At 36.5% G+C, this 461,373-nt stretch carries 474 protein-coding genes, 3 tRNA genes, 1 other RNA gene, 1 pseudogene, 5 riboswitches and 1 other annotated feature (1 of these 485 cut by a window edge); of the genes and pseudogenes, 149 read left to right on the top strand and 330 right to left on the bottom strand.

The annotated features are described in order from the left end of the window. The first annotated feature begins 12 nt into the window (after positions 1-12). On the top strand, positions 13-621 hold the full coding sequence (locus J2Z26_RS03005; RefSeq protein ID WP_227413785.1) for a restriction endonuclease: 609 nt from the start codon (positions 13-15) through the stop codon (positions 619-621). 35 nt (positions 622-656) lie between these two features. Here the strand turns inward: J2Z26_RS03005 and J2Z26_RS03000 are convergent, their stop codons facing one another. Further along, on the bottom strand, positions 657-983 hold the full coding sequence (locus J2Z26_RS03000; RefSeq protein ID WP_193538136.1) for a hypothetical protein: 327 nt from the start codon (positions 981-983) through the stop codon (positions 657-659). 250 nt (positions 984-1,233) lie between these two features. Between J2Z26_RS03000 and J2Z26_RS02995 the strand changes: the two genes are divergently transcribed. Beyond that, positions 1,234-2,355, top strand: a complete 1,122-nt coding sequence (locus J2Z26_RS02995; protein WP_406565564.1) for a CapA family protein — start codon at positions 1,234-1,236, stop codon at positions 2,353-2,355. 65 nt (positions 2,356-2,420) lie between these two features. Here the strand turns inward: J2Z26_RS02995 and J2Z26_RS02990 are convergent, their stop codons facing one another. Both J2Z26_RS02990 and J2Z26_RS02985 read right to left on the bottom strand, forming a co-directional pair. Beyond that, positions 2,421-3,353, bottom strand: a complete 933-nt coding sequence (locus J2Z26_RS02990) for an ATP-grasp domain-containing protein (RefSeq protein WP_193538134.1) — start codon at positions 3,351-3,353, stop codon at positions 2,421-2,423. A gap of 8 nt (positions 3,354-3,361) precedes the next feature. Continuing rightward, entirely contained in the window at positions 3,362-4,414 is a 1,053-nt protein-coding gene (locus J2Z26_RS02985) for an LLM class flavin-dependent oxidoreductase (protein WP_193538132.1), read from the bottom strand. Between the two features lie 72 nt (positions 4,415-4,486). Then, a riboswitch (SAM riboswitch) is annotated at positions 4,487-4,593 on the bottom strand. A gap of 205 nt (positions 4,594-4,798) precedes the next feature. On the opposite strand from J2Z26_RS02985, the gene J2Z26_RS02980 reads away from it, so the two are divergent. Beyond that, entirely contained in the window at positions 4,799-5,266 is a 468-nt protein-coding gene (locus J2Z26_RS02980) for a DUF2243 domain-containing protein (protein ID WP_319638078.1), read from the top strand. Between the two features lie 46 nt (positions 5,267-5,312). Next, positions 5,313-5,762: a hypothetical protein gene (locus J2Z26_RS02975; RefSeq protein WP_193538130.1), complete on the top strand. Its 450-nt coding sequence runs from the start codon at positions 5,313-5,315 to the stop codon at positions 5,760-5,762. A 50-nt stretch (positions 5,763-5,812) separates the two neighbouring features. Here J2Z26_RS02975 and J2Z26_RS02970 read toward each other — a convergent pair whose 3' ends face one another. The 11 genes from J2Z26_RS02970 to J2Z26_RS02920 form a co-directional block, all read right to left on the bottom strand. After that, on the bottom strand, positions 5,813-6,589 hold the full coding sequence (locus tag J2Z26_RS02970; RefSeq protein WP_193538128.1) for a sulfite exporter TauE/SafE family protein: 777 nt from the start codon (positions 6,587-6,589) through the stop codon (positions 5,813-5,815). A 48-nt stretch (positions 6,590-6,637) separates the two neighbouring features. Further along, on the bottom strand, positions 6,638-6,865 hold the full coding sequence (locus tag J2Z26_RS02965; RefSeq protein ID WP_193538126.1) for a sulfurtransferase TusA family protein: 228 nt from the start codon (positions 6,863-6,865) through the stop codon (positions 6,638-6,640). A gap of 26 nt (positions 6,866-6,891) precedes the next feature. Then, positions 6,892-8,019 (bottom strand): MBL fold metallo-hydrolase, encoded by a 1,128-nt coding sequence (locus tag J2Z26_RS02960; protein WP_193538123.1) that lies wholly within the window; start codon positions 8,017-8,019, stop codon positions 6,892-6,894. Between the two features lie 40 nt (positions 8,020-8,059). Further along, positions 8,060-8,632: a sulfurtransferase TusA family protein gene (locus J2Z26_RS02955; RefSeq protein WP_193538121.1), complete on the bottom strand. Its 573-nt coding sequence runs from the start codon at positions 8,630-8,632 to the stop codon at positions 8,060-8,062. A gap of 198 nt (positions 8,633-8,830) precedes the next feature. Next, positions 8,831-9,127, bottom strand: a complete 297-nt coding sequence (locus J2Z26_RS02950; protein WP_193538119.1) for a rhodanese-like domain-containing protein — start codon at positions 9,125-9,127, stop codon at positions 8,831-8,833. A gap of 22 nt (positions 9,128-9,149) precedes the next feature. Continuing rightward, on the bottom strand, positions 9,150-9,509 hold the full coding sequence (locus J2Z26_RS02945) for a rhodanese-like domain-containing protein (RefSeq protein WP_193538117.1): 360 nt from the start codon (positions 9,507-9,509) through the stop codon (positions 9,150-9,152). Between the two features lie 22 nt (positions 9,510-9,531). After that, on the bottom strand, positions 9,532-10,011 hold the full coding sequence (locus J2Z26_RS02940) for a DsrE/DsrF/DrsH-like family protein (protein WP_193538115.1): 480 nt from the start codon (positions 10,009-10,011) through the stop codon (positions 9,532-9,534). Positions 10,012-10,061: 50 nt separating this feature from the next. Next, on the bottom strand, positions 10,062-10,244 hold the full coding sequence (locus J2Z26_RS02935) for a sulfurtransferase TusA family protein (RefSeq protein ID WP_227413784.1): 183 nt from the start codon (positions 10,242-10,244) through the stop codon (positions 10,062-10,064). A 141-nt stretch (positions 10,245-10,385) separates the two neighbouring features. Then, positions 10,386-10,646 carry a metal-sensitive transcriptional regulator gene (locus J2Z26_RS02930; RefSeq protein ID WP_193538113.1) on the bottom strand — a complete coding sequence of 87 codons (261 nt, stop codon included), beginning with the start codon at positions 10,644-10,646 and terminating at the stop codon, positions 10,386-10,388. Next, positions 10,633-11,013: a rhodanese-like domain-containing protein gene (locus J2Z26_RS02925; protein WP_193538111.1), complete on the bottom strand. Its 381-nt coding sequence runs from the start codon at positions 11,011-11,013 to the stop codon at positions 10,633-10,635. The genes J2Z26_RS02930 and J2Z26_RS02925 overlap by 14 nt, the downstream gene beginning before the upstream one ends. Positions 11,014-11,421: 408 nt before the next feature. After that, complete coding sequence (locus J2Z26_RS02920) at positions 11,422-11,805, bottom strand: DUF302 domain-containing protein (protein ID WP_193538109.1); 384 nt, start codon at positions 11,803-11,805, stop codon at positions 11,422-11,424. A 183-nt stretch (positions 11,806-11,988) separates the two neighbouring features. Between J2Z26_RS02920 and J2Z26_RS02915 the strand changes: the two genes are divergently transcribed. After that, positions 11,989-13,632 (top strand): CoA-disulfide reductase, encoded by a 1,644-nt coding sequence (locus tag J2Z26_RS02915; protein WP_193538107.1) that lies wholly within the window; start codon positions 11,989-11,991, stop codon positions 13,630-13,632. 76 nt (positions 13,633-13,708) lie between these two features. Here the strand turns inward: J2Z26_RS02915 and J2Z26_RS02910 are convergent, their stop codons facing one another. The 10 genes from J2Z26_RS02910 to J2Z26_RS02865 form a co-directional block, all read right to left on the bottom strand. After that, on the bottom strand, positions 13,709-14,893 hold the full coding sequence (locus J2Z26_RS02910; RefSeq protein ID WP_193538105.1) for an FAD/NAD(P)-binding protein: 1,185 nt from the start codon (positions 14,891-14,893) through the stop codon (positions 13,709-13,711). A 123-nt stretch (positions 14,894-15,016) separates the two neighbouring features. Then, entirely contained in the window at positions 15,017-16,468 is a 1,452-nt protein-coding gene (locus J2Z26_RS02905; protein ID WP_193538103.1) for an ATP-binding protein, read from the bottom strand. Positions 16,469-16,622: 154 nt separating this feature from the next. Further along, positions 16,623-16,694: transfer RNA gene (locus tag J2Z26_RS02900), tRNA-Val, on the bottom strand. 370 nt (positions 16,695-17,064) lie between these two features. Further along, complete coding sequence (locus J2Z26_RS02895; protein ID WP_227413783.1) at positions 17,065-19,059, bottom strand: TRAP transporter permease; 1,995 nt, start codon at positions 19,057-19,059, stop codon at positions 17,065-17,067. Beyond that, the gene (locus J2Z26_RS02890) at positions 19,046-19,576 is read right to left on the bottom strand and encodes a DUF1850 domain-containing protein (protein WP_193538101.1); all 531 of its coding nucleotides are present in this window, start codon (positions 19,574-19,576) and stop codon (positions 19,046-19,048) included. Before J2Z26_RS02890 ends, J2Z26_RS02895 begins: the two co-directional genes overlap by 14 nt. Before the next feature lie 74 nt (positions 19,577-19,650). Beyond that, positions 19,651-20,595 carry a TAXI family TRAP transporter solute-binding subunit gene (locus J2Z26_RS02885; protein ID WP_193538099.1) on the bottom strand — a complete coding sequence of 315 codons (945 nt, stop codon included), beginning with the start codon at positions 20,593-20,595 and terminating at the stop codon, positions 19,651-19,653. A gap of 138 nt (positions 20,596-20,733) precedes the next feature. Beyond that, positions 20,734-21,321, bottom strand: a complete 588-nt coding sequence (locus tag J2Z26_RS02880) for an SCO family protein (RefSeq protein WP_193538097.1) — start codon at positions 21,319-21,321, stop codon at positions 20,734-20,736. A gap of 259 nt (positions 21,322-21,580) precedes the next feature. Then, a complete protein-coding gene (locus J2Z26_RS02875; RefSeq protein WP_193538094.1) occupies positions 21,581-22,579 on the bottom strand; it encodes an ABC transporter substrate-binding protein in 999 nt (332 codons plus the stop codon). Positions 22,580-22,599: 20 nt separating this feature from the next. Beyond that, complete coding sequence (locus J2Z26_RS02870) at positions 22,600-23,355, bottom strand: ABC transporter permease (protein WP_193538092.1); 756 nt, start codon at positions 23,353-23,355, stop codon at positions 22,600-22,602. After that, entirely contained in the window at positions 23,339-24,124 is a 786-nt protein-coding gene (locus J2Z26_RS02865; protein WP_193538090.1) for an ABC transporter ATP-binding protein, read from the bottom strand. The genes J2Z26_RS02870 and J2Z26_RS02865 overlap by 17 nt, the downstream gene beginning before the upstream one ends. Positions 24,125-24,318: 194 nt before the next feature. Here J2Z26_RS02865 and J2Z26_RS02860 point away from each other — a divergent pair, with 194 nt between their 5' ends. From J2Z26_RS02860 to J2Z26_RS02845, 4 genes are all read left to right on the top strand, one after another. Next, a complete protein-coding gene (locus J2Z26_RS02860; protein ID WP_193538088.1) occupies positions 24,319-25,050 on the top strand; it encodes an alpha/beta hydrolase in 732 nt (243 codons plus the stop codon). Between the two features lie 112 nt (positions 25,051-25,162). Beyond that, positions 25,163-25,684 carry a YjcG family protein gene (locus J2Z26_RS02855; protein WP_193538086.1) on the top strand — a complete coding sequence of 174 codons (522 nt, stop codon included), beginning with the start codon at positions 25,163-25,165 and terminating at the stop codon, positions 25,682-25,684. Position 25,685: 1 nt separating this feature from the next. Beyond that, the gene (locus tag J2Z26_RS02850; protein WP_193538085.1) at positions 25,686-26,108 is read left to right on the top strand and encodes a GNAT family N-acetyltransferase; all 423 of its coding nucleotides are present in this window, start codon (positions 25,686-25,688) and stop codon (positions 26,106-26,108) included. A gap of 114 nt (positions 26,109-26,222) precedes the next feature. Continuing rightward, positions 26,223-26,897, top strand: coding sequence for a DUF421 domain-containing protein (locus tag J2Z26_RS02845; protein WP_193538082.1), 675 nt, complete (start codon positions 26,223-26,225; stop codon positions 26,895-26,897). 15 nt (positions 26,898-26,912) lie between these two features. On the opposite strand, the gene J2Z26_RS02840 is transcribed toward J2Z26_RS02845, so the two are convergent. Next, the gene (locus tag J2Z26_RS02840; protein WP_319638077.1) at positions 26,913-27,815 is read right to left on the bottom strand and encodes an MBL fold metallo-hydrolase; all 903 of its coding nucleotides are present in this window, start codon (positions 27,813-27,815) and stop codon (positions 26,913-26,915) included. A gap of 41 nt (positions 27,816-27,856) precedes the next feature. Further along, entirely contained in the window at positions 27,857-28,099 is a 243-nt protein-coding gene (locus J2Z26_RS02835) for a hypothetical protein (protein WP_193538080.1), read from the bottom strand. A 219-nt stretch (positions 28,100-28,318) separates the two neighbouring features. Here J2Z26_RS02835 and J2Z26_RS02830 point away from each other — a divergent pair, with 219 nt between their 5' ends. Continuing rightward, on the top strand, positions 28,319-28,561 hold the full coding sequence (locus tag J2Z26_RS02830) for a hypothetical protein (protein ID WP_193538077.1): 243 nt from the start codon (positions 28,319-28,321) through the stop codon (positions 28,559-28,561). Between the two features lie 76 nt (positions 28,562-28,637). Here the strand turns inward: J2Z26_RS02830 and J2Z26_RS02825 are convergent, their stop codons facing one another. Both J2Z26_RS02825 and J2Z26_RS02820 read right to left on the bottom strand, forming a co-directional pair. After that, on the bottom strand, positions 28,638-29,576 hold the full coding sequence (locus tag J2Z26_RS02825; protein ID WP_193538075.1) for a GAF domain-containing sensor histidine kinase: 939 nt from the start codon (positions 29,574-29,576) through the stop codon (positions 28,638-28,640). Positions 29,577-29,579: 3 nt separating this feature from the next. Next, the gene (locus tag J2Z26_RS02820) at positions 29,580-29,804 is read right to left on the bottom strand and encodes a hypothetical protein (protein WP_193538073.1); all 225 of its coding nucleotides are present in this window, start codon (positions 29,802-29,804) and stop codon (positions 29,580-29,582) included. A gap of 300 nt (positions 29,805-30,104) precedes the next feature. Here J2Z26_RS02820 and J2Z26_RS02815 point away from each other — a divergent pair, with 300 nt between their 5' ends. Beyond that, positions 30,105-32,357: an ATP-dependent helicase gene (locus tag J2Z26_RS02815; protein ID WP_193538071.1), complete on the top strand. Its 2,253-nt coding sequence runs from the start codon at positions 30,105-30,107 to the stop codon at positions 32,355-32,357. A gap of 232 nt (positions 32,358-32,589) precedes the next feature. On the opposite strand, the gene spoVIF is transcribed toward J2Z26_RS02815, so the two are convergent. From spoVIF to J2Z26_RS02770, 9 genes are all read right to left on the bottom strand, one after another. Continuing rightward, positions 32,590-32,844, bottom strand: coding sequence for a sporulation-specific transcription regulator SpoVIF (gene spoVIF / locus J2Z26_RS02810; protein WP_193538069.1), 255 nt, complete (start codon positions 32,842-32,844; stop codon positions 32,590-32,592). Between the two features lie 175 nt (positions 32,845-33,019). Beyond that, on the bottom strand, positions 33,020-33,271 hold the full coding sequence (locus J2Z26_RS02805) for a hypothetical protein (RefSeq protein WP_209794288.1): 252 nt from the start codon (positions 33,269-33,271) through the stop codon (positions 33,020-33,022). 89 nt (positions 33,272-33,360) lie between these two features. Then, the gene (locus tag J2Z26_RS02800; protein WP_193538065.1) at positions 33,361-34,221 is read right to left on the bottom strand and encodes a DUF421 domain-containing protein; all 861 of its coding nucleotides are present in this window, start codon (positions 34,219-34,221) and stop codon (positions 33,361-33,363) included. A 31-nt stretch (positions 34,222-34,252) separates the two neighbouring features. Beyond that, entirely contained in the window at positions 34,253-34,459 is a 207-nt protein-coding gene (locus J2Z26_RS02795) for a DUF1657 domain-containing protein (protein ID WP_193538063.1), read from the bottom strand. Between the two features lie 12 nt (positions 34,460-34,471). Further along, entirely contained in the window at positions 34,472-34,828 is a 357-nt protein-coding gene (gene spoVAE, locus J2Z26_RS02790; RefSeq protein ID WP_193538061.1) for a stage V sporulation protein AE, read from the bottom strand. Then, positions 34,825-35,841: a stage V sporulation protein AD gene (gene spoVAD, locus J2Z26_RS02785; RefSeq protein WP_193538058.1), complete on the bottom strand. Its 1,017-nt coding sequence runs from the start codon at positions 35,839-35,841 to the stop codon at positions 34,825-34,827. Before spoVAD ends, spoVAE begins: the two co-directional genes overlap by 4 nt. A gap of 1 nt (position 35,842) precedes the next feature. Beyond that, positions 35,843-36,322, bottom strand: coding sequence for a stage V sporulation protein AC (gene spoVAC / locus J2Z26_RS02780; RefSeq protein WP_193538056.1), 480 nt, complete (start codon positions 36,320-36,322; stop codon positions 35,843-35,845). Between the two features lie 15 nt (positions 36,323-36,337). Beyond that, positions 36,338-36,775, bottom strand: a complete 438-nt coding sequence (locus J2Z26_RS02775) for a hypothetical protein (RefSeq protein ID WP_193538054.1) — start codon at positions 36,773-36,775, stop codon at positions 36,338-36,340. Positions 36,776-36,846: 71 nt separating this feature from the next. Next, positions 36,847-37,050 (bottom strand): DUF1657 domain-containing protein, encoded by a 204-nt coding sequence (locus J2Z26_RS02770; protein ID WP_193538052.1) that lies wholly within the window; start codon positions 37,048-37,050, stop codon positions 36,847-36,849. Between the two features lie 155 nt (positions 37,051-37,205). On the opposite strand from J2Z26_RS02770, the gene J2Z26_RS02765 reads away from it, so the two are divergent. Further along, positions 37,206-38,090 (top strand): vanadium-dependent haloperoxidase, encoded by an 885-nt coding sequence (locus J2Z26_RS02765; protein WP_193538050.1) that lies wholly within the window; start codon positions 37,206-37,208, stop codon positions 38,088-38,090. A 36-nt stretch (positions 38,091-38,126) separates the two neighbouring features. Here J2Z26_RS02765 and J2Z26_RS02760 read toward each other — a convergent pair whose 3' ends face one another. From J2Z26_RS02760 to J2Z26_RS02740, 5 genes are all read right to left on the bottom strand, one after another. After that, the gene (locus tag J2Z26_RS02760) at positions 38,127-38,276 is read right to left on the bottom strand and encodes a hypothetical protein (RefSeq protein ID WP_193538048.1); all 150 of its coding nucleotides are present in this window, start codon (positions 38,274-38,276) and stop codon (positions 38,127-38,129) included. 80 nt (positions 38,277-38,356) lie between these two features. Next, the gene (locus tag J2Z26_RS02755; RefSeq protein WP_193538046.1) at positions 38,357-38,710 is read right to left on the bottom strand and encodes a DUF1360 domain-containing protein; all 354 of its coding nucleotides are present in this window, start codon (positions 38,708-38,710) and stop codon (positions 38,357-38,359) included. A 50-nt stretch (positions 38,711-38,760) separates the two neighbouring features. Continuing rightward, complete coding sequence (locus tag J2Z26_RS02750; protein ID WP_193538044.1) at positions 38,761-39,093, bottom strand: hypothetical protein; 333 nt, start codon at positions 39,091-39,093, stop codon at positions 38,761-38,763. Positions 39,094-39,244: 151 nt separating this feature from the next. After that, complete coding sequence (locus tag J2Z26_RS02745) at positions 39,245-39,802, bottom strand: hypothetical protein (protein ID WP_193538042.1); 558 nt, start codon at positions 39,800-39,802, stop codon at positions 39,245-39,247. A 90-nt stretch (positions 39,803-39,892) separates the two neighbouring features. Then, positions 39,893-40,810: a hypothetical protein gene (locus J2Z26_RS02740; RefSeq protein ID WP_193538040.1), complete on the bottom strand. Its 918-nt coding sequence runs from the start codon at positions 40,808-40,810 to the stop codon at positions 39,893-39,895. 169 nt (positions 40,811-40,979) lie between these two features. On the opposite strand from J2Z26_RS02740, the gene J2Z26_RS02735 reads away from it, so the two are divergent. Continuing rightward, positions 40,980-42,248 (top strand): YheC/YheD family protein, encoded by a 1,269-nt coding sequence (locus J2Z26_RS02735; RefSeq protein WP_193538038.1) that lies wholly within the window; start codon positions 40,980-40,982, stop codon positions 42,246-42,248. A gap of 12 nt (positions 42,249-42,260) precedes the next feature. Then, positions 42,261-43,610: a YheC/YheD family endospore coat-associated protein gene (locus tag J2Z26_RS02730; RefSeq protein WP_193538036.1), complete on the top strand. Its 1,350-nt coding sequence runs from the start codon at positions 42,261-42,263 to the stop codon at positions 43,608-43,610. A 64-nt stretch (positions 43,611-43,674) separates the two neighbouring features. Here J2Z26_RS02730 and J2Z26_RS02725 read toward each other — a convergent pair whose 3' ends face one another. The 3 genes from J2Z26_RS02725 to J2Z26_RS02715 all read right to left on the bottom strand — a co-directional run bounded on the left by J2Z26_RS02725 (position 43,675) and on the right by J2Z26_RS02715 (position 45,798). Beyond that, the gene (locus J2Z26_RS02725; RefSeq protein WP_193538034.1) at positions 43,675-44,121 is read right to left on the bottom strand and encodes a CotY/CotZ family spore coat protein; all 447 of its coding nucleotides are present in this window, start codon (positions 44,119-44,121) and stop codon (positions 43,675-43,677) included. Between the two features lie 74 nt (positions 44,122-44,195). Further along, positions 44,196-45,407 (bottom strand): ATP-grasp domain-containing protein, encoded by a 1,212-nt coding sequence (locus J2Z26_RS02720; RefSeq protein WP_193538032.1) that lies wholly within the window; start codon positions 45,405-45,407, stop codon positions 44,196-44,198. A gap of 130 nt (positions 45,408-45,537) precedes the next feature. Then, positions 45,538-45,798, bottom strand: a complete 261-nt coding sequence (locus J2Z26_RS02715; protein WP_193538030.1) for a hypothetical protein — start codon at positions 45,796-45,798, stop codon at positions 45,538-45,540. 185 nt (positions 45,799-45,983) lie between these two features. On the opposite strand from J2Z26_RS02715, the gene J2Z26_RS02710 reads away from it, so the two are divergent. From J2Z26_RS02710 to J2Z26_RS02700, 3 genes are all read left to right on the top strand, one after another. Then, positions 45,984-46,193 (top strand): hypothetical protein, encoded by a 210-nt coding sequence (locus J2Z26_RS02710; protein WP_193538028.1) that lies wholly within the window; start codon positions 45,984-45,986, stop codon positions 46,191-46,193. Between the two features lie 125 nt (positions 46,194-46,318). Beyond that, a complete protein-coding gene (locus J2Z26_RS02705; protein ID WP_193538026.1) occupies positions 46,319-46,717 on the top strand; it encodes a hypothetical protein in 399 nt (132 codons plus the stop codon). A gap of 49 nt (positions 46,718-46,766) precedes the next feature. Then, positions 46,767-47,333, top strand: coding sequence for a hypothetical protein (locus J2Z26_RS02700; protein WP_193538024.1), 567 nt, complete (start codon positions 46,767-46,769; stop codon positions 47,331-47,333). 117 nt (positions 47,334-47,450) lie between these two features. Here J2Z26_RS02700 and J2Z26_RS02695 read toward each other — a convergent pair whose 3' ends face one another. The 6 genes from J2Z26_RS02695 to J2Z26_RS22045 all read right to left on the bottom strand — a co-directional run bounded on the left by J2Z26_RS02695 (position 47,451) and on the right by J2Z26_RS22045 (position 53,413). Further along, positions 47,451-48,212, bottom strand: a complete 762-nt coding sequence (locus J2Z26_RS02695) for a hypothetical protein (protein ID WP_193538022.1) — start codon at positions 48,210-48,212, stop codon at positions 47,451-47,453. Positions 48,213-48,263: 51 nt separating this feature from the next. Continuing rightward, entirely contained in the window at positions 48,264-51,905 is a 3,642-nt protein-coding gene (locus J2Z26_RS02690; RefSeq protein WP_193538020.1) for a cupredoxin domain-containing protein, read from the bottom strand. A 28-nt stretch (positions 51,906-51,933) separates the two neighbouring features. After that, positions 51,934-52,242 carry a hypothetical protein gene (locus J2Z26_RS02685; protein WP_227413782.1) on the bottom strand — a complete coding sequence of 103 codons (309 nt, stop codon included), beginning with the start codon at positions 52,240-52,242 and terminating at the stop codon, positions 51,934-51,936. Positions 52,243-52,258: 16 nt separating this feature from the next. Then, positions 52,259-52,546: a hypothetical protein gene (locus J2Z26_RS02680; RefSeq protein ID WP_193538018.1), complete on the bottom strand. Its 288-nt coding sequence runs from the start codon at positions 52,544-52,546 to the stop codon at positions 52,259-52,261. 103 nt (positions 52,547-52,649) lie between these two features. Further along, complete coding sequence (locus J2Z26_RS02675) at positions 52,650-53,162, bottom strand: hypothetical protein (RefSeq protein ID WP_233459419.1); 513 nt, start codon at positions 53,160-53,162, stop codon at positions 52,650-52,652. A gap of 14 nt (positions 53,163-53,176) precedes the next feature. Next, positions 53,177-53,413, bottom strand: a complete 237-nt coding sequence (locus tag J2Z26_RS22045) for a hypothetical protein (protein ID WP_233459418.1) — start codon at positions 53,411-53,413, stop codon at positions 53,177-53,179. A 210-nt stretch (positions 53,414-53,623) separates the two neighbouring features. On the opposite strand from J2Z26_RS22045, the gene J2Z26_RS02670 reads away from it, so the two are divergent. Both J2Z26_RS02670 and J2Z26_RS02665 read left to right on the top strand, forming a co-directional pair. Continuing rightward, a complete protein-coding gene (locus J2Z26_RS02670) occupies positions 53,624-54,067 on the top strand; it encodes a CotY/CotZ family spore coat protein (RefSeq protein ID WP_193538014.1) in 444 nt (147 codons plus the stop codon). 157 nt (positions 54,068-54,224) lie between these two features. Next, complete coding sequence (locus tag J2Z26_RS02665) at positions 54,225-54,746, top strand: CotY/CotZ family spore coat protein (protein WP_193538012.1); 522 nt, start codon at positions 54,225-54,227, stop codon at positions 54,744-54,746. On the opposite strand, the gene J2Z26_RS02660 is transcribed toward J2Z26_RS02665, so the two are convergent. From J2Z26_RS02660 to J2Z26_RS02645, 4 genes are all read right to left on the bottom strand, one after another. Further along, positions 54,743-55,189, bottom strand: a complete 447-nt coding sequence (locus tag J2Z26_RS02660; RefSeq protein WP_193538010.1) for a CotO family spore coat protein — start codon at positions 55,187-55,189, stop codon at positions 54,743-54,745. The genes J2Z26_RS02665 and J2Z26_RS02660 overlap by 4 nt on opposite strands. 113 nt (positions 55,190-55,302) lie before the next feature. After that, complete coding sequence (locus J2Z26_RS22040) at positions 55,303-55,902, bottom strand: SCO family protein (protein WP_193538008.1); 600 nt, start codon at positions 55,900-55,902, stop codon at positions 55,303-55,305. Positions 55,903-55,914: 12 nt separating this feature from the next. After that, on the bottom strand, positions 55,915-56,379 hold the full coding sequence (locus J2Z26_RS02650; RefSeq protein WP_193538006.1) for a hypothetical protein: 465 nt from the start codon (positions 56,377-56,379) through the stop codon (positions 55,915-55,917). A 10-nt stretch (positions 56,380-56,389) separates the two neighbouring features. Next, positions 56,390-56,809: a hypothetical protein gene (locus tag J2Z26_RS02645; protein ID WP_193538004.1), complete on the bottom strand. Its 420-nt coding sequence runs from the start codon at positions 56,807-56,809 to the stop codon at positions 56,390-56,392. A 202-nt stretch (positions 56,810-57,011) separates the two neighbouring features. On the opposite strand from J2Z26_RS02645, the gene J2Z26_RS02640 reads away from it, so the two are divergent. Beyond that, positions 57,012-57,941 carry an EAL domain-containing protein gene (locus J2Z26_RS02640; RefSeq protein WP_193538002.1) on the top strand — a complete coding sequence of 310 codons (930 nt, stop codon included), beginning with the start codon at positions 57,012-57,014 and terminating at the stop codon, positions 57,939-57,941. A 54-nt stretch (positions 57,942-57,995) separates the two neighbouring features. Here the strand turns inward: J2Z26_RS02640 and fabI are convergent, their stop codons facing one another. The 3 genes from fabI to mgtE all read right to left on the bottom strand — a co-directional run bounded on the left by fabI (position 57,996) and on the right by mgtE (position 62,168). Then, a complete protein-coding gene (gene fabI / locus J2Z26_RS02635) occupies positions 57,996-58,766 on the bottom strand; it encodes an enoyl-ACP reductase FabI (protein WP_193538000.1) in 771 nt (256 codons plus the stop codon). A 124-nt stretch (positions 58,767-58,890) separates the two neighbouring features. Beyond that, positions 58,891-60,753, bottom strand: coding sequence for a monovalent cation:proton antiporter family protein (locus tag J2Z26_RS02630; RefSeq protein WP_193537998.1), 1,863 nt, complete (start codon positions 60,751-60,753; stop codon positions 58,891-58,893). A gap of 35 nt (positions 60,754-60,788) precedes the next feature. Then, positions 60,789-62,168, bottom strand: a complete 1,380-nt coding sequence (gene mgtE, locus J2Z26_RS02625) for a magnesium transporter (protein WP_193537996.1) — start codon at positions 62,166-62,168, stop codon at positions 60,789-60,791. 210 nt (positions 62,169-62,378) lie between these two features. Here mgtE and J2Z26_RS02620 point away from each other — a divergent pair, with 210 nt between their 5' ends. Together J2Z26_RS02620 and prpE are read left to right on the top strand one after the other, a co-directional pair. Continuing rightward, positions 62,379-63,554: an FtsW/RodA/SpoVE family cell cycle protein gene (locus J2Z26_RS02620; RefSeq protein WP_193537994.1), complete on the top strand. Its 1,176-nt coding sequence runs from the start codon at positions 62,379-62,381 to the stop codon at positions 63,552-63,554. A gap of 88 nt (positions 63,555-63,642) precedes the next feature. Next, entirely contained in the window at positions 63,643-64,383 is a 741-nt protein-coding gene (prpE, locus tag J2Z26_RS02615) for a bis(5'-nucleosyl)-tetraphosphatase PrpE (protein WP_193537992.1), read from the top strand. 445 nt (positions 64,384-64,828) lie between these two features. On the opposite strand, the gene J2Z26_RS02610 is transcribed toward prpE, so the two are convergent. The 4 genes from J2Z26_RS02610 to J2Z26_RS02595 all read right to left on the bottom strand — a co-directional run bounded on the left by J2Z26_RS02610 (position 64,829) and on the right by J2Z26_RS02595 (position 68,072). Beyond that, entirely contained in the window at positions 64,829-65,719 is an 891-nt protein-coding gene (locus tag J2Z26_RS02610; protein WP_193537990.1) for an RluA family pseudouridine synthase, read from the bottom strand. 14 nt (positions 65,720-65,733) lie between these two features. Then, positions 65,734-66,528, bottom strand: a complete 795-nt coding sequence (locus tag J2Z26_RS02605; RefSeq protein ID WP_193537988.1) for an NAD kinase — start codon at positions 66,526-66,528, stop codon at positions 65,734-65,736. A gap of 487 nt (positions 66,529-67,015) precedes the next feature. Then, positions 67,016-67,645, bottom strand: coding sequence for a GTP diphosphokinase (yjbM, locus tag J2Z26_RS02600; protein WP_193537986.1), 630 nt, complete (start codon positions 67,643-67,645; stop codon positions 67,016-67,018). A 58-nt stretch (positions 67,646-67,703) separates the two neighbouring features. Then, positions 67,704-68,072 (bottom strand): UPF0738 family protein, encoded by a 369-nt coding sequence (locus J2Z26_RS02595; protein ID WP_193538529.1) that lies wholly within the window; start codon positions 68,070-68,072, stop codon positions 67,704-67,706. A 138-nt stretch (positions 68,073-68,210) separates the two neighbouring features. On the opposite strand from J2Z26_RS02595, the gene J2Z26_RS02590 reads away from it, so the two are divergent. Both J2Z26_RS02590 and J2Z26_RS02585 read left to right on the top strand, forming a co-directional pair. Next, the gene (locus J2Z26_RS02590; RefSeq protein ID WP_193537984.1) at positions 68,211-68,795 is read left to right on the top strand and encodes a CYTH domain-containing protein; all 585 of its coding nucleotides are present in this window, start codon (positions 68,211-68,213) and stop codon (positions 68,793-68,795) included. Positions 68,796-68,800: 5 nt separating this feature from the next. Further along, positions 68,801-69,400 carry a lytic transglycosylase domain-containing protein gene (locus J2Z26_RS02585; RefSeq protein WP_193537982.1) on the top strand — a complete coding sequence of 200 codons (600 nt, stop codon included), beginning with the start codon at positions 68,801-68,803 and terminating at the stop codon, positions 69,398-69,400. A 75-nt stretch (positions 69,401-69,475) separates the two neighbouring features. On the opposite strand, the gene J2Z26_RS02580 is transcribed toward J2Z26_RS02585, so the two are convergent. After that, entirely contained in the window at positions 69,476-70,534 is a 1,059-nt protein-coding gene (locus tag J2Z26_RS02580) for a GGDEF domain-containing protein (protein WP_193537980.1), read from the bottom strand. A gap of 245 nt (positions 70,535-70,779) precedes the next feature. Between J2Z26_RS02580 and J2Z26_RS02575 the strand changes: the two genes are divergently transcribed. Together J2Z26_RS02575 and J2Z26_RS02570 are read left to right on the top strand one after the other, a co-directional pair. Beyond that, positions 70,780-71,190 (top strand): globin domain-containing protein, encoded by a 411-nt coding sequence (locus J2Z26_RS02575; RefSeq protein ID WP_193537978.1) that lies wholly within the window; start codon positions 70,780-70,782, stop codon positions 71,188-71,190. Further along, the gene (locus tag J2Z26_RS02570) at positions 71,187-72,059 is read left to right on the top strand and encodes a ClpXP adapter SpxH family protein (protein WP_319638076.1); all 873 of its coding nucleotides are present in this window, start codon (positions 71,187-71,189) and stop codon (positions 72,057-72,059) included. The genes J2Z26_RS02575 and J2Z26_RS02570 overlap by 4 nt, the downstream gene beginning before the upstream one ends. 516 nt (positions 72,060-72,575) lie before the next feature. Here J2Z26_RS02570 and pepF read toward each other — a convergent pair. The 5 genes from pepF to mecA all read right to left on the bottom strand — a co-directional run bounded on the left by pepF (position 72,576) and on the right by mecA (position 78,360). Beyond that, positions 72,576-74,393: an oligoendopeptidase F gene (gene pepF, locus J2Z26_RS02565; protein ID WP_193537974.1), complete on the bottom strand. Its 1,818-nt coding sequence runs from the start codon at positions 74,391-74,393 to the stop codon at positions 72,576-72,578. A 164-nt stretch (positions 74,394-74,557) separates the two neighbouring features. Continuing rightward, positions 74,558-74,740 carry a hypothetical protein gene (locus J2Z26_RS02560; RefSeq protein ID WP_193537972.1) on the bottom strand — a complete coding sequence of 61 codons (183 nt, stop codon included), beginning with the start codon at positions 74,738-74,740 and terminating at the stop codon, positions 74,558-74,560. A 60-nt stretch (positions 74,741-74,800) separates the two neighbouring features. Beyond that, complete coding sequence (locus J2Z26_RS02555) at positions 74,801-76,009, bottom strand: competence protein CoiA (RefSeq protein ID WP_193537970.1); 1,209 nt, start codon at positions 76,007-76,009, stop codon at positions 74,801-74,803. Between the two features lie 92 nt (positions 76,010-76,101). Further along, a complete protein-coding gene (gene cls, locus J2Z26_RS02550) occupies positions 76,102-77,613 on the bottom strand; it encodes a cardiolipin synthase (RefSeq protein WP_193537968.1) in 1,512 nt (503 codons plus the stop codon). A gap of 66 nt (positions 77,614-77,679) precedes the next feature. After that, the gene (gene mecA / locus J2Z26_RS02545; protein ID WP_193537966.1) at positions 77,680-78,360 is read right to left on the bottom strand and encodes an adaptor protein MecA; all 681 of its coding nucleotides are present in this window, start codon (positions 78,358-78,360) and stop codon (positions 77,680-77,682) included. Positions 78,361-78,675: 315 nt separating this feature from the next. Here mecA and J2Z26_RS02540 point away from each other — a divergent pair, with 315 nt between their 5' ends. After that, positions 78,676-79,353, top strand: a complete 678-nt coding sequence (locus J2Z26_RS02540) for a TerC family protein (RefSeq protein WP_193537964.1) — start codon at positions 78,676-78,678, stop codon at positions 79,351-79,353. A gap of 73 nt (positions 79,354-79,426) precedes the next feature. On the opposite strand, the gene spxA is transcribed toward J2Z26_RS02540, so the two are convergent. Both spxA and J2Z26_RS02530 read right to left on the bottom strand, forming a co-directional pair. After that, complete coding sequence (gene spxA / locus J2Z26_RS02535) at positions 79,427-79,822, bottom strand: transcriptional regulator SpxA (RefSeq protein ID WP_193471797.1); 396 nt, start codon at positions 79,820-79,822, stop codon at positions 79,427-79,429. Between the two features lie 197 nt (positions 79,823-80,019). Then, entirely contained in the window at positions 80,020-80,595 is a 576-nt protein-coding gene (locus J2Z26_RS02530) for a GNAT family N-acetyltransferase (RefSeq protein WP_193537962.1), read from the bottom strand. 429 nt (positions 80,596-81,024) lie between these two features. On the opposite strand from J2Z26_RS02530, the gene J2Z26_RS02525 reads away from it, so the two are divergent. After that, complete coding sequence (locus J2Z26_RS02525) at positions 81,025-81,228, top strand: hypothetical protein (protein WP_193471795.1); 204 nt, start codon at positions 81,025-81,027, stop codon at positions 81,226-81,228. Between the two features lie 49 nt (positions 81,229-81,277). Here J2Z26_RS02525 and J2Z26_RS02520 read toward each other — a convergent pair whose 3' ends face one another. The 6 genes from J2Z26_RS02520 to J2Z26_RS02495 form a co-directional block, all read right to left on the bottom strand. Continuing rightward, complete coding sequence (locus J2Z26_RS02520) at positions 81,278-82,486, bottom strand: putative glycoside hydrolase (RefSeq protein WP_193537960.1); 1,209 nt, start codon at positions 82,484-82,486, stop codon at positions 81,278-81,280. Positions 82,487-83,043: 557 nt separating this feature from the next. Next, entirely contained in the window at positions 83,044-83,985 is a 942-nt protein-coding gene (locus tag J2Z26_RS02515; protein WP_319638075.1) for an ABC transporter ATP-binding protein, read from the bottom strand. Positions 83,986-83,987: 2 nt separating this feature from the next. Next, positions 83,988-85,046, bottom strand: a complete 1,059-nt coding sequence (locus J2Z26_RS02510) for an ABC transporter ATP-binding protein (protein ID WP_193537958.1) — start codon at positions 85,044-85,046, stop codon at positions 83,988-83,990. An 18-nt stretch (positions 85,047-85,064) separates the two neighbouring features. Then, positions 85,065-86,093, bottom strand: coding sequence for an oligopeptide ABC transporter permease (opp3C, locus tag J2Z26_RS02505; RefSeq protein WP_193537956.1), 1,029 nt, complete (start codon positions 86,091-86,093; stop codon positions 85,065-85,067). Then, complete coding sequence (gene opp3b, locus J2Z26_RS02500) at positions 86,093-87,022, bottom strand: oligopeptide ABC transporter permease (protein WP_193537954.1); 930 nt, start codon at positions 87,020-87,022, stop codon at positions 86,093-86,095. The genes opp3C and opp3b overlap by 1 nt, the downstream gene beginning before the upstream one ends. A 135-nt stretch (positions 87,023-87,157) precedes the next feature. Next, positions 87,158-88,819 carry a peptide ABC transporter substrate-binding protein gene (locus J2Z26_RS02495; RefSeq protein ID WP_193537952.1) on the bottom strand — a complete coding sequence of 554 codons (1,662 nt, stop codon included), beginning with the start codon at positions 88,817-88,819 and terminating at the stop codon, positions 87,158-87,160. 419 nt (positions 88,820-89,238) lie between these two features. Between J2Z26_RS02495 and J2Z26_RS02490 the strand changes: the two genes are divergently transcribed. The 3 genes from J2Z26_RS02490 to J2Z26_RS02480 all read left to right on the top strand — a co-directional run bounded on the left by J2Z26_RS02490 (position 89,239) and on the right by J2Z26_RS02480 (position 93,546). After that, complete coding sequence (locus tag J2Z26_RS02490) at positions 89,239-89,613, top strand: DUF3899 domain-containing protein (protein ID WP_193537949.1); 375 nt, start codon at positions 89,239-89,241, stop codon at positions 89,611-89,613. A gap of 327 nt (positions 89,614-89,940) precedes the next feature. After that, positions 89,941-90,184, top strand: a binding site (T-box leader). Between the two features lie 113 nt (positions 90,185-90,297). Then, entirely contained in the window at positions 90,298-91,287 is a 990-nt protein-coding gene (trpS, locus tag J2Z26_RS02485) for a tryptophan--tRNA ligase (protein WP_193537947.1), read from the top strand. A 120-nt stretch (positions 91,288-91,407) separates the two neighbouring features. Next, positions 91,408-93,546, top strand: a complete 2,139-nt coding sequence (locus tag J2Z26_RS02480; RefSeq protein WP_193537945.1) for a methyl-accepting chemotaxis protein — start codon at positions 91,408-91,410, stop codon at positions 93,544-93,546. A 54-nt stretch (positions 93,547-93,600) separates the two neighbouring features. Here the strand turns inward: J2Z26_RS02480 and J2Z26_RS02475 are convergent, their stop codons facing one another. The 19 genes from J2Z26_RS02475 to J2Z26_RS02390 all read right to left on the bottom strand — a co-directional run bounded on the left by J2Z26_RS02475 (position 93,601) and on the right by J2Z26_RS02390 (position 112,848). Continuing rightward, positions 93,601-94,353 (bottom strand): YjbA family protein, encoded by a 753-nt coding sequence (locus tag J2Z26_RS02475; protein ID WP_193537943.1) that lies wholly within the window; start codon positions 94,351-94,353, stop codon positions 93,601-93,603. 147 nt (positions 94,354-94,500) lie between these two features. Further along, the gene (locus J2Z26_RS22510; RefSeq protein ID WP_472924478.1) at positions 94,501-94,707 is read right to left on the bottom strand and encodes a YuzI family membrane protein; all 207 of its coding nucleotides are present in this window, start codon (positions 94,705-94,707) and stop codon (positions 94,501-94,503) included. A gap of 183 nt (positions 94,708-94,890) precedes the next feature. Then, positions 94,891-95,808 (bottom strand): oligopeptide ABC transporter permease, encoded by a 918-nt coding sequence (gene opp4C, locus J2Z26_RS02470; protein WP_193537941.1) that lies wholly within the window; start codon positions 95,806-95,808, stop codon positions 94,891-94,893. A 17-nt stretch (positions 95,809-95,825) separates the two neighbouring features. Next, complete coding sequence (locus J2Z26_RS02465) at positions 95,826-96,776, bottom strand: ABC transporter permease (RefSeq protein ID WP_193537939.1); 951 nt, start codon at positions 96,774-96,776, stop codon at positions 95,826-95,828. A gap of 162 nt (positions 96,777-96,938) precedes the next feature. Further along, complete coding sequence (locus J2Z26_RS02460) at positions 96,939-98,606, bottom strand: ABC transporter substrate-binding protein (protein ID WP_193537937.1); 1,668 nt, start codon at positions 98,604-98,606, stop codon at positions 96,939-96,941. 114 nt (positions 98,607-98,720) lie between these two features. Next, positions 98,721-99,743, bottom strand: a complete 1,023-nt coding sequence (locus J2Z26_RS02455; protein ID WP_193537935.1) for an ABC transporter ATP-binding protein — start codon at positions 99,741-99,743, stop codon at positions 98,721-98,723. After that, the gene (locus J2Z26_RS02450) at positions 99,740-100,723 is read right to left on the bottom strand and encodes an ABC transporter ATP-binding protein (protein WP_193537933.1); all 984 of its coding nucleotides are present in this window, start codon (positions 100,721-100,723) and stop codon (positions 99,740-99,742) included. Before J2Z26_RS02450 ends, J2Z26_RS02455 begins: the two co-directional genes overlap by 4 nt. Positions 100,724-101,128: 405 nt before the next feature. After that, entirely contained in the window at positions 101,129-102,037 is a 909-nt protein-coding gene (gene opp4C / locus J2Z26_RS02445; protein WP_193537931.1) for an oligopeptide ABC transporter permease, read from the bottom strand. A gap of 12 nt (positions 102,038-102,049) precedes the next feature. Continuing rightward, positions 102,050-103,015 carry an oligopeptide ABC transporter permease gene (gene opp4B, locus J2Z26_RS02440; RefSeq protein ID WP_193537929.1) on the bottom strand — a complete coding sequence of 322 codons (966 nt, stop codon included), beginning with the start codon at positions 103,013-103,015 and terminating at the stop codon, positions 102,050-102,052. A gap of 33 nt (positions 103,016-103,048) precedes the next feature. Further along, on the bottom strand, positions 103,049-104,782 hold the full coding sequence (gene opp4A, locus J2Z26_RS02435; RefSeq protein ID WP_193537927.1) for an oligopeptide ABC transporter substrate-binding protein: 1,734 nt from the start codon (positions 104,780-104,782) through the stop codon (positions 103,049-103,051). 87 nt (positions 104,783-104,869) lie between these two features. Further along, the gene (locus tag J2Z26_RS02430) at positions 104,870-105,856 is read right to left on the bottom strand and encodes an ABC transporter ATP-binding protein (RefSeq protein ID WP_193537925.1); all 987 of its coding nucleotides are present in this window, start codon (positions 105,854-105,856) and stop codon (positions 104,870-104,872) included. A 5-nt stretch (positions 105,857-105,861) separates the two neighbouring features. Further along, positions 105,862-106,848, bottom strand: coding sequence for an ABC transporter ATP-binding protein (locus J2Z26_RS02425; RefSeq protein ID WP_319638080.1), 987 nt, complete (start codon positions 106,846-106,848; stop codon positions 105,862-105,864). Between the two features lie 189 nt (positions 106,849-107,037). Further along, entirely contained in the window at positions 107,038-107,646 is a 609-nt protein-coding gene (locus J2Z26_RS02420; RefSeq protein WP_193537921.1) for a hypothetical protein, read from the bottom strand. 158 nt (positions 107,647-107,804) lie between these two features. Next, positions 107,805-108,575: a DUF2268 domain-containing putative Zn-dependent protease gene (locus tag J2Z26_RS02415; RefSeq protein WP_193537919.1), complete on the bottom strand. Its 771-nt coding sequence runs from the start codon at positions 108,573-108,575 to the stop codon at positions 107,805-107,807. A gap of 82 nt (positions 108,576-108,657) precedes the next feature. Further along, positions 108,658-109,548, bottom strand: coding sequence for an ABC transporter permease (locus J2Z26_RS02410; protein ID WP_193537917.1), 891 nt, complete (start codon positions 109,546-109,548; stop codon positions 108,658-108,660). A 10-nt stretch (positions 109,549-109,558) separates the two neighbouring features. Beyond that, positions 109,559-110,089: an ABC transporter permease subunit gene (locus tag J2Z26_RS02405; RefSeq protein WP_209794286.1), complete on the bottom strand. Its 531-nt coding sequence runs from the start codon at positions 110,087-110,089 to the stop codon at positions 109,559-109,561. A 17-nt stretch (positions 110,090-110,106) separates the two neighbouring features. Next, positions 110,107-110,478, bottom strand: a complete 372-nt coding sequence (locus J2Z26_RS02400) for an ABC transporter permease family protein (protein ID WP_209794285.1) — start codon at positions 110,476-110,478, stop codon at positions 110,107-110,109. Positions 110,479-110,632: 154 nt separating this feature from the next. After that, positions 110,633-111,871 carry a beta-ketoacyl-ACP synthase II gene (gene fabF, locus J2Z26_RS02395; RefSeq protein WP_193537914.1) on the bottom strand — a complete coding sequence of 413 codons (1,239 nt, stop codon included), beginning with the start codon at positions 111,869-111,871 and terminating at the stop codon, positions 110,633-110,635. Positions 111,872-111,915: 44 nt separating this feature from the next. Beyond that, positions 111,916-112,848 (bottom strand): beta-ketoacyl-ACP synthase III, encoded by a 933-nt coding sequence (locus tag J2Z26_RS02390; protein WP_193537912.1) that lies wholly within the window; start codon positions 112,846-112,848, stop codon positions 111,916-111,918. A 266-nt stretch (positions 112,849-113,114) separates the two neighbouring features. Here J2Z26_RS02390 and J2Z26_RS02385 point away from each other — a divergent pair, with 266 nt between their 5' ends. Beyond that, positions 113,115-113,372 carry a hypothetical protein gene (locus tag J2Z26_RS02385; protein ID WP_193537910.1) on the top strand — a complete coding sequence of 86 codons (258 nt, stop codon included), beginning with the start codon at positions 113,115-113,117 and terminating at the stop codon, positions 113,370-113,372. 40 nt (positions 113,373-113,412) lie between these two features. Here J2Z26_RS02385 and J2Z26_RS02380 read toward each other — a convergent pair whose 3' ends face one another. The 4 genes from J2Z26_RS02380 to J2Z26_RS02365 all read right to left on the bottom strand — a co-directional run bounded on the left by J2Z26_RS02380 (position 113,413) and on the right by J2Z26_RS02365 (position 116,201). Beyond that, on the bottom strand, positions 113,413-113,595 hold the full coding sequence (locus J2Z26_RS02380) for a ComZ family protein (RefSeq protein ID WP_193537908.1): 183 nt from the start codon (positions 113,593-113,595) through the stop codon (positions 113,413-113,415). A gap of 21 nt (positions 113,596-113,616) precedes the next feature. Next, complete coding sequence (locus J2Z26_RS02375) at positions 113,617-114,582, bottom strand: BMP family ABC transporter substrate-binding protein (protein ID WP_193537906.1); 966 nt, start codon at positions 114,580-114,582, stop codon at positions 113,617-113,619. Between the two features lie 110 nt (positions 114,583-114,692). Next, positions 114,693-115,361 carry an NAD-dependent epimerase/dehydratase family protein gene (locus J2Z26_RS02370; RefSeq protein ID WP_193537904.1) on the bottom strand — a complete coding sequence of 223 codons (669 nt, stop codon included), beginning with the start codon at positions 115,359-115,361 and terminating at the stop codon, positions 114,693-114,695. 99 nt (positions 115,362-115,460) lie between these two features. Next, positions 115,461-116,201 (bottom strand): hypothetical protein, encoded by a 741-nt coding sequence (locus tag J2Z26_RS02365; RefSeq protein ID WP_193537902.1) that lies wholly within the window; start codon positions 116,199-116,201, stop codon positions 115,461-115,463. Positions 116,202-116,395: 194 nt separating this feature from the next. Here J2Z26_RS02365 and J2Z26_RS02360 point away from each other — a divergent pair, with 194 nt between their 5' ends. After that, a complete protein-coding gene (locus tag J2Z26_RS02360; RefSeq protein ID WP_193538523.1) occupies positions 116,396-116,578 on the top strand; it encodes a YjzD family protein in 183 nt (60 codons plus the stop codon). A 64-nt stretch (positions 116,579-116,642) separates the two neighbouring features. Here J2Z26_RS02360 and clpB read toward each other — a convergent pair whose 3' ends face one another. Beyond that, positions 116,643-119,252 carry an ATP-dependent chaperone ClpB gene (gene clpB / locus J2Z26_RS02355; protein WP_193537900.1) on the bottom strand — a complete coding sequence of 870 codons (2,610 nt, stop codon included), beginning with the start codon at positions 119,250-119,252 and terminating at the stop codon, positions 116,643-116,645. Between the two features lie 125 nt (positions 119,253-119,377). After that, the gene (locus tag J2Z26_RS02350; protein ID WP_193537898.1) at positions 119,378-119,557 is read right to left on the bottom strand and encodes a YjzC family protein; all 180 of its coding nucleotides are present in this window, start codon (positions 119,555-119,557) and stop codon (positions 119,378-119,380) included. 215 nt (positions 119,558-119,772) lie between these two features. On the opposite strand from J2Z26_RS02350, the gene J2Z26_RS02345 reads away from it, so the two are divergent. After that, positions 119,773-120,594, top strand: coding sequence for an undecaprenyl-diphosphate phosphatase (locus J2Z26_RS02345; protein WP_193538521.1), 822 nt, complete (start codon positions 119,773-119,775; stop codon positions 120,592-120,594). Between the two features lie 40 nt (positions 120,595-120,634). Here the strand turns inward: J2Z26_RS02345 and J2Z26_RS02340 are convergent, their stop codons facing one another. After that, a complete protein-coding gene (locus J2Z26_RS02340) occupies positions 120,635-121,354 on the bottom strand; it encodes a YwiC-like family protein (protein ID WP_193537896.1) in 720 nt (239 codons plus the stop codon). Positions 121,355-121,504: 150 nt separating this feature from the next. On the opposite strand from J2Z26_RS02340, the gene J2Z26_RS02335 reads away from it, so the two are divergent. Next, positions 121,505-122,410: a nuclease-related domain-containing protein gene (locus J2Z26_RS02335; protein WP_193537894.1), complete on the top strand. Its 906-nt coding sequence runs from the start codon at positions 121,505-121,507 to the stop codon at positions 122,408-122,410. 592 nt (positions 122,411-123,002) lie between these two features. On the opposite strand, the gene J2Z26_RS02330 is transcribed toward J2Z26_RS02335, so the two are convergent. From J2Z26_RS02330 to J2Z26_RS02315, 4 genes are read right to left on the bottom strand one after another with little or no spacing between them, the layout of a single operon-like run. After that, on the bottom strand, positions 123,003-123,236 hold the full coding sequence (locus J2Z26_RS02330; RefSeq protein ID WP_193537892.1) for a MoaD/ThiS family protein: 234 nt from the start codon (positions 123,234-123,236) through the stop codon (positions 123,003-123,005). Further along, positions 123,233-123,703, bottom strand: a complete 471-nt coding sequence (locus J2Z26_RS02325; RefSeq protein WP_193537890.1) for a molybdenum cofactor biosynthesis protein MoaE — start codon at positions 123,701-123,703, stop codon at positions 123,233-123,235. The genes J2Z26_RS02330 and J2Z26_RS02325 overlap by 4 nt, the downstream gene beginning before the upstream one ends. Further along, complete coding sequence (gene mobB, locus J2Z26_RS02320; protein WP_193537888.1) at positions 123,696-124,223, bottom strand: molybdopterin-guanine dinucleotide biosynthesis protein B; 528 nt, start codon at positions 124,221-124,223, stop codon at positions 123,696-123,698. Before mobB ends, J2Z26_RS02325 begins: the two co-directional genes overlap by 8 nt. Further along, on the bottom strand, positions 124,208-125,476 hold the full coding sequence (locus J2Z26_RS02315) for a molybdopterin molybdotransferase MoeA (protein ID WP_193537886.1): 1,269 nt from the start codon (positions 125,474-125,476) through the stop codon (positions 124,208-124,210). Before J2Z26_RS02315 ends, mobB begins: the two co-directional genes overlap by 16 nt. A 275-nt stretch (positions 125,477-125,751) precedes the next feature. On the opposite strand from J2Z26_RS02315, the gene ric reads away from it, so the two are divergent. From ric to J2Z26_RS02300, 3 genes are all read left to right on the top strand, one after another. Next, entirely contained in the window at positions 125,752-126,459 is a 708-nt protein-coding gene (gene ric, locus J2Z26_RS02310) for an iron-sulfur cluster repair di-iron protein (protein ID WP_193537884.1), read from the top strand. A 201-nt stretch (positions 126,460-126,660) separates the two neighbouring features. After that, entirely contained in the window at positions 126,661-127,359 is a 699-nt protein-coding gene (locus J2Z26_RS02305) for a Crp/Fnr family transcriptional regulator (RefSeq protein ID WP_193537882.1), read from the top strand. 230 nt (positions 127,360-127,589) lie between these two features. Continuing rightward, positions 127,590-128,288: a Crp/Fnr family transcriptional regulator gene (locus tag J2Z26_RS02300; RefSeq protein WP_193537880.1), complete on the top strand. Its 699-nt coding sequence runs from the start codon at positions 127,590-127,592 to the stop codon at positions 128,286-128,288. A 17-nt stretch (positions 128,289-128,305) separates the two neighbouring features. Here J2Z26_RS02300 and J2Z26_RS02295 read toward each other — a convergent pair whose 3' ends face one another. The 3 genes from J2Z26_RS02295 to J2Z26_RS02285 all read right to left on the bottom strand — a co-directional run bounded on the left by J2Z26_RS02295 (position 128,306) and on the right by J2Z26_RS02285 (position 130,618). After that, positions 128,306-129,454 carry a TIGR04053 family radical SAM/SPASM domain-containing protein gene (locus J2Z26_RS02295; RefSeq protein ID WP_193537878.1) on the bottom strand — a complete coding sequence of 383 codons (1,149 nt, stop codon included), beginning with the start codon at positions 129,452-129,454 and terminating at the stop codon, positions 128,306-128,308. 239 nt (positions 129,455-129,693) lie between these two features. Then, complete coding sequence (locus J2Z26_RS02290) at positions 129,694-130,284, bottom strand: molybdenum cofactor guanylyltransferase (protein ID WP_193537876.1); 591 nt, start codon at positions 130,282-130,284, stop codon at positions 129,694-129,696. 100 nt (positions 130,285-130,384) lie between these two features. Then, positions 130,385-130,618: a DUF2249 domain-containing protein gene (locus tag J2Z26_RS02285; RefSeq protein WP_193537874.1), complete on the bottom strand. Its 234-nt coding sequence runs from the start codon at positions 130,616-130,618 to the stop codon at positions 130,385-130,387. Positions 130,619-130,780: 162 nt separating this feature from the next. Between J2Z26_RS02285 and J2Z26_RS02280 the strand changes: the two genes are divergently transcribed. The 6 genes from J2Z26_RS02280 to J2Z26_RS02255 all read left to right on the top strand — a co-directional run bounded on the left by J2Z26_RS02280 (position 130,781) and on the right by J2Z26_RS02255 (position 133,484). After that, positions 130,781-130,930, top strand: coding sequence for a hypothetical protein (locus J2Z26_RS02280; RefSeq protein ID WP_193537873.1), 150 nt, complete (start codon positions 130,781-130,783; stop codon positions 130,928-130,930). Between the two features lie 125 nt (positions 130,931-131,055). Further along, positions 131,056-131,307: a DUF2249 domain-containing protein gene (locus J2Z26_RS02275; RefSeq protein ID WP_193537871.1), complete on the top strand. Its 252-nt coding sequence runs from the start codon at positions 131,056-131,058 to the stop codon at positions 131,305-131,307. Beyond that, positions 131,304-131,510, top strand: a complete 207-nt coding sequence (locus J2Z26_RS02270; RefSeq protein ID WP_193537869.1) for a DUF2249 domain-containing protein — start codon at positions 131,304-131,306, stop codon at positions 131,508-131,510. The genes J2Z26_RS02275 and J2Z26_RS02270 overlap by 4 nt, the downstream gene beginning before the upstream one ends. Before the next feature lie 13 nt (positions 131,511-131,523). Then, positions 131,524-132,765 carry a hypothetical protein gene (locus J2Z26_RS02265; protein ID WP_193537867.1) on the top strand — a complete coding sequence of 414 codons (1,242 nt, stop codon included), beginning with the start codon at positions 131,524-131,526 and terminating at the stop codon, positions 132,763-132,765. Between the two features lie 16 nt (positions 132,766-132,781). Continuing rightward, complete coding sequence (locus J2Z26_RS02260; protein ID WP_193537865.1) at positions 132,782-133,081, top strand: metal-sulfur cluster assembly factor; 300 nt, start codon at positions 132,782-132,784, stop codon at positions 133,079-133,081. 94 nt (positions 133,082-133,175) lie between these two features. Then, positions 133,176-133,484, top strand: a complete 309-nt coding sequence (locus J2Z26_RS02255; protein WP_193538520.1) for a metal-sulfur cluster assembly factor — start codon at positions 133,176-133,178, stop codon at positions 133,482-133,484. A gap of 39 nt (positions 133,485-133,523) precedes the next feature. Here the strand turns inward: J2Z26_RS02255 and yjfP are convergent, their stop codons facing one another. After that, entirely contained in the window at positions 133,524-134,291 is a 768-nt protein-coding gene (yjfP, locus tag J2Z26_RS02250; protein WP_193537863.1) for an esterase, read from the bottom strand. A 191-nt stretch (positions 134,292-134,482) separates the two neighbouring features. Between yjfP and J2Z26_RS02245 the strand changes: the two genes are divergently transcribed. The 3 genes from J2Z26_RS02245 (at position 134,483) to J2Z26_RS02235 (ending at position 135,767) form a co-directional block, all read left to right on the top strand. Next, on the top strand, positions 134,483-135,298 hold the full coding sequence (locus J2Z26_RS02245; protein ID WP_193537860.1) for a Cof-type HAD-IIB family hydrolase: 816 nt from the start codon (positions 134,483-134,485) through the stop codon (positions 135,296-135,298). Positions 135,299-135,413: 115 nt separating this feature from the next. Further along, positions 135,414-135,566 (top strand): hypothetical protein, encoded by a 153-nt coding sequence (locus tag J2Z26_RS02240; RefSeq protein ID WP_193471743.1) that lies wholly within the window; start codon positions 135,414-135,416, stop codon positions 135,564-135,566. Further along, positions 135,567-135,767, top strand: coding sequence for a DUF3813 domain-containing protein (locus tag J2Z26_RS02235; RefSeq protein WP_193537858.1), 201 nt, complete (start codon positions 135,567-135,569; stop codon positions 135,765-135,767). Between the two features lie 41 nt (positions 135,768-135,808). Here J2Z26_RS02235 and J2Z26_RS02230 read toward each other — a convergent pair whose 3' ends face one another. Both J2Z26_RS02230 and J2Z26_RS02225 read right to left on the bottom strand, forming a co-directional pair. After that, positions 135,809-136,615, bottom strand: a complete 807-nt coding sequence (locus J2Z26_RS02230) for a BsuPI-related putative proteinase inhibitor (protein ID WP_193537856.1) — start codon at positions 136,613-136,615, stop codon at positions 135,809-135,811. Between the two features lie 42 nt (positions 136,616-136,657). After that, complete coding sequence (locus J2Z26_RS02225) at positions 136,658-137,494, bottom strand: YitT family protein (RefSeq protein WP_193537854.1); 837 nt, start codon at positions 137,492-137,494, stop codon at positions 136,658-136,660. Positions 137,495-137,699: 205 nt separating this feature from the next. Between J2Z26_RS02225 and J2Z26_RS02220 the strand changes: the two genes are divergently transcribed. Both J2Z26_RS02220 and J2Z26_RS02215 read left to right on the top strand, forming a co-directional pair. Beyond that, positions 137,700-138,557 (top strand): DegV family protein, encoded by an 858-nt coding sequence (locus J2Z26_RS02220; protein WP_193537852.1) that lies wholly within the window; start codon positions 137,700-137,702, stop codon positions 138,555-138,557. A 70-nt stretch (positions 138,558-138,627) separates the two neighbouring features. Continuing rightward, on the top strand, positions 138,628-138,759 hold the full coding sequence (locus tag J2Z26_RS02215; RefSeq protein WP_193537850.1) for a DUF3941 domain-containing protein: 132 nt from the start codon (positions 138,628-138,630) through the stop codon (positions 138,757-138,759). Between the two features lie 245 nt (positions 138,760-139,004). Here J2Z26_RS02215 and J2Z26_RS02210 read toward each other — a convergent pair whose 3' ends face one another. Continuing rightward, positions 139,005-139,868 carry a CvfB family protein gene (locus tag J2Z26_RS02210; RefSeq protein ID WP_193537848.1) on the bottom strand — a complete coding sequence of 288 codons (864 nt, stop codon included), beginning with the start codon at positions 139,866-139,868 and terminating at the stop codon, positions 139,005-139,007. A 130-nt stretch (positions 139,869-139,998) separates the two neighbouring features. Here J2Z26_RS02210 and J2Z26_RS02205 point away from each other — a divergent pair, with 130 nt between their 5' ends. The 3 genes from J2Z26_RS02205 (at position 139,999) to metH (ending at position 146,104) form a co-directional block, all read left to right on the top strand. Then, a complete protein-coding gene (locus J2Z26_RS02205; RefSeq protein ID WP_193537846.1) occupies positions 139,999-140,490 on the top strand; it encodes a YajQ family cyclic di-GMP-binding protein in 492 nt (163 codons plus the stop codon). 146 nt (positions 140,491-140,636) lie between these two features. Continuing rightward, positions 140,637-140,742: riboswitch (SAM riboswitch) on the top strand. A 69-nt stretch (positions 140,743-140,811) separates the two neighbouring features. Then, on the top strand, positions 140,812-142,662 hold the full coding sequence (locus J2Z26_RS02200; RefSeq protein WP_193537844.1) for a bifunctional homocysteine S-methyltransferase/methylenetetrahydrofolate reductase: 1,851 nt from the start codon (positions 140,812-140,814) through the stop codon (positions 142,660-142,662). Next, the gene (metH, locus tag J2Z26_RS02195) at positions 142,655-146,104 is read left to right on the top strand and encodes a methionine synthase (RefSeq protein ID WP_193537842.1); all 3,450 of its coding nucleotides are present in this window, start codon (positions 142,655-142,657) and stop codon (positions 146,102-146,104) included. The genes J2Z26_RS02200 and metH overlap by 8 nt, the downstream gene beginning before the upstream one ends. A gap of 41 nt (positions 146,105-146,145) precedes the next feature. Here metH and J2Z26_RS02190 read toward each other — a convergent pair whose 3' ends face one another. After that, positions 146,146-146,652: a GNAT family N-acetyltransferase gene (locus J2Z26_RS02190; protein WP_319638074.1), complete on the bottom strand. Its 507-nt coding sequence runs from the start codon at positions 146,650-146,652 to the stop codon at positions 146,146-146,148. Positions 146,653-146,732: 80 nt separating this feature from the next. Between J2Z26_RS02190 and J2Z26_RS02185 the strand changes: the two genes are divergently transcribed. Further along, positions 146,733-147,599 (top strand): SDR family oxidoreductase, encoded by an 867-nt coding sequence (locus J2Z26_RS02185; protein ID WP_193537838.1) that lies wholly within the window; start codon positions 146,733-146,735, stop codon positions 147,597-147,599. Between the two features lie 502 nt (positions 147,600-148,101). Here the strand turns inward: J2Z26_RS02185 and J2Z26_RS02180 are convergent. The 5 genes from J2Z26_RS02180 to J2Z26_RS02160 all read right to left on the bottom strand — a co-directional run bounded on the left by J2Z26_RS02180 (position 148,102) and on the right by J2Z26_RS02160 (position 154,332). Beyond that, entirely contained in the window at positions 148,102-149,139 is a 1,038-nt protein-coding gene (locus tag J2Z26_RS02180) for a LacI family DNA-binding transcriptional regulator (protein WP_193537836.1), read from the bottom strand. A 141-nt stretch (positions 149,140-149,280) separates the two neighbouring features. Further along, entirely contained in the window at positions 149,281-150,813 is a 1,533-nt protein-coding gene (locus J2Z26_RS02175; protein ID WP_193537834.1) for an alpha-amylase family glycosyl hydrolase, read from the bottom strand. Positions 150,814-150,853: 40 nt separating this feature from the next. Continuing rightward, positions 150,854-151,696 carry a sugar ABC transporter permease gene (locus tag J2Z26_RS02170; RefSeq protein WP_193537832.1) on the bottom strand — a complete coding sequence of 281 codons (843 nt, stop codon included), beginning with the start codon at positions 151,694-151,696 and terminating at the stop codon, positions 150,854-150,856. Beyond that, the gene (locus tag J2Z26_RS02165) at positions 151,696-152,985 is read right to left on the bottom strand and encodes a carbohydrate ABC transporter permease (RefSeq protein ID WP_193537830.1); all 1,290 of its coding nucleotides are present in this window, start codon (positions 152,983-152,985) and stop codon (positions 151,696-151,698) included. The genes J2Z26_RS02170 and J2Z26_RS02165 overlap by 1 nt, the downstream gene beginning before the upstream one ends. Before the next feature lie 72 nt (positions 152,986-153,057). Next, positions 153,058-154,332 carry a sugar ABC transporter substrate-binding protein gene (locus J2Z26_RS02160; protein ID WP_209794283.1) on the bottom strand — a complete coding sequence of 425 codons (1,275 nt, stop codon included), beginning with the start codon at positions 154,330-154,332 and terminating at the stop codon, positions 153,058-153,060. Between the two features lie 263 nt (positions 154,333-154,595). Between J2Z26_RS02160 and J2Z26_RS02155 the strand changes: the two genes are divergently transcribed. Together J2Z26_RS02155 and J2Z26_RS02150 are read left to right on the top strand one after the other, a co-directional pair. Further along, on the top strand, positions 154,596-156,359 hold the full coding sequence (locus J2Z26_RS02155) for an alpha-glycosidase (protein ID WP_193537826.1): 1,764 nt from the start codon (positions 154,596-154,598) through the stop codon (positions 156,357-156,359). A gap of 639 nt (positions 156,360-156,998) precedes the next feature. Next, a complete protein-coding gene (locus J2Z26_RS02150) occupies positions 156,999-158,372 on the top strand; it encodes an MATE family efflux transporter (protein ID WP_227413779.1) in 1,374 nt (457 codons plus the stop codon). Between the two features lie 42 nt (positions 158,373-158,414). On the opposite strand, the gene asnB is transcribed toward J2Z26_RS02150, so the two are convergent. Continuing rightward, the gene (gene asnB / locus J2Z26_RS02145; protein WP_193537824.1) at positions 158,415-160,262 is read right to left on the bottom strand and encodes an asparagine synthase (glutamine-hydrolyzing); all 1,848 of its coding nucleotides are present in this window, start codon (positions 160,260-160,262) and stop codon (positions 158,415-158,417) included. A gap of 184 nt (positions 160,263-160,446) precedes the next feature. On the opposite strand from asnB, the gene J2Z26_RS02140 reads away from it, so the two are divergent. Further along, the gene (locus J2Z26_RS02140) at positions 160,447-161,013 is read left to right on the top strand and encodes a DUF2777 domain-containing protein (protein ID WP_193537822.1); all 567 of its coding nucleotides are present in this window, start codon (positions 160,447-160,449) and stop codon (positions 161,011-161,013) included. 48 nt (positions 161,014-161,061) lie between these two features. Here J2Z26_RS02140 and J2Z26_RS02135 read toward each other — a convergent pair whose 3' ends face one another. Together J2Z26_RS02135 and J2Z26_RS02130 are read right to left on the bottom strand one after the other, a co-directional pair. Further along, positions 161,062-163,962 (bottom strand): bifunctional diguanylate cyclase/phosphodiesterase, encoded by a 2,901-nt coding sequence (locus J2Z26_RS02135; protein WP_193537820.1) that lies wholly within the window; start codon positions 163,960-163,962, stop codon positions 161,062-161,064. Between the two features lie 131 nt (positions 163,963-164,093). Continuing rightward, entirely contained in the window at positions 164,094-164,450 is a 357-nt protein-coding gene (locus tag J2Z26_RS02130) for a YisL family protein (RefSeq protein WP_193537819.1), read from the bottom strand. 275 nt (positions 164,451-164,725) lie between these two features. On the opposite strand from J2Z26_RS02130, the gene J2Z26_RS02125 reads away from it, so the two are divergent. Next, positions 164,726-165,934: an ornithine--oxo-acid transaminase gene (locus J2Z26_RS02125; protein ID WP_193537817.1), complete on the top strand. Its 1,209-nt coding sequence runs from the start codon at positions 164,726-164,728 to the stop codon at positions 165,932-165,934. Positions 165,935-166,254: 320 nt separating this feature from the next. Here the strand turns inward: J2Z26_RS02125 and J2Z26_RS02120 are convergent, their stop codons facing one another. The 11 genes from J2Z26_RS02120 to J2Z26_RS02070 form a co-directional block, all read right to left on the bottom strand. Then, on the bottom strand, positions 166,255-167,160 hold the full coding sequence (locus tag J2Z26_RS02120; RefSeq protein ID WP_193537815.1) for a fumarylacetoacetate hydrolase family protein: 906 nt from the start codon (positions 167,158-167,160) through the stop codon (positions 166,255-166,257). 82 nt (positions 167,161-167,242) lie between these two features. Beyond that, complete coding sequence (locus tag J2Z26_RS02115) at positions 167,243-168,163, bottom strand: type II secretion system F family protein (protein ID WP_193537813.1); 921 nt, start codon at positions 168,161-168,163, stop codon at positions 167,243-167,245. Positions 168,164-168,166: 3 nt separating this feature from the next. Continuing rightward, the gene (locus J2Z26_RS02110; RefSeq protein ID WP_193537811.1) at positions 168,167-169,129 is read right to left on the bottom strand and encodes a type II secretion system F family protein; all 963 of its coding nucleotides are present in this window, start codon (positions 169,127-169,129) and stop codon (positions 168,167-168,169) included. Next, complete coding sequence (locus J2Z26_RS02105) at positions 169,126-170,559, bottom strand: TadA family conjugal transfer-associated ATPase (protein WP_193537809.1); 1,434 nt, start codon at positions 170,557-170,559, stop codon at positions 169,126-169,128. The genes J2Z26_RS02110 and J2Z26_RS02105 overlap by 4 nt, the downstream gene beginning before the upstream one ends. Beyond that, on the bottom strand, positions 170,556-171,404 hold the full coding sequence (locus J2Z26_RS02100; protein WP_193537807.1) for a CpaE/TadZ family protein: 849 nt from the start codon (positions 171,402-171,404) through the stop codon (positions 170,556-170,558). The genes J2Z26_RS02105 and J2Z26_RS02100 overlap by 4 nt, the downstream gene beginning before the upstream one ends. A 59-nt stretch (positions 171,405-171,463) precedes the next feature. Continuing rightward, the gene (cpaB, locus tag J2Z26_RS02095) at positions 171,464-172,147 is read right to left on the bottom strand and encodes a Flp pilus assembly protein CpaB (RefSeq protein WP_193537805.1); all 684 of its coding nucleotides are present in this window, start codon (positions 172,145-172,147) and stop codon (positions 171,464-171,466) included. A gap of 10 nt (positions 172,148-172,157) precedes the next feature. Then, entirely contained in the window at positions 172,158-173,075 is a 918-nt protein-coding gene (locus tag J2Z26_RS02090; RefSeq protein WP_193537803.1) for a pilus assembly protein TadG-related protein, read from the bottom strand. Positions 173,076-173,087: 12 nt separating this feature from the next. Continuing rightward, positions 173,088-173,471, bottom strand: coding sequence for a TadE/TadG family type IV pilus assembly protein (locus tag J2Z26_RS02085; RefSeq protein ID WP_193537801.1), 384 nt, complete (start codon positions 173,469-173,471; stop codon positions 173,088-173,090). Then, the gene (locus J2Z26_RS02080; RefSeq protein ID WP_193537799.1) at positions 173,468-173,986 is read right to left on the bottom strand and encodes an A24 family peptidase; all 519 of its coding nucleotides are present in this window, start codon (positions 173,984-173,986) and stop codon (positions 173,468-173,470) included. Before J2Z26_RS02080 ends, J2Z26_RS02085 begins: the two co-directional genes overlap by 4 nt. Before the next feature lie 80 nt (positions 173,987-174,066). After that, entirely contained in the window at positions 174,067-174,249 is a 183-nt protein-coding gene (locus J2Z26_RS02075) for a Flp family type IVb pilin (RefSeq protein WP_193537797.1), read from the bottom strand. A 20-nt stretch (positions 174,250-174,269) separates the two neighbouring features. Next, positions 174,270-174,614: a DUF192 domain-containing protein gene (locus J2Z26_RS02070; protein ID WP_193537795.1), complete on the bottom strand. Its 345-nt coding sequence runs from the start codon at positions 174,612-174,614 to the stop codon at positions 174,270-174,272. A 97-nt stretch (positions 174,615-174,711) separates the two neighbouring features. Beyond that, positions 174,712-174,799, bottom strand: a riboswitch (cyclic di-GMP riboswitch). A 431-nt stretch (positions 174,800-175,230) separates the two neighbouring features. On the opposite strand from J2Z26_RS02070, the gene J2Z26_RS02065 reads away from it, so the two are divergent. Beyond that, entirely contained in the window at positions 175,231-175,419 is a 189-nt protein-coding gene (locus tag J2Z26_RS02065) for an aspartyl-phosphate phosphatase Spo0E family protein (protein WP_193537793.1), read from the top strand. A 33-nt stretch (positions 175,420-175,452) separates the two neighbouring features. Here J2Z26_RS02065 and J2Z26_RS02060 read toward each other — a convergent pair whose 3' ends face one another. After that, positions 175,453-176,634, bottom strand: coding sequence for a DUF418 domain-containing protein (locus tag J2Z26_RS02060; RefSeq protein ID WP_193537791.1), 1,182 nt, complete (start codon positions 176,632-176,634; stop codon positions 175,453-175,455). 165 nt (positions 176,635-176,799) lie between these two features. Here J2Z26_RS02060 and J2Z26_RS02055 point away from each other — a divergent pair, with 165 nt between their 5' ends. The 6 genes from J2Z26_RS02055 (at position 176,800) to J2Z26_RS02030 (ending at position 178,825) form a co-directional block, all read left to right on the top strand. Beyond that, a complete protein-coding gene (locus J2Z26_RS02055) occupies positions 176,800-177,021 on the top strand; it encodes a spore germination protein (protein ID WP_193537789.1) in 222 nt (73 codons plus the stop codon). Between the two features lie 39 nt (positions 177,022-177,060). Continuing rightward, a complete protein-coding gene (locus J2Z26_RS02050) occupies positions 177,061-177,294 on the top strand; it encodes a spore germination protein GerPB (RefSeq protein WP_193537787.1) in 234 nt (77 codons plus the stop codon). A 74-nt stretch (positions 177,295-177,368) separates the two neighbouring features. Further along, entirely contained in the window at positions 177,369-177,989 is a 621-nt protein-coding gene (gerPC, locus tag J2Z26_RS02045; RefSeq protein WP_193537785.1) for a spore germination protein GerPC, read from the top strand. A gap of 2 nt (positions 177,990-177,991) precedes the next feature. Further along, positions 177,992-178,171, top strand: a complete 180-nt coding sequence (locus J2Z26_RS02040) for a spore gernimation protein GerPD (protein WP_193537783.1) — start codon at positions 177,992-177,994, stop codon at positions 178,169-178,171. Positions 178,172-178,182: 11 nt separating this feature from the next. Further along, on the top strand, positions 178,183-178,560 hold the full coding sequence (locus J2Z26_RS02035) for a spore germination protein GerPE (protein ID WP_193537771.1): 378 nt from the start codon (positions 178,183-178,185) through the stop codon (positions 178,558-178,560). Positions 178,561-178,609: 49 nt separating this feature from the next. Continuing rightward, positions 178,610-178,825 (top strand): spore germination protein, encoded by a 216-nt coding sequence (locus J2Z26_RS02030; protein WP_193537769.1) that lies wholly within the window; start codon positions 178,610-178,612, stop codon positions 178,823-178,825. A 46-nt stretch (positions 178,826-178,871) separates the two neighbouring features. Here the strand turns inward: J2Z26_RS02030 and J2Z26_RS02025 are convergent, their stop codons facing one another. From J2Z26_RS02025 to addB, 3 genes are all read right to left on the bottom strand, one after another. Then, a complete protein-coding gene (locus J2Z26_RS02025; RefSeq protein ID WP_193537767.1) occupies positions 178,872-179,108 on the bottom strand; it encodes a hypothetical protein in 237 nt (78 codons plus the stop codon). A gap of 104 nt (positions 179,109-179,212) precedes the next feature. After that, positions 179,213-182,980 carry a helicase-exonuclease AddAB subunit AddA gene (addA, locus tag J2Z26_RS02020; RefSeq protein WP_193537765.1) on the bottom strand — a complete coding sequence of 1,256 codons (3,768 nt, stop codon included), beginning with the start codon at positions 182,978-182,980 and terminating at the stop codon, positions 179,213-179,215. Beyond that, positions 182,970-186,482 carry a helicase-exonuclease AddAB subunit AddB gene (addB, locus tag J2Z26_RS02015; protein ID WP_193537763.1) on the bottom strand — a complete coding sequence of 1,171 codons (3,513 nt, stop codon included), beginning with the start codon at positions 186,480-186,482 and terminating at the stop codon, positions 182,970-182,972. The genes addA and addB overlap by 11 nt, the downstream gene beginning before the upstream one ends. Positions 186,483-186,613: 131 nt before the next feature. Between addB and J2Z26_RS02010 the strand changes: the two genes are divergently transcribed. Next, complete coding sequence (locus tag J2Z26_RS02010; protein WP_193537761.1) at positions 186,614-187,750, top strand: MFS transporter; 1,137 nt, start codon at positions 186,614-186,616, stop codon at positions 187,748-187,750. 81 nt (positions 187,751-187,831) lie between these two features. Continuing rightward, positions 187,832-188,290, top strand: coding sequence for a DUF2269 family protein (locus tag J2Z26_RS02005; RefSeq protein WP_193537759.1), 459 nt, complete (start codon positions 187,832-187,834; stop codon positions 188,288-188,290). Between the two features lie 49 nt (positions 188,291-188,339). Here the strand turns inward: J2Z26_RS02005 and hpaB are convergent, their stop codons facing one another. The 21 genes from hpaB to J2Z26_RS01900 form a co-directional block, all read right to left on the bottom strand. Further along, positions 188,340-189,773 (bottom strand): 4-hydroxyphenylacetate 3-monooxygenase, oxygenase component, encoded by a 1,434-nt coding sequence (gene hpaB, locus J2Z26_RS02000; RefSeq protein ID WP_406565562.1) that lies wholly within the window; start codon positions 189,771-189,773, stop codon positions 188,340-188,342. Positions 189,774-189,992: 219 nt separating this feature from the next. Next, positions 189,993-190,799, bottom strand: coding sequence for a GNAT family N-acetyltransferase (locus J2Z26_RS01995; protein ID WP_193537755.1), 807 nt, complete (start codon positions 190,797-190,799; stop codon positions 189,993-189,995). Positions 190,800-190,949: 150 nt separating this feature from the next. After that, positions 190,950-193,085, bottom strand: coding sequence for a heavy metal translocating P-type ATPase (locus J2Z26_RS01990; RefSeq protein ID WP_193537753.1), 2,136 nt, complete (start codon positions 193,083-193,085; stop codon positions 190,950-190,952). Next, entirely contained in the window at positions 193,082-193,444 is a 363-nt protein-coding gene (locus tag J2Z26_RS01985) for an ArsR/SmtB family transcription factor (protein WP_193537751.1), read from the bottom strand. The genes J2Z26_RS01990 and J2Z26_RS01985 overlap by 4 nt, the downstream gene beginning before the upstream one ends. Positions 193,445-193,556: 112 nt before the next feature. After that, positions 193,557-193,985: a hypothetical protein gene (locus J2Z26_RS01980; protein WP_193537750.1), complete on the bottom strand. Its 429-nt coding sequence runs from the start codon at positions 193,983-193,985 to the stop codon at positions 193,557-193,559. Between the two features lie 61 nt (positions 193,986-194,046). Further along, positions 194,047-194,589 (bottom strand): GNAT family N-acetyltransferase, encoded by a 543-nt coding sequence (locus J2Z26_RS01975; RefSeq protein ID WP_193537748.1) that lies wholly within the window; start codon positions 194,587-194,589, stop codon positions 194,047-194,049. A gap of 98 nt (positions 194,590-194,687) precedes the next feature. Next, entirely contained in the window at positions 194,688-196,193 is a 1,506-nt protein-coding gene (locus J2Z26_RS01970) for an acyl-CoA synthetase (RefSeq protein WP_193537746.1), read from the bottom strand. Positions 196,194-196,492: 299 nt separating this feature from the next. Continuing rightward, positions 196,493-197,674, bottom strand: coding sequence for a thiolase family protein (locus J2Z26_RS01965; RefSeq protein WP_193537744.1), 1,182 nt, complete (start codon positions 197,672-197,674; stop codon positions 196,493-196,495). 87 nt (positions 197,675-197,761) lie between these two features. Then, positions 197,762-198,499, bottom strand: coding sequence for a 3-oxoacyl-ACP reductase FabG (fabG, locus tag J2Z26_RS01960; protein WP_193537742.1), 738 nt, complete (start codon positions 198,497-198,499; stop codon positions 197,762-197,764). Next, on the bottom strand, positions 198,496-199,407 hold the full coding sequence (gene phaZ / locus J2Z26_RS01955) for an intracellular short-chain-length polyhydroxyalkanoate depolymerase (RefSeq protein ID WP_193537740.1): 912 nt from the start codon (positions 199,405-199,407) through the stop codon (positions 198,496-198,498). Before phaZ ends, fabG begins: the two co-directional genes overlap by 4 nt. A 2-nt stretch (positions 199,408-199,409) precedes the next feature. Beyond that, the gene (locus tag J2Z26_RS01950) at positions 199,410-200,420 is read right to left on the bottom strand and encodes a 3-oxoacyl-ACP synthase (protein WP_193537738.1); all 1,011 of its coding nucleotides are present in this window, start codon (positions 200,418-200,420) and stop codon (positions 199,410-199,412) included. Positions 200,421-200,426: 6 nt separating this feature from the next. Continuing rightward, the gene (locus J2Z26_RS01945; protein WP_209794281.1) at positions 200,427-200,609 is read right to left on the bottom strand and encodes a hypothetical protein; all 183 of its coding nucleotides are present in this window, start codon (positions 200,607-200,609) and stop codon (positions 200,427-200,429) included. A gap of 13 nt (positions 200,610-200,622) precedes the next feature. Further along, on the bottom strand, positions 200,623-201,633 hold the full coding sequence (locus J2Z26_RS01940; RefSeq protein ID WP_193537734.1) for a branched-chain amino acid ABC transporter permease: 1,011 nt from the start codon (positions 201,631-201,633) through the stop codon (positions 200,623-200,625). A 4-nt stretch (positions 201,634-201,637) separates the two neighbouring features. After that, positions 201,638-202,498 carry a branched-chain amino acid ABC transporter permease gene (locus J2Z26_RS01935; protein ID WP_193537732.1) on the bottom strand — a complete coding sequence of 287 codons (861 nt, stop codon included), beginning with the start codon at positions 202,496-202,498 and terminating at the stop codon, positions 201,638-201,640. Between the two features lie 28 nt (positions 202,499-202,526). Beyond that, complete coding sequence (locus J2Z26_RS01930; protein WP_193537730.1) at positions 202,527-203,237, bottom strand: ABC transporter ATP-binding protein; 711 nt, start codon at positions 203,235-203,237, stop codon at positions 202,527-202,529. Beyond that, positions 203,218-203,988 carry an ABC transporter ATP-binding protein gene (locus tag J2Z26_RS01925; RefSeq protein ID WP_193537728.1) on the bottom strand — a complete coding sequence of 257 codons (771 nt, stop codon included), beginning with the start codon at positions 203,986-203,988 and terminating at the stop codon, positions 203,218-203,220. Before J2Z26_RS01925 ends, J2Z26_RS01930 begins: the two co-directional genes overlap by 20 nt. A gap of 108 nt (positions 203,989-204,096) precedes the next feature. Beyond that, the gene (locus J2Z26_RS01920) at positions 204,097-205,368 is read right to left on the bottom strand and encodes a substrate-binding domain-containing protein (RefSeq protein ID WP_193537726.1); all 1,272 of its coding nucleotides are present in this window, start codon (positions 205,366-205,368) and stop codon (positions 204,097-204,099) included. Between the two features lie 707 nt (positions 205,369-206,075). After that, positions 206,076-209,315 (bottom strand): AfsR/SARP family transcriptional regulator, encoded by a 3,240-nt coding sequence (locus tag J2Z26_RS22360; RefSeq protein ID WP_325168871.1) that lies wholly within the window; start codon positions 209,313-209,315, stop codon positions 206,076-206,078. A gap of 114 nt (positions 209,316-209,429) precedes the next feature. Beyond that, positions 209,430-209,984 carry a signal peptidase I gene (gene lepB, locus J2Z26_RS01910; protein WP_193534195.1) on the bottom strand — a complete coding sequence of 185 codons (555 nt, stop codon included), beginning with the start codon at positions 209,982-209,984 and terminating at the stop codon, positions 209,430-209,432. A 65-nt stretch (positions 209,985-210,049) separates the two neighbouring features. Beyond that, positions 210,050-210,667 (bottom strand): TVP38/TMEM64 family protein, encoded by a 618-nt coding sequence (locus J2Z26_RS01905; protein ID WP_193534196.1) that lies wholly within the window; start codon positions 210,665-210,667, stop codon positions 210,050-210,052. Positions 210,668-210,871: 204 nt separating this feature from the next. Further along, positions 210,872-212,875: a S9 family peptidase gene (locus tag J2Z26_RS01900; RefSeq protein WP_193534197.1), complete on the bottom strand. Its 2,004-nt coding sequence runs from the start codon at positions 212,873-212,875 to the stop codon at positions 210,872-210,874. 174 nt (positions 212,876-213,049) lie between these two features. Between J2Z26_RS01900 and J2Z26_RS01895 the strand changes: the two genes are divergently transcribed. Next, positions 213,050-213,400, top strand: coding sequence for a YhjD family protein (locus J2Z26_RS01895; RefSeq protein WP_193534198.1), 351 nt, complete (start codon positions 213,050-213,052; stop codon positions 213,398-213,400). A 39-nt stretch (positions 213,401-213,439) separates the two neighbouring features. Here J2Z26_RS01895 and J2Z26_RS01890 read toward each other — a convergent pair whose 3' ends face one another. Further along, entirely contained in the window at positions 213,440-213,994 is a 555-nt protein-coding gene (locus J2Z26_RS01890; protein WP_193534199.1) for a competence protein ComK, read from the bottom strand. 195 nt (positions 213,995-214,189) lie between these two features. Beyond that, positions 214,190-214,390, bottom strand: coding sequence for a hypothetical protein (locus J2Z26_RS01885; protein WP_193534200.1), 201 nt, complete (start codon positions 214,388-214,390; stop codon positions 214,190-214,192). A gap of 150 nt (positions 214,391-214,540) precedes the next feature. Between J2Z26_RS01885 and J2Z26_RS01880 the strand changes: the two genes are divergently transcribed. Continuing rightward, positions 214,541-214,777, top strand: coding sequence for an IDEAL domain-containing protein (locus J2Z26_RS01880; RefSeq protein WP_193534201.1), 237 nt, complete (start codon positions 214,541-214,543; stop codon positions 214,775-214,777). Between the two features lie 72 nt (positions 214,778-214,849). Further along, positions 214,850-215,044: a hypothetical protein gene (locus J2Z26_RS01875; protein WP_193534202.1), complete on the top strand. Its 195-nt coding sequence runs from the start codon at positions 214,850-214,852 to the stop codon at positions 215,042-215,044. 295 nt (positions 215,045-215,339) lie between these two features. Here the strand turns inward: J2Z26_RS01875 and aceA are convergent, their stop codons facing one another. From aceA to J2Z26_RS01860, 3 genes are all read right to left on the bottom strand, one after another. Beyond that, a complete protein-coding gene (aceA, locus tag J2Z26_RS01870) occupies positions 215,340-216,620 on the bottom strand; it encodes an isocitrate lyase (RefSeq protein WP_193534203.1) in 1,281 nt (426 codons plus the stop codon). A 27-nt stretch (positions 216,621-216,647) separates the two neighbouring features. Beyond that, a complete protein-coding gene (gene aceB, locus J2Z26_RS01865) occupies positions 216,648-218,237 on the bottom strand; it encodes a malate synthase A (RefSeq protein WP_193534204.1) in 1,590 nt (529 codons plus the stop codon). Positions 218,238-218,389: 152 nt separating this feature from the next. Beyond that, the gene (locus tag J2Z26_RS01860) at positions 218,390-219,649 is read right to left on the bottom strand and encodes a M48 family metallopeptidase (RefSeq protein ID WP_193534205.1); all 1,260 of its coding nucleotides are present in this window, start codon (positions 219,647-219,649) and stop codon (positions 218,390-218,392) included. Between the two features lie 208 nt (positions 219,650-219,857). Here J2Z26_RS01860 and J2Z26_RS01855 point away from each other — a divergent pair, with 208 nt between their 5' ends. Continuing rightward, positions 219,858-220,439 carry an SCO family protein gene (locus J2Z26_RS01855; RefSeq protein WP_193534206.1) on the top strand — a complete coding sequence of 194 codons (582 nt, stop codon included), beginning with the start codon at positions 219,858-219,860 and terminating at the stop codon, positions 220,437-220,439. A 45-nt stretch (positions 220,440-220,484) separates the two neighbouring features. Here J2Z26_RS01855 and J2Z26_RS01850 read toward each other — a convergent pair whose 3' ends face one another. The 5 genes from J2Z26_RS01850 to J2Z26_RS01830 all read right to left on the bottom strand — a co-directional run bounded on the left by J2Z26_RS01850 (position 220,485) and on the right by J2Z26_RS01830 (position 224,512). Beyond that, on the bottom strand, positions 220,485-220,781 hold the full coding sequence (locus tag J2Z26_RS01850) for an AzlD domain-containing protein (protein ID WP_227413577.1): 297 nt from the start codon (positions 220,779-220,781) through the stop codon (positions 220,485-220,487). A 1-nt stretch (position 220,782) separates the two neighbouring features. Then, entirely contained in the window at positions 220,783-221,502 is a 720-nt protein-coding gene (locus tag J2Z26_RS01845) for an AzlC family ABC transporter permease (RefSeq protein ID WP_193534208.1), read from the bottom strand. A 125-nt stretch (positions 221,503-221,627) separates the two neighbouring features. Next, positions 221,628-222,422, bottom strand: a complete 795-nt coding sequence (locus tag J2Z26_RS01840; protein WP_193534209.1) for an ABC transporter ATP-binding protein — start codon at positions 222,420-222,422, stop codon at positions 221,628-221,630. Then, positions 222,397-223,425 (bottom strand): ABC transporter permease, encoded by a 1,029-nt coding sequence (locus J2Z26_RS01835; protein ID WP_193534210.1) that lies wholly within the window; start codon positions 223,423-223,425, stop codon positions 222,397-222,399. Before J2Z26_RS01835 ends, J2Z26_RS01840 begins: the two co-directional genes overlap by 26 nt. A gap of 94 nt (positions 223,426-223,519) precedes the next feature. Next, on the bottom strand, positions 223,520-224,512 hold the full coding sequence (locus tag J2Z26_RS01830) for an ABC transporter substrate-binding protein (RefSeq protein ID WP_193534211.1): 993 nt from the start codon (positions 224,510-224,512) through the stop codon (positions 223,520-223,522). Positions 224,513-224,947: 435 nt separating this feature from the next. Between J2Z26_RS01830 and J2Z26_RS01825 the strand changes: the two genes are divergently transcribed. Continuing rightward, positions 224,948-225,802 (top strand): manganese catalase, encoded by an 855-nt coding sequence (locus J2Z26_RS01825; protein ID WP_193534212.1) that lies wholly within the window; start codon positions 224,948-224,950, stop codon positions 225,800-225,802. Between the two features lie 78 nt (positions 225,803-225,880). On the opposite strand, the gene J2Z26_RS01820 is transcribed toward J2Z26_RS01825, so the two are convergent. The 4 genes from J2Z26_RS01820 to J2Z26_RS01805 form a co-directional block, all read right to left on the bottom strand. Next, positions 225,881-226,657 (bottom strand): enoyl-CoA hydratase-related protein, encoded by a 777-nt coding sequence (locus J2Z26_RS01820; RefSeq protein ID WP_193534213.1) that lies wholly within the window; start codon positions 226,655-226,657, stop codon positions 225,881-225,883. Between the two features lie 156 nt (positions 226,658-226,813). Next, positions 226,814-227,527 carry a class I SAM-dependent methyltransferase gene (locus tag J2Z26_RS01815; protein ID WP_193534214.1) on the bottom strand — a complete coding sequence of 238 codons (714 nt, stop codon included), beginning with the start codon at positions 227,525-227,527 and terminating at the stop codon, positions 226,814-226,816. Between the two features lie 115 nt (positions 227,528-227,642). Continuing rightward, on the bottom strand, positions 227,643-229,196 hold the full coding sequence (locus tag J2Z26_RS01810; protein ID WP_193534215.1) for a fatty acid--CoA ligase family protein: 1,554 nt from the start codon (positions 229,194-229,196) through the stop codon (positions 227,643-227,645). Between the two features lie 189 nt (positions 229,197-229,385). Next, complete coding sequence (locus tag J2Z26_RS01805) at positions 229,386-230,120, bottom strand: MBL fold metallo-hydrolase (RefSeq protein ID WP_193534371.1); 735 nt, start codon at positions 230,118-230,120, stop codon at positions 229,386-229,388. A 151-nt stretch (positions 230,121-230,271) separates the two neighbouring features. On the opposite strand from J2Z26_RS01805, the gene yhfH reads away from it, so the two are divergent. Further along, positions 230,272-230,403 carry a protein YhfH gene (yhfH, locus tag J2Z26_RS01800; RefSeq protein WP_193534216.1) on the top strand — a complete coding sequence of 44 codons (132 nt, stop codon included), beginning with the start codon at positions 230,272-230,274 and terminating at the stop codon, positions 230,401-230,403. A 50-nt stretch (positions 230,404-230,453) separates the two neighbouring features. Here the strand turns inward: yhfH and J2Z26_RS01795 are convergent, their stop codons facing one another. The 5 genes from J2Z26_RS01795 to J2Z26_RS01775 form a co-directional block, all read right to left on the bottom strand. After that, positions 230,454-231,470, bottom strand: a complete 1,017-nt coding sequence (locus J2Z26_RS01795) for a LacI family DNA-binding transcriptional regulator (RefSeq protein WP_193534217.1) — start codon at positions 231,468-231,470, stop codon at positions 230,454-230,456. 107 nt (positions 231,471-231,577) lie between these two features. Continuing rightward, positions 231,578-233,023, bottom strand: coding sequence for a protoporphyrinogen oxidase (gene hemY, locus J2Z26_RS01790; RefSeq protein ID WP_193534218.1), 1,446 nt, complete (start codon positions 233,021-233,023; stop codon positions 231,578-231,580). A 111-nt stretch (positions 233,024-233,134) separates the two neighbouring features. Next, positions 233,135-234,067, bottom strand: a complete 933-nt coding sequence (gene hemH, locus J2Z26_RS01785; RefSeq protein ID WP_193534219.1) for a ferrochelatase — start codon at positions 234,065-234,067, stop codon at positions 233,135-233,137. A gap of 22 nt (positions 234,068-234,089) precedes the next feature. Further along, positions 234,090-235,127 (bottom strand): uroporphyrinogen decarboxylase, encoded by a 1,038-nt coding sequence (gene hemE / locus J2Z26_RS01780; RefSeq protein ID WP_193534220.1) that lies wholly within the window; start codon positions 235,125-235,127, stop codon positions 234,090-234,092. Between the two features lie 273 nt (positions 235,128-235,400). Then, entirely contained in the window at positions 235,401-237,545 is a 2,145-nt protein-coding gene (locus J2Z26_RS01775) for a transglycosylase domain-containing protein (RefSeq protein ID WP_193534221.1), read from the bottom strand. A gap of 169 nt (positions 237,546-237,714) precedes the next feature. Here J2Z26_RS01775 and J2Z26_RS01770 point away from each other — a divergent pair, with 169 nt between their 5' ends. Further along, on the top strand, positions 237,715-238,215 hold the full coding sequence (locus tag J2Z26_RS01770) for an antibiotic biosynthesis monooxygenase family protein (RefSeq protein WP_193534222.1): 501 nt from the start codon (positions 237,715-237,717) through the stop codon (positions 238,213-238,215). A 38-nt stretch (positions 238,216-238,253) separates the two neighbouring features. Here the strand turns inward: J2Z26_RS01770 and J2Z26_RS01765 are convergent, their stop codons facing one another. The 3 genes from J2Z26_RS01765 to J2Z26_RS01755 form a co-directional block, all read right to left on the bottom strand. After that, positions 238,254-239,747: an alanine/glycine:cation symporter family protein gene (locus J2Z26_RS01765; protein WP_193534223.1), complete on the bottom strand. Its 1,494-nt coding sequence runs from the start codon at positions 239,745-239,747 to the stop codon at positions 238,254-238,256. Positions 239,748-239,939: 192 nt separating this feature from the next. Continuing rightward, positions 239,940-241,520, bottom strand: coding sequence for a sensor domain-containing diguanylate cyclase (locus J2Z26_RS01760; protein ID WP_193534224.1), 1,581 nt, complete (start codon positions 241,518-241,520; stop codon positions 239,940-239,942). A 230-nt stretch (positions 241,521-241,750) separates the two neighbouring features. Beyond that, entirely contained in the window at positions 241,751-243,844 is a 2,094-nt protein-coding gene (locus J2Z26_RS01755; RefSeq protein WP_209794279.1) for a sensor domain-containing protein, read from the bottom strand. Between the two features lie 271 nt (positions 243,845-244,115). Between J2Z26_RS01755 and J2Z26_RS01750 the strand changes: the two genes are divergently transcribed. Continuing rightward, positions 244,116-245,396: a globin-coupled sensor protein gene (locus tag J2Z26_RS01750; protein WP_193534226.1), complete on the top strand. Its 1,281-nt coding sequence runs from the start codon at positions 244,116-244,118 to the stop codon at positions 245,394-245,396. A 129-nt stretch (positions 245,397-245,525) separates the two neighbouring features. After that, a complete protein-coding gene (locus tag J2Z26_RS01745; protein ID WP_193534227.1) occupies positions 245,526-245,774 on the top strand; it encodes a hypothetical protein in 249 nt (82 codons plus the stop codon). A 43-nt stretch (positions 245,775-245,817) separates the two neighbouring features. Here the strand turns inward: J2Z26_RS01745 and J2Z26_RS01740 are convergent, their stop codons facing one another. Beyond that, on the bottom strand, positions 245,818-246,444 hold the full coding sequence (locus tag J2Z26_RS01740; protein WP_193534228.1) for a LysE family transporter: 627 nt from the start codon (positions 246,442-246,444) through the stop codon (positions 245,818-245,820). A gap of 155 nt (positions 246,445-246,599) precedes the next feature. On the opposite strand from J2Z26_RS01740, the gene J2Z26_RS01735 reads away from it, so the two are divergent. Further along, positions 246,600-247,952 carry an amino acid permease gene (locus J2Z26_RS01735; protein ID WP_193534229.1) on the top strand — a complete coding sequence of 451 codons (1,353 nt, stop codon included), beginning with the start codon at positions 246,600-246,602 and terminating at the stop codon, positions 247,950-247,952. A gap of 29 nt (positions 247,953-247,981) precedes the next feature. Here the strand turns inward: J2Z26_RS01735 and pdxR are convergent, their stop codons facing one another. Continuing rightward, positions 247,982-249,427, bottom strand: coding sequence for a MocR-like pyridoxine biosynthesis transcription factor PdxR (gene pdxR, locus J2Z26_RS01730; RefSeq protein ID WP_193534230.1), 1,446 nt, complete (start codon positions 249,425-249,427; stop codon positions 247,982-247,984). Positions 249,428-249,551: 124 nt separating this feature from the next. Here pdxR and J2Z26_RS01725 point away from each other — a divergent pair, with 124 nt between their 5' ends. Both J2Z26_RS01725 and J2Z26_RS01720 read left to right on the top strand, forming a co-directional pair. Then, the gene (locus J2Z26_RS01725) at positions 249,552-250,118 is read left to right on the top strand and encodes a DJ-1/PfpI family protein (RefSeq protein WP_193534231.1); all 567 of its coding nucleotides are present in this window, start codon (positions 249,552-249,554) and stop codon (positions 250,116-250,118) included. Further along, positions 250,115-251,083, top strand: a complete 969-nt coding sequence (locus tag J2Z26_RS01720; protein ID WP_193534232.1) for a Gfo/Idh/MocA family protein — start codon at positions 250,115-250,117, stop codon at positions 251,081-251,083. The genes J2Z26_RS01725 and J2Z26_RS01720 overlap by 4 nt, the downstream gene beginning before the upstream one ends. Before the next feature lie 46 nt (positions 251,084-251,129). On the opposite strand, the gene J2Z26_RS01715 is transcribed toward J2Z26_RS01720, so the two are convergent. Beyond that, positions 251,130-252,041, bottom strand: coding sequence for a polysaccharide deacetylase family protein (locus J2Z26_RS01715; protein WP_227413572.1), 912 nt, complete (start codon positions 252,039-252,041; stop codon positions 251,130-251,132). Positions 252,042-252,163: 122 nt separating this feature from the next. Between J2Z26_RS01715 and J2Z26_RS01710 the strand changes: the two genes are divergently transcribed. Then, the gene (locus J2Z26_RS01710) at positions 252,164-254,290 is read left to right on the top strand and encodes a GDYXXLXY domain-containing protein (RefSeq protein ID WP_193534233.1); all 2,127 of its coding nucleotides are present in this window, start codon (positions 252,164-252,166) and stop codon (positions 254,288-254,290) included. Positions 254,291-254,310: 20 nt separating this feature from the next. On the opposite strand, the gene J2Z26_RS01705 is transcribed toward J2Z26_RS01710, so the two are convergent. Further along, positions 254,311-255,006, bottom strand: coding sequence for a phosphatase PAP2 family protein (locus J2Z26_RS01705; RefSeq protein ID WP_193534234.1), 696 nt, complete (start codon positions 255,004-255,006; stop codon positions 254,311-254,313). A 111-nt stretch (positions 255,007-255,117) separates the two neighbouring features. Between J2Z26_RS01705 and J2Z26_RS01700 the strand changes: the two genes are divergently transcribed. Further along, positions 255,118-256,320: a M20 family metallopeptidase gene (locus J2Z26_RS01700; RefSeq protein WP_193534235.1), complete on the top strand. Its 1,203-nt coding sequence runs from the start codon at positions 255,118-255,120 to the stop codon at positions 256,318-256,320. 205 nt (positions 256,321-256,525) lie between these two features. On the opposite strand, the gene J2Z26_RS01695 is transcribed toward J2Z26_RS01700, so the two are convergent. The 3 genes from J2Z26_RS01695 to J2Z26_RS01685 form a co-directional block, all read right to left on the bottom strand. Beyond that, on the bottom strand, positions 256,526-257,233 hold the full coding sequence (locus J2Z26_RS01695; RefSeq protein ID WP_193534236.1) for an EcsC family protein: 708 nt from the start codon (positions 257,231-257,233) through the stop codon (positions 256,526-256,528). Positions 257,234-257,338: 105 nt separating this feature from the next. Continuing rightward, the gene (locus J2Z26_RS01690) at positions 257,339-258,556 is read right to left on the bottom strand and encodes an ABC transporter permease (protein WP_193534237.1); all 1,218 of its coding nucleotides are present in this window, start codon (positions 258,554-258,556) and stop codon (positions 257,339-257,341) included. Further along, the gene (locus J2Z26_RS01685) at positions 258,549-259,292 is read right to left on the bottom strand and encodes an ABC transporter ATP-binding protein (protein WP_193534238.1); all 744 of its coding nucleotides are present in this window, start codon (positions 259,290-259,292) and stop codon (positions 258,549-258,551) included. The genes J2Z26_RS01690 and J2Z26_RS01685 overlap by 8 nt, the downstream gene beginning before the upstream one ends. 766 nt (positions 259,293-260,058) lie before the next feature. Between J2Z26_RS01685 and J2Z26_RS01680 the strand changes: the two genes are divergently transcribed. The 3 genes from J2Z26_RS01680 (at position 260,059) to J2Z26_RS01670 (ending at position 262,817) form a co-directional block, all read left to right on the top strand. After that, positions 260,059-260,481, top strand: coding sequence for an HIT family protein (locus J2Z26_RS01680; RefSeq protein ID WP_193534239.1), 423 nt, complete (start codon positions 260,059-260,061; stop codon positions 260,479-260,481). A gap of 598 nt (positions 260,482-261,079) precedes the next feature. Beyond that, the gene (gene serC / locus J2Z26_RS01675) at positions 261,080-262,165 is read left to right on the top strand and encodes a 3-phosphoserine/phosphohydroxythreonine transaminase (protein ID WP_193534240.1); all 1,086 of its coding nucleotides are present in this window, start codon (positions 261,080-261,082) and stop codon (positions 262,163-262,165) included. 127 nt (positions 262,166-262,292) lie between these two features. Continuing rightward, positions 262,293-262,817 (top strand): tryptophan transporter, encoded by a 525-nt coding sequence (locus J2Z26_RS01670; protein WP_193534241.1) that lies wholly within the window; start codon positions 262,293-262,295, stop codon positions 262,815-262,817. Between the two features lie 38 nt (positions 262,818-262,855). On the opposite strand, the gene J2Z26_RS01665 is transcribed toward J2Z26_RS01670, so the two are convergent. Then, positions 262,856-263,053, bottom strand: coding sequence for a membrane protein YhzF (locus tag J2Z26_RS01665; RefSeq protein ID WP_193534242.1), 198 nt, complete (start codon positions 263,051-263,053; stop codon positions 262,856-262,858). 150 nt (positions 263,054-263,203) lie between these two features. Here J2Z26_RS01665 and J2Z26_RS01660 point away from each other — a divergent pair, with 150 nt between their 5' ends. Together J2Z26_RS01660 and J2Z26_RS01655 are read left to right on the top strand one after the other, a co-directional pair. After that, positions 263,204-263,563 (top strand): YtxH domain-containing protein, encoded by a 360-nt coding sequence (locus J2Z26_RS01660; protein ID WP_193534243.1) that lies wholly within the window; start codon positions 263,204-263,206, stop codon positions 263,561-263,563. 118 nt (positions 263,564-263,681) lie between these two features. Then, complete coding sequence (locus tag J2Z26_RS01655; RefSeq protein ID WP_193534244.1) at positions 263,682-264,278, top strand: HTH-type transcriptional regulator Hpr; 597 nt, start codon at positions 263,682-263,684, stop codon at positions 264,276-264,278. Positions 264,279-264,281: 3 nt separating this feature from the next. Here J2Z26_RS01655 and J2Z26_RS01650 read toward each other — a convergent pair whose 3' ends face one another. Continuing rightward, a complete protein-coding gene (locus J2Z26_RS01650; RefSeq protein WP_227413573.1) occupies positions 264,282-264,632 on the bottom strand; it encodes a DUF1878 family protein in 351 nt (116 codons plus the stop codon). Between the two features lie 240 nt (positions 264,633-264,872). On the opposite strand from J2Z26_RS01650, the gene J2Z26_RS01645 reads away from it, so the two are divergent. Both J2Z26_RS01645 and J2Z26_RS01640 read left to right on the top strand, forming a co-directional pair. Beyond that, a complete protein-coding gene (locus tag J2Z26_RS01645; protein ID WP_193534245.1) occupies positions 264,873-265,412 on the top strand; it encodes a DUF3267 domain-containing protein in 540 nt (179 codons plus the stop codon). Between the two features lie 111 nt (positions 265,413-265,523). After that, positions 265,524-265,703 carry a hypothetical protein gene (locus J2Z26_RS01640; protein ID WP_193471625.1) on the top strand — a complete coding sequence of 60 codons (180 nt, stop codon included), beginning with the start codon at positions 265,524-265,526 and terminating at the stop codon, positions 265,701-265,703. Between the two features lie 52 nt (positions 265,704-265,755). Here J2Z26_RS01640 and J2Z26_RS01635 read toward each other — a convergent pair whose 3' ends face one another. Together J2Z26_RS01635 and J2Z26_RS01630 are read right to left on the bottom strand one after the other, a co-directional pair. Beyond that, positions 265,756-265,848, bottom strand: coding sequence for a YjcZ family sporulation protein (locus J2Z26_RS01635; RefSeq protein ID WP_193471624.1), 93 nt, complete (start codon positions 265,846-265,848; stop codon positions 265,756-265,758). A gap of 38 nt (positions 265,849-265,886) precedes the next feature. Then, the gene (locus J2Z26_RS01630) at positions 265,887-265,973 is read right to left on the bottom strand and encodes a YjcZ family sporulation protein (RefSeq protein ID WP_193534374.1); all 87 of its coding nucleotides are present in this window, start codon (positions 265,971-265,973) and stop codon (positions 265,887-265,889) included. A 219-nt stretch (positions 265,974-266,192) separates the two neighbouring features. Between J2Z26_RS01630 and J2Z26_RS01625 the strand changes: the two genes are divergently transcribed. Next, the gene (locus J2Z26_RS01625; RefSeq protein ID WP_193534246.1) at positions 266,193-267,056 is read left to right on the top strand and encodes a peptidylprolyl isomerase; all 864 of its coding nucleotides are present in this window, start codon (positions 266,193-266,195) and stop codon (positions 267,054-267,056) included. Positions 267,057-267,309: 253 nt separating this feature from the next. On the opposite strand, the gene J2Z26_RS01620 is transcribed toward J2Z26_RS01625, so the two are convergent. The 6 genes from J2Z26_RS01620 to J2Z26_RS01595 form a co-directional block, all read right to left on the bottom strand. After that, positions 267,310-267,504, bottom strand: a complete 195-nt coding sequence (locus tag J2Z26_RS01620; protein WP_193534247.1) for a sporulation YhaL family protein — start codon at positions 267,502-267,504, stop codon at positions 267,310-267,312. Between the two features lie 98 nt (positions 267,505-267,602). Then, positions 267,603-268,547, bottom strand: coding sequence for a 3'-5' exoribonuclease YhaM (gene yhaM / locus J2Z26_RS01615; RefSeq protein WP_193534248.1), 945 nt, complete (start codon positions 268,545-268,547; stop codon positions 267,603-267,605). Between the two features lie 44 nt (positions 268,548-268,591). Next, positions 268,592-271,573, bottom strand: coding sequence for an ATP-binding protein (locus tag J2Z26_RS01610; RefSeq protein WP_193534249.1), 2,982 nt, complete (start codon positions 271,571-271,573; stop codon positions 268,592-268,594). A gap of 25 nt (positions 271,574-271,598) precedes the next feature. Next, positions 271,599-272,828, bottom strand: a complete 1,230-nt coding sequence (locus J2Z26_RS01605; protein WP_193534250.1) for a metallophosphoesterase family protein — start codon at positions 272,826-272,828, stop codon at positions 271,599-271,601. A gap of 141 nt (positions 272,829-272,969) precedes the next feature. Further along, a complete protein-coding gene (locus J2Z26_RS01600; protein WP_193534251.1) occupies positions 272,970-274,226 on the bottom strand; it encodes an ABC transporter permease in 1,257 nt (418 codons plus the stop codon). Continuing rightward, on the bottom strand, positions 274,219-275,118 hold the full coding sequence (locus J2Z26_RS01595; protein WP_193534252.1) for an ABC transporter ATP-binding protein: 900 nt from the start codon (positions 275,116-275,118) through the stop codon (positions 274,219-274,221). Before J2Z26_RS01595 ends, J2Z26_RS01600 begins: the two co-directional genes overlap by 8 nt. A gap of 402 nt (positions 275,119-275,520) precedes the next feature. Between J2Z26_RS01595 and J2Z26_RS01590 the strand changes: the two genes are divergently transcribed. Further along, complete coding sequence (locus J2Z26_RS01590) at positions 275,521-275,706, top strand: YhzD family protein (RefSeq protein ID WP_193534253.1); 186 nt, start codon at positions 275,521-275,523, stop codon at positions 275,704-275,706. A gap of 76 nt (positions 275,707-275,782) precedes the next feature. Here J2Z26_RS01590 and J2Z26_RS01585 read toward each other — a convergent pair whose 3' ends face one another. After that, positions 275,783-276,568: an enoyl-CoA hydratase gene (locus J2Z26_RS01585; RefSeq protein WP_193534254.1), complete on the bottom strand. Its 786-nt coding sequence runs from the start codon at positions 276,566-276,568 to the stop codon at positions 275,783-275,785. Positions 276,569-277,064: 496 nt separating this feature from the next. Between J2Z26_RS01585 and J2Z26_RS01580 the strand changes: the two genes are divergently transcribed. Beyond that, positions 277,065-279,194: an ABC transporter permease subunit gene (locus J2Z26_RS01580; RefSeq protein WP_193534255.1), complete on the top strand. Its 2,130-nt coding sequence runs from the start codon at positions 277,065-277,067 to the stop codon at positions 279,192-279,194. A gap of 88 nt (positions 279,195-279,282) precedes the next feature. Here the strand turns inward: J2Z26_RS01580 and J2Z26_RS01575 are convergent, their stop codons facing one another. The 5 genes from J2Z26_RS01575 to J2Z26_RS01555 form a co-directional block, all read right to left on the bottom strand. Further along, on the bottom strand, positions 279,283-280,434 hold the full coding sequence (locus J2Z26_RS01575; protein ID WP_193534256.1) for a thiolase family protein: 1,152 nt from the start codon (positions 280,432-280,434) through the stop codon (positions 279,283-279,285). 13 nt (positions 280,435-280,447) lie between these two features. Beyond that, positions 280,448-281,299: a 3-hydroxyacyl-CoA dehydrogenase family protein gene (locus J2Z26_RS01570; protein WP_193534257.1), complete on the bottom strand. Its 852-nt coding sequence runs from the start codon at positions 281,297-281,299 to the stop codon at positions 280,448-280,450. 582 nt (positions 281,300-281,881) lie between these two features. Beyond that, the gene (locus J2Z26_RS01565; protein ID WP_193534258.1) at positions 281,882-283,501 is read right to left on the bottom strand and encodes a long-chain fatty acid--CoA ligase; all 1,620 of its coding nucleotides are present in this window, start codon (positions 283,499-283,501) and stop codon (positions 281,882-281,884) included. A gap of 62 nt (positions 283,502-283,563) precedes the next feature. Continuing rightward, a complete protein-coding gene (locus J2Z26_RS01560; protein ID WP_193534259.1) occupies positions 283,564-284,703 on the bottom strand; it encodes an acyl-CoA dehydrogenase family protein in 1,140 nt (379 codons plus the stop codon). Positions 284,704-284,856: 153 nt separating this feature from the next. Next, on the bottom strand, positions 284,857-285,354 hold the full coding sequence (locus tag J2Z26_RS01555) for a DinB family protein (protein WP_193534260.1): 498 nt from the start codon (positions 285,352-285,354) through the stop codon (positions 284,857-284,859). A gap of 140 nt (positions 285,355-285,494) precedes the next feature. Here J2Z26_RS01555 and J2Z26_RS01550 point away from each other — a divergent pair, with 140 nt between their 5' ends. Continuing rightward, positions 285,495-285,926 carry a hypothetical protein gene (locus tag J2Z26_RS01550; RefSeq protein WP_193534261.1) on the top strand — a complete coding sequence of 144 codons (432 nt, stop codon included), beginning with the start codon at positions 285,495-285,497 and terminating at the stop codon, positions 285,924-285,926. Here J2Z26_RS01550 and J2Z26_RS01545 read toward each other — a convergent pair. From J2Z26_RS01545 to J2Z26_RS01530, 4 genes are all read right to left on the bottom strand, one after another. Beyond that, the gene (locus J2Z26_RS01545) at positions 285,923-287,449 is read right to left on the bottom strand and encodes a coproporphyrinogen III oxidase (protein WP_193534262.1); all 1,527 of its coding nucleotides are present in this window, start codon (positions 287,447-287,449) and stop codon (positions 285,923-285,925) included. The two genes, J2Z26_RS01550 and J2Z26_RS01545, sit on opposite strands and share 4 nt — an antisense overlap. Before the next feature lie 135 nt (positions 287,450-287,584). Then, complete coding sequence (locus J2Z26_RS01540; RefSeq protein ID WP_193534263.1) at positions 287,585-288,451, bottom strand: Cof-type HAD-IIB family hydrolase; 867 nt, start codon at positions 288,449-288,451, stop codon at positions 287,585-287,587. Positions 288,452-288,866: 415 nt separating this feature from the next. Next, on the bottom strand, positions 288,867-289,223 hold the full coding sequence (locus J2Z26_RS01535) for a YlbF/YmcA family competence regulator (RefSeq protein WP_193534264.1): 357 nt from the start codon (positions 289,221-289,223) through the stop codon (positions 288,867-288,869). A gap of 112 nt (positions 289,224-289,335) precedes the next feature. Further along, positions 289,336-290,469, bottom strand: coding sequence for a DUF445 domain-containing protein (locus tag J2Z26_RS01530; RefSeq protein ID WP_193534265.1), 1,134 nt, complete (start codon positions 290,467-290,469; stop codon positions 289,336-289,338). A 322-nt stretch (positions 290,470-290,791) separates the two neighbouring features. On the opposite strand from J2Z26_RS01530, the gene J2Z26_RS01525 reads away from it, so the two are divergent. From J2Z26_RS01525 to J2Z26_RS01490, 8 genes are all read left to right on the top strand, one after another. Continuing rightward, positions 290,792-292,171 carry a YheC/YheD family endospore coat-associated protein gene (locus J2Z26_RS01525; protein ID WP_193534266.1) on the top strand — a complete coding sequence of 460 codons (1,380 nt, stop codon included), beginning with the start codon at positions 290,792-290,794 and terminating at the stop codon, positions 292,169-292,171. Between the two features lie 6 nt (positions 292,172-292,177). Beyond that, entirely contained in the window at positions 292,178-293,257 is a 1,080-nt protein-coding gene (locus tag J2Z26_RS01520) for a YheC/YheD family endospore coat-associated protein (RefSeq protein WP_193534267.1), read from the top strand. Then, complete coding sequence (locus tag J2Z26_RS01515; protein WP_193534268.1) at positions 293,258-294,619, top strand: YheC/YheD family endospore coat-associated protein; 1,362 nt, start codon at positions 293,258-293,260, stop codon at positions 294,617-294,619. Then, positions 294,616-295,809, top strand: coding sequence for a YheC/YheD family endospore coat-associated protein (locus J2Z26_RS01510; protein WP_193534269.1), 1,194 nt, complete (start codon positions 294,616-294,618; stop codon positions 295,807-295,809). Before J2Z26_RS01515 ends, J2Z26_RS01510 begins: the two co-directional genes overlap by 4 nt. Positions 295,810-295,831: 22 nt before the next feature. After that, the gene (locus tag J2Z26_RS01505; RefSeq protein ID WP_193534270.1) at positions 295,832-296,041 is read left to right on the top strand and encodes a YheE family protein; all 210 of its coding nucleotides are present in this window, start codon (positions 295,832-295,834) and stop codon (positions 296,039-296,041) included. A gap of 54 nt (positions 296,042-296,095) precedes the next feature. Continuing rightward, positions 296,096-296,284, top strand: coding sequence for a hypothetical protein (locus J2Z26_RS01500; RefSeq protein ID WP_193534271.1), 189 nt, complete (start codon positions 296,096-296,098; stop codon positions 296,282-296,284). Between the two features lie 86 nt (positions 296,285-296,370). Next, a complete protein-coding gene (locus J2Z26_RS01495) occupies positions 296,371-297,282 on the top strand; it encodes a PucR family transcriptional regulator (RefSeq protein ID WP_193534272.1) in 912 nt (303 codons plus the stop codon). A gap of 112 nt (positions 297,283-297,394) precedes the next feature. Further along, complete coding sequence (locus J2Z26_RS01490; protein ID WP_193534273.1) at positions 297,395-298,492, top strand: ABC transporter ATP-binding protein; 1,098 nt, start codon at positions 297,395-297,397, stop codon at positions 298,490-298,492. A gap of 36 nt (positions 298,493-298,528) precedes the next feature. Here J2Z26_RS01490 and J2Z26_RS01485 read toward each other — a convergent pair whose 3' ends face one another. Continuing rightward, positions 298,529-298,774 carry a hypothetical protein gene (locus tag J2Z26_RS01485; RefSeq protein ID WP_193534274.1) on the bottom strand — a complete coding sequence of 82 codons (246 nt, stop codon included), beginning with the start codon at positions 298,772-298,774 and terminating at the stop codon, positions 298,529-298,531. Positions 298,775-299,127: 353 nt separating this feature from the next. On the opposite strand from J2Z26_RS01485, the gene J2Z26_RS01480 reads away from it, so the two are divergent. After that, positions 299,128-299,346, top strand: a complete 219-nt coding sequence (locus tag J2Z26_RS01480) for an alpha/beta-type small acid-soluble spore protein (protein ID WP_193534275.1) — start codon at positions 299,128-299,130, stop codon at positions 299,344-299,346. A 72-nt stretch (positions 299,347-299,418) separates the two neighbouring features. On the opposite strand, the gene fumC is transcribed toward J2Z26_RS01480, so the two are convergent. After that, positions 299,419-300,807, bottom strand: a complete 1,389-nt coding sequence (fumC, locus tag J2Z26_RS01475) for a class II fumarate hydratase (protein WP_193534276.1) — start codon at positions 300,805-300,807, stop codon at positions 299,419-299,421. 118 nt (positions 300,808-300,925) lie between these two features. Between fumC and J2Z26_RS01470 the strand changes: the two genes are divergently transcribed. Both J2Z26_RS01470 and J2Z26_RS01465 read left to right on the top strand, forming a co-directional pair. After that, positions 300,926-301,066: a hypothetical protein gene (locus J2Z26_RS01470; RefSeq protein ID WP_193534277.1), complete on the top strand. Its 141-nt coding sequence runs from the start codon at positions 300,926-300,928 to the stop codon at positions 301,064-301,066. Between the two features lie 80 nt (positions 301,067-301,146). After that, entirely contained in the window at positions 301,147-301,527 is a 381-nt protein-coding gene (locus J2Z26_RS01465) for a hypothetical protein (RefSeq protein ID WP_193534278.1), read from the top strand. A 46-nt stretch (positions 301,528-301,573) separates the two neighbouring features. Here J2Z26_RS01465 and J2Z26_RS01460 read toward each other — a convergent pair whose 3' ends face one another. Next, the gene (locus J2Z26_RS01460; protein ID WP_193534279.1) at positions 301,574-302,836 is read right to left on the bottom strand and encodes a hemolysin family protein; all 1,263 of its coding nucleotides are present in this window, start codon (positions 302,834-302,836) and stop codon (positions 301,574-301,576) included. A gap of 220 nt (positions 302,837-303,056) precedes the next feature. Between J2Z26_RS01460 and J2Z26_RS01455 the strand changes: the two genes are divergently transcribed. Continuing rightward, a complete protein-coding gene (locus J2Z26_RS01455; RefSeq protein ID WP_319638000.1) occupies positions 303,057-303,455 on the top strand; it encodes a globin domain-containing protein in 399 nt (132 codons plus the stop codon). A gap of 211 nt (positions 303,456-303,666) precedes the next feature. On the opposite strand, the gene J2Z26_RS01450 is transcribed toward J2Z26_RS01455, so the two are convergent. The 35 genes from J2Z26_RS01450 to J2Z26_RS01280 form a co-directional block, all read right to left on the bottom strand. Next, positions 303,667-305,688: an ABC transporter ATP-binding protein gene (locus tag J2Z26_RS01450; RefSeq protein ID WP_193534280.1), complete on the bottom strand. Its 2,022-nt coding sequence runs from the start codon at positions 305,686-305,688 to the stop codon at positions 303,667-303,669. Beyond that, the gene (locus J2Z26_RS01445) at positions 305,685-307,442 is read right to left on the bottom strand and encodes an ABC transporter ATP-binding protein (RefSeq protein ID WP_193534281.1); all 1,758 of its coding nucleotides are present in this window, start codon (positions 307,440-307,442) and stop codon (positions 305,685-305,687) included. The genes J2Z26_RS01450 and J2Z26_RS01445 overlap by 4 nt, the downstream gene beginning before the upstream one ends. A 673-nt stretch (positions 307,443-308,115) precedes the next feature. Then, positions 308,116-308,751, bottom strand: a complete 636-nt coding sequence (gene thiE, locus J2Z26_RS01440; protein WP_193534282.1) for a thiamine phosphate synthase — start codon at positions 308,749-308,751, stop codon at positions 308,116-308,118. After that, positions 308,748-309,551, bottom strand: a complete 804-nt coding sequence (gene thiD, locus J2Z26_RS01435; RefSeq protein ID WP_193534283.1) for a bifunctional hydroxymethylpyrimidine kinase/phosphomethylpyrimidine kinase — start codon at positions 309,549-309,551, stop codon at positions 308,748-308,750. Before thiD ends, thiE begins: the two co-directional genes overlap by 4 nt. 14 nt (positions 309,552-309,565) lie before the next feature. After that, positions 309,566-310,585, bottom strand: coding sequence for a thiazole biosynthesis adenylyltransferase ThiF (locus tag J2Z26_RS01430; RefSeq protein ID WP_193534284.1), 1,020 nt, complete (start codon positions 310,583-310,585; stop codon positions 309,566-309,568). Then, the gene (locus tag J2Z26_RS01425) at positions 310,582-311,349 is read right to left on the bottom strand and encodes a thiazole synthase (RefSeq protein WP_193534285.1); all 768 of its coding nucleotides are present in this window, start codon (positions 311,347-311,349) and stop codon (positions 310,582-310,584) included. Before J2Z26_RS01425 ends, J2Z26_RS01430 begins: the two co-directional genes overlap by 4 nt. A gap of 1 nt (position 311,350) precedes the next feature. Next, positions 311,351-311,554: a sulfur carrier protein ThiS gene (gene thiS, locus J2Z26_RS01420; protein ID WP_193534286.1), complete on the bottom strand. Its 204-nt coding sequence runs from the start codon at positions 311,552-311,554 to the stop codon at positions 311,351-311,353. 13 nt (positions 311,555-311,567) lie between these two features. Further along, positions 311,568-312,701, bottom strand: a complete 1,134-nt coding sequence (gene thiO, locus J2Z26_RS01415) for a glycine oxidase ThiO (protein WP_193534287.1) — start codon at positions 312,699-312,701, stop codon at positions 311,568-311,570. Further along, positions 312,682-313,317: a thiazole tautomerase TenI gene (gene tenI, locus J2Z26_RS01410; RefSeq protein WP_193534288.1), complete on the bottom strand. Its 636-nt coding sequence runs from the start codon at positions 313,315-313,317 to the stop codon at positions 312,682-312,684. Before tenI ends, thiO begins: the two co-directional genes overlap by 20 nt. Before the next feature lie 78 nt (positions 313,318-313,395). Then, a riboswitch (TPP riboswitch) is annotated at positions 313,396-313,503 on the bottom strand. Positions 313,504-313,555: 52 nt separating this feature from the next. Further along, complete coding sequence (locus J2Z26_RS01405; RefSeq protein WP_193534289.1) at positions 313,556-314,356, bottom strand: energy-coupling factor transporter transmembrane component T family protein; 801 nt, start codon at positions 314,354-314,356, stop codon at positions 313,556-313,558. Then, positions 314,346-315,815 (bottom strand): ABC transporter ATP-binding protein, encoded by a 1,470-nt coding sequence (locus J2Z26_RS01400; protein WP_193534290.1) that lies wholly within the window; start codon positions 315,813-315,815, stop codon positions 314,346-314,348. Before J2Z26_RS01400 ends, J2Z26_RS01405 begins: the two co-directional genes overlap by 11 nt. 14 nt (positions 315,816-315,829) lie before the next feature. After that, positions 315,830-316,411 carry an ECF transporter S component gene (locus J2Z26_RS01395; RefSeq protein WP_193534291.1) on the bottom strand — a complete coding sequence of 194 codons (582 nt, stop codon included), beginning with the start codon at positions 316,409-316,411 and terminating at the stop codon, positions 315,830-315,832. Positions 316,412-316,480: 69 nt separating this feature from the next. Beyond that, the gene (gene tenA, locus J2Z26_RS01390) at positions 316,481-317,164 is read right to left on the bottom strand and encodes a thiaminase II (protein WP_193534292.1); all 684 of its coding nucleotides are present in this window, start codon (positions 317,162-317,164) and stop codon (positions 316,481-316,483) included. Between the two features lie 137 nt (positions 317,165-317,301). After that, a riboswitch (TPP riboswitch) is annotated at positions 317,302-317,407 on the bottom strand. A gap of 100 nt (positions 317,408-317,507) precedes the next feature. Further along, positions 317,508-317,822 carry a YbjQ family protein gene (locus J2Z26_RS01385; protein ID WP_193534293.1) on the bottom strand — a complete coding sequence of 105 codons (315 nt, stop codon included), beginning with the start codon at positions 317,820-317,822 and terminating at the stop codon, positions 317,508-317,510. After that, on the bottom strand, positions 317,803-318,006 hold the full coding sequence (locus tag J2Z26_RS01380) for a hypothetical protein (protein ID WP_193534294.1): 204 nt from the start codon (positions 318,004-318,006) through the stop codon (positions 317,803-317,805). Before J2Z26_RS01380 ends, J2Z26_RS01385 begins: the two co-directional genes overlap by 20 nt. Positions 318,007-318,015: 9 nt before the next feature. Next, the gene (locus tag J2Z26_RS01375) at positions 318,016-318,210 is read right to left on the bottom strand and encodes a sigma-Y antisigma factor component (RefSeq protein ID WP_193534295.1); all 195 of its coding nucleotides are present in this window, start codon (positions 318,208-318,210) and stop codon (positions 318,016-318,018) included. Beyond that, entirely contained in the window at positions 318,200-318,562 is a 363-nt protein-coding gene (locus J2Z26_RS01370; protein ID WP_209794277.1) for a YxlC family protein, read from the bottom strand. Before J2Z26_RS01370 ends, J2Z26_RS01375 begins: the two co-directional genes overlap by 11 nt. Then, on the bottom strand, positions 318,504-319,076 hold the full coding sequence (gene sigY, locus J2Z26_RS01365; RefSeq protein ID WP_193534297.1) for an RNA polymerase sigma factor SigY: 573 nt from the start codon (positions 319,074-319,076) through the stop codon (positions 318,504-318,506). Before sigY ends, J2Z26_RS01370 begins: the two co-directional genes overlap by 59 nt. Before the next feature lie 119 nt (positions 319,077-319,195). Next, on the bottom strand, positions 319,196-320,194 hold the full coding sequence (locus J2Z26_RS01360) for a hypothetical protein (RefSeq protein WP_193534298.1): 999 nt from the start codon (positions 320,192-320,194) through the stop codon (positions 319,196-319,198). A 203-nt stretch (positions 320,195-320,397) separates the two neighbouring features. Next, positions 320,398-321,930 (bottom strand): flotillin family protein, encoded by a 1,533-nt coding sequence (locus tag J2Z26_RS01355; RefSeq protein ID WP_193534299.1) that lies wholly within the window; start codon positions 321,928-321,930, stop codon positions 320,398-320,400. A 49-nt stretch (positions 321,931-321,979) separates the two neighbouring features. Further along, a complete protein-coding gene (locus tag J2Z26_RS01350; protein WP_193534300.1) occupies positions 321,980-322,513 on the bottom strand; it encodes an NfeD family protein in 534 nt (177 codons plus the stop codon). A 298-nt stretch (positions 322,514-322,811) separates the two neighbouring features. Further along, a complete protein-coding gene (locus tag J2Z26_RS01345) occupies positions 322,812-324,842 on the bottom strand; it encodes a transglycosylase domain-containing protein (RefSeq protein ID WP_193534301.1) in 2,031 nt (676 codons plus the stop codon). Between the two features lie 222 nt (positions 324,843-325,064). Then, positions 325,065-325,298, bottom strand: coding sequence for a YuzI family membrane protein (locus J2Z26_RS01340; RefSeq protein ID WP_193534302.1), 234 nt, complete (start codon positions 325,296-325,298; stop codon positions 325,065-325,067). 85 nt (positions 325,299-325,383) lie between these two features. Continuing rightward, positions 325,384-326,031, bottom strand: a complete 648-nt coding sequence (locus J2Z26_RS01335) for a response regulator (protein ID WP_209794275.1) — start codon at positions 326,029-326,031, stop codon at positions 325,384-325,386. Positions 326,032-326,044: 13 nt separating this feature from the next. Continuing rightward, positions 326,045-327,076 (bottom strand): sensor histidine kinase, encoded by a 1,032-nt coding sequence (locus J2Z26_RS01330; RefSeq protein WP_193534304.1) that lies wholly within the window; start codon positions 327,074-327,076, stop codon positions 326,045-326,047. Positions 327,077-327,092: 16 nt separating this feature from the next. After that, complete coding sequence (liaF, locus tag J2Z26_RS01325) at positions 327,093-327,821, bottom strand: cell wall-active antibiotics response protein LiaF (RefSeq protein ID WP_193534305.1); 729 nt, start codon at positions 327,819-327,821, stop codon at positions 327,093-327,095. Between the two features lie 154 nt (positions 327,822-327,975). Further along, positions 327,976-328,344: a fluoride efflux transporter FluC gene (locus tag J2Z26_RS01320; protein ID WP_193534306.1), complete on the bottom strand. Its 369-nt coding sequence runs from the start codon at positions 328,342-328,344 to the stop codon at positions 327,976-327,978. After that, complete coding sequence (crcB, locus tag J2Z26_RS01315; protein WP_193534307.1) at positions 328,341-328,748, bottom strand: fluoride efflux transporter CrcB; 408 nt, start codon at positions 328,746-328,748, stop codon at positions 328,341-328,343. Before crcB ends, J2Z26_RS01320 begins: the two co-directional genes overlap by 4 nt. Positions 328,749-328,868: 120 nt before the next feature. Further along, complete coding sequence (locus J2Z26_RS01310) at positions 328,869-329,591, bottom strand: amino acid ABC transporter ATP-binding protein (protein WP_193534308.1); 723 nt, start codon at positions 329,589-329,591, stop codon at positions 328,869-328,871. Next, a complete protein-coding gene (locus J2Z26_RS01305; RefSeq protein ID WP_193471554.1) occupies positions 329,588-330,244 on the bottom strand; it encodes an amino acid ABC transporter permease in 657 nt (218 codons plus the stop codon). Before J2Z26_RS01305 ends, J2Z26_RS01310 begins: the two co-directional genes overlap by 4 nt. Before the next feature lie 123 nt (positions 330,245-330,367). Beyond that, positions 330,368-331,165, bottom strand: coding sequence for a basic amino acid ABC transporter substrate-binding protein (locus tag J2Z26_RS01300; protein WP_193534309.1), 798 nt, complete (start codon positions 331,163-331,165; stop codon positions 330,368-330,370). Positions 331,166-331,390: 225 nt separating this feature from the next. Then, positions 331,391-331,732, bottom strand: coding sequence for an ArsR/SmtB family transcription factor (locus tag J2Z26_RS01295; RefSeq protein WP_193534310.1), 342 nt, complete (start codon positions 331,730-331,732; stop codon positions 331,391-331,393). A gap of 266 nt (positions 331,733-331,998) precedes the next feature. Beyond that, a complete protein-coding gene (locus tag J2Z26_RS01290) occupies positions 331,999-332,604 on the bottom strand; it encodes an alpha/beta hydrolase (RefSeq protein ID WP_319638001.1) in 606 nt (201 codons plus the stop codon). A 36-nt stretch (positions 332,605-332,640) separates the two neighbouring features. Further along, on the bottom strand, positions 332,641-333,093 hold the full coding sequence (locus J2Z26_RS01285; RefSeq protein ID WP_193534311.1) for a MarR family winged helix-turn-helix transcriptional regulator: 453 nt from the start codon (positions 333,091-333,093) through the stop codon (positions 332,641-332,643). A gap of 154 nt (positions 333,094-333,247) precedes the next feature. Beyond that, positions 333,248-334,810, bottom strand: a complete 1,563-nt coding sequence (locus J2Z26_RS01280) for a catalase (protein ID WP_193534312.1) — start codon at positions 334,808-334,810, stop codon at positions 333,248-333,250. Positions 334,811-334,975: 165 nt separating this feature from the next. On the opposite strand from J2Z26_RS01280, the gene J2Z26_RS01275 reads away from it, so the two are divergent. After that, positions 334,976-336,079 (top strand): D-alanyl-D-alanine carboxypeptidase family protein, encoded by a 1,104-nt coding sequence (locus J2Z26_RS01275; RefSeq protein WP_193534313.1) that lies wholly within the window; start codon positions 334,976-334,978, stop codon positions 336,077-336,079. A gap of 70 nt (positions 336,080-336,149) precedes the next feature. On the opposite strand, the gene J2Z26_RS01270 is transcribed toward J2Z26_RS01275, so the two are convergent. Next, positions 336,150-336,884: an urease accessory protein UreH domain-containing protein gene (locus J2Z26_RS01270; RefSeq protein WP_193534314.1), complete on the bottom strand. Its 735-nt coding sequence runs from the start codon at positions 336,882-336,884 to the stop codon at positions 336,150-336,152. A 232-nt stretch (positions 336,885-337,116) separates the two neighbouring features. On the opposite strand from J2Z26_RS01270, the gene J2Z26_RS01265 reads away from it, so the two are divergent. Next, positions 337,117-337,542: a DUF4395 domain-containing protein gene (locus J2Z26_RS01265; RefSeq protein ID WP_193534315.1), complete on the top strand. Its 426-nt coding sequence runs from the start codon at positions 337,117-337,119 to the stop codon at positions 337,540-337,542. 42 nt (positions 337,543-337,584) lie between these two features. Here J2Z26_RS01265 and J2Z26_RS01260 read toward each other — a convergent pair whose 3' ends face one another. From J2Z26_RS01260 to J2Z26_RS01250, 3 genes are all read right to left on the bottom strand, one after another. Then, positions 337,585-339,000, bottom strand: a complete 1,416-nt coding sequence (locus tag J2Z26_RS01260; protein ID WP_193534316.1) for a SpoVR family protein — start codon at positions 338,998-339,000, stop codon at positions 337,585-337,587. A gap of 896 nt (positions 339,001-339,896) precedes the next feature. Further along, entirely contained in the window at positions 339,897-340,226 is a 330-nt protein-coding gene (locus tag J2Z26_RS01255; protein WP_193534317.1) for a DUF3889 domain-containing protein, read from the bottom strand. 59 nt (positions 340,227-340,285) lie between these two features. Further along, positions 340,286-341,272: a M14 family zinc carboxypeptidase gene (locus J2Z26_RS01250; RefSeq protein WP_193534318.1), complete on the bottom strand. Its 987-nt coding sequence runs from the start codon at positions 341,270-341,272 to the stop codon at positions 340,286-340,288. 162 nt (positions 341,273-341,434) lie between these two features. Here J2Z26_RS01250 and J2Z26_RS01245 point away from each other — a divergent pair, with 162 nt between their 5' ends. After that, complete coding sequence (locus J2Z26_RS01245; RefSeq protein ID WP_193534377.1) at positions 341,435-341,680, top strand: YhdB family protein; 246 nt, start codon at positions 341,435-341,437, stop codon at positions 341,678-341,680. 14 nt (positions 341,681-341,694) lie between these two features. Here J2Z26_RS01245 and J2Z26_RS01240 read toward each other — a convergent pair whose 3' ends face one another. The 4 genes from J2Z26_RS01240 to J2Z26_RS01225 all read right to left on the bottom strand — a co-directional run bounded on the left by J2Z26_RS01240 (position 341,695) and on the right by J2Z26_RS01225 (position 345,357). Then, positions 341,695-342,921 carry an MFS transporter gene (locus J2Z26_RS01240; protein WP_193534319.1) on the bottom strand — a complete coding sequence of 409 codons (1,227 nt, stop codon included), beginning with the start codon at positions 342,919-342,921 and terminating at the stop codon, positions 341,695-341,697. Further along, positions 342,921-343,448, bottom strand: a complete 528-nt coding sequence (locus J2Z26_RS01235; protein WP_193534320.1) for an NADPH-dependent FMN reductase — start codon at positions 343,446-343,448, stop codon at positions 342,921-342,923. Before J2Z26_RS01235 ends, J2Z26_RS01240 begins: the two co-directional genes overlap by 1 nt. 138 nt (positions 343,449-343,586) lie before the next feature. Then, positions 343,587-344,225: a response regulator gene (locus J2Z26_RS01230; protein WP_193534321.1), complete on the bottom strand. Its 639-nt coding sequence runs from the start codon at positions 344,223-344,225 to the stop codon at positions 343,587-343,589. Positions 344,226-344,241: 16 nt separating this feature from the next. Next, a complete protein-coding gene (locus tag J2Z26_RS01225; protein ID WP_193534378.1) occupies positions 344,242-345,357 on the bottom strand; it encodes a GAF domain-containing sensor histidine kinase in 1,116 nt (371 codons plus the stop codon). A gap of 199 nt (positions 345,358-345,556) precedes the next feature. Between J2Z26_RS01225 and J2Z26_RS01220 the strand changes: the two genes are divergently transcribed. Then, a complete protein-coding gene (locus tag J2Z26_RS01220; protein ID WP_193534322.1) occupies positions 345,557-346,072 on the top strand; it encodes a hypothetical protein in 516 nt (171 codons plus the stop codon). A 42-nt stretch (positions 346,073-346,114) separates the two neighbouring features. Here the strand turns inward: J2Z26_RS01220 and J2Z26_RS01215 are convergent, their stop codons facing one another. Beyond that, the gene (locus J2Z26_RS01215; RefSeq protein WP_193534323.1) at positions 346,115-346,837 is read right to left on the bottom strand and encodes an SDR family oxidoreductase; all 723 of its coding nucleotides are present in this window, start codon (positions 346,835-346,837) and stop codon (positions 346,115-346,117) included. Between the two features lie 79 nt (positions 346,838-346,916). Beyond that, positions 346,917-348,665: a phospho-sugar mutase gene (locus J2Z26_RS01210; RefSeq protein WP_193534324.1), complete on the bottom strand. Its 1,749-nt coding sequence runs from the start codon at positions 348,663-348,665 to the stop codon at positions 346,917-346,919. Between the two features lie 218 nt (positions 348,666-348,883). On the opposite strand from J2Z26_RS01210, the gene J2Z26_RS01205 reads away from it, so the two are divergent. Further along, positions 348,884-349,840 (top strand): calcium/sodium antiporter, encoded by a 957-nt coding sequence (locus J2Z26_RS01205; protein ID WP_193534325.1) that lies wholly within the window; start codon positions 348,884-348,886, stop codon positions 349,838-349,840. Between the two features lie 69 nt (positions 349,841-349,909). Here the strand turns inward: J2Z26_RS01205 and J2Z26_RS01200 are convergent, their stop codons facing one another. The 4 genes from J2Z26_RS01200 to J2Z26_RS01185 all read right to left on the bottom strand — a co-directional run bounded on the left by J2Z26_RS01200 (position 349,910) and on the right by J2Z26_RS01185 (position 354,263). After that, entirely contained in the window at positions 349,910-350,290 is a 381-nt protein-coding gene (locus J2Z26_RS01200; RefSeq protein WP_193534326.1) for a YkvA family protein, read from the bottom strand. Between the two features lie 123 nt (positions 350,291-350,413). Then, positions 350,414-351,955: a GNAT family N-acetyltransferase gene (locus tag J2Z26_RS01195; protein WP_193534379.1), complete on the bottom strand. Its 1,542-nt coding sequence runs from the start codon at positions 351,953-351,955 to the stop codon at positions 350,414-350,416. 86 nt (positions 351,956-352,041) lie between these two features. Beyond that, the gene (locus J2Z26_RS01190; protein WP_193534380.1) at positions 352,042-352,467 is read right to left on the bottom strand and encodes a CBS domain-containing protein; all 426 of its coding nucleotides are present in this window, start codon (positions 352,465-352,467) and stop codon (positions 352,042-352,044) included. A gap of 113 nt (positions 352,468-352,580) precedes the next feature. After that, entirely contained in the window at positions 352,581-354,263 is a 1,683-nt protein-coding gene (locus J2Z26_RS01185) for a glycoside hydrolase family 13 protein (protein WP_193534327.1), read from the bottom strand. 175 nt (positions 354,264-354,438) lie between these two features. On the opposite strand from J2Z26_RS01185, the gene J2Z26_RS01180 reads away from it, so the two are divergent. Together J2Z26_RS01180 and J2Z26_RS01175 are read left to right on the top strand one after the other, a co-directional pair. Continuing rightward, positions 354,439-354,873 (top strand): disulfide oxidoreductase, encoded by a 435-nt coding sequence (locus J2Z26_RS01180; protein WP_193534328.1) that lies wholly within the window; start codon positions 354,439-354,441, stop codon positions 354,871-354,873. 10 nt (positions 354,874-354,883) lie between these two features. Then, entirely contained in the window at positions 354,884-355,351 is a 468-nt protein-coding gene (locus J2Z26_RS01175) for a thioredoxin family protein (protein ID WP_193534329.1), read from the top strand. Between the two features lie 577 nt (positions 355,352-355,928). Here J2Z26_RS01175 and J2Z26_RS01170 read toward each other — a convergent pair. Then, positions 355,929-356,321, bottom strand: coding sequence for a DUF5365 family protein (locus tag J2Z26_RS01170; RefSeq protein ID WP_193534330.1), 393 nt, complete (start codon positions 356,319-356,321; stop codon positions 355,929-355,931). Between the two features lie 181 nt (positions 356,322-356,502). Between J2Z26_RS01170 and J2Z26_RS01165 the strand changes: the two genes are divergently transcribed. Beyond that, the gene (locus J2Z26_RS01165) at positions 356,503-357,408 is read left to right on the top strand and encodes an RluA family pseudouridine synthase (RefSeq protein ID WP_193534381.1); all 906 of its coding nucleotides are present in this window, start codon (positions 356,503-356,505) and stop codon (positions 357,406-357,408) included. 69 nt (positions 357,409-357,477) lie between these two features. On the opposite strand, the gene J2Z26_RS01160 is transcribed toward J2Z26_RS01165, so the two are convergent. The 4 genes from J2Z26_RS01160 to J2Z26_RS01145 form a co-directional block, all read right to left on the bottom strand. Continuing rightward, a complete protein-coding gene (locus tag J2Z26_RS01160) occupies positions 357,478-357,834 on the bottom strand; it encodes a VOC family protein (RefSeq protein ID WP_193534331.1) in 357 nt (118 codons plus the stop codon). 83 nt (positions 357,835-357,917) lie between these two features. Then, complete coding sequence (locus tag J2Z26_RS01155; RefSeq protein WP_193534332.1) at positions 357,918-358,343, bottom strand: hypothetical protein; 426 nt, start codon at positions 358,341-358,343, stop codon at positions 357,918-357,920. Between the two features lie 91 nt (positions 358,344-358,434). Then, positions 358,435-358,668 carry a hypothetical protein gene (locus J2Z26_RS01150; RefSeq protein ID WP_193534333.1) on the bottom strand — a complete coding sequence of 78 codons (234 nt, stop codon included), beginning with the start codon at positions 358,666-358,668 and terminating at the stop codon, positions 358,435-358,437. A 207-nt stretch (positions 358,669-358,875) separates the two neighbouring features. Further along, the gene (locus J2Z26_RS01145) at positions 358,876-359,556 is read right to left on the bottom strand and encodes a SurA N-terminal domain-containing protein (protein WP_193534334.1); all 681 of its coding nucleotides are present in this window, start codon (positions 359,554-359,556) and stop codon (positions 358,876-358,878) included. Between the two features lie 220 nt (positions 359,557-359,776). Between J2Z26_RS01145 and J2Z26_RS01140 the strand changes: the two genes are divergently transcribed. Then, complete coding sequence (locus J2Z26_RS01140) at positions 359,777-360,652, top strand: sulfite exporter TauE/SafE family protein (protein ID WP_319638003.1); 876 nt, start codon at positions 359,777-359,779, stop codon at positions 360,650-360,652. A gap of 41 nt (positions 360,653-360,693) precedes the next feature. Here the strand turns inward: J2Z26_RS01140 and J2Z26_RS01135 are convergent, their stop codons facing one another. Next, entirely contained in the window at positions 360,694-364,449 is a 3,756-nt protein-coding gene (locus J2Z26_RS01135; RefSeq protein ID WP_193534335.1) for a DUF6359 domain-containing protein, read from the bottom strand. A 324-nt stretch (positions 364,450-364,773) separates the two neighbouring features. Between J2Z26_RS01135 and pepV the strand changes: the two genes are divergently transcribed. Next, positions 364,774-366,192 (top strand): dipeptidase PepV, encoded by a 1,419-nt coding sequence (gene pepV / locus J2Z26_RS01130; RefSeq protein WP_193534336.1) that lies wholly within the window; start codon positions 364,774-364,776, stop codon positions 366,190-366,192. Between the two features lie 99 nt (positions 366,193-366,291). After that, complete coding sequence (locus J2Z26_RS01125; protein ID WP_193471469.1) at positions 366,292-366,393, top strand: YjcZ family sporulation protein; 102 nt, start codon at positions 366,292-366,294, stop codon at positions 366,391-366,393. A 443-nt stretch (positions 366,394-366,836) separates the two neighbouring features. On the opposite strand, the gene J2Z26_RS01120 is transcribed toward J2Z26_RS01125, so the two are convergent. Continuing rightward, complete coding sequence (locus tag J2Z26_RS01120; protein WP_193534337.1) at positions 366,837-368,702, bottom strand: LTA synthase family protein; 1,866 nt, start codon at positions 368,700-368,702, stop codon at positions 366,837-366,839. Positions 368,703-368,862: 160 nt separating this feature from the next. Here J2Z26_RS01120 and ssrS point away from each other — a divergent pair. Continuing rightward, positions 368,863-369,044: non-coding RNA, 6S RNA (gene ssrS / locus J2Z26_RS01115), on the top strand. Positions 369,045-369,087: 43 nt separating this feature from the next. Here ssrS and J2Z26_RS22355 read toward each other — a convergent pair. Further along, positions 369,088-369,618 (bottom strand): spore coat protein, encoded by a 531-nt coding sequence (locus tag J2Z26_RS22355; protein ID WP_193534338.1) that lies wholly within the window; start codon positions 369,616-369,618, stop codon positions 369,088-369,090. Between the two features lie 305 nt (positions 369,619-369,923). Next, positions 369,924-370,802, bottom strand: coding sequence for a LysR family transcriptional regulator (locus tag J2Z26_RS01105; protein WP_193534339.1), 879 nt, complete (start codon positions 370,800-370,802; stop codon positions 369,924-369,926). Between the two features lie 117 nt (positions 370,803-370,919). Here J2Z26_RS01105 and J2Z26_RS01100 point away from each other — a divergent pair, with 117 nt between their 5' ends. Then, entirely contained in the window at positions 370,920-372,008 is a 1,089-nt protein-coding gene (locus tag J2Z26_RS01100) for a citrate synthase/methylcitrate synthase (protein ID WP_193534340.1), read from the top strand. Between the two features lie 38 nt (positions 372,009-372,046). Here J2Z26_RS01100 and J2Z26_RS01095 read toward each other — a convergent pair whose 3' ends face one another. The 5 genes from J2Z26_RS01095 to J2Z26_RS01075 form a co-directional block, all read right to left on the bottom strand. Then, entirely contained in the window at positions 372,047-373,015 is a 969-nt protein-coding gene (locus tag J2Z26_RS01095; protein WP_227413576.1) for a VanW family protein, read from the bottom strand. Between the two features lie 590 nt (positions 373,016-373,605). Further along, positions 373,606-374,415 carry a pyrroline-5-carboxylate reductase gene (gene proC, locus J2Z26_RS01090; protein WP_193534341.1) on the bottom strand — a complete coding sequence of 270 codons (810 nt, stop codon included), beginning with the start codon at positions 374,413-374,415 and terminating at the stop codon, positions 373,606-373,608. Positions 374,416-374,428: 13 nt separating this feature from the next. Beyond that, a complete protein-coding gene (locus J2Z26_RS01085; RefSeq protein ID WP_193534342.1) occupies positions 374,429-375,064 on the bottom strand; it encodes a hypothetical protein in 636 nt (211 codons plus the stop codon). Positions 375,065-375,185: 121 nt separating this feature from the next. Further along, positions 375,186-375,647: a hypothetical protein gene (locus tag J2Z26_RS01080; protein ID WP_193534343.1), complete on the bottom strand. Its 462-nt coding sequence runs from the start codon at positions 375,645-375,647 to the stop codon at positions 375,186-375,188. Positions 375,648-375,793: 146 nt separating this feature from the next. Next, positions 375,794-377,362 (bottom strand): peptide chain release factor 3, encoded by a 1,569-nt coding sequence (locus tag J2Z26_RS01075; RefSeq protein WP_193534344.1) that lies wholly within the window; start codon positions 377,360-377,362, stop codon positions 375,794-375,796. Positions 377,363-377,541: 179 nt separating this feature from the next. Between J2Z26_RS01075 and J2Z26_RS01070 the strand changes: the two genes are divergently transcribed. Next, a complete protein-coding gene (locus tag J2Z26_RS01070) occupies positions 377,542-377,721 on the top strand; it encodes a hypothetical protein (protein ID WP_193534345.1) in 180 nt (59 codons plus the stop codon). A 182-nt stretch (positions 377,722-377,903) separates the two neighbouring features. On the opposite strand, the gene J2Z26_RS01065 is transcribed toward J2Z26_RS01070, so the two are convergent. The 15 genes from J2Z26_RS01065 to gnd form a co-directional block, all read right to left on the bottom strand. Further along, positions 377,904-380,012, bottom strand: coding sequence for a PAS domain S-box protein (locus J2Z26_RS01065; RefSeq protein WP_209794273.1), 2,109 nt, complete (start codon positions 380,010-380,012; stop codon positions 377,904-377,906). A 270-nt stretch (positions 380,013-380,282) separates the two neighbouring features. Continuing rightward, on the bottom strand, positions 380,283-380,963 hold the full coding sequence (locus tag J2Z26_RS01060) for a Na-translocating system protein MpsC family protein (protein WP_193534347.1): 681 nt from the start codon (positions 380,961-380,963) through the stop codon (positions 380,283-380,285). A 145-nt stretch (positions 380,964-381,108) separates the two neighbouring features. Further along, entirely contained in the window at positions 381,109-381,801 is a 693-nt protein-coding gene (locus J2Z26_RS01055) for a Na-translocating system protein MpsC family protein (RefSeq protein ID WP_193534348.1), read from the bottom strand. Positions 381,802-382,049: 248 nt separating this feature from the next. Next, positions 382,050-382,769, bottom strand: coding sequence for a hypothetical protein (locus J2Z26_RS01050; protein ID WP_193534349.1), 720 nt, complete (start codon positions 382,767-382,769; stop codon positions 382,050-382,052). After that, positions 382,756-383,862, bottom strand: a complete 1,107-nt coding sequence (locus J2Z26_RS01045) for a molybdopterin-dependent oxidoreductase (RefSeq protein WP_193534350.1) — start codon at positions 383,860-383,862, stop codon at positions 382,756-382,758. The genes J2Z26_RS01050 and J2Z26_RS01045 overlap by 14 nt, the downstream gene beginning before the upstream one ends. A 39-nt stretch (positions 383,863-383,901) precedes the next feature. Beyond that, positions 383,902-384,168, bottom strand: a complete 267-nt coding sequence (locus J2Z26_RS01040) for an HPr family phosphocarrier protein (protein WP_193534351.1) — start codon at positions 384,166-384,168, stop codon at positions 383,902-383,904. A 56-nt stretch (positions 384,169-384,224) separates the two neighbouring features. Continuing rightward, on the bottom strand, positions 384,225-385,220 hold the full coding sequence (locus tag J2Z26_RS01035) for a C-terminal binding protein (protein WP_193534352.1): 996 nt from the start codon (positions 385,218-385,220) through the stop codon (positions 384,225-384,227). A 26-nt stretch (positions 385,221-385,246) separates the two neighbouring features. Next, complete coding sequence (locus J2Z26_RS01030; protein ID WP_193534353.1) at positions 385,247-386,143, bottom strand: AEC family transporter; 897 nt, start codon at positions 386,141-386,143, stop codon at positions 385,247-385,249. Positions 386,144-386,149: 6 nt separating this feature from the next. After that, a complete protein-coding gene (gene dgoD, locus J2Z26_RS01025; RefSeq protein WP_193534354.1) occupies positions 386,150-387,298 on the bottom strand; it encodes a galactonate dehydratase in 1,149 nt (382 codons plus the stop codon). Positions 387,299-387,320: 22 nt separating this feature from the next. After that, positions 387,321-387,968: a bifunctional 4-hydroxy-2-oxoglutarate aldolase/2-dehydro-3-deoxy-phosphogluconate aldolase gene (locus J2Z26_RS01020; RefSeq protein WP_193534355.1), complete on the bottom strand. Its 648-nt coding sequence runs from the start codon at positions 387,966-387,968 to the stop codon at positions 387,321-387,323. Between the two features lie 16 nt (positions 387,969-387,984). Then, positions 387,985-388,950: a sugar kinase gene (locus tag J2Z26_RS01015; RefSeq protein WP_193534356.1), complete on the bottom strand. Its 966-nt coding sequence runs from the start codon at positions 388,948-388,950 to the stop codon at positions 387,985-387,987. Between the two features lie 31 nt (positions 388,951-388,981). Beyond that, positions 388,982-390,262, bottom strand: coding sequence for a TRAP transporter large permease (locus tag J2Z26_RS01010; RefSeq protein WP_193534357.1), 1,281 nt, complete (start codon positions 390,260-390,262; stop codon positions 388,982-388,984). 17 nt (positions 390,263-390,279) lie between these two features. Then, a complete protein-coding gene (locus tag J2Z26_RS01005) occupies positions 390,280-390,810 on the bottom strand; it encodes a TRAP transporter small permease (protein ID WP_193534358.1) in 531 nt (176 codons plus the stop codon). A gap of 139 nt (positions 390,811-390,949) precedes the next feature. Next, positions 390,950-392,005, bottom strand: a complete 1,056-nt coding sequence (locus tag J2Z26_RS01000) for a TRAP transporter substrate-binding protein (RefSeq protein ID WP_193534359.1) — start codon at positions 392,003-392,005, stop codon at positions 390,950-390,952. A gap of 23 nt (positions 392,006-392,028) precedes the next feature. Then, a complete protein-coding gene (gene gnd, locus J2Z26_RS00995) occupies positions 392,029-392,925 on the bottom strand; it encodes a phosphogluconate dehydrogenase (NAD(+)-dependent, decarboxylating) (protein ID WP_193534360.1) in 897 nt (298 codons plus the stop codon). 278 nt (positions 392,926-393,203) lie between these two features. On the opposite strand from gnd, the gene J2Z26_RS00990 reads away from it, so the two are divergent. Further along, a complete protein-coding gene (locus J2Z26_RS00990) occupies positions 393,204-394,058 on the top strand; it encodes a MurR/RpiR family transcriptional regulator (RefSeq protein ID WP_193534361.1) in 855 nt (284 codons plus the stop codon). Between the two features lie 28 nt (positions 394,059-394,086). After that, on the top strand, positions 394,087-395,559 hold the full coding sequence (locus tag J2Z26_RS00985; RefSeq protein WP_193534362.1) for a gluconokinase: 1,473 nt from the start codon (positions 394,087-394,089) through the stop codon (positions 395,557-395,559). 334 nt (positions 395,560-395,893) lie between these two features. Here J2Z26_RS00985 and speD read toward each other — a convergent pair whose 3' ends face one another. Then, positions 395,894-396,709 (bottom strand): adenosylmethionine decarboxylase, encoded by an 816-nt coding sequence (speD, locus tag J2Z26_RS00980; RefSeq protein ID WP_193534363.1) that lies wholly within the window; start codon positions 396,707-396,709, stop codon positions 395,894-395,896. Between the two features lie 215 nt (positions 396,710-396,924). After that, on the bottom strand, positions 396,925-397,614 hold the full coding sequence (locus J2Z26_RS00975; protein WP_193534364.1) for an MgtC/SapB family protein: 690 nt from the start codon (positions 397,612-397,614) through the stop codon (positions 396,925-396,927). 149 nt (positions 397,615-397,763) lie between these two features. Between J2Z26_RS00975 and J2Z26_RS00970 the strand changes: the two genes are divergently transcribed. Further along, positions 397,764-398,237 carry a hypothetical protein gene (locus tag J2Z26_RS00970; protein WP_193534365.1) on the top strand — a complete coding sequence of 158 codons (474 nt, stop codon included), beginning with the start codon at positions 397,764-397,766 and terminating at the stop codon, positions 398,235-398,237. Positions 398,238-398,433: 196 nt separating this feature from the next. Here the strand turns inward: J2Z26_RS00970 and wrbA are convergent, their stop codons facing one another. Then, a complete protein-coding gene (gene wrbA, locus J2Z26_RS00965; protein WP_193534366.1) occupies positions 398,434-399,045 on the bottom strand; it encodes an NAD(P)H:quinone oxidoreductase in 612 nt (203 codons plus the stop codon). Positions 399,046-399,169: 124 nt separating this feature from the next. Here wrbA and J2Z26_RS00960 point away from each other — a divergent pair, with 124 nt between their 5' ends. Next, entirely contained in the window at positions 399,170-399,925 is a 756-nt protein-coding gene (locus J2Z26_RS00960) for a glucose 1-dehydrogenase (RefSeq protein ID WP_193534367.1), read from the top strand. Positions 399,926-399,992: 67 nt separating this feature from the next. Here J2Z26_RS00960 and J2Z26_RS00955 read toward each other — a convergent pair whose 3' ends face one another. Beyond that, positions 399,993-400,430: a CBS domain-containing protein gene (locus J2Z26_RS00955; protein WP_193534368.1), complete on the bottom strand. Its 438-nt coding sequence runs from the start codon at positions 400,428-400,430 to the stop codon at positions 399,993-399,995. A 323-nt stretch (positions 400,431-400,753) separates the two neighbouring features. Between J2Z26_RS00955 and J2Z26_RS00950 the strand changes: the two genes are divergently transcribed. Beyond that, positions 400,754-402,394 carry a ribonuclease J gene (locus J2Z26_RS00950; protein WP_193534369.1) on the top strand — a complete coding sequence of 547 codons (1,641 nt, stop codon included), beginning with the start codon at positions 400,754-400,756 and terminating at the stop codon, positions 402,392-402,394. Between the two features lie 931 nt (positions 402,395-403,325). Then, a complete protein-coding gene (locus tag J2Z26_RS00945; RefSeq protein ID WP_193537399.1) occupies positions 403,326-403,949 on the top strand; it encodes a hypothetical protein in 624 nt (207 codons plus the stop codon). A gap of 41 nt (positions 403,950-403,990) precedes the next feature. Here the strand turns inward: J2Z26_RS00945 and J2Z26_RS00940 are convergent. The 3 genes from J2Z26_RS00940 to J2Z26_RS00930 all read right to left on the bottom strand — a co-directional run bounded on the left by J2Z26_RS00940 (position 403,991) and on the right by J2Z26_RS00930 (position 406,236). Next, a tRNA-Asn gene (locus J2Z26_RS00940) sits at positions 403,991-404,065 on the bottom strand. Between the two features lie 229 nt (positions 404,066-404,294). Next, the gene (locus tag J2Z26_RS00935) at positions 404,295-404,705 is read right to left on the bottom strand and encodes a universal stress protein (protein ID WP_193537401.1); all 411 of its coding nucleotides are present in this window, start codon (positions 404,703-404,705) and stop codon (positions 404,295-404,297) included. Positions 404,706-404,763: 58 nt separating this feature from the next. Further along, positions 404,764-406,236 carry a SulP family inorganic anion transporter gene (locus J2Z26_RS00930; RefSeq protein ID WP_193537403.1) on the bottom strand — a complete coding sequence of 491 codons (1,473 nt, stop codon included), beginning with the start codon at positions 406,234-406,236 and terminating at the stop codon, positions 404,764-404,766. Positions 406,237-406,688: 452 nt separating this feature from the next. On the opposite strand from J2Z26_RS00930, the gene J2Z26_RS00925 reads away from it, so the two are divergent. After that, positions 406,689-407,687: a DUF3231 family protein gene (locus J2Z26_RS00925; protein WP_193537405.1), complete on the top strand. Its 999-nt coding sequence runs from the start codon at positions 406,689-406,691 to the stop codon at positions 407,685-407,687. Between the two features lie 277 nt (positions 407,688-407,964). Here J2Z26_RS00925 and J2Z26_RS00920 read toward each other — a convergent pair whose 3' ends face one another. The 3 genes from J2Z26_RS00920 to J2Z26_RS00910 all read right to left on the bottom strand — a co-directional run bounded on the left by J2Z26_RS00920 (position 407,965) and on the right by J2Z26_RS00910 (position 410,191). Beyond that, the gene (locus J2Z26_RS00920) at positions 407,965-409,245 is read right to left on the bottom strand and encodes an MFS transporter (protein WP_227413764.1); all 1,281 of its coding nucleotides are present in this window, start codon (positions 409,243-409,245) and stop codon (positions 407,965-407,967) included. Positions 409,246-409,372: 127 nt separating this feature from the next. Further along, positions 409,373-409,867 carry a flavin reductase family protein gene (locus J2Z26_RS00915; protein ID WP_193537407.1) on the bottom strand — a complete coding sequence of 165 codons (495 nt, stop codon included), beginning with the start codon at positions 409,865-409,867 and terminating at the stop codon, positions 409,373-409,375. Between the two features lie 156 nt (positions 409,868-410,023). Further along, the gene (locus tag J2Z26_RS00910; RefSeq protein ID WP_193537409.1) at positions 410,024-410,191 is read right to left on the bottom strand and encodes a hypothetical protein; all 168 of its coding nucleotides are present in this window, start codon (positions 410,189-410,191) and stop codon (positions 410,024-410,026) included. Between the two features lie 157 nt (positions 410,192-410,348). Here J2Z26_RS00910 and J2Z26_RS00905 point away from each other — a divergent pair, with 157 nt between their 5' ends. Continuing rightward, a complete protein-coding gene (locus J2Z26_RS00905) occupies positions 410,349-410,882 on the top strand; it encodes a helix-turn-helix domain-containing protein (protein ID WP_193537411.1) in 534 nt (177 codons plus the stop codon). Between the two features lie 91 nt (positions 410,883-410,973). Here the strand turns inward: J2Z26_RS00905 and J2Z26_RS00900 are convergent, their stop codons facing one another. Next, positions 410,974-411,165: a hypothetical protein gene (locus J2Z26_RS00900; RefSeq protein WP_193471428.1), complete on the bottom strand. Its 192-nt coding sequence runs from the start codon at positions 411,163-411,165 to the stop codon at positions 410,974-410,976. 22 nt (positions 411,166-411,187) lie between these two features. After that, complete coding sequence (locus J2Z26_RS00895) at positions 411,188-411,628, bottom strand: YaiI/YqxD family protein (protein ID WP_193537412.1); 441 nt, start codon at positions 411,626-411,628, stop codon at positions 411,188-411,190. 311 nt (positions 411,629-411,939) lie between these two features. Between J2Z26_RS00895 and cspC the strand changes: the two genes are divergently transcribed. Next, positions 411,940-412,143 carry a cold shock protein CspC gene (cspC, locus tag J2Z26_RS00890; protein WP_193471426.1) on the top strand — a complete coding sequence of 68 codons (204 nt, stop codon included), beginning with the start codon at positions 411,940-411,942 and terminating at the stop codon, positions 412,141-412,143. A 385-nt stretch (positions 412,144-412,528) separates the two neighbouring features. Here the strand turns inward: cspC and J2Z26_RS00885 are convergent, their stop codons facing one another. Together J2Z26_RS00885 and J2Z26_RS00880 are read right to left on the bottom strand one after the other, a co-directional pair. Then, positions 412,529-413,005, bottom strand: coding sequence for a CarD family transcriptional regulator (locus J2Z26_RS00885; protein ID WP_227413765.1), 477 nt, complete (start codon positions 413,003-413,005; stop codon positions 412,529-412,531). Between the two features lie 321 nt (positions 413,006-413,326). Beyond that, on the bottom strand, positions 413,327-415,321 hold the full coding sequence (locus tag J2Z26_RS00880; RefSeq protein ID WP_193537417.1) for an alpha/beta hydrolase family protein: 1,995 nt from the start codon (positions 415,319-415,321) through the stop codon (positions 413,327-413,329). A 274-nt stretch (positions 415,322-415,595) separates the two neighbouring features. On the opposite strand from J2Z26_RS00880, the gene J2Z26_RS00875 reads away from it, so the two are divergent. Beyond that, positions 415,596-416,048: a DUF305 domain-containing protein gene (locus tag J2Z26_RS00875; protein ID WP_193537419.1), complete on the top strand. Its 453-nt coding sequence runs from the start codon at positions 415,596-415,598 to the stop codon at positions 416,046-416,048. 52 nt (positions 416,049-416,100) lie between these two features. On the opposite strand, the gene yhbH is transcribed toward J2Z26_RS00875, so the two are convergent. The 4 genes from yhbH to J2Z26_RS00855 all read right to left on the bottom strand — a co-directional run bounded on the left by yhbH (position 416,101) and on the right by J2Z26_RS00855 (position 421,698). Beyond that, positions 416,101-417,279 (bottom strand): sporulation protein YhbH, encoded by a 1,179-nt coding sequence (gene yhbH, locus J2Z26_RS00870; protein WP_193537421.1) that lies wholly within the window; start codon positions 417,277-417,279, stop codon positions 416,101-416,103. A 428-nt stretch (positions 417,280-417,707) separates the two neighbouring features. After that, positions 417,708-419,603, bottom strand: a complete 1,896-nt coding sequence (locus tag J2Z26_RS00865; RefSeq protein WP_193537423.1) for a PrkA family serine protein kinase — start codon at positions 419,601-419,603, stop codon at positions 417,708-417,710. A 667-nt stretch (positions 419,604-420,270) separates the two neighbouring features. After that, on the bottom strand, positions 420,271-420,747 hold the full coding sequence (trmL, locus tag J2Z26_RS00860; RefSeq protein ID WP_193537425.1) for a tRNA (uridine(34)/cytosine(34)/5-carboxymethylaminomethyluridine(34)-2'-O)-methyltransferase TrmL: 477 nt from the start codon (positions 420,745-420,747) through the stop codon (positions 420,271-420,273). 51 nt (positions 420,748-420,798) lie between these two features. Continuing rightward, positions 420,799-421,698 carry an amidase domain-containing protein gene (locus J2Z26_RS00855; protein WP_233459417.1) on the bottom strand — a complete coding sequence of 300 codons (900 nt, stop codon included), beginning with the start codon at positions 421,696-421,698 and terminating at the stop codon, positions 420,799-420,801. Between the two features lie 188 nt (positions 421,699-421,886). On the opposite strand from J2Z26_RS00855, the gene J2Z26_RS00850 reads away from it, so the two are divergent. After that, the gene (locus J2Z26_RS00850; protein WP_193537711.1) at positions 421,887-422,435 is read left to right on the top strand and encodes a PadR family transcriptional regulator; all 549 of its coding nucleotides are present in this window, start codon (positions 421,887-421,889) and stop codon (positions 422,433-422,435) included. Positions 422,436-422,437: 2 nt separating this feature from the next. Next, positions 422,438-422,908 carry a DUF4188 domain-containing protein gene (locus tag J2Z26_RS00845; protein ID WP_193537427.1) on the top strand — a complete coding sequence of 157 codons (471 nt, stop codon included), beginning with the start codon at positions 422,438-422,440 and terminating at the stop codon, positions 422,906-422,908. Positions 422,909-423,207: 299 nt separating this feature from the next. On the opposite strand, the gene queG is transcribed toward J2Z26_RS00845, so the two are convergent. Beyond that, the gene (gene queG, locus J2Z26_RS00840; protein WP_193537430.1) at positions 423,208-424,353 is read right to left on the bottom strand and encodes a tRNA epoxyqueuosine(34) reductase QueG; all 1,146 of its coding nucleotides are present in this window, start codon (positions 424,351-424,353) and stop codon (positions 423,208-423,210) included. A gap of 83 nt (positions 424,354-424,436) precedes the next feature. Here queG and J2Z26_RS00835 point away from each other — a divergent pair, with 83 nt between their 5' ends. Next, positions 424,437-425,102: a B3/B4 domain-containing protein gene (locus tag J2Z26_RS00835; RefSeq protein ID WP_193537432.1), complete on the top strand. Its 666-nt coding sequence runs from the start codon at positions 424,437-424,439 to the stop codon at positions 425,100-425,102. An 80-nt stretch (positions 425,103-425,182) separates the two neighbouring features. On the opposite strand, the gene J2Z26_RS00830 is transcribed toward J2Z26_RS00835, so the two are convergent. Continuing rightward, positions 425,183-425,256: transfer RNA gene (locus J2Z26_RS00830), tRNA-Gly, on the bottom strand. A 253-nt stretch (positions 425,257-425,509) separates the two neighbouring features. On the opposite strand from J2Z26_RS00830, the gene J2Z26_RS00825 reads away from it, so the two are divergent. After that, the gene (locus J2Z26_RS00825; protein WP_193537434.1) at positions 425,510-425,749 is read left to right on the top strand and encodes a hypothetical protein; all 240 of its coding nucleotides are present in this window, start codon (positions 425,510-425,512) and stop codon (positions 425,747-425,749) included. Positions 425,750-425,810: 61 nt separating this feature from the next. On the opposite strand, the gene J2Z26_RS00820 is transcribed toward J2Z26_RS00825, so the two are convergent. After that, positions 425,811-426,401, bottom strand: a complete 591-nt coding sequence (locus J2Z26_RS00820; protein WP_193537436.1) for a hypothetical protein — start codon at positions 426,399-426,401, stop codon at positions 425,811-425,813. Positions 426,402-426,556: 155 nt separating this feature from the next. Between J2Z26_RS00820 and J2Z26_RS00815 the strand changes: the two genes are divergently transcribed. Genes J2Z26_RS00815 through J2Z26_RS00805 form a run of 3 tightly spaced genes read left to right on the top strand, consistent with a single transcriptional unit; the run spans position 426,557 to position 430,095 of the window. Continuing rightward, a complete protein-coding gene (locus J2Z26_RS00815; protein ID WP_193537439.1) occupies positions 426,557-427,891 on the top strand; it encodes a spore germination protein in 1,335 nt (444 codons plus the stop codon). Positions 427,892-427,894: 3 nt separating this feature from the next. Next, positions 427,895-428,977, top strand: a complete 1,083-nt coding sequence (locus tag J2Z26_RS00810; RefSeq protein ID WP_193537441.1) for a GerAB/ArcD/ProY family transporter — start codon at positions 427,895-427,897, stop codon at positions 428,975-428,977. Then, positions 428,974-430,095: a Ger(x)C family spore germination protein gene (locus tag J2Z26_RS00805; RefSeq protein WP_193537443.1), complete on the top strand. Its 1,122-nt coding sequence runs from the start codon at positions 428,974-428,976 to the stop codon at positions 430,093-430,095. The genes J2Z26_RS00810 and J2Z26_RS00805 overlap by 4 nt, the downstream gene beginning before the upstream one ends. Before the next feature lie 102 nt (positions 430,096-430,197). Here the strand turns inward: J2Z26_RS00805 and J2Z26_RS00800 are convergent, their stop codons facing one another. From J2Z26_RS00800 to J2Z26_RS00760, 9 genes are all read right to left on the bottom strand, one after another. Beyond that, a complete protein-coding gene (locus J2Z26_RS00800; RefSeq protein WP_193537445.1) occupies positions 430,198-431,166 on the bottom strand; it encodes a sugar phosphate isomerase/epimerase family protein in 969 nt (322 codons plus the stop codon). 12 nt (positions 431,167-431,178) lie between these two features. Continuing rightward, positions 431,179-432,219, bottom strand: coding sequence for a Gfo/Idh/MocA family protein (locus J2Z26_RS00795; RefSeq protein ID WP_193537447.1), 1,041 nt, complete (start codon positions 432,217-432,219; stop codon positions 431,179-431,181). Between the two features lie 14 nt (positions 432,220-432,233). Then, positions 432,234-433,259, bottom strand: a complete 1,026-nt coding sequence (locus J2Z26_RS00790) for a Gfo/Idh/MocA family protein (protein ID WP_193537449.1) — start codon at positions 433,257-433,259, stop codon at positions 432,234-432,236. A 14-nt stretch (positions 433,260-433,273) separates the two neighbouring features. Next, a complete protein-coding gene (locus J2Z26_RS00785) occupies positions 433,274-433,999 on the bottom strand; it encodes a ThuA domain-containing protein (protein WP_193537451.1) in 726 nt (241 codons plus the stop codon). Next, the gene (locus J2Z26_RS00780; protein ID WP_193537453.1) at positions 433,992-434,765 is read right to left on the bottom strand and encodes a response regulator transcription factor; all 774 of its coding nucleotides are present in this window, start codon (positions 434,763-434,765) and stop codon (positions 433,992-433,994) included. The genes J2Z26_RS00785 and J2Z26_RS00780 overlap by 8 nt, the downstream gene beginning before the upstream one ends. Further along, positions 434,762-436,540, bottom strand: coding sequence for a sensor histidine kinase (locus J2Z26_RS00775; protein ID WP_193537455.1), 1,779 nt, complete (start codon positions 436,538-436,540; stop codon positions 434,762-434,764). The genes J2Z26_RS00780 and J2Z26_RS00775 overlap by 4 nt, the downstream gene beginning before the upstream one ends. 311 nt (positions 436,541-436,851) lie before the next feature. After that, the gene (locus J2Z26_RS00770) at positions 436,852-438,150 is read right to left on the bottom strand and encodes an ABC transporter substrate-binding protein (protein ID WP_193537457.1); all 1,299 of its coding nucleotides are present in this window, start codon (positions 438,148-438,150) and stop codon (positions 436,852-436,854) included. Between the two features lie 78 nt (positions 438,151-438,228). Beyond that, complete coding sequence (locus J2Z26_RS00765) at positions 438,229-439,056, bottom strand: carbohydrate ABC transporter permease (RefSeq protein WP_193537459.1); 828 nt, start codon at positions 439,054-439,056, stop codon at positions 438,229-438,231. Beyond that, positions 439,053-439,949, bottom strand: coding sequence for a carbohydrate ABC transporter permease (locus J2Z26_RS00760; RefSeq protein ID WP_319638071.1), 897 nt, complete (start codon positions 439,947-439,949; stop codon positions 439,053-439,055). Before J2Z26_RS00760 ends, J2Z26_RS00765 begins: the two co-directional genes overlap by 4 nt. Before the next feature lie 631 nt (positions 439,950-440,580). Between J2Z26_RS00760 and J2Z26_RS00755 the strand changes: the two genes are divergently transcribed. Together J2Z26_RS00755 and J2Z26_RS00750 are read left to right on the top strand one after the other, a co-directional pair. Next, positions 440,581-441,105 carry a hypothetical protein gene (locus tag J2Z26_RS00755; RefSeq protein WP_193537462.1) on the top strand — a complete coding sequence of 175 codons (525 nt, stop codon included), beginning with the start codon at positions 440,581-440,583 and terminating at the stop codon, positions 441,103-441,105. 123 nt (positions 441,106-441,228) lie between these two features. After that, complete coding sequence (locus J2Z26_RS00750; protein WP_193537464.1) at positions 441,229-441,759, top strand: hypothetical protein; 531 nt, start codon at positions 441,229-441,231, stop codon at positions 441,757-441,759. 42 nt (positions 441,760-441,801) lie between these two features. On the opposite strand, the gene J2Z26_RS00745 is transcribed toward J2Z26_RS00750, so the two are convergent. From J2Z26_RS00745 to J2Z26_RS00735, 3 genes are all read right to left on the bottom strand, one after another. Continuing rightward, positions 441,802-442,326: a hypothetical protein gene (locus tag J2Z26_RS00745; RefSeq protein WP_193537466.1), complete on the bottom strand. Its 525-nt coding sequence runs from the start codon at positions 442,324-442,326 to the stop codon at positions 441,802-441,804. Positions 442,327-442,354: 28 nt separating this feature from the next. Next, positions 442,355-442,870: a spermidine/spermine N(1)-acetyltransferase gene (gene paiA / locus J2Z26_RS00740; protein WP_193537468.1), complete on the bottom strand. Its 516-nt coding sequence runs from the start codon at positions 442,868-442,870 to the stop codon at positions 442,355-442,357. A 182-nt stretch (positions 442,871-443,052) separates the two neighbouring features. Continuing rightward, on the bottom strand, positions 443,053-444,300 hold the full coding sequence (locus J2Z26_RS00735) for a DUF4153 domain-containing protein (protein WP_193537470.1): 1,248 nt from the start codon (positions 444,298-444,300) through the stop codon (positions 443,053-443,055). Between the two features lie 200 nt (positions 444,301-444,500). Here J2Z26_RS00735 and J2Z26_RS00730 point away from each other — a divergent pair, with 200 nt between their 5' ends. Then, positions 444,501-445,211, top strand: a complete 711-nt coding sequence (locus tag J2Z26_RS00730; protein WP_193537472.1) for a hypothetical protein — start codon at positions 444,501-444,503, stop codon at positions 445,209-445,211. Positions 445,212-445,417: 206 nt separating this feature from the next. Here J2Z26_RS00730 and J2Z26_RS00725 read toward each other — a convergent pair whose 3' ends face one another. Next, positions 445,418-445,681, bottom strand: a complete 264-nt coding sequence (locus tag J2Z26_RS00725) for a hypothetical protein (protein ID WP_193537474.1) — start codon at positions 445,679-445,681, stop codon at positions 445,418-445,420. A 193-nt stretch (positions 445,682-445,874) separates the two neighbouring features. On the opposite strand from J2Z26_RS00725, the gene J2Z26_RS00720 reads away from it, so the two are divergent. Next, positions 445,875-446,039 carry a hypothetical protein gene (locus J2Z26_RS00720; protein ID WP_193537476.1) on the top strand — a complete coding sequence of 55 codons (165 nt, stop codon included), beginning with the start codon at positions 445,875-445,877 and terminating at the stop codon, positions 446,037-446,039. 363 nt (positions 446,040-446,402) lie between these two features. On the opposite strand, the gene J2Z26_RS00715 is transcribed toward J2Z26_RS00720, so the two are convergent. Continuing rightward, positions 446,403-446,690, bottom strand: a complete 288-nt coding sequence (locus J2Z26_RS00715; protein ID WP_193537478.1) for a hypothetical protein — start codon at positions 446,688-446,690, stop codon at positions 446,403-446,405. Positions 446,691-447,703: 1,013 nt separating this feature from the next. After that, complete coding sequence (locus tag J2Z26_RS00710; protein ID WP_193537713.1) at positions 447,704-448,681, bottom strand: SDR family oxidoreductase; 978 nt, start codon at positions 448,679-448,681, stop codon at positions 447,704-447,706. A 439-nt stretch (positions 448,682-449,120) separates the two neighbouring features. Here J2Z26_RS00710 and J2Z26_RS00705 point away from each other — a divergent pair, with 439 nt between their 5' ends. The 8 genes from J2Z26_RS00705 to J2Z26_RS00675 all read left to right on the top strand — a co-directional run bounded on the left by J2Z26_RS00705 (position 449,121) and on the right by J2Z26_RS00675 (position 452,495). Then, positions 449,121-449,285 (top strand): hypothetical protein, encoded by a 165-nt coding sequence (locus J2Z26_RS00705; protein WP_193537482.1) that lies wholly within the window; start codon positions 449,121-449,123, stop codon positions 449,283-449,285. A gap of 357 nt (positions 449,286-449,642) precedes the next feature. Next, the gene (locus J2Z26_RS00700; RefSeq protein WP_193537484.1) at positions 449,643-449,861 is read left to right on the top strand and encodes a hypothetical protein; all 219 of its coding nucleotides are present in this window, start codon (positions 449,643-449,645) and stop codon (positions 449,859-449,861) included. Beyond that, a complete protein-coding gene (locus tag J2Z26_RS22480; RefSeq protein WP_411797405.1) occupies positions 449,801-450,148 on the top strand; it encodes a CBO0543 family protein in 348 nt (115 codons plus the stop codon). Before J2Z26_RS00700 ends, J2Z26_RS22480 begins: the two co-directional genes overlap by 61 nt. Before the next feature lie 31 nt (positions 450,149-450,179). Further along, on the top strand, positions 450,180-450,425 hold the full coding sequence (locus J2Z26_RS00695; RefSeq protein ID WP_193537485.1) for a spore gernimation protein GerQ: 246 nt from the start codon (positions 450,180-450,182) through the stop codon (positions 450,423-450,425). 16 nt (positions 450,426-450,441) lie between these two features. Continuing rightward, complete coding sequence (locus tag J2Z26_RS00690; RefSeq protein WP_193537487.1) at positions 450,442-450,810, top strand: spore coat protein; 369 nt, start codon at positions 450,442-450,444, stop codon at positions 450,808-450,810. An 18-nt stretch (positions 450,811-450,828) separates the two neighbouring features. Further along, positions 450,829-451,965 carry a zinc-dependent alcohol dehydrogenase gene (locus tag J2Z26_RS00685; protein ID WP_193537489.1) on the top strand — a complete coding sequence of 379 codons (1,137 nt, stop codon included), beginning with the start codon at positions 450,829-450,831 and terminating at the stop codon, positions 451,963-451,965. 17 nt (positions 451,966-451,982) lie between these two features. Then, positions 451,983-452,177 (top strand): hypothetical protein, encoded by a 195-nt coding sequence (locus tag J2Z26_RS00680; protein ID WP_193537491.1) that lies wholly within the window; start codon positions 451,983-451,985, stop codon positions 452,175-452,177. 18 nt (positions 452,178-452,195) lie between these two features. Then, complete coding sequence (locus J2Z26_RS00675; RefSeq protein WP_193537493.1) at positions 452,196-452,495, top strand: spore coat protein; 300 nt, start codon at positions 452,196-452,198, stop codon at positions 452,493-452,495. Positions 452,496-452,554: 59 nt separating this feature from the next. On the opposite strand, the pseudogene J2Z26_RS00670 reads toward J2Z26_RS00675, so the two are convergent. From J2Z26_RS00670 to J2Z26_RS00645, 6 genes and pseudogenes are all read right to left on the bottom strand, one after another. After that, positions 452,555-452,755, bottom strand: a pseudogene (locus J2Z26_RS00670) (L-dopachrome tautomerase-related protein); the annotation flags it as partial. Positions 452,756-452,963: 208 nt separating this feature from the next. Next, on the bottom strand, positions 452,964-453,503 hold the full coding sequence (locus J2Z26_RS00665) for a GNAT family N-acetyltransferase (RefSeq protein ID WP_193537495.1): 540 nt from the start codon (positions 453,501-453,503) through the stop codon (positions 452,964-452,966). A gap of 159 nt (positions 453,504-453,662) precedes the next feature. Further along, positions 453,663-454,265, bottom strand: a complete 603-nt coding sequence (locus tag J2Z26_RS00660; protein WP_193537496.1) for a cysteine hydrolase family protein — start codon at positions 454,263-454,265, stop codon at positions 453,663-453,665. A 142-nt stretch (positions 454,266-454,407) separates the two neighbouring features. Beyond that, positions 454,408-457,023 carry a calcium-translocating P-type ATPase, PMCA-type gene (locus J2Z26_RS00655; RefSeq protein WP_193537498.1) on the bottom strand — a complete coding sequence of 872 codons (2,616 nt, stop codon included), beginning with the start codon at positions 457,021-457,023 and terminating at the stop codon, positions 454,408-454,410. Positions 457,024-457,368: 345 nt separating this feature from the next. Then, on the bottom strand, positions 457,369-457,875 hold the full coding sequence (locus J2Z26_RS00650; protein ID WP_193537500.1) for a CBO0543 family protein: 507 nt from the start codon (positions 457,873-457,875) through the stop codon (positions 457,369-457,371). Then, on the bottom strand, positions 457,868-458,101 hold the full coding sequence (locus J2Z26_RS00645) for a hypothetical protein (RefSeq protein ID WP_209794272.1): 234 nt from the start codon (positions 458,099-458,101) through the stop codon (positions 457,868-457,870). The genes J2Z26_RS00650 and J2Z26_RS00645 overlap by 8 nt, the downstream gene beginning before the upstream one ends. A gap of 203 nt (positions 458,102-458,304) precedes the next feature. Between J2Z26_RS00645 and J2Z26_RS00640 the strand changes: the two genes are divergently transcribed. The 3 genes from J2Z26_RS00640 to J2Z26_RS00630 all read left to right on the top strand — a co-directional run. Then, positions 458,305-458,901, top strand: a complete 597-nt coding sequence (locus J2Z26_RS00640; protein ID WP_193537504.1) for a hypothetical protein — start codon at positions 458,305-458,307, stop codon at positions 458,899-458,901. After that, complete coding sequence (locus J2Z26_RS00635) at positions 458,888-460,579, top strand: GMC family oxidoreductase N-terminal domain-containing protein (RefSeq protein WP_193537506.1); 1,692 nt, start codon at positions 458,888-458,890, stop codon at positions 460,577-460,579. The genes J2Z26_RS00640 and J2Z26_RS00635 overlap by 14 nt, the downstream gene beginning before the upstream one ends. Positions 460,580-460,833: 254 nt before the next feature. Continuing rightward, positions 460,834-461,373, top strand: the 5' portion of a protein-coding gene (locus J2Z26_RS00630) for an MSMEG_1061 family FMN-dependent PPOX-type flavoprotein (RefSeq protein WP_193537508.1). 57 nt of this gene lie beyond the right edge of the window; 540 of the gene's 597 nt are visible here — the first part of the coding sequence; it begins with the start codon at positions 460,834-460,836; its stop codon lies off the right edge, out of view.

Below are 461,373 nucleotides of genomic sequence, written 5' to 3'. Positions count from 1 at the left end.
AGTGAACAACCCATGAATACATTTATATCAGTTATGAGTGCAATTTTATTAGTATTAGCAGCTTTTGATGTAATACGACGTAAAAAAGAAAATGATAAATTGCGATCAATTATTACAGACTCTATTAATACAAGTAGTGATATTAAGAAAACATTAGCAATGGGACTATATTATCGATTTAAAAAAGCAACCCCTGAAGAAGCAAACCAAACTGTTTCAAGTTTATTTATTAGGCAGGACCCGCTTGAGTTTGAGCTGTTTGTGATGAATGTGATTGAAGGATATTATGGTGGAACCGTATATATTAGCCCCCCTTCTGATGAAGGGATAAATTTGGAACATGACCGTGAGGATGGCTTATACATAGGACAGGTTAAATGTTTAGAAAAAGACCTTGGCTTTGAGGCTATTGCAATCCTCCATTCACAAATGATTAAAAAGGATGCCAAAGGTGGATACATTGTAACAACTGGAGATTTTACGGATAAGGCGAAAACGTATGCAGACGAACTAAACATTGAATTAATCAATGGAACGCAGCTAGTAGAATATTGGATTTTAGGATTAGAAGAAAAAAATATAAAAATTAGTTCCATTAAGTCTACGCCAGAATTAGCCTAAAACAAAGAGCCTTCTTTGGAAAGGCTCTTTCCTTTTTATGAAATTAACTTTTGTTTCTCCTCTAAAATAGTAACCTCGATCCATCGAGATAATGCGTTGTCTGTAAGCTGCTCTTTATATAAAATCTTACATTCTTTAAAAACACATAATCTAAAGGTCTCAACTCCTTCTAACTCATTGATTACCTCATTAATCTCAGCCTGCACCTCAGGACTTGAATATCGATCTGTTTCTATTGGATCTAAAAATAATTGAATAACCCCATTTTTAGTTTCTTCCATCCAACTTCTTGATAAACCTAGCTTTTTAAACCTCAAATTCAGCTTCCATAACTGAATGCCATGTACCTTTTTAAAAAACATATGTATGCCTCCCTTGTTGAACAAACAATACATCCTTCGACAAAATCCTCTGAAATATGGGGGTTTTAGAGAAAATATTTGATCCTATTTCGCTTTTTGTAGTTTATTAGATTGTTTTGACAACCTTTGTCATGTTGAAGATTTCTATATAACGAACATAGTATTATAGTAGTAATCTCTCATATTTTGTCATTATGAACATACAATGAGAACGATGAATAAGCTATTCTAGCGTAGGAGAGGAATCATAATGAGGGTATTATTTTCAATATTGTTAATGCTAATGTTAGCTGGCTGTTCCAATATAATGAACATCTCAATCCCAACCATGGGAACTACTGAGACAATTGAAAGAGTGGTCAAGGATCACCCATCACGTTCTGTTGTCATGGCTACTGAAATGCATAAGCAGGTTCCTGAACCTCCACCTATCACGGAAATAACAGTAAGTGCTGCCGGTGATGTCACCATCGGAAGTGATGATAGCTTTGGCTATAAAGGAACTTTTAACCATGAAGCAGATATGAATGGCCTTGCCTTCTTTGTAGAGCACATACGACCTATCTTTGAAAAAGATGATTTCACAACGGTAAATCTTGAAACAACTCTCACTACGTCTAAACAAAAAGCAGAAAAGAAGTTTCGTTTTAAAGGCGATCCTTCTTATGCAGATATTTTAACACTAGGAAGCATTGAAGCTGTTAACCTAGCAAACAATCATACGTACGATTATTTACAAAAAGGGTACCAAGATACGATTGATGTTCTTAAACATAATAATATTGGCTTCTTTGGAAATAATCATATTCATATTTCTACTATTAAGGATATAAAGGTTGGAGCTCTTGGTTATAACGGATGGTCTGATAACAGTTCCATTCGTAAGCAGATTCAGGAGGACATTCAAACCCTACGTGAACAAGATGTTAAAGTCATCATTGTACACTTTCATTGGGGCGAAGAACGAGCATATGTCCCGAACTCTACCCAAAAGTCGCTAGGCCGATTTACGATTGATAGCGGTGCAGACTTAGTTTTAGGGCATCACCCTCACGTTGTTCAGGGAATTGAAGAGTACAACAATAAATTTATTGTATATAGTTTAGGTAACTTTATGTTTGGTGGAAACCGTAATCCAAGTGATAAAGATACATTCGTATTTCAACAGACCTTTCACCTACAAGATGGCGAACTTCTCGATAAAAAGCAGATCCAAGTAATTCCTTTTAGTATTTCATCAGTGACATCAAGGAACAATTACCAGCCCATACCGCTAACCGGTGAAGAAGCAGCAAGAGTCAAAAATAAAATCATCGGACTCTCAGCAAAAATCACCCAATCAAACTGGGTCGTATACGAAACATCAAACTAAATTGTAGGGGCCTGACCCCCAGCGCTTTAAAGCTTTAGCGCGCCGGGGGTCAGGCCCCTGTTGACTTATTTTTGTAATTCTGATCCTAAGAATTTCGCTACTTCAAGCATTCCAAATTTTCCTGCTACCTTTTCAGCATCAGAGTTATAGTTCGTATTTGTATTAACATCATAGGTAAAAATCTCACCTGCTGCATTTCGAATGAATTCAATGCCAGCAACGGCAATTTTATTTTCTTGAAGGAACAATTCATACTTCTCAATGATCGGATCGTTGAAACCTTCGATAATTTTAAACTTTGGTTTTTCAGTTACTTCTTCTCCAACAGGACAGAATAAATCGCCGATTTGACATGCATCTGCAGGACATAATTCAAATCCCTCTGATGTATCTACCTGAACTGCATAAACAAACTTTCCTCCAACAAACTCACATCGGGTAATATATGATTCGGGAGAAAGGATATATTCTTGTATCAATGTAATCCCATCAACCGGCTCCTCAAACCCAGGACTGTTCACATACTCCCGCAAGCTTTCAATGGAGTGGAACAATTGAACACCAAGTCCTTTACCAGCACGGTTGTGTTTTGTGATAAAAGAAGCAGACCCAAGTTGTTTTGCTGCTTCAACTATTTGTTCTTTTCCAACAGCTGCAAGTGTTTTAGGCGTTTTAATCCCGCAGGCATTTAATGCCATATATTGATTGACCTTACTAACCTCAAGTCTTAAAGCCCGTGTTCCGTTAAAGACTTTTTTCTCATTCTTTTCAAGCCAAGCAAGCACGGACTCTGCTAATTCCGGTGCAAAACGATGATCACGCGTATGTGCAGATGCACTCATTCGACTATAAAATACCCCTTCAGGAGGTGCTTCGAATAAATTAACGACTCCTTGATCAAGGTGCCATTCTTCATAAGGAAGCTCTAACTCTTCCAGTCTAGCTGTTAAATGATTGGTCCATTCACTGTTTTCATGTATGATGTATATTTTGCTCATTTTACTATTCACTCCTGTACTTTGGCTTCTCTAAGTGCTTCGACTAATGGCATAACTTTCTTTGAAAAGCGTTCCATTTCTTCAAGCTGTGGTGAAAATTGAAGTAGTAATAAATCAACACCAGCTTCTTCATATTCAATTATCTTTTTAGCAATCTGTTCTGGAGTACCAATTAGATTGGGTCTTAACCCACGATTTGAAACAGAGTAGTCATATAGCTTAATTTGTTGTTCTAGCTGTGATTTGCTAACGAAGTCATTGAACCCAGCATATCCACTTGATTCTCTTACATCCGTAATTCGATTTAACTCTGCTTGAGCCTCTTCCTCTGTATCACGACAAACAATGTATGCAGCCATTCCGAATGATTGAAAAGGTGCGTTACCAGTTTGCGCTCTTCTTTGTTTCATATCAGCTATTTTAGCTGTTACTTCTTCTACTGTTCCTCCATGCATTACATACGCGTCACACTTGTTCGTAATTGCTTGTTTTCCTCTAGGACTTTCACCACCCGCATAAAGAATCGGATTTGGTCTTTGAACAGGCTTAGGTGATAAAACAGCATTTTTAACTGAATAAAAGTTTCCTTCATAGTTAAAGACATCTTCTGTCCATAATCCCTTTAGTACATCTATAAATTCTTCTGTTCGATCGTATCGCTCATCATGCTCAGTGAAAATCCCACCGTACTGCCTTGCTTCTTCTTCCCACCATGCAGATACAACATTTAAGGTAAATCTACCATTACTTATTTGATCAATATTCGCGGCCATTTTTGCAGCAACTGCTGGGTTATGAAACCCAGGTCGAATGGCTGTCATGATTTCAATTTTACTCGTCACAGCAGCTAAAGCCGCAGCTGTTGACCAAGCTTCTAAAGAGTCACTCTCAGGCCCTTTAATATCATTTAAGTATAATTCAGCAATAAGTGTTGTATCATATCCCCACTCTTCTGCTGATGTAATCACTTCTTTTGCGTACTCGAATGTAGGTGGCATATTTTCATCATCAACATTTCGTAACCACCCACCAAAAATCGGTAACCAAAATCCATATCTCATTTTTCTCTTCTCCTCTCGTCTATCGCGAAAACAAAAAAACTTCTTCGATACGAAGAAGTTGGAATTGCTTCTATCCTATCTCTCAGAACCTACTGTTCTGCTGGAATTGGCACCTTACTGATTTACTCAGTGGTTGCCGGGCTTCATCGGGCCAGTCCCTCTACCTCTCTTGATAAGAATATTCAATTAATTAATCCATAGTAATCATACTATATAAGTTGGTTTTCCGTCAACAAATTTATTTAACTCAGTAACGCATTAACGGACTGGGGGTCAGGCCCCCGATGCTTTAAAGTGTTGTAGTTTCCACCCTTCAAGTATATTATGCTACCAATTCGGCAAAAATGTAATAATGTTCAGAATTGTTTATAAAGGAGAAAGATTGTGAGTATAAAAACGCATAGAAGCTTAATTAAAATTGGTAGTTTTGTATTGGGGTTTGGTTTTCTTGGAGCTTTAGACGGTATCATCTTCCATCAACTTTTGCAGTGGCATAGTGTATATATGGCAACTGATCGACCGGGACAGATTGTGAGTGATGGACTTTTTCATTTTGCAGTAACCATTACATTAGTGATCGGCGGTATTCTTCTATGGGTTGCAGAAAACCCCATTGCACATAAAAAAGGAATTCGATTATTAATTGGCTGGTTCCTGATTGGAGGGGGTCTTTTTAATTTAACCGAAGGTATTATTAATCATCATATTCTCCAAATCCATCGTGTGAAGCCTGCTGATCCAAACCCTTTATTCTATGACCTTACCTTTCTAGGATTAGGGGTAGTATTAATTGTTATAGGTTATCTTATTAAGAAAAACACCGAAACCTATCAAGCCACAATAAACACCTGAGACAGTTTTCTTTCACCACTAATCCAAAGGAGGACACGTTACATTAATGTATAGGCTAGTCAGTTTTTTCGTGATATTTACTTTTGTCTCAATCATGATCTTCTTTCATTATCAATATGGGCACCATAGTGCATTCGGACATGCTCAGTCTCACCATGAAGAAACGGTTGAGATTCCTATTTCTTATAGATTACCAGCGATTACAGCATCCATTACCCAGGATCAATCAGGGTCCTGGCTTTTGGAAATAATGACATCTAATTTCACCTTTACACCCAAAAAGACTGGTTCAACAGTTATCCAATACAATGAAGGGCATGCCCACTTATATATCAATGGAAAAAAAATAAACCGCCTCTATGGTAATTATTATAATTTGGGGAATTTAAGCCCTGGCACTTATGCGGTGAAAGTAACCTTAAACGCAAATAACCATGGAATATATACTAGCGCAGGAAAAGAAATTGCTTTCCAACAAATCATTCATGTTAAATAAAAAGACAAGATGAGAGACAATCATCCGAAATGACTGTCTCTCATCTTGTTTTAAATAATATCTATCCAAATTTTCACTGCAGTAGCGAAAATCAAGACAGCTAGAACCACTTGTAATACCTTCGTATTTACTTTTTTCCCAGCTATTGCTCCAAGAGGTGAAGCAATTAAACTTGCAATAATCATAATAAATGCAGGGAAATAATCAATTTGACCTGTTGTAATTTTACCAACCGTTGCACCAATTGACGAGATAAACGTAATCGCTAATGATGAAGCAATCGTCATACGAGTAGGAATCTTTAACAAAACAAGCATAATAGGAACAAGTAAGAATGCTCCCGCTGCTCCAACAATTCCTGCTCCAATACCTACAATTAACGCAAGTGCTGCAGCAAGCCATTTATTAAAAGTAACTTGATCAAAAGGAATATCGTCAATCCCTTTCTTAGGAATAAACATCATAACCGCAGCTATTAATGCCAAGATTCCGTAGATAAGATTAATGCCACCCTCTGACATAAGCTTTGATCCATATCCACCAACAAAACTACCTATTAATATACTACTTCCCATATAAATAATGAGTGTCTTATTTAAGTAGCCACCTTTTCGGTAGGCCCACACACCACCAATAGTTGCAAAGAACACTTGAATGGCACTAATCCCTGACACTTCATGTGCGGTGAATGCTGCCACTCCAAGCATTGGTGGAATATATAAAAGCATTGGGTATTTGATGATTGACCCACCAATCCCTAGCATTCCAGATATATATGAACCGATAAATCCAATTAGGAAAATCGTAATTATAAAGGCAAAATCCATCGTAAATCCCCCCTTTAAAAAGGGAACCTATACTGGTTCCCTCTATTTTCACCCTTTTTTAATCCAAAACTTTAACACACCGTTGTCTTCTACATGTTTGATAAACTCATGACCACCAGATTTAGCCCAAGCAGTTAAATCATTTTTTGCACCTTTATCAGTTGCATGAATTTCAAGCACTTGACCAGATTCAAGTTCGTTCATTGCCTTTTTTGTTTTAACGATAGGCATTGGACATGCCAATCCTTTTGCGTCTAATACTTTGTTTGCTTCCATTTTATAATTCCTCCTCTGTTCTTAACTTAACGTACTGCACAACGGTTTGGTCCGATTTCCATTTCACGTTGCTTTTCATCATCTGGAGTAATTTTCCCCATGTTTGTTTCACGAATTTCTTGGTAAGCATTAGGTTGTGGCGGTAGATTTTCTGTCACTAATTTTCTAAATTCATTCTCATCTTCAATGTTTAACCCATGGTTATTTGCAAAAAGAGTACCTAGTTTTTCTGCAACACTTCCGTCCTCATTTAGCTCTTCAATGATCATAAAGTGTGCTGGAAGAACTACTAATTCATCTGATAATTCTCTATAGCGTTTGTATAAGCTTTCTCGTAAGTCTCCAACCCAATCTTCAGCCATCCCAGCTAGGTCAGGTCTTCCAATTGAATCTATGAATAAGATATCTCCTGAAAGTAGGAATACTGAATCAACTACAAATGAAGTAGATCCAATTGTGTGACCTGGTGAATACAATGCGTGAATATCGATTGCTGTATTACCGATTGTTACAACATTTCCACCTTCTAACGCTTGGTATTCGAACGTTACTTCTTCTGCATCCTTTGGAGGTAACCAATACGTTGCATTAGTTTTCTCAGCAATTTTACGGCCTCCAGAAATGTGATCTGCATGAAGGTGAGTATCAAAAATGTGAGTAATCTTTGCACCAATGCCTTCTGCAAAATCAAGGTAGACATCAGTCATACGTGTTGCATCAATAATTGCAGCTTCACCGTTTGAAACAACCAAGTATGACAAACATCCTTTACCAATACGTACGAATTGATAAATTTCGCCACCATCTTTTAAGTCTCCAACTTTTACTGGCTCTAGGTATTCACTCCAGGCTTTCATACCACCTTCTAAATAAGAAACAGTAAGGCCAGCTTCAGAAAGCATCTCTGCTACAAAGATAGAAGATCCTTCTTTTGCACAAACAACAAGTACGTCTTTATCAGTTGAAATTTTCTCAAGAATATCTTCAACACCTTCAAGTAATTCAAAATAAGGAACATTTAAATACTCAAAGTTATCTCCTTCAATTTTCCAATCTTGAAAATCACTTTCGTTACGTACATCTAAGATAAATAGTGCCTCTTTATTGATTACCTTTTCTGTTACCTCTTTTGAAATCATTGCATTAACAGTCATCGCAAATTACCCCCTATGGTATGTTTTGTTTTAAAAAAATTTATTTATTTAAACTCGCTGTTTCACCAAACCATTGGCTCATACCTGGAACAACATTATATACATTGGTAAATCCATTTTCAGCTAGCTTTTGTGCAGCAAAATCACTACGATTTCCAGTACGACATACTACATAAATTTCATCGTTTTTATTTAATTCATTTAGGCGAGTCTCAAGGTCCCCTAATGGAATTGAGATTGCATTTGGAATATGATTAAATACGTATTCAGCAGTTTCCCTAACATCAATCACAACTACATTATTTGCTGCTAATTTTTGTACTAATTCATCGTTATTCACTACATTTGGGTGTTTTCTTTCAAGCTTATCTTCCCCAGAAGATTTTCTTAAGTAATGCTTTAGGACTTCTCCTTCTTCAAGGGTACCTAAATATTGATGGCCAGTGCTCTCAGCCCATGCTTTAATATCTGCTTTAGATCCTTTATCTGTTGCTAGAACCTCTAACACATGACCTGGCTCTAGATTATTCATTGCTTTTTTCGTTCTTACTATCGGCATTGGACATGCTAAGCCCTTTGCATCTAAAACTTCGTTTACTTTTAAAGTATTCATATCGTGACCTCCGTTTTAAAATTTGTAGTTCAAAAATATCTTAAAAGCTGGGTTTGGCCGATAAAGTTCCATATTGACCGATAAACAGTCGGAATTGGCCGATAAATCCTCAATTTGAACGATAAACAGCCGGAATTGACCGATAAATCAATATCAATTCACATATTAACCCATGGGGGTATCCGTCTGACTAAAAAATTACTCAACCTTACCTTCCCAAGTAAGCATACCACCAGTCATATTAATTACATTAAAGCCTTGGCCTTCTAAAAACTGTGCAGCGCGACCGCTTCTTCCACCGGAACGGCAGATCATGACATATTCTTTTGATTTATCAAGCTCGTGCATACGGAATTCAACTAAACCTAATGGAATATGAATAACTCCGGGAATTTTACCAGCTTCCACTTCATCCACTTCACGAACGTCAATCATATTTAATGTTTGGCCTTCATTTAATAGAGTTTCAACTTCTTTTGCTGTCATTGTTTTCATCATTGTTCCTCCTAATCATTTATTATACCCAGGCACTCATACCGCCCTTTACATTTGTTACTTGATTAAATCCTTGTTTTCTTAATACCTTTGTTGCTTTATTACTTCTCATTCCACTTTGACAGATTACAACTACCTCTTTATCTATTGATAATTCACTTGCCTTAGAAGCCAATTGGTGAAGTGGTATATTTTTAAAACCTTTGATATTTCTACCTTTAAACTCACCTGGAGTTCGAACATCAATATATTGTTTATTCTTATCATTTAATTCTTTTCTTAAATCAGCAGTTGTTATTTGTCTAACACCTTTTGTTGGAAGTAAACGTTGAAGTAAAAATAAGATTAAAAGACCAATCAATATATAATTTAAATAGTCCATCTGGTATATACCTCCTACTTGTCTAAATAAATAAGTTTACATTACCATCTTCAGCATCAGCTAAATAAGCAGCAACTCCCGCATATTCAATGTTCTCTAATAACTCATCCTTATGAAGGCCTAATAGATCCATTGTCATTGTACAAGCTACTAATTTCACATCCTGCTCTTGTGCCATATCAATTAATTGCTCTAAAGACATCGCATTGTGCTTTTTCATTACACCTTTAATCATTTTTGGACCAAAACCAGCAAATTGCATTTTTGATAATCCTAACTTTTCAGCGCCTCGAGGCATCATTTTCCCAAACATCTTTTCCATGAAACCTTTTTTCACTTCTACATGCTCATCTTTACGTAAAGCATTTAATCCCCAGAACGTGTGGAAAATCGTTACTTCATGATCATAAGCTGCTGCACCATTCGCAATAATATAAGCTGCCATTGCTTTATCATAATCACCACTAAATAATACGATTGTTGTTCTCTTCTTTTCTGTCATGTTTCTTCCTCCTATTTAACCCCTAGGGGTATATAATTTAATAAAAAAAATTAATCTTTTTTAATCCAAAACTTTAGCACATTATCTTCTTCATCATGTTTTACTAATTCATGGCCACCAGACTTAGCCCAAGCAGTTAAATCATTTAGAGCTCCTTTATCTGTTGTATGAATTTCTAAAACTTGACCAACTTCCATATCGCTCATTGCTTTCTTTGTTTTTACAATCGGCATTGGACAAGCTAATCATTTTGCGTCTAATGTTTTATCTACATTCATTTGTTGTTACCTCCATTTATAATAATTAAAAGGTTATTACAATTACCCCTACGGGTATATTACTGTTTATAAAAAAGAATGTCAACCCCTCATTATTTATCTACTTTTCACAAGCAGGTTAACGGCTTTTTTAATTAGTTCATCTGTTTTTTCACCTTGTTTTTCTGCATCTAACACACACTCAACTAAATTAGAACTAACAACTACGCCAACAGTTCGATCAACTGCTGAACGAACAGCAGAGAGCTGCGTAATAACTTCTCTACAGTCCTTACCGTCTTCCATCATTTTTAAAATTCCTCTTAACTGACCTTCCATTCGTTTTACCCTATTTTTCATTTGATCAGTGTACTCCATAGACATCCTCCTTCATTTTCGATTTTTTTCGTTCAGTCATTAACAGATAGCCAACCACCTTGTAACCAGACTTTCTAAAGAAACGAATACTCATATTTCTTTCAAGTTTATTTGAGGCAACGATGATAATATCTTTGTTTTCTGGAACCTCACGGAAATATCGGTCTAGATAAGCGATTGGTATATTAATCGACTCATGAATCTGATCTTTTGATGACTCATTATAGTCTCTTACATCAACCAGTACGGCATTATCTAGTTGGCAATGACTAAACAAACTTATACATTTAACGTCCTTAACAGGAACATATCTTTTAAAAGTAGAAATAAAGAGTAAAGTTATTATTATGATGAGCAATAAAAACATACATATCCTCCTGAGTCAGCTCTTTTGAAATTAGCTGACAAACGTTATAATATACCCCATTAGGTATTTTGTCAACACCTTCACATTAAAAAGAACCTCTAAACCGAAGACAATGAGGTTCAATGCGAGTAATATTAATTAGTTAGAATAACTTTTGAAATAAGACAATGACTCCTACCAGGAGCCAAATAAAAACACCAGGTCATATTGGAGGTAGAAACCTTTTACTGGTGTTTTTCCTATTCAAACCTCAGGAACTTGTTACACAATGATCTTGCTTATTATCTTTCATTTCTTCACCCACCAGAATAAAATTGAAGTATGATAGCTCCATGTTATACCTGTACGGGTATATAGTCAACTGGAAAGACTCCTCTAACTTCTAATAAAGGATTCTTTCCTTGTAAATTACACACTTTTATTAATGCAATTTATAAGTCGATCTTCAATATCTTTTGCAAATTCCTTCATCTTTTCATCATTCAACATACTTATAAGTGAGGTTGGCTTTGGCATACCGATTTTTGTTTGGCCTTCGCTAGTGTAGACAACGATTTTACATGGCAGAAAATAACCAGCTAATTCATTTTCATTTAGAACCCGTTGGGCCTCGATTGGATTACAAACTTCTAGCACTCTAAATTCTTTATTAAACTCTAACCCCTTTTCATGGAGTTTTTCTTTTATATCAAATTTCCATAGCACTCCAAATTGCTCCTCTTTTAAAGTTACTTCCAAACTTTCAATTGCTTCTTCAATATTTCTATTTGTATTAACAGTGTAGTCAAACATTATAAAACCCCTTCTCTATTTCATTATTTGTTATTATTCATCCAAACTCAATTTCGATTCAATGAAACACAATTACTATTTTAAAAGTTGTTATGTGATATTTGTCACATCTTCTTTTTTGATAATCAGTTAATATACGTGTAGGGGTATTGGTATAACATTATTAAATTGGAGTGATATGTAATGAACAAGAAGATAGTTGTTATAGGTGGAGTAGCTGGTGGAGCAACTACAGCAGCAAGATTAAGAAGATTAGATGAAACATCAACAATCGTTATGTTTGAAAAAGGAGAACACATTTCTTTTGCAAACTGTGGCCTACCTTATTATATTGGTGAAACAATCAAAAGCCGTGACAAGCTTTTAGTTCAAACTGTAGAAGGAATGAGCAAAAAGTTTAACCTAGATATTCGCAATTTAAGTGAAGTGACACAGATCAACCGTGACACAAAAACAGTTACAGTTAAAAATCTTACTACAGACGAAATATATGAAGAAAGCTATGATGTATTAGTTTTATCACCAGGTGCAAAGCCAATCGTCCCACCTATTCCTGGTTTGAACGAAGCTGATAATGTATTCACACTGCGTAACATTCTAGACACAGATAAAATTAAAGGCTATGTGGATGACCAAAAACCATCTGAAGCGGTGGTTGTAGGTGGGGGCTTCATCGGATTAGAAATGGCCGAGAACCTAGCTGACCGTGGTGTGAAGGTTACACTTGTTGAAATGGCTAATCAAGTTATGGCTCCATTAGATATTGAAATGGCAGCTATTGTTCATAAGCATCTAGTTGATAAAGAAGTAACTCTTATATTAGAAGATGGTGTTAAGTCTCTTGAGGAAAAGGGAAAAAAGATTACATTATTTAGTGGAAAAGAAATCAATACAGATTTGATTATTCTTTCTATTGGAGTAAGTCCTGAAAATACATTGGCTATTGATGCAGGTCTTAGTGTTGGGGCAAGAGGAGGCATTCAAGTAAATGAATATCTACAAACAAATGATCAGGATATTTTTGCCCTTGGGGATGCAATTGAAGTTATTGACTATATGAATGGAAATGCTGCAATGATACCATTGGCTGGTCCTGCAAATCGTCAAGGACGTATTGTAGCAAATAACATCTATGGAAAAAAAGAAACTTATAAAGGTACACTAGGTACAGGTATTGCAAAAGTATTTGATTTAACTGTTGCTACAACTGGTAATAACGAAAAAGTACTAAAACAGCTAGGTGTTGATTATAAAGCGATTCATATTCACCCAGCATCACATGCAGGCTATTATCCTGGTGCTCATCCTATTGCATTGAAATTATTATTTGATTATTCAACAGGTAAACTATTTGGTGCACAGGCAGTTGGAGCTGATGGTGTTGATAAGCGTATTGATGTCATTGCAACAGCGATAAAAGGCGGATTAACAATTTTTGAATTAACTGAATTAGAGTTAGCATACGCACCACCTTACTCTTCAGCAAAAGATCCGGTTAATATGGCTGGTTATGTGGCAGCTAATATGATTGACGAAGAGATCGAAACTGTTCAATGGCACGAAATTGATGAAATAGTAGCAAACGGTGGCCTATTAATCGATGTTCGTGAGCCTCATGAAAGAGACAATGGATTTATCGAAGGTTCAATCAATATCCCGCTTGGAGATATTCGTGAACGTCTTGAGGAATTACCAAAGGGCAAAACAATTTACTTATCATGTCAGGTTGGACTTAGAGGATATCTTGCGACTCGGATTCTTAAAGGACATGGGTATAAGGCAATCAACCTTGATGGTGGTTGGAAAACTTATTCATCTGTTAAATAATTTTTTGATAATTTCCCGTCCATCTACTCGTGAGATAGACGGGCTTTCTTCTATGGAGATACCCTAAAAATCACTATCATTCCGTTTTATAATTCAAACTACTTACTATTCTTTCCGCAGCCATTCGTGCTCCAGAAATATTTCTAGAAACTGGACCTATTTCAAGCTCCGCTAAAGGACCCGATACATACAAATGGGAGCACCATTCCAAGGATTGATTAATAATAGGATATCCACAAGTCGCACATTTTAATTTATGTTCCTCGATTAGCTCTTTAAGCCATTGTTGATTAGGCAACGAGGGTACAAAGCCTGTTGAACATACTATGGTTTGGGCAGTGAGCATTTGGATATCAATAACAAGGCTAATGTTTTTATCTTCATTAATCTTTGCGGACTGTATTTCTCCATCTTCTATTCGTAACTTACTCTCCCTTTTCAGCTTTTTTAACTTTAGAAGAATTTCTTTAGGAATCGACCCTTTATTTCTTGCAGTATTAATGGATTGCCTTCGCTCTTCATACGTCTCTACTTTATAAAATATGCGCAATTTTTTCGGACCAAGCCATCCAGGATCACTATCAAAATCATGAACTCGAAATGGATGTCTCTTTACTAACGTTACTTGGCCTGGATATAGATTACTTAGTTTGATTGAAAGGTGAGCTGCAGTAATTCCGCCCCCTATTATTACAATTGGTGGTTTTAATGCTTCTACTTTATCCATGTTCTCATCAAAAATATGATACAGTTGGTTTGGCAGTTTAGCTTTGACTTCTGCAGCCCAATCTGGGATGTTAAATTGGTCGTTAATACTTATGGAAATGACAATATTCTTTGTAAGGAAAGCCTCGCCATTTTCAGTAGTAACTTTCCATATTCCTTTTGTTTTTTTTACTGAACATACCTTACCTTGGTGCCAAGAGTTCTTTAAATTAACTTCATTTATAATTGTTTCACAATGTTCATTAAATAGTGTTAATGCAGGACGCTTATACTGTCCATAAAACCCACTTGAAGATAAGCTATTCTCTTGAGCATATTTTTGTAAACTAAAAGGGTCAACATCTATCTGATGAACTGAAGGAGAACGAAGATACTCCATCCCGATTAATTTAGTGTTTCTTCTCCACCGATACATAGGTTCACTGTACGGATCGATGATAAGGAGTTTATCATTCGATGTTTTTTGATTCTTTATAAGAAATGATGCTACTGTGCACCCGTGTATTCCCCCGCCTATTATAATCCAATCGTACATCCAATTCCCTCCATAAGGATAAATCGTAATGATTACGGTTAATTTTATAATATATTGGTCCATATAGCAATCGTCTTTACAAAAAAACAATCCCTATCTTGGGTTAGAAAGGGATTGGGTACACTAATTTATATGAAATACTGGAAAGGTGATAGTAAAAGTTGTCCCTTGTCCAACCTCACTCTCACAATGTATTGAGCCATTGTGATTTCTTATAATCCGTTGGGTAATCATTAACCCTAAACCATTTCCCTTAGTTTTAGTTGTATAAAAGGGTTCTCCTATTGTTTTTAATTTTTCACTTGAAATACCGCAGCCTTCATCAACTACCTTAATAATTACCTCATGTTCATTTTGATCACAAATTATTTGGACTTTACCTTTAAGACTAGTTTCCATTGCTTCTATAGAATTTTTTATTAAATTGAAAAACACTTGTTTTATTTGGTTCTGATCTCCATTTATATAGATGATAGGTTTAAATGCCCTACATTCTAACGTCACTCCTTGTGTAAATGCCTGTGATTCCATTAAAAAAATGACATTGTTAAGTAGTGATACAACATTAAATGGATTCTTTTGAAATGCTTGTGGCTTGGCGAGCATCATAAGCTCACCGGCTATTCTGTCGATACTTTCCACTTCCGTATTAATTATATCAATAAAATCAGATTTAATATTAGTAGGATCTTCTTTCATCATCTTCAAAAACCCCTTGATGGTCGTAAGGGGATTTCTAATTTCATGACCAATTCCGGCAGACAGTTCTCCAAGTAAAGAGAGTTTTTCTTTTTTTAATAGCGTTTCTTCTGTTCTTCTCTTCTCACTAATATCAATTGTGGAGCCTATAATACTTGAAGTTTCTCCATTTTTAATAACAGGGCTCAAAACAGTTAATAGTACAAAACCATTTACATCTTCTTCAAACACAACTTTTTCCTTTTGATTCCAGCAATGATCATACTTTTCTATGATTATTTTCGCTAAAGCATGATCAATGATATCTTGTGGTCTTTTTCCAACAACTTCCCCTTGAAGATCTTCAAACTGGGTAATAACTTGCCCATCAAATAAGCTATAAATATAGTCATCTTCTACCTTCTCCACACAAAAAACTATACCTTGCTGATGATGGATAACTTTTTGAAATTTTTCTTTTGTTTGGATTATTTTATTTTCAATATTTTTCCGTCTAGTAATGTCACGAGTAATTCCAATAATCAAATTACATACAGCATCATCCTCAACAACAGGAGCAATTGACGTTTCAAATGTTCTTTCTATATCATTTAAAGTCATTGTCTCTTCATAGGTTAGAGATGTATTCAATCTTATTGCCTCTTTATAATTTTGAGCAACTTTCTTCGCATCTTCTATGGAGACAATTTCATCAATTCGTTTATCTAAAATTTTTTCCTTCGGTAGCCCTGAACCCTTAATATAAGCTTCATTTACTTCTATAACACGAAATTCATCATTTTCCTCAACTTTTATTATAAAAACCATATCTTCTATATAGTTAAATATAGATTCAAAGTTGATTCTTTTATTTTCTAGTAGTTTATTAATAATCATGAGCTTACCTCTGGATATTTATTATTTATTTAATATATAAGTATTATACAAACTTAGCACTTAATTGGCTATATCACTCTCGTTAATACAATGGTAATTCAAATCACAAATAAAAAACCTTGATAACTCAAAAGTTACCAAGGCTCTGTTCTAATGACCTGTGAGGGACTTGAACCCCCGACCCCTTCCCTGTCAAGGAAGTGCTCTCCCACTGAGCTAACAAGTCGTACTTAAATATTGTATAACAGGATTATAGCTTCTACTTATCAAATTGTCAAAGGTGAAATCTAGTAAAGCATTAGTGGGGAATTTATAAATACATGCTTCGACGCTTAAATCTGGACTCAGATTCCGCTATTTGCTCAAAAGTACTAGAATTTATTAGCTTTCCGGACTCAGATACCCTTATTCCACAAAAATCCCCTCTTTTAAACATGATTTTTAGCAAATAAGCACATTTGAGTACGCTAACACTAGAAAAACTAGTTGTTTTATCCAAATAACGGCCTCTGGTTCCGCTTCCATCTAAGCCCTGCACCCAAAATACAAAGAAAGACGTTCAAGCCTCAGGCCCAAACGTTCTTCCCACTAGAACCTTATGAATTAGCAGTCGCTGGTTTACGTGGATTCTCTCTCTTGATAACATACTGCATCACCAATAATCCAATAAACATGACTAGCCCAATTGTATCACTATAACCTTCTGGGTAAATCAACAGTAACCCTGCGGCCACTGCAAGAATCCGTTCAATCCAGTGAGTACTTCTCATCCAATACCCAATCATCCCTGCTCCGATTGCAATCATTCCCATCAGAGATGTTGCCACTACCCAAAGTGTACGCGGAACAGTCGTATCAATCATCAATAACTCCGGAGATAAAACAAAGATGTATGGAATAATAAATGCTGCAATCGCAAGCCTTGCCGACTGGAATCCGGTCCGTATCGGCTCTCCTCCTGATACACCTGCTGCTGCAAAAGCTGCTAAGGCTACTGGTGGAGTAACGTCTGCTACGATTCCGAAATAGAATACGAATAAATGTGCTGACAGATCAGGAACACCTAGTAAAATAATAGCTGGCGCTGCGATTGTAGATGTAATAACATAGTTCGCCGTTGTTGGTGAACCCATCCCTAGAACAATTGCTGCTACCATTGTAAAGAATAATGTAGGGAGAATTAAGCCTCCAGATAAATCTAACAGCCCATTAGCAAGCTTCAAACCTAATCCTGTTTTCGTAACAACTCCAACAATCATACCCGCAGCAGCGGTTGCAGCCGCTACAGCTAGTGCTGTTCTTGCACCGTCTACTAATGCTGAGATGATTCCTACAAGACCAATTCGTGTTTCTTTCCTAATTGCACTTACTACTACCGTAACTACAATTGCCCAAAGCGCTGCTCTTGTTACACTCATACCTGACATTAAAAGAACGACTACTGCTAAAATAGGTACTAGTAAATAAATCTTCTTCAACACTTCTTTACGGTCTGGCATTTCCTCTTTTGTTAAACCACGCAAACCAATTCGTTTTGCTTCAAAGTGAGTCATGATCCATATACCAGCAAAATATAATACAGCGGGTATTGCCGCTGCTTTGGCAATGTCCCAATACGTTATACCATTACCGATAAATTCAACCATTAGAAAAGCAGCTGCTCCCATGATTGGTGGCATTAACTGTCCACCTGTCGAAGCTGCAGCCTCAACAGCCCCTGCAAATTCTTTACGATATCCAAGCTTTTTCATCATTGGAATCGTAAAAGACCCTGAAGTTACAACGTTTGCCACTGAACTTCCACTAATAGTTCCCTGCAAAGCACTAGAGAATATTGCTACTTTTGCTGGACCACCCACACTTTTTCCAGCAATTGAAACAGCCAAATCATTAAAATATTGTCCTACACCTGTTTTAACTAAGAATGCTCCGAATAGTAGGAACAGGAAAATAAATGTTGATGACACGGCCAATGGTGTACCAAGTATCCCTTCTGTTGTAAAAAACATCGTTTGGACAAGCTTCTCAAGTCTTAATCCTCTATGGCTCAAGAATCCTGGCATATAAGGACCAAGCATCGCGTAGGCCATGAAAACAACAGCAATAATGGTAATCGGTAACCCTACTGCACGACGGGTTGCTTCAAGTACAAGTAAAATGGCACTAATTCCGAAAAACATATCCATCGTTGATAAATCACTTACACGAAGGACTAGTTCATTAATATTTAACGGCCAATACAATCCTACCCCTACCGATAAAAGAGCAAGGATTGCATCATACCATGTAATGGTAACCTTTCCTTTTTTGGCTGTTCCTTTTTTTGCAGGAAAAAGGATAAAAATTAATGCTAATGCAAAGCCCAAGTGGATTGACCTTTGGATCTGGGCAGTGAAAACTCCAAAAACAGCCGTGTAAAGCTGGAATAAAGAAAAAGAAAGTAATCCAATAAACACAATCCACTTCAAAATACCCGTGAATTTCCTAGTACCTGCTTCTGGATCATACTTCTCTAATAACTCCTGCTGCTCTTCTGATGTAATTGTTTCAATTTTTGTTTCTTCAATTTTTTGTTTTTTATCTTTGCTCAAGCATATTCACTCCCCTCAACAATTGCCATAAATTAATCTTCTTACTTTGCAGACGTGTCCAAGTCCCTGGTTCGATAAAATCTAGAAGAGAATGTTCTTCACCTTCATAAATTACCACATGATATGGAATAGTTTGTGCTATTTTAATATCTAAATACGAATGAACTCGATCCATATTCGTAATATAGTATTTTCCATCCTTTTCAACAAACTTTTCATCTCCGTATGCGTTAGAAGGCATACCAACATTAAAGTCTTCAAACATGAATTCTGTCTGGTGAATCTTATGGTCCGAATCAATCGAATAGGTTTCAAGAACATCAGAAAGGTGAATTGTATGGGTGAATTTAATTTGGAATGATTCGCCTCGCATATCAACAGGTATATAGGTAATTACCTTGCTGGTATTTTGGAAGCTAAAAGAAAGGACTGACTTATACGGTATTAAAAAAAAGAGCACGATAAGCACACTTACTATCAAAGGGATCATTCGATTAAAAGCTTTTCTTCGTCGCATATTTTACCCTACCTAACAAAAGATAGACCGATTATATCGGTCTATCTTTAATACCTGAACATAAAAACTACTAATTAGTTTAGGAGACCTTTTTCTTTGAAATATTTCGCTGCTCCTGGGTGGAAGTCAATTCCTACACCTATAACAGCATTTTCAGCCGAAATGAAAGCTCCTTTTGCATGTGAAATTTTATCTGTGTTTTCAAAGATTGCTTTAGTCATTTCATAGACTAAATCCTCATCTAACTCAGAGCTAACTACTAACATTGCAGAAACTGCGACTGTTGCTACTTCAGCTTCTAACTTATACGTTCCAGCTGGAATAGTATTTTGAGCATAATATGGATATTTCGCAATTAAAGCATCAATTTTATCTTGTGCAATTGACACAATAGAAACATCTTTTAATGCAGCAAGACCCTCTACTGCACCAGTTGGTGTACCAGCAGTGATAAACGCAGCATCAATATTCCCATCTTGAAGACCATCTGTTGACTCGTCAAATGCTAAGTTTTGAGCATTAATATCGTCCATAGTCATTCCGTGAATTTCTAAGATTTGTTCTGCATTTGCATAAGTTCCACTTCCTGGAGCTCCAACAGAAACTGTTTTTCCTCTTAAATCTTCAACAGATGTAATTCCGCTGTCTTTAAGCGTTACAATTTGGATTGTTTCAGGGTAAAGCGTTCCGATAGCTTGTGCATTTGTTACAGCAGTGCCATCAAACATTAATTTTCCTTCAACTGCGTAAGAAGCGATATCTGTTTGTGTAAACGCTAAATCCGCATCTCCGTTTGCAATATCCTTCATGTTATCTGCCGATGCGTTTGAAGATTGACTTGTTACTTCTGCATCTGCATTATCATTAATGATGTTAGCTAGTTCTCCACCTAATGGATAATATGTACCGCCAGTACCACCAGTTACTAGTGCAAGTTGAGCTTTACCACCACAAGCAGCAAGAATCATAGAAAATCCTACTAGCATGATGAACGAAAGTAATAGACCTCGTTTTTTCATTTTTTCTCCCCCTTTAATTTTCATGATTACTATTTTATGGTACCTAAGTATCAATCTGGTTGTCAATTAATTTACATTATATTTATTAGAAAATTCTAATAAAAAAAGCAAACCCAATTAAGATTTGCTATTAGCTAACTAGTTTATTTTTTTTATATCTTCAACAATTTGCTCATAAGGTACATCTGAAACACCGGAATATTGTTGAACAACTGTTCCACTTTCACTCACTAAAAAGATTGATGTGCTATGCATGAATTGATCAGAACCTTCAAGTTGAGCTGCTGGAGACATAAATGATTTATTAATAAATGATTCTATTTCTTCTTGACTGTACCCTGATAGGAAATGCCAATTAGAGAAGTCTGCATCATAAACTTGCGCAAAATCCTTTAATACATCCAAAGTGTCACGCTCAGGATCAATTGAAAACGAAACAAGCGTTGCTTCAACATTTTCTTCATTTAATTTCTGTTGAAGCTTTGCCATATTGGCTGTCATTGGTAAACAAACCGTATCACAGTTTGTGAAAATTGTGCTAGCTACCCAAACCTTCCCCTTCAAATCAGAAAGACTAACGGTCACCCCATCCTGATTTACAGCCTCAAACTCCTGAACCTCCAAAGCCATCGGAAACGACTGCTCAATCTCCTCTTTAGAAGCACTGCAAGCCACTGTAACTATAGAAAGTAATAAAATTATAAATACCTTCATTATTTTCGCCATTTCTCTTTCTCCTTTTAAGTACTGTTGTTTAAACGCTTAGTGTTAGATTAATATCTTAGTTGATTTCAGCTGAAGGCACGAGACTCCTGCGGGAGAAGCGCGTCAAAGTGAGACACCACAGGCGCATAGCGCAAAGGAGGCTCACGGACCGCCCGCGGAAAGCGAGTGCCTTCAGCTGAAATCAACGGTATTTCGTAAATCTTAATTTAAAAAAGACTGAGTAAGATTCAATAACCTCCCTCAGCCTTCCATCAACTAATTAATCAATAAACTGTGTATCTATTAGACTTGCAAAATCAGGTTGCTCTTTTAAGAACTTTAACTCAAAAGATGAGGTTGCAAATTCTTGAATTACTTCTTCGTTCACTTCAGTTGTAAACCTAATTTTCTCCCATGCCATATCAACAACATCAGCATCAAGCTCTTGTTTCGTTATCTCTTTAATGCTATCCATCATAATTTGCTTTGATTCTTCTGGGTTAGCATTGATGAAATCTACGGCTTCTTTATTTGCATTAACAATCTGTTGAATAAGCTCTTTATCCTCATTAATAAATTTACTATTTGTAACTAAAATTGTATTCGGTAAAGTTTCACCAAATGAAATCTCTGAACTATCTACGATAATTTTTGCTCCAGCTTCTTTAACTAACTGAGAAGCCCATGGCTCTGGAACTGCAGCAATTTGTACTTTACCTGACTCAAACATTCCCTTATATTGTGCCGGGTTACCTGTTACATGCTTAAGTGTTCCACCGATACGAGCTGAAGTAATACCAAAATCTTTTAAGAAAGTTTCCATTTGAACACCGTGTGTACAACCTACACCAGGAGTAATAAAGGTATGACCATCAAAATCCTCTAATGATTCGATTCCACTTTCTTTACTTGCAACAATATGTGTACCACCAGATGAAGCACCTGCGATAATTTTCACATCTGCACCATTTGTGAAGTTATTCATAACTGGGCCTGGGCCTACAAAACCAGCGTGGATTTCACCAGTTTTTAAAGCAGTCATAAATGCCCCACCGTCTGGGAATGTTTTGTACTCAATGGTAACATTTTCTCCTAATTGATTCTGAAAGTAACCCTTTTCACGGGCAACCATTGCTGGTGCATGGTCAATATTTGGGAAGTACCCGATAATAACTTTCTTTGAATCGCTAGAACCTGAAGCACCATCACTTGTTCCACAACCTGCAAGAAGGCCGATTACTAATACTAATATTGCACTAAAACTAAATAATTTTTTCATTTCATTCTTCCTCTCTCTTTTTAACTTTCTAATCCCCAACGACGCATTACATTGCGTTCAATACGTTGAAACACGAATAAATCCATAATTGAACCAATCGTACCAATGATAATCATGACACCAATAACAAGCGCCATATTGCCAAAGTCAGAAGCAAATCGTAGTGTATACCCTAATCCTGGGCCGGTACTTAATAATTCACCAGCCATAAGTGCACGCCATCCAAATGCCCAAGCTAACTTTAGACCTGTAACTGCATATGGTATCGATGCTGGGAAAATAACCTTCCTGAAAAGATCAATTCCTCCTGAGCCCATGGTTTGGGCTGCTTTTATATAAAGAGGTGGTACGTTTTTAATACCCACTCTCATATTTATTGTCATTACAAATGTAGCCCCAAGAACGATGATAAAAATAACAGAAATTTCATTTAGGCCAAACCACATAATCGCAATTGGAAGCCACACGATACTTGGTACACTTTGTAAAGCTAAGACAAGATTTCCTAGTGTTTCATCAGCTGTTTTGGATTTTGCAAGTAAAATTCCAAGCCCAGTTCCTAATGTTACTCCTATTAATAAACCAAGAAACAATCGTCTAAAACTCGCTGTTAAGTCATAAACAAGCGTCAAATCGGCGAATCCTCTGCCTAACTCACGGAATACATCCGTTGGTGCTGGCATTACCGATTCAGAGACACCAGTTATCTTAACTGCTACTTGCCAGACAATTAGAATACTTGCATAAAATATGATTCGTTTAATTGCTGGACGCATATTCTAACTCCTCTTTAACCACTTTTTCAATTTCCTTTTCCAATAAACCGAGAATTCGCTTTTCAAGTTCTATCGCTTGTTCACGTGAGTTACTACGTGGTCTAGGTAAATCAACTTTAATATCCTCTAAAATGACACCTGGTCTCGTACCCATTACAAGAATACGGTCAGATAGTTTAATAGATTCTTGGATACTATGAGTTACAAAAAGGATTGTTTTTTTCGTTTCAAGCCAAATCTTCTCAAGTTCAACATGAAGACGAGATCTCGTCTGCTCATCTAATGCTCCAAATGGTTCATCCATTAACAGTACTTCTGGATTCATCGCTAATGCTCTAGCTATAGCCACTCTTTGTTGCATTCCACCAGACAATTCATGAGGAGAATGTTTCGTATAATTGCTTAACTGTACCATCTTTAAAAAGCCATGTGCCACTTCTCTCGCCTGGGATTTAGACATTTCTTTTCGTAAAGGGAACATCACATTTTCTTCCACAGACATCCACGGAAATAATGCTGGCTGCTGGAAGACCATCCCTCGGTCTTTTCCGGGTTTTTTAATCGGATTTCCTTGCAGCGAGATTTCGCCGCTCGTTGGCTTGTTCAAACCTGCTACCATGGATAACAGAGTAGACTTGCCACATCCAGATGGGCCTAGTATTGAGACAAATTCTCCTTCATTAATTGTTACATTTATATCAGATAATACTTGATTAACGATACCTTGGTTTTCATATTGTTTATTAACCTGGTTGATTGTTAAAAACATCCAATCACCAACTTTCTATATAATTCTTATTTGTTTAATCGGATTAATAAATTTTATTATATAATGTATGCAACTAATGTCAACTGTTTAACAAAAATTTTAAAATCTAACATAAAACCTGAGTTGTGCCTTTATATATGAAATCATGTATAATCTAAATTGGCTGCAATTTTTATAGTTTGGAGGTTTTCTTTATGGAAGCAAAGACACACGGCATTACAAAGGAAGTCACTATACATAGTCATTCACTTGGTGAAGAAGTTGAAGTACTGCTCTATTTTCCAAGCACCTATTCTCCTTTATATAAATATACAGTTCTCATTGCTCAGGATGGTCGAGATTATTTTAATCTGGGCAGAATTGCTAAAACGACCGAAGAACTTTTAACTGAAAGAGAAATAGATAATACAATCATTGTTGGTATTCCGTATATAGACGTGAAGGATCGATACGAGAAGTATCATCCCAATGGATCTAAGCATAATAAATATCAGCGGTTTTTAGCTGAAGAATTAGTTCCCTACCTAGATTCGGAATTACCAACCTATCAGATTGGAATGGGAAGAGCTTTAATTGGTGATTCATTAGCTGGAACTGCTTCTCTTTTAACAGCACTTTCTTATCCAAATACGTTTGGAAAAGTCATTTTACAATCTCCATATGTAAATGACCATGTAAAAAAAGAAGTTGAGCAGTTTAGCCAACCTCATCTCTTAAGTATCTATCATGTTGTCGGATCAAAAGAAACGGCTGTCGAAACAACAAATGGGAAAGTAAAAGATTTCTTGGCACCTAATCGAGAATTAAATGCTTTAATGAAGAACATGAGTTTCACTTACTTTTACGATGAGTTTGATGGGGACCATACATGGACTCATTGGCAGCCAGATCTACATCGCGCATTAAAGATGAGTCTTAAGCTATAGACATAATAAATATATAATCTATTTTGAAAATTTGATATAATATAGTAGGAATGCAGCTTTTGAATAAATGTAAATTGGTATAAATAATATCTAACATACAGGAGGGATTTCTATGAAATATGGTATTGCATTATTTCCATCAAAGAAGTTACAAGATATAGTAAATTCTTATCGTAAACGCTATGACCCACACTATGCCTTAATTCCACCACATTTAACATTAAAAAATGCCTTTGAATCTTCTGATGACAAGATAAAGGAAATTTCTTCGCATCTACGCGAAATCGCTTCATCTGTAAATCCTTTTACTCTTCAAGTGTTAAAGGTAAGTTCATTCTCTCCTGTCAATAACGTAATATACTTAAAAGTTGACTCTACAACCGAATTAACTGAATTACACACGCGTTTTCATCAAGAACCGTTTGATACATCAACTGCTGAATATTCCTTTGTTCCACATATTACCATTGGACAAAAACTTTCAGATGATGAACATTCTGATGTGCTTGGACAACTTAAAATGGAAAGCTTCACACACAAAGAGGAAATCGATCGTTTTCACCTTCTTTACCAACTTGAAAACGGCTCATGGACTGTTTATGAAACATTCCGCTTAGGAAAGGGACAATCATAATATGGAAGCAATTGTTGTTAGTAATGAAGAACAAATGAAAGATGCCTATTCAGTCAGGAGAATTGTATTCATAGATGAACAGCAAGTTCCTGAAGAAGAGGAAATTGATCAATATGAAAAAGATGCAACTCATGTTGTTCTTTATGAGGACAACCAACCGATTGGAGCTGGGCGTTTCCGTTCACTAGATGGAATTGGAAAAATAGAACGAATCTGTGTCCTTAAAGAATTTCGTAACAAAGGCGCAGGGAAGGTTATCATGGATAAGATGGAAGAAATCGCGAAGGGTAAAGGTATTTCTAAGCTAAAATTAAATGCCCAAACTCATGCAGAGAAATTTTATCTTAACCTTGGATATACAACTACTTCAGATATTTTCATGGATGCTGGTATCCCACACGTAACCATGATAAAAGAATTATAATGTTAAATTCCTTCATCTAGGAGATGAGGGCTTTTTTTTATGTCACGCTAACTTTTTCTCCAATTATTAATAATATCCTGTACAATTGTTCATCCTAAATATGGGGTGAAGACGTTGGAATACAGTAAAGTAGCAATTGATCTTATATGTGGTTTTGTTGCATTATTTGTCTTAACTAAAATAGTCGGAAAAACCTCCATTTCACAAATAACTCCCTTTGATTTCATATCAGCTCTTGTCTTAGGAGAAATTGTCGGAAGTGGTGTCTTTGCAGATGAGATTAATGCTTGGCATATTATATTCGCGCTCTTTATTTGGGGTGGCCTTGTCTATGCACTTGAGATTATCTCACAAAAATTCAAGCGTAGTCGAGCAGTTCTTGAGGGCCAACCAACCGTTGTCATCCATAAGGGGAAGATTGATCGAGAGAGACTTAAGAAAAGCAAGTTAGACATTGATCAATTACAGCATTTGCTTCGTTCAAAAGGAACCTTCTCAATTAGAAATGTAGAATATGCAATTTTAGAATCTGATGGGTCGTTGAGTGTACTGAATAAAGCTAGCTTTGATCCTCCTTCACGGAAAGATCATAATATGCCGTTAAAATCCGTTTATTTACCAATCACGATGATTAGTGATGGTGAAATTATACATGATAATTTAATAGAGGCTGGCTTTGATGAAAATTGGTTAAAAACGCAGATTTCTTCGTTCGGAGCAAAAAATGCAAAAGAAGTATTATACGCAGAATGGCTAGAAGGAGAAGGCTTATTTGTACAAAAAATGTAGCCTCTCCTTCTTTTTTTACATTTTAAACATTAGAGTGTTATTTTCTATATGAGTAGTTACCATACCATCTCTAACCAACTTTGTGACATAAGCAGTAACTGCCGTTCGATAAAGTAGAAAGCCTGAGAGATGTGTTAGTTGAACATTCCATTTATCACACATCAATTTCACGATTTCCTCATGACTTATTGATTCTCCTGCCTCCCAAAATAACTCCGTAACACTTGTCAATACAGCTAGATGGTAGTCAAAATTTCTAACAACCGTACCATTAAAATCTTGTTCAAAAATACCGTGACCAGGTACTGCACCGTCACACTCAATGGATTTTAGTTTCTCTAAGGACTTTAACGTTTGAGCTGCATCTACAATGTAGGGTATCTTGTGCTTTCTTAGTTGTTCCTCACTAAAGTACGCATCTCCACAATATAAAAGGTTATCAATTAAAATTCCTAACTGGTTTTCACTATGACCCGGAAATGCTATAGCGGTGAAGTCAAATCTGTCTACCTTATAGGTCCCTTCGGTTATTACCTTATCTACTGTAATCGCTTCCCCCTCTAAAAATTTGTTTCTTAATTCATCCAGTGGGGTATTTCCTTGAAATAGATATATTGGCTCAAGAATAGGATTACGAAGGATTGCCTCTTCTAACACAGGTGCGATTGTGAAAACATTTCTTGCTTGTTGGAGGTAAGCAGCCCCTCCAAAATGATCTGCGTGAGCATGAGTAATGTAGAGATGTGTAATAGGAAGTCCCTCTTCATCAAGCTTTTTTAGCACTTTCTTCATCGTAGATTTATCTAGTCCAGCATCAACGAGCATCCCTTCATTGCCATGGTTTATATATCCGATATTAACAGCAGATTGAAAATAGTAACATGTAACAGAAAGCTTAATAAATTCCAGTTTGAGCACCTTCTTTGTTTTGGCCGCATTCTGACATAGCCTTTAGTTAATTATATTAATTCGTTAATAAAACGACCTTTTCCTGTTAGTTCAGTTATTAAATTATTCGCTTCTTTGTCCACATTTGAACTTTGCTTTTTAATTTCCTGAGGAGTTTCATGAGGTGTATAGACTTTGGAGTGCATGAAGGAACGTGCAACTGGCTGAATCGTTGTATAATTATAGTTTCTTAACAGTAATCGGTTGGCATATTGAGTATATTGCTCATGATGAATCGGTGCGATATAGCCCATGAAAACCACTCTCCTATCTACTTTTTTCCCTTATGTACTTTATATTAAACATCCTTAAAAATAGTACCTATAATACTAATTCGTCTTGTAAATTTGTAATAAGAGGGTCAAATCTTTAAAAGGTGAATATTCTCTCTTTTTGTAACATAAGAAATAAAGATTAACTTTAAGGAGGAGATCATTATTTCACAAGAAAACAACAAGAAGCGCGAGAACATTTTGAAAAGCACAACAAGTCAAGCAAATGAGCTGGTGCATAAAACGGTTGATAGCGCGAACAAGATTGTAAAAACAGTTTCTGGTGAAGGCGGTTTAGTTGGTAAGGCTGCAGATACAGCATCAAACGTACTTAAAAACACATCTAGTTTTGGGAATGATGTTGTTGGTAAAACCGTGGATACCTCTTCTAAAGTAATAAAAGGAACGACAAGTAAAGTTTTCGGTAATAAAAAGAAAGATTAATACTTCTTTTCTTCTATTAGTCCATAATTAGATATAAAAAACAGGAGCCCCTTCGTAGAAGAAGCTCCTGTTTATATTAACAAATTGGTAATACTACTTTTACTATTGTCCCTATATCTCCACTTTCAATAGAGATCGTTCCATCATGTGCTCCAACGATCCTTTTAGAGATAGCCAGACCTAACCCAATACAGTCCTCTTTAGTCGTAAAGAAAGGGAGACCTATTTTATCCATTAATGTAATCGGAATTCCCTGACCATTGTCAGTAACTATAATCATTATTTGGTTAGGTTGAGGATTGTAGACCTTAATTTTAACTTCACCATTAGCCACAATAGCTTCCATTGAATTGATAATAAGATTTAAAACAACCTGTCTAATTTGGGAATAATCACCCATTATTCTTGGTAGTTCTGTAGGAATTTCAACTGAGATAGAGATGTTCTTAAGTAATTTTTCAGTAGAAAATTCATTAATTGTATCAATAAGGAGAGAGCTAATATCCAAGAATTTTTTTGAGGGTGCCGGTGGTTTTGTTGCCAAAATAAAATCCTTTAATACTTTATTCATATGATTAAGTTCTTGAAATACGACTTCACTATATTCACCAAGTCCATCGAACCGTTCAAAAGTGAGCTGCAACAACCCCTGTACTGATTGTAGAGAATTCCCCATTTCATCGGCCAAGCCAGATGCAAGATTCCCTATTATTGAAAGCCTTTTATACTCTGTTCTTTCCTCGTTTATAAGCTCTGAACGTATTTGAGTCTTCTGAATGATAGCAGATGCCAATTCAGCTACCATCTTCATGTTTTCAAGTTCACTTTCCTTAAATGAATAAGGGTTGGGATCGACAGCACAGATTGTACCAAACATTGTTCCGTCTTCTAAAAAAATTGGAATTCCCATATAAGAACCTATGTTGGTCTCTTTTATAGCTTCCATTTTACATGTAACAGGATGCGTATTTGTGTCATTTATTATTAACGGTTCCCGACCGCCAGTAAATATCAAACTTCAAACAGAATGTTCTAAAGTCAGGGTGGTCCCATCCTCTATGGTAGAACCATTTTGATTAAGGACTTTCAGGACAGAAAACATATGATTTCCAGTACGTGAGATAAACAATGTTCGTGTTCCAATTAGTTCTTTTGCAACATCAAGTATAGATGATAGTTTTTTTTCGATATCATTCGTTATATTTTCATTTACTATTTTATCCTTTGTTATACTACCGTTCATCTAGTTATCCCTCCATTATTTCAATATACGGGATGTTGATCCCTAGTAAATTTTCAATCTATAATAAACTTATTTTAGATCAAGAACTTCGTTACCAATAATTGCAATATATATATTACAGTTTAAATTAATTTTCTCCATTTGGAAACCAATACCCTATTTTCTTCTAAAGCTTACTTAGTTCCTTTCCAAAGATTAGACTTAGTGATGGTACATCAACCATATTTTTAAGTCTTTATCTCTATACTTTGTTTTGTTATGATAAAGTTTGACTTTAAAAAAGGAAGGAAGCGTTCCTTCATGGATAAGGCAAGCTATAACAATAAGATTCTACAACTAGACTCATTGCCTAGAGAACAATATCAAATCATATATGAAGCAGGAACAACTGGAAAACTATCCTGTATTCACTGTGGAGAACAAATCAAACTATACTTAGGCATACAACAAAAACCCTTTTTCTTTCACTCCTCTAAAGCCTTTAACAACGATTGTGAGGAGTATTGTAACAGTCTATCTACACCACCAACTGAAAAAAACATTCAAGAAGAAGAACATAATGGGTTTCGAATTCCAAAATCTAGACCGATCGGACAAACTTCTACTGTACAAAGTGCGTGGAAAAAGGTCACATTCTTGCGTTCACCAAAACCCTTTGAAAAACAGTCATTACCTCCTGTTACTACTACTGATTCATTAGATCCCAGTCAGCAAAAAGCTGTCTCTACAGTTGATGGACCTTTACTTTTATTGGCTGGAGCAGGGAGTGGGAAAACGAGGGTTTTAACAAGACGAACTGCATCCTTAATTACAGAACATGGTGTAGATCCGAGCACTATTATGCTCGTTACCTTTACAGCTAAAGCAGCACAAGAAATGAAGGAAAGACTAAGATCTCTGCTGGCTCCTGGGCGGCTAAGTCGGTTAGTGGTAGGCACATTTCACAGTATCTTTTATAAAATGATTGCCTATCATGAACCCAATCGCTGGCAAAGTACCAATCTTTTAAAATTCGATTGGCAAAAGGAACAAATGATAAAAGAAGCTGGGAGGAAGCTTGATATTGATGAAAGAGATTTTGCCTTTGACCAAGCCCTACAGCAAATTGGACTTTGGAAGAACACGTTAACCCTACCCGAGGACATAAAACCAAAAGATTTGTGGGAAGAACGCGTTCTTTTTATGTACAAGCACTATGAAGACGAGAAAGCTAAGCGTGGTTTTTTTGATTTTGACGATATGTTAGTAGGTTGTTATCAGTTATTAAAAAATCAACCCGATCTTTTGACTAGATATCAGCAAAAATTTCAATACTTTCTTATTGATGAATTTCAGGATATTAATAAAATTCAGTATGAAATTATGAAAATGTTAGCTTCCAAGTCAAGGAATATTTGTGTAGTAGGTGATGATGACCAAGCTATCTATGCTTTCCGTGGAAGTGATCCAAGCTTTATTCTTAATTTCAATAAAGAATATCAGGATGCAAAGACGATCATGCTCAGTGAAAATTATAGGTCTACGCATAGCATTGTCCAGTCCGCTAATACTGTTATCAGTCGGAATGCACAAAGACATCAAAAGGAAATGAATGCTCAATTTGATAATGCCCTGCTACCCGCTTTTTTCTTTCCACATGACGAAGAAGAAGAAGCTACAATGATTGTAACCGATCTCAAGGAACGAATTGAACAAGGTGCATCTCCTTCAGACTTTGCCATTCTATACCGCACTCATACATCATCAAGAGCACTGTTTGAGAGGCTTGCAGGAAGTAATCTACCATTTACAGTTGAACAGGATGCGGAATCTTTTTATAAACGAAAAATTGTTAAAACACTAATCGCTTACCTCCGCTTATCCATAGACCCTAACCATTCAAATGCAATGGGTGACTTATTAGTTGCCTTGTTTTTGAAAAAAAATACATTAAATGATCTAAAGGCATCTAGTATTCTCGAAGATTGCTCATTAGTTGAAGCATTAAAGTATGTGAAAAATATACAGGCCTTTCAAGAAAGAAAGCTCAAAAAGATTGTCCCTCTATTCAAAACAATTGTTAAGTTAAAGCCGATTCAAGCCATTGAAATGATTGAAAAAGAAATGGGTTTTGAAGACTTTATAAAAAAGCGCGGGAATGAAGGAAATGTCATAGAAAAAGGATCAGATGATGTTCGCGACTTAAAAGTGGCCGCTAAAAAATTCTCTACTGTACAAGATTTCTTAGATCATATTGATCATATGATCGCAATGAACGATGAAATGAAAAAACTAAGCAAACATTATACGAATGCCATTCAGCTTTCAACGATCCATCGTTCAAAAGGACTTGAGTACAAACATGTCTATATACTAAGTGCAGTCGATGGAAGCCTTCCACACGACTTCGCACTCGACTCAAGCAGAAACGGCGAAACTGCCCCCCTAGAAGAAGAACGCCGTCTCATGTACGTAGCCATGACAAGAGCACAACAAACCCTGCACATCTCAGTCCCAGAAACAAGAAGAGGGAAAACTGCACAACCATCTCGATTTATAAGGTCATTGTATTAAGTAAGGAAAACTAATGCCTTGCCTTGAGTGATGAAAACCTTAATTATAAATTGGAGCCAAAACTGCGAGACTCCTGCGGGAGAAGCGCGTCAAAGTGAGACCCCGCAGGCGCAAAGCGTCGAGGAGGCTCACGGACCGCCCGCGGAAAGCGAGCGGTTTTGGCTCCAATTTATTTTTCAAAATCCCATTTAAAAAGGTGTCTAGGCATTTATCCAGCCTGACACCTTTTCACTTACTTCTTGTTAAGCATCTTTGCAATCGTACCAAAATCTAAATTCTGATTACCATTAACAATCGAATTCACAATTTTGTCCTCAGTCTGTTTATTAACAGGCTTATTGGCAATCTGTGAAACACGCTTAATAATCGAACGCACTGTTTTCTCATCCTTAAAATTTGCATTTTGTAATGAATTAGCTAACTGCATAACGTCATTCATATTAACTCCAGTTTTCTGTTCAATATTCTTGAATAAATTATTATCCATTATCGAAGCCTCCTTATGTTTGATATTATCTTATGAACGATTCACAATAGGCGTGAATCGTCCCACAGAACAACTCTCTAAAAATAGCAATCTTCTTTATTAGAATATGCGAGTATCTCTGAAGCAGTGAGGACAAGTGTACTGGGCAACCGCACCAATTTAACCTAAAGACAGCTTAAAAATTATCCTCCAGTTGCTTCTGCTTTCGAGCTAGCCACTTATCTATTTTTTCGAGTCTTGCTTCTAGCTCCTTCTCAAAACCCTGACTTTGTTTTGCAAGTTTTTCGAGATCGGCTTCGGTTTGTTTAATAAACTTTTCTGATTTAACCTTTTCTTCATCATGATTTTGGTAATATTGCTTAACAAAACGATCCATCTCTATCGTAAATTTATCCATATGTTTCTCTCGCTCCAACCTATCTTTCATAGAGATTTTTTATCCCCGATATTAAAGTATGTACTACGCATCTGTTTTGACAATAAAAAAAGCACCACATTTATGAAGTGGTACTTAATCTATCCTTCCAGATAGGGTTTTACTTTATTTTCAATCTCCCTTATTTTCTCAGCATTTTTCATGTACATTTCTTTTGCAGCTTGAGATTCTGTTTGGAGTGCGAATAATTCAAAATCAGCCTCACACTTCTTAATCGAGGCTTGTAATAACTTCAGTGTTACTGGAGGAGGCACCTGTACTTTATCATCATATAAATCAACAGTTAACTGTCCGAATGAATCCACCTGAGCTAAAAAGACATTCTCTGGTGTTACCCCGATTTTGTCTAGTTCTTCCTTAAGCCACCCTCGGTTCAATCCAATCGTAGATAAAGGTTCATCCAAAATACTTCCATCCATCATTACCGTTTGAGGTTCCTTAATTGAAGCAGAGTTTTTAATAATATCTCCGACAGTTAGAGGTTGTTTTTCTCTTTTTAAAAGAGCGGTTATTTCACCCGTTGGTTCAAGTAGAGCAAACTCTACATCCGCTACCCGAAATATATTCTTCCGTCGTAATTGTTCCAAGAGTTCATCAGCTGAGTATTGTTCTTTTTTTAAGTTATCCTCCATAATCTTTCCATTTTTAATAAAGACAGTTGATTTTCCTTCTACAAAATCACGGACTGTTTTACTTTTTAATGATAGTAATGAAAGCACTAAAGGAAAGAGCAACCAAACCAATATACTTGATATCCCGTTTGCCATGTTAAGTCTTAAATCCATAGATAAAGTACCAGCGATGTTCCCTATTGTGATACCAGCAATATATTCAAAAAAAGACAATTTAGAGAGCTGTTTTTTTCCGAGGAGCTTGGTTATTAAAAATAATCCAATAAGAATTCCAAAAGAGCGTATGACTACCTCTACCCATTCAGACATATAGCACCTCACTTTCTAACAATTGCTTAGGCTAAAACCCTTTATACTGGGGTTCCTCATATTCTAGTTCTCCAACTCGTGCTTTTACATCCGTAATGATCTCTTCTGTTGTTAACATAACTTCATGAAATGTTCTTTTCGCATCCTCATCAATCGAGGTCAGAGCCAATGATTGAAAGCTTGCATGCATACTTTTCAAACTGGCAAGTGTTTGTTTTACTTGAGAGGCAACCGTCATAAACCTTCCCTCCTAACCCTTTGGTTTAAATAGTAATGCACCAATAAAACCAAAAATGATGGCTGAGGAGATACCAGAACTCGTTACCTCAAACATCCCTGTTAATACCCCGACAATACCATGCTTCTCCCCTTCCTGAAGTGCTCCATGGACAAGAGCATTACCAAAGCTCGTGATTGGAATCGTCGCGCCTGCGCCGGCAAACGCAATTAAAGGTTCGTAAAGATTAAATCCGTCTAAAATAGCACCCGATACAACAAGTGTACTCAATGTATGTGCTGGAGTAAGCTTAAAGACGTCAAACATGATTTGACCGATTACACAGATAAGTCCACCTACAACAAAGGCCCAAAAGAAAGTTTGAATCAATTCCCTTCACCCCCGTACTCAATTGAAACAGCATGTGCAATACAAGGAATCGTTTCTTTTTGCTGAAAAGATATTGGTGATAGTAGTGCCCCAGTTGCAACTACTAGAATTCTTTTCAATTCCCCTTTTTTCATTCGATTCAATATATGTCCGTATAATACAGTTGCTGAACAACCTGCTCCACTTCCACCAGATAATACTGGTTGGTCTTCTCGGTAGATTAGTAAACCACAGTCTTGATATTTTGAATCCTCAATTTCTAAGCCATGCTTTTTTAATAAATCTAACGATACTTCACGGCCGATATGGCCTAGGTCACCGGTTACAATTAAATCATAGTAAGAAGGATCAATGTTTCGATCTCTAAAATGAGCTTCAATTGTATCAACAGCAGCTGGTGCCATTGCTCCTCCCATATTAAATGGATCAGACAAGCCCATATCAATTACTTTCCCAATTGTAGCTGAAGTAACTCTAGGACCTTCCCCTTTATCACTCAAAACGGCTGCGCCAGCCCCTGTTACCGTCCACTGAGCAGTAGGTGGCTTTTGACCTCCATATTCTGTTGGATATCTAAACTGCTTTTCCACTGCTGCATTATGGCTTCCTGCTGCAGTTAGTAAGTATTTTGCACCACCATGATTAACAATGAATGCACCAAGTGCGAGTCCTTCCATTGAGGTAGAACAAGCTCCGAAAAGACCGAAATACGGAGTTCCTAGTGTTCTTGCGGCAAAGCTTGAAGGGGTAATTTGATTAATTAAGTCTCCTGCTAATATGAATTGGATTTTCTCTTTATCTACATTCGCTTTCTCTATAGCTTTAAAATAGGCTTCTTCAAAAAGTACTTTATGTGCTTTTTCATAAGAATCTTCTCCTAGCCAGAGATCTTCATGTAGAAGATCGAAATCATCAGCAATTGCTCCATTAGCCTCAAACGGTCCACCAACTGCTGCAGATGATATAATTACTGGCTTATTCTCAAACACCCAAGTTGCATGTCCTTGCATCATATTAAAAACCGCCCCATTTCATAAGAATCGTTTTAATTAGAGCAACGACAAACGCTGAGAATGTCCCAAATAATATAACCGAACCAGCAAGTTTAAACATATTTGATCCGACCCCAAGAACAAAGCCCTCAGTACGATGTTCAATTGCTGCTGAAATAACAGCATTACCAAATCCAGTAACTGGCACTGCACTACCTGCCCCCGCAAATTGAGCAAGTCGGTCATATACACCGAATCCTGTTAACAGCATTGCAAAAAACACCATGGTTGCGACAGTAGGATTTCCCGCTGTTGCCTCCGTAAAATTAAAGTTATAGATATAAAATAATTGGACAGCCTGTCCAATTGTGCAAATAATTCCGCCGACCAGAAAAGCTTTAATGATGTTTTTGGCAACTGGCCGCTTCGTTTCATGTTTAGTTTGAAATTGCTGGTACTCTTGTTGTGTCATTGATAAGTTTTTTCTATTTTTATTTGGCATAATAATCACCCTGCCTTATGTTTGTTCTTCACTTAGCTTTATTACTCTTTCCATTTCTTTTTCCACTTTAGATTCATCAATTTTTTTTAAGTACACATCATTTTTTATTTTTGTTGTTTCTAAATAGATCTTTAAGTCACTAGAGACGGTCATATCGTATTCTTTAAAGTCCTTTTTTAATTCTTCTTCAACCTTTTTTTCTATTTGATTTAAACGGAACTTTTCAAACTGCTTAACTCTAAACGCAAGCAATAACTTTTTATCCATATTTACAGCGATAACCTCAGTTACCTCATCCATTCCCTTTACCTTTGCTTCAGCTTGCTCAGACGGAATTTGAATGACATCTAACTTTGAAGCATCTATACCTTCTATATTTTTCGGCTCATATTGACTACAAGCTGTCAAGGAACTAACTAGTATAATAATAATGACTACCCATTTTTTATCCACGTTCTTCAGTCCATTCTCTATTATGTATCTTCGAAAAAAAGGCTGGTATCATTACCAACCCCTAAAACGTATTACTGGTTATATTGTGGCTCTTCTTGTTTAATTTCTTGCACACGTGGATCTAACATATCAACAATCGCTTGTGTTTGTTGTGCAGCCTGTTGATACATTTGCTTAGCTTGTTCATTGTCCGTTTGAAGTGCAAACGTTTCAAAACTAGCTTGAGCACTTTTTAACCCAGCAAGAGTTTGTGCTACTTGAGTAACAACTGTCATTTGTTTACCTCCTTATTTCATAACATTAATACAACCTTATAATGTATAGCTGCTAACTATTTTATGATTTCCATTTTCACCCATAAAAAAATAATTAAGCAAAATATTCCTCTTTTCATACTATGTAATTGAAATTATGAAAAGGAGCTATGAAAATGGATTTATTGAAGAAATGGAATGAAATTCCCTACGCTGGAGAACAAGTGCCTCCTACTAATCCCGAGGAACCGTCGGCCGGGTCATGGGTAACCCATTATATAAAGACAAATGAAATAGGTGAGTTTTTTTATAAAAATGGTAAGAAGATACAACTTGATATCCGCAATCCATCTACAATTGACTGGAAACCTCAACTTGCGATTGTAAAAAAAACGTTAGAGAACTTAACCCCACATCAAATGGAAGTGGCTAAATACTGGGGAACAGGAGTACCAACTAAGCAATTTGTTCCTATTATGGATCGCTTAATCGATACTTACAAAGTACCTGCACCGAGAGCAGCACGAATACTTGCTGCTGTACTGGCAGCTGTTAATGATGCATTTGTAGTAACATGGAAATGTAAGTTTGATTGGCAGGTTGCAAGGCCCAACCAATTAGACCAGTCATTAGAAACAATCCTTTGTACACCCAGGCATCCTACCTACCCTTCTGGACATGCAACCATTGCAGGCTGTGTTGAACAAGTGTTAGGTTATTTTTTCCCAGGCGAAGCAAAAAAATTACGGAAAATGTCCGAGGAATGTTCAGATTCTCGTCTTTATGCAGGAGTTCATTTCCCGCTAGATAATTCAGAAGGTCTTCGACTTGGACGACAGATTGGCCGTATTGTTGTTGAAGAATTGAAGAAAGATAAAAATGAAGAAAATAGAAAAATTGATAAACCATATCGAGAAAATCGAAATGCAGTCATAAATCCTCCACCATATGAACAAGTCATTCCATACGAATTTGCAAATAATTGTACCTCTCTTTTAACAAATAATAAGAAAGACGATTTGCCAACAAATAATACTACAAAACCTACTTTATTCTATTAAAATTTAAAAACCAGCCCCTTTTTAGGGTGCTGGTTCCTATTTTTCATCTGTATCTTTATCTCTTCTTCTTCTTCGGCCACCACAGCCACAGCCTCTTCTTCTTCTTTCTTTTTTTGTTTCCTTTGTTCCCCCATTATCAGAAGAAGTAGTTGGTCTAATGGAGGATTTTCTTTTCCTTTCTCTCATCACAGTTCCCCCTGTTCTTTCATATGGCTTTCTCTAACTATTTTATGTGATTATGAAGTAAATTGTTCTCTAGGCAAGGTCTAATCCAGCAATTTTGTATTAAGTGTTTCAATTAAACCTGCTAACCCTGCAATAGCCAATATGAAAATAACTGGTTGGATAAAAACAGGAATAAAAAGCCAAAGTAAATATAAGAAAGTAGAACACCAAATACCTGTACACCAATAACAACTCAGTAACTCGCCAAACCATTTCCTTATACCTGTTCCTTTTATTTCGATAAAAGTTGAAAAGGTCCCATCTTCTTCTACCTCTTCAATTTCATCTATAAATGGTCGCCGAATAAAGGCTGTTATCTTATCAAAAACCAGTAATCTAGTTAAACGGAAAGAGGCCAATCCAAAAACAAGTAGATAAATCCACGATAATTCCAATTTGCATCTCCCCTTACCTATGATATATCTTCTAAAATATGAAGTAATAGTTACTCTTGTGATTCCTTTACAGAAGAAATGAGCTCTTCAAAGCTTTTTCGGTTTTTTGACATTCTTTCTTCAATCTTACTCAAAACCTCATTCATATCTAAATTCTTTTGATCCTTTTCATTCATCATTTGATAAAAGAACAAAAGCATCGCATAGGCAATTCCAGAATTATCAATATATACAATACTATTGCCACTTTTTAAGATGGATGCTGTTCCATTTGCGTTGCTTATTTCAGTTGTGGATTGTTTTAATTGGTTAAAGTGCTTCTCTAGTTTTTCATCTACAACCTTTTCAAATAATTGAATCATCTCTAATTCACGTTCACTCATCGTGAACCTCCTTTCCAAAAGCCTTGCTTTTATATGTATACGTTGATTAAGTTAAGAGGTAAGGGCATAATCACTAGAATAGGGATACTTTTATAAAAAAGAAAAGCACTCATTTCTGAGTGCTTTCCTGACAACCTTAATGTTTAAAAAATTAATTTCTGTTGTCATTTTCATTTCTGTTTTCGTTGTCATTGTCATTGTCATTTTCGTTATCATTGTCATTATCGTTTTCGTTGTTATTTTCGTTATCATTGTCATTATCGTTTTCGTTGTTATTTTCGTTTCTGTTTTCAAGGTCATTTTCATTTGTTGCTCTTGCTTCTTGGTCTTGGTCAGTTTCTTGATCAGTCTCTTGGTCTGCTCTGTTTTCAGCATCATTTCTTGATTCTTGATCTGCTTCAACATCTGTTTCAACATCCGCTTCAACATCAGACTTAGCTTCAACTTTCACCTCAACTTTAGAGTTACCACTGTTCATGATGTAAGAATTTCCACCTTTTACATCAATCCAGATTTTAGATTCGTTTTCAGCCTCAGCATCTGACTCAGAATCTGATTTGTTTTCAGCTTTGTTTTCAGCATTAGCTTTCGCTTTTGCTTTTGCTTCAGCATCTGCGTCTGCTTCAGCTTTCTGCCATTGCTCTTGAATTGCTTGAGCCATTGCTTTTGCAAGTTCTTCAAATTTTTGTTCTAATTTGCCCCAACTCATTTATCTTTCACCTCCCGCTCACTTGATACTCTATATATATTAAGAGAATCCTAAAGTGAGAGGACGCTTTACCTATGATAATAGTACATTTTAATAGGAATCAAGATAAATGGTAGAATTTCCACTATCAGCAATGATAGCTGTACCGTTTTTATTCGAAATTTTGATATCTTGTTTTAGCTCTTGTTTAGTACCGTATTCTATTTCTTGTTTAGTTTCATATTCTATTTCTTGATTTGTTTCTTGCTTATAATCAATCTCATGCACTTTTACTTTATTTTCAATACATTTTTCTTCTAACTTATGTTCTTTCTCTTTTTCCACATGCTGAAATTCTTGTACGATTTTATTTTTAGTTTTCTTCATTGGATCTATTCTTGGTTCTTCCTTTATTTTCTGCTTATCTGCTTTTTTCAGGTCAAGCTTTAGCTCATGTCTTAATAAGTCCGCTTGTGAACTTTTAGTTTTTATTTCTTCTTTACTTATCTTTACTTCTTTTTCTTTCCTATCTTGTTTATCCTTTTCTCGTACAGGATCTGTTGCGTAAGCTTGAAGGTGTTTTAAGACAGAATTAGAAAATTTAACGTTTTTCAGATTCTTTTTGGTTCGTTTTGATTTTGGCATTTTAGGCTCAACTTTATTCTTGTCCTCCTGCAACGACTTCTCTTTTTTACTTTCACTATATTTCCCTTCAGAACCACCGTTGCCTGTAAGTAAGGAAACAAATCTCTGCTTTGCATCCTTGTAATAATCACTATTGTTTGACTCACACTTATCATTTGAAATTTGTTTTTCATTGATTTGCTTTATTTTCTCATTCGATCTAGGCCCAAGAAGCAAAAGTGTATACTTACAACGTAAATAATCTTTATACGTTTGATCTGATACTTTGTAAAGCTCTAACGCTCGCTCAATGCTCCAACGGTTATTACTTAATACATTCTTAAATGTAACAGCTAAACACTCTCTATATGTGTTGAAAGGTATTAGCTTATATTCAGACGCCATCTTCCTAACGACCCCCTTTCAAAAATATTCTTATAATAGTTTATGCAAACTTTAATTGGATTGTATAAACATTAAGTGAATTTGGGGGTTCTTCCTAAAGTGGTTGATTCACAACTTCATCCTATTTTCATATTAATATATATCGAGATATCTGATGAGGGCGATAAAAATGACAAGTGAATACTTTAAAAAGATAGAAGCATTATACGAAAAAAACCACCGTCTTAATGAATTTTTAGAACTAGAATTAGAAGAACTGAAGAAGTTACTTACTCTAGACTCATTTAATCAGAATGACATTGAGCACTTCAAAAATATACAACATTCAATTGAGCATATTAAAAACAACCTTTTACAGTCTGATCGTAAGAATTCGTTTAGTACCATAAAGAAACCCATCTCTTACGGAATGCTTTATCCAATAAAAAAGGAAAGGTTATTTCTACAACTAATTACGGAATTACAAGAAATATCCCTTCATTACGAAATGGATATTGTTTTATTTCCTATTGAGGGAATAAACCTTGAAACTCAATCGGTAGAGGGAACGATTATATCTGGGTTAAAAGTGGAAAAAGTAATTACGAATATCCCAAAATTTATTTACAACATGACTTTTCATTCACAATCAAGCAGTGTTAAGAAAATGCGTAAACTCCGTAGGCTAGAAAATGTAATGGTCATTAACCCTATCAATCGTTTTAACCAAAGTATACTCTTTGATATGTTTTCTTCTTTACTATCAAAGGACCAATATTTACTCCACTACGATGTGTTCTCTCCCAAAACCTTAATGGAATTTCTCAATTTCTATAAAGGGTGCCTTCTATTACCCGAGAAAGGATCTGCTAAAGATAAAGTATTTTGGGTGAATCAGCAACCTGAAAAGGAAAATCATTACCTTCTCTCTTCGACAGATCGTTCAACCGAGTGTAGTGAAGATGAATTGTTTGGACAAATTAAAAAGCGAATTAAATCAAAAAAATACATGGTCATAAAGCCAATAAGCCCAATTAAATGGATGGACACTCCCCTCGAAATAAGAGTCTATGTTCAAAAGAATGGGGATGGAAAGTGGAGTGTAACAGATATGGTAGGTAAAAGCGAGATTCTCGCTAAGGAATCTAATGTAAAACATATAGCTGAGAAACTGGAATGGACTCTTCAAGAAGTTTCCATACAAAAACCAGATAATGTATTACAAGATTTAACTAATTTATCGGTTGAATGTTGTTCACTAATGGATTATTATATTCCAAATCTAGGAACAGCAACCTTAGATTTTTTAGTAGACCAAGACTGTAAACCTTATCTTTTGTATGTTAAAGGGTGGGAAACAAGAAGTTATTTATATACTGCTAGTATGATTGACTGGAAAGCTTACTTATCAAATGCATTTCATTATATGTATTATCTCAATAACAATATAGAAGATTAAAGGATGCTTATTATGATATGGGTAAAGATTCAGAAAGACCATGAACATCAGACTGATGAATTGACTATCTATCTCCCTAACTGGCTAGCAATAGAAGTGCAGAATACTACCTTTTTGTATTTTGGCAACCAAAAATTAAAGGTAAACGTTAGGACTTTTCACTCCAAAAAAACAGATAATCATAGCTACAATAACCCACTCAAAATAAATTGTTCTCAAGATCTTTTAGATGTATTACACATTCCTGATGAAGTTCCTTATAAACTCTACGTTAAAGAAGGTATCATTCACCTCGGCCCTGTTATTGGCTTACTATTGGGTGAGCAGCATTATTATTATCATCATCGACATATGCAAGAATACTCTGACGCTGTCCGTAATTATAATCAAATTGGGGGACTCGTTATTGCCTTTAAGGAATGTTCTATTGACTGGGATAAAAAGTGCCTTTTTGGGCTGTATTATCATTCTGAAAGTAAAAAGTGGCACTATCAAAAACTCCCAATACCTTCAGTTATTTACCGTCGTGGATATAAATCAAACCAACAAGTTGCCGAAAAATTATCTAGGTATACCAATGATAAAGTCTTTAATTCCTTTCGTTACGATAAGTGGGAGCTTCATAAAGAACTTAGCAACAATGTTAAATTTAAGCAATATTTACCGGACACATATAAATTAGAAAATCAACATGACGTGCTAAAATTATTGCACGAAACATCTAAGATTATTTTAAAACCTTCAGACCTTTCTAGAGGAAGAGGCATCTATATTTTTAAGAAACAAACCTCTGACTCTATTTTGGCGGTTGATTATAATGAAGGAAACAAACGAGAGTTTACCATTCCGAATTGGGCCATTGAGGACTACTTAAGTCAGGAGAACTTACTATCGAAAAATTATATATTACAGCCCTATTTAGACCTAGCTAAGATTGAAGGTAATCCATGGGACATCCGTGTAGTTATGCAAAAAAACATAAAATCTGGATGGCAATGTAGTGGGATAGAATGTAGAGTGGCAGGGAAAAACCAATTTGTTACAAACATCTCACGTGGTGGAATGGCGCTACCTATAAAAATGGCATTAGAAGAGTCTTTTGGTCCCTCCGTTCATTCTAATCTACTAAAAACAAACGTTATTGCTGCAGCTCAACACTTTTGTGAAATTATGGACGAAACAGGTGAGCATTTTGCAGAGTTTGGATTAGATCTAGCATTTGATGTGAACCAAAAGCTTTGGTTTATTGAAGCAAATATGCGTCCCACCTTTAATGGTTTTAAAAAGATGGATATGGCGAATTATTACTATATCTGTCAAAATCCGATTCGCTATGCTGCAGCTGTAGATGGCTTTTACTAATAAAATGTATGGCCATTTGTTCATTCAAGAAGTTAAAAAGGATAGCTATCAAAAGCTATCCTTTTTAACTTTCCCACTTTGGTTCAATTATAGGAAGAGCTCTATTCATTAACCTAGGACTAATACATTGAACCGCACTTATATGTTCTAATTTTACTTCTATAAATATAAAAGTTTTTTCCAGACGATAAAGTTCTGTTAAATCTAAAGTTGGTTTTGAACCCATATCAAACGGTTTAATAAGAGTCATAATTGCTTTATTAGCTGTAGGATCTATCTCCTCAACTCTGAAGAAATAAGAGGTAAAACTTCCCACCCCACTTTCTTCTCCATCAATTCCAACTTCCTCAACTAAGTTTCCATTCTTATGATAAAGCATTAAGGGAATGGTTCCATCATTCTTATCATTGGGTGGCATTTTATTTGAAAATGTATCTTTGAAGCACTGATAGGTATTTTGGAATTGTTTAACCACATTTAAAACTTCAATTACATATTGATTCGAGTCCAATGCCACCCCTCCCTTACATAATCACTCTTATCCATAGTTTATGAGAATGATTAACATTTGTGTAGACGCTATCTTTATAAAGGCTCAAGATAGAAAGCAATCTCTTTTGCAGCAGTGAGAGCAATGTCCTTAGCAGCTTCAATCGAGTGCTCTGCTGCAATCACATAACCATATCGATCACCCATGGATTCTGGTGGCTTTAATGTCATACCTTTCTTTGGTTTAATATACACTTCCTGGACACCAGGTAGGGCTTCAGCTCTCGCTCTACCAGTTACTTTAAGCAACCTGCCTTTTTGACCGACAGTAATATATTGAGTATATACGCACTTTTCAAAGCGGTTAGATATCGAAATTGACTCACCTGCATAAAGTTTTATCGTTTCTTCAGCAATATTAATTCCCGTACCTATTTCGATCATTCGATTCATGGCTCCCCCAGAAACTCTAGGATTCGTCTCAATCAATTTCCATGTACCATTTACAAGTCTTAACTCAATATGACAAGAGCCATTTGTTAATTTAATCCCTTCCACTATGCCTTGTACAACTTCCCTTACTTTTTCAGTCAATTCATGATTTTTGGGGTTAAAGCTATACCCTGTCACAATAAAACGTTCATACTCTGAAATCGTTTGTTCAATCACACCGATGATAAAAATCTCTCCATTTTTCACAATAACTTCCACTAAATATTGAGGTCCTTCCAAGAACTCTTCCACGATTAATGAATCTAGAGGATACTTTAATAATAATTGATTGACTTTTAAATCTAATTCCTCTTTCGTTCGTGCGAGAAGAACATCCTTTGATCCAGTTGAGAATGGGGATTTTATGACAAGTGGCAAGGTATTAAAGTGAAAGGTCTCTAGCTCACTTTGATTGTTTAATATCTTAAAATAAGGAGTAACAGGACTGTTTCGAAGAACGTTCCGCACGAGGGATTTGTCCTCCATGATATCAATTGCTTCTAAGCTTAGACTAGAACTACAAAATTCTACTGATAAAGAAGCAGCTAAGTATACATATGGCTCAATAAAGCTTAGAATGGCTTTTATCTTTCTTTCACCATGCCTTAAAAAGGTAATTTCTTTACTGACAATTTCATAGTCCATTACGGGTGAAACATATAGCATTAAATCGATATCTGGAAACTCCCATTTGTTCGCTAAGAACTTTTTATTATTAGTTAAAAGGATTGTTTCGTATCCTATTTTTTTTGCAGCTTTTACAGCTTCTCGACTAGACCCAGATTTATTAGTTCCTATAAAAATGACTGATTCCAACGTTTCCTCCACCTTTGAAATATCCTCACTATAGAATATAAACGGAATAGCTCTTTAGTGCTAAAATATGAAAAAACTCCTGATAAAAAGAGAGCAACTAATACGCTGCTCCCTGCTATGGATAACTATGCTAAATCCATGAAAAAGGTCTTTTACGATCGTCATCATCGTCTATGTCAACATCAACATCAACATCGACATCTACTTTGTCATCATCAACCTTCACATCTACATCTACATCCACATCAATGTCATCAATGTCGTCTACTCTTCTGCCTAACCATGGATCATAGCGTCTACGACGACGATTTTCATCAATAATAATCACTTCATTTGCTTTCACAATTAACTTATCAACCTTAATTTCTTGTGGTCTTCTCTTCTTCGACATTCCATTTTCCTCCTAGACTAATAGTAATCGGTATATGTTATGCAAATACCTATATCAAGGTATAGGCACTTTCATTAAATCCTTTCATTATACCTGTGGAAATTTCAAATTGTAGAGATAGTAGTACATACGGCCTGTTTACCAGAATCATAAACTAATATGAATACTATTTAGGAGGTGATTATATGGGAAACAGGAAGAAAAAGAAGAAAAAGGATGAAAAGGTAATCAAAGTTGTATGTAAGTGTCATGACGATGATTTCCATTGTCCAAAATCCCGTCGTTGCCACTCTTTATGTGATAGATTCCATTGTAGACCGGTTTGTCATTTCCGTCATAGATGTGGATGTCACGACTTCCACCATGATTTTCACCGTGGATTCCATCATTGTTAAGTATGATAGGAAAAAGAAGGCGAACAAGAATTAGACTTGTTCGCTTCTTTTATCAGGCGTTTGTCCATTTCAATTTATTAAAAAATTCATAGACTAATAGTAGCTTTAAGAATAGGAGGAATAGCATGTCAGATCACAATTTTAATAGGCATACATGCAGCTGTCAGAGTAGTGCCCATTCACACCCTAAACATTGTGGTTGTCAGATGAAGCATACTCACCATCATGATTTTTGCAGTTCCAGTTCTTCTAGTCATCACCAATCAATTCATCATGATACATGTAGGTGCAATCGAGTAGATCGTTTTCCTAGAAACCGCTTTAGAAGACAAGATCATCAAAACAATTTCAACAGAAGAAACAGACTTTCTAGACTGACACCACTCCATCACCACAGACATGGAGATGATTGTGTCTCCCATGACCATGAAACGCATTTACATGGTAAAAACCATTCTATTAACGAAATGATTAGATTGCATAAAGGTGATGACGGTAAGAAGAACATTGTGATTATTATGTAGTATTTCCAAATCTATTAATTAGGGAAAAATCAAAAAGGAGGAATATAAGTTGAGTCATATGCATTGTTCAACATGCGGTAAGTTTAGACGAGATCATCATGGTCATCACGGTCATCATGATCATCATCGCAATCATCACCATAACGATCATTGTGGGTGTCCTGACCACCATCATGGACACGGGCACCATCATGGTGACCACCACGGTTGCCATGATTTCCATCATCGTGATTTTATTTGCGATCGTTTTCTCTGCGATGATGATTTTCGATTACGATTAGGTGGATTACAAGGAAATTTAAATTTCCGACTTCGACAGCTTATTGGCTGTAAAGTAAAATTTGAATTAGAAGAAGACAAAAAAATCGATGCAAAAGTCTGCTTCGTTGGTTCAGACTTTGTTGAGGTTGAAGTGTTAGATGATAAAAAAGATGACAAAAAAGATGATAAAGATGACGAACCAGAAGTCTTAGGAGAAAAGAAAAAGAAGAAGAAAAAGAAGAAAAAGAAGCATAAAAAATGTCCAAAAGCAGCAATTATTAAAATGGAAGCTATCAAATTTATGGAGCTTAAAGATGACTGTAAAGACGATAAAGAATGCGACTGTTGTCATTAATGAGGAAGGCCACGCGAAGTCGTGGCTTTTTTATTAGAATTACTAGCCTTAGTTAACTATATTCTATTAAACTTAAAAAGAGTAGGCTGACTTCAAATAGGTCAGCCTACTCTTTTTCTACAGTACTACTAAATAACAAATGTTGTTTAGCGGAATCTCCATCTTTTTTTTCTTTTTCTTCTTCTTTTTCTTTATCTTTAGGGTTAATGTTTCTCTATGAACGTCAAATAGTGTCCCTTTTATTTTCTCTCCCTCTAATCGAACTTTCAATCTCTTGTTGACTAAGAGCATTAAATAGATTTTTAATCTTAGTCTAAAAAAGATTTGAATAAGCTCTGGTGACGAACTAACGGTTTCACCGAATCTAAACGTGAGTCTCCTTCTAAAACAAGGATCTATTTCAGTTAATTCGCTTTCTTCATTTGGTTCGGCAAATCGTCCATTTAACTTAATCGTATTTACTACCTCAAAGGGAATAATGATTTCTTTTCCATTCTTATTTCTTAAAACAACGAAATCGAAACCAACAAGCATGACTCTCCCGCGTTTGATTATATTTCGATCAACTTCTTCACTAACTGGACAGTTAATTTCCACACGAACTTTTTGTCCAACAAGCCCATCAAACGCCCTTTGGAATATTTCATCTGGTGTACGTTCACCTGATAAACCTAAATCCAGGAGTAATTGATTCGCTTGTTTAATTCGAGCTTCTAGTTCTTCTTGTTGCTCCTCTGGTAAACAACTAGTTGGAGCAGGGAACATCGGTTGCTTAATACGTGGTGGACAGCATTCCTCTGGTATACAGAAATCGTCAGGTGCATCCGCTGGAACAAACTCTGGACAATTAAAACCTTCACATACATTTTCTTCTTCCATTTTTTCACCACCTTTTTAAAAATAGGGAACCATAATACGGCTCCCTATCTCTTAATCTTTTAAAGGATGCAGATGGTCTTGAAGTTCTCCATGAACACGCATGATCCCCCACATTCCCAGTTCAATATCCCACATAATATTTCCCGAACGATACATATAGTCACCTGGGAAGTTGTATACGCTACCTGCTCCGCCTATCAGCCATAAATTTGCTTTTCTTCCTATCACGTTAAATCCAACAAAGGATTCTATACGTGAATTTAGATCTCGGGGCTCAAAGTGCCATCTATGACCATGAAGATGGAAAGTATGTGTACGTCTTCGTTCAGCAGGTGTTACAAGTTTTATCGAGACTGGGTCTCCAGCATAGGCTTCAAATAATGGAGTTGCTGGGTCACCGAATACCTTAGAACTAAATAAGTTCTCTAGTTCTGGATGCTCTCTATATCTATTAATTAAACGCTCAGTACGATAGTTGAAGCCACGCGAGCCTTCATCATACGTATCCACTTCTTCATCCACTTCTCCACTACCAAGTAAAACTCCATCAAATGGATCAATAATTAGTTGATCAAGTTTGTCTAGTAAGCGTAATCCATCATGCATAATCATGACAAATTCTCGCTTATCTGGTAAAAATGGATTACGTAATACAGCATTGGCACCTGTTCTAACTGGTTTTAATGAAAAAGGATCCAAATAGCTAGTTCCTCTAGGTTCTGCAATAAATGCACCAAATGCTCCTTGTGAGCGGTGATTACGGATATCCGCCATATCCCACATACCAATAGCTCCGTGCGCATCTTCTACAAACCAGCTGTATGTTATCTTTTCACCAGGCCCTACGGTTTGGTCTGCATTAAATCCAACGGTTTCTCCCGCTGACGTTTTCACATCATATTGTAGGAGTTGAGGATGTAATGAAATTCGTAAGGATGGAGGATAGAAGGCTTGTTCTTTGACCCGTGGATAAGGATATATCCCATCTTTAAATGGAAACAATTCAAATTTCAATCTACTCTCTAACGTAACTTCTACAACGTCTCCAGCGTTAGCCCTTAGCACCAGTGGTTCTGGATTCTTTTTCCCACAAAGGATATCATCTACATCCTCTCTTAATGCAAACACAATTCCATTTGGATCATGGTCACCATATGAGTTATAAATAACTGGGGTTTGAAAAGCAACCACATCAAATTTTTTAATTGGACTATTCGGTGGTCCAACTGAACATACTGTTTTTGCTTTTGCAGGTGGTAATCCTGTGCATTCTGGTAATGGGGTTGAACGTTTGGGAGGCAGTGGCCTGTCAGATAACGGTATCAGATCCGGTACTTCCTCATCGTATGCCCTGAAGAGTCCCCAAGTTCCATTCCACAAATCCTCTTCCGTTTCAAACGTCCATAAATAGTCTCCACCTCGAGGAATATACGTCTCAAATGTGAAGGACTCTGAGATTCCTATATGCTGTTGGTCTTCCATTGTTGTGTCTAAGTCTCTTCTTTCTGTTGGCCATTTAAGGCCATGAAGATTAAAGCTGTGTGATTCTTCCTGTGCTCCTTGTAGTAATCTTATTCGGATGGAATCACCAGCATAAGCCCTGAGTATAGGTGTGACTGGATCTCCATGAACAAATGAACTAAAGGAGTAGGCTGGATCACAGTCTTTCCCAAGCCTAAATTGTAATGGTTCATTTTTGAAGTTCACTCCGAACAATCCGGGATCATCCTGAGAGCCTGGAAACTCAGGTGGATTTAGCGGTCGTCCGTCCTTATCAAAAATCAACGCAAAATCGTGAACCATTAAAGCAATATCTCGATAGTCTGGAATGATTGGATTTGTAGTAGTAACTTGCGTGCCATTGCGTACTTCTTGGCCTGTAGTTGAATCAAGAAATTTAGTGAACCTCGGATGAATTACTCCTGAGGCAAACACACCATGCTGTTGATGGGCTGTTGCAAATAAATGATCATGAAAAAACCACGCTTTTAATTCCACATCTGCAAAATATTCATAGCGCATTGTTTCACCTGGCAGAACACCAGAATCATAGTTCCAACCAACATTTGCTCCATCATTAACTAATACATCAAACTTAACAAAATGGATATGCATACCTATCTCATAGGTTCTTGTTACAAGTTGAAACGCGTCACCATCAAGAATATGCGGGAGCCTGTTTGTAAAGTTAATCCGAATACAAGTGCCTGCTGTGGCATGGAAGACAAGAGGTTCGGGTTCCTTTCTTCCTGAGCAAATTGCTTCAATATCTTCATCTAACACATATATTCGTCCTTTTGGATCATGCCAGCCTTGACGATTATAGATGAGAGGTAGTTCAATTACTGAGATATTAAATTCTTTTACAATCGAATTTTCCAAGCAAGGATCAGCAAATACTGCTCCAGGTCTTGCGTTGGGGACAGCGGCATTTTTTTCTAACTCTGTCATCTCGCGTCCACCAACAATGCCGAGTGGTGGCCTCGGTGCTTTACAGCCAACTTTACCTGGAATAAAGTTTGGAAATCCAGGACGTTCCTTTGTTGGCAACGGGGGTGCTGGTCTGTCAGGCAATGGCTGTAGTGCTGCAATAGGCTCACCATTCGGATAACATTGACTTCCATCTTGAAGGGTATCAAAAATTCGATTAATTCCCCACATACCAACTGCAAAGTGAGGATATAAATGACAGTGGATGATAGCATCACCAATTGCACCATGTAAACTCCCTAGTCCATACAATGGTTCAATGTTGTAATGCGTTTGTGGACTAGTCGATTGAGAATCAAATATCTCGGAGTTTACATTTTTAGGATCTCTGAACCATTGGTGAACATGGTAGTGAAACACGTGAGTTTCTTTAACCCCAGCATGCACAAGTCTAATAAGAGCCGGATCACCTACGTAACCTCTTAATATTGGAGTTGCAGGATCACCAAACACCCACGAATCATGGTGTACTTCTTCTCCATCACAATCTGGACAAACAACACCTTCATCTATCAATTGTTTTCGTCTATGCTCAGGTTCGTATCTATAATTGACTCCGTGGAATGACTCAGAAGGTTGACCTGTTAAAGGGTTAATTGGTCGATTCCCAGTAATATCATTAATCTCCATTTCATCATGAAACATCCATGCATATTCACGGCGAGATGGTAAAAATGAATGATGGATATCAGCATATACACCACTATTAATTGGTCCTCCTGTAACCGGATCTGTCCACCAAGATCCTCGTGGTTGAACAAATAATGCACCAAACAGCCCATTGCTATTTGACCCATCTTCAGTACTTGATGGATTACCTAAGTCTGAAAAGAAGTAAATTCCATCGAGGTTTGCTTTAATTACATATTTTATCTTGTCACCACATTCTGCTAGAGTATTCGGATTAAAACCGACATTCGCACCATCTGAATCTAACACATCATAATCTGCTTCCTGAAAGTGCATCCCTGCTGCAAATGGGAGTTTGTTTTCAAATAAGATCTCAACAACATCTCCTTCATTTGCACGAATAACAAGTGGCTGAACAAGATCAACGGTTGAGAAAGGATTCTTCCTAACAAGTTCCTTAACCTTTTCTTCATTTTCTTTTAAAACATACATCATGCCATTCGGGTTATAATCTCCAAAGTTATTTACCACAATCCGAATAGGAATAGCGACGACATGATAGCATCGCTTCATAATTGTTTCCCTCCTTTCAATAAAACTATCAGTCTATTAATTTTGGTATTTGTGGTCCATCATGACGTTCAATGAAGAATACTTCAATCGAATGAATATGGATATGCCACACTCTGTTTTCTAGTACAGCCTGAGATGTAGTTTCAACATCAACTAAAACGTGATCATCTGCCACTTCTAGGATTGTTCCAACAAACATAAATGGGAAATTAGGAATTAGTGCAAACAATCTATGTCCTACTCCATCTTCAAAATGCTGAATGATCGCTTCATCATGAACAGTATTGATATCGATTCCATTCCCGCTTAGCATATTATTAACTCGATTCGTTGACATTTTTTTCTCCTCCTTCTTATGAAATTGAAAATACTGTGTCACAATCAAATTCCGTTGTCATTGCTGCGATTCTTTCAAATGGAATACTTATCGGTATTGGAAACTCATAGAACGGTGCGTTTACCATTTTAATAATGACTGGATGAAGTGTTAAATGACCTCTTTCAACTTCACTAACTGTGCCACAAAAAATGGGTCTAAAGGTTTGGCCCAACAAGTTCAGTTGAGTGGCTTGTGTTACCAATAAAACCTCTTCACCTACCACTAGATCTCGTAATAAATGGTCTTCTATCTCTGGATTCATATATTTTCCTCCTTAAAGCCTAATTTTTTTAAACTGACGGCTATTAGTAATTTATTCTATTTTCCACAAAATGCTAATTACATATAACTAGTTACTCTTTTTTTTACTTGCCCAATTTAAACATCTTAGATAATGCTTGTAAAAACCTGATAGATTTTACATACGTAATGGAAGCTAAAGGGATTTCCTCTTTGTTATTTAACCTCGCTACGGATATCACCTCTTTGGTTGCTCCATCTAATTTCCCATATGTTTTATTGTCGTCTAAATAATATATCTCTACCCAAGTCCCCTTCCAGCGTCCTAAATTTGTGTGGAACGTCTCCTCATTAAATTGTTGCAGTAGTACGTCACGCTGGGATACCGTCTTACCAAAATCACGTACTAATTTTTCTCTTAAGTTATTATCGTATATAAAGTGCTGATGTGTGTTTGAGTAGTTAGGAATTCCAAATGGAATGTTTGCAGATTCAATTGCTTCAAAAGGAATCCATATTCGATCCTTTAAGTCGGTAATCATAACAAAATTCCTTCCAATAGCACTTACCTTACCCTCAGTATAAAATGTTTTACCTCCAGCCTTTGAATACACCTCTACTTGCTGATTTCGTTTCATCTTGAAAAATCTCTTTAGTGTAAGTGATTTTTTTGAGAAGGAAAAGCTTCAGTCACCTTAAATAAGTTTTCTCTCTCCATTAACTCCATAAGAATTCTTGTTTCTTCTGTTGAAAGATTACTAGTTGGTGATGTCATTCCTTCCCCTTTTTGTAGATTAAATTCATTAATTGTATCAGGCTTAATGATTTCTTTTTTCCTAGCTTCTAATAGTTGTTTTATATACTCATCACGCCGTATCAGATTTTTCATATTCTCCCTCCTTCTACCACGACAAATTCTCTTATAGGTTATGCAAATGGTAATAAACTGCGTTATGCATTTTGTTATTTCTGGTTAAACCGCCCCTAAACTAATGCCTTTTCTTTTAAAAATAAGACAAATGCCCAAACAAACATTCGGACACAACATACTCTATTAGAGACAACAAAGTCAAAAAAATTTTAAGGAGATGAATTATTCATGAGTTGTAGTAAAAGAAACTGTGTATGTGAAGCAGTTGAAGCAATCTTAGATGCTCAAGATGCAGTCAATGACAAATGTCCAACTAGTTGTTTCCAAGATCTTTTAAACCCTGCAGTAGCACCTGGCCGCGATACAATTCCTTTTATCTTATTTGATAAAAAAGGTGGATTGTTCAAAGCATTTGGTAACGTAGGTAAAAGACTTCCACTAGGCGATGAGATGGATTGCTTCAAGACAATCTTCTTTAGAGTAGAAAACATTAAAGATGATTGCTGTGCAACACTTTCACTACTAAGACCTGAAAATGGAGACATCAAAGATCCTTGTGATCTTGGAGCAGAAGACAGATTATTCAGAACAGACTTCTGTATCGAAGTTGACCTTTCTTGCTTCTGCGCTATCCAATGCTTATCACCAGATTTAGTAGCTCGTAGATTCTAATTAAACTTTAAAAAAAGACTACGGTTATTCAATAACCGTAGTCTTTTTTTCTGCCTAATTCGTTCAAGTTAGGCAGTTTACCTAACACATCTAACCATGTCCACCTATATTCTAGTAAAGACAATATGTTAAATATTAAAATTTAGGAGTGAATCAAATGAGTTGCTGTGACAAAGACAAAGATTTAAACTGTGTATGTGAAGCCGTATTAAATATTAAAGATCTACAAGATGCGGTGGATGATGATTGCCCAACTAGTTGCTTTAGTAACTTACTAGCACCTACTCAATTTGTTGGAGACACGATTCCTTTTCTTCTTTACACTAAAAAAGGAGATCTGTTCAAAGCATTTGGAAATGTAGGTGAATTATTACCTGGTGATTGCTTTAAAACACCTTTCTTCCGTGTTGAAGATGTACGTAAAGACTGCTGTGCAACGTTATCACTATTAAGACCAGTAGATGGCAGAGGTTCCTGTAAAGATGATGTATGCGACGTTGAAAGACTTGTAAGAACTGATTTCTGTATCGAAGTTGATTTAAGATGCTTCTGTGCAATTCAATGTTTAGATCCACGTCTAGTTGTTCGTAACTTTGTAGCAGATATTGACGACGACGATGACAAGGTTGGCGGAGTAGAAGATGATGATGACCGTGGTCGTCGTCGCCATAGACACTAAAAACCTATTGCATTAATTGCTTCAATATCATCTAGTTGAATTTCAACTTTTCTTGGGCTAGTAAGTGTTTTGATGCTTACTAGTCCTTCTTCATATGAAAGAATAACCCCTCTATATGAACGATCCTTTGTAGTGATTTGACACATTGTTTTCGGAAGGTTATCTGGTAGGTTTATAAAAAATTGTATTCTCTCTTCAATATCCATTTCAGAAAAACGTTTCTTCTTCTTCCTTTTAGTTTCATCTTCCTTAACTACGTTTGTCTCTTCCTCAAGTACTTTGGGAACTTCACCTTTTACTTCAAGTTCCTTTTCCTCCCTAACTCGAGTACTTTCCTTAACGACAAATGATTGTTGCATTCCACCTGGAGTTGGTGTGAAATCTGGTTGCGATATATACATAAGCGGTCTTTGTTTACTTGAAGTCACTTGATTATCACTCATATTTTCCTTTTCCTCCATTCTTAGAAATTCATATTATGGTATGCAATAAATCTAGGTAATGTGCTAATGCCTATTTGACGAACCACAAGAAAAACGACGTTTTCAGCACGCCGCTATTCGTCAAGTAACCTCTCAATATTCTCCATAATCTCTTCAAGATTGACTTCTTTTCCAGCCACATTCATATCATGAACTGAACGGATTTTATTCTCTGCATCAACCAAATATAGCTTCGTACTATGAGTAACAAATCCATTTTCATCCTTTTTATAGTTCATTTGAAATTGATTGGCCACTATTTTTGTTTCACTCTCTGAATCTCTTAATATAAACCAACCACTCGAATCTATAGCAAAATTGGATGCATACTTACGTAAAGTGTCGGCTGTATCAAATTCTGGATCAAGGGTAATCGTTACAATTTGAACACGATCCCCAAATATTTGTTCATCTTTTAATTTTGCTTGTAAAAAAGTTAAGTCATACATGGTCATTGGACAGATATCTGGACACTTTGTATAGATAAAGGCAACAACCTTCAAATGTTCATTTTGAAAAGTGTAATCCTCGTTCAATACAGACTCAAAATGAATGTCATCAACTTGCTCTATGATTGGTAATCTTTGCTGAATGTTCCATAGCATATAGATTAAGTACATACTTATCACTGTTAGAATAATAACTACACTAAGTTTTGCTTTTGATGAAAGCACCACATAACCTCCTTATACCTTTAGCGAGTAATTTATAAACCAAAATGTAAGGATTGAAAGACTCGTCCCGAATAGACTAAATAAAGTAGTATTAAGAATCATGTTGGCGGCTGCATCTGCCGGAAGACCACAAAGGGTTGGATCTTTTACTACAGCCCCTAACATCGCTCCCATCATCGCACCAACTATTCCATTAAAATACCCTGCTAACACAGAGTGAAATTTCACAAAAGCTCCAAAAGAGATTCCTACACAAATACCAAAAACAATTGAAATCATGACAACATATGAAACCGACAATTCAATCAAAAATGATAGTAGCAAGCCAGTAACGAATGCCAAAACAAATGGTGCACTCATGGCAATGATCATTGCATAACGTTCCGAATACAATCTCCTTCTCTGATAAAGAGTTATATAACTTTTATATCCTATAAACAGATTTAACAAGAGTAATAGGAAAAAAATATATTTCATTTCAATGCTCCTATGAACTTTTTCTAGAGGTAATCACTAAGAGAGAGGAACAAATAAAAAGGATCTCAATAAATAGAATAAAAGATTCACTACCTTCTAAAACAGCCCCAATCATTGGAGCCATGATGCCCATCATCATTCCGTTTATAAATCCGGTTAGTAAGGTCTGATAATCAAATAAGGCCCCAAAGAGTGCCCCAATTCCCATACCAATTAAAGTTGAAACAATTGTCACTGTTGCAAAATGAAAAGGATACATAGACACTAACAATACCCCTGATGCAATGCCCATCATTCCACCAACGAGAATGGAAATATTCATGCCTAACTGAAACCCTATAAGTTTGCGAATCCTAAAAATATAAAGATAGATGATTGTGGTAATAAGAAAGTTTCCATAAAAAAAGAGCTCTATAAAATGTTCTCCCATTTCTTTCACCTCATACTATAAGTATGCAAAGTCAGTAAACAGGTGTTTAGTTATGGCTAAAGATATCCTACAAAAGGTACCCATTACACACTATCTTTACATTATCTTAATTTCCCCTTAACAATTACCTGTTATTGTCGAAATAGAGAAGATTATACCGAACGTTGCAGCAAGAAGAACCATTTACAAAGGAGAATAGATCATGAGTATTGCGAAGATATTGATGGAGGATCCTATGGACCTAGACAATCATTCTATAATAACAATGTCTCACAAAAGGAATGAATTCAGAGATATCCTTAAAAATAAAGCTATAAAAATCTTATTTCAACCTATTGTCTGTCTTCAAAATGGAGAGATTCATGGATATGAAGCACTGTCAAGAGGCCCAGAAAACAGTGAGTTTCATTACCCTTCTTCCCTATTTTCATTTGCAGAACGTGAAGGCTTTTTGTATCCTCTAGAAAAAGTAGCTCGAGAACAAGCTTTATATCAAAGCAAACATTTACTGGATAACCAGAAGTTATTTATTAATTTAACTCCTCAAGTGATCCATGACCCTCATTTTACTCCTGGTCATACGATTTCTTTGTTAGAACAATATCAAATGAATCCTGAGAACATTGTTTTCGAGATCACAGAAAGAAGTGCCATTACTGACTTCCAAGCCTTTAAAGTGGTCTTAAACCACTATCGTGCCCAAGGATTTAAAATTGCGATTGATGATGCAGGAGCAGGATACTCATCCTTACAAGCTATTTCTGAGTTAGAGCCTGACTATATTAAGGTTGATCGTTCACTAATTAGCGGTGTTGATAAAAATGAAGTAAAGAAAAATATATTAGAGGCGTTTGTAATGTTTGCGAAAAAAATGAATAGCAAAGTGCTAGCAGAGGGTATCGAAACGTTTGAAGAGTTGGAAAAAGTGAAGGAACTTGGAATCGATTTTGGGCAGGGATATTATCTTGCCAGGCCAAATAATCCAGTACCACCCTTTCCTCGGGATATTAAGGAATTTCTTCGAAGTGATAAAAATAAGAAAAAACCAATATATGTAGATATAAATGATGAGATTGTTATATTGAATAATGGAAAAGAACTAGCGAGGACGTTTGCAAAGTTTTTGCTATAAGATAAACAAAAACAGTCACTACCCTCATGTTGGTAATGACTGTTTTTTCTTTTGTTATCCTAGAATATGATACCCAGAATCAACATGAATATTTTCACCTGTAATACCACGAGATAATTGGCTAAATAAGAAAACTGCTGTGTCTCCCACTTCTTCTTGAGTTGTTGTACGACGAAGTGGAGCTTTTTCTTCAATTGTTCTTAAGATCGAATTAAAATCACTTACACCTTTTGCAGAAAGTGTACGAATTGGTCCGGCAGAAATTGAGTTTACACGGATGCCATTCTTACCTAAGTCACTCGCTAAATATTTCACACTAGCTTCTAGTGAAGCTTTAGCTACACCCATAACATTATAGTTAGGTAATACTCGCTCACCACCTAAGTATGTTAATGTAACGATGCTTCCGCCTTCATTCATTAAATCCTTCGCTTCCTTTGCAACAGCTGTTAAAGAATAAGCACTAATGTTATGAGCAAGTAAGAATCCTTCACGTGTTGTATTCATATAATCGCCTTCTAATTCTTCTTTATTAGCAAAAGCGATACAGTGAGCTAGTCCATCAATAGAGCCTACCGCTTCTTTAATTTCAGCAAAGCACTTCTTGATGTCTTCATCATTTGTAACATCACATGGTAAAACTAAAGAGTCTTGCCCAAGTGATTCTGCTAATTCACGAACACTTTTCTCTAAACGCTCACCTGCATATGTGAAAATCAATTTAGCTCCAGCATCATGTAAAGAACGTGCAATCCCCCATGCGATACTACGTTTATTTGCTACTCCCATTACTACATATGTACGATCCTTTAAGGATATTGTCATTCGAAAATCCTCCTATTATTATCACAAGTTATTAGTACCTAGTCATAATTATAGCATAGTTCTTTTTAAAAAGCATAGTCATAAAAAAACTCCGCGTTTTACATAAAACGCGAAGTTCTTAGAATTACAGTAACCCTCTTGAAAATTCCATTTCTACCTTCAATTCATCCACATATTCACGAGAGCCAGTTAAAATCAAGCGGTCTCCCATTTTAAGTTCAGTATCTCCATGAGGAACAATGGAATCTTTCCCTCTAAAAATTCGAACGAAAATAACGTCACCTGTAAATGGAAAATTACGCAAGGCAATGCCATCATATTTAGGATTGTTCATATTAATTTGATAAAGAGTTGTTTCTTGATTGGTTAAGATATTCATGACACTCGGTGCCTCAATCAACGCTCTTAGTAAGGTCGTTGTAGACATGAGCATAGAGAATACTTCTATATTTTGCTCTTTTAGGGATTTATTTAAATCTGGAGTCTCGATTCTGGCAATGACTCGTTCGATTCCAAATTCCTTGGCAAAGATAGCAATTTCTCCATTTTTCTGATCATCCCCGATCGCAACAACAAGGACATCAACATCAAAAACGTTCAATTCTTTTAGTGTCTCAATCCTATAATCACTAACCTCTACTATGTTAAATAAAGAGTCAGAGAACTTTTCCCCATTTTTCTCTTGCTTAACATGATACATCGTCGTTTCATACAGATGAGAATTCAACTCTCTTGTCACAGGAAGAGTCATTTGATTTGCGCCAATAAAGGCAACCTTAATTTTCGGACCTTTAGATTCCTGCTTTGGAAACAGCTTTTTAAACCAAATTGGTGTAACGATACTCGTAATAACTGCCACTAAAATTAATGCGCCTGACATTCGAGCATCAATGATTCCCATTCTTTCTCCAATTGTTGCAGCTGCAATAACAAGAGATAAAGTAGATGTTAATAATGCCCCAGCGGCAATCGTGGTTTTCCAATCATAGTACTTCTTTAAATAAAGAATCGGAAGCATCTTTGAAATGACTAATGCGATAAATAATAATGGAATTAATAATAAGATTTTCGGATCTTCAAATAATGACCAAACATCTAGCTGAACCCCTACCATTACAAAGAAGATTGGAATTAAAAATCCGTATCCGAAAGAATCTAATTTATGAACCATATCTGAATTTGGAGACAGAAGGGAAACTAACACCCCTGCTAAAAACGCACCTAAGATATTCTCTGCACCAATCGATTCAGATAAGGCAACTAACACAATAATTAAAGTAAAGATTGCACGGGTGCCAATCTGAATGGTTCCTTTAGACATCGTTTCAAGAAAGGATTGATTTCTAAAGTATTTTCCAAGGAAGTATAGTAACACCCCTGCACCAAATAAAATGAGTAATAACCACATATTACTGTCGCCTGTTCCGTATATGGATGCGAAAACAGCAAGTAATACCATTGTAACAAGGTCAGCGATAACAGCGACAAGTAAGATGATTTGCCCTATATTTTTCTTCATGATTTGTGCATCTTTTAAGGTTGGAACAACAACACCAAGTGATATTGTTGAAATGATAAGTGTCATCAAGAAGACATTATCCGTAAAGCCTAACCAGACAAAAATATAAGATAATAATAGTGATAAACCAAAAATACCAATAAACACTATGGTCGATACAACAAAAGTGTTTGGTGCATCATTCCCATTTGGAAGCTTTTCTTTTTTCTTCCCACGAGCAAATGCGGAAAAGTCTATTTCAAGTCCACTTAAGAACATTAAAAAGATAAATCCAAGCATGGACAATGTTTCAAGCCAGATGTCTTGATGAACAATATCAAATCCACTTTTACCTATAATTAGACCGACAATAATTTCTGCAACTACAACTGGAATGATATTTAATTTCAACCTGTGCAAAACAATCGGCGTTAAAAATGCAACAACAAGAACGATAACTAATGAAGTTACGGATGCTCCATGTTCCATAAAACTACCTCCTTTTCAAACAAAAACTACGTAACTCATAATAAGAAATTCATAAATACAGTTGCTAATCCGAGATAAATTAAGATACTAATAATATCATTAATGGTTGTAATAAAAGGACCGGAAGCAACTGCCGGGTCAACCTTGCATTTATGCATAATTAATGGAACAAGAGCCCCAGCTAGCGTAGCTACAATTAGCGTGATGAGGACAGATAATCCGACTAATACTCCTAAAAATAAATTAGATTTCCAGAAAAAGACTATCCCCATTATAAGTATGCCACAAACGCTTCCTGTTATGAGTCCTGTTCCCGCTTCTCTCAAGATGAGCTTTATTTTACTTTCATTTAATACATCCCCTGTTGCAATTCGGCGGATAGCAACTGCCAGTGCCTGCGTTCCTGTATTCCCTGCCATCCCTGCAATTAGTGGAATGAATACTGCTAAAATAGAAACTTGGTCTAATGTCTCTTCAAATCGACCAATTAAGTTTGCTGTTAACATACCTAAGAACAATAAGATGATTAGCCATGGTAATCTCTTTTTAGCACTAGCAAAAGAATGGCGATCCGCACCATCAACATCTGAAATACCTGCTAGCTTAGAGTAGTCATCAGACGCTTCTTCATCGATTACATCAATAATATCATCAACAGTGATTATCCCAAGTAGATGGTTCTGATGATCAACAACCGGAACTGCCAAAAAGTTATAATCTCTCATTCTACGTGCTACTTCTTCCTGGTCTTCACTAACTGATACAGATACAACTCTCTCATTGGTGATTTCAGCAATCATCGTATCCTCATCTGCAATAATTAAATCCCTTAATGTTAAGACCCCAACGAGTCGTTTATCTTCATTGATAACATAAACATAATAGATGGTCTCAGCTCTAGGTGCTTCATTTTTCAAAATTTGCAAAGCCGAACGAGCCGTTTGATTTGCCTCTATTGCGATAAACTCAGTAGTCATAATACTACCAGCTGTATATTCATCGTAGTGTAGCAACTCACGAATTTCTTGTGCAGCATCAACATCCATAATTGATAAATAACCAGCTACCTGATCTTTATCTAATTCATTTAAGACATCTACTGCATCATCGGCATACATTTGTCCGAGCATATCAGCTACATAATTGGAATCCATCTCTGAAAGATATGTTTCGTAGTCTTCCTCATCAGTATTTACATTTTCGAATATCCCTGCCATTTCTTCAGGAGATAGAAACTGGTATACTTTTTCCCTTTGTTCTTGTGTTAATTTCCCAAAGAGTTTCGCTTGGTCATAAGGATGTAGCTCTAGAAAAAGACTACGAAAAACATCTATCGAATCACTCTCTAAGCTATTCGTTAATTGCTCTGTTTCAAATTCAATATTGTCTTTCTCATATTCATTGTTCTCACTCATGTTTCCCCCTCCCTTCCTCTCATTTTTTCTATACTATCAAATATGTAGAAATTTGTCGTGTGATATGTTTATTACAAACTAATCTGAAATTTCATCGTTATATTTGCAATCACTAAAAAATAGGCTAAGATTAGATGATAGGACTTTTTTTTACTTCTACCCTAAAATACAAAACTGAAAACAATTGGAAATAGAAGAAGGGATTTTTTTATGGAGAAAGAACATTCACCCGGGCAACAAGTAGACTATACTCTACTTTTTATATTATTCTTAATGGCTATTGTAAGCTGTGTTGCTATAGATAGTTCACAGCCCTTTTTACCAGAAAAATTAAAAAGCATTAACTTTGTTGCACAACAAATCAAATGGTACATTATCGGTGCAGTTGCCATTATAATTACAATGATTCTTGATTTTGATCGATTTAAAATGATTTCTTGGTATTTATATGGCTTTGGGCTGATTTTATTACTAGGATTGGAATTTAACTTCCCTAGTGCATTAGTTGAAACAAGAAAGGGAGCAACGAGTTGGTATTCTCTTCCAGGTATTGGTACTTTTCAACCGTCAGAATTGGTAAAAATCATATTAATTATTGTATTAAGTAAAATCGTGGCTGAGCATCGAGAAAAATATCCAATAAATACGGTTAAGGATGATTTTCTGCTTCTAGGGAAAATATTCTTAACATCTGCACCACCCATTTACTTACTAACAAAACAACCTGATATGGGGATGACCATGGTCTTTATGGCCATTATGGGGTCATTAATCTTAGTAGCGGGAATTAAGTGGAGAATTATATTTGGATTTCTATTTACTGGAATTTTCTCGATCTCTGTCTTTGTCTATATTTATTTTGCGTTTCCTGAGTTTTTTAGAGCCTACATTATTAAAGAAGATTATCAACTTAATCGTTTTTACGGTTGGCTTGCACCTGAGCAGCATTCTAGTGAACAAGGTTTTCAGTTACTACGGTCCTTGTTAGCAATCGGTTCAGGCCAATTAAGAGGAAAAGGTTATCAAAATTCAGAAGTAATTATTCCTGAAGGGCATACAGACTTCATTTTTGCAGTGATTGCTGAGCAATTTGGTTTCATTGGAGCGAGTATTGTTATATCACTTTTCTTCTTATTAATTTACCGTCTGATTCATGCGGCACTTGAAAGTCATGACCCATTTGGAAGCTATCTGTGTGCAGGAGTCATTGGTATGATTACCTTCCAAGTATTTCAAAATATCGGTATGAGCATTCAGTTACTGCCAATTACAGGTTTACCCCTTCCATTTATTAGTTATGGGGGAAGTTCTCTTGCTACCTACATGATCGCAATTGGTATTGTGTTAAATGTTCGTTCACGTACGAGAAAATATATGTTTGATTAACGTTTGTTAGCTATCCATTTTAATGGATAGCTTTTTAACTATCTAGGCAAAGTAAGAAATGGAATTCTTGACGTTTGGAGTGATGAGCATGAAGTTAGATGTGATTGGAGATATACATGGTTGTTATGATGAATTATTACATATGTTTGAGACTCTCGGGTATGTGTGGAAGGATAAGATTCCGGTTCATCCAGAAGGAAGAAAATTAGCTTTTGTTGGTGACCTTACAGACCGTGGTCCACATTCTCTTAAAGTTATTGAATTGTTATATGAGCTCGTAGTCGAAAATCAGAATGCCTATTATGTTCCTGGTAATCATTGCAATAAGCTTTACCGTTTTTTTCAAGGAAGTAAAGTTCAAACTACCCATGGGTTAGAGACAACAGTTGCGGAATATGAAGCTCTACCGTCGCGTGACCAAAAGAAGATTAACCACAAGTTTCGAACTTTATATGAACATGCACCTCTTTATCATCGGTTGGATGGTGGAAAGATTGTTATTGCCCATGCAGGTATACGCGAAGACTATATTGGAAGAACCGACAAGAAAGTAAGGACATTTGTTCTTTATGGTGATATCACTGGTGAAAAGCATGCAGATGGCTCACCTGTAAGGCGTGATTGGGCTAAGCAGTATAAAGGCAAAGCTTGGATAGTTTATGGACACACTCCAGTAAAAGAACCTAGAATTGTTAATAATACGATCAATATTGATACTGGGGCGGTATTTGGGAACAAGCTAACAGCTCTAAGGTATCCTGAAATGGAAACAGTGTCTGTTCCTTCTACGATGCCTTATGTTGAGGAGAAATTTAGGGTGTTGGATTAAAAAAGTGTGGAAACCAGGAATAGTTAGAAAAGGCTATTTGTGGAATGTTGGGGATTCGGACTTGTTTTTTCTTGTTATTACTCAACCTGTCTGAATCAGAGGTGGATTCAGACTGGTTTCTCCTTGCTGCTACTCAACCTGTCTGAATCTGCTCGGGATTCGGACAAGTTTTTCCTTGCTGCTAGTCAACCTGTCCGAATCAGAGCTGGATTCAGACTTGTTTCTCCTTGCTACTACTCAACCTGTCCGAATCAACTTGGAATTCGGACTTGTTTTCGCTTACTACTACTCAACCTGTCCGAATCAGAGCTGGATTCAGACTTGTTTCTCCTTGCTACTACTCAACCTGTCCGAATCAACTTGGAATTCGGACTTGTTTTCCCTTGCTACTACTCAACCTGTCCGAATCAACAAAAAAAGTGCCCTGGTTGGGCACTTTTTTTACTTATTCTTTTAACAGTTCTTTCATATCATCAGGCAAATCTATCTCAAATTTCATTTCTTCCTGTAAAATTGGATGAAGAAATCGAACTTCACAGCAGTGGAGTGCTTGTCTAGTGATATGGTCGCGGAGTCCACCGTATAGTGTGTCACCTAGTAATGGATGTCCGAGGTATGCCATATGTACTCTAATTTGATGGGTACGACCTGTTTCAAGCTTTAAGGATATATGCGTATGGTTATCGTATCTCTTTAATACGTTGTAATTTGTTGCTGCAAATTGACCATCTTCGCGTACTTCCCGCTCAATGATGCTGTCAGATTTACGGCCGATAGGGGCAATAATTCTTCCACTATCCTTTTGAATTACTCTATGTACAACAGCCTCATAGCGCCTGAAAATTTCTCCTTTTTTTTGCTGCTCAGAAAATAAATGATGAACATGACGGTGCTTTGCAACAATAAGTAATCCTGAAGTATCCCGATCCAACCGGTTAACAATATGAATGGTTGATGCTAATTCGATACTTTCATAGTAATACTTAAGGGCATTTGCTAAGCTCCCCCTTGGGTGTTCACGTGAGGGAATGGTTGAGATCACAGCCGGCTTATTAACTATGAGGATATACTTGTCCTCATACACTATGTTTAAAGGAATTGGTTCAGATACGAGTTCTTTACTAGGAGACTCATAAGGAAAAACAACACTTAGATAATCTCCAGTTCTCAAAGCGTACCTTACCGTGACTGTCAATCCATTAACAATAATGTCACCACCATCAAACTTGATATCTGTCAGTGCAGCTTTTGAAATATGCTTTTCCTTTAAAAAATCCTTAATGAGAATCCCGTTAGACTCTTCCGTAATGGTCCATTCAAGTACAAAGTTGTTCAATGTTTATTTCCCTTCTAATCGGCAATAAAAGAATCCCTAACTCTTTTCCAAAAAGGAAAAGGTCTAAATCGGGCAAAGCGAATCTTCTCACTAGCCACTCGACACTGAATTGACTTTACATCCTTATGGAGTAACGTCAAATGATCGATCGTAATGTGAAAATCAACATCATTCACCGGTTTTAATAAACACGTATGATGGTTAGGAAGAACCATTGGCGAGCCCACTGTTCTAAATACACGGTTATTGATGGAAGCCATCTCTGCAATTTGAATAACTTCTAGAGAAGGGTGTAATATCGCGCCACCTAATGCCTTGTTGTATGCTGTGCTACCAGATGGAGTAGAAATACATAATCCATCCCCACGGAAGGTCTCAAACAACTGACCCTTAATTTCCACATCCATTACTAAGGAACCTTCTACACTTTTTACAGTACATTCGTTTAAAGCTAAGTATCTAGCTTCTCTTCCACCATTTATATAGCGAATAATTACTTCCAACAAAGGATATTCAACGATTTGATATGGTGTTTTAGCAATAGCAATCACAAGCTTTTCTATTTCATCAGGTACCCAGTCTGCATAAAAACCAAGGTGCCCAGTATGTACACCAACAAAGGCTGTTTTGTTCAGACGGCTACGATAGCGATGGAAAGCATATAAAAGAGTACCATCTCCGCCAACAGAAATAACAATATCTGGTTGATCCTCGTCATATGTAAGTTCAAAATCCATTAAGTAGGTTTTCATTTTTTGCATCAACGTGTTTGACGTCGGATCGCCTTTAGATGTAATTGCAAATTTCATTCTTACACCCCTCTCTATGCTATAGATTCATTTTTATGTGACCTCTATTTCTGCTTTTGACCATTTCGAGGGCGCATAAATCGTTTTATGTGACCTCTATTTCTGCTTTTGACCACTTCGAGGGCTCATAAATCGTTTTATGTGACCTCTATTTCTGCTTTTGACCATTTCGAGGGCGCATAAATCGTTTTATGTGACCTCTATTTCTGCTTTTGACCACTTTGAGGGCTCATAAATCGTTTTATGTGACCTCTATTTCTGCTTTTGACCATTTCGAGGGCGCATAAACCGTTTTATGTGACCTCTATTTCTGCTTTTGACCATTTCGAGGGCACATAAATCGTTTTATGTGACCTCTATTTCTGCTTTTGACCATTTCGAGGGCACATATATCGTTTTATGTGACCTCTATTCTTGCTTTTGATCAATTGGAGGACTCATAAATCTGACCCTGTTTTCCATAAAATCCAAATATATATTATGTAACCTAATTCGCATCCTCTGTTTTCCGTGAAAATATCACCTGTGCCTCTTGAATTTCTCCACGTATTTGTGACATTTCTTCATCTAGTCTAAATGCGGCTTCGGCAGCACGCTGTAAACGGCGTTCAATATCCTCAGGAAAATGACCACTATATTTATAGTTTAAAGAATGCTCGATTGTTGCCCAAAAATTCATGGCTAATGTTCTAATTTGTATTTCAACAAGAATTTTCTTTTCACCATTTATCGTTTGTACTGGATATCGGATGACAATATGATAGGAACGATAACCACTTAGCTTCTTGTGGGTAATATAATCACGTTCTTCAACAATTTCAAAATCATTTCTTTGCCTAAGTAGTTCGACTACCTTTTTAATATCATCTACAAACTGGCACATCATTCGTAATCCTGCGATATCTTGCAATTCCGCTGCTAATTTATCTAGAGGTATTCCCTTCTTATTTGCCTTATCAAGGATACTTGCAATCGGCTTGACTCGACCTGTTACAAATTCGATTGGAGAGTGTGTTGACTGCATCTCAAATTGAGATCTCATCCCCTTCAATTTCACCTTTAATTCGTCAATCGCTTGTTCATAGGGGGCTAAGAAAAGATCCCAATGTTTTTTCATGTATTTCCACCACCAAAATTGATTAATTATTAATGGTTATTCAATTATCAAAAACAGGTTAAGGCAAAAAGACCTCTTCTACCTTTGAAACCATTTCTTCACCATAGTTAGCATTTCCTTCAATATTGCTAACTAAGTACTCTAATTCTCCGATAATTCCTTCAAGCCTAATTTCTGTATCATTAACCTTTACAAAAACAGTGCGCTCTTTTTCCATCGTTTCTTTTAAACCTGGCCATGTAGAGTACGGTAGGCTTACATAAATAAACTCGGTTTCGTTCTCTAACTTATATATAAAAGCAACTGAATCTGAATCAACTAACATTTGCCCTGTTGGAACAAGTGATGTTGCATCATAACTGCTTTTCTCAGCTTCTAAAACTAACTTTTCATCTGTTGACTCAACCGTTTGTATAACATTAATCATTTTTGACATACACGGAGTCTCCCTTCTTGCAGAACATAATAATTGTCCCATTTATTTTACCATAATACACCTTTTCATGTTTAGTTATTGCTATCAACAAAAATAGAAGCGATAATATCATTAGAGAGGAAGATGGAATTGAATCAAGAAATTGAAATTGAATTTAAGAACCTTCTTACAAAAGATGAATTTCAACAGTTACTTACTCATTTTTCAGTTAGTGAGCAAGCCTTTAAAACACAAATAAACTATTATTTTGATACCCCACAATTTTTGTTGAAAGATAAAAAATCAGCGCTTCGTATCCGTTTCAAAAAGAATAACTACACCTTAACCTTAAAGCAGCCAGCAGCAATTGGCCTATTAGAAACACATCAATTTTTATCTGAGGAACAAGCATTGCTTATGATAAATGAAGGGCAATTCCCAAAAGGAGATATCTATGATATTTTAAATAAAGAAGAGATAACTCCATCATTAGTAAAGTTCTTTGGAAAATTAACCACTTCACGAGCTGAACTTTCCTATAAAAATGGGCTACTTGTTTTTGACCATAGTTCCTACTTAGATACGGATGATTATGAAATAGAATATGAGGTTTCAGATGAGAAAAGTGGTCAAGCTCATTTTCTTGAACTTTTAAAAGATCAAGGTATCCCGCTACGAAAGACAGACAACAAAATTATGCGGTTCTATATAAAGTCAATCAATCATGGAGAGTAAAGACGATGAAAATAGATCAAATTAAAATGTTAATGGAACTTCAAGCAATTAAAGGCTTTAATTCTACAACACAATCAACAGGAGATACCTCCTTGTTTAAAGATTTGTTAACTGAGATGCTCTCAACAACATCATTATCAAACAATACTTCAACACTACAGATGAGCGGATTGAATCGTCGACCTGCTTCCGTTGCTTCTCTTCAGGGAATTTCGCCTATTAAGGTTGAAGGAAATTTAGAGGAAATCATAGAGAAGGCTGCTCAAAAATATAATATTGATCCAAGCTTAATTAAATCAGTAATAAAACATGAATCGAATTTCAACCCGAACGCTAAAAGCCATGCGGGTGCAACCGGCCTCATGCAACTAATGCCTAGTACAGCTAGATATCTTGGCGTTACGAATAGTTATGATCCTGCTCAAAACGTAGAAGGCGGAACAAAATACCTTCGTTCCATGTTAGACAAATATGACGGAGACCTCTCACTTGCTCTAGCTGCCTATAACGCAGGTCCTGGTAATGTTGATAAGTTCGGTGGAATCCCACCTTTTAAAGAAACACAAAACTACGTCCGTAAAGTGACTGAGACCTACTATTCTTAAAAATAAAAAGAAATCATTACAAAACTTGTGATGATTTCTTTTTATTTTGAAATTGCTATATTAAGAGTATTTTCACTATCCAACATCCGAATAAACAATCGAGTTCCTTCCACTATCCTTTGCTTCATAAAGCAGCTTGTCAACTTTTTCTACTAGCTGTGCTGGTCTCTCACCTTTTTGTTTACAACTTCCAAAACTCATAGTTACAGAAAATGTTTTTCCTTCAAAGAAAAAATTATGGTTTGAAACGGTTTGTTTGATTTCAACTAAGAGCTTATTAACCTCATTTTGGTCGTTAGTATAAAGAAGGATTGCAAACTCTTCTCCTCCATATCGGAAAGCTTTGCCTGTTTTTACTGGAATAATAGAATGAATGATTGCGCCGATTTGACGTAATACTTCATCACCCATTACATGTCCGTATTTATCATTAATACATTTAAACTTATCAATATCGGTAAGGACAAGGTGAAAGTCGACTCCCTTTTCTAAATCTTTTCGTAAATGCTCCTGAAAAGAACGGTGATTTAAAAGATTCGTCAGATAGTCCCGATTTGCAGCTTCGACTAGCATATGTTTTTCAGAATGATACTTCCTCTCTCTTGAAACAATAATTCCTCCTAAAGCCCCAATCATTAACAAAAAGAAAACTTGGCTAACGTAATTTGTTAAATTATGAAGAGAGAAAAAATCAGAGACTTGTACGAAAAAAGTGATCGAGTAGATTACACTAAATAGACTAGCAGCAACTAATCCACCTAGTAATCTCCAATAAACAACTATATGTAAAATAATTAAATAAGCTAATGGAAACAACGGACTTTCAATTCCCCCAGTTAATGGGATAAGTGCAGAAAAAGCTATAAAGTCAAAGAATGGCCCACCTTTAGTCATTAATGTATACGCTCTCGAACCTTTAGGTGACTTATGTAAATAAAAATCAGAAATACCCATATACATAAAACCAAAAACAACTAGTGCTATGAATATATTGAGTTTTAAATGAACAGGATTTTCAATATATTGAAAGGTGAATACCACTATTGATAAAACTAAAAAAAGCCAGCGTAAAGAAGAAAAAATTATTTCAAGTGCATGATCTGAGTGATAGGCACTCTTTAATAATACCTTCATATAATTTCACTTCCTGTTAAAGAATTTGTTACTATTCTTTATTATAAAGTAAATGAAAAAGTAATCTAGTAAAATTTGTTAATTAATACATTTAATTAATACATTTAATCAAAACATTTAATTCATTCTTTTAATTTCCAATTATTTTAAGTGCTCATTATTTGAGATATATCTTAACCATTGCTAAAATAAGTAATAAGTAAACATGCATTTTTAAAATGTAGTGGAAAAAAGGAGTAATCAACATGCCAGACAATATTAAATCACCTTATGATGCCATTGGGGGAAAAGAAACTCTTTCAAAGCTTGTTGATGCTTTTTATAATCGAGTTGGAAAACATCCTGACTTAGCACCAATATTTCCCGATGATTTTACCGAGACTGCAAGAAAACAAAAGCAGTTTTTAACTCAATATCTTGGTGGTCCCAATCTCTACACTGAGGAACATGGACACCCTATGTTAAGAGCAAGACATCTCCCCTTCGAAATAACGCCAACTAGAGCTAAGGCATGGTTAGCCTGTATGTATGAGGCCATGGACGAAATTGGTTTAGAAGGGCCATTACGAAAAGAATTTTATGATCGATTATTTCTGACTGCACAACATATGATTAATACTCCAGATGACCACGGCCGGAAAGGAGCATTATCTTGAGTTTGAAATCAAATCCAAACTGGTTCTCTAGTCAATCGTGCCATGGAACTTCTAAAAAACCACTGGAAATCTATGTGTTTATCGATCCATTATGCCCGGACTGCTGGGCACTTGAACCAGTGTTAAAAAAGCTAATGATTGAGTACGGACAATTTTTCACCATCCGGCATGTGTTAAGTGGAAGATTAGCTACCCTTAATCTTGGAAAGAAACAAAAGCACGAGAACATGGCACAAGTGTGGGAAAGAACAGGAAGTCGCTCAGGCATGTCCTGTGACGGGACTTTGTGGTTTGAAAATCCAATATCAACTCCTTACGCTGCCTCAGTTGCCATAAAGGCAGCAGAGCTTCAAGGAAAGCGTGCAGGCATTAGGTTTCTTCGAAAGTTACAAGAGGTTCTTTTTCTTGAAAAACAAAATATATGTGAAGAGAGTGTTTTAGTCGAGTGTGCTTCCACAGTGAATTTGGATCTGGAGGAATTTACAAATGATCTCCACTCAGATAGTGCATCGAAAGCCTTTCAATGTGATTTAAAAATCACATCGGAAATGGAAGTAGACGAAATACCAACTTTAGTATTTTTTAATGAAAACATTGAGGACGAAGGAATTAAGATTACTGGATGTTATCCATATGACATGTATGTAGACATTCTCCATGATATGTTAGGAGACGAGCCTGCTCCTTCTTCTCTTCCTCCAATGGAAGAGTTTATGTCTTATTTTAAATTTGTTGCATCTAAGGAATTATCTGTTGTTTATAACTTATCCATTTCAGAAGTCGAACGTGAAATGAAAAAACTCTTACTAAAGCAAAAGGTCGAACATGTGCCAGTCAAATACGGAAGCTTCTGGAGATATATTGAATAAGCTGTAAAATGAAAAGTGTAGCATCCACTGATGCTACACTTTTTCATATACATTATTAGGGGAATGGAGAAATTTTCACGAGCAAACAAAGGGGATAATGTTTGTTTGTGAGTTACTTCACAAGATAACTATATCAATTTTATTTCTAGTTAACAATTCATTTATTCATTGTTTCACAAAGTTGTAACACCTTATTGTAAAGAAATGTTCATAAAATAGACGAGCCTGCAATACATTCATAGTAAGGACAATTCTGTTGCAGAGAGGTGATTTTTATTAAGCCTTCAGTGATCTTCGGACTTGTATTAGTGATTGCTACATTTGCCATCAATATTCTAGGTCTGATGGGTATGTTTCCACTCTACATTACATCTCCAATTTTATTTGTAGCCATCCTCATCTTTTTATTTAACTTGAACAATCGCAAACGATTTAATGGCTTTAACTAGGGAAAATTGAATTTGCCGAAAAAATAACAAGGGTACTTGAATAAATCAAGTACCCTTTGTTTTTATGTTATCCTAGAAGATTCTCCATCTCCGTTAGTTTTTGCTCAAATACTTTACACGCATCTTCAATTGCTTTTGAAGAAGTCATGTCAACTCCTGCACTTTTCAACACTTCAATAGGATAGTCCGAGCTTCCCGCTTTTAAGAAGTTATTGATATAACGATCTACAGCCGGCTGTCCCTCCTCAAGGATCTGCTTGCTTAAAGCAGTTGCCGCACTGAAACCAGTTGCATATTGATATACATAATAATTGTAATAGAAGTGAGGAATACGTGCCCACTCTAAACCAATTTCTTCATCGATAACAATATCGTCACCAAAGTATTTTTTGTTTAAGTTATAGTAAGTTTCAGTTAATAAATCTGGAGTTAATGCTTCCCCATCTTGTGCTTTCTTATGGATTAAGTGTTCAAATTCTGCAAACATTGTTTGACGGAATACAGTTCCACGGAAGCCTTCTAAATAATGATTTAGAAGATAAAGTTTCTTCTGCTCATCATCAATTGTTTTTAATAAGTAATCATTTAATAACGCCTCATTACACGTAGAAGCTACCTCTGCTACGAAAATGGAGTAGTTTCCGTAAGGATATGGTTGGTTTTCACGAGTGTAATAGCTGTGTACTGAGTGTCCAAATTCATGCGCCAGTGTGAACAAGTTGTTTACATTATCCTGCCAATTCATAAGAATATATGGATTTGTGCCATATGTTCCAGACGAATAAGCACCACTTCGCTTACCTTTATTCTCATGTACATCTACCCAGCGATTGTCAAAGCCTTCTTGAACAACACGTAAATAATCCTCTCCAAGTGGAGCCAATCCTTTTAACAAATAATCTTTTGCATCACTGTATGGAATTTCCATTTTAACATCCTTAATTAACGGAGTGTAAAGGTCATACATGTGAAGTTCATCTACACCTAGAAGTTTTTTACGTAAACGAACATAACGATGAAGTAAATGTAAATTATCATTAATTGTATTTACTAAGTTTTCATAAACTGCTTCAGGGATATTATTGTTACTTAAAGCTGCTTCACGTGCTGAACTGTAGTTACGAACACGTGCATTAAAATTGTCCTTTTTCACAGTACCACTTAGTGTACTACCAAATGTATTTTTGTAGTTTCCATAAGTCTCATAAACAGCTTTAAATGCATCTTCTCTTACTCGACGGTCGTCGCTTTCTAAAAATCGGATGTAACGACCATGAGTTACTTCAACCTCTTCCCCATTCTCATCTTTGATTGTTGGGAAAGTTAAATCTGCATTATTTAACATACCAAAAGTATTACTTGAAGATGTAGTTACTTCAGATACTTGTGCAAGTAATGCTTCTTCCTTTGCTGAAAGTACGTGTGGACGTTGACGGTTAATCTCATCTAATGCATGCTCATATACCTTTAACTCTTCTTTTTCTTGTAAAAATGTTTTAATTTTAGCTTCATCTACAGATAAGATTTCTGGAACGATAAATGATAGAGCACTTCCTACCTGTGTGTAAAGATTCGCAGCACGGTCATTTAATGCTTGATAAGTAGAGTTTGTTGTATCTTGATCATAACGCATATGTGCATATGTATATAATTTTCCTAAGCGCATTGAGATTGCATCTTGGTATGCCAGTGCTTCAGCTAAATGATCTGCTGACTCACCTAACTTACCTTGGAATTCAGAAATCTTAGGTATCATTGCTTTTACCGCTGAAAATTCATTTTCCCATGCCTGGTCCGTCTCAAAAATATCTTCAAGTCTCCATGTGTCTTCAACTTTAATTTCGTTACGATTTGGTAATTTCTTCACTGCTGTTTGTTCAGCCATCTGTGTAACCTCCTTATGTATTTCGATAGTCGAAAAAACTCCATCTTAGATTAATTCGTTATACTACCCCTTTTTTCCTTCCTAAAATGTGAATTTTCTATAAGGCCAACCACTATTTAGCCCTACTTATTAAGTAGGGCTTCATTTTACTATATTATAGTTTATTAATAATAATAATTAAATATTTCAGGATTATCTGGTTCGTAGTTAGGATCTGGATTATTTTCAATGTTTTTAGTAACCATTGTCTTTGTAAGCCCATAGACAGCCGCTCCTGCACCAATGGCTAACATTGAGTAAAGTAACCCTCTATTACGTTTATTTTTTGTGCCTAATTTCTTCTTCATTGATAATCCCTCCTACTAGAATCTTATCTTTCTTATGATTTACATAGCTATAACTTCTCATTACAGGGTATATTTTCCACCATATAACTTCTTTAATACAGCCTTATCTAGTTCTAAAGCTTCTTCCCCGTTCTTAGGAAGTATGATTTCATTAACTTTTATAAAGTTACGTGCATTTATCCTTTTTAATATACCTAGTTTTGTCAGGACTTGAAGGTAATCCATAATGGCGAAGGAATAGTGCTGGCCTACTATGTTTGGTAAGTGTCTAATTTTAATATGTCCCTCACTCACTCTTTCTCTAAAAAGGCGATACGTATTTTCAAAGGATATGGGTGCGTTAGAAGTAACAGGTATGATTGAGTCTAGTAAGATCCATAACTGCCATATAACTGCTGAGGTTTCAATCAAATACACAGTAGGAAAAGGTAACCCAACTTCAGCAGGAATAGAAGCTCTTGTAATCCGGGCTGTATATAACTCTAAGAATAAAGGCTTTAGTTTACGGTCTGGAAACATCGAAAATTGATATCTCCAATTTTTCTTTTTTTCAAGCCATAAAGTTAACATTTGTGAATTTAGAGACAAAGAGGCATTTAGAATTTCAGTAAGAGTATCGTTAGGAGCAAATTTCTGTATTGTTGCAAAGGTTTGCGTAGGTGAAAAGGGAGTTAAGTTTGACAGTTTTGTAACGATTTTTGTCATTGGATTAAAGTATAAGATAGATGGAAAGCAATTAGAGTTTGTACTTTGTGGTATGGTTGCGAATAACCACTGAAACGAGGATAAAGAGAAAAGTGGATCTGCATTCGTTTTTAACCAAGATTCACCAAGTATCCAAAGGGGGTGAATGTCTATAGATTTATAGGCTTTTGTCCTTTTACTAAGGTGCTCGTACGAAATCTGGGAGCATTGAAATTCAATTGCGAATTGTTGTTTGTTTACCTTTATTAATAGGTCTGGTCTTTGTTTAATTTCTGGTATAAAGGGCTCTAATTCTAATTCTGTACTTAGATTCTTTAACCAACTATAGAGTTGTTTTTTTCCCTCCAAATGGTATGGTGTTTCATGCTCTCTTTGCGTAATACACTTTGAATCCCTTAAATGCGCAAAATGAGGTAAGCGTTTCTCCCCTAGCTTCATCTGTACTGGATGTTGACAGGCTGAACAATAGAATTGGAACTCCTTTCTCAATTGAATTAAATCCTCTTTTGGTCGGCTATCTAGAAGTGAAATAAACATTCCATTATTGTTTTTCGCTACAAACAAAATGATTCCTCCTTTTAAAATTATCCCTTTTCTTATTCGTCACGAGCTGAGAGAATTCCTTTGTAAAAAAAATAAGCCTCATAAATTAAGGCTTATAACAACGGGGATAATAATCTTGAAGTAGATTCAAATAGTCTTTGTTTTAATGAACGAGTATTGAAAGTTTCCTTATCAATTTGTGTTGAATCCTCTATGTCTTGAATAAAATCTTGAACTAATGTAATTGTACTTTCTGTTCGATATAAAAATGCGTTAATTTCAAAGTTTAAATGAAAGCTTCTCATATCCATATTAGAAGTTCCTATTGAAGCTAACTCACCATCAATAATCATTATTTTACTATGCATAAACCCTTTTTTATACTCGTAAATTTTTGCCCCTGCCTCTAGTAGTACCGGGAAGTATGATCTTGAGGCATAGAATACAATTTTTTTATCAGGATGGTAAGGAACGAGTATTCGAACATCTATGCCACTTAGTGCGGCTATTTTTAAAGCAGATAAAATATCTTCATCAGGTATAAAATAAGGTGAGGCAATCCAGATTGACTTTTTAGCAGAGATAATCATCGAGAAAAATAGATTCTTAATAACTTCCCACTCATTATCAGGACCCCCCGCTATTAATTGGACCCCACCCAATTGATTTTCTTCAATTAACTCTGGAGAAAGGTAATATTGATTCAAATGCTTTTCCCCAGTCATATGATACCAATCTTGAAAGAAAATCAATTGTAAAGTTCGGACAGCCTCTCCCTTTAACATGAGATGAGTGTCACGCCAAAAACCAAAGTATTTGTTTTTCCCTATGTATTCATCTCCAACATTTAACCCACCTACAAATCCAATAGATCCATCAACAATAACAATTTTTCGGTGATTACGGAAATTAATCTTATTATTTAGAAACGGAAGTTTTACTGGAGAAAATGGAATCATTTCCACTCCCGCTTCACGGAGCTCACGAATATACTTCTTAGAGAGTTTCCATCCCCCTACTGCATCATATAAGAAACGAACTTTGACACCATTCTTTACTCTTTCTATGAGAATGTTCTTCAATTCTTGGCCAATTCCATCATGTCTTACAATATAATATTCTAAATGAATATGGTGCTTTGCTTTTCTTAACTCTTCGAAAATCGTTGAAAACGTCATTTCTCCATTCGTTAATACTTTCGTATCAGTAGCAAAAGAAACGGGACTTTTACCGATTCTGTGTGCTAGGCGAAATAAGTGTTGTTGATTCTCACCAACTTGATCAATTTTTTCTTCATTGTTTTCGAAGCTACCTTCAAATTGTGAAAAAGTTTGCTCATCTAATAATGCCTTTTTCTGGAAAAGTCGCTTCTTTCTATAGTTGCGTCCAAAAATAAGATAGAAAAAGAAACCGAGTAATGGGAAGCTCCCTAGTACTACTAGCCAAGTCAGCGTTTGCGTAGGATGTCTATTTTCTAAAAAGATAATAATAGCAATAAATATTGCAGAGAGGGTAAACATAATACTTAAAGCACCTATAAGCCAACCTTCCCAATAACCTTTGCTGAAAAAAAGCAAAAGAGATATGATGCCTAAAAATACAATGACTCTCAATGTATTTTTCATATTGTTTCACCGTCCTAGAAAACCAACATTGTAAAAAAAGACCGATTTCACACTGAAATCGGTCCTTTATTTTAATGGAAAGTGTTTAGCTATTTCTGATAGTGCACTTTCTTTCATGACTGTCTTTCCGTACTCTTCAATTCGATGAATTGAAATTCTAGATTCTTGGCCGTATTCTAAGACTACACTTAGTGTATTCTCAAGTTCGTCTTCAGTACAATCCGCATCTAAGAATTCGATATAGAGATAATAGTGACCTTCAAAATAGTATAGTTTATTTGTTAATTCTAGAAGCTGTGTACGATGTGCAAGTGAGATAGCATCTTCAAAATCCTGGAAACGAAGTAAAAAATCTAATTGATCTTCATCATTTGATGGTAAATCACTATCTGAATTACGCTTTGTATTAAAATGCTCATCAAGTAATGATTCAATTCTTTCATCTACTGGCATATCCCTAAATTTTTCATCAGAGATTGGTAGTTCGAATTTATGTCCATCCTTAGATATTTGCGCCCGTGTTACCAGAACTTCAAGACCTTTTTCTAACGCTTGGACTTGAATCCATAATGGACCCTCTACTGTAAACTCTTCTTCCTGATGAACTTCATCCATCATTTCCCAGAAGAGCTCCTCACTTCTTTCACGGTTATACCAAATTTCCTCGCGGTCAAAGCCTCTTTCTTCTATATCAACATATGAAATATAAAACTTTACTGTATATTCATTAATACGTTCGATTTCCATAAGCTAAAACCTCTCCCTTCTAGCTCCATTTTTGAAGGGACAAAAATACCCCCGAGTCGATGTATACAGTTCTTTACCACTTTACCCAAAAACAAGAGTAGATAATCCTTTAAAGGAGACATCAATATCTTGTACTCTTATTTTATGATAAAAAGCTTGAGAATGGAAATAAAAAAGCCGAATTTCATAAAAACAGTTATTCGCCCTATAGCCCATAATCCTACCATATATTTAAATACTGTTTTGTTTGTTGTCATAACTAAATTGCTTTTTACTTATACATAGTAGTATGACTTGTCTAAGGGAGGATTTGTGTTGGACTTAGAGTTAATTACATCTATTTTATTAATCATTGGTATTGACATTATTTTAGGTGGGGATAACGCAATCGTAATTGCATTAGCTTGTAGAAACCTCCCAGAAACTAAACGAAATAAAGCAATCGTCCTTGGTACAGTTTTGGCAGTGTTCATCAGAATTGTAGTGACTATTGCGGCTGTATTCTTACTAAAAATCCCATTCCTACAATTTGCTGGCGGTGTGTTTTTGCTACTACTTGCTTACAAATTGCTGGTAGATCATAATGAGGATACTTCCAGGATTAAAGGTGGTATTACGTTATTTGCAGCCATTAAAACAATTGTCATAGCAGACTTAATCATGGGTATCGACAATGTTATTGCAATAGCTGGTGCTGCACACGGCAACTTTTATCTCGTTGTTTTAGGATTATGTGTATCCATTCCAATCATTATTTGGGGAAGTAAAGTTATCTTATACCTAATGGAAAAATTTCCTGTACTCATTTACTTTGGTGCAAGTATACTTGCCTACACTGCTGGAAAAATGATCGTTAATGAGGAAAGACTTCACTACTTATATGAAAACTATCAACCACTTCTTACAATGATTCCTTTTCTTAGTATTTGTCTTATCCTTTTTGCTGGACTGCTTACAAACCGGATTAAAAGTTATTCTGGGGTTAAAAACTAGACTACCGTGCCATTGAAAAATAAAAACTTCTACAAATTTACATGTAGAAGTTTTTTGCACACATACTCTATGTTTAGTTTACTAATTTTTGTGCTTCTCGTAGTTGGAAAGTACGAACTTTTCTTGGTAAGAAGCGTCGTATCTCATCCTCATTATAGCCTACTTGCAAACGTTTCTCATCAATGATGATAGGTCTACGTAACAAGCCAGGATGCTCTTGAATTAATGCATATAAATCCTGTAATGGCATGGATTCAACATTAATATTCAGCTTCTGAAATATCTTCGAACGAGTTGAAATGATTTCATCAGTTCCATCCTCAGTCATTCGAAGAATCTCTTTAATTTCTACAATTGATAATGGCTCAGAGAATATGTTTCTTTCTGTATATGGAATACTATGTTCCTCTAGCCATGATTTAGCCTTACGACATGATGTGCAGCTTGGTGAAGTAAATAATGTTACCATAAATAGATTCACTCCCTTTAATAAAGATGAGTTTAAGTAAGACAACGATTTATCTAAAGTTGTAAGAAAAACTAAATCTTTTATTGTAATTACTTTAATTAAGTAATATCTCCATTTATTATACAATAAATTAATTTGAAATGATAGATGAATTCACAAATTTGTCATAAATAGTTATACAATTTTTATACAAATACTTATACATCCGATAAAATATCGTCGCTATCATTTTTTTTGTTATATGTTAACACATCATTCACACTTTGATAAGACCTTCCATACACCTCTTTGTCCTTATAGGTATGAATCAAGTTATAGGTTTTTCTCATTGCTTCAAAGATGGCTTCTTCAGACTCATTTGTCGGAGACCAAAATAAAATTTCTAACTGATTCACTTCATTCGTGGCTAAAGATAGACGTCTATACCCAATAGACTGAGCGTGTTCAAACCCTTCACGTTTATAAAACCTTAAACGTTTCTCAGTATCTGTGTCTTCATAGTCAATCGGCTCAACCTCTAATATAATCGCCTTATTTTTCATTTTTAAATTCTCTATTAGCTTTCTGCCAAGCCCCTGTCCCCTTGCGGCCCCTGAAACAAATAAATAGTCAATAAAGATAAATTCATCAAATTCCGCGTACATTAATACATGATTTGGACCTTCATCTTTATGGTAAATGTCTCCTTGTTCCTTTAAAAGAATCTCCATATGCTCTTGTGATTTCATTTCCTCAACTGGAAAATACTGACTTAACTTAGTATACCAACTCAAATGAAACACTCCCTTTCAAGTTTTCATCCTTATTTATATGGTAACATAATTTACTTTTTTATTTTTGGCTCTTTTCATAAATTTTGTTGATTTAAATGAAAATATTACAAGAGTGGATTGGAGCGGAGGGCACTTGGCTCCTGCTCAGAAGTTGAGGAAAGGTCGAGACCCCACAGGCGCATGCGCTGAGGAGGCTCGACTTCCTCCCCGCGGAAAGCAAGTGCCTGCAGCGCAAAGGAACAGTCATGATTCAATGTGAAAATAACAACCTTTTAGAAAAGAGCCATATTTTTTGATATAGTAATTATATGTTCACTAAATTTAATATTCCCCTTTAAATCCTGTTCAATATAGAATAAAATAAAAGTATATGCTATTAATTTTATTTTAGATAAAAAATTGCTTGTTATATAAAAGGGAGGATCTTTCATGTTAGGTTACATAATAGATTTTACACTTGTTGCCCTTCTTATTATCGGAATTACTGCTGTAATTGGTGTAGTTTTAAATGGAATTGGCGAAAAGTTTTTTGGTGGTAAAACCAAAGACGTAAGCTTCAATAATGCTGCAAATACACAAACAGGATGGAAAGGCGTTGGCGGTAACGCTAAAAAATCTTTCTGGAATAACTAATGACACAAAAAATCCTAACGATATCATTCGTTAGGATTTTTTCTTTTCTCTAATTTAGTGGTGTATAATCTACACCTTCAGTGTAGGTATTGCCTGCATTCCAAATTAAATATTCGTTAATACCTTGTTCGTTTAATCCTCTGATTTGAGCTTCTATTTCTGCCTTGCCATACACTTTATAATTACCTTTCCCTAACCATCTAGCTGTAAAATCCTGAATCCATGGCCTTGAGATAGGAGGGTTTTGAAGTTCATTTAACTTTTCTTTTTCAACCTTAGCGTATTCAGTAACTAATTGATATGGCTCTAGATCAGGTTTAGCAATACCAAAGTATGAAGTCCAGTGACTTGGATAAATCATCGAAGAAATAACGTCTACGTGCTCAGATATTTTACTGAAGTTTTGACCAATCCCTGGTGCTTCTGGAAGTGTTGCTGTATAACCAAAGATATCCACAGATACTTTCACATTGTACGGCTCTAACTTTTCTTTGGCATAGGCAACAAAGTCAGTGACAGCTTGAACACGTTTTTGTACATCTGATTGGTCCCCCTGATATTCTCCCATGTTGTATACAAGTGTCTTATCCCTTTTTTCAAATCCTTCTGGGAAACGGACATAATCGAATTGAATCTCCTGAAAGCCTAACTTTGCCGCTTCAATGGCAATGCCAACATTATAATCCCATACTTCTTGTAGAAAAGGGTTTACAAATGATTCTCCGCGGCCGTTTTTCCAGACAGCATTACCTTCTTTAAAGGATAGTTCAGGCTTTTTATTGGCTAGTACAGAATCTTTGAACACAACCACTCTTGCAATCGGATAGATTTGTTTTTCTTCAAGCGTTTTTATTGTTTGTACCGGATCTTTAATATAATTTTTAGCAATGTCTTCGTAATTCGAAGCTTCTTTAGGCCTGTAGGTAAGGTTACCATGATCGTCTTTAATATCAATAACCATCGCATTTAGGTCAGTGTTATCGACGAGATTAAGTAATTTTTCAAATTTACTTCCACCTGCTGAGTGTCCTGTTACATAGATCCCTCTAATTGCATCAGGGTATTCAAAGGTAAAACCCGAATCAAACATAAATCTTGTGAGCTTTTCGGGTAGCTCCTTTTTAATGAATCCTTGCTCTTTTCCAGAATGATGACTGGCAACTAATTCTGCCTTTTCTGACGCATAAACATTAGCCGTCCCAATAGTAAATATGAAGGTAACAATGAACATGACTGTAGTAATCGTTTTCTTCCCCATTTATATACGTCCCCCTCATAGTCTTTGTGTACATTATAAGTCATTTTTCAACAAATTCGTACACTTTTTGACATCTTTTTAATTTTTCAACAATTTATCCTCCTTTGATCTGCTACCGGCTTATCCAAATTGGAGTGCCCAAAAATGGTTAATTTATTCTAAAGTATGAGATGACTTCTCATTTTATCCTACTACTTTGTTATTACTTTTCTTTTAGCTTATAGGGTTAGTGTTTGCAAAACAGTAAATGAAAATAGGTCATTTGCCCTTATAAATACTGTCAGAAGAACCAGTACATATAGTTAAACAGAAAGGTTTGCACACTGAACTGTTAATTTTCGCGGAAGGCACTCGCTTTCCGCGGGCGGAAGCGGAAGGTTATTTTCACTAACGTGAAAAAACCTACCTCCTCGTCGCTATGCGCCTGCGGGGTCTCACTTTGACGCGCTTCTCCCGCAGGAGTCTCCTGCCTTCCGCGAAAATTAACATAGTACCGTATTAAATTTGCATTTATATTTTAATTTAAAAAAAGATCCCGCTTTTAACGGAATCTTAGGTTAATCTTTATATAGAGCTTGGTATTGTTTAAATTCTTCCTCTGAGCATGATACAAAGTGGCCAGGTTTTACTTCTCTTAACTGTACATCTTCGTTTCCAGAGTAATTATGCATACTTGGATCATACGCTGTACGTTTGCGGGTACGCTCAGTTTCAGGATCTGGTATAGGTATAGCTGAGAGTAGAGATTTTGTATAAGGATGAATTGGATTATTATATAACTCATCACTCGTTGCTAGTTCAACAAGCTTCCCAAAATACATAACGCCAATACGATCACTAATGTATTTAACCATTGATAAATCATGAGCTATAAACAAGTAGGTTAACCCTTTTTCCTCTTGAAGCTTTTTCATTAAGTTAACAACCTGTGCCTGTATTGATACATCAAGAGCTGAAATCGGTTCATCCGCAATGATGAATTCTGGATCAACTGCTAATGCACGAGCAATACCAATACGTTGACGTTGCCCTCCACTAAATTCATGCGGATAACGAGTTGCATGGTCCTTATTTAGACCTACCGTTACAAGTAACTCTTGAACACGATTCATACGTTCCTGACTATTTTTAGCTAGACCATGAATATCAATACCTTCTGCAATGATATCAGCTACGGTCATTCTTGGGTTTAAAGACGCATATGGGTCTTGGAAGATCATTTGCATTTTCCGGCTAAATTTCTTTAACTCTGCTTTTGATTTTTTACCATGAACGTCTTCACCTTCAAATAGTACCTGTCCATCTGTTGCATCATACAGACGAATAATTGTTCTACCCGTTGTAGATTTACCACAACCAGACTCACCAACAAGTCCTAAAGTTTCTCCTTTATAAATATCAAAGGAAATCCCATCTATTGCCTTAACCATATTTGGTTTACCAACATTAAAATATTGTTTTAAGTTTTTAATCTCAACAAGTTTTTCATTTGATGCCACTTTTACTTCCTCCTCTCTGTGGATGATACCCCTCTAGATGCCTCATATCGTTTCTTACGTTCTCTAATCACGAGAGGTGGCTCGACTTTAGGTGCATCCGGATGAAGTAGCCACGTTGCTGCATAATGTGTATCAGACACTTTAAACATTGGAGGCTGCTTTTCAAAATCAATTTCAAGGGCATATTCATTTCTTGGTGCAAAAGCATCCCCTTTAGGAGGATATAATAGATTTGGTGGTGTTCCTGGGATTGCGTATAGCTCTCCTTCAGTCTCTAAGTTTGGCATTGAGCTGATTAATCCCCATGTATAAGGATGTTGAGGGTTATAGAAAATTTCATCAACCGTTCCAATCTCACAAATCATACCACCATACATTACCGCTACACGATCTGCTACGTTTGCAACAACACCTAAGTCATGTGTAATAAAGATAATAGAAGTCTCAATCTTTTTCTGTATATCCTTCATGAGTTCTAATATTTGAGCTTGAATTGTAACATCAAGTGCGGTTGTAGGCTCGTCCGCGATCAGGACCTTTGGGTTACAAGCAAGGGCAATAGCAATAACAACACGTTGACGCATTCCGCCCGAAAATTGATGTGGATATTGATTATAACGAATTTCAGGATTAGGAATTCCTACCAGGTTAAGCAGGTCTATTACCTTCTCCTTTGCCGCACCTTTGCTCAAATTTTGATGTTTGATAAGTCCTTCTGCAATTTGAGCACCGATTTTCATTGTTGGATTTAAAGATGTCATAGGATCTTGGAAAATCATTGAAATATCTTTACCACGAATCTTCTGCATCTCTTTTTCTGAGAGCTTAGATAGATCTTTTCCATCAAAAAGGATTTCTCCCTCTTTGATTTTTCCGATCTTATCTGGTAATAACCTCATAATTGTTTTCGTTGTAACAGATTTTCCAGAACCGGACTCACCAACAATTGCAAGGGTTTCTCCTTTATTAACTGAAAAGTCTACACCACGAATTGCTCTTACTTCTCCTGCAAATGTATCAAACGAAACATGCAAATTCTTTACATCAAGTATTTTTTCCATACAATTCACCTACCTTTTCTAATCACGCATTCTTGGATCTAATGCATCACGTAATCCATCTGCCATCAAGTTAAATGCAATCATTAATAAACTGATTACGATAGCAGGGAAGATCATCATATGTGGGAAAGTTTGCATTGATTTATAGCCATCATCGATTAGCGTTCCAAGTGAAGCAGTTGGTGCTTGTAATCCTAGACCAATAAAGCTTAGGAATGCTTCAAAGAAAACAGCACTCGGTATCGTAAACATTGTATTAATGATAATAACTCCAGTAACGTTTGGTATTAAATGCTTTAATATAATATTTGAATCTTTAGCCCCAAGTGTTTTAGATGCGAGAACAAATTCCTGGTTTTTTAGTTTTAAAATTTGACCGCGAACAATCCTCGCCATTCCGACCCACCCGGTTATGGTTAAGGCTATAGTAATCGATATAATTCCAGGTTCAAGTATTAAGATCATTAAAATAACAATGACTAAGTTTGGAATTCCTACAAGTACCTCAATAATACGTTGCATGACATTATCAGTTCTACCACCATAGTAAGCAGATATTCCGCCATAAGCTACACCTATAACCATATCGATAGCAGCAGCAAGTAGCGCAATATATAATGAAATTCTAGTTCCGGACCAAACACGCGTCCATAAATCTCGACCTAGTCCATCCGTACCAAACCAAAAATAGTCATCAATTCCTTTTTGTTCATACACATCAACACGTGTACCATCTGGGCCTGCAACTGTGCCGTCTAACCCTAAAAACGGTACATGTTCAAGAACAGGAACTTTGGGTGGCATTTTAGCACGTGATAATTGCTGGTCATTAAAACCATGGTCATTCATAATAGGTCCAAAAATCGCTAAAAAAGCAAGTAGAACCATTAAAATTAAACCTAATATAGCAGCCTTATTTTTTCGTAGGCGACGCCAAGCATCCTGCCAGTAATTCAGGCTTGGCTGTGAAATAACTTCACTTTCTCTTAAATCAAGTTTAGCTGGTTTAAATAAATCTTTTGATAGAACTTCTTCATGTTTGCTCATTATTTTTTACCTCCCGCTAAACGTATACGCGGATCAACAATTCCATATAAAATATCCACGACAAATACGATAAAAATAAACAATGCAGCAAAGAAGAGGGTTGTACCCATAATAACTGGGTAATCATTTGCTTGAATAGATAAAACAAACTGTTGCCCTAATCCAGGGATAGAGAAAATCTTTTCAATAACAAGTGATCCTGTCATTAAGCCTACTGCTAGAGGACCTAATACCGTTAGAATTGGTATCAAGGCATTTCTTAATGCATGTTTAAAGGCAATTGTGAATGGTGTTACCCCTTTTGCTCTCGCTAGTAAAATATAATCAGAACTTAATACTTCCACCATTTCTGTTCTCATAAAGCGTGCTGTAATTGAAAGTGGTAACATCATTAAAGCAATTGTTGGAAGAATCGTGTACTCAAACCCTTCCCAGAATGCAACAGGGAACCACCCTAATTTAACTCCAACATAATATTGTAGTAGACCAGCAAATACAAACGAAGGAATGGATTTACCTGTAACAGCTAGTACCGTAGAACCGTAATCGTAAATCGTATTCTGTTTAAGTGCTGCAACAATTCCGAGTAATATTCCGAGTAATGTCCCTACAATCATCGATTGTAAACCTAGATATGCGGATGGCCCTATCCGGTCCAATATTAAATCGGTAACCTCTCTATTATTAAACTGAAAGGATATACCCATGTCCCCTTGCACAAGGTTTAACATATATTTTGCATATTGTACTGGAACTGGGTCATTTAGACCGTATTTTTCCTTCACAATCAGTAACTGCTGTTCTGACATTTTTTCTTGATTTGTAAACGGAGTACCTGGCATGAGCTTCATAAGGAAGAAGGTAAATGATGCGATTAGAAATAGAGTGATGATCATGTAGATAATTCGTTGAGTTAAATATTTAGCCATCTTATGCACCTCCTAAATTATCAGTTTATTTTTGATATTCGCCAAAGTTCGACATTTCTTACAATTGGAAAAAGAGAGTATATCGCACTTAATATACTCTCTTTTATTCACTTTTAATCAATCACTTAATCTTATTTATTTCTCAATTTTTGTCCATTTGTAGCTATAATCTGGACCAAATGGGTGGATATAAACATTTTTAACGTATTCTTGCATTAATTGAGCTGTACCGCGTTGGTATAATGGTCCAATTGCAGCATCCTCTTCCAATAGAATACGCTCTGCTTCCTGCATTGCTTCAAAGCGAGCCACAGGATCAGTTGCTAAAGTTGTTTTTGCTTCTTTGATTAAACGGTCATACTCAGGATTTGAGTAACCCATTTTATTGTTTCCACCATCAGTTACCCAAAGGTCCATAAATGACATTGCATCTAGGTAGTCAGGTCCCCAACCAGCAAATTGAACATCATAGTCCATTGCAGTATCAAGATCTAAACGTTGAGCAAATGGTACGTTTTTAAGTTTAATTGTTAATCCTTCAAGATTTGTTTCAAGTTGGTTTTTAATGAAATCTTGCATTTTAATTGAAGTTTCAGTGTCTCCACCAAGAACTTCGATTGTTACTTCTGATACACCTAAAGTATCTAACGCTTGTTGCCAATGTTTTTTAGCTTCTTCTACGTTATAAGCATTAAAGTCACCGTGTTCACGGAAGTCTTCTTTTGTTTCTGGGTGTATTACAAAATTTCTAGGAACTAAACCATTTGCAGGAATTGAACCATTGTTAAGGATAACATCTGTAATACCTTGCTCATCAACTGCCATCGAGATCGCTTTACGAACATCTACGTTAGCTAAAGCAGGATTACGTGTTTGGTTAAACTTAAAATAAAAAGTAACAGCATTTCCGTAATTGATGAAATCTTCATGTGTTTTATATTTATCAACAAAGTCTGAAGATAAAGCTCCTGAGATATCAACTGCATTAGTGTCGTAAAGATTTGCAGAAGTTGCAGGATCTTTAACTACTTTTACATTAATTGTTTCAAGACTTACAACATCAGCATCCCAATAATCAGGATTTTTAGTCATAGTCCAGCCTACTTCATGCTCCCAGCTTGAGAGAGTAAAAGGACCATTGTAAACCATGTTTGCAGCTTCAAGTGCGTATTGATCGCCTTGTTCTGTTACAAACTTTTCATTTTGAGGATAGAATGTAGGAAACGTCATCAAAGAATCAAAGTAAGGAACTGGACGTTCTAATGTTACCTCTAAAGTATGGTCATCAATTGCTTTAATACCTAATTGATCTGGAGGTAATTGACCTTCAGCAACTTGAGTTGCATTTACAACTACACCACTCATCATATAAGGACCGTACTCTGAACCAGTTGCTGGATCAACTGCACGTCTCCAAGCGAATACGAAATCATTAGCTGTAACAGGGTCTCCATTAGACCATGTTGCATCTTGACGAAGATTAAACGTATAAACAGTTCCATCTTCACTTAAAGTATGGTCAATTGCCATACCTTCTGTAGCTTCATTGTTTTCATCTAATCTATAAAGACCTTCAAAAACTTGGTTAGCTACATTAAACGCAACAGCATCTGTTCCCATAACAGTATCCATTGTAGGAATTTCAGCCGTTTCTAGAATGTTAAGTATTTGAGCTACGTCCTCTTTTGGAGCGTCTCCACCTTGTCCAGCATCATCATCAGCTGTACCACATGCAGCTAAAAAGCTACTTAATACAAGTGTGAATGCTAACAATAGCAATAATTTTGCTCTGTTCATAAGTAATTTCCTCCCCATTTTAATATTTCAGAAAATCTCTTTGGTGAAAACACCAACATAAATCATTATACATACTTATTATCCAATATGCATGGATTTTACTTGTCTTTTATGTTAGAAACTCTTTTAAGACAAGCGTTTTATGACTAAAAATAGTACTATATACCTATGTTTAGTCTATGATTTTTTGCATAAATTATACAAAATAATTACTTTATATGGATATTTATGTATCTTTTACCTAAAATAAATTATATTAGTAAAGCAATAAACATCCAAAATTAATTATATTACGAAAATTTACACCTTTTACACCTCACTTTTCCTTTACTATACTATTAGCTATAACATACCTTTTGAAAATAGCTTATGCTTATCTTGTGCTAAAGACAAAATCCTAATACGGGAATGGTGATAAAATGATTCAATTACTAAAAAAAACATCATACTTAGTAATTATCTCAATCTTTGTAATATGTCTTCTCTCCTATTTGTATAGTCAAACTGTCTCTCTACTTTCTTTTATCAACTTTACATTTTTCATCTCTAGTTTCTTTATATTGTTATATTTGTTACTATTTGTAGCCAAAGGTGGATTTTTTGATGGGATCACTTATAGTTTTAGACGCTTTACTAAGCAATTTTCTAGAACTGAAGTATTTGCGGAAGATGATTTAGAACAAATGGCTCTTCCATCGGAAATGCTGAGATATAAGAAGACAACCCCTATTATTCTTAATGGACTAATTCTTTTTGTGCTCATGTTAGTTGGTTTGTTATTTTACTACTTGTAAAAACTAGATGTTTTTTAATTTGAACTTGGACCGTTCCTTTCTACTGCAGACACTTGCTTTCCGCGGGGAATCATGAAAAAGCCCAACTGCCGGCTTTTTCAAGAACGGATTCCCATTGGGGAGGAAGTCGAGCCTCCTCGACGTACCGTCTGTGGGGTCTCGACCTTTCCTCTACGTCCCGCAGGAGTCAAGTGTCTTTCGTTCCAATCACTCTTTAAAGAAACTATTTTTTAATCCCTCCGAATCTTGCGAAAAAAAGCCATACAATTAAACAAATTTAGATTGCATTTCTGCCAGGAATTGTATATACTATCAATAATTTAATTCGTAAATGCATTGATAAAGAGTAGTACGCATTTTCTTCTATTTTAGAGAGCCTGTGGTTGGTGGGAACAGGTATAGAGATGATGGGGAATGGACTTTTGAGCATTCTGACTGAACATTGATAGTAGGTCAGGACGTAAGCTTAGCGTTATTTAGGCCCCATTCGCAAAATGGGTCAGAGAGATTTCATTTTTTATGTAAAAATGAAATAACTAGGGTGGCAACGCGGTAACCATTCGTCCCTAACTATTATAGTTAGGGATGGGTGGTTTTTTATTATGTTCAAGACCATTAAGTTGTTCCCTTCACACCAGGAGAACTACCTTCAAATGTTTATTATTAATAAGGAGAGAAACAAACATGAAAACAATTTTTTCTGGAATTCAACCAAGTGGTTCTGTTACTTTAGGGAACTATATCGGTGCTATGAAGCAATTTATAGAGCTTCAAAAAGACTATAACTGTTACTTTTGTATTGTAGATCAACACTCAATTACAGTACCACAAGACCCTACTGAACTTCGTAAAAACATTCGTAGCTTAGCAGCCCTTTATCTAGCAATTGGAATTGACCCTGATAAATCAACACTATTTATTCAATCAGAGGTTCCAGCTCATGCACAGGCTGGATGGATGTTACAATGCGTAGCTTATATCGGTGAACTTGAGAGAATGACTCAATATAAGGATAAGTCTCAAGGCAAGGAAGCTGTAGTTGCTGGGCTATTAACCTATCCTCCACTTATGGCTGGAGATATTCTCCTCTACAATACAGATCTCGTACCGGTCGGTGAAGATCAGAAACAACATATCGAACTGACCCGTGATATTGGTGAGCGCTTCAATAAGAAGTATAATGATATCTTTACAATTCCAGAGCCCAGAATCCCTAAGGATGGGGCAAGAGTAATGTCGCTAGCTGAGCCTACAAAGAAAATGAGCAAATCAGATCCAAATACGAAAGCATTTATCACCCTGTTAGATCCGCCAAAGCAAATTGAAAAGAAAATCAAGAGTGCGGTTACAGATTCAGATGGTATTGTTCAGTTTGACAAAGAAAACAAACCAGGGATTTCAAACTTACTATCCATTTATTCAGTCCTAACAAACAAATCCGTTCAGGAGCTAGTCCAACAATACGAAGGAAAAGGCTATGGAGAATTTAAATCAGATTTAGCACAAGTAGTTATAGAAGAATTAACTCCAATTCAAGAGAAGTACCATTCTATTATCAATTCTCCAGAACTTGATGAGATTCTAGACAAAGGTGCCGGGAAGGCAAATTTAGTTGCAAGTAAAATGGTAAAGAAAATGGAAAAGGCAATGGGTCTTGGACGTAAAAGAAAATAGAATTTTAACAGAGCTGGGGTAAATATTCCCGCTCTTTTTCTACATAATTTCGACAATTTCCCCCAACTTTCTAACTAGCTGTGGTATAATTTATTCTAGTTCGAAAGATGGGGGTTACATATGAAAAAGTCAGAATATTTCCTTAAAAAAATCAAAGCTTTATTCAGTTCCCGGAAGCTACAGAAACTACAAAAATCAAGAAATGGTTTTAAACCTAAACTAAATCTAAATAGACATTCAATAGGTTTTAAAATCAATATTGCTTTTATAATTTCTGTTACCGCTTTTGGTGTAATTCTTAGTTCAATTGTGTCACCTTACATTGGAAAGAACATGGAGCAAAGTATTCGACAACAATCAACTATGGTTGCTGAAACACAGATCAAGAGCATCCAAACCTATGTAGATACTACGGTTGAAGAATTACAGTTAATGTCAGATTCTCTTAAACAAAAGTCAGATCAAGAAATTAGTAATGGCTACGCTAAAATGCGGGGATCAAATAAGAAGTTCCTCGACATTTATCATATAGGTCAAGATGGCATGGAACAGATGCGTCAAGGTTATAAGTCAGTTGTTAGTGATCGTAAAGATGATGCAGTTTATTCGAGTGTTATGGAGAATGACCTTTATATTAGTTCTGTAGAATCACGTGAAAATTATATTGGCTCAAGGCATTATATTGAAACAGCTGTTTCTGTTACTGATTTATTAAATAGACCAATTGGTATTATTGGTACATATATAGATATGAATACATTATGGAATGAAGTTACGAGTGGCATTGACCAAAGTACAGAACAAAAAATGTATATCGTATCCAAGGATGGTTCTTTAGTATCAACAAATGATAAAAGTTGGCTCAATGAACAAGTTGATGCAGAAGGCAACTTCTTAAACCTTTTAGCTCATGAAGGAATCAAACAAATGGTAAGTCAAATTGAAGAAACAGACTTCTCCGAAACTTCAATATTAAATGGTTCTGGAATCTTTAAAAATGAAAATAACAATGAACAAGTTACTTCATATACGTATGATCATAATCTAGGACTTGCAGTGTTTGTAGAAACTCCTACAAAGGTTGCTTTTGCAGCTATTTCTGATATTCAACGAATTATATATTTAATTATATTTGCATCAATTATTGCTGTTACAGTCTTCTCGATTATCTTCTCTAGAAGATTAGTTTCACCTATTAATAAACTAATAGTTGCTTCAAATCGTATTTCAAATGGAGACTTAACGACTTTAACTGAAATACATCGGAAAGATGAAATCGGTGCTCTTGCAACATCATTTGATAGTATGATTACAAACCTTAGAGGCATTGTAACGCAAACGAAAAATGCCTCAAGTTTAACTTTTAACACCTCACAACGCTTAAAAGAAACTGCAGAAGACGTAGCTGCAGCATCTCAAGAAATAAATGCTGCGATTGAGCAAATTGCATTTGGTGCTGAGAATCAGGTGGCGATTAGCCAAAGCAATGATGAGAAAATAACAACTCTATTAAATATTGCTACTAAATTAGATGAACAGAAGTCTGAAGTGATACAGACAGCTGTATTTACCCAAAAGACAATAGCCTCTAACCAACAAATACTTGATAGTCTAATAAACGGTGTTCAAAATCTGGCAAGCTCGACTTCAGACTCTGCTAATGAAGTTAAAGTACTAGAAGATCGTACAAATCAAATACGAAATATTGTACAAACATCCCGTGAAATTGCTGATCAGACAAATCTACTTGCACTTAATGCTAGTATAGAGGCGGCACGTGCAGGTGAACATGGTAAAGGCTTTGCTGTTGTAGCAGATGAAGTACGAAAACTTGCTCAAGCGAGTAGAGCGGCATCAAATGAAGTTGAAACTATTATTAATAATGTAGTTGGGTCAATAGCAATTGTGAATGAAAAAATGAGTAGTAGTATAAAACAAGCAAAAGAAGAAAGCCTGTCAGCTGAACAAGCAAAGCAAGCTTTACTTGAAATTATTAAATCAATGGATTCTGTTCTTGGTTCTGTTGAATTAATGGATAAACTAGTATCAGAACAAACAGAGCATGTTGTAGAAATACAAGAAAAGTCTAAAGAGGCTCTTCATGTAGCAACCGATGCCACTTCAAGCACAGAAGAGGTTGCAGCCGCATCAGTACAAACATCTAGTAACATGAATTCAGTAATCACTCACATAGAATCTTTATTAGATATGGCATCCGATTTACAAAAATCAGTTGAACGTTTTAAATTAGAAGATTAAATAAAAAAAGCAGTCCCTTACCATCCTAGGGTACTGCTTTTTCTTATGTACAGTTTAATTTACTTTTGTTTCTTGTTCTAATTCCCATAGTTTTTCAAAAAAGGGCTGTCCCTTAATTAAATTCTCACATAATTGAATATGTTTAGGAGACCAACCATTTCTTGTTTCTTCGTATAGATTCTGCCAAACTTCTTCGAAAGTCATTGTTTGAATAGGTTCATATTTCTTTGGATTCCATTCCGTATACCAATAGCGAATCTCCGCAGCATTTTTTGTTGATTGTAATTGATCAAGAGCCATAAACAATAGCTGTTTAAGTTGTCTTTCTTTTCTGGTTAACCCCTTCATTTCATCTGGTGAAGGCGATAGAATGTGATATTCCTTTTCAGTAGACGTACGAATATGGTCAAAGCTATATGGAATTGATTCTTGTTCACTCACCATATCGTATACGAGCTGCTCTTGTCTTGGTATCAAGCGACTCTTACGGATCGGGATATTATACCCGATTGTATCAACAGCTAAAATACCTTGTCCATCGGTTACTACGAAACAATAATCTAGTTGAATCCGTTCATGATTTTTTCGTACATATGCTTTTTGAAAAATATCACCTAAGAGCTGTTGCGGTAATTCCATTAAATCATTCTCAATATAGTCGAATAAAAGAGAATCTACCTTAAGTAAAGGGACTTGATCTAGAAGTTCAACACTATCATCTTTACGCCACTCGTGGAAGTGACAAACATTATAACCGTTCTCTTCACCTTCAAACCAATTTACCCAAATATCATGAAGATACAACATGTTCTACCCCTCACTTCACAACTGTTTGTCAACAGTATAGGCAGAAAGAAAAGTTTTTATTCCATATTCTTCTTAAATTGTAAAAGGATCTTTTTTAATATTGTATCTTTTATAAATTTCTAGAAACATCATTATATCGTTCAAAGTCTATTTGTGGCTATTACGTTTGAATGGTACATAAACACTTGTCCAAATTAAAACGAAACCTATGGGAAGTAAGTAAAATTCAGGCCTATGAGAAATGAAATGAATGTATTCTGTAAATGCATGCCCTGTTGTTAATAAGTTTAAATAAGCTATTGCACTAATTCCCCCTGCAATAGCTAGTCCAAATCCCAACAAAAAAACAAACATCCTAAAAATCATAAAAAACACCAACTACACATGATAGATGATTATAATTACTCATCCATTATCTCCCCCACCTTGTCCACTTACTACACTATATGTTCTAACGAATCGGAGTAACACTCAATATTGAATGAAATTATTGAAATTGAACAAAAAGAAAAAGCCAAGATCGGCTCTTGACTTTTTCTAATCGTTAACTTTTGGATCAAGTGCATCTCGTAGACCATCACCAACAAAGTTAAAACATAATACAGTAAATAAAATCAGTAATCCCGGGAATAACGGATACCACCATGCTTTTAACATGATTGTAAAGTTCTGTGCATCCTGTAGCATATTTCCCCAGCTTGGAGTTGGTGGTTGAATACCTAATCCTAGATAACTTAAAGCTGATTCGGCTAGGATTACTCCACCTACCTGTAATGTTGCAGCAACGATAATCGGACCAAGTGCATTTGGTAGTATATGAGAGAAGATAATTTTATAAGCTCTTGTTCCAATCGTTCTAGACGCCAGAACGAATTCACGTGTTCTTAAAGATAGGAATTCCCCACGAACTAAACGTGCTGTTGTTGTCCAACTTGTTAAAGCAAAGATAAGAATTAGTTTATCAACACCAGGTTGGAAAATTGTAACTAAAGTAATTAAAAGGAAAAGCTGAGGAATTGATATAATAATATCAACAAATCTCATTAATATCGCATCAATGATGCCTCCAAAATATCCAGCTAAAGATCCGATAATTGTACCAATAGTAATTGCACCAAATACAGATGCAAATCCTACTAATAGTGATACTCTCGCACCATAAAGTAGACGAGTTAATATATCACGACCGAACTTATCAGCTCCAAGTAAGTATTCCTTACTAGGTGGCTTTAATTTATCTAGTAATCTTTGTTCTTCGAACGAATACGGTGCTAATACTGGAGCAAATACAGCAGCACCAATTATTAATAATAAAAAGATTCCACCAATGACCGCTAACTTATTTTTCATAAACTTAGAAAATATAATTTTTGTCATCGTGTCTGGCTTTTTACTAACCGCATGGATTAACGCAGCATCGTTAGAAGTTTTAGGTGTAAGATTAGTTTGTGACATCAAAAACTTCCCCCTTCTTAATACTCAATCCGCGGATCAAAGATTGCATATAAAATGTCCGCCATAAGATTTCCAATTACTACAAATACTGCAGAGATAACTGTTAATGCCATAATAACCGGATAGTCACGTTGGAACGCAGAGTCAATAAATAGCTTTCCGATTCCTGGCCAACCAAATACCGATTCTACAATAACAGACCCACCAATAAAGCCTGGTAGCATTAATCCGAAAATTGTTATGACTGGGATTAACCCATTACGTAATCCATGTTTGTAGATAACTTTTGTAGCCTTAAAACCCTTTGCACGTGCAGTTCTCATATAGTCTTGCTTTACTACTTCTAACATACTTGTACGAGTAAATCGGGTAAGACCTGCCATATCGGCTGTTGCAAGAACGAATGCTGGGAGTACCAAGTGATGTAGTCTATCCCAGATACTAAAAGGAGCATTTAAAGTCTGGGTGCCACCTGTTGGAAACCAGCCAAGTTTCACTGAAAAGAACATAATTAGAACTAATCCTAGCCAAAAGTTTGGTGTGGCTAGACCCAAAAAGGAGGTTACTGTAACGGTATAATCCGTTTTAGAGTATGGCTTTGTTGCAGATAAAACCCCAAAAGGGATTGAAATGATAATCGCTAAAATGGTTGATACTCCCATTAACAATAGGGTATTAGGTAATCGATTCAAAATCATTTCACTAACTGGTGTACCTTTACGAACAAGAGATGTACCGAAATCACCTTGAACCATATTTCCTAACCATTTTCCATATTGAATATGAATTGGATCATTTAAACCATATTTTTCATAAAACTTCTCTAAATCAGCTGGCTTAATATTCGGATCCATTAATAAGGTAGTTGCGCCACCTGGTGCCATTTTTACAATAGCAAAAGACAGTATGGTAATTCCTATTAATAAGGGAATAGCCATTATTATACGGCGAATGATATATGTTACCATAGCTAATTCTCCTTTAAGCTCTAGTTTAGTAATTCCTTAATGTATGTTGTAACTAAAAAAAATCAGCGATTTATTCTAGTTTTACTTTCAAAATTAATTAAAGAGGGAAGGGAAACCCCCCTCCCCCTCTACTTCTATTGTTTCTTGAATAATCAATAGAAATTATTCAGTTTTGAACCACCATTTGTTAATGTCATAGAAAGCAGCTCTAGCATGGAACTCTTTTCCTTCTAAGTTCTCAGGCATTGCATAGTGTGCATTTGGATAGTATAAGAAAGTATATGGTTGTTCTTCTGATACGATCTTATAAATTTGTGCGTAAGCTTTTTTGTACTCATCGCGATCTAGAATTTGTCTAGCATCTTCCATTAGCTTACTAGCTTCAGCATTATCCCAATGAGTGAAGTTTAAGCCTTGCTCCATTTGACTGCTGTGGAAAATATCGTATAGGTCAGGGAATGTTGATAATGCCCAACCTAAAATCATAGCATCGTAATCCCAGTTTGGTGCAGTAACTTGCTCGATGAATGCGCTCCACTCAACGATTTGAGGAATAGCTTCAACACCGATTTCTTTAAATTGTTGTTGTAAAACTACAGCAATATCTTCACGGATTTTGTTACCTTGGTTTGTTTTCACAGTGAAAGATAATTTTTCTCCGTCTTTATCTAACCAGCCATCTCCGTCAGTATCTGTCCAACCAGCTTCAGCAAGAAGTTGTTTTGCTTTTTCTGGATTGTATTCAAACTTAGTTACATCATCACTGTAAGCCCATGATAATGGTGATTCTGGAACGTGTGCAACTTCACCATCACCGTTCATTACAGCTTCAACAATACCTTCACGGTCAAGAGCATGAGTGAATGCTTGACGTACTCTTACATCTTTAAAGCGATCTTGTAATTGGTTAACTCCAAAGTAAGTATAAGAAAGAGCTAAACCAGATTGAATCTTGATTCCAGGGAATTCTTTAACTGTTTCTAAATCAGTTCCTGGTACGTTAATGTAGTGAACGTCACCAGCTTGTAACTGAGCAAGTAAAGCATTTTGGTCAGGAACAATTTTATAAGTGATAGAGTCTAAGTAAGGACGACCTTCATAGTAGTCTTCGTTAGCAACAACTTTAACATACTCTCCATCTTTCCACTCAGCAAATTTGAATGGACCAGTACCGATAGGAGATTTTGTGTTGAATTCATGCTCACCTAGTTCTGCAACAGGTACAGCTCCTAAGATATGCTCAGGTAAGATACCATAGCTTAAACCAGTTGTGCCGAATGTTGCATCAATTTTAGAAAGTTTAATTACAATTTCATAATCACTTACTTTAGTGATACTCTCAATACCTTCGAACGCTGATTTACGAGGACCATCATAGTCTTCATGTAATGGTACATTGTAAGTGAATACAACGTCATCAGCATTAAACTGTTCACCGTCATGCCATTTTACATCGTCACGAAGTTTAATTGTCCATGTTAAGCCATCTTCAGACATTTGAACGTCTGATGCTAAGTCGTTAACTGGATTGAATTCAGTATCCCCACCAACTAATCCATTATAGATGAAACCTTCAATTTCACCACTTGAATTGTCTGAAGAATATAACGAGTTGAATAATGTAGGAGAACCAATTGATCCTACGATAAGATCTCCACCGAATTGTGGTTCGTTAGTATCTTTAGGTTCCTCTTTTGGAGTTTCCTCTTTTGGTTTTTCTTCTTTCGGTGTTTCAGCTGGTGCTGTTGAATCACCAGAACAAGCAGCTAAGAATAATGACATTACTAAAGTTAAACATAATAGTAGCCAAGCTGACTTTTTAAGCTTCATTTCATTTCCCCCTATCGTTTTTTGAATTATTAGATTACTTAAGACACTTTTAAAGCAATATCTTCCTTCCATCACCCCTTTCAAGTGAAATTTATCTTATGCACTACCATCTTCTTAGTAAAGATGGCAGGCTACATAATGATCATTTTCCACTTCTTTAAACTCAGGGACTGCTTGACGACAAATATCTGTAGCAGCTGGACATCTTGTATGAAATACACAACCAGCTGGTGGGTTAGACGGGCTAGGTAATTCACCCTTAAGAACAATTCTTTCCCTCTTAACCGCACCTTTTTTCCTAGTAACAGGTACTGCTGATAGTAGTGCTTGTGTATATGGATGGAGAGGATTTGCGTATAAACTATCCTTTCCTGCTAATTCCATCATTTTACCTAAGTACATTACACCCACGCGGTCACTAATGTGACGAACAACACTAAGGTCATGAGAGATAAAAATATACGTCAATCCAAAATCTTTTTGTAAATCCTGCATTAAGTTTATGATCTGGGCTTGTATCGATACATCTAGGGCTGATACTGCTTCGTCTGCAATAATTAATTCAGGTTTTAGTGCTAGTGCTCTTGCAATTCCAATTCTTTGACGTTGACCACCAGAGAACTCATGTGGATAACGGTTGATAAATGAAGAATTTAGCCCAACTGTATCTAGTAATTCCTTAACTTTTTCTTCACGTTCTTTACCACTGTATAAATTGTGTGTAATCATTGGTTCACTAATGATTGAACGTAACGTTTTTCTCGGATTTAATGTTGCAAATGGATCTTGAAAGATCATTTGGATATCTTTTCTTACTTCTTTACGAAGCTGATTTTCAGACATATGTGATATATCTTTGCCTTTAAAAAGTATCTTTCCTTCTGTAGGTTCATAGAGTCGTATAATTGTTCTACCAGCAGTAGATTTACCACAGCCTGATTCACCAACAATACCTAGCGTCTCACCCTTATAAAGTTTTAGGTTTATGCCGTCAACAGCCTTTACCTGTCCTACGGTTCTTTGAAGTAATCCTGCCTTTATAGGGAAGTGTTTCTTTACATCTTGTAATTCAAGAATTGCAGTTTGATCGTTATCGATTACTAATTTCTCAGATTCTAAGTTTGTAGTTGAAATCATGCCCCTGCCTCCTCACTATCGTATAAAAAGCACCTTACTGAGCGCTGTCCATTAACCTGTTTTAGTTGTGGTAATTCTGAATGACAACGGTCAAATGCTTTTACACATCTAGGAGCGAATCTACAGCCTATAGGCATGTTCTCCGGAGAAGGAACGTTTCCTTCAATTGATTGTAAACGTGTAATCTCTCCGTCAATTGCAGGAATAGATGCCATTAGTCCTTCTGTATACGGGTGGAATGGTTCATCAAAAAGATCATCTACTGATGCTTCTTCAACAACTTGACCACCATACATTACTACTACTCTTTCTGCAATCTCTGAAACTACTCCAAGATCATGAGTAATTAATAGAATAGAAGTATCGAACTTTTTACTTACTTCTTTCATTAAATCTAGTATTTGTGCCTGAATTGTAACATCAAGGGCAGTTGTGGGCTCGTCTGCAATAAGCAATTTTGGATTACAGCTCATCGCCATTGCAATCATAACCCTTTGTCTCATCCCACCTGATAGTCGGTGTGGGAAATCATTTATCAGTTCAGCAGCTCTCGAAAAGCCAACCATTTCAAGCAATTCGATTGCTTTTTTATTTGCTTCATTTTTAGTCATTTTCTGGTGATATGTTAGTATTTCAGTGATTTGCTCTCCAATGGTAAGTACAGGGTTTAAAGATGTCATTGGTTCTTGGAAAATCATTGATATTTCATTTCCACGAATTTTACACATATCGTTTTCTGACATACTTACTAATTCTTTACCATCTAGGTAAATTTCACCATCTACTATTTTACCCGGAGGAGTCGGAACAAGACGCATAATTGAAAGTGAAGTTATACTTTTTCCAGATCCAGATTCCCCAACAAGCGCAACAGTTTCACCTTTATTGATTTTTAAATCCACACCATCTACAGCTGGAATAACTGTTTTCTTTTTAAAGAAGTGTGTTTTTAAATTCTTTACCTCTAGTAATGCAGACATTTATTCTGTCACCATCCTTTTCCATCGACGTAGATACCAGTCAGTACCTAATGCAACTTTAGTACCATTTTATAATTCATAATAATCTGAATTATTATTGTGTACTTAAGATACCAAATTATCTGAAAATAATATTAACTGTATTTTATTACAATAAGATTACAAATACAAGTTAATTTTTAAAATTGTATTAATTATTTTTTATTTCTGACTTCTTTAAGTCTTATACATAATAACAAATTACTTTAAGGTTCGACAAGCACTTTTTGTAATATTGTTAGAATATTTTTAGAATTATAGTTAGTAATTTACAACAAAACTAAAACATTCTTATGCTAATTAGTTAGAATTCATTCTTTTTAGAGCACAAAAAAAAGATCCATCACATTAAGTGATAGATCTTGTTTATCTTCTTGATTTAGGATTCATTGCATCCTTTAATCCTTCACCAATAAAGTTAATTGATAGAATAACTAAAGTAATAGCTACCGCTGGTGGAACCCACATCCATGTTTTGTTTCTTAAAACATCTGAATCACGTGCTTCAGCTAACATATTACCCCAACTTGGTGTGTCAACTGGTACACCGAAGCCTAAGAAACTTAGTGCTGATTCAGCAACAATCATAACTGCCATAAGTAGTGTCGCTTGAACGATTATAGTAGAAGCTACGTTAGGCAATAAATGTTTGATAATAACTTTAGATGGTCTACAGCCAATTGATTCAGCAGCAAGAATATATTCATTCTCTTTCTCTGCAAGTATTCTACTACGTACGATACGTGCTACTCCACCCCAGCTTAGTAGACAGATAACACCAATCAACGTCCATAAACCCGAAACTTTTCCAACTAAGATCGTATTTAAAACAATTACGAAGACTAAGAATGGAAAGTTTAAAATAAAATCTACAAATCGCATTAATAACTGGTCAACCTTACCACCAAAATAACCTGCAATCGATCCGACAGTTGTACCAATTAAAGTGATAAAGAACATACATGCTAAACCAACTGTTAAAGAAGATTTACCTGCATAAAGCATTCTAGTAAATACATCTCTTCCGTTCGTATCTGTTCCAAGCCAGTTCGCAGCAGATGGTTCCTTACTGATATTCATAAAGTCTACCCTTATGATATCTTTTGTTGTTATATACGGAGCTAAAAAAGAAAGAATTGTTACTACAACTAAAAATATTAAACTAATCATTGCTAATTTATTTTTAACGAACTTTCTTCTTGCTATCACCCATGGGGAGGGACTTTTAGCGACATTTTTCGGTGTTGGTGTATTAGGTTTTGTAACAACTTCCATGATTTGCCCTCCTTAATCTAGTCTAATACGTGGATCTACTAATCCATATACTAAGTCTGCAATTAAATTTCCAAAAAGTGATAAAAATGAAAGTAACATTGTTATCGACATCATTACTGCATAATCTCTTCTAGTTACTGATTCTAAAAAGAGTTGACCAATTCCCGGATAAGTAAAAATCGTTTCAGTAATAACTGCACCACTGATTAAAGCAGCAATGTCAAATCCAAGGAATGTAACTAAAGGTATAACTGAGTTTCTAAGTATATGCTTGTTGTAAATTTTTGACTCTTTTGTTCCTTTTGCTCTTGCCGTTCTTACAAAGTCTTTACGGCTGTTTTCAATAATGTCATTACGTAAGAATTGTGTATAAGAAGCAGAACTCATAAGTCCTAATACTAAAGCAGGTAATAACACATGGTGCATTTTACTTAAGTAATACTCCATCGTTCCTTCTTCTAAACCAATTTTCACTGATCCACTAAATGGGAACCAATTAAGCTGGAATGAGAAAAAGTAGATTGCTAGAATTGCAGCAACAAATGAAGGGATTGCTAGTGCAATATAGTTGTAACCCGCAATGAGGTTATCTCCTATAGTGTAAGGTTTTCTTCCTGCATACATACCCATAAAAAATGAAATGACATACGTTAAAACTAAGGCTGTAATAGCTAACAATAACGTATTTGGTATTCGATCTGCTATTAATTCAGCTGCAGGCTTTTTATAAACTGTTGATTTTCCAAAATCACCTTGAACAAATTTAGTAATCCATCTTCCATATTGAACGAGAATCGGGTCATTATAACCAAGCTTTTCTCTCATTTCTTCAATATACTTTGGGTTTGTATTCGATGGATCAATTTCTCCCGCAAATGGATCCCCTGGCATCATTTTTGCCAGGGAGAATACCACTAGGGAGATAAGGAGTAATAATGGAATCATGCTAAGTATTCTTCGTAGCGAGTATTGAAGCATGTGAATTCTCCTTATCTAGTAAAATTATAACTACTACTCAGTTACATACCACTTGTAAACATCATCTTGGAATCCAATCGCATTTACAGTTACACCTTGAACACGGTTGTTGATTCCATAAAGATCCATGTTTTCCCAAAGTGGGATAGCAGGCATTTGCTCGTTGAAGTATTTTTGCCACTCAACATAAACTTGTTTACGGTAGTCTTTGTCAAATGCTTTTTCACTTAAACCTTCAGCAAGTAAGCGCGCGTTTTCAGCGTCTACCCAACGACCATAGTTCCACTCAGAGTCGTTACCCCATAGGCCAGTTGGATCTGGATCTGCACCAGTGCTCCAAGAACCGAAGAATGCTTCTAATGCTGCATCGTCATTGTCTTTCATTTCATTGTAAAGGTTAAACTCTACTAATGAACCAGTTGCTAATTCAGTTTTAACACCGATATCATTCCAGCTTTGAATAATTGCTTGAGAACGACCTTCGAATACTGCTGGTCCAGCATAGTGACCGAATGAAATTTTGAATGGTTGACCTTGTGGATCTTCAACAAAACCATCACCATCAACGTCTACATAACCAGCTGTTGCTAATAATTCTTTTGCTTTTTCTTGGCTGTACTCATATTGATTTAACTCTGACTCATCAGCAGCAATCCAGAACGCTTTTGGAATTGGAGTGTTAGCTACTGCAGCTTTACCTTCTAAGAATGCATCAATCATCGCTGGACGGTTGATAGCATATACTAACGCTTGACGTAATTCTTTAGATTGGAATTTATCAAAATCTGCTACGTTTTTACGAGTTGCTTGGTCACGGTGACCGAAACGTAAAGCGATGTATGAGTATACAACACCAGTTGTTTCTTCAACACGTACGTTTGGTAATGCATTTAATTCTTTAACAGCTTGTGGTCTGATACCCATGATATCAATTTCACCATTTTGGAAAGCACCAGTTGCTAGAGATGGATCGATAACTTTAACGATAACACCATCAAGAAGTGGCTTACCTTGCCAGTACTCATCAAAACGCTCTAATTCAGTGTACTCACCAGCTACAACCTTTTTAACTTTGAAAGGTCCGAAACCAACTGGGTTTTCACGAACTTGTGGAGACTCTCCTAAATCAGCTACAGCAACACCTTCATAGTGCTTTTTAGGCATTGGAGTAGACCAAAGGTTTTCTAGGTTGTTGATTTTAACTTCTGAGAAAGTGATTTTAACAGTGTGTGAATCTACAACTTCAACACCTGAAATCGTATCAGCTTTTCCATCTTTCTTTTCTGTAGCACCTTTAACATGCTCAACCATGTTGAAACGAGGACCATCATAGTCTGGGTGCGCAATTGTTTCTAAAGCGAATGCATAGTCTTCAGCAGTCACTTCTTCACCATTGTGCCATTTTACACCTTTTTCAAAAGTGAAAGTGTATGTTAATAAATCTTCGCTAATTTCCCAAGTAGCGATATTTGGTACATACTCTAAGTTTCCATCTACACCGTAGATGCTCTCAGTCATAAATCCTTGAATATCGCTGTCAACTGCACTACCAGCGTAAGCAGGGTCATATACACCCTCTGGAGCAGCGTCAGTTGCGAAAGTTACAATTCCGCCTTCTTTAGGCTCGTTTGAATCAGTTGTTGCATTGTCTTTTTCTTCTTCTTTTGGCTCAGTTGGCTTAGTAGTATCGTTACCGCCGCTACAAGCAGCAAGGAACATAGACATAACTAGTACTAGAACTAGAGCCCATAATGTTGACTTCTTCATTTGTTTACCCCCATTTTTTTGTATATTTATTTTAATTTTGAAATGTTAAACATTTCAAAAGAAAAACCATCATTTAAGTGTTCTTGCTTAATATAAGTGACAAGCGACTCTATGCCCTGGCTTCACCTCCTTTAATTGAGGTTTCGATGCTGAACATTCAGCTATAGCTTGTGGGCAGCGTGGGTGGAATGGGCAGCCACTTGGCGGATTTGCCGGGCTTGGAACATCCCCCTCTAAAATAATACGCTGGCTTTTCTTTCTTGGGTCAGGAACTGGTATCGCAGAAATTAAGGCCTGTGTATAAGGATGTAAAGGTTCATCATAGATACTTGCCTTTTCAGCGATTTCAACGATATTACCTAGATACATAACTCCAATTCGATCACTCATGTGTTTAACAACACTTAAATCATGTGCAATGAAAAGGAAAGTTAAATCGAACTCATCTTGTAACTCTTTTAACAGGTTAAGTACTTGTGATTGCACCGATACATCAAGTGCAGATACTGGCTCATCCGCTATTATTAGCTTTGGTCTAAGAGCTAACGCACGAGCAATACCTATACGTTGTCTTTGTCCACCGGAGAATTCATGTGCATATTTATAATAGGCATCTTCAGGTAATCCTACCTTTTTAAGAAGCTCCATTACTTCATCTTTTAGTGACTTTAACGACTTATTTGTAAAGTTCATAATTGGCTCAGAAACAATATCTCCAACCATTTGCATTGGATTTAAAGATGCATATGGATCCTGGAATACCATTTGGATATCTTTTCTGATGTCTCTTAATGATTTCCCTCTTAATTCAGTGATATCTTTACCATCAAATAAGATTTGACCATCTGTTGGTTCTAGTAGTCTCATAATCGTTCTACCGGTTGTAGACTTACCACAGCCTGACTCACCTACAAGTCCTAACGTTTCCCCATTTTTAATTTCAAGAGATACATCATCCACTGCTTTTACATGTGCTACTGTTTTTCTAAAGAAACCACCTTTAATAGGATAGTAGGTTTTTAAATTTTTAACTTCTAATAAATTTTCTTTTTCATTAAGTGTTGTATTACTCATTTGTTTTACCTCACACTCTCTTTAGGATAACTGCTTTCATAAAGTAAGCACGATACCTCATGTCCACTCTCTACTTCAGCTAGCTTAGGAGTAACAGTTCTACATTCCGCTGTTGCAGAAGGACATCTATCAACAAATCGACAGCCAACTTGTGGCATATTTTTCAAGGATGGTACAATCCCTTTAATTGTTGCTAATTCTTCAACTACTTCATCCATTCTTGGAATAGAAGCCATTAATAATTTAGTGTAAGGATGCTGTGGGTTGTGGAATAGGTTATCTACGTTTGTGCGCTCAACTATTTTCCCAGCGTACATAACAATAACCTCATCACACATTTCAGCTACAACACCAAGATCATGAGTGATTAGAATGATTGACATATCGTTCTTTTCTTGAATACTCTTTAGCAACTCAAGTATTTGGGCTTGTACCGTTACATCAAGAGCAGTTGTTGGCTCATCAGCAATTAATAGCTTTGGTTGACAGGCGATTGCAATTGCAATCATAACCCTTTGTCTCATTCCACCTGACAATTGGTGAGGATACTCATCTACAATTTTCTCAGGTCTAGAGATTCCAACACTCTGTAGAAGAGTAATCGCACGTTCTCTAACTTCCTTTTTAGATATGTTCATATGATTTAGCATGATTTCTTCTAACTGGAATCCAATTGTGAAAACTGGATTTAAGGAAGTCATCGGCTCCTGGAAGATCATACTAATATCTTTACCTCGGATGCTATTCATCTCATTTTCTGATAAACTCTCAATGTTCTTTCCTTGGAATACTACTTCACCACCAGCAATTCTTCCGATCCCTTTAGGTAGAAGCTTCATAATAGAAAGTGACATTACACTTTTACCACAACCAGATTCACCAACTATTCCGACAATTTGGCGAGGCTTTACCGAAAACGATACTCCATCAACCGCATGATAAAAATCTCCGTCTATATCGAATCCTGTCTTTAGGTCTTTCACTTCAAGCATTGAATTCAAGTCAATCACACCTTTAACATTAAATTAATCGATCAAATATACAATTTTTCGACAATTCCTTTTTTTACAATAATAATATAATTATTTTATAATTGCAATATTATAGTAAAATTTAATAATTTTCAGTCTTTTTAAATAATTCAGTATAAAAAGTTATATTGTCATTACTATATCAAAATATCATTCGTTTGGGTAGACATTTTCAATAATTACCTTATTTTTCTTTAAGTATTGTCGTATATACCTTTTATTCTTTTTAACTTTACTAGATATATCCATTTCTAAGATGGTTCCATCCTGAAGAGTAAAGTAAAATTTATCATCTTTAGTGATTCCATCTTTTTTCACAAAAATTTGTTTAGCTTCTGTGATTTCGTTCCATCCTATAAACTCCTCTTCTAAACTAAAAAATTTATTCTTATAAATACCCTGGGAATTCATATATTCATAATTAAATAGACAAAGTCCTATTACAATCACTACAGTAATTAAGGAGGTAAAAGTAATTCCTAATTTCAGCATGTTCTTCATCTTCGTTTTCGGTTCAGATAGTACATTAATTAGTAAAATGATAGCGGTTACTAAGATTGCTGCCATAAATATCACATATGCACTAAAAGGAGCTTCAAAATACCATACACTTTGTGGTTTAAATAAAATCTCTTGGATTGGATACAGGATGATAAAAGGAACAAAGATACTAGATAAGAAAGAAATGACAATCAATGTTACCTGAAACTGAATGCTGTCCATGTTTCTTTTTTTATTTGTTACCGTATAGCTTGCCATTATGTTCGATTTCACCCCTTCCATTTATTTGGGAATTAACTGTCAGTCACACAAGTGTAATAATATTACAAATTCATTACTAATTCAATACAAATTTTATTAGTAATTTACATTCATTAAAAAAAGACCCTAATCTACATCAGAGTCTTGGTAACATCTTATTTAATAAATTCTTCTGTATTAAAGCCTAGTAATTCCTTTATGCTCGCTCTTTGTTCTGTCATTAATTTATTCACTAAATGATATCCTACACAATATCCTATCATCTTTGGTAATAATTTTTGTCCATACAAGAAGCGGTTATGTTCCTTTGATGACTTCTTAATAGAAGCATTCCGTTTTATTATAGTATTCCACATCTCCTCCAGCTGAGTTTCTGAGTAATACCTAAGATATGGGGCAAGATATTCTTCACCAAAACGTTCCTTTACAGCACACTCAGCTAGACCTTCTAAAATAATCGTGTCTCCTAGGGTGTAATCACTTTCTTTCTTCTTACATTTTTTTAACCGACAAATATGATTGTATTCATGTGTAAACAGTGCCTTAATTTCATTGTCAGTATTTTTATTTGATAAAAATAAAAATAGTTTATCTTTGAAGGCTAACCCAGACTTTCCATTATACTCATTACTTATTTGGCTATTTTTACTATCAGATGGAAAAATGTAAATTGGAATCGTTGGTCCATCCCATTCTTTTTTTAGCTTTTTTTCTTCCATATAGACGGTTTTCCACACATTATTATCCCTTAATTTTTTTACTACCTCTTCACCCCCTCTAACAGGCCGATACATTCCATTCATAATTAAGTAATCATAAATTTCTTCTATAGATACATCTGATTGTGAAAATTTAATTCTTTCACAAATCTCTAAAGGTTTATCATACAAATCTACAAGCCACTTGTCTGTTCTTACAATCGTCATTCTCCTACCTCCACACCATTTAATACTTATGCTTATGTGAATTCACCTTTTCTCGTTCCAATAAAAAACAGCCTAGATTTTCCTAGACTGTTTTACGATTAAAGTGTTGTCTTAGCCCTTCACCTAATATATTGAAGGTCAAGATTGTAAAGGTAATGGCAAGTGCCGGGAATAGAGGTATCCAAGCAGCTTTTAATACATCTGTACGTGGATCTCCTAATAATGTAGTCCAATTTATATTCGTGTTAATAATCTCTCCAGACCCATAGTTAAGTTGAACAAATTCCTGTGTTATAAATATACTAAATATTCCTAATTGACCTATTAACAAAGTTACTCTACCTAAATCAATAAAGAAGTTTACAATTATGTCCGGCAGTAAATTCGGTACATAATATCTTGAATAAATCCCTAAAGGGCTTACCCCAATTGTAATTCCAGCTTCAACAAAAGGCGATTTAGAAAGTGTATGGGCTTGTTGTTGTAGGATATACCCAACTCTTCCGACCTCTATAAAAGCCAAAATTACAACGCACCAGAAAAACCTGTTCTCACTAAAGACTAAAAATGGGAGGTTTACCAAAATGATTGCTGAAAATATGACTGGGAGGGAAGAAAACAACTGGTTCCATGAGTTCAAAAGCCATGAAACTGGTCCTTTGTTTTTTGAACCTGCTAAAGCTAATGGTACTGCTACTATGTACCTTAATAGAGTTATTGAAAAAATAAGTAACAAAGTATCCTTTGTACCCATTACAATTAAACTTAAAATATCTCTCCCTTCGCGGTCCGATCCAAGTAGATATTCCTTTGAAGGTGCATAAGGAGCAGTTACAATGTTGCCCTGCCCTAATATTTTTACTCGTTCCCCTTCCAAGCTCGAATCAACGAATGGCAGCAGGGGGCCAAATAACATAAAAACTACTAATACGGTTGTCATTACAATTCCTGTTACTAAATAATAGTTTTTCATTTCATCCCTCCTACTGCAGCTTCAATTGCTTCTTAGCCAAATAACCAATAACTTGGGCTAATGTAATAGTTAACATAAAGCAAATTCCAATTCCAACTATTAAAGCATCTTCATAGATTGGTCCACGACCAAAAGCAATTGCTTTAGTAATACCCATTGCTACAAATAGACGATAAGCTATTCCTTCATATCCAAAAAGGTATTCCACAATTAACAAATTCGATAGTATATAAATCATTAATGATGTTATATGACCTAAGATTGTTCCAATACTATTCTTTAGTATATGCTTATACATTACTCTTCTTTTTGTAAAACCCTTCGCCCTCGCAACTTGGATATAAGGAAGACCCTCTTGACTAGCGATAGATGCTGAGGTAATTCGAGACACATACATCATCGGATAAATCGCTACTAAAATACCCGGTAGGACAAAGCTATACCAATTCGCTTGACTTAATATTTTTACAGATGGAAACATAAAAATGACGAGCCATTGGATAACGATGACAATCAGAAAGTCTGGTATCGATTGAAACAACCAAGTAGTTCCGTTACCTAATATATTTTTTTCGTTTTGGCACTATTGTAATCAAAGATCCCTTTTGCAATGCCTACAAAGATACTCAAAACAAATGCTAATACAATGATTTTTAAGCTATTTGGGAAGTAACGCTTTAACTCGTCCTCTACTGTTACATTATTATAACGAGTATCTCCTAAACTACCATTCTCTCTAATATGAGTAAGCCACCCGCTAATATTCTCTTTGTATTGCCCCCATGAAAATGTATACCCATAATCAATCGTCATTGCCTTCCCACTAACTGCTATATCTGCTTCCCGTGGAAAAAAGACTAACATTATTAGTCCGGCTAAAACAACAACATACAGTAAAACTGTTCTAATGATATTTTGTGTAATACTCATTATCCACCCCCATATGGTATTTATTTACTATAAAAAATAATAACACAAAGTATTACGACTTTTCTATATATTTTGAAATTTTATTACAAATATATTACAAAGGTTTTATCAGATTGTAAAAAAGAGTTGGCTAATGCCAACCCTTTTAATGATATTATTCATATTTTTTAAAGATAATTGTAGCATTATGTCCACCGAAACCTAGAGAATTACTAAGTGCTGCACGTACCTCCATTTTTCTAGCAACATTAGGCACGTAGTCCAAGTCACATTCAGGGTCTGGTGTTTCATAATTAATTGTTGGAGGAACAATTCCCTCTTTAATAGCTAATATTGAAAAGATAGCTTCTATTCCACCAGCCGCCCCTAAAAGGTGACCTGTCATTGATTTTGTAGAACTAATCGCTAACGTATTTGCATGTGGACCAAATACTTCTTTAATCGCTAATGTCTCAAACTTATCATTGTATTCTGTAGAAGTGCCGTGAGCATTAATGTAATCAATATCATTAGGCTGTAAGCCACCATCTTCAATCGCCTGACGCATTGCACGAACTCCACCTTCACCACCAGGAGCCGGTTGAGTGATATGATATGCATCTCCTGTTGAACCATATCCTACGATTTCAGCGTAAATTCTCGCTCCACGTGCAAGTGCATGCTCAAGTTCTTCTAAGATAATGATACCAGCACCTTCACCCATTACGAACCCATCTCGGTTTTTATCAAACGGTCTACTAGCAGTTTTAGGATCAGGATTAAATGATAATGCTTTTGCTGAAGTAAATCCTGCAAACGCCATATTGGTTAATGGGGCTTCCGTTCCACCAGTTACCATTACATCTGCATCCCCACGCTGTATCACTTTAAAGGCATCCCCAATTGAGTTCGTCCCTGTAGCACAAGCAGTTACTGTACAAGAATTTATCCCTCTCGCTCCAATCGCGATCGAGACTTGTCCCGCTGCCATATCTGGAATCATCATTGGAACGTAGAATGGACTAACCCTTCTATATCCCTTTTCCATAAAGATCTTATGTTGTTCTTCATGTGTTTCCATTCCACCAATACCAGAACCTATCCATACACCAACCCTTGCAGAGTTTTCATCATTTATTGTAAGGTTTGCATCCTTTACTGCCATGAAAGAAGAGGCAAGTGCATATTGTGTAAAACGGTCCATCCTTCTCGCTTCTTTACGGTCCATATAGTTTTCTGGATTAAAGTCCTTTAATTCAGCAGCAACTTTCGCAGGTAAACCTTCAATTTCTACTCTTGTTAATGGTCCTACACCAGAAACACCACTAATCGCATTTTGCCATGCTGTTTCTACATCATTTCCTATTGGAGTAACTGCTCCTAAACCTGTTACAACTACGCGCTTTTTTGTCATTTATTTCGCAACTCCTTATGTTTGAAATATACTATTATATTATTTTACTTTCCCCAACGAATGGCGATGGCACCCCAAGTTAGCCCGCCACCAAATCCCACCATTACAATTAGGTCACCGTCTTTTATTTTACCAGCTTCTAATTCTTCTACTAATGAGATAGGAATTGATGCTGCAGAGGTATTCCCATATTTATGAACGGTTTTTGACATCTTTTCTATAGGTAATTCAAGTCTTTGCCTAGCTGCTTCCATTATTCTAATATTTGCTTGATGAGGGATTAAGAAATCCACATCTTCCTTTGTTAACCCTGCTTTTTCTAACACATTTATACAAGAGTCACCCATTTGTCTTACAGCAAATTTAAATACTTCTCTGCCATTCATAATGATATATTCATCCTGAAATAAATGCTTTGCGCCGGTTCCATCTGCACCAAGCTCAAATGATAATATTCCTTTGCCTTCTGAAACCGGTCCAATAATTGCTGCCCCAGCACCATCACCAAAAAGAACCGCTGTATTTCTGTCGTTCCAATCTGTAATTTTTGACAGTTTCTCTACGCCAATAACTAATATTTTCTGATATACTCCAGTTTCGATAAACTGTTTACCAGTAACAATTCCATACATAAACCCAGCACAGGCCGCACTAATATCCATAGCTGCAGCTTTTTTTGCACCCAGCTTCTCTTGTAAAGTGCAAGCAACGGAAGGGAATGGTCTGTCAGGAGTAACAGTAGCTACTAAAATCATATCAAGTTCTTCTCCAGACATCCCTGCATTTTCCAATGCCTTTAAGGCTGCCTCATATGCCATATCAGATGTATTTATATCATCCTCGGCAATGTGTCTTTCCTCTATACCCGTTCTTGTTCTTATCCATTCATCTGTTGTATCCATTTTTTTTTCTAAATCATGGTTCGTAATAATTTGTTCCGGTACATATCGTCCAATACCTAGAATCCCCGCATTCATAAATCAATCCCCTTTCCAGTAATTATCAAGCGTCTGACGTATACTGAATCGAATATAAGTAAGTAGTATATTTTATTATCAATTATTATGACTTGGTACTAATTTTAAAGTATTTTATTCCATATAGCAATAGGTAAGGTGTATTGAGTTGGTGGAGGAAAAAAAATAAAGCAAAAGTCTATTTCTTTCTATGGACAACCGACTATACTTCGAGGATTCGTTTTTCATACGCTACTAGTAAAATAGACTATTTGAGGTGAATTATAATGGAAGAACAACAAGAAACAAAACAAAATGGACCAAAAGAAAGTCCAGATCCTTTTACAAGATTAATGTTTGGAAATAGTCCAAGATTTTCGCAATCAGCCAACAAAAACAGTGAGGAGGTTCCCGCCCAACCAAGTAATCAGGTTGATTATATGTCCTTAATGAAGCAAGTAGACGAAATAATGGGATCTGTGAACCGAATTAAGCCAATGTTCAAAGAAATCGGTCCTTTACTTGATTTATTTAAAAAACGCTAGAATTTATAAAATTCTAGCGTTTACTTTTATCTTATTGTTATTATTCAGATGATGCTTCTTGTTTCCCTAGTTCATAAGCATCTGCCATTACCTTTGTGAGCATATCTATCATTGGCTGGAGTTTATCCATTGTTAGTTCAATTCCTGTGTCATCTAGCATTTGTTTAGCTTCTGGTAAGTACTTCATTGCAATTTGCATAAATTCCATTGATTTTGGGTGCATCTGTAAATACTCCTTTTTTTGCTATTTTCTTTGATTAGGTAGAATTCCAGTTTTTTTATAAGTATTTATTAGGGTATTCATCTCTTGTACAAACAATGGATCTACCTCTGGGCTAAACTTCCCCATTGATATAACATCATCTTGAAAGTCGAAGTAAAGTTCACCCGATTCAAGTTCTCCATTATTATATCTTCTAGCCACTAATTCATACAATACGTCCACATGTTGAACGGTACTTGTTAAAACTGTTACCTCACCCAAGTCTGATTGGTCTGAAATAAAGCCGATTGAGTATAGACCGTGCTCTTTTAATACCTCTGTAACAGGTACATTATATCCATCACCAGCAGGGTAAACAACATCAACTCCATCCTCCAGCATTTCTTCCAGGTATCTTAGAGCTGAGTGAACATTATCCCAGTTATTCGTGTAACGGATTTCAACCTCCACGTCTGGATTTTGAAAAGCTGCTCCTTCATAAAAGCCATTTACTTCGGGTTGCCATTCAAATGCGGCAATTACACCAACTTTGTTTGTTTTTGTCATTTCTCCAGCCACCATTCCACCAAAGAAGCCCATGGCATTGGCCTTAAAATTTAGACTAGTAACATTTTCTCCTCTTGCGTCACCATTAAAACATATAAAATGGATATCAGGATACTCTCTGCTAATTTTATTGAAATAACCTGCATACTCTTCACCATGACCGAAAATTAAATTGACACCTTTCTCGTGGAATTCCTTTACAGCCTGTTCTGCGGCTGCTTCATTATTTATACTCTCTTGATAAAAGACATCTATATCAAACTTTGATTGAATCTTCAATAATCCCTTATATCCCTTTGTTCCCCACACCTGATCATTAATAGAATCTGGTACTAAAAGTCCCACACTTTGTAATTTATCTGTGGAAGCAGGTTGTCCACATGCTGATAGTGAGAACATCACTATTGTAATCATTATCAGTAATCCAATCGGATTTCTCATGCTTCTGCAACAACTCCTTCGTCAGATAAATTAATGATTGAATGAATAATACTTTATTAATCCAATTATATTTTACATCGCGTCTCTAATTTTGTACAAGAAAAAATAGGTTAATCCTCCCTATTCCAGTTATTTTGTAACCAATCTGTAATAATACCTAACCCTTCACCCGTGCCATTTGAACTAGTCGTCATTTGAAAAATAGATTTTTCCTTCGTTTGATATAGGTGAAAGGTCTTTATTTGGTTAACATTTTCTATTTCAATGTCATCAAAATTTAATCGAACGATACTGAATTGTTCACCTTTATCTTTAAAGGCTTCAATAACTAACTGCTCCTGAATGAAGTATAATTTCCCATCATCCTTTTCAGAAAAAGGCCTTTTTTCATTGTCATTTTCAGTGAGCCGAACACCCGATTCTTTAGAACCTGAGACTAGCATAAATTTGCTCCCGTAATCTCGAGAGTAATCTAACGCATTTTTCAAGTGTTTCTCGAGTTCTATATTATTCCCCATATTCATGTTATCCTGTCTATCTATTGGGTCGTATAAACAATAAATAATGACATCGAACTTCTCTTTTTTAGTACGGTAATCTGTCTCAAGTGAACTGTATTGAAAGAACGCATTTCTCCCAATTTGTAAGAGCCTTTCTTCTTTATCGTTATGTTCGTTTGAAACGTTATCTAATGCGAATACATCAATCTCCTCTTCAATCAACTGACAACAAAGAGAGTAGCCTATCAAGCCAAGTCCACCAACTAGTAATACTCTCATGGATCCACCTCCACTTTAGCTAAATGACTATTTACTGTAATCCTATGCAGTAACTTGCCAAAATAATAGTCCCCCTCATGTATTCGTATTGGGGGACTATTACAATTCTTCTTCTTGTTGTTTAAAAAAACGACAAATTGCTCCTGTCATTCTATATTTCTTTTCGGTAACTAGGTAAGATATAAATATAGGTTTTCCTAACTCTTTCCTACGCTCTTCTAACATTCGTGTGTGAAATTCAGGATCAAAACTCTTCCTATCCGTTGTTTGCCATATCGCTAATGGAATTTCAGTATCAAAGTTTATCGTTTGTTGTTCTTTCATAATCTCATCTATTACTTGTTTTTCATTTATTTTATAAGCTCTAGCTAATTCCTTTTTTAGTTGCTTATAGAAAAATTTATATTCCTTTTCATGATCAATATGAGCTTTTAAATCAATACAAGGATTTATCAAGGCTACAGATCGAACATGTTCACACATCGTGTCAGCTATTTGTAGGCCAACTAATGCTCCCATACCTTCAGCTAAGATGTGAATTCGATTGTTTAATATTTCACTTTTCATAATATAGTGATACAGCCTTTTGACTAACATGACTGCACTTTTACTACCCCAGTGGCGTCCATAGAGATTTGAATAAAACACGGTATACCCTTGACCTATTAATTCATTTAGCATTTGAAGACGTCCTTGATTTTGTATTAAAAAGCTACTATCTTCCTCAACAAAATGATTTTTATCTCCCAAAACGATGATTCCGAAACCGTTGGGGCGTTCCGGCACGTGAACTACACACCACTCTGTATCAAGCTGGAAAAACCGCTGCATAAGTTCCATTTTTCCTCCCACCTTATATACACAGTATGAATCCTCTTTTTATCAATGTATGTTAAAGACTCATTTTTGAAAGGGAAAATACCTATTTATTATGATTTTTTATTAGGAAAAGTAGAGAACATAACAAATTCTTTTTTATTTAGATTAATTATGGTACTATGTATTAAGAATGCGGATAAAATGAGGTGAAACTAGTGCGTTTTTTCTGGACATTATTTTGGACTTTTCTATTAGTACAAATGGCATCATATGTTGTCGCTTCAATGATAGGTGCTGCATATGAATTCGGCACAGCATCAATAATTGCTGTTGTTTCATTCGTTCTAATCACTGCTCTTGGCGAAATTATTCCTTTAGAGCCGATTGAAAAGCACTAATGACTTTTTCAAAATACATAAATCCCCTGCTTCCAAAAGGAGCAGGGGTTTTATTTTTGGCTAATTATTCATTTGGCAAGATAATCATTTGTCCATCTTGAAAATCTACTTTAACTGTTTCATTATCCTGTATTGTACCAGCTATTAATTCTCTTGCAATCTTTGTTTCAATATTCTTTTGAATATAACGTTTTAGTGGTCTTGCACCATACAATGGGTCAAAGCCCGATTCCGCAATATACGTTTTAGCTTGATTTGTGAGAAGTAAAGTAATGTTTCGGTCCTGCAGTCTCCCTTGCAGATCTTTCACCATTTTTTCAACAATCCCTATAATTTCTTTCATGGTTAGAGGCTTAAATAAAATAATATCATCGATTCGATTTAAGAACTCGGGACGAAAATGCAATTGAAGTTGTTCCAACACTTTTTTCCGTATTTCTTCTATTATTTCTCCCTCAGAAGTTAACCCTTCAAATAAATACTGAGACCCGATGTTTGAAGTCATAATAATGACTGTATTCTTAAAATCTACCGTACGCCCTTGAGAGTCAGTTACTCTGCCGTCATCAAGCATTTGCAGAAGAATATTAAACACTTCTGGATGAGCCTTCTCAATTTCATCCATTAAAATGACTGAGTATGGTTTTCGTCTTACGGCTTCAGTTAACTGTCCGCCTTCTTCATAACCAACATAACCAGGTGGCGCACCAATAAGTCTTGAAACGGAGTGTTTTTCCATGTACTCAGACATATCCAGCCTAATAATCTGCTCTTCACTGTCAAATAATGATTGTGCTAAAGCTTTAGCTAATTCTGTTTTACCTACCCCTGTTGGACCGAGGAAAACAAACGAACCAATTGGTTTATTCGGATCCTTAATCCCTGCTCTTGCACGAAGAACTGCATCGGACACTAACTCAATTGCTTCGTCCTGCCCAATCACTCGTTCTCTTAAAATATCATGTAATTTTAATAACTTTTCACGTTCTCCCTCAACTAGCTTAGTAACTGGAATACCAGTCCATCTTGCAACAATTCCTGCGATTTCTTCTTCTGTAACCTCTTCCCTAAGAAGGCGATTATCACTTTTTGTATCATTCACTTTTGTCTCAAGTGATTTCAACTCTTTCTCAATCTGAGGAATTCTTCCATGCCGTAGCTCTGCTGCTCGGTTTAAATCATACTTATTCTCGGCATCTTCTAGCTCCCTCTTAGCCTTTTCAAGCTCTTCTCTCAAGAGTTGCACTTGACCGATTCCTTCTTTTTCAAACAACCATTGAGCTTTCATCGAATTGGCTTTTTCTTTTAGGTTTGAAAGCTCTTTCAGTAACACATCAAGCCTTGTTTTACTGCCCTGGTCTGTTTCTTTTCTAAGTGCAGCCTCTTCTATTTCTAGTTGCATAACTCGCCTTGTCACTTCATCCAATTCAGAAGGCATTGAATCTATTTCCGTACGGATCATTGCACAGGCTTCATCAATTAAATCGATTGCTTTATCTGGAAGAAACCTTTCAGTTATATACCGGTCAGACAATGTAGCAGCAGCAACAATTGCACGGTCATGGATATTCACACCATGATGAATTTCAAAACGCTCCTTTAACCCTCTTAAAATTGAAATAGTGTCTTCAATCGTTGATTCATTTACAAGCACTTGTTGAAAACGACGCTCTAAAGCAGGGTCCTTTTCAATATATTTCCTATGTTCATCTAACGTTGTTGCACCGATACAATGTAATTCACCACGAGCTAACATTGGCTTTAACATATTTCCTGCATCCATTGCCCCTTCTGTCTTCCCAGCTCCAACAATGGTATGTAGCTCATCAATAAACAATAGGATACGTCCATCACTTTTTTTAATTTCATTTAGTACTGCTTTCAATCTTTCTTCAAATTCACCGCGAAATTTTGCACCAGCAATTAACGATCCGATATCTAATGCAAAGATCGTTTTATCCTTTAAACCCTCAGGTACATCTCTTCGAACAATTCGTTGCGCAAGACCTTCCACAATAGCTGTCTTACCAACACCAGGCTCTCCTATTAAAACTGGGTTATTCTTTGTCTTTCTAGATAAAATTCGAATCACTCTACGTATCTCTTCATCTCTACCAATGACTGGATCCAGCTTACCAGACCTAACTTCTGCTACAAGATCCCTTCCATATTTCGTTAACACTTCATAGGTTGCTTCTGGATTTTGACTAGTCACTCGCTGATTCCCCCTAATCTCAGCAATAATTTTTTGAACATCATCTCGTCTGACTGAAAATTGCTGTAGTATTTTTTCCATTTCTGATGAATTTTTTCCCTTTGTTAGGGCGAGCATAATATGTTCTACAGATAAATACTCATCTTGTAATTGTTTCGCTTCCTCTTCAGCCTGGATAAAAAGCTGCTGAAGTCTCCCAGTAATATACAGCTTTCCTGCCTCTATCCCAGTACCCGAGACTTGTGGCTTTTTTTGAAGTAACTCTTCTATCTTTTGTTCAAGTTGAATTGTATTGATGTTTAGCTTTTGAAGAATACGAACTATGAGGCTATCTGACTGTCGAAGTAAGGTAAGGAATAAATGAACAATGTCAACCTCCTGATGCTGATTACGAATTGCAAGCGTTTGGGCTTCCATCACTGCTTCCTGAAGTTTTTGTGTCATTTTATTAAGATCCATTTATAAGCCTCCCTTTAATTTGAAGTTTTATGTAGCGTTTGACCATTATTGACCTTTAATTTTATTATATCCTAAAAATCCCATAAGTAAAGCCATCCTGCTTAGAGGATGACTTTTTTTGTATCTTATGGTTTTCTTTTATATGTCCATTTTCTTTTATCATTAGAGTTTTCCGGAAACGGATCGCCCGCCTTAAGCTTTATACTTTTAGGATTAACAACTCCGTCTCCTTCTTCTCCAATTTCAACATAAATCCCGTTGTTTGGAGCTTTATGTCCAGCTCTAAACTCATGACTTTGTCCCATCACAATTCCTCCTTCCATTATCATGGTACAGAACTATTATCTCCTGATGTATTTCATTTCATGTTTTATTTAGGTCCTTTTCTCATTTTTATTGCATGTCTTGCTTATAGGACAAATATAAATAGACAGAAAAGCAATACTTTACATCGTTACTGGACATGTAGTTAAATGGAAAGAGTATGAAAACGTAATTGGAGGATATAGTTGTGGAATCAATTGATAAGTTATATTTACTCTTAAAATACTTGTTTCTTGGCGTTTTTCAAGGGGTTACTGAACCAATACCAGTTTCCTCAAGCGGTCACCTTTTACTTGCACAGCACTTTTTGGACATATCTATTGAAGGAATGAGTTTTGAGTTACTGGTTAATGCAGCATCTCTTATAGCAGTTTTGCTTATTTATCGTGAGGACTTAATTCGATTAACCGTAAATGGACTTCGTTACATATCCACCCGAGATGTAGAAGCAAAATCTGATTTCCGATTTATTGTCTATTTAGTTATCGCAACTATACCAGCTGGTGTAATTGGTGTATTATTCGATGATCAAATTGCCAGCTTCTTTAAAGAAGGAATTCTACTAATTGGGATTACGCTTTTAATTACAGGGGTAGCACTCTGGTTCATTCGTAATTTACGTGGAAGAAAAAATGATGCAGAGTTAACGTTAAGAGATGCAATTATTATCGGGTGTGCTCAAGCCATTGCATTAATACCTGGAATCAGTCGTTCCGGAGCAACCATTGTTGCAGCAATGGGCTTAGGTATGAAGCAAGAAACAGCTCTACGCTTTTCTTTTTTACTATTTATTCCTGTTAGCTTCGGTGGAATGTTATTAAGCTTTTCGGATATTTTAAACGACCCTAACTTGAATACTTTGCTGTTACCATACACTGTAGCATTTATTGGCTCTTTAGTGGCTTCTTATTTCTCGTTAAAGTGGTTTATGGGAATTATGGCAAGAGGAAACTTAGCTTACTTCGCTATTTATTGCTTTATTGTTGGCGGTGGGATTGTTTTATTTAACGTATTTTAGGAAAGAAGTGGTGAATGGTTATTTCACCACTTTTTTGTTTTTAGATAACAAGTAAAACGACGGTTAAAAAGAAAGCTGAGTTTACAATTTCGAGGACACCAACCTTCATCATCGTAATTGCTTTACCGTAAAAGTATATTGCTCGAACGAGGCTAGGTAGGTAAGCAATGGTTAAGAGGTAATATCCGCTTCCAATGAATAGCAGGACCACTCCAAAATGAAATCCCCATGAAATCCAGCGATACTTCGGATTGCCTTTTTCCCGGATCATTGTTTTTACAAAGAAGGTACTTCCTGCAAAAAACAACATCGAAAGTCCCCAGACACTAAGAGCCAAGAGGTCAATCGTTCCTGTCCCACCAAAGTAACTTGCTACACCACCAATCCCAAACGAGCAAATGGCAGATAGGTCATTTAGAAGAGCTCTTTCATTATTTTGTTTAGCATAATAGGCATTTACGATAAAAAATGGAACCATGACAAGCCCAAAGTACACAAAACGCAAGTCATATAGTAGGACTATAATCAGAGAAACAATAACTGGGACAAAGTAAGTAGCGGTCCACTTCATGTGCAGCTTACGTTGTTTGTTCCTTTTTTTAAAACACAGTAATAATGGATAGGTCGCTAAATATAAGAATAACCAACCTATAAATAGTGGAATATGAATCCAGGACACTTGTCCTAATCCCATCCCAAGAAAAAATGGTACTAGCAACATTGCCCAAGCACCATGTTGTTTTGGTAGTAAAGGTTTCACCGTACGTCACCTCTTCATAATAGGTTACTTTTAGTATAAAGAATTGATGTTCATTGGAATGTGATGTGTGTCACAAAGTGTTAAAAAGGCTTGTCTTTTTTGAAATGTGAAAATAAAATGATTATGAAAATACAAAATGGAGGTGTTCGCTTGATTTTAAAACAGCGTGTTGAATCAAAGGAACTGAGGACTTTTCGGGCATTGAATGCAAGAATGTCTCTCTTGGAAAAAGAACGGAATTACTGTTTGAACCTTGAGAAAGGATTTGTGGGGGAGTTGGATTTTGATTTGTTGGTTAGTCAATTGTCTAATGAAAAATACTTAGCATTAAATGATTTGATCTATGATATAAATAGTAAAGTATTCCAGATTGACTCATTACTTATCAGTAATAACACAGTTTATTTATTCGAAGTTAAGAATTATGAGGGTGATTTTTATATTGAGAAAGATCGTTGGTATTCTGTTTCAGATACAGAAATACAAAATCCTATCTTACAGCTTCAGCGAGCAGAAACATTAATACTGCGGTTACTTAAAGAAATAGGATTTAGTGGTATTGTTAGACCTTTTCTTATCTTTATCAACCCCGAGTTTCACCTTTATAACGCTCCACGAAACCCCCAAATTATATTTCCATCACAGTTAAATCGTTTTGTAAATGAACTTTCCTTTAAGATGTCAGGGGTTACCTCACACGATAGGAAAATCTCCAAACATCTACTTTCACTTCACCTAAAAGAGTCTCCTTATAGTAGAATACCAAAGTATACGTATGAACAGCTTAATAAAGGGATTTATTGCCCATGTTGTCATACTTTCTTTACTGAATCTCTAGTATGTTCTCAATGTGGGTATATTGAAGAATATTCGGGTGCAATATTTAGAAGTATCATCGAGTTTAATTTACTTTTCCCTGAGGAGAGAATAACAACGAAGGCTATTTGGGAATGGTGTGGGCAAGTCTTTCCTAAGAAATCCATACGTAATACTCTATTAAGTAAATTTAAGATGATTGGGTATGGAAAGTCTAGCTATTTTATTATTAAAGATTAGTAAATTGGGTTACGTGACCTTATTTCCCGCTTTCGGCTATTTCCCGGAACGCAAACTGGTTTACGTTACCTTATTTCCCAATTCCGGCTATTTCCCGGAACGTAAACTGGTTTACGTTACCTCATTTCCCAATTTCGGCTATTTCCCAAAACGTAAACCCGTTTACGTTACCTTATTTCCAGATTTCAGCTATTTCCCGGCACGTAAACCCGTTTACGTGACCTCATTTTCCAATTCCAGCTATTTCCCGGCACGTAAACCCGTTTACGTGACCTCATTTCCCAATTCTAGCTATTTCCCAAAACGTAAACCCGTTTACGTTACCTTATTTCCAGATTTCAGCTATTTCCCGGCACGTAACCTGGTTTACGTGAACTCATTTCCCAAATTCGGCTATTTCCCAAAGCGTAAACCCGTTTACGTTACCTCATTTCCCAATTTCGTCTATTTCCCGGAACGTAAATCCGTTTACGTTACCTCATTTCCCAATTTCGTCTATTTCCCGGAACGTAAACTTAAACCAGCCAGTTCACACAATATCCAACACAAAAAAACCGACAAGCACCACCAACCCCGTGCTTGTCGACTCTTATCACCCACCACTAACCGGTGGTATCAAAGCAACAGTATCCCCATCATTAACAAGATCATCACCTGTTGCATATTCCTCATTTATCGCAAACATCACATTTTCAAGGCCCGGCAGCGAATACAGCTCCACCAGCTCTTTCTTCAAATCAGCAATCGAAATAGGTGCCTTATCCATTATCACTTTTTCTTGTCCAACTGCGTCCTGTAGATGTGCAAAAAATAATACAGTAATCACACTAAGTCCTCCTGTTCCGGCTTACCAGTTGGATAGGATTTCTTCTCAAGTTGATCTCCTATCCACATCTCACCGTCTTCCCAATGTTCCTTTTTCCAAATAGGTACGATTTCCTTAATACGTTCAATGGCGTATTCATTTGCTTCATAAGCATCACGTCTATGCGGTGTGGAAACTGCGATAACAACAGCTATATCTGAAATCTCTAATCTACCAATACGATGCGTAATGGCTACCATTGAATCTGGCCATTTCTCGTTTATTTCATCACCAATCTGTTCAAGCTTCTTTTCTGCCATCGGAACATAGGCATCATACTCTAGATAGAGTGTTCGTTTGCTTTTCGTAAATTCGCGCACTGTTCCAGTAAAAGTGGTAACTGCACCCGCTTCACGACGAATGACCTTATTTGTCACTTCTTCCATATTAATAATATCTTCCGTTAGTATAAACCGTTTTTCATTCATGTCTTTCCCTCACTGCTTGTAATATAAGTAATACCGATTCATCATTGCTAAGATTAAATGTCACAAACCTCTGCTTTACTTCTTCTTCCAAAGGAAACCAAGAAATAACTGCCATAATGTTCGTGAGCCGATCTAGTAAAGTTATATCATCCTCATTACGAACTAAAACAACCTTTGGATAGTTTTCATTTTTATATCCTTCTACAATGACCAAATCAATTGGGAGATGCTTATAGATACTAAGAATGTCATTTAACTTCCATTCATCTCTTTTACAATATAATTGTAAAACACCATCACCTTCTACGCTTGCTGCCAGTGCTCCAGCCAAGCGGTGTCGATCTGAATCTTTCCCATTATCCAACATATCAGGCATACCACCATGACCATGGTGTTTAACCGTTGCTACTCTTAAACCTAGTGTAGTCGCTTGCTTTATTAGCTTTTCAACATATGTTGTTTTTCCGCTATTTTGATAGCCAACTACCTGTATGACGGGTACATCTAGTTCCAGGGCCATTGACATCCCTCTTCATCTTCAAGTAGTAAAACATCTACTTGCATTCCTTGTTCATAGCCCCTTGTTCCTCCTGGAAGCACCATTAAGGCATTCGCACCGGAGAGTGAAGTGACAACATTTGACTTGTCTAAACCACTTGGAGTAACAGAAACCATCCCATCTTTAAAAGAGATGCTACTACGTACAAATCGGGTAAAAGGGTTTGGTTTAGGGAAATCAACATCTAGTCGAGCTGTAATCTTCTTTAAATGCGGATTCGGATTATTTAGCAGTGTCCGTATAATTGGTCTAACAAACAACTCGAAACCTACATAACACGCTGAAGGATTTCCTGATAAACCGAATAGTAACTTGCCCTCGAACTGAGCAACTGTAGTGACACTACCAGGTCTCATTCCAATCTTATTAAAAAGTACTTCTGCACCTAATTTTTTATAAATATCCGGTAGGTAATCATAATCACCTACAGATACGCCACCTGTCGTAATCAATATGTCTACCTTCTCAATGGCTTCCTTAATCGCTTCATAACAAGTATCAAAATCATCTGCAAGTTTCCCAAAGTAAATAGGCTCAGCACCTGCACGCTCGACTTGGCTTCGAATCATATATGAGTTACTATTTCGAATTTTTCCTGGGACAAGCCCTTCATGGACATCAAGTAATTCAGTTCCAGTAGCATAAATTCCTACGGTTGGCTTTCTTCCAACTAACACCTTGTCATAACCAAACGTAGCTAAAAGTGCCGACACTCCTGGGTTAATTCTTGTTCCCTTTTCAACCAAGACATTCCCCTTTTGGGTATCTTCACCTTGAAAAGAAATATTATCACCAGATTGTAATTGTCTTTTTAATGACATATATTTACGGCCATCTCGCTCATATTCTTTTGTTAACTCAAGCATGACCACTGCATCACATTGGATTGGCATTTGTGCACCTGTCATAATTCGAATAGCTTGAAAGGCACCGACTTCCTGCTTCGCTACAGAACCCGCACCAATCTCTTCTATAACTTCAAATTCAACAGCGTTGGACTGATTGGCTAGTTTCGTATCCTCAGACCTAATTGCAAACCCGTCATATGGAGAACGGTCAAAGGGTGGAACATCATGGTCTGCCTTTAGATCCTCAGCTAGAAATCTCCCATAGCATTCTTCTAGAGGGATTAGTTCGGTCTCTCCACTGCTTGCAAAGAACATGATTTTTTCTACAGCCTCATGTACAGGAATAGGCGTACGTTTTTCTACCATTTTTACTATCTCCTTATATCTCAAACTATTTTAGATTACATTCTATTGTACTTCATTCTTTCGTTTGTTCAAAATAAAGAGTGTTACCTTGTGTTGTTGAACACCCTTTTCCCACTATATCTATAGTAGCAACATTCTTTCTATCGGTTTGTGATGGTTATCACATATAGTGATAAAAAATTAACTCATAGTGTGATTTGAATCACCTCTTAAAATAACCAATCACGTTATTCTATGTTTAGAACCAAATTTAATAACAATTGGAGGTACTACTCATGGAACACGTTTTTACTGAACAATCTATCATTGGTGAAGTTGTAACAAAGTTTCCTAAAGCTGGGGACCTATTTAAATCTTATCGAATTGACTTTTGTTGTGGAGGAAATCGACCACTTATAGATGCTATACAGGAGAGAAATTTATCTGCTGAGGAAGTAGTAAGTCGTTTGAATGAACTTTATTACGATATGAAAGAACGTAATGAACGGGAGATTGACTGGGCAAATGCTTCTTACAGCGAGTTAATTGAACACATTATTAATAAGCATCATCGTTACCTAAATGAGGAGCTACCTCAGCTTACTCCTTATGTCACAAAGGTTTTACGTGTTCATGGCGCAGAGCATAAACATCTCGCTAGAATTCATTCTCTCTTTAACCAGTTAAAAGCAGAATTAGAGCAACACACAATTAAGGAAGAAACAGAAGCATTTCCGTTTATTTTAGAATATGAAAACAATCCAACACCAGAAACTCTTGAAAAAATGAAAAAACTAATTAACGAACTTGAAGATGATCATGACGGAGCCGGAGATATTATAAAAGAAATTCGTGAAATTACGAATGACTTCACTCCTCCACTGGGAGCATGCGGTACTTACCGACTTGTTTACCAGCGTCTAGAATATTTAGAATCTGATTTATTTCAGCATATTCACTTAGAAAATAATATCCTTTTTCCAAGAGCTGCTGCACAACTCTAATATGTCGATCTCAAAGACTCCTTAAACGATTAAGGAGTTTTTGTTTTCCCCTGACACTCAAGTGACTTAAATCACTTACAATAACCTATAACACCGTTAAACTAATTATAGAATGTAGAATGATAACTTTGAAACCATTTACCTCATAGATTGTAAACATCCTTGCAAGAAATGCTAATAGGAATGTTTAGGGGGATAACTATGTATAAAGAGCTGTTACGAAAACTTGATCTATTTAAGGAGCTCCCAGAGGAATCTTTAGAATTCATCCAGAAAAGCTTAACTACCTTGAGGTTTGCAAAAGGAGACACTATTTTTACTGAGTTTGAAGAAGCAAAGGGAGTGTACTTTGTTAAAACTGGAATTGTTCGCTTAACAAAAGGTGACAACACAGGAAAGGAATTAGTAGTATGTCTCAAAAAAGCTGGAGACTTATTTGCTGAAGCATGTCTTTTCTCACAACCAGGTTCGTTTTATCCCGCAACAGCACACATGATTGTAGATGGCGATGTTTTATTTCTAAAAACAGAGGCCTTGGAAAAAGAATTAAAGTTTAATCCTGAATTAGGCATTGAGATTATTCGTTATATGAGTTCACAATTAAGAGGCTTTACATCAACCTTACGCGATATAGCTTTACTAGATGTTTATAGTAAAACAATATCTGCATTAGATCGACTTGCAAAGGAATTTGGAGAACATCATGGATATGGCGTTCAGATTGAACTTCCCTTAACCGTTCAGGAATTTGCAAATTTAGTAGGTGCTAGAAGAGAAAGTGTTAGTAGGGTTTTTACCCGTTTAAAAAATGACAATGTCATTGCTATTTATGACAAAAAGATTGTGATTGTTGACTGGTGTAAGTTTTGTACACTCTACAAAGTTCAAATGTTTGCTTAAGTAATAGGAAGAGGCTGATAAAGCTGAATTCCTATTTTTTTATCCATAAAGTGATTCTTATCAAATTGTAAGAATTTGTTCAAAAAGGCTCTCAGTCTGTATATATCAACGTTTCCAAGCATTTTATGATGAAAAACCTACATCTTATTCACTTTGCTGTCATTGACTGTCTATGCTATTTCCTTTTAAATCAAAGATAGATAGCAATTTAAATAGAGAGGTGAATCCTCATGACTACTTGTTTAAAGCCTACACTTTCGACTGAATTAACAGAACTGCTAAAATCGGCGGATTATAGTATGAAAATGGAAAAGGGTTCCTACTTATTTCAAGAGGGTATGGAGGCAAAAGAGCTTTATATTATCCAATCAGGTCGAGTTAAAATTAGTAAAGTGGCAGCAGATGGAAGAGAATTATCTCTTCGAATATGTGCACATAGTGAAATAGTTGGTGAACTTACTCTATTCTCTGAGAATGCCAAGTATTTATTTAATGCTCAGGTAATTGAATCAGGAGAAGTAGCTGTTATAAAAAAAGAAAATATTGAACGCACACTTTTTGAAAATGGTAAGCTTGCAATGGAGTTTATGAAGTGGATGAGTGATCATTTCCGCAAGACACAAACCAAGTTTAGAGACCTTGTACTTCTTGGAAAAAAAGGAGCACTGTACTCCACCTTGATCAGAATGACCAATAGCTATGGGATAAAAAAAGACGATGGAATCTTAATTAATCTTCACTTAACTAATCAAGAATTAGCGAACTTTTGTGCAACTACACGTGAGAGCACAAACCGCATGTTAAACGAGCTGCGCAAAAACAACATTATTTCTATTTCAAAGGGAAAAATAATGATACACGATCTTGACTATTTGAAAAAAGAGATAAACTGCGAAGGATGCCCTGCTGTCATTTGTAGTATAGAATAAGCTGCTAGATTAAATATCTAGCAGCTCTTTTTATTCTTATTTTGTTTAACTACTTCTTCTTTTTTTCTAAGTTCTTTTGGGATATAAACGCAGAATGGTTCACTCTCCATATAATCTCCAGTCATAGCATATGCACGTGAACGAGACCCTCCACACACATATCTAAATTCACATACACCACATTTTCCCTTATATTTGTCAGGACTACGTAAATCCTTGAAAATTGGTGATTCACGATAGATTTCTGCAAGTGGGGTTTCTTTTACATTTCCTGCTTTTATAGGAAGCAAGCCACTTGGATACACATCACCAACATGAGAGATGAAAACAAACCCATTTCCATCATTTACCCCTTGAGGGGCTCTACCTAGGCCATCAAATTGACCTGTCTTCCCTTTCATTAATGCATTTTCATACTTTATCATTGTTGGTTCATGTTTAGTTTCTCTCATTTTTGATTGGATAACGACTCTACGGTAATGCTGAGCAGCTGTTGTTTTAATGTCAAACTTCACTCGCTTACTTAAGTCATAAAGCCATCTGAACACTTGCTCATGCTCTACAGGTGAAATCATATCAGAATCTTTTCCCCTTCCTGTAGGAACAAGGAAGAACACACTCCACAGTACGCAATCTAGTTCTTCAATCAGTTTTGCCATTTCATCTAACGCATGCATATTGTAACGAGAGATGACTGTATTAATTTGAATTGGGATTTCAAGTTCGTGTAAATATTTAATAGCATTCATTGTCAGATCAAACGATCCATCTGTTCCACGGAAATGGTCGTGAATCTCTGCTGTTGGTCCATCTAAACTAAAGGCCCAACGTGCAAGTCCCACTTCTTTTGCCTTTTCAATAGCCTCTTTCGTTACATTTGGAGTTGCACTAGGTGTCATTGACACACGTACACCCCTTTTTATCGCATAATCCGCAATATCATATACATCTGGTCTCATAAGTGGATCTCCACCAGTAAAGACAAGTAGTGGATTTTGCATATCATATATCTGATCAATCAGTTTCTTACCTTCTTCAAAAGTTAACTCTCTATGATCACGCTTATATTGTGCTTCAGCTCGACAATGCAGGCACTTTAGCTGACAAGCTCTTGTTAACTCCCAGATTACAATAAATGGATTCTCATTAAAGTCTCTATCAAACATGAGGTATTCCCTCCTAGTTCTTAATAACTTTATTCTAGCACCAGGAAGGATTGTAGTATGTGAGGCATATCACATTTATAAAAACTTGTTTAGTTTCCACAAAAAAACGTGTAAACCGTTGTTCACACGTTGTATCGAGGATACGCCACCAAGTTAGGAGTAGGAACTGCCTCCTCCCTTACAGGTTAACGTACGTTCATTATATCTAGTTAACTCATAGATGAATGTGAATTTCATCACTATTTATCGTTTAGTTTTTGAAATTCTTCTAAGTCATTTATATTTTGAAAAGGTTGTTCATCTTCAAATGGTACATAAGTTACTCGTAGTTGATCTAACAGCTTCATCATTTTATAATGGTCAGATTCTAGGATCTCGATGATCTCACTCACTACATTAGAATGATACACCCCAATTAGAGGTTGAATTCTCCCTTTTACTACGGGGATAATTGCATCTACATCTAGCTTGATATGTTTTACAAGGGACATAATTTCAGATTTGGTGATATTGGGTGTATCACATGGGAGTACAATATACCAATTGCACTTAAGATAATTTATTCCCGTTGCGATACCAGCTAAAGGACCTTTACCCTTATACTGTGGTAAGTCTTCGATTATTGGCATAGTTGTTACTCTATTTAACTCACTCTTGATTGAGTTGTGACTAATAATTACAATATCCTTTGTTGATTCCTCAATTGCTTGAATTGCATATTCGATAAAAAAGCGATCTTTAAGTCGCGCTAGTGCCTTTGGGCTTCCAAACCTTCTTGACTCTCCACCAGCAAGTATAATTCCACCTAGTCGTAAGCTAAGGTCCTTCAAAGCCCTCCACCCACTTTCATTTTTAACCAAATGATATCGGTTATGATGATTTAAATCAAGAAAAAACCCCCTACAAATTTTAAGGGGCCTAATCAAACACTTATTTTTTCCCAATAGACACTCGCCATACTTCTGGACCTTCTTCTAAGTACTCCCATGTAAATTGGTCTTTGCGCTCCATCATGAATTGGTATTGAAGTGGTCTTGGATCATGATCATTTGATAATTCCATGAACTCACCAGAATTTAATCCATCAAACATGTTAAATATCCTTGGGTGTTTCTCTCTTGGTGAAAAATCAGGGGCATTTATTTTTGCTGCGAATTGAATCATTATGAACTCCTCCTGTAATTTAATGTTTTACTAGCTTCATTTTAAGTGGATATCTCTGTTTCTAAAGTGAACGAAATCACTAGTGAGCCATGTTTTTTATCATACTAGGGTTAAAACTTTAGATATAATAATAGAAAGTAGTATTCTACAGGGGGAATAATGATGGAGGAACATATCGGCTATTGTCAACAATGTAGAAAAGAGATTCATTGTTTAGATGGTTTCTTTAATGGAATAATAGATGATCAAACAAAAACAATTCTTTGTTTCACATGTGCAGATTCTTTTAATGAAAAATCACAGGACGCCTAGGCTTCTGTGATTTTTTTATGATTTTTTCTCAAAGATTTATTTAATACTTGTGATTCAAATCACATTATCCAAGAGTGAAAATGATTATCATAAAAGAAGAAAGTCATTATAGGAGGTCTTTTATAATGAATCATAACACTGAAAGAATTGTTGAATTAGATGTAAGAGAGGATGTAAAAAACAAACTTGAGCCGTTTCAAAAAATTATGGAGGCTATTCAGTCACTTGAAACTGGTGACACATTTATTTTACACGCACCTTTCAAGCCAGTTCCTTTATTTGCTGTGATGAAAGCAAAAGGCTTTACCCATGAAGAAGAAGAAATAGAGAAAAAGCACTGGAAAGTAACCTTTGTAAAACGAGGTGTTGAATCATGATACTAGATAACCGTGGACTTGAGCCTCCTCAGCCTATGATGAGGACATTAAATGCACTAGAGAAAATGGAAAGTGGAGAAAGGTTAACCATCATTAATGATCGTAGACCTATGTTTTTATATGAGCAGCTTGAAGAAAGTGGATATAAGCATACTACTTCTGAACGAGAAGATGGAAGTTTTCAGATTGACATCACAAAATAAGGGCTGATGCAAATTGATACCTACACAATTTGGTACGGAAACAAACATTAAGCTGCCGCTCTCGTTCATTCTTTATGCGCTATTTGCATTTATCAGTTCACAATTGATTATCCTTTTTTCAGGACAATTTGTCATAAATGGCATTTTTAGAACCCCTAGCCTTTGGTCAGCTGCTCATTTACTAGTACTCGGTTGGGCACTTATGATTGCGATGGGCTCAATGTATCAGCTTGTTCCTGTCGCATTTTTAACTAGGATTTGGAGTGAGCGGTTCGGATTTCTTCAATTTGCAGTAAGCTCTGTCGGAATTACATTACTTTCGATTGCCTTATATGTGTTTCCTTCCCTTATTCTCTATGGGGCTGTGCTATCTGTAATTGGAATCCTAATGTTTCTTTTCCAAATGTTTATGACCATGAAACAGCAAGTATCCAAAAATATTCTTACTGCCTTTGTTGGCAGTGCACTCTTTTGTTTGTTACTTACGATTCTGCTTGGTCTTTTATTGGCACTAAATATGTCCACTAGTGCAGGACTGAATCATATGTTTCTTCTAAAAAGCCATATACTTCTTGGTGTAACAGGTTGGTTTACTTTATTAATATTCGGCTTTTCTTACAAAATGGTACCGATGTTTTCATTAGCACACGGGTTTTCAATGAGCATTAGTAAGTGGGTCTTAACCTTCTATTTAACAGGTCTAGTTATATCGATAATTAGTTTTAATAATGAAAGTTACAGTCTATTCCAGATTGGGATGCTTGCATCAACACTAGGTTTTGCAACATTTTCCTTTCATATTTATAAAATCCTTAAGACTCGTCTTAAGAAAAAACTAGATAAGCCTTTTATTTTTTCCATACTCGCAATCGGAATAGGTTTAGTAATACACATTAGTGCTGCAGTGCTATCTTTATTTCCAGAACATTATTCTGTCTATGGAATTCTAATTTACTTGTATATTTATATGTGGATTATCTTTAGCATCTCTGGTTATCTCTATAAAATCGTTCCTTTTTTGTGGTGGACACATCGTTATAGCAAACTTATTGGTAAAACGAATGTGCCAACTCTAAAGGATATGATGAATGAGAAAGCTAGTGTCCCAATTTTTGCAGGATTCATGATCGGAAGTATCGGAATATTACTATCTTACCTTTTGTCTAATCAAATTGTTTTTTTCCTTAGCCAAGGAATCCAAAGCGTTGCAACAATTTTTTATTGTTATAGAATCTTTGTTGTTTTACGTAAATAAGAAGGAGGTTTTTGTAATGTCATTCCTGGCAAAAATAAATGAGCAATTAAAGAAAGTCATTGATCCTGAACTTAACATAAACATTGTTGACTTAGGGTTAATATATAATGTGAGTGAAGATGCCGGAGATGTTGTTATCAAGATGACTTTAACAACGCCTGGCTGCCCTCTGCACGATAGCATTGTTGGTGGTGTGAAACATGCTGTCTCAGAGTTAACTGAAGTAAAAAGTGTTGATGTGGAAGTTGTTTGGAGTCCTTTATGGTCACCTGATCTGATGAGTGAAGATGCCCTAAAACAGTTACGGGGTTATTAGAATAAGAAGAAAAGGTATAGACAACTTATTTTCTATCTAAACTTGAATACGCTATACTATAAAAGTAACTAAACGGTCGGAGGTTGAAGAAATGATAGATAAAGCATTAGAAGAAAATATCATGGGGGCACTTGAGACAGTTATTGACCCTGAACTAGGAATTGATATTGTAAATTTAGGATTAGTTTATGGGGTTGACATGGATGACGAAGGAAAGGCAACAGTTACGATGACTCTTACTTCAATGGGTTGTCCTTTAGCAGGAACCATTGTTGAAAGTGTAAAGGCATCACTTGCTGATCTACCTGAGGTAAAAGAAACAGAAGTTGATATTGTCTGGAATCCACCATGGTCTAAGGATCGAATGTCACGCTACGCAAAAATTGCATTAGGAATTAGATAATGAATGAGATGAACTCCCCGGGTTATTGGGGAGTTCTTTTTATAAATAGGTCTTAAACCATTCTATGGTTGCTAATAGGCCTTCTCGTGATACTTTATGGTCTGCTTCCTTATCTACAATGAATTGGATGCGTTCTTGATTTTGATATTGTGATTTAACTTCGTTATAGAATTGGTATGTAAAATGAAATGGAACAACTTCATCTTTTTCACCATGCCAAAATAATAGTGGACGATCTGACAATTTCTCAGGTTGAAGACTCAAGTCGTATGTACGTAATTTTGCATATTGTTCTTCAAGCTGTTCCTCACTGAGGGGAATAGTAACTCCTACTCTTTTTAACTCGTCTATTTGCCCTTGTAAAAACTTTTCATAAAACGGACTTCCCATTAAACTTACAGCCGCTTTTATCCAATCATATTGAGTAAGAGCTCCAAGGGTTGTAATCCCTCCCATTGAGGTGCCTACTACACCTATTCGATTAGAGTCAATTAAACCTTTGCTGACCAAGTCATTTTTTATGATTTCTAATTCCTTAATTTCATTCATAACGATGTCCCAGAATCTAAAATTCAACTCTTGCTCAACTACGTTTGAATCCTCTCTCTCACCATGATAAAGGGCATCAGGTAGGACTACACGAAATCCTGCTTCAGCTAACAAATATCCATAATGCAGGTTATGCTCCTTTGCACTGGTAAAGCCGTGAATAAACATTATAAGTGGTAAGCTTTCTTCTTTTAACTCTTTTTTAACTACATGAAGTACTGGTATGTCAGCTATCGTTTGCTTATCTACTAAAATCATTGTTGAATACTCCTTTTTTCGTAACATAAACCTAGTGTACCACCACATCCTATTTTTGTAAGAAAATATGCTTAGCATTAAATTATAGATCTTGTACATAAGATAAGCATATATACTTTCTTCCATCATTTTTCTGTTACAATTAAGAGTAGAAGCTGACAAATACTAACAAAAAACAAAAAGGGGATTTTATGACGAAAAAACATTTAATTGCACTCGATTTAGATGGTACTCTGTTAACTGATAGCAAGACGATTTCAGAACGTAACAAAAGAGCCATCGAAGCTGCCAAGCAAGAAGGTCATCATGTAATGATAGCTACTGGGCGCCCTTTTCGTTCAAGTTCGATGTATTATCAGGAGCTGGGTTTAACAACACCAATTGTTAACTTTAATGGAGCCTTTGTACATCATCCTTTGAAGGATAGCTGGGGTGTTCACCATAACCCATTAGATTTACATGTTGTTAAAGATATCGTTGAAGCAAGTGAAGCATTTAAAGCTAAAAATATCTTAGCCGAAGTAATGGATGATGTATACTTCCACTATCATGACGAAACGTTACTTGATATTTTTGGAATGGGTGAGCCTCGGATTGAAACCGGTGATTTGCGAACTATTTTAAAGTACGATCCAACCTCGGTACTCATTCATGCTGAGGAATCTCAAGTAGAACATATTCGAAAGCATTTATCTGATGTACATGCTGAAGTGATTGACCATCGTCGTTGGGCAGCACCATGGCATGTTATTGAAATTGTTAAATTTGGTTTAAATAAGGCAGTAGGTATCGAGAAGGTTGCCTCTTTTTATGGTATCCCAAAAGACAGAATCATTGCATTCGGAGACGAAGATAATGACTTAGAAATGATTGAGTATGCAGGCCATGGAATAGCTATGGGAAATGCGATTCCTCAGCTTAAAAATATTGCATCCTCTGTTACTCTTTCTAATGAAGATGATGGAATTGCATTATACTTAGAAGATGTGTTAAAGCTTAAGTTCTAATTGGGAATCCAGGTAGTAATTATTACCGTAATAACACCCTTTACAATAGACACAATATATAGTGTGACGTTATTAATTACGTCCGATAAGTAAGCTATTTGAAGGGGGAATACGAATGGGTAGAAGTAGTAAATCCAAACGTTTTGTCAAACAGGGTGTAGATTCACTACAAAAGTATTCTGAGAAATTCCCTTACCATTCAACATATGCTGAAGCTGAGGCACGCAAGGCTGAAAACGTCGAGAAATCCTCACTTGGAGGGGTTTAAATGGGTAACGCTTTATTCCAGAGAGCGCGTGAAGCCGTGGCGATTGCTCAGTCGTCTGTTAACGGAGAAGCAAATGTTAGTACAGAAGAAGCAATTGCAGTTGCTAAAAACGAACTATCTTCCGCATATGCCAATTCAACGGTAGCTGAACAGAAACAACTGCGCGAATTACAAGACCAATTAAATCAACTACAATCTTAGTTGAAAAGAGAATGGTGTCAGGTAACTTCCTGACACCATTTTTATCTAAATTCTTGTAAAACGATTTGGTGACTATTAACCACCTCATCATCTTTTGCGCTTCTTTCATAAAGAACTAACAATAGCACACCGTTTATAGGAAACTTTTCTTTCGGAATGTTTACTTCAAATTCAAATTGAGACCAAGTTGGTGCTCCTTCTTTAGCAGTTTTAACCGTTTCTTTAATAATGTAGTCATGTCCATCTTCAACTGCATAAAAGAAAGTCGCTTCGTGTACTCGTGCTTCCCCTTTTACAACATATTCTCCATCTTTTCCACTTACAGTTACATTACGAAACGCAGTAGATTGCTCTGGGATTGTGAATTCTTTTACAGCTCTTAATTTATCTTTCCCTATTGGATTTCCGTTCAATTTGGAAGCAACTACAGATACAATTGCTTTATATTCTCCAGGTTTTACTCTTTGTCCATCCTCGTTAAGGTATCTCCACTTATCTTTCCATACTTTTTCTTCTCCAGCTTTTATTCTGACGTCCTGTAAAGCCATCGTAAACATTTTACCGGTAGAAAAGCGGTATACCTCATTATTATTTCCATCTACTACTACGACTTCGAACGTTTGCCCCGAGGTGAATGTTAATGTGACATCTTCCTCTCCATTGTTCTTTACCTTTATATAAATGTCTGCCGAATCAGAAGCTGCCTGAATATCCACACTTGTCTCCAACGACTGTAATGGATTACTAGTCACTTTATCTTCCCCCTCTTCCACTGTAGTAACAGGTTGGGTTGCACATCCTGATAATCCTACTATACTCATTATAAATAGCAAGAAGAATTGTTTCATCGATAAACCTCCATTTGTTGAGGAAAATTTAAATTTTTACTTTTAATCTCTTCTAAAGAACCCATGTATCCCTGCTGTCTCAACAATATTTGTAAAAGCATGTGGATCGACCTCTTTAAGAATCCCCTCTAAATCAAATAGCTCATATCGTGTGATTACAATAATCATCATTTCCTTTGTTTCATTTGAAAATCCACCTTTGGCAGGAATTGTGGTAATTCCCCTTACTAACTTATTATAAATGGCTTCTTTTAAGGCATCTCCCTTTTTGGTGATAATCATTGCCGTTAGCTTTTCATGACGGGTATGAATGGCATCAATCACCCTTGTTGAGACATAAAGCGTTACCAAGGTGTATAAAGCTTTTTCCCAGCCATATAAAAAACCAGCTGAGACAATAATCACCGAATTTAATATAAAGAAATATGTACCTACAGGCTTATCATTCATTCTTGATAATACCATTGCGACAATGTCTAAGCCTCCTGTAGATGCCCCCCATTTCAATGTAAATCCGATTCCTACCGCTGCAATAACTGCACCAAATACTGCATTTAACAGAATATCACTTGATACACTATGCAATGGAATAATCTCTAAGAATAAGGTAGTTGCCGCTACTGAGAAAAAGCTAAACAATGTAAAGGATTTTCCAACCTTTTTCCACCCTAGTATAGCTACAGGTATATTTAATAACAACAGTAAGATACCTGTTGACACATAATAAGGAGTATATTCCTGTACAGACCTCGCGATTAATTGTGCTGCTCCTGTAAAACCACTAGCATATACATCTGCAGGAATTAAAAACAGGTTAAGTGCAATTGCATTTAAAAGTGCTCCGATAAGGACAACAATAATTTTTTTTGTAAGTAACAACCATTAAAACCTCCTTAAAACAAGCTGTTTTTTAGTATATGTAATTATTCTCTTTATTACCCTTATTTAACAGTTATCAATCAAAAAGCTTGTAGGTAAATCATTTAAAGTACAGAATGAGAAGTATAATTAGAAAATAATTTACTATCTGATTTAGAAAAGATACACTACTAATAAGAGTTCATTATAAAAAGGAAGTGACAGAATGACTGTACGTTTATTTGCAGACAGTGCAAGTGATTTACCTTTAGAGTTTTTAAAGGAACATAATGTGACACTTTTCCCCCTAGTTGTTCTATTAGATGGAAAAGAGTATGAGGATTTACTTACCATCAAGCCATTCGATGTCTTTAACGCGATGAGAGAGGGTAAAGTTGCATCAACATCCCAAGTTTCACCACATCACTTTAAAGAAGAATTTACAAAGCTAGCAAAAGAAGGTGTGTCCGGTATTTATATTGCTTTCTCCTCAGAACTATCTGGAACTTGCCAAACAGCCATGATGGTAAAAGCCGAGGTTGAGGAAGAGTATCCTACTCTTGATTTAACGATCATTGATACAAAATGTGCATCGTTGGGTGTAGGGCTAGTTGTTAAAACAGCTGTAGAGTTGCTAGAAAAGGGTGCTACTAAAGATGAGATTCTTGAAGGGATTCAATTTAGTCGCGATCATATGGAGCATATCTTTACTGTAGATAATCTAGAGTACCTAGCTCGTGGTGGAAGAATCAGTAAAGCATCTGCATTCGTGGGTGGATTATTAAATATAAAACCACTTTTACATGTAGAAGATGGCAAACTAATTCCTCTAGAAAAAATTAGAGGGAGTAAAAAGGTGCTCAAGCGTATTGTAGAGCTTATTGAAGAACGTGGTGTGAATCTTAATGAGCAAACCATCGCTATAAGTCACGCAGATGCAGAGGACACAGCACTTGAACTAAAAAGACAATTAGAAGAAAAGTTCGGTACAACTTCTTTCTTTATTAATTCGATCGGATCTGCTATTGGTGCGCATGTTGGACCAGGAACTATGGCAGTTTTCTTCTTAAACAAGTCAAGGTAACCTCGGGTACATAGTTTACTTTTTTCCCGGTAATGCTATATAGGAACTAGTATGAAAGGGAGTGTAGGCTTTGTCTAAGACAAGTGATAACGATAAAAAGGCAAAAGACAATAATGCGAAACGCCATGAGAAAAACATGGAGCGTGAAAAAAATCGCGGGCGTGGTGAGAGACAATATTCGAAGAAGACTGACCACTTGTAAATCAATATGTTCGCAATAACAAGACCCTCTAATCTAAAGAGGGTCTTTTCACTTTGAAGATTGTCCGTTCCTTTTCGCTGCGGGCACTTGCTTTCCGCGGGGAGGGATGTGAGCCTCCTCGGCTTTGCCTGCGGGGTCTCACACTTCCCTCTATGGCCCGCAGGAGTCAAGTGCCCTCCGCTCCAATTCACTCTTCACTATTACAAGCATGTACCTTTACTAAAAATGAGCTTTTGTCAGAACATTTATTCTTCTTTTTTAAAGTAAGTCCATCCATCTTCTTGGTAGATTTTTCCGTCTTTCATTAGTCTGCCTAGTGCTCGTTTGAAGGCGGCTTTGCTCATTTGGAAGCGGATTTGGATGTCATCTGGGTCGCTTTTGTCCCAGAATGGCATGGCACCGTCTCTAGATTCCATATAGGAGTAGAGCTTCATCGCATCTTCATCTAATATTTCGTGAGAGCGTCCTAGTAATGAGATGTTAACAGAGCCATCTTCTTTAATATCTATGATTCTTCCTTCAACTTTTTGTCCGAGTCTTGGTTCACGAACGCGTTGTGTTTCATGGATAAATCCAATGTATTTTTCGTCTGTAAGGATAAATGAGCCTACCAATAATAGACGGTATACTCTTCCACTCACATTTTTGTTGAAGGCTGTTCTTGGTGCTTTTACAGCTACTTCTCTTATGGCATCCTCTGTTCCCAGTTTTCCAAAGAGTCTTCCATGCTTGTCTGTTTTTAAAGAGCAATACAAATGGTCTCCTACTTCTGGCCATAAATCAAATATCTCAGGAAGGTCATCCTTTGAAACAAGGATATCCTTTCTAATTCCAATATTCACAAATACTCCTAATTTGTGTTTAACTTCTACTACTTCAACCCAATCGTAAGTGCCTTGTTCGATTTTTGGGGTCATCATCGTAGCAGCTAAGCGTCCTTGGTGATCCTGATAAAGGAAAACAGTGTGCTCTTCCTCATCATTAAATTCACCAACGATATCACTGTTATGAAGGAGTACATCCTCTTCCCCATCTGTTAAGAAATAACCAAAATCCACTTCTCTATCAACTTTTAATGTAACTGTCGTACCTGCTTCAAAGCTTGTCATATATATCCTTCTTTCTCTTAAAATCTCTTCATAGTTAATATGCAATTATAACATCTATTTACCATAAGTTGTCCTACTTGTTATATTTTACTATAATTAAACTATATCATACATTTTCGGAGGTAGAAAAATGTCTAAAGAAAGTTCATTTGATGTTGTTTCAAAGGTTGAGATGCCAGAGGTAACCAATGCTATTAGTATTGCATTAAAAGAAATTCAAACTCGCTATGATTTTAAAGGAAGTAAAAGTGACATTTCCCTTGATAAAGAAGAGCTTGTACTTGTTTCAGATGATGAATATAAATTGGAGCAGCTTAAGGATGTTCTTGTGTCTAAACTGATTAAACGCGGTGTTCCTACAAAAAACATTGATTACGGCAAAATTGAGAAAGCTTCAGGTGGGACAATACGCCAACGTGGGAAGTTAGTTCAAGGAATTGATAAAGAAAATGCAAAAAAAATCAATACAATCATTAAAAACAGTGGCCTAAAGGTAAAGAGCCAAATTCAAGATGACCAAATTCGTGTAACAGGTAAAAATAAAGATGATCTACAGCAAATCATTGCAGCTATCAGAGGTGCAGATTTGCCAATCGATGTTCAATTCTTAAACTTTAGATAAATATAGGTTAACTTTCGACGCGTCCTTAAAAACGCGTCTTTTTTATTTTTAAAAAAATTCTGCATTTTCTCTTGCAAAATTGAATAGAATTAGATAATATTTACTTCTATACAACATTAACGCACTAAAATAAAACTTAATACTTACTCTTATCAAGAGTGGCGGAGGGACTGGCCCTACGATGCCCGGCAACCGTTCCATTAGGAATTGGTGCTAAATCCAGCGAATTTTTTTAAATTCGAGAGATAAGAAGATTACTTTTAAACGCCAAGTCTTCTTCTTATAGAAGGCTTTTTTTAATGTCTAAAAGGGGGAATGATAATGGGTTTACTTGAAGACCTAAAAACACAAATCTTAATAGCGGATGGAGCTATGGGTACCCTACTCTATTCACATGGAATCAGTAGCTGTTTTGAAGAGCTTAATCTTTTAAACAATGATGAAATACAAAAAATACATGAGGCCTACCTTCAAGCTGGCGCAAAGATCATCCAAACAAATACATATGGTGCCAATTATCCGAAACTTGCTAGATATGGATTAGAAGAATCTGTGAAAGAAATTAACATTGCCGGTGCACGCATAGCTAAAAAGGCTGCAAAAGATAAAGCTTATGTACTTGGAACAATAGGTGGAATTCGAAGCTTTAAGAAAAACACAATTTCAATGGACGAAATAAAGAGAAGCTTTCGTGAGCAATTATTTTACCTTCTCTCTGAAAATATAGATGGAATTTTACTAGAAACTTTTTACGACTTCGAAGAGTTAAAGACACTACTTTCCATTGCGCGAAAAGAAACAAATAAACCAATTGTTACAAACGTATCACTTCATGAAATTGGTGTCCTACAGGATGGAACACACTTGTCTGATGCATTCCTAGAGTTAGAGGAATTAGGTGCTGACATTGTTGGTTTAAACTGTAGATTAGGTCCCTATCATATGATTCGATCACTAGAGGAAGTTCCGGTCCCTAAGCATTCATTTTTATCTGTATATCCTAATGCTAGTTTGCCAGATTATCGTGATGGAAGACTAGTCTATGAAACAAATGAAAGCTACTTTGCTGAAAGTGCAATAAAGTTTAGAGAACAAGGGGCACGACTAATTGGTGGATGCTGTGGAACATCTCCAAAGCATATTGAAGCAATGGCTCGTACACTAAAAGGGCTCCGTCCAATTTCTGAAAAAATCGTTAAACATCGACCGATTGAAGTGAATAGTATTCCTGAACCATCTGATGCTACTCCCCCTCTCTATGAAACAGTAAAACATAGACATTCAGTCATTGTTGAGCTAGATCCTCCTAAAAAATTAGGGATTAGCAGGTTTCTTGAAGGGGCAAAAGCACTAAAGGAGGCTGGCATCGATGCACTTACACTTGCAGATAATTCTTTAGCTTCACCTAGAATTAGCAACTCGGCAATCGGTTCAATCATAAAGCAAGAAGTAAATGTTAAGCCTTTAATTCATATTACATGTAGGGATCGAAACCTTATTGGATTACAGTCACACTTAATGGGCTTACACACTCTTGGAATGAATGAGGTTTTGGCGGTAACGGGTGATCCTTCAAAAATCGGTGATTTCCCTGGTGCTACTTCCGTATATGATTTATCTTCATTTGACCTCATCAGCCTAATTAAACAGTTCAATGAAGGTATCTCTTACTCTGGTAAATCCTTAGGACAAAAAACAAATTTTTCAATTGCAGCCGCATTTAATCCAAATGTTCGTCACCTTGATAAAGCTGTTCTTCGTTTGGAAAAGAAAATCTCATGTGGAGCCCATTATTTTATCACACAACCTTTATATAGTGAAAACCAAATTCTAGAGGTGTATGAGCATACAAAACATCTAAAAACACCTATATATATAGGGATCATGCCTTTGACGAGTGCAAGAAATGCCGACTTCATACATCATGAAGTACCCGGCATTACATTATCACAGACAATTAGAGACCGTATGAATGCTGTTAGTCATGATCCACTCGCATCAGAACTTGAAGGACTTAGCATTGCAAAATCCCTCATTGATGCAGCTTATGATTTATTTAACGGAATTTACTTAATTACACCATTTTTACGTTATGAAATGACAGTAGAGCTAACAAAATATATACATGCAAAGCAGCTTGTGAATGCAGAGAGGCGGTTTATAAATGGCTAATTCAATAATAGAACAGCAAATTAAAAAGAAGATCCTAGTGATAGACGGTGCAATGGGTACAATGATTCAAGCTGCCAATCTCTCGGCTAATGATTTTGAAGGTGAAGAGTACGAAGGTTGTAATGAGTATCTATCGTTGACCTCCCCTCAATTGATACAGTCCATCCATGAAGAATACCTTTTGGCCGGAGCTGATATCATTGAAACAAATACATTCGGGGCTACTAGTTTAGTTTTAGATGAATATGACCTAGGTCATCTAGCGTACGAAATAAATGTAAAGTCGGCTCAGTTAGCTAAACAAGCAACATCAACTTATTCTTCAGAAGAATGGCCTAGGTTTGTAGCAGGTTCTATGGGGCCTACTACTAAGACCTTATCGGTTACAGGTGGAACCACTTTTGAGGCTTTGATCGAAACGTATGAGGAACAAGCTCGTGGACTGATAGACGGTGGTGTCGATTTACTATTGTTAGAAACGAGTCAGGACATGTTGAATGTTAAGGCTGGTTTTATTGGCATTAGTGAGGCATTTAAAAAAACTGGAAAGAACATCCCTCTCATTGTTTCAGGAACAATTGAACCAATGGGTACAACATTAGCTGGACAAAATATTGAAGCTTTCTATTTATCCCTGGAACACATGAACCCGCTTGCTGTTGGTCTTAATTGTGCAACAGGACCAGAGTTTATGACAGATCATCTACGGTCACTATCAAGCCTAGCAAATACAGCAGTTAGTTGTTATCCAAATGCTGGTCTTCCAGACGAGGAAGGCCAATATCACGAAACACCTGAATCACTAGCTAGAAAGCTTAAAGCCTTTGCTGAGAAAGGCTGGTTAAACATTGTTGGGGGGTGTTGTGGAACTACCCCTGATCACATTAGAGCAATCGCGAATACTGTGGAAAACTTTAAACCAAGATCCCTTTCGAATACAACACATCCACATGCTGTTTCTGGAATAGAGCCTCTCATTTACGAAGAGGAGATGCGCCCTTTATTTGTAGGTGAACGAACCAATGTAATTGGCTCAAGAAAGTTTAAACGCCTTATTGCTGAAGGTAAATTTGAAGAGGCATCAGAGATTGCACGTGCTCAAATAAAAAATGGAGCGCATGTGATTGATATATGTCTTGCAGACCCTGACCGGGATGAGCTTGAAGATATGGAAAACTTTCTTCAATTTGTAACTAAAAAGGTGAAGGTTCCTCTAGTAATTGACTCTACCGATGATAAAGTGATTGAGCGTGCTTTAAAGTACTCACAAGGTAAAGCAATTATTAATTCTATCAATCTTGAGGATGGAGAAGAACGCTTTGATCAGGTCGTTCCTTTACTAAAAAGGTATGGAGGGGCAATTGTCGTCGGCACAATCGACGAAATAGGTATGGCAATAACCGCAGAGAAAAAATTAGAGATTGCAAAACGTTCCTATGACTTATTAGTTGAGAAACACGGACTAAATCCAAAGGACATCATATTTGACCCTCTTGTCTTTCCAGTCGGAACAGGTGATGAGCAATATATAGGCTCTGCTAATGAAACAGTTCGAGGAATTGAGCTTATAAAAAAAGAATTACCAGACTGCTTAACGATACTAGGAGTAAGTAATGTATCCTTTGGATTGCCTCCAGTTGGACGTGAAGTGCTTAATGCTGTTTACTTATATCACTGCACTCAAGCAGGTCTAGATTACGCCATTGTCAATACAGAAAAGCTCGAGCGTTTTGCTTCTATTCCGAAAAGTGAAATTCAACTAGCTGAGGGTTTACTTTTTAAGACAGACCAGCGTATCCTAGAAGAATTCACAAATTTTTATCGTGAAAAAAAGAAAGAAGTTAAAATTTCTACAACGACAATGACGCTTGAAGAACGCCTTTCTTCATATGTTGTTGAAGGTACTAAAGAAGGGTTACTACCAGATTTAGAGATTGCTTTAAGTAAGTACGATGACCCTTTACAGATCATAAACGGTCCCCTAATGGCTGGAATGTCAGAGGTTGGTATTTTATTTAATAATAATGAACTGATTGTTGCTGAGGTATTACAAAGTGCTGAGGTCATGAAAGCAGCTGTTTCTTTTCTTGAACCCTATATGGAAAAAAAGGAAGACAATAATGGCAAAGGGAAAGTTCTTCTTGCCACAGTTAAAGGTGACGTCCATGATATTGGTAAAAACCTGGTTGATATTATTTTAAGCAATAACGGGTTTAAAGTAGTAGACCTTGGCATTAAGGTTACACCGCAGGCATTAATTTCTGCAATCCAGGAGGAAAAACCGGATCTTGTTGGATTATCTGGATTATTAGTCAAATCTGCTCAACAAATGGTCGTAACTGCTCAAGATTTACAACAAGCAGGTATCTCTGTTCCTATCTTAGTAGGTGGGGCTGCATTATCTCGTAAATTTACAGATAACAAAATTGCTCCTGAATACACTGGCCCTGTTTTGTATGCAAAGGATGCGATGGACGGATTGTCCTTGGCTACTCGCCTCCAAGATAAAGATTCATTACAAGAAATTCTAAACGAAGTTAACGATAAGCGTGAGAGGCTTCAACAAAGGCTGGCAAAAGAATCAGAGGTATCAACATCTTCTGTCGCTGTAATGAACCGTTCTAGTGTTTCAACTTTGGTGAATGTCTTTAAACCTGCAGATACAAAACGACATATCTTACGAAACATCTCTATCTCTCAAATAAAGCCATATATAAACATGCAAATGCTTCTTGGACACCACTTAGGTTTAAAGGGTAATATAGAGAAACTAATTGAGGCTAAAGATGAGAGAGCACTCTCTATTAAGGAGATCGTAGAGCACTTAATTGATTTGGTTACGACAGAAAACCTTATTAGTCCATCTGCTCTTTATCAGTTTTTCCCCGCACAAAGTGATGGGAACGATATAATTGTTTTTGACCCTAGTGATAAGAAAACAGTCATTGAAAGATTCACCTTCCCTCGCCAACAAAAGGGATCTTATCTGTGTATTGCGGATTATCTAAAGCCTGTTTCAAGTGGTGAAATGGATTATGTTGGTCTCTTTGCAGTAACCGCTGGTAAGGGGATTAGAGAAATAGCGCAAACGTTTAAGCAACAGGGTGATTTCTTAAAATCTCATGCTATACAAGCATTAGCACTTGAAATGGCAGAAGGACTGGCCGAAAGATTGCATCAACTGATGAGAGACCATTTAGGGATTTCTGATGATCCTGATTTTTCAATGAAGGATCGATTTGCTGCGAAGTACCAAGGTCAGCGTTTCTCTTTTGGTTATCCAGCCTGTCCTAATTTAGAGGATCAGGAAAAATTGTTTAAGTTAGTTTCTCCTCAGGATATAGGGATACAATTAACGGATGGCTTTATGATGGAGCCCGAAGCTTCCGTTACAGCCATCGTCTTTGCCCACCCTGAAGCAAGGTATTTTAATGTGTTATAAATGTTTAAAGCCGCACAGCGTTTTGTGCGGCTTTTTCTTATTTAGACGAATCTATACATAAGAATCTCGTCAGCATAAAAGTCATCCGTAAATTTGACAAACTTTACTTTTCTTCCTTCTTCAATAAATCCGAGCTTTTTATAGAGATGGATAGCTCGTTCATTATGAGAGAATACTTCTAAGCAGACTTTTTCAAGGTCATTTTGCTGCTCAGCCCATGAGAGTAACTCTTCAATAAGCTTCCTACCGATACCCATATTACAATAAGCCTCTTGAATGCTAATACTAAAATAACCAAGATGAGATAAACGTGATCTCTTGGAACGATGGAAATTCATGACGGCAATGATTTTCTCACTTTTTTCTGCAACTAAAAGATAGTTTCCGTCCTTCAAGTGGTCTCGTATCCATTCCTCTTCTTTTTCTATGGTTGGGTTGTATTCTTCAGGAGCCGTTAACATAAATGTACTTTCCTCTATTACACCTCTTGTATGTTCTATTATTTGTGAAGCATCTTCTATAACAGCCGTTCTGATTTTAATATCCACGTATAATCCCCCTTTTATAGAAAAGTATATAACGTAGATAATACTATTTTCCATTATTTTTACTAACAGGAGGATTATCGATGAGCAATCAAACGAACGGCAATGGACAACCCCCGCAGCATCAAAATAGACAACCAGGCTTAGAATCAGAAATGGAGCCAAAGCCCATTTCCGAGGATCCAACCTATAAAGGAAGTGGAAAACTTAAGGATAAGGTTGCCATTATTACAGGTGGAGATAGTGGGATAGGTAAAGCGGTTGCCATCTACTTTGCAAAAGAAGGCGCGGATGTTGTCATTTCGTATCTTAATGAACATAATGATGCAAATGAAACTAAAACTGAGATTGAACAAGAAGGAAGAAAATGTGTTTTGATTCCTGGGGATATAGGGGATGAACAGTTTTGCAAAGATATTGTAAAACAGACAATAGATACATTTGGTAAAGTTGATATTGTCGTAAATAATGCCGCCGAACAACACCCACAGAAAAGTTTAGCTAACATTAGTTCTGCACAGCTTGAAAAAACATTTCGAACAAATGTATTCTCATTCTTTTATTTAACAAAAGCTGCCCTACCATTTTTAAAACAAGGAAGTTCAATTATCAACACAGCGTCAGTAACCGCTTATAAAGGAAATGAACAATTACTTGATTACTCAGCGACAAAGGGGGCAATCGTTACCTTCACACGTTCATTATCACAACAGTTAGCTAGCAAAGGCATTCGTGTAAATGGAGTGGCACCTGGCCCAATCTGGACACCGCTTATCCCTTCTACTTTTCCGAGTGATCAAGTTGCATCATTTGGTACCACAACTCCTATGAAACGTGCCGGCCAGCCAGAAGAAGTCGCACCAAGCTATGTATTTCTAGCAAGCGATGACGCATCCTATATGACTGGTCAAATGATTCATGTTAATGGTGGAGAGGTTGTTAATGGGTAGGGAGAAAGATTGATTGAACTTAGATAATTTGATCTGTTATCGCTCGTTATTACCTTTTGAGGCTATCTAAATCCGTTTATGTGACTTGATGTAGCTGGTTTTCACCTTTTGAGGGGGCATAAATCCGTTTATGTGACCTCGTTTTCCACTCTTGCTGCTTTTGAGGGCTCATAAATCTGTTTTTGTGACCTCGTTTTACACTTTTGCTGCTTTTGAGGGCTCATAAATCTGTTTATGTGACCTCGTTTTCCACTTTTGCTGCTTTTGAGGGCTCATAAATCCGTTTATGTGACCTCGTTTTACACTTTTGCTGCTTTTGAGGGCTCATAAATCCGTTTATGTGACTTCACTAAGCCCGTTTTGCCCCCTTTGATGTCACATAAATAAAAGTTCAACATAAACACTTCCATATCGACCTTAAAATTAAGTTGAATCACAATACATACTAATCCCCGACAAACAAAAAAGCGAAGCAACAGTCTCATCTGTTACTTCGCTCTAATTACAATAATGACACTTTCCCTGCTTCTGAACAGGAATGTCTTTTTACAATTTTATACGGGACAATAATTCGCTTAACAGATTCATTCGGATTTTCAGTAATCTGAATTAAGCTTTTAGCTGCTTCATATCCTAATCGAAAAATATCAATATCAACCGAAGTAAGTGGTGGTCTAGATATCTCAGTTAAAAGCACATTGTTAAAGCTAATCACTGATATATCATCAGGTACAACCTTGCCCATTTCAGCTAGTTTCCCTAAAATCCCTAATGCCATCAAGTCATCGGCAACAACAAGTGCAGTTGGAGGTTCTTCTAGTGAAAGTAAGTCAGTAATGGCTTCCTGTCCACCCTCTTGTAAAAATTCTTCATGACTAACATATTCATCTCTATAAGGTAAGCCAGCATTACGAATGGCGTTTTCATACCCCAGGAGGCGATCTACTGTCACGACAAAGTTAAGATTTCCCCCAACAAAAGCAATTCTTTCATGCCCTAACTCAATTAGATATTCGGTAATCTCCTTAGAGGCTCGATAATTATCATTATCCACATGAGTTATCTCTTCAATATGTTTATATGGTTTCCCAATTACAACAAACGGAAAGTTCCTTTTGCGTAAGTAGGTTACAACCTTATCATCAAAACGTGAGTACAATAGAACGACTCCATCTACACGTCCACCCTGCACCATCTGCACAAGACCTTCGAAGATTTCTTCTTCTGTTTCGCCTGTGGACATATGAAGTGAATATTGCTTTTCATGTGCACCTTTACTGATCCCTCGGATGACCTCAGGAAAGAAAGGATTTTGAAAAACTTTATCTGCAGAACTCGGCATCACTAGGCCGATGGATTGAGTTGATTTATTAGCTAAGCTCCTTGCGATAAAGTTTGGATGATATCCTAACTCTTCCATGGCAGCTTTTACTCGCTCTTTTGTTTTGTCACTGATTCGAGGATTGTTGGCTATTACTCTAGAAACGGTTGATGGAGCAACATTAGCAAGCTTTGCTACATCTTTAATCGTTACTGTCATCCAACACCACTCCCTCTCCCTCAAGCTCTTATTTTCTCTTTATTTTACTACAATCTTTAACAAATGAGTGGTTTTACTTGCAAAATGTTATTTCCAGTTTTAGTGCCAGTAATACACTAGCATGCAACGTTAAAGGCTTATCTACTTCTTGTTTCTATGCACTCTTTTGTTTATCCAAAAGAAAGCAACAGTTGCTAGTGGAACTGCAATCAACAAGATAATGAAAGGTAAATAAATTCCTTGTTTTTCTGAAAGAATAAAGACATCTGCTTTTTCCCTATCTAGAACAATTTCATATCCATTTGCACCTTCAGTAAAGGTATCATCTGAAAGCAACCCTGTTAAACTCATATTTGATTCAATAACGCCTTCCGGAATAATTGCTTCTTGAGATACCGTTGAGTTGTTAATCGCTATAATGACGGTGTTATCTTCAAACGTACGTTTAAAAACAGCCATTCCATTGTTATCATGCAATAACTCAAAGTCACCATGTGTCAATGCAGGGTTCCCACTTCGAACTTTACTAAGCTTAGCAATATAGTTAACCAACTCATCTTTTGTTCGAAAATCCATCAGTCTTCTATTATCAGGGTCTTCCCCACCATCCATTGCGATTTCGGTTCCGTAATAGACAATAGGTATTCCTGGTGCAGTATATAGATAAGAAAGAGCCAGTTTTAATCGTGTAACTGGATTTTCATTCTGTTCAAGGGCTCTTCTTGTAAATCTTACATTATCGTGGTTATCAATAAAATTCCCTAAAATGTATGGGTTTTCATAAAGATTTACATTTCTTTGCCAAATCGTATCAAGTCTATCTAATGATTGGTTTGGCGAACTAAATGCTCTTGCAGCTTCATTAAAGAAAGGATAATCCACGAAAGAGTCTATTCCTGTCTCTGTATAATCGGCTACATACTTAGGATCATCATGCCAAACCTCGCCAAGGAGAAAAAAATCCTCTTTAACTGACTTTACTTCAGTTGAAAATTCTTCCCAAAACCATTTGGGTACATGACGAACGGTATCTAATCTATATCCATCAATATTCGTTTCTTCAATCCACCATTTAGCAACTTCCAACAAATACTCTTTTGTTTCAGGATTTTCTTGAGCTAAATCAGGTAATCCAAAGAGTTCTCTGTTTTCAACTTGCTCTTGATTGTTCCAATTTGAAATGCCCTTTTTCTCATGAAACCAATCTTTTTTTGTAGGATCATTTAACCATGGATGTTGATAGCCTGTATGATTAACTACGAAATCAAGGATAACCTTCATATCCCTTTTGTGTGCTTCATTAACAAGTTCTTTAAAATCATCTAATGTACCAAAGTGTTCTTCTACTTCGTAGAAATCTTCAATCCAATATCCGTGATACCCCTTTGGTTCATTTTTAAAAATAGGGGTTAACCAGATGGACGTGAATCCCATGTCCTTAATATAGTCTAGCTTTTGTGTGATTCCCTTTAAATCTCCACCATGATATGCTTTTGGATCATTGTGGTCTACCTCATAGTCATTTGACGGATCACCATTACTAAAGCGATCTACCATAATAAAATACATCATTTCTTCCTGCCAACTTCGTTCTTCTTTTTCTACGGCTTGTACGGGCAAGGCGCAAAAAAGAAGAAACGGAATTAGAAACAGTGACATCACTCGTTTACCCATCTCCGCTCCTCCTTGCATATAAACTATTACGCCTATAAGATTAGCCTTTTGTACCGCCTGCAGTCAAACCAGAAATTAAATATTTCTGTAGGAATAAGAATACTAATGCAATTGGTAAAGCAATCAATATAGATCCAGCTGCAAACACTGTAAAGTTATTTGAGAATTTATCATTAATAAAGTTAAACAATCCAAGTGCTAACGTGAACTTTTCTGGGTCACGAATTACGATACTCGGTAAGAGATAGTCTGTAAATGGTGCCATAAAGTTAAATAGCGCTACTACTGCAAGAATTGGTTTAGCTAGTGGAAGCATAATTTTGAAGAAAACTCCAAAATGTCCTGCTCCATCCATTCTAGCAGCTTCATCTAGTTCTTTAGGAATTGTATCAAAATACCCTTTTACTAGCCAAGCATTAAACGGAATTTGACCACCAACGTAAATTAAAATTAATCCCCATAAAGTGTTTAATAGTCCTAGCATGTTTAATAAAATGTATAATGCTACCATCGCCATTAGAGAAGGAAACATCTGTAATATTAAGAACGCATATAGTCCGTATTTCCTACCAACGAAACGATATCTAGAAAACGCATATGCTATTAGCGCAGTAATAAACACTGAAACAACAGAGTTAATAATAGCAACGAAGATACTATTTTTGTACCAAGTTAAATAGTCACTACTTGGGTCAAAGAATAACCATTTATAATGCTCAAAGGTGATTCTCTCTGGAATAATCGAAGCTGAGTAAAGACTCGTTCCAGGATTTAATGACATGGAAATCGTCCAAAGTAATGGATAGGCGATGATCACAAACATAAATAAAACAAATAGATAAATTAACGTAACCTCTATTTTGGATTTGAGTTTTGCATTCATTAAATATTCCCCTCCTCTTTAAAGGAACGAGTACGGCGGAATTGATAGAAAGCAAATCCACTTACTAGTAATCCAATAATGATCGAGATGGCAGCAGCCATATTATAATTGTTCGTTGTAAACGTTAAATCATAAACCCACGAGATTAGAATGTCTGTCCCGCCTGCATTTTGTCCACGAACAGCAGGTCCACCATCGTTAAATAAGTAGATAATATTAAAGTTATTAAAGTTACCTGCATATTGCATGATTAATAATGGTGCAGTTGCATAAAGTACGTGAGGTAACGTGATGTGACGGAACTTTTGAAATCTTGTCCCTCCATCAACATCAGCCGCTTCATACCAGTCCTTTGAAATACTCTGAAGGACTCCAGTAAAAAGTGCAAACACGAATGGGAACCCTAACCATGTTTGAATTGAGATCAATGCAATTTTGGCCCAGAATGGATCTGTCATCCATGGGATCATAACCCCTATTTGACTAAGTATGTCTTTATTTATTGCTCCGAATTTATCATTGAACATTGCAGCAAATACAAGAATCGTTACAAATGCTGGTACCGCCCAAGGTAAAATTAAGAAAGTTCGAATAAATCTTTTGAACTTAATACGTGAATCATTCACAAGTAATGCTAAAAACAGTCCTAGGACAATTTGACCTGTTGTTGCTACTACAGTCCACACAATTGTCCAAGAAAATACGCTAAAGAATGTAGACTGCCAAATATCAACTGAAACTAGGTTTACAAAGTTATCAAAACCTACCCAGTTTAATAAATTTCTTGGGGGTGAATTGTATAGGTTGTAATCAGTGAAGGCTAACGAAACCATAAATAGTAATGGTAGTACTACGATGAATATTAGAAGTACAAGACCTGGCATAACTAAGATATATGGAAATCCAACATCCCAAGCATTTTTGAATGCTTCTGTTACTGTTGGAATCTTAGCACCTTCCTGTAATTTTATTGCATCCCTTCTTGCATCAACTATGTTAAAGAAATAGAGAGCAAGTGCGAAGGCAACTATGATTATGGAAACAAGACCTTGTATTAATAAGAAAATAGAATGATCTATCTTAGGTATTTCTCCAAGAGTAACAATTCCCCAGAGCCCAATGTTGATAAAGTTATAAAACGTTATTAGAAAAGCAGCTTGAATGATTAGAAAAACGATACCTTTAAGTATTCTGCGGTTATAAAGCTGTCCTAACCCTGCAAACAGGATAGACAGTACCATTGCTACTTTAGGATTATGTCCTTTACGTTTAACTATTTGATCAGACATAGTTAATCCTCCTGATTAATGAATAATGGTGGATAGAAAGTTCCCTCTCTACCCACCTAAATCATTTTAGTATTATTTTGCTCCGCTTGCAGCGATATTATCTTTAATTGTTTGAACAGCTTCCTCTAATACTTCTTGTACATTGTCGCCATTAGCAATGAACTGAAGTGCATTACCCATTGGCTCCCAAACTTGTTGCATTTGAGGAATACTTGGCATTGGCTCACCATGTGCAATTTGTGCAGCGAATCCACTCATTAATGGGTCGCCAGTAATTTTTTCGTCTGTTAAGGCTGCTTGGTTAGCAGGCATTTCACCAGCATTTTCATAGTAGTACATAGAGTTTTCTGTGTTTGTTAAGTGTTGTGCTAACTTTGTAGCCCATTCGATGTTTTCTGAGTAAGAAGAAACCATCCATGATTTTACACCCACAAATGATTTCGGATGCTCACCATTTTCTAATAATGGAAGTGGAGCAGTTGCAAGTTTGTCACCTAAAGCATCACGGTATGGAGCAATGTTCCATGGACCTGTAATAACAGTAGCAACTTTACCTCCAGTGAATAAACCATTCATGATATCTCCCGTAATTTCTTTAGGGATGTAACCATTTGTAAACCAAGATTGGATTAGTTCTCCACCTTTTACTGCACCTTCATTAGCTAAACCGATATCTGCAGCATCATATGCTCCATTTTCTTTATTGAATACATAACCACCGTAACCAGCAAAGAAAGGATATACAAAGTAGAAGTTAGCTGCTTCCATTAAGAAACCATACTTCTCTTCAGCTTGATTTGTTTGCTCTGCAGCAATTGCCATTAACTCTTCCATTGTTTCTGGAGCTTCAGGAGTTAAATCTTTGTTATAGAATACACCGTAAGTTTCAACAACTTGAGGTACTCCATAGATATCTCCATCAAAAGTTACAGCATCAATTGCAGTTTCACTATAGTCACCTGTATTGTCTAATGTAAGAGGTTCAGCTAAACCTTGAGTTACGATGTCACCAATACGGTCATGCGGTTGGAAGAAAAGGTCAGGACCTTTACCAGCTGGTGCGTCTAATGCTAAGTTTTTAACTTGATCTAACATGCTAATTGGTGTTACTTCAACTTGAATACCTGTTTCTTCAGTAAATGATTTAACCATCTCAGCAATTGCATTTTTTTGCTTATCTTCATCATTTACCCACATTTTTAATTTTTCTGGTTTTGCTACCTCTTCAGTAGCGTCGTCTCCGCCTTGATCAGCAGGCTCTTCCTGTGCATCACGTTGTGGTCCACAAGCTGCTAGCATTCCAAGTGTAAGAACCATAACCATAAATAATGATAAGTACTTCTTCATTTTTTGACCCCTCCTAGTGTTTTCGTTTAGTATGTGCTTACTTTTTTCTGAACAACCGTTTGCACTTAATAGCGCTTTCATGTTGTGAAAACGATTGCACCACTAAACCTAATTATACAACTTAAAATCAATTTGACAACCCTTTTTTACTATGTACATTTCAACAAAATAGTGACATATTTATTATTAATTGACTTTCAAATTTTATTCTACTATCTTTTAAGATAGTGTAGCGCAACCGTTTGTCTTAAGGAGATGAGAAAATGTTAAAAGAAGCAATTTATCACCGACCAAAAAATAACTATGCTTATGCGTATGATGAATCCACACTACATATTAGATTGCGTACAAAAAAAGATGACGCAGAATCTGTATCCCTTATTCATGGAGATCCTTATGACTGGGGTGATGGCTCTTGGAATTATGATACAAAGCAAATGTCTAAAAGTGGTTCTGATGAGCTATTTGATTATTGGTTTGTTGAAATTGAACCTAAGTTTCGCCGTCTTCGTTATGGTTTCGAGCTGAAAAATAAAAAAGATGTACTTGTCTATACAGAAAAAGGATTTTACAAGAGTATTCCTAATGATGACACTGCTTACTTCTTTACGTTTCCATTCATAAATAAAATAGATATCTTTGAAGCTCCAAGCTGGGTGAAAGACACAGTATGGTACCAAATATTCCCTGAACGATTTGCCAATGGTGATACAAAGAACGATCCTCCTGGAACACTCGAATGGGGAAGTACGGACCCTACTCCTACTAATTTCTTTGGGGGAGATTTTGAAGGGGTTATTCAGCATATTGATCACTTAGTTGATCTTGGTATAACCGGAATCTACTTCACTCCAATTTTCAAGGCATATTCTAACCATAAGTACGATACCATCGACTATATGGAAATTGATCCTCAATTCGGGGATAAAGAAACCTTCAAGCGTTTAGTGGAGGCTTGCCATAAAAATGGGATTAAAGTGATGTTAGATGCGGTTTTCAACCATAGTGGCTACTACTTTCCACAGTTTCAAGATGTTTTAGAAAACCAAGAGAAATCTAAATTTAAAGATTGGTTCCATTTGAAGGAATTTCCTGTGGTTACAGAGCCTAAACCTAATTACGATGCATTTGCATTCGTCTCTGCCATGCCAAAATTGAATACAGAAAATCCTGAAGTAAAAGATTATTTGCTTGAAGTTGGGCGATACTGGGTACGAGAGTTCAATATTGATGGATGGAGATTAGATGTTGCCAACGAAGTTGACCATCAGTTCTGGAGAGAATTCCGGAAAGCAGTTAAAGAAATCAAACAAGATGTCTATATTCTTGGAGAAATCTGGCATGACTCAATGCCTTGGCTTCAAGGAGATCAATTTGATGCAGTCATGAACTATCCATTTACAACCGGTGCAGTTAACTTCTTTGCAAAAGATACCATTAATGCTGTAGAATTTAAAAATATTATTTCGAACGTGATGCATTCATACCCTAACAATGTTAACGAGGTAGCATTTAACCTATTAGATAGTCACGATACTCCTCGTATATTAACTATTTGTAACGATAATAAAGAGAAGCTGAAGTTACTATATGTATTCCAGCTTTCATTTACAGGTACACCTTGTATTTATTATGGTGATGAAATTGGCATGACTGGCGGGCCAGATCCTGGTTGCCGTAAGTGCATGGAATGGAATACAGATGCTCAAGACCGTGATTTATTTGAGCATATCAAAAAGTTACTACAGCTACGCAAGGAAAACTCTACATTCACTGCAAACGATATCAACTTTATTGTGTCTGATACAACAACAAATCATATTGTGTACACCAAGAAAGATAGAGATCATGAAACAATTTTTATCCTTAATAATTCCGATAAAGATATTGAGGTTGAAGTACCTCTATATATGAAAGGAAAAAATGTCATTGACCTATGGACCGGTGAACTATTTACACCTAACTCAGATGTGATTAAACAACACCTAAGTCCTTATGGCTTTAAAATCTTTCAAGTTGCTAAATAAACCATGAGAACCTAGAGAATCTAGGTTCTTTCTTGTTCCTGTAGGCAAAAGGAAACTATTATCCCTTTCCATTTTGCCACCAGCATTATAAAATGGAGAGTATGATTTTTATTTGACTCGTATCTAATTGATGGACTCTGAATTTAGACCGTTCCTTTGCGCTGCAGGTACTTGCTTTCCGCTGGGAGGGATTCGAGCCTCCTCGGCGCACGCGCCTGTGGGGTCTCGAACTTCCCTCAGTTCCCGTAGGAGTCAAGTACCTTCCGCTCCAATCCACTCCATAATATTATTGAATATATCAATTTTCAAAGAAAAGAGCCCTCTACAAAACTTCAGAGAATACCTATATATTTTTAGTTACTAACACTCAGAGTTACGGATATTTGCTAGAATCCACGAGACTCCTGCGGGAGTAGCACGTCAAAGGGAGACCCCACAGGCGCATAGCGCCGAGGAGGCTCCCGGACTGCCCGAAGAGGAATCGCCCTTTGAAAAAGCCGGCAGTATGGCTTTTTCAATATTCCTCCCGCGGAAAGCGAGTGGATTCTAGCAAATAACCCCTGTATATTTTTATAAGCAGGTTTAGTTTCATAGGTTTAATTTAAATTATTTACTTTCTAACAAAGGAGTTTGACAGCATTGGAAAATAAAAAGGTTTCAACGACTACTAAACTGTCATTGTTTGCTCTTACCTGGCCGATTTTTATAGAAATATTACTTCACATGTTAATGGGTAATGCAGATACGCTAATGCTTAGTCAATACTCTGATAACTCTGTTGCGGCAGTTGGTGTTTCAAACCAGATACTCTCAGTTATTATTGTCATGTTTGGCTTTATAGCTACCGGTACAGCAGTCTTAGTGGCTCAGCATTTTGGGGCAAAAGAATTTAAGAAAGCCTCTGAGGTATCCGTTGTTTCCATTATTGTAAATATCGTTTTTGGAATTATTTTATCTCTAGGTATCGTGCTCTTTACTAACCAAATCCTAAATGCTATGGACTTACCACCAGAGCTCATGGGTGAAGCAGCTACTTATTTACGCATTGTTGGTGGCTTTGCATTTATCCAAGCAATTATTATGACAATAGGGGCTATTATTCGAAGCTACGGTTTTACGAGAGACACAATGTATGTAACGATTGGTATGAATATACTCAATGTGATTGGTAACTATTTCTTCATTTTCGGTCCCTTTGGTTTTCCTGTTCTAGGTGTTGAAGGAGTAGCCATATCAACTACTGTGAGCCGATTTTTAGGACTACTAGCTATTACGTATCTATTATTTAAACGTATTAACCATGAACTTCCTTTTAAAAAGGTATTTCGTCTACCAATCTATCACTTAAAGAATCTATTAAAAATTGGGATTCCATCAGCTGGAGAGCATTTGTCTTATAATACGTCACAAATGCTGATTACCTTTTTTATTACAATGCTTGGAACAGAAGCTCTTACAACTAAGGTATACGCTCAAAATATTATGATGTTTATCTTCTTATTTAGCATCGCAATCAGCCAAGGAACACAGATAATTGTTGGTCATATGATAGGTGCAAGACAGTTTAATAGTGCCTATCATAGGTGTTTAAAAAGCTTATACTTAGCGATTGGTATATCGACTTTAATGGCGATTATTGTTTCTTTCTTTTCCGACCCTTTCTTCGGAATCTTTACAGATAATCAGGAGATTATAAAACTTGGTGGAACCCTGATACTTCTAACTATTATTCTTGAACCTGGTAGGGCCTTCAATCTAGTCATTATTAACTCTCTACGTGCAGCAGGAGACGTACGACTACCTGTATATATGGGTATTGTATCTATGTGGGGAATTAGTGTTCCACTTGCTTATTTTCTAGGAATCCACTTTGGTTTAGGTTTAGTAGGAATCTGGATCGCCTTTATCGTGGACGAATGGATAAGAGGTATTGTCATGCTATGGCGCTGGCGTTCCCGAGCATGGGAGAAAAAAGCATTTGTTACACCAACAACCAACGAAGAAGCAGTATAAACAAAGTAAAGGTAGCCCTGCTGTTATGGGCTACCCTTTTATTTATTCTGATATATTTATATTATATTCCTTAAACCATACATGGATTTGGGCTAAATGGGCCAATAACTGCGGTCCAGTCATTAGCTGTCCGAACCATGGTACTTTAAAGGAGTCTCCACCTGTTTGGACAATATCCTTTAATTTTTTATCATCAAAAAATTCATAAAGAGCTGAATTTTTATCCTCTAAAATTTGGTTCATCCATTTTTTTACGGCATTTGTATAGTGTGGATTATGTGTTTTAGGATAAGGACTCTTCTTCCGATAAAGAACATCGTTAGGTAATAGCCCTTCTAGCGCGCGTCTCAATATTCCCTTCTCACGGTCACCATACATCTTCATGTCCCAAGGTATATTCCAGACATATTCCACTAATCGATGATCTGCAAAAGGAACACGTACCTCTAGACTAGCTCCCATACTCATACGGTCTTTACGATCTAATAATGTCGTCATGAACCAAAGGATATTGAGATAAAATAACTCACGTCTACTTGCATCTGTTTTATTTTCACCGAATAATGCAGGTGTTTCTTTCACAGTTTCTTCATATCTTGATAAAACATAATTCTCTAAGTCTAGTTTATTTCTCCATGAATTTTTTAATAAACTTACTCTTTCTTCAGTAGATCTCATCCATGGAAAACCTTTAGACGCTAAATCATCCGGACGATGAAACCAAGGGTAACCACCAAATATCTCATCAGCACATTCTCCTGATAATCCAACTACAAATTCCTCTTTAATTTCTTTACAAAACCATAGTAACGATGAATCCACATCAGCCATCCCTGGTAAATCACGAACAATCACAGCTTCTGTTAAGTAATCCACAAGTTCTTGTTGTGAGATAACACAGCGATGATGTACTGTGTTAAATGTATCTGACATCAGATTTATCCAAGGACCATCAGAATTAGGTTGAAATTCATTCGATTCAAAATACTTATCATTGTCCTCATAATCAATTGAGTAGGTATGAAGCGGTCCCTTACCTTCTTTTTCAAATTCCCTGGCAGCAATTGCCGTTATGGCACTAGAATCAACCCCGCCAGATAAAAATGTACAAACCGGTACATCTGATACTAATTGTCTAGTCACAGCATCCGTAAATAGATCTCTTACTTTTTCTGTGGTAACATCCAATGAATCTGTATGTTCTTTGCTTTTCACATTCCAATAGCGCCATTTTTTGAGTCCGTTTTTCGAAAAAGTTAAGGCATGTGCTGGGCGGAGCTCTTCTATCCCTTTAAATACCCCATGTCCAGGCGTTCTTGAAGGTCCTAAACCAAAAATTTCGGACAACCCATCTAGACCAACCTCTGCTTTAACCTCAGGATGTGCAAGTAATGCTTTTAATTCAGAGCCAAAGAGAAGTCTACCGTTCTCTTCTTTATAAAAAAGTGGTTTTACACCTAAGCGATCTCTTCCGATAAATAACTTTTTCTTGCTCTCGTCCCATACCGCAAACGCAAATATCCCATTTAAAAAATCTACACATTGTTCCTCCCATTCTATATAGGCAGTTAGGAGGACCTCCGTATCTGAATGACCTTTAAAGGAATAACCTCTTTGCAATAATTCCTTTCGAATATCTTCTGTGTTATAAAGCTCCCCATTATAACAAATGGTATAAGCGTTTTCTCCCTTTTTCCTTGTCATTGGCTGTTTGCCACCCTCAGGATCTACTACAACTAATCGTTTATGCCCGAATGCTGCATGGCTCGTGGTCCATGTATTGGTATCATCAGGCCCACGTTTTGTAAGAGTTTCTGCCATTTTAGAAACAATTTGGTTTTCATTTATTAAGTTACGACGAAAGTCTATCCAGCCCGTTATTCCACACATGTACATCATCCTTTCACACCGTATGACACGGTTAGCAAGCTGATTACATTGTATGCAGGTAGGACGCCCAGAATGTATTGTCCAATTTTTTGGAAGCACTTACAGTTATATTTTTCTTAAAATATGTCAAAAAAGAAGGATAGATGTCACTAAGTCAGAATTTCACTAGACAGGAGGATTCACCTTGAACTTACAACATAGACTTAATGCAATTAATGAGCAGCCACGCTCGTATTCAATGGGTACTGTGGAATATATTAATGATCAATGGGTCTTTTTCGATGACGAAAATGAAGAAGCTTCTCTCCTTGATGATTTAATGAATAAAGAAATTGAGGTTTTCACATTAAAGTCTTGGATGACAGGCATTGTTAATGAGAACGGATTATTGAAAACACCTGAATTTTTTTATCAACTCACTGATGGTGATTGCATTCGTTTCCGTAAAGAATTACCTTATGCATATAAAATGTTGCTTGAGGCGTTACCTGACGAGGTGTTCGTGAGATATACAAATGCTTTGAATAAGTATCACTATTCTCTTTATGATTGTACATATTGTCATAACCAAATGTTATTTTCAGGTGAGGACCGTTCTAAAAAATACCATGGAGTGAATTTTATTAGCTTTGATAACACTGAAATGGTTTGTTTTGTTCAACATCATTTTGAAAGAGGAAAAAAAGAGTGGGACCGTTTCGAATTCACATGGTCTGATGGAAGACGAGCATTATTGACGAGTCTTAAATAAACTCAAAAGAGCTGTCGTCTACAAAAGACTGACAGCTCTTTCTAATTTTCACCCTTGATTTACAAGTCCTTTTTCAAAGTCCTTGCTAGATAATGGCTTATTTATAAAGAAACCTTGGGCATAATGGCATTCAAGCTCTTTTAATAACTTAATTTGCTCCTCTGTCTCGACTCCTTCTGCAACAACCTTAACTGCTAATCCATGTCCCATTGTGATAATTGCCTTTACAATCGCAATCTCTGAATTACTTGAATGGATATTATTGATAAAAGAGCGGTCAATCTTTAATGTGTTAAAAGGCAAATTCTTGAGATAGCTTAATGAAGAATAGCCTGTTCCAAAGTCATCAATAGATACTTTCACACCCATGTTTTGTAGGTCTTTCATCGCCATAATACTATAGCTAATATTTCTCAGCATAACACTTTCCGTTAGTTCTATATTTAAATATCTCGGATCTAACCCTGATTGGGCAATCGCCTCTTTAACTTCAGCAACGAACCCCATTTGCTGAAATTGGTTAGCAGAAACATTGACCGAGATCGTTAAGTCTTTATAACCCATCTCATGCCATTTCTTGTTCTGTTTACATGCTGTTAGCATTACCCATTTACCTATATCTTGAATGAGTCCCGTTTCCTCTGCTAAAGGGATGAAGTCTCCTGGAGATACTAACCCTAATTTTGGATGATTCCAACGTATAAGTGCCTCACTGCCATATATCTTACCGGTAGCTAAACTGATAAGTGGTTGATAGCATAAATGAAATTCATTTTTCTCTAGTGCCTTTCGCAAATAGCTTTCTAATTCGAGGCGATAGAGTGCTTCTGTATTCATTTCTGTTGAATAAAATTTAAGTTTATTTCCACCATGATGCTTTGCAAGATTCATAGCTGTATCAGCATGTTTTAGAAGATAGTCCTCATGCTTATCATCATTTGGATACATACTTACACCAATACTTGCTGTGATAAAAAACTCTTGCTCTTCATAGAGGATAGGTTTCCCAATTTCTTGTAGAATTTTTTGCCCAATATCAATGACATGATCAATGTCGACATTTTTGGATAGCACCAAGGTAAACTTATCACCTTCGAATCTTCCTAAATAACTTCTAGAAGGCAAGACTTTTTTCACTCTTTCAATGACTTGTTTTAAGATTAAATCTCCCTGATAGTGTCCTAGAGAATCATTAATAATCTTAAAGCGATCTAGATCTATAAATAATATAGCAAGCTTCTTCTTTTTTCTCTTTGCCCACACTATATAATCTTCGAGTTGTTCTTTAAATTTCAGCCTGTTTGGTAGTCCCGTTTCCGTGTCATAGAAGGCTAGATAGGCAATTTTCTCTTCGGCCTTTTTCTGTTCAGTAATATCTCGCCCAATTCCATAAATCCCGACTTTTTTACCATTAATTACAATTGGAATGTTTTTTATTTGAAAAAGTAATGTATCTCCATACTTCGTTGGAATTTCAAGATTATAATACTGTTCTTTCCCTTTTAACACTCGATTAAAATGCATTCTTACTCTTGGAATATCATTTTCATTAATATACTTTAATGAGTTTTTATATAATAACTCTTCTTCTTTATAACCAAAGACTTTACTAAAGGCTCCATTTACACTTGTGAACCTTCCTTGCAAATCAGTTGAATAAACGATATCTGTGTTATGTTCAAAAAGTGATTTATACCTTTGCTCAGACTCCTCATAGTTTTGATACAATAGATCAATATCTTTAGAGGAAGCATAAATTAGGTTGGATAAAGCAATTAATGACTGTGTTTCATTTGGGACAGTATAATCAATTTCAATTGTTGGATTGTTAGGAAGATCTGTTGATTCAGACAACGCAAGTAGGGTTAGAGAATATGCAACAAGCTTAGATTCATCATCCACTTTAGAAAATTCTCCATAGGAGAAGAAACCACTCGTTTGAGCTATTTGTTGTAGTACCTGTATTTCTTTTTTTACAAAAGAATGAAAATATCTTTTTCTAGCCATACAGTCATAAATGAAAATGGACTCTATTGGCTTTTTGCTTAACCGTTTCATCTCTTTTATAGAATTGTCAATAATTACTGGGACATTGGCAAAAGAGAAAAAAAGTTTTTCATTCTCACTAACCTTCCCACTTAGTTCAATTGATCCATCATCAAATACATTTGTGACAAATAGAGAAACATCCTTTCCTTTTCTCTCGACCATGAACGGAAACTCAGCCCCTGATTGTGGCAATTGCATGGTAAATTCCTGACCTAAATATTTCTTCATAATTGAAATTGGAGGTTTATAATCCAGCTCATATAAACGATTTCCTGTCGCCTTTGTAATCATAAAAGGTCGGCCTGTTTTCTTCCAATCACTATTTGATAATGTGTTTACGATCAGGTTTTTATTACATAGCCCTACTGCAACTACTCCATCTTTTAGGATTCTATGATTATCAAAGACAAACGTATTGTTAAAATCACCATTATCTGCAGCTAATCCACCCGATACAACCGCTTTATGTTGCACAGAATTGACTCCTTTAAACATTTCCTCTAAGTCAATGTTAAAGCCACCTGCAAAAATAATGATAGCTTTTGTATCAGCATTATACGTGTTGATTATGAGCTGTTCTCCCATTATAAAACTATTTTCAGTGTCCTCAAAAGGAAGTATTGTTGGTGTTAAAATTGTACTAGAAAATACGGTGAAAGAAAGAGTGATTGTTTTTGCAAAAATCTCTCCATCCTTGATTTCACCATCAGTTGTTGTGCCTATTAATATAGCTTGTGGGAGAGATTTTGCTAATTGCTTTTGGATATTTACTATGTATGTTTCATCCAGAACTCCAGAGAATGCCTGAACAAGTATATTCTTTTCATTTACTAGATTGTTGGTATTAACAAACGCTTCTATATCAGATGGATCCACACAGTTCATAGTATAGGTTTTCATCTATAATCTCACACCACACTCTCAAAAACGTATTAATTCAAAATTCGACAGTAATCTATCTATAAAGATATCATAATCTTATGGTTTTAGGTATTGAAAAAATAGAAAAAAGCCGCTTGAATAAGCGACTTTTAAAATAGCATAAATCCGATTGGTAGCTTTAACCCTAAATAGATTGTTACAACAAGCGCAACAATAAGTTGTCCCCAGAACATTCCGGTAGATTTCCCTTTTGATCCACGTACAAGAATCATTTCTAGCATTCCAATTACCCAAATACCAGCAAGAACCTTTAGAACGTACATTAATGAGATTGAGCTTAGACCAATTAATAAAATAGCACCTGTCACGATAATCAGAATGTAGAATAAACGCAATGTCATGTGTACGATTTTTTGTGACTTTGATTTTGCACCTTTTTGCATAGAAACAGCAACAAAGAATAGGATAAGGGCAATAACCCAAGCTGTAATATGTGCATGTGTCATGAGTATACCTCCTTCTAATATAAAACAACCTTTTTCAACAATCTCATAATACCATGTTTTTATAAAAACGAGAAATTTGATATTACTGAAGTTTATCGAGTGGAAAAGCTGGTAAACCCTATTACTACCTTAGTAAACAGTAAAAATAAAAATAGGTTAATTGATAATGTCACTGATCTTTTTAAAAGATTTCACATAATCGTCAAAAACACAGCAGAGAAGTTGATTCATTATAAAGAGTAGGCTATTGTATAAGAGGACATATTTTATATTGTATGGAAGGGGTACTTAACTTGGGAAAAACAAAAGAACTTATATCATTAACTGAACAATATGGTGCAAATAACTATCACCCACTGCCAATTGTTATTTCAAAAGCAGAAGGTGTATGGGTTGAAGATCCAGAAGGTAATAAATATATGGATATGCTTAGTGCATATTCTGCTGTAAACCAAGGGCACCGTCATCCTAAAATTATTCAGGCATTAAAAGATCAAGCTGATAAAATTACTTTAACATCACGTGCATTTCACAATGACCAATTAGGTCCATGGTATGAAATTGTATCAAAGCTTACTGGTAAAGACATGGTTCTTCCGATGAATACTGGTGCTGAAGCGGTTGAAACAGCTGTTAAAACGGCTCGTCGCTGGGCATATGATGTAAAAGGTGTTGCCGATAATCAAGCAGAAATCATCGTGTGTGAGGATAATTTCCATGGACGTACTATGGCAGCGGTTTCTATGTCTTCAAGTGAAGAATACAAACGTGGATTTGGCCCAATGCTTCCAGGGATTAAAGTAATTCCTTATGGTGATATCGAGGCTTTAAAAGCTGCTATCACACCTAATACAGCTGCATTTATCTTTGAGCCAATTCAAGGTGAGGCTGGCATTAATATTCCTCGAGAAGGTTATTTAAAAGAAGCATTTGACGTTTGTAAAGCAGAAAATGTGTTATTTATCGCCGACGAAATCCAAGCTGGACTAGGCCGTTCAGGAAAAATGTTTGCTTGCGAATGGGAAAATGTTGATCCTGATATGTACATTCTAGGTAAAGCCCTAGGTGGAGGGGTTTTCCCAATCTCATGTGTAGCAGCAGATAAAAGTGTTTTAGGTGTATTTAATCCAGGATCACATGGTTCAACTTTCGGTGGAAATCCACTTGCTTGTGCTGTATCTATTGCTGCACTTGATGTTTTAATCGATGAGAAGCTTCATGAACGTTCATTTGAGCTTGGAAATTACATGCAAGAAAAACTAAAAGAAATTAATAATCCGGTTATTAAAGAGGTTCGCGGCCGTGGTCTATTTATTGGAGTAGAACTGACAGAAGCTGCTCGTCCTTATTGTGAGAAGCTTAAAGAAGAAGGATTATTATGTAAAGAAACACACGAGACAGTTATTCGCTTTGCTCCTCCTCTAGTGATTTCAAAAGAGGATTTGGATTGGGCCATTGATAAAGTGAAGAAAGTACTTAGCTAAATTTTTAAAAAGACTAACTCCTGATTTGATGAGGAGTTAGTCTTTTTTATTTTATCTTTTTAGTGTTCAATTTGAATCTAGACCGTTCCTTTCCGCTGCGGGCACTTGCTTTCCGCGGGGAATTATGAAAAAGCCCAACTGCCGGCTTTTTCAAGGGCGAATCCCCATCGGGGAGGAAGTCGAGCCTCTTCGGCGCATGTGCTTGTGGGGTCTCGACCTTTCCTCTACTTCCCGCAGGAGTCAAGTGCCCTCCGCTCCAATCCACTCTTTGCTTTATATAAGGCATATCTTCCTAAATTAAACACCTCCACAAACAATTATTATTGTTCAATGGTATTTTTTAACGTCCCAAGCCCTTCAACACTAATCTCAATCTCATCCCCCTTATTCAAAAAACGTGGAGGTTTAAAACCTTTGCCTACTCCTGCTGGTGTTCCTGTTGCAATGATATCCCCTGGTTCAAGGGTTGTACCTTGGGAAATAACCGATATGATCTTCTCAATTGAAAAGATAAACTGGTCGGTGTTCCCTGATTGTCTTACTTCTCCATTGACCTTTGTTTCAATACGCAAGTTTGCTGGATTTGGAATGATAGACTTGTGGGCAATATACGGTCCCATTGGACAAGAGGTATCAAGACTCTTTCCTAATAGGAACTGCTTGTGTTTATCCTGCAGGTCTCTTGCAGTAATGTCATTAAGAATGGTATAGCCGAATACATAATCAAATGCGTCTTCTTCAGCTATTCGTTTACCTTTTTTTCCGATAATGACTGCAAGCTCTCCCTCATAATCTAACTGTCTGGTGACATGATCATGGTGTAAGATGGTTTCTTCAGTTCCTACAACTGAGGTAGGAGCTTTTGAAAATAACATCACATGTTCTGGAATATCTGCAGCACTACCCATTTCAATCGCATGGTCTGCATAGTTTTTACCTACACAAAATACATTTTTACGAGGCCTTGGTATTGGTGCTTTTAACACAACCTCTGCTAATTCTATAATATAATCACCATCGTTATGTCCACTTGCCCATTCTTCAATTGCACTGACCTTTTCGATGAATAAGTCTCCCAAATCTAAACATTCATTCATTGTCCTTGGCAAAGTTGAATGACTGTTCATAGCTTTTTCAGCTTCGTGTAAATCTAGTACTTTACTTCCATCTTGAATCATAATCCCTATGATTGTTTGCTCTCCTTTTTGCGCTGTAACAAACCTCATCCCTAATCACCTCAAAATAGCTTAATATAATCTGATTATACTCCGATTCAAAACATAAAAAAATAGAGGCATCAGTTTGCCTCTACTTGAATGCATCCATAAACTGGATAACTGCTGGCCCTAATAATACGATGAATATACTAGGGAAGATAAATAGAACGAGTGGAAATAGCATTTTAATTGGAGCCTTCATTGCTTCCTCCTCAGCTCGTTGCTTTCTACGGTCACGGACCTCATTTGATTGAACACGAAGAACCTGAACCATTCCTATACCCAACTTCTCAGCTTGCAAAATACTACTTATTAGCGCTCTTACCTCATCAATAACAAGGCGTTCCCGAATACCTGAAAGTGCTTCTCTTCTTGTTTTACCAAGCCTAATTTCCTCAAGACAGCGATGAAATTCCGAAGGGAGAATACCGTCTTTCTTTGAAACTAGCTTACTTAATGCTGAGTCAAAACCTAGACCGGCTTCTAGACTTACAGTTAATAAATCTAATACATCAGGAAGTTCACGTAATGCTAGTTGATTTCTCTTTTTTATTTTTAGATTAATATAGTATCTCGGCAATCCTATAGCTATCAGTACACCAACAAGCCCAAAAAGAAAAACAACTGCCAGATTGCTATTCAATAACACCCCATAGCTTCCAAACAAAAACGGTAATAAAATGAATAAACTAATTTGTATTAAGCGATATTCAACAGATGTCATACCGAATGGATTACCTGCTTGTAACAGCTTAATTTCTAGCTTTGCTTCCTTTTCACCTGGCATTTTTCGCTTAAAGCTACGTTTGAACTCTTTCCATAGAGGCAACAAAATTCGCTCATAAAATTTACGCTCTTTTTTCTCTTTCGCAGTTTCTAGTACTCCCTGTTCTTGTTGTTCATTTTTTAATATTGATAGCCGCTTTTCTACAAGCTTAGATTTTTCTGCTTTTATCGTTAATAAGCCGTACACAATGAGGCTAATCATTAAAAAGAAAGTTACATACATCATAGGCTACACCTCGATTGTTGTGAGTTTCCGAATAAACATGAAACCAATTGTTCCAGAAATCGCACCTACGGTAATTAATATTAATCCTATTGGACTGGTGAATAAAGTTCCTATATATTCAGGTTCAATAAGATAAATAAAGAGTCCAAGAGCAATAGGTAAAAGACCAATAACAATCCCAGAAAGCCTACCTTGAGCAGTTAATGTTACAACTTGCCTTTGAATCTTCGTTCGATCACGAATGGTTTCAACAATCTTATCTAGTACCGTAGCTAAATTACCACCAACTTGTCTTTGAATAAGAATGGCTTGAATCATTAAATCCAAATCCTCGCTAGGCATTCTTTCTTTTAATTCATTCAATGAATCTTCGATACTACTACCATATTGCATTTCCTTTAGTACATGTTCTATCTCTTCTTTTATTGGCGACTGCGCCTCTTCCGCCACAGCCTTTAAGGCTTGTGGAAAACTAAATCCTGCTCGAAGTGAACCTACTACAGTTGTAAGCATATCTGGTAGCCCTTCATTAAACTTTGTCATTCGTTCTCTTTGTTTTTTCTTCACATACCATTTAGGAAGCATGAATCCGATTAATGCCCCAAGGAATAAAAAGAAGGGATTTTCTGAAGCTAAATAGAGAATTCCGCCCGTTAATGCTGTGCTTATCCATTGAAAAATCACATACTCTTCTGGCCTTAATTGTAGACCTGCACGATTAAGCATGATTTCAAGCTTTGAGTTCTTTTCCTTCGTTAAAACTTGTTTTCGAATTCTTTGCTTTGTGAGCTGCATTTGCACAATAAGATTAAACTTTTTACGGTCAAAGCCTTTTTTCTCACTAACGGCTAAATATCTTTTCATTCTTTTTTCTAAACTTTTATCTCTAATAAAGAGAAACTGGAGAATGGCTGTAAAAAACAGAAATGCACTAAATAGAAAGAGAATTAAGACAAACCATTTCATGCACCCCATTCCTCCTCTTCAATAAATACACTAGTAGGAATGTGAATTCCTGAAGCTTCAAGCCTCTCGTAAAATTTCGGCCGTACACCTGTTGGAACAAGTTTACCTTTTACTTTTCCGTCCGCATCTAGACCTTCTTGCTTGAAGCTGAAGATATCTTGTAGAACAATCACATCTCCTTCAAGTCCCTGTACTTCTGTGATATTAATAATTTTCCTTGAGCCATCCTTGAGTCGTGCTTGCTGAATAATCACATCCACTGCCCCGGCAATCTGCTCACGAATGGCTTTAATAGGAAGTTCGATTCCAGCGAGTAGTACCATTGTTTCTAAACGGGCAATCATATCACGCGGACTATTTGAGTGACCAGTAGCTAGTGAACCATCATGTCCAGTATTCATTGCCTGAAGCATATCTAACGCTTCTCCACCACGTACCTCACCAATAACAATACGATCAGGTCTCATCCTTAAGGAATTTCGAACCAAATCACGGATGGTAATTGCCCCTTTGCCTTCGATATTAGGTGGACGAGATTCAAGTGAGATAACGTGTTCCTGTCCTAACTGAAGCTCGGCTGCATCCTCTATTGTAATGATCCTTTCATCGTATGGAATAAAGTTTGAAAGAACATTCAGAGTCGTTGTTTTTCCAGAACCTGTTCCACCACTTACAAAAACATTTAATTTAGCTTTAACGCAAGCTTCTAGAAACACAGCCATTTCGTGAGTCAATGTTCCAAAGTTAATCATATCTTCAACTTGAAAGGGATCCTTGGAAAACTTTCTTATTGTAATTGTTGGGCCGTTTAGTGCGAGTGGTGGAATGATTGCATTTACACGAGAACCGTCAGGTAAACGTGCATCTACCATCGGGCTGCTCTCATCAATTCTTCTGCCAATTGGTGACACAATTTTCTCAATAATATTCATTACATGCTCTTCATCACGGAATTTAATCGAAGTTAACTCAATTTTCCCTTTCCGTTCACAGTAGACATGATTAGGGCCATTAACCATTACCTCAGTAACATTTTCATCCATTAACAATGGATTGATTGGTCCAAATCCTGCTAAATCATTTATAAGCTCATCGACGACTCGTTTGCGATCAATTTTCCCACGAAAGGATTCGTCTTCTTTAATAATTTCAATGGCCATTGCATCGAGCTTCGGAATAATTTCTTCCACATTATCATCCTTCAATTCTGAAAGGATTTGCTTATGTAGACGATTCTTCAGCTCTTGGTGTTTGTCAACTACCTCTTGGCGAGGACTATTTTTAGGAACTTCCTGTTTTCTACTTTCTCTAAATGATGAAACTAAATCTTTCTTTGGAATGTAATCAGGTTGAGTTGGGGAAGGAGTTTCAAGAGAGACGCTTTCCTGACGCTCTTGCTCCTTTTCTTTTATTCGATTTAATAGGCTCATTCTGCAGTCTCCTCCTTCAGGCGCTTACGGTTTAGGAATTTAGAGATGATTGAAGGTTTTTTTGCTTTTATCATCGAAATCTCCCGACGAGTTGTTAGTTGTTCCGCCATTTTAAAGACTGATTTTGCTAACTCAGTCTTACCTTGATTCATAACAAAGGGAATTCCTATATTTAAGGATTGTGATGCTATCTGAAAATCATTTGGTATATAGACAGGGTCATCTTCTCCTAATATCTCTGGAACATCGCTTGCCTGTATAACACTTTCCATTGTTGCACGATTAACAACAACCCTTACCTTTTCACGCATCCCGAGCACTTCAAGTGTTTCCAGCATCAATTTGGTATTTTTTAATGCAGCCATTTCAAGATTTGTTACAACTAATACTTGATCTGCTTTTTCGATAAATTGGAGTGTCTTTTCCTGCAATCCTACACCTGTATCGACAAGTACATAATCCTGCTGGACAAGTAATAAATCTAGCACTTTACTTAATATCTCTTCTGTTACTATTTCAGCGTATTCTGGACGTTCGGGAGCTGGTAAAACTTTTACCCCAGTCTCATGATTACATAGGTAGCTAGCAAGGCTAAATTCATCCAGACGATCAATTTCTTCAACTACATCTTTAATTGTGAATGTTGATTGAAGGTCCATAGCAAGACTAATATCACCGAATTGGAAGTCACCGTCAACTATACTAATAGATATATTCTTTTTAAATAAAGCAACAGCTAGGTTAACCGTAAGAGTGGTCCTCCCTATTCCACCTTTAGCACTACAAACGGCAATCAATTCTCCGCGTTTCTTTTTTCCTTGCTGTATCATTTGATTGTTTGTCATGAAATTTCACCCCGGTCTAGTCTAATCCCTAGTCTCATGTGTACGTATGTTTTTCTATCTTACTTTTTAACTGGTGGTGGTACGATTTTTGTATGAATGGTTAAATGAATGTTCCCACGTTCTGATGCATTAATTAAAGTTACTGAGTCTTCTGGCTTGAGTTCTAATGTAACGGAACTATACTCCGCATAAACTTCGTCTTCACTAGTGGCGGCTATCATTTTACGTCCAATAGCTAGAACTCTAACCTTAGAAAGAATTTGTTTTGTAACCACTGTATCAACATTATTTACTTTTACAACTTCACTGAAAACAACATCTACAAGATCTTCTGGCTCAATTAAGTTGGATACAGATTGAACAAAGTTTACACCTACTGATACTCCTCGATGTCCATCCGTCACTTTTCTAGAAACGAATAGTGTTTCTTCCTTTTCAGATTTAACTCTGTGAGTAAGAAGGATTTCTCCAGCCTCTATATCCGAAGTAGCGTATAGTCCTTCTACTTCTGATAGCTCAGTTACAGTTTGAGCATGTAGACCATCCTTTGGAACTTGAGCAATAACAAGCATATCCGATGTTATTCTTTGATTTTCCTTTATAAGTCCGTTTGCCTGCACAACTGGTACTGTGTTTTCATTTATCACCGCTTGTGTATCAAATTGATTCATATAGTTAAAGAATAGTACAGTTGTTATGATTCCCATTACTAATGCTAAAAGCATAATTATCTTTGATCTCATGTTTCTTCACCTACTCTGTTAATCTAATGCTGAAAGCACCTTTATTTAAACTATTAGGCTCTTCAAAACCAGTTCCTGCTCTTTTAATAAACATACCCGTTATTGAAGTGTCTTTTGAATCCATTGGATCGGTAATATAAAAATAAGCAAACCCCGTAATCTGAATTTGTTTCATTTGATTTACATAATCTCCATATGGTTTAAAAGTAGGGATAAGTATGATTCTCGAGCAGTCCCGATCATACACACTCTCAGCGGTATGTAAACACCCATCCACACGCTCTTTAATAACAGACCTTGTTTTTCCAGCGATATTCCCCGTTTCCGTATCTAGAATATCTCCCACTTTTATCTCTTGTTGATATCCGTTCCTTAAGTTATCTTCGTAGGTTGCCGCACCTGATCCGCCAAGTGCTAATACTCCAAAATTTCCATATTCAACTCCAGTTGAATCGACTTTGAGTTTATATTGCGTGTTGTAATCTAGCTTAATTGAATCATCTATACCAAGTGGTGCTGCACCAGTTGCTCTTCCCATCACCCTTAGTTCAGCTGCAGCATTACTGTGCACATCTATCGATTCAAATCCAAGCAGTTTTGAAAAGACTAAAGGTACTGTTTGCTTCAGTTCAATTTCAACTCGATCACCCATTGTAATCGTCATCTCTTGAAGATGGCCTTCTTCTCCATGTGCAAGTAGAACCTCATTGACTACATGCCTTACTGCATTTTCAGTATTCGTTAACTCCTGTGCCCCTGATAAAACCGCTGCATTCGCAACTTTTTGTAAATGACTTTTTGTCATATACATTGTTCCACCATCCATTACAAGGCCGCCCATTGTAAGTAAACCCATAAAAGCTAATGAAACGAGTAATAAAACATTGCCTTCTTCTTTTTGTAAAAATTTCTTCAGCCTCTTTTTCATTTTATTCACCCCTTACTCAACTCGTATGGTTGATTCAGTGGATAAAATAAGTGGAGTAGGCAAGAACGATGAAAAAAATGGGGTGACAATTTCAATTGGATAATCAAGGGTTATGCTCATATATTCTCCAGATTTTCTGTATTCTTCTGATGGTGAGATTGTAACTTTTAATAGACTAGAGTCCCCTAAATCAACATAGTCTCTAGCAAACTGTCTGATTTCAGCATCTCCTCTACCTAAGCCCCCCAAACGCACCGTTTCTTGAGTTGCTAAATGAAGATGAGTATAAGAATATAGCAATCTACCAAAATCGAATATCCCAGCAAGTAATAGTAGTAATATAGGTAACAACAAAGCCATTTCAACTAGGGATTGTCCCTTTTCTTCTTTTATCATAAAAGTATCCACCCTTTTGCAAATAAGGATAAGAGTGCTCCTCCAACAATTGCGACACCATAGGGATAAGTTGCTTGAAGTGCATCTTTATCTAAGGTTAATGGAATCCTAACTCCATTTTTTAATCCCACAATTGAATATAAAATTGATTTAAGACGAGTTAATACTCCTTTTCGGAAAAACAATATTCCTAATGCAATAATTCCACCAATTAGAGCCATGTAAATTCCAGTATAAAATACAAAAACTGAACCTTTAATTGCTCCAATTAAGGCTAATAGTTTTACGTCACCAGCTCCCATTCCACCTAACATATATGGAATGATCAGGATCCCGAGTCCTGTTAAAAAACCTAATACAGAAAATATGATTCCTGTTCCTATTGGTGAAAAAGCATGAATTATAAACGTAACACCGAGAGCTGGGAAAATAACTTTATTGTATATTCTTCGTGATTTAAGATCGGTTAATAAACAAATCCCTAACACGACGATTAGTAGGCTATTCATGATCATTAAGGATCCCTCTTTTCTACATAATCCTTTTAAAAAAGGCCTTACGTTAAATTAACGCAAGACCCTTGCTGGAATTCTTCTTATTGTGCACCATTACGATTCTGTACATTTGTTAATACGTCAGTAAACATTGCTTGAATTTGGTTTCTTAATAAAACTAGAGTTCCTACTACCCCAACCGCAATAACTCCTAATACTAACCCGTACTCAGTCATCCCTTGACCTTGCTCTTCTACTACTAATCCTTTTAATTTGTTCATCATTATAAATCTCTCCCTTTTTCTCAATTTTTAATTTGCAGTTTATGTCCTATCATGGTGTTGGTTTTCTTGATTGTACCGGCTGGAAGTTCAACAACTGAACTTGCCTGAGCATGCACCTTTCCGATCTTTCGGGGTGAGAAATGCTCGTCTATCGCAACAATGTCATTTTGTTCCGATATGTAAAGTACATCAATTGAATAGTTCATAAAAAACGAATGGATTGACCGGCAGGGTTTGATGTGGAGCCCAGAACCTGATGCAAGTGAATGAGTAAACATTAATCCGAATAATCTTTTATGAAAGCTGTAAGCTTTTCTCAGATCACTAGCAAGTATTTCATTGTTTGTCAGATTCATAAGCTTCATTTTTTCACCTCTTCTCTCCAACAAAAATAGCCCCTGCCTTTTACCGAAAGGGGGGATAAAGAATTGCAGACTAATAGATAGACTACACCCTGTATCTTTCGGTAGCTGGCTGGCATAGTGCATATTGCACTTTAGCCCCTGTAGCTTTGCGTCACTGATTTTCATCAGGTTTGCCTTTATCGAGATTCAGCAATTTTTTCACTTTTCCGACTGATCTCTTGCTTTTATGATAAATTTCCTAACCCAAAACGACAATCCTACATAAGACTTATTTATTTTCAGAATTTTTAATATTTTATTAGGTAGATGCCCCCATGATTTTTCCAACTAAAATAGGCCGATACTCACTGTTCAATTCTCTCCGTTTAAACACAAAGACCTATAGTCGATTTCATTGTAGGAATTTGTAGTCTTTTGTAATATCACGATATCTTTTGACGAATCGGTTTTCTTTTAGGATTTTGAGGCTATAATATTTATACAATCGCTTGCACTTATTATAAGGTGCTATGGAGAAGTAAGTTAAATCTCAAATTTAAAAGGTATAGTACTACTAGCCTACATTACATAAATTTTTCATGATCGAAGTACTATAAAATTTATTGGGGATAGTCATATGTTAAGCTTAATTATAGAAGCCAAGAGAATAAAAATGATTACTCTAGCACAGAAATATGGATTCACTGCAAAAGAAACCATACAGTGTAGCCAGGAGCTAGATAGACTATTGAATTTATATGGACAAGCTATGGAGTCACAAGATTCATGTGATGAAAACCCTGCCGCTAAATCGATTATTTCATAAAAAAAACATTCGCTTTAAAAGCGAATGTTTTTTTTACTCTCTTATCTTAAGTGGTTGTTTTTTACCGTATGTCAAAGTTCTCCACAGCCACTCTACTGGACCAAATTTATAATAGTTTAGCCAAAGCTTACTAAGGATTATTTGTATACTAAAAATAACAAGTGTTAAGATCAGTCCCACAAACGGACTCACTTTTCCATAAAAGCCCAATCCATAGCTATAAAACAACAATGTACATAATATGGATTGAAATAAGTAGTTTGTGAGTGACAATCTACCAACATAAGATAACGGTGATAAAATAGATTGCCACAGAGTTTTTCTCAATAAGAGGAGAATACTTGTTATGTAAAACATAGCAATCGCAGGGCCACCTATCGTATCCTGTATAAATTCTGTCATCAGGTTTTGATCGAATAGATATGGTAGAAGTTTAAAGGGTAGTCCAATCATCAATGTAATAAACCATACAATTTTAATCGACTTAATATTCTCATCTACTTTCGAAAACCATTTAACTTTTGCAGAGAGGGCTCCAAGTAAAAACATTGGCAACAAAGTCACTAGCATAAATGGAAAATTAAATGGGCCATTTACCATATACCAATCTTGAAACCGTTGAGAGGTAATTTCGGTAAATGTTCCTGTACTATATACCTCAACCGATTGCTCAGTCATTTTTTCATCATATGGAATTGTTAGAGCAGATGGCTCAAATAACAAGGCTAACAAGAGAAGTCCTGTCATTAATATTGTCGGAACAATGATTAATACCAGTGACCATACCAATAATGTGATTGGCTTAACCTTATGAAATAAATAGAAAATAACCCCGATAATTGCATACGTAATTAATATATCACCATGCCAAATTAAAAAGGCATGAATACACCCTATTATCAATAGCACAAATAATCTTCTAAAATAGAGTTTTGGAAAAGAAAATCCTTTTTCCATAACACGTTCTTTAAATATCATAACTCCAAAACCAAACAGAAATGAAAACATTGTGTAAAAACTTGCTTGGGCAGATAGATTGATAAAATCTTTCGTCCAAAGATCCAGTTTATCTGTCCACCAATCCGGCCCAATATAAAGTACAGGTGAATTAAAGGCTGCCATATTGACTAAAAATATCCCCAATATCGCTAATCCCCGAATAATATCAATCGATTTAATTCGTTCTTTTTCTTGAATAGGTGTTAGTTGATTCATCTTTACACTCCTACACTGATAATTTTTACCATTTTTTCATTATAGTTGATTACTAGACATAATTCTAGGTTAAGTTACTCTTCTTACAAAGGATAAGAAAATTCACGTCGTATAGGCCTTCGTCATATACTTAAAGCAAGATTATTATTAAAGGGTGTTTTAGTTATGCCAGCTTTCGTCGGAGCAGTAAAAGTAAATAGTGTTGGGGGAAGCTCAGTGTTTAATATCGGGGACGTATTTACAATTTCACCAAGTAGCAATGCCAAAACATATGCTGGTGCTGGTTCATTCAATACGGGAGATGGATTATATGTTCTTAATAGACAAAGTTCAACCAACACTTATGATAGAGATGTCGTTGATCAGCCTATTGCAGGTAATGCTTAACATTCATCTGCATACTTTACCTTGTAAGGAGGGTCCTTAGTGAATTTCTACATCAATCAGAGTATTTGCATCAATTATTTGCGAGTCGGTTCAGTTGCAAACTCATCAGTATTACAAATTGGTAGTGCAGGAATCATTAAGCCTATGAGTAATTTGTATAATACCGGTGGTTATACACAACCGGCACCTGAAATAGCTACTGACCAAACTGTTGTATCAGAAAACGCTTCAGAATTTGTCCCGGCTGTTCCACTTTCTACAGTTAGTCGATAGGCATTCACCTATTTGCCTTCTATTGAATATATAAATTTATAAATGGGATTATGAATGCTTTGGGAGGGATTCTAATGTATATGTCTTATGATATGAATCAGTACTTGCAGCAACTCCACACATATGTTTTAAAACAGAATGAAAGAATTAACCATTTAGAGACTGTTATCTTACGATTAGAAAATGATATTAAAGAAATTAAGCAAAAACCAAGTACAAACATCGAAAGAATTGAGTATAAGTTTGATCAATTAAAGGTGGAGACACTTGAGGGTACCTTAAATATTGGACTGAATCCATCTGATACTGGAGCCATTGATGATTTCTCCGTTTCACAAGGGAAAATGCAGGTTCCCCCTTATAATCAATTTAACAGAGAATATGTTGAGGGAATCCGTGGAGAAATGGTGATTTATTTGGAGGATGAATGTTTAGATTTAATCGATACGATTGAGAAAAAGCATGGAGCTACATTAGATCAAGCCTACCGTGATTTTATTATTGATGATATTTCTAAACAACTTGATACTAGAATTGAATATCACTTAAATCAGCAACTGTCTAATCCATCCCTTCCACGCAACGAACCAGATATCATTCATACTAATGTTGTTGCGAGTATGAAAGCTGACATAGAAAATGCGATTAATGCTTTCATAATTAATCTTCCAGACAATATGAAGGGAGCAAACTAAAGATGAATTTTACAGTCGTTAACCGAGACTTATCGGTTGGGAATATTCACGTTGTAGGTGTTTCGACTTCATCTATCTTTTTAATCGGCGATACGAAAACGATATCTTTGTCTTCAGCTTTTGATACTCCTGCAGAGTCTCTAATTATTGGACCATTTGTTCCACTGACCCCTTCAGTATAAGGAGCTTTAATATGTTAAGAAGATCGTCAAACGTTAAAAATATATATGTTAACTCAGTAGGTCTTGGCTCTGTTGTGCAAATTGGAGACTCTACTAATCTCCGTCCTCTGTCTAGAGCCCTTGCTGTCCAAAGAGAAAAACAGGTCTTTTTTGGAGTAGAAGGAAATTTTGATGAATATCCAGTCTTCACAAAGCCTCTAGTGCAACCTCATTTTTATGAGAGGGTAAACATGGTTGAGCACAACTTGAAACCTACAATAAATGTTAATAACATAAAAGTTTCTGCCATCTCAGCATCAGGTATTTTTCATGTCGGATCTACCGAACATATCTCTTCAGAGTCACGGGTTAAGCATATCCGTCAAATACTTAGTGATGAAGAAGAATAGGAATAGAAAGTATATATATCTTAATTTCATTAAAAGGGAGTTTTTTAATATGCCATCTATTGTTGGCCCTATTCAAATTAACAGTATAGAAGGAATTGTTAATTTAGGGGATTCTTTTTATATTTCACCAAAAGGGTCTTCTAAAAGCTCATTAGGTTCTGGTGGAGCAAATACGGGTGATTTTCATATCGTAAATAATATTTTAAGTGCAACGAATGCAATTGACCCAGATGTCAATGATTCTAATATTACCGCCAATGCTTAATATAAAAAAGAAACTATCCTGACCAAAGGATAGTTTCTTTTCATTTTTACCACCAAAATCCAGGGTAACCATAGCCGAATCCATACGGATACGGTGGATAGAACGGAGTCGGTCCATAAAAGTATGGGTTTAGTAATGTACTTCCAAGTAGGCCACCTAATACTCCACCTACCAGTGGTCCCTCAAATCCGCCACCATAGCCCCAATAAGGTCTTCTTGGTCTAATGTATGGTCTTCTTAAAGCTCTCGTGTCCATTGCATGAATAGGAAATTGTTGATTCATCTGTTTACCTCCACATGTACCTAATTAGTTGTTCAATAAAGGATATTCAACTAGTAGGTAAATGTCGTGGGCTTTTAACTAGATTTGCCAATAAATCTTACACCCTATAATTTTAGTAAGTGTCCACCGTCAAAATAATACAAATAGCGGTGGGTTAACGGCTTCTTCCAAATATATTCGATTGCTTTTGTGTACAATTCGATTTGAGTTCGGTATCTTTCTTCTAAGATAGGCTTGGCCTCTTCAAAGCCACCTTTATACCTGCCAGTGATTGCATCTGTTTTATAATCGATTAGTGTTAGGCGATTTTCATCCTCGAATATACAATCAATAACACCTTGAACCAATATATTTTCTTCTTCTGCTTGCTCCCATTTTGCATAGGCCTCATTCGCTGGCAAGGCCAAGCTAAATGGGATTTCTCTTTTGCAATAAGGGGCTTTAGTTAGTCTCTTTCCAATTTCAGTATGGAAAAATCCTACTATATTCGCAATATCAATTCCTTCAGCTTGTTCACTTGTTAGGAGCTCAGTATTTACCATCTTTGCAATTTGTTCACGTAAGCTCGCTTCATTCATATCCTTTGCAAAGTCAATATGCTGCATAACCATATGCATTGCTGTCCCTTTTTCTGCCGGTGTTAATGACTTCTCCTGCATAAAACGTGGGCGATCAGCAAGTTTTGGTTTCATCTTCCGAATAAATTCCGTGGAACTACTCTCATCAATACTATCATGCTGCCTTTTGATCTCAGTGACAGTTTGTTTGGATCGATGTGAAGCCGCCAATTGATTTGGGTAGACCCATTCTAATTGACTTATTATTTTATCTTTAAATGGACTTTCTACGGCAACAGGACTACCACTTTTTAACGCCTCAAGTAACTCTGCATCATTTTCTTTATCGTCAATAAATACTTCTTGAAGACTACCCGAATGAATCAGTTCCACTAACCATTTAGCAGAGTCATTTTTTATTTCTTCCGGCACACGCTGAATTGTTGCCCCTTCTCCCCGTAGAAGTTCACAATCCTTATGTCGTATTAAAGCAGGACCTATCCAGTCCATATACGATTTGGCAAGAGCTCTTCTATGGTCGGAGAGTAACCAATTCTTATTCTCCAATTCATCCTGCCACTTTTCAGTCTGCTTTTGGAACTCTTTTACGGTTCCAACAAGATATAATTTTTCTTTTGCACGTGTGAGTGCAACATAAAGTACACGCATTTCTTCGGCAATTAGTTCAAGCTTCATCTTCTTTTTCATAGTGGACAGGGTAATCGTTGGATAACTAATACGTAATTTCGGATTTACAAATTTAGAACCAAAACCTAATTCTTTATCAAGTAGGTACTTTTTATTTAAATCCATCATGTTAAATTGCTTCGACAATCCTCCAACAAAAACTACCGGGAATTCTAGTCCTTTACTTTTATGAATGGTCATTAAACGAACAACATCTTCTTGTTCCCCTAGTGCACGAGCCGTCCCTAAATCATCTCCACGGTCCTGCATTCTTTCGATAAATCGTAAAAAACGGAAAAGCCCTCTGAAGGAAGTTGCCTCATATTGACGGGCACGGTCATATAAAGCTCTCAAGTTAGCCTGACGCTGTTTCCCTCCAGGTAAACCGCCTACATAATCATAAAACTTTGTTTCACGGTATAGCTGCCAAATCAAATCAGATAACCCTCCATGGCGAGCCTCTGTCCTCCACCTTTGAAGGTTTTCATAAAAAGCTTTTACCTTATTTATTAATTGAGAATCTGTATGACCTTCTTTTATAAAAGCAGTCATTGCCTCATAATAGGAGGTTTGCTTTGAAGAAATACGAATCACCGCTAATTCCGTTTCATCTAATCCTACAATAGGTGACCTTAACACCGACACAAGCGGTATATCCTGAAAAGGATTGTCAATCACCTTTAGTAAGGACATCATAATTGCTACCTCAGTAGCATTAAAATAACCTGAACGAAGGTCGGCATATAGTGGGATTCCTTGTTGCTTAAATTCCTCAAGTATCTGAGGAGCCCAAGGCATCGAACGTAAAAGAATAACAATATCACGATACGTAATATTTCTTGTTCTTTTAAGCTTTGAATCATAGACCTGGAACTGATTTTGAATAAGTTCTTTAATCTTTTTTGCCATCAACCTTGCTTCAAGTTGGGCAGTTTCTAATTCAGCTTGATCAAACAGAACGGACACTTCATCTTCACTATCTTCTTCTGTGGAAGATTGGGCTTCTTCCTTCCCCTCACGCTCAATAATTAATAGCTCTGCTGCCATATCATTATTGTCAGGATAAGCTGCTCCCAGCTTTAGCTCTGCGTCGTGATCATATTCAATTTCTCCAACCGTTTCTCCCATGATCTGTCTGAATAAAAAATTCGTACCATCAAGAACTTCTGCTCGACTTCTGAAGTTTTTTGATAGATCAATTCGTAGACCTGTGTTTGCTCCATCCTTGGTAAAGCGTTTATATTTACCTAAAAATAGAAATGGTTCTGCAAGTCGGAATCGATAAATGGATTGTTTTACATCTCCAACCATAAATAAATTTCCGCTTACTTCGCCTTCCTTCGTAACTAATTGTAAAATGGATTCCTGAACCATGTTCGTATCCTGATATTCATCAACTAGTACTTCTTCAAACTGTTCTCGGTAATCTAGAGCAGCATCAGAAGGAATCAGGTCTAATCCATCATTTTGATTAGCCAATATTTCTAAACAATAATGCTCTAAGTCTGAGAAATCGACAAGACCCTTCTCTTCTTTTAATTTTCGGAATCGATTTCCAAATTCATTAACCAATGTAACCAACATTGAAATAACATCTTTCATTTCACGCAAATCTTTCAAGTAATTTGCTGGTTGACGACTAAAAAGTTCTTCTTTTATTTTCTTAACCTGATCCTTTGCATCATCTCGTAGCTTTGTAACTCTCTTAAGTAAATCCGGATCGTACTCATCACCTTTACAAGGTTTTGCACTAGGGTACGTTAAGTTTTGCATTTCTTCATAAAGATGCGACCAGGACATTTTACTTGCAGATAGTAATCGATTTAGTTGCTCTAAATCTGTTTCTATCGTAATTGCACGTGGGGCTGGTCCTCCAGGTTGCTTTGTTAATTCCATTGCTTGTAGTAAACGGTTCTTGGCTCCATTTAAGTTGAGCAATACATCTGCCATTAGATATGGATATAAAGAGGTGTCCTCCATCTCCGTATCCTCGCGGACATCATAATTTGCTATCATTTCATCCAACCATTTTTCAGGATTGGGATGAGCCCTTGAAAAGTCATACAGCTTACGTATCATATCTTGTAAGTCTGAGTCACTTCTGTCGTTCGTATAACGATCTACTAAATCAAAAAACAACTCATTCGACTCGGAACTATAATACTCTTCAAAGAGCTCCTCTAATACTTCATCTCTAAGAAGCTCCCCCTCTGTTTCATTTGCTATTCTAAATCCCGGATCGATATCTAACATGTAGTAATACTTTCTAATTACATTCAAGCAAAAGGAATGAATGGTTGAGATGGATGCACGATTTAATAAGGTTAGCTGCCTTCTTAAGTGAAGGGAGGCCGGCTGTTCCTTTAAAGCTTTTTCAAGTGCCTCACCAATCCGGTTCCTCATTTCGGCCGCTGAAGCATTTGTGAATGTCATAACCAGCAGGCAATCCACATCAATCGGGTTATCTGTTGAAAGAATTTTTTTGATGATACGTTCTACTAATACTGCTGTTTTCCCTGAACCTGCAGCCGCCGCAACTAAGATATCCTTCCCGCTTGAGACAATCGCTTTCCACTGATCATCCGTCCACTGACTACCAATCGGCTTTTCAATATGATTAGAACTCAAGGCTAGTTCCTCCCTTCCTTACTTTCTCAAGTACATCATCATTTTTCTCTTGAACTAGTACTCTATAGTCGTTGTCCTCTACTGATTGATCAAATTGACAAACAGTTTTATATGAACAATACGTACAAGGGGTTTTATCCTTTAGCTTATAAGGATTAATGTCAACATTACCCTCGGTAATACGGTTACCAATGTTCTTAAAGATACCCCTAATATGAGTTCGTAAATGTCCTAAATCTTCTTCACTTGCAATCGCTGAGGTTGAGTAAAAGCCACCCTTTGTTTTGATTGCGGCTGGAACAATTTGAGAATAACCAGTTTCTAAGGTTTGGTCCATCAAACGAACAGCTTCTTCATCTCCAAGTAATAGACCCTTCATCTTAAAGCGTTTAAAGATTTCTTCTTCGATAGACTCCTCATTCATGGCATTCTTACTACTAATCATCGGATTATGAACATGGAAGTATAATACCCCAGCTGGAGTTGCCTTAGTTCCTATCCAATCCTTCGAATGAGTGATAACAACATCCAAATAGGTTAACATCTGTAAAGCTAGTCCATAGTATACTTCAGATAAGTTTAAGCTCTTCTGACTAGATTTATAATCCACAATACGTAAAAGAATACCCTTAGAGCTTTCAGCTTTATCCACTCTATCAATACGGCCGATCAACTCCATCTTGCTTCCATTATCAAGTTCAACTTGAATTGGAGGTAAAGGGCCTTTTTTACCAAAATCAATTTCTAACCCCAATGGAGCAAATCCACTTGCTTTCGCATGGTCACTTAAAATACCAGACGCACGACTGATGATGTGCTGTAATTTCCGTTTAATGTATTGAAATCGATTTGAACTTAATAAAATTTCTCTTTGCAGTCTTGGAGCAAGCAAATCTACTGCTTCTATTGCTAATTGATTACATTGCTCTTTCGTAAGGTCACGCCACTCCAATTTACGTGCATGAAGCATATCTGCAATTTGTTTAAGTGCTGCATGAAAAAGCTGCCCTATATCAGGTGCTTCTAATCGAAATACATTTCGATCCTTCAAACCTAGACCATAGCTTACAAAATGAGAAAACGGACACCCTTGGAAAACTTCCATTCTTGAAACACTTCCCTGAATGGTTTCACCATATAACTCTTTCGAAAGGTCAGGTGGCAACTTTTCAGGTTTATTTTTATAAAACAAGCTTCCTAACACATGCTTTGCTTGACCTTTTAGTTGTTCATGTTTCATAAAATAGTTATAAATATCCCACCACAGAGGTTCTACTGGATATAATTTTTTCCATGTTTGAAGCTGTGCGGTTAAGTAGGATAACGCAACAGATGGATTAACAGCATATAACAACTGTTCTTCTACAGCTAACTCTGCTGGTTCATTTACGTAAAATCTGTATTGGATGGAAGGAAACAGATCTTTTAACCTCCCCAGAATAACCGAAGGAAGTAACGTTTTCCCTTCCTCATCAGCCAATGGATAACTAACATATACTTTGTGGGCAGCACTAGTTAGTGCATTATAGATTAAAAAGTTCTCATCCAGTAAAAGCTCCCTACTTCCAGGTGCAAGCTTAATTCCACTCTCACTCAAACGATCTCGGTCTGATTCAGACAATACACCATCGTCCTTTGGCTTAGCTGGAATAACCCCATCATTTGCCCCAATAATAAATGTACATTTTATGTTTGAAAAACGAGAGCGCTCAAGACTAGCCACTAATACCTGATCTATGGCAGGTGGAACCAATGCAAATTTCATGCTTTCCATTCCTGATTCAAGCATGTCACTAAAAAGCCTTAAACTAACCTTTTCATTAGGCATAATTTCAACAAACTGGTCAAGCAAATCAATTACAGCCTTCCAAACTTGGTCGTGCTCTCTTGCTTCTTCAAGGTTTCCTTTTTCTTCTGCTTCGATTTTCAATTCTTCCATTTTTTCTGGAATGTTAAGATCTTCTAAAAAGAGATAAAGTGCCTCACACAACCCTCGACCATCCTGTGCTTTTTTAAGGCGCTGCTGTAAAGCTACTAACGGTTGTACAATCATATCTCTTAATGTGTTCAGCTTGTCTTCTATTTCTTTTTCTTTGTCCGTTTGACCAAAGTCTGTGTTCTCTAATGCTCGAAGTTTCTTATAGGTCCAACGGTCTTTAGTTGTCCAGCGGCTTCCTTGAATACCATACTCTAAACAATAGTTTTCAAGCTTGTCCATCTCTTCTCTTAAACGGTACTTGTTTCCACTTACCTTATTTTCACCCAATGGAAACAACAGATCTGTTTTTACACAACGGAAAATAGCTTCATATCTCCAGTTACCTGTAATAACCTCTAAACTTGAACGAATGAATTCAATTAAAGGGTGATTAAGCATTGATCGTTTTTGATCAATAAAAAAAGGAAGTTCATAGTCTTTAAAAACTGTTTCAATCATTTCGTGATAATCATTTGAATTGCGTACCAATAAGGCAATATCCCGATAACGATAGTTTTCTTCACGAACAAGCTTGCGAATCTCTCTAGCAATCCCTTCAATTTCAGCTCGACGGTTAACTGCTTGGCTGATTGATATTGCTGCATTTGAATGATAAGGAACAGTCGGCCTTGTATCAAAGTTTTTCTCTAGGTGTGCAAGAGATGGAGCATCTGCAAACCTAAAAGGTTCTTTTAAAAAGAGGAGCGGTTCGTGTACTTTTATTTTATTTTCGCTGGCAAGGTCACGTAAGGTTTGGTACGTATGACCAGTCATTCTAAAAAGACTAAGTTCATGCGGTGGATAATCATCATAGCGTTTGTCAACGGTTAAGGCGATGGTCACTGACTTACACTTTCTCATCAACTGTGCTAACACTTCATATTCTTGAGGTGTAAAGCTATGAAATCCATCTATATAAATTTCAGCATCTTCAAGGTATGAAGATGATTTTATTTTTTCTGCTAACAATCGTAAATAATCTTCAGAATCTACGTACTTACTGGAAAGGTGCAGTTCTAGGTCATCAAAGATCAACTTTAAATCATGAAGTTTATCAGCTAAAACCGGATTTGAATCTGTATTCACATCAATTGTGGCTTCCGATAGGTCCTCCCCACGAACACAATACCTCTTAAATTCAGCAATCATTTCCTCCATCTGAGTGATAAATCCAGTTTTTTCAGAAGCGCGAGAAAAAACCTTTAGTTCCTTTTTGCGTTGCTCAATGATTTTTCGAAGAACCATGTTTACCCCAACGTTATTTAAGTGGTAACGACTCATACCACCTGTTTCTTGTAATACTCGCCAGGCTAGACGTGTAAAGCTAAACACTTGTGCACGCATCATGCCACCTAAACCAGGTGTGTTAATAAGATCGTATTCTGATTGAAACGTCATCTGGTCCGGGACAAGATATACTAGCGGATTACCAGTTGGGTTGTCCAACAATTTCTCCCGAATCTCGTGGATAATGGTTGACGTCTTACCACTACCAGCCCGTCCCAATATAAAGTGTACTGACATTTATTTAACCCTCCGTATGAGAATTTAATATGCTATTAGAAAATTAGTTTATTAGTTTATTTTACTTTAACTAACAAACGAAAGCACCTAAATACCATTGGTACTTACACCTAAAAAAAGGAAGTTTTGTTATGAGATTACTATTCGTTGCTGTATTCTTAGTTTTTACTGGAATTTCAATTGCAAGCAATATATATACGTTAATTCCTATTTATCATGATATTTCTCTAGACTTGAACATCTCTTCGACAAAAGCTGTATTAGCAAGTAGTGTATTTTCATTTTGCTATGCTATTGGCTTACTTATGTTTGGGCCGATGTCTGAAAAGTTTGGTCGAAAGCTTGTTATTGTGCTTGGACTTTTGTGTTCGAGTATTACGACTATCATTGTTGGTCTTTCAACAAGTGAATGGCTACTATATCTTTCGAGGGGACTACAAGGAATAGCATTAGCCACCTTTGCCCCCGTTGCCTTCTCCTATACGTTTGATTTATTTCCCGCTAAACCTAGAACCCTGGTTCTTGCTTTGATAAACAGTGGTTTTTTAATGGCTGGAATATTGGGTCAACTAGTAAGCTCATTTATAACAGATTATCTTAGCTGGGAATATGTATTTTATTTCTTTGGATTAGTATACTTTGGTCTGTTTGGAATCGGTTGTGTACTTTTTCCTAAGCATGTAGTCCCCAGCCAATCAAGAGAAGTACTAAAAAATATGATCCGTTTACTTAAAAATTCACTATTAATTAAGAGTTATTTGATTACCTTTACTCTTCTGCTAACATTTGTTGCCTTTTATGATGGGATAACTAGATATTTAACAAATGAATTGCAGGTTGAGTCAGAAGTATTATTTGCCATTCGAGGTGCAGGACTTTTAGGAGCTGTACTCTCACTTTTTACTGGAAAGATAATTGCAGCTGTTGGAGAAATGAAGACGTTAAAACTTGGACTTTGTTTAACCATTTGTAGCTTGTTTCCACTAATCATCCTACCCTCACCAAAATTGATTGCAATCTTATCCATCTTTTTTGTTGCGTCGATCTCCTTACTTTTACCTTCTATTATTTCCTTCATTGGAAAAAATGGTGGAGAGCATCGTGGAAGCGCACTTTCTATCTACTCCTTTACCTTACTGACAGGTGCAAGCCTTGGACCAGTTCTAGCTGAGTTTCTCCTTTTCAATAAGCTAGTTCTGCTTCTTATAGGACTTTTCACACTCAACCTTATTGTTGGGAGTAAGTTAAAGATTAAAGAAATGGAATAATTGGAAATAATTATTGCATAAATATTATTCGTATGGTACTTATGAAATAAATAAAAAGTACTAGAAAGAGGTGTAATTTAGATGAAGGTTCTTGTACTTATTCATGTTTTATCAGCTATTATTGGAATCGGACCAACTTATTTTGCTCACATGTTATTAAGAAAAAATCAAAATGCTGTCACTCTTCGCCATTCTATGGCCATGTCTCAAATGCTAAACTACTTTCCGAAAATCGGAGGAACGATTGCTGTTCTTACTGGGATTTTACTTGTTATTCTTGGAAACTATGGCTCCTTTTTAAATCTTTGGTTGATAGGATCCCTAGTCCTCTATATTATCATTCAAGTAGTGGTAATTGGGGGCATTGAGCCAAAATCGAAAAGGTTAGCTGCTTGGGTTTTTGATGAGAAGAATAAGGATGCGGAAGAATTACCACAGGAACAAAATCTATTATTATCAAAAATTAGTAATCAATTTTATATTGCAACAGCACTAGGGACAGTACTTTTTATTTTTATGATTTGGAAACCAGTTATTTAATACTCAAGAGACCTATCCGACATCACTCGTATAGGTCTCTTCATGTTTATTAATCCATATCGAGTAGCGATTTAGCTAATGATATTGCATGATCTTTTTCATAGCCATTATAGTATCCAGTGCTTAGGCGGACTGGGTCACCAAAAAAGAATCTTTCATATAGAGTTTGTCGTCCTCCAAAGGCACTTAAACTAACATCCCAAGCGAGCCTAAATAGTTTTGTTCTCTCCAGAGCATTACAAGATGCTCCTTGTAAATACTGGTCTAAGTCGGGGCGAATTTCCGAGTCAAAATCACATTCAGTTGGGATTGAAATCAATCCACTTGCTCCCAACAGCTGAACTATTTCTATAAATCTTGGATAGAGTCTTTGAAATGAGGTAATTGCTGCATACAATGGGGCCGCATCTGGAATCATTATTCCTCTTTTATCCTCTTTTGCTTGAAGCTCCGAAACTAACAAAAGAGCTTTTAAAGATTCATAGCCAGAGATTATTTCACTGACCTTTTCCTGAACGTGTTGGTATCCACTGATATCAATAGATTCAACAATTAACTGTGCAACTCCTAGAAGGAATTCTGTTTTAACCACTTGCCTCGAAACAGCCTGATGAAGTAAAAATGGATAAAATTTTGTCTCTTCATACATTTTAGAAGCAGTCTCGTAGTTCTTATAGAGGAATACACGCTCCCATGGGACAAACACATTGTTAAACACAACGATTGTATCCATCTCTTCAAAGCGTGCAGCCAGGGGATGGTCAAATGTTGAATCACGATAACCAAAAGATTCACGGCAAATAAACTTCAAATTTGGGGTATTACTAGGAATCGAAAAGGCATAAACAAAATGCTCATCGATTTGCTTCCCTCCCACTGGCAAAACTAATATCTCATCGGTAATGCCACCCTGAGTTGCTAGTAATCTCGCCCCCTTTATGATTAGTCCATCACTCTTCTCCTCTACGACTTGTGCTGATATAGGCTGCTCACTATCTTCATAGTATGCTAGAGAGCGGTTCACTTGGGGGCTAACAAAGGTGTGTGAAAATGTAAGGTCATTTTCCCTAGCATTTTCATATAAATGTTTGATATTGAGACCATACTTATCTTGAAAAATATCCCAAGCTGTACCAAGAGCCATAATTCCTGTATTCATATAATCTGGAGATCTTCCCATCATACCTCCTGATGTTTTTGCCCACTCCTGAATTGTTAGCCTTCTCAGTTCTAAATCTTCTTTTGTTCTAGGTTGTAAAAAAGAGGTTCCTACTAAGTCTTTAGTCAAAGGAGACTTGTATGTCATAAACCCTTGTTTCTTTTTATCTAACTGAATGTCAAATAGCCGTGCTTTACTTTTTAAAATTCCTTTAAATGCTTTATGCTCACATATGTTTTGATCAATTTTTTGACCATCAAACCATACTTCTGCTCGTAACTGACTTATTCTCTTTAAGAAAGTTGGTCCATCTACCGCAGGCACGTTCATCCCACCTTTTTGTATAAATATCAGAATTTATAAAAAGAACCCTATTTTAAATAGGGTTTAAACGATCAATATAGAATAGTGGCAAAAGTTTGAGTCAACTTAATATTATGATACTAATTTTAAATAATGCTTTTCCAAATAAATTTAGCTAGTCCTTTTTAGTCTTTCTAATAAACCACTTACATCAGTGATGAACTTGTACTATTTTGTATTTTATCCCATAGTCCAGATTGCCTTAGTATAAGCTATTTTAAGACCTACCCTTTCCATGTTATTTTGGCTTATACTCCCATATCGTGCCTGGCCAACAACTAGATTACAGTTTTGTCTGATGGCCTGATTTATGCGCCCCTTTAATAAAGCTGTCTGTACTCCTTTGTTTCTATATTCTGGGACAGTTGTTGCGGCAGCTAAAGTTGCAATTCCGTCTTTATGAAATAATACTCCAATACCTGCAGATTCTTTTTCAAAAGTAGCTAAATAAAATTTCCAACCATCAATGTTATAGAGTACTTCATTGTTTTCTGCTATCGCACTCTTTAAAAATGAAGGCATTTGAAATCCTTGAATATATAATTCGCCAAATAAATCATATTCACTCTTATCCAGTTCACGCACATGAATAAGCTCATCACCCTCTTCACATTCGGTATCTAGTGCTGAATATAAGGAAGAATGGAAATCGGTTTGCAGAAATCCTTTCTTAGAAAGATAGGATAGCAACTCCTTTGAAACCTGTGCAGGTGGTAGTTCAAAGCGAACTGGAATGTCCTTTTCTTTATAAAAGTTTAAAATATCCTCAATATAGTCTTCATCTCCAGCACTTAGACCTTTAACCGTGTTAAAAGCTGGACCAGGGATATTCTTAACTGAAAATGCTGTTGCTTGCCCAAACTTTTCTATGCTAACCCCCATTGGATTACCGACTCTTGCTTGAATTGCAGATAATCTTGAATATAAGCAATCAATTTCCGATTTCTCTATTTTTATTGCCAAATCATTTGTTAATACTAACTCCATGTTCGCCACTCCTAGTTACGTGTTTATCATTTATCAATAATTCTCTGTTAGTTCTAAAAAACCTTTGTAACAGGAAAAATTTGTTTATTAAAGATGAGCCTGAAAAGCTGTAAAAAAAAAGCGCTGGGTTTCTCCCAAACGCTCTCAATCCTACTTTTCTTTTATTCGCAATAACCTTAAGCTATTCAAAGTAACGAGCAAGGTTGCTCCCATATCAGCAAAGATTGCAATCCATAGTGTTAGCCACCCTGGTATAACTAACAGCAATGCTAATACTTTGATCCCTAGTGAGAAGGTTATATTTTGTTTAATAATTCGTAATGCTTTGCGACTTAATTGAATTGTATATGGCAGTTTACTTAAATCATCAGACATCAACGCTATATCAGCGGTTTCTAATGCAGTATCTGTTCCAGCACCGCCCATGGCGACACCGATGTTTGAAGCAGCAAGAGCAGGTGCATCGTTTACACCATCACCTACCATAGCTACACTTCGGTGATCAGTTCGTAATTCCTTAACATAGTTTAATTTTTCTTCTGGAAGGAGCTCTGCTTTAATATCTGAAACCCCAAGGCTCTTACCAATCGATAAAGCTGTCCTCTGGTTATCACCGGTAAGCATTACTGTTTTTTCAATCCCTAAGTTGTGAAGCTTACGAATAACTTCTTTTGAAGATTCTCTAATTTCGTCTGCAACGGCAATTAATGAGTATATTTCTTGGTCAGTACCAACTACCATAACTGTCTTTCCTTCAGACTGAAGTGCAATAATCTGTTCTTCTGTTTCCTTATTAATCGTTTGATGTAATTCCCTGAAAAGATTAGGACTACCTACATAGTAAATGGTATTGTTTATTGTTGCTTTTATCCCTTTACCCGTAATCGATTTGAACCCATCAACAGTGACAGAGTTAAAGTCGCCCCCGATTTCTTCAGCCTTTTTCATAATGGCAGAAGCAAGCGGATGCTGTGATCCTTTTTCGATTGCTGCAGTAATTGATAATATTTCTGATTCATTCTCACGATATAGTACTATATCTGTAACAACAGGTATTCCTTTTGTAAGAGTTCCAGTTTTATCAAAGGCAATGACCTTTATAGATCCTGCTTCCTCCAAATATACGCCACCTTTAATTAAAACACCGTTTCTAGCGGCATTACCGATTGCTGTTACAACAGCAACTGGTGTTGATACAACAAGTGCACACGGACAGCCTACAACTAATACTGCCAATCCTTGATAAATCCAATCACTCCAGTCCCCATTGAAAACTAGTGGTGGAATTGTTGCAATAAAAAAAGCAAGGACAATAATTAACGGGGTATAATATTTTGCAAATTTATCAACAAAGGCTTGAGAAGGTGCCCTTTCTGCCTGAGCTTCTTCTACTAAATAGATGATTTTAGCTAATGTTGTGTCTTCTACTCTTTTCGTAACTGTTACTTCAATTAGACCTTCTTCATTTAAGGTTCCTGCATAAACCTCATCGTTTATCACTTTTGCAACTGGCATACTTTCACCAGTAATGGCAGCTTGATTAATGGTCGATGTGCCTTTTGTAACGATTCCATCCATAGCTAATTTCTGACCAGGTTTTACAATCATAAGGTCACCAATTTGTATGTCGTCTACATGTACCATCATTTCATTATTTCCACGTTTGATAAGTGCTTCTTTCGGAGCGATATCCATTAGCTTTTCAATAGACTGTCGTGCTTTATCCATTGAATAGCGTTCTAATACTTCACTTATCGCAAAGAGAATAACGACAGTTGCGCCTTCTCCCCATTCTCCAATAAATGCTGCACCTATTACAGCAATAGTCATTAATGTTTTCATGTCAAATCTTAAACGACTAATATTTAGTAAACCAGTAATAAAAAGCGAATAACCACCAATCAAGATTGAAGCCGCATAGCCTATTGTCGGGATAATATGACCTTCTGGATAACGCTCACCGATGATCCAACTAGCGATAAGCAATAAGGCTGCAATATATACTTTTATATTTTCTTTTTCCTTCCAAAATGGTTCCCGTTTTGTGAACTGTTCCTTTTCGTCCAATACCTTTAAATTTTCAAATGCACCTGCTTTTTCAAGCGCCTTTATCGAGGTATTACCTATTACTGTAATTTTTGAAGCACCAAAATTTACTTTTGCATCTTTCACACCATCCAGGTGTTTTACGTTCGACTCGAACGTTTTAGCACACCCTGCTCAGGAAAATCCCTGAACACGATATGTTTTTGTGTCTAAAGAGGCTGATTTTGCTTGTTCCATCATGATTTCACCTCTTCCTTATGTGCTAAAGCGATAAGGACTAGCTGTTTTATATGGTCATCATCAAGAGAATAGAAAGCCAATTTACCTTCTTTTCGATACTTTACAATCCCTTGCTTATATAGTGTTCGAAGGTGATGTGAAGTTGTTGCCACTGTCGCTCCAATAATATTAGCAATATCACAGACACATAATTCCTCATCTTCACAAAGGCAGAAGGCAATTTTTGAGCGATTTTCATCTGCAAGAGCTTTAAATAATTGAGCCACACTTGCAACATCTATACTTCTTATTTCACCTTTAATTCGAGTTACTTTTTCCTCATCATAACAATAAATATCACATGAATCTTTAGAGGTCATTAGTATCATCCTTTTTTATTCAAATAATCATTTGAATATATTATATGCAAAATTTTAAATTTGTTCAAACATTTATTTGAATGAGAAAGATGCCTAAAATTAAAATAGACCTCTAATTTGAGGTCATTGGATTATAATTTAATTTTTCTAGAAATGAATCAGTATTTGCTTCAAATGTAAAAACATAAAAGTTATTTTCAGCGTCAAAAACGATTAGATATGGATTTTCTTCAATTGAAAATACCACGATTACTTCAACGATTTTACCTTTGATAAATTCATTCTCAAGATTTAAATAAGGCTCTAAAGGTACTTTCACCATAAAACCTGTAGTTGGAACTGGGTTCAACTTCTTATATACGCCAGTTATACCCTTTAAAAAGGCTTCAACCTCTCGTTGTATCTCTGATGTTTTTTCAACTGTTGCTATAACCTTTTCTTGTTTCACATCAAAGATTTCAACTTTATTGCTTTGTGCAATTGAACTATTAGAGAATGAAAGAAAAATAATCATAATAAAGAACATAAATTTTTTTAACAAGGATACCACCTCAAGGGGTATTATTCCCCTAAGTTGCGAAAACTACGAGTACACTTACAATTTATTGGTTGCCAATCCACTCATGCCTAAGAAGTCCATACAAATGCATATCATACCTTCTGCCATCTCTTTCTAAAAACTCCCGATGTGACCCTTCTTTTGTAAATCCTATTTTCTCATAAAGGGATATGGCTCTATGATTATACTCAAATACAGTAAGCTGAATTCGATGGAGATTTAATTCGTGAAATGCAAATTTTAGTGCAAGCTCAAGAGCTTCCTTGCCAAAACCATTCCCACGGTTATTTCCTCCGATAGCAATAGACATCGATGAATTGCGATGGTTCCAAAGAATCCCATCAAATTCAACATACCCGATTATCTTTTTCGAGTCATTTACACGGATCGCCATTGTATATGTATTATGCTGCTTGTTATTTATCCATTTTTCAATTTCAGTTTCCCTTTTTGGAAAGGAGGGGATTGCATCAAGATTTCTTAGGAATTCCTCATCTTCATACCAAGTAGCAATTTCAAGAATATCCGTTTCCTTCATTCTATCCAATTTAAGTCGTTGACCTTGTAATAAGTGATAATCTAACATATGAACTCTCCCTACTCCTTTGATACTGACGTATTCTATGTTAATTCTAGATACCCCTTTTTATTTTCCGAAAAAAAACAAGACCCGACTGGGTCCTGTTAGACAACAATATTTTCATACTTCTTCTGAAGTGAATTTTTATCAATTTTACCTACATGTGTTTTCGGAATTTCATTCTCAAACATAATATGTTTTGGAATCTTATAGCTTCCTAAGTGCTGCTTACAGTATGTTTTTAACTCATCAACAGTAACTTTCAGGTTACTTTTTAGGGATACAACGGCTGCTACAATTTCTCCCCATTTAGGATGTGGTAGTGAAAATACAGCTACTTCATTCACAGCTGGGTGCTGATTCATACAATGTTCAACCTCAAGTGGATAAATGTTTTCTCCACCCGAGATGATCATTTCTTTTTTCCTTCCCACTATATAATGAAAACCTTCTTCATCTTTCTTAGCTAAATCCCCTGTGTACAACCAGCCATCTATAAGTGCCTCTTCAGTTGCTTGAGGGTTATTCCAATAATACTCGAAAACATGTTTCCCACGGATCAAAAGCTCCCCTACCTCGCCAGGCTGTGCTTCTTCTCCGTCAAATCCCATTAGCTTAATCTCATTAAAAATCATCGGTTTACCAATCGAGCCTCTTCTAAATCTAGCTATGTTTGGATTGATAAAGAAGTTATTGGGGCCAGCTTCAGTAAGACCATAACCTTCTTTAAAGGCTAATCCTTTTTTTTCAAACGCTTGATAGATTGGCAATGGGCAAGGAGCACCACCTGATAGGAAAGTATGCATTGTTGGAAACGTAACATCTTTAAAAAATTCACTATTTACGATCATGTGATACATCGTAGGAACTAATAGTACTACTGTACATCCCTCTTGATTTATGAGTTCAACCGCTTTGGATGGTTCAAAGTCACTGGCGATCACAACTTTTCCACCAATCAATAAAATCGGTATAGATAGTGCATTCAAGCCACCGGTATGGAACATCGGTAAGTAAGTTAAGGTAACATCCTTCTCACTTAAGCTCCAACTTACAATTGTATTGAGCCCATTCCAGAGTATGGATTGATGACTAAGAACTGCTCCTTTTGGTTTTCCAGTCGTCCCACCTGTATAAATAATAGCAAGAGGATCATTATCTTTTATTTCAGTTGTTATTTCATGAAAGTCCGTTTGCTTTCTTTCTGTTATCGACTCATATTCAGTTGAATCGATTTCAAAGTATTGATTAAGTTTTTCTATGACCAATAGCTCTTTTAAAGTACTATGAACTGCGACAATTGTCGGTGTGCAGTCAGTAAGTATAAACGAAATTTCTGCTTTTGATAGTCTCCAGTTCAGTGGTACAAAAATGGCTCCTAGTTTCATACATGCAAAAAAGAAATCAAAATACCCTATATGGTTAGGAGATAATAATGCGATTCGATCTCCTTTTTTCACTCCGATAGACATTAAATAAGTTGCTAGGTTCAAAGCTCTAGTATTTAACTGCCCATAGGTCCATCGAGTTCCGGCTTCACCCTCAACAATAGCGGTTGCATCTGGCGAAATTCGAGCTCGGTTTGATAACCAGTCTAATTCCCACCTCACAAAAATCTCTCCTCACATCGTCAATATCTACATTGACTATATAAGAAGGTAGTTACAGGATAGTTACAATGATCTCATAGAAGCAGTTTGATGCACCTGATCGGAAATATTTTGAATCGAAGGGTCTCAAAGGGGCAGTTTGATGCACCTGGATGGAAATATTTTGAATTGAGGGATCTCATAGTAGCAATTTGATGAGCTATAATAGAAATATTATGAAATTAGTGACCCCAAAAATCTTAACAAATCACAAAAAAACGCAACACCTGCCCCAAACAGGTATTGCGCGTATATTAATATTATTTATTAAATGCCTCTACAAACACAGTAGCACCCATACCTCCACCAACACAAAGGCTGGCAATTCCTTTTTGCAGGTTCTGGCGCTGTAATTCATGTACCAGTGAAACTACGAGTCTAGCTCCTGTACATCCAATTGGATGGCCCAGACTTATCCCGCTTCCATTCACATTTACTTTGTTACGATCTAATCCAAGTTCTTTTTCTACAGCTAAATATTGCGCAGCAAACGCTTCATTAACCTCAATTAAATCTGCCTCTTCTAATGCCCACCCTACTTTGTTTAATCCATCTTTAATAGCTGGCACTGGTCCACGTCCCATTACCTTTGGGTCAACCCCAGCTAGAGAAAACCCTGAAATTCGTGCAAGTGGTGTAAGGCCTTTTTCAATCGCCACATCTTCTGCCATTAACACTAATGCAGCTGCTGCATCATTTAAACTAGATGCATTACCTGCCGTTACTGTTCCGTCTTTTCTAAACACTGGACGTAATCCCGCTAACTTATCAGCTGTTAAATCCTGACGTGGGTTTTCATCCTTCGTAACAGTTACATCACCTTTACGTGATTTTATTATAATTGGAACAATTTGAGAGTCAAAATAACCATTTTCGATGGCATGAAGGGCACGTTGGTGACTTAACAAAGCTACCTCATCTTGCTCTTCTCTTGAGATTTCATGAAGATCAGCAAGGTTTTCTGCCGTTTCCCCCATCATAATATGATGAATCGGATCCTCTAAGATCTCCCATACTGTATCAGTTACTTGTCCGTGCTGCATTCTTGCTCCCCAACGGTGCTGCTTTAATACATATGGACTAGAGCTCATTGCTTCTACTCCACCCGCAACAACAACATCTGATAACCCAGCTTGAATTTGAAGTGCAGCAGAAATGACAGCTTGCATACCTGAAGCACATTGTCTTTGGACAGTAAAACCAGTTGTTGTATCAGCTAAACCTGCTAATAATGCGGCAGTTCTTGCTGTATTAGGCTCATCTGTTCTTTGAATACAATGTCCTAAAATAACTTCATTCACTTCATCATTTGCCAAGCCACTTTTTGAAACAGCTTCTTTTAAAACAGGTACAATTAAATCTGTTGGAAGTAAGTCTTTAAAGGCACCTCCAAATGTGCCGATTGGTGAACGAACTGCTGATGTAATTACTACATTTCTCATAACTCCAGCTCCTCTTATAGTCTATTTTTCTTTTAAAATTAAAAACGCAAAAACCGAGTGCAGATTTAACACACTCGATCCTTTGTATTACATCATTATTCCACCGTCTACATGTAGTGTAGTGCCATTTACGTATGTAGCTTCATCGGAAGCTAAATAGAGATATGCATTTGCAATGTCTGACGGCTTCCCTAAACGTTGTAGGGGAATAATAGATTTCATTTGTTCAATTACTTTTTCAGGTACAGCTGCAACCATATTCGTTTCAATAAAGCCAGGAGCAACTGCATTAACATTAATGCCTTTTCGTCCAAGCTCTTTTGCCCATGTTTTAGTCATTCCAACAACTGCTGCCTTAGTTGCTGCATAATTGGTTTGACCAACATTACCATACACTCCAGAAACAGAAGATGTACTAACAATTTTCCCATAGCTTTGAGAAATCATGTGAGGTACAACAGCCTGTGTACAGTTGAAAACACCAGTTAAATTAACATCAAGTACTTTTTGAAAATCTTCTTGCGATAGTTTCGTTAGCATACCATCACGAGTAATACCTGCATTATTAATCAAGATGTCGATTTTACCAAAACGATCGAGTACTTGTGATACCATGTTGTCAACGCTTTCACGATTAGCTACATCAACTTGAAAAAACTCAACATCTGCTCCTTGATCTTTTAGCTCCTGAGCTCTTTGCTCACCACTTTGATCAAAGTCAACAAGTGCAACTTTAGCTCCTTCTCTAGTAAATGTTACTGCCGCTTCATAGCCTAAACCGTTTGCTGCACCGGTTATAATTGCTACTTTATCTTGTAGTCTCATTTTGATAACTCCTTCTCTTCCAAAAATTCAGCTACTACACCTAATAATTGTTCGAGGTCATCTACTAGTGGAGAATGCCCACATCCTTTTAATTCGACAAAGGTTGCATATTCTCCTAGGTCCTCTACAATTTCTTTTGCCATGTTTTCAGTAATAACCAAATCTTCATTCCCACGAAGGACTAGTACAGGAATCTTAATATTGCCTACTAAACCAGTACCCTCATTTAGGCCATTATGATGATTACTAATGTTAAACGTATTTAAAGAGTAATAGACATCCCTTAAGTTACGTTGTGTCATCATATCCTCTACATATTCATTGTAACGTGTTTCCTCTGGTTGATTTTTACGGTAAATCATCATATTCCATAATCCTTTTAAAAAAGCCTGGTCATTTGTATCATAAGCTTGTTGAACTGGAATTGTTCTGGCTCTATCTCGGTCTATATCTTCCTTTGTGACTAAACGCTTTGTTATATCAAGTTGACCAGTTGCATCAAGGTCAAAGAACGGATAACCTCTCGTAGAGGCAGAAGCTAATAGAACGAGTTTTTGACAATAACCTGGGTAGTCCCCAACAAATTGCATTCCAACTGCTCCACCAGTTGACCAACCGATGATTGTAAAATCCTTTAATCCTAGCTCATCTACAAAAAGTTTAATATCATCTGAGAAATCTTTAATAGAGTTAACAGGTTCCATATATGTAGATATACCAAACCCTCTCATATCAACTGCATAAAGTTTATAATCCTCATCCATATTTTCTAACACTAGATCCCAATGCTTTGAAGAAGTCATATTACCATGGATTAGTAACACAACATGTTCTCCACCCTCACGTTCTCTATACCCTAATGTCTCTCCGTTTGCTAGTTTTACAGATTTCAGTTGAATAGTTGGCATTCTTATTCCCCCCATTTAATGGTTGTTGCTCCCCACGCATAGCCTATTCCTGCACTAACCAAAACGATGATGTCGCCTGCTTTTATTTTACCAGATTTTTCTGCTAATTCTAACGAAAGAATTTGATCAATTTGTCCAATATGCCCATATTCATTTAAATAGATGGATTGATTGTCAGATAAGCCCAACTCATTTAAAACAAAATCATGAGCAGATTTTTTCATATGAAGAATACCTAAATAGTCGATATCATCTTCTGTATAACCACTTTTCTCCAGCGATGAACGAATAACCTTTAAAAAGTTCTTCATTGATTTTTCTTCTAATCTCAGCTTCATTCCCTTTGGATCTAGCACATCAAGCATATTACGTTTATTTTCAATCGCTTCCGCTGTAATAGGTTCCTTCGTACCACCTGCAACAACTACAACATCCTCTGAAAAAGAACCGTCTGTCATAATGGTCGTTTCTAACACTTGATTTTTCTCTATCCCTTTTTGTAAAAGAAGAGCTCCTCCACCCGCACCTAAGTTATACATAAACCTTGTACGTGGATTTTCGTAATCAATGAAGTCACCATTACGATAGCCACCAGCTAATAAAACTGTAGTAATAGAAGAATCTGCAATCATCATGTCCTTTGCTACTTTAAGAGCCATTACTGTCGTTCCACATCTCATTGCCACATCAAATGCCCATGCGTTCTCAGCTCCTACCTCTTGTTGTAGTTTAATAGCTGCTGTCCACAATGGATATTCTTTATGCTCTTCTCCAATATAGATTACTAGGTCAATAGATAGCGGATCAATTCCAGCTTTGGCGATCGCCTTTTTAGCTGCATTAATCCCCATTTGACAAGTATGATCTGCAGAACCAGGGATTGGCTTTCGAGTTATGCCAAGCTTCTTCTCAATGACATCCTGTGGAATCCCTGATTTTGCAGCAATTTCCTCAGCCGTTTCGTACGTTTCAGGCAGATAGACTCCGGTACTTAAAACACCGATTGTTGGCAATGTCCTTCACTCTCCAATTATTTGTTTCATGAAGCTAACCGCCTCATCCATATTTTTCACAGCCACTTCTTCTTCACCTTGCACATGACTAACCTTAATTCGCCATTGTTTCTCTCCTGATGTTTCATCAATATCAACCAAATTGCATCTGACCACAAACGAAGAAATCAGTTGACTGTTCTCACTCATCGCCTCTACTCCTTTAGCTTGCAATGTCATGATTCGAAGTAGTTTCTTTCCCCTTTTTCGAACGGCGTTTGAACCACCAAAGCTTAAAGCTTCCAACAAGTCCGTAAGGGAAGAACATAACAACTAAAATGTATAAGATTCCGAAGAAAATAATCCAACGCTCAAAGATCCAATGGACCTTTGAAAGACCAGTTAACCAATGATGAGCAAATTCAATCAATCCAGCACCTATAATTGCACCTACTAATGTTCCTACACCACCGATAATTGTCATTAATAACGCATCAAGCGTGATATCCATTGTAAATACAGACGTATTTACAAATCGTAGTGTAAGTACGTAAAGTGACCCTGATAAACTAGCAATTACTCCAGCAACAACACTTGCAATAATCTTATAGTGTAGAACATTATATCCAAGTGATTCTGTTCTCGGTTCATTTTCCCTTATTGCCTGTAACACTCGACCGAGTGGCGATTCCGTAAACCTTTTTAAAATAATAAACACGAGAACCATAAGTCCAAAGGAAATTAAATAAAGAGTTAACCTATCTTTTAAATAATCAGGAATTGGGAACGTGAATCCATCATTTCCATAAGTTAGCGTTCTCCACTTTTCAGCTAAAACAAGGAATAGACCTGAAAATGCAAGGGTTAACATAGCATAAAAGTGACTTTTTAATCGTAATGAAAGCAGACCTACAATATAACTTACAATCCCAGCTAAAATGGCACCAACTACAATAGAAAGTAATAAGTAAACCGTTGTACTATCGAACTGTTTCATAAAGATACCAGTCGTATATGCACCTATTCCGAAGAACATCGCATGACCAAATGAAACAATTCCTGTATAACCTAGCAAAATATCATAACTCATAGCTAAGATTGCAAAGATAAACATCTGTGTAAAAATGATCATTAAACTTCTAGAATCGTTTATAAATGGAAAGAGGAGTAAAAAGAAAGCCATCAACACATACACTAGGTTTGCCTTTTGTGAATTAGTTTGTAATAGTTTCATATCTTCACCCCTTTATCCCAAATAGACCTTGTGGCTTAAAGATTAATACTAGTGCCATGAGAAGCATGTTTACAGCAAGGGCTAAATCTGGAACATAATACGCCATATACGAACCAGCCAACCCTACTAAAATCGCAGCTAAAACCGAACCTGTAATGCTTCCCATTCCTCCAATAACGACAACAATAAAAGCTAGGATTCCGAACTCTAGCCCCATTTCTGCATGAATAACACCGGAGTATGGGCCAAGTAACACTCCACCTAGTGCAGCCAATGCGGATCCAACCATGAATACGAGCATAAAAACTTTTTTGATATTTATGCCTAGTGATTGAACCATTTCCTTATCCATAACACCAGCGCGTACAATTAATCCGATTTTCGTATTCTTTAAAATGTAATGAATGAGGAAAAACACTAGGAAACCTACTGCAATAATCAGTAAACGATATTTAATTAAGATAACCCCACCGAATTCCCAACTACCAGATAAATAACTCGGTGTAGTTGCACTTAATTGATTTGGACCCCAAACGACCTTCAGCATTTCAGATAACACTAACATCAATCCCAGTGTTATGAGGATTTGTTGAATATGGTTACCGTAAACTGGTTGAACAATATAACGTTCCATTAAATATCCAAGGATAAGACCTGTAAGCATTGCACAAATAATACCAATTAAAAAGCTTCCTGAAGTTGTATACGTCCATATACCAGCATAGGCTCCCCAAGCAAATAGTCCGCCGTGAGCAAAATTAAGAACATCCATTAATCCAAAAATCAAGGTTAACCCTGCCGCGAGTAAGAAAATTAGCATACCTGTTGCTAAACCATTTACCGTTAAATTAATAATTACATCCATTTAACTTGACCTCCTTCCAATTTAACGTTTAGGCAATCCCTAAATATTGTTTACGTAATTGCTCATTCTCTTTTAGTTCTTGCATTTCACCGTGATAAACAGAACGGCCGTCATCGATAATATAAAAATGATCACCTATTGTACTTGCCATGATAAAGTTCTGTTCAACAAGAACAATAGTTGTCTTTGCTTTCATTTCCTGGATCGATTCCATTACCTTCTCAACAATAATTGGAGCAAGACCTTTACTTGGTTCATCAATTAAAAGTAAGTCATTTTCATTCACATATGCCCTAGCAATAGAGAGCATTTGCTTTTGTCCTCCACTTAAATTACCGCCTCGTCTTTTCCAAAACGTTTTTAAGTCAGGAAATAAATTTAAAATATACTCTAGTCGTTCCTTCGTTTCATCATTTTCTTTTTTTATAGCAACCTTCATATTCTCTTCTACAGTCAAATCAGCAAATATCCCTTGATCTTCAGGTACATAGCCAATTCCTTTGCTAGCAATTGTATAGGTTGGCAATCCCTGTATCTCTTGGTCATTGTAAAGAATTTTCCCTTTCGCCGCTGGGTTAAGCCCCATAATGCTACGTAAGGTTGTTGTTTTTCCTGCTCCATTACGGCCTAATAAGACAGTAACTTCACCTCTTGGTACCTCGAAGGATACGCCTTGTAAAATATGATATTGGTCAATATAAGTTTCAACTCCATCAAGTTTAAGATGCGGTGTCGTCATTATATAGCCCTCCTAAGTAAGCCGATTGTACTGTTTCGTTATTCATGATTTCTTCTGGTGTACCATCTGCCAAAAGTTTGCCGTTGAATAACACCATGACACTATCTGATAAATCCATGATCATATCCATCTTGTGCTCAATTAATATGATGGTTCGATTTCCTTCTGCCTTAATCTTTTTAATAACCTCTAAGATTGTTGGAACCTCTTCAAGTGACATCCCTGCTGTAGGTTCATCTAGCAGCAACACCTCTGTCTCAAGAGCTAGCAGCATCGCAATCTCTAATTTACGTTTTTCTCCGTGAGCAAGATTTTTAGCAATGGCATCCGACTTATTATCAAGAAGCACTAGCTTTAAAATGTCATGCGATTTATCTTCGAATTGCGTAAACTTTTTAAAATGAGATAGCATTTGATAACGAACTCCTGCTCTCGATTGAACAGCAAGTCTTACATTTTCTAATACTGTTAAATTCGGGAAAACATTTGTAATCTGAAAGGAACGACCGATTCCTTTTCGTGTTCTAACTGTTGGAGAAAGCTTTGTAATTTCCTCACCTTTTAGAAACACCTGCCCCTTAGTTGGACTTAGCTGGCCGCTTAAAAGGTTGAAGAATGTAGTTTTTCCAGCACCATTAGGGCCGATAATTGACTTAAAGTGATTCTTAGGAACCGTGAAATTGACACTGTCAACTGCCACATGTCCCCCAAACGCAATTGTTAAATCCTTAGTTTCAATAATTGAAGTCAACTTCTTCACCACCTTGTAAATTTTGAGGATTAATTTTCAGAAGAGAACGCAGTTTATTCGAATAAGTAGACTTCGGTAATGATACCGAAGTCTACTCAGGCAAACCTATTAGTTCAAAATTGGAGGTGCAGTTTCTTCTGGAGTAAGTTCACGAATTAATACTGGTACTGGATAGTCAAAACCATCTACCATTTCTAGACGGATTGCGTAAAGTGTTTGAAGAGCTTGATGATCTTCTGGGCGGAAAGTCATAGTACCCTTAGGTGTTTCAAAGCTCATACCTTCCATTGTGCTAATTAATGTATCCGTATCAGTGTCACCATTTGTCTTTTTAAGTGCTTCAACGATTGCAATCGCAGCATTCATACCTCCTGGTGTAAATAGATCTGGAACCTCACCATTAAACTTCGCTTTATGTTCTTCAACTAACCATTTGTTAATATCGTTATTCGGTAATGTGTGATGATAAACTGTGAAACCTTCCATACCTACTAGCGCTTGCATTGTTTTTAATGCAGCAATATCAGGAGCTCCAGTAGATATTTTGATTCCCTTTTCTTGTACCTTCATATCAGCAATTTGGTTCCAAGGAGAGTTTGCTCCTGCCCATACAACAAATAGATAATCAGGTTTTGCCTCGATGATCTTTTGAATGTTAGATGTGAAATCAGTTGCTGCAGGGTCAGCATATTCTTCATGGACAATGTCTGCACCCAGTTTAATTGCTGCATCCTTAAATGCTGCAACACCGTCTCTACCAAATGCATAGTCAGGTGCAAGTGTAGCGATTTTCACGCCTTCTTTTGCGATAGCAGCTGCTCCAGCAACAGCATCTTGTGATGAGTTACGTGCAGTACGGAAAACATATTTATTCCATTCAGAACCAGTAATACTATCAGCAACTGCTGGTTCAACAACCATGATTTTTTCATACTCTTCTGCCAATGGAAGAACCGCTAGAGTATCACCAGAGCTTGATGATCCCACAATGAAATCAACCTTATCTTCTTCTAATAGCTTAGTAGCCTTCTTAATAGCAACTTCTGGTTTTGTTTCAGTGTCTTCTACTACAAATTCAATCTTACGGCCATTCACTTCCATTGTTCCACCTGTTGCATACTGTAGACCTAATTCGAAGCCATTCACTGTTTGTTTCCCATAAGCCTCTAGTGCTCCGCTTAGTGAAGCTAAAACACCAATTTTTATTGGCTCTTTAGGCTCCTCTTTAGGTTCCTCCTTCGCCGCTTCCTTCGGTTGTTCAGTTGTGCTCGGGCTTTCTTCTTTTGTTGTAGTATCTGAACTACATGCTGAAACGAAGATTAATAGAAAAGCAAATAAGAACAACATACCAAAACGCAAAAACACATTCTTCTTCACCATTACATTTCCCCCTTATAAAATTGACTTTAAAACTTTGAACCTATCGTATTATGACGTAGTTACAAATAAGTTACACTACCGAAATGCGGAAGCGAATTGGTCAGCCCCGACAAGCTTCTGTGGCAGAAAAAGTCCGATCTTGACTTTTTATGACGCAGGTTATTTGACTCGAGGGGCTAGGCGCTGCAGCTGGACATCACCGAAATGCGGAGGATGCCCGTTCAGCGGCGTATGGGCTGAGTCGCTTCGCATGAGATAAAGGAAACACGGAGAGCGCAAGCGATCCGATGTTGACTTATCGCAAGGAGAAGAGGCGAAGACCACTAGACGCTGGGCATTCGAAGCTGGACATCACCGAAATGCGGAGGATGCCCTTTCAGCGGCGTATGGGCTGAGTCGCTTCGCATGAGATAAAGGAAACACGGAGAGCGCAAGCGATCCGATGTTGACTTATCGCAAGGAGAAGAGGCGAAGACCACTAGACGCTGGGCATTCGAAGCTGGACATCACCGAAATGCGGAGGATGCCCGTTCAGCGGCGTATGGGCTGAGTCGCTTCGCATGAGATAAAGGAAACACGGAGAGCGCAAGCGATCCGATGTTGACTTATCGCAAGGAGAAGAGGCGAAGACCACTAGACGCTGGGCATTCGAAGCTGGACATCACTACGAAAAAACCGTACCATCTACGGTACGGAATTCTGTCTTACTAAGAAGTTTTTGCGCCAATTAGCATTTCATACATTTGCTTTGTTGGTGACATTGGTTCAACACCAAGTTCATCGTCAAGGGCTTCACAACATTTTTTATACCACTTCAATCCTTGTGGTCTATTATTCTTATGATAATAAGCAAACATTAGCAAACGATAGGCTTCTTCCCACGTTTTATCCTTTTCAATGATCTTTTCGCACCAATAGATCGTCTTATCATATTGAGCGGCTTGAACATAAGCTTGTGCCATTCTTTCCGCACCACGTAAGAAATTGACTTGAAGCCGTTCTCGTTCATTTAAACACCAATCATCATAACGTCGCTCTGGCAGGTAATCCCCTTCATACACTTCAAGGCCCCGCTGAAGACATTTTATTACCTGTGAGCGATCCTTCTCTTCTAACCCTGCTAATATCCATTCCTCAAACTCATCAATATCTAATAAATATCCTGAATCAGGATTTAGGCCATAGGAGGTACCAATCCTTTGGATAAAGAATGGTGTAGATCTTGCTTTACGATTCGGCTCTAAGGCATTATTTAAAGCATTTAAAGCTACTTTAAAATCTCTAGCGGCTGCCTTCTCATCTAGGCCTGACCAAAGTACTGAGAATAACTCCTCTTTAGGTATTAGCACATTACGTCTTGTGACAAAGAACTCTAATAACTCCTTAGCCTTTCCTCTTTGCCAATCAGATTCGTGTACCTCATTTGTTCCTAGCCATACCCTAAATTTCCCTAGGGTTTGAATTCGCAAAGTATAACCCGGATGGTTTGTTACATTCATAATTCCTAATTCATCTAGTAAATTACTAATATATTGACGGTGAACACCAATTTTCTGAGCTTCTAGTAAAATAGGTACAAGCTTTTTTAAATCCCTTGGTCCAAATAAAGTACGCTTCTTAAATATAAAAGTGTAGTCCCCTAACTGAAGTAGCTTACCAAAATGTTGCACATTCATTAGGAACTGATCCTCTTCTTCACTATAAAAAGATGAAACACACCTCCACAAAGCTACCATTAAAGAACCATTCTCGTCACCACACTCAGTAAATAGTGTTGAACACTTTGATAAATAGTCGTTTGCTTCCTCATACTTTTCGTTATAAACAGCAGCAATTGCCATACATAATAAAATGAGTGCTGATAACCATGCATCTTTTACCTTTTCAGTCTCTTCCAATGCCTTGGTACCATATTCAATGGATCGCTCATATACCCCTTCATTTCCAAGTAAAATACATAGCCCCATTAGTGGTTCTGCTTTTCCCCTAGAAACGTTAATTTCATCCATAATTTCAAGTGCCGTTTCATAACATTGTTTTGCTAGTGTATAATCATATTTTCCTAGCAACTGTACTGCATGCCCCATCCTGATCCAGCCACATGCCTCAACAAATGGAGCCTGAAATCTCACACCTTGTTGAATACCAGATTGAGCTAATTCCTTAGCTTCCTCACCATTCCCCATAAAAGCTTCAATTAAAGAAAGTAATAGATCTGTTTCGCGATGTGACTGCTGCAAATGGACTTGTGCACTCGAAGATTCGGCTTGTTTCTTTTGAATCAATATCTTCTTGGCATTCATAAGCTTACCTGAACGCAAATACAGTCTAGCTTCGAGATTGCCGTCCTCAAGCGCTATGTTAAGCTCTTTCCCTTTCTTAAACCATTTTTGGGCTTTAATCGCTTGTCCCGCGTTGGCTAGGTTTTCAGCCATCAAAGAATAAAGTCTACCTAGGCCTTCATACCCTGTATCTCCCCTCACTTCAAGTACTTCAATGGCTTTCTGAAGAAATCGTTCTGCTTTACCAGGTTGAATTGTATCAAGATAGATCCTAGCTTGCCCTTCTAATGCACGGCTCTCCCCTATATAATCCTTTATTTGGCTAGCTTTTTCGATTGCATTTAAGTAACATCTTTCTGCGTCATTATATGAACAACGATACCTTAGTACTTCGCCTTCATATAACCATAGTAAATAATATTGATTTTTTAATAGTTCAGGAATTCTTTTTAGCCTTTCTAGTAAACTCTCAAGCTGACCATTTTCAATCATTACCTGACCATGTTTATCTAGAATTCTAGCCACATTTTCAAAATCACTAATTGCTTCAAAATGATAGATAGCCTGGACCATTAATCCCTGGCGATAATAGTAATTACCACTACGTTCATGAAGCATTCTGTATTGCCTATCATTTGTCATACGCAATTGCTTCTCTAAGAATTCCTTAAATAATGCATGATAGCGATATTGCCCGTCCCCTATTGAATATAGAAACAGATTCCTATTTGATATATTTTCCAACATTGCTGATGCCCCACTGATTCCCAAGACATCGTCACATAGTTGCCCGTGTAGCTCGTCAAAAATACATGTACTTTCTAAGAACTGCTGTACCATAGGTGGCTGTTTCTGAAATACTTCCATTGCTAAGAATTTAAACAAATCATCAAGAGATCGTGATTTATTTACTAATACGTCACTCAGGCTTCCGTTTACGGTTAATTGCTGCCAAATCATTCCTATGGCAATAACCCAGCCTTCGGTTGCAGAAAAAATTTGTTCAATTTCAAGGTCGTCTACTTCACATTCATAATAATCTCTTAGTAAGACTTCTACTTCATCAAAGGTGAACACTAAGTCTTTTTGTTTAATTTCTAGTAATTCGTTTTTCACCTTCATTGCAGTTAACAAATCCCAATTAGGACGTGTACGGCTCGAAATTACTACATGTAAATTGGCTGGGATATGTTGTATTAACATTGTCATCCATTTGTCAATACTTGGAGATTGTTGGACAATATGATAATCATCTAAAATCAGTATTATTGTAGAGCCAAAACTGATAACTTCATTGACAAATAAAGAGCATAACGATCGTATCTCTTCATCTCGTATGTAGCGGTCTACTGTACCGATATAGGATAGAAAGTTTGTACCAAAGGTTGGATGCTGTTTCCTTATCGCAGAAGTAATATAAGATAAGAACGGTATAACATCGTCGTCATTATTCGAAATGCTGTACCATGAGAACGAATGGTTTTGATCCTTGACCAGTGATGAGAGTGCCGTTGTTTTCCCATAGCCAGGACCGGAATGAATGATTGTTAAGGGGTAGTTTGTTACCGCTTTCATTTTTTTCATTAAGGACGGTCTACGTAATATATGCTCTTTCACGTTCGGAGGAGTAATTTTCGTTAGAAGTATAGTACTGTTTTCTTCCACTTCAATACCTCGCTTCAAATTTTCCTAATTTTGTTACTATTTTATCATACTTATACTAAAACTTCTATTATGTATAAACACGAAAAGAACCCGTATTCTCTCCGGATTCTTACTTCAAAAACGCAGATCCACTACATTGACAGGCCAATAGCGCAGATTCACTTTACCGACAATATGGTCGATTTTAATAAAACCATAATGTCGACTATCCCAACTCCCTAGTCGATTGTCACCAATAACAAAAATATGTCCTGGCGGAACTTGTTTCTGTCCTGTTATTTCCTCAAGGCTAAAATCTCCGGTCAAATTACCACCAATAAGGTTGTTTTTATAAGGGGATAAAAAGGGTTCATCTATTTGAAGACCATTAATATATAAAATATCATCAATATATTCAACCTTATCGCCAGGTAGGCCAATGACTCGTTTCACATAATGTTCCTTTGATTCTGATTTAAAAACAACAATATCAAAGCGTTGAAGGTCTCCAATATGTAAACTTACTTTGTTTACCATTAGAAGATTTCCATTTTGTAAAGTGGGCATCATTGATTCGCCCTCTACAACATAGTTAGATAATAAAAAAGTTCTAAGAAAAATAAAAAGAATGATGCCAATCCCAACTGACTTTACAACCCATATCCTATTTTTCTTTGACTTTCCTTCCATTCATGATTCCTCCAACTAATTATAATAATATTCTAACAATTAGTTAGAGCTATGGCAATATGTAGTTAATTTCCTTTTTCAAGCTCCACTGTTCTTTCAGTTAATCTCTTTTCAATTCTTTTTCCAACATACCATAGAACTAGGATGACGAGTACCAATATACCAGTCCGGATGGGTTGATGAATTAGGGCTCGGATATCATAACCGATGAAACTAACAGTAAATATCATGACTAACTTCCCGCATAAGACTGCTAGTATAAACTGAGCAACACTGACTCTTGATAAGCCAGCCACGATATTAACCAAGGCTGATGGAGTAAAAGGAAAACAAAGCATTAAAAACAGTGGACCAAACCCATGATTTTCAACCCAATTCATTAACCCTTTAACCTTTTTATGTCTACTTAAAAACCCAAATATTCTTTTTTGTCCAAGCTTACGTACAATGAAAAAAACGAGCAAAGCCCCTACACATGTACCAATCCATGAATAAAGAAAACCTAACCATAATCCAAAAGCAGCAGCATTTGCCATGACAAATAACACGAGTGGCAAAAAAGGAAAAAATGCTTCTAGCATTGGCAGGAAAATGCCTGGTAGTGGACCAAGTGCCTTGTATTCCTGTAGTAGTTCGAGTACCTTGTCTAAATCTGTTAACTCTTTTAAAACGTCTAAATCCATAAATCACAAGTCTCCCTTTAAAAACGACAATCTGTGGAATTACTTCCTATTATACCCTTATCCTTTTTAGAATAATTGTACACCTCATTAATTATAATAGGGGAAAAATTCAAAAAATCCTATACGCTCTACATAGTAAAAAACTCATGACCTTTAGTCATGAGTTTCAGCTCGGTAATTTACTTATCAAGCCTTTCAATTCATTTATTCGTTCGTAAGATATTCAAGAAACCAATTGTTAATATGATTCAGGCGGTCGATACGAAGCTTAGGGTTGCCGCTTCTTGATAATTCATGATTTGATTCAGGGAATCGAACAAATTTTGTTTGCTTTTTTTGTCTTTTTAAAGCAACAAACAGTTGCTCTGCCTGCTCTATTGGACAACGGTAGTCTTTTTCACCATGTAATATTAATAGTGGTGTTTCAATCTTTTCGACATATTTAAGCGGTGAATGATTCCAAAGCTTTTCCGTATTAGAAATAATGTCACCATTCACTTCCCACTCTGAGAAATAATAGCCAATATCACTTACCCCATAGAAGCTTAACCAGTTTGAAATCGAGCGCTGTGTTACTGCAGCTTTAAAGCGGTTTGTATGACCAACAATCCAGTTTGTCATAAAGCCTCCATAGCTTCCTCCAGTTACGCCTAATTTGGATTCATCAATGAAATCATAGTTTTCAAGCACATAATCAACTGCACTCATTACATCTATATAATCATTCCCTCCATAATCACCACGAACGGCATTCACAAACCTTTGACCATAACCATGACTTCCACGTGGGTTTGTAAACACAACAACAAATCCTTGTGCTGCTAACATTTGAAACTCATGGAAATAAGTATTGGCATACATCGCATGAGGGCCACCATGAATTTCAAGGATAGTTGGATACTTTTTCCCTTCCTCAAATCCTACTGGCTTCATAATCCAGCCATGCACATCCCATTGATCAGGTGCCTTAAACATAAAGGCTTTAGCATCTGATAATTCAATTCTATCTAAAAATGATGCATTCACGTTCGTAAACGGTTCAATGTCTCCTGTACTTAAATCATATGTATAAAGCTCTCCTGGAGAAGTCGGTTTACTAATTGCCAATACAGCCTTATGCTTTTCACCATCAACGGTTAGACCATACACATGTTGATTTTCGAATAGGGATGGATACATTTCGCCTTCAATTGAACCATAATATACACCTGTACTGCCTTGATCACTCATAAGAAAGTAGAAGCCATAGCTATCATTTGTCCAAACGATTCCTGGATTCACATTTCCTGAATGAAAGTCACCTATAGCAACATCCCCTACTTCAACATCCCATTCACTCGTTAAACATATGAGGCTGTTAACTCCCACCCCATACAACCAAATTCTTGAAAGAGTCGCACTGTCATATTCTCTTTCATGTCCAATAACAGCAATATATTTTCCATCAGGAGACCATGAGCTATTTGAAAAGAACCCTTTACTATTCGTTACTTTGTGTAGGCTTTTATCCTTGAGTGACATAATATATAAATCGGATATAAGAGTGTAGTCCGGTTCGTCTGTTAAGTTGGCAAATAGTGTTATGCTTTCACCATCAGGGGACCAGCAACCACCTGAATAATCTGTTGCCCCATCCGTTAATAGTTCAATTTCTCCACTCTTTACATCTACAACCGCAAGATGCTGTTTCTTGTCATCTAAAAAGCCAACAGCATCGGATTTATACCGAATTCGATCAACAACCATAGGTTCTAGTTGCTTTTCTTGCTCTTCCTTCTTCTTTTCCGTGTCTAAGATATTTTCTTCTGAACCTAAAGAGGTTTCAAATAATATCTTTGAACCATCCGGAGACCAAATTGGATTTCGCGCGCCATTTAAACATGCTGTTAATTTTTTTGCTTCTCCACCACTAGCATTCATTATGTAAAGTTGAGATTTGCCATAACGATTCGATACAAAACAAAGAGACTCACCTAACGGAGACCATCTTGGTGAACTATCTCTAACCTCACCAAATGTCCATTGTCTAATTTCTTTATCCTCAAGGTTACCAACAAAAATATGGGTTTTGTATGCATGCTTCTCCCTATTTATCTCGGTTTGTAAAAAAGCAACTTTTGTTCCGTCTGGTGATAATTGTGGATCATTTAGTGATTTCAAATGATATAAATCTTCTGCCTTTATACCTCTTTTTATTTCTTCAGACATTTTAGCAACCCCTCTACACATAATATGGATGAAGCATTCGAAAACTTTGAATACTCCTAGTTTATCACCTTCAAAAATACTTAGAAAGTAGAAGCTATTTTTAAGCTTGCTTTCTAAGGGGATTTGAATTAATATAAAAATAACCAAACATATGTTCCTAGGAGGGTGACATACATGACTAGAATTACAGAAGAAGACCGCTTTATTCTAGAGCAATCCCTCTTCTTACCAATGGTATTAACAATTTTTAACCGTGACCTCTCCGTTATTCAAAACAGTCCATTTAAACTTAAGGATCCTTATATTCATTTAATTGAAGAGGCGATGAAACGCGTACAAAAAGATTTATATGTGGTTAAACAAAAAATGAGAGAGCGGAAGATGAAAGCAGTTGAGGTAGAAAGAGATGAGGCCTTTACACTTTTTTCTTTTATTTACAAAGGCTATGAAGAAAAACATAATTATTTTAATCCGCGTATTCGCAATGAAGTACTATCAATGATGGAGAAATACCTTTTCGGGTAACGCTTTGCTCCTAAAAAAATAGGAGCGCATTCATCTCTATTACATGTCGTTAACTATGGGTTTATGTTGCGAGTAATTAGGTGGGGATAAAACAAATTGTTTTCTATATTCTCTTTGGTCAATCCTTGTTGACATAATTGTTCTAAGATGGGACGTTCGATAAAGTTGGTTTTCAAATGAGCCTTCTGATATAGGCAACAATATAGACTTATCATTGGAAAAGGTTACCATTGTTTTCTCAGAACCGTCTGAAGAATGCTTAACTACATAGGTGTGAGAAATCCATGCACAATCGGATTTTGTAGGTGAGGCTGTAGGAAAAAGGTAAATCATACTAGTTGCTTCAACAATAATCGGCGCTTTATGTGTAACTCCCATTAACTCACGAGTTCCTTCTTGCCTACCCTTCAAACTAGAGCCAAAGTAGCGACAACTCCTTTCAACAATATCTGTTGGCTTCATCGCAACTAAATATTCTCCATCAGTCTCCATGACTTTTGAAAATTTTCGATTCTTAATGGTAACTGGAAGAATTGACATCGTTTTTCGATTTACTTCATAGTCTTTTAAGTAAGTAAACGAATTTACTTCCATCTAATACACACTCCTTTTTTTATAATTTAAAAGTCACACTAAAATCGTAACAGAATAGACGAGAATATTCCATGAATTCACAAAATTTTCATATTTATTGGAGGTTTCTGTTGAAAATTGTCAAAATAAATAGAGTGATTTTCGAAGGCAATTTAAAAGAATTGCCCTTACTTTAGAAAAACCACTCTACATTCATTAAGAATTGTCATATACCTGTTTTATTTCCTTTTCTCCAAGGTACTGATTCGCTTGTTCAATTGTCACATGTTCATCAACTGAATCGCCAGCATACATTGATTCAGACTCATATGGATTACTCGTATCTAAGTCCTCGGTCATTCCGATTACCGGATTCAAAGCTGTACCCCTTAAAATATCATTCGGATCCTTACTCATGATATACACCTCCATTATTATCATTGGATAAGCATGAGAAAATCATACGGAATTTTTAAAAAGAATAAAATTCTAAAAAATCTAAAAATTCTGTTGATATTTTTGAAAGTCGACAATATAATAGTAAAAAGACATTAGGGGTGATCTTTCATGAAAAATGAAAAATCGTATACTGAGATCATGAAAACCCGTACTATTTCAAAGAAAAAAGCAGAGCATAAAACGATGCTAGATGTGTACATTCAAATGATTTTAGATGAAGCCCTCTACAATAGGAAACGCGACTTACTTGAGAAGGAAATTAATAAGGCCATTGATACAAGAGATATCCCTCTTTTCATGGAACTATCAAAGGAGTACCGAGAACTCGCAAAATTCGCTATGTAATTTGTCTTTTCAATCTAATCTTCTCCACACAAAACAAATAGCTGTGGCCCAAATGCGAGGTGTTAGTTAGTTATGAATGGTAGGCTGCCGTTTTTGTTATTATTCGTAGGGATACTCCTCTATGGTTTCTCTTCTCTTTACCCATTAGGAATTGCTCTTTCAAAGGAATTCTTTTATCTACTTCTGGCAATCGGAACATGTTTATTTGCCATTAGCGGAAGAATCTTCTCGGCTATAATAAAAGCCGAACGTAAGAAAACTGGCTGACTTGGCGTTAGCCAGTTTTTTTGTTTAGTCCAGCTTATGACAAACTTACACGATGCTTATGTGGACTCAGAATCCGTTATTCACGCAAAATAGACTAATTTTAATCCTTTCGCGGACTCAAAATCCGCTTTTAAACCAATAGTGTGAGCTTTACCTTTAATTTTTAAGCAATAGCGGAATCTGAGTCCGATTTTACACCAATATGAGCCATTTTAACTAAATAACGGATTGTCAGTCCGACTTGTCCCCCGCTCCAAAAAAGAAAAAGCCCAAATCGGACTTTTTCCACTATCATTTATGCTCCTGTAAATTGCTCTTCCTCAGTCGAACCTTTTAAGGCTGTAGTTGATGATGTACCACCTGAAATAACTTGTGATACTTCGTCAAAATAACCTGTTCCAACCTCACGTTGGTGACGCGTAGCTGTGTAACCATGTTGCTCACTTGCAAACTCAGCCTGCTGAAGCTCAGAGTAAGCACCCATTCCTCTTGCTTTATATCCACGAGCTAACTCAAACATACTGTGGTTAAGTGCATGGAAACCAGCCAATGTTACGAATTGGAACTTGTAGCCCATTTTCCCTAACTCCACTTGGAATTTTTCAATCGTAGCATCATCCAATTTCTTCTTCCAGTTAAATGAAGGAGAACAGTTATATGCCAGTAGTTTACCAGGGAATTTTTCATGAATAGCATCAGCAAAACGCTGAGCTTGCTCTAAGTTCGGTTCAGATGTTTCACACCAAACTAGATCTGCATAAGGAGCATAAGCTAAGCCACGTGCAATTGCTTGGTCCATACCCGCTTTTGTTCTAAAAAACCCTTCAGGTGTTCGCTCACCTGTGATGAATTCCTGATCTACAGGATCAATATCACTTGTAATTAAATCAGCTGCATCCGCATCCGTTCGTGCTACAAGGATAGTTGGGACTCCCATAACATCGGCTGCTAAGCGAGCTGAGATTAAGTTTTTCACTGCAGTTTGTGTTGGTAGTAATACTTTTCCTCCCAAATGTCCACATTTCTTTTCAGAAGATAACTGGTCTTCAAAGTGTACACCCGCTGCACCAGCTTCAATCATTCCTTTCATTAGTTCAAAAACATTTAACTGCCCACCAAACCCAGCTTCAGCGTCAGCAACAATTGGAGCAAACCAATCTGTATCCCCTTGACCTTCAAGATGTTGAATCTGGTCTGCACGTTGTAAAGCCTGATTAATTCTTTTTACTACACTTGGAACACTATTGGCTGGGTATAAGCTTTGGTCAGGGTACATATGCCCTGAAAGGTTCGCGTCAGCTGCTACTTGCCAGCCACTTAAATAAATTGCTTTTAAACCGGCTTTTACTTGTTGTACGGCCTGATTACCAGTTAAGGCACCTAAAGCATTGACGTAGTCTTCTGTGTGAAGAAGGTTCCATAGTTTATCAGCCCCACGACGAGCTAATGTATGTTCAATATCAAGTGAGCCTCTTAATCGGATTACATCCTCTGCCGAATATGGTCGCTGTACTCCGTTCCAGCGATTATCTAATTCCCAGCTTTCTTGTAGCTTCTGTACTCTTTCATTTGTCATTTTTGTGTCCTCCTATTAATCTATTTTTTATAAAATTTCATAGCCTTCTAGTGTTAAAAATTCCTCAAACTCATCATTTCGAACCAGCTTTTGAAATAATTGTGTTGCCTCTTTGAATCGACCTTTTTCAAAGTTTTCTATGCCTACTTCAAGTTTAATTTTTTGCAACTCTTCCTCTTGTAACTGGTCAACTAATCCCAAGTCAACCTTTCGACCATCTTCAAGCACTCCCTTAGGATGGCGAACCCATTGCCAAACTTGAGCTCTCGAAATTTCAGCAGTTGCTGCATCCTCCATTAAATTGTGAATAGGAGCAGCTCCCCTACCTCTTAGCCATGATTCGATGTATTGAATTCCTACATTAATGTTCGTTCGAACACCCGCTTCAGATATAGCTCCCTCCGGTACAGCTAGGAGGTCGGCTGCGGTAACATGAACATCCTCACGCTTATTAGCAATTTGATTTTCTTGCGGCATATATTTATTGAATATTTCTTTAGCAACCGGGACGAGGCCAGGGTGTGCAACCCATGTTCCGTCATGGCCATTTTGCGCCTCACGTTCTTTGTCAGCACGAACCTTTGCGAATGCTTCTTCATTTGCCTTCTCATCATTTTTCACTGGAATCTGAGCAGCCATTCCACCAATAGCATGAACATTACGCTTATGACACGTTTTGATAACTAATTGGGAATAGGAACTCATAAACGGTACAGACATAGTTACTACTGCCCTGTCTGGCAAAATAACATTTTCTAAGTGACGGAACTTCTTAATGTAGCTGAAAATATAATCCCAACGCCCACAGTTTAAGCCCGCAGAATGATCTCGTAATTCATAAAGGATCTCATCCACTTCGAACGTAGCTAAAATCGTTTCAATTAACACAGTTGCTTTAATGCTCTTTTGGGGAATATCGAGTTCGTTTTGTGCAAAGACAAAAACATCGTTCCATAATCTTGCTTCTTTATGACTCTCCATTTTAGGCAAATAAAAATAAGGGCCACTTCCATTCTCAAGCAATCTTTTCGCATTATGGTAGAAAAACAATCCGAAATCTACTAAGCTAGCTGACACTCTTTGACCATCTAGTACAATATGTTTTTCCTCTAAATGCCATCCCCTTGGACGTACTTTTAATGTAGCAATTTCATCGCCAAGCTTATATGTTTTTCCATTTGCATTTACATAGGAAATCGTTCGATTAACTGCATCTCTTAAGTTTATCTGCCCTTCGATGACGTTCTCCCAAGAAGGTGAGTTTGCATCCTCAAAGTCTGCCATAAAAACTTTAGCCCCAGAATTTAATGCATTAATAATCATCTTTCGATCAACTGGACCCGTAATTTCTACCCGCCGATCTAACAAGTCTTTAGGAAGTGGTGCTACTGTCCAATCTCCCTGCCGTATATGCTCTGTTTCTGGAAGGAAATCCGGTAATAACCCTTGTTCAATTTGTTTCTGTCTTTTTACTCGTGCGTCTAATAATTGTCTGCGACGCTCACCAAATTTTCGCTCAAGCTTTTCAATAAGTACTAATGCCCCAGGTGTTAATATCTCTTTGTACTGATCAGTCATTCTTCCTAAAATTTGAATTCCTGACGTTTGTGTAGTCATTTACTACCACAACACCTTTCTTTTCACGTTGTTATAATACAGTATTAATAATTTAATAGTATTATATAACAGTATTTTTAAAAATGGAACAGTTTTCCTGAAAAAAATAAAAAAAGGTTTCTGTCATAGTACAGAAACCTAGAGTAAATTCCTTATTCGTTTTTTTCGTAATTTTCCAGATACGTAATTCTTTCTAACATTGTAGGGTGACCATATCTAAATATCTTTACTAAAAAAGGAGGGTTTACTTGGCTTAATCCAGCCTTTGTAAGCTCCTGAAATGTTTCGACGGCTGCTTCATTATTATGTGTCAACTCAATTGCGTAAGTATCTGCTGATGTCTCCTGATACCTAGATACTGCGTTAGAAAACGGACTTGAAGCAAAGCTTAATAAAGAAATTAATAACAAGAACAACGGTAACGAAGCTATATCCCTCATATCGTTAACCTTAAGTAATGAACCGTAACGCTGAATACAGAGTGCCATAAGCTTATGAACAATAAATAGGCCAACTAATGTAAGAAGCAAATATCCTGCAATTCCTACATAGATATGTTTCATCACATAATGTGCCATCTCGTGTGCCATGATAAATAAAATCTCTTCATCACCTAAACGATTAAGCGTTGTATCCCACAGTACAATTCGGGAGTTTGAGCCAATTCCGGTGACATAAGCATTTAACGCATTCGTTTTTTCCGACATGTTAACCTCATATACATGCTCCGATGGTATATTGGCCTCTGCAGCAAGTGTTAATATTTTTGCCTCAAGTTCCTTATCCTTTAAAGGATAAAACTCGTTATATAGTGGGTCGATAATCACAGGTTGAACAAACATTAGGAAAAGGGCAAATGGCACGGAAGCTAACCACGCATATAACCACCATCTCTTTGTACTTTTACGGATCAACCAATATAACACCGTAACAATCAAAAATGTCATTGCATAATTCACCCAAAAGTCAATTATCACATCCCTCATCCAACCAGGAAAGGCTTGGGTTGTAATATTATATTGCTTCGATAACGTATATCCAACATACTGCAAGGGGAACGTTAGTGCTTTTACAATAAGTGATAAGTAGAACACATAAATCGCTGTTTGAAGAACAGATAGATTTGAAGTTCCCTTTGACCAGTTTCGGAATTTAGCTGATATCCCTAGTACTAGGATGAAAAGGTAGATAATCCACTCAAGCGGAATATTTAAAAAGAACAATAAGTTTCGTATTTGAGAATACTCTTCTGTTAACAGTAGCTCACGTGTATTTAAAAATGTTTCAGGATCTGCTGCAGTCCCTTTTAACTCAGCTGGTATTAAGGTATTCGCACCATAAAACAAATACCAAGTCAAAAAAAGTGCAAATAATAAATAGCCGACAATCGACCAACCAATGACTTTTCTCATTACTAGGTCTCCCTTCTATGTTTTGGTTATGTAAGCTAAATGGTACAACTCTGCCACTATACATTTTAGTGTAGTCAGTGAATAGTTAGAACAAGTTCGTCCTCTTTTTGTCAAACAATGTTCAATCATTTGTAGGAGTTCTTTTAGATTGTATGATAGTATTATATTCAACACCAATATATTGTAAAAAGATTCGGAGTGAACTGTTTTGAAAAAACTATATATTACCTTTATCTCCCTTCTTGTATTAGGAATACTCGGTGGTATTTTTTATTTTACACTTTACCGTCAAGCTAGTATGGATCTTCCTGCGGATGTAGTAATGGAAACAGCTTATGGAGAAGAATATGTTTTTAGTGAGCTAGAGCCTAAAGTACGTCTAATTGAATTTATCTATATAAACTGCCCAGATATCTGTCCTGCTACTACTCATAAAATGAAACAGCTTCGTGAAAAGTTAGAGGCAGAAGGAGTTTTCGGGGATAAAGTTGAATTTTTAACAATTACGATTGATCCTGAGCGTGATACACAAAGAGCACTTCAGCAATACGGCAAAGCCTTTGGAATCGAAAATCAAAAGGATTGGGTTTTGTTAAGGGGCAGTGACGAGGCTACACAAAAAGTCGCTGGGGCATTTGACTTTCTATATCGTGACCCTGGGAACGGGATGATTATTCATAGTTCCTCTACCTACCTGATTGACGAAGAAAACCATATTATTGAAGTATTGGGTATGGACAAACAATTTGATACGGAAAAAGTTTTTAATCGAATAATGAAAGAGATTTAATAAAAAAAACCGGTGTTGTTGAGAACCCGGTGTTTTTTTATATTATTAAAAGAAATAGGAATAGATGCTTAGTGAAACAATTGCACTTAATACAACCATGATGACATTGGCACCTAGATAGGCAACAACAAATGCTGTGATTGCTCCTATGACTCCAAACCACATATCCTCGTTAATTAGAAAAATTCCTGGAACTATTAAAGCACCTAAGGTCGCAAAAGGAACATTTTTTAATACACCCTGTAGAAATGGTGGCAGTTTTATTCCATTTAGAAAGACTAATGGTAGCATTCTTGGGATATACGTTACAACAGCCATTCCAATTATCATTAATACAATCATTTTATCCACTAATCTCTTCCTCCTGTTTTGGAGATTTTGCAAAGAATTCAACCACTACTGCTGCGACAAGCGTTGCCAATACGATGGCCCAACCTGTTGAAAGAAACTGTGAAAAAAGTGTGTTACAAATAGCTGCAGCCCCAGCTAAAACGATTACCTTTTTATGTTTTTTCATGGATGGTACTAGAAGACCAACAAACATTGCATATAAAGCAACAGACATACTTTCTTGAAGTGTTTGAGGAAGACTTGAACCAATCACATGACCAATTCCTGAATTTATGACCCAGCTTGAGTAGGCAATGATAATGACACCAAACATATAACCAGTAGAAACTGTACCTTCTTTTATGGCGGATACAGAAAAAGTTTCATCTGTTACTCCAAACGCATAAAGAGCCTTTTTACCTGGATGATCATCTTCTACTTTTTCATTTAAGGATGCGCTCATTAATAAATGGCGAATGTTCACTATGAAGGTTGTTAAGATGATTTCAAACACACCTGTGCCAACAGCTAATAAACTTAAAGCTATGTATTGTGATGCACCAGCAAAAACGAGTAAACTCATAAGAATTGTTTCTGAGACTGATAATCCCGTTGATTTTGCAATTAAGCCGAAAGTCAATGCGATTGGCATATAGCCTAACCCAATGCTTACGCCTGCCTGCACGCCTTCGCGAAAATCGGAATGCTTTTTCGCTAGAATGGTAGTTGACATTCTGTTCGTTCTCCTTCATGACTAAAGATAATTATTATTCTCTTAAAAAGTATGATTTATTTCAATAGTTTTGAACTGGATTTTTTCAAAAAAAGTACACATAGAAATGAATTCTATGTGTCTATCTAGCTTAATACGGCACGGTCATTTGCTAGTTGCTCTCCGCGAATACGTTGGAACTCTGATAATAGCTGTGAAACCGTTAACTTATTTTTCTCTTCCCCAGAGGCTTCAAAGATAATTTGGCCTTTATCCATCATAATCAAACGGTTGCCAAGATCTAATGCTTGTTGCATATTATGTGTCACCATCATTGTTGTTAATCCATGTTGATTTATAATTTCTTTTGTTAGATGTGTAATAAGCTCTGCTCTAGAAGGATCTAGTGCTGCAGTATGTTCATCTAACAACAAGATGTCAGGCTTGGTAAAGGTTGCCATCAGTAATGATAATGCTTGCCTTTCTCCTCCGGAAAGCAATCCGACCTTTGCACTTAAACGATTTTCAAGACCAAGGTGTAATGTCTCCAATTGTTCCTTAAAAAAGTTTCTGCGTTGTCTTGTTACACCCAAGCTAAACGTTCGCTTTTTTGTACGTGCATAAGCAATGGCTAAATTCTCTTCAATAGTCATCGTCGGTGCAGTTCCAGCCATTGGATCCTGAAATACTTGACCAATCATGGCTGCCCGCTTATGCTCACGAATAGTTGTTACATCTTTTCCGTTTACTATGATTGACCCATAGTCTGGCATTAATCGACCAGAAATTGTATTCATGACAGTAGATTTTCCCGCTCCATTACTTCCAATAACGGTTACAAAATCCCCTGCCTTTAATGATAGATTAAGATAGTCCAATGCTACCTTCTCATCAGGTGTACCTTCATTAAATATTTTATAGATCTCCTTTAATTGTAGCAATGGCATCTCCCCTCCTCTTTGTTACTGAATGGTCTAGGATTCTCTTCGATAGCCGTTCTTTCCGACGCTTCTTTTCACGTACTCCAGCTAGAAGTTTTGGAAAGACTAGTGCGAAAACTACAATGGAAGCTGTGATTAATTTTACATCTCCTGCTTCAAGGAAGTCGATTCGAAGAGCTAATGCTACTACAATACGATATATAATTGCACCGCCTATAACAGCTAATGTAGCACGAGCAATCGTTTTAGTACCAAAAATCGCTTCACCAATAATGACTGATGCAAGACCGATAATAATGATTCCAATACCCATACCAATATCACTAAATCCATTGTATTGAGATATTAATGAACCAGAAAAGGCAACTAAAGCATTCGATAATCCTAAACCTAGAATCGTTAGTCGATCTGTATTTGCAGAAAAACTGCGAATCATGTTTTTGTTATCCCCTGTAGCTCGAAGTGAAAGGCCAATTTCTGTTTTTAAAAAATAGTCAATAACTAGTTTAATAGAAATGGAAATAATTGCAGCAAAGATTATAACACTCCAAGTTTTTGGTACAAAACCCGTTACTCCAATTACAGATAACAAGTTTGTAATTAAGTCATCGAGGCCAAGACCCTTCCAAAAGTCACTAATTATTTTAACAAGCGTTGATTCGTTTAACAGTGGCAAATTCGATTTGCCCATTATTCGTAAATTGATAGAATAAAGTGCTATCATCATTAGAATCCCAGCGAGAAGGGGATTTACTTTCCCTTTCGTATGTAGAATACCTGTCAAACTCCCGGCAAGAAATCCTACTAGTAAAGCGGTAATGGTCGCTATGAATGGGCTCACCCCATTTACAATCATAATAGCTGAAACCGCTGCTCCTGTAACAAAACTTCCATCCACTGTTAGGTCAGGAAAGTCTAATATTCTAAATGAAAGATATACACCTAAAGCCATAATGGCATAGATTAATCCTGATTCAACAGCTCCGAATAGTGCAAGTGACATTCCTGTTCATCCTCTCTCCAGTTATTCATCTAAAAAAAGATATTGGGCTGAGCACAACAACACAAACACATGTTGTTAAGGTCAGCCTCAACTATTATTCCGTATATTCAGCTATTTGTTCCCACTCAGTTTTTAGTTTAATGCCCATTTCATTTGCAGATGTTTTGTTGATTAATAGTTTTAGATTTTGTGGGTATTGAACAGGTAAATCACTTGCTGCTTTTTCCTGTGTTAAAAGTTGTGCAGCCATTAGTCCAGCCTCGTATCCAATATCAAAGTAATCGAAACCATATGCAGCAAAGCCGCCACGCTCTACTGAGTCTAGCTCTCCAACGAATAATGGAATATCAGCATCGTTTGCTACTTGAATCACTGATTCTAGAGCTGATGCTACTGTATTATCTGTAATAATATAGATTACATCTACTGCTCCAACTAAGGATTCTGCTGCCTGTTTAACTTCAGCAGAAGTTGATACAGATACAAGTTTTGTTTTTAGGTTCGTTCCTTCCATAGCCTTTTCAACAAGCTCTATTTGAGCAAGTGAGTTCTGCTCACCGGAATTGTAAATCATCCCTACTGTATTCCCTTGAAAATACTCATTAATAAATTTGATCGTATTAGGAATTGCATCTGGATGGTTATCAGTTGTTCCAGTGATATTTTTACCCGGTTTATCCATTGCTTCAACTAAACCAGCTCCAACTGGGTCTGTAACTGATGTAAACACAATTGGGATTTCAGAAGTAGCATTTAAAGCACTTAAGGCGCTTGGAGTAGAGTTTGCAAATATTAAATCGACCTTATCACCTACAAAATTTGTTGCGATCGTTTGATTATTATTTTGATCACCTTGGGCAATTTGAACATCATATTCAACAGATAACCCTTTATCTGATAATGCTTTCTGGAATCCTTCTAATGCTTTATCTAAAGATGGGTGCTCAACAATCTGAGTAACTCCTACTTTATAAGTACTATCTCCATCTGCGCTTCCGCTATTTGTGGTGCTTGTCCCACAACCACCAACGAATAGTAATGTAGCTGTTATTGAACCCGCAAGTAGTTGTTTCCATTTGTTTTGCATTTGTGGCATCTCCTTTTATGTAAATAGATTATGTTCGTATTTTACTTTCGCGCTTTTAAGCTTTTATGCTTTTATGCTTTTATGCGTTAAACTAAATTATACACAAAAAATATTAAACTTCAATACTTTATTTCTATTGGGGCCTGATGTCATCAAACTTAAGGCCATATATTGTAAGAATCTTTAGATAAACTAAACTTTGAACGTTGTCCGATCCTTTGCGCTACAGGCACTTGCTTTCCGCTCCAATACACTCTTAAAAATTTATTAAGGGGTAGCTTTAATACCCCCGGTGCATTAAAGTGCTGAAAATTACTTACTTAGGTCCACTATTAATTTTTCTATCACCTAACTTCTTATAGGTGCATAGCCTACTAGCATGGATTCGTTATATTAGAATGAATTTCAGAGTTAGATTAGAAGGGTGCTGAAAAGATGTTTTATCATGTAAAAGAATTGCAATATAGAGCAAAGCCTGAGCGGCCAGATCCTCTATTTGCGAAGCAATTACAAGAAATATTAGGTGGGCAATTTGGAGAAATTTCTGTTGCGTTACAATACTTATTTCAAGGTTGGAATGTTAGAGGAAATGGTAAGTATAAGGATTTGCTAATGGACACAGGAGCTGAGGAGCTTGCACATATCGAAATGCTAGCTACTATGATTGCTAGGTTACTTGATGGTGCACCTGTTGGGGATTTAGAGGTAGCAGCAAAAGATCCTGTTATCGGTGCTATTCTAGGAGGTATGAACCCTCAACATGCCATCGTTTCCGGATTAGGTGCAATGCCTGTTGATAGTGTCGGAAACCGATGGACAGCAAGCTATATCGGTGCTAGCGGAAACTTATTAGCTGATTTCCGAGCTAACCTAAATGCAGAATCACAAGGTCGTTTACAGGCTGTTCGTCTGTATGAAGCGACTACTGACCGTGGTGTTAAAGATATGTTATCATGGCTTATCGCAAGAGATACCATGCATCAAAACCAATGGTTAGCAGCCATTTATGAGCTTGAAGCTAAAGAAAATGTTGTTGTTCCAAGTACATTCCCACGTGAACTTGAGAAACAGGAAGTTTCACATGTACTATTCAATTACTCTAGAGGGAACGAAAGTGCTACAGGACGTTGGGCGAACGGTCCAAGTATCGATGGAAATGGGATGTTCTCATATGTTGAGAACCCTGTACCACACGGTAAAATACCTGTCCTTAAGCCAGCACCACCATATATCCATGACACACTACCAAGCGTCCTAAATACAAACTTAGTCCCACCTAACATGTGCTAAATATGTCATAAGGGGCCTGACCCCCGGTGCTTTAAAGTGTTAAATCACCTTGTGGATTAGGCCCCCTTTAGACATTTTTTATTGTCCTTTGAATACTGGTTTTCGTTTTTCGTTGAATGCGTTTAGCGCTTCCACACGATCTTCAGTTGGTATTGTTATCTCGTAGGCTTTTCGTTCGATTTTAAGCCCTGTTTGAATATCGGTATTCATGCCTTCTTTCACTGCAAATTTAGCTTGTTGAAGTGCAACTGGACCATTTTTAAGCATTTCGCTTGCAAAGCTATAGCATGAATCTAATAATTCACCACGACTTACAACCTTTGTTAATATTCCATAGCTAAAAGCTTCCTCAGAAGAAAGCCTTCTAGCAGTTAATATTAGCTCTAAAGCTTTCGTAGTACCTATTAATCTTGGTAGTCTTTGAGTTCCACCAGCTCCTGGAATAATCGCTAAACTTGTTTCTGTTAAACCCATTAGTGTATCGTCCACAGCAATCCTAAAGTCACAAGCTAAAGCTAGCTCCATACCACCTCCGAAAGCATATCCATTCAGCGCAGCAATCGTAGGCTGTGGCAAGTTTTCAATACTTGCAAATACCTCTCCAATTTTATACACATTTCTTTTAACCTCTGCTGGTGTAAGTGTTTTTCTTTCTTTCAAGTCAGCTCCAACACTAAATGCCTTATCTCCTGAACCAGTAAATACAACTACTCGAACGTCTTGGTTTGTCCTAATTTCTTCTACGACCGTCTCAAGCTCTTTTAATGCTTCATAATTAAAGCAATTCATTGTTTCTGGTCTGTTCAATGTTACGGTTGCTATGTAATTTTCAACATGATAGATAATTGTACTCATGATATCTCTCCCCATCTCTTTGTTGTGACCGCTTACATTTTATTTCGATAAGAAAAGATAAATTCCTTTATTTACGAAGAATATAATACTATTATGAAAAAATAAAACGACTACCAAAATGAATAGTCGTTTTAATATCATCACTAAACTACTAACCTATTTAGTACACCTAATGACACGGTAGCCGACTATGTCTTTAAAATCTTTTGTAAACTGCTCGTGAGTTTCTAGCACACTAAAACATTCATCTGTGATGTTCTCTGAAAGATAAAACTCAGTAGCATTTTCAAGATCCTCTTCATCCGGATCCTCGTCATTTTTAGTGATACGAATAGCCGAAAATCCAGCTTCCTTTACTGTTTCAAACCACTCATCTTCAGTCTGGAGCCTTGTGACTCCATAAAAATGAATAAATGCTTCTAACTCTTGTTTGTCTATTAATTTTTCAAGTGTCATTTCGATACCTAACAATACACCATTTGGCTTTAAAACTCTTTTAAGCTCAGATAGTGTCACCGGTTGTTCTGTAAAAGAAATCACTGATTCTGACAGAATAATATCAAAATGGTTATCCTCAAATGGTAATTCTTCAGCCTTTCCCTCCACAATTGTAACAGGCAAACTAATTGTAGAAAGCCGCTCCTCTGCTTTCTCAAGCATTACCTTATTATTCTCAAGAGCACTAACATGACAATTATAGTGATTAGAAATAAATGCGGCCGTTTGACCAGTTCCGCAACCAATATCAAGAATCCTAGAAGAAGAGTCAATTTGCTCTTGAGCTAGTATTTCTCTTGTCAGTTTAAGACCTCCAGGATGCGCTCCCCCAACTCCAAACAGTGCTAAACAGTCTAGATATGTGTTCTTCACAATTTTTCCCACCCTACCCTAATTTGCATAAAATATAGTATGTCGACAGGAAAAATATGTTCTAAAATAGAATAATGGACAGTCCCCTACTAGGACTGCCCACCTTTCTTAAGAATTATTTCTGAAGAACAGCTTCTTTTAATGCACGTCTTAAGATCTTACCAGTTGTATTTTTAGGAAGTTCTTCTAAGAAGTTAATTGTACTCGGAACTTTATATTTTGCTAGATGTTCTTTACAGTAGTTTAGTAGATCTTCCTCTGTTAGGTCTTGATCTTTTTTAACAACGTAGCAACTTACTGCCTCTCCAAAATTAGGATCAGGCACACCTAAAACAGCTACCTCAACCACTCCAGGGTGACTATATAATACTTCCTCTACTTCACGAGGATACACATTGTAACCGCCTACAATGATCATATCTTTTTTGCGATCTACAATATAAAAATAACCTTCCTCATCCATTTTAGCTAGGTCTCCAGTATACAACCAGCCATCACGTATTGTATGTGCAGTTTCCTCAGGCATTTTGTAATACCCTGACATTACGTTAGGACCACGTACAACTAACTCCCCAACCTCACCAACAGGTACTTCTTCGCCAAGTTCGTTGACAACTTTATTTTCAACATTAACAATGCTCATTCCAATTGATCCTGCTTTGCGTGGACGATCTAGAGGGTTAAAGCAAGTAACCGGAGAAGCTTCAGACAATCCATATCCTTCAGAAACTAAAACCTGGAACTTCTTCTCAAAGCTAGTCAAAAGCGCAACAGGCATGGACGCACCACCAGAGATACAAAGCCTTAAACTCTTAAGGTCTTCCACTTGCCCCTCAGGGTATTGCAACAAGAAATTATACATAGTCGGAACACCCGCAAATACTGTTGCATTATATTCTTTAGCGACTCTAAAAATCTCTCCCGGGCTAAATTTCGGAACAATGATAAGTGTTCCTCCATTCATGAGTGGGGCATTTAAGGCAACTGTTAAGCAAAATACATGGAACATCGGCAAAGTTGTAATAACATTATCTGAATCAGTGATCTTTAAATAGTTCGCAACATCAATCGCATTGCTATAAAGATTCTTATGAGTAAGCATTGCACCTTTAGGCTTTCCTGTTGTTCCTGATGTATAAAGGATAACAGCTACATCATCATCGTTTACTTGTGGTCCTTCGAATGCTAAATCCCCAGAACCTATTATACTTGTAAACGATTTCAATTTCGGGAATATTGATAATTTAGTAACATCTAAGTCACTTTGTGAACCTTGTGGTGTTTCACATGCAATAATGTTCTCCACATCGGGAAGCATGCCATTCATTTTTTCGAAAAGTGGAACTAGTAGGTCAAGAGCAATGATCGTTTTTACATCACCATTTTTAAGTATATAACCAATCTCATCAGGAGTATAAATAGGGTTAATTGGAATAACTGTAGCTCCAGCTCGCAGTGCACCATATAATCCGATAATAAAATGAGGTGAATTTCCAGATAAAATAGCTACATGGTCACCTTTTGAAATACCAAGCTTCGTAAGACCACTAGCAAATTTAGTTACTGCAGCATCAAGTTCAGCATATGTACTAGTTGAATCATTAAAAATGTAAGCGGTTTTATTAAAGTATTTCTTTGCTGTAACCCCTAATTGTGAAGTTAAATTCACGTAAAACCCTCCCTTTATTTTATGAATGAATCATCACTCATTTTCTAAAATATCTAAATATATTATATTAAAAGAAAATTAAACTAGCAAGAATTAGTTTGTAATCGATTTCATAATTAGTATTAATCAGCTTCTTGATAAAAAAAACTTTCCAATATAAGTTGGAAAGTTTTATAAAAATAATTTTCATTACAGTTGCCAAACAAATCCTGATGTTGCAAGATTAATTGGTCCAGGATATTCTTTCGAAGCTTGTTCCACCAAATCTTGATGATTTCCATAATGCGGCAAATGAGTGAGTAGTAGCTGTTTTACCTTTGCACTTTTTGCAAGGACACCTGCCTCTGTACTCGTCATATGTCCGAAAGCTGGCCCATCCTGTCCCTCATATAAATTACATTCACATATTAATAACTCAGCTTCTTTTGAAAATGGAATAAATTCTTCAATATAACTAGTATCTGCCGTAAATACAACTGTTTGTGTTCCATTGGTTATTCTCATGGCAAAGCAAGTAACAGGATGCTTTGTCCTTAAAAAACTGATTGTAAAAGGACCAATTTTTATATCTCCTTCAGGATAATAAGGCATTCCTTTTGTATAACCTTTATAGCTTAACTTAGAAAATCCCTCTTCATCATATGTGTGTCCATAGATCGGCAGTTCTTCATTTGATTTCCCTAATGACTTTGCTATAAGGCGTGCATATTGCAGTGGACCAATGTCAGCAACATGGTCATGATGATAATGAGAGAGAATAACCGCGTCTAGTTCCTCAACTTTTATGTAGTTTTGCAACTGTGCTACAACACCACTCCCACAGTCAACTAACAAGCGAAATCCATTTTCTTCAAATAAATATCCTGTCGTTGCCTCATTCACTCCTGGGTAACCACCCCAAAATCCTACTACAGTAACCTTCAACTCACTCACTCCTTTAAAATGCATTCTAACTCTTCCTTATTTTATTATATAGGCATTTTCATCATTTTAAAAATTGTTACAAAACAGACGTTGACCAAAACAAACTGTTATAATACAATGATTATAAGAAAAACACATTGGAGGGGATAAAATGTTAATGAAAAGTACTGAATTTTTTAAAAATCTTCCTGCGAAAAAGTGTATCGAATGTGAAAATGAAATCCAGGAGCAGCATGAATGCTATGGAAACAAGTGCGAAAACTGCATGCAGCTTGGAAAATAAATTATAAAATGACTACACAAAAAGCAGCCTCAATGGCTGCTTTCTTTTATTTAATATAGTGTTTGGTTAGCCTTTTTTAGCGTTGATTCTCTAACAATAAGCTCCAATGGTAAACAATGTACATCTCTGTACAACTTTGTTTTGCTTTTAATTTTTTCCATAAGCAGCTCTAAGACTTTTTGACCCATTTGATTCACTGGTTGATGAACGGTTGTAATTGTAGGCTCCACTAACTCTGTTATTATTTGATTATCAAATCCGACAACAGAAAGTTGTTCTGGAATTTTCCATCCCCTACTCTTTGCCTCTGCAAGGATTCCAACAGCTACTTCATCTCCGCCAGTGAATATAGCTGTAGGCTGATAAGCCATTTCTTTTATTCTATGGAAAATTTCTCTACCATCTGCAACACTTAAAGCATCACGAAATGCATGCTGTTCATCAAAATATAAGTTTGACTCTGAAAGTGCTTTTAAAAACCCTAACTCTCTATGCTTACTAATAGAACTTTTATACTCCCCACAACAGTAAGCAATTACTTTATGACCTTGTTCAATAAGGTGCTTTGTAGCTAAATATCCACCATAGAAGTGGTCTAAAGTAACCATGGGTACATTCGCTCTTTCATTCGGTTCATTGCACAGAACGATTGGTCCATATTTTAAAAATGGGGAGATAGTCTCCCAGTCATTTTCAGTAGAAGTTAAAACCACTCCATCGATTTGTTTAGTTTTTAAGAGATTAAGATAATCTAATTCTTTTTCTTTTAAATACCTAGTCTGACAAACTATCAGCTGATACCCATGTTCAGATGCCGCTATTTCAATTGCTTCAATTAGTTGACTAAAGAAAGGGTTCGTAATTCTTGGTACTAATACAGCAAGCATACCTGTTTTTTGATTTCTTAAGCTTCTTGCAGCAGAATTTGGTACATAACCTAAGTTTTTCATTGCTTCGAGTACAATGATTCTTTTTTCCTCTGCGACATATGGATGATTATTTATAACTCTTGAAACCGTGGTCCTTGATAATCCCGATAATTTTGCAACATCCTCAATTGTAGCCATACCTAACCCTCTCGCTTAAATGAAATCGTTTTCATAGTAATAGTATAGATACTTTTTTACCCAATTTCAATTTAAGGATGATTTTTCCAAAAAAAGAGAGGCTAACATTAGTTAACCCCTACTAAATCTTTGTTATGTTCATTAAGGAAATTTAGTACATGGCTTACTGCTTCTTCTCCTTGGTCGATACAATCAGGGATACCTAAGCCTGAATAGGAACTCCCCGCTAGAAATACTCCAGGTAATTCATCTCTCATATGTTGTTTTAAATTCTCAATTCTCTCCTTGTGACCTACAGTGTATTGGGGCATGGAATCTTTCCAGCGTGTTACCATTGTGAACTCAGGCTGTGAATCAATATCCATTGTCTTCGTTAAATCATCAAGGACTACCTTAATGATTTCTTCATCTGTCTGGTCAACAATCGCTTCGTCACCAGATTTCCCAACATAGCACCGTAAGAGAACCTTCCCTTTCGGTGTTGAATGTGGCCACTTTTTATGGGTCCAGGTACAAGCTGTAATTGTATAATCATTCTTCCTAGAAACTACAAATCCTGTTCCATCTATATCTTTCTTTATGGCATCTTCAGGAAAAGCCAATGCCACCGTAGCGACAGAAGTTGATGGCATCTCTTTTAATGGTGTAGCAAAATGATAGTCTTGTAAGATGTCCACAGTCACCTGATGTGGAGTTGCCAAGATGATACTATCGGCGTCTAGAACCGTACCGTTATTTAAATGAACAAGGTATCCTTTGTGTCGTTTCTCTATTTTTTCAACACGAATGCCTTTAATAACCGAACCAGAATCAAGCTTTTCTTCTATTTTCTCAACAAGGGATTGTAGACCAGAGGAGATCGTTAAGAACATCCCTTTTGGTTCTTGACCTTCTGTACCTGTCTTAGGCTTAGGTGGTGTAGCGTGCCTCATTCCTTTAATTAAGCTTCCGTGCTTTTGTTCCACTTGGTAAAATTGAGGAAAGGTTGACATTAAACTTAAGTTATCAATATCCCCAGCGTAAATTCCTGATAATAATGGTTCAATTAGGTTTTCAACCACTTCATCACCAAGTCTTCTTCTAAAAAATTGTCCAAGAGACAGATCGCCTTCAGTTTGTGTAGCAGGTAGGACAAAATCGGCAGCTGCTCGCATCTTACCCATTGGTGAAAAAAGTCCAGTAGTGATAAAAGGGGTAATTTGGGTTGGTATTCCCATAATCGAACCACCAGGCATTGGATGAAGCCTACCCTTAACTAAAACATATGACTTCCCTGACGAATTATAGACGAGCTTATCCCCTAACCCCACTTCTTTAATCAGTTTAGATGCACTGAGTTTTCTAGCCAAAAATGAGTCCGGGCCTTTCTCGATTACATATCCGCCGTCATTTGTTGCCGTCTGAATTTTGCCTCCTAATCGATGACTTGCTTCAATTAATTTTATGTCTAGGGTATTCCCTTTTTCTTTAGACTCTTTCTGTAGATAATACGTAGCAGCTAGTCCTGTGATTCCGCCACCAATGACGATAACCCGCCCTTTTGCTTCACTCACTGTTCATCGCCTTCTTTTCATTAAATTATTTACCACTGTGATTATAATGATAAAACCCCCACTCCTTACATAAAGTGGGGGCTAACCAACGTGGGCAATTCCCCGTGGTGATTACTTGTTAATTTTTTTCAAAACTACGGTTGCTAGGCAATCAATAAATTCTGGCTTAGCATTTGGCATTTCAGGCCTGAAATACGAAGCACCAATTTCATCTGTAACAATTTTACATTCTGTATCATTGTCATATAGCACCTCTAGATGATCTGCGACAAATCCTACTGGGATATATACAAAAGAAGTGTAGCCTTTCTCCTTATGTAAATCCCTTGTTAAATCTTGAACATCCGGGCCAATCCAAGGTTCAGGTGTGTTACCTGCACTTTGCCAGCCTATTTCATAATTTTTTATTCCAGCTTTCTCAGCAATTAAATCTGCTGTTTCTTGAAGTTGCTGTGGATATGGGTCACCAGCTGCAATAATTTTTTCTGGAAGACTGTGAGCTGATACAATTAGGACTGCATTATTACGTTCCTCGTCAGTCATATTTTCATAAGTCTTTTTAACTTCAGTTACCCAATAATCGATAAATTTAGGCTCATCGTACCACTGCTCAACAGAGTGAATAATTGGACCACCTAGTTTCTCTGCTTCTTCCTTTGCACGGCCATTGTATGATTTAACACTAAAGGTAGAAAAATGTGGAGCCAGTACAATACTAACTGCTTCCTCAATTCCATCTTTGTTCATAGCAGCAACTGCATCTTCAACAAATGGTTCAATATGCTTTAAGCCTAGGTACATTTTAAATTCAATCTCATCCTGAATTTGATTCAGATGAGTTTCTAATTTCTCAGCTTGTTCTTTTGTAATTTTTGCTAGCGGAGAAATGCCCCCGATAGCCTCATATCGGTCTTTAAGATCCTGAAGACTTTCAGGAGATGGTTTTCTACCATGTCTAATGTGAGTATAATATCTTTCAATATCCTCTTCTTTATAAGGGGTACCGTATGCCATCACAAGTAGCCCCATTCTTTTCTTTGCCATTACGTATTACACCTCATAAACATTATTTTTTCGCACTATATTCATGAATAAACGAAGTTAATCGCTTTAATGTATCTGGATTTACTTCTGGGAAAACACCATGACCTAAGTTAAAGATATAGGCTGGATTTTTCATCCCTTGATCTAGTATCGCTTTTGCTCTTTCTTCAATTACATCCCATGGAGCTAGTAAAATGGATGGGTCAAGATTTCCCATAACCGTTTTCTGAATTCCTTTATCTCTTGCTTCGTTAATTGGTAAACGCCAATCAAGACCAACAACATCTAAAGGTAAGTCATTCCATTCTAAAGCTAAGTGACTTGCTCCAACTCCAAACATAATTAACGGAACACCTTCACCTCTTAGCTCTGTAAAAATGCGATGCATAATTGGTTTTATATAATAACGATAATCTGCAACATTTAAAGCTCCAACCCATGAATCAAAGATTTGAATTGCCTTTGCCCCTGCTTTGATTTGTGCCTTAATATATGTAATTGTCATATCCCCGAGCTTATCCATTAATGCAAACCAAGCCTTTGGTTCAGAATACATGAATGCCTTGGTTTTGTTATAGTTTCTAGATGGTCCACCTTCTATCATGTAAGAAGCTAAAGTGAACGGTGCACCTCCAAAACCAATAAGTGGAACATTTAGTTGCTCAGTTGTAAGTAATTTGATTGTATCTAGAACATAAGGTATGTCCTCTTCAGGATTAATTTCGCCAAGTCTTTCAACATCCTGTAGAGATCTAATTGGATTGCTAATAACTGGACCAATTCCTGATTTTATTTCAACATCTACCCCAAGTGCTGGTAGTGGAGTCATGATATCTTTATAGAGAATAGCAGCATCAACGTTGTATTGTTCGACTGGAAGCCTTGTTACGTATGCACAAAGCTCTGGTTGATGGGTTATTTCGAATAAAGAATATTTTTCTTTTATTGCGCGGTACTCAGGCTGAGAACGACCAGCTTGGCGCATGTACCAGACTGGAACATGCTTGCCTGCTTCTCCTTTACAGGCTTTTAAAAACGTATCATTAAACACAGAACTCATTGCAATATCCACCTTTCACTCTTTCACAAACATAGTTTTCTTATTTTACGGCTTTTTCAAGATTGTTGTTTCACTTTGAACCTTGCCGTTCCAATCCACTCGAGTTAAATATTTATAAATCAAACTCATAGGGTAATTAAAACGGCTCATCTCAAAGTACCTAATCTATAAGCATGCCTTTACAATTATTAAATATGCCTATTCAAATTTACCAGTTTATACTTTAGTTGTATAGTTTACTACACTAAATGTCAAAAAATTGACTTAGTTGAGTTAGTGTTTTGAGAAAAATTCTGGGCGTACTAGGTTTGATTCTAGTCCTTCTTGGTCGGTTTGTGGGTTATATGGGATTAGACACAAGGTTGGAAGGGTGAATATATTCACATTTTCAATTTCGTAATTGCCTTCTCCCTTTACTGAACCTATATATTTTAAGTCTGTAGAGGACTTTTCATAAATTCGATATTCTACTCGACGGTCTTCTAAGGGTGTCCAGTTTAATCGGATTGTAAATAACCCAAATGGTTTAAATGTAAGGTTTGCATGGAGGTCAGTTACTTCTTTTATTCTTATTGGTGCTTCTAGTTCTTCTACATCTTCTGGAGTTGTAAAAGCCATCAACGACTGCTGAGATAAGTTTGATTTTGTAAGAATCTCTTTAAACAGTTTTGTTGAGTAAGAACTTCCGTACTTTAAGTAATGCTCTTCATCTGTCGAATCATACCCCATCCAGAGTGCCCCTACAACAGTAGGAGTAAATCCAACAAACCATGCATCCTTGGCCGCACCTTCTTTATGTGGGTAATTGGTTGTCCCTGTTTTGCCAGCTAATGCACCGTTATAGTAACCAGATCTTCCGGTTCCACTTTTCACAACAGCTTCTAGCATTCGTGTCATATACCATGCCGTTTGTTTTGAAAATACTTCTTTTTCTTCATAGTCTACTGTTCCAACAACCTTGCCATTGCGGTCAATGATTTTATTTATAAAATGCGGTTTTATGATTTTGCCTCCAGCGGCGAACGCTCTGTAGGCTTTTGCCATATCAAGTGGCGATATTCCTTGCTGAAGTCCTCCTAAGGCAATTGACAGCCCTTCATCTGGAATTGATATTCCTGATTTACCGAGGTACTTTTTCCCTGTTTCAATCCCTAGTTGATTTAAGGTCCACACAGCTGGTGCGTTGGCCGATTCTATGACAGCATCATACATAGATATCTCTTCTTTATAAATATCATTATAGTTTTCTGGCTCATATTTCCCATAAGCAAGCTTCTTATCAACTAGTAAAGAATAAGGTTTAAATTCTCTTTCATCTAAAGCTGGCCCATACACAGCTAGTGGTTTAATTGTTGAACCAGGTTGTCGCTTCACAATGGAGCGATTCAAACCTTTTTCTACATATTTTCTTCCACCTAGAATCGAAATTACTCCACCTGTCTTGTTATCTAATAGAACAAATGCCCCTTCTGCATTTTCATCCGTTCCTGGAAAATAAGAGGAGTCCTGAAATAACTCATACGCAGTTTCTTGAACATGTTTATTTAATGGGACCGTAATTGTATAGCCACCTCTTAAAAGTTCTTCGTTGGATAGAGAATAGACTTCCTTCGCTTCTTGAAGGACCATATCAATATAAGTAAGTAATGCAGGGTCTTTTTTATGATGATGAACATCCAAAGTTAGTGTTTTTCCTTGGTAACGAACGGTCTCCTCCGGTGTTAAGTAACCTTGTGATTCCATTAAACTTAAGATTAAATTTCGTCTTTCTATACTTTTATCAGCATGAACAAGAGGTGAGTAAGTGCTAGGAGCTTTTGGTAACGCAGCCAGCAAGGCACCCTCTGCTATCGTAAGTTCTGAAACATCTTTATTAAAATAAAGTTTAGAAGCAGATTGAATTCCATATGCCCCGTGACCGAGATAGATTCTATTCAAATACATCTCTAACAGCTTTTGTTTACTGTATTTTTTCTCAAGATTAATTGAGATGATTACTTCTTTCGTTTTGCGTAGCCATGTTTTGTCAGATGTTAAAAATACATTCTTAGCAAGCTGCTGGGTTATTGTACTTCCACCTTCAACTTTCCCCCCAGCAAGAATATCTTTATATAAGGCTCTTAAAATTGCCTTTACATCAATTCCATGATGTTTGTAGAATCTTGAATCTTCAACCGCTATAAACGCTTGTTGGACATGGTCTGGAATATTTTTAATATCCACAAGGTCTCTATTTTCTAAATACAATTTAGTTATAACATTCCCATTTTCATCTACTAACTTGGAAGCTGAATCCATGACAAGTTTTTTCTCATCAACAACGTAATCTCCAGCCGATAAAATGAGTAAGTAACCGAATAAACCTAACACAAATGTAAAGAAGAGAATAGAAATGGATAATAAAAGCTTCTTTCTCATTAAATAAGACACCTCCAGTTATAAGGACTAATGCTTTGAATTTATAGACAAATTCGACATATTTTGTATTTTTATGGTTATATGGATATACATTAGTATTAATGTAAATGTTTCTCAGTATGTATAAAATAAGATTAAAAATAAAATACACAAATGGGTGGTGGATAGATTGAAAGCCTTTATTACGTTTGGAACGGTTGATTTTCTGGAGAAAAAGAAGATGGCAAATCCTACTGAAGAGATTTTATTATTACAGTCAGAAGAGAACTCCATGCTATATCACGAAACAGAAAAAGACTCTATCTTTAAAGAGCCTAAAAAATTTGAAGTTCTTTTATCAAATGGGGCATTTCCAGATAAAGGGTTTACCACAGTGAATTACATTCCTGTAACGGATGAAAGTAAACCAATGTTTGAATACACCTTTAAGAGTGAAGTGAACCGCCTTGCCCAACAAGAAGGGTTTATAGCATTACGTTTTTTGCGACCATTAAAGGGAGGGACGTATACGGTATTAACGATTTGGGAAAATGAGTTGTCTTATAATGTATGGCATAAATCAGAGGAACATAAGGTGTTTCAAAGTAAAATAGCTGACCAACAGCATAAAATTGTATATCCTAGCCCAGCCTACGTAAAAGAATATTATATTGTTAGCCCGAAAGAGTAAAAAGCTTGGATGAAGAAATCATCCAAGCTTTTTTATACCTAATTTTTATCAACAGTTGTACCAGAAGTAGGTACTTCTCCGATAGATCCTGTTGAATCATATTTATATTCTTTTTCCCAGAAGTCAGCATTTTTAATACCTAGCTTAACTGGGTCAAACACAGGGTCTTTTCCTTCTTTTCTTTGTGCCTCGTAATCTTTGAGGATCTTAAGAGCAGGTTTGGATAACAACACAATGGCGATGATATTTAACCAAGCCATACTTCCTACCCCAAGGTCACCTAATGACCAAGCAAGTCCCGCTGTCTTAACACTTCCATAGAATACCATTCCTAAAAGTACAAGCTTTAAAATATGCTCGGTCCAAACTCTTCTTACCTTACCATTAATATAAGCAAGGTTTGTTTCAGCCATATAGTAGTAAGCCATAATTGTCGTAAATGCAAAGAATAACAATGCAATCGCTACAAATGGAGCTCCAAAGCCTGGTAGAGCAGATTCAACGGCATTTTGTGTATATCCAGGACCCGGCTCGATATCGCCAAGGTTATTAACGATAGCTTCTTGTCCAGCTGGTGTAACATTGTACATTCCTGTAAATAAGATCATGAATGCTGTTGCAGAACATACTAACCAAGTGTCAACATATACTGAAAACGCTTGAACAAGACCTTGTTTAGCAGGGTGAGAAACTTCCGCTGCAGCTGCAGCATGTGGACCAGTACCTTGACCAGCTTCGTTTGAGTAAATTCCACGCTTTACTCCCCAAGAAATAGCAGCACCTAAAATACCACCAAATGCAGCATCCATACCGAATGCACTTGAGAAAATAAGTCCTAATACCGCAGGAATTTCTGAAATATTCATAAAAATAACGATTAAGGCAACAATCATATAACCTAGTGCCATAAAAGGTACAACAAATTCTGCCGTACGTGCGATACGTTTAACTCCACCGAAAATAATAAGTCCTAAAAAGATAATAATGACAAGACCAGTAACCCATTGAGGAATTCCAAATGCAGTGTCCATTCCTAATGCAATACTATTTGCCTGTACACCTGGTAAAAGCGCTCCAGTTGCAAGCACAGTTACGATGGCAAACAAGACAGCATACCATTTAATGCCAAGTCCCTTCTCTATATAAAATGCAGGACCCCCACGGTATTGTCCATCCTTTTTCGTTTTATAAACCTGACCTAAAGCTGATTCAATAAATGCTGAACCCGCTCCTAAGAATGCAATTAGCCACATCCAAAAAACTGCTCCAGGACCACCAAAGGCAATCGCAGTCGCAACCCCAGCAATGTTACCTGTTCCTACCCTACCGGATAAAGAAAGGCTGAGCGCTTGGAACGAAGAAATCCCAGCAGATGACTTGCCACCCGCAAATAGTAATTTAACCATGTCTCCTATGTGTCTCACTTGCATGAATCTAGTTGCTAACGTGAAGTATAACCCTACCCCTAAGCATAAATAAATAAGTGCCTGACTCCAGACAATGCCATTTAGCCAATTTACTACCTGTTCCATCTTATTCCCCCTTTTTATAATTGTCAGATTCTTCTTAATTATATGTTAGACAACCATAAAAAATAAACATTTATTTTTATATTTAAAAAATTTAAAATGCTTTATCGGACTAGTGTGGTAAATAGTTTTCTTTAAGAGTATAGAAAAAGAGAGTTAATGATAATAAATCACTAACTCCCTTTTAGTATTATTTTAACTACCGATAAACCAAATTGTCGTTCGGTTTCTACCCTCATTTTTAGATTTGTATAAGGCTTTGTCAGCAAACCTAAATAAATCATTCAGTGATCTTGTTGCTTGAGGATAATCAGCTATTCCTAATGAAATAGTAATAGGCTCCCCAATTGGAGTATTCCTTTTACTAACTTTAATTCGTATCCTCTCAGCTATTTCGTAAGCTTCAGAAGAATTAATATCAGGTAATAAAAGCACGAACTCTTCTCCGCCATACCTAAAAAACACATCTGAATCTCTTATTAAAGAAGAAACCATTTTAGCCATATATTTTAACACTTCATCTCCTGCTTTATGTCCAAAGTTATCATTTACAGCTTTAAAATGATCAATATCTATAAGGACTAGCGAGAACGACTTTTCTTCATTCTTAAAACGCTCAAGGACCTCTTGGAATTTCCTAATATTCGGCAGTTCAGTTAAAGGATCTGTCATAGCCTCCTCTGTAAGTTTAGTATTATTTTTTTGCACAGAGTCAATTGCAATTAATACACTTTTAGTTAATAAATCTGCTTCTCTATTCCAATGAGAGTTTTTTTCTAGAGTTAAGACCTGTTCCCCAGATGCTAATTGATTAACAAGATCCGCCAAATAATGAAAAGGTTTAGCTAGTTTCCGAGCAAGTAATACGGATAAAAACAGTAAAAATAAAAATGGAGATAGTGCGTATAACATTAGTTGTTTAGTATGTTTTTTCAATAGTTCATTAATATAGGAGACGGGAGTTTGCTGTATGACTCCCCAACCAGTTTCTGGTATATGATTATAGGCAGCAAGCATCGAAATGCCTTGTGTATTTGTAACACGCTGAACTCCACTTTGCCCCTGTATAACCTTACGAACCATTGGGTTAGCTATTACATCTTCACCTATACGGTTGGTGTAAGGATGAAATAATAATTTCCCACCGGGTCCCACTACATAATAATAGGAGCCATCCTCTCCAATGATATCATTTCCAAGTATCTCATTTAGGACGTTTCTTTCTTGTAAATATATAGATCCACCAATTATCCCACGGTAATTACCATTACTATCAAATAAAGGTTCACTCATTAATACAATAAGTCGTCCTGAAGGTGCGATGTATGGCTTTGTTAAAGTTGGTACTTTCAGGTCGAGTACGTCTCTTGTGATTCCTGTAACCTTTTCACCTTTAAGCCCAACACTTAATGGAGCTATGTTTCGTATCAGACCTGTTTCATCTATCCAAGAGAGCGAGTTAAAGTATCTGCTATTATTCCTCAATAGTTCCAATTGTTCTTGTATATCTTCATCACTCAGTTCGCTGTTTTTAGCAAGGTAGTTGGTAGTCTCTACTAAACTTAGCCTCATTGACTTAAATAATGAATCAACTGACCGGCTTATCTTCTCTGACTTGGAACCATTAAGAGATAAATACGTATTGGTCAGAGACCTTTTCTCAGACTGATAGGATGCTCCCAATAGAATAATAATAGTTAATATAACTGACGCCGAAACTAAGCTGGTTAACAGTGTAGTCAGTTTGAATTTTCTATTATATTTAATTCTTTTCATATTTTATACTCCATTACCATTAATTGCTTTATTATCTTACTATACTTTACACTTATTTCTATATGAATGTCACTTAAAATACAAAAGATAAAGAGGATGAAACCTGTTCAAATTTCACCCTCTATGAATAGATAGTATTTAATTAAAAGAGGTTACAGTAAAAAATTCTGTGTTACTACAATTTAAACTGTTCAACAATATCTTGTAGTTGCTGCGCTCTATGACTTAGTTCATTTGCTGAAGATTAATTCATTTTTATTTTTTTGAATAACGTAATCAACAAGGGCACGGAAAGGCAAAGGTTTACTAAATAAATACCCCTGTACTTCATTACACCCCATCTCTTGTAATAAATGAAGTTGTTCCGTCGTTTCTACCCCTTCACCAACAACATGCATCCCTAACAACTTGGCTAAATTAATAATCATTCTGGCTATTTCTAAGCTTTCTGTTTCTTTTTCAATAGTTTTAACGAAGCTACGGTCCATTTTTAGTGTGTCTGTTCGAAATTCTTGAAGATAACTAAGGGATGAATAACCCGAACCAAAGTCATCCAAAGCGACTGTGAAACCAGCTTCTCTAAAGCTTCTAATAACTTGCTTCACTCTCTCTTTGTTCTGAATAAAAACAGATTCTGTGATTTCAATTTCGATAAGAGACGGAGAGAGTTCATATGATTGAACAATTTGCAAGTAATCTTTGACAGAATGCACACTCATCAACTGACAAGGTGAAAAATTTATGGATACTTTATATGAAGTGTTAGTTAGTTCATTAATCCTTTTGAGTTGATTACAGGATTCCTTAAACACCCAGTATCCAATAGAAAACATTAGCCCACTTTTCTCAACGATAGGGATAAACTCATTAGGGGGAACCATTCCTATTCTTGGATGATTCCAACGAATTAAAGATTCGAAGGAACTAATTTTGTTTGTTTTCGTGTTGATACGAGGTTGGAAATAGACTGAAAGCTCATCCTTATCAATAGCTTGGTGAATATCATTTTTAATAGTAAATTCCCTATAATTGATAGTCGCAATGGAGTTATCAAAGTACTTATACTGGTTCTTTCCTTGCTGTTTTGCGAACCTCATAGAACTAGTTGAATATGAAAGTAAGGTTTGATTATCTATAGCATCTAAAGGAAAACAACTAATTCCAAGACTAATAGAAATATACAGTTCCTGACCTTCTACAATGAAGGAGTCTTTCATTAGGTACAAAATATATTCGCCAATCTCTTTATCTGAGATACAGCCATTTCTTAAAATCAAGGAAAATTCGTCTCCCCCCATCCTTGCAATAAAAGTATTAATAGGAAGATTGGTAGACAGTCGTTTTGATATCTCTTGTAATATTTGATCTCCTGTCTCGTAACCAAACATATCATTAATTTGTTGAATATCATCAATATTTAAAACAGCTAAATGAAATTGTTCATCGTTTTTCTGTGCATTCTCAATCACTGTATTAATCCTTGATCTATAAAAGGTGCGGTTAGGTAAACTTGTCAATGGATCATAAAATGCATTGTTTTTAAGCTGTTGTTCAATTCTTTTTTCTTCAGTGATATCCCTAAAGTTTATAACGATCCCATTAATCCCTGCTTGATTTAAAAAGTTTGTCACAATTAATTCGTGTACATAATAAACCCCATCACCGTGCAGTGCACGAATATGAAAGCGCATGGGTACTTGAGGATTTTCTTTCGCTAATTTAATCTTACTATCAAAATAAGAACGATCATCATTATGTATAAGTTTCACAACACCATTATTAATAACATCAGAAACTTTCATTTTTGTAATCTTTTCATAAGAAGGACTAATATAACGAATTGTTCCGTCATACTTGAGTATTGCAACCCCCTCACTAAGATGTTGAATCATGGCTCGAACCCTATCCTCATGAAAATTAAGCTCTTCTTCCATATTCTTTTTCTCAGTGATGTCATTTCTAATAGAGATATACTGGTAAGGTTTTTTATTTTCGGATAAAAAAGGAACAATCACCGTTTCAACCCAATATGATGAACCATCTTTTGCTCTGTTTTTTACTTGCCCTCTCCATACCTCTCCATTAGATATCGTTCTCCACATATCTCTAAAGAAAGATTTTGAATGGTATCCTGAATTTATGATTCTATGATTCTTTCCAATCAATTCTTCTCTCGTATATTGAGAAATTTCACAGAACTTATCATTAACATAAGTGATGGTTCCAACTTCATCTGTAATAGCGATAATGGATGACACATCTAAAGCATCCTTTATATTACTAAGAATTATATTTTTGTTCATTTTATTTTCCATTACACTCATAGTAGTCCCCTTCTAATCAGTGTACCAACAGGATATATTTCCTATCATCATGTTAGTAATTATCACATGTAGACCCAGAATGGAACTGTGACATTTATCACATTTGTTGAAAGTTTCGTTTAGAAATTGACAATTCCTCAACATTTTTCTACCATTTCCAACAGTTTACTACATATATACCATGTAAATAGTTTAAAAGTCCTACGACTATTTAATTTTCATATGTTAATATAATGGAATATTGTAGAAATTTACAAAGGAGTGCATAAATATGTTATTTAAGAAAAAAAAGACTGCGATGAATACCTCACCACCTACAGAAAAAGGTAGGCTTGAAATTAAATCTGGAAGTGATTTAGAAAAGCAAGTTTCAATGATTGGATTAACAATTGACGATTTATCAACAATCAAAGCCATTAAACCCTTTGTAAACGTTAGCATCGAGGAGATCGTTAATCGTTTCTACAGTAACTTAGAGAATGAGTCTAGTTTATTACATATAATTAATGATAATAGTTCCATTGAACGACTAAAGAAAACACTTAGAATACATATTCTTGAAATGTTTGATGGTGTTATTGATTCAACTTACTTAGAAAAAAGAAAAACAATTGCTCATGTCCACGTTAAAATTGGATTGCAAACAAAGTGGTATATGTGCGCCTTTCAAGATCTACTGCTATCTCTACTTGATATCGTTGAACAGAATTTGCAAAAAGACTTACAATTCCCTGCACTACGGGCTGTTTCAAAATTACTCAACTTAGAACAACAGGTCGTGTTAGAGGCATATGATAAAGAGACTGAGCGTCTTAAACAAGAAATTGAAGATCATAAATTAAGATTAGGAATGAAAATATCGGAAGCTTCTCAACACCTTGCGGCAGTTTCCGAGCAAACAAATGCCTCATTCCAAGAATTAATTAAACAATCCGATACGATTACATCACTCGCTCATACAGCAAGTGATTTGTCTGTCCTTGCAGAAGAGAGATCTCAAAAAGGAAAAGACCAAATTCAAAGTCAGGATAAAAACATGTCAACGATTCAGCAAACAGTAAATGATATTTCAACAGATGTTAAAGTTTTGTTAGACATATCTAAACAAATGAATGACATTGTAAACATCGTTACCGGTATTGCGGACCAAACAAATCTATTGGCATTAAATGCAGCGATTGAAGCAGCTAGGGCAGGAGAACAAGGCAAAGGGTTTGCTGTTGTAGCTGGCGAGGTTAGAAAACTATCAGAAGAAACGAAGAAATCAGTAACGAATGTAGCTGATCTTATTAAAAATACGAATACACAAGTTGATAAGCTTGGTAGTTCTTTAGAGAAAATACGAATTGAAGTTAACGAGGGTACTTCAAGTATTTCTGAAACAAATATACATTTTGATGAAATTCTTAAAACAATGATTGAAACAAAAGAGCAAAATAATAAAATTAAGCATGAACTAGTTTCTTTTGTGAATGTGATAAATGAATTAGGAAATGCTTTTGATGAAGTGGCTACATCATCTGATCGTTTATCAAGTGTTGCACAGTCTTAATAAAAAAGCTGACTTTTCACGTGAGAAGTCAGCTTTTTTATTAAGAGTTCAGTATCTCCCTAATCATGATAAATTTTCGATTTCGTGGCAAGCTAGTTTAAAATCGATATCTTCTTAGGGGGAATGAATGTGGATGAACAAAATACTTTTGAAAAAGCGATGAACTCTTTAGAACTGGCAGAAAAAGAGCTGATTGATGCACAAACTACTGGGGATGCTGGAGAATTGAATCAAGCACATTATCAGCTGCAAATCACAAAGGATTTGTTAAATAGCCTTGATGAATCTGGTCTTTCTAATGAACAACAACTAGTCAGACTTAACCATGCTAAGGAACACTTAAGACACTTATTAGAAACCGAGATATCTTTACAGTAAAAATGGCCACCCTCAATTTTGGGTGACCATTTTTTTATATAAATCATCCAAATAAAAGAATGAACCCTTGATACCCAAAATACAGTCCAAAACCTATTAGAGATACTCCCGATAGAATTGAAATTGATGTTAAAAAACCTGGCGATAAAAATTTGCGAAAGCTACTTGATAATGCAGCCATTGACACGTCCCATAAAACTAAACCTGCTATAATTGCACAGCTGTAGATTGCCAATTGTTCTAAACTAGCTGTCGCAGCAGTGTTTGCCAATATTGACCCATAAATCCCTAACCAAAACAAAATTGTTAGGGGATTGCTAATAGCCATAAGAAAGCCTGCAGAAAAGGACTTTTTATAAGATTCATCACTTTCATCCCTCGAATTGGTTATCTGTCCAGTGCTTTTAAGACTTTCAATCCCTGTATAAGTTAAAACAAAAAAACCAAATAACCAAAGAAATGCTTTTACAAAAGGAATATCTAGAATATGAATAAGTCCAAAATACACAACGAGCATATAGACAAGGTCTGCTGCTACAGATCCTAAACCGATTAACCATGCGTTAAAAAATCCGTACTTGATTCCTCTATCTAACTGAGCTGCGTTGATTGGTCCAATTGGAGCTGCTAAGGAAATTCCTAGAAAAAAATAACTGATTAATACACTCATAGTTCCCCACCTTTTAATGAGATATCAAAGAAGTACTTGTACAAGTGTATTCAGCTAGTCCATTTCATAACACAAAAAATTAAAGCCCACTCACCTTTTAACAACACATAAAACCAATAAATATTGGAACAATATTCATGTTGAGGAGGAGTGTTATGAGCAAAACAAACGGTTCAGAAAATAATCTGAAATGGTGGCAATTATCCTTATTTGGTGTAGGAAGTACAATCGGAACTGGTTTTTTCCTTGGCTCAAGTATATCTATCATTAAAAGTGGACCGGCTGTTTTACTATTATTTATCATTGCTGCACTCGGTACATATTTAGTTTTTGATGGGCTTGCAAGAATGACAGCTCAGGAACCACTTGAAGGTGCATTCCGTTCATATGCTAAAAAGGCATATGGTGCTTGGGCTGGATTTACTTCTGGATGGGTGTACTGGGCCTCTGAAATGCTCATTATGGGGAGCCAGCTTACTGCACTTTCCATTTTCACTCGTTTTTGGTTTCCAGATGTTCCATTATGGATTTTTGCTAGTTTTTATGCAGCATTAGGATTAATCGTCATTTTATTTGGCGCCAAAGGTGTTAACCGCTTTGAAAATATATTTGCCTTAATAAAGGTTGCGGCAATTCTCATGTTTATCATCATTGCTTTAGCAGCGATTATGGGGCTATTTGATGTTTCAAAACCAATCTATGTTCCTAATACGATGGATAAAATATTTCCATTCAGCATTGTTCAAGTATGGTCAGCATTGCTTCTAGTGTTCTATGCATTTGGTGGGGTTGAGGTAACAGGGTTAATGGCTGCACAGCTAAAAAACCCGGAGGAAGCACCAAAGGCTGGTAAGGTAATGGTAGGACTAATAACGATCATCTATCTAATCTCGATTACATTAGCAGTAATAATGGTGAAACAAGGAGAATTTTCGGTTGAGGAAAGTCCATTTGTGACTGCCTTAAAAAACTATCAATTCCCTTATGTCGAGCACATTTTCAATGCTGCATTAATTATCGCTGGGTTTTCTACGATGGTTGCCGCATTATTCGGAGTAACCACTGTCCTGGTCACACTTGCAAAGGATGGAGATGCGCCAAAAGTCTTTGCGAAAAAAGGAAAACTAAAAGTACCAACATTAACATTTATCCTCTCAATGTTTGGCCTTTTAGCTTCGATTATTCTTTCTCTTTTAATGCCTGATACCATTTATGAATACATTACAACTGCCGCTGGACTAATGCTATTGTTCAACTGGTTATTCATCTTACTGTCAGCCCGAAAGCTATTGCCGGGCACAGCTATGAAAAATGTGAAATATATTCTCGGTCTGATTATCATTTTATTAGCTGTGTTTGGAACTTTATTTAGTGATTCTAGTCGACCAGGATTTTTTATTAGCATTGGATTTGTTTCGATTATCGTTATCATCCTTTTTATTAGAGGAAAAGTCAGTAAAAAGGATAAGCAGGACTCAGGTAACGAATCTCTGTTTAAGAAATTGTGATACACTAGAAAAGCCCTTTAGTGGGCTTTTCACTTAACTTTTTCAAACACCTCTCCCATCAGTTTTACTGCTTCCTCAATTTCCTGCTCATCTAAGTGCGAAAAGCCAAAGATAGCCTTTTGCTGTTTAGGAGGATTTAAATAATATTCGTTAGCGCTTTCCCACTGAACGCCTCTCGCTAAGCACTCTTTTGTAAACTCCTTATACTTTTCGGATGAATGCTTCCAACTTGCGAATAAATGTAGGCCAGCATCTGTGTCCAACCAATCAAAAGCGTCTGGTAAATGAGTTTTAATGGCTAGCATAAATGCTTCATATTTTAGTGAATAAATTCGGTTTAGTCTTCGTAGATGGCGCTCAAGCTTTCCTGATTTTATAAATAGCGCTATTGCCATTTGTTCAAGAGCAGAAGTCGTATATGATCCAAACAAGTTTCGTGCTCGTAAAAATTCATCAACTAGGTCACTGGGTAAGATTGCATATCCTATTCGTAAATGTGGAAGTATGCTTTTTGCAAACGTACCCAAGAATACCACTCGATCCTCATAATCAAGTACTTTTAGTGGTTCAATTGGCCGACCCTTTCTTCTAAACTCACTATCATAATCATCTTCTATAATGATTGCATTTTTCTTTTTAGCCCACTGAAGAAGATTCAAACGTTGTTCAAGAGACATTACCTTTCCTGTTGGGAATTGGTTACTTGGGGTCACATAAATTAATTGACTGTCCCAATCTTTCACACTAAATCCACCAGGTTCAATTGGTGCAGATATCAGGGTCGCACCTGAAGTAATAAAGTTTCCTTGAATAGATGAAAAAGATGGCTCCTCTACGACAACTTTATCTCCTTCATCAATTAGCAATTGAGACAAAATTCCAATTCCCTGCATTACACCGTTAATAATAATAATTTGACTAGGGTCAGTACTCATACCACGTGTACGATGTATGTAAGCTGAAATAGCCTCCCTTAACTGTATAAGCCCTTTGGAATCATACCCCGGAATCTCTGTTAAAAAATTTAGTTCTCTAGTAGCCTCGTATATAGTCTTTTTCCAATCTTGAATAGGAAAATGAGAAAGATTTGGAGAAAATCCAGCACCACCAAAATCTATAGTTGCTTTAATTGGTTTTTCTTTTGAAGGACTACTAGGTATTCGTTTACTCCATTTTGATAATCGTAAATTTGTTGAAGATTTCTCTATTAAATTAAATTTAGTTGGCGAATAAGCAACAAACGTACCACTACCTTCCACCGATGATACATACCCATCTGCAATAAGCATTTCAAAAACTTGCTTAACTGTATTCCGATTTACATTGTATTTTACTGCCATTTCACGACTAGAAGGCAATCTGGTATCGATTTTAACTTTTCCATTTAATATTAAATCTCTTATAAAATGGTACAAAGCTTGGTACTTATACTTATATTTACTTTTTTCAAAATCTAATGTAAAAAAAATATTCATCTGATTTCTTCCTCTCAAGCCTAAAGTGGACTAGTAAAATTATACCAAAATGGGTCTTTTTTGATATCCAAAAATTTATTAAACTAAAAAATGTTAAAAAGAGATTTAGAAATGGAGAGAAAAAATGAACATACATATTTTAATTTATAATGATTATGCACACTTTGAGGCAAACTTAATTGGATGGATAAAAGGACGCGGACACGAATTAGTTACAGTTTCTTTAGGAGAATCAGAGATCACAAGTGCTGAGGGTTTTATCATGAAACCACATACTACAATTGACAAAGTAAATCCTAATGATATTGATATATTTATTGTACCTGGTGGAGATGCACCATCTATTCTAGGTAACGAAAAATTACAGAAATTATTACAACAAGTAAACGAGCAAAACAAACTTATAGGTTCTATTTGTTATGGTCCATTAGTGTTAGCTGATGCTGGTATTTTAAAGAAAAGAAAGTTCACGACATCTGTAACACCAGACTTAGAATTATTTAACCACTTTACTCGTGAAGCCTTTGTAGAGAATGGTGTAATCGTTGATGAAAACATTGTAACAGCAAAAGGTGACGATTATGTAGACTTTGCATTAACAATTTGTAAATTAGCAAACTTAACAACTGAGAATGCATTAAACTATTGGGCTAGTTTCTTTAGAAGTAAGCAGGAGATGGTAAATCAATGAGCAAAGTAAAAGTTGGAATTGTGGGTGTTGGAGCATTAGGAGAAGGTTTGGTAAAGGTCTTTGCTGAGCACCCTTTAGTAGATCTAGTTTCCATTTGTGATATCGATTCAACAAAGGTAGACCTCACTGTTGAGCAATATCAAGTTAAAGGTTTTACAGCTCACACTGATTTACTAGAGAAATCAGATGTAGACATGGTGTATGTTTCTGTCCCTCCGAAATGGCACCATGAGGTTGCTCTTGACGTAATTCGTGCTAGGAAACATATTTTGTGTGAAAAACCACTAGCTAATTCAGTTGAAGAAGCTAAAGAATTGCTATATGAAGCAAAACGAGCAAACATTGTTCATGCTATGAACTTCCCTTTAAATTATTTAACTAATACACGAAAATTTGAAGAACTAATTAGAACTGGCTTTATAGGGAGACTTAGAAAAGTCGAACTTAACATGCAATTCCCTACATGGCCTAGACCATGGCAGCAAAATCAATGGATCAATACACGTGATCAAGGTGGATTTGTTTTCGAAGTTTCAGGCCATTTCATTCAGCTTATCCAACGCTTCTTCGGTCAGATTAGTGATGTTAAAAGTATCCTAGAACTTCCGACTGACCCAACGCTTCCGGAAACTGGAATTACTGCTAGTATGAAACTAGCTAACCATGTACCTATCATTTTTAATGGAATTAGTGGAACGGCAGGTATAGATGAACAGAAACTATCTTTAACTGCCTATGGAACAGAAGGAACAATTTCACTCGTTGATTTAATGAAGGTGAAAGCTGGAAAAATCGGTGAACCATACGAAGTGCTACCAACTGAGAGTAATCATTTTTGGAATGAATTAATAAATGAGTTTGTAGCTGCGATAAACGGAAACCAAAGTGAGTTATATGATTTTCAAGTAGGCTATGATGTACAAGTGGTGTTAGAGAATTTGCGTAAGACAGAGATTTTGGTGTAATAGCAAGACTCATCCAACACCTAATGGGATGAGTCTTTTTCAACGCCTATTTCAAAGGGTAATCCTCTAGTTTTACAAATCTGTATCCCCTTCTTTTTAATTCAGGTACAGCGAGTTTTATCCCTTCAAAGGTTTCTCTATCGGGTTTGTTCATATGAAGTAATACGATTGCTCCTGGTCCAGCATTTAGGAGAGCATCTCTGACTTGTTCTTTTGAGAATGTGGCTCCTGCATCTCCTAACACGTTGAAGTTTACGACTTCTTCCCCAATGTCATTCGCTACTTTTACACCAATTTCATCATAAAAGGCTGTTCCAGATCGAAAGAACTTTGGTGCTTTTCCTGTTATACTTTCTATTTTGCGGTGGTTATGCAGTACTTCATCAACCATCTCTCCGACATTTGCTGTACCTTTTATTCCCCAAGCCTCTCTACCATTGATTGATAAAGGTCTATGGTGAGTTCCATGGTTTTCAAGTTCAAAAATAGGAATTCGGTTTAATGCCCAGAATGTCCAGTAGTTTGCATCAATCCAACGACTATTAATAAATAAAGTTGCAGGAATATTTTCCGTGCGAAGGTAATAGATTAACTCAGCATCATACCCATTCCCATTAACCCCACCACATGCATCTAATGTAAGGGCAATGACTTTATCAGTTGTATCCAACCTCGTCTTGACACCGGTAACATTCTCTCCCCATTCCTTGGGAATCTGATATTTATTTATAAGGTCCGTTTTTAACTGTGAATCATTCCCTGAATTTGAAAAGATCTTAATGTTTTCTTCTTCATTATGTGTGCCATAGATCGCACTGTGCTTTTCACTCTGATACAATATCGCCCCTTGAGGCTCAATGTTATTTTCCATCAATGTTCCCTGGTTACCACTTTGACATGCTGTATTAAACAGGATAATACCTATGATTATCATGATAACTTTTAATGAATTCAACATGACCTACCTCCTATTGTTAGGTTTTTGTTATATCAAGCACAGTAATCATGGAAATTTCTTCATACTAGGCATTCAGAAAAGGTATTTTTGGTATAGAATGAGAACAAAGGGGGAGAGAAGTTATGCAAAGATTAATACCTGTAGGCTACCTCGGGTCAATTATCCTTTTACTAACGAGCATTATTTACTTTTTTGCTGCAAACTGGAGTTATTTTACGAGGTTTGAAAAATTGGGGCTATCCGTTGGAATCATGCTTCTTTTTTATTTCGTGTCAGCCATAACTACAAAATTTATCTCGCAACAACCTTTTTTAGGTAAGTGGTTTCTTGTTGCAGGAGCCATATGCTTCGGCGTGAGTGTTGGATTGATTGGACAGATATATAACTCACATGCAGATAGCTATATGCTATTTTTCGTATGGCTAATACCCACTGTACTACTCGCACTTATCACAGGGTATGCACCACTATGGGTTGTGAGTTATGTATTACTTCACCTAACCTACTGGTTTTATATGAACCCATCGTCTTATTTCATCAGTCGAACAAATCTAGAGGAGTGGTTGATATATCTTGTTGTATGTTTAATTAACTTAGCATTATTCGCTTTTACCTTTACTAACAAGTTTAGAATTAAAATTATCCGATATTTTGCATACACGGCTGTACATCTTGCATTAATCAGTTTGAGTTTTTTTGAACTTTTTCCGCCGTACAGTGGTTGGACGAATGTACTATACATTTCATTCGCATTCATTTCCTTTGTAATTCTAAAAAAATCAAAGGGTCAACAAGGATTAACGATTATTCTATTTACCATGGCAAGTTTATATATTTGTGCAAAGATTATCGAAATACCATTCTTGTTTGATCATTATCTTGGCTTTTTTGCAGTACAACTCAGCGGAACCTTTGCTTCATTATTGTTAATACTAGGTGGTATATTCTTAGCCAGAAAATTCACTCCTAGTGGTGGTAGCAAAGTAAACTCAACTCTTAAACGAATTTTAATTGTTATTGTTACAATCATAGGCTCCATCATGTTTGCTTCAAGCTTCGGTTCGTTGCTCTTTATTTTAACCGAATCGGAATATGCAGCAGTTATTGTAAGCTTATTGTTTATTCTTACTGGCCTTTTATTTAAGAAACTTGATAACACTGCCCGTCATACAATACTAATCATTGGTTTCTTTTCTGGAATGTTTGGAGCCATTTTTCTTTCAAGCTTTATCACTACACTTTACTTACTTATATCTCTAGCTGTTTTTATTACCATTAAAGATGGAGTTGTTAGATTTATAAGCTATGTTGCTCTATTAATTACCACACTCTCCTTTGTTTTTGATGACCTTCAACTAGGGGACCATATTGAGCTAGTATTCCTAGTTTTTGCAGTAATAAATGGAGTTCTTGCTTTTTTGATGAAGGCTCAAAAAGATATATTTAGGATTGGTTTGTTTTTCTTTTATCTTTTCTTATACGCGCTTACCTTCCTAAACGAGGAAATCGTCTTGGAGATTATATTTGCCATACTACTTTTTATAGTTGTTACAGGTTTGCTCATCTTTTTTGGTAAAAATGAGAAGCTTTTTGAATTTAGAGTAAGTGCCGTTTTTTGGATTTTAAGTCTTGTGACAACCTATTATGATTTAGTATGGTCATTACTTCACAAGTCTCTATCATTCTTTATTATTGGGCTTATTTTCTTTATAATTACATGGTTTTTGGATAAAGAAAATAAGACAATCGGTGCAAATAAAACATTTACAAGAATACAATGGGTGTTTGTAGGTGCCGTGCTAGTTCTTCAGTTATCTTTTGTAAGCTTTCAGATGATAACAAATGAACATTTAATTAATGAAGGAAAAACGATTACACTTAAACTTGCTCCAGTAGACCCGAGGTCCATGATCCAAGGTGATTATGTACGATTGCAATATGAGATCGGTGAAGTTGAACTTGGTGAAGGTAGACATGAAGGTCGGGTCTTTTTACTTTTGAAGAGAAATGATGAAGGTATTTATAGTGTTTCAAAAGTGTATAAAACGCAGATTGACCCTACTAAAGAAAGCTTAGCTGAAGACGAGGTCATTATTGCAGGAAAGTACAATGGATATAATCAAATCATTTTTGGAATTGAGAGCTACTTCGTGCCAGAAGGAACTGGACTTGAGGTTGAGCGAAATGCGGAGTTTGCGAAAGTTGCTGTATCCCAAAAAGGGGATGCGCTATTACTAACTATAGAATAAATATTAAAAGGGATGAAGGCTCATCCCTTTTTTAGTTTCTGATGGAAAATTGTACGCCCACCCTTATGTAATAAAATCATAATAACTAGTCCGATAAATCCTGCTGCAAATCCTGCAATAACATCCGAAGGGTAATGAACATTTAAAACGATTCGGCTGAGTCCAATTAGAAATATAATCACAGACATTGTAATAACTAGGATTAATTTGTGCTTGCTATTTTTTAGCATTGAAAAAACAAAGTAGGTTAAAAAACCGTAAAACATAATTCCTACCATTGCATGGCCACTTGGAAAGCTGTGTCCTTCTGCAAAAACGCTAACATCAATACTGGGGCGTTCCCTTCCTATTGTAATCTTCAACCACTGGTTTATCTCATCACTAAGGTAAGTACCTACAGCAAGAACAATCATAGCTGCATAATCTCTGCTTTTCCACCATATCAGAACAAGTGAGATTACAAGTAAAGTAATGACCGAACCTGTCGTTACAAAATTGGTAATAAAGGTAAAGAAAAAGACTGTAGATGAATTTGTAAATCCGCTAACAAAATTTTCGATAGCCTTATCTCCGAACACTTCTGTGCCAGAAGTCACCTGTTGCATGAATAAAATTAATAAAGCAAGAGCTGGTACTGAAAAACTAAGAAAAAAATAGAATGGTAGGTTCGTATTAGTGGCTTTTAATTGATGTTGTGTTTTTATTTCCAATGTCATTTCACTTCCTTCTATTTTAATTCTATTAGTCTAAAACAAAAGATTCATACTTATTATAGTAACATGCTATAATTATAGCAATAGTTTGAAAAATTAAAGGGGGCTTCTTTCATGTTGCTTGAATTGTTTGAATCGCTTGAAGAAAAGTATAGTGAAATGGTTGATATTAGACGTCATTTACATCAGCATCCTGAGCTTTCGTTTAAAGAATACAAAACGGCTGAATACATAGCTAACTTCTATAAAGAACTAGGTATTGAGGTTCGTACAAATGTTGGCGGAAATGGTGTTGTTGCCAAAGTAGTAGGTGGAAAGCCTGGACAAACTGTAGCACTACGTGCGGATTTTGATGCTCTCCCAATTCAAGACGAGAAGGATGTCCCTTACAAATCAACTGTTCCAGGCGTTATGCATGCTTGCGGACATGATGGGCATACATCGACTCTATTGATACTAGCAAAAGTTCTTCATGAAATGAAGGATTCGATTCCTGGTACAGTTGTATTCATCCATCAGCATGCAGAAGAATATGCACCAGGTGGAGCCATTTCAATGATTGAAGATGGATGCTTAGATGGGGTCGATGCTATTTTTGGAACTCACCTTTGGGCTGGTGACCAAACTGGAACGATTCAATACCGAGTTGGACCAATCATGGCTGCTGCTGACCGTTTTGAAATTACAGTACAAGGTGCAGGTGGACATGGTGCGCAGCCACATAAAACAAAGGATGCAGTTGTAACAGCTTCACAACTTGTTGTTAACCTTCAACAAATTGTTAGTAGAAAGGTTAACCCAGTTAAATCAGCTGTTGTATCTGTCGGTTCTTTTGTAGCAGAAAATGCATTTAATGTTATTGCAGATACAGCTAAATTAATTGGTACCGTTCGAACTTTTGATGAGGAAGTTCGTACACAGGTAGAAGAAGAAATTGAACGTATTGTTAAAGGTACTTGTTACACAAATGACTCCTCTTACACTTATTCGTTTGATCGTGGTTATCCAGCTGTTGTTAATCACAAGGCTGAAACAGAATTCTTAGTTGATCTTGCAAGAAGCGTACCTGGAGTAACTTCTGTTGAAGAAGCAGATCTTCAAATGGGTGGAGAAGATTTTGCCTATTACTTACAACATGTGAAAGGCACATTCTTCTTTACAGGAGCAAGGCCAGTAAATGTCGATGTTCCTTACCCACACCATCATCCTAAATTTGATTTTGATGAAAAAGCAATGCTAGTTGCATCAAAAACATTAGGATCAGCTGCGATTAATTACCTAATTAATAATAAAGTAGAAGCAAAAATAGAAGCTTAATGAATAAAAGCGTTTGGAACCCTTCTTCCAGACGCTTTTTTATGATCATAATCAGGCGTTCAAATGGAAATAAATTGAAATACTTAACTAAGACAACAAAATACTTACTTATTGAACAGAAATACTTTCCTATCTTGGAGGTTTACTTTCCTATTCCTACAGAATACTTACCAATTCCAATTAAATACTTTCTTTTCCCATTATTTCACTCAAAATACCTTAGTCTAAAGCAGTTAATTGCTGTTTCTCCTAATTGGTCAAGTAGGTTGTAGTTCGCATAGGCACCTACTACTGCTCCTATTCCAGGTAGTAGTTGAAGCATTTTCACAAAATCGATGTAATCACGGTACTCTTGTTGAAATACACGCCAATCTAACTCTTCTAGCTCCTTCTTCTTTTCATCCCAATCCTCGATCAACTCAAGTGTTTCTGCTTTATGCTTATCACTAGAAAAAGCTAATTTAAAAATATGAAGAAGAAACAAACGCTCATCGTATTTTTTTGAATCATAACCGTAGATTGAAGCTATTTCAAATAAGAACTTCATTTTAATCGATAGCAGTAATGGAAAGTCTGCTAGAGCTAATAAAAAACCACCTGCTCCAGTTCCCGCTCCTTCTACTGCAGCTGTCCGTTTATACACATTTAACCTTTCTAAGACAAGTTTTTCTTTTTCCTCTAAAGTTAACTCTCTTACATCTCTTTCTTTGGTTGTATACTCCGAACCAGCTAATGTGGCTTGAACCATTTTCTTAATACTTTCGGTAATAATTTGATGCGCCCTTTCTGGAATATAACTATTGATCTTCGTTTGTGCTGTTTTTGAAAAACGATTTAGTATCGTTGATTTCTTCGTTATCTTCTTTCTCCACTTACCTAATTCTTCTTTAGCTTTGACTTCATAGTAATCCATACCCTCAACGTCCTTTTTAAAATACTGTCTATTTATATACGAATGTATTTATTGAAAGATTCATTGAACTAAAAAACCCCTTATCCTCGGAAAAGGGGCATCTGTCTAGGAAAGCTTCTTTATCTTACCTTTAATATACATTTGTACAAAAAGATAAGTAAATATAATTGAAAGTACGAGTACGAGTAGTGATTGACTAACCATCCCACTCACGAACACACTTACTGCAAATAACAAACTCTGAACCGCCAGTAAGACTAAGATTAGCTGTAAAAAGGAAGACAATCGTGTATCTTTTGAAACTGGATATAGATCAATCCATATCTTTAAGCTGTGTTGTCTCCATAAAGTCATTAATTGATATCCTGTTAAATAGATAAATAACAACGCAACCAAGATCTTCCCATTTCCCAGTGGGATAAAATAGAGAATAAGGCCACCGATGACAAGAAGTCGGACATACATTCCTAAGTAATCACTGGAGCGTAAAAAAGTTCTTAAGTATAAATGACCATATGTGTTTTTCTGCGCGTATGGTAGCATTCCAGTCACCCAATCAAGCCATCTGCGCCTCTTGACACGTTCTTTAAGTTTAGGCACATCTGTAAATAAATTTGCTATTCGATAAAATGTCATCATCCTTCTGGACTCTAAGTCAATTAACTGATTCCAATTTAAACTTTTTGATGATGTTGCTCTGTTAAAATAAAGAAGAAGGACAATCATAATTGCAATCATGCCTACGATAAACAGAAAGTTTGCTTCTTTTAAAAGTAAATATACAAACAAAAAGTTAATAAAAAAACGTACAAATCGATCCGTCGTTCGTGCCCAAGGTTCAATAAAGTAATTTACATTCCATGTTATTAACAAGTTCCATATCTTTTGTAAGATAAGGACACAAAAAATCACGAAAAGAGCTAGGAATGAATTACCTGTCACCTTGAAATATAGTGGTGATATGGCTGCGAGTAGTAGTACTATTAAATAACTTTGAAACACCAAACTAGATAAGAATGCTTTTTGAAAGTAAGGTGTTAGTTTATTTTCAACTTGTAATAAAAATACAATATCCGGCTCTTTTAAAAGTGTTTGTATCTGACTATTTGTCAATGGGATCGCTAGCAGTATAGCAATGATTAAAATGGCAGGAAATGTTGGTGATAGTGTTTCAAGCCAACCACTATAAACAAAAGCTGCTCCGCCGATTAAAAAAATCAAAGCAATCAATAAATGATCGTTGAACATATATTTTAAATAGCGTCTAATCTCTGTTATATATTGAGTGTTCCTATGCTTCCATAATTTATTAGCATCAATCATTCGTATCTTCTTCCTTTGTTAGCTGAATATAGATATCATCTAACGTTGCGTTTTCCATGTTAAACTCTTTTCTTAATTCAGTTAGAGTTCCTTTCGCCCTAACCCTTCCGTTATGTAAAATAACAAATGAATCACAGTATCTTTCCGCAGTAGCCAAGATGTGTGTAGACATTAGGATACCAGCACCATTTTCCTTCATCTTGTTCATCAACTCAAGAAGTGATTGTATGCCTAATGGATCTAACCCAACAAACGGCTCATCGATTATATATAAAGAAGGCTCCACTAAGAAAGCACACATAATCATGACCTTTTGCTTCATTCCCTTTGAGAAGTGAGCCGGGAACCACTTTAATTTCTTTTCCATTCGAAACTCTTTTAACAATGGCTGAAGACGTGATTCAAATGTTTCCTTATCTAAACCATATGCCATTGCGGTTAACTCTAAATGCTCAAACAAGGTTAGTTCATCATAAAGGATTGGTGTTTCTGGGATGAAACTAAATTGAGAACGATATTTCTCTATATCCTCTTTTTGTGTTCTTTCATTAATTAAAACTTGCCCCTGCTTTGCTTCCATAAGCCCAATGATGTGTTTTATTGTCGTACTTTTCCCTGCTCCATTTAAACCGATCAGACCAACAATTTCATTACGGTTTACTGAAAAGGACACATCCTTAAGAACAGGATTTTTCGTATATCCACCCGTTAACTGTTTTACCTCTAAAAGTGACATGGCTAATCCCTTCTTTTTCTATTCATTATTTTACTAATCATATCAAATTTTACCATAAAGAGAAACATTCATGGCCTTTCGACAAAGGAGGATAGAGCTTGTCAAATGTACTTGATATTCGACATTTGCGTGGCATTTGTCGAAGTGCGTTTCTAAAAAAAATAATTTATCTTTGCATATTTCAATTACACACCGGGCATCATAATTTTTGAAGAGGGGGAGATTAAAAAAGCATTTGATGACGGAATTTCATCAAAAATTTGAAATGAGGTGTCTGTGAAAGACAATTCCTTGTTTTAGACGATATGCTGACGAACACGACCAAATAAGGGGATGGTAGTATTGAATAAGGTTAGTTTCCTTTAGATAGAGAAAAGTATCAAACCTACTCTTACGAAAATGAGGTGTTTACGGGCCACTATTTACAATTGTAGAAGCCTGTATTAATAAGTCATTTTGTAAATGAGGTGTTTGTTAAAGATCATCTACAAGTAATATAAGTTGTGAAACTTATGCCTTTAACAAGGGGATGGTCATCTTGAACAAAGGAACTTCCACTTTCATTAGTATATCATTTCATTTTATTGAAAAATGAGGTGTTTACGAAAGATACTCTAACCTGTAAGGCGTGAACTATTCTCCCATAACCTCTCTCATTAGAGCAGGATGCACATTCGTTGCATTCTGCTCTTTTAATTTTAGAACACAATTTTGTTGGTTAAGCTAGATATGGTAAACTATAGAAAAAAATTGTGAGGTTGATCATATGAGCGATTGTATTTTTTGCAAAATCATTAAAGGTGAAATTCCAGGTGCAAAGGTTTATGAAAATGAGCATGTGTATGCTTTTTTAGATATTGGACAAGTGTCAAAGGGTCATACACTTGTTATTCCTAAAGTACATAAAGACAATGTTTACGAGTTAACTCCAGAAATTGCACAACATGTGTTCGAAGCGGTTCCTAAAATTTCAAATGCGATTAAAGCAAAGTACAACCCAATTGGATTGAACTTATTAAGTAATAATGGTGAACATGCTGGTCAAACCGTATTCCACTTCCATATGCACATCATCCCTAGGTATGGAAAAGGCGATGGTTTTGGCGCTGTTTGGAAATCTCATGCGAATCTTTACACAGCGAAAAACCTTCAAGACATCGCTTCAGAAATTTCACAAGCTATTCAGTAAGAGGTAATCATTGCATTACCTCTTTTTTCGTGGGAAGTAACCATTTATTTGTTTATCGGAATGGATTCGGACTCGTTTGAACCTGCTACTACTCAACCTGTCTAAATCTGCACTGGATTCAGACTCGTTGCTCTCTACTACTATTCAACCTGTCTAAATCTGCACTGGATTCAGACTCGTTGCTCTCTTCGACCACTCAACCTGTCCGAATCTGCTCGGGATTCAGACTCGTTTCTCCCTTCGACCGCTCAACCTGTCCGAATCTACTCGGGATTCGGACTCGTTTCTCTCTGCTACTACTCAACCTGTCAGAATCTGCTCGGGATTCAGACTCGTTTCTCTCAACTACTATTCAACCTGTCTAAATCTGCATTGGATTCAGACTCGTTGCTCTCTTCGACCGCTCAACCTGTCCGAATCTGCTCGGGATTCGGACTCGTTACTCTCTGCTACTACTCAACCTGTCAGAATCACCCTAAGAATTATCTAATCGTCATCCTTTCCACTCTCCAGACTAACCAACTTTACTGAAAATTCACTTTACTTTTCAAAATATCGTGTTAACATTAAAAAATAATTTAGTTAGGAGGCGTTTTTTTTGAAGGCAATTCATAATTTTAATGCTGGTCCCTCTGCCTTACCTAAGGAAGTTCTAAGAGAAGCACAAGCTCAACTTCTTAACTTTAACCATACCGGAATGTCGATTATGGAACTTAGCCATCGCAGTAAAGTGTATGAAGAGGTTCACGAACAAGCGAAAAGCTTGTTAAAAGAGTTAATGGGGATCTCTGATAAGTATGAAGTCCTTTTTTTACAAGGTGGAGCTAGTCTACAATTTTCAATGGTACCGCTAAACTTATTGACTGAAGGCAGTGTCGCTTCCTATGTCTTAACTGGAGCTTGGTCAGAAAAAGCATATGAGGAAGCAAGTAAAATTGGTGAGACATCTATCATCGCTTCAACAAAAGATAGCAATTATACAACGATTCCTACCGATACAACTTTCAATTTACCTATAAATAGCTCCTACTTACACATTACATCGAACAATACAATTTATGGGACACAGTTTCACTCCTATCCAGAAACTGGCCAGGTTCCATTAATTGCGGATATGTCTAGTGACATTTTGAGCAAGAAAATAAATATTGATTCTTTCTCTCTAATTTATGCAGGTGCACAAAAAAACTTAGGTCCAGCAGGTGTAACAGTTGTTATCCTAAGAAAAGACCTTCTGCCAAACATTCCAGCTTCTATTCCAACCACCTTAAACTACAACACTCATGTTAAAAATAACAGTCTTTACAATACACCTCCCACTTTTGCCATTTATCTACTTTCACTTGTTCTTAAATGGGTGAAAGAACATGGTGGTGTTGAAGTTATAGAAGAAAGAAACAATAAAAAAGCATCGCTACTTTATCGATCAATTGATGAGTCTGATGGGTTCTACATACCTCATGCAACTAAAGAAAGTCGTTCCAACATGAATATTACATTCACCTTGCCAACAGAAAAATTAACAAAAGAATTTTTAGCCAAAGCAGTTGAAAATGGATTTATTGGGTTAAACGGACATCGTTCAATTGGTGGCTGTAGGGCTTCTATTTACAATGCTGTCTCTTATGAGTCGTGTGAGGCCTTCTCCCATTTTATGAGTAGATTTAAAAAATCAAATTTCTGATAATTTATACTGTCAAACTACACTAATTTTTGATATACTAATAAATGAGTATTTTCGCAATAGGCGTAGAGCACTATTGGAGGATTCTCAAAAATATTGAGCGTAGTTAGAATAGGAGAGATGAGAAATGAATACAAGAGTACTAGTTTTATTATCATTGTTAGTTGGAATGGGTGCTGTACTTCATGCAGTCACACCGCCATTACTATTTGGAATGAAGCCAGATTTAATGCTAACGATGATGTTTTTAGGGATATTACTGTTCCCTTCAGGAAAAAATGTTTTATTATTGGGTCTGTTAACAGGAATTATTTCAGCTTTAACAACTGGATTTCCTTCAGGGCAAATTCCTAACTTAATTGACAAACCAATTACTGCTTTTGTCTTTTTTGGAATGCTATTACTTATGAAAAAATATAGCCATTCCTTGTTATCTGCTGGTACATTAACTGCTATTGGCACACTAGTTTCAGGATTTATATTCTTAGGCTCAGCCCTAGTATTTTTCCAACTGCCTGGTGGAGCAACTTTTCTAAGTCTTTTTGCCGGAATTGTTCTTCCAACTGCTGCATTCAACACAGTGGCCATGGTTGTCATTTACCCGATAGTACAACAGATATTTAAGCGTACTAGACTAGCTTCTCAACTATAATAAAAGACCAAACCCGATCTCATACAAGATCGGGTTTTTTATTTTGCACCCATGCTATACAAAAGTATACCAACTACTAATAAAGTGATACCAGCTACTCCTAATAGTCCAGCCTTTTTAAGCAGAACTTTCTTTGGAGGATAGACTCTTGCTTTTTGAGATAACATAAAATAATTAGTCATACCAATTAAACATAAAATACTAATAACGAATGTTATAAATATGACCCCAGCCAATTCAACTCCCCCTTTATTCATCTTTATGCTGGGTTTAGTTATCGTATGTAAGGACTTAAAAGTTTTAGTATGAAAAAAGAGGAAATATAAGGCAACTTGTAGAAATTTGTTACTATTACTTTTACAGGATTTTTTAATGGAGTGATAAACATGGGCAAAGGATTAAACTTTTTATACGGAATTATAATAGGAAGTGCTATTGGGGGTGCTACGACACTTCTTACCTCACCTACCTCTGGTAAGGAACTGCGTAAACAATTACAAACAAATTCCCAACACCTTATTGAAACACTACAAAAACTGAAGAGCGAGGGCCTAGATTTGAGCAATACCATTACTTCCTCTTCAAAGCAAAGTATCACAGCTATTTCGGAATTTAAAAATGATCTTGTTCATTCTTTTGACCAATGGACTGAATCAACTAAAGAAAATAAAAAAAGTATTCAAAAAGAGCTTTCTGAAATCGAGATTCTTTTGTCAGATTTGGAAAAATCTGTTCGAAAATCATGATTTTAAGCCTATTATTTTTTTTATTTAAAAATTTAGTAAATTTAGTTCTTTATTAATTTTTATTTTATTGGCATAATAGTATTAATAGTATTTTAGAATTGTAAAAGTAGGTGACTAGATGAAAAAAGAAGAATTGCAATATTCAATTAAAGATGCTATGATCTTTAGCCAAAGAGTGGCTCAGTTGAGCAAGGCATTATGGAAATCTATTGAGAAAGACTGGCAGCAATGGATTAAGCCATATGATTTAAATATCAATGAGCATCATATCCTATGGATTGCCTATCATTTAAAAGGTGCATCAATTTCAGAGATTGCTAAATTTGGTGTAATGCATGTTTCTACTGCATTTAATTTCTCGAAGAAGCTAGAAGAACGAGGGTTACTGCAATTTTCTAAAAAGGAAAATGACAAACGAAACACGTATATCGAGTTAACAGAAAAAGGCGAGGACATTCTTTTAAAATTAACTGAAGATTATAACCCTAGCAATAATGCTGTTTATAGCGGTGCATTACCATTAAAGGAGTTGTACGGTAAATTCCCGGATATGCTTGAGGTTATGTGTATTATTCGAAATATTTATGGTGATGATTTTATGCAAATCTTTGAGAGATCTTTTAAAAATCTCGAGGATGAGTTCATTGAAATTGATGGGAAATTATACAAACGTGTAGATGAAGAGACACATTCAAAGGAAGTTGCTAGTAATTAGGGACTAGTCTAGGGTATTCAACAATTTCTTAAATTCATACATCAAAGTCAAATACTTTCCATGATTGATCAAAGCATCAATGACTTCTTTAACTTCTAGTTTAGAATGTAACATTCCTACAAATTCTGTAAGAAGCGGAGTGAATGTAACAAATCCTTCCGCTTTTTGCTGTTTGAATTTTTCGTCCATAATTTCACAAAGATTGAGTAGGTCATTAACCTCATTCTTGCCTAATTGAGCTTTAACAATAAGTTTGTAAAATGCAGCTTTTTCTGTATCTAAAAAATCAAATAATAAGGATTGATAATACTCTAACCGTTCAATTCTTGCCTCTAGAGATTCCACTTCGTTCATAGCCCCTTTGACTCACAGCATTTACTATATATATTTTACACAAAAGAGTAATTTTACAAAAACACTAAACTTGTACGACTAATCAAAATCATCTTAACATATTCTTTAAGGATAAAGATAATTAGTTTATTCGAAAATTGCAATTTTCGGGCTGAAATATTCCTATTGCATTTTAAGAAAAATCGTCGTAAAGTAGTTTAGTAAGTTTGAAGAATACTAAAGTTCGGATGGTGAACCGTTATGACTTGTTGGAGGACCATTAATCTAGCTAAAGATTATGGATTCCATCGCATCGTTCTTATTTCAATTATTACGATGTTTTTTACATTTGTTTTAATCTATATTCCATTGAATTTAATGCATCCTAAAGCACACTTAAAAGAAGACGGAATCTTGTTCTTTTTAATTGGATTGTTAATTGTCTTTCCAGTTCATAAGTTATTACATGGATTACCACTATTTATTTTACGTAAAAAATTCAAATTGACGGCATCTAGCTATATACTATTCATGCCTGTGTTAACGATCAGATTAAAACAAACTTTATCGAAATCAATTATTATTATGGCATTAATCATGCCTTTTCTTTTAATCACATCACTGATGTTAATAGGTAGCTTTATGTTTCCGGGTTACATCCATTACTTCAGCATTATTGCAGCTATTAACTTAGGTTTATGTGTTCCTGATCTTATCTGTTTACGTCATGTCCTTCAAGCACCTAAAACGAGCCAGATTGAAGAAGTGGATGATGGATACTCAATCCTAGTTAATAACTAACGTCTACATTCCAATTTGTTACAGTTATACGAATCGATATAAGTCTATCTTTTTTAATGAATGTTTGTTAAAGTTATAGAAGACATAAAAGAATTTAGGGGGGATCTCAGGATGGCTATTTTATTTATTCCTTTTGCCACTTTTATCTTGTTCTATATCAATCAAATGACCAATATGCTTTGCATTCAAAAAGAAATTCCTGAAGACCGTCAACCTAAAGTCTTTAGAACGATTAATATCTTAATTACGATTTTATTAATTTCTTCTTATGTAGAAATTTTATTTACCTAATAGATAAAAAAGTGGTGAGGCAATGTGCCTCACCACTTTTTTGTCATCATCCTTAGTAAGCCCAAGAAGCACCAATGATGATTAATAGAATGAATAATACAACGATTAACGCAAATCCTCCACCATAGTATCCAGTGTGTGACATAATTATTTCCTCCTTTAATTGTTTAGTGTACTAACTTCTTAATACCAAGAAGCACCAACGATGACTAATAAAATGAACAATACAACAATTAACGCGAATCCACCACTATATCCGGCGTGACCCATACGTAACACCTCCTTCTGTTGTATACGCTACTATCATATGCACAGTTTTTTTCACTCGAATAGGCACCTGTCTTGGTTTTTAAAGAATTTTTCAATCAATTTTATCTTTAATTTTAGATAACCATTCCTAAAACATTTCTTTATATCCAAAATATGTGATATAGTAGTTCATGTGGTTTTGGACAAACATACAATTAACATAAGTAGGAGATGTCGAACATGAAAAAAATGATAATTGCTTTAACAGCAACTGCAAGTATACTTGCTTTAAGTGCATGTAATAATGCTGAAGAATCTGAAGTTGTAGTTGAAACAAGCGCAGGTAATATTACAAAAGATGAATTTTACAATGCAATGAAAGACCAAGTTGGTCAACAGATTTTAAGAGATCTTGTACACGCAAAAGTTCTTGGAGATAAATATGAGGTAACTGAAGAAGAGATTGACGCAAAAATGGAAGAACTTAAAGCATCATTTGGTCCTCAATTTGAAGCAGCAGTTCAACAAAACGGTGAAGAAGCCATCCGTACGATGGTTAAAACAGATTTATTACGTGAAAAAGCGGCTTCTCAAGAAATCGAAGTAACGGAAGAAGAAGTACAAGCAAAATATGAGGAAATGAAAAACAAAAAGCCTGAAATCAGAGCAAGTCACATCTTAGTAACAGAAGAAGCTACTGCAAAGGAAATTCAAGCAAAGCTAGAAGCTGGAACAGCCTTTGAAGATTTAGCTAAGGAATACGGTACAGATGGAACGGCAGCTCAAGGTGGCGACTTAGGATTCTTTGGTGAAGGTCAAATGGTACCTGATTTTGAAAAAGCAGCATATGCACTTGAAGTTGGAGAAATCAGTGATATCGTAAAAACTGATTTTGGATACCACCTGATCAAATTGACTGAGAAAAAAGAAAATGAAGTAGGCACATTAGAAGAAATGAAAGCTGAAATTGAACAAGAAATTCGTCTAACTAAATTAGATGCTGCAACAGTTGAAGCAGCACTTAGCAACGAAATGGAAGAAGCAAATGTTAAAGTAAATGATGCAGACCTTAAAGATGCTTTTAAAGCTGCAGAAACTAAATAAGTACTGAATATAAATAAAGGAAGTGGCTAAATAGCAAAATGCTGTTCACCACTTCCTTTTTTGGTTTGTAATAATAATAATGTCCGTTGATTTCCGGTCCAGGCACTTGCTTTCCGCGGGGAGGAAGTCGAGCCTCCTCGGCGTTGCGCCTGCGGTGTCTCGACCTTTCCTCTACGTCCCGCAGGAGTCAAGTGCCTTCCCCTCCAATCAACTCAGGACTCTCTATTCAGTCTCATTAGGCTACTATCTTAACTTACATAGCCTCAGGCTTTTTTAGTTTTCTGCCTTCTTTTTCTTGGTTCATACGTTCAATGTAAACTTGTCCTTCATTTTCGATAAAGGAGTTCTCTACTTCCTGCTCATTTCTTGCTGTTCTAATGACCATATAACCGCTAAAGATAATGCCACTAATGACAACATATACCCACCATGGAACTGCAAAAATCATTTTTGTTTCCCCCTTGTCCAACTTTCTTTATATCACTATATGATGTAACACAAGGAGATATCACTGATTTGTACAAGCTTTTAGATAATTTTTATTTATTATTTATGAAAGGAAGGTTTGTAAAAGCTTCGGTTTTCCAAAGCAAATACTCTTTCTGAGTATTCACCAGGTTTTACTCGCTCTAAAGCTCTGTCCAACATATTCATTTTTGCATCGAGATTATCAATATAATGTAATATTTCTGCCTCTTTAATCATTGGCGGCTTTGGACTTCCCCATTCCGCTTTGCCATGATGGCTCAGTACTAAATGCTGCAGAATTGTTACTTCTTCACCTGTAATTCCAAGCTGCTCTGCTGCTTTACCTATTTCATTTACCATGATTGTAATGTGACCTAGCAAATTCCCCTCAATTGTATAACTCGTTGAGACTGGACCAGATAGCTCAATGACTTTGCCTAAGTCATGTAAAATAACGCCAGCATATAAAAGGTCTGTGTCCAACGAAGGATAGAGAGTTGAGATGGCTTTGGATAAGTCCAGCATGGATACAACATGATACGCGAGTCCAGAAACATACTCATGATGATTTTTTGTTGCTGCAGGATATTCAAAAAAAGCAGAATGATGTTTCTTCAAAAGATGTCTTGTAATACGTTGAATCGAAGGATTCTTCATCTCAAATATATATTGAGTGATTTTTTCAGCCATAACATCTTTTTTTAAAGGTGCCACTTCAAGTAAATCTGCAACTTCTATTGTATCTGTTTCGTTTGTTGGACGAATTGTTCTAATTTTCAACTGAGTTCTACCACGGTAATTGTTCACATCGCCACAAACATGGACAATGTTTTGTGGTGCATATGCGTTTTCATCCTCTGAAGAGGCATCCCATAACTTTGCCTCAATTTCGCCACTCTTATCCTGTAGCATCAACGTTAGAAATGGTTTCCCATTGCTAGCGATACCTTTGGTAGATGATTTAACAAGCAGAAAAACCTCCACTTTATCTCCGAAATCATAATGAAGTATCCCTTTACCCATATACGTTCCCCCTGTCCTTTATCTATTTTATTATATTTTCGTACCTAGAGGTAAACGACATCCTCTGTTTGAAAATGGTCTACGATATGTTTGTGACACGTAAAAAGTAATATCTGATGATTGCTTGATAAAGTTTGTAAGAGCTTTATTATCTTTTCAGTTCTTTGTTGGTCAAAATTCACAAAGCTGTCATCTACAATAAATGGATACGCTGTCATTGGATGCATTGTATTTCCTAAAGCAATTCGAAGAGAAAGGTATAATTGTTCGGCTGTAGCTTGGCTTAGTTCACTTGGAGAAAATCTGACGCCATCCTTCCTCTCAACAATAAAGCCAGCTTGATCATCTGGTGAATAGATGTGATTGTATTCATCTTCTGTTAAGAAGCGGAAATATTCTTCTGCATCACTTAATAACCTTGGTAAACGAAGTGCCCGATATCGTTCAATTGTTTTCCCAAGAATGTCTTTAGCCACGGAATGAACTGCCCATTTTTTCACTTCTTGTTGAAATAAAGATTTACTTTGTTCGTAAATGTGAAAAGTTTCTGCATACGTCCCACCTTCTTCAAGATCAGTGATTCTGATAGAAACCTCAGATAGCTGATGACGGTAATCCTTTTCTTTTAACTTTAGTTCTTCTAGATTTCCTTTTAAAAATTTTAGTTGAACTCGTTTTTCGTCTTCGTGGTATTCTTCATCAATAAGATGCAAATAGGGCCCTACCTGACTTTCAATTAAGTCAAGTCTACCATTTAAGTGAGCTCTTTGTTCATATATCTTTCCTTTGCTTCGATATTCTTCTTCATTTGAAACCTCTGCCATCTCATACAACTGTGTACACTCTTGTTCTAAGTAGTTAATTTCAAGTTGCAACTGCGTCGTCTGTTCAATAATATCCTCAAGTTTCCCTGTTAAATGATACAACTTACCTTTTTTTTCTTTTTCTGACTCAAGCCTTGTAAGTAAAGTATAGACTGCACTGACAATCTCATGATTGTTTTCCTGTTCACATAACAACTTTACTTTTTGTTCATATTGTAAAACCTTAGAACTAGCAGCTTCTAATTGTTCAGTATGTTTTTTCTTTTTACGGAAAGTGCTCTTAAGCTCCTCTAACAAGATATAACTATCTAAGAGCTTACCACCTGAAAGAGCCTCTGATAAATGTAACTCACTTATTACTTTAGCTACTCGTTCATGATTACTAAACCTTCGATTTTCCCATGAATCATACTCGGACAATACCTTTTCATATTGACGCTCGTTTTGTGATAAAGTAATTTTTTCAATATCTAGTATGCGATTGAGTTCTCGGTCCTTTATTAGGAGTTCCTGGGCTTCTTCTATCCCTTCCGAATCCCTACTCCCTGCTTCGATATTCTCATTAAGTTTACCAAGCTTTTGTTCTAGCTGACCTTTTTCCTGTTTGAGATCTTTTAAAATATAACTAGTACCTTGCATGGATATATTTTTCAACAAAACGAAAGTTAAAACACTAACGACTAACACTGCTCCTACTACAATCCATTGATTATTTAGAATCAGCCAGATCGTTAATGCAGTTAGTAATAGGAAGAAACTAGTGAATAGAACTTTTGAATTCTTTATTCTTGCTTTCTCTTGATTGCTATATCTTTTTATTTTATCTTCAGTCGTGGATAGTAAATCTATCACTTTACTTCTTTCATTCAGGTTCTCATTGCTAGTAGAACTAGCATGCAAGATTTCCTCATAGTGCTTTCTCGCTTCTTTAGTCAGTAATTGTTTCTGTAAATCATGTATCTTCTCTTCACTTGCTTCTAGTAGCATTTTAGTTCGAGAAAACTGTTCGTCTAAAAATTGCTTTTGTTGTTTTATTGATTCAAATTCATTAACTACAGTTTTAATCTCTTCTTTTTTTGAAATACTAGTGTCCAAGTAAAGAAGTTCTTCCTCTGAGTTCGTCCACCCTACTTGTTCCTTCGTGGATGATAAGAACTCGTTAAGGAGAGCAATCTCTCTTTTGTGTTCAGAAATCTCTGCCTGAAGTTGTTCATATACTCGAACATTATCTGATACTTCTCGTATGGCTGGTTCTCTATTTAATAGCTCCACGTTTACGTTGATATTCCTTATGTCATTTTCCAACTTCAGCTTTTTTTGAGACAGGCTAGATAACTGTGCCTTATAAGGGAGAAGCTGTGAATGTAAGTGTTCAAGTCTTTTTAGACCATCAACAGGGAAAGGCTCAGAAGACGGTAAAGAGATAAGCTTTGTCTGAATGGTTTGGCGTTCAATAAGCAAATCGTTCATTGAAAGTAAATGTTCAAGTTGTCTATACTCATTTGTTGTTTTACTTACTTCACGTTCTATATCCTGCATTTTTCGCTGCAGGTCTTCTTTACCTTCAATTAGTTTTTTATAGGTTTGATTCTTTTCTTGTGCTTGAACGAAGAGTTGATGTTTTTCTTTTAAATCGATTAATTGCTGATTAATTATGGGTTTACGTCCACTAGGCTTAAAAAGTGATTCTAGCTCTTTCGTGATACGTTCATTCACTTTCACCAGAGCATCAGTACCAACTACACCAGCAGAAAACAAGTAATTCCCTAGCTTCTCAGCATTCATCTGTTGAACGCCCTGAAGGCCCTGAAGATTATAAGAATACACTCCCTGATAAAAGGATTTATCCATTCCTTGGAATAATTCCTTGAGTAGCTCCTCTCCCATTGTTGTACCATCCGGCATATAGACTGTCACATTACCACTAGACTTACCTGGCAATCGCTCAATAACAATGGTTCCATATTCTTTTGTTTGTAAGCTGATCTTCCCACCATACCTTGTTCCTGATTTTGGTTCATAACGAAGGTCTTGCTGCTGTTTAGTAGGGAAACCAAATAAAATACTATGGATAAATGACATTAATGTCGACTTTCCAGCTTCATTTTTACCATAAAAGAGTTGAATACCACCAGAGAGATTACCATATTCTTTGCTTTCTAATTTCCCATATCCATAAATATGAAGGTCAATTATTCTCATGATGTACCTCCTTTCTCTTTTTCTATTAATCCTTCATCATTCCATTTAAAAGCAGTGCTTCTGCTTCCTTTATGATTTCCTGTTTTTCATCAGCGGTTAATTGATTCACATATTTTCTTGCTTGAGGATGATTAAAAATCGGGCCTAGCGCTTCATAGAAATCATCATATTCATCTATACAAGCAATAAGATCTGCGAAAAAATGCGATTCAGACCTTAATTTTTCACGATCCACCACGATGTTCGTTTCAACTCTAATAGAATTTACAAGAACAAAGTTTCGTTTATCCACTTCAGACTCGACTAAAATGGTTTGTAATTCATCTACTAAATTTTGATCTTGTAGACTGTTATGAAGTTTTCCTGATCCAATTAGCTCTAATGTTACTAACACACCTTGGTCAATACGCCTTAGCTTATCTAAGATTTGATAACATTGATCTACCAATTGGTTATAGTTATCTATGTCTGATATTGTAAGTTGAACAGTTTCCCATACAATATCTGCTGTTTCCTTAAACGTTAATGTAGTATTTGACTCTGACAAAGTAACAATATAACATCCCTTATCCCCAGATTCTTTTCGATGCCTACCTTGTATGTTACCAGGATAGATAATAGGTGGATTATCATAGAGACTTTGACGCTTATGGATATGGCCTAATGCCCAGTAGTTGAAATCCTTTTCAAGTAACTGTTTAACTGTAAACGGTGCGTAGCGACCATGTTCATCTTGGGTTGTAGTATCTTCACTACCATGTAAGAGTCCAATATGAAAAGGTGCATCCATCTTCTTTAAGTAATAACTGGTCATATTCTCAGTAACGAGGTTCTTTGGATAGCTAAATCCATACAGATTGACCAGTGGTTGTCCATTTTTTTCGAATGTCTTTGACTCTATGTTACCTGAAAATACATGCACATTCCTTGGCCATTCAATCGAAGTCCAGGATCCGCCTAGATGATCATGATTTCCATGAATGATATATACTGTGATATCCTCTTTTTCAAGACGTTTCATTTCATCACGAAATCTTACTTGTGCGCGTAAACTCCGGTCCACAGAATCAAACAAATCCCCAGAGATAATCATAAAATCTACCTTTTCTTCAATAGCTAATAACACAATTCGAGAAAAAGAGGTAAACGTGCTTTCTTTTATTCTTTTAAAAAGTAATTCAGGGAACTTTTGTAGTCCTTTAAAAGGACTATCTAAATGTAAATCTGCTGTATGTAAAAATTTTATTGAACTCATTCGTTTATTCCTCTTTTCAAATAGAGTTGACTTTATTTTACCATCCAAACAATACGAATGCACGTTCTCACAAGAATAATTCTTTCGTAATTAATCTAAAAAAAGGACAAAACCTTATAGGTTTCATCCTTAGTAATTAGTTTACTTTTCATTTTTTGTTAGCTGTAGAGCTTTTTTAATATCCTTAAATGATGAACTCTTTCCATACATTAAAACTCCTCCACGGTAAACACGGGCCCCAAATACCGCAAGTAGAACAATGGTTGTTACAAGTAATCCAATACTTAAAGCTACTTCCCAAATAGGTACATTTAACATCCCAACACGTAAGAACATAATCATTGGTGCAAAGAATGGAATAAAAGAAGTAACCGTGATAAATGATGCTTCTGGTTTCCCCAGTCCAAACATAGCGATCATAAATGCAATTACAATTACTAATGTCATAGGTGTTATCATCTGTTGTACATCTTCAATTCTGCTTACAAGTGAGCCTAAAAATGCCGCTAATGTTGCAAAAAGTAGATAGCCTAACACGAAAAAGACGATCGCATAAATAAATGTTGAAATAGGAATATTACTCAATCCAAAAACAGAAAAAATTCCTTCATTACTGTTTGCAGGATTTAAACGTAGAGAAAGATAACCTACTGTTAGAATAAATGCAAATTGAGTGATACTTAATAAAGCGATACCTAGAATTTTTCCAAACATTAGCTTAATTGGAGAAACACTAGAGATTAGTATCTCCATTACACGTGAAGATTTCTCCGTTGCTACTTCCATTGCAATCATACTTGCATACATGATAACAGCAAAGTAGATGACAAATAATAAAATATAAACCAACCCACGAGCCTGACTCAATTCTTCTTCAGACTTAGCATCTTCTTCTAGTGCAATTTTTTCAAACATGACTGGAACATATAATTGATTTACCTGTTCTGCTGTTAATCCTAGCTTCGAAGTTGCTAGTGATACCTTAAGCTGTTGCAAAGCCTGTTCTAGCTGCGAATATGCCTCTGAATCTGTAATTGACATTGCGCTAAAAACACCCTGTGGAAGCTGTTCTTCATCATACGAGATTTCTAAAAGACCTGCATATTCTCCATCAGATACTTTTTCTTTAGCTTCCTCTACTGAACCTCCAAACTGTTCAATAGCAAGCTTATTTGAAAAAACTTGGAACTGTTGTTCATAAAGTGGGTATAGCTCCCCTGTCTCATCAATAACTGCAATTATCCGATCGTCATCACCTTTATCAAACATATCTATGATGGTTTGGATATTTGTTAGTCCTAGAACAATAACCGCTGTAATAATTGTAGTTATAATAAATGATTTAGATTTTAACTTATTCAAATAGGTGTGAAAAAAGATAAGCCAAAATTTATTCATAGGAAGCACCTACCTTTTCAATAAAGATATCATTTAATGAAGGCTCTTCTAGTGAGAACTTTCTTACGAATCCTTTACCAGAAATCTCCTCAAATATATGTTGTGAGACTCCTTCATTTTCAACTTGCAAATGTACACCCTCACCTGTCTGCTTGAACTTGACTACGCCTCGAACATTCTCTAAATGAGATAAATCAAAATCAGCATGAACACTTACATTTTTCTTCCCAAAAGATCTTTTGATATCCTTCAAGGCTCCATGGACAATTGGCTTTCCACGGTGCATAATGCAAAGGTGTTCACATAACTCCTCAACATGCTCCATACGATGACTTGAGAACACAATGGACGTACCTTGATTTTTTAAATCCAATACGGCTTCTTTTAAAAGTTCAACATTCACTGGATCTAGTCCACTAAATGGTTCATCTAAGATAAGTAGTCTTGGCTTGTGAAGAACAGAGGCAATAAATTGGATCTTTTGTTGATTCCCCTTTGATAATTCTTCTACTTTTTTGTTTAGGTACTCAGGAACCTTAAATCTTTCAAGCCAATACTCTAATTGTTTTAGGATATCTTGTTTTTGCATTCCTCTTAATCTGCCAAGATAGATTAATTGATCTTGGACCTTCATTTTTGGATAAAGTCCTCTTTCTTCAGGCAGGTAGCCTACAATATGGCTTGTATCGTAATTAATAGGTTTACCATCCCAAGAAATTTTCCCCTCGGATGAATCTAATAAACCTAGAATCATACGAAAGGTTGTTGTTTTACCTGCACCGTTTGCTCCTAAGAAGCCAAACATTTCTTTTTCGGGTATTTCAATTGAAAGCTTATCTACTGCTGTAAAGCTTCCAAAACGCTTTGTTACATTTTCTAATGTTAATGCCATTTCTATTCCTCCTTTTGCATCCAACTACTAATACGATAGAACTACGTTATAGTTTCATAATTTCTTCATAACTTTCTAAAAATATCATATTTTGGAAAATAAGTGGTAGGTTTTTTATAGGTATGTAGTTTTTGACTTTGAATTTAGCCCGTTCCTTTGCGCTACAGACACTTGCTTTCCGCGGGGAGGAAGTCAAGCCTCCTCGACGTTCCGTCTGCGGGGTCTCGACCTTTCCTCAACTTCTGAGCAGGAGTCAAGTGTCTTCCGCTCCAATCCACTCTTGTTGTAACAATAGTAAAACTTTAAAAGCTATAAAATTTACTAATTATGAGTTTGCAGGAATTTTAAAAGTATGTAAGAATAGTAATAACTATCAGAATTTTTTAAAGGAGAAAGTGAATTATGGGAGTTTATAAGTTAACGGTATTTGATAAAAGCGGTGAGACGTTATTGGATGAGTCTTTTGAGGCTGCGACTGAGAAGGAAGCGAAGGAAGTTGGAGAGAAAATGTTAGCAGAGAAAAATTATCTTGATACAACACATCGTTGTACTTCTTCTGCTGGTAAGCTGATTTTGTTCCATCGTTAGGTGGTTTGTGAAAAAGTTAGCGGACTCAAAACGAAAAGAACTAGATTGTGATATTAACCACAACCTAGTTCTTTTTTTATTTTCCGGTAAAGTTTGGTCTTCTTTTTTCTAAGAAGGCTTGAACTCCTTCTCGGTGATCTTTTGTGCTTCTCATTTCTTGTTGGCCATATTTTTCAAGCTCTAGTACATTAAGTAGCTTTTGCTTATTAGCATCTGCTAGGATAGCTTTTGTTTTTACCATTGCTTTGACAGGCTTATGTAACCATTCGTTTATTTTCTCTGAAACTGCGTTTTGTAGCTCTACCTCTACAAGTTGGTCAACTAAACCAAGAGAGAATGCTTCATCTGCTCCCATGGTTTTTCCTTCCCAGATAACTTGTTTTGTTTTTGTCTCTCCTAGTCTTCGCTCTAAAAAGAAGTGACCGCCTCCGTCAGGAATGAGTCCAATTCCGATAAAGTTCATCGCAAGTTTTGATTGTTTTTCCGCAAAAATGTAATCTGCAGCTAGTGCAAAGCTTAGTCCTAATCCTGCAGCAGGCCCATGGATTGCACTGATTACGAGTTTAGGAAGCGAATAAAGCGTAATCATCATTTCACTAATCGTTTCCATTACAGGTAAAAATGCTGACTCATCAGTGGAACTAAGCATCGATTTAATATCTCCGCCTGCTGAGAAACCGCGCCCAGAGCCGGTTAATACTAATACATCAACTGCATCATTGCTTTCTACTTCCTTAAGTCTTTCAACAATCTCACGAAGCATTGGTACGTCCATTGCATTTAAAACCTCAGGTCGATTTAGGGTAAGTGTTGCTACTCTTCCATCCACATTTAAAAGAACTGGTGCATTTTGTGTTGTCATTTGACCCCTCCTATTTACTATTTTCTATTATTATACAATTATACTAACATAATAGAAATAATTTTCTGAAGATTTTCAAGTTCTGTAGTAAAAATCGTTATCCAATATTTTGCATCTGAGTCGAGTTCAACTAAAATGAACCTCATTTTTTACCAATGTCAAAAACTAGTGTTGTCGAATTCTTTTTTTCTTTGAATCATCAGAAAGAATGTACGTGCAACCATTATTTAAGTATAACTTTAAGAGGAGAAATGTGTTATATACTTTCATTTGCTAATCTATTAAAATTCTCTTCTCCCAGTTGTTTAATAACCGTATACCCTCTAATTGTTTACCTCCACTTCTCACTATATTAGAAAAATTACCCCTTAAATACAAATGCAACTATTATTCGACAAAGCAATTTTGCCTTCACAAAAAAATGGTTGATTATTACATTTTTTACAATTATATTAAATTCTAATAATATTTAAATTCTTCAGAGGGGTAAAAATTTATGTTTCTATTAATGAATAAAATGGTAAAAAACTTCATTCTCCTCCTTCTCGCCTCCACCGCTATCGTTTATTTGGTATTTATTTCAACTTTGGACTTTTACTTTGTAAACAAAACGAATTGGAGTGTTATGGCCCAAGCGGTTTTTGAATATTATCGAGATTTGATCATTAATCAATCGTTCGGGATGTCAATGGAGTATCCAGTTTTATCTGTGAACGATATTGTTTCGGAGTTATATGGGAAAAGCTTAAAGATTATCATTCCTGCTTTTATAATCAGTTTTGTCCTTGGTATTATTTTAGGAATCATCCGTTTTATTGGTAGAGACAGAAAAACACAAAATAAATTTCACAAGATAAACCATCTCTTCTTTGGTACTGTTCCTGACTTTTTTCTGCTAATTACAGTTCAATTTGGAATCATCTTGCTCATTCGGGCAAATTTGATTGAGTTGGATTTATTTGGTGATGAGACTTGGTTCCATCTCTTATTCCCAACCGCGATTATCAGCATCACCCCTATCTTTTACATATCGAATATTACCTATCAATCTTTAATGACTGAAAAAGATAGGGATTATGTTAGAACTGCTATGTCGAAAGGAATTAACCAACAGACGATTACATTAAAACATTTGCTTTGGAATGCATGGCCAACGATCTTTAGTTATACTCAAACCCTGATGTTAATTATCATTAGCAGTTTGCCAATCATTGAAAGATTATGCTTTTACAGAGGTGCTGGTCATCAATTGATTGTGTCGCTTCAGGCAGATGATGCATATGTGGTTTTAGGACTTCTCTTGCCTCTGCTTTTATTAGTATTAATTACCGTATGGATTACAGATATTATAAAACTTTGGATTATCCCTATTAGCCTGGAACAGGAATTATCTGAATCTACAATACAAGTAAAACGATTCAAGCGTGTTAAGTGGTTGGTTGATTTCATTAAATCAATCCCTTACAAGACTGTTAGACTGGTCTATTCTTTTTTCACAACATTCCTTTTCAATACTTTGAAGCTGGCATTTTATGTGACCCTGATATTCCCATTCAAGATCGTAAAGAGAATTTATTTTTCTATAGTTACTCTCTCTTTCCTAAGAGTTCCAAAAAGAATTTTTAGTTTAATTAAGGAATATCCCTCTTTTGCTTTAGGAATTTTCATTTTGGCCGGAATAGCTTTTATGGCTTTACTAGGTCCATCGCTACCTTTTGTTGACAGTGAACTAAAAGGCTTCCGGGTCAAATACGATGAAAATATGAAATTAGTGAAGGCTCCCGTCCCACCAGGTGATGCCTATTGGTTTGGGACAGATCAAAATGGTCGTGATCTTTTCAGTATCATTGTACATGGTGCAAAAGAAACCCTTATGCAACTACTCATAATTGTTGTTATAAGATTTTTCATTAGCATACCTCTTGGATATTTTTCCTCTATTAACAGAGGTACAAAAACCCTACTGGGGTTCTCGAATAGTTTGCTTTCATTTTTGCCAACACTTATTTTAGTCATGTTAATTGGCAATCTGCCGTCTTTACTAGAAGCTGAAAACCGTTATGTTATACTGCTTTTCGTCATAGCTCTCTTAGATATAGGGAGAATTAGTGAGATTATTAGACAGGAATTTATAAAAATTAATAAAACTGAATACTTGGTAGCAGCAGTAACAACGGGCACAAACTGGTATAACTTGATTACTAGACACTACATACCAAACATATACCAAAAGATTATCTTTATTTTTATAAGTGATATGGCCCGAATTATGGTTCTCCTTGGTGGACTTGGAATTGTAGATGTTTTTTTATCGCAAGATCTCCAATTCGATCCAACCGTAGGTTTAACAGTAGTAAACCTTACATTCACCTGGCCATCATTGCTGTCTGACTCATTAAGTGATATTCATATAGCTCCATGGATTCCGTTCTTCCCATCACTATTTATTGCAATTACTATTATTGGTCTAAATTTATTCGGTGAAGGGTTAAAGAATTTCACAGATAAACAAAAGAAAAAGAAAATAAAGCAACAGCAAGAGGTTGAAAAGGTTGAATTACTTTCTTTAGAATCTCACAAGAAACATTGGGATGAAAACAGTTCGAAGAAGAAAATTAGCGTCTAGATCTACAAAAAAAGGAACTCCCTCTCGGAAACTCGAGCTGGTGAGTTCCTTTTTAAGATTAGCGGAATTCAATGTATTTTCTTTAATCTTATAATCTCTCAATAATCGTAGCCGTTGACATGCCATGACCGATACAAATGGTTAATAATCCGTAACGTCCATTGCGGCGTTCTAACTCATGAAGTAATGTGGTCATCAGCTTTGTTCCAGTAGCACCAAGAGGGTGTCCTAACGAAATGGCTCCACCATTTACATTTACCTTTGCTAAATTGACCTTAAGCTCTTTTTGCCAAGCAAGTACAACCGGTGCAAAGGCTTCATTAATTTCAAATAGGTCGATATCTTCTATTGATAGGCCCGATTTCTGAAGTACCTTTTGTGTCGCTGGAATAACACCATCTAACATAAGAGTTGGATCTGAGCCAACAACAACTCGGTTAATAATTCGGGCACGTGGTTTTAGACCAAGCTCTCTAGCTTTTTTTCCTTCCATTAATAAAACAGCTGCTGCACCATCACTCATTTGACTGGCATTCCCGGCTGTAATTACTCCATCAGGTCTAAAAACAGATTTTAACCCTGACAACACTTCAATAGATGTATCTGCTCTTGGTCCCTCATCTTTTTTAACTAAATAGTGATTACCTTCTTTATCTAGCCCTTCAATTGGGACAATCTCACGGTCAAAGATTCCTTGTTCCTGAGCAGCAATGGCTCGTCTATGACTTTCAAATGCGTACTGATCGAGGTCATTACGAGTTAATCCATATTTTTCAGAAATTAATTCTGCGGATACTCCCTGATGTACAAAGGGATATTTTGCAGATAATGATTCTGGAATGGTTCGTTCGTTCCCATCGCTTAGGAGGGGAACCTTTGTCATGCTCTCAACACCTGCAGCAATTGTAATATCCATATCGCCTGACTTAATTTCCTGACTTGCAAAATGAATCGCTTGCTGACCTGATCCACACATACGGTTAATCTGAACAGCAGGCACCTCTACTGGAAAGCCTGCCTCAAGTGCAGCTAACCTCCCAATATTGAATCCTTGTTCAGCTAACGGGGTTACACACCCCATTACAATATCCTCTACCTGTCCTTTTTCAATTCCTGCTCTATTGATTAGTTCATTCAACACCAAAGAGGCCAAATGAACTGGATGTACTTCTCGAAATACTCCATTTCTCCTCCCAACAGGGCTTCGAACTGCTTCGACTATTACGACTTCTCGATTCATATGAATATCTCCCTTACTTGTTGTAGTTATAAAATCCTTTACCTGTTTTTCGACCATAGTGACCCGCTTCCACTAGCTTCCTTAATGTTTGTGGAGGGAGAAAGCGATCACCATAGGCTTCAACCAATCCTTCTGAAGCAAACAACATGGTATCTAAGCCTACATAGTCCGCCAACTCTAGTGGTCCCATTGGGTAATTCAATCCTAAGCGGACTGCTTTATCGATATCTGGGGCACTTGCTACCCCTTCCTCATACATCCTCATACATTCAAGAAGGTGAGCAGCCAGTGCCCTTGTTGTTACAAATCCTTGCATATCCTTTACAACCACTGTCTCTTTTCCAATCTCTTCAGAAACTTGTACAATTGCATGTATAGTCTCTTCTGATGTATCAATTGCTCTTACTATTTCGATAAGCTTCATGACTGGGGCTGGGTTAAACCAATGCATCCCAATTACTTTATTTGCTCTATTCGTTGCTGAAGCAATTGCCGTTACACTAAGTTCAGAAGTATTTGTTGCTAAAATTGCTTCACTCTTTGCATATTCATCTATCTCTTTGAAAATCTTTTTCTTCAACTCTAGGTTTTCTGGAACTGCCTCGATAACTAAATCTGCATTTGCAACAGCTTTAGATAAATCAAGAGTTGTATTGATATTGTTTGAGGCAAGTTTTGATACCTCTTCTGATAGGTGGCCCGATTTTACAATACGTGATAGGCTCTTTTGAATCGTGCTCATACCTCGGTCTAACACTTCTTGTGAGATATCGTATAAGATAACCTCCTTACCACCGGTTGCCATCGACTGCGCAATTCCACTCCCCATTAATCCTGCACCAATTACTGCGACTTTTTTTATCATGTATTTTTACCCCCATTAGCATATCTTATGTTGAAGACAATCTTGAATATAGAATGGTAGATACTTTCAAATCCATTTATGAACCCTCTTTTTAGCGTTTATGCCATTCTGAGGTTACATAAATGCATTTATGAACCCTCTTTTTAGCTTTAATGGCATTTCTAGGTCACATAAATTCATTTATGAACCCTCTTTTTAGCGTTTATGCCCTTCTTAGGTCACATAAATCCATTTATGAACCCTCTTTTTAGCGTTTATGCCACTTCGAGGTCACATAAATCCATTTATGAACCCTCTTTTTAGCGTTTATGCTCTTCTGAGGTCACATAAATCCATTTATGAACCCTCTTTTTAGCGTTTATGCTCTTCTGAGGTCACATAAATCCATTTATGAACACTCTTTTTAGCGTTTGTGCTCTTCTGAGGTCACATAAATCCATTTATGAACCCTCTTATAAGCGTTAATGCCATTTCTAGGTCACATAAATTCATTTATGAACCCTCCAACAGTTCTTTCCTCATCTACAATAAAACATAAACCTCAGTGATCCCTAAAGTCAGGTTTCACTGAGGATTAGTCGTTTATGCTTGTGTCGTTAAATGCTCCTTAAGCTGGTCACGTAGAGCTCTTTTTAAGAACTTCCCTACGGATGTTTTAGGAATCGTATCTAAGAAAAGGATATCATCTGGTAGCCACCATTTTGCAAATTGTGGTTTTAGGAAATCATAAATTTCTTCTTTTGTTACCTTTTCTTTGTAAGCATCTTTTAGAACTACGCAAGCAATTGGTCGCTCCTGCCACTGTTCATGTGGAACAGCTATAACCGCAGCCTCAAAAATAGCTTCATGCGCCATTAATGCATTTTCTAAATCCACAGAGGAAATCCATTCACCACCACTCTTCACTAAATCTTTCGTGCGGTCAACGATTTTGATGATTCCCTCTTCATCAACTGTTACAACATCCCCTGTGTATAACCATCCATCTCTAAAAGCATCGGTTGTGCGTTCGTCTTTATAATACTCACTTGCAATCCATGGTCCACGAAGTAATAACTCGCCCATTTCCTGCCCATCCCAAGCCACGTCACCATCTTTACCAATGACTTTCATCTCAACACCAGGTACCAAGGACCCCTGCTTAGAACGTATATCCAATCGTTCTTCATCTGATAAATTTTCTTGATAGCTCTTTAGTCTTGAAAGGACCACAAGTGGACTTGTTTCCGTCATTCCATAAGCATGAACAAAAGGAATTTTATATTTTGTTTCAAAGGCTTTAATCATTCCTTTTGGAGCAGCTGACCCTCCGCATAAAATACGTGTAATACTACTAGTATCGTAGTTTCCTTGCTCCAATTCATTTAATAACCCTAGCCATATTGTTGGAACTCCAGCGGATATGGTTACCTTCTCTGATTGGATTAACTCTGCAATAATTTTAGGCGTGAAATATGGGCCAGGCATAACCTGTGTTGTACCAAACCATGTTGCAGCAAAAGGCATACCCCATGCATTTACATGGAACATTGGAACAACCGGCATGGAAACATCGTTTTCAGATAACCCTGAACAATCAGCTAGCCCTAACGCCATACTGTGTAGAACAATACCTCGGTGAGAGTAAACGACACCCTTTGGATTGCCCGTTGTTGCAGATGTATAGCACATACCTGCTGGTTCATTTTCGTCAATGTCTGTTACAAATTCAAAACTAGGATTACCCTCTTTTAACAGTTCTTCATAATGATAGACAGGCTGAAGTCTTGTTTCAGGAAGGCTATCCTTTTCAGTCATGATAACGAACGCTTTTACCGTTGATAACTCATCCTTTACACTTTCTACTAATGGTAGTAGATCTTCATCAATAAGTAGCACCTGGTCCTCCGCATGATTGACAATATAGGAAATATGGTTTGGGGCTAATCGAATATTAATTGTATGTAAGACAGCCCCTATCCCAGGAATCGCAAAATAGCTTTCAAGGTGTCGGTGATGGTTCCAAGCAATCGTTCCAACTCGTTCGCCCTTCTTCACTCCCAGTTTCTCCAGGGCACTGGCTAAACGTCTTGTTCTCTCACCAATTTCTTTGTACGTATGGGTTTTCTTTCCTTCAGCAGTTCTTGAAATCACTTGTTTTTTCGGGAAAAACTTTTCTGCACGCTCTAGCATTGTTGGAACTAATAAAGGTACATTCATCATAATAGATCATCTCCCAAATACTATTTTTTTGTGATTTTATCAATTGAATCTCCCAAAGGGAGTTAAAGCCCCATATTTTTTGCGATAATTGTTTTCATGATTTCATTTGTTCCTGCATAAATCGCGGAAACTGGAATATCCCGATAGCGTCTTGCAATCTCGTATTCTTCCATATATCCATAGCCACCATGTAATTGCATGCATTCATTTGCTACTTTTTTGGCCATATCGGTAATCCAATACTTTGCCATTGATACCTTTGTGACTACATCCTTGCCTGCTATATGCTGTTCTATTAATTCATCTAGAAATGTCCGACCAATTTCGACTTCTGTTGCCATTTCGGCAAGTCTAAACTGAACTGTTTGGAATTTACTAATCGATTGACCAAACGCTTGTCTTTCCTTCACATAAGTAAGTGTTTGCTTAAGCATAACTTCAGCAGCAGTTTGTGCTGATATTGCAACTAATAAGCGTTCCTGCTGCAGTTGTTCCATTAGATAATAAAATCCTTTGCCTTCTTCTCCTAATAGATTAGAAGCTGGAACCTTTGCATCCTCAAAAATTAGTTCAGCTGTATCCTGAGAATGAAGGCCTACTTTTTCAAGCTTTCTACCTCTAGAAAATCCAGGAGTGTCTCTCTCGATAACAAGAAGACTAATTCCTTTATGTCTTTCTTTTAGGTTCGTTTTACAAACAACTACAATTAAATCAGCAAGGATACCATTTGTTATAAATGTTTTTTGGCCATTTACGATATAATGCTCTCCCTCTAATACAGCTGACGTTTTTACACCTGCTAGATCTGAACCTGCTCCGGGTTCTGTCATGGCTATTGCTGTAATAAATTCACCCGAGATGCATTTTGGAAGCCACTTCTTCTTTTGTTCTTCATTCCCATAGATTTGTAGATATGGAACAACAATATCATTATGTAGTGTAATTCCAATCGTGCTTGAACCAACTTTTTCAAGTTCCTCGCTAATTACAACTGAGTAACCGAAATCTGCGCCTAAGCCACCATATTGTTCTTCTACCCATGGACAAAGGAATCCATTGTCCCCCATTTTCGTCCAAAATTCACGTGGTATCAGTCCTTGTTTTTCCCAATCATTATAGTAGGGATATGCTTCTTTTTCTAAAAATTTTCGAAAGGCATCCCGAAAAATGTGATGTTCCTCTTGTAAATAACGTGCAGTCACGACTTTCTCCCCTTTCACTACCCAGTTGGAAAACGTTTTCATAAATGAAGTAAGTAACTTTGAATTCAAAGTTACTTTCTAGTTAGTTAAAATAATTCATCATATAGCATTAAAAATCCTTCTAATATTCCGAATTATTCGTAAACTAATCGGCTATACATTTATATTCCAGGTTCCCTGTACCTTTCTAATTTGGACAATTTGACCAATATGATAGGCATTGTGAATGTTAATGTGTGCAATTGTATTTAGCCAGGGTTCATCCGAATTCTCTCTGACAGGACCCATTAATTTTACAGGATCACATAGCTTTATAGCTTCCCGCCATTCTGACATAACAGCCAGGGTTTTTACAACTTCTGAAAACCATTCCACTTCCATTGATTCATGTTCTGGCTCACTAAAGGTTTCGGTGTTATCTATATTTTCTTCAGATAAAGGTTTTTCTAAAAATCGATGCAAATACCGCTGGTTCCAGAATGTTAGATGCGAAACAATTCCCCAAATTGAATTGGAGTTTAGGTCTTCTTTCCACAAAGCATCTTTTGCTGTTAGCCCATCCAAAGACTTATGTAGTGGAACAAACCACCCCTCTTCATCATGACAAGCAGCCAACTGTGACAGTAAAAATTGCTTCAACTGATTTGACATATCTTACCTCCTCTAAAATGTTCTACTACTAAAAATACGTCGAAGTTAACTTTATTATGTCTTTCTTAATTAGGGCTTATGGGGGGGAATGTTAAAGAGTATAGAAACATAGAAATATAGAAGGTTTTAAGCACGAGGGGGTGATAGAAATTAAAACAAAGGTAAGCTATTATATTTTATACTCTGTCCTTTTATTTGGTATGCTACTTTTTACTAGTTATGTTGATGTTTTGCTAAAGCAAATTGCCACAGAAAGTTTCAGTCTGTTTCCATGGACTATTTATAGACTATTACTATTTATACCAATGGGATTAATGTTGGGGGTACCTTACCTTATAAAAGAGAAAGAAAAAGGTGGTAGATGGAGAATTAATTATGTAAAGTTGATTTTCATGGGGCTTCCAGCTCTTTATTTTACTCTCTATTTTATCTTTCATTTTTATTTTCAATTTTTAAGACTACCATCTCACCTGGGATATTTATTAACAGAGGTTTCTACATATAAAACATCTGGAGTAATACTTGGCTACATCCTTATCACAAGTGTATATAAAAAAAATAAGTGGTCCTAGGCACGTGCCTGAGACCACTTTTTTGTTTGAAATAGTTCATCTAATATTTTAATCTTTTCTTCAGTGTAATGAATGAAGCCATCGTTATAAGATTTAGGATCTTTTGGGTTGGCGAAGCGTGTAATTTTACCTGTGTTTGGATCCACAAATTTACTAGATGCACCACAGCCTAATCCAATAATGGATTGCTGCTCCTCCATGATCATAATATTATAGATGCTTTCTTGACCTGGAATGGCATAACCAACATTCTCAAGGTTACCTAGAATATTTTTTTGACGGTATAAATAATACGGAGCATAGTTATGGGCCTTGGTCCATTTTGTTGCATGATCCATCATTTGACCAATTTCTTCTCTACCTGCAACCTTATATTTCTCTTTATTTTTTGTCATTTCTGAAGCACGTTTAAAAGATAGTGTATGAACGGTTAAGGATTCTGGCATGAGCTTTTCTGTTTCACTAAGCGTATGGTTGAACTCCTCGACACCTTCTCCTGGTAAGCCGATAATCAAATCCATATTAATATTGTTCATTCCCATTTTTCGAGCTAAATGGAACTTTTCAATCGTTTCTTCAACCGTATGATGACGTCCAATTGCCTTTAAGGTTTCTTGGATATATGATTGTGGATTTATACTGATTCGGTCTATGTTCCACTTATTTAGAACTTCCAGCTTCTCAGGAGTAATCGTATCTGGTCTTCCTGCTTCAACTGTAATTTCTCTTATTTTATCGACATCAGGGAAAGATTGATACATTTCTTCATACAACATATCCATTTCTTCTGCCGTAATACTAGTCGGTGTGCCACCACCGTAATAAACGGTTGTAATCTTAATACCATTTTCCTTTAACCATTGGCCGATTTCTCTGATTTCATAATGCAGTCCACCTAAAAAGGAGTCTACTGAGCCTTGGCGTCCATTTATTGCATAAGCCGGAAATGTACAATAGGCACACTTCGTTGGGCAAAAGGGAATACCAATATAAATACTCACTTCATTTTTCAACTCATATAAGTCTGGAACAACTGCAAGCTGACGGTCTACAATTTCCTGCATCAAGTTCATTTTTTCATCTGTAATTAAATACTCATCTTTTAATTGCTGATGAGCCGTTTCCTTATCCATGCCAGAGTGAAGTCGTTTATGGAGTAGTTTCGTAGGTCGAATACCAGTTAACACTCCCCACTGTTGAGTTACACCCGTTAGTTCCTGCAAAACAGTAACGTATACATACGAAACGGAATGCTTGATACGTTTAAATCGTTCTTTATCACTCGTAATATGAGACAAATCCTGTTTAAAAGTCGATTCATACTTTTTACCAGTTTGGATGTCCCTTAACCGTGCATGTGAAGAAATGGTTGTGCCATGATCATTAAGTGTGATATCTATGAAAAGGTCTGGATTTTCTACCTGTGAAAAAGCAAGCTCACTTTCCTCATAAAACAGGTCAGTTATTAAGCTGAGTGGGCGGTGAAATCGCTCATCGTTTATTCCTTGAAAACAAATTTTCAATGTAATCACCTTTCAACGTCTTGTGATTTTATAAAAAAGACTTATTTAAGTGTACAAAATACTATTTTTAATAGCAACAGTAAAGACTGCCCAAGTGTAGGTAATGCTCTCCTACTAGGCAGTCTTTAACCAATTTTACTTTTCAATTTTCATATTGCGGATAAAATTCATTCTTTGTTGCATTCTGAAGTGCTCTTTTATCATATAGGCTACACCGTTCTGATCATTTGACCTCGTAATCCAGTTTGCGGCTTTCTTTACTTCTTTTGATGAGTTCCACATGGCCACACCTAATCCTGCTGCTTCAATCATAGGTATGTCATCATCAGAATCCCCGATAACAACAGTTTTAGATAAAGGAACACCTACTTGTTTTCCTAGTATTTGTAGCCCGCTTAACTTGGAGACTCCTTTTGGCATTATTTCTAATCTCATTTTATCTCCACTAGTGACAGCAATATCATCAAAAGCATCCGCGATCGTTTCTTTAGCGCGGTTGCATTCTTCTTCTGTTAGAAAAAATGCTTCCACTTTCGGTGGTGCCACAGGATGGTCTAGTAAGTAATCGCCAAGTGATTCCACAAATTGCATCGGGTAAAAAAGCGGTTCTCCTGTTCCCAAGACCGCTTTTGCTACCATATTTCCAGGCACCTTCATTTTTGTGCCAATCGAGAATCTTTCGTGTACAAGGCGGATATTACAGTCAAAATTCTCTAAAACCTGCACAAGATTAAAGGTTTTCTCCTCAGATAATCTGCTTTGATAGATGGGTTTATCAATTGATTGGCCAATGAAAGCTCCATTATGTGTAATAATATGTGTATCAAGTTTTAAGGCTTTTGCTATCTTTTTAGCTGATTGAAAGTTTCTGTTTGTGACTAGTGTTACATAGACTTCTTTTTTCCTCACAAATTCTATTGCTTCTTTTGTTGCACTCTGAATCCGACCATTAGAACGTAATAAAGTACCATCGATGTTGATCGCCAGCAATCTATATTGCATATAGCTCCCCCTCTCATCTTCTTCATGTACGTATTTATCCTAAGAATATGAGACATGGGGGGGAAATAGAACAAGGGTACCTTGAAAATAGATTAGTAGAGAAAACATGGTTTAGTTTTTCGCTTAGGTCTACTCTATAGATAAAATAATCAGAGGGGATTCGGATTCGTTGAACGAGGGTCTACATCAACCTGTCCGAATCCCAAGCTTATTCGGACTTGTTGAACGAGGATATACATCAACCTGTCCGAATCCCAAGCTTATTCGGACTCGTTGAACGAGGATCTACATCAACCTGTCCGAATCCTAAGCTTATTCGGACTTGTTGAACGAGGTCCTTCCTCAATCTGTCAGAATCCTAAGCTTATTCGGACCCTATATAAAAACCCCACAAAAGAATGTGGGGTTGAATAAACTATTTATTTTCTAAGCTTCCATAAAGTTCTTCTAAAGGAGCCATGATAATTTTGTTTAGTTCTGTAATGGTCATGCTCATGCGTTGTTCTGCTTCCATTAGCTTTGAGATAGTCGCGTGTTGTTGGACTAAAGCTACCATTTTTTGAGCTTGTTCTACTTCTTCTTGAGAAATATCTTCACCCATCATTTGCTTTTGTTGAAGGTTTAATTGGATGTTACGGAAGTTTTCGAACATTGTTTTAGCCGATTCATCTGCATTGACCTCATCATACATGTTTCTTAAATTTTTGAACTCCGCACTCTCACGAATTGCCTTTTCCACTTCATATGCTACATCATACATGTTAACTGCCATAGTAGTTTCCTCCTAACTTTTGGTAAACGATCAATTTGGTACTACTCCACTATAACAAACTCGTCTTCAAATAGTAAGCAATAAGCCATATCACCGTCTTCTACTATAGCTATTACATTAGGAGTACAATCATACCTTGAACGATTCCGATCATACCACCAAGCAGTGCTCCTAAATAGGTAATCATCTTAAATTCGCGCCTTGAAATCGAAAGTACCATGTCCTCAAGTCGATCCACTGCAAAGGATTCAACTTGCTTTTTAACGATTTCAGCAAGCTGTAACCTTTCCATCATTTCCTCAACCCGTGAGGCAATTAACTCACCTGTTTTTTCTACAGCAGTAGGTATCCATTCTGCAATTACTCTATCCCTAATAGGACTCACAACCTCAGAAACTGACATATTTAAATATTGGCTAATATTCAAGTGTGTGGTCACCTGGTCCTGTAAAATGGAGACAACTAGTTTACTACCTACCTTATCTTCAAGTTCATTTGCCTTTAGTGCTTTTATCTTCTCCCACTCATTTTGAAGGATTGTTGTTAAAAGCTCCTTCGTTCCGTCATTTTTAAGGAATTTAATAATCTCAGGCTGAACCTTATCAATCAAACTTCCATTCCCAAGAAACATCTGTACCATGTTTCCAAGCATGCCTCGTGTTGCTAAAAAATCATCAATCATTCTGCCAACTTTTCTTTTACCCTCTGCACTTGAAAAATAGTCGACTGCTTTTTGGGCGATATATTCAGATAGAGATGGAATTTTGCTATCCACTTTTTCGAGTAACTCACTTGGTATAACTTCACTTAACTCCTTTTCACGCAGGTCACTCATAATTTGTTCATATTTTTTCTCTATGTAATCTTTAATTTTATCATTGATTTTGTTATCTAACTCATCCATTCCAAATTGAGTGGCAAGTTGATTTAGGGTCTTTTCAGAGATTAACAATTTGTTTGCTTCCTCCTGAGCCCATTCCACCATCTCTGCTTTAAAGCGAGGATCACTAAATTTAGATCGTATACTTTCAGGGGTAAGCAGATGGTCTACAACCATTCTTCCAAGTTGAGTAGCTAATTCCTCTCTCCTTTTGGGAATCAATCCCGGTGTAAATGGCAGGCGTTTGCCACCAATATAAATTGCTTTATACGGGCGAAACAGCATTTTAATAGCTAACGAGTTCGTCACTCCCCCAATTGCTGCCCCAATCACTGCCATAAACAACACAATTACAAATCCATTCATTCCTCCACACCATCCAAAACAATATATTTTCACTCACAGTTTCTCTAACAATATCATACGATACCCTATCAGCATTCGCCTATTTTTAGACCATGTAAAAAGTTAGGGTTGATTTAATACTTAGTTTATTTCTGCGGAAGGCACGAGACTCCTGCAGGAGAAGCGCGTCAAAGTGAGACCCCACAGGCGCATAGCGCCGAGGAGGCTCACAGACCGCCCGCGGAAAGCGAGTGCCTGCAGCAGAACTAAATAGTTAAGATTTATTATCCCATCCAACTAAATTATAAAGCTTGTTTTACAAGTCAGCAAATGAGGTTTTCAAATGATGAATCCTATTCAGCTAGAAATAAGGCCTCTTACTGAGGATAACATCCTACGACCTTATGAAATAAAAGCAAGTGAAAAGCTTATCGAATCGCTAGGTCTAAAGCCTAATCAAACAATACATCTGAACTGTAGTAGGTATAGTTGTCAAGTTCAACTCGTATCTATTAAAGAGAGAGATTTAATTATGTATTGCACTAAGGAACTCTTACATTCCTTACACTTACCTAATGAACTACCATTCTTTCTTTCCATTACGCAAGAGAAAAGACAAAACCATTTTACGTTAGGACCGATTGTTAGTGTGCTTACCGAGATTTCAGATAAAAGTGAATCTGTATCAATGGGCTCTATCACTGACTTCTGCGAGGAATTGGCTAGATATTGTACTGTAAATGGTATTTTCTTTTTTGTTTTTTCCTTCAAAGACTGGAATAAGGACTCTATGCAAGGATATATCTTTCAAAATAAAAAATGGATAAAGTCTAAGGTACCTCACCCACAAGTGATTCATAACAGAATCCATTCACGGAAAAGGGAACAATCCGAAGCCTTTAAGACATTCACCGACCAACTTTCTAATATGAATATTCCCTACTTCAATGATCACTTTCTAAATAAATGGGAGGTACATGAATACCTAATAACTCAAGAGCATTTAACACCTTTTATTCCAGATACAAAGATTCTTTTATCTATGAATATTTTAGAAGAAATGCTAGTTACTCACGAATGTATCTTTCTTAAACCTATTCATGGGAGTCAAGGAAGAAAAATCTTTCGTATTACAAAACATGAATCTGATTATCTCCTTGACTATACATCCTTCTCAGGAGAAATCGAGCAAAAATATGATTCTATTCGTTCCCTATTTCAATCACTGCGGTCACGTCTCAATCAACAAGCTTTTATTGCACAGCAAGGGCTTCCTCTCCTCCAGTACAATGATCGACCACTTGACTTCCGAATTCTCTGTCATAAAACAAATGAGAATAAGTGGAAAATCACATCAGCTATTGCAAGGGTGTCATCCAAAGAACAGTTTGTATCAAACTTGGCTAGAGGTGGAGAGTTGATGAAGCTCAACACTATTCTTTCAACAACGTTTGATTCAAAGCGCGCTGTTCACATTAAAAAGCTGATGATGGAATTAGCACTTGAAGTCGCTGAAAGTATTTCCTTATCCTGTCAAGGCATCTATGGTGAACTTGGAATTGACCTCGCGCTTGATATGGAGGGGAAACCTTGGGTTATTGAAGTCAATACAAAACCATCGAAAGATCAAGATCCAGATCATCTTTCAAGCAAAGTACGACCTTCTGCAAAAGCAATTATTCAGCATTGCCTATTTTTAGCCAATTACCCTCATAAGGAGTGATCCCTATTGATAACTTTTGGATTCATAACGATCCATCCTAACCAGGAAAACACCTATATAACTGAAATCGCTAGACATTCAGATTCAAATACGATTGTCTATCGGTTTATCCCCACAGCAATTGACCCTGCTACTGAGAAGGTGCATGGTGAAAAGTTTAACCATGAATCGGGTGTTTGGGAAACAGCGGTGTTTGATATTCCGATGTATCTTTATGATCGCTGCTTTTACGGAGATGATCCTCTTTCGATAAGAAGTCAACCAATCATGAATTGGCTAAAAAATCGTCCATATTCAACCTTTATAGGGTTGGGTTTACCAAATAAATGGGAAATTTACAATGTACTAAGATCTGACGAAGAGTTAGCTGCTTACACACCTAAAACTATTAAAGCTAGTTCTGTGCCAAAAATTATAAATAAATTAATTAAAGATAAAAAACTCCTCCTCAAACCGAAAAATGGTTCGCAAGGAAAAGGGATTATTGGCTTGATGGTTACAAAAGGAAAAGTTGAAGCCTTGACCCATAAAAATCAAAAACTCATTACTAAAAGCTTTCTTTCAAAAAGTGAATTTAGCAAGTGGCTGGATCAATTGCTTTCCTCACGTGACTATATGTGTCAGCAATTGCTGCCTCTCCAAGACGTAGATAATCACCCCTTTGATATAAGAATCCTTCTTCAAAAGAACGAAAATGGAGAGTGGATTGAACAAGGTCGTGGTATTCGAAGAGGCTTAAAGGATCACCTCATATCTAATATTAATGCTGGGGCAGAGGTTCTAAAATACGATGACTGGGTAAATGCTTTGCCTGTTCAGCAACAAGCGCTTCTTACGGATGGTATAACAACAATTATTAATAAAGTCCCTAAACTACTTGAAAGGGAATTTCTAAATTTATTTGAATTGGGAATTGATATCGGTTTTGGCATAGATGGTGGTGTTTGGATTTTAGATATAAATTCTAAACCTGGTCGTAAGGTCATTCTGCATTCTAAGGAAGGTAAAGCTGATGAGCTTTACAAAGCACCACTTCAATATAGTGCATATCTTGAAAAGCAGTCCCTAGTAAAAGGAGTTGATTAGATGAATAAAGCCTATCCACTTATAAAGTCAGAGAAGGGTAAAAACACCCTGTTTCTTCCCAAATCTTTAACTACCTCACAAAGCCTAACAAAGGTAGCTTTTGGTACATTATCCCTTGACTGTGAAATCCAAACGAGTTCAACAGATGAAGTGTTAGTAAGTGAGGATTTATATAATGCATTACTCATTCCAAATGAAGGCCCAACACATATAATTTTTCACGAAGACACAGTTTTCTTAGGTCCTCTTATTGGAATTTTTACTGCTGGTTTCACCGACTCTGGATTGCGTCCGATTGGTGAGCGCTCGCTCTTTTTTGCAAAGCTTCTTGCAGTTGAAAAATCGGTTGGTGTGTTTACGTTTGTGTTTGGCGCCCATCAAATCAATTGGGACCAAGGAACAATTACCGGCTATTTTTATCGTAAGAATGGGTGGGAAAAAGTTGAAGTGCCATTTCCGAATGTTGTCTATGACAGACTACCCAACAGACGAACTGAAAACCATCGAGCACTCAAAAAGGTGAAGCAAAGGCTTCATGAAGAATACTTAATTCCATGGTTTAATCCTGGCTTCTTCAATAAATGGGAGATTCATCAGCTATTAATTAAAGAGAAATCTGTTGCGCATTACCTCCCTGAGACGTACATTAATCCTACCTTTGAGCGGATAGAACTCATGCTCTCAACTTATCAGCATGTGTATTTAAAACCAGCTAATGGGAGCCTGGGACTTGGTGTTTATCAAATTATTTATTCAAAGGAAGAAGGAGCTTACTACTGTAGGTACAATGATGATAAAAATGCAAACAGACTTCAAAAGTTTTCTTCCCTAGAATCGTGCATAAATTATTTATTTAGAAACAAAAAATTGAAAGATTATATCGTACAACAAGGAATCTCATTACAACGTTCTGACCATAAAACGATTGATTTTAGAGTCCATACAAATAAAGATGCGAACGGCAAATGGAAGGTTAGTGTTATCGCAGGCAAAATTGCGGGTAGAGGGAGCGTGACTACACATCTAAATAATGGTGGTGTCGTTAAAACGGTTGACGAAATCTTCCCAGATAAAAAAGAATGCTTTAAGGCAATTGAGTCTTTAAACCAAGCTGCATTAAGACTTAGCCATGCTATTGATTTTCATATAAAAGGTTCAATTGGAGAAATTGGTTTTGACCTTGGAATTGACAAAGACAATAAAATCTGGTTATTTGAAGCCAATTCTAAACCTGGACGCTCGATTTTCTCGCACCCTAAATTAAGGGAAAATGACTTACATTCCCGCCAACTTTCCTTGCTTTATGCACTATTTTTAACCGAAAAAACCATAAAGCAGCCTGAGGAAATTTTACAATTATGAGAATTAAACTTTATTATGACCCGTATACTCGTCGTTGGGTTCAAAATGAGTCAGAAGACTCAATTAAGTGGGGACATAACTTTTTAGAAGTAACGTTTTCAGGGAGCATACACGAGAAATTGCTCCCTTTTAACTTAGCGGTCAATGGAAAAGTTGTCGGTCCAATTGTTGGGGTCCTTGCTGGTGAAGGAGAGCATTATGAATTAATTGGTAATCCTGGTACTTTTTTAAGGCTTCACCATTCTTTATCAAGTAGCGGAGCGTTATGTGTTGTATTTACCCCTTCTTCCCTTCATGAAACTGGACTTAATGGATATATTTATTTTGATCGTATTAGTAAGTGGGTGAAAGCAGAAACCCCTTTACCCAATATAGTTTATAACCGAATTCCATTTAGAAAGATGGAAAAGGCTGAATCATTTCAAGATGTGCTTGCATTTTTACATAAGCAATCGATACCATACTTTAATCCCTTCTTTTTTTCTAAATGGAACACATTCCGTTGGCTTTGGAACAATCCGGAGCTCAGACATCATTTACCCTTAACTAAATCATTAACAAGCATTCAAGCACTTATTGAAATGCTTCATATTTATAAAGAGGTTTATATTAAACCATCTGAAGGTTCTAAAGGAAAAGGGATTTTCAAAATTGATTCTAAATCTTCTGGAGAAATCCTCCTTCTAAGTAAGGGTAATCAACATTCTTTTGCTAATCTAAACGATCTATGGGAAGCAATTCGTTCACATACTGCCAGTTCTCCTTATATCATTCAACAAGCGATTCAGTCTGACAGGATTAACGGAAAGCGATATGACTTACGCCTTTTAGTACATTCTGTTGCTACAGAAAAGTATCAAGTTAGTGGGATTGGAGTAAGAATGGCTGGAGAACAAGAAATCACAACCCATATCCCTAATGGGGGAACTATTTATCCTTATGAACAAATCAAACATAGGATAGATGAAGAAAAGATAGATTTGATCGTTAATGAAATTGGGAAGCAATTAACCAAAGAGACAAATTCCTTTATTGGTGAATTTTCTATTGATCTTGGAAAATCAGCGGATAATCATTACTATATTTATGAGGTAAACTCTAAGCCAATGGTTTTTGATGAAAGGTCCATAAAAAACAAAGGTCTTGAAAATCTGACCAAACTCCTTATAATGAGGGCAAGCACACCCTAGCTTGTTAGGAGGAAAATAATCAATGATTTCACATTTTCAATGGAAGCCTTTATTTGACAATACACAAATACCTGGTTGGCGCTTTTCCTTTTTCTTTAAAGGTACTGGGTATCATGGCATCTATCATAAAGATGGACAAATTGAGTGGAGTAGCGAACTCCCGACATCAGAATATGAAGAGCAGCTAAAATCTCAAATACATGAACTAATGCTTTTTCATGTATATGAATAACAAGCTCCTCTCCCTTCACACACTATAGATGATGAACAAGGGAGGAGCATTGCTATGAGTAGAAAAGATGAAGTTAAAGATGACTTACTTTACGAAGGAAAAGACAAGGTCTTCCTAGACGTTGACAGGTTTATCAACGAAGGGATGTCTGGAGGCTCAGTCCATCGTAAGGATGAAGTTGCCAACATTGAAGAAGCTAGAGATTTAAAGCCGGAGGAGCCTCCTGCAGACATAGACAACTAATTCTCATGTGAGAGTGAAGCACAGTGCTTCACTCTTCTTTTTTTAGTATAATAAGGTCAGGTCATTTTCGAGGGGAAAATAAGCTTATGATTGAAAAACTTAAAAACCTTTATAAGGATTCCTTCATAGTCTCAAATTCAGGAGGAGATCCAAGTTACATCTGGTTCATTTCAGATACTGGAATCCATTTTGGCATCAAAAAGGACGCTATTTCTGAAAAAGAAGTTGTCCTATTAAGTACTCTTTTTGAGTTTTATGAACTAGAGTCAAATGCGCAAACTACAGAGCAATCCTTGTGGTCACAGTTTCTTTTCACTACAGAGGCCACAGATATACCTCAAAGCGCTTTTAATCGTTGTAGATTTGTTCACTTTAAAATCAGTAAGCCAATCATTGATCTCCAAAACTTTGAGCTAGCAGTAAAGGCTCTTTTTCCTTCTGAGGTTATTATTGTTTGGGAAAACGGACAGCAAGGCACTTTTATTGAAAAAATTAATCAAGACTCCATGATTGAATATAACAATTTAGAAGACGTCATCGAGATATTTGCAAGTGACTTTTATATAGATGTTCATTTATTCTTAGGCAACGTGTATGAAATAACTAGCAATTTACAGTCTAAATTTCATTTTGAAAGAAATGGATTTAATATAGCATTTAAGTATCTACATAAACAAAGAGTGTTTTCGCTTCAGGATATCATTCCTTTAGTAATTCTTGAAAGCATAGATAAAAGCTCAAAAAATGACATTTCTTTTATTATTGAGGAAACGTTTAATGAGGAAAAAGAACAATTAGAAACAATTAAAGTTTTTTTAGAGAGTAATTTAAACGTAACACTCGCAGCGAAAAAGCTCTATATGCACAGAAACAGCCTTCAATATCGAATCGATAAATTTATAGAAAAAACCGGAATTGATATTAAAAATTTTAATGGTGCAGTAACCGCTTATTTATCGATTCTACTTATTAAGCACTTTGAGGATAGTGATTTGTAAACATGCCCACTTCACTTCCTCTTTTTTTGTGCAAGTTTACGTTTATTATGAGATTAGTTATACGTTATTCTAGTCTTAGAATAACGCTTTCAATATTAGGAGGTAATGAAGAATGGCTGAATTAAAACTTGAAAATATTTATAAAATTTATGATAACAAAGTAACAGCTGTAGAAGACTTTAATTTGCATATCAAAGATAAAGAATTTATCGTCTTTGTTGGTCCATCTGGTTGTGGTAAATCAACGACTCTTCGTATGATTGCAGGCCTTGAGGAAATTTCTAAAGGTGACTTCTATATTGATGAGCAACGTGTAAATGATGTAGCTCCAAAAGATCGTGACATTGCAATGGTTTTCCAGAACTACGCTCTTTACCCACATATGAACGTATATGATAATATGGCATTTGGTCTAAAACTTCGTAAGTTTTCTAAAGATGAAATAGATAAGCGTGTAAAAGAAGCTGCACGTATTCTTGGCTTAGAGAGCTACCTCGATCGTAAGCCTAAGGCATTATCAGGTGGTCAGCGCCAGCGTGTTGCATTAGGTCGTGCGATTGTTCGTGATGCGAAGGTATTCTTAATGGACGAACCTTTATCAAACCTTGATGCTAAGCTTCGTGTACAAATGCGTGCTGAAATCTCAAAGCTTCACCAACGTCTGCAAACAACAACAATCTATGTTACGCATGACCAAACAGAAGCAATGACAATGGCTACAAGACTAGTTGTTATGAAAGATGGCCTTATTCAACAAGTAGGTGCACCGAAAGAGGTGTATGATAATCCAGAAAATATCTTCGTAGCAGGATTTATCGGTTCTCCTGCAATGAACTTCTTTAGAGGTACGTTAAAAGATAATTCATTTGTTATTGGAAATATCTCTATTGCAGTTCCTGAAGGAAAAATGAAAGTCTTACGTGATAAAGGCTATGCAAACAAAGAACTAATTCTTGGAGTTCGTCCAGAGGATATTCATGATGAGCCTATCTTCTTAGAATCTTCACAAGGAACTAAGATTACAGCAACTGTTGAAGTTGCTGAGTTAATGGGTGCAGAAACTATGCTTTACTCTCAAGTAGAGGGTCAAGAGTTTATCGCACGTGTTGATTCTCGTACTGATGTGAAGCCTGGTCAGGAGCTTCATTTAGCACTTGACATGAACAAATCTCATTTCTTTGATGTTGAATCTGAATTAAGAATTCGCTAAATAAAAAAAAGTCGCCAACCGGCGACTTTTTTATGTTTACTCTTTAATTAGTTTTACTTCTTGTGTTTGACAGCTTGGGCAATAAAAAAGATGAGCGCATTCATGCTGACTTAATGTTGTAGGATATCCATCGATTTTTTTCATATCATCAATTTCCATATAGGCACTATAATCATCGAAGTAATCAATGACTCTACCTGAATCTTCAAGTTCATTACCACAGTTAGTACAGGAGTAGGTTTGGTTGCTTCCAAATCCATTACATAACGGACAAATGTTCATTTGTATACTCATCCTTATTCATTTTATTAATATGTAGTTTTCAACTAAATTCTATAGTTAATGTATCAAATGAACTTGGAATAAATTTCCGATGTTTATTTTGAATAGTTTACTTTATTTTTTCCATACTATTTAGTAACAAAGCAAGCAACAAAGCAGCCAGCCAGCCAGCAAAAATTTTTTTCAAAAAAAGTTGAATAAAAAATATAAAATGAAACACAATAATTCATACAAACACATCAAACAAGTTATTGGGTTAAGCCCAAGGGGCAATGAAAACAACATTCATTCGCTGGTGCAAGTCCAGCTAACCCAACCAAAACCAAAAAAATTTTCGAGGAGATGAATTACAAATGGCAAACCAAACATCAGGAAGCAATTCGTCAAATCAATTACTAGTAGCAGGAGCACAACAAGCAATCGATCAAATGAAATATGAGATTGCTCAAGAGTTCGGTGTAAACCTTGGTGCTGACACTACTGCTCGTGCTAACGGTTCAGTTGGTGGAGAAATCACTAAGCGTTTAGTATCTATGGCTCAACAACAAATGGGCGGCTATCCACAACAATAATTAAAAACTTCATAATATGGCTTAAAGGTCCCAGGCATGAACCTGGGACCTTTTCTGTGTGGATGAAATTATTTACTCTGTTGGATCAACCATTTTTGCCGGGTTAACAAATGAATCAAATTCTTCTTCAGTCAAAATCCCACTTTGTTTTGCAGCATCTTTTAGTGAGATGTTTTCTTGATAGGCTAACTTAGCGATAGTCGCAGCCTTTTCATAGCCAATATGTGGATTAAGTGCTGTAACTAACATTAGTGAGTTCATTAAATTTTTCTCAATAACCTCTTTATTTATATCTAATCCCTCTATGCAATTTTTTGTGAAGGATTGCAATCCATCTGATAATAATCGCACAGACTGGAGATAGTTATAGATTATTACAGGCTTAAAGACATTCAGTTGAAAATTCCCCTGACTTGCTGCAAAACCAATTGTTGCATCATTTCCAAATATCTGACTAACAATCATCGTTAATGCTTCACTTTGCGTGGGATTTACTTTACCAGGCATGATCGAGCTTCCCGGTTCGTTGGCCGGAATAAGAAATTCTCCAATTCCTGCTCTCGGTCCACTTGCGAGCCAGCGAATATCATTTGCTATTTTCATTACATCTGCCGCAAGAGCTTTAATTGCGCCATGAACATGAACAATTTCATCATGACTAGTTAGCGCATGAAATTTATTCGGTGCACTTTCAAATTCATGTCCTGTAAATTCAGCTATTTTTTCACACACTGATTTACCGAAATCCGGATGTGCATTAATCCCTGTACCAACAGCTGTTCCACCGATTGCAAGCTCTAACAAATACTCCTTGCTTTCACTTAACATCTTTTCTGTTTTTAAAAGCATAGCGATCCAACCACTCAGTTCTTGCCCCACTGTTAATGGTGTTGCATCCTGCAGATGTGTTCTTCCTATTTTAATAATGTCATCAAACTTTACCTGCTTCTCTTTTATTGCTTCTTTCATCTTACGAACTGCAGGTTGCAGCCTCTGTTCTATTGCCTCAATTGCTGCAATGTGCATGGCTGTTGGAAATGTATCATTGGAGCTTTGAGACATATTAACATCATCATTCGGATGAATAAGAAGTGATTCACCATTTTCAGAAGCTAGTTGATTAGCACGAAAAGCGATAACCTCATTTACGTTCATATTCGTTTGTGTTCCACTACCTGTTTGCCAAACAACGAGTGGAAAGTGTTCATTCATTTTTCCTGAAAGAATTTCATCTGCTGCTTTCACTATATAGTTTTTCTTTGATTCAGGCAGTTTTCCTAATTCATGGTTCACAATAGCTGCACTCTTTTTTACGATGGCAAACGAAATAATCATCTCCATCGGCATTCTCTCTTCGCCTATGGCAAAGTTTTGCCTACTTCGCTCTGTTTGTGCCCCCCAGTATTTATCTGCTGGGACACTAACAATTCCTAAAGTGTCTCTTTCTTCCCTATAATTCAACTGTATCCCTCCTGATATGATTTATGCTACTTGAGCCTATTTAAAGTGTTTGGAATAAAGATGTATCAGACAAACTTAAAACACCATATAGTATTAAAAAGGAAAGGGGTTGTGTAATATGCTTGATGCAATTGACTGGAAACTTGTTTCTTTTATCTCTTATACCCTTTTTCATGAGTATATAGTCCATATCCGCTACCCACAAATTTACTACTGGGAGCAGGCAAAGCAAAATGCAATAAAAAATATACAAGACTAGAAAGACGTAAAATTTTATTGATGTTGGTTATTATATATAGTAGAACGTCATTTAAATATGCCCAATTAGGAGATTTATCTATGAATGATTTACTAAAAAAAATTGTTACAAATGTAAAAGCAGCGTTAGACCAAACATCTTATGCTGTAAAAGACAAGGTTGATATATTGCTTCAAAAGCCAACATTATCAATTGAGGATCTTGCCGTTTTCATTGCTACCCACCCTGAAGCTTCTTTTAAGACGAGAGAACTATTAGGATTACGTTTTACTACGTATGAGGTAAAGATGGGCAGACTTACGATGAAATTAGACACAAAAGGCGGAACCGTTGGTAACATCCTTGAGCTTCATGTAGGTTCTCCTGAAGAAACTCTTTTTCAATTTCACTCGTATAAGAATAATAAAGCAACGGATAAACCTCTACGACTACCACATGAATTGAATGAGTTAGTGCAATAAAAAAAAGGGTAACCGATACACGGTTACCCTTTTTTTTACTTGTTACTTAAGCTTCAACAGGTTGTTCATTTATTTTTACAAGAATTTTGCGGATACGACGGTTTTCAACCTTAGTTACAGTTAAGGTTAAGTTGACATAGTCAAATTGCTCACCATTTGATGGCACACGTTCAATAGACTCGAAAATCCAACCACCTAATGTATGATACGTACTCTCTGGTTCCTCGACATTCATGACTTTAATAAATTCATCAAGAGGAATTTCTGCATTAAATTCATATGTAGTTTCATCTAGCTTCGTAAAGCTCTTTATTTTCTCATCATGTTCATCCCAAATTTCACCAACGATTTCCTCAAGTATATCTTCAAGGGTAATAAGTCCGGATGTTCCACCAAACTCATCTACTACAATCGCCATATGTGTTTTACTTTTTTGTAACTCCGGTAATAACATTGAGATTTTCATTGATTCAACAACGAAGAATGGATCTCGAACTAATTCACGAATGTTAATTTCATTCTTTTGAACAAGATTGGCTAAGAATTCTCTTTCAGACAAGATTCCGATAATATTATCAATATTATCCTCATAGACTGGAACTCTTGAGTATCTTTCCTCTAAAAACATCGATAATATATCTTCAACAGGATGATTCACCTCAACAGCAATCATATCAATACGAGGTGTAAGAATTTCTCCAACCAATATATCATTAAAATCTAAAGATCGATGTACTAACTCTTTTTCTTTATAATCAATAACTCCTTCTTCCTCACTTAGGTCAATCATAACTTTGATTTCTTCCTCTGTGACGGCCGGAGAATCATTTTTAGTTTTAATTAATCGGGAAGCTCCCTTTTTAAGTAAAATAAATAAGTAGGTTACTGGAGTCAATACCTTCATTAACAGAAATAATATCCCTGCAACAGCAAGAGAAAAGCTTTCCGCATTTTCCTTTGCAAATGATTTTGGTAGAACTTCACCAAAAATGAGGATCAATATCGTCATAATGATTGTGCTTATTAATAACCCCGTACTTCCAGGAAACAATTGCGTAGCTATTCCTGCAGAGATGGAAGCAGCCGCAATGTTTACAATATTATTTCCTACTAATATGGTTGATAAAGCTTTATCGAAGTTTTCAGTAATAAAATAAGCTTTTTTACTGCCACGGCGACCTTCGTCCATATAGTTCTTTAATCTAATCTTGTTCACACTTGAAAACGCTGTCTCTGTAGCTGAAAAAAAAGCAGATAAAAATATTAAAACAACTAACAAAATAATGGTATTCAGTGGCAATTCGGCCAAGAAAGTTCACTCTCCTAAAAATTTATATACCTCTAACTCTATCCCCTATTATGCTTCATTATGTAATAAAAATAAGGATAAGATAATAATAACAAACATTATCTTAAATGAGAAATCTAATTACTCCTTAAGTTCGTTATTAAGTGATTCAAATCACACTTTTTTTCTATGTTCCTTGCTATAGTAACTTATATAACGAATTAAATCGGTGGTGATTGATGTGAAGAATCCTGTATTGGAAACACTTTATGAACGAATTGGTGGGGCTGACACTGTTACACAACTGGTAAACGCATTTTATCCTAAAGTATATGCTAACCCTATTCTAAGTCCACTGTTTGAAGGGGATATAAACGAAATCAAAAGAAAGCAAACACTATTTCTTACGCAGTTTTTAGGAGGACCTATCCTTTATAGTAATGAGTTTGGCCCACCCGCTATGCGAGAACGACATTTACCCTTTGAGATTACACCTGCACGTGCTAATGCATGGTTAACGTGTATGAAAGAAGCCTTTGAAGAAGTGGGTCTATCTGATACTGCAGCATCCATTCAATTTTTTGACCGTCTGAAGCAGGTTGCTGCAATCATGGTGAATTCATCAGACCAACAGTCATAAATTGTTCATTTTGTAGTCAAAAAGTGTTCATAACCTATGGTATTTCACCCTGTTTTCTGATGGTATTCTTAAACAAAAGGAGTGGTTTTAACATGTCAGAACTATCAATCACATTGAATATTGCATTCTCAATGATGCTAATTTTATTTATTGGCTACAACATTCTTGAATCATAAAAAAGATGCTGCCTATTAAAGCAGCATCTTTTCATTTAACCAGCAAGGCCTTTGTTTTTGCCTTGTTGAAGTTGGTACATTTGATAGTACTTTCCTCCAACTTTCATCAATTCTTCGTGGTTTCCTTTTTCAACAATTCGACCGCGGTCTAGTACTAGGATTTGGTCTGCGTTTCGGATAGTAGATAATCTATGTGCAATGATAAAGGTTGTTCTTCCTTTTTTCAAAACTTCTAGGGCATCTTGGATGATTGCTTCTGTTTCTGTATCTATGCTAGCAGTCGCCTCATCTAATATTAGAATCGCTGGGTCAAATGCAAGCGCACGAGCAAATGAGATTAATTGACGTTGTCCAGATGAAAGAGTACTTCCTTTTTCAATAACTGGCTCATCAAACCCATTTGGTAAACTCTTTAGTAATTGATCTGCTCCTACATCCTGCAGTGCCTTTTCAACTTTCTCACGAGTAATTGAAGGATCATCTAAACTTACATTAGAAGCAATGGTACCTGTAAAAAGGAATGGATCTTGTAGTACGATTCCCATATGCTTTCTTAACATTTGTTTAGAAATTGTATTAATATCCTTACCGTCAATTAAGATTTTACCTTCCTTAATATCATAGAATCGGAAAAGTAAGTTCATAATCGAACTTTTACCCGAGCCTGTATGACCAACAAGTGCTACTGTTTCACCCTGCTTCGCTTCAAAGTTGATATCTTTTAAGACATAGTCGCCCTCTTTATAGCCGAAGTTTACATGATCAAACACAACATTCCCTTTATATCTCGGGAAGTCCTCTTTACTAACGTCTACACCTTCTTCATCTAAAAGTGTAAAAACACGCTCTGCTGCAACAAGAGATTGCTCTAAAATAGCCAACTGATTAACGATACCTGTAATCGGTTGAAATAATCGGTTTAAGTAATCTACAAAGGCATAAAGAACACCCAATGAGACCACCGTTCCAATTCCAAGTGAGGCACCACCAAAATACCAAATCAATGCCACGAAGGCAATATTACGCAGCACCCCAACTAAATTATGGGACGTGAGTGCATTTAAGCTTAAAAGCTTGTTTTGATACGTAAAATGCTCCTCATTCATCGTTTCAAATTCTTTATTCGTTTCCTTTTGACGACGGAATGCCTGAATGATTGTCATACCTTGGATTGACTCGTTGATCATTCCATTGATATCACTTAAAATTGAACGTATTTTATGATTATAGTGTGAAGCATATTTTCTATATACCTTAATCCAGATAAAGAGAATTGGAATCAAAATCATACAGATTAAAGCTAGTTTCACATCTAGTAGCAATAAGGCGATAAAGATACCTGTTATATAAATGATACCTGTAAAGAAGTTGGCAAGAACAGAAACATATAGATCCCTTATTGCTTCTGTATCATTTGTAATTCTGGATACCACCTTACCCGCAGGAAGGTTATCAAAATAATTAATAGGTAATCGTTGAACTTGTGCAAAAACATCCTTTCTCATTTTTTGAATGATTCGATTTGAGGATGTTTGCAGGTAAAAGCGTTGTCCATACGTGAAAATAGATGCAATAACAAGTAGCCCAAAGTAGATAGCGATTAGTTCAATTAGCTTCGGGATTTGCGGACTGTAGAAACTGAACAGTTGCGCTTTGGTTAACTTGGTCGCTTCATATACTGCTTCTTGGTCATTACGTGAAATTTTTACATTCCCATTTTCATCGACCGTTCTCTTTCCATCTAATTCAATGGGACCGTTTATAAAGAAATATTCACGCCCTACTTGAATAACTCGAGCTTCTGCTCCTTTTTCTTCACCTTCATTAAAGTTATCTGAGCGTTTATACCATTTGTTGTTATAATTTACTGCCCCTTCACCTTCAACCGTTTCATACCAAGGTCTTTCAATCCCAAGGATATGATCATCTATCATTTTTTTGGCTATAAACGGGCCTGTTAGTTCAGCGGCAACTGCAATGGTTAGCATTATTAATGCAAAAATTAATGTCTTTTTATAAAGGAGTGCATAATTCACTAGGCGTTTACCTACGTTCATGCTGACACCCCACTTTCCTGTAGTTCTTCAATTTGCTGGCGATCATATTGCTCCTTATACCAGCCATTATGCTCGATAAGCTCGGCATGTGTTCCTTCTTCAACAATTTTCCCATCATCTAGGACAACAATCAGATCTGCGTGTTCTACTGCAGAAAGACGATGTGTTGTAATAATCGTTGTTTTATCAGAACGTTCCTTACGAATGTTTTGTAGGATTTTTGATTCTGTTTTTGCATCAACTGCAGATAATGAATCATCTAAGATTAAGATTTCTGGATTCACTGTTAATGCTCTTGCAATTGAAATCCGTTGCTTTTGACCTCCGGATAATGCCACACCTTTTTCTCCCACAAGTGTATCAAGACCTTCAGGTAGCATCGTTAAGTCCTTTTTAAAGGCTGCAAGCTCAATTGATTTTTCTAACTCCGCTTCAGTTGCATCCTTTTTACCAAATAAAATATTTTCTCTAACCGTTCTTGAAAATAAGATATGATCTTGAGGAACATACCCCATCCATTCATTAATTTCCTCTAAAGCAATTTTGTCTAACGGAACCCCATTAACGAGAATTTCACCTTCACCTAACGGATATTCACGCAATAGTTGTTTGACTAAGGTCGTCTTTCCACTACCTGTTTTTCCAACAACCCCAAGTGTTTGACCACGCTTTATCGTTACGTTTACGTCCTCTAAGTTTTTAACTGTTGAAGACGGATATTGGAATGTAACATCATGAAATTCAATTTTTTCTGGAGTACCAACCGCAATTGGTTCCTCGTGATTCTTTACATCTTGTGCATAGGATAGAGTTTCATCTACTCGATCAAGAGACGCGTTTCCACGCTGCATGATATTGATCAGTTCACCAATGGCAAACATCGGCCAGATCATCATCCCTAAATAGACGTTAAATGAGACAAGCTCTCCTAACGTAATGACATTTTGAAACACAAGATATGCTCCATAGCCTAAACCAATTAAGTAGCTCATTCCGACAAGGATTTTAATTGTTGGCTCAAATAAAGCGTCAATCTTTGCTACTCTGACATTCTTTTGGTAAACATCTTCTGTAATTGAGTTGAACCTATTTTCATCCGCTTGCTCTTGAACATATGCACGAACAACCCTTACTCCAGCAATGGATTCTAATACTTGGTCATTCATTGTTCCAAATGCATCTTGAGCATCAGTAAAACGCTGATGAATCTTTTTCCCATAAATACTGATGGCAACTGCAATCAAAGGTAATGGAATTAATGCGGCGAACGTAAGCTTCCAGCTAATCAAGATACCCATTGTAAATAGGATCGTTAGCATAAAGACACTTGAATCAACTAATGTTAAAATTCCAAAACCAGTTGTTAATGAAATAGCTTTTAAATCATTTGTCGCACGCGCCATCAAGTCTCCCGTTCTATTCTTCTCATAAAACGTTGGTGTCATTTTTAAAAGATGGCCCATAAATCTACCACGTAAAATTCGCTCTACTAAATAAGCACCACCGAACAATTTGTACATCCATGTGTACGTAACTGCATAAATAACAACTGTTAAAGCTAGTAAAAATAGAATATACTGAAACAGCCTTTCACCTGTAAGACTTCCTGTATGAATTTGATCAATTGCCACACCAATTAATTTAGGCGGGATAATTTCTAGCAAGCCTACAACTATTAATAGAAGTATGGCAACTGTGTATCTTTTCCAATAAAGTTTAAAAAACCAAGATAATTTTCCTAAAACTGATAACATGTTTGTCAGCTCCTCTCATGTTTGTCAAAACAAACTAGCCACTTTCGAGATATCCTTCATAATTCATCATCAATACACTAGCTTTGTTCATAATAGCTCCTCCTTTTATTTGTTTTTTTTATATTGTAAACACCAGTTTGGTGAAGTACACCAGAAAATAAGAAAAGCATACCGCAAATAGTGCGATATGCTTTCGCTAAATATAGATATCCCTACAAAACAGGGGAATTTCTATATAATGTATGCCAAAAACGGGGTGTGGCCTCGTTTTTGAGAACATAAAAAAGCACACGTCACCTATGGTGACCTGTGCTTTATGTACTTTTGTAGGTGAAATTAAAAAAGTATAATAAAAGGACAGGTCACGAAATGATTTAATTGTTGGTGTTGCTTATTAGGATCTTGCTGCATGACAATTGCTACTACATTTTCCATTTCGTTTTCCCTCCTTTTCCAGTTAATGTTAGTGTTTTTCTTTTGTAAGCTTATCACTGTGTACATAATTTTGTCAATTACTACTTTTGCGACAAATTTCATTATGGTACATATTAGTGTTGCACTTGATTGGAAAATACTTGAATTGATCGTACTCATTCAGGCTGGTTGATGCACTTCATTGGAAAAAACTTAAATTAAGCGTCATCCAAAAAAACTACAAAAAAAGAGCCAATAATCAGCTCTTTCTCACTTCACCCAATAGTCCCTGTGCACTTTTTAATGGAAATTCAGCCATACTAATTGCCGATATCACTGCCACTCCGTTTGCGCCAGCTTTTATGACAGCTTCTGCTTTGCCTTGGGATATCCCACCAATGCCTACGAGAGGTAGGGTAACTCCTGCTTCTCTAATTAACCCAATTACTTCAGGACCTTGTACTTCCCTAACATCAGTTTTCGTGGATGTTTCATACATCGGTCCAACACCAATATAATCTGCTCCGGCCTTCACTGCAGCGAGTGCTTCTTCTACATTATGAGCAGAAACCCCAAGAATTTTATCACCGATTTTTTCACGAGCACTGGTAGCTAACTCGTCTTCTTGGCCAATGTGAACACCATCTGCATCAATTTCAAGCGCAAGATTAATATCATCATTTACAATGAATGGTATTTGATGTTCCCGGCAAATACTCAAAAGATCTTTGGCTAACTCAAGCTTCTCTGAATCTTCCAAACTACCCGTTCCTTTTTCGCGATATTGAAAGAGAGTAATTCCCCCTTCAATCGCTTCTCTTAAAACATGCCTGGGGTCTCTATTACAGTTCGGACTTCCAAGTACCAAATATAATTCAAGTAATTCCTTTTTCATCCTACTTGCACTCCCCTTCTGTAAGCCCAGTGATTCGTTGGACCATGACCTGATCCAATCCCAAGCTCTTCTCCGATGGCTGCATGGATAAATTCTTTTGCAACTTGAATTGCTTCATATACAGTATGTCCTTTAGCTAACTCTGCCGTAATGACAGCCGCAAATGTACAACCTGTTCCATGTGTATGCTGAGTGATTAACCTTTTACTAGTAAACTCGTAAAATTGTTCTCCATCATATAATAAATCAGTAACGAGCTCAGAGTTATCATGTCCACCTTTAATAACAACATGCTTTGCACCTAGCTCATACAACTTTATAGCCACCATTTTCCGATCAGCCATGAAGTTAATCTTCATCCCTGAAAGAACTTCTGCTTCTGGTATATTCGGTGTAATCACGTATGCTAATGGAATTAAATACTCTTTTAAAGCTGCAACCGCCTCTTCTTGTAAAAGTGACGCCCCACCTTTAGCGATCATAACTGGATCAACAACTAGCTTTACCCAGTCCGCATGCTTTATTTCATCAGCAACTGCACGAATCAATTCACTACTAAAAAGCATACCTGTTTTTACAGCTTGAGGTGGGAGATCTGCAGCAATCGATTTAATTTGCTGGATGACTGCTTCTACTGACATGGGGTAAACCCCTTGAACACCTAATGTATTTTGAGCAGTAACCGCTGTGATTGCAGACATTCCGTATACGTCTAATTCCTGGAATGTTTTTAAATCTGCTTGAATCCCAGCTCCTCCTCCACTATCTGATCCTGCAATCGTTAGTGCCTTATAGACCATTTTGAAAAAGCCCCCTAACCTAAATAGCGATGATACAATGTTTTTGCTTCTGCAATATCCTTTGTTCCATGAACCAATGCACGGCCATCCTTAAAAATAACTAAGCGATGTTTATCAATCGTAAAAGAAACTAGATACGGATTTCTCTCCACTTTTCCACCTTGAGCGGCTAATAGGTCTGCTAGCTTTTCTAAATCGCGTTCCATTCGTTCTGGTGGACGAATTTGTACAGACTCACGGCCACATAAAACAGCGGTCTTAGTCTGATTTTCAAAAGATAGGTATGGATACGTTCGCTCCGGTCCACATGATAAGCAGCTTGCCTTTTTCACTTTCTCAACATTTATCGCTGTATGTTGATTTTTCCATAAATCGAATGAGACTAATTTTTTTCGTAGGGAAGAAAAATCCTCTACTAAAATCTTTAATGCTTCTGTTACTTGATAGGCAACAACCATTTGAACAGCAGGGCTAATAATACCAGCCGTATCGCAAGTTAGACCGCCCATTGGAACCGTTTCTAACAAACAATTTAAACAAGGGGTATCACCAGGTACAATCGTGTAGGAAATTCCGTAGCTTCCTACACATGCCCCATAAATCCATGGTATGTTATACTTTTGTGAAATATCATTAAGTAACAATCTTGTATCGAAATTGTCCGTTGCATCAATAATTAAATCTACCCCTACAATCAGTCGTTCAATTTCCGCAACTGAAACATCCATAACAAGCGCATTAATATCTACCTCAGAGTTAACCATTTTAAGACGTTTCTCTGCAGCAACTGCTTTTGGAAAACGCTTATCTGCATCTTCCTCACAATACAGTTGTTGTCTTTGAAGATTACTCCACTCAACATAATCACGGTCTACAATTGTAAGTTTTCCAATGCCCGCTCGAACAAGCCCTTCTGCACTTCCTGTTCCGAGAGCACCTGCACCTACAATCAAGACATGTTTATTTCGTATTTTTTGTTGCCCTTCAATTCCTATTGGAGTAAATAGTTCTTGTCGTGAATATCTTTCACTCAACTAATGCTCATTCCTTCCATCGGACTGCTAGCTGTTGCATATTGTTTTTTCGGAATTCGACCCGCTTCATATCCCAATCGACCCGCTTCTATCGCAAGCTTCATTGCTTTTGCCATTTTCACAGGATCATTTGCTCCTGATACAGCTGTATTCAATAGTACGCCGTCTGCGCCTAACTCCATTGCAATAGCTGCATCTGAAGGAGTTCCAATCCCAGCATCAACGATAACAGGAACGCTTGATTGTTCAATGATAAATCTTAGATTTAATGGGTTAATAATTCCTTGGCCAGACCCAATTGGAGATGCTCCTGGCATAATTGCATGACAGCCTAAGTCTTCTAAACGTTTTGCTAATAATACATCATCTGACGTGTAAGGTAAAACGATAAAACCTTCTTTCAGTAACTCTTCTGACGCCTTTAACGTTTCTACTGGATCTGGCAGCAACGTTTTCTGGCAACCAATTACTTCAACTTTGATCATGTCACAAAGTCCAGATGCTTTTGCAAGCTTAGCAATTCTAACTGCTTCCTCTGCTGTTTTCGCACCTGCTGTATTTGGTAGTAACGTATATTTGCTAAGATCAAGCTTTTCTAAAAAGTTAGGTTGGCTAGCTTCAAAAATATTCATTCTTCTTACTGCAAAAGTTAAAATTTCAGACTCAGATACAGCTACCGCTTCTTTTTGAATGTCAAAGTTCGGGTATTTTCCTGTACCTAATAAAAGTCTAGAGTTAAATTCGTATTTTCCTATTTTCAACATATCATCCGCCTCCTACAAAATGTACAATCTCAATACGGTCTCCATCAGATAATCTTGTTTCTTGATGAGACCCTTTTTCTAAAATAGATGAATTCCATTCGACAATAACAACCTTTTGATCCAGACTAAAATGCGATAATAGCATTGATACATCCTGGACACTTTCTGGCACTTCCACTCTATCTCCATTTATGATTAACTTCATTTCTCAATCACTCCTACTCAAACTGATGAACCATTGAACGATCAATTCGAAAAGCTGAAACAATCTTCTCATCAATTGGTTTACGTTCAACATAATCTGCAAGTAATTCCCCAGTCACAGGTGCTAGCAATATGCCGTTTCTAAAATGACCAGTCGCAATAAACAACCCATGTATACTTGGGTGCTCCCCGATATATGGAAGTCCATCACCCGTTTGAGGTCGAATACCAGCCCATGCCGTCTCCCATTCTGTACTAGCAATCTCAGGAACTAGTTTAATTGCTTTTTCCATTAACGTTGCTACACCATCAACCGTTACTTTTTGATCGAAAGTATGTGGTTTTACTGTTGCTCCAACAATTAAGCGACCACCTCTTTTAGGCACGATATAACAACCATGAGAAAAGATTGAACCTTCAACGAGGGGCTTAGTTGTTTTTACAGAGAAACACTCGCCTTTAACAGGATAAGTGTCTAGCTCAATATTTGTTTCTTCCAACACTTTTTTGCTCCATGCACCGGTACACACGATGATGTTCTCGCTAGTAAACCTCCCCTCATTTGTGATAACCCCTTTTACCTGTCCGCTTTCATATTCAACTGAATACACATCGGTAAATTCTTTTATTTCAGCTCCTAGCGCAGCTGCAGAGCTGGCAAAGGCAGCGGTAAGGTGTGGTGCAGATACTTGCCCATCTTCTGGGACATACATTGCGCCCCTTACTTCTGATGAAATTGCGGGTTCCTTCATGCGTAACTCATTAGCTGTAAGCCACTCAGCTTTTTCACCAAGATTCGTTTGGACTTTAATAATTCCTTTTAGTTCCTCTTCTTGTTCTTCTGTTAAAGCAACCTTATACATGCCTTTGTTCACGAGTTCTATATCAATTCCGCTTACCTTCTTAAGTTCTATAGCAAGATCAGTAAACATGCTTCTACTTTTACGTGCCAAAGAAAACAGTGGACCATCTTCATCAAGCTCTGTTTGTGCTGCAATCATTCCAGCAGCAGCTCCAGAGGACTTACTAGCTATTCGGTCTTTTTCCAATAAAACTACTTTTCTACCTCTCTTGGCAAGATTGTAGGCTACCGCACAACCATTGACACCACCACCAATAATGATAGCATCATAGTTTTCTTGCTTCATTATGTACACCTTCCCTTCCTAGTTTGTATGCATATTCTTTTACTGCACCTAAAGGGTTAGAAGCCAATAAGACACCAGATAATACGGCAATGCCAGCGGCTCCCGCTTCAATAACATCTAGTGTACTTTGAGGCTGAATTCCACCTATCGCTATAACTGGTAAATTGGTTGTGCTAACAACTTCTGTTAAGCCTGTAATTCCTCTTGGAGCTATTCCAGGTTTAGACTTAGTTGAGTAAATATGGCCAAATAAACAGAAGTTAGCCCCATTTTTCTCAGCAGCGATAGCCTCTTCTTTTGAATGGATTGAACAGCCAATCTTTAATTCTGGAAATCTAGATTTAACTGACTCAACATCTAAACTTGAGTAACCAAGTTGCACTCCTGCTACTCTTGTAACAGCAGCCACATCTACTCTGTCATTTATTATTATTTTAGATAACGGAATTTTATTTTCTGTAAGGTACATCACAGTATCAAAGATTTCTTTAGCTGTTTTCGTTTTTTCTCGAATATGTATATAGTCAACATAATCATGAATGCTGGCTATAGTGCTTACAAATTCTTTTATTGGCTGCTGTCCAGTCGAGATGATATGAAGCTCTTTTTTTGCCATTAAAAAATCCCCTTAGTAGGAAAATAAAAAAACCACTCATTCCAGTAAGGAAGAGTGGTTAGGTTATATCAATAGGTAATGTTAACCGCTCCACTTCCCTACGCTAGCATGATCTAGATCAGGTACAAAGGGTCTGGAAACACGTTCTCCATCTCAGTCAACAGTCTGACTCCCCTAGTGAATAAATAGCTATTAGATTACCCTTAGTATAACATACATCGTTAGATTCTCAATCAATTTAGTTATAGCGTATATCTGTTGCTGGTAAGTAAGGTAGATTGATAGCAAGTACATAGCCTACTAGTAACATAATGACAAAGTACAATATAAATATCAGATCATATCTTGAGTAGCCTACCTGATAATAATACGTTCTCTTTGTCGTATCTGAGAATCCTTTCGCTTCCATAGCAACTGCAATTCTGTGTGCTCGACGAATGCTTTGGGATAACATAGGTATCGTGTAGGATTTCATTTTTTTAAAAATAGATAGAATCCCATTTTTGTCATCCCCACCACGAACTTTCATGGCATTTCGGATGGTTTGGAATTCTTCAATCATAATCGGTATAAGCCTCACTGCAGCCATAAAGCTATACGCATATTTTGGCTTTAGTTTTAACTGTTGCATTAAGGAATAAAATAAATAAACAGGTCTTGTTGTTAATGCAAAGGTCAATCCTAAGGCTGCAAAAGTGAGAGCTCGAAAACCAATGTGTATTCCTCTATAAAAACTCTCCTCCGAAATAGAAATGAGCCCCCATTTAAGCCAAGTAGTATCACCTTTTCCAAACAGAATCATAGAGGATGCTGTAGAAATAAATACAATCACAAAGGGTATGGAAAAGAGTAGTACTCGTTTCGTTGGGTGTCCTGTAAAAAAACAGTAGAGAATGAGAGTGATAATGGCAAAGTTCATCATAAAGTTTAGGTTATGAATAAACAGTACGATAAATAGTAGAAATATCATCGTAAGTAGTTTTACACTTGGATTAATCTTGTGCAGCCAGGTTTCTTCAAATGAAAAGTTAATTTGCATAGGTCACTTTCCTTTCTAAAAAAGGCTGAGACCTAGTTTGAACTCGATCATTGATCAGCTCGCCAGCTTCGATATGCCATACCCTTGTGGCAAAATGAGCTTCAATTTGTTCATCATGTGTCACCATCAATATAGTCGTTCCTTTTCTACGATACTGTTCAATGAGCTCAAGCAATGCGAATGTATTTTTTGAATCCTGGCCAAATGTTGGTTCATCTAGGAGCATGATTCTTTGCCCCTTAACAATGGATGCTGCTACACTTAATCTGCGCTTTTGTCCCATTGATAGTTGATAGGGATGTTGTTTGCGGTGATTTTCCAACTGAAAAAGAGTTAACAGTTCATTTACTTTTTCTTCAATTTCCTTATCATTGACCTTCTCCATTTTTAATGAATAGGCTATCTCTTCATAGACAGAATTCGTAATGAACTGGAATTCAGGATTTTGAAAAACAAATGTTAAATACTTAGTCAGTTTTTGGATATGTTGAATGTTTGTCTCCATTAAATCATAGTGTCCTGACGTTTTAATAAATTGAAATAAGGCATGTAATAACGTACTCTTTCCGGCACCATTTTCTCCAACAATTACAATCCATTCTCCTGCTTTGACTGTACAATCAGGTACATGTATTTTTGCTTCTTTATTCCGGTAGCCTGTAAAGTTTTCTAACCTAAGGACTTCATTCGCATCTTCCATAAAATCTGGCAGGTTAGATGGCCTTTCACTGACATACTCATCCCATACGCCCGGATACCAAATTCCCTGAGCTTTAATTTCTTTCTTGTAGTTCAGGAAAATTTCATCTTTATCTCCATCAGCAATGATTTGTCCTTTCCCATCAAAGAGGATAATTCGGTCGACAAAGTCAATGACATGATCAATTTTATGTTCAACGATGATGACTGTCTTGTCTTTGCTTATTTTTTTTATCGTATCCCAAATATCCTTTGTTCCTTCTGGGTCAAGCATGGCTGTTGGCTCATCTAAAAAGAGAACTTCAGGTTCTAGAGCTAATACTGAAGCAATCGCCAACCGTTGCTTCATTCCTCCTGATAATGTGTTAATTGAAGTATGTGTTGAATCTAGAATTAGTCCTACTTTAAAAAGAAGTTCGTGGATTTTTTGGTTCATTTGTTCTCTAGGCACTTGGAGATTTTCTAGTACAAACGCAATTTCCTCGTCAACAAAAGGCATACAAAATTGAGTATCAGGGTCTTGAAACACATAGCCCCAAGATGCTGGAATCTCTATACTGTCTGCCTTCATAGGTACATCAATGGAATTGGGTATTAACCCTGTTAACACTTGCAGTAGTGAGGATTTTCCACACCCTGATGGGCCGAGAAGAAGTACCTTTTCTCCTTGATAAAAAGTAGAGGATAAATCCTTGAATAACAAGGATTCTCCTCCAGTAAACTTTAAGCGTAGATTTTCAACATGTGCAACTTTTTTCATTTTTAGCACCCCATTTAACGATCTAGTGCATCAAAATCCTCTTGTGTAGCTGGACGTACTAGGTTTGTCACTCCAGTCGCTTCAAGAGCTTTCACTAGGTAATAAGCAAGTACCCCTGTAAATAAAACAGCACCAACAAATCTTGCTACAATAAACAACGTTAAGTTCCAGGCAGCAAGGTCGCCAACCTCACCATAGGCAAAATCCATAATTAGTGAGCCTAGACCTGCACCAAAACCTGCTAGACATACAACAAGTAAGTCAAAACGCTTATAACGGAAAGCTGCTAATACTAGCTCTGCAAATAAACCTTGAATAAATCCATATAGCAATACAGTTAAACCAAATTCAGATCCCATTAAGAACTCACCAGAAGCTGCCGCTGTTTCAGCTAGTAATGCTACCCCTGGTTTTCTAATAATTAGGAAAGCAACCGTTGCGGCAATAAACCACATTCCATAGATTAGCTGATCGGCGTGAAGTCCAAGTGGCTTCACAGCATAATAAAGTGGCCCCCAAAGTTTATAAACTATACCAAATGCAATTGCAATAACGACAGTAACTAATATATCAGTCAGCTTTAAACCTTTATTCATATATGATTGACTCCTTTTTTATTAAATTTTTAGATTCGACATCTTCATAGAAGATGTCGAACGGATCTGTTAAACTTCTAATTTAGTATTTTCAACAGGCCATTTTTCCAGGCGGTAGGCCATTTCCCAGAAGGAGTATTCGTATTGGCTGCTAATCATAAAGTGTTCTTTCATGCGTTTGCGGTCTTCTTCTGTTACTTTTTCAGCAAGTTCATCAAGTCGATTGATTTGTTCTTCAACTAGTTCTCGGAACCAATCTCCACCGTAAGCTTCAATCCATTCTTGGTAGATTGGTTCAGCAGGAGTTGAACCTTGTAGTCTTTCACCGATTTCATAGTACAGCCAGTAGCAAGGAAGTAAAGCTGCAATAATATCACCTAAGTGTCCAGAGTATGCAGCACGGTAAAGATGTGACGTATATGCATATGCTGTTGGTGCTGCTACGAAGTTTTGTCTTTCTTCCTCTGTAATACCTAGACGTTTTGAAAAGTTTTCATGTAATGACAACTCAGCCTCATACGTACCTTGTGCATGAATCGCTAATCTGTTTGTTGTATGTAAATCCTCTGCTTTCGCTGCACCTAATGCTTGAATTCTTGCAAAATGAGATAAATAGTAAGCATCCTGTAAGACATAATAACGAAAAGACTCAAGTGATAAAGTGCCGTCCGCAATGCCTGTTACAAATGGATGGTCAAAGCTTGCCTCCCAAATCGAATTCGCTTCTTTTCTAATTTCCTGTGAAAAAGTCATTTTCCATTCCTCCTAAGATTTTAGTGGGATTTCGACAAGTGCGTGGCATTTGTCGAATTCGTAAAACAACATAAAAAAACCACTTACTTTACCAGAGTAAAGAAGTGGTTGTAATGGAAAATGCACATAAATACAGAGATTCCTATACTCCACTTCCCTACGCTGGTGTTAACCAGATCAGGTTCTAAGGGTCTCAAAGTACACTTCGATCTCAGCCTTTAAAAGGCACCCCTAGTGGAAAAACAATATTAAATTTTAAAATAACATGTTACTGCTACCTATACTAACAGGTTTCTTAACGTTGTCAAACCTTTTTTTGGAAATAAGTAGATCTATTTTTAGACTATTCTACGTAAACTGCTGTTCCATAGGCGATAATTTCAGAAGCATTCGCCATTACGCTGGATGTCTCTAATCTCACACCAATGACAGCATTGGCACCCATTTTTTTTGCGTCCTCTACCATTCTTCCAATGGCTATTTTTCTAGCTTCCGTCATCATATCTGTATAATCTTTTATTTCTCCACCTACAATTGTTTTTAGGCCAGCTAGTAGGTCCTTTCCGATATGTTTCGATTGAACTGTACTTCCTTTTACAAATCCTTTTAATTCCTTAACTTCCTTGCCAGGTACAAACTCAGTAGTCACGATAATCATTTTCTTCTTCCTCCTTTTTTTCTTTCCTTCTTTCTCTTATCAGTACAGCAAATAATGCAACAATCGCCACTCCATAACAAATATAAAAGAATATTGCCCACTGTATGTTTATGAATAGAAAAACAATACCAATTAGTTGTCCAATCGTGGCAGTAGCTGTTAATACATACTTTAATCGATCCATATTCATAACCTACTTTTTCGTTTTAAATATTTTTCTAACAAAGAGTAGATAAAACAGAGAAGGCATAGGGGCCTGGATTAATCCGACAATACCCCATAACCAGTAATTATGACCTCTTTTTCTAGCATCTAGAAAAAGAAAGGTACTTTGTGCGATTAGGATGACTGCAACAAGTGGAATAAGTATTAGTTCTTCAACTGTCATGAATGATCACCTGTTTTCTATGGTGGATATAAACTCCTAGTGGTAGGGAAATGGTTACTATCACTTGTAATACTATAAAAATAACTGGTGCTTTAAAAATTGTTAGTACTAATAAACTTAATATAGTAATAGCTGATATAAAGAAGATAATTAATTCTTTTACGAGTCTTCTTCTAGCAGCTTCTTTTTCTTTGATGACCATTTGCTCAAACCACTGTACATTAGGTGTATATGTTTGATAGGTGTTGTCCAATTGGTTAAGACCCTTATTTATCTTATCGATGAGATTTGAATCAAAGTCTTGTTGTTGTTGTTTCTTCTTTAACGGGATAATCTTGTCTTCTGTCATCATCGTTCAACTCCTTTCTAACAGTCGCGATTCCATTGTGAATTCGTGATTTTACAGTACCAAGTGCAATCCCAAGCATGTCTGCTATTTCATCATAGGCATATCCGTAATAATGCTTTAACACAATTGGAATGCGAATTTCATCTGATAGTTTCCCAAGTGCATTCAAAACATCATTCCACTCTTCATTTCTACTCTCAAACTGCCACTTCATTTTGCGAAGAGCCTGTTCCTGCTCTTGCCAACTTTGCTCTCTTTTCTTTCTACGCAGATCATCTATATAGATGTTCGTTGCTATCGTGATAAGCCAAGAGGAAAACTTTGATTTTCCGTTGTATAGTTTGATTTTTTCAATACACTTAATCATCGTTTCTTGGGCCAAGTCCTCTGCCATTTCTGGCTTCATGGTCACTTTGATTAAGTATTTTACTAAGAAGGAATAATGCTTTTCAAAAAGCATTGCAAAAGCAAGAGAGTCACCCCGCTTTGCACTTTTTATTAAGTCTTTATCGTCCATCTAATGGCTCTCCCCAGTGTAGTCCGTTTTTTTATCTAAAGGTAATACGTTTAACTGTTCAAAAAAGTTCACTACATTTTTTAATTTATTTTAAAAAGCAGCTCTCTTCTGAAAGCTGCTTAAGCAAATCGATAATAAATAAGTATAAAGGTAGCAAGAACAAAGATATAGTTTAAAAACACAAAAATCATTTGATCAATGATTGACTTGTGTATACGAATTGGCGGGTTATAGAAGGACACTCCCTCAATGATAAAAATAACTAACACAATATGAATCATAAAGTGACCAATGATTTCCGTTACACCAAAAAGAAGAGTGGTCGAAAAAAAGATTAGAGTTAAAATAACGGATAAGATCCTGTTTAGCACACCTACCACAAGCAAATAGCCAACAATAAACTCAATAAATGCAGCCATTACAATAAAGTGTTCAGGAGCAAATCCAAATGTCGGCACGTTATGATTATAGATGATATCAGCGCTCATGACTGGATATACCCACTTTTCAACGGCAACCCAGCAGAGTGATAATCCTGTTCCTAAGTAAAGAAAAGGAAAACCCCAATTTTCTAGTCTTGTTTTGCCAATTAAAAGTACGAAGACAATCGCAAGATAAAATCCATAATCAAGCATATGGAATAGACCGACGTTTGATAAAACATATAGGAATAGGGCCAAAATAATAGATGCCCCAATTTTTGTTGCATAATGATTTGGAATCAGTAGCGTGACAATTGCAGCCCAAATTAAGACTGTTTCCCAACTGTTTTCAATTAAAAATTCTGGGGCAAAAATGGTGCCCGATACTACTTGAATAATAAGTGTTACTGCCGTTCCATATTTCAGCAAATATCTTGAAAATCTGCGGAAATTATCTAGCTTTTTATCGATATCTCCAACATAGGGTAACTTCATCACCTTTGGCAACAACTGTGGTAAGACTGATAAAATGAGTGCCGAAAGTAAAGCCATTACCATAAAAAATGGCGATAATATGTTATGAATTGTTTCTTTTTCCGGTTGGACATCTGTAAACCATTTCACGTGCGCCTCAGCAAAAAGTGGAGTTAACAACACAACCCCAACAATTACGAAGAGAATCCATTTTTTCTTCATACATTATCTCCTTATTTTTGATTTATTGTTAGGTTTTACTATTGATTGTAAAGTAATACGGATTGTAAAGAGGAATTATGCCTTATCATTGGGTTTCTTAGGAGAAAAATACTCACGAATGAAGTTTATCGGTCTAACCCTTTTCCACATATAAAAAACAGGACCCTAGGCATCAATAGCCTAAGATCCTGTTTTAATCAAACTTATTCCTTCTCGGGATTTTCTGTTTTCTTAGCTTCAGTTAAATCCTTCGCAAGTGAATCAATACTGTGTCTAACATTCCCTTTACCAGAGAAGTTTTCAATTAATTCTTTTACATCTAGTCCAGAGGATGCTTTAAGTGATTCCTGAAGTGAAGCCATCAGGTTTGTTGCATAGCCTGTCACTTTATTTGCCCCGCTATTTGGACCGTTTCCACCTGTATCAACAACTGTAATTTTATCAATATTTGCTAATGGGCTAGCCACTTGTTTCGCATATTCAGGAAGCATACGGATGATCATATCAAGGATAGCTGCTTGACCGAACTGTTCAAATGCTTCTGCAATTTTCTCTTTCGCTTCTGCTTCTGCAAGACCTTTAAGACGAATAACTTCAGCCTCAGATTCCCCTTGTGCACGTTGTGCTTCTGCTTTTGCTAAACCATCAATTCTGATTTTTTCAGCTTCTGCTTTTGCCTGTGCTTCAATGCGATATTTATTAGCATCTGCTTCAGCATATTGTTTAGCTTTATCAGCCGCTGCCGCTTGCTCAACTGCGTAACGGTCTGCATCTGCCTTTTTCTTAACTTCTGAATCATATTGCTTTTCACGACGAGCAATCTCTTTTTCTTCAAGCTCAATTTGCTTTTGACGCTCAATGATTTGAACTTGCATTTGTTGCTCTGTAACTTCTTGTTTTGCTCTCGCTTCTTCTAGGTGGTACGCTTGGTCAGCACGCGCTTTCGCAATATCTTGCTCTCTACGGAATTCTGCAATCTTTAATTGATTTAGCTTTTCTGCTTCAGCAATTTCAGTTGCACGTTCTAATTCGGCTTTTTGAGCATCCTTAGCTGCTTCCGCACGCTTAATACGTGTTTCTTTATCTGCCTCAGCAGTAGCAATATCAGCATCACGTTTTACCTGAGCAATTCTAGGTTTACCTAATGACTCTAAGTATCCATTCTTATCACGAACATCTTTAATTGTGAAAGAAACAATGATTAATCCCATTTTTGCTAAATCCTGTGAAGCTACACGTTGAACTTCTTGTGAAAACTTCTCACGATTTTTATAAATTTCTTCAACTGTCATTGAACCAAGAATCGAACGAAGATGACCTTCAAGTACTTCTCTTGCTTCGTTTTCTCTATCTTGTTTTGACTTACCTAAGAATTGTTCTGCAGCAGTAGCAATTTGATTGATGGTTCCACCAATTTTAATGATGGCTGTTCCATCCGCCATAACTGGAACACCTTGCTCTGTATAAACTTCTGGTGTTGAAACATCCAGTTTACTAGATAATAGACTTAATGGTTCTGCTTGTTGGAAGACTGGTAATACAAACGTACCTCCACCACGAACAATCTTAATTCTGTTACCTGATTCATCAACATGAACGTTTTTTCCACCAAGGTAGCTACCTGTTACGATAAGAGCCTCATCTGGGCCTGCAGTACGATATTTCGTAACAAAGACAGCAATTAGGGCCAAAAGTAAAACTACAACAATACCTACAATAATAAAAATAGATGGCATAGTATTCCTCCTAAAAAAGTATATTTTTTATAATTAAAATCTAGTAGATTTAATTAAAACTATCATATGCTTTCACATAAAGAACAGATTCTTTCACATCAATGACCAGAACCTCTTTATCATAAGGTATTGGATCATCGTCAAAACTTTTCGCTGACATTGAAAGAGTCCCACTATTTCCTTCTAGCACAACTTCTCCAAAGCCATCCTCTGGTATAGAAATAATTACTTTACCAAGTCTCCCTTTCAGATCATCTTCAGTAAAAACAATTGATTCCTCAGCTGACCGTAGAGGAATTAGTACGAATATATTTAATAAAATGACTGAAAAAAGTGCAAGAATGACAGAAATCATAAAGACAATAAAACTATTTAACGGTGAAAGTTTTTCAAACAAGTATCCCGTTGCACTAAATATAGTAACAAATGAAAAGATAAGTGTAGGATTTAAGACACCATCAGGAATTGCTTCAAAGATGCCTTCTAAAATATCACCAAATAGAATGTAGAGAAGGGTGAATATACCACCAATGATTAGTCCAAATAAATAGATTTCCTGTAATGAATAACCGAAGAGTTCCATGGCAATTATTCCTGACTTTTCTTCTGTATTATTTTCAATTCTTGTAGCCTACTTGCTAATTCACAGCTCTTGCTCTTAATCATAGTAGAGTCCTCCTTAGAATTGCTTTTAATCATTGGTTTTAACATAAGTTTGTGTTTCACAATAGTATTTACGACTGAAACTAAAAAAGGTTTCGAAATTTTTAATTTCTTTCTTGTAAAAAGTCTTCCATATTCATTTTACAATAATAGGAATTAAAATGGGGACATTCCCATTAATTTACTAAAAAAAGCACAGGATTTAATCCTGTACTTAATCAATCATCATCGTCGTCATCATCATCGTCTTTATCTTTCCCCTTGTTACCTTTACCTTTTCCTTTTTCTTTTCCTTCACCATTACCTCGCCCTCTTCGTTCCTCTTTCTTATCCTCATCTCTGTCATCAAATCTTTGAATAGGCTTAGGACTTTGGAAAACTGGAAGATTAAAGGAACTGCTTGATGTTCCCTCTAGAGCTGCACTCATTATTTCCTTAAATATTACAGCAGCTGTTGTTCCACTTGTTGTTGTTAAATAATGATTTTTATCTGTTTTATCATAACCTAACCAAATAGCTCCAACCACTTCGGGTGTATATCCTACAAACCATTGGTCTTTTACACCATCAATTCCAGTGATTGGCACTTGAGTAGATCCTGTTTTTCCTGCAAGCTCTCGACCTGAAATCCGTGCATTTTTACCTGAACCCTCATCAACAACACCCTTAAGCATAAAGGTCATTCTTTCCGAAACTTGAGGACTCGTTACTTGAACTGACTTTTCTTGCCACGTAGCAAGTCTATCACCTTTAGTATCAATTATCTTTATGACTGCATGAGCCTCATGTCTAACCCCTTTGTTAGGAAAGGTTGAATACGCTTCTGCCATCTGTAGTGGAGAAACGCCATGCTGTAAACCACCAAGGGCTAGACTTAAATTATGGTCTTCTTTTGATAGAGGAATTCCAAATCGTTCTACTGCGTTAATCCCATTCTTTAATCCAACTTTATTTAACATCCAAACAGCTGGGACATTATAAGAATTTCTAAGGGCATCATACATCGTAACCATCCCTTTATAGCTATTGCTAAAATTAGATGGTTTATAGCCATTAAAGCTCATCGGCAAATCAGGTAAATCATCAAATACACTATATCCAAGTTCAAGTGCTGGAGTGTATGCAGCTAGTGGCTTCATTGTTGATCCTGGTTGCCTTTCTAACTGAGTGGCATGATTGAACCCTCTAAAAACATGTTTTCCTCTGCCACCTACAATCGCATTTATCCCCCCTGTTTTAGGATCTAACAGAACAGTTCCACTTTGAACTATTTGCTCTGAAGTTCCCTTAGGAAATAGATTGCTATTCTGATAAACTTGTTCAGCTGCTTTTTGCATCTTTTGATCTAATTCAGTATAGATGTGAAGTCCACCTGAAAGAATCTCGTTTTGGGTAAGTCCATACTTTTCAATTGCTTCTTCAATAATATGGTCTACATAATAAGGATACTGACCCTCATAAGGATCAAGTTGTTTTCCTTCCAGGACAATTTCCCCAGCCTTTGCCTGATTCAATTCTTCTTCAGTGATATATTCATGTTTGTGCATTAAAGCTAGGACAATATCTCTTCTCTCCATCGACTGTTCGAAGTTCTTAAGTGGAGACAGCTTAGAAGGAGCTTTAATCAACCCTATTAATATGGCAGATTCACTTATGGTTAATTCCTGAACCTTTTTGCCAAAATACAATTCAGCAGCATTCCGGATTCCCCATGCTCCTTCACCAAAATAGATCTGATTTAAATACATTTCCAAAATCTCGTTTTTAGAGTATGTTCTTTCAATCTTTTGAGCTAAAAAGTACTCCTCCAACTTTCTACTCAATGTTTGATCATGTGTTAGAAAAACATTTTTAGTTAATTGCTGTGTAATGGTACTACCACCCTCAACTACACTTCCAGCTTGGATATTCCGAATCATTGCTCTTAGGATCCCTAGATAGTCAATTCCATTATGTTTGTAAAACCTATGATCCTCAACTGATATAACAGCATTTACTACATGGTTTGGAACCTCTTCGAATTCAATACCTTTAATTTTAGAATTTAGTAATGTACTAGCTACCTCTCCATGTCTGTCATAGATAATCGTTGGTTGTGGTAAAACATGGTTCAAGCCACTAATATCTCTTGTCATGATATATCCATTGACTGCAAGAATTCCTACTAATAGTAAGACTAATAGCGCTAGCAGAATTAATTTGTGAATACTTTTGTTAATAAGCTTTCTTTTCTCTCGGTGTCTTTTCATCTTAGATCCTCCATAACAATCGTAAAGGTTCAATATATATACTTCGAGAGAATCATGATTATATGGGGGTTAAAAAATCCTTAAATGCAGTTATTAAATCAAAAAAAATTGATTATTTTTCTATTCTAATCAAACGTTTGTTTAAATTGGGCTTCTTTTTAAACAAACGTTTATTTAAATTCCGCTTAAATTTAAACAACTGTTTGGAAAAAAGCATACATTTCAATATTCTTTTCTTGATAAAGGAAAAAAGTGGGCTAATACGATTAATAACATTCCACTCAAAAACACATACATAGGATAGTCGTAAATTAGAATGGTCATAAGCTCATCCCAACTTAATCCATTCCCTTTTATGTTGTATGTATTAAGTTCAAAAATGAGTTGGATTGCACCAATTACCTTTAAATTAATCGCTACAAAAATCAGAACTAGCTTTAAGAAGACATTTTCCATACGATCTTACCTTCCAGAGTAGATTTGCTATTACTACTTTATGCTAGTTCGATTTGTAATAGTACAAGTTCCCCTTTCATGAACATCACTCTTTTTTTCGTAAAATCCCATTTCTATTGGCATAAATGGCTGCTTGTGTTCGGTCTGCAACTTCCAGCTTACTTAAAATATTACTCACATGTGTTTTGACAGTTTTTATACCAATGAATAGTTCATCAGCAATTTCTTGATTCGTTAATCCATCCCCTATGCATTGTAATACATCATATTCGCGTTCAGTTAGCTCATGATGTGGGAGTTTTTCTTGGGTTCTAAAACGATTCATCATCACACTTGCAACCTTAGGCTCTATTACATTTTCGCCATTTGCAGCCTTCATAATGCTTGAGACAATGTCTTCGGCTTTAGCCGTTTTTAAGATATAACTAAAAGCTCCTGCTTCAATAGCCGGAAATACTTTTTTATCATCATAAAAGCTAGTTAAAATAATGATCTTGCAACCTGGATGTGTTTTCATAATTTCTTCCGTTGCTTCAATTCCCGTCCCATTTTCCATCACTAAGTCCATTAAAACAATATCAGGGTTCCATTTATGAACAAGCTCAACAGCCTCTTTACCACTAGCGCCTTCAGCGATGATTTCGATCATAGGCTCCGTTTCCAAATAGGCGACTAATCCTCGTCTTACCATATCGTGATCATCTATTACAATTAACCGAATCGGACTTTTCATTCTTGTTTCCCCCTTATACAGAAACTCTTATCGTAATATACGTTCCTTCATCCTGTTTTGAATGTAGCTTAAATACTCCACCAATTTCTTCACAGCGTTCCCTCATTGTTTTAAGACCATATGAAATTTTCTTATCTTCACTAACGTCAAACCCTTTGCCATTATCGTAAATTTGCAAAAAAACGTATTCTTCTTTTTGAGAAAAAGTGAGCTTTACTTGCGTTGCATCTGAATGCCTCAATATATTTGATAAAGCTTCTTGTATAATACGAAAAAGATGATCTTCTGTACCTTTTGATAAACAATCGATTTGATCAATGGCCGTTTCAAAATGGAGAGAACATTTCGATTGTAGTTCTTCAATTAACTTAACTAAACCTTCGTAGAGAGAATCTCTTCCTAAATGTACCGGCCTTAAGTGCAAGAGTAATGCTCTCATCTCCACCTGAGCTTGTGCTGCAAGTTCAGAAACTTGCCCAATGATCTCTTTTACCTTTTCTGGCTTTGAATCTAGTAATCTTACTGCTGCAGATGACATCATCGATACTGCAAATAACTGTTGGCTGACAGCATCATGTAAATCTCTTGCTATCCGCTGGCGTTCCTCAATCGACGCAGCTTTATGTGCCTCTTCGGCTAACTCCGTTTTTTCGTCAGCTAACCTTTGGAGTGATTGTACTTGCTTTTCAATTTTGGCAGACAGTTGATTTAACGATTGAGTTATCCTCGCAATTTCATCTTGACCATCAACATCCACCCTCGTCTTTAAGTTACCTCTTTCAAGAATTGTGATAAATGTTGAAACTTCCTCGAGCCTTTTCTTTACATCTGTACTGTCTCTGTACCCAAAATAGATTCCTGATCCCACACTGATCACAAACACAAAAGCTGTCAGCAAAAGAATTGTTGATAATGCTAAAGGGTTCTTTGGTAGTGCTAGTAAAATAAGCTGAAGGCCCGTAAAAAAGAGAATACCTACCATCAGTGCAGAAATGACATGTGAACGAATCATCGTTAGCCTAATGCTATTTAAATTTGAAAACATTTACCTTAAGCCCCCTTTACACCTTTTCAACTTGAATGGAGCCTACACTAAGATTAATATTTATTGTTAGTTTTCTAGTTTCTTCATCATAGTGTTCAGATTTATAGGAATACGAGCGATTCAAACCATCCGAATCATTGTCAAAGATTTCTATAGAACCTGTTTTAACTGTAGCCTCGACTTTGATCGCTAAGTCTTCAGGAACAAGTAAGGTAACATCTCCGACCCAACCTGAAATATCAATCTTTGTTTCTTTATCAGGAATGAACGCTTTACTGAAATCGAGATGAACGTCACCAATTCCAAGTTTTATATTCTTATCCTCTAGTGACCAATTTTCACTGTTGCTCACATAGTCTCCAATTGCCACCGAGTCCTTTTTCGCAAATGAAATAGATACGCTTTTTTCTTTAGAAAATAATTTCATCCCTAAATAAATTAGTAAGACCGGCCATAGCTTCCACACATCCCAAAAGGTAAATGTGATATAACCTAATCGATCTAGGGCTAGTAATGTTCCAAAAAGTAGTAGAAAAAAACCTCCAAACCAACCTTTTTGCCCTTTCGACAAAATCGACTCTACTAACCACTTAAATCCAACAATTAGGAATAGCACTGGATAGAATGTGACAAATAAATTGTTTATTTCCAAGGAAATGACATCAATATTTACAAGAAGTAACAAGATTCCAAAAAGGATTAATAATAATGCCGAGAAAACTCGATTTAAGGTAAATTGCTTCATACGACCCCTCTTTCCACAGTAAAAGAATAATTTCAACTATACTTGTACCCTCTTACTCTAAGTAGTGAATTTCCTTTATTATAAGAAAAATATATATTCAAAAGAACGAACGAGGGAAGGGAACAGTATCAGTCTTAAGACTGATTTTTTAATGCTATAAGAAGTATGTAGTAGATATAAATCCTACCCCTGCACCAGTAATACCTAGTAAAACAGATAACAGAACATAATAACTTGCAATCTTTCTATTCCCTTGTAATAAAAGCTGTATCGCCTCAACACCAAAGGTAGAAAACGTTGTGTAAGCACCCATAAAACCAATTCCAACTAGATACCAGACCCATTCAGCTAATAAATCTGACATGTAGAGTGCTCCTAAGACTCCCAATAAAAATGAACCACTACTATTAATGATAAATGTTGCTAATGGAAAGACCTGGTTAGACTTATTAGTTACTCGTAACGCAATGATATACCGACATAACGCTCCGAAACTCCCACCTAAACCAATAAGTATTATCATATAGGTTGACCTTCCTTATTAATTTTCTTATACGCCAATTTATACCCTAAAAATGTGAAAAAGAGTCCTACAATGACACTTACCATTACATAGGTAATTACTTGAATATACTGCTTATCCATAATCAAATAGAATGTTTCTAGTGAGAAGGTAGAAAATGTAGTAAACGATCCGATTACCCCTGTTCCTATAAAGGGCACCCAAATAGAATTTCTTTTAAACTTTGCAACACCATAGGTTATAAACCAGCCTAAAAGGAAACACCCAACCATATTTACAAATAGGGTTCCAACTGGAAATCCATTAGTATTCTGTAGCCATTCACCGAAGGTATATCTTAAAATAGATCCAATAAATCCACCAAACATGATTAATATAATGATTTTATTTTTTGAGTGGCCCATCGACAAACCCCCTACACTGACAACTACTTTATTTCTATCTTATACAAAGTTGTTGTAAAGAGCCAGACTATTAAAAAAATGCTGATACCTAGGTATCAGCATTCACGACAAGTATATTGTTTATAGTACTTTACTCAGGAATGATTTTGTTCTTTCGTGTTGAGGATTTTCAAAGAGTTCTTTTGGTACGTTTTCCTCAACAATGTAGCCACCGTCCATGAATATGACTCGGTCTCCAACTTCACGTGCAAAGCCCATTTCATGTGTAACAACAACCATTGTCATTCCGTCTTTTGCTAATTGTTTCATAACCTCAAGTACCTCGCCGACCATTTCTGGATCTAGTGCTGAGGTTGGCTCATCAAAAAGCATAATTTTTGGTTCCATCGCTAATGCTCTAGCTATAGCTACCCTTTGCTTTTGCCCACCTGAAAGAGAATCAGGATACGCATCAGCCTTTTCAGCTAAACCAACCTTTTTAAGCAGTTCTAAGCCTTTTGCTCTAGCATCAACTTCCTTCATTTTCTTCACATTCATTGGTGATAAAATAATATTTTCAATGACCGTCTTATGAGGAAATAAATTAAATTGTTGAAACACCATTCCAACATTTGTTCTAATTTCATTTATATTGGTTTTCTTATCTGTAAGATCTACACCCTCGATAAACACCTTACCAGCTGTTACTGATTCTAGTAAGTTTAAACACCTAAGAAAGGTAGATTTACCTGAACCTGATGGACCAATTACAACAACCACTTCTTGTGGCTGAACCGAAGCATTTATATCCTTAAGAACTTCATTATCTCCAAACGACTTTTTTAAGTTTTCAACCTTTATCATTCTGTAGCCAACCTTCTCTCTAAGCGGTTTAGGAAAAAGCTTAATGTAAGTGTTAATACTAAGTAAATTAAGGCAGCTGTTAAATACGGCTCCCAAACCTTATAATATTGCCCTTGCATTGCACGTCCCCAATACATAATCTCAGGAGCTGCTATGAATGCAGCCAAGGACGATTCTTTAATAAGTACGATGAATTCATTACCAAGTGGGGGGATCATTCGTTTCGTGGCTTGAGGTAGAATGACATGGCGCATTGCTTGAATATGTGTCATTCCAAGTGAACGGGCCGCCTCCATCTGACCTTTATCAATTGATTGGATACCTGCTCTAAATATTTCTGCAATATAGGCAGCTGCATTTAATGAAAGTGCTACGATTGCTGCAGCTATCGCATTTGTTTCTCCAATTAACGCTGGAACCAACCCAAAGTGAATTAATAAAATTTGAACAACAAAGGGTGTCCCCCTAAAAAAAGCAATGTATGCTACAAATGGAAAGGCAATGAGTTTATTTTTAACCATTTTACCTAATCCAATTAATAGACCTAAAATTGTTCCTATTAATATACCTGCAAGTGATAGACCAATTGTTAATAGTGTCCCTTTTAGAAAAAACGGACCGTATTCAATAATTAAATCAAAACGAAAATCCATCTTTTATTATCTCTCCTTAAACAACCAAATACTATTTTTTGTAAAAGTTTACAATATATAGTCTACTAATCATAAAGTGAAAAATTGCGTAACACAAATACATGTTACGCAATTTTATTTCTTTTATTGTTGTGCTTTAAGTGTTTCGATATCTGGATCTGAACCGAACCACTCGTTATAGATCTCTGCATATTTACCACTTTCAAATACTTTGTTAATTGCAGCACTGAACTCTGAAACAAGTGGGCTTCCTTTAGGGAACATCAAGCCGTAGAACTCTGCGTCAAAGCTATCTGTATCTGCAACAACTTTTAAGCTTTCATTTGGGTTGTTTTTTGCATATTCTTCAACTACTGTATTATCAGCTACAACAGCGTCAGCACCACCAGCAAGTAATTCCATAATTGCTAGATTGTTATTTTCGAACTTTTTAAGGTTACTGTTGTTTGCACCGAATAATGCTTCGACAGCCTCTTGACCTGTTGTACCATTTTGAACAGCTACTTTTTTACCTTCTAAGTCTGCTGCACTAGCAATGTCGCTATCAGCTGGAACTAGAATTTTGTTAGTAGATAAGAAATATGGTACAGAGAAATCATAAGTTTGTTTACGATCATCATTGATTGTAATTGATGAGATGGCAAGATCAGCAAGTTCGTCTTCAACTTCAACGAACAACGGGTCCCAACCTACGTTAACTAGTTCAATTTCATAACCAGCTTCCGCTGCAACAGCTTCAATGAAATCAACACTAAATCCAACGATTTCACCTTTGTCTAAGTATTCGAAAGGAGCATAAGCCGCGTCAGTTACAACCTTTAGTTTTTTCTTTTCTTCCCCACCAGTTTGCTCGCTGCTAGTACCGCAAGCAGTCATAACGAACATTGCTAAAAATAAAGTAAATACTAGAAATTTTTTCATTGTGATCCCCCTTGATTTATATTATCAATTCTAATATTTCTGACAATTAATTATACCTCTATTACGCCCAAATTAAAAGTAATCTCATCATTTTCATTTTTTCTTATGAAATTTCGGTTAATTTCGACATGTTTGATTATACATAAGTATGATTATTAATTCAATAGTTTTTTAGATTAGTATATTTATCCAAAATAAAAAACACCCAACTACTATAGTTGGATGCTATTCACAGCAGGAAGATTTAGTGGAGTCTGGTTTAAAGAGACAACACAACTCTTCCGATAAAAGGTGATTAAGTTCTTTTTCGTTTAGTTCATAATAACTCCATGTGCCTTTTGTAACTTTAATAAGCAAATCTGCATCAAACAGTATCCTTAAGTGATAGGATAGCTTTGATTGTGGCATATCAATGATATCGGATAAATCACATACACATACACTGCCACGTTTGACGATTTCATTCATAATCATAAGGCGTTTTTTATCAGCTAATGCCTTAAATTTTTGTTCGTATTTTTCGAATGTTTTTTCTAGCGTAACATCGGTTAGTTCGATTTCATTCATCTGTACTCACCCTTTGCAAATACCATTGTTATCTTTATTTTAATCAAATTATTTTGATGATGCAAGCACATTTATAATTGCTAACCATATGAATGCCTGTTAATTTCTGCTGCAGGCACTCGCTTTCCGCGGGCGGTCCGTGAGCCTCCTCGGCGCATTTGCGCCTGTGGGGTCTCACTTTGACGCGCTACTCCCGCAGGAGTCTCCTGCCTGCAGCAGAAATTAACATAGTATACAAATGTATCTTGGCCTTTAACGAATTTAAATTAAAATTTTGTTTTATACCATTCTGCAGCTGCTTCAACTTCTGTTTTTGTAAGTTGGTGGCCATTGTTTTCCCAATGGATTTTGGCTTCTGCGCCTGTATTTTCTAGTAAGGTTTGAAGTTCAGTTGCTTCGGTGGAAGGACAGATTGGGTCATTTTTACCTGCTGATATGAATACTGGCGTTCCATTATGCTTTGGTAACTCTCCCCCTCTTAGTGGCACCATAGGGTGGTGTAATATTGCACCTTTCAATGAATTACTATAATGGAAAAGTAAACTACCAGCTATATTCGCACCATTTGAATACCCGATAGCAACAATGTTATTTCGGTCAAATTCATATTTAGTAGCTGCGTCATCTAAGAAAGAGTTCAATTCCTTTGTACGTTCAATTAGGTCTTGCTCATCAAATACACCTTCAGCTAGTCTTCGAAAAAATCGAGGCATGCCGTTTTCTAGAACATTTCCTCTTACACTTAATATAGAAGCAGTAGGATCTATCATTCCAGCTAAAGGTAGTAAATCATTTTCATTACCACCTGTTCCGTGTAGTAATAATAATGTTGGTTTATTCATGTCCTGGCCTTTTTCAAAAATATGCTTCACCTTTTTTCCTCCTTCTAGTTGCTATCATAAAATTGGTTACTTGTTTTCCTGTAAGCCTACTTTTTTCAATAGTGTAATCATTGTTTCTTTTTCTTCATTCGTAAGCCCAGAGAAGATTTTATGGACTTCTGCTTGGTGATTAGGAAAAATTTCTTCCATTAGCTTTTTACCTTCCTCGGTGATGGAAGCATAAATAACTCTGCGGTCTTTTGGACAAGAAACACGTTGTAGTAGTTTTTTGTTCTCCAGTTTATCAACTACATACGTGATGCTTCCGCTAGCAAGTAATACCTTTTTACCAATATGTTGAATGGGTTGATCTCCCTTGTGAAATAACAATTCTAATACTGCAAACTCAGTTGGGTTTAATCCATATGTTTTAATATCCTGTTCGACTAAGTCTGCAACCGTTCTGTTCGAACGAGCTAACACTATAAACAATTTTAACGAAAGACTAGAGTCGTTTAAATTTGGTTGATTTTGATTCATTCTTACCAATCCTTTATCTTGAATTCGAGATAATATTAGTATAGCTCATTTTCTACTATCAATTCAACCTTTTAGAATATACCCAGTAGTTTTTTCTTCTAAACAACGAAAAATAGAACTAGCATTTATGCTAGCCCTAGAATTATTAATCGGTTTAATATGGATCTGAAGGGTGTCCCATTTCTTCAGCTTGTTTAACTGCCTCATCCATTTTATTCTCTGAATTATTTCCTGCCATTTTCAAACCTTCTGCAACTCTTCTACCATATTCTTCGTCGCACTGAGTGAATATATCTACCATACGATCTTGAATTTCTTTACGACAAACAGATAGTGCACCTACAAGATTCGAGATGAGTTCGTCACGCTCCCAATCGTTAAATCTTCTGTATGTTTCACCAGCTTGTCCGAAATTGTTTTCACGCGATATCTTCTCTCTTTTTAAATTGCCTTCTACATATGGCTCATGCTCTTTTCCTGGATTCTTAGCTTCTTTCAGTCCCCCGATAAGAGATGGCTCATAATTAACATGCGGGTTCTGATCTTTTCCAAAGTCTGTACGATAATCCATCTGACCACCGGACTGATTTGTTGCCACATGTTTTTTCGGTTTGTTAATCGGCAATTGTAAGTAGTTAGAACCGACACGGTAACGCTGTGTATCTGAATAGGAGAATGTTCTTCCTTGAAGTAGTTTATCATCAGAGAAATCCAGTCCGTCAACAAGTACACCCGTACCGAAAGCAACCTGCTCTACTTCTGCAAAGTAGTTCTCAGGGTTTTTATTTAAGACCATTTTTCCAACTTTATGCCATGGATATTGATCTTTATACCATAGCTTAGTTGGGTCAAGTGGATCAAAGTCCAGTTCAGGATGTTCGCCATCCTCCATGATTTGAACATAAAGCTCCCATTCAGGATAGTCTCCTTTTTCAATTGCCTCATATAAATCCTGAGTGGCATGATTAAAGTTCATACTTTGCAATTTATCTGCATCTTTTTGGGCTAGATTTTTAATACCTTGAACAGGTTCCCAATGATATTTTACAAGGACTCCTTTTCCTTCTTCATTGACCCATTTATAAGCATGTACTCCCGAACCTTGCATTTCTCGATAATTAGCAGGAATACCCCATGGTGAAAATAAGAAAGTAACCATATGGGCAGATTCTGGTGTTTGGCACAAAAAGTCAAACATTCTTTCTGGATCTGATAGGTTCGTAACTGGGTCCGGCTTAAATGAATGAACCATATCCGGAAACTTTAATGGATCACGGATAAAGAATATCTTCAAGTTATTTCCAACTAAATCCCAGTTTCCGTCTTCAGTATAAAACTTAACGGCAAATCCTCTGGGGTCACGTAATGTTTCTGGTGAATGTCCTCCATGTACAACGGTTGAAAAACGTACAAATACTGGAGTTTGTACTTCTGTATTAGTAAATACTTTCGCTCTTGTATAGTTAGAAATAGGTTCCCCGTTAACTGTTCCGTAAGATTCAAAATAGCCATGTGCTCCGGCTCCACGAGCATGTACTACACGTTCAGGAATTCTTTCACGGTCAAAATGGCTGATTTTTTCAAGAAAATCATAGTTCTCTAAAGTAGTAGGACCACGATTCCCAACAGTTCTTACATTTTGATTATCAGTTACTGGATGGCCTTGACGGTTAGTTAAAATATCTTCTGATTGGTTGTGTTCATTTTGCTCATTCATGGGTTCATCTCCTTGAAAATGTACTACTTATCTACGCTACCAATATAGCCATATAAAATTTCAAAAATACCTTTTAAAGGAAAACTTTTGACCTAAATGACGAATAGTATCGTAGTAGAATGACAAACAATAGTGTTGTGAAAATAAAATAGGAAGGGAGATAAAATGAAACGTTCAAAGTACATTACAATACTCACTGTATTCCTCTTACTAATCACTTTACTTCCTACAAAGAGTCACGCTATTGCCGCAAAAGGTGCCATCTTAATGGAACAGCACTCAGGACGGGTTTTATATGAAAAAAATGCACATGCCCCACTAAGAATCGCAAGCATAACTAAAATAATGACAGCCATTCTAGCTATTGAGTCAGGTAAGCTGGATGACACTGTAAAGGTAAGCAATAAAGCCATACATACAGAAGGCTCCTCTCTTTATCTTCAACCTAATGAAAAAATGAAGTTAATCGATTTAACGTATGGACTTATGCTTCGTTCAGGAAACGATGCAGCAGTTGCTATCGCTGAACATGTTGGGGGAAGTTTAGACGAATTTGTGGATATGATGAACAAAAAAGCAAAGGAAATCGGTATGAAAAACACGGTTTTCGCAAATCCACACGGGCTTGATGATCATGAAAATCACTACTCATCTGCGTATGATATGGCTTTGTTAACTCGATATGCAATGAAGAATGAAACGTATGCAAAGATTTCAGGCACGAAAGATTATAGACCTTCTAGTGGTGAAATCGCTAGATCGTGGCATAACAAAAACCGTTTATTAACACAGTTTTATGAATATTGCACTGGTGGGAAAACAGGTTACACGAAGAGAGCTAAGCGAACACTTGTTACAACCGCTTCAAAAGATGACCTTGATTTAATTGCTGTTACGATTAACGACGGTAATGATTGGAACGACCATATGGCTCTTTACAATCGTGCTTTTGAGCAGTATGAGTTAGTTGAAATTGTAAAAAAAGATGAGCAGGCTCAAATTAATGATCAGTATTACAAAGGAAACATTAGTACAAAGGATAGATTTGTGTATCCAATGACTGCTAAGGAAAAGGAAGAAGTCTCACTCTCAATCAAACTGCTACATCCGAAAAAAGTTAAGAAAGGACATGACCTAGAAGATCCGGTCGGTAAGATTTCGGTTTATATTAAAGATAAATCAATAGGTCATGTAAATCTTTATTTAACGGATATACCAGACGACTTAGAAAAGGGATTCTGGGAGAAATTGAAGGATAAGTTTAAGTGATAAATATAGCTACCCTCGCCTTAAGTGTTGGGTAGCTTTTGGTGTTTAGATTAGAGGTTTGAATAATGAGCTAAATCGTCCAGTACGTAATAGTGTCAAACAGACCGATAATGATTAAAAGAATACCAGCTATTCTTTGTAAGTTAGCCCCGACTTTTCTACTTTTTCTTAAAACCAATCCACTCGCTCCGAAGTACCAGATTAACCCCATGACGAGCAATAAAGGTAATGTAGTTCCGATAGCAAACAAGCTTGGCAAAACCATCCCATATGAGGTAGAAAGAACAACTGGCATTAGTGTTATAAAAAACAATACAAACATCGTCGGGCAAAATCCTAGGGAAAAACTAGCCCCAAGAAAAAAAGATCCTGACTTTCCTTTTTGCAATAGTCTTTTAGACCGGTCAAAAAGTGAGATAGACCCATTTAGTTTGATAAGTCCCAGCATATAAAAACCAACTAGGATAAATAAAGGTCCTATTATTTTTTTAAACCAAGGAAAATAAACCGTTAATTCTGACTGAAACTCCCTACCTAACAACCATACCAAGAGACCCAAACCACTGAATACTGTTATTTTTCCTAATGTAAATAGCAGAACATCTGCCCAGGCAAGTCCCTTTTGAAAGGACTTATTTCCATAAAGAGTCATGGCCCCAACATTAGCTGTAAGCTGACAGGGTACCATTGAGCCAACAATGCCGAGTAAAAATGCAAATAAAATCGGAACTGTTTCAAAGCTTCTAGCTAAGTTGTTAAATGGTTGCGAAATCAGGTATCCAATCTGATTGATTAGCTCATACATAGAATCACCGTTCCTACTAATACTTGTTACAACTATTTTAGCATAGAGAATAAACATACTTTGTGAAAACTAAACAAACGTTTGATTGGTTTTTTCAACCCCTTAGTATCATTGGTCTGAATTCGATTCATCAAACGTTTGTTTAGAATTTACACTGATAAATTAGGCTTTTCATATTTCTTAATATAGAGTAAAATACAATAAAACATATAAGAAAGGTTGGGATTAATAAATGAATCAGTCTATCCGTTCTATTCCGCGACCTTTAGTTAGAGCAAATCAATGGTTTATTGTGCTTAGTGTGATATTAACCTGGATTACAGGTCAAGAGTGGATACTTGCAATACCATTACTTTTTGGGTTATCTGGTCTTCTTTTTAATATTAACCCTGTAATTACCATAGGTAAATTATTCCTAAAGAAAGATATGTCAGAGTATATTCCAGAAGATTATGCTCAACAACAATTCAACCAAGTCATATCTGTTATCTGTCTAGCCTTCGGATTAGTAGGTTATTTAACCGGATATGTATTATTAGCGACGATATTTACTACTATGGTTGCACTGGCGGCCTTTATTGCGATAGTAGGATTCTGTGTGGGTTGTTTTATACGGTACCAATGGTTACAGTTCCGCCACAAGAAAAGTATACAATGAAAATAACGAAAAGCTGCTGATTCCCTCAGCAGCTTTTTCTTGTTATATATATTTTCTATGCACTGTCTTCCCATCATACGTAAACACAACGTTTTTACCTTCAATCACCGATTCCATGTGAACAGGTCTGCCCCAGAGCTGATGAATATATGGCATTACCTTTTCAAGGTATTTTAGATCTAGTTCAATTCCCTCATACCAGTGTTTTAAATACATTTCGCCACTTTTTAAGTAATCTCCATCATTTACTGTGATATATGGGAACCCCCCATTTACACGCATACTTACCAGTTGATCGCGAACTTGTTCCCATTCCTTATCAACCACTTTATAGTCCCTACCTTGTTTTTGGAAGAGGTACATATCCTCTCTAAGGACAAGGTCTTTTGTTAAGTAATTGCGAATAAATGAGATGTCGGATTCAATTTCCCGTACTTCAAACATTTTTTCACGACCTGATCCAGGTTTTACCCCTCGTTCAAGCATTTCTTTTGTTGGATTGTTATAGCGTTCTTCAATATCTTCAAAAATCTTAAGTCCAAGGTAATATGGGTTAATGCTTGTTTTTGACGGTTGAACAACACCTGCGTTTAGTTTTGCAAACTCGATTGCTTCTGAGGAAGTTAAATCAAGTTCGCGGACGATTCGTTGGTGCCAATACGAAGCCCAGCCTTCGTTCATGATTTTCGTCTCTAACTGTGGCCAAAAATACAGCATTTCTTCACGCATCATTGTAAGGATATCACGTTGCCATTCCTCAAGATCTCTGCTATGCTCTTCAATAAATAACAAGATGTCCTTTTCTGGATTTGGTGGGAACTTCTTCTTTTTCTTTTTCATGATTGGTTTAGGTTTATTTCGTTGATCTAACGACCAAAGGTCATCATAATCAGTAGCAGCCGGAGTGTACTCTTCTTCCTCTTCTAGATCATCTAAACTCCAAGGAAGCTTTGGTCTCATGAGAGATGGGTCAATATGTTCTTGAATGGCAAGCACTGCATCCAAAAAGGTTTCGACTTCACGCTTACCATGTATTCGCTCATAGTGTGAAATCCGTTCGGCTGTAGCTGACATGCTTTCTACCATATCTCTCTTCGTGTTACCAAAACGGCAGTTATTTTTAAAGAAGTCACAGTGAGCAAGTACGTGAGCAACAATTAATTTATTCTGAATCAAAGAATTTGTATCTAATAAAAATGCGTAACATGGATCTGAGTTAATCACAAGTTCGTAAATTTTACTTAATCCTAAATCATATTGGAGTTTCATTTTATAAAATTGCTTCCCAAAGCTCCAATGTGAAAAGCGTGTCGGCATTCCATAGGCACCAAATGTGTAGATAATATCAGCAGGGCAAATTTCATATCTCATCGGATAGAAGTCAAGACCAAAACCTTTTGCGATTTCCGTAATTTCATCAATGGCATACTCAAGCTGCTTTCGGTCTTCCAGTCTCACGTCGATCTCCCCCTTTTCGTCCTTATCACAATTTATGAATAAATATGATAAATGATGAGGGAGGATTATAACTTCTTTTGAAATGTTGATAAAAGATGTAAGATTGATCACTAAAACTCTAACATTGTTGAGAGTTATGTTATGCTCTAGAATCCAAGAGAGTAGCATATCAACGGGAGAATCCACAGGTACAGAGAATTAAGGAGATTCGAACTCGTTTTTCCTTGCTACTACTCAAGCTGTCCGAATAAACTCGGGATTCCGACTCGTTTCTTACTTCTACTACTCAACCTGTCCGTATCAGACCGGGATTCCGACTCGTTTCTTACTTCTACTACTCAACCTGTCCGTATCAGACCGGGATTCCGACTCGTTTCTCCTTCCTACTATTCAACCTGTCCGTATCAGACCGGGATTCTGACTCGTTTCTCCTTCCTACTATTCAACCTGTCCGTATCAGACCGGGATTCCGACTCGACTTTACTCCCTACAACTCAACCTGTCCGAATCTAAACGGGATTCTGACTCGACTTTACTCCCTACTCCTCAACCTGTCCGTATCAGACCGGGATTCAGACTCGACTTTACTCCCTACAACTCAACCTGTCCGTATCTAAACGGGATTCTGACTCGACTTTACTCCCTACTCCTCAACCTGTCCGTATCAGACCGGGATCCCGACTCGACTTTACTCCCTACAACTCAACCTGTCCGAATCTAAACGGGATTCTGACTCGTTTCCCTATTCTACTACTCAACCTGTCCGAATCAGCCTCCGAGCCTCCCGAACCACCCTATTGGAATCATGAAAAAGCCGGCAGTTGCGCTTTTTCATGATTCCATGCGAAAATGTGCGCTCAAAGTTAAAGTTAAAAAAAGACACCTATATAGGTGCCCTATCGAATCTCTTCCAAAGAAACAGTAATTACTGAGTTCGTCTTCGGATTAAAGGTAACATAAACATTTACGTTTTTTGTACGGTTCTCTTCTTTAACCTGCAATTCAAACGTGTCTTGTGCTTGAGTATCAGATATTTCTTTTCTACCCTTATAATCATAGTCACTAACCTGTGCATCCGGGTAATTTAATTTCACGACATCCACAGCAATTCTGCTCCATTTTTTATAATCCTCAGGCTGCGCATAGGCAGTAGAGCCTAATTGTGCCAAGGCAAAAATACTTACTAAAAATGCAACAAGACAATGTTTATATGTAGTGTTTTTCAAAGTTTTACCCCCTTTCACCTTTTATTAATGAGTAGTTTATCCAGATATCACGATATTCATTAATTGATTTTTGTAGCTTCTGAGGCAATCATTAAACCAATCGCTTTGTTTCTTCTCCACTCTTCGGAAAATACATACAAAGGTGGATTTGTTTCGGTTACATTAAAGCTGATTTCAGCTGTAAAGGCTGGTCGTTTAAATTCCGAAATAAACCAATCTGTATAACCTCCACCCACAGCATTTTCTGGTGGGTCCTCTAATTCATAACCGGTCATTTTTGAAAACTTTTCAGCAATACGCTTGTCTCTTTCAACCAAATGAGGGCGATTATTATAATACCAATACAGAACTCTTCCTGATGAATGGTAAGCGACAGCAATCAAAGGGTCAATTTCGTAAGTAAATCTCACGAGTGCACGAACCTCTTCTGCCTCAAGCGGTCTTGATCCCTTGTAATAATGATAAGAAACATGAGGAGAGTCGCCCGTAATTTCATCCCAGCCTGCAGGATATTGACGGTTTAAATCAATTCCCACTCCATTGGCCTTCCATTTTTTAAAATCTAAATCATTTTCATTCATCTCAAGTAATATTTCCTTATAACTAAGCGGAAATCCATCTGCACCCTGCTGTTGTATTGTGACTCCGTCTGGATTTAACATTGGTACGAACCAAATAGATACGTTGTCTAAAATAGAAGTGTCAAACCCAAAAAGATTTTCTTTGGTATGATAGGCTTCTGAATAAACTTCTATCATCTCCATGAGAAGATTAGTCGTGAGCCATTCTCTGCCATGGTGAGAACCAATAAAAAGTACATTCTTACTACCTTTTCCAAGCTTTACAGTAGGAATGTCTCGCCCAAATGTTGTACTACCAATACTTATTACTTCAAGCTCTTCTGGATATTTTTCTTTTAATAAAGAAAGGTCCCTTGTCATTTCTTCATAAGTATACACTTGCTGAGGATTTACAATCTCAGCGCTAAATGTAATAGTTGGATAAAGGACGATAAATGCTAAAGTAATCAAATAAATCCGACTCATTATTAAAACCCCAATACATTTATTTACTCATTTACAACATTCCCAATTCACTTGATTTTACTTATAAAAAATCATTTGGTGCTCCCACCAACATTTTCAGTGCAATAAATAAGATGAACTCCACAAACTATACTCAACTCCTCAGAAAAGGAGGAACCAATGTTGAATATAGTTGATTATGACAAGGCACTATATTACACACACCGTTCACAGTGGGATAACTTGCTTATTCTCATGGTTAGAACCAATGACGATTTTCTATCAAAGAAAATTGAACATTTCTTACATGCCTATAATTTTGAAAAAGACTATTCGGTGATTGAAAAACACCTATATTCTTTACTACGATACATTGATCATGCTTCAGAATTTAAAGAAGTCGATCAAGAAATAACTGCATTAATGTAAAGAAAAGGATGGGGTTATAATGCCCCATCCTTTACATAATCATTTTTATGAACATTTATTTTTAAACTTAAGATAATAACTAGGGAAGAAATGATTAATACTACACTTAATAAACCAAATGGTAGCATGACATTTGCCCCTGAAACCGCGCTTGTAAAAACACTTAATAGAACAATTCTCATTCCATATCCAATAACTCTATAAAGACTATCCACACGACCAATTTTTTCATTAGGAATACTATCCATCATTAAGGAATTACGTGCAACCCTTGTTCCAGCATTTCCAAATGCAATGAATACTGTTAATAGGTAAAAAATAGGAATATAAGGAAAAAAGATAAACATCGTCATTGCCACCGTAAAAAGAGTAACCGTTAGTACAATGGAAAGCCGAGTGTCTATTTTTGATAATAAGATGGGGATAAAAATCCCCGCAAGTACTGCCCCAATCCCATAAATCATACTATGCGCTCCAAATACACTTGCATCCGCTTTTAATATTTCTTCAACATAAATAGGGAAAACATAATTTGTTACCATGATTCCGATAAAAGGCATAAAGGATGCTAGAAGGAACCAAAAGAGGACAGGTTGCTTTCTCATGTAATGGTAGCCACCAAGCATTTTTGTCACAAAGGTTTGACTTACTTGTTCATATTTTGCTCTCGAATAAGGAATGGACAAGAGTAGTAAAAATGCTCCTAGAAAGGTTAGTGAGTCCACAAGAAGGATCCACTTCAAATCAATTTTGGTCACCAATAGGCTTGCAATCCCCCCAGATAAAACGGTTGAAAGCTGACCTTGTACTTCCATGACGCCGTTAAGTTCCTTATATTGATTTTTTTCAAATATCTCCTGATTGAAAGCAAACAGGGTTGGGTAAAACAACGTGTAATATAAAGAACTACTTCCAAAAATAATGAGCAAGTGCCAGGTTTCATAGCTATAGCCTACTAACCCCCAAATTGCAAATAATCCTACCATTCCAAAACCAATAATCTCGCCTACTAGAAGTAGTTTTTTGCGAGAAGAACGATCAATCATCATTCCGATATAGGGTGTTACCAACAACATAATCACAGTTACAGCAATGGAAGCATAGCCAAATAATACATCACCATTTTTTTCAGCAATTAAAAGCCACGGAATTGCTACCATTGTAATTCCAGACCCTATTGAAGATAAGATATTGGCTGCCAGAACCTTATGCAAACGGGAATCTTTATAAAGGCTTTTCATTATGCTAACACTTTTTTATATAAATTTGCGTAGAGTTCTAATTCTGCTAGTAACCCAGCAACCTGAACATCTGTAGAAGATGTGAGTGTATCATTGTCACGATCAAAGTTAGGTGGATCTAACACAAGTTGTTTTGCGATCACATTTGCATATAGGCTACGTCCGACTGTCCGCATATTGTTTAAAGCATTAATGCCACCTTTGCCACCACCAGCTACAGCTAAAAGAGCAACCGGTTTATGCGAAAATTGATCACTTCCTAAAAAGTCCAGTGCATTCTTTAACGCTCCACTCATTGCACCATGATATTCAGGTGAAGCTAGTATCACTCCATCTGCTTTTGCAACGGCTTCTTTCAGTTCGATAACTGATGGTACCTCAGATTGATCACTTTCTCCATTAAACATAGGTAATTTACCTTCGCTTAAATCAATCATGTCCGCATTGTACTTTTTAGAGATATATCTTGCAGCAATTCCTGTTCTTCCTGATTTTCTTGGTGATCCATTTATGATTAAAAGTTTCATGATAAAGTTCTCCTTTTTATTTGTGTTGTTACTTTTAGTATATGAGATACCAAACATTTCTAAATCGGTGTAAGGATTTAACTTTATCTACGAAATTAGACTTAGGTATCCGGTACTTTCTACGACTATAGACTGAGACTATTCGATTCCATGCTTTACAGCGTAAAGTGCAGCCTGTGTTCTGTCCGCTAGTTCAAGCTTTGAAAGTATATTGGAAACATGGGTTTTAACCGTTTTTTCAGTAATAACAAGGCTCGAAGCAATTTCTTTATTACTTTTTCCTTTTGCAATCTCAGCTAGAACTTCCCTTTCCCTTTTAGTTAGTTCATCAAGAAGATTCGTTTCCTTTTTATCTCCCTTTAACAGATGAGTCATAACATGGGTTGTTACCTTAGGATGTAACTGGCTGTCTCCGTTATAGACAGCCTTTATTGCCTTAACAAGTTCATCAGGCTCAATATCCTTAAGCTGATAACCTGTTGCTCCAGCTTGAATGGCCGGGATAACATGGTCCTGATCTGAAAAGCTTGTTAGAATTAAGATATGGATATCAGGATGCTTTTCCTTTATCCTTTTTGTCGCTTCTATTCCGTCCATTTCAGGCATAACTAGATCCATTAATACAACATCAGGCTTTAATTGTTCAACTAACTCAACAGCCTCTTTGCCGTTTGTTGCTTCTCCAACAATCTCTATTTCCTTTTGGGTTTTTAAGAAAAAAAGCAAGCCTCGACGAACGACATGGTGGTCATCTGCAATTAACACTCTTATTGACATTCTTTACCCTCCTCTTTTAAATAGGGATATCTACTTTAATCGTTGTCCCTTTTCCGACCTCACTGCATAATGTAAAAACACCTTTTAGCATCTCAGTTCGTTCCTTCATACTCGCAAGACCTAGTGAAGGTATTGCTGCTTTAGGATCATAATGAAATCCACAACCTGAATCTTTGATAACCATGGTCACTAATTTATTTTTTACCTTGATTTCAATATTCGATTGTTTTGAACCTGCATGTTTTTTACAATTATTTAAAGCCTCTTGTCCTATTCTCCAAAGACATTCTTCTACAGTGCTTGGTAAATCAATAACACCTTTTACATCTACCTCAAGATCTAGTCCTAGCACTTTTCCATAGCTTAATAATGCACTAGCCAAACCATTTTCAAGACCTTGTGGACGTAACTGCCAAATTAGTCCTCTCATCTCACTTAAGGCTTCTTGCGATAATTCCTGCATGTACGAAAGCATTTCTTTCACTTGTGGATCATCCGTCATTTCCTTTGTACCTCTAACCGTAAGCATGAGTGAAAAAAGAAGTTGATTCACTGAATCATGGAGGTCACGTGCGAGACGGTTGCGCTCTGCAAGAAGTGCAAGGTTTTGTTCGTTTTCTGCAAGCTTAATGCGCTTGATAGCTGATCCTATTTGATAAGCAACTGCTTCTAATAATGCAAGCTCTTCGCTTGTAAAATGAGATTTATTAGGGCCAGCAACATTTAGTAGGCCAAACTTTTCTTCTCCAGCTCGCAATGGAACCGTTGCATGATGGGTAATGCCCTTTGTGTCACCCCACTCGTACTTGAATGCATTTTCAATGCGTTTGCATTCCATGATGTTAGCAGCACCTTTCAGGCGGCCATCATTATATTTATCTAAACACCAGCATCCACCCTCACACATTGGGGATTTCTGCTTCCACTTTAGGCCTGGGGGCAATTGATAGTCTGCTGCCAGGGTGTAGTTGCCCTTTTCGTCAATTAAAAAAATCCAACCTGTTTCAAGTCCAATTATTTGGAGTAATTCCTTTAGTACTTCCGAAAGCATGGCATCTAATTCGTTACATTGATTTAACGTTTCTGCGATGACTTTTAAGGTTTGTAGTTCTTGTATTCTCCGTTCTCCCATTTCCACTCGGTTTTCAGCTCCTCTTTCGAACATATCTAATTACTTATTATTATACGTTTATTGGGTAATCCCTTCTTTGGGAAAAAGTCTTGTATTGTCCTGAGACTTTAGTCGTAGCTTATTTGGTACGTAGACTTTTCACCAAATAAAGAAGATAATAGTTATCAGAATATTAAAACATGAGGATGTGAAGATATAAATGAAACGGTGGCGAATTATTTCCTCACTTTGTTTATTTGTTATAATAACTGTTTTTTCTTTAAGGCATATTTATATTAGTAATGTAAATAAGTTTGATATTGCTGGTAGCTCATGGTTTGATAAGGATTTAATCCAACTAAATGAAACCTACTATTTTGGTCATCATTTGCTTTGGGAAGGTGACTTTAAGCCCACAATCTTAGCTATTGACTTTCTAAAAACAGATGGATTTTTCCTAGAGGATAACGACCCACATGTTTCAATTGAACCATTAGTAGACCCTTCTCAGATAATTGGCGTTTTACCTGAGGAGGCTGTAAAAGAACACGGAGATAACATTCAATTACACTCAGTTAAAAATTATAAAATGTCTGGTGATATATTAGAGTTAGTATTAAAGGGCAAGGTTAAAAGCGAAGGTTATAAGGATAACTTTCAACAGATGAGAATTACATATAAAATTTTCGGTATTACCCATGAGCAATACCTTGAGTTTAATGGGATTGTTGAGTAACGATAAAAAAGAGTGTCGGTGATGAGTACCGACACTCTTTCTTTATGAAATAGGATACTGCTGAATCAACGGATGCAACACAATCTCATCAATAACCATGTGCTTTGGCGCACTTGCCATATAAATAACGGCCTCCGCAACATTCTCTGCTTTGAGCCATTCTTTTTTATCATCGGTTCCTTGTTCTGAGTTGTTAAAGTATGTATCAACCATTCCCGGGTTAATCGTTCCAACACGAATACCATATTCTCTAACCTCTTGTGCAAGAGCTCCTGAAAAACCTTGAACAGCGTATTTAGTCGCGGTATAAGCTGCTCCATTTGGGATGGTGTATCTTCCTACATCCGAAGAAATCGTGATGATTGTTCCAAACTTCTTCTCTTTCATGTAGGGTAAAACTGCTTTGCTTCCTACAAAGACCCCTTGAACATTTACCTCGAATACTTTTCTCCATTCATCGACGTTAGTATCTTCTACCAGCTTAAAAAATCCAATGCCTGCGTTATTTACTAAAACATCCACCGTTCCAAACTGGCTTACTGTTTTCTCAACCAGGTCTTGCATTTGCTCCTCGTTAGAAACATCAACTTGGTGGGTTATGACTTCATGAAACCCCGCTTCTCTTAGTTCTTCTCTTGTTTTATGAATTTCCTCTGAACTTCCTACTAGCGAAAGCTTTGTTCCTATTTCAGCTAATTTAAAAGCAATAGCTTTCCCAATGCCTCTGGAAGCTCCTGTCACAATTGCCACTTGGTTTTTTTGCATAAAAACACCTCTTTCTTCTACTAAGCTTTAGATTATACACCTTACGAACAATTTAATCATATAAAAAACAACAAGACCATTATGGCCTTGCTGTTTCCTTTAATAGACTGTGAACTTGCTCCATTAAATCCGCTGAAATGTCTTGAAGATTTCTTTCACTTTCTTCAAGTGAAGCGCCTTTGACCCCAAAGTAGAATTTAACCTTTGGTTCTGTACCCGAAGGTCTCACGCAGCACCATGACCCGTCTTCTAGGTAATATTTCAGTACATTGGATTTAGGTAAGTCAATTTCCTCCGAATCTCCTAAAAGCACATTCACAGACTGACTTGTTTTATAATCTTCAACCTTTACAACCTGTTGTCTACCAACCTTAACAGGAGGTGTATTCCTAAAGTTTGTTAGAAGACGTTCAATCTGCTCTGCTCCTTCTTTTCCTTTAAGGGTAAGAGATTCAAGTCCTTCACGATAGTAGCCGTACTTCTTAAATACTTCCAACAATCCTTCGTAAAGGGTGAAGCCCTTCTTTTTATAAAAAGCACAAACTTCTACTGCTAATAAGGCAGCCTGAACTGCATCTTTGTCACGAGCAAAATCACCGATTAAGTAACCATAGCTTTCTTCATAACCAAACTGGAACGTATATTGACCAGTTTGCTCATATTCTTTAATTTTTTCTCCGATAAATTTAAAGCCTGTTAAAGTATCAATGGTCGTCAAACCATAAGAATTGGCAATATCACGCCCAATTTCAGACGTAACAATTGTTTTTAAAACCACCCCATTACTTGGCAATATTCCTTTTTCTTTTTTCTGTGAAAGGATATAGTCAAGTAAAATCGCCCCTGTTTGGTTACCTGTTAAAACGATGTAATCTCCTTTATGGTCTTTTACAGCAATTCCTAATCTGTCAGCATCTGGATCAGTTGCGATTAAAAGATCTGCATTCATTTTTTCTCCATCACGAATAGCTAATTCAAAGGCAGCATGCTCCTCTGGGTTTGGTGATTTCACAGTCGAGAAGTTAGGGTCAGGTAGTTCTTGCTCTTTAACCACTGACACATTATGATATCCTAGTGTCTCAAGCCCTCTGCGTACTGGCTTGTTGGCAGTTCCATGTAACGGAGTGAATACAACCTTTACATCCACTTCTTTAGATAAAGAGGGGTTTAAAGAAATGGTCATTAGTTTTTCATTATAGGCTCTGTCAATTTCCTCTCCAATGATAGAAATTAAGCCTTTTTCTTTTAAAACACCTTCAGCTTCTACGTTGATCAACAATTCATTTTCAATTTCATTTACTCTTTCAATTACAACATCAGCCTCTGCAGGCGGTAGTTGCCCACCATCTGAACCATAGACTTTATAGCCATTGTATTCAGGTGGATTATGACTAGCTGTTACAACAATTCCTGAGAATGCGTTCAGGTGTCGTACAGCAAAGGAAAGCTCAGGTGTTGGACGCAATTCTTCAAAAACATATGTTTGAATACCATGTGTCGCAAGTGTTTTTGCAGCTTCCATTGCAAATTCCGGTGATTTATGGCGTGAATCAAAGGCAATTACGACTCCACGTTTTTTTGCTTCTTCTCCAAAAGAATCTATGTATTTAGCTAGGCCTTCAGATGCTTTACGAACCGTGTAAACATTCATTCGATTGGTACCTGGCCCAATTTCTCCACGCATACCACCAGTTCCGAATTCCAATGTTTTATAAAAACAATCTTCCAGCTCTTTTTCATTATGTTGTTTTTCGTTTAATAATTGCTTCAGTTCTGGGTCTAACCCTTCAAAATCCATCCATAACTCATATACTTCTTTCCAATTCATACGTTGTCCCACCTGCTTTTTTATATTTACTATTTTAGAGTTTCTTCATCAGCTTATGCTATCCCTTTAAAAAAAGTAGGATATTTTTTGACAAAAATCGTAGTTTGTTCCTCATTCATTATAGTAGAAAAATTTGAAAACGTAAAAATGCAAACTAAAATAACTATTTTTCAATTTGTGTATACTAAATAAACGATGTTTCATAAAGAGGTGGACACATGACTTATCTATTATTGTTAGTGGGATTTGGTTTGTTAATTAAAGGGGCAGATTATTTTGTTGATGGTGCCTCGAAAATAGCACAGTTTTTGAGGGTATCGCCGATGCTTATCGGTTTAACAATCGTAGCTTTTGGTACGAGTGCTCCGGAGGCTTCAGTTAGCTTTATTGCCGCCTTTGAAGGAAACAGTGACGTAGCAATTGGGAATGTCGTAGGAAGTAATATTTTTAATGCCACTTTCATTTTAGGGGTTACAGCAGTCGTATTTCCGTTGGCAGTACAAAACGATACCATCAGAAAAGAAATACCTTTTGCTTTGTTAGCAGCCGTTGCGTTATTATTCCTGATTAGTGATGTACAACTTCAATACGCAGACATCAATTTAATAACGAGAACGGAAGGTATCATTTTACTACTTTTCTTTGCTGTTTTTCTCTACTATGTCTTTGAAATGGCAAGGAACAATCGAAGTCAGGTTGATGAAAATCCAGTTGTTACTGAAAAGAAAACATGGGTGAAGAACATTTTGTTAACAATTGGAGGCCTTGCTGGAATTGTATTTGGTGGTAGCCTTGTTGTTGAAAATAGTATTGAAATTGCTCTCGCACTTGGAATGAGTGAAACTCTAGTCGGTTTGACGATTGTTGCTGTAGGTACATCTCTGCCTGAATTGGTAACTTCTATTACTGCAGCCTTGAAGAAGCAAACTGAGATAGCGATTGGGAACATTGTTGGCAGTAATATTTTTAACATCTTCTTCATTTTAGGAGCCTCAGCAACAATCCATCCATTAGCTGTTGACCCCAAAATTTTTCAAGATATGTGGTTAATGATCATTGTCTCTATTTTATTGCTATTCTTATCAAGAACACACTTCAAGATTTCCAAGAAAGAAGGAGGATTTTTAGCAATCATCTACATTGTCTACCTTGCTTATATTATCTTCCGAAATTAAATTAAGTAGAAAAGAACTCACTCGTCGAGCAATTGAGAGTGAGTTCTTTCATTTTATATGCCCTAGTAATCAGGTAAAAAACTGAGAAAGTTTTACAATCATCCAAAAGCTAATGATGCACCAAACTAAAATGATGAGTGAACCAACGACCCAATTTTCCGGTTTACCTTTCTTCATCATTTCTTCTGCTTTTATTTCGCATTCGGCTATTACTTCCTTTGGAATCATTTTTAACGCAAACATGATGCCCAATGGAACAAGAATCACGTCGTCTAAATACCCAAGTATAGGTATGAAATCAGGGATTAAATCTATCGGACTAAATGCATACGCTACAACACATGCAGTAAATAGTTTAGCAAACCACGGTACTCTTTCATCCTTATAAGCTAAATAAAGGACAAATAATTGTCGTTTTAATTTCCTCGCCCATACCTTTAATTTCTTCATTTATTTTCTCCGTAAAAGTAATAGATTTACTCTAAATATACCATTGTTTATATAACTCCTCATCATGTAAATTTCAACACAAAGAGACCAAACCACCTATGAGTGATTTGGTCTCTGTTAATGCTATTCTTTATAGCTAATCTGATAAATATCCGGTCTACGGTCCTTCAGCTGTCTTACAGTACCATTTTGACGTTGACGACGTAAGATTTCTAAATCAACATCCCCAATGATGACCATTTCGATATTAGGATTACATTCCCCAACAATTCCATCACGTTCAAACTCAAAGTCAGACGGTGCGAAAATAGCCGATTGAGCGTACTGGATATCCATATTTTCCGTTTGAGGTAAGTTTCCGACTGTCCCAGCAATAACAGTATAAATTTGATTTTCAACTGCTCTTGCTTGAGCACAATAACGTACACGTAAGTAGCCTTGACGATCTTCTGTACAGAATGGAGTAAAGATTATTTTAGCACCTTGATCAGTGGCAATCCGGGCAAGCTCTGGGAACTCAATATCATAACAAATTTGAATTGCAATTCTACCACAGTCCGTGTCAAAAACCCTTACTTTATCACCACGGGTTATCCCCCACCATTTTCGTTCATTCGGTGTGATATGAATTTTGTATTGCTTTTCAATCGTTCCATCACGTCTAAACAAATAAGCAATGTTATAAATTTTGCCTTCCTCTTCTTCTACAAAATGAGACCCACCAATAATATTAACATTGTATCTAACGGCTAGCTCAGTAAATAACTGAATGTACTGTTCAGTATACTCTGTTAACTTTTGAATCGCTTTACTTGGGATTTTTTCATCTAAGAAAGACATTAACTGAGTTGTAAAGATTTCTGGGAATACGGCAAAATCTGAACCCGCATCTGAAGCTACATCGGTATAATATTCAACCTGTTTCGCAAATTCATCAAATGAATTGATTTGTTTCATCATGTATTGAACGACACAAATACGGACTGGAAAAGCTGTTTTGTAGTGTCGCTTTGTTTTGGCTCGATAGTCAATATTATTCCATTCCATTAAGGTTGCATATTTATTTGAAGCAAGGTCATCAGGTAAGTAATTCGGATTGATCCTCATTAATGTAAATCCATTCATTAACTGAAAAGAAAGGACAGGATCATACAACTTATGTGATATAACTTGTTCAACATACTCTCTTGGAGACATATCCTTTTCATACTTATGATAAAACGGAATTCGACCTCCGATAATAATACTTTTTAAATTTAACCTTTGTGCTAGGTCCTTCCTAGCCTCATATAGCCGATTACCAATTTTCATTCCTCTGTATTCAGGATGAACCATTACTTCAATTCCATATAAATTGTAACCATCAGGATTATGGTTGGTAATATAACCCTCATCTGTAATGTCATCCCATGTATGACGATCATCATATTCATCAAAGTTTACAATTAAACTTGAACATGACCCAATAATTTCACCATCATATTCTACACAAATTTGCCCCTCTGGAAATTCTTCGAGGTGACTTTCTAGTTGATCCTTTGTCCATGGATCCATACCAGGAAAACAAATCTTCTGTAATGCTATAATGTCTTTTATATCCTTATAGCCGATCTGTCGGATCATCATTTTCTTTTCAAATTTAGATAAGTCTATTTTTGACAAAATACTTCTCCCCCTAGTTACAAACTAAATTAGTTAATTTTAGTATATCAAAAAAGGTACCCGCGCATGCGAGTACCCATTTTATCTCTCTATATCTGTGGAGTAGAAGGTTCAGAAATATTCGTTAATGCCTGCTCTGCCTCATGGTCAAACGTATGATTTGTAGCAATATCCCCAAGTGCTACAATACCAACTAAGTTGTTGTTCTCAACGATTGGTAAACGTCTGATTTGATTCTGAGACATAAGAGATGTAGCTTCTTCAACACTCATAGAAGGAGAACCTTGTACGAGGTTTGAAGACATCACATGTGAGACTGGGGTCGAACTCCCCATTCCTTGAGCTGTTGATCGAATGATGATGTCACGGTCTGTAACAATCCCCTTTAATTGACCATTTTCAACGACAGGAACGGAACCCACATTGTATTCACTCATGATTGATGCTGCTTCTTGAATCGTTTGACTCGGTGTAACAGTGGCTACATTTTCAGTCATTAACTCTCGAACTGACATTGTCAAAATAAATCCTCCCCTTTCAGAGTTATTTTGACCTTTCTGTCCATTAATATAGTTAGAAAAAATTACATAGCTAAAGTTCTCGAAAAAACAAATGCGCAAACAATAGGTTATGCTAACTTATATACCCTTGCTTCCCATGGTTTTAACGCAAATTTGTTTATTTTTTCATCATGATTTACATCATAATTACTAATCAGTAATTCTTGCTGTGTAAAACTCAAACCTTCAGGTAAAGTGAATGTTGGGGTTTCGCCTGAGAAGTTTGTTATCACAAGTAATTTTTCATCACCTAATGTTCTCGTATAGGCATAGATTTCATTGTGATCTTCAAGAATGATTTCATACGAACCGTAGACAATAATGTCATGCTGCTTACGAAGCTGAATTAGCTTCTTATAGTAATGAAAGACTGAGTTTTCGTCACTAACTGCTTGTTGGGCATTGATTTCTGTATAATTTGGGTTCACCTGTATCCAAGGTGTGCCAGTTGTGAATCCCGCATGAGCGGTAGCGTCCCATTGTACAGGTGTTCTAGCATTATCACGCCCCTTAGTGTAAATCGAGAGCATCACTTTTTCAGGATCTTCTCCATTTTCCTGAACCTTATCCTTATACATATTTAAGGTTTCAATATCTTTATATTCTTCAATAGAGCTGAATTTCACATTCGTCATGCCTATTTCTTCGCCTTGGTAAATGTAAGGTGTGCCCTGCATCATATGAAGAAGAGTACCTAGCATTTTCGCAGACTCTACACGATATTGTTTATCATCACCGAAACGTGAAACGACCCTAGGCTGATCATGGTTGTTAAGGTATAAGCTATTCCAGCCTTTCCCCTCGAGTTCTGTTTGCCATTTAGAAAGAGACTTTTTCAAATCAGCTAATTCTAAAGGTTTAAGATTCCACTTCCCACCTGGTCCTGAGTCAAGGTCCATATGTTCAAACTGAAATACCATATTTAGCTCGTTACGGTCTTCATCTGTATATAAGATACCTTGTTCAGGTGTAACACCAGGCATCTCACCTACTGTTATGATGTCGTAGTTTGATAAAACCTCTTGATTCATTTCGTGTAAAAACTCATGAATTCTAGGTCCATTCATAAAGTATTCATGGCCTGACACATATTTTTTTCCTTCTGGATTTGGAGCACTTGGTAAACCATCAACTTTGGAAATAAAGTTGATTACATCCATTCGGAAGCCGTCAATTCCTTTATCTAACCAGAACTTCATCATGTCATACACTTCTTCACGAAGCTTCGGATTTTCCCAGTTTAAATCAGGCTGTTTTTTTGAAAAGATATGTAGAAAGTATTCGTCTGTTGCTTCATCATATTCCCATGTTGAGCCACTAAAAGCAGATTCCCAGTTATTCGGCTCTTTCCCATCATTACCTGGTCTCCAAATATAGTAATCACGATATGGGTTATCCTTTGATTTGCGCGCTTCAACAAACCAAGCATGTTCGTCTGAGCTATGGTTTACTACTAAGTCCATCATGAGCTTGATTCCACGCTTGTGCATTTCTGCAAGCATCTCTTCCCAGTCTGCCATCGTTCCAAACTCATCCATAATGTCACGGTAATCACTTATGTCATAACCATTGTCATCGTTTGGAGATTTGTATACAGGAGATAACCATACAACGTCAATTCCAAGTTCTTGTAAGTAATCTAATTTAGAGGTGATTCCTTTGATATCGCCAATTCCATCTCCATTGCTATCCTTAAAGCTTCTAGGGTAAATTTGATAAACAACGGCTTCTTTCCACCACTTTTTTTGCATCCTATCCAACTCCTTTGGAATCGATTCCATATTAAAAATAAAGACTGTCTATATTGTATGTCCCTTGTAAAAATAATTCAACTTAGTTACGGAAATTGTCATAAACCTATCAATTTACAATGGTTAAGCTAAGGTCTATAATTTTAAGTAGGACAACTTATTGTGAGGTATCATTATGTATATTAACGAATCAGAAAATAAAAAAAAGGAAAATCTTCTTTTCCTCTCGTTTGCAGCTTCTCTTATTGCAACACTCGGTAGTCTTTACTTTTCAGAGATTCAAAAGTATATTCCGTGCGAGCTATGCTGGTATCAACGCATCTTTATGTACCCACTCGTTTTTCTTTTAGGAATGGCTCTCGTAAAAAAAGACTATGCTGTTGCGAGATATAGCTTTGTTCTCTCAACCATTGGTGGGCTTATTTCACTCTATCACTACTCCATTCAGAAGGTTCCTTTTCTGGCAGAGAACTCAATTTCATGTGGAATTGTGCCATGTACCGGCCAATATATTAACTGGTTAGGGTTTATCACGATTCCATTTCTAGCATTGGTCGCATTTATCATCATTTCAATATCAAGCTTTATGATTATGAAAAAAAGAAAGTAGGTAGTTTCATTTGAAAAAAGTCATTATCTTTACTGCAGTGATCGTTGTACTATTCGGTGCATTAGCCTTAGTTACATCTTTACAAAATAAACAACAAGCTGAAGGAAATCCTTTTAATAAGACAACTCTTCATCCTGAAACGGTAAAACAACTTGAAAATCCGAATTACCAAAATATTATTCTTCCCGAGGAATTAGACCAAAAGTTAGCTGATGGAGCAACAATGACTGTTTACTTCTACAGTCCTACTTGTCCAGCCTGTGTAGAAACATCTCCTATTGTTGTACCTTTAGCTGAAGAGATGAATATTGATTTACCAATGTTCAACTTATTAGAGTTCGAAGATGGCTGGAGAGATTATGGAATTGAGTCAACACCAACCATTATTCATTATGTAGATGGCAAAGAAGTTGAGCGAATTGTGGGTTACCAGGAAGAACCTACGTTTAGAAGTTGGTTTGAAGAAACAGTGAAATAAGTTAGTAGCTTTGTTACGAGTCTGGATCCTGTGTGGATTCGGACTCGTTTTCTTCCTCTGCCACTTAACCTGTCCGAATACTCACGGGATTCGGACTTGTTTTCCTTCTATACTGCTCAACTTGTCGGAATCCGTGCGGGATTCAGACTTGTTTGCCTCCTCTACTGCTCAACCTGTCGGAATCCGTGCGGTATTCGGACTTGTTTGCCTCCTCTACTTCTCAACCTGTCGGAATCCGTGCGGTATTCGGACTTGTTTGCCTCCTCTACTGCTCAACCTGTCGAAATCCGTGCGGTATTCGGACTTGTTTGCCTCCTCTACTGCTCAACCTGTCGAAATCCGTGCGGGATTCAGACTTGTTTGCCTCCTCTACTGCTCAACCTGTCGGAATCCTTGCGGGATTCAGACTTGTTTGCTTCCTCTATCACTCAACCTGTCCGAATACTCACCGGATCGGACTCGTTTTTCTCCCATACTACTCAACCTGTCCGTACCCCTAGTTGAAATCAAATAAGTATAACAGAACCAATAAAAAAATCCCTCTTCGATAATGAAGTGGGATTTTTTATGTAGTGTTTTAAGCCAGATACAGGTTAGCCGCTTTAGAAAATTTACTTATAATTTCATCCTTCGGTGCACGAAATTGCTCAATGTTAAAAGGAAAAGAATAGCCAAATTCATCAAGTGTTTTCACATTTTTTTCAAAGATTTCACGATGGCTAAGTAAAATCTCCTCGTCTTTCACTGTTTCAACTACTGCAATTAACGCTTGTAAACTTGAAATTAGTTGAAACGCTTCCTTCAATGTTCCATTATAATTGTCATCGTTATGAACTAATACATTCAGGTTTTCTAACTTTACAATTTCCTCATCCGTAAAGTAACGTGGAAAGATCTCACCGTAAATGTACTCGACTAGCTCTTCGATATGCGTTTCCTGCTCAGGAGTTGCTGCATATACCACTTTCACCAAAATTCACCCTCTATATCCCATTTTCATAGTACTAGAATAACATAGCTAGGATAATAGTTGGATAGGTAAGTGTTTCCTACACTATCAAATGTTAGATACGAAACTTCACTCTATTTTCCTTTCGCCCTTTAATCCTCTATACTTAAGGTAATATAACGTTATATGAGGTGTACCTATGTTGAAAACAGGAAAACAAGGAGAATGGCTAACTGTCTATGTTCCGAGAAATTTAGTTGGTCTGTCTATAGAACAATTACTAAGAGAAAAGTGGCAAACTCCAAAGACTTTGCTTCATCAATTTAGAATGAATAAGAGTGTTAAACTTAATGGAGAGACAACTCCATGGAGTTCAACTTTACATATAGAAGATAAGCTTCAAGTGCATCTTTTTACAGAAGAAGAGTTTGGATTCGAACCTGAGTATATGGACATTGAAGTGCTTTACGAGGATGACCATTTATTGATCGTAAACAAACCTGCCAAGATTGATACCCACCCTAATGAACCGGGGCAACTAGGGACTTTAGCAAATGGGGTAGCTTATTATTTTCAAGCAAAAGGGATATTCACAAAAGTGCGTCACATTCACCGATTGGATAAAGATACAACTGGTGCAGTCCTTTTTGCAAAACACAAACTTGCTGGGGCTATGTTAGATAGGATGTTAGAAGCTAGAGAGATTAAACGGACTTATCTCGCACTTGCCCAGGGCCGTATAAAGCAAGCGAAAGGCAAAATTGATGCCCCGATTGGAAGAGACCGTCATCATCCTACGAGAAGAAGGGTATCTCCGAATGGACAAACAGCTATTTCACATTATAAGGTGCTAGACTATTATTCTAAAAACGACTTGTCACTGGTTGAACTAGAGTTACAAACAGGCCGCACCCATCAAATTCGTGTACATATGAGTCATATAGGCCATCCACTTTTTGGGGATGTATTATATGGTGGTAGGGATGAAATTGATCGTCAGGCTTTACATGCTGCTAAAATAAGACTAAAACACCCGATTACTGATGAGAGCATTGAGGTCCGTGCTCCTTTTCTAGATGAACCTGCAATTTTTCCAAGAGAGATTTAGGTGAAATAATATACTAAAACACACTGCAAACAAAACGCTTGGACAATCCAAGCGTTTTTTATTACACAACTAACATTGACAAATCATTAAATGATTCCCATCTAAGTCCTTGAAATTGAACCAATGATTATTTTCAATTTTTGTTGTAATCTCAACATTTTTGCTTTTCATATATTGATAAGCTTGTTCTATATCATTTGTATTTAAATGAAAAGGTGGCGCTTTATAGATGTTATCTTCTGAAAATATTTTGCTATCTAATACAATACCTGTTCCTATCATTGGTAATATGTATAAGTGACCAAATAAAATCTCACCATCTGCAGGTAATTCTAGTATTTCACAATACCAGTCACGTGCTCTTTCAATGTCACTAACAGGAATAAATGTAGTTCCGATTTGATTTAATATTGGGTTTGACCTCATAAAACCTACCTCCTATTTACATAATTTAAAACCATTTTGGTATTTATTTTTTAAATTCGCTTATTAAAGAAAAGTACACCGTATTAGAATTTAGGAAAAACAAAATACCTTGTTTTCGGTAATAGGTGGATTGCTTCAAAATGTTGATCTTTATTGTCATTCCAATAAATTGTTAATATATATTTATCTTTCTTATTATCAAAGGTATTTGTGGTAGTTAGGTAATTATATGATGTCTTAGGTTCCAAGGTTTCGTCTTTCTCCCAACCATGAATTTCGATATCATTCCTTGTCAAACTTATTTTTGTAACCGTTATTGTCTCCACACCATTCCAAGTAAAAAATCCGTTCCAAAATCCTTTAGGACTATATTCATCTTCAAAAGTTGTTTTCCAAATACCACTGGATGAAGTTCCTTCCCATTCAGGTGGTTGATTGATAGAAATTATAAACCAAGAAAATAAAAATAATGCTAATAATATAATTAATATTAATGGTTTCTTTTTCAAAAATAGCACCTCATTTTTTCATTCGCATCCGTTATTTTAAATGCAACCCTTCACAATCACAAAAATTGAAGGAATGGATCTTAACGTAAATTCATTGTAGTTTCATTTTTAGCCTTATAATAATGAGCAAAACACCAGATACCAATACCCCTACAAAAAAAGAAACCAGGGATTTGAAAAACACCATATGCTTTATGGTTTCAACAAAGTATTCTAATGGCGGAGCATCTAATTTAATTCGGAAATTTGGCAAATAACCAATTATTAAATAAGTAGCGACAAAAACTATAAAAAATGAAATTATAGAAATAATAACCTTCTTCATTGATACTTCTCCCCTCAATTTCAACTCATCATAAGTTATGCTTTATATTGAACAAACGCTATGTTTACTTAAGTATTGCATTTCACAATCTATTACATATTTTAACATATATACACACTTCCCCATGTAAATTCTGTAAATAAAAAATGACCATCAAAACAGATCACATTTTGATGGTCATTTTTAAATTGTATTTTTCTTACTGCATTATATTAAAACTTCAATCTCACTATCATCTCTTAGCTTTTGAACGAGTTTTCCAAATTCTTCTTGGCTTTTTTGCTGCTTAATTTGTTGTTCTAGTTGTGCTTTTACCTCTTCATAAGCTGGCACTTCTTCACTTTGTTCTTTGTATTGGTCATACATTGCCATGATTTCTTCTTCTTCAACTGTAACTTCTACTGTATTTTCTGTTATATATTGATTAATTTTAAGCTCTTCTGCAATTTGTTTTTCTAGTTGATCTAAAGTTAGATTATTTGCTTCAAGAGCACTTTTGAAATCTTCGTCATTTTCGAATTGGTCTTTAATTTGGACTAAGCTTTGCTCAACCTCTTCTTCTGTTGCCTCTATGTCATTCTTTTCCGCAGCCTGAAGTAGTAGCTTAGTATTTACAAGTTGGTTGACCACTTGTTGTTCCATTTCTTTTAATTGGTCCTCTTGTAGGTCCTCAACATTCATTCCTTGTTGGGCATATGTCATTTTCAGTTGATCTAAGGATTCGTCGAATTCCTGTTGCGAAATATTTTCATCATTTACAACAGCAACTACATTACCCTGTTCTTGACTTTCATCCTTAACTTCTTGTCCAGTTGCTCCACAGCCAACTAAGCCTAGTACAAGTAAAATACTCGTAAGTAGCATAACTATTTTTCGATGTTTAATCATGTTTCTTCCCCCTTGTACAAGAATAGTTGCTATTCTAACATAGGATGAGATACTTTCAAACCAATATGGACAATTTTCATTTAAATTAATTATTATTGTAATATAAATGTAATAAGTTTAATCATTGTATTAACATCTGGAAATTGTGTTGTATATCCCTTTTTTTATCCATATGGATATAGTAAGATTAAAATAGTGTTTATTTAAAAGGAGGAAAATTGTGGATATCGTCATATATCTCCTTCTAGGGATAGGAATTGGAGTGTTATCCGGTTTCTTCGGTATTGGTGGGGGATTTGTTCTTACTCCTGTTCTATTACTATTAAATGTTTCACCTGTACTTGCGATTGCAACTAGCCTGATGTACACAATGGGTACTTCATTTTCAGGTGTTATTGCACATTTTCGTTTACAAAACATTCAATGGAAACCAGCTTTAATCATCGGTATTAGTGGTGTACTCGCAACACAAATTGCGTACCCATTTGTTTTATTTTTAGAAAGGTTTCATGTAGCGGATACCATCATTCCCGTTGGTTATCTACTTCTAATTATATATTTTGCCTATTCTTTATTACTAAAAAAAGAAAAACATACTGTTAATCAGATTTCTATAGGAAAAGAGTTTACCTTATATAAATTAATCTTTATTGGTTTTTTTGCTGGATTCATCTCAACAACATTAGGAGTTGGTGGAGGATTTATCATTGTTCCACTACTCATAGGAGTATTATCCTATCGCTCTAGATATGCAGTCGGCACAAGCCTACTTGGCGTGCTTATGATCGTCACTGCTGGATTTTTAACCTATGCTGCGTCAACTCCAATTGACTATAGAATTAGTGGAACCTTAATAATTGGTGCGTTAATCGGTGGTCAAATTGGTGCTATCTTCACTTCAACCTTTAGTGATGCGAAGATACGCAAATATCTAGGAACATTATATTCGATTACCGGCATAAGTTTACTTCTAAAATTATTAAATTTAGCTGAAATTGGGTTATTACTTTTACTCGCCTATTCCTTGTCTTTAGTCGTTCACTTTACGATTCAAAATTTTAAACAAAGGCAACAAACGAAATTAGCATCAAAATAAAAACCTGACCTTCTTGTGTAAGCTGAAGGTCAGGTTTATTGTTATTTCTTGTATTCGACGATGTAGTTTAATAGTGTTATAAGCTTTATTCTGTCTGCTTCGTGCATTTGTTGGTCTTTGTATTTACCTACACGCTCGCTCACTTTAGCAATTGTTTCATACCCTCTATTAATGAATTCTTCTTTTACTTTTTGATTCTTATGGTTGTTCTCTAAATCACGTTTTGCATTGTTTAACTGAGCAGATATAGATGTTTTTACCCCTTTGGATACATCCATAGATTGAACCAGCTCAATTGCTGAATCAACTGAAACATCTGTAATTTCAACCGTAATTGATTGAGTCTCTTCTGTATTCCAAACAAAATCTCGAGCACGGTATAACACAGTTGTTGTTCCTGATTCAGTAAGGGTTATTTGATTTTCATACTTACTCCATGTCTTTCCAGCATCTACACTGTATTCGATAAAGTTAACTCCGACTCCACTATCTGTTGCAGCTAACTTAACTGTGGCATCAAAATACGTTCCATCTGCAAGTGTTGCTTCAGATAGAGTGCCAGTTGTAACTGGTGCAGTAATGTCTTCTGAAATACGCGCCTCTGCTTGGTAAGCAAATGACTCCATGTTAAGACTCTTAATATAATCAACTGTTGCTTGAAGATCTTCTGGTCCTTGAACCGCATTTTCTCCAAGTTCAGCTAGACGATATTTATCACGGCTATGTGGATGCATATAATTATTAACTGTAACTGTATATGTTTTATCCGGAATAATTTTCGAACCATCTGGTAAATAGATATCAACTACCTGACCATACTTACCTAATGTTGGATCCCAAGTATAGCTAAATCCACCAATACTTACATCCGGACCATAGCTACTAAATTGTGTATTAAGAATGTGTTTTAAATCTAAACCTGTAACCTCAAGCTTCACTAACGTGTTTCCAAATGGTTGAATATTGAATAACTCATTCCACGTAATATCCCCTGCATTAAGATCGTCCCGGATTCCCCCACCATTCATTAGAGCGAAATCACTATCCATTGCTTTCATCATACCATCTGCAATAAGGTTACCTAGAGCGTTGTCACCCATTAGACCTTTTGAAGCATATCCACCACTCATCTCTGTGGAAGCTACTCCAATCACTTCATTCAGTTTCGGACCTACTTGTTCTAAATATTTTGCTAAAATACCTGCAACCTCAGGGTCTGGAGTGACTCCTTCTTGGATCACATCTACGATTTCAGCTGATTTTTTAACAATGTTACCAGTCAGCCTGTCAATTTCTAAATCAACATCTGTAAAAGCTTTACCATATTCCCAAGCCTGAACAATTAACTTATTATCTACTATCGCATTTACTTTTGCATGGTTATGGGCTGCAAAAATTACATCTACTGCATCGTTAATTGCACTTGCAAGTTTTGCAATGTCTCCACTTGCACCTTCACCAGATTGGTCACCAGGAACATGCGCTAGTACTACAATTGCTTCAATTCCTTGTGCTTGTAACTCAGGAACGAACTTATTAATCGCTGCTGCTTCGTCCGTAAAACGGATATGTTCATTACCCGTTGCTATAATCATACTTGGTGTGTTTACCGTTGCTACACCGATAAAACCAATTTTTGCTCCTCCAACATCCTTAATAGCATATGGAGGTAATACTAATTCCCCTGTTTCTTTGTATTCAACGTTTGCTGCAACCATCGGAAAGTTAATTCCATCATAGTTTGCCGTACCGTTTGGATGGTCTCCACCATAGATTAAGCGCATCATTTCTTCTACACCTTCATCAAATTCATGGTTTCCGACCGTACCCACGTCAAATCCAATTGACTCCATAATTTCTACAGTTGGCTCGTCTTGTAGAAGCGCTGATACTGGAGAGCTTCCTCCGACCATGTCACCTGCATGAACAATTAAAGTGTTTGGATTTGTTGCTTCTCTTTGGCGTAAATAGGTTGCTAGATAGTCTGCACCTCCATATTTAACTCCATCCACAGTTCCCGTCACATCAATTTTTCCGTGTAAGTCATTTACACCTAAAAGTTGTACTAAAATGTTGTTTGACGGCTCTTCTGTATCAACAGGTGTATAGCCATTCGCTTGTGCTTCTGCTTCATTTGCAAAGAAAACACGCTTCTCAACTGGTACTTCTTTAAAATTATCTGGTGTTACATATGTTTTTGTATCTGAATTACCTACATAACGTAAAAGGCCTTTGCCTTGTTCGCGTGCACGGAATTCGAATGGTAGTTCCATTAATGGATTAGTAGAATCCCAAATTCCACGATTAGCATCCTTTGCTTCTTTTACTGCTGCTTGGAACAGGTTGTAATCAGCTTCATCACCAACCGGCCAGATGAAGTACGTTGTTGCATAGCCGCTTCTTACCATTTCTAGATTTGTATTTAAACCGTCTGATTTACGAATAACTTGTGCTAACAGACGACCGTAGGCATCTGTTGCTTCTTCGCCAACTTTTATAATTACTTCGTCACCAGCTTTTAGTAATGTGTTCATATACTCTTTGGCTGCATTTCCATAATAAAGTTGGTTTTCATCGGCAATAGTTACTGGCTTATGATACGTTTCAGCTGTATCAATATTTACGTAACGAACAGTATCTGCTCCTAAAATTGGAGTTGCTAGTTTAATTGTATCACCGTCTGTAACAGACCTAACTGTTGTTAAATATTCCCCTGCTGGCGATGGTGCTGTTGGCTGCTGCGCAGCTAATTGAATATCACTCTCTTTACGAGGAAGAAGTTGATAAGAATTGTATTGACTTACGATTGCTGTAATGTCATACCATTTACCTTCTTCTAAAGCTCCAATAGCATTTGTTCCTTCCATGACACGAAGAGTTGTGCTATTAAATTCACTGTCGATAAAAGAAACGTTATAACCTCCACCTGCTGGTGAACTTGGTACAGATTGGACATACCCATTTACTGTTACCAGTTGTCCTTCAAGTGGTTCTGCTGTACTTGAATTTTGTAAGTCTTTAAGTGTAATAGGTTTGGGTTGTGGTAAAGTTTGAGTTTCTGCTAGAATCTCAATTCCATTAGCATTTGGTATTACTTCTAACAAACCATTAAATACATCTAGCTTTCCACGTACTTCTACTTTTTGACCTTCTACTAAACTTGGAAAAGTAGTTGGGTCAAATGCAAATACATTAATACCTGCTGTTTCATCTTGAATGTATGTAGATAGTTTACCTCCACCGATAGCAGCGTTGTCTGCTGTTACAATACCTTGGATTATAACCTGAGTACCTTTAGATTTTTGGCGTGCTTCGCTGATAGTTGTTAATTCTGGTTGTGGGTCCGGTTCTAGTTCTTTGCCAGGTTCAATGATTGAGTAGGAAGTTGGACTTCTTAAGCCCGGTACACTAAAGTACGCTGATAGACTACCAGTGATTTGAATTTTTGCATGATGATTCCCTGGATTGTCTACAAGATTAAGCCCTGATCGAATCGCACCAGACGGTAGTTGAACTGGTAGAATCTTTGTTGGGTCTGTTTCATTTGGAGAATCTGCTAAAGATAAGTTCGTAGCAGTGGTAAATGGTCCTTCTAAATTATGACTAGTACCACTTATAACAGTTCCAACAATATACCCTTCTACAGTTGCGGTACCACTATTGTTCGCAATAGCATCCGCTACACTAATTACTTCACCTTCTGCTTGTACCATATTCGCCATCGGCGACATGAAACTTAACACCATGGTAAAGATAATTAGTAAACTAAAAATCTTTTTAATAGATCGATCTTTCATCCTTATCTCTCCTATCAAATTTAGTTTACTTACACTTAATTAATGATAGAGTTTAAATGTTTAGACAATATTAATTTAGTGTAAAAGTTAAAAACAGTTAAATGGATTCAGTACTTCATCCATACCACTAGGACAGAGGTTTGAAATGATTTTTTCAAAAATATATTACTTTATGAACAAAGCCCTATCCTCGTTTATGGACTATTTTCCTGCTAGTAAACTATTACCTTTTTCCTCCCTAAAACCAAAAACACACTGAAAATTCCTAACATTTTACTAAAATGTTATACTTTTTATAAAAGTCGTCTATGAGGTGAACTATATATGAATTGGTATGATGAAGTTTTAAAAAGGAAGGATGATTTGCTTGAAGACTTAAGTTCTTTATTAAGGATTGAGAGTGTGAAGGATCTTTCTACTGCTGAGCCTGGAAGACCGATGGGTAAAAATATTGGCCAAGCTTTAGAGTTTATGCTTGAGAAGTCAGATTCAGATGGACTCTCACCAACAAACATTGAAGGTATGATTGGTTATGCTGAATATAGACATCAGGATTCGGTTTCAGATGACTATATTGGAATCCTATGTCATCTCGATGTTGTGCCAGCTACGGGAGAATGGGTGAGTCCACCGTTTGAACCAACCATCCGGCATGATAAGTTGTTTGCAAGAGGAGCAATTGATGATAAAGGACCAACAATGGCAGCCTATTATGGACTTAAAATTGTTAAGGAATTAGGTTTACCATTAAAGCATCCGGTTCGAATCATTTTTGGAACGGATGAAGAGAGTGGTATGACGTGCATGAAGAAATATGTCGAAGTAGAAAAAATGCCGCTAGCAGGCTTTGCTCCAGATGCTGATTTTCCAATCATTCATGCTGAAAAAGGACAAATCAATACTCAGCTTGTTTTACATGCTGACAATACAACAACTGTTCCACATGAGTTAGAGGTTCTCTCTTTTAAATCTGGTGAGAAAGGAAATATGGTACCTGATAAAGCAACAGCCATTTTGGTGAACGGAACTGATGATCTTTTAAAAACATTTAGTGAGTATTGTGTTCAAAACAATCTCGAATACTCTTTATCTAATGAAGGTGAACAAATTACATTAACACTGTTTGGAAAATCAGCTCATGGAATGGAGCCTGATAAGGGTGTGAATGCAGGTATCGAGCTAGCTCATTTTTTAGCTGGTCAATTAAATGATGCAAGAGCTAAAATGTATTTTGATTTTATTGTTTCTTGTTTTTATCAAGATTTTCAGGGAGTCAACCTTGGAATCGCGCATAGTGATGATGTAACAGGGCCCCTGACTGTGAATGCTGGTATTTTCAACTATAACCAGGAGTTAGGAGAAGTGAATCTTAATATTCGTTGTCCTGTAACGACAGACTATGAAAAAACCATTGAAACTCTAGAATCAAGAGTAAAGCAATTTAATTTTATAGTTGAGAATTTACGAAGAACAAGCCCGCATCATGTGGATAAAAATCACCCTATGATTAAAACATTACAAGAAGTTTATCAAGCAGAAACAGGGAATGAACCTACTCTGTTATCAACAGGTGGAGCAACCTATGCTCGCTTTATGGAATATGGTGTAGCCTTTGGTGCTGTTTTTCCAGGTAAACCAATGACAGCTCACCAGCCTAATGAGTACATTGAAATTGATGATCTGTTGAAAGCTACGGCAATTTATGCCCGAGCAATCTATGAATTGGCTAATTTACAAAAATAGGTAGACGACCATTTTTCATAAGACTCCATGTATGTCCCTAACAAAACCCTGGAGCACACCATATACTATTCTATCCTTGCTAAAAGGAGGTGTTGTTTCATGGGTTACACAGGTGGATATGGAAATAACTTTGCGTTAATTGTTGTGCTTTTCATCCTTCTAATCATCATTGGTGCTTCTTATGTTGGAGGAGGATACTAACCAATAAAAAATTCAATTACGAAATGCGCTAGACTACTATGAGTCTAGCGTGTTTTGTTTATTTTGATCTTTTTCAGTTACCGTATAAACGGATCTAACTACCTAAAAAAATATTGGGTCTAATAACATAGATTGATAAAGTATTTATCGGCTTAAAAAAACGTTGAGCCCCTAATACATTGCCGATAAAAGCATTTATTGGCTATAAATAATGTTGAACCCATAATAAATTACCGATAAAACCAATTATCGGCTAAAAAAACGTTGAACCCCTAATACATTACCGATAAAAGCATTTATTGGCTATAAATAATGTTGAACCCCTGATAAATTACCTATAAAACCATTAATCGGCTATAAAACACGTTGAACCCCTGAAACATTACCGATAAAAGCATTTTTGATTTTTCAAAAAAATAGGCTCAACCCCAAGGCCAAGCCTCCTACTTATCAGTACCTTCATAGTAACTAGGTAAGAACTTCAATAAATCGCCGTAAATCACGCGATCAGAATAGCTCAGCTCTTTTTTAGCTTTTAAGAGGAGTGGCATGCATTCTGCGGATGGGATTTCTTGCCCAGTTTCTTTCAGATAGCATTTGTTACCTGTGGCGACATAGGTATTTGTTACAACACTTCCATCACGCATGATCACATTATCCTTTTTTTCTTCGGAAAAGAGGTCTGAGCCAAATTGAATATCAGATTTCTCAGAAATACCCATTAAGTTTAATATCGTAGGTTTTAAATCAATCTGACCTGTAACAGAAGTAATGGTTTTTGTTTCATGACTTTTTGGAAAGTGAAAAATCAAGGGTACTTTTTGCAATTCAATGTACTCATATGGAGTAATGGTTGTATTTAAAAATTGACTCATCGCCGTATTGTGATTATCTGATATTCCATAATGGTCACCGTAAATAACAAAGATTGAGTTTTCGTATAGACCTGCTGCCTTTAATTGTTCAAAGAATTTCCGTAATGCTGCATCTTGATAGCTTACCGTCGTAAAGTATCTGTTCACCGTTCCATCCTTTGAGTTCCACTCAGGTATAATTTCATCCTGTTGACTTAACGAAAAAGGAAAGTGGTTCGTTAATGTTATAAATTTAGCCATAAAGGGTTGTGGTAATTGCTTTAAATGCGGGATTGATTGTGTGAAGAAGTGGTCATCCTTCAATCCCCATCCTATTGAATTTTCTTCGGTTATCCAATAATCTAAGTCAGAAAAGAATCGATCATAGCCAATTGCCTCATACATTACATCACGATTCCAAAAGCTTTTATTATTCGCATGGAATACTGAAGTGTAATAGCCTTTTTCATCCTTTAGATAGTTTGTTAATGATTGATATTTATTTTGAGGATTCGAAAAGAACACTGCTCCTCTTGGCAAACCATAAAGAGAATTTTCCACGATAAATTCTGAATCAGAAGTTTTACCTTGACCTGTCTGATGATAAAAGTTTGAAAAATAGTAACTCCCTTTTTCTTTGATTAACTGATTAAGAAAAGGTGTAATTTCCTGTCCATCTATCTCCCGATTAACCACAAAATCCTGAGTTGATTCTAAGGAAATGAGGAATAAATTCTTCCCTTTTGCTTTTCCAAACAAGTCTTCATTTGGCTTTTCCTTGTTGGCATTCACATAGTTAACAATTTCTGTGAGCTTGTCACTATCTGCGAAAGCAATTCTTCTTTTTGTATTCGAATACAACAAGAAGTCATAACCTTGGTACGCATACACTCCGAGATTTTTCACCAATAATTTTCGGTCAAATGATCTTGTTAAAAGCTCCGGTCTCTCTGCATGGGCGTAGACTAAGCTTATAAAAATCAACACGCACGTTACGACCATAAACTTCTTTTTATTAATCGTCATTTCCACTCTTTCTTGCTTACGTTTATAAAGCATTGCTAGGATGACGATATCCAAAAAGATAAATAGATCAAATAGACTGTTAAGTTCAACTAAACTCGTCCATAGATCACTCAAATTTTTTGACTGAAATAACACAGGTATCGTGATAAAGTCATTGAAAAAGCGATAATACAGAACATTTATATAAAGAATAATGGTTGCAAAACTATAGAGAAACATTATCTTTATAAATTGGTGCTGCTTTTTTCCAAACAACGCTAAGCCAAGCAAGATAACACTTGAGCAAAGTGCGCTTAATGCTAGTATCAATTCCTGTGAAAAAGAGTCAATATCTAGCTCAAAAACCAGCTTGGTCACTATGTAGGTTTTTAACGTTAATAATAAAATCGAGAGCCATATCAACGGCACTTTAGAGAATAACCTATTCATCCGTCTATGTCCCTTCTGTTTTTGTTTAAGTATATGACAAGCTATTATTAATCTTTCCAAAAATCTATGAAGATATATCCAAATTCATCAAACGTTTGATTTTTTGGAAATAACCCACTATTTTGCAACAAGTTCAGATTTGATAATATTAACTTAACAAGAGATGCTGTTATGTTCGTTAAGGTCATTGTTTCAACCGATGCGATTTATTAGGGAATCCAAGAGAGGAATGAAGAACATTATGCCTTGCAAGCGAGAGGAAAATGGACGACATTATGCGGATACCCACCTGTAGCTTTGCAGGTTGAGAAACAGTGATAAGACGGCATAAATGGCACACTCCTCGCGTATATTATCGACTCTAATGAGAGTCGTTTTTTTGTGTTTACGGATACATTTTTTTAAAAGATTGAATGATGACTTCAGTTGTTTCTTCCGGAAAAACAGGCACCTGATAGTATCCCTGCGCATTCATAAATCTCCAAATGTCATAGGCTTGATGTACTGAATTAGTACTGCTTTGCACCATTAACTGCCGTAGATCGGGATTTGCACATTCAAGTGCAGCTGACATTTTGACGATAGCTGTTGATTTGCAGTGAGCTAATAAACTACTTGAAATTTCGTGTTCTGAAAACTTGTTGTCTGATCCTAATGTTATTGATTTATAACCATACGTGGGTTCAAAAATTGTATACATACCATACGTACATACGTTAGCAGTTGGAGAGCATAGTTCATCTAAAAACATCTTGCATTCTGACTTTGTAAAATGTAGTTGATACTCTACCAAACGAGCAAAGTCTTCGTTTTTAATATGCGGTAGATATAGGTTATATAGGTTCATACCGTCCTTAAGCTTTTGCATAACCTCATGTATTTTTAATAACTCATGTGCACCAATTTCTCTCTCCACCCTGTATTCCTCCGAATCACATAGTAACAAGTATAGAGTCAACTTTGTTGGCAGGTTTTATACTTGCTGGTGGCGAGGGTACATATATTTTACGTTCTGGGAAATGGGCATTTTGGGGAAATGGGGGCACGTATATTGGTTTAGGTGTCGGGAAATTGCCCAATCCGGGAAATAGGGGTACGTAAATCAGTTTACTTGTCGGGAAATTGCCCGATCCGGGAAATGGGGTAACGTAAATCAGTTTACGTGACCGGAAATACCCAAATCCGGGAAATCAGGACACATAAACTAGGCTACCCCTAGGTTTATGGATAATACCGTTTCAAATAAGATGTAAACAGCTCTGTCTCTTCAGTCTTTCTCTTACATAATAAATAGGTGGAAGCCATGGGTAACAAAATCGAATCAACGTTAACATGTAGTACCCTTCCTTCAAGTAACTCTCTTTTCACTGTCGATGAAGGTAAAAAGGAGATGCCGAGCCCTTCCTCGATAAAACGCTTTGTAACATTTACCTGTGACACAACCATCGACCTTGCTCTTTGGTTGATTTGTCTTATTTGAAAAAGTAAGTCATCCCAATACTCTGGGTGATTGTGTGAAAAAATAATATTATTATAGACTACTTCTTCCGGGTCTAATGGTGGTGCTGTTTCGAGATCACCTCCATCATGTGGTGCTATTAGAATGACAGGGTCATCATATAGCTTTTCGATTTCGATGGATGGGAGAGTTGATTGCATTCTGGATAGGCCAAAATCAACACTCCCCGTTTGAACCGCTTCTGCAATATGAACGGACTCCATTACATTACACTCAATTTCGATGGTTGGATGTTCTTTTAAGAAAACCCTAAGTAAACTCGGTAGGACGGAAGCGGCAATTAAAGGTGAAACTGCTAACGTCATCTTACGATCATACCCCTGCCTCCAATTCTCTAAGTCTTGAATTCCAGTGTCATATTTTGCGATGATTTCCTGAGCATAAGGTAAAAACCGTTTACCCGCTGTTGTTAAAAATATATTTCGTCCTTTTCTTTCAAACAATTCAATTCCTACTAAATTTTCAAGCTGCTTAATATGAACGGTAACAGTTGGTTGTGCTATATAAAGTTTTTCTGCTGTTTCATGAAAGTTTTCATTTTTAGCTGCCGTTATAAAAGTTTTTAAGATTTTTAAATCCATTCCACCATCTCCAATCGATTATAAATTTTAATCAATAACACTCATATTATTTATTATTAATAATCACCTAAATGTTGTAAAGTAAAAGTAACAAATACCTTATTGGAGTGATTTTAGATGCCATCTGTGACTGGATTAGAAGGGGTAATCGCTGCTGAAACGGCAATTAGTTTAGTTGACGGTGAAAATGGAAGATTGTTATATAGAGGTTTTGAGGCAAAGGATTTAGCAATTCATTACTCTTTTGAGGAAGTTGCTTATTTACTTCTTTATGGAACCTTGCCTTCGGAAGAAGAACTTGAACATTTTTCATTAAAACTGAAAAAATCCCGAGATATACCTGACCATATCATTTCAATCATCAATCTTTTACCTAAAGATACTGGAATGATGAGTGTTTTACGAACTGCGGTGTCTTCATTGGGAGACTCATCGTTTGACTGGAAACCAGACGTTAACCAAGCAATACAAGTAATCGCAATAATCCCTACAATCATAGCTTATCGTCATCACAGTATAAATAGGACTGACTTTCCAAAGCCAAAAAATACGTTAGACCATGTAGCTAACTACTTGTATATGCTAAATGGAGAACTCCCTTCATCTACACATGTTAAATCATTAAGTACGTACATGATTCTTACATTAGAGCATGGAATGAATGCTTCTACTTTTTCGGCTAGAGCTGTTTTATCAACTGAATCGGATCTTATCTCTGCCATTACTGGAGCAATTGGTTCAATGAAAGGTCCTCTTCATGGTGGCGCACCGAGTGAAGTAATAGCCATGTTAGATGAGATCGGTACTATTGAAAACACTGAGGAATGGTTAAGGTCAAAGCTTGAAAACAAGGAAAAAATCATGGGCTTTGGTCACAGAATCTATAAAACACATGATCCTAGATCGGTCGCTTTAAAGAAAGTGTCACAAGAACTTTCAGGTCAGGACCCTTGGTTAGATCTGGCCCTTCATGTAGAAGAAATGTCTATTCGACTATTAGATGAATACAAGCCAGGCCGTAAACTTTATACAAATGTTGAATTTTATGCCGCAGCTGTGATGAGAGCAGTTAATATGCCGGCAGAATTATTCACCCCAACCTTTACAGCTAGTAGAGTTGTTGGGTGGACTGCGCATTTGCTTGAACAAGCTGAAAATAATCGGATATTCAGGCCTCAGTCCAAATATGTTGGTCCAACTGAATAAATAGCTAAGGGTGACAGGATATACCTGCCACCCTCTTTTTAATTACTAGCCACCTCTTGAACACCCGCTCGGACTTGAACTTCAAGAGTGCCTGCTTGTTGGTCGAAGATTGTTCTAATCAAAATAGGATACTCTTTATTATTCATAAACTTAAAGTCTTTTCCGCCATAGGCAATAGTCGCATCACGTCCCAATGGTACATAACCTACTTCTTTTGAATGGTGATGAAGTTCTACTATTTCTAGACCAGCCTGATCAACGGCATTATACAGAGTAGATGACGTTTGACAAACCCCACCACCATAATCCTCTGAATACTGCTTATTGATAATTACAGGTGCAAGCTGATACCCTTTATCTTTTGTGGAGTTACCAACGATCGTGTTGAAATAAAAACGATCTCCAGGACCTAGTACAATATCATTTATTTCTGCGGCCGACAAAGCTATATTAGTAGTTCTCCCCTTCACATTAGGGTTGAACGAAGTTGTGTAGCTACTAATCACGTGACTTTCGATTCCTTGAATAGATTCGGTTGTAATATTAGGTGCTTCTTCAGTTAGGGGTAGTTCAATGTGTTTTCCAAATAGAGTAGGTTTTTGAAGGAGTCTTGTTAGTAGTTGAGATTCATCTAATACCACACGGTTTTGACCAGGAATAATCTCACCCTGATTATTAAGTTTTGTCGGTATCATCGGTTGGTCGTATTTCTGTGCTAATTCCCTAACTAGTTTTTTCACCTGAGTTTCATAGTCTGCGGACTCCTCCCTTAATGAATCCAAGTCCATCACAATACTATTATCACGTGGATCTACTAAACTGTAATTAATCTCGACTTTTTCTCTTTCTCTAAAGGCAGTGTGTTTTGTTAAGTGATTACTTGCTTCATAGATGTGATTCTGAGTCTTTGCTTTAATATCTAGAGCAGAAGTTATACTCGGTATTGTCAAAACAATTCCAACAGACAATACTGCTACACTACCTAACAATGTTACGATTTTCTTCAATTTCATTCCCCCGTAAAAGTACATTCTTCTGGTGAACAATACCTAAATAAATGTATTAAAGTATCGATTTTTTATGCCTATGTAACTACCAAAAAGTTACAAACAGTAAGAGGTAGAGACTAGGATGTTTTTTCTATTCATGTACTTTGACGGTCCAGTGCTTGGTCATGTTTCAATTATTACAGAAGGAGTTTTCGTCAATTTAAGACACTAATTTGTATCGTTCATCTATAAGGTGATGGATCAAGGAGAAGGAGAGTAAGATTTTTGGTCTGAATGGGGGGGTTATTAGGACTTCGTTTACTCAATTAGGGGTGAGGATGTATGTATTCCTTGCTTATCCTGACTTCGTTTGCTCCATTAAGGATGGGGATGTCTGGATTTGTGGCTTATTCGGACTTCCATTGCTCGATTAGGGGTGGCGATGTCTGAATCCCTGGCTTATTCGGACTTCTTTTACTCGTTTATGATTGGCGAAGTCCGAATCCCTGGCTTATTCTGACTTCGTTTCCTCATGTATTTTTATGAAGTCCGAATCCAATATTTATTTTGACTCCAACACCACCATAAGTGGTGTCGATGTCTGAAACTTACTTCCCAGATAATGCTTTTGATTTATTCGTACAACTCTCCATAGCAGATAAAATGGTTCCCCGAAATTTATTCTTTTCTAATGTAGCAATGGCTTCAATCGTTGCTCCACCAGGTGTACAAACAGCGTCCTTTAGTTCCCCAGGATGTTGACCTGTTTCTAAGACCATTTTTGCTGCGCCTAGTACTGCTTGTGCAGCAAGTCGATAAGCCTTATCCCTCGGTATTCCTTGTAATACGGCTCCATCCGCTAAGGCCTCAATGAACAAGTAAACATATGCTGGTGAGGATCCACTTACTGCTGGGATGGCATCCATGAGCTTTTCTTCCATGACCTCAGCCTTGCCGAAACTTTCAAATAGTGCAATAACCTCAACTATATCCTCGTCGGTCACTTTATTATTTTTACAGAGGGTACTCATCCCTTCACCAACAAGTGATGGAGTGTTTGGCATTGAACGCACTACCTTAATGTCTCTCTCAAAAGCTTTCTCCATATAGTCTAAGCTAATACCAGCCGCAATGGTTATGACTATTGTGTTTGGTTGAACTTCATGTTTTATTTCTTCGATGATCTCACCATACAGATTAGGCTTTACGGCTAAAAATAGGAAGTTAGCACTTCTCGCTACCTCAACGTTATCTGTGGTCACTTGTATACCAAACTCGCTTGATGCATGTTGCAATGTACTCTCTGTTTTTGCACTAGCCATAATTTGATCTGGTTTCACAAGACCTGATCGAATCATGCCTTCAATCATCGCTTGGGCCATTTTTCCACACCCAATAAATCCAATGGTTTTTGACATTCCACTCTCCCCTTTATGAGTCTAGATTTGTATAATCTCTGTTGTATATTTTGTGAAACATATATCTTTGAAGTCCCTTTGAACCAACCAAAGCATTTCTGGCATGTACTTTAGCTTCTTTTAGGTTTCCTTTCCCTTTGTGAACCTCTGCCAAAACGGCTTCTCTCATCCAGTCTTTTTGTAAAGCAGTCGAAATTCTTTGAGCTTCTTCATAATCCTTTTCCTCTATTGCAATGCCAGCTTCGTAATACTTTTTATATTCGGGTTGTTTTATATTGTCTATGTATTTCCTTGCCTCATTGGTATCCTTGTTATATAAGGCAAAAATGACATTAAACATCGCCTGCGCAGCTGGTTGCTTATACCTTTTTAACACTTTTTCCATGGAAGCTTCTACTAGTTGGCGGTCGTCATTGGCTAGTCCATAATATAGACCATATTGTGGGTGCTTTTTGCGTTCAGCAAGAAACCTGTCAATTGCTTCTATATTAGTTGAGAAAAATGATATATAAAACATAGGAACATAGAGAACGGCGAATATCGTGATAAATACGATTATATATATAGCAACCTCATTTATATTTAAGGTTTGTAGGATGATTGTTAGTACCAAAGCTAATGCAAATGGTATGAGTAATCTTTTTAACAAGTCGTTCACCTCCTGTTTCCACTAGAACCATTGTACACAATCCATTCATCTATTCAAAACACATCGCTTTTTAGAATATAAAAAAAACGACCATTTTTGATTGGTCGATGCTAATTTGTTATCATATTGTTTCTAAATCAGATAGTACTACTTTTCGGTCTCCGTCTTTTTCAATATTCTTACTCGCTTCAATAGCTAGCTGTTTATACTTTTCCACTTCTACTTCATTTCCACCAACTTTGTAAGCCCTCGCTAGTGCTTCATAAGCAAATGCAAGGTCAAAGTCACCAATATTGTTTCTTAGACAAATTTCTAGATTTCTTTTAGCATGGTATAATGACGGTTCGAATCTCCCTAAAACACTATACACTCTTGAGATTTGCCATTCACCACGTGATAGATTTACAGGTTGTCCAATCATCTCCCAGTGATAACGCGAAGTATGTGCCATATGTATCATAGAATCAATCTCAGATTGCGTACGTTCTTTTTTTTCAAGAAGATCCCAAACCTTATTAAAGCAAGATACTGCTAATTTTCGATGAAATTCTTCGATTGTTAACTTAGTTTCAGTTGCTTCCACTTTGTATCACCTCTTATTTCACTATATATAAATTATATATATAAAACTAGTGTTTTTGGCGAAATGAGGTCGCATAAATTAAACTCCACATAAGTTACTCTCCCTACAAAAAAATCAGCCCCTATAAAAGAGACTGACTCCCTAACCTATAAACTCTTATAATCATTCGACTCTAATAAATCCACTAACTCGATGTCCTTGTTCTTATCTGTAAAGTAGCGTAGCGTAAAGTCATTTTCAAAAAGAACAGCAAAACGATCATGACGGTCTTGCACGAGTAGACTTCGTGAATCAAATAAACGGCGGTCTTTAGGTGGTGCTGTTAACCAACGAGGAATTCGATCGCCAAGTTGTGTAAATTCAATATCGACTCCGTATTCACCCTTCATTCGGTATTCGAATACCTCAAATTGAAGTTGCCCTACTGCACCTAGAATGTATTCATCTGTTAACTCTTGTTTAAATAATTGAATCGCACCTTCTTGAACAAGTTGCTCAATTCCCTTTTTAAACTGCTTTCCTTTCATTGCGTTTTTCACGCGCACTTTTCGGAAAATCTCTGGTGGGAACTGCGGAAGCTCACGATAGGTAATTGGGTCTTTTCCTTCTGTTAACGTATCCCCGATTTGATAAATGTTAGGGTCATAAATTCCAATAATATCACCAGCGTACGCTTCTTCAACCGTTTCTCGGCTTGCTGCCATAAACTGTTGGGTCTGGTTCAATTTGATTGACTTACCTGTACGACTAACTTGAACACTCATTCCACGTTGGAACTTACCTGAACATACTCGTAAAAATGCAATACGATCACGGTGAGCCGGATTCATATTCGCTTGGATTTTAAAGATATAGCCACTAAAGTTCTCTTCATTTGGTGGTATTAACCCTTCATCTGCCTTCCTAGGTCTAGGAGGAGAAGCAAAGTTTAGGAACGTATCGAAAAATGAACGAACTCCGAAATTTGCAAGTGCACTACCGAAAAATACAGGCGTTAATTCACCCGCGATGACGCGCTCAGCATCGAATTGGTTACCAGCCTCATCAAGTAAGCTTAAATCATCTCGAACACTGTCAAATAGAGAGTCATTTCCTAAACGACCTACCTCATCAAGACCCATACGCTCTTCCTTTTCATCACCTAAGAAATGAACAAACTCAGAGTTATAGCGATCCCAGATTCCAAGTAACCCCTTACCCATTCCTACTGGCCAGTTCATAGGGTAAGACTCAATTCCAAGAACCTCTTCAAGCTCTGAAAGTAATTCTAAAGGCTCCTTCCCATCACGGTCTAGCTTGTTAATAAACGTGAAGATTGGAATTCCTCTCATTCGGCATACTTTAAATAACTTAATCGTTTGTGGCTCAACCCCTTTGGTTGAGTCAATGATCATCACAACACTATCCACTGCTGTTAATGTTCTATACGTGTCTTCACTGAAATCTTCGTGTCCAGGGGTATCTAGAATGTTTACATGAAAATCATGATATGGAAAGCTCATTACACTTGATGTAACTGAGATTCCCCTCTTCTTTTCAATTTCCATCCAGTCTGAAGCAGCAAACTTTCCTGTTTTTTTCCCTTTAACCGTACCAGCTTCTCTTATTACATTTCCGAATAGAAGTAACTTTTCAGTCATCGTCGTTTTCCCTGCATCGGGATGGGAGATGATTGCAAAGGTACGTCTACTTGATACTTCATTATTTAAGCTCATTCAACTAATCCTCTCATCTATAAATTACAACTATTTAATATACGTAAATTTAACGTTTATTGACTACATAATTATAATCATCTTACTACAATGAATCCAGTATTTTTTAGTACCAGATGAATACGATAGGGTCTTTGAAACAAACACTAACAGTATTTCCACAAAAAGGAGTAAATAAAATGAACATTAAACTTTTACTTTTGTCTGGGATTTTTATTGATTTCTTCCTAGCCCTTTACCTATTCACCATGATTGATGAAATTGGGGTTGGTATGTTTGCATTCATAGTAGCTGTGCTTTTTGGCGGTACCATCTTTTTTTACTTTACCATCAAAAGAAATCAACAGACCATTAAGTAAACTAGTAAATAACCTGTGTATAAAGTTAGTTATTCACAACATTATGTGGATAAACCTGTTAGTAACCATGAAAAATGTGGATAACTCTGTTAATAATTTGTGAGTAATTTGATTATTTTGTGTGTAATTTGTTAATAAATTGTTGGTAACTTAAATAAAAAATAGGATAGCCTTCGCAACGGCTATCCTATAACTATTTCATGAACGAGTGGAAACTTCACATAAATACTCGTGCCTTTCCCCTCTTCACTATCGATATCTATTTCGCCTTTATGATTTTCAATTATACTAAAGCTTACTGCCAACCCTAGACCTGTTCCCTTCTCTTTCGTTGTGAAAAAAGGTTGACCTATGTTTATCAGTTTTTCCTTTGGAATGCCACAGCCTTCATCTTTAATGTCAATAACAACATGATTCTTTTCAAGATAAGTGTTAATTGTCATTAATCCACCGGTAGGCATTGCCTCAATACCATTTTTAATAAAGTTAATAAATATTTGTTTTAATTGGTTTTCATCACAATTAATATAGATTTCATCATTATGTAGTTCTGTCTTAAATAAGATATTTTTAAGATTCGCTTCTGTTTCCAGCAGCTTGACTACATGAAGCACAACTGAATTTATATCCTTGTTTTCAAAGCTATGCTTTGTTGGTTTCGCTAATAGAAGAAGTTCATTTAGGATGAATTCAATTCGAACTAGTTCTGAATCCATAACGTCCAGGTATTCTTTTTCCATATTAAAGCCATTTTGCATTAGATTTAAGAAACCTTTAATGGCTGTAAGTGGATTACGAATCTCATGTGCAATGCCTGCCGCTAATTGGCCAGCCATTGATAACTTTTCTGATTTTACCATTAGCTCTTTCGCTTCCACACGTTCAGTAATATCACGGGCGATGATAAGTACCTTCTCATCTTTTGCATTTTCATTAGTAATAAATTTAATGGATGCCTCTATCCAAACATAATGGCCATTCTTATGTAAAACTCGTATAACAGAAACTTCTTTTTCTTTCTTATAAATCTGTTTAAAATGACTTAAATCATCTTGGTGTATGATATCTTCTCTTACATTACCTAGTAAGTCATCTGACTTATATCCAAGAACAGGTTCAATGGCAGGTGATACATACTGAATAATGCCGCATTGATCCGTAAAAATAATAATATCCTGTGAGTTTTCAGATATTAAGTTGTATAATTCTTTACTTCTTTTTAACTTCTCTTGTTCTAGCTTTCTCTCTGTAACATCCTGTGTAGTTCCTATAAACTTTACTGGCTTTTTATTGTCATCATAAAATAGTTCCCCAAGTGCTTCAATATAGCGTAATTCCCCATTTGATCTAATGATCCTATAGTTTATGTAGAACGGTTTTCCTTTTAATGCATCCTCGATAGCATTTTTCATATATAATCTATCTTCAGGGTGAACATATTGTAGTAATGTTTCTAAGGTGATTTCTAAGTTAGTCTCCACTCCAAAGATTTGGTATAGCTCTTCAGACCAAATGATCTTATCTTCTATTAGATCCCAGGTCCAACTACCTAGCTTGGCGATATGAAGTGCTAGATTTAAACTAGCCTCTCTCTCCTTCATTTCTTGCTCTACCCTCTTAGTTTGGGTAATATCTTTTGCAATCCCATAAACTCCAACAATTGCACCACCCACAATAATAGGTACATTAATTACACTAACTTCTATTCTTTCCCCTGTCTTTGTAAGACAAGCGACCTCATACTCTTGTGGATTTCCCTCTGCTGCTAGATTAAAATAAAAACTCGCTTTTTCTAAGTCTTCGGGGACGACTAGAGGATCAAAATTCATGCTCAGGTATTCATTCATCGTATAACCTAATAACTTTTCAAAACTTTTATTTACGGATAGATAATTCCCTTCCAAATCAAAAGAGAAAACAGCATCAGGGTTATGTTCAAACAAGGACCGATGATGCTCTCTACTCTCTTCAAGTGCTTTTTTCCTTCTATTAATATCCCTGAATTGGACAGCAATCCCTTTTTCAAAAGGATAGGCACGGACATCAAACCATGTTTTTAATGGTTCATAATAAGTCTCAAATTCAACTTCTGATTTTGTTTCCGCTGCCTTATAAAACATTTTATGAAGTACTTGGACTTCTATAAACTCATCCCAAACTGATTTTTGTAATAACTCTTCTTTTGTTCTTAGGAGTAGTTTCTCAGCTGCAGGATTCAGATAGGTAAAGCACCAGTTCTCATCTAATGTATAAAGTGCGTCTCTTAGTTTATCAACAACATTTGACATCATACATTTAACATTTTCCTTTCGAATCCTTTATAAAAAAAATAAAAGCCAAAGAAAAAATAGAGGAATTTTCTATTTTTCTTTGGCATAATGACTAACACAATAATTTATATAGATGTTACTGTTTAGTACACCGTTTTCCAAATTTTTATTTGATTTAAATGATTTTAATAAAGTGACAAAGGCTTTCAATCCTTACATCCAACTTTAATTTTACTTGAATATTCTTACAACATCAAGACTTTTACAAGATATACCCTTATAATATAATATTTAGCCTAAAATAAAACCCATATAGGATTTATCTTCTTTTAAATTCCAGTCAATAAAAATATCTCTTATGCTTTTGTTAAATATCGTTTCAAACTTTCCGTAACGGTGAAAATATGATTTCTCTAACTCATCCTTCGTTACGATTAGCTCTTGTGAGAAGCCTTTTGATATTAATGCCTTTTCAATAGGAATTAGGATTCCTATTCTTTCAATTAGGACTATATTTTGTGATATCGGTATCGAATTGATGCAGTTTGGTACCTTTTGAACTAAAGCACTTATTCTCCCAATTTCTTTTTCAAATTCTCCTTTATCATACTCGATTTCAATCTCTGAATGTGAAACCTCTTTTTCAAGTACCAAAATAATGATTCCGGAGTTATTGGGGAAGTTCCAATCTTGATAGTATTCTTCAACCTCGACATCTAAGGTTACTTGAACAACACCTTTTAGCTCTTCTAATATATGGGTAATGATAACATTTCTAGCGTTTTCAACATAATCAGACTGCTTCTGCTGAATTAGCACTTCTTCCATAGGTGAGATAAAACCCCTTACATGGAGAACTAAATGATTTTTATTAAGTGTTGATTGACATGATTGTGGTCCTCTGCCAAAGTTTTTCCTTAACGCTTTACTGCAGTAACTACTTATATACGTTAACTTATCATTTAGCTCCATGATCTCCCACCAAACCTCTCCTTCGATACACTTTTTACTTAGTATGGACAAATCATCGTAAAAATACATTTTTTTCCATAAAAAAAGGCAAGAGAGACACGAAATACTCGTATAACCTTGCAATTCGAATGAGAATTTGTATCTATTACATTAAACTTAGTAATACATACCCGTTATCATTGTCATAGTCCCACATGATAAATATACTTTCTATTCCGCGTCCAAGAGCCTCTTCAAATAAAGGAATATGCTGGGTATAACTATTTTTAATCTCATTCGACCGTTCGATTAAGATTTCCTCATACCCTTTCTTAAATAAAACCTTTTCAATATCCAACATAATCTCTTGACATTCGATGACATAAAGATTGCCATTTAATCGAATTAGTTTGCAATTAGTTGGCACTTTATGAATATTCGAGGTTACATCTTGAAGGGTTTTTAAAACCCTATTCCCTGCAAAGAATTGATATTCATCTCCAGAAGATACGGGCTGATTTATTTTAAATAAAATCATTCCACTATTGTTCTCATAATTCCAGTCATGAAATGCATTTTCTATTTGTATTTGATACTCATTCATGACCTCATCTATAAATTCAGTAAGGATGGCTTTCATGATAACGGAACGGAACTTTAAAGCCAGATTAGTATTCTCACTCCCAATTAACACTTCTTCAGCAGGTGTAATAAACTTCTTAATATGAATACTTAACATATCATCTTTTAAAGAAGCAAAGCACGTTTCTGGACCTTTGCCAAATTTTTGTTTTAGACGTTTGCTCAATGAACTACTTAAATAAGCCAAATCCTCTCGAAATTCGCTAGTATTAATCATAATAATTACTTCATCTCCGAATCTATAATAATAAAAAAGGCCTAACTTCAAATTAAGAAGTTAGGCCATGGGTAAGACTTTTTTATTGTTCTTCCATTTACCAAATATTTTATTAGGTTTGATCTATAGTTTGATTCTTTATCTTCTTAGATAGAATTAATTTAAAAATTGACTAATGACTGCTAGACATTTAGTCAATTACTATTCTACCATTATTATTTAAAATACTCAACATCTTTAGAATATATCTATTCAAGCTCCTTGGATGTGTTAGCATCAGCTGGTAGTTCCAAATTTGTTATATCAGAAGATTTAAATTCTAATCGATATATTAGTTTTTCTGGATAGGAAACAAGTGGACCAACTGTTTTAGGTCTGATAGGCTCGGCATCTAACTCAATCGTATCCAATTGACCATTAAAAATAGTCATCTCAAGTGTCGTATTCTTTTGTTCCTCTAACCTAACACCTCTAAATTCGATATCATTAAAATTCTTAAAATAAGCTCGATAGATTACCGCAAAATCTGCCTTCTCAATCATAATCTCATCAGCATTTTTCAAAAGATCTCGTACCCATGTGAATGGTTGGTCTAGTGGAATGAATTCTTGTATTAAACGATGTGGCCTTTCTCCATACACCCACTCTTCACCGCTATTCACATATATTTTATCCTCCATAAAGTAGACTGTAAAATTGAAATTTGTGTCATCAGATACAGGAGTTGATACATCATAGCTAGCACGATTGTTCGTCCAAGTCCCTTTACTAGATGAATAGAGTTGGTCATCCCTTGAATACACCGTTTCAATTGCATAGTTGTCATTTTCATAGATATCCAAAGCCTTTTCCCACACTTGCAAACGGTGCTGCTGCTCACTTGGAAACACAGTATATCCTATCGCCAGCCCTATGATGATTGACAAAAGTGGAAGCAACCATTTTTTTATTGGCCTATAAGTAACCATCTAAATCATAATCTCCATTCTGCTGCCAATAGCCATAATCACGTTCATCAGTAATTGTAAGTCGCTCAATCCATTTAACTGATTTATATCCATACATGGTTGGATGGTATAAACGACAAGGATAGCCTTGGGCCTTCTTAAGTGGAGCACCATCTAACTCAAAGACAAGCATGGCTTCCTCATCCACAAGTTGTGATAACGTAAAGGTGTCGAAATACACGCCATCTCCGGAATAAGCAGTGATGTATTTGTCTTTAGGCTTAATGTCGTGTGCTTCAAATAAATCTCTGATATACACACCTGTTAACTCGACCCCTTTCACACTCCAGCCAGTTACACAGTGAAAATCATCGATAATGGTATTCCATTTTAGCTGCCTCATTTGTTGGATAGTGAGTACCTTTTTCTCTTCAACGAGTCCGTCAATGGTGAGACTCCAATCATTGTTTTCATATCGTGGGTAATCATTTGTTACATTGTAAATGCGAAAATAGCCTCTTCTTCGATTGGTTTCGTTTGAAGCATGCAGCATAGGTGTTAGCCATTTTAGCCAGCCACCGATGAAAATCATGATTGTTATTAAGGACAAAGATTTAATAAAGTCTCTTCGTTGTAGTCGATTTTCTTGAACCCATTCAGGCTTTTTCGCATGTCGTTTCCACCATAGAGGCCAAGGGATTTCTAGTTTGAGAGTGTGTCCGATGCTGTGAATAAGTAGCCATGGAATCGCAATCCAGGTAACTGTATCGTGTATAGTTACGGCTGTGTTTCGAACTGGTACTGGAAAATGGGCTTGGAAATACATGATCGCTCCTGATAGGCTCCAGGCTAGAAATAGGCCAAGGATGAAGTGTACGTTAAACTTCTTTAAGGTTGGTTTTTTGAACGTGTATTTGATTGCTTTTTTTAGTGAGAGTAGGACAATGATGATATAAAAAAGGGCGATCCATGTGTGAATCGCCACTAGGGGAATTTTCCATTCGTTGAAGAATGTGCGCACAGGTTGAATGAAAAGACTTAGGCCGGATAGTAGGAGCAAGCCTACAAGTATTGCATGGATATGATGGATTTTTATTAGCCATCTTGCTTTCATCTTTTCATCCTCCTATTTAAAAGTAAAATATATAGTTTGTTATTCCTTAGAAAGATAATTTGCTACTTCGTCTACAGCTGCCTGTGCATCATTTCCTTCGGCTTCGATGGTTAGTTTGTCACCATTTTTCAGTTGGAGTGTGATGAGTCCAAGGAAGCTTTTTAGGTTGATTTCGTGTGGAGTGCCGTTTACTAGTTTCTTAAGGTAGATTTCTGAGTTGTATTTTTGTGTGGCTTTACTTACTTCAACAATGGTTACATCTTCTGTAATGTTTACAGTAATTGTTTTGCTAACACGATTGTCCATGGTTATTGTCTCCTTTTAATTATAATAAATTGGCGTTGTTAAGTATATTTTTTAGCCTATTCTTTATCTTTTAAACTCACTTTAACCTTCACATCTCTGTTCACTAAGTACGTTGGATAGTAGCCGGATAGTACATCTGCTACGTTTTCAGCAGTTTTACGTTTCAGCTCAGTTTCAGCTTCAACAGAGTAGAATGCAGAGTGTGGATTAAGAATTACATTGTCCATTTGTAATAATGGATTTGTCGCTTCGATTGGTTCCACCTCTACCACGTCTAATCCTGCTCCTGCTATTTTCCCTTCTTGCAGAGCCGCGATTAAAGCCGCTTCATCAATAACTGGGCCACGAGCTGTGTTAATGATGAATGCTTCTTTTTTCATCTTGTTGAATTGCTCATGGCTAATCATACCTTGAGTATGCTGATTTAGTGGTGCGTGGACGGATATGAAGTCCGAACGCTCACATAGTTCATCAAGTGTGACTAATTCAACATTGGCTTGTTTTGCAACTTCCTCAGGAACATATGGGTCAAAAGCAATCACATCCAGGCCAAAAGCCTGTGCTTTTTTAGCTACTGTTTGAGGTATGTTTCCAAAGCCAACGAGCCCTAGAGTACGTCCTCTTAAACGGAAAATCGGAACAGCAACATTGAAATTCCAGTTACCCTTTTTTACTTCGTTGTTCATTAACGTTACTTTACGTGCACAAGATAGGATTAAGGCCATTGCATGATCAGATACTTCATCTAAACAGTAGTCTGTGACATTTCCAACGATAATTCCTTTTTCAGTTGCTGCTTCAATATCGATAGTATTAAAGCCAACTCCATAACGTGAAATCACCTTGCATTTTTCAAGACTTTCAATTACCCTTCGTGATATAGGAGCATATTGATTGATTAGAGCATCTGCATCTCGAGCGGCTTCAATCACATCATCCTCTGTGCGACATTGAGCAAATGTAAGCTCAAGACCAAGCTTATCTAAAACTTCCTTTTCAGGAGCAAATGTTTCATATTCATAATCTGTTACAAGCACTTTAAAATGACTCATGTTTTCGGACACTCCTTCGATATTGTTTATCCTAATATAATCAGTAATAGGGTAATTGTAATGATGCTGATTAAGGTTGTAATTAATGTGATGCTCGAGACAAGATCTGGTTCTGTGTCATATTGAACCGCATAAAGAACGGTTGTTGCAGCAGATGGCATCGCGGCAGAAAGAATGAGTACCTTTTGAAGAAGTGGGTCCAGTGGGAGGATTAAGCATAATCCAAATGCAAGGAGTGGCGATAGAAATAATCTTGCGATAACCCCAAAGGATATTTTGTCCCACTCCATACTTTTCAGCTTTATTTCTGCTAGCTGCATCCCTAAAATAACCATCACCACAGGGATCGTAGCATCACCTACAAGCTTAACAACTGATAAAATATAATCAGGTACTGGCATATTCCCTAAGTTAAATAGGAGAGCAAGTAAAACTGCCCAGGTAGCAGGCATTTCAAGTACGGCTTTTAAAGCAAATTTAACCCCAGCCTGTCCCCTAGCAGCATAGTACACGCCAAAAAAGTTCATAATGATAGCTTGTAAAACAAGAAATGATACCGCATAGGCAAAGCCTACTTCTCCGTAGGCAAATAAAACAATCGGTGCTCCATAATTACCAGCATTCATGAAAGCAGTACCTAAAATTAGTCCGCTTTCAACTGAAGCATCATGCTTACGAATTTTACAATAGATAATATTAATAATAATTAACCCAAATAATAGCAGTCCGGAAAATAGAACCATCATCGCATACTGCTGATTTAACTCCGCTGTATAAAACGTGTAAAACACGAGCAATGGAGTTAATATATAGATGGCAACAGTAGAAAGAGGCTTAATATCAAGCCTTTTCCACTTTTGAATACTAAAACCGGCTAAAAACACGAGTAAAACAGGGAGTACAACTTGTATAAATATTGTCATGTCATCTTACCATTCAGCGATTGTACCGTCCTTATGACGCCATACAGGGTTTTTCCAATTATGCCCTTCCTCTGCCTGCTTTCTTACAAATTCTTCGTTAATTGAAATGCCTAAGCCCGGTTGATGAAGCATATCTACATACCCATCTTTATATTCAAACACTTTCTTATCATGTAAATAATCTAGTAAATCACTGCCTTGGTTATAGTGGATACCTAAGCTTTGCTCTTGGATAAATACATTGTGCGAGGTTGCATCTACTTGTAAACAAGAAGCTAAGGCAATTGGTCCTAATGGACAATGTGGTGCAACCGCAACATCATAAGCCTCAGCCATTGCAAAGATCTTCTTACACTCAGTAATTCCGCCAGCATGAGATAAATCAGGTTGAATGATATCTACATATCCATCCTCTAGCAGCTTTTTAAAGTCCCATTTTGAGAACATTCTTTCACCAGTTGCAATTGGTATATTCGTTGCACGAGCAATCTCACGAAGGGCCTCATTGTTTTCAGGTAAAACTGGCTCTTCAATGAACATAGGTCTAAACTGCTCTAATTCTTTTACTAAAATTTTTGCCATCGGTTTATGAACACGGCCGTGGAAATCGATTCCGATTCCTACATATTCACCAACCGCTTCTCGTACTGCAGCAATTCGAGCAACCGCTTCATCAATCTTTTGATAAGAATCAATATATTGTAGCTCTTCCGTTCCGTTCATTTTTACAGCTGTAAAGCCAGCTTCCACCGCTTCCTTCGCTGCTTTTCCAACATCACTTGGACGGTCTCCACCAATCCACGAGTACACACGAACAGAATCACGACAAGCCCCACCCATTAGTTCATACACAGGGGCATTATGATATTTCCCTTTGATATCCCAAAGGGCTTGATCAATTCCTGAAATAGCACTCATTAAAATTGGACCACCACGGTAAAAACCAGAGCGATACATCGTTTGCCAATGGTCTTCGATGCGCAATGGATCCTTACCTATTAAGTACTCACTTAGTTCTTCAACTGCAGCCTTCACAGTTGAAGCACGCCCTTCTACAATTGGTTCTCCCCATCCAACAATTCCTTCATCAGTTTCAATTTTTAAAAACAGCCATCTAGGCGGAACAATAAAAGTTTCAAATTTTGTAATCTTCATGTTTGTACCCTCACTTTACTGTTTAGCTTCGGCGAGCTTTTTGAATTTTCGCGATGAACTGTTCAGCAATTTGAGTTAACACATCATAGCGTTCTTCTTCAATTGCTTTTTTATCTAAAAGTGTTCCACCAGCTCCAACCGCGATCGCCCCACTCTTAATAAATGCTTCTACATTATCTAGACTCACTCCACCTGTTGGCATCATCGGGATATGTGGAAGTGGACCTTTAAGATTTTTTATGTAATCAATGCCTAGAGAGTCACCTGGGAAGACTTTTAATAAATCCGCACCAGCCGAATACGCCCCAACAATCTCAGTTGGTGTCATGACTCCAGGAATTGAGATTTTTCCATATCGATTTGTGATTTGAATGGTTTCTATATCAAAGGTTGGTGAAAAAATAAAGTCTGCTCCAGCATCAATCGCCGATTTTGCAGAAATGGCATCAAGTACTGTTCCAGCTCCAACTAACACCTTATCACCAAACGTTTCTTTTAAGCTTTCGATCATACGCAAAGCACCAGGTGTATCGAGCGTAATTTCTAATGCACCTACTCCACCTTTTACGAGTGCTTCAGCAATTCCATGAATTTGTGATTCCTTCGGTCTTCGGATAACTGCTACTAGACCAGATTCTTTCAAACGGATAAGATTTTCCCACTTTTTCATCGTCCGTATTCCTCCCTTATCGTTTTACGTCGCGCGAACCTGAAGCCGGCTCCATAAATCTCTCAACGGCAGGTAGTGTTGGTAATCCTTCTACATCTCCACTTACCCCAACAACAATTGCCCCAATCGCATTTGCTCTTTTGACAACTACCGGTAATGGATCGTTTCGTAAAAGTCCACTTAAGATGCCTGCAGCGAATCCGTCTCCTGCCCCAACTGGGTCAACAATGCGATCAACAGGAAAACCTTCAATGTATGCCTTCTCATGTTTAGTGTGCAAATAAGCACCCTTACTTCCAAGCTTGATAATAATCGTCTTATCTTGTTCACCCATTAAGGCAACAGCTACATCTTCTACCTCGGTTTTACCAGTCATAAACTGGCCTTCATCAAGTCCTGGTAAAATCACATCTGCATGGGACGCAATTTCATTAAAAACTTCCTTAGCCTTTTCGGCCGACCAAAGCTTTAATCTCAAGTTTGGATCAAAAACAATCGTCATCTTATGTTTTTTAGCAATTTGAATCGCGACCATCACGGTTTGATAGCATGATTCACTTAAAGCAGGAGTAATTCCTGTGATATGAAGAATTTTTGCTTGTGATATGTAATCTTCATTTAAATCAGCCGGCTCCATTAAACTTGCCGCTGAATTTTTTCGATAGTAGTACACATTAACATCTTCTGGTGATAACCTTTCCTTAAAAAGCAGGCCGGTTTGCGCTTTTTCTGTAAAAAGACAGGAAGATGTATCTACACCTTCCCCACGAATAAATTTATGAATATAGCGACCAAATGGATCATCACCTAGCTTACTAAACCACCCAACCGAATGACCTAGTCTAGCTAAACCTATCGCTACATTTGATTCGGCACCGCCTACTAGTTTTGGAAAGGTGTGAACATATTCAAGCGGAAGCATTTGCTCTGCTTGAAAAAGAACCATTGTTTCCCCAAACGTAAACACATCAATGTTATTCATTGGTCACACCCTTTTCTCCATCAAGTAAAATTTATTTGCCTAGTCCGACTAAAAATAATGACAGTTGTGGAACAAACGTTAAGAAAATCAAAGTGATTAACATTGCAATTACGAATGGCATAACCGCACGTGATAATGCTCCCATAGAAACCCCAGAAATACCTGACCCAACAAATAGGTTTACACCAACAGGTGGAGTAAAGAATCCAATCGCCAGGTTAACAATCATTAAAATACCAAAGTGAACTGGGTCATAACCAATTTGGATCGCAATTGGTAACAGGATTGGTGTTAAGATAATAATCGCTGCTAATGTATCCATAAACATACCAACGAATAATAAAAGTACTGTAATCAATAAGATGATGATGATTGGTTCACTTGAAATTGACATCATCGCATTTGCAACTTTATTTGGAATTTGTTCGATTGTTAAGAAACGTCCGAATGCAGTTGCTGTTCCAACAATGATTAACACCGTAGCGGTCGTTAATGCAGAGTCAATTAATACTTTAGGTAATTCCTTAAATTTCAGCTCTTTGTACAGCACCATTGAAGCAAATAGACCATATACAACAGCAATTACAGCAGCTTCAGTTGGTGTGAAGTACCCACCATAAATTCCACCTAAAATGATAATCGGAATTAATAATGCCCATTTTGCATCCCATGTTGCCTTCCATACTTTTTTCAGTGAAGTTGGTTCTTCAAGACCTTTATAGCCCTTTTTCTTCGAATAGTAATATGCCCAAACTATCATTGAAAGACCAACTAAAATTCCAGGAACAATACCTGCAATAAACAAATCTCCAATAGACGTATTACCTGTTACACCATAAATAACCATTGGAATACTAGGGGGAATAATGACCCCAATTGAACCTGCTGCCGCTACAACAGCAGTAGCAAACTTTTTATCATATCCTTGACGCACCATAGCAGGAATCATAATCCCACCAATTGCAGCAACAGTAGCAGGACCTGATCCTGAAATTGCTGCAAAGAACATACAAGTTACGATTGTAGCAATGGCAAATCCACCTGTTCTATTTCCTACTAACGCATTTGCAACATTAAAAAGTCTCTCTGAAATTCCACCCTTACCCATAATTTCTCCTGCAAGGATGAAGAAAGGAACAGCCATTAGTGGGAAAGAATCTACGGATGTTACCAATTCCTTCGCCAAAAATTCAACTGGTAGGGTACCTGAGAAAAAGATGGTAATAAGTGTTGCTAAACCTATTGAAATCCCAATGGGAACACTTAAAAGTAATAGTAGTGCAAAACTACCAAATAAGACTGCAGCAGTCATTTTATAAACCCCCTAGATTATTCAAGGACACTATCCTTAAGTCTTTCAGCTTCAGTTCGATTATCAACTTCTCCTTTTCCTAATAAGGCTTTAATATACTCTACAAGATTTTGGATTAAACGAATAAGTGTTAATCCCATACCAATTGGTGTAGCCATATATACAAGACCCATAGGAATGCCAAGCGCTGGAGATGTTTGGCCAAAAGATAATAATTTTGTAGCTATATCGTAGCCGTATCTAATCACAAATAGTGCAAAAACCATAAATAGCAGGGTTGCTATGATATTTAAAATGATTTTTCCTCTTTCTTTAAGTAATAACAATACAACGTCTACTTTAATATGACGATTTTTCTTTACGCCATAACTAATGCCTAAGTAAACTAGCCAAATAAAACAATATCTTGCTAGCTCTTCAGACCAAGAAAGGGAATTATCTAAAAGTCTCGCAATAACCTGTACAAAAATGACTGTTACCATGATAGAAGAAAATAGAACGAGACCTACTTCTTCAATATGTCGATCAAACCATCGAATGATTTTCATTTTGATCTCCTCTTTACGTAGAATAAAATAATAAAACCCGGCAAATGCCGGGCTTTAGGCACAGCAATGCCATTACACACCTTTAAGAGAAAAGGACTTTGAGGAATCCTCCTCCCCAAAGTCCTTTATTAGTTAGCTATTACTTAGATGCAGCTTCAATTGCATCGTATACTTCTTGAACTGTTTCTTGACCAATTCTTTCAGCGTACTTGTCGATTACAGGTTGAACTAAAGCTTTCATTTCTGCGTGAGCTTCTGGTGTGATTTCAGTGTATGTCATACCAGCTTCTTGAAGATCTGCAAGGTATTGAGCATTTGCTTCACGATTTAATTCACGTTGGTATTGACCTGCTTCAGTAGCAGCATCCTGAACGATTTGCTTTTGCTCATCATTTAATCCATCAAAGAACGATTTGCTCATTAAGAATACGAATGGGCTGTAAATATGGTTTGTATTTGAAACATGATCTTGTACTTCATAGAATTTTGATAAATAAATTGTAGCAAATGGATTTTCTTGTCCATCAACTGTACCTTGTTGCATTGCAGTGAATAACTCAGTAAACGCCATTGGAGTTGGGTTAGCACCTAAAGCACGGAACGCTTCTAAGTGTAAGTCATTTTCCATTGTACGTAATTTTAAGCCTTTGAAATCAGCTGCAGTTGCAACTGCTTTCTTGCTGTTAGAAACTTGACGGAAACCATTTTCCCAGTAAGCTAAACCAACTAGGTTTTGTGGCTCTAACATACCTAAGAATTTTTGACCAACTTCACCATCTAATACTTCGTCAGCTACTTCTTCGCTTGGGAATAAGAATGGGAAATCAAAAACGCTGAACTCAGGAACAAAGTTTGCTAATGGTGCTGTAGAAGGAATAACAACTTCTTGAGTACCTAATTGTAATGCTTCAGTCATCGTACGGTCGTCACCAAGTTGTCCGCTATGGTACGTTTCAACAACGATTTGACCATTTGATTTTTCTTCAACGATTTCTTTAAAACGTAAAAGACCTTTGTATTGTGGGTGAGCATCATTTAATCCGATACCAGCACGGATTGTTTTCACTTCACCAGTGTCAGCTGTGCCTTCACCTTCATTGTTTTCACCTTCGTTTGCCCCTTCATTTCCGCCGCCACATGCAGCTAGAGCAAATACCATAAATACTGTTAGAAAAAGAGCTAAAAACTTTTTCATTGGTTGAGTCCCCCTAATAATTTTTATTTTTTTACTACTTCATGCCCGCCAAACTCATTTCTAAGTGCGGCAACTACCTTTCCTGTAAAGGTATCATCCTCTAAGGAACGATAACGCATTAATAGTGAAAGAGTAATAACTGGAGCTGGAACTTGTAAGTCTAAAGCAGTTTCAACTGTCCATTTCCCTTCACCAGAAGAATTCATGATTCCTCTGATTTGTTCTAGCTTCGGATCTTTGGAGAATGCGTTTTCAGTTAACTCCATTAACCAAGACCTGATAACAGAACCATTATTCCAAACCTTTGCTACTCCTTGGTAGTCGAAATCAAATTCACTTTTTTCAAGAATATCGAAGCCTTCTGCAATAGCTTGCATCATTCCATATTCAATCCCGTTGTGAATCATTTTTAAATAGTGACCGCTACCTAACTCGCCTGAATAGAAGTAACCGTTTTCAACTGCGATGTCAATAAACAGTGGTTCAATGGATTTGAAGACTTCTTTGTCTCCACCGATCATTGTACAGACGCCATTTCTAGCACCCTCTACACCACCACTTGTACCACAGTCAAAGAAATAAACACCTTTCTCAGACAACCTTTTTCCCCGACGGACAGAATCTTTATAATTCGAATTTCCACCGTCGATAATGATGTCTCCAGACTCTAAAAGCGGTTCTAATTTAGAGAGAACGCTTTCAGTAATATCACCTGCTGGTACCATTAACCAAATAATCCGAGGGGTTTCTAGTTGCTGTATGACTTCCTCTAAAGTATTTGCACCAATTGCGCCTTCTGCAGAAATGTTATGTACCTGTTCAGAATTCACATCATGGGCAACTACCTCGTGGCCATGGTCCATTAGGTTTTGAACGAGGTTATACCCCATCTTACCAAGACCAACCATCCCTAACTTCATATGCGTGTAACCCCTTTCACTTCATTCATGTGAAAATTTATTTCGCATGAGCCAATTATAATAGTAATTTTTTTTCATTTCAATACTTTTATGAAAAAATATTTTTTCCTTATTTTCATCATAGAGAAAAAATATTTTTTTAGTAAAATATAATGTATTATATAGAGAGATTAATTTATTTCTAGGAAATCGTTTGCACAAAAAATTATCATTAGTACTTACAACAACATGTAAGCGTTTAAATAAATCACACATTCATTCGTATAGGAGGTTAAATTATGAATACACAAACTCCCTACTGTTTCACTCGCATACGAGCTGTATATTCAAAGCTAAGTGATAAAGAGAGGATGGTCGCTGACTATATTTTAGAACAACCTGACAAAATTATTCATTCAACCATCAGCCAAGTTGCAGAGGATATAGAAATAGCTGACGCAACTGTGTTTCGTTTTTGTAAAAGAATTGGTTTCAAGGGTTACCAAGCTATGAAAATTGCACTAGCATCTGAAGTCGTCTCACCTATCAAAGAAATTCATGACACGATAACAGAAGATGATGACGAGGCTACTATTGTTCAAAAAGTATTTAAATCAAATATAAAAACAATCGAAGATACGTTGCAGGTGATTGACCCTGAGCAATTTAAAAAAGCAGTATCTGCTTTGACAATTGCTAGAAAAATCGAGTTCTATGGTAGTGGTGGATCTGGTGCAATTGCGATGGATGGACATCATAAGTTTTTAAGAAGTGGTTTACTTACAAGCTGTTATACAGATGCCCATCTCCAGATCATGAGCGCATCACAATTAACCGAACAGGATGTCGTTGTATGTATTTCACACTCCGGAACGAGCAAAGATATAATCGAATCATTAGAAGTGGCAAAAAGTAGAGGTGCAACCACAATAGGAATCACCAACTATAGTAAGACTCCACTAAGTAAAAAAGCTGATATTACGCTATTTACTGTTTCTGAGGAAACTGAATTCCGATCTGAGGCTCTTGCCTCCCGACTTGCGCAATTAACGATTATTGATGCATTATATGTAAATGTAAGTGTGAAATTAAAGGATGAAATGCAAGCATCATTAAAGAGAATGCGTAATGCCGTTGCAATTAAACGCGTGTAACTGATTCGCATAAAAGAAGGTGTAAACTTTGAGTAAGACGATTGTTATTGGATTAGATATTGGGACAACTAGTGTAAAAGCCGTTGCTTTTACTAGAAATGGGGTTGCTATCGCAGAACAAGAGGTAGAATACCCGCTTCACACACCACACCCTAGTTGGGCAGAGCAGGACCCTTTAGTCATTGAAAAAGCAACAATTGAGGTTATTCGGTCTTTAATAGACTCTCATTCAATTGATACAGCACAGCTTTTTGCCATTGGTTTATCAAGTGCCATGCACTCATTGATATGTATGGATAGTAACGGTGAGCCACTATCTCCTTCGATTACATGGGCAGATGGACGAGCTGCTGAGCAGGCTTCTCGTTTACGAGAGAATGGCTTGCACATTTATCAAGCAACCGGAACACCTATCCATCCAATGTCTCCGCTAGTTAAGCTGATCTGGATGAAAGAAAATAATTACGAACCGTATAAAAACGCTGATAAGTTCGTTTCAATTAAGGAATTTTTATTGTATCGTTGGTTTGGCAGTACAGTTGTCGACTATGCTATTGCTTCTGCTACTGGTTTGTTTGACTTACACAAGCATCAGTGGAATAAGGATTCGTTGAAGTTAGCAGGAATATCTGAAGAAAAACTATTTCGACCAGTTCCACCTACTGAGGTGTTAACTGGAATTGATAGAGATATAGCTATGAAAGCCGGCTTACCATTTGATATTCCGTTTGTGATTGGTGCCAGCGATGGTCCTTTAGCTAATCTTGGTATTGGTGCGATTAATCCTGGTGAAGTGGCCATTACCATTGGAACGAGTGGAGCTATTCGACAGATTGTTTCTTCTCCAAAAACAGATGAGTTGCAGCAAACATTCTGCTACTCGTTTACAGAAACGCACTCGCTTATTGGTGGACCAACGAATAACGGTGGAATTGTGTTTCGTTGGTTAAGAGATACATTTGGCGGGAATGAAAACTATGCATCTCTTACCGCTTTAGCTGAAAAAGTAGTGCCTGGTTCTGAAGGGCTTATTTTTCTCCCTTACTTAAATGGTGAAAGAGCACCAATGTGGAATTCTAGAGTAAGAGGCAATTTACATGGGTTATCGTTACGTCATGGGAAGGAGCACATCATCCGTGCTGGGTTAGAGGGTGTCATCTATAGTGTCTATCATGTTGGACAAGCACTCGAGCGACTAGCTGGCCCTCCTCAAAAGATCCTGGCAAGTGGTGGCTTTGCTCGTTCATCACTTTGGCTGCAAATGCTTGCTGATGTCTTTAACCAGGAGGTTGAAGTACCAATTAGTCATCAAAGCTCGGCATGGGGTGCAGCATGGTTAGCTCTTAAGGGAATTGGCGAGGTAAGTGATTTAACTTCGATTAAAGAAAGCATTCCGATGCAAGGCAGCTTTACTCCAAATGCTGACAACCATAAGGTGTACGCTGAAATGTTCGCGGTTTATAAAGAGCTTTCTGATGGACTTGATGAATTTTACTCTTGATGGTAGAAGACTCTTTCTTTAGGGAAAGGGTCTTTTTTGATATAACGGCCTGGGAGTCGGTTTCGAGGTAGCAGCTAGTTTTGGCGGACTCACAGGCCGTTATTCTGCTAAAAGTCGACTATTTTTCACCTTTTGTGGTGTGGACTCACTGGCCGATATCTTATCAAAAAACCATCGTTTGGCCTCACTTCTCACCATATAAGAGCCTCTCAGTCCGCAAAGCCTTTGAAAAACCCTATTTTTCATGAAATAACGGCCTCTGAGTCCACTTAAAAACAAACATACAAAAAAGCAGCTCAATCAAGGTACAAACCTCCAATTGAGCTCCCCTCTTTTACATAAACCCAGTCATATTTTTCCCGTAGAAAATCTCGTCCATTTCAAGCATAATTTTTCGAGTAATGCTTGCTTGTTCTTCAGCCGACAACGTATCCTTCTTATAGCCAAATAGATAGTTGTCCAAATCAAACTTCTTCAGCTTACATTTTGTATGAAAAATGTTTTCCTGATACACATTTACATCAATCATGTCATAGTACTCTTGAATTTCATCCGGGATATAATTCTGGATAGAGTTGATCTCATGGTCAATAAACAACTTATGACCTGTTACATCTCGAGTAAAACCTCGTACTCTGTAGTCAATCGTCATTACATCTGTTTCAAAAGAATGAATGAGAAAATTTAATGCTTTAAGTGGTGAAATTTCCCCACAGGTTGAAACATCAATATCAGCGCGGAATGTACTAATTCCCTCATCCGGATGGGATTCCGGATATGTATGAACTGTAATGTGGCTCTTGTCTAACTGTGCCACGACTGAACCAGGAATTGGACCTGGGGACTCCTCGAAAGACTCTGTTTTCGCTTCGTCAACTGGACCTTCTGAAACAAGAATTGTAACACTAGCACCTTGAGGTTCATAATCCTGCTTGGCGATATTTAAGATGTTCGCCCCAATAATATCCGTTACTTTAGAAAGAATTTTCGTAAGCCTTTCCGCATTGTAAACTTCATCTATATAGTTTAAATAGGCATCCCGTTCTTCCTTTGTTCTTGTATAGCAAATATCAAACATATTAAAGCTTAGTGACTTTGTAAGATTATTAAAACCATGTAACTCAACAACCTGCTTGGGAGTAAGCTTCATTATTTAAAATCCCCTTTTCAAAGATTTCGTTACCTTTAGCTTGGTAGACCATTGTTTATAATATTCTTCATGATAATAGGAAGTTTTTACCGATTAACGACACATAAGCAAACCGACTTTCCTGTAATCTTTAGGGTTCTCTGTTAAGAATTCTTTTATTCTTAGACCTCGGTACAGGCAACTTAAAAAGACCAAACCCTTAATGGTTTGGCCAGTTACAATAGTTCAACTTCAATTGATAAAATCTCTTTAATTCCCTTTAGTTCTTCGTAAACCTCTGAGGTAAACCTAGAATTGTGAACAGTGACAACCAAATCAACCATTCGGTTTTCAGTGCCTTTGTTATCTTTAATCTTCACTCTTTTTATGTTTATATTTAAGTCTCTTATATGCTGAATAGTTTCTTTTAAGGATATCTCTCTATCCACCTCTACCTTTAAGCGAAGCTCTTTTTGCCTAAGCGTTTTTGGCCCAATCTTTATTAAAAGTGGGCTTAATAAATCAATGGCAATGAACATTAACACAGTTGCAGTAATTGCTTCTACATAAAACCCTGCCCCTACTGTAATCCCAAGTCCTGCTGCCGCCCATATCATTGCGGCTGTTGTTAGTCCACTGATTACATCATTGTTTCTTCTTAAAATTGCACCAGCACCTAGAAAACCTACCCCTGTTACGATTTGAGCAGCAAGTCTTAATGGATCCATTGGGGCAGAATAAGGAACTGCATAAATGGTAGCAGCTTCAATTGAGACAATCGTTAATAAGCAAGAGCTTATCGAAATAACGATGGTTGTCTTAATTCCTAATGGTTTTTTCTTTATTTCTCTTTCTACTCCAACAGCAGCGCCAAGAATCAATGATAAGATTAATTTTTTTAAGAGTATGTAGTCAAGTATCATCATATGTATCACCCTTTTGCTTTTAAAAAACTAAAGACAATTTTTATAATAGTAACACAATTTATTCAGAAAGTCTTAATAATGGATAGAAATGTGCATTTTGGATATTTTAACATGGAATGGAATAATTCTGTGTTGAGGTGAAGTTAAATATGTTTTATTCAAAAAGAAAAAGGCACAATTTTTTTAATTTATTTTTAATATTGATTCCCTGGTTATCAACATTATTCATTGGCAAGCGTTATATAAAACGTTATTTCGGATCAAGTTTTGTTATCAGCATTTACGAAATTATCAGTCATATATACGGGCGTAAGCGGAAGTATTGGAAGTTTTACGATAAGCCTAAATCATTTATACGTGATGAGCTTCCTTTTGACGTTGGCCCATACATACCTATGTCTATGTGGTTACTTAAATATTCGTATGGAAACTTTAAAAAGTATGTGTTTTATAATGTGTTGGCTAATGGAGCCTTTGCCTTTATCTTTATGCCTCTTCTAAAAAGAATAAAAATAATCAAGTTAGATCGGTTAAACTACTTCCAATTCTTTATTTATATTCATTATAAAGCTTATTTATTGTATGGAGTTCAGTATTTAATTGAGAAAATAAAAAAAGGTTAACCCTTTAATAAAGCGAATTGGACTCCCTGTTGAAAGGGAGTCTTTCTAGTAAGTTAACTTAAAAATAAAACAGAGAACACCATCAAAAATGATGTTCTCCATTTCCAAACAAACGTTTATTTGAATTTTTGAACCCCTTGGTGTTACTAGGCGCAAGGCAACTCATCAAACGTTTATTTAACTATTTTTTGTCTTATTATTGTTGACCTTTTTTTACCCATTCAGCAATTGTAACTGTACGCTTTGCTTGATGTTTAACTGCTGCTTTTGCATCCTCAACTATTTTTCCATCTTGATTCACTGTCACACTGGTTCCGTAAGGATTTCCTCCTGCAGCGAACATAACAGGGTCAGTGTATCCAGGACCTGCAATAATAGCACCCCAGTGATAGAACGTATTATTAAGAGCTAAAATTGTTGCTTCCTGCCCACCATGTGGATTTTGTGCTGAAGACATTGAGCTAACTACTTTGTTCATTAGTTTTCCATTAAACCAAAGTCCTCCAGTTGTATCTAAAAACTGCTTCATTTGCCCTGGCATATTACCAAACCTAGTCGGAACACTTATGATGATTGCGTCCGCCCACTCTAAATCGTCTAACTTTACCTCTGGTACATCCTTTGTAGCCTCTAAATGAGCCTTCCAAGCCGGGTTAGAATTAATCGCCTCTTGAGGTGCTAATTCTGGTACCTTTAACACCTTCACTTCTGCACCTGCTTCTTTAGCACCCTCCGCAGCCCATTGTGATAACTGATAGTTTGTTCCTGTCGAACTATAATAAACAATAGCTAAATTTATATTAGACATATGTATTCTCCTTTCAAATAGTAGTAGAGTCGCTTTTTACTATTCCCTTAGGATGGATACTTTAAACTTTCTTCTAAAACTGTGATACATTTAAAAATACATATAAGTAAGGAGGACATAAGTTATGATGGATTTATTTAGTGTAAAAGATAAAGTGGTGCTAATAACTGGTTCAACCCGTGGACTTGGTTTAAGCTTTGCAAAGGGTTTTGCACAAGCAGGAGCAAAGGTCATTTTAAACGGCAGAGACCCAATACAAGTACAGCAAGTTGTTCAATCACTTGAGGGAACTACTTTCGGATATGCCTTCGACGTATGTGATAAAACAGCTGTTGCAGAGGCTGTTGATAAAATTGAAGCAGAAGTTGGGCCAATCGACGTGTTAGTCAATAATGCCGGAATTCAACGTCGTGGGCCACTTGAAGAATTGACAATGGAGGACTGGGAAACTGTTATTGATGTGAACTTGAACTCTGTGTTTTATATTTCGCAATGTGTGTTTAAATATATGAAAACCCGTCGTAAGGGAAAAATCATTAATATTACTTCACTAAATGCTGAGAAGGCCCGTCCAAGCATCGGAAATTATTCCGCTGCAAAAGGTGGACTAAAAATGTTAACAAAGTCGATGGCAACCGAGTGGGGACCTTACAATATCCAAACAAATGCAATCGGACCAGGCTATTTTATTACCGATTTAACACAAAAACTTGTAGATGACCCTGAGTTTGATAAATGGGTAAAAAGTGAAGTACCTTTACAAAAATGGGGAAAACCTGAGGAATTGATTGGGACAGCTATTTATCTAGCATCTGATGCATCAAATTATGTGAACGGTCACACTGTTTATGTTGATGGTGGCTGGCAGGCTTCGTTATAAAAATTTGATTAAATACAAATGGAGTGTAAAATTCTTACACTCCATTTGTAACTATTGATATGTAATCTTAGCTTTGAGGTTCTGACGGTGTTGAAATACTTGATAATGCTTGTTCAGCATCTTGGTCAAACTGGTCTTTTACCGCTATGTCTCCTAATGAAACCATTCCAACAATTTGCCCATTTTCAACAACAGGTAAGCGACGGATTTGCTGGTCTGCCATTAATTGGGCTGCCTGATGGATATCCATATCTGGTGTCCCTTTAACAATTTCCTGAGCAGTCATTACTTCAGAAACTCGAGTTTGGGAAGCTTCACCTTGTGCTGTAGCACGAAGCGTGATATCACGGTCTGTTACAATCCCAACCATTTCACCGGTGTTATTTACAACCGGAATTGCCCCGATATTATGCTCACTCATTAGAGCCGCTGCTTCTTGAATCGTTTGTGAATCCTTAACAGTATAAACATCTGATGTCATGATATTTCTTAATTGTTGTTCCATATTATTACCTCCCTTTCATAATATAGGGTGGTATTTTTTTGGAATTCTATTCAGGGGTTCAATATTTCAATTTTGGTTTTCTTCATTGTATTTACGTTTGATTTATATCCACTTTATATCTGTTTATATTTTTGACGCATTCATTATTCCCATCTATAATGTAATTAAATTTATATTACGGAGAACAGAGCACTTACCTATAGAAATCGCTGTTTGCCAAAAAAATTTCCCTCCTTTCCCCCTCTTCACCTCAAATTTCTACTAAAAGTTCATATGAATTTAAAATAGCCATAATTAATAATAAAGCATAAGTGGAGGATAAAATGACTGAAATAGACACAGAAAAAGTAAAAATCATTCCCTTAGGTGGCCTAGGGGAAGTTGGAAAAAACATGTACATAGTAGAATTTAAAAATGAAATTATTATCATTGATTCTGGAATAAGGTTCCCTGATAATGAACTCTTTGGAATAGACTATATTATTCCAGACTATACCTATCTGGTTGAGAATGCCTCTAAAGTGAAAGGCTTATTCATAACTCATGGTCATGAAGATCATATCGGAGGCATCCCTTTTTTATTAAAAAGTATAAATGTGCCGATTTATGCAGGTAAGCTTGCCGTCGGTTTGATTAAAGGGAAATTAGAAGAACACAATCTGCTACGAGAGGCTTCTTTACATGAAATTTCTCACGACACCATTGTGACTTTTAATGAAGTAAGTATCTCTTTCTTTGCGACTACCCATAGTATTCCTGATTCATTCGGAATTGTAGTCGATACTCCTTTAGGGAAAGTTGTTCATACAGGTGATTTTAAATTCGATTTCTCTCCTGTTGGACAAGAACCTGATTTAATTAAAATGGGTGAGATAGGAAAGAATGGTGTGCTTTGTCTATTATCAGATAGTACAAATAGTGAAAAACCCGGTTTTTCTATTTCTGAACAATTAATTGGTAAGAACATCCTAGACATTATCCAAAAACAAACCGGACGTGTCATCTTTGCAACTTTTGCATCAAACATCTACCGATTACAAGAGGCAATCAATGCCTCCATTAAAACCAATCGAAAAGTTTGCTTGATAGGAAGAAGCATGGAAAAAAATATCACATTAGCCAGAGAGTTAGGATACATAATCGCACCACCTGGCACTTTTATTACAGTTAATGAAATAAAGGATTATCCTGCAAATGAAATAACAATCCTATGTACTGGTAGCCAAGGTGAGCCATTTGCAGCATTATCCAGGATTTCTGAGGGACGTCATAGACACATACATGTTATTCCTGGAGATACCATCATCTTTTCATCCTCACCTATTCCTGGCAATGGAGTTGCTGTTAATCGAGTAATCGATAAATTAGCAAGAGCAGGTGCAGAAGTAATTAGTCACAAATTAAGTCACATTCACACTTCAGGTCACGGAGCTCAAGAGGAACAAAAATTAATGATTCGTCTTATGAAACCAAAACACTTTATTCCGATTCACGGGGAATTTAAAATGCAAAAAATGCATCAATCACTTGCTATCCAGTGTGATATCCCAAAAGAAAACACCTTCCTAATGGATAACGGTGATGTCTTAGAGATTAATGAACATACCGGATTTATTGGGAGTAAAGTGCCTGGTAATTCTGTGTATATTGATGGCAATAGCATTGGTGAGATTGGTAGAAGCGTCCTGCAAGAACGAAAGGCATTATCCGAACACGGAATGTTGTCTGTTTTTATCCTGCGAAAAGAAGGAAAAATCATTGGTGAGCCTCAATTAATTTCTAGGGGTTTTGTTTTCATACGAGATTCTGTGGAACTTATGAAAGATATTAGACAATCTGTAACTAATGAACTACAACACAGTTCAATAAGCGAATACAACCTTAGAAAGAAACTTTCCGATTTTATCTATCATAAGACAAAACGCAATCCACTTATTATTACTAAGTTTATTGAACTATCGTAATTGAATTACCTAAAAAAGAGTAGTGAGCATTGCCTCATTACTCTTTTAATCTATAATTGACTAAATTTTTAAATGACTTAATGTTCTCGTGATTATTCTGAAACAATTTAACTTGATATCCGTATATGTATTAATAATCACTTTCGGAAAAAATAGATGCTTCGAATTCTAGTTTTGTGGACTGACTTATGGAAAATTACGATTTCAGTGGATCATAAATTCGTTTAGATGACCTAGGTTTCTGATAATCGGTATCTTGAGGGTTCATAAATCCGTTTATGCGACCTCACTTTCTGAAAATCAGGATTATGAGGGCTCATAAATCCGTTTATGTGACCTCATTTTTCGAAAATCAGTATCTTGAGGGTTCATAAATCCGTTTATGCGACCTCACTATCTGAAAATCAGGATTATGAGGGCTCATAAATCCGTTTATGTGACCTCATTTTTCGAAAATCAGTATCTTGAGGGTTCATAAATCCGTTTATGTGACCTCGTTTTTCGAAAATCAGTATCTTGAGGGATCATAAATCCGTTTATGTGACCTCATTTTTCGAAAATCAGTATCTTGAGGGCTCATAAATCCGTTTATGTGACCTCATTTTTCGAAAATCAGTATCTTGAGGGTTCATAAATCCGTTTATGTGACCTCATTTTTCGAAAATCAGTATCTTGAGGGTTCATAAATCCGTTTATGCGACCTCACTATCTGAAAATCAGGATTATGAGGGCTCATAAATTTGTTTATGTGACCTACTTTCTGAGAATCAAGATTTTGAGGGCTCATAAATTTGTTTATGTGACCTCATTATCTAATAAATCACGATTTTGAGGGCTCATAAATCCGTTTATGTGACCTCACTTTTCAAAAATCACTATATAAGGGCTCATAAAGGTTTATGCTTGTATTGCTCAGGGTGGAGGGATGGACTTGAAAAAGAACTTGAAAACATATGGATTAATCATTTTAGTAGTATTTTCTACATTAGCTATTATCGATAACCTACGTATCTCGGATGCTGCCGATAAACTGCAAGTAGATAATGAAAAGTTGGTAAAACAAGTTACTTCTATAGAAAAAGAACTTGAAAACAGCTCACTAACCTCTAATGAGTTATTGAAAGAAAATAAAGAACTAGTAATGGAAGTTGCTAAGTTAGAAGAAGATGTTGAAGGTTTAAAAACTTCGTTAGATTATCAAGGTTTTAAAGAAGCAACTGGCATAGTAGAGGCTTATAAGGTAGCAAATACAATAAAAGAAGCGTCGAATTTAGTCTCACTAAACATTGGTGGTGGTTATTCTACAATAGACCGTGAAGGGAATTGTCCTTGTCACTTGTTCTTTGGGAAGTATGGCAAATCAATTGAGTGGATACCAAATGTTGTACTTGACCTAAAGGAATTCAGCCTTGATAAAGACAAAGTCCTTCTTACCTACCGGACAGTAGAAGCGATTAAAGGTGACTATCAGTTTATCGTGTCAAAATCCACACTAAATAGAGAACAAGAAGAAAGATGGATGATTGACGAAATAACGCTTATAAAGAAAGAATAAAGAAAAAAACCCATATTAACTATGGGTTTTAATTATATGTATGGCTCCGCAGGCAGGACTCGAACCTGCGACCGATCGGTTAACAGCCGATAGCTCTACCACTGAGCTACTGCGGAATATGGTGGTAAATAAACGTTATTTTGTTTCCGAGTTTTTAATCAGTATCTCCGATCATCCCGATCTCAGGAAGATAAATCAAGTAGCAGCTCGATCGGTATGCTGAAGATGATTCAAGAAGCATATTCGGACGAGCTCTACCACTGAGCTACTGCGGAATATATAGTTTAGTTACACTAAAATAGTATAACTAAACCCTTAAAAAACATACACTTTTTTTCAAAAGAATTACTTAACAATTAAAACAGGACAGTTTACACGCTTTGCCACTTTGTGACTAACACTTCCTAAAACCATTTCCTGAAGTGTATTAAGTCCCCTACTTCCAATCACAACTACGTCGAATTCATTTGAGTTTGCATAGTCAACAATTGTCGGGCCCGGTTCACCATGAAGCGTAGTTACTTTATAATTTAGGTTATTATCTTTTAATACTTGCTCCGTACTTAGTATTCTTTCTTTTCTTGTTACTTCCTTGTCTTTACTGTGTAATACATCAGCTTTGGATGTTTGTGCATCCACTACATAGACAACCTCAACTACAGCGTTTGGGTTAGCAGAAGCTATATATACTGCTTTTTCTGTAGCTTTCACCGCATGTTTAGATCCATCAGAAGCAACTAATATTTTTGTGAACATTGATATCCCTCCTATTATGTAAAAGGGCATACTAGAAACCTAGTACACCCTTTCTTCTTTAATGACCAGAAACCTTAGCGCCTGGCTTGCTATGAACTGCTAAACGTTCTACAAGGTTAGAACTAGGTTCATTTAACCCAATGATTTTTACATCTGTATTGTTTTCTCTAAGTTTTATAACGACTTTATCAATCGCAGCAACCGCTGAGTCATCCCAAACATGAGCCTGTGAAAAATCAATTTCAACGTGTGTAATGTTTTCCTTTAAATCAAAGCTATTTACTAAGTCAGTAACGGATGCGAAGAATACTTGACCTGTTACTTTATAAATACGCTTTTGATTCCCTTCAGCTAAAACACTTGTTACATGTACCTTTGAAATTTTAGCAACAAAGAAAATTGCACTTAAGATGATTCCTGCGAAAACACCTTTTGATAAATCATGAGTGTACACAACGGTTACAACTGTAACAACCATTACGATCGAATCGGTAATCGGTGCTACCTTTAATTGCTTTAATGAAGACCAATCAAATGTACCGATGGAAACCATTATCATAACTCCAACAAGCGCTGCCATTGGAATTTGAACAACAAGACCACCAAGTACTAGTATTAAGAACATCAGGAATACCCCTGCAACTAATGAAGAAAGTCTTCCTCTTGCACCCGATTTAACGTTGATAACCGCCTGACCGATCATCGCACAGCCAGCCATTCCGCCGAAAAATCCAGTTACTATGTTCGCAATACCTTGACCACGGCTTTCTTTGTTTTTATCACTGTCTGTATCTGTCATATCATCAACAATGGATGCTGTTAACAATGTTTCAAGCAAACCTACAATAGCTAATGCTAAAGCATAAGGGAAAATAATCGATAAAGTTTCAAGATTAAACGGCACCATTGGTATCGCAAAAAACGGTAATGCTTGAGTTAGTTCTCCCATATCACCAACTGTTCGAACACCACTGCCAGAAAAAATAGCAATAATTGAAATAACAATAATCGCCACTAATGGTGAAGGTACAACCTTCGTAAACCTTGGCAGAATGTAGATAATCGCTAAAGCTCCAGCAACCATCGCATACATTTGCCATGATTCTCCTACAAAGTGAGTCAGTTGAGCGGTAAAAATAAGAATAGCTAGTGCGTTTACGAAGCCTACCATAACCGAACGCGGTATAAACTTCATGTATCTAGCGAGCTTGAATACCCCAAAAATAATCTGCAAAATACCTGTTAAAATGGTTGCAGCAAATAAATATTGCAAGCCATGATCTGCAACCAAGGTCACCATTAAAAGAGCCATTGCTCCCGTTGCACCTGAAATCATCGCTGGTCTTCCACCAACGAATGCAATCACAACTGCGATACAGAAGGCAGCATAAAGACCAACCATTGGGTCCACACCTGCGATGATTGAAAAGGCAATTGCCTCTGGAATTAATGCTAAGGCAACAACGATACCCGCTAAAGTATCGCCTTTGATGTTACCAAACCACTCTTGTTTAATTGTCTGAACGTTCAAAAGAACACCTCTTCCTATTTTTCTATAATTTTTAAAAATGACTTTCAACTCTCATGAAAGTCGGGACCGTTTTTAACAAGTGAATCTTATCACAAATTCGTAAACTACGAAATTTCGATGTAAGCGTAAATCATAGCACTTATCCTCTATAAATCTCTTAATTTCTCTTAAATACTCTATCATTCACAAAAACGTCACATTTAAAAAGAAGATATATTCAAATAATTCAATTTAATTATGGTGTTTATGTGGCTATTTTCAAGAAATTCACTTAGTGGAAGATCTGAACAAGTTATCACTACTATTGTGGTGTAATAGGGAAGATGATGATTTAATTTACGTAGAAGTTGGAGCGGTTCATCTTTAGTTGAGGTTAGGAAAATTATAGGTATATTTACATACATATAGCAAAAGTTAAAAGTAATAAATTTAAAGTGGGAGTAGATATAGTTATGAGTTCTCCAGAAAGCGTAAAACTCACTTCAGCAGAAATGGCTTCTTTATGGCAGGAATATATTAGCCACACTCATAGCAATTGCATGCTGAACTATTTTATTGCAAAAGCAGAAGATAAAGAAGTACTAAAAGTGCTTACAAATGCCAATCAAAAGGTAGAAAAGATAAGAGATAAAACTAAACAAATATTAGAATTTGAAAATGTACCAGTACCAGTAGGTTTTAGTAATCAAGATGTAGACACAAATGCACCACGGTTGTTTTCAGATTCCTTTGCTTTATTGTATATAAAAAATTTATCAAGAATAATGGCTTCAACTTGTGGTCTTATGCATACCATGTCTACTCGCAAAGATATTAGGAAACATTTTAAAGAATGTTCTTCTGAAGGCATTACTGTTTTCGATGAGGTTAGTGATGTGTTGTTAGATAAAGGAATATATGTAAGACCTCCATTTATTGAACCCCCAAAAAAAACAGATTTTATTGAAGATAAGGACTATCTAAATGGAATCAATTTATTGGGCGATCAGAGGTTTTTAAATGCGATCGAAATATCCCATGTTTTTGGAAACATTGAAGCTAATGTAGTCGGCAATACAATAACAAAAGGCTTTGGACAAACAGCAGATAAAAAGGAAGTACGAGATTTCATGGACAAAGCCGGGAAACTCTCAGAAAAGGTAATCAACACACTTACCAGGTTTTTAACAAGCAGTCAATTACCATCACCAATGCCTTCTGAAACACAAGTCATGAGTTCTTCTCAACCAGCGTTTTCTGATAGGCTAATGATGTACCAATTAACTACTTTAACAGCAGCCGGATTATCCGATTATGCAACTTCATTAGCTACAAGTATGAGGAATGATTTAAAACGACATTATATGGATTTACTGGACGATACGTCGAAGTTAGGTGGAGAAGTCCAAAATATAATGATTAATAATAGCTGGTTAGAGCAACCACCACAGCAAGACAAAATAGTACATTAGCTTATTAATGACTTAGTGTGACCTTTATCTAGAATGTTGATGGGTTAAAGATCCATTTGGGTGACATATCGGACTCAGAGGTCCTTATTGTCAAAAAAACACTACTATTTATCCCCTTTGTGGACTCAGCTACCCTTATTTTGCTGAAACCAAGGTAAAATAGCTGTATTTTTCTGCAATAGTGGAATCTGGGTTCGTTTCACAGATAAAATGGCAGTATCTTCATAAATAACGGCTTCTGAGTCCGCCTTACTTTCCTTAATCAATTTTTAAACTGCTACTGCTGCAAGTTTGCAACCGGCTTTTTAGCCCAAAATGCCGCTAGCGCTCCTAGCACTGGAAAAATCAATAAAACAATCAAAATCTCATTGTATCCACCGAAAATATCATAAAACACACCAAACGGCAGTGGTCCAAACGCGGACCCAATAACCATCACTGACATGGCCAAGCCTTTTATACTTCCGATATACTTCCTCCCAAAGAAGTTTGGCCAAATAACATTTAAAGCAATACGTTCAACTCCACCTACGATTCCCCATAATACCCCAAAAGAGATTGCTAGAATCGCTGACTTAGAAACTAACAAAATTAGAATATAAAGTATCTGTCCAATGAATGCAATGACTAGCATGTAATTGGCTTGCATTTTATCAGCCAAAAAGCCAGAAAAAATACTGATTGGGAAGCCGATAATTGCCATTAAGCTTAGGACTGTAGCTGCGAGTACTGGCGACAAGCTACTTTCTGTGAAAATTGATAATAAATGAAATGTAAGACCCGTGTTGACTAAAGCTGGAATGGTTACGCAAAACAGCAATAGCCAAAAGGTTCTTGTTTTCTTTGCTTCAGCTAATGTCCAGCTTTGCTCTTCAATAACGATGTCGGCTTCATTTGACTTAGTAACAATTTGTTTATTATCAGGCAATAAGCCGATATCCTCTGGTTTATTTCTAACAAAGAAGTAAGCTAAAGGTACAAAAAACATAAGTATCACGATTCCCATTACTCGCCATGTAAACTGCCAACCCCATTGTTCAATCATCCAAAGATTGACGATTGGAAAGAGAGCTGAACTGACAAAACCACCTATAGCCATTAGACTGAATGCTCTTCCTCTTTTTTCAATAAACCACTGAGGAATCAGTGTATTAGGAACCAAAGACATTGACCCTTGGCCGAATAAGCGAATAAGAAAAAATCCAATAAAGAGCATGACAATGTTTGTTACCATACTGTTCCATAAACAGGCAAACGCTAATGCGACTGAAACAAAAACCATGGAGATACGCTGGCCATATTTATCAATATACCTTCCAACAACCATCATTAGTAAACCAGCACACAAGGTGGCTGTTGAATAAATAGAAGAAATCACCGAACGATTCCAACCAAAGTCAGCAAGGTAAAAATCAATAAAAACCGCGTTGGAATAGGTCTGACCTGGTCCTGAAAAGAACACAGCCATTGACCCAATCATCACAATTACCCAGCCATAATAAAATGGTGTTTGGATTGGTGTACTACTAACCACCTTCTGTTTTGCAAGCTGCGCCAAAAAAATCCTCCCCTTTACATCCCACTATTATAACACGGTTTTTGGGAGGTATAATGATTAGTTACACGGCATGGTAATCGGCAAAAAAGAATGCTACTCCATTGGTTAGGAAGTAGCACATGATTTCTTATTTATAAAATTCACCAGGAATTTCACCAAATTTTCTCTTATGATACAAAAGAGGTTCCTTGTTATGATCTTGGATATCGACTACTTCCCCAATGAGGATGGTGTGGTCTCCAGCTTCAATCGTTTGATACGTTTTGCAGTGCAAAACTCCTGCAGCTCCGTCAATGATTGGTAGCTTTGAAACTGAAAACTCCCATTTGCAATTTGCGAAGCGGTCAGTTCCCTTAGTTGCAAATAATGAACAAATGTCAGATTGGTCATTTGCTAAAACATGAACAGCAAATTGATCTGTTTTTATAAAATCGTCATAGGAGGAAACCCCCTTGTCAATTGACCACAAGATTAATAGAGGATCAATTGAAACTGAAGCAAAAGAGTTAACCGTTAACCCTAATGGAGTTCCTTTTTCATTCAGAGTCGTAACAACTGTAACCCCTGTTGGATAATTTCCCATAACAGCTTTAAACGTATCTACATTTTTTTGATTACTCATCATAACTCACTCCTTTATCTCTAAAAGTTCAAGGAAATTTAATTCTTACCATTATATGATTTCCCTCAAAACTTATAACCTCGGTAGACTTCTAGATAGCTTATAGATGGAGGAGTAACTTTAAATTACTGAAATATAAAAGCCCACTTAAAATCACTAAGTGAGCTTTTCCATATCCTGTATTACCTTTACCTCTTCTTTTGTTACCAACTTTATATCCGTATAAAGTTTAGAATCTTCTCGTTTGATCTCAATCTGGCCATTCTGGTAATCATGTAAAACTGAATAGATTTTGTTTTCATATTCTACCTTTTTCCCTATCATATTTTCTCCTTTTTTATTGAGACCTACTTGAAGAATATATTGCTATTTTTATATACTTAATTTCATAACAAACTAAATCTTTACTTACTATTTTACTTTACTAGCTATTAAAAAAATGTGGCGAATTGCCACACTCAACAAGAAGGGAAAAAGTAATATGAGAGAATGGTTAAAGAGATTACGAAAAGAAAGAGGGTTAACACAGGAAGACGTAGCATCAAAGTCTTTTATCAATCGAGCGTTTTATGCTCAAATTGAAAATGGAACTCGTAACCCAAGCTTTGAAGTAGCTCGTAATATCGCAAGTACACTTGGAGTTAGCTCCTCAGTATTTTTTACAAACGAGCTAAGTGCCCCTTTTGAAATTGCGTTGAAAAACTCAGACATGGTTATTGCACATTGTGACTTAGAGTTAAGATATACATGGCTTTTTAATCCTCACCCTGATTTTGACACAACTGAAAGTCTTAGCAAAAGGGATGACGAACTAGCGACTAACCAAGGTATAGTTGACCTAATGGCCCTTAAACAAGAAGTCATAGATAAGGGGATCAAAATCAAACGCAAAATCTGCTTTCCACTGTCAGATGGGGAGCATTGTTATTTTGTTTTTGGGGAACCTCTTTTAAATGAAAATAAAGAGATAATTGGGGCAGTAACGGCTTCCATGGATATTAATGATTTTAACTAAAGAATGCAAAAGAGAAATCACAGGGGATTTCTAATAAAAAGGAGCTCGATTTTATAGATCCTAGCTCCTTCCTTCTTCAATAACAGATAGTCTACTTTTTCGGCTGATCTAGTGCTTGGTATGCTACCATATACTTTCCTCCATCGGCAACCTCTGAATGGTATAAAGCTTTAAGGGCATTGTTTTTCTCAAGGCCATGCTCTGCTTTCAGTTCTTTAAATCTTGTATGTAGTTCTTTATTTTCCTTAATTAGTTGTTGCATTTGTGATTTTATATACTTCAAATCATTTATCTCCTTTCTATTTTCAACTAGAAATAACCTGCTTAAAAAGCTTTCTAAATTGCTCCCGATCTTCTTCAGTAAAAGGCTTTGGACCCTTTGTTCGCTGTCCGCTTTTTCGAGCCATTGCACCTAAATAACGTGTTTGTAATAATTGGTCAATATTTTCATTTGTATACCTAAATCCTTTATGGTGGAGGACGGTAATTCCTTTAGGTAATCCTAGTGACGCAAGTCCATAATCTTGGGTCACAATAATATCTCCTTTTTGCGCTAGCTTCACAATCCGATAATCTGCAGCATCGGCCCCAGAATCAACATAAATGGTTTCCACTCCTGATGGCTGTTCTGCATTAGAAAAATGCGAAAAGCTCGTAACAAGGATAACCGGAATGTCTAGATTTCTTGCTTCTGAAATAATAATATCTTTTACCGGACAAGCATCTGCATCCACATAAATTTTCATCTTTATCTCTCCTGTGTTTTTCTATTCTCATATTATACTTTTTAGGATTGCGTTGGCAATTGGTCTCTACAATTGACATAACAAAAACCTACATGTTTTTAGAAAATCGCATGATGCTTCTTTTTCTTTATGGGCATTTTACTATTTTAGTTAAATTCCACTAATTTGCATTTTTTTCCTTTTTATGCTATGATAAAGAAGAATTATTTTTGTCGGTGTAAAGGATAGTATGAATATCGATTTTCGTCTTGATGATACTTTGGGCAAGGATAGTAATACAATGTGTGGTAACACACTAGGAGGCAACAAAAATGGAAAAAGGTACAGTAAAATGGTTTAATGCAGAAAAAGGTTTTGGCTTTATTGAACGTGAAAATGGAGACGATGTATTTGTACACTTCTCTGCTATCCAAAGTGAAGGCTTCAAATCATTAGACGAAGGTCAAAAAGTAACGTTTGACGTTGAGCAAGGCGCTCGTGGAGCTCAAGCTGCAAACGTTCAAAAAGCTGCTTAATCTTAAATCGTTATATAAACAGGCTCTTTATATAGGGCCTGTTTTTTTATGTTCTCTGCATACTCAATAAAAAACCCTACTCAACGTACTAATAAGAGGCTGCTCATCCAAGGATTTAAACCATAACCAGTAATCTTTACTATTGTTATTTTAATAAAAAAATGGTTTCCTAGTCTGGAAACCATTTGTATAGTTGACTATATGGTGTTACCAATTCTTTTTTTCTCTTTTACGTAAAGAAGATAAACAATTACTATCCAGGATAGAGGTGAGAAAGATCAAAAGAGGTTAATGCTCTAAAGGTGAGTTGAAGAAGTTGAATGCTTTGAAATCCAATAAAATTCAGGATATTTTCGGGAGATGTAATACATAATCTTAATTAATTTTAATAGAAACTTTTTATTTGATTTTCAGTAATACCTTTAATTAATCCTAGTTCACTAATCAAAAATTCATGAGCGTTATCTAACATTTTTTTTTCGCTTGTATTAAGTGCTTTTTCTTTCTTCATACGCATTAAATCACGTACAACTTCAGCACAATCCTGTATTTTACCCGTTTTTATTTTTTCCGTGTTCAGTTTATACCTTTGTTTCCAGGGCAGTAATCTATCTGATTCTCCATGCTTAAAAATGTGTAGGATGTGTTTTAATGCAATTATGTCAGTAACAGGGCGTATACATGAACTCAATACTTTTCCCGTAGGGATCATGACTTGCATATTTCCAATTAACATTTTTATAACATAATACTCTTGTTTGTCCCCTGATATTTCCTTTTCTTCGATTGCTTTGATTATACCTGCTCCGTGCATTGAATAAACAATGTTATCGCCAATTTGAAACATATAATCCACCTCCATATATGGTAACCTTCTTAACCTTAACACACATGTTATTTTTTAACAAATTTTTAATTTTATCATAAATTCATTTTCAATGTCAACTAATCTTTCTTTATAAATCAGAAAAAGCAAAAACATTAGGAATCGTGTCGGATAAACAATAAAGGGAAGACTAATTTCCCCGAGTATAATTTCGTAACCTGTACTAAATAGGACCTTCATTTGAAGTTTCATTATAGAACAGAAGACCTAATATAGAAAAAAAAGGTTGCTAAATCATTTGCGATCTAGCAACCTTTTTTTAGTTATTTGATATTTAGCACCTCAAAAGAGAACCAATTAAGAACGACGATCATCAAACCAGCCAATTAAATGGTTAAGACGCTCTAAGCGATGCTTCGGTTTTCCTGAACGTGATAGATCATGGTTTTCATCAGGGAAGCGAACAAACTTGGTTTCTACACCTAAACGTTTTAGTGCAATATACCATTGCTCTGCTTGCTCCATTGGACAACGTAAGTCCTGCTCACTGTGTAAAATTAATGTCGGTGTTTTAACATTTCGAGCATGAGTTAATGGAGAAATCTTCAGTAATCTCTCTACATCATCCCATAAATCAGCATGTCCGTGCTGCCACTCGGTAAAGAAGAACCCGATGTCACTTGTTCCATAGAAGCTATGCCAGTTACAAATGCTTCTTTGTGTAACTGCAGCTTTGAAACGGTCAGTACGAGTCACAATCACGTTTGTCATGTACCCACCATAGCTACCACCTGTTACAAACATTTGGCTTTCATCAATATAGTCAACGTTTGCTAGTGTGTGGTCAACTCCAGCCATAATATCTTCGTAATCCATTCCACCGTAATCACCGATAACTGCATTTACGAAGTCATGTCCATAACCATGACTACCTCTTGGATTTGTATAAAGAACAACATAGCCTTTAGAAGCCATTAATTGCATTTCGTGATGAAGTCCATTTCCATATGCTGTAGCTGGACCACCATGAATTTGAAGGATCATAGGATATTTTTTACCTTCTTCAAATCCAAATGGTTTCATTACCCAGCCTTCAACGTCCCAGCCATCAGTGCTTTTATAAGTAAAATTCTCTGGCGTGCTTAAGTGTACTTCATTGTATAATTCTTCGTTAAATGCTGTTAGTACCTTTGTTTGGTCCACTTGGTTTAAGTCTTGTAAAACTAAATCTCCAGTTGAATGTGGAGTTGCTAGAGTTAGGATTGCTTTTTCATCATTTACAATATCATATGAAGTAACGGAACCATTAGATGTTGATAGCGCCACAGAAACTTCCCCTTGAAGATTCACTTTAAATAACTGACAATCTCCACCTACTGTCGCACTAAAATAAATATGTGAACTTGAATCATCCCAAATGAGTCGAAGCTCTGCAGTATCATACTTCGCATCTACCCCAACAAGGTTGCCAACTGTATAGTCAAAGCTCTCTGTTAAGTTTTGTAGATTACCAGTTTCAGTATCTAAAACTAGGACATTTGCATTTCCTTGGCTTCTTTCTCCACGTGTATGACCGGCAAAAGCAAGCCATTTTCCGTCTGGTGAAAATGAAGGTGAATTGATATAGCCATTTCCTTCATAGAATAACGTTTCTTCTTTTGTAGTTAGGTCATATTTCCAAATAGCCGGCAGATAGCCCCATTCCTTATCTTCAGCCTTTGTCCCAACATAGAACAAGCTGTTTCCATCAGGAGTGAAGGTTGCCTGACCAAAATCATGATCTCCTTCTGTTACTTTTGTATATGATTTGCTAGCAATATCAAATAAATAGACGTGTCTGCGGTCATCATTGAAGATACCAACTCCGTCACCTTTATAACGAAGTCTAGTAATCACTTTTACATCGCTTTTTTCTTCTTTGTCTTCCTCTTTGTCAGTAGTAAGCTTTAACTCACCATTTATCACAAGAGCTAGTTGCTTGCCATCAGGTGACCAGCTAAAACCTCCAACTCCTTGTTTCACATCTGTAAGTTGCACGGCTTCTCCACCGTCAATATGTAATAGATAGACTTGATTTTTACCAGTTCGGTTTGAACGGAACGCTAGTGTTTTGCCATCAGGTGACCAAGTAGGAGCTACATCCTTTACTAATTTTTCCTTCGAAACATGGGATGTGAACTGTCTTCCTGGACCGTTTAAGTCTGTTACATAAATAAAGGAATAATAACCATCCTTCTCTTTATCTACATGTGTTAACACGTAAGCTGCCTTATCCTTGTTTGGAGAAACCTGAGGATCTCCTACAAACTTAAAGTTACATAAATCTTCTGCAGTGATTGGACGTTTTGTCATTTTACACTCCTCCAATAATTAGATGTATGTCTATTTTAACATTTCGACAGTCGAAATAAAATCCTTTTGAAGAAATTTTCAAAAAATATAAAATTAATAGCACAAGGTGTTAAAACTCACTATCAATTTAACATGGAATTTTTAGTGAAAATCCAAAATGAAATTGTAAACTACTCTTTATATTTAAAATGAGTGATTCTTCAAAATATGAATACCTCTCTTCGATTCGGGTAATGCATATATATAACAAGGATTTATAAGAGGAGTGATTAGAGTGAAACCATATATGAAATTTGCAGGAATGGTAGTCACCTCTACCATACTGATGTTTTTATTTAAGTATTGGAGTACCTATGAAATTGGACATGTATTTTTTAGTGAAACCCGCCTGTATATGGCTCTTTTAATGGGGGCAACTATGACCTTCATTATGTTGCTGTTTATGAGGCATATGCTAAAAGATCGAAAAGTAAATATAGGGATTGCTACTGGAAGCATCATAGTGTTCTTCATCTTTTTGTTCTTACTTCGCAGTCAAGTCCTAGTGGATGATACAGATTATATGGAAGCCATGATCCCCCATCATTCGATTGCCATTTTAACAAGTGAACGTGCCTACATCACCGATCCACGCGTTCGTGACCTTGCTGACTCCATCATTAAAACACAAAAGAAAGAAATTGCGGAAATGAAGGAACTCATTGAGGAACTTGAAAATGAGGAATAACCTTCACAGAGTTATACACACAAAAAAAGACAGGTCCACCTGTCTTCTCTTTTTAAGCATACTGCTTATTCTCTTCATTATTAAAGAAGCTCTTCATCGCATGGAATACATCGGCTTTTTGCTTGAGGATGTAATAGCGGAATTTCTCGTCATTGATATTTTTATACGCGGACATAAGGGTCGAGTGCCTATTGTATTGATTTACTTCACCATATCCAAACATGTTCGAAACTTTCATAATCTCAGAAACTAACTTCACACAGCGAGCATTATCTGAGGTTAAGTTATCTCCATCTGAGAAGTGGAAAGGGTAAATATTATATCTTGATGGATGGTATTTTCCGTCAATTAACTCAAGTGCTTTTCGGTAAGCTGATGAACAAATCGTTCCTCCACTTTCGCCTTTCGAGAAGAAGTCTTCTTCGCTTACTACCTTTGCTTCTGTATGGTGGGCGATGAATTCAATCTCAACCGTTTCGTATTTTGTTCGTAAAAATCGAGTCATCCAGAAGAAAAAGCTTCGTGCCATATATTTCTCCCAAATACCCATCGATCCACTCGTATCCATCATTGCAAGCACAACCGCTTTTGAGTCTGGTTTAACTACTTCGTTCCACGTCTTAAATTTTAAATCTTCAGGATAAATCGGATGAAATTTAGCCTGACCACTCATCGCATTTCGCTTATAAGCTGAAAGCATCGTTCTCTTTTTATCAATATTCCCCATTAATCCAGTCCTGCGGATATCATTAAATTCGATATCCTCCACTACATTTTCATCACGCTCTTTTTGCTGTAGATTTGGAAGCTCGAGCTCTTTGAATAAGGCTTCTTCCAACTCCATTAGAGATACTTCCGCTTCGTAATAATCTTCTCCCGCCTGGTCACCTGCTCCTTGACCTTTACCAGGACCTTGACCTTTTTGGCCTTCATTTGACCCATCTCTGGCAACTACATCACCGACTTGGCTGTCTCCATCCCCTTGGCCAACATGTTTATTTTTGTCGTAGTTATATCGAATCTTATACTCATCTAAAGACCTTATTGGAATCTTTACGACATCTCGCCCATTTGACATAATAATATTTTCCTCAGTGATTAAATCAGGTAAATTACTTTTAATGGCTTCCTGGACTTTTTCTTGATGTCTTTTTTGATCATCATGGCCTTTCCGGTGGAGGGACCAATCTTCTCTTGAAATCGCAAAATTCTTTTCGTTTCCGTCTGACATTCAAATCCCCTCCTACTTTTTTAATATAAAATTTTAAAAATAATGCACACTTCTTAAAACATTCACATACAGTATCTTGACGCTTTTTTTAACGATCTAGCTAACATTATCTGCATATAAAAGTGGATTACTCTATCCTATGCAGAAAGACTGAATTATTGACAAATAATTTTGAAAATTAAGTTTGTCCTTACTAAAATTAGACAAGTTCTCTCTTCCCTTGTCTAATTTCGAAAACTTTTTTACCATAGTAAATTTGAAGGTCTATATGAACCACACTTTTTTCAATAGTCATCCAATCAAACGTTTGTTTAGTTTTTTCAACCCATTGATATGAGTGGCCTCAATGCAACTATTCAAATGTTTGTTTAAGTTGCACATGGTAAAAACAAAAGGGCCAGATCGTATTGATCTAACCCGCTTATTTATTATCGATTTAATAAGCTTCCTACATAGCGAAGCAGTTCATTTGCAGAAGTAGAGTTATAGCCATGCTCATCAATTAACCTAGCAACAACTTCATTTACTTTCTTCAATTGTTGCTCGTCAGGTGTTTTTGATGAAGTCGTAATCTTAACAACATCCTTGAGATCTGCGAATAGCTTCTTCTGAATCGCCTCTCTCAAACGCTCATGCGAGTTATAATCAAATCTCTTTCCTTTACGGGCATAAGCTGAAATACGAATTAAGATTTCTTCACGGAATGCTTTTTTCGCATTTTCAGAGATACCGATCTGCTCCTCAATTGAACGCATTAACTTCTCATCTGGATTCATTTCTTCTCCAGTTAAAGGATCTCTCAGCTTATTCTTATTACAATACGCTTCAACATTATCTAAATAGTTATCCATCAATGTCTTAGCAGACTCCTCATAGGAATAAACGAAAGCCTTCTGCACTTCTTTCTTAGCAATATCGTCATATTCTTTTCTAGCAACCGAGATAAAGTTTAAGTAGCGCTCACGATCTTCGTTTGAGATGGAAGGATGATGTTCAAGCCCTTCTTTTAACGACCTTAATACATCTAGTGCGTTAAGAGATGGAACTTCTTTTCTAATAATGGTAGAAGAAATTCGATTAATAACGTAACGCGGGTCAATTCCACTCATTCCCTCATCGGCGTATTCCTTTTGAAGTTCCCCTACATCTATTGAGTTAAAGCCTTCAACACTTTCGCCATCGTACAATCTCATTTTTTTAACAAGGTCCACATCGCCTTTTTTAGATGGCTTTAAACGAGTTAAAATCGTAAACATCGCAGCTACTCTTAGAGTGTGTGGTGCAATATGAACATCACTAACATCACTTTCACCTATCATCTTTTGATAGATTCGCTCTTCCTGACTTACTTTTAAGTTATAAGGAACTGGCATTACAATAATACGAGAGTGCAATGCTTCATTCTTTTTATTTGAAATAAAGGAACGATACTCTGTTTCATTGGTATGAGCAACAATTAACTCATCAGCTGAGATCAATGCGAATCGCCCTGCTTTAAAGTTTCCTTCTTGTGTTAGAGATAATAAGTGCCATAAGAACTTCTCATCACATTTAAGCATTTCCTGGAACTCCATCATCCCACGGTTTGCCTTGTTTAATTCCCCATCAAATCGATACGCTCTTGGATCAGATTCTGATCCGAACTCTGCAATTGTAGAGAAATCAATACTTCCTGTTAAATCTGCAATGTCCTGTGACTTAGGATCAGATGGACTGAATGTCCCAATACCAGTACGCTTATCCTCAGATAGGAAGATGCGTTCAACTTTTACATCTTCAATTCTTCCACCGTATTCTTTTTCAAGGCGCATCATGTTTAATGGTGAAAGATTTCCTTCAATACGAATTCCATATTCCTTGTAAAAATCTTGTCTTAAGTGATGTGGGATTAAGTGAAGTGGATCCTCATGCATCGGACAGCCTTTAATTGCATAAACAGCTCCTCGATCAGTATGAGAGTATGCCTCTAACCCTCTTTTTAACATCGTAACGAGTGTCGACTTACCACCACTTACAGGTCCCATTAATAGCAAGATACGTTTTCTTACATCTAGTCTCTTAGCAGCAGGGTGAAAGTACTCCTCCACAAGTCGCTCTAAAGCTTCTTCTAACCCAAATAGCTGATGGTCGAAAAACTTGTATTTTCGTTGGCCATTTACATCTTCAATTCCTGCATCCTTAACCATATTGTAAACTCTTGAGTGAGCTGATTGTGCCACAATTGGCCTTTCTTTAATGATCTCTAAGTAATCAGCGAAGGTACCTTCCCACTTTAAACGTTGTTCATCTTCACGGAACTGTTCAATTTTCTTTAAAATATCCATAAAGGCCTCCTCTTTTCTAAGGTGGTTGCGCATGTTACTACACTTTATGCGAGGATGTCCGGTATCATTCGTTCGAAAATATGAATTTATGAATCCTAGTTAGTGGACAATTGAATTCACATGAAGTGGGTTGAAGAAAAATTTTAAAGAATTTCTTTAGTCTATGTTTTTTATCAAGACGAGGTGCCTATGAATATCGCTTCTTTGGATGAAATCGAAAAAAAGTAACAAATTGTCCACAGTTTCCATTCCCATTCATTTGTCATTGCGCTATAATAAGGCTATATTGTGTTTATGATTGGGTACTATAGTAATAAGGAGGAAGACACACATGAGATTAATTCTAATTTTAGGTGTATGTATTGCGTTCTTATCAGCGATCTTCACAGCTGGATACAATGATAAGCCAGGTGTAAAAAAATAAGTAACCATAAATAAAAATGACCTGCGTCTGGTTTGACGAAGGTCATTTTTTTATGGATTACTTCTGTTAATACCAGTTGATTTCCGCTGCAGGCACTCGCTTTCCGCGGGCGGTCCGTGAGCCTCCTCGGCTACGCCTGCGGGGTCTCACTATGACTCGCTACTCCCGCAGGAGTCTCGTGCCTTCCGCAGAAATCACCTTAGTTAATCAACTCATCACAAAGCTCATTACCTTACCTATAATTTAAAGAGTAAGCCCATTAAAATTTTGTTGCCTCAAAGCTTCATAGATTAGGATGGCAGCTGTGTTTGACATGTTAAGTGCTTGAATTTTTTCTGTCATTGGTAGGCGTAAGGAGCGGTCCCTATTTTGTTCAATCATTTCTTTTGGAAGCCCTGTCGTTTCGCTCCCAAAAATAAAGAAGTAGTCTTTAGAAAGATCACTGTAATCAAAAGAAGAATGCTGTTTTTCGCCATGTTCCGTGATGAAGTGAAATTCACCGTTCTGATTTTTTTCGTAAAATTCATCTATTGAATTATAGTATTGTAAATCGACATGCTCCCAATAATCTAATCCAGCTCGTTTTAACATTTTATCATCAGTGGAGAAGCCCAACGGATGGATTAAATGCAAGTTTGCATTTGTTCCTGCACATGTACGTACAATATTTCCTGTATTTGATGGATTCTCTGGTTGATATAATACTACGTGTATACCCACATCATTCACCTCGGTGTTATTATACACCTTTTGGCAAAAGCTATAAAAGTACTAATCATCATCGACAATCGTAAAAAACTTATACTTTATGTTCGGCGTGTAGGCTGTTGAATCTGTATATTCCCAATATCTCATTCGACTGTTCGTGGTATGCGCGTTCACTAAAGGCATATTATTTTCGTCCTTCGCAACAACTATGGTGTTATGGTTAAAACGCCCATCTCCTTCAAAGTCATAACAAATGATATCCCCTAACATAAGCTCCTCTGGTGAACTTACCTCTCTACCTCTCAGTCCGGATTTTGCTCCACTTAAATGCCATCTAAGAGCATGCGCAACTGACCAACTAAAACTCCAGTTATTGCTTCTCATCCACCAACCCTTACTTCGATTCGGATAACCTGTCATAGGTGCGCCGCCTGCATGTAAGCATTGAGAAACATAATTTGTGCAATCGACCTCGAACTTTTTGTATTTTGGATTGTAACTATTCCACCATTGTTCTGCATACCTCACAGCCTCTAATCGGTTGTACTTAAAGCCTCTTGTATCTTCTGATTCACTTCCATCTCTTTCAAGGGTTTCATGGAAGGATTCTTCTTCTTGCTTTTGTATTTCCTCATCATTAATGAGCTCATTTCCTTGAAAAATAGCTCTTCTCTCTTCACAAACCTCTTCTAGGTAGAGTCTTTCATTTTGATTCAATAAAAACTGATAGTGAACGAGGTAATTTAAATAAGTCTGGTCATCTACTTTGTTTTTACTAATTACTTGCCCTTCTGCCCGACACTTTACAATTTCAGCATTTCTACTGTGGGCTAGTTCTTTTTTACGATCAATTAGGTCTAAATCAGCTTCCTTTAAATGTGCACGTGAATTGCCAACATAGGCCTGCACTTTATTCTCAACAGATTGTAGGATTGTTTCTTTAATAGACAGGAAGATCACCAACCTTCTAAAGATTTAGAAAAAGTAGCTTCTAGATTATGTATATAACGAAGTTTAGGGAGAATGAGTGAAACTTTTGGCGAATAGATATTTGTGCAGAACTTTTAAAGTTAACCATTTACTTCCAATAAAGCTAGTAGTATTATATATCTAAATGATATATATCAATGAGATATACAAAAGGAGTTTTTATGAAAGCTGAAAACTATTCAAAGTACGCTATTCTTGGTTTATTAACCACCGGCTGTCATTCGGGCTATGAGATTAAGCAACTGATTGATAATAGCCTTAATCATTTTTGGAAAATAAGCTATGGTCAAATCTATCCGAATCTAAAGCTCATAGTACAGGAAGGTTTAGCGACGGTCCTAGATACCCCCCAAGAAGGAAAGCCTGATAAAAAGGAATATTATTTAACTGCTGATGGAGAGGCCGCACTTCAGGATTGGTTAAGGTCTCCACTTCAAGAAATTCCATTCGAAAAAAATGAAGTACTGCTAAAGCTATTTTTTAGTCGCCATCAAAGCAATGAAATTACAACCCAACAAATAAGACAATACCTAGAAAAGTTAAAAGAAAGACTTACTATCTATCGATCGATTGAGAAGATGATTTTGGAACATTCATCTACTAGTGCTGATGCGAAATATTGGGTTTTTACATTGGATTATGGAAAGCGCACCACACAAGCTGGAATTGATTGGTGTGAGTATACGATTTCGTCATTGAAGGAGGAATAATGATGGGAAAAGAAATTTTTAGCGGACGGTACACATCTCAGAATGAAGACAAAATTGTTGTTTTTATCATTGGAATGCGCATTAACAAATGGTGGGCCATTCACAAATGGTTTCCTGTTTTCTCAGCAATGGGACCAATGATTCAAGAATTATATACAAATAGGGACACAGGATTTTTGTCACTAGAAACATTCTTTGGATTACGTACATCTCTAATGGTTCAGTACTGGAAATCAGAGGACGGTCTCCTTGCATACGCAAAAGGTCCAACTCACATGAAGGCTTGGAAATCATTTAATGAAAAAGTGCGAAACAACGATGCAGTGGGCATTTATCATGAAACCTATATTGTGCCTAAGGGAAAATCGGAATCTATTTATGGAAATATGCCCTTATTTGGACTCGCAAGGGCGTTTGGAAATAAAGCGATCACACCTGCTATTAACTCTTCTCGAAAAAGGCTGGATGCTTAAATTTAGGTTTGCTAAGGTGTAAAATAACATAAGAAAACGCTGTTGGAGTTGGTTTCAACAGCATTTTCTTATGTGTATTTTTTAATGGGATAGTGGGGTTTTCGGACTTCTTTTTCCTTCTTAATGAGTCCGAATGCAGCACTTATTCGGACTGGTTCACTCTTTGAAACACTCAACCTGTACCAATCCTGCTCTTATTCGGACTGGTTCACACTTTACTCCACTCAACCTGTCCCAATAAAGCTCTCACTCAGACTTGTCTTTCCTTTATACCGCGATCCGTGTCCTAATAAAACCCTTCAAGCGAGCCCTTTTTCCAACAAAACCTGAATACTCGCAGTAATCTCTCTTTGCGCTTCTTCATCTTTCTCCCGTTCATTCGCTTTTTGTAAATCCTCTAGCACTTCTTCCCTGCCTATCTTACCAAGTGCCCAAGCTGCCGTACCTCTTATCACTGGTCTAGGATCTTCTTTCAATACCTGCAATAAATCAGGAATGGCCGACTCATCTTTAAAATGAGCTAGCGCAATAATCGCATTTCGCTGGATTGGCTTTTTCCCTCGCCATGAACCTGAAATTGGACCAAATGTTTCCTTAAACTCACGATTGCTAATTTGTAAAAGAGGCTTTAGTAATGGCTTAACAACCTCTGGGTCTGGCTCCATCTCAGGGTGCAGGTGAAAATCCAAGCCTTTGTTTTTCGGACAGGCTGTTTGGCAAGAGTCACAGCCATATATGCGGTTACCTATTTTCACTCGATATTCCTCTGGTAGAAAACCTTTTGTTTGTGTTAAAAAGGCAACACATTTATTGGAATCTAGCTGTCCACCTTGAACGAGTGCTCCGGTTGGACATGCCTCAACACATTTATTACAAGTTCCACACTGGTCTTCAATCGGTGTATCTGGTGGAAACGGAATGGTTGTGATCATTTCACCTAAATACACATATGAACCAAACTCTGGTGTGATGATGGCACAGTTTTTCCCGCTCCAGCCTATGCCAGAACGTTCTGCAACTGCTCGGTCAGAAAGTTCTCCCGTATCAACCATTGATTTCAACCTTGCATGGGGCACTTTTTCTAGAATGAAAGCTTCAAGCTTTTGAAGACGATCTCTTAGAATATGGTGGTAATCCTCTCCCCATGAAGCTCGGCAAAAAATACCTCGGCGCTCAGCCTTTGTACTTTGAGGTGCATCCTTCATTTTCGAAGGGTAAGCCAGTGCAATCGCAATAATCGACTTTGCACTTGGTAATAAAAGCTCTGGGTTAGTACGTTTTTCGATATCCGATTCTTCAAAACCTGATTGGAAGTTAAGTTGCTGTTGAACTTTTAATCGTTCCTTTAACTCTTCAAACACATCTGCGCTTCCAAACCCAATTTTATCAATGCCAATCGTTTTACTATATTCGATGATTTCTTGTTTTAAAGTTATTACGTCCATTATTAAAACCTCCTTTCTTTACGTTTCTTTTCTTCACATTCCCTATGGTAAACTACTAATAACAATAGTTGGAGGGAAAATTTATGGAAATAAAGGTTTCAGAAGATATCAAAAGCCTTGTACCTAATTTTAAGGTCGGCGTGATTCACTATTCATCAATTACGGTTAGTGAATCTCCACAAATGCTAAAAGGAAGATTACAGCTATTTCAAGAATCAATCTATTTTGATTTAGAAGATAAAGCTGTTACAGATATCGAGGGTATCCAGGAGTGGAGAGCCATTTTTAAAAAAGTGGGAACAGACCCAAGTCGCTATCGTCCATCCATTGAAGCATTATACCGTCGAATTAAAAAACAAGATTACTTACATACCATTAACTCAGCTGCTGATTTGAATAACTTCTTTTCACTGCAATATGAAGTTCCCATTGGTATCTATGATGCGGATAAAATAAATGGTGAGATTGAGCTTAAAGTTGGAAAACCAGGTGATGAATACACCGGTATCAATGGTCGACTAATCAATATGGAAAACAAACTACTAACGGGTGACTCTACAGGGCCATTCGGCAGTCCTTTTGTTGATTCCGAACGTACAGCTGTTACTGAAGCAACCAAAAATGCAGTTCAAGTTATTTATCTAAGGCCATCCTTATCTGTTGAACAATGTGAAAAATTAGTCCAGTCACTCATGGATATGTTTACCCAAGTGAATGGTGGAACTGGGACCTTTTCTATTTTATCATAAGTGGTCCATACATCTCGAGGCATGAAAAAACGCAATGCCTCGTTTTCTTCGAAACGAAACACTGCGTTGATACCTATGTATGGAGCGGGTGATGAGAATCGAACTCACGACATCAGCTTGGAAGGCTGAGGTTTTACCATTAAACTACACCCGCATTTAATTATGTGAAAATTATAACAATCTCTCTTTATAATTTCAACCCCAAAAATCAATTTCCTTTAACTTAAGAAGTGAACAATAATTATTATATCGAATCATGTCGAAGATTGCAACACTCTTTCAGATATTTTTTTTAAAAAAACAACATTCCTCTCATCTATCAGTATCGTGTCACCACATGATTTATACATAGTTTTCCCCATATAGGCTAAATATAAAAGCAAACGTTAAACTTTGGGAGTGAAATTATGAAAAGAGCATTTTTATCTTTACTTGTTGGTACGTTATTAGTTATTGCACTTGGAGGCTGCGCGGCAGGTGACTTCCAGATACAAAATGATGAAAACACAAAAGTCCAACGTCAAGGAAATCAAGAGCTAAATAACAATTTCGATCAAGGATCACGAACTAACAATATCAATCAGGAGCTTCAAAACAGGCCTGGTGACAGTTATTTAAAAGGAACAGATGCCGGTAGTAAGCGCTAAAATTTCACAAAACAAAAGTACATTACATAGTAAAGTCTTGTAATGTACTTTTTCCCTCCTATTAGTTTCCAACAGCAAAACCACTTATTTTAAACACAAAGCCCTCTTTTTCAAATGTGTATGTATATCTTTTTTCAATTCCGTTATGTTCACCTTTTACTGTCAACTCGTATTGATAATAGTTCCTCTTCAAGTCAATTACTTCAATCTTCTCTACTAGATCAACAGGATATTGCCCGACTGAATAGGCATGGGCCTGTATCTTTATAAATGCGTCTTCAGCAAGTTTAGCTCGCTCTACGACACTAAGTTCCTCATTCGATAATTCATGATACATTTCAATCTTTTCAAGTCCAGTTTCCTTTAAGGAATGATCCGTGTAGAAATATGGTGTAAACATTTCATGGATTAAGAACAAGATTAGTAGAAAGCAAGTAATTAGTTGAATAGGAAACTTATAGTGTACAGTACCCATCCATCTATCCAACCATCTTACAAAGGATAGTAGCGCAATCAGCACTAAAATATAAACCATATAAAGCATCATTTCATTTAAGTAAAGAAAATCAATAAGATAATCAAATTTTACAAAGACAACAAATAAAAAAACGAATACTAAATATCGAAAAGCCTTATTTACAATTTCCCTCACAATTTCTCCCCCTACCGCTTAACCCTTTTCATTTATGGTATCAGCCCAAGTGAATGATAGCAATAAGGATATTAGGTTGTAATAAACTGTATACTCTTAGTCCTAAATGGAGACAAAGATAATACGTAGTTTTAAGGTGAGAGGGTGGTGGAGAAGTGTCTACACAAGAAATACAACAGTGGCTTTTGGAGCAGTTAGGACCTTCACAGGATATTGTATTTCAAGAAGTAAAGACAATAAATAACGCTGCCAAAATTATTTATATTAATAGCTTATGTGATGAGAAAAAGCTACAACAAACTTTACTTAAGCCCTTCTATGAAATGGATGAAAAAGAGTTTGATGTCTACCTTGAATCTTTAGCTAATAAAAAGGAAGAACAACAACAAGAGGTTATATTGAGTCATTTAATGAGGGGTTCAGTTGGCCTTTTTGTTAATTCAAAAATCTATTTAATAGAACTTCAGCAAGTATTTATTAACAATATTTCTGAATCAACTGTTGAAACGGTTATCCAAGGTCCCCAAAATGCTTTAACCGAATCGATTGCAACTAATATTAACTTAATTCGTTACCGATACCCCCAACCAACCTTAATAGCAAAGGAAACAAAGATTGGAAGGTTATCAGAAACAAAAGTAACCATTATGTACGATCGTAATATTGCAAAAAAAGAGCTGATAGAGGATATAGAAAAAGACTTAGCTAAGGTTGATGTGGATACACTTCAAGCTGCAGGACAGTTACATAAAAAATTATCGAAGAAAAAAAGAACCCTTTTTCCAACCATGATGATTACGGAGAGGCCAGATCGAATTGCCTATAATTTAGCTCAAGGAAAGGTTGTTATACTAATTGATGGAACGCCCTTCTCCCTTATTGCTCCTGCCGTTTTCTATGACTTTATGTCATCAATGGAAGATGTGTACCAATCCTTTTGGATTAGCAAGTTTACCGTTACTCTTCGTTATATCGGACTTTTCATTAGTCTTTTATTACCGGCCTTTTATGTTGGAGTGACTGCTTTTAATCCAGAGTTTTTCCGTGTTCAGTTAGCACTCAGTATTGCTGGAAGTAGACTAGGTGTCCCTTATCCAGCTTTTCTAGAGGTTTTTATGATGCTGTTAATGATGGAACTGTTAACTGAAGCGAGTGTTCGTTTGCCAAAGTCGATTGGTTCAACTGCAACAACAGTAGGCGGGCTAATTTTAGGACAAGCAGCAGTTGAGGCTGGCCTCGTTTCTAATGTAATGATTATCATTGTTGCAGCAGTCGCTATTTCGAATTTTGTTATACCGATAAACGCAATGATGTTTGCGATGAGGTACGTTAAATATCTTATTCTTACCTTAACCATATTTTTTGGAATGATTGGACTAATTGTCGGCATTATAGGTTTGATAGGTTATTTAACAAACCTTAGAAGCTATGGGCAACCCTACCTGAAGCTCTTTTTAATCCCAGATAGTTCAAAAAAGGAGGTTGGTTAACCATTGAACCGATACTTCTACTATCTAATTATTTTAAATATGCTAGTAAACGTGTTTCTATATGTACCAAATATATTAATCCAAGAACGATTTGAAGGCTCTGTAATGGGAATCATTTTGGGTTTTTTCATCGGGTGTACCTTACTTTTTATCTTCACAGCATCTATTAATAAATTTGAAGATAGAGGGATTCCTGAGATTCTTGAAGTTGTTCCAAAGTGGTTTCGAGTCTTTTTCCTTTTGTTCTTTAGTGTAATGTGGTTTGGCGCTGGAGCTATTTCTCTTTTGGCTTTTAATAATGTGACAATTCGATTCGTTAATCCTGACATTTCAGGAGTCAATATGGTATCCGTGTTTGCCATTTTTATAATCTTATTACTCGTAAGACTAAAATCAGATAGCCTTCTATATACGATGGAAATTGTCTTTATAACAAATATCCCTTTAATTGCTATAATCCTATTTCAAGCCTACACCAATAATTATATAAGTTGGGATTCAGTAAAAGAGGTAGGCACTCACTTTTGGGAAGTTCCATCATTGAATGTTCTAGCAGCATCAACCTTTGTCTTTTCTGGATATACTAATTTAATTATTTTTAAACGTGTAATTAAAGAGAAAATCATAATGAAAAGATTATGGTTCGTACCAATATTAGGATCAATCAACCTATTCACCACATTTTTTATTCCTATTGGTATTTGGGGGGCAGACGGTGTAGGGGATTTAACCTTTCCATGGGTCACTACGGCTGATACCTTAAGCATTGAGTTTGGACCAATTGAACGAGTGCTTACATTATTCATATTTTTGTACGTTGGTATATCTATGATAAGCGTTGCTATCCATTGGCATGTAGCTTATGAAATTATTAAAAGTATGTTTAAGCTTGATAATGAAAGATTTAACCAAATATTTCACTGGATAGTCTTGGGTTTGTTTTTATGTGCTGTATTACTCTTAGAACAGAACCTCAGGGAAAAGGAAATATTCACATTTGGGCAGTTATGGTTAAATGTAAGGTTACCAGGTGAAGTGTTCCTAGTCATCTTTATGTTTTTCCTAGCGAGGAGGAAAAAAATATGAATCGCCTCTTAGAAACATTGAGCAAGATATTTTTCCTGGTTGCTATCCTTTTATTTTTAACTTCATGCGGCTATAAAGATATTGATAAAAGATCATATGTAGTCACAATTGGAATTGATCCGGCTGAAAGTAAAGAGAATAAATTTAAGATATTGTTAAAAATCGCCATACCCGCTTCCGATTTTAAGGCCGGAGATCCAGAGTTCATTGTCTCAGAACATGAAAGCAAATCAATAACAGATGCTGTTCGAATGATAAAAACAAAGGTCGATAAGGAGCTTGATTTTAGTCATGCCAAAGCCATTATTCTAAATGAAGAGATCTTACAGGAAGATGTCGGAGAGCTCTTGGATTGGTTTATGCGGCGGCGTGACATTCAAAAGGTTGCTTGGGTTGGAATTGGCAAACCAAGCGCAGAAGCTATCCTTAAGTTAGATCGGAAGGTAGAGCGATTACCATCTAACGCTTTGTTTATGTCTTTTGGACTGACTGGAACCGAATCAGATTACATTGTTAGTGAGTATTTGTTTGATTTTAGAAAGCGGATTACTGAGAATGGTTTAGATCCCATATTACCAATATTAGAAGTGAAGGAAGATATGTATTTTCAGATTAATAAGGCTGCAGTATTTAATAATGAAAAGCTAATAATGACCTTAGAATCGGAAGAAACCAAACTCCTTAATATTCTTCTAAATCGCACACAGAACAGCAATTTACAAGTTAAAGAGAACGAAGACAAGGATTCATTTTTCATCGCAGTAGATGAAGCAGAAACCAACTTCGAGATTGTTTCGGAGTCAACTGGCGAGAACAAAGTTAGGGTTGATATCACCCTGGAGGGTATTCTCGAGGAAGTAATGGTAGATTTAGATAACATAAACTTAAATGATTATAAGGAAAAAGGAGAAAAGCAATTTCAAGAAAAGGTAGTTCAACTTTTGACCAAATTCCAAAAGAAAGAAGTTGATCCAATTGGTTTTGGTCTACGTTATCGTGCTACTCATTTTAATGAAGATGATTGGGAAGAATGGGTTAGTATGTATCCTGAAGTTGAGTTTGACGTAAATGTAAAAATCACTTTACAGGGAACTGGATTGCTAAGGAAGGAAATGTAAAATAGTTTTATCTCTATCTAGCTTGTCGAGAGGGTTATCTCACGACAAGCTATTTTTTTATGACCTATGTGAACAAGGAAGAGCTCCCTCTTCCCCCTTTTGTTATGCCCACCACATATCGGTTGGCTGATCTTTTATAATAATCGATTTCAAGTTATTCACTGCTCGCATAAAGCCTTCTTCAATCGACATGATTGGATCTTCGTGTTCAATGCTAACCACATAATCATAACCAAATGTACGTAACGCACTCATCATATCGGACCATTCCTGCAGGCTATGACCACAACCTACAGAACGGAACGACCATGCTCGTGTTTGAACATTTCCGTATGGTTGCATGTCAGTTAAACCGTACATATTCACATTGTCTTGATCAATGTATGTATCCTTGGCATGGAAATGATGGATGGCACCCGCTTTGCCTAGAATCTTAATAGCAGCTACAGGGTCAATTCCTTGCCACCATAAATGACTCGGATCAAGGTTTGCACCAATCGCATCACATGTTTCTTCTCTAAGTTTGAGCATTGTATATGGTGTATGTACTAAAAATCCACCGTGAAGCTCAAGGCCAATTTTCACATTATGATCCTTCGCATATTGCCCTACTTCTTTCCAATACGGAATAAGCTTTTCTTCCCATTGCCATTTTAAAATATCGCCAAACTCATTTGGCCATGGAGCCACTGGCCAGTTTGGATATTTTGCACCTTCATGGTCTCCTGCTGTTCCTGAAAAACAATTAACAACCGGTACGTTCAATAAGCTTGCTAATTCTATTGTTTTTAAAAGTACTTGGTTTGACTCTTCAGCAAACGCTTTGTCTGGAGAAATCGGGTTTCCATGGCAACTGAATGCACTAATCGTTAACCCTCTTGAAGTCACCTGCTCTAGATACTCCTTACGAGCACCCTCGTTTTCGAGTAACTCATCTAGCTTGCAATGAGCATCTCCAGGATAGCCACCCGTTCCAATCTCAACTGCATCGAGTCCTGCTGCCTTCACATAATCTAGCATTTCAATGAAGTTCTTTTGTGAAAATAATACTGTAAACACACCTAGTTTCATCAGAGTAACCTCCTAGTAGATTCGGATACTTTCTCCTGTTTCACTGCTTTTATAAATGGCATCAATCAATTTCGTTACTTGCAACGCTTCATGAGGCTTTACGACAAGCTCTTCTAATCCTAAACAGCTGTTTACAAAATTAAGTGCTTGTGGCAAACCAGGGTCTTCTTCACCAGGAATCCAGTCTGCTTTGCTAGATAATAGCATGCCATTCTTCGCCTGATTCACTTCTAACGGAAATAAATCAATTCCGCCCGTTTCACCTGAAATACTGACACTTTCTTCATCGTCTTTAATGTTAGCTGACCACGACGTTTCAAATAACATCGAAGCGCCGTTTTCAAACTTGATATATGCCGTCACATGATCATCAACTTCAAAGGTTTCGTGTTTAAAGCTGCCCCATTGATTGATTTGATCAGGCATCTTACTTAGGCGATTGTACGTTGTGCCTGTTACTTGGATTGGAGCAGGCTGACCTAATAACCACATCGACAAGTCAAGGAAATGGCAACCATAATCAATTAAGCTTCCGCCACCTTGAAGGTCTTTATTTGTAAAAACACCCCAGCCTGGCACCTTTCTTCGTCTTAATGCCTTAACTCTAGCCACCATCGGACTGCCGATTTCATTTTCTAAAATCAATCTTCTAGCAGCTTGTGTCTCCTTCATAAAACGGTAATGGTAGGCAATGGCTAAAACCTTTCCTGACTTTTCAGAGGCAGCTAGCATTGCTTCACATTCTGCCGTTGTCATTGCCATTGGCTTTTCACACAACACATGTACGCCAGCCTCTAGGGCTGCAACCGTAATTTCTGCATGAAATTTATTGGGTGTACAGATTGTAACTGCATCAACATCTTTAAACATGTCACGATAATCTGCATAGACATTGGGAATATGATTTTCTGAGGCAACCCTTTTCGCGGTTTCCTCATTAACATCACTGACACCAACTATTGTTACTTTATCTGATAGCTTTATAAAGGCTGGTATATGGCGACTTTGCGCAATCCCACCCACACCGATAAAACCTACTCGTAATTTAGTCATGTTGTTATACCTCGTTATATTCTGACAATCTGTTTCGTTTCTGCAGAGTCTAATGCAGATAGCACGACTTGAAGGGATTTCATTCCTTCTTCTCCAGTTACTAATGGTTGTTCATCATGTGCAATCGCTTGTACAAAATGTTCAATCACTTTTGAGCTCTTTTGTCCGCCTTCGTCATTTGTTTGAATCCCACCAAGCTCGTATTTGACAACCTCACCATTTTTATATTGAACAATTAGTGAGTAGGTTGGATCATCTTCTAAGCGAAGAATTGCATTTTCAGCATAAATAATCGTTGAATTGTCTTCCTTTGACACATAAGACCAGCTTGCCGCCAATGTACCAACAACTCCACTTTCTGTTTTTAAAACACATACAGCTGTATCATCTACATCTGAATTTTCTTTGGCACTTGTTTCAACAAAAGCACCAACCTCAACAAACTCTTCTCCTAGTAAGAAACGAAGTAGGTCTGTCTTATGTACACCTAAATCACCCATGGCACCAATGAATGCCTCACTTTTTCTAAAGAACCAGCTATCCTTACCATCTGCACTCCAGCCCTCTGGACCACCATGTCCAAATGCTGAACGGAAGCTATAAATTTTGCCTAACTCTCCACTTTGGATGAGTGCTTTTGCTTTTTGATGTGAAGGAACAAAACGTTGGTTATGTGCAATCATTAACTTTTTACCGCTTGCTTCGCCAGCCGCAATCATTGCCTCCGCTTCTTCACGAGAAGTAGCCATTGGCTTTTCACATAATACATGCTTGCCTGCCTGCAGTGCAGCAATCGAAATCGGGGCATGTAGATAGTTAGGTGTGCATACACTAACCGCATCCACGTCCTCACTCGCCAATAACTCGTTATAATCCGTATAAGCACGTGCTTGATATGTATTGGCTAGTTCTTCAGCTCTTTGGGCAACAATATCGCAAACTGCTACAATTTCAACTAATTCGTTTGTCGCATACTCTGGTAAGTGACGGTGCTTTGCAATACTTCCACAGCCAATGACACCAATTTTAATTTTTTCCATCTAGAAAACCTCCCTTAGTTCATACCATCTAGTTTTTCAAGTGGCTTCGCGTTTCCATAAACCGGCTTCGTATTATTTGTAGGCTTTGCCCATTTCACAGCATTAGAAATGACCTTTTGAACTTCAACATTATAATATGTTGGATATGTTTCATGTCCTGGTCTGAAGTAAAATACTTTACCATTTCCGCGACGGTATGTGCAGCCACTTCGGAACACTTCTCCGCCTTGGAACCAGCTGACCATCACTAACTCATCTGGAGCAGGAATATCAAAGTGCTCACCATACATTTCCTCTCGCTCAAGCTCAATATACTCTCCTAAGCCTTCTACAATTGGATGACTTGGGTCCACTATCCAAATGCGTTCCTTCTCATTCGCTTCTCTCCATTTTAAGTCACAAGAGGTACCCATTAATGTTTTAAAGATCTTTGAAAAATGCCCTGAGTGTAGAACAATCAATCCCATTCCATCAAGTACTCGTTGTTTTACTCTCTCTACGATCTCATCTTGTACCTCTTCATGGGCGATATGTCCCCACCAAAGTAGCACATCTGTTGAATTTAGAACTTCCTCTGTTAGACCGTGCTCAGCTTCATCAAGTGTAGCTGTTCTTACTTCAAAGTCTTCATTCTCTAAAAATGCCGCAATTGCGCCATGAATACCTTCTGGATAAACATCTCTAACTTCTTGATCCTTTTGTTCATGACGATTTTCATTCCATACTGTAACTTTAACCATGGTTTACCCTCCCTGATGTTAGTGTAGAGCTCCGATATTCGTTCGGAGTACACCCTACAAATTTCTTAAACACTTTACTAAAGTATTTTTCATTTTGATACCCTACTTGATACGCAATTTCATAAATTTTGAGCTGTTGATTCTTGAGCATTTCCTTCGCTTTTTCCATTCGAATTCGTGTTAGGTAATCCGTAATCGTCTCATTGAATTCCTGCTTAAATCGTCTCGAAATATATTCTCTACTTAAGTAAAAACAATCAGCAATCTCCTGTAGATTAATTTCGTATTGATAGTTTTTCTTTAAGTATTCCCCAATTTTCTTCATGCTCGTTTCTTCTTCCTCACCCTTAGAGTCTACTACAATTTCTTCAGCATCTCCAAGAAAAGAGGTTTCCTTCTTCCATTCATTTACCGCTCTCTCAAGAGCTTCGTTTAAGAGCTCTGGATCAATTGGCTTTAAGATATAATCAAAACTATTATAATAAATCGCATTCCTCATATATTCGAAATCATCATGTCCACTTACAACAATCGTTTTACTAGAAAGGTTAGCAGAGTGAAGCCACTTTAACAGAGAGATACCATCCACTTTAGGCATTCTCATATCTGTAAAAATAATCTCAGGGTTATGCTCCGAAATGAGATTCATAGCTTCATCACCATCTTGCGCCTCAAGAATGGTTGTAATTCCAAACTCATCCCAATTGGCCAATAACATCAAACCCTCTCGAACATGTTTTTCATCATCAACTATGATTGCTTTCATTTCATACCCTCCTCATGGATTGGGAGTTTAATAGTTACGGCAAAGCCCCCGTTTTCTAGATTCGTTAATTGCAAGCTAGCACGATCTTCATAATATAGATTTAAGCGAACATAGACGTTTTTCAACCCGATATTTGATTCTTCTTCATCTCTGTTTCGCTTACCTTCCTCAAAATACTGATAGATTTCCTTCAGCCTTTGGTCAGATACTCCAACCCCATTGTCACAAACAGTAATGACTAAATCGTCCTCATCCTGCTTACACTCTATATTTATGCTTCCGACTCCTTCTCTTATATCAAAGCCGTGTTTAAAATAATTTTCGATAATCGGTTGAAGCAGCATCTTTGGTACAGCCACATTGGATATTGATTCTTCTAGCTCAATTGTATAGTGGAGATGCTCGCCAAAACGCTCTTTTTGTAGAAGAAGGAAGGCTTTTGTATAATTAATCTCCTTAATTAACGGAACGATATCTTCCTCCATATTCATTCCATACCTCATGATTTTTGAAAGGTGTGTCACAAGTGTATAGATTTGGGGGACGTTATTTTTTAAAGCAACCGTACCAATTGACTGCAATGCATTGTATAGAAAATGCGGATTAAGCTGAGATTGCAGGACCTTTAATTGATTTGTTTTATTTTCAAGCTGTAAGCGATATTCCCGGTTGATCAGATGATTTACTTTTTCAACCATTTGTTTGAAACGATTGCCTAAAATTCCGATTTCATCTTGCCCTAGTGAATCAAATTGGACTTCCATCTTCCCTTCTTCTACTTGTTGAATATTTTGCGATAGAATTCGGATTGGTGATGTGATTTTAAAGGATACGAATAAGGTTGCTAAAATAACGAGTAATAGGCCGATGCCCCCAAACATGATGTTAATTTTTGCGACATTAAAGGCACTTTCATATAATGTCGTGTAAGGAACGCGTTTGACTAGATACCAGCCTCCTGCAGAATCAGGGATACGATCATAAATCATAACCCCATTAAAAGCGTCCTCTTTCCATTCGAGCATACCTTTTTCTTGATTGGAATAGATCATTTTATCAATCCATTTTTGGTTCTTCTCATTTAGTGAGATGTCAGCATTCGAACTGTAAATGAGAGTCCCTTCTGGAGATAACAAATAAAACTCCTCTGAACCCTCGTTGTATAAGTTACTACTAATTTCCAGTATGTTTTCTGGAGTAATTTCCAGTGTTATGTACGCAAGTACTTCATCTGATGGAACATTCGTAAATGAGCGGTGAATCGAGATAGTTTTGTTCCTAGCTTCGTTGACATTCACCGGTTCAATATACATATTAAAAGGGCTTTCCTTTGCCTTTTGAAAGATGTCTTTCTTTTCGTTATTAATCGTTCTTGAAAATACAACGGTTGATCGCTTGGATGCCGCTACAATTCGATTATCTTCAGCAAAGGTGAGCGAGACCGAATTAATATTATCCTCGGCGTATAAAATCGTTTGCATGACGTTTTTTACGATTCCAATAGTTAAGTAGTTATTGGTGTTGTTGGAATTTCGTAAGTAGTTCATGAAATCCGGGTTGTTGTAGAGTGATAGAGTTAAACCGTTTAGTTCGTTAATATAGTTTTCTAGATTGACTCTCCCTTGGAATAGTAGGTTGCTATTTTCTTTTACGACCTGGTCTTCTAGGTAGTTTTTCGTGTGAAAATAGGTAATGACGATGGATGTTCCAAAAGGGATGATGGTTGTTAGAAGTAGTAGGACGATTAGTTTGTTGCGTATGCTTTTTTTGATCATGTGTGACCTCCTAGGGACCCTTAGTTAAAGTATAAAGTGTTGGGGCTTTTAGAGGTAGTGTTTTCTTTGGTGTTTTAGTGAGATAAATGGCAGTCAAAACTACTCGCTTTCCGCGGGGCCGCTTGTGAGCCTCCTCACTCATTCTTCGTTGCGGGGTCTCACATCACTTGCATTCCCGCAGGAGTCTCGTAGTTTTGTCTGCCATTTATCAATTAAGAAGTCAAACTTTAAACAAACCTCTTTAAGATAGTAAGAGGTAAAAGAGAAAGCACGTCATTGTATCGACATGCTTTCATCCGTTTTTGTATTTCTTATTTTAGGTTATCCCACGTTGCTTGGAATCGTTCTAGGACTGTGTCGTAGTCGATTCTTCCAGCAGCGTATTCTTGGATGGTTGCTGCGAATTCTTTGTTTGCTCCGTCTGGCCATCTGAACCAAGTCCAAGGGATTGTCTTGTCGTCTTTAGAGAATTCTAGGATTGATTGACCTAGTGCTCCTAAGCCTGTTGGTTCGATGTTGTCAAATGCTGGGATGAATGCGAACTCTTCTGTGATGTAGCGTTTACCTGTTTCAGAAGATACCATCCAGTTTAGGAATAGTTTTGCTTCTTCTAGGTTCTCAGAGTTTTTGTTTAGTACCCAGTTATTTGGTACACCAACTGGTAAGCGGTTAGCATCTGCATCATCGCTAATTGCAATTGGTAGGAAGCCCATGTTCATGTCTGGGTTGATTTCGTAAATCATGTTTTCAGTCCAGTTACCTTGTTGTAGCATTGCTGCTTGACCTGAAGCAAATAGTGTAACTTGCGTATTGTAATCTGTTGTTAACGGATTATCATTAGCAAAACCAATCTCTGTATCTAGAACTTCTTTAAATTGTTGGAATTTCTCATTTCCTACAAATGTTTCTGATCCATCATAAAGTCCTTCGATGAATGCAATTGGATCGTCTTGTTGTGCAAAACCGATGTTAAGTAAATGCTGTCCAATTACCCACCACTCGCCATATCCAGCAGAGAAAGGTGTAATACCTGCAGCTTTTAATTTTTCAGCAGCAGCTTTTAACTCAGTAATTGTTCCCGGTGGTGAAGTAATTCCTGCTTGTTCAAATAGGTCTTTATTGTAGATAAAACCATAACCCTCTAAGTTAACTGGCATTCCATATAGTTTGCCATCTGTATCTGTCATTGGTACTTTACCAATTGGAAGAACGTGCCCAGCCCAAGGCTCGTTTGAAAGATCAGCTAAGTGCTCTTTCCAAAGCTCAAGCTCTTTAAATCCACCATTGTTAAAGATATCTGGCTTTTCACCTGAAGCGAATTTCGCTTTTAAAGCAGCACCGTAATCAGCGCCTCCACCTACAGTTTCAAGCTTAACCTTAATATTTGGATGCTCTGCCTCAAACTCAGTAATCATTTTTTGAAGCTGATCAGCAATCTCCACTTTAAATTGGAAGAAGTTTAATGTTACTTGTTCTTCAGTCTTATCTGCTGGTTTAGCATCATCTTTTGGTTTGTCTTCAGTCGTTGTTTCTTCAGTTGAAGAACAGCCTGCTAGAATCCCAACGAATAATAACACGGATAAAAATAAGAAAGTAAAGCGTTTTAGCATGGTTTGACCTCCCTTTAATTTTACAAATAATTTATATATCTTTATATCTATTAAAATAGAAGATATAAAGAGTAGTACCTACTTGATAGATCCTTGTGCAATTCCTTTAATAATGTGCTTTTGCAGGAATAGGAAGAAGATTATCACTGGCGTTATACCTAGTACTAGTGCTGCGAGTCCCATATCCCACTGCTTTGTATATTGCGCAAAGAATGAGCTTGTTGCAAGTGGTATCGTTCGCAATTCTGCGTCCTGTAAAACAAGCAATGGTAAAAGGAAATCATTCCAAATCCAGAGTGTATTCAGGATAATGATGGTTACTGTAATTGGTTTTAGGAGTGGGAATACAATTCTCCAAAATACTCCAAACTGGCTACACCCATCAATTCTAGCAGATTCTTCAATTTCGATTGGTACCGTTTTCACAAAACCGTGATAAAGGAATAATGATAATGGAACACCAAAACCGAAGTACATAATGATAAGTCCAGGAATACTGTTTGTTAGATTTAATGCTCCACCAAGTTTCATAAGCGGAATCATCACCGTTTGGAATGGAATAACCATTGCCGAAACAAACAGGATAAATAAGAATTTACTTAACTTCCCTGGTGTTCGAACCATTTTCCAGGCTGCCATTGAGCTTATTACGACCAACCCAATGTTACTAAACACCGTAATGATTAACGAATTCCAAAATGCCCTCGGAAAATTGATAATCTCCCAAACCTTGGAATAGTTTGAGAAAAGTATTTCCTTCGGCCATGAAGCTGCATCTATCAAGATTTCGGCAAAGCTCTTTACCGAATTGATAAGAACAAAGTAAAAAGGAATTAAGAAGATAATGGCGAGTATAATCCCGATTATCTCTAAACCAAAAGTTCTCTTAGTATATTTCTGCATCAAGCCTCTACCTCCCTTTTCTTAGTGAGCATAACTTGAACAGTTGTGAACACTGCCACCACTAGGAAGAATAGAATCGATTTTGCTGTCCCTAACCCATAGCGATTGTTTTGGAATGCTTCCTGATAAATGTTAATCGCAACCGACTGAGTAGAGTTAAACGGTCCACCGCCAGTTAAAGATAGGTTAAGGTCAAATATTTTAAATGCCATCGAAATCGTTAAGAAGAAGCAAATTGTAAAGGCTGGAAGAATTAATGGAATAATGATTTTTGTTAAAAGTGTAAAATTTGACGCCCCATCAATCCTAGCCGCTTCAAGTAATGAATTGTCGACCCCCTGAAGAGCTGCGATATAAATGACCATCATGTATCCGCTAATTTGCCATGCAAATACAATCACAATTCCCCAGAACGCTGTAACTTCATCACCTAACCAAGGTAGCTTAAAGAAAGCTAGCCCAGTTACATTTCCAATTGATGAAAAACCTTTTATGAAAATGAACTGCCAGATAAACCCTAGTAGTAGCCCCCCGATAACATTGGGAATAAAAAACACTGTACGTAGGATGTTCCTTGTTTTCAAGGCCGCATTTAGTAGGAGTGCGAAGCCAAATCCTATTAAATTACTAACCGCTACTGCAGCAAGCATAAACTTCGTTGTAAATAAGAAGGAACTAAAAAATTGTGGATCACTCGTAAAAATCTTTTTGTAGTTTTCGAGTCCTACCCATTCGACCACCGAACTAACTCCATTCCAAGAAGTAAAAGAGTAATAGACTCCCATAAGGAATGGTATGATCTGAATAACTAAGAAGAAAACCAGTGCTGGCCCAACAAAGGCCAAATACGTTAGTGCTTTTTTAAGATTCGTTTTTCGCTTTGATATCCGGTTGATGTCTGTCTTCACGTTAAGTTCATTTCGTTCAAGCTTCGGATTCACCCTTGTATCACCGCCCCTCAAATCTCTATGTAATCGCTTTCTTTTTATTATAAAGGGATGGGGTGTTGATTAGGGGACACTGTATTGACTTTGGAGGTGTAATATTTTGACATGTTTGGGGTGGGGCATTTTTTGGAGGATTTAATTTAAGGGGATTTGGGGTTTTTATATTTGTTGGTGTGATTAGGCTCTTTTGATACACTTTAAACCCAATTTTTTACACAAGGTGTATCATTATCCCCTTTTGATACACTTCAAACCCAGTTTTTCACATTAAGGTATATCATTAGCCCCTTTTGATACACCTCAAATCCAGTTTTTTACATCCAGGTGCATCATTAGCCCCTTTTGATACACCTCAAATCCAGTTTTTTACATCAAGAGGTACCAATCGCCTCTTTCGAAACACCTCAAATCCAGCTTTTTACATTAAGAAGCATCAATAACCTTATTTGCACCCTTTTCCTCCAATTTATTTACATTAACAGTCACCAAACAAACATAAGTTTCCCAATAAATGAAACTTTTTCCAACTGCAATCCGTAAACATAACTATCACTATGTATAACTACAGGGGGGAGCAGACATGTTACACAAAATTGATAAGACGTATTGGGTAGTATTACTAATAATCGGTGTAGTCATAGGCTTTTTATCTGGATTAGCCGGGCCAGACTTGGTACACCATACTTATTTTAAACATGATGATACCTTTATGGTGATCACCCCGTTTGCTGCAAACATTTTAATGTTTATTGCCGCTGGCTTTTTCATATTGTTTTGTATCGGTATGATCTTTGAAAAAAAGGTTTGGAATTATGTAGGTATACTCTTTTTGCTGTTATCAATTGCCATGGGATACATTTCTCTAGCCGGAAACTACACTCTAGTTTCGTTAGATGAAATTACAATTGTGAAATCGCTGCAAAAAGAAGAGTATGGTTGGAATGAAATTGCTGAAGCTACTTATCTTGATGAATATCAATATGATGGGCGAGAACTTCACCTTATCTTCAATGATGGTAATGAAAAAACAATTGAAATAGATAGCCCTACTATAGTTAAACTGATCGAACAGAGACTGGCTCAGAATGGTATCGACATCAACTAAAAGTGGTACACGAATTGATTGTGAATTCGTGTACCTCTTTTTAAAGTAAAAATTCCGAAAAATATGAAACCTTACCTCAAGTTAAACGTAAATATTTGTAAATTGATGTAGGGAGGGTGTATTATGCGTCAGATAGATAGGGATACATATTGGTTAGTACTATTAATTATTGGTGGATTGTCAGGACTTATAAGTAGTTTCATAGGCCCAAACCTTTTACATTTTTTAATGTTTCAAAGTGGAGATACTATTTTAGTGCAAACACCTTTTTTAACAAATATCCTAACCTTCATTGCTACGGGTATATTCGTTATGGCTTGCATTGGTATGATACTTGAAAGAAAGATATGGACTTATGCAGGAACATTATTATTAGTAGTATCAATCGCTATAGGTTGTTATGCTAATTTGGGATATTATACACTTGTTTCCTACAACGATATTACGATTAAAAATCATATGCTAGAAGAAAAATACAACTGGGAAGAGATTGAGGAAGCTAAAGTTATTGATAATACGAATGAGTCAATTAAAAAAATACAGTTAACTTTTAAAAATGGCAAAGAAGAATTACTCGAAATCAATAGAGTGCATGCAAGTGAAATTCGTACAATTCGTAATATGTTTCTTCATTATAATATTAAGTTAAACTAAGATAATCTCAATTCTGATCGACAGGTGCCAGGCCCCTGTCGATTATTTCTGATTCAATTTTTCTAGTAACCCACCATCATCTATATTTCGAATGATTGATATCTTACCATTGTCATTGATATTCATTCTCCCAGTGACAGTAGCGGTGTTTGTTTTACCATTTTTACTATAATTCACTTCAGCTTCATAATTAAAGGCGTTAACTTGGTTATCATCTATCCTCTCTATATGTATACTTTTTGTGTTTAATTTGTAGCCATTTTCATGAGCAAATCGTAAATACAGCAAAATATGATTCTTGTTTAGAAATTGTTCAGTGTTGGCAACAAGTGGGGTATAGTTTTTTTCAACATACGCTTGTAATTCAGGTGGATATGGGTCTTCCTTCTCAAATGCACCAATTAGCTCACTTCCAGGCCCTTTGAACTCTTTTTCCAAATAGGTTTGGATTGTGGTCATATTCGCATCGGTTTCATAAGGTTCATAATCTTTATCCGAACACCCTGTTACGAACATAAGGACAAATGCCAAAACGGATAACATCTGGACAATAGTACCGTTTCTCATGTGAACACCCCTTCTTGTATTTTTTCTACTATAAATTCTTTGTCATGATAAAGTCCGTTTGTTCTTCATCACCCATATAAAAAGAATGTGATCCAGTTTGAACAAATCCCATTTTCTTATAAAAGGCAATAGCATTCTCATTTTTCTCCCATACGCCTAGCCAGATTCTCTTTTTATTACTTTGCTTCGCAATTTCCATAGCCTTAGTAAACAGATGTTTACCGAGACCATGATTTTGAAAGTTACTCTTTATATAAATCCTCTCAATTTCAAGTGATTCATCACCCATTTCTTCAGACTGAGACTCATTCGTATTGACCTTTAAATATCCAGCGACTTCATTATTATAATAAACAAAAAAGAACTGCGAAAAACGATTGGATAGTTCTTTTTCCAGTTGGATTTTGTTAAATGCCTTTTCCAAATAAGTAATCATATTTTCAGGAGAATTCTGATTCTTAAACGTCTCATTAAATGTTTCATAACTGATTTCCTGAAGAATCTGTAAGTCTTCAAGGGTACACTGTATTATGTTTATTGTCATTTAGATATATGCTCCTTTTCTAATTGGCTATGAATCGTTTATTCATCTACCGTTTTGATTGTTCTTCTCATTCTATCATTGCTGGGAAAGAGTTTGAAGGATGGGGTGGCTTACTTAGGGGTTTAAGATAAAATGCCGGCTCACCAACCTAACTCGATAAGTGAACAGGCATCTCAAGTTTTTTATTTAAAAACCAAAGGAAAGATAAATACAACAACAGCTGCCCACAGACCGTAGACTGGCAAATACTTCGTAATAGCATCTTGGATGGTTGAAGGTCCGGTTTTGTTTCGTAGAAAACGTACATAGGAAAGCATGATCCAAATTAAATTTGCCCAGATAATTAGATTTACACCTAAGACAGCAAGTCGGTTAGGCGTAATTCCATATGAAGAAAGCCTGAACACAATGGCCGACAAAGCAACACTGTCAATGATAAGCGCAAGAACAATTAAGCTGAAATTGATATAATCAAAGATATTCTTTTTCTCGTCTGTATCGCTTTCGATAATAGAGAATACAGTCACAACCAATACAAAAAGTAGAATTCCATTGAAGGCTAGAAGGAAATTTCGGTCTAGAAATGGATTATTTCCGACCCAATACACCGTTATAAGATAGACCAACAATGTGACCAGAACAAGTGGACTAAAAATTTTAGCTAAAAATGGTGTAATGTTCTTAGCAAGTTTAAGATTTTTTGATACTAGGTGTGTTGCCACGACTGCGAGACCTGCAGCACCAAATAGCACGATATTTCTAAAATAGAAGTCTTCTATACGAAGCCCCACAAAGCTAAATAACTGCAACGTTAACATTGCAAGCAGCATTCCGCTAACTGCCATGCTTCCATATAAAATACCAAATTCCAAATTGAATTTTAGATAAGCTAATCTTTTGTCACCTATTGCATAGTCATTTCCTGTGTAGGCTAGCCCTACTACTACCCACAAGAAGATCGGTAGGTGCAAATAGGCAAGAATGATACTGTCTTTGTAATCTATAGGAAGTAGGTTTAGATAAATTACAGAGACAAGGAACAGCGATATAAGTGTATAGAGAACCTTCTTATTCGGACTATTATAAAAAACAAAGTAGGCTGCAATAAAGGGAATTATTCCAAAAGCCAGATTAACTGGAGCTATTGCTTCCTGTTCGACAAAATGGAAAATGACCCTAGTTATGATCCCAGCGAGAATCGCTAAAATACTCATTAACAAAAAACCTTTTTGTAGAAGCAAAGGTTTTTCCTCATTTTCTGTCTCCTTGAAATGCAATCTTTCATGCCAAACAGCAAGAACAGGTGAATCTGGATATTGTTCCCAAGCGTGTAAGAATGACTTCCTAAAAGATTTTGGGTCTTTTCTGAACATCCTCTCCAGATGTTGTGGATTATCCATGTTTTCAATAATCAATTGGTTATTGTCCAACGTTCATGCCTCCCGACTACAGTTATCTTGTTGGTTTGATTTTAGCATGTAATTTATTGTTTATCAATAAATATATGTTATCATTTATTAAAAATTTATTGCAAGTCTATCCGCAGTAAGGACTCCAATGAAATTAGAGTTTTTAAAGAAGTTAATACATAAGCATAAAGATCAGGGAACAATAAAATGAGGTGTTGTCTATGAAACTGGGAATCAGTTTGATGATAGGATTTCTTCTTATCAATTCTCCTATCACTGCAGTTACAGATTTTGAAGGCTATGAAATCGTTAGTTTGAATAATAAAGAGAATATAACCCTTTACGCTAAGAAAATAGATAGCTTGTACAGAGGATTTAAAATAGATTTCAAAGGGGGAGTTTACACAAGGCCTTTTTGGAATAGCGAAACGAATCCTACCTATGCTCCGCAAATTTTTTATAAAGACATCAACAATGACAAAAGAGAAGAGCTAGTTATAACCTTAACCAAAGGGCATGGGACAGGTCTTTTATGGGAAGATGTGTATGTGTTTAATACACTGGATAATCGGCTGATTGAAGAGATTGTGGATCATCCTTTAGCAATTTTAAAAAAGAACGTAAAAACAAAGTTAAATAAAGATAAAGCTGAAATCATTGTGAACAATAAAAAGTGGGCAATAGATCTATCCCCTTTTGAAATTAAACCTGACAATCTATTTGATGATATAGGTTTTGGGAGCATAGTTGATTATGAAGTGATTAACAATTGTCTGATGGTCAGATTAAGCGGACAAGTATCTCCTGGGATGTTTGTTGGAGATGTAATTATTACTTATGAATACCGCCAAAACATGTATCAAGCGAAAACAATTGATTTTATTCCACATCACTCGATTGAGAAGAATCCTTTTTATGGTCCGGTTAACTGAACTAGTTTCTTTTCGGCTACAAAAAATAAAAGGCAATTACCTTTCCCAAGGGTAATTGCCTTACTCCGTTCTTACCGATTAGAAGGAAAGAAACAGTGCTATCACGCAAGTACAATTCAATTGGAGGTGAATTGTAATAACAACTTATTACTTTTATTATAAAAGGTTCCGATTTTTATTCAAAAAAAGGATTGGTGTCAAATTTTCTACTCTACATTAGTAGGATAAATCAAAACATTATCAATAAAAATCCTACATTGAATAGAAAAATTACCGCCAATTCTTACCTTAATATTCTTGATAACATCATTAGAACTTCGAAGGGTACCTGTTAAAGAAGCCCTTGACAAACCAAGCCCTAGATTTTGATCCTGTAACTTCCCGTCAACATATAACTTTTCCCCATTAAACCATGTATTTATCACTTGAATATGATGGCCATCATATGTAACATTAAACTCTTTTTTCATTCAAAATCTCCTCCTAACCGTACTCTTTAATACGAATTGGAAATGAAAAAGTTTCTTATTATTTCCAGTATTTTATAACTGTAGCGGTGTTTTGAAATCCCATAAATTTCACGTAGGCTTTTAGACCTATATCTAATACTCGTTATTTACTTTATAGTCTAACTGTTAGCCCTAGGTCTTTACAGGAGGGTTAATGTTTGAAATAGGTGATATTGTATATTTCGAAGGTAAGGAATACAAAATTCTTTGGATATATAGCAGTGGGGGCTGTGAATTAGTCGAAAGCAGCTTTGCTAGTGCTTATAAAACAATTCTTGTTCATATTGATAGCTTAGATAAAGGCGTAAATAACAGATAGCCTTTAATTTATCATTTGTTAGTAACTATTAAATAAAACGAAATGTATTATTCCTAGGGCTAACATCCTTGTATGTCCCTCAACATTTCTTTTTATTTATTTTTTTTGTACATTTTTCATATTACCATTGCTATTTGTAATGATATTGATCTTTATTTTAAGTGGATATAGGGTTTACCGCTTAAGTGCTGCTAAAAGTCTGCATAGTACAATATTGCCTAACTTTAATTTTTAATTTTAACATTATATTCCATGGAAAATCTGAATTCAGATGAGAAAAAGACGACCAAATTAGTGATCGACTTAGTTATACATAACGACTTACACAATAGTTTAACATTATATAATTGATGTGATAATAAGTCATATTTTCTTACGTTTTCGTTCTAAAAATATAGGTGCTATATTTAGCAAGATAGAAACAATTGTCAAAAACCATAATGCCCTTGCCATACCAGGTACTACATCTGATAAAGCCGCCCAATCTTCCACTTTTACCCACCGAGATACATAACTGTAATCTGCACAAATTGTTAATGCTGTAAATGATAATGCCATCGCCATAGCAAGCTTATAATCCTTTCCTGCTGCATACAAAGAAAGATTTATAACAGTTACTACTATGGCAATAACCCCTAATATTGCCCACATAACTATACCTCCATATATTTTTATTTACTTCAGTTATCCTATTTTGCAATCTAATTCACTCCCACCTAATTACCTAATTTTAACACTAAAAACCTTATTACGCTCTGCATCACCTTGATTATAGGTGCCACTCCTTCTTCTTTTATGAAGTATTCTTTATTGTATGGTTGACATCCAAACGTTCTAATAAAATTATCATTATTGGTACGTTGTCCCTTCTCTACGATTGGAACATTCCGTTTACTAATAATCTTAGCGCTTGGCAAATAGGATTCTTTTGCCTAACTCAACTCTTTGAAAATAATACTCTGATAGAACAGTAGATAATTTATTCTTTGTACTTTCCACTTCAATATCAGGTTACAAATCTTTTAAAGCAGCAACTAAATCTGATAATATATGCTCACCTAGATTCATAATAATCAACTCTCCTTAGTTCTTATTAGTAACTAAGGATTACCTATACAAACACCGAAAATACCAACTGAGTAAGTATGAACCGCTTTTTTGATCCTTTTGAATAAGAAAGAGACGATTACTTTTTGGGTAATCGTCTCATAATGGTTGTGTATGCTAGTATCGTTGTACTGAGCAGCAAGTGGGTAAACAAAATTAGAATCAGAAATTTTTTTAAACATCCTCTTAATTTTCATATGGGAACTATGTTCCCACATACCATATGGCTTGGATGGTGATGGCAGATAAATATAGATGTAGTATTGTTTACCTTATGCTAATTAATTATTTTATCATGTAAAAGGCCATATTACATCATGCCGCCCGTAAGCTGAAGTGTGTAATATCATTAACATTGAGCCGTTACCATGAAGCGCGTAGCATTTATACAGATTTATAAAGATATTATTTGAGAAATTATTTATACAGATTAATAAACATACTGCCATAATATACATCAATAAAATACCAGACACTCTGTAAGAAGCTGCTCCAAAAGGTTTTCATCAACCTTTTAAGTGCGGCCTCTTATTAGTTCATCCTATTTATCCTGCTGATTATGAATGAGTAGATTCCCCACCGTCTACATGAAGCACTTGGCCTGTAACGAAGCGCGAATCATCAGAAGCTAAATACACATACGTTGGGGCAAGCTCAAATGGATGGGCTACCCGTTGCATCGGGTTTGAGGCACCATATACAGCAACCTGGTCAGATGAGAAGCTAGCTGCGATAAGAGGTGTCCAAATCCGCCCAGGTGCTACAGCATTAACCCGGATCCCTCTATTTACCACATTATTCGCCAAAGCGCGCGTGAATCCCACGTTAGCCCCCTTTGTTGCAGTGTAATCGATCATTTGTTTTTCTCCAACATAAGTCACTACAGAAGAAGTTTGAATGATTGAACTTCCCGGTTTCATGTATGGAAGTGCTGCTCTGGTTGTATAGAAGTGGGAATAGATATTCACCTTAAATGTATCATCGAATTGCTGGTCCGTAATGTCCGTTAGGCTCTTTTGCTGGAACTGGATCCCTACATGGTTGCAGAGGACATCCAGACGGCCAAACGTTCTTATAGTTTGCTCTACGATTGCGACACACTGCCGTTTATCCCGCAAGTCACCCGGCAATAACAAACAACGCTGACCGAGTTGTTCGATCCTCGTTCTGGTTCGGTTTGCATCCTCATGTTCATTTAAATAAGCAATGGCTACGTCCGCGCCTTCTTTGGCAAATGCAATTGCGACTGCCGCCCCAATTCCGCTGTCACCACCTGTAATAAGCGCGACCTTCCCTTTTAATTTTCCGCTGCCTTTGTAATTTGGGTTTTCAATGATCGGCCGGGGCACCATTAACCCCTCTACACCTGGATGAAAGAGCTGGCGCTGTTCCGGTAAATTCAACGGAATTTCCTCATACCTAGTTATTTTCCCATAGTTAGGGTACATCGGGTATGGGTGTTCCACTTTGTTTGCATCAAACGCTTGTTGCAGCTGTTGGATCTGCTGCAGCTTCGTTTGATTCTTCAGACCCATCACATGATTTTTTTGATATTGGCTCATCACGTTGCCCCCTGGATACTGATCCATTTGTGACATGTGATATTGAGGCATTTGAGGCGTTTGAGGCACCTGGTAATACGGCATCTGATGTGCTTGTTGCATATAATACATTTGAAGTTGGTTCATTTCCGACATTTGGTCCATGGAATCCATTTGATCCACAGAATCAATATCTTGCATTGGATTCATCTGTGGCATTTGGCGATCTTTCTTATCTTGACTCATGGCAAACCTCCTGATAATAACGTTCTGTTTACAGTATGATGGGCAGAAAAGTGAAGTGCCTGTTTCCATCCATAAATTATATTAAGGGTACCTGTTCGAAGACTATCTTGAAAATAAAGACTTGCTCCTCATTGATGGGCTTTGAATAAGGTAAAACGTAAGATAAAATATCAAGGAGGCTGCTATTTTGCGATTCGAATTTAATCCGGAAGTAAAATTATTGCTGGTAAACTATTCCGATGAAAAAGTAACGATGGATTATATCAATCATTCCTGGCAAATGTCGGAAATAGGATGGAGACCGCCATTCTATACAAACCCTCGTTATGGTTTTAATTACCCTATCATTTAGCAAGTTTTTATTTTTTTGAACAGTTAAGGGATAATCAAAAGTCAATCTGGGTAAATTCCTATTTGCAGAAGTTCAAAAGATTCACAAACTAACGTCGAAGAGCCTGTATTATGGAGTAATCTCTAATACAGGTATTTTTGATTTCAGATAAATTAATGGCGCTTTGTTTGAAAGTGGTCCGGATGAGTTTTTGCAATTTAGGAACTCTTTCATGTGTGAAGGATATTTCGAACTAAAAACTTTGTATTAACACATCGGCCGACCTCAATAATAAAATCAAAATTCATGGAAATAGTCTTAAAGGAGAGTAATGAAACGAGGGAATAACGCTGGATGTTGTCAAAATGCTGATTAAAGGTGACAGAACAGAAAGTAATAGAACTTGGTATATCAGAGGTTATTGCTATTGCAGATGACGGCGGGAATATAATGCCTGTCACAGAATGGATGAAGGCCCAATCACAAGTATTGACAGAGGCAACCTATCTTATGGAAGTGCTAAACATGGGACGAAAATTCGAAAAGAACCTAATAAATTTGCTTTATTTCTTTGGTATTGGTTCCTTTTATACTTAATTAAAAAACCACTTGCAAAGGACTGTCTCCTTGTTTTCTTTTTAAAAAGTTATTATGCATCATTGGTCGATAAACTGGTTGTAAATAAAGGTTATGTTCCATACCCCACCCGATTTCCAAAACAAGTTAATACAAGCTTATTGTTTGATTACATACTTTTCCCAATTACATGTGTCATAAAATTGCCTCATTTCATGAATATTTCAACCAACCATCTAAGATTATATCCCAATAATAAAAAAAACATTAAAGAATGTTTCCCTCCTATTTTGGAACAATACAATTGATTGTATTAAAGAACAAGGAGGTTAATTAGAAATGGATAATCAAAAATTAGCTGATCATGAATCATTGGATTTACATGAAGTTATTAATTTTAAAACCCTATGCTTAGCGAAATCAAAACTAATGCAAGGACTCGTATTTGATCAAGATTTGAAAGCATTAATGCAAAAAGATGTTGAACAATCCATGCAAGCTCTTGGAGAATTACAGGCTGTTTATCAACGCGCACCTTTTGAAGCTCCAGTTCCTCAAAACCGACCAACACCGATAATAAATTGAGAAGGAGGCAAATTCATTGAACCAGGATTATCTAGACCCTATAAACGCGCTACACGTACCAGAGCTAGCAGATACCACTTTTGCGATGGATTTACTTCTTCGTTCAAAAGAAGGTGTGCGCAATATTGCTGTCGCATTAACGGAGTCTGCATCACCTGATGTTAGAACCCTCTTACGAAACCAGTTAATGCAAGGTATTGCCATGCACCAAGAAGTTACAGAACTAATGATTAATAAAAAATGGTTCCATCCATACGAACTAACTGAACAGTATAAACTAGATCAACTCTCTGCAAACAATACATTAATGATTGGCAAAATGAATCTATTCCCAGTTGAGACCAATAGAAAAGGTATGTTTGACCGGACACCTGATGATCACTAACACTGGAGGCTGTAAACAATGAAGGCAGTAACGTATCAAGGTATTAAAAATGTTGTAGTCAAAGAAGTTCCAGATCCAAAAATTGAGAAACCAGATGATATGATTATTAAAGTAACAAGTACAGCAATATGTGGGTCTGATTTACATTTAATTCATGGCATGATTCCTAACCTGCAAGAAAACTATATTATTGGCCATGAACCAATGGGAATTGTAGAAGAAGTTGGTCCAGGTGTGACTAAGGTAAAAAAGGGAGATCGAGTCATTATCCCTTTTAATATAGCATGCGGTGAATGCACTTATTGTAAAAACCATTTGGAAAGCCAATGTGATAATTCTAATGATAATGGTGATATGGGTGCCTATTTTGGATATTCTGGTACGACGGGTGGCTATCCAGGTGGCCAAGCCGAATATTTAAGAGTGCCCTTTGCCAACTTTACTCATTTCAAAATTCCAGAGACTTGTGAAGAACCAGATGAAAAGTTAACAGTTATTGCCGATGCGATGACTACTGGTTTTTGGAGTGTTGACAATGCAGGCGTAAAGGATGGAGATACAGTTATTGTTCTTGGCTGTGGTCCAGTTGGTCTTTTTGCTCAAAAATTCTGTTGGTTAAAAGGGGCAAAGCGAGTCATTGCAGTTGATTATGTCAATTATCGCCTGCAGCACGCTAAGCGCACCAACAAAGTAGAAATTGTTAACTTTGAAGACCATGAAAATGTTGGAAGTTATTTGAAGGAAATCACCAAAGGCGGAGCTGATGTTGTCATTGATGCAGTTGGTATGGACGGTAAAATGACTGATTTAGAGTTCCTGGCGAGCGGAATGAAGCTTCAAGGCGGAGCATTAAGTGCGTTTATCATGGCTTCACAAGCAGTGCGTAAAGGCGGGACAATTCAAGTTACTGGCGTTTACGGCGGCAGATATAATGGTTTCCCTCTTGGAGATATTATGCAGCGAAATATCAATATCCGTTCTGGGCAAGCACCTGTGATTCACTATATGCCATATATGTTTGAATTAGTTTCGACCGGAAAAATTGATCCAGGGGATGTCGTGAGTCATGTACTTCCACTTAGTGAAGCGAAGCGTGGCTATGAAATTTTTGACACAAAAATGGATGAATGTATAAAAGTCGTGTTGAAACCTTGAGGAAGGAGGTATAAAAAATGAACTACGCCTTACATGAAGTTCTTGAGGTCCATGAGATTGCTGCATTTAAGACCACTTGTTTAACTAAATCCAAAACTATGAGAGCGTTAGTTACAGATCCGCTATTAAAAGATATTATGCAGAAAGACATTGATGTATCTACGAGACAATTACAAGAATATGCTTCTATTCTTACAAATGCTAAGCAGTAAATTAGGAGATGAATGAACATGAATCCAATCATTGAAACTTTAACTGGCATGGACGCACTATCGGATCAAGTGGTTGCAATGGATCTACTCATTTCAGCTAAAAGTGGAATAAGAAATTATGCTATGGCAGTTACGGAGGCAGGAACACCGGAAATTAAAGAAATACTCACTCGCCATTTAGTGGAAGCTCTTGATATGCATGAACAACTATCCGGATATATGGCAGAAAAAGGATGGTACCATGCTTGGGATACAAACGAACAAATCAGTTTAGATTTGAATAATATCAATACAGCATTGAACTTACCGACATTATAAAAAATTCCAAGGAACAGTTTTACAAACACCAAAAAACTGTTCCTGATAAACCATTTCGAGTTTAGTGCCGCTGTATCTAATATCCAAAGCGTTCCCCTTCCATCAGCCACTACAATTTGAACACTGATGAAAGTCATAGTGATATTCTCAGGGTTAACCAAATTGTTTGTAAATTAGATAAGACTGCAATTTATCCCCAACAATTTCCGCCACCGTATATTTAACATCGTCTCCCCATTTCGGAAGCAAATGAAAATACGACAGTTTCTGCCGGTTATTTAAGTCATTTCAATTTATACTGTTTGAGAAATTTCATTAACAAGTTGTATCAGTGCTTCGTGGCTTCTTCCACTAACCTGCTGCTCGTAAGCTTATTAACTTCTTCAACAAAAAAAGCACTTCTTTCTTAAAGAAATGCACCCGTTCACAATAAGAAAAATACAACTTCAATATAGCTAATTTTGCATTTTATAAATGAATTGCCATCAATACAAGTTCATCATAATATGAATTATTTTTTATATATTTAATGAGGCGTCCTTCTTCTACAAACCCCAAATTTTTATATAAATTTATAGCAGAGGTATTTGAACCTAAAACCTCTAATCTTAATATTTCTATTTTTGGGTTCTTTTTACACCAATCTAAAAGTGCTTCAATTAGGTGTCTACCTAGACCTTTGTTTCTCCAACCATTGTCAATACTAATTCCGAACGAACCTTGATGGCTACTTTTTTCCTTCTCAATACTCTCAAAAGATAAAAATCCTACAACTTTATCTTGATATTCCGAAACTAAAAATAGCTTTTTATCTTTATTGTTTATGAAACTTTTTATCCACTCTTGTTCCATTTCAATCGAATTATGAAATTCTTTCTTACTTGTTAATCCTAATCCCTCATTAAGGATTTGCTGTGCAATGGTTAAGGTTGCAAAGGAATCACTATGTTCCACCTCCCTGATAATGACAAGTTCCCCTGTTTTAAGTTCAACTATAATTTTATTCATCTTCTTTACACCTCAAATTAATCTTAACTTTCATAATTATACAAAGAGTGCATTATATCGTTCAACCTTCCTAGTTTTTATTGTTAAATTAATTTCAAAAGGGTTTCTTGAATTACTAAAATCATTGAAATAAGGTACCTTAAATAGGGTACCTTTGTTTTATGAACTAGTTATTAGACCATCTGCGCTATCCACATTTACCACCTGAGTAAGAATTTCATCCGTTGTTACGATAGTAGCGAACTCTTTTTGAAGCATCGCCAGCTCCAGTTCTTGTACAGTTTCTGCTGAGTGCTGTTTTCCGAGATGGCCCGTTATCTCAAAGGCAGCAATCGCATCTGATACCAAATACGTTTGATAACCTAGATTACCGCTCATCCTTGTGGTGGTTGATACACAGTGTTGGGTGGAAAGACCCGTAATTACGACTGAGTTGATTTGATTCTTAGTTAAAAATATCTCTAACTCTGTTCCGATAAAGGCACTGTTCACTTGCTTAGTAAAAACTGGTTCACCTGGTCTAGGGGCAATAATGTCCTTAAACTCTGTTCCAATTTTCTTTGTATGATGCAAAGGAGAATCCGGTTGAATGGATAAATGTTTACTATATATAATGGTTCCCCCTCTCTTTCTCCATTCCGTTTGCAGCCGTGCCATATTTTCCTCTGCTTTAGGATTGCATCTTTTCCCCCAGTACGGATCATCAAATCCTTTTTGAACATCTAATATCATCAATGCAGGTAAATTCAAACTTTGGGTCATTTAATCACTCCTTTCTTTTGTCCTTCATCAGCTTGATGAAGGACATTTCCTACGCTTATCTGCCTTCTTTGTCCTTCATAAACTTTATGAAGGACATTCTTGCGCATATCTGCCTACTTTGCCCTTCATCAGCTTTATGTCATTACTCCCCTACCTTCACAAAAAACACCTTGTAAAGCTGAATGACCACGAGCGGCAATAACGACAGTCCATAAATCGAAATAAATTGTGCACTATTTAGCGTTGCAATTTCAAATACTCCCATAAGTGGTGGTACTAATAATACTAGGTGTAACAGGAAAATTCCGATAAGGATCGCAAACCAAATGAACTTATTTGAAAATACTCCCAGTTGAAATATGGATCCTTTGCCTCGTGCGTTTAATCCATGGAACAATCGTGCCAAACATAGTGTTGAGAAAGCCATTGTACTAGCAATTAATGCATCACCTGTGGATAACCCAATATGGTATGCGAGTAAAGTGGCTATCGCTATAAGAACACCTTCCACAAGTACTTGTCGGGCGAAGGCCTTGTTTAACAATGGAACGTTAATATCTCTTGGTTTTTCTTTCATGATTTTCTTATTATACGGTTCTAAACCTATTGCAATTGCCGGTAAACTGTCAGTTAGTAGGTTGATGAATAGTAAATGAACAGCAGCAAACGGAACTGGTAATGCCAAGAAAGACGCATAAAGTACGGACAATACGCCACCTGTATTTCCTGCTAAAAGGAATTTAATCGAATTCTTGATATTGGCATAGATACTTCGTCCATTAGAAATGGCTTTGACAATCGTTGAAAAGTTATCATCTGTTAACACGATCGATGATGCTTCCTTGGCTACTTCTGTACCAGTAATCCCCATGGCAATTCCTATATCTGCCTGCTTTAACGCTGGTCCATCATTTACACCATCACCAGTCATCGCAACAACGTTTCCTTTTTCTTGCCATGCTTTCACAATTCGAATCTTATGCTCAGGAGAAACACGAGCATAGACAGAAATACCTTCCACTCGTTCCTTTAGCTCCTCATCACTCCACTTCTCAATTGCTGCTCCTTCAATTGCTTCTGAATCATCCTTTAAAATACCTATCTGTTTCGCAATTGCTGATGCCGTGATTTTATGGTCCCCGGTAATCATAATTGGCTTAATACCCGCTTCAATACAAGCAGCTACGGCGCCGAATGATTCATCCCTTGGAGGGTCCATCATTGATACCAATCCTATAAACGTTAAGTCACTTTCATCTTCAAGACTTATTTTTTTACCTGCTGGTACTTCTTTATAAGCAAATGCAAGGACTCTAAGTCCGTTCATTGAAAATTCCCTGTTTATACGTTCAACTTCCTGTTTATGTTCTTCGGTAAATTCAACTGTTTCACCAGATGTCTCATAATTTTTGATTCTAGAAATAAGAACATCAACTGCTCCCTTTGTGACCATAAAATGCGTATCACTATCTTTATCCTTAACAACAGTACTCATTAGCTTTCGATCAGAGTCAAAAGGAAGTTCACTAAGTCGTGGATATTCCTCCCTAAGCACTAACTCATCGTATTGGTAGTCCTCTCCGAAATTAACGAGTGCAATTTCGGTTGGATCACCAATCTCTTTTTTATCAATCGTAACGGAATCATTACACAACAGAGACATTAGAATAATCCGATTCTCGATTGTATTTTTAACATTCAATTGCCCTTGTTCAATGATCTTATTGTCTACAAACACCTTTTGAACGGACATCTTATTTTGGGTTAGAGTTCCAGTCTTATCCGAGCAAATAATCGATATGCCCCCTAGACTTTCGACCGCATGAAGCTTTCGAACAATTGCATTCTGCTTCGCCATCTTTTGCGTTCCAATTGCGAGCACAATCGTTACAATTGAACTGAGTGCTTCAGGGATAGCAGCAACAGCAAGGGCTACGGCAAACATAAATGATTCAATGATTTCATTTCCTCTAAATAAATCCACTGCAAAAATAAGAATGGCAATGGCAATAATACCGATGGCAAGCTTCTTCCCAAAATTATCAAGACTTGCTTGAAGAGGTGTCTTCTTCTCTTTTGCTGATTCTAATAGATTAGCGATTTTTCCTATTTCCGTTTCCATACCCGTGCTGGTCACGACAATAACGGCTCTACCATATGTAACATAACTTCCTGAAAAAACCATGTTCTTTTTATCACCAATTGGAACATCCTCATCTTCAATTGGTTCAACTTCCTTCAGGACACTTAATGACTCACCTGTGAGTGAGCTTTCATTTATTTGAATGCTGTAATTCTCAAGTATTCTCCCATCAGCACTGACAAAGTCTCCGGCATCCAGGTAAATAATATCGCCAACGACTATTTCCCTTGATGGAATTTCAACCTTCTGACCATTTCGCAACACCTTGGCTGTCGGTGACGAGAGAGCCTTCAGACTGTTTAAACTTTGTTCCGCCTTCACATGCTGGACAGTACCAAGAATAGCATTGATGATAACAACAACAAGAATTACAATTGTACTTTCAAGCTTTCCTAGAAATGCCGATATGAGTGCAGCGACAACTAAGATAATAACAAGAAGGTCTTTAAACTGATCAAAAAATACCTCCGCTGTACTTTTACGCTTACCTTCCGTCAATTCGTTAAACCCGTATTCCTCTCTACGTTTTTGTACTTCATCAGAAGATAAACCCTTACTAGTCACTTGTAATATCTTTAGTACTTCATCGGATGTTTTCCTAAAAAAATCATTCATCTAGTTTACTCCTTTCTATACACAACGTATTCTAATTTTATTACTTTCTACCCGCTAAAAGCTTCGGGCCATAATTACCCTATTATTTGTATTTATCGTTATCCTTATTAGTAATCAATTCTTTTATAATTATCCTTGTAATTCTCCCTTCTACTTTCTTTTTCCTAATTAATCAGACTTAAACGAACTAAACAACAAACTTAAGGATGGATATACCTTATTAAAGGATATGTCTTTTATTTTACTTTGGGCTCTTTACACAATATTTTTTTTATAAAATAAGAACATAAACACGTCACGTTCAAAACAAAAAACCAATGTCCCATTTAATGAACATTGGTCTTACTAGCTTTGTTTTAGTTTGTTTTTAAATTCTTCTTTATAAAACCAACGATAAAACAGCCTTGATGAATAATAGGTTATGCCTATCGTAATAAAACTCCAATACCACTTCCACTTTACATATTTAATAGTGTTCGTGTATCTTTCTGCCAAGACTTCGAATGTAGTTATAGCCCCTGAATGGAAGATATAATAAAGAAGTTTTATAAATTTGTTCTTTTCTTCTGGATAATTTAAGTTAAAAATTGCACAAATGGCTGGGTAAATAAAATATTCAAATGAAAAACTTGATTTATTTGCCTTTTTAAAAAATCTAACTGGATATTTAATAAGTCCTTTTTCAACTACAAGTAAGCCAAATAACCAAGTTACAATTTGTTTATATAGAAATGCTACGATTCCGTTTCTTATCTTATTTTTGGGTATGTATTTAAAAAGAAGTCCAATTGTTAGTAGCCATATTATTTTTAAAATTAAGATGTCTCTTTGATTATTCTTTGATCTAAGCATAGTCACAGCCCTCATTTTGAGCGTTAATGACATTCGTTTGAAAGTCTTTACCTTTTTGACTTTCTATTATCCGATTGCCAAATTCTAAAAACATCAAAACCTCTTTCTCTGATAAAAGTTGAGTATTAAATGGGAATTTTCTTATGGACTTAACCTTAACAACCATTACTCCAATTTCGGTCATTGATACAACTTTAAATCCCTGCTTACTTCTTCTCTTTTTCACGTAAATAAGTTCATTTTTGTTGTTTAAGGAATAAGTTCTAAAGATAACACCCCACTTGTACTTACAATTGCATTTACAAGTGTTATTTTCCTACTTATTTTAAAACTTATTCATCTTTAAACTAAAAGCACTTAATAAGAAATTAGGTCTAATTACCCTATAATGCCAATATTATAAATATAATATGTAAAAGTAGGTGGAATATGGTTACTCCTAATTGGTCTCACACAACAAAGTTAAATTTTATGTCCATTGTAGATATGCTTTTACCATCTACTATAATATCAACAAAATCAAGCAGGCATTTTCAATTTGGTGGACAAAATTTATTGATTTGGGAATATCTCCTTATATCACTTGATAGTCTACCACAACCTTTATCTGACCCAACATCGCAACTTCTTGACATTTCAGCTTATTATACAGTTAGTCCTCCCTACTTTTTTAATGGTTATTTTTCTAGTTTATCTAGAAATAACCGAATCAAAACGATAACAGCACTTGAAGACCTCCAGGTACCACTGGACAAACTTCCATTTCCATATCAAAACAATCCAACCTTGATTAAAATTATGATTAATTCATTGTACCAAATAACCTTATTCGGCTATTACTCCGAATGGACTGGTTATTTATATACCAGATATTATTCTCCAAGCTACAGACAACTTCTTACCTTTCCTCTAGGTTGGATTTATTCAGGTTATCCCGGGCCTTCCTACGGCTATCGTGATTTTAGGGGCTTTTTATTAAAAATGGAAAAAACCTATGTAGAAAGGGATTCGAATGAAAAATTATAATGTTATTGTCATTGGTGCTGGTGGCGGCGGTGCAGTTGTTGCTAAAGAACTTGGTGAAGTAGGCTTAAAAGTTCTTATGCTCGAAGCAGGACCTTGGTATGGAAATAGCAAGTGGCCACATCCTAATACGGACAAAGGTGCTGTTTCTAGCCAACATCCTGAGGATTTAAATATTGAATTATTTAAGCAATCGTATTCTAAGTTAGAAAATGATATGAATGATTTAATCGCAGGAAAGCTTCGTTGGGGACCAGCAAATCGAGAGCGTCCACCTTGGAATAGAGTATTTGAACATAGTGGTTTTGTATGGCAAAATTCCGGAGTCGGTGGGTCTACTCAACACTATTTGGGTAATTCTCCGAGAGCCTTTCCTACTGCGATAGATGATGAGTGGCCTTTGTCATATCGGGAACTATTACCCTTCTATGAGAAGGTCGAAGCTGAATTACCTGTAGAATTCTCTCCAATAACAACCAAAGAAGAACTATTTTACTTTGGTGCTAAAAGAGCAGGTTGGAGCCTCCTTTCTACTTTAAATGTTACCCGTGCAGGTTATCGGCCACAACCAAATGCCATTTTGCCTCCTAACCCGAACCTTACTAATACAAAATACTCAACTTATGAATTGTCATGGATGGAAGGCTGTACGCTGGCTGGCCATTGTATAAACGGCTGTCCTCATGGTCCCTCTGTAGATAAAATAGCAAAACGCTCCACAAATGTAAGCTACACTCCATTAGCATTAGCTACCGGAAATGTAGAAGTTATGCCTAATACTTTTACGTATCAAATAATTACAGAGAACCACCCAAAAGAAGGGATCAGGGCAACTGGCGTTAAGGTGAGGAATACTTGGACAGATATGAAACAAGATCTCTACGCAGATTGCATTGTAATCGCAGCAGGAGCGGTTGAAACTCCACGTCTTTGGCTAAATTCACAATTACCTTTTAACGAATGGGTCGGAAAAGGATTAGTTAACCACAATATGGACTTGGTTACGGGTATCTTTCACTCAAACGAGCTAAGCTCAATTATTAATAGTCCTGTTGTAGGACCAAACGTTGGACACACATCAGGCGCCAGGTTTGATTATCCTGGTCTAGGATCATTATTAGCGATGGGCTTAAGTCCAGGATTAACCTCATCCTTTGCTTACGCCTTAAGTAATTCGGGTAACTCTCCTAATTTTCATACACAACCGTTTAGTAAGGGGCGGGTAGTAGGAAAAGGGTTAATGGAATTGATGTCCAATTATCAAAATACAATGAACTTGCTAGTCGCAATTGATGATGAAGTCGTTAAGAATAATAAAATTTCTATTATGCCTTCTATAACAGATGAACATGGACCTGTTCCTGCTATTAGTTATGTTCCAACTAAAAATACCTTAAGGAAGAAAAAAGAATTGGTTAAGATAGCAGTCGATATTCTTAGAAGTGCAGGTGCAAAGAAAATTGTTCACTCGGATTGGCCGGATGGAATTATGATTCATATTATGAGTACAATGAGAATGGGTTATGTAGTAGATCAAAACTGTGAAGCCTTTCAGGTGAAGAGATTATTTATAGCAGATAACAGTGTTTTATGTAATGGTCTTGGAGGTCCCAATCCTACGCTAACTACTCAAGCATTAGCAACTAGAACAGCGACAATTATTAAAGATAAATACTTTTAACCCCTCTGTAGCTAGAGGGGTTCTTGCGGTTCCTTCGTTTGGCTTAACAAATAATACATGAGATTTGTTTAATGTTCCATTACTGTTCATACTCAAAAACCTTCTCACCGAGAAGCGTTCCGTCTACTATTAAGGTGATTCTGCTAAGCAGATTTTTCTGTCTCATTGTTTTAATTAGAATTCAAGTATTGTTAAAGGTTTTCATTTCTGTACAATAAATAGTAAGTAAAGTCGTTTACGAAAGAGGGAATATGATGGAGTTAATCAATTTTTCTACAGATGCAATCACCTCAGAAGAAGAGGTTCGTGAACTAGTTGGAACACCACATGAATATGTCGTTAAAAAAAGTATACCGGTGTTAGACGAGCATTGTAAGAGGTTTATAGAAATGTCACCACTTTATTTTCTGTCTACGTCAAATGCGGAGGGGCAATGTGATGTTTCTCCAAAAGGGGATTTTCCGTGTGGAATTCAAATCTTAAACAACAAGCAATTAGTGATTCCGGATCGACCAGGTAACAGACGAGTAGACTCGATCATCAATATATTATCCAATCCACATATAGGACTTTTATTCCTTATTCCGGGGCTAGAAGAGGTACTGCGCATAAATGGACGGGCCACCATCATTAAAAAACCCGAGCTTTTAAACAACATGAGCCTAAATGGAAAGCCACCACTACTTGGTATCGGTGTGGATATAGAAGAATGCTTTATCCACTGCTCTCGCGCACTGAAAAAATCAAAAGTATGGAACACCGACTCATGGCCAAACACAGAAGACCTACCATCC

Origin of the sequence: Cytobacillus luteolus (genome assembly GCF_017873715.1) — a bacterium.
Taxonomy (GTDB): domain Bacteria; phylum Bacillota; class Bacilli; order Bacillales; family Bacillaceae_L; genus Bacillus_BV; species Bacillus_BV luteola.
Note: the sequence above shows the minus strand (reverse complement) of the source record. Positions and strands in the feature narration are given on the sequence as shown.

What these genes read in the sequence shown, in the direction of transcription:
- J2Z26_RS02855 (WP_193538086.1), top strand. Translation starts at nt 25,163, where the DNA reads ATGAAATATGGTATTGCATTATTTCCATCAAAGAAGTTACAAGATATA.
- J2Z26_RS01320 (WP_193534306.1), bottom strand. Translation starts at nt 328,344, where the DNA reads ATGATAATACTTATTGGTTTAGGTGGGAGTTTCGGAGCGTTATGTCGG.
- J2Z26_RS01205 (WP_193534325.1), top strand. Translation starts at nt 348,884, where the DNA reads ATGACTTATCTATTATTGTTAGTGGGATTTGGTTTGTTAATTAAAGGG.
- J2Z26_RS02060 (WP_193537791.1), bottom strand. Translation starts at nt 176,634, where the DNA reads ATGAATCAACTAACACCTATTCAAGAAAAAGAACGAATTAAATCGATT.
- J2Z26_RS01065 (WP_209794273.1), bottom strand. Translation starts at nt 380,012, where the DNA reads ATGATGTCAAATGTTGTTGATAAACTAAGAGACGCACTTTATACATTA.
- J2Z26_RS01445 (WP_193534281.1), bottom strand. Translation starts at nt 307,442, where the DNA reads ATGTTATCAGTTTTAGGAAAATTATCTTGGTTTTTTAAACTTTATTGG.
- mgtE (WP_193537996.1), bottom strand. Translation starts at nt 62,168, where the DNA reads ATGAGTGAGAACAATGAATATGAGAAAGACAATATTGAATTTGAAACA.
- J2Z26_RS01690 (WP_193534237.1), bottom strand. Translation starts at nt 258,556, where the DNA reads ATGATTGATGCTAATAAATTATGGAAGCATAGGAACACTCAATATATA.
- J2Z26_RS01105 (WP_193534339.1), bottom strand. Translation starts at nt 370,802, where the DNA reads ATGGATTTAAAAATCTTAAAAACTTTTATAACGGCAGCTAAAAATGAA.
- J2Z26_RS00660 (WP_193537496.1), bottom strand. Translation starts at nt 454,265, where the DNA reads ATGACCCAAAGTTTGAATTTACCTGCATTGATGATATTAGATGTTCAA.
- opp4A (WP_193537927.1), bottom strand. Translation starts at nt 104,782, where the DNA reads ATGAAGAAGTCAACATTATGGGCTCTAGTTCTAGTACTAGTTATGTCT.
- J2Z26_RS02620 (WP_193537994.1), top strand. Translation starts at nt 62,379, where the DNA reads ATGGAGAAAGAACATTCACCCGGGCAACAAGTAGACTATACTCTACTT.
- J2Z26_RS02460 (WP_193537937.1), bottom strand. Translation starts at nt 98,606, where the DNA reads ATGAAGCTTAAAAAGTCAGCTTGGCTACTATTATGTTTAACTTTAGTA.
- J2Z26_RS00665 (WP_193537495.1), bottom strand. Translation starts at nt 453,503, where the DNA reads ATGAATAAAATTATAGTTGAACTTAAAACAGGGGAACTTGTCATTATC.
- J2Z26_RS02085 (WP_193537801.1), bottom strand. Translation starts at nt 173,471, where the DNA reads ATGATAAAAGAAGAAAAGGGACAATCCCTAGTTGAAATGGCTTTGTTG.
- J2Z26_RS00935 (WP_193537401.1), bottom strand. Translation starts at nt 404,705, where the DNA reads ATGTTCACAAAAATATTAGTTGCTTCTGATGGATCTAAACATGCGGTG.
- J2Z26_RS01705 (WP_193534234.1), bottom strand. Translation starts at nt 255,006, where the DNA reads ATGACATTGGAAATAAAAACACAACATCAATTAAAAGCCACTAATACG.
- J2Z26_RS02430 (WP_193537925.1), bottom strand. Translation starts at nt 105,856, where the DNA reads ATGAGTAATACAACACTTAATGAAAAAGAAAATTTATTAGAAGTTAAA.
- fabI (WP_193538000.1), bottom strand. Translation starts at nt 58,766, where the DNA reads ATGACAATATCCTTAAAGGATCGTACATATGTAGTAATGGGAGTAGCA.
- J2Z26_RS01605 (WP_193534250.1), bottom strand. Translation starts at nt 272,828, where the DNA reads ATGAGTTCAATAAAATTTTTACATACAGCAGATTTACATTTAGATAGT.
- J2Z26_RS02715 (WP_193538030.1), bottom strand. Translation starts at nt 45,798, where the DNA reads ATGTCGAAGAAGAGAAGACCACAAGAAATTAAGGTTGATAAGTTAATT.
- J2Z26_RS02030 (WP_193537769.1), top strand. Translation starts at nt 178,610, where the DNA reads ATGCCATCTATTGTTGGCCCTATTCAAATTAACAGTATAGAAGGAATT.
- J2Z26_RS00990 (WP_193534361.1), top strand. Translation starts at nt 393,204, where the DNA reads ATGAATACACAAACTCCCTACTGTTTCACTCGCATACGAGCTGTATAT.
- J2Z26_RS02640 (WP_193538002.1), top strand. Translation starts at nt 57,012, where the DNA reads ATGAGTATTGCGAAGATATTGATGGAGGATCCTATGGACCTAGACAAT.
- J2Z26_RS01385 (WP_193534293.1), bottom strand. Translation starts at nt 317,822, where the DNA reads ATGATTATCGTGACTACTGAGTTTGTACCTGGCAAGGAAGTTAAGGAA.
- J2Z26_RS01270 (WP_193534314.1), bottom strand. Translation starts at nt 336,884, where the DNA reads ATGTATGAGCTAATCAATCAGATTGGATACCTGATTTCGCAACCATTT.
- J2Z26_RS01630 (WP_193534374.1), bottom strand. Translation starts at nt 265,973, where the DNA reads ATGGGTCACGCCGGATATAGTGGTGGATTCGCGTTAATTGTTGTATTG.
- J2Z26_RS00725 (WP_193537474.1), bottom strand. Translation starts at nt 445,681, where the DNA reads ATGAAAAAAGAGTTTAATGTTACATATGATGGCCATCATATTCAAGTG.
- J2Z26_RS00865 (WP_193537423.1), bottom strand. Translation starts at nt 419,603, where the DNA reads ATGGATATTTTAAAGAAAATTGAACAGTTCCGTGAAGATGAACAACGT.
- J2Z26_RS02965 (WP_193538126.1), bottom strand. Translation starts at nt 6,865, where the DNA reads ATGGAAGCAAACAAAGTATTAGACGCAAAAGGATTGGCATGTCCAATG.
- J2Z26_RS01405 (WP_193534289.1), bottom strand. Translation starts at nt 314,356, where the DNA reads ATGCAAATTAACTTTTCATTTGAAGAAACCTGGCTGCACAAGATTAAT.
- J2Z26_RS02165 (WP_193537830.1), bottom strand. Translation starts at nt 152,985, where the DNA reads ATGTCTGATCAAATAGTTAAACGTAAAGGACATAATCCTAAAGTAGCA.
- J2Z26_RS00825 (WP_193537434.1), top strand. Translation starts at nt 425,510, where the DNA reads ATGAAAAGAGCATTTTTATCTTTACTTGTTGGTACGTTATTAGTTATT.
- J2Z26_RS02880 (WP_193538097.1), bottom strand. Translation starts at nt 21,321, where the DNA reads ATGGCGAAAATAATGAAGGTATTTATAATTTTATTACTTTCTATAGTT.
- J2Z26_RS01200 (WP_193534326.1), bottom strand. Translation starts at nt 350,290, where the DNA reads ATGAAGAAATTAAAGGTATGGGCGAGGAAATTAAAACGACAATTATTT.
- J2Z26_RS01945 (WP_209794281.1), bottom strand. Translation starts at nt 200,609, where the DNA reads ATGAGTGAGAACAGTCAACTGATTTCTTCGTTTGTGGTCAGATGCAAT.
- J2Z26_RS01295 (WP_193534310.1), bottom strand. Translation starts at nt 331,732, where the DNA reads ATGAATGAAATCGAACTAACCGATGTTACGCTAGAAAAAACATTCGAA.
- J2Z26_RS01590 (WP_193534253.1), top strand. Translation starts at nt 275,521, where the DNA reads ATGGGAGTTTATAAGTTAACGGTATTTGATAAAAGCGGTGAGACGTTA.
- J2Z26_RS01215 (WP_193534323.1), bottom strand. Translation starts at nt 346,837, where the DNA reads ATGCAAAAAAACCAAGTGGCAATTGTGACAGGAGCTTCCAGAGGCATT.
- J2Z26_RS01055 (WP_193534348.1), bottom strand. Translation starts at nt 381,801, where the DNA reads ATGATTAATACTAGCGAATTTCGAGAGGATTTGGCTTATTTAAGTAGT.
- J2Z26_RS01265 (WP_193534315.1), top strand. Translation starts at nt 337,117, where the DNA reads ATGAATCAGTCTATCCGTTCTATTCCGCGACCTTTAGTTAGAGCAAAT.
- J2Z26_RS01135 (WP_193534335.1), bottom strand. Translation starts at nt 364,449, where the DNA reads ATGAAAGATCGATCTATTAAAAAGATTTTTAGTTTACTAATTATCTTT.
- J2Z26_RS01335 (WP_209794275.1), bottom strand. Translation starts at nt 326,031, where the DNA reads ATGAAAAGTCCGATTCGGTTAATTGTAATAGATGATCACGATATGGTA.
- J2Z26_RS02955 (WP_193538121.1), bottom strand. Translation starts at nt 8,632, where the DNA reads ATGAATACTTTAAAAGTAAACGAAGTTTTAGATGCAAAGGGCTTAGCA.
- J2Z26_RS01575 (WP_193534256.1), bottom strand. Translation starts at nt 280,434, where the DNA reads ATGAATCGAGAAGTCGTAATAGTCGAAGCAGTTCGAAGCCCTGTTGGG.
- J2Z26_RS01015 (WP_193534356.1), bottom strand. Translation starts at nt 388,950, where the DNA reads ATGAATAACATTGATGTGTTTACGTTTGGGGAAACAATGGTTCTTTTT.
- paiA (WP_193537468.1), bottom strand. Translation starts at nt 442,870, where the DNA reads ATGACAATAAACATAATACAGTGTACCCTTGAAGACTTACAGATTCTT.
- J2Z26_RS00745 (WP_193537466.1), bottom strand. Translation starts at nt 442,326, where the DNA reads ATGAGAAACGGTACTATTGTCCAGATGTTATCCGTTTTGGCATTTGTC.
- J2Z26_RS02230 (WP_193537856.1), bottom strand. Translation starts at nt 136,615, where the DNA reads ATGAAACAATTCTTCTTGCTATTTATAATGAGTATAGTAGGATTATCA.
- opp4C (WP_193537941.1), bottom strand. Translation starts at nt 95,808, where the DNA reads ATGTCACAAACTAATCTTACACCTAAAACTTCTAACGATGCTGCGTTA.
- prpE (WP_193537992.1), top strand. Translation starts at nt 63,643, where the DNA reads ATGAAGTTAGATGTGATTGGAGATATACATGGTTGTTATGATGAATTA.
- J2Z26_RS01495 (WP_193534272.1), top strand. Translation starts at nt 296,371, where the DNA reads ATGATTGAAAAACTTAAAAACCTTTATAAGGATTCCTTCATAGTCTCA.
- J2Z26_RS00910 (WP_193537409.1), bottom strand. Translation starts at nt 410,191, where the DNA reads ATGATAGGGAAAAAGGTAGAATATGAAAACAAAATCTATTCAGTTTTA.
- liaF (WP_193534305.1), bottom strand. Translation starts at nt 327,821, where the DNA reads ATGAAGCAATTTACCTTAAATCGAGTTTTCTCGGCATTATTATTAATC.
- J2Z26_RS01965 (WP_193537744.1), bottom strand. Translation starts at nt 197,674, where the DNA reads ATGAGAAATGTAGTAATTACATCAGCAGTTCGTTCACCAATCGGCACA.
- J2Z26_RS01145 (WP_193534334.1), bottom strand. Translation starts at nt 359,556, where the DNA reads ATGATTAAACATCGAAAAATAGTTATGCTACTTACGAGTATTTTACTT.
- J2Z26_RS00880 (WP_193537417.1), bottom strand. Translation starts at nt 415,321, where the DNA reads ATGACAAAACGTCCAATCACTGCAGAAGATTTATGTAACTTTAAGTTT.
- J2Z26_RS02415 (WP_193537919.1), bottom strand. Translation starts at nt 108,575, where the DNA reads ATGACGATTGTAAGAACAGACAAGTGGCTTGTAGATTTGTATGATAAA.
- J2Z26_RS00695 (WP_193537485.1), top strand. Translation starts at nt 450,180, where the DNA reads ATGGATAATCAAAAATTAGCTGATCATGAATCATTGGATTTACATGAA.
- J2Z26_RS02465 (WP_193537939.1), bottom strand. Translation starts at nt 96,776, where the DNA reads ATGGTAACATATATCATTCGCCGTATAATAATGGCTATTCCCTTATTA.
- J2Z26_RS01700 (WP_193534235.1), top strand. Translation starts at nt 255,118, where the DNA reads ATGTTGCTTGAATTGTTTGAATCGCTTGAAGAAAAGTATAGTGAAATG.
- J2Z26_RS02260 (WP_193537865.1), top strand. Translation starts at nt 132,782, where the DNA reads ATGTCATTCCTGGCAAAAATAAATGAGCAATTAAAGAAAGTCATTGAT.
- J2Z26_RS02875 (WP_193538094.1), bottom strand. Translation starts at nt 22,579, where the DNA reads ATGAAAAAATTATTTAGTTTTAGTGCAATATTAGTATTAGTAATCGGC.
- tenA (WP_193534292.1), bottom strand. Translation starts at nt 317,164, where the DNA reads ATGACTTTTTCACAGGAAATTAGAAAAGAAGCGAATTCGATTTGGGAG.
- J2Z26_RS02295 (WP_193537878.1), bottom strand. Translation starts at nt 129,454, where the DNA reads ATGTTTGATAGAGACTTTAATGAGAATCCATTTATTGTAATCTGGGAG.
- J2Z26_RS02425 (WP_319638080.1), bottom strand. Translation starts at nt 106,848, where the DNA reads ATGCTTGAAGTGAAAGACCTAAAGACAGGATTCGATATAGACGGAGAT.
- J2Z26_RS02585 (WP_193537982.1), top strand. Translation starts at nt 68,801, where the DNA reads ATGAAAATAGATCAAATTAAAATGTTAATGGAACTTCAAGCAATTAAA.
- J2Z26_RS01565 (WP_193534258.1), bottom strand. Translation starts at nt 283,501, where the DNA reads ATGATGAATGTACCTTTATTAGTTCCAACAATGCTAGAGCGTGCAGAA.
- J2Z26_RS01340 (WP_193534302.1), bottom strand. Translation starts at nt 325,298, where the DNA reads ATGGAAAATGTCTTCTTAAAGCTAGTTCTGATTTTTGTAGCGATTAAT.
- J2Z26_RS00835 (WP_193537432.1), top strand. Translation starts at nt 424,437, where the DNA reads ATGGAAATAAAGGTTTCAGAAGATATCAAAAGCCTTGTACCTAATTTT.
- J2Z26_RS02795 (WP_193538063.1), bottom strand. Translation starts at nt 34,459, where the DNA reads ATGACGGTTGCCTCTCAAGTAAAACAAACACTTGCCAGTTTGAAAAGT.
- J2Z26_RS01740 (WP_193534228.1), bottom strand. Translation starts at nt 246,444, where the DNA reads ATGAGTGTATTAATCAGTTATTTTTTTCTAGGAATTTCCTTAGCAGCT.
- J2Z26_RS02870 (WP_193538092.1), bottom strand. Translation starts at nt 23,355, where the DNA reads ATGCGTCCAGCAATTAAACGAATCATATTTTATGCAAGTATTCTAATT.
- J2Z26_RS02800 (WP_193538065.1), bottom strand. Translation starts at nt 34,221, where the DNA reads ATGTCTGAATGGGTAGAGGTAGTCATACGCTCTTTTGGAATTCTTATT.
- J2Z26_RS00635 (WP_193537506.1), top strand. Translation starts at nt 458,888, where the DNA reads ATGAAAAATTATAATGTTATTGTCATTGGTGCTGGTGGCGGCGGTGCA.
- J2Z26_RS00675 (WP_193537493.1), top strand. Translation starts at nt 452,196, where the DNA reads ATGAATCCAATCATTGAAACTTTAACTGGCATGGACGCACTATCGGAT.
- J2Z26_RS01185 (WP_193534327.1), bottom strand. Translation starts at nt 354,263, where the DNA reads ATGCAAAAAAAGTGGTGGAAAGAAGCCGTTGTTTATCAAATTTACCCT.
- J2Z26_RS01045 (WP_193534350.1), bottom strand. Translation starts at nt 383,862, where the DNA reads ATGAAAGCAAGATGGCTAATAAAAATCCATCATATCCATGCAATACTT.
- J2Z26_RS01100 (WP_193534340.1), top strand. Translation starts at nt 370,920, where the DNA reads ATGCCATCTGTGACTGGATTAGAAGGGGTAATCGCTGCTGAAACGGCA.
- J2Z26_RS01235 (WP_193534320.1), bottom strand. Translation starts at nt 343,448, where the DNA reads ATGAAACTTTTAATCATAAATGGATCACCAAGAAAATCAGGAAGAACA.
- J2Z26_RS02495 (WP_193537952.1), bottom strand. Translation starts at nt 88,819, where the DNA reads ATGAACAGAGCAAAATTATTGCTATTGTTAGCATTCACACTTGTATTA.
- J2Z26_RS02070 (WP_193537795.1), bottom strand. Translation starts at nt 174,614, where the DNA reads ATGAAGCTTATGAATCTGACAAACAATGAAATACTTGCTAGTGATCTG.
- J2Z26_RS01640 (WP_193471625.1), top strand. Translation starts at nt 265,524, where the DNA reads ATGGCTATTTTATTTATTCCTTTTGCCACTTTTATCTTGTTCTATATC.
- J2Z26_RS01670 (WP_193534241.1), top strand. Translation starts at nt 262,293, where the DNA reads ATGAATACAAGAGTACTAGTTTTATTATCATTGTTAGTTGGAATGGGT.
- yhfH (WP_193534216.1), top strand. Translation starts at nt 230,272, where the DNA reads ATGTTAATGAAAAGTACTGAATTTTTTAAAAATCTTCCTGCGAAAAAG.
- J2Z26_RS01465 (WP_193534278.1), top strand. Translation starts at nt 301,147, where the DNA reads ATGAATGATTTACTAAAAAAAATTGTTACAAATGTAAAAGCAGCGTTA.
- J2Z26_RS02135 (WP_193537820.1), bottom strand. Translation starts at nt 163,962, where the DNA reads ATGAAAACCTATACTATGAACTGTGTGGATCCATCTGATATAGAAGCG.
- J2Z26_RS02650 (WP_193538006.1), bottom strand. Translation starts at nt 56,379, where the DNA reads ATGAAATATATTTTTTTCCTATTACTCTTGTTAAATCTGTTTATAGGA.
- J2Z26_RS01725 (WP_193534231.1), top strand. Translation starts at nt 249,552, where the DNA reads ATGAACATACATATTTTAATTTATAATGATTATGCACACTTTGAGGCA.
- J2Z26_RS02275 (WP_193537871.1), top strand. Translation starts at nt 131,056, where the DNA reads ATGAATCATAACACTGAAAGAATTGTTGAATTAGATGTAAGAGAGGAT.
- pdxR (WP_193534230.1), bottom strand. Translation starts at nt 249,427, where the DNA reads ATGAATATTTTTTTTACATTAGATTTTGAAAAAAGTAAATATAAGTAT.
- J2Z26_RS01160 (WP_193534331.1), bottom strand. Translation starts at nt 357,834, where the DNA reads ATGAGGTCAAACCCAATATTAAATCAAATCGGAACTACATTTATTCCT.
- J2Z26_RS01450 (WP_193534280.1), bottom strand. Translation starts at nt 305,688, where the DNA reads ATGAACGTAGGTAAACGCCTAGTGAATTATGCACTCCTTTATAAAAAG.
- J2Z26_RS02685 (WP_227413782.1), bottom strand. Translation starts at nt 52,242, where the DNA reads ATGTCAACGAATCGAGTTAATAATATGCTAAGCGGGAATGGAATCGAT.
- J2Z26_RS01060 (WP_193534347.1), bottom strand. Translation starts at nt 380,963, where the DNA reads ATGGAGCTAAATGATAAGTTAACGTATATAAGTAGTTACTGCAGTAAA.
- J2Z26_RS01345 (WP_193534301.1), bottom strand. Translation starts at nt 324,842, where the DNA reads ATGAAAAGACACCGAGAGAAAAGAAAGCTTATTAACAAAAGTATTCAC.
- J2Z26_RS02935 (WP_227413784.1), bottom strand. Translation starts at nt 10,244, where the DNA reads ATGCCGATTGTAAAAACAAAGAAAGCAATGAGCGATATGGAAGTTGGT.
- J2Z26_RS01940 (WP_193537734.1), bottom strand. Translation starts at nt 201,633, where the DNA reads ATGAAACTATTACAAACTAATTCACAAAAGGCAAACCTAGTGTATGTG.
- J2Z26_RS00710 (WP_193537713.1), bottom strand. Translation starts at nt 448,681, where the DNA reads ATGGGTCTGAAGAATCAAACGAAGCTGCAGCAGATCCAACAGCTGCAA.
- J2Z26_RS00680 (WP_193537491.1), top strand. Translation starts at nt 451,983, where the DNA reads ATGAACTACGCCTTACATGAAGTTCTTGAGGTCCATGAGATTGCTGCA.
- J2Z26_RS01510 (WP_193534269.1), top strand. Translation starts at nt 294,616, where the DNA reads ATGAGAATTAAACTTTATTATGACCCGTATACTCGTCGTTGGGTTCAA.
- J2Z26_RS02115 (WP_193537813.1), bottom strand. Translation starts at nt 168,163, where the DNA reads ATGATGTATGTAACTTTCTTTTTAATGATTAGCCTCATTGTGTACGGC.
- J2Z26_RS00770 (WP_193537457.1), bottom strand. Translation starts at nt 438,150, where the DNA reads ATGCTAAAACGCTTTACTTTCTTATTTTTATCCGTGTTATTATTCGTT.
- J2Z26_RS00650 (WP_193537500.1), bottom strand. Translation starts at nt 457,875, where the DNA reads ATGCTTAGATCAAAGAATAATCAAAGAGACATCTTAATTTTAAAAATA.
- J2Z26_RS02675 (WP_233459419.1), bottom strand. Translation starts at nt 53,162, where the DNA reads ATGAAACGAAATCAGCAAGTAGAGGTGTATTCAAAGGCTGGAGGTAAA.
- J2Z26_RS00975 (WP_193534364.1), bottom strand. Translation starts at nt 397,614, where the DNA reads ATGATGATACTTGACTACATACTCTTAAAAAAATTAATCTTATCATTG.
- crcB (WP_193534307.1), bottom strand. Translation starts at nt 328,748, where the DNA reads ATGGGCCACTCAAAAAATAAAATCATTATATTAATCATGTTTGGTGGA.
- J2Z26_RS02035 (WP_193537771.1), top strand. Translation starts at nt 178,183, where the DNA reads ATGTTAAGAAGATCGTCAAACGTTAAAAATATATATGTTAACTCAGTA.
- mecA (WP_193537966.1), bottom strand. Translation starts at nt 78,360, where the DNA reads ATGGAAATCGAACGTATTAATGAATATACAGTAAAGTTTTATATTTCA.
- asnB (WP_193537824.1), bottom strand. Translation starts at nt 160,262, where the DNA reads ATGTGTGGAATAACGGGCTGGATAGACTTTCGTCGTAACTTAATAAAT.
- J2Z26_RS02180 (WP_193537836.1), bottom strand. Translation starts at nt 149,139, where the DNA reads ATGACAGTAACGATTAAAGATGTAGCAAAGCTTGCTAATGTTGCTCCA.
- J2Z26_RS02885 (WP_193538099.1), bottom strand. Translation starts at nt 20,595, where the DNA reads ATGAAAAAACGAGGTCTATTACTTTCGTTCATCATGCTAGTAGGATTT.
- thiS (WP_193534286.1), bottom strand. Translation starts at nt 311,554, where the DNA reads ATGAAGTTAATCATAAATGGAGATAGAGTGGAAGTGCCAGAAAGTGTC.
- J2Z26_RS02510 (WP_193537958.1), bottom strand. Translation starts at nt 85,046, where the DNA reads ATGGAAAAAATACTTGATGTAAAGAATTTGCATGTTTCGTTTGATACA.
- J2Z26_RS00850 (WP_193537711.1), top strand. Translation starts at nt 421,887, where the DNA reads ATGAAAGCTGAAAACTATTCAAAGTACGCTATTCTTGGTTTATTAACC.
- J2Z26_RS02375 (WP_193537906.1), bottom strand. Translation starts at nt 114,582, where the DNA reads ATGAGAAATCCGATTGGATTACTGATAATGATTACAATAGTGATGTTC.
- J2Z26_RS01795 (WP_193534217.1), bottom strand. Translation starts at nt 231,470, where the DNA reads ATGGCTACAATTGAGGATGTTGCAAAATTATCGGGATTATCAAGGACC.
- J2Z26_RS01920 (WP_193537726.1), bottom strand. Translation starts at nt 205,368, where the DNA reads ATGGTGAAGAAGAATGTGTTTTTGCGTTTTGGTATGTTGTTCTTATTT.
- J2Z26_RS01580 (WP_193534255.1), top strand. Translation starts at nt 277,065, where the DNA reads ATGTTTCTATTAATGAATAAAATGGTAAAAAACTTCATTCTCCTCCTT.
- J2Z26_RS02010 (WP_193537761.1), top strand. Translation starts at nt 186,614, where the DNA reads ATGAGATTACTATTCGTTGCTGTATTCTTAGTTTTTACTGGAATTTCA.
- hemH (WP_193534219.1), bottom strand. Translation starts at nt 234,067, where the DNA reads ATGGCAAAGAAAAGAATGGGGCTACTTGTGATGGCATACGGTACCCCT.
- J2Z26_RS01655 (WP_193534244.1), top strand. Translation starts at nt 263,682, where the DNA reads ATGAAAAAAGAAGAATTGCAATATTCAATTAAAGATGCTATGATCTTT.
- J2Z26_RS00895 (WP_193537412.1), bottom strand. Translation starts at nt 411,628, where the DNA reads ATGAAAATTTATGTGGATGCAGATGCTTGTCCGGTAAAAGATATTATT.
- J2Z26_RS00885 (WP_227413765.1), bottom strand. Translation starts at nt 413,005, where the DNA reads ATGGAGGTGGATTATATGTTTCAAATTGGCGATAACATTGTTTATTCA.
- J2Z26_RS01860 (WP_193534205.1), bottom strand. Translation starts at nt 219,649, where the DNA reads ATGAGAAAAGTCATTGGTTGGTCGATTGTCGGCTATTTATTATTTGCA.
- J2Z26_RS01595 (WP_193534252.1), bottom strand. Translation starts at nt 275,118, where the DNA reads ATGGCATTAACATTAGAAAATGTAACAAAGCGTTTTGGAAGCTTTACA.
- yjbM (WP_193537986.1), bottom strand. Translation starts at nt 67,645, where the DNA reads ATGAAAAAACATTGGGATCTTTTCTTAGCCCCCTATGAACAAGCGATT.
- J2Z26_RS02120 (WP_193537815.1), bottom strand. Translation starts at nt 167,160, where the DNA reads ATGAGGTTTGTTACAGCGCAAAAAGGAGAGCAAACAATCATAGGGATT.
- cspC (WP_193471426.1), top strand. Translation starts at nt 411,940, where the DNA reads ATGGAAAAAGGTACAGTAAAATGGTTTAATGCAGAAAAAGGTTTTGGC.
- J2Z26_RS02750 (WP_193538044.1), bottom strand. Translation starts at nt 39,093, where the DNA reads ATGAGTGAACGTGAATTAGAGATGATTCAATTATTTGAAAAGGTTGTA.
- J2Z26_RS01680 (WP_193534239.1), top strand. Translation starts at nt 260,059, where the DNA reads ATGAGCGATTGTATTTTTTGCAAAATCATTAAAGGTGAAATTCCAGGT.
- J2Z26_RS02350 (WP_193537898.1), bottom strand. Translation starts at nt 119,557, where the DNA reads ATGGGACAAAGTCATGAGTTTAGAGCTGGACATAAAGCTCCAAACAAC.
- J2Z26_RS01210 (WP_193534324.1), bottom strand. Translation starts at nt 348,665, where the DNA reads ATGAATTGGAAAGAAGTATATGAGTTATGGATGGATTTTGAAGGGTTA.
- metH (WP_193537842.1), top strand. Translation starts at nt 142,655, where the DNA reads ATGGCTAATTCAATAATAGAACAGCAAATTAAAAAGAAGATCCTAGTG.
- thiO (WP_193534287.1), bottom strand. Translation starts at nt 312,701, where the DNA reads ATGAAGCAAGAAAACTATGATGCTATCATTATTGGTGGTGGTGTCAAT.
- hemE (WP_193534220.1), bottom strand. Translation starts at nt 235,127, where the DNA reads ATGAGTTCTGTGTTTAATGATACGTTTTTAAAAGCCTGTAAAGGAGAA.
- J2Z26_RS00970 (WP_193534365.1), top strand. Translation starts at nt 397,764, where the DNA reads ATGTTTTATTCAAAAAGAAAAAGGCACAATTTTTTTAATTTATTTTTA.
- J2Z26_RS02595 (WP_193538529.1), bottom strand. Translation starts at nt 68,072, where the DNA reads ATGATTAATGTTATACAAACGGTTGAGTCAACAGATGAAAAGTTAGTT.
- J2Z26_RS01010 (WP_193534357.1), bottom strand. Translation starts at nt 390,262, where the DNA reads ATGACTGCTGCAGTCTTATTTGGTAGTTTTGCACTACTATTACTTTTA.
- J2Z26_RS02705 (WP_193538026.1), top strand. Translation starts at nt 46,319, where the DNA reads ATGTCAGATCACAATTTTAATAGGCATACATGCAGCTGTCAGAGTAGT.
- J2Z26_RS01930 (WP_193537730.1), bottom strand. Translation starts at nt 203,237, where the DNA reads ATGACGACACCGCATCTTAAACTTGATGGAGTTGAAACTTATATTGAC.
- cls (WP_193537968.1), bottom strand. Translation starts at nt 77,613, where the DNA reads ATGAAAAATACATTGAGAGTCATTGTATTTTTAGGCATCATATCTCTT.
- J2Z26_RS02660 (WP_193538010.1), bottom strand. Translation starts at nt 55,189, where the DNA reads ATGAGTGATAATCAAGTGACTTCAAGTAAACAAAGACCGCTTATGTAT.
- J2Z26_RS02155 (WP_193537826.1), top strand. Translation starts at nt 154,596, where the DNA reads ATGTTAAAAGAAGCAATTTATCACCGACCAAAAAATAACTATGCTTAT.
- J2Z26_RS01625 (WP_193534246.1), top strand. Translation starts at nt 266,193, where the DNA reads ATGAAAAAAATGATAATTGCTTTAACAGCAACTGCAAGTATACTTGCT.
- J2Z26_RS02025 (WP_193537767.1), bottom strand. Translation starts at nt 179,108, where the DNA reads ATGAATCAACAATTTCCTATTCATGCAATGGACACGAGAGCTTTAAGA.
- J2Z26_RS02560 (WP_193537972.1), bottom strand. Translation starts at nt 74,740, where the DNA reads ATGAAGAAGAAATTAGGCACAAAAAATAAACGTAATAGAGGGTTACTT.
- J2Z26_RS02990 (WP_193538134.1), bottom strand. Translation starts at nt 3,353, where the DNA reads ATGAGCAAAATATACATCATACATGAAAACAGTGAATGGACCAATCAT.
- J2Z26_RS02105 (WP_193537809.1), bottom strand. Translation starts at nt 170,559, where the DNA reads ATGAGCCTATTAAATCGAATAAAAGAAAAGGAGCAAGAGCGTCAGGAA.
- J2Z26_RS02365 (WP_193537902.1), bottom strand. Translation starts at nt 116,201, where the DNA reads ATGGAACTTATGCAGCGGTTTTTCCAGCTTGATACAGAGTGGTGTGTA.
- J2Z26_RS00950 (WP_193534369.1), top strand. Translation starts at nt 400,754, where the DNA reads ATGACTGAAATAGACACAGAAAAAGTAAAAATCATTCCCTTAGGTGGC.
- J2Z26_RS01530 (WP_193534265.1), bottom strand. Translation starts at nt 290,469, where the DNA reads ATGAATGGATTTGTAATTGTGTTGTTTATGGCAGTGATTGGGGCAGCA.
- gerPC (WP_193537785.1), top strand. Translation starts at nt 177,369, where the DNA reads ATGTATATGTCTTATGATATGAATCAGTACTTGCAGCAACTCCACACA.
- J2Z26_RS02770 (WP_193538052.1), bottom strand. Translation starts at nt 37,050, where the DNA reads ATGACAGTTGTTACTCAAGTAGCACAAACTCTTGCTGGGTTAAAAAGT.
- J2Z26_RS02455 (WP_193537935.1), bottom strand. Translation starts at nt 99,743, where the DNA reads ATGATTTCAACTACAAACTTAGAATCTGAGAAATTAGTAATCGATAAC.
- J2Z26_RS01000 (WP_193534359.1), bottom strand. Translation starts at nt 392,005, where the DNA reads ATGAAAAAGTTTTTAGCTCTTTTTCTAACAGTATTTATGGTATTTGCT.
- J2Z26_RS02300 (WP_193537880.1), top strand. Translation starts at nt 127,590, where the DNA reads ATGACTACTTGTTTAAAGCCTACACTTTCGACTGAATTAACAGAACTG.
- J2Z26_RS02940 (WP_193538115.1), bottom strand. Translation starts at nt 10,011, where the DNA reads ATGACAGAAAAGAAGAGAACAACAATCGTATTATTTAGTGGTGATTAT.
- J2Z26_RS00640 (WP_193537504.1), top strand. Translation starts at nt 458,305, where the DNA reads ATGGTTACTCCTAATTGGTCTCACACAACAAAGTTAAATTTTATGTCC.
- J2Z26_RS01190 (WP_193534380.1), bottom strand. Translation starts at nt 352,467, where the DNA reads ATGTCAGTTCGAGAGTTAATGACTGAAAATGTAGCCACTGTTACACCG.
- J2Z26_RS02735 (WP_193538038.1), top strand. Translation starts at nt 40,980, where the DNA reads ATGACAAGTGAATACTTTAAAAAGATAGAAGCATTATACGAAAAAAAC.
- J2Z26_RS02985 (WP_193538132.1), bottom strand. Translation starts at nt 4,414, where the DNA reads ATGAGATATGGATTTTGGTTACCGATTTTTGGTGGGTGGTTACGAAAT.
- J2Z26_RS01720 (WP_193534232.1), top strand. Translation starts at nt 250,115, where the DNA reads ATGAGCAAAGTAAAAGTTGGAATTGTGGGTGTTGGAGCATTAGGAGAA.
- J2Z26_RS01760 (WP_193534224.1), bottom strand. Translation starts at nt 241,520, where the DNA reads ATGAAAAGAATTAAATATAATAGAAAATTCAAACTGACTACACTGTTA.
- J2Z26_RS01985 (WP_193537751.1), bottom strand. Translation starts at nt 193,444, where the DNA reads ATGACCTCTAAAGATTCATGTGATATTTATTGTTATGATGAGGAAAAA.
- opp4B (WP_193537929.1), bottom strand. Translation starts at nt 103,015, where the DNA reads ATGCTTCAATACTCGCTACGAAGAATACTTAGCATGATTCCATTATTA.
- J2Z26_RS01995 (WP_193537755.1), bottom strand. Translation starts at nt 190,799, where the DNA reads ATGGAGTTAGTATTAACAAATGATTTGGCAATAAAAATAGAGAAATCG.
- J2Z26_RS01685 (WP_193534238.1), bottom strand. Translation starts at nt 259,292, where the DNA reads ATGTCACTTTTAGAGGTAAAACAGTTAACGGGTGGATATACGAAAAAT.
- J2Z26_RS01825 (WP_193534212.1), top strand. Translation starts at nt 224,948, where the DNA reads ATGTTTTATCATGTAAAAGAATTGCAATATAGAGCAAAGCCTGAGCGG.
- J2Z26_RS02185 (WP_193537838.1), top strand. Translation starts at nt 146,733, where the DNA reads ATGAGCAATCAAACGAACGGCAATGGACAACCCCCGCAGCATCAAAAT.
- J2Z26_RS01485 (WP_193534274.1), bottom strand. Translation starts at nt 298,774, where the DNA reads ATGAACATTTGTCCGTTATGTAATGGATTTGGAAGCAACCAAACCTAC.
- J2Z26_RS02450 (WP_193537933.1), bottom strand. Translation starts at nt 100,723, where the DNA reads ATGTCTGCATTACTAGAGGTAAAGAATTTAAAAACACACTTCTTTAAA.
- J2Z26_RS02175 (WP_193537834.1), bottom strand. Translation starts at nt 150,813, where the DNA reads ATGGGTAAACGAGTGATGTCACTGTTTCTAATTCCGTTTCTTCTTTTT.
- J2Z26_RS00780 (WP_193537453.1), bottom strand. Translation starts at nt 434,765, where the DNA reads ATGAAAGCAATCATAGTTGATGATGAAAAACATGTTCGAGAGGGTTTG.
- J2Z26_RS01500 (WP_193534271.1), top strand. Translation starts at nt 296,096, where the DNA reads ATGAGTAGAAAAGATGAAGTTAAAGATGACTTACTTTACGAAGGAAAA.
- J2Z26_RS01330 (WP_193534304.1), bottom strand. Translation starts at nt 327,076, where the DNA reads ATGTTTTCAAATTTAAATAGCATTAGGCTAACGATGATTCGTTCACAT.
- J2Z26_RS01830 (WP_193534211.1), bottom strand. Translation starts at nt 224,512, where the DNA reads ATGCAAAACAAATGGAAACAACTACTTGCGGGTTCAATAACAGCTACA.
- pepV (WP_193534336.1), top strand. Translation starts at nt 364,774, where the DNA reads ATGAATTGGTATGATGAAGTTTTAAAAAGGAAGGATGATTTGCTTGAA.
- J2Z26_RS02385 (WP_193537910.1), top strand. Translation starts at nt 113,115, where the DNA reads ATGGAAGAACAACAAGAAACAAAACAAAATGGACCAAAAGAAAGTCCA.
- yjfP (WP_193537863.1), bottom strand. Translation starts at nt 134,291, where the DNA reads ATGATTTTAGTAGATAAGCAAACGATAGCTGACATACCAGTACTTCAT.
- J2Z26_RS02995 (WP_406565564.1), top strand. Translation starts at nt 1,234, where the DNA reads ATGAGGGTATTATTTTCAATATTGTTAATGCTAATGTTAGCTGGCTGT.
- phaZ (WP_193537740.1), bottom strand. Translation starts at nt 199,407, where the DNA reads ATGCCAACTATTCAACTGAAATCTGTAAAACTAGCAAACGGAGAGACA.
- aceA (WP_193534203.1), bottom strand. Translation starts at nt 216,620, where the DNA reads ATGACAAATGAAAGAGTACAGAAGCTACAAGAAAGCTGGGAATTAGAT.
- J2Z26_RS02480 (WP_193537945.1), top strand. Translation starts at nt 91,408, where the DNA reads ATGAAAAAGTCAGAATATTTCCTTAAAAAAATCAAAGCTTTATTCAGT.
- J2Z26_RS03000 (WP_193538136.1), bottom strand. Translation starts at nt 983, where the DNA reads ATGTTTTTTAAAAAGGTACATGGCATTCAGTTATGGAAGCTGAATTTG.
- J2Z26_RS01600 (WP_193534251.1), bottom strand. Translation starts at nt 274,226, where the DNA reads ATGAATAAATTTTGGCTTATCTTTTTTCACACCTATTTGAATAAGTTA.
- J2Z26_RS00685 (WP_193537489.1), top strand. Translation starts at nt 450,829, where the DNA reads ATGAAGGCAGTAACGTATCAAGGTATTAAAAATGTTGTAGTCAAAGAA.
- mobB (WP_193537888.1), bottom strand. Translation starts at nt 124,223, where the DNA reads ATGGCCCTGGAACTAGATGTACCCGTCATACAGGTAGTTGGCTATCAA.
- J2Z26_RS02695 (WP_193538022.1), bottom strand. Translation starts at nt 48,212, where the DNA reads ATGGAAGAAGAAAATGTATGTGAAGGTTTTAATTGTCCAGAGTTTGTT.
- J2Z26_RS00715 (WP_193537478.1), bottom strand. Translation starts at nt 446,690, where the DNA reads ATGTGGGCAATATTAGGGGTTATTGCCATAGTAGTAACTGTTATAAAT.
- J2Z26_RS02815 (WP_193538071.1), top strand. Translation starts at nt 30,105, where the DNA reads ATGGATAAGGCAAGCTATAACAATAAGATTCTACAACTAGACTCATTG.
- J2Z26_RS02690 (WP_193538020.1), bottom strand. Translation starts at nt 51,905, where the DNA reads ATGAAGCGATGCTATCATGTCGTCGCTATTCCTATTCGGATTGTGGTA.
- speD (WP_193534363.1), bottom strand. Translation starts at nt 396,709, where the DNA reads ATGAAGCTTACTCCCAAGCAGGTTGTTGAGTTACATGGTTTTAATAAT.
- J2Z26_RS01765 (WP_193534223.1), bottom strand. Translation starts at nt 239,747, where the DNA reads ATGGAACAGGTAGTAAATTGGCTAAATGGCATTGTCTGGAGTCAGGCA.
- J2Z26_RS01845 (WP_193534208.1), bottom strand. Translation starts at nt 221,502, where the DNA reads ATGTCAACTACCATTCTAGCGAAAAAGCATTCCGATTTTCGCGAAGGC.
- J2Z26_RS01905 (WP_193534196.1), bottom strand. Translation starts at nt 210,667, where the DNA reads ATGGATTTAGACGTTTTAAAAGAGTTAACAGATTTAGACAAGGTACTC.
- J2Z26_RS01120 (WP_193534337.1), bottom strand. Translation starts at nt 368,702, where the DNA reads ATGAATAGGTTATTCTCTAAAGTGCCGTTGATATGGCTCTCGATTTTA.
- J2Z26_RS01070 (WP_193534345.1), top strand. Translation starts at nt 377,542, where the DNA reads ATGAACATTAAACTTTTACTTTTGTCTGGGATTTTTATTGATTTCTTC.
- J2Z26_RS02930 (WP_193538113.1), bottom strand. Translation starts at nt 10,646, where the DNA reads ATGGAGTACACTGATCAAATGAAAAATAGGGTAAAACGAATGGAAGGT.
- J2Z26_RS00905 (WP_193537411.1), top strand. Translation starts at nt 410,349, where the DNA reads ATGAGAGAATGGTTAAAGAGATTACGAAAAGAAAGAGGGTTAACACAG.
- fabG (WP_193537742.1), bottom strand. Translation starts at nt 198,499, where the DNA reads ATGAGACTACAAGATAAAGTAGCAATTATAACCGGTGCAGCAAACGGT.
- J2Z26_RS01375 (WP_193534295.1), bottom strand. Translation starts at nt 318,210, where the DNA reads ATGACAGTTGAAGAACTAATACTTATTCCACTTGTTGCAGTCATCCTA.
- dgoD (WP_193534354.1), bottom strand. Translation starts at nt 387,298, where the DNA reads ATGAAGATTACAAAATTTGAAACTTTTATTGTTCCGCCTAGATGGCTG.
- J2Z26_RS02075 (WP_193537797.1), bottom strand. Translation starts at nt 174,249, where the DNA reads ATGATGAACAAATTAAAAGGATTAGTAGTAGAAGAGCAAGGTCAAGGG.
- J2Z26_RS01125 (WP_193471469.1), top strand. Translation starts at nt 366,292, where the DNA reads ATGGGTTACACAGGTGGATATGGAAATAACTTTGCGTTAATTGTTGTG.
- fabF (WP_193537914.1), bottom strand. Translation starts at nt 111,871, where the DNA reads ATGACAAAAAAGCGCGTAGTTGTAACAGGTTTAGGAGCAGTTACTCCA.
- J2Z26_RS02740 (WP_193538040.1), bottom strand. Translation starts at nt 40,810, where the DNA reads ATGGCGTCTGAATATAAGCTAATACCTTTCAACACATATAGAGAGTGT.
- J2Z26_RS01650 (WP_227413573.1), bottom strand. Translation starts at nt 264,632, where the DNA reads ATGAACGAAGTGGAATCTCTAGAGGCAAGAATTGAACGGTTAGAGTAT.
- J2Z26_RS00655 (WP_193537498.1), bottom strand. Translation starts at nt 457,023, where the DNA reads ATGAATGATTTTTTTAGGAAAACATCCGATGAAGTACTAAAGATATTA.
- clpB (WP_193537900.1), bottom strand. Translation starts at nt 119,252, where the DNA reads ATGGATCTTAATAAAATGACACAAAAACTTCAGGAAGCAGTGATGGAA.
- J2Z26_RS02420 (WP_193537921.1), bottom strand. Translation starts at nt 107,646, where the DNA reads ATGGCAAGCTATACGGTAACAAATAAAAAAAGAAACATGGACAGCATT.
- J2Z26_RS02005 (WP_193537759.1), top strand. Translation starts at nt 187,832, where the DNA reads ATGAAGGTTCTTGTACTTATTCATGTTTTATCAGCTATTATTGGAATC.
- J2Z26_RS02920 (WP_193538109.1), bottom strand. Translation starts at nt 11,805, where the DNA reads ATGTTTGACTACACTGTTAATACAAATAGAAATATTGAAGAAGCAATT.
- J2Z26_RS02245 (WP_193537860.1), top strand. Translation starts at nt 134,483, where the DNA reads ATGACGAAAAAACATTTAATTGCACTCGATTTAGATGGTACTCTGTTA.
- J2Z26_RS02890 (WP_193538101.1), bottom strand. Translation starts at nt 19,576, where the DNA reads ATGCGACGAAGAAAAGCTTTTAATCGAATGATCCCTTTGATAGTAAGT.
- J2Z26_RS02915 (WP_193538107.1), top strand. Translation starts at nt 11,989, where the DNA reads ATGAACAAGAAGATAGTTGTTATAGGTGGAGTAGCTGGTGGAGCAACT.
- J2Z26_RS01525 (WP_193534266.1), top strand. Translation starts at nt 290,792, where the DNA reads ATGATGAATCCTATTCAGCTAGAAATAAGGCCTCTTACTGAGGATAAC.
- J2Z26_RS02580 (WP_193537980.1), bottom strand. Translation starts at nt 70,534, where the DNA reads ATGAAGGTATTATTAAAGAGTGCCTATCACTCAGATCATGCACTTGAA.
- opp3C (WP_193537956.1), bottom strand. Translation starts at nt 86,093, where the DNA reads ATGAGCAAACATGAAGAAGTTCTATCAAAAGATTTATTTAAACCAGCT.
- J2Z26_RS02240 (WP_193471743.1), top strand. Translation starts at nt 135,414, where the DNA reads ATGGGTAGAAGTAGTAAATCCAAACGTTTTGTCAAACAGGGTGTAGAT.
- J2Z26_RS01250 (WP_193534318.1), bottom strand. Translation starts at nt 341,272, where the DNA reads ATGAGTCGGATTTATTTGATTACTTTAGCATTTATCGTCCTTTATCCA.
- J2Z26_RS02960 (WP_193538123.1), bottom strand. Translation starts at nt 8,019, where the DNA reads ATGACTGTTAATGCAATGATTTCAAAAGAGGTAACAGAAAAGGTAATC.
- J2Z26_RS01710 (WP_193534233.1), top strand. Translation starts at nt 252,164, where the DNA reads ATGCAAAGATTAATACCTGTAGGCTACCTCGGGTCAATTATCCTTTTA.
- J2Z26_RS01310 (WP_193534308.1), bottom strand. Translation starts at nt 329,591, where the DNA reads ATGATAAAGGTTGAAAACTTAAAAAAGTCGTTTGGAGATAATGAAGTT.
- J2Z26_RS01835 (WP_193534210.1), bottom strand. Translation starts at nt 223,425, where the DNA reads ATGTCACTTGCACTATTCGGAGCTGTTGAATCAGGATTAATCTATGCC.
- J2Z26_RS02170 (WP_193537832.1), bottom strand. Translation starts at nt 151,696, where the DNA reads ATGAATGCAAAACTCAAATCCAAAATAGAGGTTACGTTAATTTATCTA.
- J2Z26_RS01570 (WP_193534257.1), bottom strand. Translation starts at nt 281,299, where the DNA reads ATGATAAAAAAAGTCGCAGTAATTGGTGCAGGATTAATGGGGAGTGGA.
- aceB (WP_193534204.1), bottom strand. Translation starts at nt 218,237, where the DNA reads ATGACTACACAAACGTCAGGAATTCAAATTTTAGGAAGAATGACTGAT.
- opp4C (WP_193537931.1), bottom strand. Translation starts at nt 102,037, where the DNA reads ATGGAAGTTGTTACAAAACCTAATACACCAACACCGAAAAATGTCGCT.
- thiD (WP_193534283.1), bottom strand. Translation starts at nt 309,551, where the DNA reads ATGGTCTATAAGGCACTAACGATTGCAGGATCAGATAGTGGAGGAGGA.
- J2Z26_RS01380 (WP_193534294.1), bottom strand. Translation starts at nt 318,006, where the DNA reads ATGGATCGATTAAAGTATGTATTAACAGCTACTGCCACGATTGGACAA.
- J2Z26_RS01300 (WP_193534309.1), bottom strand. Translation starts at nt 331,165, where the DNA reads ATGAAAAAATTTCTAGTATTTACTTTATTTTTAGCAATGTTCGTTATG.
- J2Z26_RS01775 (WP_193534221.1), bottom strand. Translation starts at nt 237,545, where the DNA reads ATGAGAAAGAAGCTTTTATTATCCATTTCTATTCTCTTCTTTACATTT.
- J2Z26_RS00805 (WP_193537443.1), top strand. Translation starts at nt 428,974, where the DNA reads ATGAATCGCCTCTTAGAAACATTGAGCAAGATATTTTTCCTGGTTGCT.
- J2Z26_RS02400 (WP_209794285.1), bottom strand. Translation starts at nt 110,478, where the DNA reads ATGAGTATTACACAAAATATCATTAGAACAGTTTTACTGTATGTTGTT.
- J2Z26_RS01370 (WP_209794277.1), bottom strand. Translation starts at nt 318,562, where the DNA reads ATGATGACAGAAGACAAGATTATCCCGTTAAAGAAGAAACAACAACAA.
- J2Z26_RS02130 (WP_193537819.1), bottom strand. Translation starts at nt 164,450, where the DNA reads ATGACACATGCACATATTACAGCTTGGGTTATTGCCCTTATCCTATTC.
- J2Z26_RS01050 (WP_193534349.1), bottom strand. Translation starts at nt 382,769, where the DNA reads ATGGTTACTTATAGGCCAATAAAAAAATGGTTGCTTCCACTTTTGTCA.
- J2Z26_RS02280 (WP_193537873.1), top strand. Translation starts at nt 130,781, where the DNA reads ATGGAGGAACATATCGGCTATTGTCAACAATGTAGAAAAGAGATTCAT.
- J2Z26_RS01355 (WP_193534299.1), bottom strand. Translation starts at nt 321,930, where the DNA reads ATGCCATCTATTTTTATTATTGTAGGTATTGTTGTAGTTTTACTTTTG.
- J2Z26_RS00960 (WP_193534367.1), top strand. Translation starts at nt 399,170, where the DNA reads ATGATGGATTTATTTAGTGTAAAAGATAAAGTGGTGCTAATAACTGGT.
- J2Z26_RS02710 (WP_193538028.1), top strand. Translation starts at nt 45,984, where the DNA reads ATGGGAAACAGGAAGAAAAAGAAGAAAAAGGATGAAAAGGTAATCAAA.
- J2Z26_RS00955 (WP_193534368.1), bottom strand. Translation starts at nt 400,430, where the DNA reads ATGGAACAACAATTAAGAAATATCATGACATCAGATGTTTATACTGTT.
- J2Z26_RS02160 (WP_209794283.1), bottom strand. Translation starts at nt 154,332, where the DNA reads ATGAAGAAGTACTTATCATTATTTATGGTTATGGTTCTTACACTTGGA.
- J2Z26_RS02680 (WP_193538018.1), bottom strand. Translation starts at nt 52,546, where the DNA reads ATGAATCCAGAGATAGAAGACCATTTATTACGAGATCTAGTGGTAGGT.
- J2Z26_RS01230 (WP_193534321.1), bottom strand. Translation starts at nt 344,225, where the DNA reads ATGTCAATAAGAGTGTTAATTGCAGATGACCACCATGTCGTTCGTCGA.
- J2Z26_RS02110 (WP_193537811.1), bottom strand. Translation starts at nt 169,129, where the DNA reads ATGAAATGGTTTGTCTTAATTCTCTTTCTATTTAGTGCATTTCTGTTT.
- J2Z26_RS02745 (WP_193538042.1), bottom strand. Translation starts at nt 39,802, where the DNA reads ATGAGTTGGGGCAAATTAGAACAAAAATTTGAAGAACTTGCAAAAGCA.
- J2Z26_RS02945 (WP_193538117.1), bottom strand. Translation starts at nt 9,509, where the DNA reads ATGGACTATTTAAATTATATATTGATTGGTCTTTTAATCTTATTTTTA.
- J2Z26_RS02765 (WP_193538050.1), top strand. Translation starts at nt 37,206, where the DNA reads ATGGATTTATTGAAGAAATGGAATGAAATTCCCTACGCTGGAGAACAA.
- J2Z26_RS02220 (WP_193537852.1), top strand. Translation starts at nt 137,700, where the DNA reads ATGACTGTACGTTTATTTGCAGACAGTGCAAGTGATTTACCTTTAGAG.
- J2Z26_RS01735 (WP_193534229.1), top strand. Translation starts at nt 246,600, where the DNA reads ATGAGCAAAACAAACGGTTCAGAAAATAATCTGAAATGGTGGCAATTA.
- J2Z26_RS02520 (WP_193537960.1), bottom strand. Translation starts at nt 82,486, where the DNA reads ATGGGGAAGAAAACGATTACTACAGTCATGTTCATTGTTACCTTCATA.
- spxA (WP_193471797.1), bottom strand. Translation starts at nt 79,822, where the DNA reads ATGGTAACATTATTTACTTCACCAAGCTGCACATCATGTCGTAAGGCT.
- J2Z26_RS02270 (WP_193537869.1), top strand. Translation starts at nt 131,304, where the DNA reads ATGATACTAGATAACCGTGGACTTGAGCCTCCTCAGCCTATGATGAGG.
- J2Z26_RS01040 (WP_193534351.1), bottom strand. Translation starts at nt 384,168, where the DNA reads ATGGACAATCGTGTTAGCAAAACAATTACTGTAAACATTACAGAAGAT.
- J2Z26_RS02475 (WP_193537943.1), bottom strand. Translation starts at nt 94,353, where the DNA reads ATGTTGTATCTTCATGATATTTGGGTAAATTGGTTTGAAGGTGAAGAG.
- J2Z26_RS01555 (WP_193534260.1), bottom strand. Translation starts at nt 285,354, where the DNA reads ATGTCAAATCAGTTGAAGCAATTTTTACTGTCACAGTTGGCTGCTTGT.
- cpaB (WP_193537805.1), bottom strand. Translation starts at nt 172,147, where the DNA reads ATGAGATCAAAGATAATTATGCTTTTAGCATTAGTAATGGGAATCATA.
- J2Z26_RS01400 (WP_193534290.1), bottom strand. Translation starts at nt 315,815, where the DNA reads ATGAAAAAAGTTGCACATGTTGAAAATCTACGCTTAAAGTTTACTGGA.
- J2Z26_RS01480 (WP_193534275.1), top strand. Translation starts at nt 299,128, where the DNA reads ATGGCAAACCAAACATCAGGAAGCAATTCGTCAAATCAATTACTAGTA.
- J2Z26_RS00755 (WP_193537462.1), top strand. Translation starts at nt 440,581, where the DNA reads ATGTTACACAAAATTGATAAGACGTATTGGGTAGTATTACTAATAATC.
- J2Z26_RS02390 (WP_193537912.1), bottom strand. Translation starts at nt 112,848, where the DNA reads ATGAATGCGGGGATTCTAGGTATTGGACGATATGTACCGGAACAAATT.
- J2Z26_RS02665 (WP_193538012.1), top strand. Translation starts at nt 54,225, where the DNA reads ATGAGTTGCTGTGACAAAGACAAAGATTTAAACTGTGTATGTGAAGCC.
- J2Z26_RS00915 (WP_193537407.1), bottom strand. Translation starts at nt 409,867, where the DNA reads ATGAGTAATCAAAAAAATGTAGATACGTTTAAAGCTGTTATGGGAAAT.
- J2Z26_RS03005 (WP_227413785.1), top strand. Translation starts at nt 13, where the DNA reads ATGAATACATTTATATCAGTTATGAGTGCAATTTTATTAGTATTAGCA.
- thiE (WP_193534282.1), bottom strand. Translation starts at nt 308,751, where the DNA reads ATGAAAAAGGAATTACTTGAATTATATTTGGTACTTGGAAGTCCGAAC.
- J2Z26_RS02200 (WP_193537844.1), top strand. Translation starts at nt 140,812, where the DNA reads ATGGGTTTACTTGAAGACCTAAAAACACAAATCTTAATAGCGGATGGA.
- J2Z26_RS01020 (WP_193534355.1), bottom strand. Translation starts at nt 387,968, where the DNA reads ATGAAAAAGTGGGAAAATCTTATCCGTTTGAAAGAATCTGGTCTAGTA.
- J2Z26_RS00785 (WP_193537451.1), bottom strand. Translation starts at nt 433,999, where the DNA reads ATGGTTAAAGTTACAGTATGGAATGAAAATCGTCATGAACAAAAGGAT.
- J2Z26_RS01220 (WP_193534322.1), top strand. Translation starts at nt 345,557, where the DNA reads ATGAAACGGTGGCGAATTATTTCCTCACTTTGTTTATTTGTTATAATA.
- J2Z26_RS01035 (WP_193534352.1), bottom strand. Translation starts at nt 385,220, where the DNA reads ATGAGTCATTTTAAAGTGCTTGTAACAGATTATGAATATGAAACATTT.
- J2Z26_RS02820 (WP_193538073.1), bottom strand. Translation starts at nt 29,804, where the DNA reads ATGAACGGTAGTATAACAAAGGATAAAATAGTAAATGAAAATATAACG.
- J2Z26_RS01280 (WP_193534312.1), bottom strand. Translation starts at nt 334,810, where the DNA reads ATGAATGAGCAAAATGAACACAACCAATCAGAAGATATTTTAACTAAC.
- J2Z26_RS02285 (WP_193537874.1), bottom strand. Translation starts at nt 130,618, where the DNA reads ATGATTCAATTCGCAGCAAAAATAAATGCCCCTGATTTTTCACCAAGA.
- J2Z26_RS22045 (WP_233459418.1), bottom strand. Translation starts at nt 53,413, where the DNA reads ATGAAAAATCTGATACGGCGTGATGAGTATATAAAACAACTATTAGAA.
- J2Z26_RS01695 (WP_193534236.1), bottom strand. Translation starts at nt 257,233, where the DNA reads ATGGATTACTATGAAGTCAAAGCTAAAGAAGAATTAGGTAAGTGGAGA.
- J2Z26_RS02370 (WP_193537904.1), bottom strand. Translation starts at nt 115,361, where the DNA reads ATGAGAGTATTACTAGTTGGTGGACTTGGCTTGATAGGCTACTCTCTT.
- J2Z26_RS02125 (WP_193537817.1), top strand. Translation starts at nt 164,726, where the DNA reads ATGGAAGGGGTACTTAACTTGGGAAAAACAAAAGAACTTATATCATTA.
- J2Z26_RS02305 (WP_193537882.1), top strand. Translation starts at nt 126,661, where the DNA reads ATGTATAAAGAGCTGTTACGAAAACTTGATCTATTTAAGGAGCTCCCA.
- J2Z26_RS02630 (WP_193537998.1), bottom strand. Translation starts at nt 60,753, where the DNA reads ATGGAACATGGAGCATCCGTAACTTCATTAGTTATCGTTCTTGTTGTT.
- J2Z26_RS02605 (WP_193537988.1), bottom strand. Translation starts at nt 66,528, where the DNA reads ATGAAATTTGCAATTACATCTAAAGGCGATCCGACGTCAAACACGTTG.
- J2Z26_RS02410 (WP_193537917.1), bottom strand. Translation starts at nt 109,548, where the DNA reads ATGAAAAACTATTATTTAGTAACAGGAATTGTAATGACAACCGTATTA.
- J2Z26_RS01285 (WP_193534311.1), bottom strand. Translation starts at nt 333,093, where the DNA reads ATGAATCAAAATCAACCAAATTTAAACGACTCTAGTCTTTCGTTAAAA.
- J2Z26_RS02670 (WP_193538014.1), top strand. Translation starts at nt 53,624, where the DNA reads ATGAGTTGTAGTAAAAGAAACTGTGTATGTGAAGCAGTTGAAGCAATC.
- J2Z26_RS01350 (WP_193534300.1), bottom strand. Translation starts at nt 322,513, where the DNA reads ATGGAACTCTTCGGTTATTCATTACAGGAAATCTATTTATTTGGACTA.
- J2Z26_RS02950 (WP_193538119.1), bottom strand. Translation starts at nt 9,127, where the DNA reads ATGAAAACAATGACAGCAAAAGAAGTTGAAACTCTATTAAATGAAGGC.
- J2Z26_RS00720 (WP_193537476.1), top strand. Translation starts at nt 445,875, where the DNA reads ATGTTTGAAATAGGTGATATTGTATATTTCGAAGGTAAGGAATACAAA.
- J2Z26_RS02090 (WP_193537803.1), bottom strand. Translation starts at nt 173,075, where the DNA reads ATGAAAAAGAGGCTGAAGAAATTTTTACAAAAAGAAGAAGGCAATGTT.
- addB (WP_193537763.1), bottom strand. Translation starts at nt 186,482, where the DNA reads ATGTCAGTACACTTTATATTGGGACGGGCTGGTAGTGGTAAGACGTCA.
- J2Z26_RS01885 (WP_193534200.1), bottom strand. Translation starts at nt 214,390, where the DNA reads ATGAGTAAGGATCCGAATGATATTTTAAGGGGTACAGCTTTGAATCCG.
- sigY (WP_193534297.1), bottom strand. Translation starts at nt 319,076, where the DNA reads ATGGACGATAAAGACTTAATAAAAAGTGCAAAGCGGGGTGACTCTCTT.
- J2Z26_RS00845 (WP_193537427.1), top strand. Translation starts at nt 422,438, where the DNA reads ATGGGAAAAGAAATTTTTAGCGGACGGTACACATCTCAGAATGAAGAC.
- J2Z26_RS02805 (WP_209794288.1), bottom strand. Translation starts at nt 33,271, where the DNA reads ATGAAAGATAGGTTGGAGCGAGAGAAACATATGGATAAATTTACGATA.
- J2Z26_RS01820 (WP_193534213.1), bottom strand. Translation starts at nt 226,657, where the DNA reads ATGAGTACAATTATCTATCATGTTGAAAATTACATAGCAACCGTAACA.
- J2Z26_RS01305 (WP_193471554.1), bottom strand. Translation starts at nt 330,244, where the DNA reads ATGGATTTTCGTTTTGATTTAATTATTGAATACGGTCCGTTTTTTCTA.
- J2Z26_RS22510 (WP_472924478.1), bottom strand. Translation starts at nt 94,707, where the DNA reads ATGTTTGTTTTTTTGTTGGGATTTGGACTAGCTATTGCAGGGGGAATT.
- pepF (WP_193537974.1), bottom strand. Translation starts at nt 74,393, where the DNA reads ATGGCTGAACAAACAGCAGTGAAGAAATTACCAAATCGTAACGAAATT.
- opp3b (WP_193537954.1), bottom strand. Translation starts at nt 87,022, where the DNA reads ATGGCTAAATATTTAACTCAACGAATTATCTACATGATCATCACTCTA.
- J2Z26_RS00925 (WP_193537405.1), top strand. Translation starts at nt 406,689, where the DNA reads ATGAGTTCTCCAGAAAGCGTAAAACTCACTTCAGCAGAAATGGCTTCT.
- J2Z26_RS00790 (WP_193537449.1), bottom strand. Translation starts at nt 433,259, where the DNA reads ATGGAAAAAATTAAAATTGGTGTCATTGGCTGTGGAAGTATTGCAAAG.
- J2Z26_RS02315 (WP_193537886.1), bottom strand. Translation starts at nt 125,476, where the DNA reads ATGGTAGAAAAACGTACGCCTATTCCTGTACATGAGGCTGTAGAAAAA.
- J2Z26_RS01715 (WP_227413572.1), bottom strand. Translation starts at nt 252,041, where the DNA reads ATGTTGAATTCATTAAAAGTTATCATGATAATCATAGGTATTATCCTG.
- J2Z26_RS01030 (WP_193534353.1), bottom strand. Translation starts at nt 386,143, where the DNA reads ATGACAATATTTATACAAGTTGTACTCCCTGTTTTACTCGTGTTTTTA.
- J2Z26_RS01240 (WP_193534319.1), bottom strand. Translation starts at nt 342,921, where the DNA reads ATGAAAAGCCTTTATAAAGATTCCCGTTTGCATAAGGTTCTGGCAGCC.
- J2Z26_RS02235 (WP_193537858.1), top strand. Translation starts at nt 135,567, where the DNA reads ATGGGTAACGCTTTATTCCAGAGAGCGCGTGAAGCCGTGGCGATTGCT.
- J2Z26_RS01890 (WP_193534199.1), bottom strand. Translation starts at nt 213,994, where the DNA reads ATGGAAGTAAATTCGTTTACTTACTTAAAAGACTATGAAGTAAATCGA.
- J2Z26_RS02925 (WP_193538111.1), bottom strand. Translation starts at nt 11,013, where the DNA reads ATGTTTTTATTGCTCATCATAATAATAACTTTACTCTTTATTTCTACT.
- ric (WP_193537884.1), top strand. Translation starts at nt 125,752, where the DNA reads ATGGAACACGTTTTTACTGAACAATCTATCATTGGTGAAGTTGTAACA.
- tenI (WP_193534288.1), bottom strand. Translation starts at nt 313,317, where the DNA reads ATGGCAAAAAAAGAGCTTCATATCATCTCGACTGGACAGCAGCCAATA.
- J2Z26_RS01660 (WP_193534243.1), top strand. Translation starts at nt 263,204, where the DNA reads ATGGGCAAAGGATTAAACTTTTTATACGGAATTATAATAGGAAGTGCT.
- J2Z26_RS01505 (WP_193534270.1), top strand. Translation starts at nt 295,832, where the DNA reads ATGATTTCACATTTTCAATGGAAGCCTTTATTTGACAATACACAAATA.
- J2Z26_RS01275 (WP_193534313.1), top strand. Translation starts at nt 334,976, where the DNA reads ATGAAACGTTCAAAGTACATTACAATACTCACTGTATTCCTCTTACTA.
- J2Z26_RS00750 (WP_193537464.1), top strand. Translation starts at nt 441,229, where the DNA reads ATGCGTCAGATAGATAGGGATACATATTGGTTAGTACTATTAATTATT.
- gnd (WP_193534360.1), bottom strand. Translation starts at nt 392,925, where the DNA reads ATGAAGTTAGGGATGGTTGGTCTTGGTAAGATGGGGTATAACCTCGTT.
- J2Z26_RS02100 (WP_193537807.1), bottom strand. Translation starts at nt 171,404, where the DNA reads ATGACAAACAATCAAATGATACAGCAAGGAAAAAAGAAACGCGGAGAA.
- J2Z26_RS02905 (WP_193538103.1), bottom strand. Translation starts at nt 16,468, where the DNA reads ATGATTATTAATAAACTACTAGAAAATAAAAGAATCAACTTTGAATCT.
- J2Z26_RS02645 (WP_193538004.1), bottom strand. Translation starts at nt 56,809, where the DNA reads ATGGGAGAACATTTTATAGAGCTCTTTTTTTATGGAAACTTTCTTATT.
- J2Z26_RS01535 (WP_193534264.1), bottom strand. Translation starts at nt 289,223, where the DNA reads ATGGCAGTTAACATGTATGATGTAGCATATGAAGTGGAAAAGGCAATT.
- J2Z26_RS01875 (WP_193534202.1), top strand. Translation starts at nt 214,850, where the DNA reads ATGAATGGTAGGCTGCCGTTTTTGTTATTATTCGTAGGGATACTCCTC.
- J2Z26_RS00775 (WP_193537455.1), bottom strand. Translation starts at nt 436,540, where the DNA reads ATGATCAAAAAAAGCATACGCAACAAACTAATCGTCCTACTACTTCTA.
- J2Z26_RS00795 (WP_193537447.1), bottom strand. Translation starts at nt 432,219, where the DNA reads ATGACTAAATTACGAGTAGGTTTTATCGGTGTGGGTGGGATTGCGCAA.
- spoVAD (WP_193538058.1), bottom strand. Translation starts at nt 35,841, where the DNA reads ATGATGCAAGGACATGCAACTTGGGTGTTTGAGAATAAGCCAGTAATT.
- J2Z26_RS01150 (WP_193534333.1), bottom strand. Translation starts at nt 358,668, where the DNA reads ATGAAGAAGGTTATTATTTCTATAATTTCATTTTTTATAGTTTTTGTC.
- J2Z26_RS02325 (WP_193537890.1), bottom strand. Translation starts at nt 123,703, where the DNA reads ATGAATGAAAAACGGTTTATACTAACGGAAGATATTATTAATATGGAA.
- J2Z26_RS01470 (WP_193534277.1), top strand. Translation starts at nt 300,926, where the DNA reads ATGCTTGATGCAATTGACTGGAAACTTGTTTCTTTTATCTCTTATACC.
- J2Z26_RS01755 (WP_209794279.1), bottom strand. Translation starts at nt 243,844, where the DNA reads ATGAGTGTAATGGAAAATAAAATGAACAAAAATATAATTCTTAGTAAT.
- J2Z26_RS02055 (WP_193537789.1), top strand. Translation starts at nt 176,800, where the DNA reads ATGCCAGCTTTCGTCGGAGCAGTAAAAGTAAATAGTGTTGGGGGAAGC.
- J2Z26_RS02210 (WP_193537848.1), bottom strand. Translation starts at nt 139,868, where the DNA reads ATGACAAGCTTTGAAGCAGGTACGACAGTTACATTAAAAGTTGATAGA.
- J2Z26_RS01610 (WP_193534249.1), bottom strand. Translation starts at nt 271,573, where the DNA reads ATGAGAATAATTGACCTTCATATTTATGGATATGGGAAATTAGAAAGC.
- J2Z26_RS01225 (WP_193534378.1), bottom strand. Translation starts at nt 345,357, where the DNA reads ATGGGAGAACGGAGAATACAAGAACTACAAACCTTAAAAGTCATCGCA.
- spoVAC (WP_193538056.1), bottom strand. Translation starts at nt 36,322, where the DNA reads ATGCCAAATAAAAATAGAAAAAACTTATCAATGACACAACAAGAGTAC.
- lepB (WP_193534195.1), bottom strand. Translation starts at nt 209,984, where the DNA reads ATGGAAGGAAAGTCAAAGAAAAATAGGATATGGGTTGTAAAGTCAGTT.
- trpS (WP_193537947.1), top strand. Translation starts at nt 90,298, where the DNA reads ATGAAAACAATTTTTTCTGGAATTCAACCAAGTGGTTCTGTTACTTTA.
- J2Z26_RS01900 (WP_193534197.1), bottom strand. Translation starts at nt 212,875, where the DNA reads ATGTCTGAAGAAATAAAAAGAGGTATAAAGGCAGAAGATTTATATCAT.
- J2Z26_RS01635 (WP_193471624.1), bottom strand. Translation starts at nt 265,848, where the DNA reads ATGTCACACACTGGATACTATGGTGGAGGATTTGCGTTAATCGTTGTA.
- J2Z26_RS02040 (WP_193537783.1), top strand. Translation starts at nt 177,992, where the DNA reads ATGAATTTTACAGTCGTTAACCGAGACTTATCGGTTGGGAATATTCAC.
- J2Z26_RS01880 (WP_193534201.1), top strand. Translation starts at nt 214,541, where the DNA reads ATGAAAAATGAAAAATCGTATACTGAGATCATGAAAACCCGTACTATT.
- J2Z26_RS01075 (WP_193534344.1), bottom strand. Translation starts at nt 377,362, where the DNA reads ATGAGCTTAAATAATGAAGTATCAAGTAGACGTACCTTTGCAATCATC.
- yhaM (WP_193534248.1), bottom strand. Translation starts at nt 268,547, where the DNA reads ATGGGTAAAGGGATACTTCATTATGATTTCGGAGATAAAGTGGAGGTT.
- J2Z26_RS01540 (WP_193534263.1), bottom strand. Translation starts at nt 288,451, where the DNA reads ATGCAATATAGATTGCTGGCGATCAACATCGATGGTACTTTATTACGT.
- J2Z26_RS01395 (WP_193534291.1), bottom strand. Translation starts at nt 316,411, where the DNA reads ATGAATAAAGGTTTAAAGCTGACTGATATATTAGTTACTGTCGTTATT.
- J2Z26_RS01425 (WP_193534285.1), bottom strand. Translation starts at nt 311,349, where the DNA reads ATGTTGAAAATAGGAAAATACGAATTTAACTCTAGACTTTTATTAGGT.
- spoVIF (WP_193538069.1), bottom strand. Translation starts at nt 32,844, where the DNA reads ATGGATAATAATTTATTCAAGAATATTGAACAGAAAACTGGAGTTAAT.
- proC (WP_193534341.1), bottom strand. Translation starts at nt 374,415, where the DNA reads ATGTCAAAAACCATTGGATTTATTGGGTGTGGAAAAATGGCCCAAGCG.
- J2Z26_RS01850 (WP_227413577.1), bottom strand. Translation starts at nt 220,781, where the DNA reads ATGATTGTATTAATGATAATTGGAATGGCTGTTGTAACGTATATCCCA.
- J2Z26_RS02525 (WP_193471795.1), top strand. Translation starts at nt 81,025, where the DNA reads ATGTTAGGTTACATAATAGATTTTACACTTGTTGCCCTTCTTATTATC.
- J2Z26_RS01180 (WP_193534328.1), top strand. Translation starts at nt 354,439, where the DNA reads ATGTATATTAACGAATCAGAAAATAAAAAAAAGGAAAATCTTCTTTTC.
- J2Z26_RS01360 (WP_193534298.1), bottom strand. Translation starts at nt 320,194, where the DNA reads ATGAAGAAAAAATGGATTCTCTTCGTAATTGTTGGGGTTGTGTTGTTA.
- J2Z26_RS02835 (WP_193538080.1), bottom strand. Translation starts at nt 28,099, where the DNA reads ATGGGCTATATCGCACCGATTCATCATGAGCAATATACTCAATATGCC.
- J2Z26_RS02490 (WP_193537949.1), top strand. Translation starts at nt 89,239, where the DNA reads ATGATTCAATTACTAAAAAAAACATCATACTTAGTAATTATCTCAATC.
- J2Z26_RS02080 (WP_193537799.1), bottom strand. Translation starts at nt 173,986, where the DNA reads ATGATCATGAATAGCCTACTAATCGTCGTGTTAGGGATTTGTTTATTA.
- J2Z26_RS01005 (WP_193534358.1), bottom strand. Translation starts at nt 390,810, where the DNA reads ATGAAAATCATTCGATGGTTTGATCGACATATTGAAGAAGTAGGTCTC.
- J2Z26_RS02205 (WP_193537846.1), top strand. Translation starts at nt 139,999, where the DNA reads ATGTCTAAAGAAAGTTCATTTGATGTTGTTTCAAAGGTTGAGATGCCA.
- J2Z26_RS01975 (WP_193537748.1), bottom strand. Translation starts at nt 194,589, where the DNA reads ATGTTAGATTATCACTTATTACAAGGTCAACGACTTAAATTGGATAGA.
- J2Z26_RS02760 (WP_193538048.1), bottom strand. Translation starts at nt 38,276, where the DNA reads ATGAGAGAAAGGAAAAGAAAATCCTCCATTAGACCAACTACTTCTTCT.
- J2Z26_RS01935 (WP_193537732.1), bottom strand. Translation starts at nt 202,498, where the DNA reads ATGGATGTAATTATTAATTTAACGGTAAATGGTTTAGCAACAGGTATG.
- J2Z26_RS02065 (WP_193537793.1), top strand. Translation starts at nt 175,231, where the DNA reads ATGTTAAGCTTAATTATAGAAGCCAAGAGAATAAAAATGATTACTCTA.
- J2Z26_RS02865 (WP_193538090.1), bottom strand. Translation starts at nt 24,124, where the DNA reads ATGTTTTTAACAATCAACCAGGTTAATAAACAATATGAAAACCAAGGT.
- J2Z26_RS02910 (WP_193538105.1), bottom strand. Translation starts at nt 14,893, where the DNA reads ATGTACGATTGGATTATAATAGGCGGGGGAATACACGGGTGCACAGTA.
- J2Z26_RS02575 (WP_193537978.1), top strand. Translation starts at nt 70,780, where the DNA reads ATGCCAGACAATATTAAATCACCTTATGATGCCATTGGGGGAAAAGAA.
- J2Z26_RS02730 (WP_193538036.1), top strand. Translation starts at nt 42,261, where the DNA reads ATGATATGGGTAAAGATTCAGAAAGACCATGAACATCAGACTGATGAA.
- J2Z26_RS01585 (WP_193534254.1), bottom strand. Translation starts at nt 276,568, where the DNA reads ATGACAACACAAAATGCACCAGTTCTTTTAAATGTGGATGGAAGAGTA.
- J2Z26_RS02975 (WP_193538130.1), top strand. Translation starts at nt 5,313, where the DNA reads ATGTATAGGCTAGTCAGTTTTTTCGTGATATTTACTTTTGTCTCAATC.
- J2Z26_RS00730 (WP_193537472.1), top strand. Translation starts at nt 444,501, where the DNA reads ATGAAACTGGGAATCAGTTTGATGATAGGATTTCTTCTTATCAATTCT.
- J2Z26_RS02380 (WP_193537908.1), bottom strand. Translation starts at nt 113,595, where the DNA reads ATGCACCCAAAATCAATGGAATTTATGCAAATTGCAATGAAGTACTTA.
- J2Z26_RS01645 (WP_193534245.1), top strand. Translation starts at nt 264,873, where the DNA reads ATGACTTGTTGGAGGACCATTAATCTAGCTAAAGATTATGGATTCCAT.
- J2Z26_RS02850 (WP_193538085.1), top strand. Translation starts at nt 25,686, where the DNA reads ATGGAAGCAATTGTTGTTAGTAATGAAGAACAAATGAAAGATGCCTAT.
- queG (WP_193537430.1), bottom strand. Translation starts at nt 424,353, where the DNA reads ATGGACGTAATAACTTTAAAACAAGAAATCATCGAATATAGTAAAACG.
- J2Z26_RS01895 (WP_193534198.1), top strand. Translation starts at nt 213,050, where the DNA reads ATGACTAGAATTACAGAAGAAGACCGCTTTATTCTAGAGCAATCCCTC.
- J2Z26_RS01620 (WP_193534247.1), bottom strand. Translation starts at nt 267,504, where the DNA reads ATGATTTTTGCAGTTCCATGGTGGGTATATGTTGTCATTAGTGGCATT.
- wrbA (WP_193534366.1), bottom strand. Translation starts at nt 399,045, where the DNA reads ATGTCTAATATAAATTTAGCTATTGTTTATTATAGTTCGACAGGAACA.
- J2Z26_RS02970 (WP_193538128.1), bottom strand. Translation starts at nt 6,589, where the DNA reads ATGGATTTTGCCTTTATAATTACGATTTTCCTAATTGGATTTATCGGT.
- J2Z26_RS00800 (WP_193537445.1), bottom strand. Translation starts at nt 431,166, where the DNA reads ATGAAACTAGGTGTGTTTACAGTATTATTTTCACAAAAGAACTTCATT.
- yhbH (WP_193537421.1), bottom strand. Translation starts at nt 417,279, where the DNA reads ATGTCAGACGGAAACGAAAAGAATTTTGCGATTTCAAGAGAAGATTGG.
- J2Z26_RS01515 (WP_193534268.1), top strand. Translation starts at nt 293,258, where the DNA reads ATGAATAAAGCCTATCCACTTATAAAGTCAGAGAAGGGTAAAAACACC.
- J2Z26_RS01750 (WP_193534226.1), top strand. Translation starts at nt 244,116, where the DNA reads ATGTTATTTAAGAAAAAAAAGACTGCGATGAATACCTCACCACCTACA.
- J2Z26_RS01490 (WP_193534273.1), top strand. Translation starts at nt 297,395, where the DNA reads ATGGCTGAATTAAAACTTGAAAATATTTATAAAATTTATGATAACAAA.
- J2Z26_RS02860 (WP_193538088.1), top strand. Translation starts at nt 24,319, where the DNA reads ATGGAAGCAAAGACACACGGCATTACAAAGGAAGTCACTATACATAGT.